Source organism: Fulvivirga ulvae, from assembly GCF_021389975.1.
Taxonomy (GTDB): domain Bacteria; phylum Bacteroidota; class Bacteroidia; order Cytophagales; family Cyclobacteriaceae; genus Fulvivirga; species Fulvivirga ulvae.
This window is the reverse complement of sequence record NZ_CP089981.1, coordinates 1,983,529-2,444,901: the sequence shown is the minus strand read 5'-3', so window position 1 is coordinate 2,444,901 and position 461,373 is coordinate 1,983,529. Positions and strand designations below refer to the sequence as shown.

The 461,373-nt window shown below is 41.3% G+C and carries 394 protein-coding genes, 3 tRNA genes, 3 pseudogenes and 2 riboswitches (2 of these 402 cut by a window edge); of the genes and pseudogenes, 191 read left to right on the top strand and 209 right to left on the bottom strand.

The annotated features are described in order from the left end of the window. On the bottom strand, positions 1-395 hold the start of the coding sequence (locus tag LVD17_RS10120; RefSeq protein ID WP_233766499.1) for an AIR synthase-related protein. Its footprint begins 772 nt before the window's first position; the window shows 395 of its 1,167 coding nt (coding positions 1-395); it begins with the start codon at positions 393-395; the stop codon falls past the left edge of the window. Positions 396-558: 163 nt separating this feature from the next. Here LVD17_RS10120 and LVD17_RS10115 point away from each other — a divergent pair, with 163 nt between their 5' ends. Then, on the top strand, positions 559-2,142 hold the full coding sequence (locus LVD17_RS10115) for a hypothetical protein (RefSeq protein ID WP_233766498.1): 1,584 nt from the start codon (positions 559-561) through the stop codon (positions 2,140-2,142). 51 nt (positions 2,143-2,193) lie between these two features. On the opposite strand, the gene LVD17_RS10110 is transcribed toward LVD17_RS10115, so the two are convergent. Continuing rightward, positions 2,194-2,955, bottom strand: a complete 762-nt coding sequence (locus tag LVD17_RS10110; RefSeq protein WP_233766496.1) for a LytR/AlgR family response regulator transcription factor — start codon at positions 2,953-2,955, stop codon at positions 2,194-2,196. 140 nt (positions 2,956-3,095) lie between these two features. On the opposite strand from LVD17_RS10110, the gene LVD17_RS10105 reads away from it, so the two are divergent. Further along, complete coding sequence (locus LVD17_RS10105) at positions 3,096-3,485, top strand: MotA/TolQ/ExbB proton channel family protein (protein WP_233766494.1); 390 nt, start codon at positions 3,096-3,098, stop codon at positions 3,483-3,485. Positions 3,486-3,548: 63 nt separating this feature from the next. Here LVD17_RS10105 and LVD17_RS10100 read toward each other — a convergent pair whose 3' ends face one another. The 3 genes from LVD17_RS10100 to LVD17_RS10090 form a co-directional block, all read right to left on the bottom strand. Next, positions 3,549-5,552, bottom strand: coding sequence for a CHU_0125 family OmpA-like outer membrane integrity protein (locus tag LVD17_RS10100; RefSeq protein ID WP_233766492.1), 2,004 nt, complete (start codon positions 5,550-5,552; stop codon positions 3,549-3,551). An 86-nt stretch (positions 5,553-5,638) separates the two neighbouring features. Further along, entirely contained in the window at positions 5,639-6,124 is a 486-nt protein-coding gene (locus tag LVD17_RS10095) for a hypothetical protein (RefSeq protein WP_233766490.1), read from the bottom strand. Between the two features lie 115 nt (positions 6,125-6,239). After that, on the bottom strand, positions 6,240-7,190 hold the full coding sequence (locus LVD17_RS10090) for an aldo/keto reductase (RefSeq protein WP_233766489.1): 951 nt from the start codon (positions 7,188-7,190) through the stop codon (positions 6,240-6,242). A gap of 183 nt (positions 7,191-7,373) precedes the next feature. On the opposite strand from LVD17_RS10090, the gene LVD17_RS10085 reads away from it, so the two are divergent. The 6 genes from LVD17_RS10085 (at position 7,374) to LVD17_RS10060 (ending at position 12,563) form a co-directional block, all read left to right on the top strand. Continuing rightward, positions 7,374-8,129, top strand: coding sequence for a response regulator transcription factor (locus tag LVD17_RS10085; RefSeq protein ID WP_233766488.1), 756 nt, complete (start codon positions 7,374-7,376; stop codon positions 8,127-8,129). Between the two features lie 19 nt (positions 8,130-8,148). Further along, entirely contained in the window at positions 8,149-9,633 is a 1,485-nt protein-coding gene (locus tag LVD17_RS10080; protein ID WP_233766487.1) for a sensor histidine kinase, read from the top strand. Further along, positions 9,630-10,286: a DM13 domain-containing protein gene (locus LVD17_RS10075; protein ID WP_233766486.1), complete on the top strand. Its 657-nt coding sequence runs from the start codon at positions 9,630-9,632 to the stop codon at positions 10,284-10,286. The genes LVD17_RS10080 and LVD17_RS10075 overlap by 4 nt, the downstream gene beginning before the upstream one ends. 4 nt (positions 10,287-10,290) lie before the next feature. After that, positions 10,291-11,151, top strand: a complete 861-nt coding sequence (locus LVD17_RS10070; RefSeq protein WP_233766485.1) for a hypothetical protein — start codon at positions 10,291-10,293, stop codon at positions 11,149-11,151. An 82-nt stretch (positions 11,152-11,233) separates the two neighbouring features. Further along, positions 11,234-11,683, top strand: coding sequence for a DM13 domain-containing protein (locus LVD17_RS10065; RefSeq protein ID WP_233766484.1), 450 nt, complete (start codon positions 11,234-11,236; stop codon positions 11,681-11,683). A gap of 4 nt (positions 11,684-11,687) precedes the next feature. Then, entirely contained in the window at positions 11,688-12,563 is an 876-nt protein-coding gene (locus LVD17_RS10060) for a hypothetical protein (protein ID WP_233766482.1), read from the top strand. 73 nt (positions 12,564-12,636) lie between these two features. Here the strand turns inward: LVD17_RS10060 and LVD17_RS10055 are convergent, their stop codons facing one another. Then, on the bottom strand, positions 12,637-13,437 hold the full coding sequence (locus tag LVD17_RS10055) for a (Fe-S)-binding protein (protein ID WP_185156162.1): 801 nt from the start codon (positions 13,435-13,437) through the stop codon (positions 12,637-12,639). Between the two features lie 35 nt (positions 13,438-13,472). After that, positions 13,473-14,810 (bottom strand): 4Fe-4S dicluster domain-containing protein, encoded by a 1,338-nt coding sequence (locus tag LVD17_RS10050; protein WP_233766480.1) that lies wholly within the window; start codon positions 14,808-14,810, stop codon positions 13,473-13,475. 82 nt (positions 14,811-14,892) lie between these two features. Here LVD17_RS10050 and LVD17_RS10045 point away from each other — a divergent pair. Both LVD17_RS10045 and LVD17_RS10040 read left to right on the top strand, forming a co-directional pair. Further along, positions 14,893-14,965, top strand: a tRNA-Phe gene (locus tag LVD17_RS10045). 259 nt (positions 14,966-15,224) lie between these two features. Beyond that, positions 15,225-16,574 (top strand): sensor histidine kinase, encoded by a 1,350-nt coding sequence (locus LVD17_RS10040; RefSeq protein ID WP_233766478.1) that lies wholly within the window; start codon positions 15,225-15,227, stop codon positions 16,572-16,574. 25 nt (positions 16,575-16,599) lie between these two features. On the opposite strand, the gene LVD17_RS10035 is transcribed toward LVD17_RS10040, so the two are convergent. The 3 genes from LVD17_RS10035 to LVD17_RS10025 are packed head-to-tail and all read right to left on the bottom strand — an operon-like array spanning position 16,600 to position 18,435. Continuing rightward, positions 16,600-17,430 (bottom strand): pseudouridine synthase, encoded by an 831-nt coding sequence (locus tag LVD17_RS10035; protein WP_306415997.1) that lies wholly within the window; start codon positions 17,428-17,430, stop codon positions 16,600-16,602. Between the two features lie 48 nt (positions 17,431-17,478). Next, positions 17,479-18,045, bottom strand: a complete 567-nt coding sequence (gene scpB, locus LVD17_RS10030; RefSeq protein WP_233766477.1) for an SMC-Scp complex subunit ScpB — start codon at positions 18,043-18,045, stop codon at positions 17,479-17,481. 3 nt (positions 18,046-18,048) lie between these two features. Next, positions 18,049-18,435, bottom strand: coding sequence for a TraR/DksA family transcriptional regulator (locus LVD17_RS10025; protein WP_233766476.1), 387 nt, complete (start codon positions 18,433-18,435; stop codon positions 18,049-18,051). Positions 18,436-18,922: 487 nt separating this feature from the next. Between LVD17_RS10025 and LVD17_RS10020 the strand changes: the two genes are divergently transcribed. Further along, positions 18,923-19,972: an isoaspartyl peptidase/L-asparaginase family protein gene (locus LVD17_RS10020; protein ID WP_233766475.1), complete on the top strand. Its 1,050-nt coding sequence runs from the start codon at positions 18,923-18,925 to the stop codon at positions 19,970-19,972. Here the strand turns inward: LVD17_RS10020 and LVD17_RS10015 are convergent. Together LVD17_RS10015 and LVD17_RS10010 are read right to left on the bottom strand one after the other, a co-directional pair. Then, positions 19,969-20,130: a hypothetical protein gene (locus tag LVD17_RS10015; RefSeq protein WP_233766474.1), complete on the bottom strand. Its 162-nt coding sequence runs from the start codon at positions 20,128-20,130 to the stop codon at positions 19,969-19,971. The genes LVD17_RS10020 and LVD17_RS10015 overlap by 4 nt on opposite strands. A 189-nt stretch (positions 20,131-20,319) precedes the next feature. After that, a complete protein-coding gene (locus LVD17_RS10010) occupies positions 20,320-22,902 on the bottom strand; it encodes a lamin tail domain-containing protein (protein ID WP_233766473.1) in 2,583 nt (860 codons plus the stop codon). A gap of 191 nt (positions 22,903-23,093) precedes the next feature. Here LVD17_RS10010 and LVD17_RS10005 point away from each other — a divergent pair, with 191 nt between their 5' ends. Beyond that, a complete protein-coding gene (locus tag LVD17_RS10005; protein WP_233766472.1) occupies positions 23,094-24,086 on the top strand; it encodes an aspartate-semialdehyde dehydrogenase in 993 nt (330 codons plus the stop codon). Between the two features lie 76 nt (positions 24,087-24,162). Further along, positions 24,163-25,344: a class I SAM-dependent methyltransferase gene (locus LVD17_RS10000; RefSeq protein WP_233766470.1), complete on the top strand. Its 1,182-nt coding sequence runs from the start codon at positions 24,163-24,165 to the stop codon at positions 25,342-25,344. Between the two features lie 360 nt (positions 25,345-25,704). Here the strand turns inward: LVD17_RS10000 and LVD17_RS09995 are convergent, their stop codons facing one another. The 10 genes from LVD17_RS09995 to mutY form a co-directional block, all read right to left on the bottom strand. Next, the gene (locus tag LVD17_RS09995) at positions 25,705-26,838 is read right to left on the bottom strand and encodes a DUF2911 domain-containing protein (protein WP_233766468.1); all 1,134 of its coding nucleotides are present in this window, start codon (positions 26,836-26,838) and stop codon (positions 25,705-25,707) included. Between the two features lie 183 nt (positions 26,839-27,021). Beyond that, entirely contained in the window at positions 27,022-27,669 is a 648-nt protein-coding gene (plsY, locus tag LVD17_RS09990) for a glycerol-3-phosphate 1-O-acyltransferase PlsY (protein WP_233766466.1), read from the bottom strand. A 97-nt stretch (positions 27,670-27,766) separates the two neighbouring features. Then, entirely contained in the window at positions 27,767-32,566 is a 4,800-nt protein-coding gene (locus LVD17_RS09985) for a hypothetical protein (protein ID WP_233766464.1), read from the bottom strand. Between the two features lie 145 nt (positions 32,567-32,711). Continuing rightward, the gene (prmA, locus tag LVD17_RS09980) at positions 32,712-33,563 is read right to left on the bottom strand and encodes a 50S ribosomal protein L11 methyltransferase (protein ID WP_233766462.1); all 852 of its coding nucleotides are present in this window, start codon (positions 33,561-33,563) and stop codon (positions 32,712-32,714) included. Beyond that, entirely contained in the window at positions 33,563-34,324 is a 762-nt protein-coding gene (gene tpiA / locus LVD17_RS09975; RefSeq protein ID WP_233766460.1) for a triose-phosphate isomerase, read from the bottom strand. The genes prmA and tpiA overlap by 1 nt, the downstream gene beginning before the upstream one ends. Before the next feature lie 52 nt (positions 34,325-34,376). Beyond that, positions 34,377-36,470 (bottom strand): ATP-dependent DNA helicase RecG, encoded by a 2,094-nt coding sequence (recG, locus tag LVD17_RS09970; RefSeq protein ID WP_233766458.1) that lies wholly within the window; start codon positions 36,468-36,470, stop codon positions 34,377-34,379. Between the two features lie 34 nt (positions 36,471-36,504). Continuing rightward, a complete protein-coding gene (gene gldD / locus LVD17_RS09965) occupies positions 36,505-37,116 on the bottom strand; it encodes a gliding motility lipoprotein GldD (protein ID WP_441712372.1) in 612 nt (203 codons plus the stop codon). After that, positions 37,091-38,434, bottom strand: coding sequence for a gliding motility-associated protein GldE (gene gldE / locus LVD17_RS09960; RefSeq protein WP_233767946.1), 1,344 nt, complete (start codon positions 38,432-38,434; stop codon positions 37,091-37,093). Before gldE ends, gldD begins: the two co-directional genes overlap by 26 nt. A gap of 31 nt (positions 38,435-38,465) precedes the next feature. Then, entirely contained in the window at positions 38,466-38,912 is a 447-nt protein-coding gene (locus LVD17_RS09955) for a single-stranded DNA-binding protein (RefSeq protein WP_255702577.1), read from the bottom strand. 50 nt (positions 38,913-38,962) lie between these two features. Next, positions 38,963-40,033 (bottom strand): A/G-specific adenine glycosylase, encoded by a 1,071-nt coding sequence (gene mutY / locus LVD17_RS09950; protein WP_233766454.1) that lies wholly within the window; start codon positions 40,031-40,033, stop codon positions 38,963-38,965. A 145-nt stretch (positions 40,034-40,178) separates the two neighbouring features. Between mutY and LVD17_RS09945 the strand changes: the two genes are divergently transcribed. The 3 genes from LVD17_RS09945 (at position 40,179) to LVD17_RS09935 (ending at position 43,168) form a co-directional block, all read left to right on the top strand. After that, the gene (locus LVD17_RS09945; protein WP_202857020.1) at positions 40,179-40,481 is read left to right on the top strand and encodes an HU family DNA-binding protein; all 303 of its coding nucleotides are present in this window, start codon (positions 40,179-40,181) and stop codon (positions 40,479-40,481) included. Between the two features lie 66 nt (positions 40,482-40,547). Next, a complete protein-coding gene (locus tag LVD17_RS09940; protein WP_233766453.1) occupies positions 40,548-41,381 on the top strand; it encodes a tetratricopeptide repeat protein in 834 nt (277 codons plus the stop codon). Between the two features lie 227 nt (positions 41,382-41,608). Then, the gene (locus tag LVD17_RS09935; RefSeq protein WP_233766452.1) at positions 41,609-43,168 is read left to right on the top strand and encodes an Rne/Rng family ribonuclease; all 1,560 of its coding nucleotides are present in this window, start codon (positions 41,609-41,611) and stop codon (positions 43,166-43,168) included. Positions 43,169-43,287: 119 nt separating this feature from the next. On the opposite strand, the gene LVD17_RS09930 is transcribed toward LVD17_RS09935, so the two are convergent. The 23 genes and pseudogenes from LVD17_RS09930 to LVD17_RS09820 all read right to left on the bottom strand — a co-directional run bounded on the left by LVD17_RS09930 (position 43,288) and on the right by LVD17_RS09820 (position 73,397). Further along, positions 43,288-43,779 (bottom strand): DUF5958 family protein, encoded by a 492-nt coding sequence (locus tag LVD17_RS09930; protein ID WP_233766451.1) that lies wholly within the window; start codon positions 43,777-43,779, stop codon positions 43,288-43,290. Then, positions 43,772-44,005 carry a hypothetical protein gene (locus LVD17_RS09925; RefSeq protein ID WP_233766450.1) on the bottom strand — a complete coding sequence of 78 codons (234 nt, stop codon included), beginning with the start codon at positions 44,003-44,005 and terminating at the stop codon, positions 43,772-43,774. The genes LVD17_RS09930 and LVD17_RS09925 overlap by 8 nt, the downstream gene beginning before the upstream one ends. Before the next feature lie 205 nt (positions 44,006-44,210). Further along, complete coding sequence (locus tag LVD17_RS09920) at positions 44,211-44,600, bottom strand: hypothetical protein (protein WP_233766449.1); 390 nt, start codon at positions 44,598-44,600, stop codon at positions 44,211-44,213. 56 nt (positions 44,601-44,656) lie between these two features. Further along, the gene (locus tag LVD17_RS09915) at positions 44,657-44,899 is read right to left on the bottom strand and encodes a hypothetical protein (RefSeq protein WP_233766448.1); all 243 of its coding nucleotides are present in this window, start codon (positions 44,897-44,899) and stop codon (positions 44,657-44,659) included. A 421-nt stretch (positions 44,900-45,320) separates the two neighbouring features. Next, positions 45,321-46,409: an RHS repeat domain-containing protein gene (locus tag LVD17_RS09910; RefSeq protein WP_233766447.1), complete on the bottom strand. Its 1,089-nt coding sequence runs from the start codon at positions 46,407-46,409 to the stop codon at positions 45,321-45,323. 341 nt (positions 46,410-46,750) lie between these two features. Beyond that, on the bottom strand, positions 46,751-46,978 hold the full coding sequence (locus LVD17_RS09905) for a hypothetical protein (protein ID WP_233766446.1): 228 nt from the start codon (positions 46,976-46,978) through the stop codon (positions 46,751-46,753). 201 nt (positions 46,979-47,179) lie between these two features. Beyond that, positions 47,180-47,434, bottom strand: coding sequence for a hypothetical protein (locus LVD17_RS09900; RefSeq protein WP_233766445.1), 255 nt, complete (start codon positions 47,432-47,434; stop codon positions 47,180-47,182). Between the two features lie 125 nt (positions 47,435-47,559). After that, a complete protein-coding gene (locus LVD17_RS09895; protein ID WP_233766443.1) occupies positions 47,560-48,171 on the bottom strand; it encodes a hypothetical protein in 612 nt (203 codons plus the stop codon). 117 nt (positions 48,172-48,288) lie between these two features. Then, positions 48,289-48,714 carry a hypothetical protein gene (locus tag LVD17_RS09890; protein WP_233766441.1) on the bottom strand — a complete coding sequence of 142 codons (426 nt, stop codon included), beginning with the start codon at positions 48,712-48,714 and terminating at the stop codon, positions 48,289-48,291. A 10-nt stretch (positions 48,715-48,724) separates the two neighbouring features. Continuing rightward, positions 48,725-49,075, bottom strand: a complete 351-nt coding sequence (locus LVD17_RS09885) for a hypothetical protein (RefSeq protein WP_233766439.1) — start codon at positions 49,073-49,075, stop codon at positions 48,725-48,727. 230 nt (positions 49,076-49,305) lie between these two features. Continuing rightward, positions 49,306-49,839 carry a hypothetical protein gene (locus tag LVD17_RS09880; RefSeq protein ID WP_233766437.1) on the bottom strand — a complete coding sequence of 178 codons (534 nt, stop codon included), beginning with the start codon at positions 49,837-49,839 and terminating at the stop codon, positions 49,306-49,308. 107 nt (positions 49,840-49,946) lie between these two features. Further along, the gene (locus tag LVD17_RS09875; RefSeq protein ID WP_233766435.1) at positions 49,947-50,441 is read right to left on the bottom strand and encodes a hypothetical protein; all 495 of its coding nucleotides are present in this window, start codon (positions 50,439-50,441) and stop codon (positions 49,947-49,949) included. After that, positions 50,442-51,692, bottom strand: coding sequence for an RHS repeat-associated core domain-containing protein (locus LVD17_RS09870; RefSeq protein WP_233766433.1), 1,251 nt, complete (start codon positions 51,690-51,692; stop codon positions 50,442-50,444). Positions 51,693-51,894: 202 nt separating this feature from the next. Continuing rightward, positions 51,895-52,107: a hypothetical protein gene (locus tag LVD17_RS09865; RefSeq protein WP_233766432.1), complete on the bottom strand. Its 213-nt coding sequence runs from the start codon at positions 52,105-52,107 to the stop codon at positions 51,895-51,897. Between the two features lie 179 nt (positions 52,108-52,286). Continuing rightward, on the bottom strand, positions 52,287-52,700 hold the full coding sequence (locus LVD17_RS09860) for a hypothetical protein (RefSeq protein ID WP_233766431.1): 414 nt from the start codon (positions 52,698-52,700) through the stop codon (positions 52,287-52,289). Between the two features lie 42 nt (positions 52,701-52,742). Continuing rightward, positions 52,743-53,045: a hypothetical protein gene (locus LVD17_RS09855; protein ID WP_233766430.1), complete on the bottom strand. Its 303-nt coding sequence runs from the start codon at positions 53,043-53,045 to the stop codon at positions 52,743-52,745. Positions 53,046-53,059: 14 nt separating this feature from the next. After that, positions 53,060-53,449, bottom strand: coding sequence for a hypothetical protein (locus LVD17_RS09850; protein WP_233766429.1), 390 nt, complete (start codon positions 53,447-53,449; stop codon positions 53,060-53,062). Further along, positions 53,446-54,552: pseudogene (locus tag LVD17_RS09845) on the bottom strand (RHS repeat-associated core domain-containing protein); the annotation flags it as partial. The gene LVD17_RS09850 and the pseudogene LVD17_RS09845, both read right to left, overlap by 4 nt. Positions 54,553-55,357: 805 nt before the next feature. Beyond that, the gene (locus LVD17_RS09840) at positions 55,358-62,050 is read right to left on the bottom strand and encodes a DUF6443 domain-containing protein (RefSeq protein WP_233766428.1); all 6,693 of its coding nucleotides are present in this window, start codon (positions 62,048-62,050) and stop codon (positions 55,358-55,360) included. Positions 62,051-62,081: 31 nt separating this feature from the next. Then, positions 62,082-65,648 carry an RHS repeat domain-containing protein gene (locus LVD17_RS09835; protein ID WP_233766426.1) on the bottom strand — a complete coding sequence of 1,189 codons (3,567 nt, stop codon included), beginning with the start codon at positions 65,646-65,648 and terminating at the stop codon, positions 62,082-62,084. A 339-nt stretch (positions 65,649-65,987) separates the two neighbouring features. Beyond that, entirely contained in the window at positions 65,988-68,051 is a 2,064-nt protein-coding gene (glgB, locus tag LVD17_RS09830) for a 1,4-alpha-glucan branching protein GlgB (protein WP_233766425.1), read from the bottom strand. Beyond that, positions 68,044-71,367 (bottom strand): maltose alpha-D-glucosyltransferase, encoded by a 3,324-nt coding sequence (treS, locus tag LVD17_RS09825; RefSeq protein ID WP_233766424.1) that lies wholly within the window; start codon positions 71,365-71,367, stop codon positions 68,044-68,046. The genes glgB and treS overlap by 8 nt, the downstream gene beginning before the upstream one ends. Before the next feature lie 44 nt (positions 71,368-71,411). Continuing rightward, positions 71,412-73,397, bottom strand: coding sequence for an alpha-1,4-glucan--maltose-1-phosphate maltosyltransferase (locus LVD17_RS09820; RefSeq protein WP_233766423.1), 1,986 nt, complete (start codon positions 73,395-73,397; stop codon positions 71,412-71,414). A 484-nt stretch (positions 73,398-73,881) separates the two neighbouring features. Here LVD17_RS09820 and treZ point away from each other — a divergent pair, with 484 nt between their 5' ends. From treZ to malQ, 4 genes are read left to right on the top strand one after another with little or no spacing between them, the layout of a single operon-like run. Further along, positions 73,882-75,720, top strand: coding sequence for a malto-oligosyltrehalose trehalohydrolase (gene treZ, locus LVD17_RS09815; protein WP_233766422.1), 1,839 nt, complete (start codon positions 73,882-73,884; stop codon positions 75,718-75,720). A 4-nt stretch (positions 75,721-75,724) separates the two neighbouring features. Further along, on the top strand, positions 75,725-78,157 hold the full coding sequence (locus LVD17_RS09810; RefSeq protein ID WP_233766421.1) for a DUF3536 domain-containing protein: 2,433 nt from the start codon (positions 75,725-75,727) through the stop codon (positions 78,155-78,157). Between the two features lie 3 nt (positions 78,158-78,160). Beyond that, complete coding sequence (gene treY, locus LVD17_RS09805; protein WP_233766420.1) at positions 78,161-80,866, top strand: malto-oligosyltrehalose synthase; 2,706 nt, start codon at positions 78,161-78,163, stop codon at positions 80,864-80,866. Continuing rightward, the gene (malQ, locus tag LVD17_RS09800; protein WP_233766419.1) at positions 80,856-82,352 is read left to right on the top strand and encodes a 4-alpha-glucanotransferase; all 1,497 of its coding nucleotides are present in this window, start codon (positions 80,856-80,858) and stop codon (positions 82,350-82,352) included. The genes treY and malQ overlap by 11 nt, the downstream gene beginning before the upstream one ends. Here malQ and LVD17_RS09795 read toward each other — a convergent pair. From LVD17_RS09795 to LVD17_RS09780, 4 genes are read right to left on the bottom strand one after another with little or no spacing between them, the layout of a single operon-like run. Beyond that, positions 82,340-83,533, bottom strand: a complete 1,194-nt coding sequence (locus LVD17_RS09795) for a glycosyltransferase family 4 protein (RefSeq protein ID WP_233766418.1) — start codon at positions 83,531-83,533, stop codon at positions 82,340-82,342. The genes malQ and LVD17_RS09795 overlap by 13 nt on opposite strands. 6 nt (positions 83,534-83,539) lie before the next feature. Continuing rightward, the gene (gene nth / locus LVD17_RS09790; protein ID WP_233766416.1) at positions 83,540-84,190 is read right to left on the bottom strand and encodes an endonuclease III; all 651 of its coding nucleotides are present in this window, start codon (positions 84,188-84,190) and stop codon (positions 83,540-83,542) included. 4 nt (positions 84,191-84,194) lie between these two features. Continuing rightward, entirely contained in the window at positions 84,195-84,431 is a 237-nt protein-coding gene (locus tag LVD17_RS09785; RefSeq protein ID WP_233766414.1) for an anti-sigma factor, read from the bottom strand. Next, positions 84,406-85,005 (bottom strand): RNA polymerase sigma factor, encoded by a 600-nt coding sequence (locus tag LVD17_RS09780; protein WP_233766412.1) that lies wholly within the window; start codon positions 85,003-85,005, stop codon positions 84,406-84,408. Before LVD17_RS09780 ends, LVD17_RS09785 begins: the two co-directional genes overlap by 26 nt. A gap of 274 nt (positions 85,006-85,279) precedes the next feature. Between LVD17_RS09780 and LVD17_RS09775 the strand changes: the two genes are divergently transcribed. The 11 genes from LVD17_RS09775 (at position 85,280) to LVD17_RS09725 (ending at position 103,482) form a co-directional block, all read left to right on the top strand. Beyond that, complete coding sequence (locus LVD17_RS09775; RefSeq protein ID WP_233766411.1) at positions 85,280-85,576, top strand: hypothetical protein; 297 nt, start codon at positions 85,280-85,282, stop codon at positions 85,574-85,576. A gap of 207 nt (positions 85,577-85,783) precedes the next feature. Then, positions 85,784-88,594, top strand: coding sequence for an excinuclease ABC subunit UvrA (gene uvrA, locus LVD17_RS09770; RefSeq protein WP_233766410.1), 2,811 nt, complete (start codon positions 85,784-85,786; stop codon positions 88,592-88,594). 32 nt (positions 88,595-88,626) lie between these two features. Further along, positions 88,627-89,952: a peptidoglycan DD-metalloendopeptidase family protein gene (locus LVD17_RS09765; protein ID WP_233766408.1), complete on the top strand. Its 1,326-nt coding sequence runs from the start codon at positions 88,627-88,629 to the stop codon at positions 89,950-89,952. 65 nt (positions 89,953-90,017) lie between these two features. Further along, positions 90,018-91,364 carry an NADP-specific glutamate dehydrogenase gene (gdhA, locus tag LVD17_RS09760; protein WP_233766407.1) on the top strand — a complete coding sequence of 449 codons (1,347 nt, stop codon included), beginning with the start codon at positions 90,018-90,020 and terminating at the stop codon, positions 91,362-91,364. Positions 91,365-91,474: 110 nt separating this feature from the next. Further along, positions 91,475-94,171, top strand: a complete 2,697-nt coding sequence (locus tag LVD17_RS09755) for a triple tyrosine motif-containing protein (RefSeq protein ID WP_233766406.1) — start codon at positions 91,475-91,477, stop codon at positions 94,169-94,171. Beyond that, a complete protein-coding gene (locus LVD17_RS09750) occupies positions 94,168-94,947 on the top strand; it encodes a hypothetical protein (protein WP_233766405.1) in 780 nt (259 codons plus the stop codon). The genes LVD17_RS09755 and LVD17_RS09750 overlap by 4 nt, the downstream gene beginning before the upstream one ends. A gap of 43 nt (positions 94,948-94,990) precedes the next feature. Then, the gene (locus tag LVD17_RS09745; RefSeq protein WP_233766404.1) at positions 94,991-96,157 is read left to right on the top strand and encodes an aminotransferase class V-fold PLP-dependent enzyme; all 1,167 of its coding nucleotides are present in this window, start codon (positions 94,991-94,993) and stop codon (positions 96,155-96,157) included. An 8-nt stretch (positions 96,158-96,165) separates the two neighbouring features. Continuing rightward, a complete protein-coding gene (locus LVD17_RS09740; protein WP_233766403.1) occupies positions 96,166-97,272 on the top strand; it encodes an acyloxyacyl hydrolase in 1,107 nt (368 codons plus the stop codon). Between the two features lie 86 nt (positions 97,273-97,358). Beyond that, on the top strand, positions 97,359-99,698 hold the full coding sequence (locus LVD17_RS09735) for a PAS domain-containing sensor histidine kinase (RefSeq protein ID WP_233766402.1): 2,340 nt from the start codon (positions 97,359-97,361) through the stop codon (positions 99,696-99,698). A gap of 73 nt (positions 99,699-99,771) precedes the next feature. Beyond that, entirely contained in the window at positions 99,772-101,139 is a 1,368-nt protein-coding gene (locus LVD17_RS09730; protein WP_233766401.1) for a dipeptidase, read from the top strand. Between the two features lie 213 nt (positions 101,140-101,352). Beyond that, on the top strand, positions 101,353-103,482 hold the full coding sequence (locus tag LVD17_RS09725; RefSeq protein ID WP_233766399.1) for a protein-disulfide reductase DsbD family protein: 2,130 nt from the start codon (positions 101,353-101,355) through the stop codon (positions 103,480-103,482). On the opposite strand, the gene LVD17_RS09720 is transcribed toward LVD17_RS09725, so the two are convergent. Then, a complete protein-coding gene (locus tag LVD17_RS09720; protein ID WP_233766397.1) occupies positions 103,479-104,297 on the bottom strand; it encodes an SDR family oxidoreductase in 819 nt (272 codons plus the stop codon). The two genes, LVD17_RS09725 and LVD17_RS09720, sit on opposite strands and share 4 nt — an antisense overlap. Positions 104,298-104,432: 135 nt before the next feature. On the opposite strand from LVD17_RS09720, the gene LVD17_RS09715 reads away from it, so the two are divergent. The 4 genes from LVD17_RS09715 (at position 104,433) to LVD17_RS09700 (ending at position 111,020) form a co-directional block, all read left to right on the top strand. Beyond that, entirely contained in the window at positions 104,433-105,725 is a 1,293-nt protein-coding gene (locus LVD17_RS09715; RefSeq protein ID WP_233766396.1) for a peptidoglycan DD-metalloendopeptidase family protein, read from the top strand. 137 nt (positions 105,726-105,862) lie between these two features. After that, positions 105,863-108,112, top strand: a complete 2,250-nt coding sequence (locus tag LVD17_RS09710; protein WP_233766395.1) for a patatin-like phospholipase family protein — start codon at positions 105,863-105,865, stop codon at positions 108,110-108,112. A 183-nt stretch (positions 108,113-108,295) separates the two neighbouring features. Further along, positions 108,296-110,308: an OmpA family protein gene (locus tag LVD17_RS09705; RefSeq protein ID WP_233766394.1), complete on the top strand. Its 2,013-nt coding sequence runs from the start codon at positions 108,296-108,298 to the stop codon at positions 110,306-110,308. Then, positions 110,301-111,020, top strand: coding sequence for an OmpA family protein (locus LVD17_RS09700; RefSeq protein WP_233766392.1), 720 nt, complete (start codon positions 110,301-110,303; stop codon positions 111,018-111,020). The genes LVD17_RS09705 and LVD17_RS09700 overlap by 8 nt, the downstream gene beginning before the upstream one ends. Before the next feature lie 5 nt (positions 111,021-111,025). Here LVD17_RS09700 and LVD17_RS09695 read toward each other — a convergent pair whose 3' ends face one another. Continuing rightward, positions 111,026-111,934 (bottom strand): hypothetical protein, encoded by a 909-nt coding sequence (locus LVD17_RS09695; RefSeq protein WP_233766390.1) that lies wholly within the window; start codon positions 111,932-111,934, stop codon positions 111,026-111,028. Positions 111,935-112,070: 136 nt separating this feature from the next. Here LVD17_RS09695 and LVD17_RS09690 point away from each other — a divergent pair, with 136 nt between their 5' ends. The 5 genes from LVD17_RS09690 to fabF all read left to right on the top strand — a co-directional run bounded on the left by LVD17_RS09690 (position 112,071) and on the right by fabF (position 118,903). Further along, positions 112,071-113,510: an aldehyde dehydrogenase family protein gene (locus LVD17_RS09690; protein WP_233766389.1), complete on the top strand. Its 1,440-nt coding sequence runs from the start codon at positions 112,071-112,073 to the stop codon at positions 113,508-113,510. Positions 113,511-113,561: 51 nt separating this feature from the next. After that, positions 113,562-113,924: a hypothetical protein gene (locus tag LVD17_RS09685; protein ID WP_233766387.1), complete on the top strand. Its 363-nt coding sequence runs from the start codon at positions 113,562-113,564 to the stop codon at positions 113,922-113,924. A 72-nt stretch (positions 113,925-113,996) separates the two neighbouring features. Further along, on the top strand, positions 113,997-116,981 hold the full coding sequence (locus tag LVD17_RS09680) for an AsmA family protein (RefSeq protein WP_233766385.1): 2,985 nt from the start codon (positions 113,997-113,999) through the stop codon (positions 116,979-116,981). A gap of 115 nt (positions 116,982-117,096) precedes the next feature. Continuing rightward, positions 117,097-117,663 carry a TetR/AcrR family transcriptional regulator gene (locus LVD17_RS09675; RefSeq protein ID WP_233766383.1) on the top strand — a complete coding sequence of 189 codons (567 nt, stop codon included), beginning with the start codon at positions 117,097-117,099 and terminating at the stop codon, positions 117,661-117,663. Then, positions 117,653-118,903, top strand: coding sequence for a beta-ketoacyl-ACP synthase II (gene fabF, locus LVD17_RS09670; RefSeq protein WP_233766381.1), 1,251 nt, complete (start codon positions 117,653-117,655; stop codon positions 118,901-118,903). The genes LVD17_RS09675 and fabF overlap by 11 nt, the downstream gene beginning before the upstream one ends. A gap of 78 nt (positions 118,904-118,981) precedes the next feature. On the opposite strand, the gene LVD17_RS09665 is transcribed toward fabF, so the two are convergent. The 3 genes from LVD17_RS09665 to LVD17_RS09655 all read right to left on the bottom strand — a co-directional run bounded on the left by LVD17_RS09665 (position 118,982) and on the right by LVD17_RS09655 (position 121,411). Next, a complete protein-coding gene (locus LVD17_RS09665; protein WP_233766380.1) occupies positions 118,982-120,109 on the bottom strand; it encodes an adenylate/guanylate cyclase domain-containing protein in 1,128 nt (375 codons plus the stop codon). A 259-nt stretch (positions 120,110-120,368) separates the two neighbouring features. Continuing rightward, positions 120,369-120,839, bottom strand: a complete 471-nt coding sequence (locus LVD17_RS09660) for a DUF4199 domain-containing protein (protein ID WP_233766379.1) — start codon at positions 120,837-120,839, stop codon at positions 120,369-120,371. Between the two features lie 62 nt (positions 120,840-120,901). After that, positions 120,902-121,411, bottom strand: a complete 510-nt coding sequence (locus LVD17_RS09655; protein ID WP_233766377.1) for a hypothetical protein — start codon at positions 121,409-121,411, stop codon at positions 120,902-120,904. A gap of 105 nt (positions 121,412-121,516) precedes the next feature. Between LVD17_RS09655 and LVD17_RS28685 the strand changes: the two genes are divergently transcribed. Further along, entirely contained in the window at positions 121,517-121,771 is a 255-nt protein-coding gene (locus LVD17_RS28685) for a 2TM domain-containing protein (RefSeq protein WP_370688808.1), read from the top strand. Between the two features lie 19 nt (positions 121,772-121,790). Here LVD17_RS28685 and LVD17_RS09650 read toward each other — a convergent pair whose 3' ends face one another. Then, entirely contained in the window at positions 121,791-124,118 is a 2,328-nt protein-coding gene (locus LVD17_RS09650) for a GAF domain-containing protein (protein WP_233766376.1), read from the bottom strand. A gap of 290 nt (positions 124,119-124,408) precedes the next feature. Here LVD17_RS09650 and LVD17_RS09645 point away from each other — a divergent pair, with 290 nt between their 5' ends. Continuing rightward, the gene (locus LVD17_RS09645) at positions 124,409-125,500 is read left to right on the top strand and encodes an adenylate/guanylate cyclase domain-containing protein (protein WP_233766375.1); all 1,092 of its coding nucleotides are present in this window, start codon (positions 124,409-124,411) and stop codon (positions 125,498-125,500) included. A 12-nt stretch (positions 125,501-125,512) separates the two neighbouring features. Here the strand turns inward: LVD17_RS09645 and LVD17_RS09640 are convergent, their stop codons facing one another. After that, on the bottom strand, positions 125,513-126,277 hold the full coding sequence (locus LVD17_RS09640) for a LytR/AlgR family response regulator transcription factor (RefSeq protein ID WP_233766374.1): 765 nt from the start codon (positions 126,275-126,277) through the stop codon (positions 125,513-125,515). Further along, entirely contained in the window at positions 126,274-127,314 is a 1,041-nt protein-coding gene (locus tag LVD17_RS09635; RefSeq protein WP_233766373.1) for a sensor histidine kinase, read from the bottom strand. The genes LVD17_RS09640 and LVD17_RS09635 overlap by 4 nt, the downstream gene beginning before the upstream one ends. A gap of 269 nt (positions 127,315-127,583) precedes the next feature. On the opposite strand from LVD17_RS09635, the gene LVD17_RS09630 reads away from it, so the two are divergent. From LVD17_RS09630 to LVD17_RS09620, 3 genes are all read left to right on the top strand, one after another. Then, on the top strand, positions 127,584-129,989 hold the full coding sequence (locus LVD17_RS09630) for a TonB-dependent receptor (protein WP_233766372.1): 2,406 nt from the start codon (positions 127,584-127,586) through the stop codon (positions 129,987-129,989). A 12-nt stretch (positions 129,990-130,001) separates the two neighbouring features. After that, on the top strand, positions 130,002-130,244 hold the full coding sequence (locus LVD17_RS09625; protein WP_233766370.1) for a hypothetical protein: 243 nt from the start codon (positions 130,002-130,004) through the stop codon (positions 130,242-130,244). A gap of 168 nt (positions 130,245-130,412) precedes the next feature. Then, positions 130,413-131,345: an ABC transporter ATP-binding protein gene (locus tag LVD17_RS09620; protein WP_233766368.1), complete on the top strand. Its 933-nt coding sequence runs from the start codon at positions 130,413-130,415 to the stop codon at positions 131,343-131,345. Between the two features lie 110 nt (positions 131,346-131,455). Here the strand turns inward: LVD17_RS09620 and LVD17_RS09615 are convergent, their stop codons facing one another. The 8 genes from LVD17_RS09615 to LVD17_RS09580 all read right to left on the bottom strand — a co-directional run bounded on the left by LVD17_RS09615 (position 131,456) and on the right by LVD17_RS09580 (position 139,791). Continuing rightward, entirely contained in the window at positions 131,456-133,321 is a 1,866-nt protein-coding gene (locus LVD17_RS09615; RefSeq protein WP_233766366.1) for a T9SS type A sorting domain-containing protein, read from the bottom strand. A 28-nt stretch (positions 133,322-133,349) separates the two neighbouring features. Continuing rightward, positions 133,350-134,885, bottom strand: a complete 1,536-nt coding sequence (locus LVD17_RS09610; RefSeq protein WP_233766364.1) for a T9SS type A sorting domain-containing protein — start codon at positions 134,883-134,885, stop codon at positions 133,350-133,352. 38 nt (positions 134,886-134,923) lie between these two features. Continuing rightward, positions 134,924-135,289: a DUF805 domain-containing protein gene (locus LVD17_RS09605; protein WP_233766363.1), complete on the bottom strand. Its 366-nt coding sequence runs from the start codon at positions 135,287-135,289 to the stop codon at positions 134,924-134,926. 78 nt (positions 135,290-135,367) lie between these two features. Beyond that, positions 135,368-136,297, bottom strand: a complete 930-nt coding sequence (locus LVD17_RS09600) for an ATP-binding protein (RefSeq protein ID WP_233766362.1) — start codon at positions 136,295-136,297, stop codon at positions 135,368-135,370. A gap of 63 nt (positions 136,298-136,360) precedes the next feature. Continuing rightward, positions 136,361-136,780, bottom strand: a complete 420-nt coding sequence (locus LVD17_RS09595) for an STAS/SEC14 domain-containing protein (protein ID WP_233766361.1) — start codon at positions 136,778-136,780, stop codon at positions 136,361-136,363. A 5-nt stretch (positions 136,781-136,785) separates the two neighbouring features. After that, positions 136,786-137,178, bottom strand: coding sequence for a hypothetical protein (locus LVD17_RS09590; protein WP_233766360.1), 393 nt, complete (start codon positions 137,176-137,178; stop codon positions 136,786-136,788). 16 nt (positions 137,179-137,194) lie between these two features. Then, entirely contained in the window at positions 137,195-137,704 is a 510-nt protein-coding gene (locus LVD17_RS09585) for a hypothetical protein (RefSeq protein WP_233766359.1), read from the bottom strand. Positions 137,705-137,787: 83 nt separating this feature from the next. Beyond that, complete coding sequence (locus LVD17_RS09580) at positions 137,788-139,791, bottom strand: GAF domain-containing protein (RefSeq protein WP_233766358.1); 2,004 nt, start codon at positions 139,789-139,791, stop codon at positions 137,788-137,790. 324 nt (positions 139,792-140,115) lie between these two features. Here LVD17_RS09580 and LVD17_RS09575 point away from each other — a divergent pair, with 324 nt between their 5' ends. Then, positions 140,116-141,675, top strand: a complete 1,560-nt coding sequence (locus tag LVD17_RS09575; protein WP_233766356.1) for an ABC transporter permease/substrate-binding protein — start codon at positions 140,116-140,118, stop codon at positions 141,673-141,675. Positions 141,676-141,700: 25 nt separating this feature from the next. On the opposite strand, the gene LVD17_RS09570 is transcribed toward LVD17_RS09575, so the two are convergent. Continuing rightward, the gene (locus LVD17_RS09570; RefSeq protein WP_233766354.1) at positions 141,701-142,813 is read right to left on the bottom strand and encodes a tetratricopeptide repeat protein; all 1,113 of its coding nucleotides are present in this window, start codon (positions 142,811-142,813) and stop codon (positions 141,701-141,703) included. A gap of 314 nt (positions 142,814-143,127) precedes the next feature. On the opposite strand from LVD17_RS09570, the gene LVD17_RS09565 reads away from it, so the two are divergent. Both LVD17_RS09565 and LVD17_RS09560 read left to right on the top strand, forming a co-directional pair. After that, complete coding sequence (locus tag LVD17_RS09565; protein WP_233766352.1) at positions 143,128-143,862, top strand: DUF4395 family protein; 735 nt, start codon at positions 143,128-143,130, stop codon at positions 143,860-143,862. A 62-nt stretch (positions 143,863-143,924) separates the two neighbouring features. Further along, a complete protein-coding gene (locus LVD17_RS09560) occupies positions 143,925-145,022 on the top strand; it encodes an amidohydrolase family protein (protein ID WP_370688806.1) in 1,098 nt (365 codons plus the stop codon). Between the two features lie 48 nt (positions 145,023-145,070). Here LVD17_RS09560 and LVD17_RS09555 read toward each other — a convergent pair whose 3' ends face one another. Beyond that, positions 145,071-145,703 (bottom strand): 2OG-Fe(II) oxygenase, encoded by a 633-nt coding sequence (locus tag LVD17_RS09555; RefSeq protein WP_233766349.1) that lies wholly within the window; start codon positions 145,701-145,703, stop codon positions 145,071-145,073. 149 nt (positions 145,704-145,852) lie between these two features. Here LVD17_RS09555 and LVD17_RS09550 point away from each other — a divergent pair, with 149 nt between their 5' ends. Both LVD17_RS09550 and LVD17_RS09545 read left to right on the top strand, forming a co-directional pair. After that, complete coding sequence (locus LVD17_RS09550) at positions 145,853-146,308, top strand: LEA/WHy family protein (protein WP_233766348.1); 456 nt, start codon at positions 145,853-145,855, stop codon at positions 146,306-146,308. 25 nt (positions 146,309-146,333) lie between these two features. Beyond that, positions 146,334-146,945 carry a DUF1684 domain-containing protein gene (locus LVD17_RS09545; RefSeq protein WP_233766347.1) on the top strand — a complete coding sequence of 204 codons (612 nt, stop codon included), beginning with the start codon at positions 146,334-146,336 and terminating at the stop codon, positions 146,943-146,945. On the opposite strand, the gene LVD17_RS09540 is transcribed toward LVD17_RS09545, so the two are convergent. Next, the gene (locus tag LVD17_RS09540; protein WP_233766346.1) at positions 146,942-148,228 is read right to left on the bottom strand and encodes a choice-of-anchor L domain-containing protein; all 1,287 of its coding nucleotides are present in this window, start codon (positions 148,226-148,228) and stop codon (positions 146,942-146,944) included. The two genes, LVD17_RS09545 and LVD17_RS09540, sit on opposite strands and share 4 nt — an antisense overlap. A 121-nt stretch (positions 148,229-148,349) precedes the next feature. Between LVD17_RS09540 and LVD17_RS09535 the strand changes: the two genes are divergently transcribed. Further along, positions 148,350-148,784, top strand: coding sequence for a transposase (locus LVD17_RS09535; protein ID WP_233763502.1), 435 nt, complete (start codon positions 148,350-148,352; stop codon positions 148,782-148,784). Between the two features lie 17 nt (positions 148,785-148,801). Continuing rightward, entirely contained in the window at positions 148,802-149,650 is an 849-nt protein-coding gene (locus tag LVD17_RS09530) for an IS3 family transposase (protein ID WP_233763504.1), read from the top strand. Between the two features lie 207 nt (positions 149,651-149,857). Here LVD17_RS09530 and LVD17_RS09525 read toward each other — a convergent pair whose 3' ends face one another. The 9 genes from LVD17_RS09525 to LVD17_RS09485 form a co-directional block, all read right to left on the bottom strand. After that, positions 149,858-150,304, bottom strand: a complete 447-nt coding sequence (locus LVD17_RS09525; protein WP_233766345.1) for a YtoQ family protein — start codon at positions 150,302-150,304, stop codon at positions 149,858-149,860. A 75-nt stretch (positions 150,305-150,379) separates the two neighbouring features. After that, positions 150,380-151,753 carry a formimidoylglutamate deiminase gene (gene hutF / locus LVD17_RS09520; protein ID WP_233766344.1) on the bottom strand — a complete coding sequence of 458 codons (1,374 nt, stop codon included), beginning with the start codon at positions 151,751-151,753 and terminating at the stop codon, positions 150,380-150,382. Beyond that, a complete protein-coding gene (locus LVD17_RS09515) occupies positions 151,754-152,560 on the bottom strand; it encodes an N-formylglutamate amidohydrolase (protein ID WP_233766342.1) in 807 nt (268 codons plus the stop codon). 13 nt (positions 152,561-152,573) lie between these two features. After that, the gene (locus LVD17_RS09510; protein WP_233766341.1) at positions 152,574-153,659 is read right to left on the bottom strand and encodes a glycoside hydrolase family 3 protein; all 1,086 of its coding nucleotides are present in this window, start codon (positions 153,657-153,659) and stop codon (positions 152,574-152,576) included. Between the two features lie 11 nt (positions 153,660-153,670). Further along, entirely contained in the window at positions 153,671-154,972 is a 1,302-nt protein-coding gene (locus LVD17_RS09505) for a D-alanyl-D-alanine carboxypeptidase/D-alanyl-D-alanine-endopeptidase (protein WP_233766340.1), read from the bottom strand. A 23-nt stretch (positions 154,973-154,995) separates the two neighbouring features. Beyond that, positions 154,996-155,511 (bottom strand): DinB family protein, encoded by a 516-nt coding sequence (locus LVD17_RS09500; RefSeq protein WP_233766339.1) that lies wholly within the window; start codon positions 155,509-155,511, stop codon positions 154,996-154,998. A gap of 92 nt (positions 155,512-155,603) precedes the next feature. Beyond that, on the bottom strand, positions 155,604-156,215 hold the full coding sequence (locus LVD17_RS09495; protein ID WP_233766338.1) for a thioredoxin family protein: 612 nt from the start codon (positions 156,213-156,215) through the stop codon (positions 155,604-155,606). Between the two features lie 13 nt (positions 156,216-156,228). After that, positions 156,229-156,705, bottom strand: coding sequence for a TlpA family protein disulfide reductase (locus tag LVD17_RS09490; RefSeq protein ID WP_233766337.1), 477 nt, complete (start codon positions 156,703-156,705; stop codon positions 156,229-156,231). A 680-nt stretch (positions 156,706-157,385) separates the two neighbouring features. Beyond that, positions 157,386-159,125 (bottom strand): chloride channel protein, encoded by a 1,740-nt coding sequence (locus LVD17_RS09485; RefSeq protein ID WP_233766336.1) that lies wholly within the window; start codon positions 159,123-159,125, stop codon positions 157,386-157,388. A gap of 243 nt (positions 159,126-159,368) precedes the next feature. On the opposite strand from LVD17_RS09485, the gene LVD17_RS09480 reads away from it, so the two are divergent. Next, positions 159,369-159,761 (top strand): VOC family protein, encoded by a 393-nt coding sequence (locus tag LVD17_RS09480; protein WP_233766335.1) that lies wholly within the window; start codon positions 159,369-159,371, stop codon positions 159,759-159,761. Here the strand turns inward: LVD17_RS09480 and LVD17_RS09475 are convergent. From LVD17_RS09475 to LVD17_RS09465, 3 genes are all read right to left on the bottom strand, one after another. Further along, positions 159,758-160,033 carry a hypothetical protein gene (locus LVD17_RS09475; RefSeq protein WP_233766334.1) on the bottom strand — a complete coding sequence of 92 codons (276 nt, stop codon included), beginning with the start codon at positions 160,031-160,033 and terminating at the stop codon, positions 159,758-159,760. The genes LVD17_RS09480 and LVD17_RS09475 overlap by 4 nt on opposite strands. Before the next feature lie 65 nt (positions 160,034-160,098). Then, complete coding sequence (locus LVD17_RS09470; RefSeq protein WP_233766333.1) at positions 160,099-160,815, bottom strand: glycosyltransferase family 2 protein; 717 nt, start codon at positions 160,813-160,815, stop codon at positions 160,099-160,101. Further along, the gene (locus tag LVD17_RS09465) at positions 160,816-162,348 is read right to left on the bottom strand and encodes an ArnT family glycosyltransferase (protein ID WP_233766331.1); all 1,533 of its coding nucleotides are present in this window, start codon (positions 162,346-162,348) and stop codon (positions 160,816-160,818) included. Positions 162,349-162,471: 123 nt separating this feature from the next. On the opposite strand from LVD17_RS09465, the gene LVD17_RS09460 reads away from it, so the two are divergent. Continuing rightward, complete coding sequence (locus LVD17_RS09460; RefSeq protein ID WP_233766329.1) at positions 162,472-163,383, top strand: hypothetical protein; 912 nt, start codon at positions 162,472-162,474, stop codon at positions 163,381-163,383. Between the two features lie 140 nt (positions 163,384-163,523). After that, complete coding sequence (locus LVD17_RS09455; RefSeq protein ID WP_233766328.1) at positions 163,524-164,609, top strand: aminotransferase class V-fold PLP-dependent enzyme; 1,086 nt, start codon at positions 163,524-163,526, stop codon at positions 164,607-164,609. Positions 164,610-164,611: 2 nt separating this feature from the next. Here the strand turns inward: LVD17_RS09455 and LVD17_RS09450 are convergent, their stop codons facing one another. Beyond that, positions 164,612-164,794, bottom strand: coding sequence for a hypothetical protein (locus LVD17_RS09450; protein WP_155176672.1), 183 nt, complete (start codon positions 164,792-164,794; stop codon positions 164,612-164,614). 174 nt (positions 164,795-164,968) lie between these two features. Between LVD17_RS09450 and LVD17_RS09445 the strand changes: the two genes are divergently transcribed. From LVD17_RS09445 to LVD17_RS09435, 3 genes are all read left to right on the top strand, one after another. Beyond that, positions 164,969-165,622: a YciI family protein gene (locus tag LVD17_RS09445; RefSeq protein ID WP_233766327.1), complete on the top strand. Its 654-nt coding sequence runs from the start codon at positions 164,969-164,971 to the stop codon at positions 165,620-165,622. Between the two features lie 37 nt (positions 165,623-165,659). Then, entirely contained in the window at positions 165,660-166,664 is a 1,005-nt protein-coding gene (locus tag LVD17_RS09440) for an alpha/beta hydrolase (protein ID WP_233766326.1), read from the top strand. A 197-nt stretch (positions 166,665-166,861) separates the two neighbouring features. Beyond that, entirely contained in the window at positions 166,862-167,185 is a 324-nt protein-coding gene (locus LVD17_RS09435; protein ID WP_233766325.1) for a hypothetical protein, read from the top strand. Positions 167,186-167,303: 118 nt separating this feature from the next. Here LVD17_RS09435 and LVD17_RS09430 read toward each other — a convergent pair whose 3' ends face one another. Genes LVD17_RS09430 through LVD17_RS09420 form a run of 3 tightly spaced genes read right to left on the bottom strand, consistent with a single transcriptional unit; the run spans position 167,304 to position 170,279 of the window. After that, complete coding sequence (locus tag LVD17_RS09430; RefSeq protein WP_233766324.1) at positions 167,304-168,614, bottom strand: HTTM domain-containing protein; 1,311 nt, start codon at positions 168,612-168,614, stop codon at positions 167,304-167,306. After that, positions 168,611-169,603 (bottom strand): carbon-nitrogen hydrolase family protein, encoded by a 993-nt coding sequence (locus LVD17_RS09425; RefSeq protein WP_233766323.1) that lies wholly within the window; start codon positions 169,601-169,603, stop codon positions 168,611-168,613. The genes LVD17_RS09430 and LVD17_RS09425 overlap by 4 nt, the downstream gene beginning before the upstream one ends. A gap of 46 nt (positions 169,604-169,649) precedes the next feature. Beyond that, a complete protein-coding gene (locus LVD17_RS09420) occupies positions 169,650-170,279 on the bottom strand; it encodes a porin family protein (RefSeq protein ID WP_233766322.1) in 630 nt (209 codons plus the stop codon). A 76-nt stretch (positions 170,280-170,355) separates the two neighbouring features. On the opposite strand from LVD17_RS09420, the gene gldB reads away from it, so the two are divergent. Further along, positions 170,356-171,375, top strand: a complete 1,020-nt coding sequence (gene gldB, locus LVD17_RS09415) for a gliding motility lipoprotein GldB (protein ID WP_233766320.1) — start codon at positions 170,356-170,358, stop codon at positions 171,373-171,375. 4 nt (positions 171,376-171,379) lie between these two features. Here the strand turns inward: gldB and LVD17_RS09410 are convergent, their stop codons facing one another. Together LVD17_RS09410 and LVD17_RS09405 are read right to left on the bottom strand one after the other, a co-directional pair. Then, positions 171,380-172,105: a hypothetical protein gene (locus tag LVD17_RS09410; RefSeq protein ID WP_233766319.1), complete on the bottom strand. Its 726-nt coding sequence runs from the start codon at positions 172,103-172,105 to the stop codon at positions 171,380-171,382. A 180-nt stretch (positions 172,106-172,285) separates the two neighbouring features. Beyond that, positions 172,286-174,022 carry an ABC transporter ATP-binding protein gene (locus LVD17_RS09405; RefSeq protein WP_233766317.1) on the bottom strand — a complete coding sequence of 579 codons (1,737 nt, stop codon included), beginning with the start codon at positions 174,020-174,022 and terminating at the stop codon, positions 172,286-172,288. A gap of 254 nt (positions 174,023-174,276) precedes the next feature. Here LVD17_RS09405 and LVD17_RS09400 point away from each other — a divergent pair, with 254 nt between their 5' ends. Continuing rightward, positions 174,277-176,265 (top strand): hypothetical protein, encoded by a 1,989-nt coding sequence (locus LVD17_RS09400; protein ID WP_233766315.1) that lies wholly within the window; start codon positions 174,277-174,279, stop codon positions 176,263-176,265. Positions 176,266-176,465: 200 nt separating this feature from the next. Here LVD17_RS09400 and LVD17_RS09395 read toward each other — a convergent pair whose 3' ends face one another. Further along, a complete protein-coding gene (locus LVD17_RS09395) occupies positions 176,466-176,963 on the bottom strand; it encodes a DinB family protein (protein ID WP_233766314.1) in 498 nt (165 codons plus the stop codon). Positions 176,964-177,189: 226 nt separating this feature from the next. On the opposite strand from LVD17_RS09395, the gene LVD17_RS09390 reads away from it, so the two are divergent. Beyond that, positions 177,190-177,465, top strand: coding sequence for a (2Fe-2S) ferredoxin domain-containing protein (locus tag LVD17_RS09390; protein WP_233766313.1), 276 nt, complete (start codon positions 177,190-177,192; stop codon positions 177,463-177,465). 5 nt (positions 177,466-177,470) lie between these two features. Here the strand turns inward: LVD17_RS09390 and LVD17_RS09385 are convergent, their stop codons facing one another. After that, entirely contained in the window at positions 177,471-178,034 is a 564-nt protein-coding gene (locus LVD17_RS09385) for a ferritin (protein WP_233766312.1), read from the bottom strand. 241 nt (positions 178,035-178,275) lie between these two features. Between LVD17_RS09385 and LVD17_RS09380 the strand changes: the two genes are divergently transcribed. Beyond that, complete coding sequence (locus LVD17_RS09380) at positions 178,276-178,740, top strand: CAP domain-containing protein (protein ID WP_233766311.1); 465 nt, start codon at positions 178,276-178,278, stop codon at positions 178,738-178,740. 33 nt (positions 178,741-178,773) lie between these two features. Next, entirely contained in the window at positions 178,774-179,301 is a 528-nt protein-coding gene (locus tag LVD17_RS09375) for a hypothetical protein (protein ID WP_233766309.1), read from the top strand. 187 nt (positions 179,302-179,488) lie between these two features. Here LVD17_RS09375 and LVD17_RS09370 read toward each other — a convergent pair whose 3' ends face one another. Further along, the gene (locus LVD17_RS09370; protein WP_233766307.1) at positions 179,489-179,746 is read right to left on the bottom strand and encodes a pinensin family lanthipeptide; all 258 of its coding nucleotides are present in this window, start codon (positions 179,744-179,746) and stop codon (positions 179,489-179,491) included. A gap of 169 nt (positions 179,747-179,915) precedes the next feature. On the opposite strand from LVD17_RS09370, the gene LVD17_RS09365 reads away from it, so the two are divergent. Continuing rightward, on the top strand, positions 179,916-180,509 hold the full coding sequence (locus LVD17_RS09365) for a YkgJ family cysteine cluster protein (protein ID WP_233766306.1): 594 nt from the start codon (positions 179,916-179,918) through the stop codon (positions 180,507-180,509). Between the two features lie 3 nt (positions 180,510-180,512). On the opposite strand, the gene LVD17_RS09360 is transcribed toward LVD17_RS09365, so the two are convergent. Next, positions 180,513-180,701 (bottom strand): CPXCG motif-containing cysteine-rich protein, encoded by a 189-nt coding sequence (locus LVD17_RS09360; RefSeq protein ID WP_255702591.1) that lies wholly within the window; start codon positions 180,699-180,701, stop codon positions 180,513-180,515. A 155-nt stretch (positions 180,702-180,856) separates the two neighbouring features. Between LVD17_RS09360 and LVD17_RS09355 the strand changes: the two genes are divergently transcribed. Beyond that, positions 180,857-182,674 carry a M61 family metallopeptidase gene (locus LVD17_RS09355; RefSeq protein WP_233766304.1) on the top strand — a complete coding sequence of 606 codons (1,818 nt, stop codon included), beginning with the start codon at positions 180,857-180,859 and terminating at the stop codon, positions 182,672-182,674. Positions 182,675-183,183: 509 nt separating this feature from the next. Here the strand turns inward: LVD17_RS09355 and LVD17_RS09350 are convergent. From LVD17_RS09350 to LVD17_RS09340, 3 genes are read right to left on the bottom strand one after another with little or no spacing between them, the layout of a single operon-like run. Then, positions 183,184-183,930, bottom strand: coding sequence for a type III pantothenate kinase (locus LVD17_RS09350; RefSeq protein WP_233766302.1), 747 nt, complete (start codon positions 183,928-183,930; stop codon positions 183,184-183,186). Between the two features lies 1 nt (position 183,931). Then, on the bottom strand, positions 183,932-184,531 hold the full coding sequence (locus tag LVD17_RS09345; RefSeq protein ID WP_233766300.1) for a hypothetical protein: 600 nt from the start codon (positions 184,529-184,531) through the stop codon (positions 183,932-183,934). A gap of 51 nt (positions 184,532-184,582) precedes the next feature. Then, positions 184,583-184,804, bottom strand: coding sequence for a hypothetical protein (locus LVD17_RS09340; protein WP_233766298.1), 222 nt, complete (start codon positions 184,802-184,804; stop codon positions 184,583-184,585). A gap of 45 nt (positions 184,805-184,849) precedes the next feature. Here LVD17_RS09340 and LVD17_RS09335 point away from each other — a divergent pair, with 45 nt between their 5' ends. Continuing rightward, positions 184,850-186,319 carry a pyridoxal phosphate-dependent decarboxylase family protein gene (locus LVD17_RS09335; RefSeq protein ID WP_233766296.1) on the top strand — a complete coding sequence of 490 codons (1,470 nt, stop codon included), beginning with the start codon at positions 184,850-184,852 and terminating at the stop codon, positions 186,317-186,319. Positions 186,320-186,509: 190 nt separating this feature from the next. On the opposite strand, the gene LVD17_RS09330 is transcribed toward LVD17_RS09335, so the two are convergent. Further along, on the bottom strand, positions 186,510-187,094 hold the full coding sequence (locus tag LVD17_RS09330; RefSeq protein WP_233766294.1) for a T9SS type A sorting domain-containing protein: 585 nt from the start codon (positions 187,092-187,094) through the stop codon (positions 186,510-186,512). 181 nt (positions 187,095-187,275) lie between these two features. Here LVD17_RS09330 and LVD17_RS09325 point away from each other — a divergent pair, with 181 nt between their 5' ends. Further along, the gene (locus tag LVD17_RS09325) at positions 187,276-187,950 is read left to right on the top strand and encodes a uracil-DNA glycosylase family protein (protein WP_233766292.1); all 675 of its coding nucleotides are present in this window, start codon (positions 187,276-187,278) and stop codon (positions 187,948-187,950) included. Positions 187,951-187,954: 4 nt separating this feature from the next. On the opposite strand, the gene LVD17_RS09320 is transcribed toward LVD17_RS09325, so the two are convergent. Beyond that, a complete protein-coding gene (locus LVD17_RS09320) occupies positions 187,955-188,848 on the bottom strand; it encodes a DNA-3-methyladenine glycosylase family protein (protein ID WP_233766291.1) in 894 nt (297 codons plus the stop codon). 25 nt (positions 188,849-188,873) lie between these two features. On the opposite strand from LVD17_RS09320, the gene LVD17_RS09315 reads away from it, so the two are divergent. After that, positions 188,874-189,089 (top strand): KTSC domain-containing protein, encoded by a 216-nt coding sequence (locus LVD17_RS09315; protein ID WP_233766289.1) that lies wholly within the window; start codon positions 188,874-188,876, stop codon positions 189,087-189,089. A gap of 2 nt (positions 189,090-189,091) precedes the next feature. Here LVD17_RS09315 and LVD17_RS28480 read toward each other — a convergent pair whose 3' ends face one another. The 3 genes from LVD17_RS28480 to LVD17_RS09305 form a co-directional block, all read right to left on the bottom strand. After that, a complete protein-coding gene (locus tag LVD17_RS28480; protein ID WP_255702573.1) occupies positions 189,092-189,358 on the bottom strand; it encodes a TonB-dependent receptor in 267 nt (88 codons plus the stop codon). Next, positions 189,339-191,087 carry a TonB-dependent receptor plug domain-containing protein gene (locus LVD17_RS09310; RefSeq protein WP_255702572.1) on the bottom strand — a complete coding sequence of 583 codons (1,749 nt, stop codon included), beginning with the start codon at positions 191,085-191,087 and terminating at the stop codon, positions 189,339-189,341. Before LVD17_RS09310 ends, LVD17_RS28480 begins: the two co-directional genes overlap by 20 nt. 169 nt (positions 191,088-191,256) lie before the next feature. After that, complete coding sequence (locus LVD17_RS09305; protein ID WP_233766287.1) at positions 191,257-193,908, bottom strand: DUF5916 domain-containing protein; 2,652 nt, start codon at positions 193,906-193,908, stop codon at positions 191,257-191,259. 255 nt (positions 193,909-194,163) lie between these two features. Between LVD17_RS09305 and LVD17_RS09300 the strand changes: the two genes are divergently transcribed. Then, the gene (locus LVD17_RS09300) at positions 194,164-194,526 is read left to right on the top strand and encodes a cupin domain-containing protein (RefSeq protein WP_233766285.1); all 363 of its coding nucleotides are present in this window, start codon (positions 194,164-194,166) and stop codon (positions 194,524-194,526) included. On the opposite strand, the gene LVD17_RS09295 is transcribed toward LVD17_RS09300, so the two are convergent. From LVD17_RS09295 to LVD17_RS09280, 4 genes are all read right to left on the bottom strand, one after another. Beyond that, positions 194,527-195,099, bottom strand: a complete 573-nt coding sequence (locus LVD17_RS09295) for a DUF3592 domain-containing protein (protein ID WP_233766283.1) — start codon at positions 195,097-195,099, stop codon at positions 194,527-194,529. Between the two features lie 812 nt (positions 195,100-195,911). Beyond that, positions 195,912-196,799: an alpha/beta fold hydrolase gene (locus LVD17_RS09290; protein WP_233766281.1), complete on the bottom strand. Its 888-nt coding sequence runs from the start codon at positions 196,797-196,799 to the stop codon at positions 195,912-195,914. A gap of 83 nt (positions 196,800-196,882) precedes the next feature. Beyond that, on the bottom strand, positions 196,883-197,494 hold the full coding sequence (locus LVD17_RS09285; RefSeq protein ID WP_233766279.1) for a succinate dehydrogenase/fumarate reductase transmembrane subunit: 612 nt from the start codon (positions 197,492-197,494) through the stop codon (positions 196,883-196,885). Positions 197,495-197,547: 53 nt separating this feature from the next. Continuing rightward, complete coding sequence (locus LVD17_RS09280; protein ID WP_233766277.1) at positions 197,548-198,141, bottom strand: Crp/Fnr family transcriptional regulator; 594 nt, start codon at positions 198,139-198,141, stop codon at positions 197,548-197,550. Between the two features lie 255 nt (positions 198,142-198,396). On the opposite strand from LVD17_RS09280, the gene LVD17_RS09275 reads away from it, so the two are divergent. The 18 genes and pseudogenes from LVD17_RS09275 to cobN all read left to right on the top strand — a co-directional run bounded on the left by LVD17_RS09275 (position 198,397) and on the right by cobN (position 220,028). Beyond that, the gene (locus tag LVD17_RS09275; protein ID WP_233766275.1) at positions 198,397-199,908 is read left to right on the top strand and encodes a cobyric acid synthase; all 1,512 of its coding nucleotides are present in this window, start codon (positions 198,397-198,399) and stop codon (positions 199,906-199,908) included. Then, on the top strand, positions 199,905-200,924 hold the full coding sequence (locus LVD17_RS09270) for a pyridoxal phosphate-dependent aminotransferase (protein WP_233766274.1): 1,020 nt from the start codon (positions 199,905-199,907) through the stop codon (positions 200,922-200,924). The genes LVD17_RS09275 and LVD17_RS09270 overlap by 4 nt, the downstream gene beginning before the upstream one ends. Further along, entirely contained in the window at positions 200,906-201,835 is a 930-nt protein-coding gene (gene cbiB / locus LVD17_RS09265) for an adenosylcobinamide-phosphate synthase CbiB (RefSeq protein ID WP_233766273.1), read from the top strand. The genes LVD17_RS09270 and cbiB overlap by 19 nt, the downstream gene beginning before the upstream one ends. Further along, complete coding sequence (locus tag LVD17_RS09260; RefSeq protein WP_233766272.1) at positions 201,823-202,383, top strand: AAA family ATPase; 561 nt, start codon at positions 201,823-201,825, stop codon at positions 202,381-202,383. Before cbiB ends, LVD17_RS09260 begins: the two co-directional genes overlap by 13 nt. Then, complete coding sequence (locus LVD17_RS09255; protein WP_233766271.1) at positions 202,370-203,467, top strand: ABC transporter substrate-binding protein; 1,098 nt, start codon at positions 202,370-202,372, stop codon at positions 203,465-203,467. The genes LVD17_RS09260 and LVD17_RS09255 overlap by 14 nt, the downstream gene beginning before the upstream one ends. Before the next feature lie 2 nt (positions 203,468-203,469). Then, a riboswitch (cobalamin riboswitch) is annotated at positions 203,470-203,675 on the top strand. Positions 203,676-203,788: 113 nt separating this feature from the next. After that, positions 203,789-204,931 carry an ABC transporter substrate-binding protein gene (locus tag LVD17_RS09250; protein ID WP_233766270.1) on the top strand — a complete coding sequence of 381 codons (1,143 nt, stop codon included), beginning with the start codon at positions 203,789-203,791 and terminating at the stop codon, positions 204,929-204,931. 6 nt (positions 204,932-204,937) lie between these two features. Continuing rightward, a complete protein-coding gene (locus LVD17_RS09245; protein WP_233766269.1) occupies positions 204,938-205,972 on the top strand; it encodes an iron chelate uptake ABC transporter family permease subunit in 1,035 nt (344 codons plus the stop codon). Positions 205,973-205,978: 6 nt separating this feature from the next. Continuing rightward, entirely contained in the window at positions 205,979-206,977 is a 999-nt protein-coding gene (locus LVD17_RS09240) for an ABC transporter ATP-binding protein (RefSeq protein ID WP_233766268.1), read from the top strand. 4 nt (positions 206,978-206,981) lie between these two features. Next, positions 206,982-207,806 (top strand): (2Fe-2S) ferredoxin domain-containing protein, encoded by an 825-nt coding sequence (locus tag LVD17_RS09235; RefSeq protein ID WP_233766267.1) that lies wholly within the window; start codon positions 206,982-206,984, stop codon positions 207,804-207,806. Positions 207,807-207,866: 60 nt separating this feature from the next. Continuing rightward, a riboswitch (cobalamin riboswitch) is annotated at positions 207,867-208,073 on the top strand. Positions 208,074-208,182: 109 nt separating this feature from the next. Beyond that, complete coding sequence (locus tag LVD17_RS09230; protein WP_233766266.1) at positions 208,183-210,411, top strand: TonB-dependent receptor plug domain-containing protein; 2,229 nt, start codon at positions 208,183-208,185, stop codon at positions 210,409-210,411. A gap of 7 nt (positions 210,412-210,418) precedes the next feature. Beyond that, positions 210,419-211,008, top strand: a pseudogene (locus LVD17_RS09225) (DUF7676 family protein). A 5-nt stretch (positions 211,009-211,013) separates the two neighbouring features. Continuing rightward, complete coding sequence (locus LVD17_RS09220; RefSeq protein WP_233766264.1) at positions 211,014-211,949, top strand: magnesium chelatase ATPase subunit I; 936 nt, start codon at positions 211,014-211,016, stop codon at positions 211,947-211,949. Beyond that, a complete protein-coding gene (locus tag LVD17_RS09215; protein WP_233766263.1) occupies positions 211,946-212,707 on the top strand; it encodes a VWA domain-containing protein in 762 nt (253 codons plus the stop codon). The genes LVD17_RS09220 and LVD17_RS09215 overlap by 4 nt, the downstream gene beginning before the upstream one ends. Further along, positions 212,704-213,327 (top strand): 5,6-dimethylbenzimidazole synthase, encoded by a 624-nt coding sequence (gene bluB, locus LVD17_RS09210; protein WP_233766262.1) that lies wholly within the window; start codon positions 212,704-212,706, stop codon positions 213,325-213,327. Before LVD17_RS09215 ends, bluB begins: the two co-directional genes overlap by 4 nt. Continuing rightward, positions 213,324-214,649, top strand: a complete 1,326-nt coding sequence (locus LVD17_RS09205; protein WP_233766261.1) for a cobyrinic acid a,c-diamide synthase CobB — start codon at positions 213,324-213,326, stop codon at positions 214,647-214,649. The genes bluB and LVD17_RS09205 overlap by 4 nt, the downstream gene beginning before the upstream one ends. Beyond that, positions 214,646-215,239 (top strand): cob(I)yrinic acid a,c-diamide adenosyltransferase, encoded by a 594-nt coding sequence (locus LVD17_RS09200; RefSeq protein WP_233766260.1) that lies wholly within the window; start codon positions 214,646-214,648, stop codon positions 215,237-215,239. The genes LVD17_RS09205 and LVD17_RS09200 overlap by 4 nt, the downstream gene beginning before the upstream one ends. 7 nt (positions 215,240-215,246) lie before the next feature. Then, the gene (gene cobW / locus LVD17_RS09195) at positions 215,247-216,284 is read left to right on the top strand and encodes a cobalamin biosynthesis protein CobW (RefSeq protein WP_233766259.1); all 1,038 of its coding nucleotides are present in this window, start codon (positions 215,247-215,249) and stop codon (positions 216,282-216,284) included. A gap of 12 nt (positions 216,285-216,296) precedes the next feature. Then, positions 216,297-220,028, top strand: coding sequence for a cobaltochelatase subunit CobN (gene cobN / locus LVD17_RS09190; protein WP_233766258.1), 3,732 nt, complete (start codon positions 216,297-216,299; stop codon positions 220,026-220,028). Positions 220,029-220,072: 44 nt separating this feature from the next. Here the strand turns inward: cobN and LVD17_RS09185 are convergent, their stop codons facing one another. The 11 genes from LVD17_RS09185 to LVD17_RS09135 form a co-directional block, all read right to left on the bottom strand. After that, positions 220,073-220,486: a nuclear transport factor 2 family protein gene (locus LVD17_RS09185; RefSeq protein WP_233766257.1), complete on the bottom strand. Its 414-nt coding sequence runs from the start codon at positions 220,484-220,486 to the stop codon at positions 220,073-220,075. 4 nt (positions 220,487-220,490) lie between these two features. Continuing rightward, entirely contained in the window at positions 220,491-221,015 is a 525-nt protein-coding gene (locus tag LVD17_RS09180; protein ID WP_233766256.1) for a TetR/AcrR family transcriptional regulator, read from the bottom strand. 123 nt (positions 221,016-221,138) lie between these two features. Next, on the bottom strand, positions 221,139-221,375 hold the full coding sequence (locus LVD17_RS09175) for a hypothetical protein (RefSeq protein WP_233766255.1): 237 nt from the start codon (positions 221,373-221,375) through the stop codon (positions 221,139-221,141). Between the two features lie 64 nt (positions 221,376-221,439). Continuing rightward, positions 221,440-221,889: a hypothetical protein gene (locus LVD17_RS09170; protein WP_233766254.1), complete on the bottom strand. Its 450-nt coding sequence runs from the start codon at positions 221,887-221,889 to the stop codon at positions 221,440-221,442. Positions 221,890-221,898: 9 nt separating this feature from the next. Continuing rightward, positions 221,899-222,435, bottom strand: a complete 537-nt coding sequence (locus LVD17_RS09165; protein WP_233766252.1) for an HD domain-containing protein — start codon at positions 222,433-222,435, stop codon at positions 221,899-221,901. Positions 222,436-222,597: 162 nt separating this feature from the next. After that, the gene (locus tag LVD17_RS09160; RefSeq protein ID WP_233766250.1) at positions 222,598-223,950 is read right to left on the bottom strand and encodes a serine hydrolase domain-containing protein; all 1,353 of its coding nucleotides are present in this window, start codon (positions 223,948-223,950) and stop codon (positions 222,598-222,600) included. A 393-nt stretch (positions 223,951-224,343) separates the two neighbouring features. Next, a tRNA-Leu gene (locus tag LVD17_RS09155) sits at positions 224,344-224,428 on the bottom strand. 105 nt (positions 224,429-224,533) lie between these two features. Beyond that, positions 224,534-224,606: transfer RNA gene (locus tag LVD17_RS09150), tRNA-Gly, on the bottom strand. 253 nt (positions 224,607-224,859) lie between these two features. Next, entirely contained in the window at positions 224,860-225,198 is a 339-nt protein-coding gene (locus tag LVD17_RS09145; RefSeq protein WP_233766248.1) for a phage holin family protein, read from the bottom strand. 4 nt (positions 225,199-225,202) lie between these two features. Then, complete coding sequence (locus LVD17_RS09140) at positions 225,203-225,415, bottom strand: YtxH domain-containing protein (RefSeq protein ID WP_233766246.1); 213 nt, start codon at positions 225,413-225,415, stop codon at positions 225,203-225,205. 25 nt (positions 225,416-225,440) lie between these two features. Continuing rightward, positions 225,441-225,947: a YkvA family protein gene (locus LVD17_RS09135; RefSeq protein WP_233766244.1), complete on the bottom strand. Its 507-nt coding sequence runs from the start codon at positions 225,945-225,947 to the stop codon at positions 225,441-225,443. Positions 225,948-226,163: 216 nt separating this feature from the next. On the opposite strand from LVD17_RS09135, the gene LVD17_RS09130 reads away from it, so the two are divergent. Together LVD17_RS09130 and LVD17_RS09125 are read left to right on the top strand one after the other, a co-directional pair. Continuing rightward, positions 226,164-227,531, top strand: coding sequence for an exonuclease domain-containing protein (locus LVD17_RS09130; protein WP_233766243.1), 1,368 nt, complete (start codon positions 226,164-226,166; stop codon positions 227,529-227,531). A 276-nt stretch (positions 227,532-227,807) separates the two neighbouring features. Next, positions 227,808-230,447 carry a T9SS type A sorting domain-containing protein gene (locus LVD17_RS09125; RefSeq protein ID WP_233766241.1) on the top strand — a complete coding sequence of 880 codons (2,640 nt, stop codon included), beginning with the start codon at positions 227,808-227,810 and terminating at the stop codon, positions 230,445-230,447. Between the two features lie 82 nt (positions 230,448-230,529). Here LVD17_RS09125 and msrA (LVD17_RS09120) read toward each other — a convergent pair whose 3' ends face one another. From msrA (LVD17_RS09120) to LVD17_RS09110, 3 genes are all read right to left on the bottom strand, one after another. Next, complete coding sequence (gene msrA, locus LVD17_RS09120) at positions 230,530-231,093, bottom strand: peptide-methionine (S)-S-oxide reductase MsrA (protein WP_233766240.1); 564 nt, start codon at positions 231,091-231,093, stop codon at positions 230,530-230,532. An 89-nt stretch (positions 231,094-231,182) separates the two neighbouring features. Beyond that, the gene (locus tag LVD17_RS09115; RefSeq protein ID WP_233766239.1) at positions 231,183-233,522 is read right to left on the bottom strand and encodes a sensor histidine kinase; all 2,340 of its coding nucleotides are present in this window, start codon (positions 233,520-233,522) and stop codon (positions 231,183-231,185) included. Positions 233,523-233,527: 5 nt separating this feature from the next. Further along, positions 233,528-234,628 carry a 6-phosphofructokinase gene (locus tag LVD17_RS09110; RefSeq protein WP_233766237.1) on the bottom strand — a complete coding sequence of 367 codons (1,101 nt, stop codon included), beginning with the start codon at positions 234,626-234,628 and terminating at the stop codon, positions 233,528-233,530. 82 nt (positions 234,629-234,710) lie between these two features. Between LVD17_RS09110 and LVD17_RS09105 the strand changes: the two genes are divergently transcribed. Next, on the top strand, positions 234,711-235,376 hold the full coding sequence (locus LVD17_RS09105; protein ID WP_233766236.1) for a TPM domain-containing protein: 666 nt from the start codon (positions 234,711-234,713) through the stop codon (positions 235,374-235,376). A gap of 177 nt (positions 235,377-235,553) precedes the next feature. After that, positions 235,554-236,609 (top strand): saccharopine dehydrogenase family protein, encoded by a 1,056-nt coding sequence (locus LVD17_RS09100; protein ID WP_233766235.1) that lies wholly within the window; start codon positions 235,554-235,556, stop codon positions 236,607-236,609. Here the strand turns inward: LVD17_RS09100 and LVD17_RS09095 are convergent. After that, positions 236,606-236,959, bottom strand: a complete 354-nt coding sequence (locus tag LVD17_RS09095; RefSeq protein WP_155173599.1) for a hypothetical protein — start codon at positions 236,957-236,959, stop codon at positions 236,606-236,608. The genes LVD17_RS09100 and LVD17_RS09095 overlap by 4 nt on opposite strands. Before the next feature lie 12 nt (positions 236,960-236,971). Then, positions 236,972-237,358: an acyl-CoA thioesterase gene (locus LVD17_RS09090; RefSeq protein WP_233766233.1), complete on the bottom strand. Its 387-nt coding sequence runs from the start codon at positions 237,356-237,358 to the stop codon at positions 236,972-236,974. A 145-nt stretch (positions 237,359-237,503) separates the two neighbouring features. On the opposite strand from LVD17_RS09090, the gene LVD17_RS09085 reads away from it, so the two are divergent. Continuing rightward, positions 237,504-239,411, top strand: coding sequence for a M61 family metallopeptidase (locus LVD17_RS09085; RefSeq protein WP_233766232.1), 1,908 nt, complete (start codon positions 237,504-237,506; stop codon positions 239,409-239,411). Positions 239,412-239,452: 41 nt separating this feature from the next. Here the strand turns inward: LVD17_RS09085 and LVD17_RS09080 are convergent, their stop codons facing one another. From LVD17_RS09080 to mutS, 10 genes are all read right to left on the bottom strand, one after another. Then, positions 239,453-240,412, bottom strand: a complete 960-nt coding sequence (locus LVD17_RS09080) for a beta galactosidase jelly roll domain-containing protein (protein ID WP_233766231.1) — start codon at positions 240,410-240,412, stop codon at positions 239,453-239,455. Between the two features lie 88 nt (positions 240,413-240,500). Continuing rightward, a complete protein-coding gene (locus LVD17_RS09075) occupies positions 240,501-240,896 on the bottom strand; it encodes a hypothetical protein (RefSeq protein ID WP_233766230.1) in 396 nt (131 codons plus the stop codon). Between the two features lie 121 nt (positions 240,897-241,017). Continuing rightward, positions 241,018-241,707, bottom strand: coding sequence for a response regulator transcription factor (locus tag LVD17_RS09070; RefSeq protein WP_233766228.1), 690 nt, complete (start codon positions 241,705-241,707; stop codon positions 241,018-241,020). 1 nt (position 241,708) lies between these two features. Then, positions 241,709-243,199 (bottom strand): sensor histidine kinase, encoded by a 1,491-nt coding sequence (locus LVD17_RS09065; RefSeq protein ID WP_233766227.1) that lies wholly within the window; start codon positions 243,197-243,199, stop codon positions 241,709-241,711. A gap of 146 nt (positions 243,200-243,345) precedes the next feature. After that, the gene (locus LVD17_RS09060; protein WP_155173592.1) at positions 243,346-243,510 is read right to left on the bottom strand and encodes a hypothetical protein; all 165 of its coding nucleotides are present in this window, start codon (positions 243,508-243,510) and stop codon (positions 243,346-243,348) included. Between the two features lie 93 nt (positions 243,511-243,603). Next, entirely contained in the window at positions 243,604-244,554 is a 951-nt protein-coding gene (locus LVD17_RS09055; RefSeq protein WP_233766226.1) for an acyl-CoA desaturase, read from the bottom strand. A gap of 219 nt (positions 244,555-244,773) precedes the next feature. After that, on the bottom strand, positions 244,774-245,901 hold the full coding sequence (locus LVD17_RS09050) for a hypothetical protein (protein ID WP_233766225.1): 1,128 nt from the start codon (positions 245,899-245,901) through the stop codon (positions 244,774-244,776). 64 nt (positions 245,902-245,965) lie between these two features. Beyond that, positions 245,966-247,099, bottom strand: coding sequence for a hypothetical protein (locus LVD17_RS09045; protein ID WP_233766224.1), 1,134 nt, complete (start codon positions 247,097-247,099; stop codon positions 245,966-245,968). Between the two features lie 44 nt (positions 247,100-247,143). After that, complete coding sequence (locus LVD17_RS09040; protein ID WP_233766222.1) at positions 247,144-247,863, bottom strand: porin family protein; 720 nt, start codon at positions 247,861-247,863, stop codon at positions 247,144-247,146. 279 nt (positions 247,864-248,142) lie between these two features. Continuing rightward, complete coding sequence (mutS, locus tag LVD17_RS09035) at positions 248,143-250,755, bottom strand: DNA mismatch repair protein MutS (protein WP_233766221.1); 2,613 nt, start codon at positions 250,753-250,755, stop codon at positions 248,143-248,145. A 138-nt stretch (positions 250,756-250,893) separates the two neighbouring features. Between mutS and LVD17_RS09030 the strand changes: the two genes are divergently transcribed. Beyond that, a complete protein-coding gene (locus LVD17_RS09030; RefSeq protein ID WP_233766220.1) occupies positions 250,894-251,427 on the top strand; it encodes an RNA methyltransferase in 534 nt (177 codons plus the stop codon). Between the two features lie 41 nt (positions 251,428-251,468). Here LVD17_RS09030 and LVD17_RS09025 read toward each other — a convergent pair whose 3' ends face one another. The 4 genes from LVD17_RS09025 to LVD17_RS09010 all read right to left on the bottom strand — a co-directional run bounded on the left by LVD17_RS09025 (position 251,469) and on the right by LVD17_RS09010 (position 255,698). Then, on the bottom strand, positions 251,469-253,019 hold the full coding sequence (locus LVD17_RS09025) for a S8 family serine peptidase (RefSeq protein ID WP_233766219.1): 1,551 nt from the start codon (positions 253,017-253,019) through the stop codon (positions 251,469-251,471). Between the two features lie 142 nt (positions 253,020-253,161). Beyond that, a complete protein-coding gene (locus LVD17_RS09020; protein WP_233766218.1) occupies positions 253,162-253,908 on the bottom strand; it encodes a LytR/AlgR family response regulator transcription factor in 747 nt (248 codons plus the stop codon). After that, positions 253,905-254,957 carry a sensor histidine kinase gene (locus tag LVD17_RS09015; protein WP_233766217.1) on the bottom strand — a complete coding sequence of 351 codons (1,053 nt, stop codon included), beginning with the start codon at positions 254,955-254,957 and terminating at the stop codon, positions 253,905-253,907. The genes LVD17_RS09020 and LVD17_RS09015 overlap by 4 nt, the downstream gene beginning before the upstream one ends. Positions 254,958-254,984: 27 nt before the next feature. Then, positions 254,985-255,698: a LiaF transmembrane domain-containing protein gene (locus LVD17_RS09010; RefSeq protein ID WP_233766216.1), complete on the bottom strand. Its 714-nt coding sequence runs from the start codon at positions 255,696-255,698 to the stop codon at positions 254,985-254,987. Positions 255,699-255,916: 218 nt separating this feature from the next. Between LVD17_RS09010 and fumC the strand changes: the two genes are divergently transcribed. From fumC to LVD17_RS08985, 5 genes are all read left to right on the top strand, one after another. Continuing rightward, a complete protein-coding gene (gene fumC / locus LVD17_RS09005) occupies positions 255,917-257,317 on the top strand; it encodes a class II fumarate hydratase (protein WP_233766215.1) in 1,401 nt (466 codons plus the stop codon). A 60-nt stretch (positions 257,318-257,377) separates the two neighbouring features. Continuing rightward, positions 257,378-258,019, top strand: coding sequence for an SPOR domain-containing protein (locus LVD17_RS09000; RefSeq protein ID WP_233766214.1), 642 nt, complete (start codon positions 257,378-257,380; stop codon positions 258,017-258,019). A gap of 123 nt (positions 258,020-258,142) precedes the next feature. After that, positions 258,143-259,849 (top strand): single-stranded-DNA-specific exonuclease RecJ, encoded by a 1,707-nt coding sequence (gene recJ / locus LVD17_RS08995; protein WP_233766213.1) that lies wholly within the window; start codon positions 258,143-258,145, stop codon positions 259,847-259,849. A 15-nt stretch (positions 259,850-259,864) separates the two neighbouring features. Further along, a complete protein-coding gene (gene lptB, locus LVD17_RS08990) occupies positions 259,865-260,596 on the top strand; it encodes an LPS export ABC transporter ATP-binding protein (RefSeq protein WP_233766212.1) in 732 nt (243 codons plus the stop codon). A gap of 65 nt (positions 260,597-260,661) precedes the next feature. Then, entirely contained in the window at positions 260,662-262,185 is a 1,524-nt protein-coding gene (locus LVD17_RS08985) for a GH3 auxin-responsive promoter family protein (protein WP_233766210.1), read from the top strand. A 15-nt stretch (positions 262,186-262,200) separates the two neighbouring features. Here the strand turns inward: LVD17_RS08985 and LVD17_RS08980 are convergent, their stop codons facing one another. Then, positions 262,201-264,573 carry an ABC transporter permease gene (locus tag LVD17_RS08980; protein ID WP_233766208.1) on the bottom strand — a complete coding sequence of 791 codons (2,373 nt, stop codon included), beginning with the start codon at positions 264,571-264,573 and terminating at the stop codon, positions 262,201-262,203. Between the two features lie 268 nt (positions 264,574-264,841). Between LVD17_RS08980 and LVD17_RS08975 the strand changes: the two genes are divergently transcribed. Then, positions 264,842-265,393: a DinB family protein gene (locus LVD17_RS08975; protein ID WP_155173854.1), complete on the top strand. Its 552-nt coding sequence runs from the start codon at positions 264,842-264,844 to the stop codon at positions 265,391-265,393. Between the two features lie 79 nt (positions 265,394-265,472). Here LVD17_RS08975 and LVD17_RS08970 read toward each other — a convergent pair whose 3' ends face one another. From LVD17_RS08970 to LVD17_RS08910, 13 genes are all read right to left on the bottom strand, one after another. Next, positions 265,473-265,904 (bottom strand): hypothetical protein, encoded by a 432-nt coding sequence (locus LVD17_RS08970; RefSeq protein ID WP_233766206.1) that lies wholly within the window; start codon positions 265,902-265,904, stop codon positions 265,473-265,475. Between the two features lie 159 nt (positions 265,905-266,063). Continuing rightward, a protein-coding gene (locus LVD17_RS08965; RefSeq protein ID WP_233761233.1) for an IS3 family transposase occupies positions 266,064-267,199 on the bottom strand; the annotation gives its coding sequence in 2 pieces (ribosomal slippage) (positions 266,064-266,938 and positions 266,938-267,199; 1,137 coding nt in all). A 306-nt stretch (positions 267,200-267,505) separates the two neighbouring features. After that, on the bottom strand, positions 267,506-267,880 hold the full coding sequence (locus tag LVD17_RS08960; RefSeq protein ID WP_233766204.1) for a hypothetical protein: 375 nt from the start codon (positions 267,878-267,880) through the stop codon (positions 267,506-267,508). Positions 267,881-267,969: 89 nt separating this feature from the next. Then, positions 267,970-268,680: a hypothetical protein gene (locus tag LVD17_RS08955; RefSeq protein ID WP_233766203.1), complete on the bottom strand. Its 711-nt coding sequence runs from the start codon at positions 268,678-268,680 to the stop codon at positions 267,970-267,972. A gap of 104 nt (positions 268,681-268,784) precedes the next feature. Next, the gene (locus LVD17_RS08950) at positions 268,785-269,240 is read right to left on the bottom strand and encodes a hypothetical protein (RefSeq protein ID WP_233766202.1); all 456 of its coding nucleotides are present in this window, start codon (positions 269,238-269,240) and stop codon (positions 268,785-268,787) included. Positions 269,241-269,244: 4 nt separating this feature from the next. After that, positions 269,245-270,195 carry a hypothetical protein gene (locus LVD17_RS08945; RefSeq protein WP_233766200.1) on the bottom strand — a complete coding sequence of 317 codons (951 nt, stop codon included), beginning with the start codon at positions 270,193-270,195 and terminating at the stop codon, positions 269,245-269,247. A 64-nt stretch (positions 270,196-270,259) separates the two neighbouring features. Further along, complete coding sequence (locus LVD17_RS08940) at positions 270,260-270,637, bottom strand: hypothetical protein (protein ID WP_233766199.1); 378 nt, start codon at positions 270,635-270,637, stop codon at positions 270,260-270,262. Positions 270,638-270,708: 71 nt separating this feature from the next. After that, positions 270,709-271,056, bottom strand: a complete 348-nt coding sequence (locus LVD17_RS08935; protein ID WP_233766198.1) for a hypothetical protein — start codon at positions 271,054-271,056, stop codon at positions 270,709-270,711. A 37-nt stretch (positions 271,057-271,093) separates the two neighbouring features. Further along, positions 271,094-271,234 carry a hypothetical protein gene (locus tag LVD17_RS08930; RefSeq protein ID WP_233766197.1) on the bottom strand — a complete coding sequence of 47 codons (141 nt, stop codon included), beginning with the start codon at positions 271,232-271,234 and terminating at the stop codon, positions 271,094-271,096. A gap of 150 nt (positions 271,235-271,384) precedes the next feature. Continuing rightward, a complete protein-coding gene (locus tag LVD17_RS08925) occupies positions 271,385-271,822 on the bottom strand; it encodes a hypothetical protein (RefSeq protein ID WP_233766196.1) in 438 nt (145 codons plus the stop codon). 1 nt (position 271,823) lies between these two features. Further along, positions 271,824-279,671, bottom strand: a complete 7,848-nt coding sequence (locus tag LVD17_RS08920) for a DUF6443 domain-containing protein (protein ID WP_233766195.1) — start codon at positions 279,669-279,671, stop codon at positions 271,824-271,826. Between the two features lie 24 nt (positions 279,672-279,695). Next, positions 279,696-280,106 (bottom strand): hypothetical protein, encoded by a 411-nt coding sequence (locus tag LVD17_RS08915; RefSeq protein WP_233766194.1) that lies wholly within the window; start codon positions 280,104-280,106, stop codon positions 279,696-279,698. Further along, positions 280,087-283,641: a hypothetical protein gene (locus LVD17_RS08910; protein WP_233766193.1), complete on the bottom strand. Its 3,555-nt coding sequence runs from the start codon at positions 283,639-283,641 to the stop codon at positions 280,087-280,089. Before LVD17_RS08910 ends, LVD17_RS08915 begins: the two co-directional genes overlap by 20 nt. Positions 283,642-284,125: 484 nt before the next feature. Here LVD17_RS08910 and mfd point away from each other — a divergent pair, with 484 nt between their 5' ends. After that, positions 284,126-287,494 (top strand): transcription-repair coupling factor, encoded by a 3,369-nt coding sequence (mfd, locus tag LVD17_RS08905; protein ID WP_233767944.1) that lies wholly within the window; start codon positions 284,126-284,128, stop codon positions 287,492-287,494. Here mfd and LVD17_RS08900 read toward each other — a convergent pair. The 3 genes from LVD17_RS08900 to LVD17_RS08890 all read right to left on the bottom strand — a co-directional run bounded on the left by LVD17_RS08900 (position 287,483) and on the right by LVD17_RS08890 (position 289,728). Then, complete coding sequence (locus tag LVD17_RS08900; RefSeq protein ID WP_233766192.1) at positions 287,483-287,734, bottom strand: hypothetical protein; 252 nt, start codon at positions 287,732-287,734, stop codon at positions 287,483-287,485. The genes mfd and LVD17_RS08900 overlap by 12 nt on opposite strands. 220 nt (positions 287,735-287,954) lie before the next feature. Continuing rightward, positions 287,955-288,671, bottom strand: coding sequence for a LytR/AlgR family response regulator transcription factor (locus tag LVD17_RS08895; RefSeq protein ID WP_233766191.1), 717 nt, complete (start codon positions 288,669-288,671; stop codon positions 287,955-287,957). A gap of 7 nt (positions 288,672-288,678) precedes the next feature. Continuing rightward, positions 288,679-289,728: a sensor histidine kinase gene (locus LVD17_RS08890; RefSeq protein WP_233766190.1), complete on the bottom strand. Its 1,050-nt coding sequence runs from the start codon at positions 289,726-289,728 to the stop codon at positions 288,679-288,681. Positions 289,729-290,109: 381 nt separating this feature from the next. Here LVD17_RS08890 and gldJ point away from each other — a divergent pair, with 381 nt between their 5' ends. Further along, positions 290,110-291,357, top strand: a complete 1,248-nt coding sequence (gene gldJ, locus LVD17_RS08885) for a gliding motility lipoprotein GldJ (protein WP_155173859.1) — start codon at positions 290,110-290,112, stop codon at positions 291,355-291,357. Positions 291,358-292,946: 1,589 nt separating this feature from the next. Here gldJ and LVD17_RS08880 read toward each other — a convergent pair. Then, a complete protein-coding gene (locus LVD17_RS08880; RefSeq protein ID WP_233766189.1) occupies positions 292,947-293,585 on the bottom strand; it encodes a ComF family protein in 639 nt (212 codons plus the stop codon). Positions 293,586-293,672: 87 nt separating this feature from the next. On the opposite strand from LVD17_RS08880, the gene LVD17_RS08875 reads away from it, so the two are divergent. From LVD17_RS08875 to LVD17_RS08830, 10 genes are all read left to right on the top strand, one after another. Then, the gene (locus tag LVD17_RS08875) at positions 293,673-294,020 is read left to right on the top strand and encodes a carboxymuconolactone decarboxylase family protein (RefSeq protein WP_233766188.1); all 348 of its coding nucleotides are present in this window, start codon (positions 293,673-293,675) and stop codon (positions 294,018-294,020) included. After that, positions 294,017-294,388: a hypothetical protein gene (locus tag LVD17_RS08870; protein ID WP_233766187.1), complete on the top strand. Its 372-nt coding sequence runs from the start codon at positions 294,017-294,019 to the stop codon at positions 294,386-294,388. The genes LVD17_RS08875 and LVD17_RS08870 overlap by 4 nt, the downstream gene beginning before the upstream one ends. A 112-nt stretch (positions 294,389-294,500) precedes the next feature. Next, on the top strand, positions 294,501-297,788 hold the full coding sequence (locus LVD17_RS08865; RefSeq protein WP_233766185.1) for a coiled-coil domain-containing protein: 3,288 nt from the start codon (positions 294,501-294,503) through the stop codon (positions 297,786-297,788). Between the two features lie 6 nt (positions 297,789-297,794). Continuing rightward, on the top strand, positions 297,795-298,196 hold the full coding sequence (locus LVD17_RS08860) for an ATP-binding protein (protein ID WP_233766183.1): 402 nt from the start codon (positions 297,795-297,797) through the stop codon (positions 298,194-298,196). Then, entirely contained in the window at positions 298,196-298,618 is a 423-nt protein-coding gene (ybeY, locus tag LVD17_RS08855) for an rRNA maturation RNase YbeY (protein ID WP_233766182.1), read from the top strand. The genes LVD17_RS08860 and ybeY overlap by 1 nt, the downstream gene beginning before the upstream one ends. Positions 298,619-298,738: 120 nt before the next feature. Further along, positions 298,739-300,604 carry a tRNA uridine-5-carboxymethylaminomethyl(34) synthesis enzyme MnmG gene (mnmG, locus tag LVD17_RS08850; protein WP_233766180.1) on the top strand — a complete coding sequence of 622 codons (1,866 nt, stop codon included), beginning with the start codon at positions 298,739-298,741 and terminating at the stop codon, positions 300,602-300,604. A gap of 4 nt (positions 300,605-300,608) precedes the next feature. Next, positions 300,609-301,490 (top strand): class I SAM-dependent methyltransferase, encoded by an 882-nt coding sequence (locus tag LVD17_RS08845; protein WP_233766179.1) that lies wholly within the window; start codon positions 300,609-300,611, stop codon positions 301,488-301,490. Beyond that, complete coding sequence (locus tag LVD17_RS08840; protein WP_233766178.1) at positions 301,490-303,340, top strand: Ig-like domain-containing domain; 1,851 nt, start codon at positions 301,490-301,492, stop codon at positions 303,338-303,340. Before LVD17_RS08845 ends, LVD17_RS08840 begins: the two co-directional genes overlap by 1 nt. A 391-nt stretch (positions 303,341-303,731) precedes the next feature. After that, positions 303,732-305,570 (top strand): tetratricopeptide repeat protein, encoded by a 1,839-nt coding sequence (locus LVD17_RS08835; protein WP_233766177.1) that lies wholly within the window; start codon positions 303,732-303,734, stop codon positions 305,568-305,570. Between the two features lie 53 nt (positions 305,571-305,623). Beyond that, positions 305,624-307,387, top strand: a complete 1,764-nt coding sequence (locus LVD17_RS08830) for an AMP-dependent synthetase/ligase (RefSeq protein ID WP_233766176.1) — start codon at positions 305,624-305,626, stop codon at positions 307,385-307,387. Positions 307,388-307,396: 9 nt separating this feature from the next. Here the strand turns inward: LVD17_RS08830 and LVD17_RS08825 are convergent, their stop codons facing one another. Then, a complete protein-coding gene (locus LVD17_RS08825; RefSeq protein ID WP_233766175.1) occupies positions 307,397-308,164 on the bottom strand; it encodes a hypothetical protein in 768 nt (255 codons plus the stop codon). A gap of 366 nt (positions 308,165-308,530) precedes the next feature. Here LVD17_RS08825 and LVD17_RS08820 point away from each other — a divergent pair, with 366 nt between their 5' ends. The 9 genes from LVD17_RS08820 to LVD17_RS08780 all read left to right on the top strand — a co-directional run bounded on the left by LVD17_RS08820 (position 308,531) and on the right by LVD17_RS08780 (position 315,485). Further along, positions 308,531-308,719 carry a hypothetical protein gene (locus LVD17_RS08820; RefSeq protein WP_233766174.1) on the top strand — a complete coding sequence of 63 codons (189 nt, stop codon included), beginning with the start codon at positions 308,531-308,533 and terminating at the stop codon, positions 308,717-308,719. 93 nt (positions 308,720-308,812) lie between these two features. Then, positions 308,813-310,693, top strand: a complete 1,881-nt coding sequence (locus tag LVD17_RS08815) for a tetratricopeptide repeat protein (RefSeq protein ID WP_233766173.1) — start codon at positions 308,813-308,815, stop codon at positions 310,691-310,693. Positions 310,694-310,698: 5 nt separating this feature from the next. Next, entirely contained in the window at positions 310,699-311,424 is a 726-nt protein-coding gene (locus tag LVD17_RS08810; protein ID WP_233766172.1) for a response regulator, read from the top strand. Between the two features lie 89 nt (positions 311,425-311,513). Further along, positions 311,514-312,632, top strand: coding sequence for a toll/interleukin-1 receptor domain-containing protein (locus tag LVD17_RS08805; RefSeq protein ID WP_233766171.1), 1,119 nt, complete (start codon positions 311,514-311,516; stop codon positions 312,630-312,632). Positions 312,633-312,734: 102 nt separating this feature from the next. Next, a complete protein-coding gene (locus LVD17_RS08800; RefSeq protein WP_233766170.1) occupies positions 312,735-313,139 on the top strand; it encodes a hypothetical protein in 405 nt (134 codons plus the stop codon). Beyond that, a complete protein-coding gene (locus LVD17_RS08795) occupies positions 313,136-313,438 on the top strand; it encodes a DUF4236 domain-containing protein (RefSeq protein ID WP_233766169.1) in 303 nt (100 codons plus the stop codon). Before LVD17_RS08800 ends, LVD17_RS08795 begins: the two co-directional genes overlap by 4 nt. Before the next feature lie 40 nt (positions 313,439-313,478). Next, complete coding sequence (locus tag LVD17_RS08790) at positions 313,479-313,859, top strand: hypothetical protein (protein WP_233766167.1); 381 nt, start codon at positions 313,479-313,481, stop codon at positions 313,857-313,859. A gap of 118 nt (positions 313,860-313,977) precedes the next feature. Next, complete coding sequence (locus tag LVD17_RS08785; protein ID WP_233766166.1) at positions 313,978-315,072, top strand: hypothetical protein; 1,095 nt, start codon at positions 313,978-313,980, stop codon at positions 315,070-315,072. 86 nt (positions 315,073-315,158) lie between these two features. After that, positions 315,159-315,485 (top strand): hypothetical protein, encoded by a 327-nt coding sequence (locus LVD17_RS08780; protein WP_233766165.1) that lies wholly within the window; start codon positions 315,159-315,161, stop codon positions 315,483-315,485. Between the two features lie 49 nt (positions 315,486-315,534). Here the strand turns inward: LVD17_RS08780 and LVD17_RS08775 are convergent, their stop codons facing one another. From LVD17_RS08775 to LVD17_RS08760, 4 genes are read right to left on the bottom strand one after another with little or no spacing between them, the layout of a single operon-like run. Continuing rightward, positions 315,535-316,572 (bottom strand): alpha/beta hydrolase family protein, encoded by a 1,038-nt coding sequence (locus LVD17_RS08775; RefSeq protein ID WP_233766164.1) that lies wholly within the window; start codon positions 316,570-316,572, stop codon positions 315,535-315,537. Between the two features lie 60 nt (positions 316,573-316,632). Further along, entirely contained in the window at positions 316,633-317,193 is a 561-nt protein-coding gene (locus LVD17_RS08770) for a Crp/Fnr family transcriptional regulator (RefSeq protein ID WP_233766163.1), read from the bottom strand. Between the two features lie 51 nt (positions 317,194-317,244). Beyond that, positions 317,245-319,941: an ABC transporter permease gene (locus LVD17_RS08765; RefSeq protein ID WP_233766162.1), complete on the bottom strand. Its 2,697-nt coding sequence runs from the start codon at positions 319,939-319,941 to the stop codon at positions 317,245-317,247. Next, complete coding sequence (locus tag LVD17_RS08760) at positions 319,941-320,276, bottom strand: PadR family transcriptional regulator (RefSeq protein WP_233766161.1); 336 nt, start codon at positions 320,274-320,276, stop codon at positions 319,941-319,943. The genes LVD17_RS08765 and LVD17_RS08760 overlap by 1 nt, the downstream gene beginning before the upstream one ends. A 246-nt stretch (positions 320,277-320,522) precedes the next feature. Here LVD17_RS08760 and LVD17_RS08755 point away from each other — a divergent pair, with 246 nt between their 5' ends. The 5 genes from LVD17_RS08755 to LVD17_RS08735 all read left to right on the top strand — a co-directional run bounded on the left by LVD17_RS08755 (position 320,523) and on the right by LVD17_RS08735 (position 326,971). After that, positions 320,523-320,984, top strand: coding sequence for a MarR family winged helix-turn-helix transcriptional regulator (locus LVD17_RS08755; RefSeq protein ID WP_155175687.1), 462 nt, complete (start codon positions 320,523-320,525; stop codon positions 320,982-320,984). After that, complete coding sequence (locus tag LVD17_RS08750; protein WP_233766160.1) at positions 320,981-323,383, top strand: 3-hydroxyacyl-CoA dehydrogenase/enoyl-CoA hydratase family protein; 2,403 nt, start codon at positions 320,981-320,983, stop codon at positions 323,381-323,383. The genes LVD17_RS08755 and LVD17_RS08750 overlap by 4 nt, the downstream gene beginning before the upstream one ends. A gap of 40 nt (positions 323,384-323,423) precedes the next feature. Continuing rightward, complete coding sequence (locus tag LVD17_RS08745) at positions 323,424-323,798, top strand: four helix bundle protein (RefSeq protein WP_233766159.1); 375 nt, start codon at positions 323,424-323,426, stop codon at positions 323,796-323,798. A gap of 88 nt (positions 323,799-323,886) precedes the next feature. Continuing rightward, a complete protein-coding gene (locus LVD17_RS08740; RefSeq protein WP_155175681.1) occupies positions 323,887-325,062 on the top strand; it encodes a thiolase family protein in 1,176 nt (391 codons plus the stop codon). A gap of 79 nt (positions 325,063-325,141) precedes the next feature. Further along, positions 325,142-326,971, top strand: coding sequence for an acyl-CoA dehydrogenase FadE (locus LVD17_RS08735; protein WP_233766158.1), 1,830 nt, complete (start codon positions 325,142-325,144; stop codon positions 326,969-326,971). A gap of 266 nt (positions 326,972-327,237) precedes the next feature. On the opposite strand, the gene LVD17_RS08730 is transcribed toward LVD17_RS08735, so the two are convergent. Beyond that, complete coding sequence (locus LVD17_RS08730; protein WP_233766157.1) at positions 327,238-328,125, bottom strand: diacylglycerol/lipid kinase family protein; 888 nt, start codon at positions 328,123-328,125, stop codon at positions 327,238-327,240. A 259-nt stretch (positions 328,126-328,384) separates the two neighbouring features. On the opposite strand from LVD17_RS08730, the gene LVD17_RS08725 reads away from it, so the two are divergent. Beyond that, entirely contained in the window at positions 328,385-329,347 is a 963-nt protein-coding gene (locus LVD17_RS08725) for an App1 family protein phosphatidate phosphatase (RefSeq protein ID WP_233766156.1), read from the top strand. A 22-nt stretch (positions 329,348-329,369) separates the two neighbouring features. Here LVD17_RS08725 and LVD17_RS08720 read toward each other — a convergent pair whose 3' ends face one another. Beyond that, positions 329,370-329,894 carry a hypothetical protein gene (locus LVD17_RS08720; protein WP_233766155.1) on the bottom strand — a complete coding sequence of 175 codons (525 nt, stop codon included), beginning with the start codon at positions 329,892-329,894 and terminating at the stop codon, positions 329,370-329,372. A gap of 633 nt (positions 329,895-330,527) precedes the next feature. On the opposite strand from LVD17_RS08720, the gene LVD17_RS08715 reads away from it, so the two are divergent. Next, positions 330,528-334,520: a pectinesterase family protein gene (locus LVD17_RS08715; protein WP_233766154.1), complete on the top strand. Its 3,993-nt coding sequence runs from the start codon at positions 330,528-330,530 to the stop codon at positions 334,518-334,520. Between the two features lie 79 nt (positions 334,521-334,599). Here the strand turns inward: LVD17_RS08715 and LVD17_RS08710 are convergent, their stop codons facing one another. From LVD17_RS08710 to LVD17_RS08695, 4 genes are all read right to left on the bottom strand, one after another. Then, positions 334,600-335,619 carry a hypothetical protein gene (locus tag LVD17_RS08710; protein ID WP_233766153.1) on the bottom strand — a complete coding sequence of 340 codons (1,020 nt, stop codon included), beginning with the start codon at positions 335,617-335,619 and terminating at the stop codon, positions 334,600-334,602. Between the two features lie 98 nt (positions 335,620-335,717). Beyond that, positions 335,718-336,143, bottom strand: a complete 426-nt coding sequence (locus LVD17_RS08705; RefSeq protein WP_233766152.1) for a VOC family protein — start codon at positions 336,141-336,143, stop codon at positions 335,718-335,720. Further along, positions 336,136-337,098, bottom strand: coding sequence for a sterol desaturase family protein (locus LVD17_RS08700; RefSeq protein WP_233766151.1), 963 nt, complete (start codon positions 337,096-337,098; stop codon positions 336,136-336,138). Before LVD17_RS08700 ends, LVD17_RS08705 begins: the two co-directional genes overlap by 8 nt. Positions 337,099-337,160: 62 nt before the next feature. Beyond that, the gene (locus LVD17_RS08695) at positions 337,161-337,754 is read right to left on the bottom strand and encodes a DUF6134 family protein (protein WP_233766150.1); all 594 of its coding nucleotides are present in this window, start codon (positions 337,752-337,754) and stop codon (positions 337,161-337,163) included. Positions 337,755-337,889: 135 nt separating this feature from the next. On the opposite strand from LVD17_RS08695, the gene LVD17_RS08690 reads away from it, so the two are divergent. From LVD17_RS08690 to LVD17_RS08670, 5 genes are all read left to right on the top strand, one after another. After that, positions 337,890-338,456, top strand: coding sequence for an RNA polymerase sigma factor (locus LVD17_RS08690; protein WP_233766149.1), 567 nt, complete (start codon positions 337,890-337,892; stop codon positions 338,454-338,456). Continuing rightward, positions 338,440-338,967, top strand: a complete 528-nt coding sequence (locus LVD17_RS08685) for a hypothetical protein (RefSeq protein WP_233766148.1) — start codon at positions 338,440-338,442, stop codon at positions 338,965-338,967. The genes LVD17_RS08690 and LVD17_RS08685 overlap by 17 nt, the downstream gene beginning before the upstream one ends. Next, a complete protein-coding gene (locus LVD17_RS08680) occupies positions 338,951-340,084 on the top strand; it encodes a DUF4097 family beta strand repeat-containing protein (protein ID WP_233766147.1) in 1,134 nt (377 codons plus the stop codon). Before LVD17_RS08685 ends, LVD17_RS08680 begins: the two co-directional genes overlap by 17 nt. 91 nt (positions 340,085-340,175) lie before the next feature. Further along, entirely contained in the window at positions 340,176-341,480 is a 1,305-nt protein-coding gene (locus tag LVD17_RS08675) for an amidohydrolase (protein ID WP_233766145.1), read from the top strand. Next, entirely contained in the window at positions 341,477-342,385 is a 909-nt protein-coding gene (locus LVD17_RS08670; RefSeq protein WP_306415996.1) for a 1-aminocyclopropane-1-carboxylate deaminase/D-cysteine desulfhydrase, read from the top strand. Before LVD17_RS08675 ends, LVD17_RS08670 begins: the two co-directional genes overlap by 4 nt. A gap of 13 nt (positions 342,386-342,398) precedes the next feature. Here the strand turns inward: LVD17_RS08670 and LVD17_RS08665 are convergent, their stop codons facing one another. Both LVD17_RS08665 and radA read right to left on the bottom strand, forming a co-directional pair. Further along, entirely contained in the window at positions 342,399-343,004 is a 606-nt protein-coding gene (locus LVD17_RS08665; protein ID WP_233766144.1) for a DUF2179 domain-containing protein, read from the bottom strand. A gap of 29 nt (positions 343,005-343,033) precedes the next feature. Next, a complete protein-coding gene (radA, locus tag LVD17_RS08660) occupies positions 343,034-344,413 on the bottom strand; it encodes a DNA repair protein RadA (RefSeq protein WP_233766143.1) in 1,380 nt (459 codons plus the stop codon). Between the two features lie 162 nt (positions 344,414-344,575). On the opposite strand from radA, the gene LVD17_RS08655 reads away from it, so the two are divergent. The 4 genes from LVD17_RS08655 (at position 344,576) to LVD17_RS08640 (ending at position 350,635) form a co-directional block, all read left to right on the top strand. Further along, positions 344,576-346,558, top strand: a complete 1,983-nt coding sequence (locus LVD17_RS08655; RefSeq protein WP_233766142.1) for a DUF3858 domain-containing protein — start codon at positions 344,576-344,578, stop codon at positions 346,556-346,558. Further along, entirely contained in the window at positions 346,527-348,455 is a 1,929-nt protein-coding gene (locus LVD17_RS08650) for a DUF3857 domain-containing transglutaminase family protein (protein ID WP_233766141.1), read from the top strand. Before LVD17_RS08655 ends, LVD17_RS08650 begins: the two co-directional genes overlap by 32 nt. 81 nt (positions 348,456-348,536) lie before the next feature. Next, complete coding sequence (gene gpmI, locus LVD17_RS08645) at positions 348,537-350,057, top strand: 2,3-bisphosphoglycerate-independent phosphoglycerate mutase (RefSeq protein WP_233766140.1); 1,521 nt, start codon at positions 348,537-348,539, stop codon at positions 350,055-350,057. Between the two features lie 50 nt (positions 350,058-350,107). Beyond that, a complete protein-coding gene (locus tag LVD17_RS08640) occupies positions 350,108-350,635 on the top strand; it encodes a hypothetical protein (RefSeq protein WP_233766139.1) in 528 nt (175 codons plus the stop codon). On the opposite strand, the gene LVD17_RS08635 is transcribed toward LVD17_RS08640, so the two are convergent. After that, positions 350,632-351,543: a universal stress protein gene (locus LVD17_RS08635; protein ID WP_233766138.1), complete on the bottom strand. Its 912-nt coding sequence runs from the start codon at positions 351,541-351,543 to the stop codon at positions 350,632-350,634. The genes LVD17_RS08640 and LVD17_RS08635 overlap by 4 nt on opposite strands. 161 nt (positions 351,544-351,704) lie before the next feature. Here LVD17_RS08635 and LVD17_RS08630 point away from each other — a divergent pair, with 161 nt between their 5' ends. The 3 genes from LVD17_RS08630 (at position 351,705) to LVD17_RS08620 (ending at position 355,054) form a co-directional block, all read left to right on the top strand. Further along, a complete protein-coding gene (locus LVD17_RS08630; RefSeq protein ID WP_233766137.1) occupies positions 351,705-353,501 on the top strand; it encodes an ABC transporter ATP-binding protein in 1,797 nt (598 codons plus the stop codon). An 8-nt stretch (positions 353,502-353,509) separates the two neighbouring features. Then, positions 353,510-353,920 (top strand): Fur family transcriptional regulator, encoded by a 411-nt coding sequence (locus tag LVD17_RS08625; RefSeq protein ID WP_233766136.1) that lies wholly within the window; start codon positions 353,510-353,512, stop codon positions 353,918-353,920. A gap of 159 nt (positions 353,921-354,079) precedes the next feature. After that, on the top strand, positions 354,080-355,054 hold the full coding sequence (locus tag LVD17_RS08620) for a TerC/Alx family metal homeostasis membrane protein (protein WP_233766135.1): 975 nt from the start codon (positions 354,080-354,082) through the stop codon (positions 355,052-355,054). A gap of 1 nt (position 355,055) precedes the next feature. Here LVD17_RS08620 and LVD17_RS08615 read toward each other — a convergent pair whose 3' ends face one another. From LVD17_RS08615 to LVD17_RS08590, 6 genes are all read right to left on the bottom strand, one after another. Next, entirely contained in the window at positions 355,056-356,330 is a 1,275-nt protein-coding gene (locus LVD17_RS08615) for a hypothetical protein (protein WP_233766134.1), read from the bottom strand. Positions 356,331-356,371: 41 nt separating this feature from the next. Next, entirely contained in the window at positions 356,372-357,283 is a 912-nt protein-coding gene (locus LVD17_RS08610) for an aminotransferase class IV (protein ID WP_233766133.1), read from the bottom strand. A 1-nt stretch (position 357,284) separates the two neighbouring features. Then, positions 357,285-358,001 carry a sulfotransferase-like domain-containing protein gene (locus LVD17_RS08605; RefSeq protein WP_233766131.1) on the bottom strand — a complete coding sequence of 239 codons (717 nt, stop codon included), beginning with the start codon at positions 357,999-358,001 and terminating at the stop codon, positions 357,285-357,287. Between the two features lie 134 nt (positions 358,002-358,135). Further along, positions 358,136-358,657 (bottom strand): 5-(carboxyamino)imidazole ribonucleotide mutase, encoded by a 522-nt coding sequence (gene purE / locus LVD17_RS08600; protein ID WP_233766129.1) that lies wholly within the window; start codon positions 358,655-358,657, stop codon positions 358,136-358,138. Between the two features lie 3 nt (positions 358,658-358,660). Continuing rightward, a complete protein-coding gene (locus LVD17_RS08595) occupies positions 358,661-359,803 on the bottom strand; it encodes a 5-(carboxyamino)imidazole ribonucleotide synthase (protein ID WP_233766127.1) in 1,143 nt (380 codons plus the stop codon). 43 nt (positions 359,804-359,846) lie between these two features. After that, positions 359,847-361,805, bottom strand: coding sequence for a peptidylprolyl isomerase (locus LVD17_RS08590; RefSeq protein WP_233766125.1), 1,959 nt, complete (start codon positions 361,803-361,805; stop codon positions 359,847-359,849). Between the two features lie 130 nt (positions 361,806-361,935). On the opposite strand from LVD17_RS08590, the gene LVD17_RS08585 reads away from it, so the two are divergent. The 11 genes from LVD17_RS08585 to LVD17_RS08535 all read left to right on the top strand — a co-directional run bounded on the left by LVD17_RS08585 (position 361,936) and on the right by LVD17_RS08535 (position 373,456). Beyond that, positions 361,936-363,105, top strand: coding sequence for a CNNM domain-containing protein (locus LVD17_RS08585; RefSeq protein WP_233766123.1), 1,170 nt, complete (start codon positions 361,936-361,938; stop codon positions 363,103-363,105). Positions 363,106-363,289: 184 nt separating this feature from the next. Continuing rightward, on the top strand, positions 363,290-364,318 hold the full coding sequence (locus LVD17_RS08580; RefSeq protein WP_233766122.1) for a SanA/YdcF family protein: 1,029 nt from the start codon (positions 363,290-363,292) through the stop codon (positions 364,316-364,318). 192 nt (positions 364,319-364,510) lie between these two features. Further along, positions 364,511-365,962: an N-acetylmuramoyl-L-alanine amidase gene (locus LVD17_RS08575; RefSeq protein WP_233766121.1), complete on the top strand. Its 1,452-nt coding sequence runs from the start codon at positions 364,511-364,513 to the stop codon at positions 365,960-365,962. A 140-nt stretch (positions 365,963-366,102) separates the two neighbouring features. Then, a complete protein-coding gene (locus tag LVD17_RS08570) occupies positions 366,103-366,675 on the top strand; it encodes a hypothetical protein (protein ID WP_233766120.1) in 573 nt (190 codons plus the stop codon). A gap of 258 nt (positions 366,676-366,933) precedes the next feature. Beyond that, complete coding sequence (locus tag LVD17_RS08565) at positions 366,934-367,464, top strand: hypothetical protein (RefSeq protein WP_233766119.1); 531 nt, start codon at positions 366,934-366,936, stop codon at positions 367,462-367,464. 248 nt (positions 367,465-367,712) lie between these two features. Then, on the top strand, positions 367,713-368,717 hold the full coding sequence (locus LVD17_RS08560; protein ID WP_233766118.1) for a hypothetical protein: 1,005 nt from the start codon (positions 367,713-367,715) through the stop codon (positions 368,715-368,717). Between the two features lie 270 nt (positions 368,718-368,987). Then, the gene (locus tag LVD17_RS08555; protein ID WP_233766117.1) at positions 368,988-369,473 is read left to right on the top strand and encodes a hypothetical protein; all 486 of its coding nucleotides are present in this window, start codon (positions 368,988-368,990) and stop codon (positions 369,471-369,473) included. Further along, positions 369,470-370,906, top strand: a complete 1,437-nt coding sequence (locus LVD17_RS08550; RefSeq protein WP_233766116.1) for a hypothetical protein — start codon at positions 369,470-369,472, stop codon at positions 370,904-370,906. The genes LVD17_RS08555 and LVD17_RS08550 overlap by 4 nt, the downstream gene beginning before the upstream one ends. A 135-nt stretch (positions 370,907-371,041) precedes the next feature. Beyond that, on the top strand, positions 371,042-371,413 hold the full coding sequence (locus LVD17_RS08545) for a VOC family protein (RefSeq protein ID WP_233766115.1): 372 nt from the start codon (positions 371,042-371,044) through the stop codon (positions 371,411-371,413). Between the two features lie 434 nt (positions 371,414-371,847). Further along, complete coding sequence (locus tag LVD17_RS08540) at positions 371,848-372,009, top strand: hypothetical protein (protein ID WP_233766114.1); 162 nt, start codon at positions 371,848-371,850, stop codon at positions 372,007-372,009. 109 nt (positions 372,010-372,118) lie between these two features. Next, positions 372,119-373,456 carry a tetratricopeptide repeat protein gene (locus LVD17_RS08535; RefSeq protein WP_233766113.1) on the top strand — a complete coding sequence of 446 codons (1,338 nt, stop codon included), beginning with the start codon at positions 372,119-372,121 and terminating at the stop codon, positions 373,454-373,456. Positions 373,457-373,466: 10 nt separating this feature from the next. On the opposite strand, the gene LVD17_RS08530 is transcribed toward LVD17_RS08535, so the two are convergent. Beyond that, complete coding sequence (locus LVD17_RS08530; protein WP_233766112.1) at positions 373,467-373,901, bottom strand: helix-turn-helix domain-containing protein; 435 nt, start codon at positions 373,899-373,901, stop codon at positions 373,467-373,469. 592 nt (positions 373,902-374,493) lie between these two features. Between LVD17_RS08530 and LVD17_RS08525 the strand changes: the two genes are divergently transcribed. The 3 genes from LVD17_RS08525 (at position 374,494) to LVD17_RS08515 (ending at position 376,257) form a co-directional block, all read left to right on the top strand. Next, on the top strand, positions 374,494-374,799 hold the full coding sequence (locus LVD17_RS08525; RefSeq protein WP_233766111.1) for a hypothetical protein: 306 nt from the start codon (positions 374,494-374,496) through the stop codon (positions 374,797-374,799). 210 nt (positions 374,800-375,009) lie between these two features. Then, complete coding sequence (locus LVD17_RS08520) at positions 375,010-375,321, top strand: hypothetical protein (protein WP_233766109.1); 312 nt, start codon at positions 375,010-375,012, stop codon at positions 375,319-375,321. A 279-nt stretch (positions 375,322-375,600) separates the two neighbouring features. Further along, positions 375,601-376,257, top strand: coding sequence for a hypothetical protein (locus LVD17_RS08515; protein ID WP_233766108.1), 657 nt, complete (start codon positions 375,601-375,603; stop codon positions 376,255-376,257). 55 nt (positions 376,258-376,312) lie between these two features. On the opposite strand, the gene LVD17_RS08510 is transcribed toward LVD17_RS08515, so the two are convergent. From LVD17_RS08510 to LVD17_RS08500, 3 genes are all read right to left on the bottom strand, one after another. Beyond that, complete coding sequence (locus tag LVD17_RS08510) at positions 376,313-378,103, bottom strand: MutS-related protein (RefSeq protein ID WP_233766107.1); 1,791 nt, start codon at positions 378,101-378,103, stop codon at positions 376,313-376,315. 168 nt (positions 378,104-378,271) lie between these two features. Next, the gene (feoB, locus tag LVD17_RS08505; RefSeq protein ID WP_233766106.1) at positions 378,272-380,386 is read right to left on the bottom strand and encodes a ferrous iron transport protein B; all 2,115 of its coding nucleotides are present in this window, start codon (positions 380,384-380,386) and stop codon (positions 378,272-378,274) included. Next, positions 380,387-380,611: a FeoA family protein gene (locus LVD17_RS08500; RefSeq protein WP_202855696.1), complete on the bottom strand. Its 225-nt coding sequence runs from the start codon at positions 380,609-380,611 to the stop codon at positions 380,387-380,389. Between the two features lie 473 nt (positions 380,612-381,084). On the opposite strand from LVD17_RS08500, the gene LVD17_RS08495 reads away from it, so the two are divergent. The 4 genes from LVD17_RS08495 (at position 381,085) to LVD17_RS08480 (ending at position 383,677) form a co-directional block, all read left to right on the top strand. Next, the gene (locus tag LVD17_RS08495; RefSeq protein ID WP_233766105.1) at positions 381,085-381,618 is read left to right on the top strand and encodes an NADase-type glycan-binding domain-containing protein; all 534 of its coding nucleotides are present in this window, start codon (positions 381,085-381,087) and stop codon (positions 381,616-381,618) included. A gap of 153 nt (positions 381,619-381,771) precedes the next feature. Further along, entirely contained in the window at positions 381,772-382,602 is an 831-nt protein-coding gene (locus LVD17_RS08490) for an alpha/beta fold hydrolase (RefSeq protein WP_233766104.1), read from the top strand. A 3-nt stretch (positions 382,603-382,605) separates the two neighbouring features. Continuing rightward, positions 382,606-383,100 carry an RNA polymerase sigma factor gene (locus LVD17_RS08485; protein WP_233766103.1) on the top strand — a complete coding sequence of 165 codons (495 nt, stop codon included), beginning with the start codon at positions 382,606-382,608 and terminating at the stop codon, positions 383,098-383,100. Next, positions 383,093-383,677 carry a hypothetical protein gene (locus LVD17_RS08480; protein WP_233766102.1) on the top strand — a complete coding sequence of 195 codons (585 nt, stop codon included), beginning with the start codon at positions 383,093-383,095 and terminating at the stop codon, positions 383,675-383,677. Before LVD17_RS08485 ends, LVD17_RS08480 begins: the two co-directional genes overlap by 8 nt. A 58-nt stretch (positions 383,678-383,735) precedes the next feature. Here LVD17_RS08480 and LVD17_RS08475 read toward each other — a convergent pair whose 3' ends face one another. Continuing rightward, complete coding sequence (locus LVD17_RS08475; protein WP_370688831.1) at positions 383,736-385,784, bottom strand: S9 family peptidase; 2,049 nt, start codon at positions 385,782-385,784, stop codon at positions 383,736-383,738. Positions 385,785-386,038: 254 nt separating this feature from the next. Between LVD17_RS08475 and LVD17_RS08470 the strand changes: the two genes are divergently transcribed. After that, complete coding sequence (locus LVD17_RS08470; protein WP_233766100.1) at positions 386,039-386,188, top strand: hypothetical protein; 150 nt, start codon at positions 386,039-386,041, stop codon at positions 386,186-386,188. Here LVD17_RS08470 and LVD17_RS08465 read toward each other — a convergent pair. Both LVD17_RS08465 and dxs read right to left on the bottom strand, forming a co-directional pair. Next, on the bottom strand, positions 386,185-386,955 hold the full coding sequence (locus LVD17_RS08465) for an alpha/beta fold hydrolase (RefSeq protein WP_233766098.1): 771 nt from the start codon (positions 386,953-386,955) through the stop codon (positions 386,185-386,187). The two genes, LVD17_RS08470 and LVD17_RS08465, sit on opposite strands and share 4 nt — an antisense overlap. Before the next feature lie 3 nt (positions 386,956-386,958). Next, positions 386,959-388,884 (bottom strand): 1-deoxy-D-xylulose-5-phosphate synthase, encoded by a 1,926-nt coding sequence (dxs, locus tag LVD17_RS08460; protein ID WP_233766096.1) that lies wholly within the window; start codon positions 388,882-388,884, stop codon positions 386,959-386,961. A 188-nt stretch (positions 388,885-389,072) separates the two neighbouring features. On the opposite strand from dxs, the gene LVD17_RS08455 reads away from it, so the two are divergent. The 3 genes from LVD17_RS08455 (at position 389,073) to LVD17_RS08445 (ending at position 391,816) form a co-directional block, all read left to right on the top strand. Then, entirely contained in the window at positions 389,073-389,822 is a 750-nt protein-coding gene (locus LVD17_RS08455) for a segregation and condensation protein A (RefSeq protein WP_233766094.1), read from the top strand. Continuing rightward, the gene (locus tag LVD17_RS08450; protein ID WP_233766092.1) at positions 389,823-390,878 is read left to right on the top strand and encodes a lysylphosphatidylglycerol synthase transmembrane domain-containing protein; all 1,056 of its coding nucleotides are present in this window, start codon (positions 389,823-389,825) and stop codon (positions 390,876-390,878) included. Between the two features lie 329 nt (positions 390,879-391,207). Beyond that, complete coding sequence (locus LVD17_RS08445) at positions 391,208-391,816, top strand: T9SS type A sorting domain-containing protein (protein ID WP_233766090.1); 609 nt, start codon at positions 391,208-391,210, stop codon at positions 391,814-391,816. Between the two features lie 116 nt (positions 391,817-391,932). Here the strand turns inward: LVD17_RS08445 and LVD17_RS08440 are convergent, their stop codons facing one another. The 8 genes from LVD17_RS08440 to LVD17_RS08405 all read right to left on the bottom strand — a co-directional run bounded on the left by LVD17_RS08440 (position 391,933) and on the right by LVD17_RS08405 (position 397,932). Further along, positions 391,933-392,637, bottom strand: a complete 705-nt coding sequence (locus LVD17_RS08440; RefSeq protein ID WP_233766088.1) for a 3-keto-5-aminohexanoate cleavage protein — start codon at positions 392,635-392,637, stop codon at positions 391,933-391,935. Beyond that, complete coding sequence (coaE, locus tag LVD17_RS08435) at positions 392,637-393,239, bottom strand: dephospho-CoA kinase (protein ID WP_233766087.1); 603 nt, start codon at positions 393,237-393,239, stop codon at positions 392,637-392,639. Before coaE ends, LVD17_RS08440 begins: the two co-directional genes overlap by 1 nt. Next, complete coding sequence (locus LVD17_RS08430; protein WP_233766086.1) at positions 393,229-394,170, bottom strand: YbbR-like domain-containing protein; 942 nt, start codon at positions 394,168-394,170, stop codon at positions 393,229-393,231. Before LVD17_RS08430 ends, coaE begins: the two co-directional genes overlap by 11 nt. 17 nt (positions 394,171-394,187) lie before the next feature. Continuing rightward, positions 394,188-394,514, bottom strand: a complete 327-nt coding sequence (yajC, locus tag LVD17_RS08425; protein WP_233766084.1) for a preprotein translocase subunit YajC — start codon at positions 394,512-394,514, stop codon at positions 394,188-394,190. 109 nt (positions 394,515-394,623) lie between these two features. Further along, positions 394,624-395,163, bottom strand: a complete 540-nt coding sequence (locus tag LVD17_RS08420) for a DUF1573 domain-containing protein (protein WP_233766082.1) — start codon at positions 395,161-395,163, stop codon at positions 394,624-394,626. 82 nt (positions 395,164-395,245) lie between these two features. Beyond that, positions 395,246-395,563 (bottom strand): YtxH domain-containing protein, encoded by a 318-nt coding sequence (locus LVD17_RS08415; RefSeq protein WP_233766080.1) that lies wholly within the window; start codon positions 395,561-395,563, stop codon positions 395,246-395,248. A 12-nt stretch (positions 395,564-395,575) separates the two neighbouring features. Then, complete coding sequence (gene nusB / locus LVD17_RS08410; protein WP_233766079.1) at positions 395,576-396,685, bottom strand: transcription antitermination factor NusB; 1,110 nt, start codon at positions 396,683-396,685, stop codon at positions 395,576-395,578. Between the two features lie 143 nt (positions 396,686-396,828). After that, positions 396,829-397,932, bottom strand: coding sequence for a Glu/Leu/Phe/Val dehydrogenase dimerization domain-containing protein (locus LVD17_RS08405; protein WP_233766077.1), 1,104 nt, complete (start codon positions 397,930-397,932; stop codon positions 396,829-396,831). 223 nt (positions 397,933-398,155) lie between these two features. Here LVD17_RS08405 and LVD17_RS08400 point away from each other — a divergent pair. Then, positions 398,156-399,947, top strand: a pseudogene (locus LVD17_RS08400) (ABC transporter ATP-binding protein). Between the two features lie 62 nt (positions 399,948-400,009). On the opposite strand, the gene LVD17_RS08395 reads toward LVD17_RS08400, so the two are convergent. The 7 genes from LVD17_RS08395 to LVD17_RS08365 all read right to left on the bottom strand — a co-directional run bounded on the left by LVD17_RS08395 (position 400,010) and on the right by LVD17_RS08365 (position 406,410). Further along, positions 400,010-400,531 (bottom strand): hypothetical protein, encoded by a 522-nt coding sequence (locus tag LVD17_RS08395; RefSeq protein ID WP_233766075.1) that lies wholly within the window; start codon positions 400,529-400,531, stop codon positions 400,010-400,012. A gap of 2 nt (positions 400,532-400,533) precedes the next feature. After that, a complete protein-coding gene (locus LVD17_RS08390; protein ID WP_233766073.1) occupies positions 400,534-401,133 on the bottom strand; it encodes a hypothetical protein in 600 nt (199 codons plus the stop codon). A 29-nt stretch (positions 401,134-401,162) separates the two neighbouring features. Further along, complete coding sequence (locus LVD17_RS08385; protein WP_233766071.1) at positions 401,163-401,885, bottom strand: hypothetical protein; 723 nt, start codon at positions 401,883-401,885, stop codon at positions 401,163-401,165. Between the two features lie 161 nt (positions 401,886-402,046). Further along, on the bottom strand, positions 402,047-403,780 hold the full coding sequence (locus LVD17_RS08380; RefSeq protein WP_233767942.1) for an ABC transporter ATP-binding protein: 1,734 nt from the start codon (positions 403,778-403,780) through the stop codon (positions 402,047-402,049). Positions 403,781-403,823: 43 nt separating this feature from the next. Beyond that, entirely contained in the window at positions 403,824-404,570 is a 747-nt protein-coding gene (truA, locus tag LVD17_RS08375) for a tRNA pseudouridine(38-40) synthase TruA (RefSeq protein WP_233766069.1), read from the bottom strand. After that, positions 404,567-405,196, bottom strand: coding sequence for a chloramphenicol acetyltransferase (locus LVD17_RS08370; protein WP_233766067.1), 630 nt, complete (start codon positions 405,194-405,196; stop codon positions 404,567-404,569). Before LVD17_RS08370 ends, truA begins: the two co-directional genes overlap by 4 nt. A 14-nt stretch (positions 405,197-405,210) precedes the next feature. After that, positions 405,211-406,410 (bottom strand): thiolase family protein, encoded by a 1,200-nt coding sequence (locus LVD17_RS08365; RefSeq protein WP_233766065.1) that lies wholly within the window; start codon positions 406,408-406,410, stop codon positions 405,211-405,213. A gap of 69 nt (positions 406,411-406,479) precedes the next feature. Here LVD17_RS08365 and LVD17_RS08360 point away from each other — a divergent pair, with 69 nt between their 5' ends. From LVD17_RS08360 to LVD17_RS08305, 12 genes are all read left to right on the top strand, one after another. After that, positions 406,480-406,962 carry a DUF4293 domain-containing protein gene (locus LVD17_RS08360; protein WP_233766063.1) on the top strand — a complete coding sequence of 161 codons (483 nt, stop codon included), beginning with the start codon at positions 406,480-406,482 and terminating at the stop codon, positions 406,960-406,962. Between the two features lie 263 nt (positions 406,963-407,225). Continuing rightward, the gene (gene htpG, locus LVD17_RS08355; RefSeq protein ID WP_233766061.1) at positions 407,226-409,118 is read left to right on the top strand and encodes a molecular chaperone HtpG; all 1,893 of its coding nucleotides are present in this window, start codon (positions 407,226-407,228) and stop codon (positions 409,116-409,118) included. Between the two features lie 110 nt (positions 409,119-409,228). Continuing rightward, positions 409,229-410,047, top strand: coding sequence for a toxin-antitoxin system YwqK family antitoxin (locus LVD17_RS08350; protein ID WP_233766059.1), 819 nt, complete (start codon positions 409,229-409,231; stop codon positions 410,045-410,047). Positions 410,048-410,283: 236 nt separating this feature from the next. Beyond that, positions 410,284-412,818: a PAS domain-containing protein gene (locus LVD17_RS08345; RefSeq protein WP_441712243.1), complete on the top strand. Its 2,535-nt coding sequence runs from the start codon at positions 410,284-410,286 to the stop codon at positions 412,816-412,818. An 11-nt stretch (positions 412,819-412,829) separates the two neighbouring features. Continuing rightward, a complete protein-coding gene (locus LVD17_RS08340) occupies positions 412,830-413,261 on the top strand; it encodes a response regulator (RefSeq protein ID WP_233766057.1) in 432 nt (143 codons plus the stop codon). After that, positions 413,254-414,717 (top strand): sensor histidine kinase, encoded by a 1,464-nt coding sequence (locus LVD17_RS08335; protein ID WP_233766056.1) that lies wholly within the window; start codon positions 413,254-413,256, stop codon positions 414,715-414,717. Before LVD17_RS08340 ends, LVD17_RS08335 begins: the two co-directional genes overlap by 8 nt. After that, the gene (locus LVD17_RS08330) at positions 414,707-417,073 is read left to right on the top strand and encodes a hybrid sensor histidine kinase/response regulator (protein ID WP_233766055.1); all 2,367 of its coding nucleotides are present in this window, start codon (positions 414,707-414,709) and stop codon (positions 417,071-417,073) included. Before LVD17_RS08335 ends, LVD17_RS08330 begins: the two co-directional genes overlap by 11 nt. Then, the gene (locus LVD17_RS08325) at positions 417,051-417,413 is read left to right on the top strand and encodes a response regulator transcription factor (protein WP_233766054.1); all 363 of its coding nucleotides are present in this window, start codon (positions 417,051-417,053) and stop codon (positions 417,411-417,413) included. The genes LVD17_RS08330 and LVD17_RS08325 overlap by 23 nt, the downstream gene beginning before the upstream one ends. Before the next feature lie 9 nt (positions 417,414-417,422). Beyond that, positions 417,423-418,079, top strand: coding sequence for a response regulator transcription factor (locus LVD17_RS08320; protein ID WP_233766053.1), 657 nt, complete (start codon positions 417,423-417,425; stop codon positions 418,077-418,079). A gap of 211 nt (positions 418,080-418,290) precedes the next feature. Continuing rightward, positions 418,291-419,052, top strand: a complete 762-nt coding sequence (locus LVD17_RS08315) for a hypothetical protein (protein ID WP_233766052.1) — start codon at positions 418,291-418,293, stop codon at positions 419,050-419,052. 17 nt (positions 419,053-419,069) lie between these two features. Continuing rightward, the gene (locus LVD17_RS08310; protein WP_233766050.1) at positions 419,070-419,801 is read left to right on the top strand and encodes a sensor histidine kinase; all 732 of its coding nucleotides are present in this window, start codon (positions 419,070-419,072) and stop codon (positions 419,799-419,801) included. An 11-nt stretch (positions 419,802-419,812) separates the two neighbouring features. Further along, positions 419,813-420,388 carry a hypothetical protein gene (locus LVD17_RS08305; protein ID WP_233766048.1) on the top strand — a complete coding sequence of 192 codons (576 nt, stop codon included), beginning with the start codon at positions 419,813-419,815 and terminating at the stop codon, positions 420,386-420,388. A gap of 107 nt (positions 420,389-420,495) precedes the next feature. Here the strand turns inward: LVD17_RS08305 and LVD17_RS08300 are convergent, their stop codons facing one another. Next, positions 420,496-420,729 (bottom strand): YraN family protein, encoded by a 234-nt coding sequence (locus LVD17_RS08300; protein WP_306415995.1) that lies wholly within the window; start codon positions 420,727-420,729, stop codon positions 420,496-420,498. Positions 420,730-420,778: 49 nt separating this feature from the next. Here LVD17_RS08300 and lipB point away from each other — a divergent pair, with 49 nt between their 5' ends. From lipB to LVD17_RS08270, 6 genes are all read left to right on the top strand, one after another. Next, positions 420,779-421,501: a lipoyl(octanoyl) transferase LipB gene (gene lipB / locus LVD17_RS08295; RefSeq protein ID WP_233767941.1), complete on the top strand. Its 723-nt coding sequence runs from the start codon at positions 420,779-420,781 to the stop codon at positions 421,499-421,501. Then, the gene (locus tag LVD17_RS08290) at positions 421,498-421,902 is read left to right on the top strand and encodes a hypothetical protein (RefSeq protein ID WP_233766046.1); all 405 of its coding nucleotides are present in this window, start codon (positions 421,498-421,500) and stop codon (positions 421,900-421,902) included. Before lipB ends, LVD17_RS08290 begins: the two co-directional genes overlap by 4 nt. 1 nt (position 421,903) lies before the next feature. After that, entirely contained in the window at positions 421,904-422,620 is a 717-nt protein-coding gene (locus LVD17_RS08285) for a 3'-5' exonuclease (RefSeq protein WP_233766045.1), read from the top strand. Between the two features lie 120 nt (positions 422,621-422,740). Beyond that, on the top strand, positions 422,741-424,903 hold the full coding sequence (rnr, locus tag LVD17_RS08280) for a ribonuclease R (RefSeq protein ID WP_233766044.1): 2,163 nt from the start codon (positions 422,741-422,743) through the stop codon (positions 424,901-424,903). A gap of 19 nt (positions 424,904-424,922) precedes the next feature. After that, positions 424,923-425,897 (top strand): polyprenyl synthetase family protein, encoded by a 975-nt coding sequence (locus tag LVD17_RS08275; RefSeq protein ID WP_233766043.1) that lies wholly within the window; start codon positions 424,923-424,925, stop codon positions 425,895-425,897. Positions 425,898-425,915: 18 nt separating this feature from the next. Next, complete coding sequence (locus LVD17_RS08270; RefSeq protein ID WP_233766042.1) at positions 425,916-427,271, top strand: alkaline phosphatase D family protein; 1,356 nt, start codon at positions 425,916-425,918, stop codon at positions 427,269-427,271. 45 nt (positions 427,272-427,316) lie between these two features. Here the strand turns inward: LVD17_RS08270 and LVD17_RS08265 are convergent, their stop codons facing one another. Then, on the bottom strand, positions 427,317-427,547 hold the full coding sequence (locus LVD17_RS08265; RefSeq protein WP_233766041.1) for a hypothetical protein: 231 nt from the start codon (positions 427,545-427,547) through the stop codon (positions 427,317-427,319). After that, positions 427,547-427,804, bottom strand: a complete 258-nt coding sequence (locus LVD17_RS08260; protein ID WP_233766040.1) for a hypothetical protein — start codon at positions 427,802-427,804, stop codon at positions 427,547-427,549. The genes LVD17_RS08265 and LVD17_RS08260 overlap by 1 nt, the downstream gene beginning before the upstream one ends. A 123-nt stretch (positions 427,805-427,927) precedes the next feature. Between LVD17_RS08260 and LVD17_RS08255 the strand changes: the two genes are divergently transcribed. Then, on the top strand, positions 427,928-428,413 hold the full coding sequence (locus LVD17_RS08255; protein WP_255702570.1) for a helix-turn-helix domain-containing protein: 486 nt from the start codon (positions 427,928-427,930) through the stop codon (positions 428,411-428,413). Between the two features lie 23 nt (positions 428,414-428,436). On the opposite strand, the gene LVD17_RS08250 is transcribed toward LVD17_RS08255, so the two are convergent. From LVD17_RS08250 to LVD17_RS08230, 5 genes are all read right to left on the bottom strand, one after another. Further along, positions 428,437-429,657, bottom strand: a complete 1,221-nt coding sequence (locus LVD17_RS08250; RefSeq protein WP_233766038.1) for a tetratricopeptide repeat protein — start codon at positions 429,655-429,657, stop codon at positions 428,437-428,439. 95 nt (positions 429,658-429,752) lie between these two features. Then, entirely contained in the window at positions 429,753-429,923 is a 171-nt protein-coding gene (locus tag LVD17_RS08245) for a hypothetical protein (protein WP_233766037.1), read from the bottom strand. Positions 429,924-430,257: 334 nt separating this feature from the next. Continuing rightward, positions 430,258-431,139 carry a hypothetical protein gene (locus LVD17_RS08240; protein WP_233766036.1) on the bottom strand — a complete coding sequence of 294 codons (882 nt, stop codon included), beginning with the start codon at positions 431,137-431,139 and terminating at the stop codon, positions 430,258-430,260. Next, the gene (locus tag LVD17_RS08235; protein ID WP_233766035.1) at positions 431,126-431,746 is read right to left on the bottom strand and encodes an inorganic diphosphatase; all 621 of its coding nucleotides are present in this window, start codon (positions 431,744-431,746) and stop codon (positions 431,126-431,128) included. The genes LVD17_RS08240 and LVD17_RS08235 overlap by 14 nt, the downstream gene beginning before the upstream one ends. Positions 431,747-431,988: 242 nt before the next feature. Continuing rightward, positions 431,989-432,381 carry a DUF1573 domain-containing protein gene (locus LVD17_RS08230; protein ID WP_233766034.1) on the bottom strand — a complete coding sequence of 131 codons (393 nt, stop codon included), beginning with the start codon at positions 432,379-432,381 and terminating at the stop codon, positions 431,989-431,991. Positions 432,382-432,546: 165 nt separating this feature from the next. On the opposite strand from LVD17_RS08230, the gene LVD17_RS08225 reads away from it, so the two are divergent. The 5 genes from LVD17_RS08225 to msrA (LVD17_RS08205) all read left to right on the top strand — a co-directional run bounded on the left by LVD17_RS08225 (position 432,547) and on the right by msrA (LVD17_RS08205) (position 439,749). Further along, the gene (locus LVD17_RS08225) at positions 432,547-433,815 is read left to right on the top strand and encodes a sensor histidine kinase (RefSeq protein ID WP_233766033.1); all 1,269 of its coding nucleotides are present in this window, start codon (positions 432,547-432,549) and stop codon (positions 433,813-433,815) included. Beyond that, complete coding sequence (locus LVD17_RS08220; RefSeq protein ID WP_233766032.1) at positions 433,808-434,506, top strand: response regulator transcription factor; 699 nt, start codon at positions 433,808-433,810, stop codon at positions 434,504-434,506. The genes LVD17_RS08225 and LVD17_RS08220 overlap by 8 nt, the downstream gene beginning before the upstream one ends. Positions 434,507-434,623: 117 nt before the next feature. Continuing rightward, positions 434,624-437,788 carry a TonB-dependent receptor gene (locus LVD17_RS08215; protein ID WP_233766031.1) on the top strand — a complete coding sequence of 1,055 codons (3,165 nt, stop codon included), beginning with the start codon at positions 434,624-434,626 and terminating at the stop codon, positions 437,786-437,788. 137 nt (positions 437,789-437,925) lie between these two features. Next, positions 437,926-438,981, top strand: coding sequence for a PA0069 family radical SAM protein (locus tag LVD17_RS08210; protein WP_233766029.1), 1,056 nt, complete (start codon positions 437,926-437,928; stop codon positions 438,979-438,981). 117 nt (positions 438,982-439,098) lie between these two features. Next, the gene (gene msrA, locus LVD17_RS08205; protein ID WP_233766027.1) at positions 439,099-439,749 is read left to right on the top strand and encodes a peptide-methionine (S)-S-oxide reductase MsrA; all 651 of its coding nucleotides are present in this window, start codon (positions 439,099-439,101) and stop codon (positions 439,747-439,749) included. 77 nt (positions 439,750-439,826) lie between these two features. On the opposite strand, the gene lysA is transcribed toward msrA (LVD17_RS08205), so the two are convergent. Next, entirely contained in the window at positions 439,827-441,059 is a 1,233-nt protein-coding gene (gene lysA / locus LVD17_RS08200) for a diaminopimelate decarboxylase (protein WP_233766026.1), read from the bottom strand. A gap of 197 nt (positions 441,060-441,256) precedes the next feature. Here lysA and LVD17_RS08195 point away from each other — a divergent pair, with 197 nt between their 5' ends. After that, positions 441,257-442,027, top strand: a complete 771-nt coding sequence (locus tag LVD17_RS08195) for a hypothetical protein (protein ID WP_233766025.1) — start codon at positions 441,257-441,259, stop codon at positions 442,025-442,027. Positions 442,028-442,598: 571 nt separating this feature from the next. Beyond that, on the top strand, positions 442,599-443,327 hold the full coding sequence (locus LVD17_RS08190) for a 1-(5-phosphoribosyl)-5-[(5-phosphoribosylamino)methylideneamino]imidazole-4-carboxamide isomerase (RefSeq protein WP_233766024.1): 729 nt from the start codon (positions 442,599-442,601) through the stop codon (positions 443,325-443,327). Between the two features lie 143 nt (positions 443,328-443,470). On the opposite strand, the gene LVD17_RS08185 is transcribed toward LVD17_RS08190, so the two are convergent. The 3 genes from LVD17_RS08185 to LVD17_RS08175 form a co-directional block, all read right to left on the bottom strand. Continuing rightward, positions 443,471-444,073 carry a hypothetical protein gene (locus LVD17_RS08185; RefSeq protein ID WP_233766023.1) on the bottom strand — a complete coding sequence of 201 codons (603 nt, stop codon included), beginning with the start codon at positions 444,071-444,073 and terminating at the stop codon, positions 443,471-443,473. 102 nt (positions 444,074-444,175) lie between these two features. Then, entirely contained in the window at positions 444,176-446,614 is a 2,439-nt protein-coding gene (locus LVD17_RS08180) for a TonB-dependent receptor (protein ID WP_233766021.1), read from the bottom strand. Between the two features lie 53 nt (positions 446,615-446,667). Then, positions 446,668-447,084, bottom strand: coding sequence for a hypothetical protein (locus tag LVD17_RS08175; protein ID WP_233766019.1), 417 nt, complete (start codon positions 447,082-447,084; stop codon positions 446,668-446,670). Between the two features lie 92 nt (positions 447,085-447,176). On the opposite strand from LVD17_RS08175, the gene LVD17_RS08170 reads away from it, so the two are divergent. The 3 genes from LVD17_RS08170 to LVD17_RS08160 all read left to right on the top strand — a co-directional run bounded on the left by LVD17_RS08170 (position 447,177) and on the right by LVD17_RS08160 (position 450,947). Then, positions 447,177-447,515 carry a tRNA-binding protein gene (locus LVD17_RS08170; RefSeq protein ID WP_233766017.1) on the top strand — a complete coding sequence of 113 codons (339 nt, stop codon included), beginning with the start codon at positions 447,177-447,179 and terminating at the stop codon, positions 447,513-447,515. Position 447,516: 1 nt separating this feature from the next. Beyond that, positions 447,517-448,386 (top strand): GNAT family N-acetyltransferase, encoded by an 870-nt coding sequence (locus tag LVD17_RS08165; RefSeq protein WP_233766016.1) that lies wholly within the window; start codon positions 447,517-447,519, stop codon positions 448,384-448,386. 128 nt (positions 448,387-448,514) lie between these two features. Further along, entirely contained in the window at positions 448,515-450,947 is a 2,433-nt protein-coding gene (locus tag LVD17_RS08160; RefSeq protein ID WP_233766015.1) for a bifunctional UDP-N-acetylmuramoyl-tripeptide:D-alanyl-D-alanine ligase/alanine racemase, read from the top strand. 348 nt (positions 450,948-451,295) lie between these two features. On the opposite strand, the gene LVD17_RS08155 is transcribed toward LVD17_RS08160, so the two are convergent. The 5 genes from LVD17_RS08155 to LVD17_RS08135 all read right to left on the bottom strand — a co-directional run. Beyond that, complete coding sequence (locus tag LVD17_RS08155) at positions 451,296-451,601, bottom strand: hypothetical protein (protein WP_233766013.1); 306 nt, start codon at positions 451,599-451,601, stop codon at positions 451,296-451,298. 513 nt (positions 451,602-452,114) lie between these two features. Beyond that, positions 452,115-454,883 (bottom strand): CHAT domain-containing protein, encoded by a 2,769-nt coding sequence (locus LVD17_RS08150; protein WP_233766012.1) that lies wholly within the window; start codon positions 454,881-454,883, stop codon positions 452,115-452,117. A 471-nt stretch (positions 454,884-455,354) separates the two neighbouring features. Then, positions 455,355-457,727, bottom strand: a complete 2,373-nt coding sequence (locus LVD17_RS08145) for an ABC transporter permease (RefSeq protein ID WP_233766011.1) — start codon at positions 457,725-457,727, stop codon at positions 455,355-455,357. Between the two features lie 186 nt (positions 457,728-457,913). Beyond that, positions 457,914-460,295 carry an ABC transporter permease gene (locus LVD17_RS08140; protein WP_233766010.1) on the bottom strand — a complete coding sequence of 794 codons (2,382 nt, stop codon included), beginning with the start codon at positions 460,293-460,295 and terminating at the stop codon, positions 457,914-457,916. 10 nt (positions 460,296-460,305) lie between these two features. Beyond that, on the bottom strand, positions 460,306-461,373 hold the final stretch of the coding sequence (locus LVD17_RS08135; protein ID WP_233766009.1) for an ABC transporter permease. 1,359 nt of this gene lie beyond the right edge of the window; 1,068 of the gene's 2,427 nt are visible here — the last part of the coding sequence; its start codon lies beyond the right edge, outside the window; its stop codon occupies positions 460,306-460,308.

Here is a 461,373-nt window from a genome sequence, read left to right as displayed (position 1 = left end):
AGCATCTGCAGCACCTCCTCGGTGCCATTGATCAACGCTGCAATCACTTCTCCTGGTATCAGGTTTTTATTTCTGCCTATGGTTGACGACAGCAATATGTTATCCAACGCGCCGACACATATCAGGTCATCAATATTCATGATAATGGCATCCTGGGCTATCCCCTTCCACACAGACATGTCGCCTGTTTCCTTCCAATAGATGTAAGCAAGCGAAGATTTTGTGCCTGCGCCGTCTGCATGCATAATATTGCAATAGTCCGGGTCATTGGCAATGTAGTCTTCTACTATTTTACAGAAAGCCTGGGGATAAAGCCCTTTATCAATGTTTTTGATAGCATTGTGCACATCTTCTTTAGATGCTGATACTCCACGTTGTGCGTAGCGCTCGCTCATAATTGTAATTTAAGGAATGAAGAGGTACAAAAATAAGAAAAGTGATGAGAGTTGGGAGGATTATTGGTTAGCCGTTTTGATATTATGATTCGCAGGGTATTGATAATTAAGTTGTAATTCACTAACATTGAAGTTTTTTGTCAAATTTTTTTATTATAAAAACATGTTACTACTAAGATTTATTAAACTTTCATTTTTTATCTTTATCTGTTCTGCAACAGCTTTTAGCCAAAATCTTACTATTGAAGAAAGCGAACCGCTTAAGGAGGAGCCTACGGATGGCTGGCTTAAACTCTTTCAATTCTCAAACGGCAATACAGCACTTATCCATATTACCGAGAAAGATGGAATGCAGCTTTGGGTTTACGACAGTTCTCGTAAACTAAAATTGAATAAACCTCTAAACCCTCAATTCCATACCAAGGGAAATTTAAGCATAAAAAAAGGGGCTTCTATTGAAGCTGCATTCAGTATAGGGAGCGATTTAGTGCTGTTCATCGAAATGATTTACACACGTGCTCCTATTCTATATAGGGTGATCATTAATACTGATAATGGTGCCATTAAAGAAGAAAATGAGGTCGCTCGTTTGGACAAGTACTCAGCGTTTGCCGGATACGCCATGGCCTATGGCAATGTCCCTCAGCCAAAATTCTATATTCGAAAAGATGAACATTCCGATAACTATGCTGTAGCTCTGTTCAATAGCTTTGTTTCGGATAGAAATAAAAGAATTAAGCTTATTCACTATGGCTCCGATCATCAAATTATCAACAGTGCTTTCTATCATTCTCCAAATGAAGAGTTCAAATATTTAGATCTCATTGACATGGTCGTTCTGGGAGATAAAAAAGTTATAGCCTGCGCCAATGGATTTAATACTAACAAATCTGATGAGGGAACAGTACTTTTCGCCAGTCTGGAAAAGGGCGATTCTTATGTAAACGTAAAGAAACTTCAGTTTACTGAAAATCAATATTTTACTTCCGGAATGCTTCGTTACAATAAAAAAGAAAATCTTGTTGTAATGTTGGCTCTTAAACAATCTGGCAGTGCATATACTCCCAAGTTAATCTTTTTTGATGCAGATACTTATTCAACTGTATTCTATAAGGACGTAAGCACTCCTAACGTTGATTTTGAGCACAGTGAGATTTTTGGGAAAGACAAAAAATTCAATGCCTTACCCCAAATTATCTATATCAACGATGATGGTACTTATACAATGGTATTTGAAGAAATTACAATTTATACCTCATCAAATGGTTCCAGTTCTACTACATTAGGCAGTATGGTCGTTTCAATTCTCGATCGTCAGGCCAAAGTACTTCACAATACCCTTATTCCCAAAAGTCATTTTATTGTAGGTTATTATCCCGCCCTCTACCCGGCTAACAGAAATATTGAAGTTGTGCGGCTAATCCACAGTAATCAGTATAAATCATTTTCTTACGCTTGTGGGCAAGAAGGCAAATACATCTTCTTTAATGATATAATAGAAAACTTAGAAAATATAAAGAAAGGTAAACTTACGAGGATAGCAGGTATAGGCGAGACTGATGCTTTCGTCTGCGAGGTTAACAGCAGGCAACGCGGCCTATTATATGGTCAACCTGAGAAAAAGACCCATAATTTTGCCGCCTTTCGTATATCAGACTATAATAAAGAATCAGGTTACTTTACTACTTTAAAGCTGGAAAATAGCAGGGACAAAAAAGCAACCATTACATGGATTAAATTAAAATAACCACATCATCAGGGATCAACCTATAATATGTTGATCTCTGATATAATTAACTTATCTCAACTCCCCACTCAACCGCTCCCAAGCCAATTTTTTGTATGTCCTGCTTATAGGCAATTGCAACTCACCGATATTGACCTCCTCTTTATTATAAGCTGAGACGCCTTGCTTGTTTACCATAAATGAACGGTGAATGCGAACAAACATTTCGGGCAGCCGCTCTTCAAGCTTGCTGATCTTTTCTTTGGTAACCACATGAGTACCGTTGTTTAGATGAATTTTCACGTAATCGCCAAGGCTCTCAATATAGGTTACTTCATTGTAAGTCAGTGTTTTAAGCTGTCGCTCTGAGCGTATGGTAAATTGCCCAGCCTCGTATTTCTGCTTTTCCTCTTTAAGGGCATTAATATCCCGCTCCTTAATAAACGTGCGACGGATAAGCAGGATGAAAGAGAACAAAAATACAATGAAATAGAGGGTGACCGCCAGCACAAAAACATCAGAAGATACAGGGCTCATGTTGTGATAGGAGTACTCCGCCAGAAATATAAAAGCAAGCATAATCACTAACATTTCAAGGTATAGCGACACAAGCAACATATAGAATGAGTAGAGTATAAACGCCCCGTACCTGCGGACAAAAAGATACTTTGGAACCAGGTAAAAATTAAAGAAATAACAGGTCCCGATTACGACCGGCATAAGCATGGAAACAAAGTAGAAACTCTCCTCAAATGACGAGTAGTAAGGAGCAAAAATCACTGACAGCAAGACCAGCGTTACGAGCCAAAATATGATGTGTACATAGCTTTTCATAGCAGCGAATATCTCTATTTAAGAAGAGCATGGCCAATTTAGTCGATAGATAACCGGTTTCCAGCCGGATTCGACATTGCCAACAGGCCCTGCCAAATCTAGCTTTGAACTGTATAATTAAACAATTAAATTTAACTATCATGACAAAACTATTTATTGAAGGAGGCCCTGCATTCATGGGCATACTCACCCTGGTACTTTTAGTAATTCTAGCGCTGGCAGTAGTCAATGCTGTCTACCTTGCATCCGGTAAAGGCCATGATCCGGTGATCGTCAAATCACGGCTGGAATATATCAAAAGTGCCGGCCTGTTCGGGCTGATCACTGGCATTCTCGGGCAATTGATAGGGCTATATCAGGCATTCGAAGCTATTCAGCGGATAGGAAAAGTATCACCTGCGTTACTGGCCGGGGGCATGAAGGTCTCCATGATCACAACCATGTACGGTTTCGTAATATTCATTATTGCTTACCTGCTTTGGTTTGCATTGGAAGCCTACGCCTCCAGAAATAACACCGCCGGGGTTTAAAAAAAGTTGCTCCGGAAGTTGAAATTTACGGAGCAGCCTTTTAATAAAATAATATTTTATTGCCTACTGACCAGCATCATCGTCATCAAAAAACCGATCTTCATCAAATTCATCAACATCAGTAGACTCCTTTTTCTCACCTACTTCAAGAATCTTGAATTCTGTACGCCTGTTCACCTGGTGTTCTTCTTCGGTTTTTGCATTGGGTATGATCAGCTTGGTTTCTCCATACCCCTTGGCCGTCAGCCGGTTGGATGATATACCTTGGGAGATGATATAGTCAACCGCAGATTTCGCCCTTCTTTGGGATAACTTCATATTATAATCATCATCAGCCCGATTATCGGTATGTGAGCTAAGTTCTATCTTAAGCTCAGGGTTGTCTTCCAGAATGGTTACAAGCTTATCCAGTTCACGGGCAGCATCTTCACGTATATCTGACTTATCAAGATCGTAATAGATGTTCTCCATCACGAAAATTTTGTTTTTCTCAATTTTTTCAAGAACCAATAAGGTATCAAACTTTACATCTGTTACCAGTTGCTTTAAGGTATCGCGGTCTATGCTCTTGCCTACCGTAGTAAATTGAGCCCGTGTAATCAGATACTGGTCTTTACCTCCCTTTTTCTCTCCTACAAGATTATAATGCTCATGCTCATAAACCCTGAACAGGAATTTTCCATCATCTTCGGTTACAGTCTCATCCAGTACTTTACCCTCATAGTCAAGCAGCTTAACTTCTACCCGCGGCAAAATAACCAGCTTATCATTATCATCATGGGTCATAGTTACACCCTCGAGATAGTAATTGACGATTTTCAGATCAGGATCTTCATTGACGAAGGTATAAATGTCATCATCTCCTTCACCACCTTCTCTGTTCGAGGTGAAGAAGCCCCTGTCTGCCTTAAACAAATACATACCAAAGTCGTCAGCACTTGTATTCATTGGCTCGCCGAGGTTTTCTATTTCTGTTCTTCCATTCCTGCGTTTGGCTACCAAAAGGTCTAGTCCACCAAAACCTGCATGTCCATCACTGGAAAAATACATGTAACCTTCATCAGAAATGTAAGGGAACATCTCATTGCCCGTAGTATTAATTTCAGGCCCCAGGTTAGTGACCTTGTAAAAACGTCCTCTTGAATTTCTTTTGGCCGAGTAGATATCTGTACCTCCATAGCCTCCCGGTCTGTTGGAAGCAAAATAAAGTGTTTTGCCGTCCCTGCTAAAAGCAGGGGTTGAATCCCAATAGCCCGGGTTATTAATATTCAACATCCTCGGCTCCGTCCAACCTTCACGACGATTACTCGAAATGTATAAATTCACATCGGCAGTTCCCTTTTTCTTACCGGAATTGCCACGTGCGAAAATCATGGTTTGCCCATCAGGACTAAAAGTCACCGCACCTTCGTTGATATTATAGTTATTGATAAGCGCGTCCAACTCCGTAATAGTAGTAGTATCTACCCGTGCCCCCTGGGTCTTTACCCGGTAAATGTTTGTGAAGGGTGTGCCCGTGGCCTTATAAATTTTGCTGTCTCCGCGCGAAGAGGTAAAATAAAGCTCACCATCATTATATACCGGCGCGTACTCTGCGGCAGGTGAGTTTATTTCGTCGAGGTTCTTTACCCTGAAGTAGTTCTTTTTGGCTCTGACCTGCTCAAGGTTATTGAGGTTATCATACTCTTCCTGTCCCCTTTTTTGATACTCTTCGTCTTCCACCACTTTCAAGTGCTGCTCAAGCGCCCTTTTTGCCTCATCGTAGTTGCCGTTAGCCTTCAATGCAAAGGCGTAGAACATATGTATTGAATCATTTCTCATACCCCTGTCCAGGGCCTTTTTATAGAAAGGGGCCGCTTCTTGCAGCCTGTTGGATTGCCGGTAAGATTCTGCTATATAAAAATTGGCTTCCGCGTTGTTCGGATCCTTCTTAAGTACTCCCTGATAAAGCTCAATCGTAGACTGAAACTGACCGCGATCAAAAGTTTTTGATGCCTTTTTCTCTACACTGCACGACAACACAGTTAGTGCCAGAAAGGCCATCGAAATTTTTAATGTCGCATTCATATTTAGATATTCCTTTGCCTAAATTTATAATTATTAATCCTCAATCGTATAACGACGGGTATAAATATTATGTTGTTGGCATGCATTTAATTGAAGTACCTGCCTAACCAGGTTGATTTGGCCGGAACAACCCATGAAGATTCCAACTCACTTTTACTGGATACCAGATTATTAAAAGTAAGGGTACTTTCATCAATTTTTCCTTCTGCCACACTGGCTTTTAAGTTACTGAGAGATTCCAGATATACTTCTTCGTTGAAGATAAAGGCAACTTTTGTACGATCAAAGAAGTTGATATTATGCTGCTGCTCTATTTGCCTTACAAAGCCAACAGAGCTGTCAATAGAGCATCCGCTGGCTTTATTAAAGTTTTCATCAACACTAATCACCAAAAACTGATTGTGAAATATTTTAAAGGAGCTTTTCAATGGAGCGCCATGAGCGGCCCAATCCTCAAAAAACTTTTCTCCTGTCGTATTTACTGCTTCTACTTCGGTATTTGCCAGTTTTCTATCCGCCTGGTATATCCAAACCCTGGCATGGTCGGGCATGTTTTCAAATGGTATTAACATACTAACAAATTTAGAAAAAAAACCACAAAAGCCCGGATTAAGTTCTGTTTAAGGGAAATTAACGCACCTTGGCCCGAGCCTCTTATAGGGTCACAGGGCAGCACCAAAAGAGATGCTAACCCCAAAGGCCTTCCAGGGTATATGGCCCTTCTTCAACCACCCAAAAGTTGCCGGTTACATAGCGCAGTCCCCGATCGAGTTTGGCTATCTCCTGCATTTCCTGCTCACTGAGTTTAATATCCGCCGCCGCATAGTTCTGCCTGATACGCTCCGGGTTTACCGATTTAGGGATCACAGAAATGTCGCGGTTAAGTGACCACGCAATTAATACCTGTGCGGGACTTACACCTTTCGCTTCTGCTATTCTAGTAATAGTCGGGTCTTCCAGCAGTAAGGGCTCATCATCAGATTTTAAATTCGACGGTCTGTCCTTGGAGCCCAGAGGTGAATATGCTGTAAGAAGAATGCCTTCACGCTTACAAAAATCGACCATATCCTCTTGCTGCAAATATGGGTGCATCTCTATCTGGTTCATTTCAGGTTTCACCCTACCTTCAACTGTAAGTGACTTTAGCTTGTCAATATTAAAGTTAGAAACACCAATGTGAGTGGTCATGCCTTTTTCCTGCACATCCTCCATAGCCCTCCAGGTCACGGATAAAGGAATCTCTTTAAGCGAAAAGAAATCACTTGCTTTCTGTGCCATAGACACTCCTTTTTTAATGGCAACAGGCCAGTGAATAAGAAAAAGGTCAAGATAATCTATTTGCAAGTCAGACAAAGTTTTCTTCAGCGCAGGCTCTACATCCCCTGCCGCATGCGAGTCATTCCATAGTTTCGAGGTGATCCACAGGTCTTCCCGCTTCACAATGCCTTCTTCAAAACATTCAGTCAATGCCTTCCCTACTTCCTGTTCATTTCCATAAATAGGCGCACAGTCTATGTGCCTGTAGCCTGTTTTTATAGCCTCTTTTACAGCAGTGTAAACTTCACCGGGCTTTGACTTCCATGTTCCCAGGCCAAAGGCAGGCATTTTGTCTCCATTTCTGAATTGCAGTGTCTTCATTGATTCTCTGTTTTTATTGGTTAGTGGTAATTCATTGTAATTTCAACGTCTGCATTTGCTTCATTGTTACCATAATTTAATAGCACTCAATAAGATAATTCAAAAACGTCAATTAACTGACTTTTTCCTACCGAACTACCCTCTAAATTTAGGATAAAGCCTGTCGTGATACTTTCGTGATATATGAAATTTACCTTTACCAAAGGACCGGTCCGGCTTTATTATGGATGGAAAAGATCACTTATGAAAAAGGTATTGCTTATTGAGGACGATGCTCACATTAAGGATTTGCTCGAAATCCATTTAAGCGACCTGGGTTGCCAGTTAAAAATGGCTCAAAACGGCAGTATGGGCTATCGCATGGCACTTACAGAGGCACTGGACCTCATCATACTGGACATTATGCTGCCAGATAAAGATGGCATTGAGATCTGCCGGGACCTGCGTGCCAATAACATTGATACACCCATATTGATGTTAACGGCACGCTCGGAGGAAATTGACAAAATACTGGGCCTGGAAACAGGTGCGGACGATTATTTGACTAAGCCTTTCAGTGTAAGGGAGTTCATTGCCCGGGTAAAGGCCATTTTCAGAAGGGTGCAAATGCTTAACACGCCCAGGGATGATAATCAGATAATCAGGCATGGTGCTCTGATTATAGACCAGGCAAAAAGAAAGGTGCTTCGTAGAGGAGAAAGAATTGACCTTACCCCAAAGGAGTTTGACCTGCTCTATCTGCTGGCATCTAATCCTGGCAAAAGTTATTCCCGAGACCGCCTGCTTAGTATCATCTGGGGGTATGAATTTGAAGGATACGAGCATACCGTGAATTCTCATATTAACAGGCTACGGGCAAAAGTGGAGGAAAACCTGAGCGATCCGGAGTATATCCTCACCACCTGGGGTATCGGCTACAGGTTCAACGACGAAATATAGGAAATCAACCCGCATGAAAATGAAAATAAAAAATAGTAGTCTGGGTTTTTTCCGGAAGATCTCACTCACCCTGGCGGGACTTTTAATGGTTGTAGGCTTCTCCTATGTTTTTATCACCGCGAACCTGGCCGAGAAGTATGTGCAGGAAAAAAACCAGGCACTCAATGCCAGCATTGCAGAGCATATCATTACTGAGGTAAAGCCATTCATTAATGGCGAGCTGTCAGAAAGTGCTACTCAGGACATTATGCATCATATGATGGCCATTAACCCGAGCATAGAAGTATACATTCTCAACCCAAAGGGAAAAATTCTGTCGTATGTGGCTCCTTATAAAAAGGTAAAAATGGACTCCGTAAACCTGGGGCCGGTCCGCCAGTTTATTCATTCAGATGAAAGAAAATACATCGTGGGAGACGATCCCAGAAACCCGGGGGTTCAAAAAGTATTTTCGGCGGCTCCAATCCTGGAAAATGATAAAACCCTTGGCTATGTCTATGTAGTACTCGCCAGTGAAGAGTATGACTCTGTATCTGCCTACATGTGGAATAGCTATATATTACGGCTGGGCGGCAGAGCAATATTTATCACTTTGTTTGTAGCCCTTGTACTTGGGTTGCTGATCATATGGCTCATCACCCGTAACATCAACCGCATTACACGTACTGTCAAGCGCTTTCAAAATGGAGAAATGAGTGCGCGGATACCGGTTAAGTCAGAAGGAGGCATTAATGACCTTGCCCTGGCATTTAATGAAATGGCGGATACCATAGTAGGTAATATCGAAAACCTGAAATCGATGGAAAACCTGCGACGGGAGCTAGTCGGCAATGTCTCGCATGACCTGCGCACCCCTCTTGCCGTAATACATGGCTATATAGAAACTTTAATGATCAAAAGAAAAACATTGTCGGAAGACGAGCGTGAAAAATATCTTAAGATCATCCTTGAAAGCACCGAAAAACTCAGGAAACTGGTTGATGAACTGTTCGAACTTTCCAAACTGGAATCGAAGCAGGTAAGCCCTAAAAAAGAGCCATTCTTTATTCAGGAGCTAATCAATGACATCCGTCAAAAATTCCAGCTCCTGGCCCGGCAAAAGAACATCGAAATTACCACGTCCAAGCATCAGGCCAATACACTGGTATTCGCAGATGTCGGGTTGATAGAGCGTGTGCTGCAAAACCTGATTGATAACGCCTTAAAATTTACACCTAAAGGCGGCAAAATACAGGTAGAGGTGGATCAGGAAGATCAGTATGTTGAAATAAAGGTATCAGACTCGGGTCCTGGCATCCCCAAAGATCAAATCCCATTCATTTTTGACCGCTATCATATCGGGGACAAGCGGATCAGCCTTGATAATAACAATACCGGATTAGGATTAGCCATTGTCAAAAAAATACTGGAAATTCATAATGCAACGATCCACCTGAGTAGCAAGGTCAATTACGGTACCACATTTTCATTTCAATTGCCACAATATCAAACTGCTCAATCATGAAAAGACTATTTATCATGCTTTTAACACTCTCCGGCTGTATCGGCACAGATATTATTGACGATGAAATGGAGGAAAAGATTGTTATAGACAACCCGATAACTTCTCTCAAAGTTGGCGAATCCCACCAGTTTTCTGCTAAATACTTTAACAATATCGGCCAGGAGGAAAATGTGGTTTTTGTATGGACATCGTCAGACGAATCCGTCATTTCAATAGAAAATTCAGGACTAGCCATTGCGCTGACTCCTGGTACAGCTACCCTCAGTGTACTTGCAGAAGACATTGCCACTTCACTGGAAGTAACAGCAGGCGACGAAACCAGCGGGGACGTGGAGCTAAGATCAGCGACCCTGCAAACTGTGAGCTCATACCCGCTTTCAGGTGATGTAACACTAAAAAAGGGAAGCAACGGCCTGATCCTGGAGTTTGCGGATAACTTTAATACTACATCCGCTCTCCCCGGTTTGTATGTATACCTTTCCAACAATGCCAATACTACCAATGGTGCTCTTGAGGTAGCCAAAGTGGCAAAGTTTAGCGGGGCTCAATCGTATGAAATTACCGCAACATCTGATCTTTTTGAATACAATATAGTACTGTTTTACTGCAAACCTTTTGTAGTGCCGGTGGGTAACGGAACACTAAATCCTTAGAGCAATGAGAATTATTAAGACTATTTTCGTAATGGGTTTCATTTGGTTTTCAACTGAAACCATGGCAGGCGGAGGATGGCCCCAGCCGAAAGGTGGGATGTTCCTTAAACTGAGCCAGTGGTGGGTAATCTCTGACCAGCACTATACCAATACAGGCATGATTGATCCCAACCTTACCAGGGGAACCTACAACACCAGCATTTATGCCGAATATGGTTTCACTGACCGGCTAACCGGGATCCTTTATTTTCCTTTTTTTAGCAGGGCTACGCTAAACGAGCAGGTATCAGGTACAACAGGTCAACTAATAGCTGAAGGTGATGCTGTAAATTCATTAGGAGATACTGATCTGAGCATAAAATATGGTTTGATTACAGATAAATCGATTGTAGTAAGCGCTACGCTAACTTTAGGGCTGCCTCTTGGTAATGACAGTGGAGGAAGGGACGGATCATTACAAACCGGAGACGGAGAATTTAACCAGATGATTTCCATTGATGCCAGCAGAGCTTTTAAGGTTGGGAAATTCTATCCTTTCCTTTCACTAAGAGCAGGCCTGAACAACCGTACCAATGACTATTCGGATGAATTCCTGTATGGTGTTGAAGCCGGTATCTCGATCAGCAAAGTAACCCTGATAGCCCGTGTTTTCGGCGTTGAATCATTGAATAATGGAGCCGATAATTTCAATGCCGTAGGTACTAGCCTGTTCGCCAACAATACCGAATATATGTCTTTCTCACCAGAGATCGCCTTTAACTTCACCAAAGCCTTCGGCATCTCGGTATCATATGGAACTGCCTTTTCCGGGCAGCTGATTTTTGCCAACCCAAGCTATGCGGTTGGTGCATTTTTAAAGCTTTAGAGTTACGTTATGCTTTCGTGATATTTCCGTGATACTTGAAGCCGATTTTTGATAACATGTTAAACCATAAAATTTTAAAACCATGTTGAAAAAGTTCGGAATAGTAATAATGTCTTTGGCTGTATTTATGGCTTGCGGTGATGATGATACTGAAGAAGTACTGATCGACACCAGCATGCCGCAGGGAGCCTTTACCGCTACAACAGATGGTACTTTTGTAGAGCAAAATGACACGGGAAGTACAGGCACCGCAGAACTGGGAACTGACGAAAATGGCACACAGTTCCTGCGCTTCGGTTCTGATTTTTCCACGACCCTTGCCACCGGTACCGTTACTGTTTACTTGTCTACTTCTAGCGAGTATAAAGCTGACCCTGGCAGTGGCAACCCCGACCTGAGGCTTATAGGCCCGGTAAGTTCTACAGGGGAGAACTTCTTTAAACTGGAGCCTGCCGCAGCCAGCAAATTCACTCATGTCATTCTATGGTGTGGATCAGCAAACATCCCTTTTGGATATGCTGAACTGAATTAGACCCATGAGCAGGTATGGACTTACAGGCAAATGCTTGTCCCTGTTGATAGGGACAGCATTCCTTTGTTTATCAACGGCCTATGCCCAAAGCGGCTGGACTCGGAAAAAAGGAGAGTATTATATAAAACTCAAAACCAGTTACGGAGCATCTGATACTTACTTCAACCTATCAGGCAATCAATTAAAAACCTCTGAATTCGCGCAGTCCATCACGGGGCTTTATGGTGAATATGGAATTGCCGACCGGTTGACAATCATCAGCTACGGTCCGGTTATCAAACATCATTACTTTGAAACCACGGAGAAAATAACTGCTTTGGGTGATTTGCCTATAGGTTTAAAATATGGCCTGCTCCAGGGCAAGTTTCCGGTATCCATCAGCCTGATCACTGATATACCGACAGCTAAGGCAAACAACTATGCACAAAACAAGCAAAATGATTTCGAACAGATCAATTTGCCAGCAGGTGATGGTGAGTGGAATTTTAGGTTAATGGTGGCTGCCTCTCATTCATTTCACCAGGTACCTGCCTATGTTTCAGTATATTCAACACTCAATTATCGAACTCAGTACGAAGGGGTCGACTTTACGCATCAGGCTGTAAGTGGCGCAGAGTTTGGTGGCTTGATCGCTTCAAAGGTTTGGGTTATCGCCGGGTTATCGTTTCAAAAATCATTGGGAGAAGGCGCTATAGTAGATTTTGTCAGGGGTGAAGGTACCGAGTTCACGGCTTTGGAAGTCAAATCGTCCGTGGAGCTACTTAAAAGCATCAGTCTTAATGTGGGGTATTTCAGGTACATAGACCTGATCGTAAAGAGGGCAAATTTGTATAGCGCAGGAATAGTATCCGTAGGCCTGGCTTATGAATTTAAAAAATAATGGGCAGAAATATGTTGTTAGTTTTTTAAGGTTAAGGCCCGGAGATCAGCCCGGGCCTTTTGTTTATCGACTCTTATTTTTCGCCAAGGCCTTCGGCAATAAGCTCAGCAAGGTCTTTTACCTTCACCTCAGCTTCTTTTTCTTTGTTTTTCACACCGTCACTCATCATAGTCATACAAAAAGGACAACCTACAGCAATAGTATCTGCGCCGGTGCTTAAAGCCTCTTCTGTTCTATCGATGTTCACTTCTTTGTTGCCTGGTTCGGCATCTTTAAACATCTGACCGCCTCCCGCTCCACAGCAAAAGCCTTTGGTCTTGCAGCGTTTCATCTCGACCAATTCGGCATCCAGCGCCTCAAGCACTTCTCTTGGCGCTTCATATATGTTATTGGCACGCCCCAGATAACAAGAATCATGGTAAGTAATCTTTCTTCCTTTAAATTCGCCTCCTCCTTTCAGGGATACTTTCCCCTGATTGATCAACTGTTGTAGAAAAGTAGAATGGTGTATCACTTCATAATTTCCCCCAAGGGCAGGATATTCATTCTTCAACGTATTGAAGCAATGCGGGCAAGCCGTCACTACTTTTTTAACATTATAGCCATTCAATACCTGAATGTTCGAAACAGCCTGCATCTGAAACAGAAACTCATTGCCAGCCCTTCGTGCAGGGTCACCAGTACAGGTTTCTTCAGGACCCAATACGGCAAATGAAACACCTACCACATTCAATATTTTTACAAACGCCCGTGTAACGTTTTTATATCTGTCGTCATAAGAACCAGCACAGCCTACCCAGAATAAGATTTCAGGTGACTCTCCTTTGGCAGCCATTTCGGCCATGGTGGGTACTTTATATTTATTATCGCTCATAGCTTAGATATCTTATTTATTTCGTCAATTTCTTTTTATGCTTCTTCTTTTTTCAGGTCATCAGCCCATTTAAACCTATCGGTAGGGGCAAATTTCCAAGGAGCAAAATTGGTTTCAATATTCTGGAACATGCTATTCCAGCTCGCAGGAGAGCCAGACTCTTCCATAGCTACATACCTCTTGAGCTGGTAAATAATATCCAGCGGATCGATACTTACCGGGCATGCTTCAACACACGCCTGGCAGCTTGTGCATGCATTGATCTCTTCCTTGGTAATAAAATCATGCAGCAAAGTTTTGCCATCTTCCAGCCCTTTACCACCTGTAGCCAGACTTTTACCAACTTCCTCTGCCCTGTCGCGGGTATCCATCATTATTTTTCTCGGAGATAACAGCTTGCCTGTCTGGTTAGCAGGGCACTCAGAAGTACAACGGCCACATTCTGTACAGGCATAGGCATCCATTAGGTTTTTCCAGGTCAGGTCATTGATATCTTTTGCACCAAACCTGCCGATCTCCTCAGGTGCAGGCGGGGGTGTACCACCTTCCGGCTGAATGCCCAGCATCATATTTACTTCATTGGTCACGGCATCCATATTTTTCATCTGGCCTTTAGGCGTAAGTGTGCCGTAGTATGTATTGGGGAAGGCCATAAAAATATGGAGGTGCTTGGAGTAGGTAACATAAATAGCAAAACCAAGGATACCCACTATGTGAAACCACCATGCTGCTCTTTCAATAAAAATAAGCGTGGCAGCATCCATTCCTTCAAAAAGAGGCATCAGCATAGAGCTGAAAAATAATGAGCCCGTGGCTGTATAATGCTCAGGATTAGATCGCTGCAACAATTGGTCTGCAGCATTCATAGTGAGAATAGCAATCATCAACACTATCTCTATGATCAATATCAGGTTTGCATCAAGCTTTGGCCAAGCAGTCATCTCACGGGCATGAAACCGCTTTACCTTAATAATATTCCGGCGAATGAGGAAAACGGTACAGGAGAAAAGGACTGCAACGGCAAGAAACTCAAAAATATTCATCAACACTGGATAGACGTCCCCAAGAAACGGAGCAAACATACGATGCTGCCCGCTCAGTCCATCCAGCACAAATTCAAGCACTTCAATATTAATGACCAGGAAGCCTACATAAATCAGCAAGTGAAGAAAGGCTGGGAGAGGTCTTTTGAACATTTTTTTCTGACCAAACGCGATCAAAAACATATTCTTCCACCGCTGAGAAGTGCTATCGTTTATCTCAACATCCTTACCCAGATTAATATTGCTTTTTATACGCCTAATGCGTTTAAGCAGCACAAACGTGGCTGCTCCAAGTATGATTAAAAATGCTATCTGTCCTATGTATTCCATTCCAAGTAAATTTATATGTATAAATTTATTATTTTTATTTGCATCAATTATAAAATTATATAGTTTTGCATCCTCTTACAACGGTGCTGTAGCTCAGTTGGTAGAGCATCGGACTGAAAATCCGTGAGTCGGTGGTTCGAGCCCACTCAGCACCACATCAAAGTCCCGAAGAAATTCGGGACTTTTTTGTTTTATGTTATTGGTGTTTTTCATCAGTTATGTTTCTTTAGGTAGTTTAGATTATAGGCTTAAAATTAACACATATGACCAAAAATAGTATGCAAGCATACTATTTTTCCCTCTAATTTATAATTGTTCTTGATAACTTAAGCGGTTGTAATTACCTTTTAGGAAATTTAAAAAAATCATTTCCCATTGCCTGAAATTTCGATAAGACTTTTTTCTCAGCACCTGATGCAAGGAGTTTGGTGCATCATCCTGGCATTTTTATTTCTGTACACCTTTAATGTCTACCGCAAGCACTATCTCAAGATCTGGTCTTTAAGCTGGTGTGCTTTTGCTTTATACTTGCTTACTGCTGCCTCCATTTTACAAATCATGTGGATATATCCTGTCGACCATCCCGTTTGGGTTTCACTAACTATTGTGTCGATAAGTGCTTCCTATATTCAAACCGTTTTACTTTTTATCGGTACATGGGAGTTAATCAATGAAAGAAAGTTTCAAAAATCAAGATTATTCATGATACTACTGCTTGCCATCGCACTTGCAACAGTATCTGGTATACTATTCCTTAATGATACTTCTGCCTCAGATGAGAGATTTTTTGTAAGGGTAAGTGTGAGAGCACTCATTACAGGCGCAGGCTTTCTGGCCACAGGAATCTGGATAATAATTACTACCTCAACTTTTAAAGGGCTTGGTAAAAAATTGCTTACGGTGGCTTTTATAGTGTTTGGTCTTGAACAGATCAACTATTTTATTGTAGGTCTGCTACCACTTATTGGTATAGAATACAAATTTCCATATGTTGCTCACCTTGGGCTTCTGGACTTTTTTCTTCAGGCGCTTATAGGTATGGGGATGGTCATTTGGTTGTTAGAGAATGAACGTCGCGACCTTAAAAAAGCCAATGCAGAGCTTGATAGCTTTTTTTACAGTACCTCCCATGACCTTCGTTCTCCAATAGCTTCAATACTAGGCCTCACCTACCTTGCCAAGCACCAAAGTAAAGACCAGGAAACCCTGGAAATTTTTGAACGGATAGAAGGGCGAATCCAAAAACTGGATGAGGTGATTAACGACATACTTAACTATTCTAAAAACAGTAAAAGGATACTTAGCGTAACCAAACTGGATTTCAATGTACTGCTGGATGATGTAATTGGTGCAGTAAAATTTGCCAAAGGGGCATCGGCTATCAGGCTTGATTATGAACCCAATGAAAAGAATCTGCTTAACGGAGATAAAGACAGATTAGTAACTATATTGAATAATTTAATCTCTAACTCCGTCAAATATCATGATCTCTCCAAGGCAGATCCTTACATTAAAGTTGGTTTTCATAAATCAGGAGGAGTTGTTACCATCACTATCTCAGACAATGGAAATGGCATTGACCCCAAGCACCATTCGAAGATCTTTGACATGTTTTACAGGGCTTCAACTGACTCACAAGGCTCCGGGTTAGGGCTGTTTATTGTTAAAGAGGCCGTTAAGAAACTCAACGGCACCATATCTCTGGAGTCTTCACCGGGGGTGGGATCAACTTTCAAAATTGTTATTCCCGAGCCTGAACTCTGACGGCACAAAATAAAACCGGAGGATGCTAGTTTAGCCGCTTTAATTTGTCTATTTCCTTATCTGTCAAAAACCTCCATTTACCTCTTGGAAGATTAAGTTTATCCAGCGGGCCATACATTACTCTGTCAAGTTTTATCACTTCATAACCAAGGTGCTCAAAAATTCGTCGTACTATTCGGTTCTTTCCGATGTGAATTTCAATCCCGAGTATTTTTTTATTGTTATCCACTATGCCTAAGCCATCTACCACGGCCACTCCATCTTCAAGCTCCAGCCCTTCTTCAATCTTCACAAAATCTTCTTTGGTAATATTCTTATCCAGCTCTACCCTATAGATTTTTTTCACTTTGTGAGAAGGGTGGGCCAGCTTGCGGGCAAGCTCTCCATCATTAGTAAAAAGCAAAAGTCCCGTTGTATTTCTATCAAGTCGGCCTACAGGGTATATTCTTTCCTCGCAGGCGTTTTTTACCAGCTCCATTACTGTCCTGCGGTTTTCCGGATCATCGGTAGTGGTAATAAAATCCTTTGGCTTATTGAGCAGTACATAAACAGACTTTTCCGGGGTTAAATTCTTCCCTTTATACACAACCTTATCAGTAGCCTCAACTTTATAACCAAGTTCTGTAATTACCTGTCCGTTAACTTTTATTTCTCCGGCAGCTATGAGTTTATCCGCCTCTCGTCTGGAACAGACTCCGGCGTTGGAGATATATTTATTCAAGCGAATCTCTTGTGGAGTATCCTGCTTCGGAATATTAGGAGTATCCTTTTTGGCTTTTGACGTGGATTGTGACCTGGCGCGGCCCTTCACATCAGCCTTGCTACGTTTGTTTTCTGGTTTTCTTGATTTTTTCATAAGATAACGCAGTATCGCTACTGGGTTTTAAATGTTTGACGGACAAAGTCAATTTTCTGACTCTTCTCCGATTGAATTATCATCTGCAGGCGCAAAATCTTTTGGTGTCGGCAATTCATTCAGACTATTGATACCAAAGTACTCCATAAAAAAATCGCTGGTTCCATATAGTAATGGCCTGCCGATTGATTCTGATTTTCCTTTGATCTCCAGCAGGCCTTTTTCCAGAAGCTTCTGTACTGCATAATCGCAGTTAACACCACGGATACTCTCCACATCTGACTTGGTAACAGGCTGCTTATAGGCAATGATAGAAAGTGTTTCCAATGCGGAGGTAGACAATCTTCTTTTGGATTGCTGCTTCAGCATTATACCTATGCTGGCCTGATATGCCGGTTTTGTTAAGAATTGGTAACCTCCTCCGGAATGGTTTAAACTGAAAGAAAATTCATCAGATTCAAATTTTTCTTTCAGTTTTTTTAAAGCTTCTTCAATGTCCTTTTCTGGTACATCTGCCTCAAACATCTCAGAGAGGCATGCCTTAAGTTCATTAACCTTTATAGGGCCGGGCGAACAAAATATCAACGCCTCTATATGATTCTGAAGAAAATCCACCGATTAATTCTGCTGGCTTAGTTTAGCTTCTATAGATTGGGTTGTGTGAGGTACTGCACGTAAACGATCCTTAGAGATCAATTTGCCGGTTACAGAACAGACACCATAAGTACCATTTTTTATTCTTACCAATGCGCTCTCCAGGTTATTTATAAACTTCTGCTGGCGTGCAGCCAATTGACTAAGGTTTTCTTTTTCAGCTGTATCTGCTCCGTCCTCAAGCACTTTGGTATTTCCGGAAGTAGAGTCTGTACCCTCGTCGTTACTTTTATTGAGGGTTTCTTTTAATATTTTCAACTCGTTTTTGGCCTTCTCTAATTTTTCGATAATGAGTTCTTCAAACTCATTTAACTCTGCCTCTGAATACCTGGTCTTTTCTTCCTTACTCATTATGCTAAAATTTTAGTTAAATTTCATCGGTTCCAATAAAACCGCCTAAAAATAGTTTATGGAACCCAAAACAAAAAAGATTATATTGAATAAATTGTTTCAGGTCTAAACAAATTTAATTTAAAATAGTGCCATAAAACCAATAAAAATTAAGCTGATTTGTAAAAGTTATTTCCTTGAATGTTTCGATTTTTTAAAGCAAAAGTCTATTTCCATTTAAGAAGAAGCCTTATCTCCTAAAAGGATAAGTTGAAATAGAGGAACTTTCTTTTTAATTAAAGAAAGATGTACGAGCCAATTTTTGAGTCCGTTGAACAGATTGGAGAATCACGTCGTATTACCCTATTGGTGATTCTTTTAACCCGTATTAAACTCCACTTCTATCAAGGTCTGGTTTTGGAACCCAAAATAAAAAAAGGTTATATTGGGTAAATTGTTTTTATTCCAGACATTTTGAATTCAAAAAAGCAAAAAACCAGCCCTGTTTATGAAAGTTGTTAAGTCATATATCTTCATTTTTCTTATTTTTTTTATCGCATGCCAACCTTCTCCAAAAGGAGAAAAAACCATTTCCAAGGAAATAGAAGATGAAAAAACACAACCCCCCGGACCTATTACTTTGGTAATACATGGAGGAGCAGGAACGATAAAAAAGGAAAACATGAGTGCCGAAAAGGAGGCTGCCTATACGGCCAAGCTACAGGAAGCTCTCAACAGCGGGTATGCCGTTCTGGAAAACGGGGGTACAAGTATTGACGCAGTTAGTACGGCCATACAGATATTGGAAGAGTCACCACTATTTAACGCAGGCCGTGGTGCCGTTTTTACTAATGAAGGGAAAAATGAAATGGATGCCTCCATAATGAACGGTAAAACAAGTGAGGCCGGGGCTGTAGCTGGCGTGACAAATGTGAAAAGTCCTATTTTGGCCGCAAGGGCTGTAATGGAAAAATCACCTCATGTAATGATGGCTGGCCATGGTGCAGAGCAGTTTGCCGCGGAGCAGGGACTGGAAATAGTTGATCCCTCCTACTTCTATGATGAAAATCGTCATGAACAATTACAGCGTATCAGGGAAAAGGAAAACACTTCGGCATACCTTGATCAATATCCCGATTATAAATTTGGCACAGTAGGTTGTGTGGCCCTGGACGCTTATGGCAATATAGCAGCTGGTACTTCTACCGGAGGCATGACTAACAAAAGATATGGCCGCATAGGCGATTCTCCTGTAATTGGCGCTGGTACGTATGCCGAAAATGCCACATGCGGTGTCTCCGCAACAGGGCACGGCGAGTTTTTTATAAGAAATGTGGTGGCATATGACATTGCCGCATTAATGAAATACAAACACATGACAGTGGAAGATGCCGCCAACGAAGTAGTGATGAACAAGCTCATCAAAAAAGAAGGATCCGGTGGAATAATTGCCCTTGATCGCAAAGGCAATATAGCAATGCCTTTTAATACGGCAGGAATGTACAGGGGTTATATTCGTGAAAAAAATAACCCCATTGTTAAGATCTATAAAGATTAGGTTAACTCAAGCTGAGAGTTGAGGTTTTTAACCCGCTCTTTCAACGCAGACAGATCCATGCTTATTCGGTATTTCATTTTGATATACCTTAGGATCACTTCTGCTTTCTTTCCTTGTCTTAAGTGAAAAAGAATGGACTTATCAATTACACAATTCATAACTATAGCACGTTTTAGGTTTATTAGGTATCATAAATAAAACAATTTTTTTTTACTATAGTTTGGATTATGTAATTGAATTTATGATTTAAAGGAAAGTTTAAAAGTAATCTTAAAATTAGTTAAAATTTAGTGCTGATAATGACGCAGCTGTTTGTGAATCATATGGTTATTACGATAAATCGGCAATTAAAATTTTGTACCAACCACAACTTTTTCCTTAAACCGCAGCACCTCCCCGTTCAAGCCGAAAGCTTCAAGAAAAACCAGATAATAACCGGTCCGGACTTTTGATCCCACCTCATCGGTTGCATCCCATGTATAGAACCCTTCGGCAGGTAAATAATCATTTTCCCCAAGTATTTTTATAGTTCTTCCAAACGCATCTAATATTCGCGTGGTGACTATATAACCGGCTTTATCAAAAGCATAATTAATAGTAGTATAATCATTGTGGCCAGACCCGTCCGGTACAATTACTTTAGGTTCAGCAATGATCTGTCCGCTGTTGGTTTGGAAGCCTTTACTGACTTGAGAGTTTATATATCCCGGGGTGGCAAAGCCGGCAGCAGAGGCTGCAGATTTCCAACTGTTACTCTCGTTGGTAGGTGCAACAAAAGAAATTCTTTCCAGCGATACCCCCTCCTTATCTGCAAGCAGAGCCAAATGAAGATCCTCAGAGTATTCAAATAAATCCAGAACGGCTGAATCCGGATTTAGTAGTATGACTACACCTGTATCATCGTTGTAAGCCGGCAACCTTTTAACCTCATTAAAGTTTCTTTCATCCGATCTTGGGTAGTTTTCCTTCAATACTATAGAGCTCTCCGTCAGAGCAATATAATTATGCGGCTTTAATACAATATTGCTGGCAGCAACCGGAAATATTTGCTTGCTATGGTATTGACCATCCAGCTTTTCACCATTGGCCAGTAACAAGTCCTTGAGATTAACATGTTTTGAGGAGTTGTTGTAAAGCTCCACAAAATCCACTCCGCCTGAATAGGGATTAAACAGCACCTCGTTAATAATTATTTCAAAGCTGTCGGCTGGTTCAACCAGATAAAAATCGTATAAATTTTCTTCATCTATAAGATTACCACTGCAGTCTCTGATGCCGTTCACTTTCAGACTGTAGGTTATACTGCCATGAAGCTGATCAGAAAGTTTGAGCCCTATCTCATCTAAACCACTGCCTGGAATCACACTTGAAACCTCAACTGCCGGGTTTATAATAAAATTTCCCGGAACAATATCAGTATCCAGCACCTCATTAAACCTCACCACTACCGAATCCGCACGAAGGCCAAACACTTCCGTTACCAGAGGAGGAGTAAAATCAGGATTTTCACTTATTACGGAATTAATGGCACCCGGCGTGCCGCCAGACAGATGCTCAGAAGCAGTCCAATTGCCGCCACTGCCACATAAATTTGCCGGATCAATGAGTTCGAGGGTCCAGCCACCATCTGATTTTAAAGAGCTTTTGTACCAGCTGGAGGAATAATGTACGGAATCTGTTACCCGGTTATGGGCATCCCTGATCAACAGAAAATCTTCATTATTGTTAAGAGTGGGCCAATTATTCAATCCCATTACCTGACCATATGGGGCAAGTTCCGGGGCAGCCTCCTCCGGACATAATATTAAATAATCCCCCGGAAAGAAGTAGGAACTATTCAATATAGCTGTATCCTTCAAGTCTGAGAATTGCCAGTTGGCGAGGTCGAAAACCTTATTACTGTTATTGTAAACTTCAATGAATTCTCTTTCCGGCAAATCATTGGGTGGGCTTGGATCAGCAAATATTTCTGTAATTATAACATCTTTAAACGCAGCCAGCTCTTCAACAAAATACACGAATCCATAAAATATTGATGAAATCGCATTCCCGGAAAGATCCTGCACACCCTTAATCTCAATTTGGTGCATCTTCCCTTTTGCAAAATCGGAAGCAAAATCCAAATGAACAATCCTGGAATCGGCTTCATCGACCGTTACGGAAGAAGGATAACCAATACCGTCACTCACAAAATAATTATTAATATCTTCTCCTGCTGATGTTTCCAGACGCTCGGAAAAAATGAGATCAAGCTGCGACCGTGAAACAACCTCTACCGAAACCAGGTCAGGAGCTTTAATGTCGCTCGATGATATGGAAATATTATCAAAGAAAAATGCCTGACTTCGTGTACTTGTATGTTCTACTTTAAAGCCAAAATGTGAGCCGGTAGTAAATTCTTTGTCAACCGCTGTACCAATCATCACATAGGCAAATCCGCCCGACGGATCGGCTTCAAGTTCCCACTTCCCTGAAGTATCTCTGGTGACTCTTATATTCACCATATAACCTGAAGCAATTGAAGGGTTTGGGTCAGCGATCAGCGGGGTGGAGGAGCCGATTTTAAACAGATCAATGCCATCGTCATTTCCTGACTCTCCAAGGCGAATAAAATAGCCGTCAGCGGTGGAGCTCAAATCACTGTTATCGCAAAAGAGATAAATTTCCGTATTATTGGAGCCACTTGGGGAAGCATCATATCTGGCTGTAAACTGCCAAACTACCTTTTGTTGATGCATATCGGGCAGATTGCTATTGCTAATCCATATTGTTGAAGAAGCCGCCGGGCCCTTGCTTTGTAATTCGCCATTTTGGACCTGAAAGTCAGCCCCGTCACCTGATTTATTTGAACTATTCCATACCGGATCTGCAATAAAATCGCCATCAGTAAAGTCATCAGTAAACTGCGACTGGCATGGAAACTTGACCAAAAAGAGAAAAAGAACTACTAAACAGAGCTTATAATAATCTAACAAGGCAATTAATTCATATTAACAATAGCTGTAAAAAACAAAAATAGTATTTTTGAGTACATATTTATGTTAACATGAAACTGGTATGGGATCTATTTACTGATGAATGTGTAATCATATCATTTTCAGCCAATTAAATTATTATTAAAATGAAACTAGCTATTGTAGGAGCAACAGGCCTAGTGGGACAGGAAGTTCTGCAGGTAATCGAAGAAAGAAATTTTGAATTTGATCAGCTGTTTTTGGTAGCATCTGCCAAATCGGTTGGTAAAACTCAAACCTTCAAGGGTAAATCCTACAAGATTATTGGCATGGAGGATGCCATTGCTAGTAAACCGGATATTGCCATATTTTCTGCAGGAGGAAGTACTTCACTGGAGTGGGCTCCTAAATTTGCTGAAATAGGGTGTATCGTAGTCGATAACTCATCAGCATGGAGGATGAGCCCTGACCACAAACTTATTGTGCCGGAAATTAATGCTGAGGTGTTGAGAATAGATGACAGGATCATCGCAAACCCTAACTGTTCAACCATACAAATGGTTATGGCTTTGGCGCCATTGCACAAGAAATATGGTGTAAAAAGACTGGTTATATCAACTTATCAGTCAGTTACAGGTACCGGTAAAGCTGCCGTTGACCAGCTCATGAATGAGCGGAATGGCGTGGAAGGGGAGAAGGTCTATCCTCATAAAATTGATATGAACGTACTGCCTCACATTGACGTTTTTCTGGATAACGGATACACTAAGGAGGAGATGAAAATGGTTAATGAAACAAGGAAAATACTTGGTGATGACAGCATTGCTATTACCGCAACCGCTGTACGTTTGCCTGTAATGGGTGGCCATTCTGAATCGATAAACGTTGAATTCCATAACGAATTTGACCTGGAAGAGGTTAAAGAGCTTCTGAATCATGCTCCTGGGGTTGTGCTTCAGGACGATGTGAAAAATGCTGTTTATCCCATGCCTCTTAATGCCCATCGTAAGGATGAAGTGTTTGTAGGAAGACTTAGAAGGGATGAGTCGCAACCAAATGCATTAAACATGTGGGTGGTAGCTGATAATCTGCGGAAAGGTGCCGCTACCAATGCTGTTCAAATAGCAGAATTTCTTGCGGCGAACAACCTTGTTTATTAAATAAAGGAATAATTTTATCAGATGCCGTTCCCGCATTGCGGGAATGGCATTTTTGCTTCTACACTGTACGTTTTTAATGAAGGAACTGCTCAAGCCGGAAATACAGCGATTCATCAAGGCCCATGAAAATGATGACCCGGTGACTCTTATTTTCAGGCATAGGGATATCCATGGTGTATCAATAAAGGTAATTGCTACCCAAATTACGGCCCGGAAAAAGGCGAAGACGAAGCTGCCGGAATGGTATGCCTCTCAGGGTGTGATGTTCCCTCCAACGATCTCCATGGAGCAGTGTTCATCAGAGGCTACCGCTAAATATAAGGCATCTATAGTTAGTGGCAAATCGCTCATTGATCTCACAGGAGGTGCGGGGGTTGACACCTACTATTTGAGTAAGAGCTTTGAGAAAGTCACTTATGTAGAGCAAAATGAAGAGCTTGCCGCAATCACATCTGATAACCTGTGTTCCCTTGGCGCCACAAACATTATCTGTAAAAATGATAAGGCAGAGAGTTTTTTGAAACACACACCTAAGGTTGATGTGGTTTATCTCGATCCCGCCAGAAGGGATGAAAATGCGCAAAGGGTATTCAGGTTTGATGATTGCGAGCCTGATGTAACTACAATTTTGCCAGACCTGTTGTCCAGGGCAGACACCATCCTGATAAAAGCCTCTCCGATGCTGGATATTGAGAGCTCTGTCAGAGACCTGAAATTTGTGCACGAAATCCATATTATTTCCGTGGAGAACGAATGTAAGGAGGTGCTGTACCTACTGCGTCAGTCTGAAGGAGATAACCCCTTAATCCATACAATCAATATCCGGAAAGTAGGGGAAAGGCAAAGTTTCAGTTTCCAAAAATCAGCAGAAATAAGCGCACAGGCGGAGTATGGACTTCCTGATAAGTTTCTTTACGAGCCTAACAGTTCAATTCTTAAAGCAGGCGCATTTAAGAGTATTGCCGGGGTATATAATATAAAAAAGCTGCATGCCCATACACACCTCTACACCAGTAATGCTGAAGTGACAGATTTCCCGGGTCGCAGGTTTCGTATAATAGATGTAGTTCCTTATAATAAAAAGGCGGTTTCGAGTTATTTATCAGGCAAAAAAGCTAATGTCTCTGCCAGAAATTTCCCTGATGAAGTGCATGCCATCAAAAAGAAACTTGGCTTAAAAGACGGTGGCGACATATATCTTTTTGCCTTTACGGATAAAGAAGAAAATAAAAGAATAGCTATTACCGAAAAGCCTTAGGAGAAGTATTCCATCAAGAGGTATAATATAAAAAATAAGGTGCCTGAGATACCATACAGCTTAATTACCTTTTTCCTATTCTGGGTATCCTCCCACCAAAGCATTACCCAGGGTTTATAGAGACCAATGGATAAAAAAATAAAGCTCATTATGGCTAAAACAAAAAAAAGACTGGTAAGCAACTTCATCTACGCTCCGTTTCATTGACAACCCCGAATGACGGGGCAAAAACAAAACGAAAGTACGACGCTTATACAGTAATTACAAGAGTAGGAATTGCCCGTATTTTTTTAAATTTAAAAACTGCGGAACATTTTCTCTATGCAAAAGTCTGTAAGAAAAGTTCCGCAGCACGCAATGTTAATTGAAGTCCTTATTGTCCTCAAGGGTTTTGATATATCCTTCCAGAAAGACTTTGCTAGTTTCAGGAGCCCTTGCAAGTGCTTCTCTTTCAAATTTCAGTGCTTTCTCATATTCACCAAGGGCAGAATAGCCCCGGGCCAATCCATGAGGAGCGAGCCAGTGGTCTTTCCATTTCTTGCTGGCCCTCTTAAATACTTCAAGTGCCTCTGTATCTTTATCCTGCCCAATTAACTGACGTCCGTAAGTATAATAATCCGCCACGGCAGCATTAGGATCTTCCAGAGCTTCGTTCATTATTTTTGCAGCCTCATCATGCTTTCCCATTGCAGTCAGAACCATTGATTTCGTCTGCAATGTCCTGAAATTCCTCTCACTAAAAAATTGACCTTCAATGGCGGTATTAGCCCAGTTTAATGCTTCATCGAGATGGATCTTATTTTGAACGAGGTATGCTACCGCTGCTGTCCAGTTAGTAATTGCAAAACCCTGGCTTGAATGAAGTTCATTTTTTAAATTTTGATAGACCAGCTCAGGGGTATCGAACTCCGCCTTAAACGGTATTCTTTTTTTCTCCCAGTCCAGGGCTATCACTGCATAGCTCTCGGTGACCTCCACAAAATTATAGGTAAGCAAGGGGGTGCTTTCATGGTCTTCCCATTTTACATTTACCCTTAGCGCATCATCCTTCTCATCATAAAAATAGCTTCCCCAAACTTTTGAATTCTTTGAAAAAATGATGGTTACCGTACCATCTTCTGCAATAGCCATATGCAGCCCGTACTTACCTGCTTTAAGGTCCTTTCCTTCTATTTTAAGGTCATGGCTAAACTCGATGGTTGTATTTTCGTTGGCACCTGCACGCCAGGGAGCTGCCTGGGAAGTGCCAAAGCCCAGATTGTTAAAGCCATAAGGCACCAATGTGCCCCATACCTTCCCTGTACGGTCTTCGCCCTGAGGACTGACTACATTAGGTCTTGAATAATTGATCGTGACACTGGATATACCTACCTGCTGCGTTACCTCAGCGGCCGGACTAACCTGCGGGAGAGTGACGCCCTGGCCCATGGTGGTACTGTGTAATAAGCAGATGCTTAACAGCATCATAAGAAATGGTAAAGTTTTTGATCTCATGGTTAATTAATTAAGAGGTAAAAAGATTGATTAAGTAGGTTCTGACGATCAATCCGGTTATACGGACTACAGCCCGGGAAGATTTCCAAATTATTTAACTGCGATCATAAGTTGGATAAAAGGCTATTTTCAGACAGGAAGGGGAAATAAAAAAGGGCAACTAATTGCCCTTTTGAAAACACTTTAATCTTTTTTAAACCTTATCAGGTAGGTCTTATTTTCCTCCCCTTCTACTATCCGCCTGATGTTTTTATTATGTGTCCAGACTATAACAATGAACAGGAAGAAACCAAATATCACCAATAGTGGCTCATTGGTCTTAAATCTTGGCACCAGTAAAAGCAGGGCCGGAAAAGATAAGGCTCCAATGATTGAAGAAAGTGATACATACTTGGAGATGATCAGGGTGACAAGAAAAACAACTATACATAATAGGGCAACTTCATAATGAATAGCTATCATCATACCCAGTAATGTGGCTACACCTTTACCCCCCTTGAAGTTAATAAATACCGAAAAGACATGACCGATAACAGCCACCACACCTAGTATTAACTTAAATGTTACCAGGTTTTGCTCTTCTATAAAATCCAAATTGAGCAATATTCTTGCAAGTGAGGTAGCTGCCATACCTTTAATGATATCACCAAGCATAACTATTGTACCGGCTCTTTTTCCTAAAACCCTAAAGGTATTTGTAGCACCAGGATTTCCGCTACCATGTTCTCTTACATCTATTCCATGTACAGATTTACCGAACCAAACGGCAGTGGGTATTGAACCAAGCAGGTATGCTAAAATTAATGCTATTCCTATTGCAGCTATTTCCATATTTTTTAATTAGGTCAAAAAAAGGAAGCAAGCGCATAACTCCTTCCTAACACAGTTAGTTTCAAATATAAAGAATTTTTTTCAGGTGAGGGAATTATCAAAACCCATCATCGTCATCCTCAAATCCATCATCTTCCTCAGTACCGCCAAAACCATCATCAGGAGTCTCGTCTACAACTTCCTCTACCTCTGAATCCAAGTCGTAAAATTCATCTATTCCATAATATTCTAACCGGAATCTGTTGATAAAGTTCAGTGTTTCGGCTTTATCTGCAGGAGCGAAGATGAGATCGCCGATTTTTGCCTTAGAGCCATTGCTCTTTTTACTGATGACATCGTTGTAGTTTTCATTGGATGAATAAGTCAGAAGTCTGTCGTCTTCCAGGCTAAAGAAGAACCAAGATGCAGGCGAAACCTTGATAAAAACGTTGAATATTGTTCCTCCGGCTTCATTCTTCTTTATTTCCATAAATCCATCAAAGGCACCATTAACATCAATTCTCTGGATATTGGACATACCCAGTTTACCTTCGCTGTAAAAAGCTTTATGGTCCGATGACCATTTAAGGTCAACATTAGTAAATACCAATGGCACCGCAGTCTCTTTAGCAAAGCCCCCCAAAGGAACATACTCCTGCAATGACAGTTTTTCATATTCTCTCGCCGGCCTCTCGCCTATAATCTCTGCCAGCTTATATATCAATTGGGTTTGATCACCAAGGCCTTCCGGCGCACCCAGGTTTTTAACCACATCAACAATATCCCTGGCCATTATATCAAATGCCTGTGAAGGTACCGTTGAAAGATTAATGGCAAGCAGGCTATTGAGATTGTACTCATTCCTGTCAAGGTTGCCATGTCCGAGCACAGCCGCATTTATTGAGACATCTTTGGTAGGTCTCATAAAATTAACGGGACCTTCAAAACGAATATCTTTGGTGTCCTGGTTGTAACGATAAATTTTGCCTGATAGCTTCTTCCCCGTCATCTTCAAAGTGTCTTCTATGGCATATTCATTGCTATTCTTGTCGAAATACAATATTCCTGACGGCACAAAGAAGTCCTCGTCATCGGGAGAGTATTTCTCATTTATAAAAGTGCTGTAAAGGCTATTGTCACCAGACGAAAAGTACAGACCTGCTTCCAGCCTTCTGCCTTCTTCAGTAACAGAGTTGTCAAAGTTTATCATCACATCACGCTGGTCACCGGAGCTGGAGTGTTGTATCCAGGTATTAAAACCTGGTTCATGCAGATCAAGTTTTATGTAACCGTCAAGCTGCATCGCCGGTTTATGTGCGTAAAGGATCATATCACCTTTGTAAAACATACCCGGAGAGATCAGAATGTTTTGCGTTTCACTCACAGAACCATTGGCTACAGTATGTTGCTCGAACACCTCTTTTCTCCTTGAACTGGCTACCTGCATGGTTTCCAGATGAAAATTCTCCATCTTGATAGGAACGGTGTCATTCAGAGAGTTAACAAATTGATAGGTTGCATAGCCTGTAAATTCATTTCTGGATTTAATGTCAATTACACCTTCCGTAAGCCTGTGATACTCATTCAGGGTATCCAGAATAATAGTCGTGTTTGTGAGTCTGCCTATTTTAGAATTCTCCAAAATGAGTACTTCATTGTTTTCCGGAGTAATTTTGGCATCCGCAACCACAATATAAGGTATCCCGCTAACCTTGAGCTCCAAAGTGTTAATATCATAAACAGCTTCTGTTGCATTAAACCTAAGGGAATCAAGATCCTCACGGGTGGTATAGAAGTAAGAGCTTTCCAAAGGAACATCATCAGGTTTTTTCATGGTGATCTTCTCTTCATTCAGGTCCCATCTGGCCTGAGTAATTGAGGTTTTAAACTGCGCATATGGAAACTCCAATGCCGCCTGACCTTCTACCTCCGGGCTAATATCAGCGTAGTTTTCGTCAAGGTTGAACCGCAAATAGACATCATCTCCGGCAAGGGCAGGCTTATCAGGGTTGTCTGATTTCAGTTCAAAATCCGCATGCCTGGCAGAAAAGCGATCATGCTCAAAGGTAATCCTCTCAGATATTGACTCAGAACCACGGGTAAGGAGGGTACCGGAGCCATATACACCATGATTGGACACTATTGCAGTACCATCAAGAGACGCCGTTTCGTTATAAAACTGGAAAGGTTCGTCGAGGTTGCTTATATACATGCTGTCTTTCTTTGGCAACCACTTCATATCATAATTCTTTACAGACGCCTGCGGAAAGAGCACTCCGTTGTATTCCTGCTCACGGATCTCTACATAATCTCCCTTGGTAACTACTGAGTCCGGATAGAATACAAAATCCTCTGATACCAGGGAAGTGGTTAAGAAATCAATTCTACCATTACCCCTAAGCCCGTGCTTGTTTAGATTTAGCTGGTTGTAAAACTTTCCTTCACCTTCATATAATGTATACCCTTCAGCAGGCACTGCATGCGTGAAACCCATTGAGTAGTCGCGTTGTACCCGCAATTTCTCTTCAAAAGTCGGGAACATACCACTGGATACGAAAGACCCTTCAAATCCAATGGAGGCAGGATCTGAGCCGCCCAAACTATCAATGCCAAAAGGTGGTACCAGAAAGTACATAGACCTGTCGTATACTCCTGAGAGTACCTCCTTTCTATCAAAATATACAACTGCGCCTTTGCCAGAATCGAACTTCGGATAATTAGGAAGACTCTCCTTACCTGATTTATTGCCCGGTTTATTTATAAAGAGCGTTCCTGACGATGCCTGTAGGTTATTGGCAACACCGCCGTCGGTTGAGGAGTCTGATGACACAAGCGCGTTATCGACTTTACGCCTGCCAGACCTGCCCCGGCTGTTTTCATCCTTTACGTAGAACTGGATGGAATCAATTTCATTGAGATAAATAAGAAAGCTGTCATACTTAAAAGTAAAATCACGCCCTATGTATTCGAAATTACCTGCACTTATCTTACCGTTAAATTTGAAGTCCCTGTCACGCATTAGTACTATTTCACTACTATCGGGCTTGATCACCACATTCAACGAATCACTAATCTTAAAACCATCCACACCCCGGATCTTAAACGTACGTTCTTCAAAGTTTAATGTTGAGTTTGGCCTGTGATGAATCACTGAACTAATAACTATGTTGTCAAAATCTTTTTTCCCAAATTTTGAATCGAATAAATGCGTGCCTTTCTCCTTAACAGTGATCAGACCTTTGTTGGTATCATAGCCAACAAGTCCTTTTTGTGCAAGATGCAACATAGCCCCCTTAAGTACTTTTACATCTTTTTTGAAGTGTCGTGCAAGCTGGTCAACATAAAACTGCTCCTCATTATTCTTCCTGGAATAAGACACTACCAACGCCAAAGGGTTAAACGGATATATTTTGTCGCCCAAACCCCGATAATCTTCAACATTATAATGATCTGATGACTCAAAGTGCGCAGGAACAATCCGTCTTCCTTCAAGTATTGAGGCATCAAGTGTGGCAGAATCAAGGTGCCATCTAATAATATCCGCCGTAAAATCCACATTAAAATATGTAGTTGTATAAGGTGTATTGCGGAAACCTCCCTTATCTTTTTGTAGTACCAGGTATTTTTTATTGAAATCATACTTAACCCTTACCGCGGGATGGTATATGGAATCATTCCCCTGGTATATCACAATCGACGCTCTGTCTGCAGTAACGGTGGAGTCGGAAAATTCAAATATTTTAGCTTTTGCTTTAAATTTTTTTGATGCTTTGTCGTGGACTTCGATTTTAGAAAGCTCTCCCAGTACGGAGGAGCTATATATCTTTCTGCCATTTAAAGAAAAACCCCCATTATAAATCAGGTCTTTCCCAATATTGCTAACCTTTATATTGCTGTAGTATGACATGAACCTCGGGTATCTGGCATCGGTGGTTGTATCATGTCTTACACTTTTATATTCAAAAACACCTTCAACAGGATCGGGCAGTTTTCCTTTATATGTAAGTTTTGCCGCCTCGGCCTGTAGTGCAGGTTTATTCACATCAAAGCTATATGTGCTTAGCTGGCAGAAAACCGAATCAGCACCCAGACCTGTCATTGACCAGTCAAATTTGCCTCCATCGCCGACAAACTTGTTCTTCAGTATAAGAAATGATCCTTTAGTATTTTCCAAAAAAACAGAATCGTAAGGTGTTGAGAAATTTAAGGTAGCCTTTTCAAAATTGATCACGGGACCGCTGATCGCCGGCAGGGCAGGCCCACCTCTTATGGCCTCCACCATTTGCTGGTCTTCCGTTAATTCATCTTCAGGGTCAGGTCCTTCATCCCAGTCATCATCATTCCATTCCGTATCCCAGTCGTCATCTGCAGGCTCTTCATCCCACTCGTCAAAATACTCGTCATCCGCAGCTGCATCATCCACTTCGTCTACTACAGGCTCCTCTTCCACCTCGATCGGTGAGGGGTCTTCCACATACTCCAGGTTATATTCATCGTTGCTGACAAATAAACGGTTTGACCGGGCATGGAAAAGCGCACGGTGCTCAAAAAAAGACTTGGTTACTTGCAGGTATTGCAGCAGCTCGGCAGATGTATGATTAGCAATTACTTTTTCGGTGACATTGAGGTAGCTGATCATCTTCTGCGCATTGACCCCCTCGGTATTTACTGCATGTGCAATAGCCTCAAAATAGGCTGAATAGATCGTTTTATTTCCTCTTCTGTTGTTCATCAGTGACGCAACCTGCGCTATCACCTTATCCTGCTGATCCCTGGCAAGCCGCACCCACGCCATTTGAAATTCGTCACTGATGCCCAAAACCTGACGGGCTCTTTCGTCATTGAGCATCACTCTTACCGTATCCTTTGGGACAGCAGGTCCGGAGTTGCTTTGCGAGAAAGCATTAAAGCTCAACATGCAGAGCAGAAAAAATAAGTATCTAAAAGTTTGCCACATGATCAATCCCCTGAAATTCCTAAATTATTGTGAATAAACCAATTGATGATGATTACTTGTAAACACAATCGCTAACGAAAAAATTAAATGGAAGGTACTTTTTCTATTACGTTTTCTCAAAAACCAACGATGACCAGTAGTTTCGGCTCGACCTGCCCAATAATTGAAGGCCATACCTTGCAGCCTCATCCTGTAAGTCCTGATCATCCGAATCGTAGAACCCGCTAAGCATAAGTACACCCTTTTCAGGCAAATATGCCTGGTAGTGTTTTATCTCATCAAGTAGTACGTTTTTATTGATGTTGGCTAAAATGATATCAAAATGCCCTTCCAGATGTAGCGATTCAATGGTTCCTCCAAAAACACTGACATTATTGCATTGGTTCAATTCTACATTTTCAGGGGCATTTTCTATGCTCCATGAGTCAATGTCGTAAGCTATTACTTCTTTTGCCCCAAGCTTGGAAGCCATAATAGCAAGTATTGCAGTACCACAGCCGGCATCAAGTACCCGTTTGCCTCTGTGGTCGTGCTCCATCTGGTTCTTTAACATCAGATAAGTAGTGGCATGATGACCGGTGCCAAATGACATTTTGGGAGTGATGATGATCTCGTATGGATATTTCTCCTCTATCTTGTGAAATGTGGCGCGAACGAGACATCTATCTTCAACAATGATAGGATCATAGTTTCTCTCCCAATCTTCGTTCCAGTTCTTCCTCTCTACCTCCTCAATGGTATACGATAATGGTGTAAGTTTAGCATACTTCGCAACCAGATCCTTCACATCCTGCCCGGAAAATTTCTCAATTTCAATATAGCCCTCAACACCATCTTCTGTTTCCATCATGGAGTTGTAGCCAAGCTCGCCAAGCTCGGCTATTATGATTTCGGAAAAATCTTCACTACATGAAAATTTAACCCCTATAAACTCTGCCGGAAGTTTCTCTGCCATCATTAAAATGACTTTACAATATCGGTAAAATCCCTTGATTTTAAAGAAGCTCCGCCAATCAGGCCTCCATCCACATCTTTACAGGCAAACAGCTCCTTTGCATTATCCGGCTTGCAGCTTCCTCCATAGAGTATAGACATGTTTTCAGAAATTTCCCCGCCGTATCGCTCGGCTATAAACTCACGTATGGTCGCATGCATTTCCTGGGCCTGATCCGATGAAGCAGTTTTTCCCGTTCCTATTGCCCAGATAGGTTCATACGCTATTACTATTTTGGAAAATTTATCGTCGTGCAGATGAAACAGGCTATCTCCGATTTGATTACAAACGTACTCCTTGAAAAGGCCGTTTTCCCGGATCTCCAAGGACTCTCCACAACAAAAGATGGGAGTAAGATTATTTTCCAGGGCCAGGTCCACTTTTTTGGCAAGCTGTTTATGACTTTCGTTGAAGTACTCTCTTCTTTCACTGTGTCCAACTATAACATACTGCGCACCAACAGAGGCCAGCATACTGGCAGAAACTTCTCCGGTGAATGCACCCTGGGCATTATCATTACAATTTTGAGCACCCAGGTGGAGTTTATCTACACCAGATATCAATTTCTTTACCTGAGTTAAGTGAATAAAAGGGGGAGCTAAAATAATATGTACATCTCCTCTTACCTCATCGGCTACCATATTCACGATCTCAGAAGTAAGCTTCAACCCCTCATCGAGGCTATTATTCATTTTCCAGTTTCCGGCTACAATTTTTTTTCTCATAGTTAGTGTACAGTTTTTTGTGGACACACAAATATAGTATTTAAAATGTCTTTTAACTGATCCTGCTCCAGTTAACGGCTGTTTTGCGCATAGACTCGATCTGGCTCCGGATATTCCGGTTATCAGGATGGGATAGTTCCGGGTCAGCATCCAGCAGAGCAATAGCCGCCCCTCTGGCTGCCTGCAATATTTTGCCATCCTTTCCCAGGTCAGCTATCAGCAAATCAAGCACCCCGCTTTGTTGTGTGCCTGTCAGATCTCCGGGACCGCGCAATTGCAGGTCAGTATCTGCTATTTCGAATCCATTATTGGTTCTCACCATGGTCTCAAGCCGCACTTTGGCCTCTTTACTGAGTTTATAATTGCTAATAAGTATGCAGTAAGACTGGTCGGCACCACGCCCTACTCTTCCGCGAAGCTGGTGCAATTGTGCTAGACCAAACCGCTCGGCATTTTCTATGACCATAACTGATGCGTTAGGCACATTTACACCTACTTCTATTACCGTGGTAGCCACCATGATCTTAGTTTCTGCCTTTACAAACCTTTGCATTTCATAGTCCTTGGCATCGGGTTTCATTTTACCATGTACTATGCTTACAGGAATATCCGGAAAAGATCTGCAAATGCTTTCGTAGCCATCCATAAGATGCTTGAGGTCCAGTTTTTCTGACTCTTCAATTAATGGGTAAACGATATATACCTGTCTCCCTTCTGCAATTTGCTCTTTGATAAAGCCATTTACTTTCAGCCGGTTTGCATCGTACCGATGAACTGTTTTTATTGGCTTTCTTCCTGCCGGCAGCTGGTCAATCACTGAAATATCCAGATCTCCATACAAAGTCATGGCAAGTGTGCGCGGAATAGGGGTGGCGGTCATCACCAGCACATGCGGATAAACATCACGGTTCTTCTGCCATAGTTTGGATCGCTGGGCTACCCCAAAGCGGTGCTGTTCATCAACCACAGCCAATCCCAGGTTTTTAAATTGTACAATATCCTCAAGCAGGGCATGTGTACCCACAATAATATTCAGGTCTCCCGATTTAAGGTATTCGTGTATGATTTTCCGCTCACTCTTTCTGGTAGAACCCGTGAGTAAGGCAATGGTAATACCCATGCGATCGGCATATTCCTTCAGGCCCTGGTAGTGTTGCGCTGCCAATATTTCAGTGGGGGCCATCATTACTCCCTGAGCCCCTGAGCCTACCACCAATAACATGCAGATGAAGGCCACTATGGTTTTCCCACTGCCCACATCACCCTGAAGCAGCCGGTTCATTTGTCGCCCCGACTTCATGTCATGGTAAATTTCCTTTATTACCCGTTTCTGCGCATCTGTCAGGTCAAACGGCAGGTGTTCTTTATAAAATCTGGTCAGAAGCTCGGTATCATGAAAAACCTGACCTTTAAACTTGTCAACTCTTGCAAGTTTCAGCTTTAACAGGCGCAATTGTACATAAAACAGCTCTTCAAACTTTAACCTGAAGCTGGCCTTTTGCAACAGTTCATTGTTCTGGGGAAAGTGGATATTGAACAAGGCCTCTTTCTTTGAAAGCAACCTGTAGTCTATCAGTAGCTGCTGTGGCAAGGTCTCCCTAATCCTGTGCTCGGCAAGCTGAAGCAGCGTTCTTTGAAGCTTTGAAATAGCTTTGCTGTCCAGATATTTCTTCTTAAGCTTTTCAGTGGCAGGGTATACAGGATGCAAATAACTGGAATCCTCATTTTGATGTGTGAGCACTTCAAATTCGGGATGAGCAATATTAAGTTTGCTTCCAAATGCCGTGGGTTTTCCAAAAACCATGTATTCAACACCGGGTTGGAGCTTTTGTAGTACCCATTGCACTCCTTTGAACCAAACAAGCTCAATTTCGCCTGTTTCATCACGTAAAAATGCTTTCAGCCTTCGCTTGCGTGGTGGGCCTGCCGCCTCTATATTACGCACCCTCCCTTTGATCTGAACATAAGGCATAGTGCCATTCAACTCATTGATCGGGTAAAATTTAGTGCGGTCTTCGTACCGGAACGGGTAGTGCTGAAGCAGGTCCCCATAAGTGAATATATTGAGTTCTTTATTAAGTAGTGCCGCTTTTTGCGGGCCGACTCCTTTGAGGAATTCTATCTTTGTATCAAAGAATCCTTGCATACCCGCAAACTAACCAAAAAAATTCTTTAACTGCTTAATTTCTGCTGCTCCCCTTCAGGTCGTTCCATTTAAGGGTATTCATCATATGAACAATATCCACTTTCACATATTCAATAGCTGGTTGCAAAGAGTCATTCTGTACCTGTGTATTGAAGTAAAGTGCGCCTCGCAGGAAATTTTGCGTAGAATCTGTCGAAATAAATTGAAACTGGCTGGGCACTTCGCCTTCCAGTTCAGCATAAACCACCGTTTTGCCTGATGGCGTTTTTGATATAGCCTCATCAATGGCCGAAGCTTTGATCTGGTGCTTGGCGGTGAGGAAATAGGCATCATCAAAATATTCCTTCAGCGAGTCCAGACTATTGACGGTCTTATAAGTTATGTGTATGTCCGCTTTAAATTGCGGATAATAGATCTCAACCCAATACTTGTCTGAAATCCAGGAGGAGTCCTTAAGCAGCCGGGCATGTTTTGAGTATTCAAAGTGATAGGGCAGGGTATCAGGCAGTGGCTGATAGGCATGCTCGGGAAGGATAAAGCGATTATACCCTTTAGGCTTCGGTGCATAATCAGACTCACAACCCCATAAAACTAAAACTATGAAAAAAGCCAACCACAGTTTAGTTATAATCTCCTGTATCTTCATCATTTTCGTTTATAAAGACCCGCACCTTTTTAATACGCTTATTATCCACAGCTACCACAGTGAAAACGTACCTCTCAAAATACACTTTTTCTCCGGCAGAAGGAAGCTTTGTATTAATTTCCAGCAGCAGGCCTCCAAGCGATTCACTCTCCCCCTTTACTTTTTCAAAAGTATTCGGGTTCACCTCCAGTATCTTGCAGAAATCATTGAGCGTGGTCCTGCCTTCGAAAAGGTAAGTATACTTATCAAGTTTGCTATATGCAATATCTTCATCATCAAACTCGTCATTTATTTCACCCACTATCTCCTCGATGACATCCTCCAGGGTGATCAGACCGGAGGTACCTCCGTATTCATCAACAACAATGGCCATATGCACCCGCTTCTCCTGAAAGTCCTTTAATAGTGCATCAATCTTTTTGTTTTCAGGAACAAAGAAGCCCTGCCTGAGCAGCTTACACCAGTCAAAAGACTCATCCTGATCAACATGTGGAAGCAAATCCTTGATATAAAGTACTCCTTCGATATTATCTATAGTGTCAGAATAAACCGGGATACGGGAAAATCCTGACTTATTAATCTTATCCATCAGGTCATGGAAATCCATCTCTATGTCAAACGCCGTAATGTCCATCCTTGATTTCATTACCTGTTTAACCGTGAGTGTACCGAAGTTAACTATACCTTTCAGAATATCCTTTTCTTCATCGGTAGTCTCCTCGCTGGTAGTAGTTATTTCAAGGGCATGGTGAAGCTCTTCTACGGAGATATCGTACCCTTTTTTGGTAAACCGCCGTTCTATAACGCTGCTGCTGGTAACCAGTAAAAAAGACAATGGCCTGAATACCGTGTTCAGCAATTTGAGCATCGCAGAGGTCAGCCTGGCGAACCTGAGGTTATTAGGTGTAGCATAAACTTTAGGCAGGATCTCCCCAAAAAACACTATACCCAGTGTGGTGACGGTAGTAAGAATAATTACAGGGGTTCCTTCGGTGGTTTTGGCATCCAGAATCTCCCACATTACAAATGTTGACAGGGTAACTATGCCAACATTTATAAAATTATTCATAATCAGAATGGTTGCCAGCAGTTGCTTAGGATGACGGATAAGGGTAACTATGCGCTTATCCGGCACTTCTTCACTTTCCTTACATTCGGCTATATCTTTTGAGGTTAGCGAAAAAAAGGCCACCTCTGAGCCACTTATCAATGCGGACATAATCAGCAACAGCAGAAGTGTAATACCGCTGATGAAGTAAAACAGTGAATCCTCACTGAAGATCGTCGCTAACAAATATTGACTCGGAGGTTCGTCTATGGTTTCCAATACTTGGGATTTATTCTAAAAATCAGAACGGCAGATCGTCAGATTCGTCATCAATAGCTATATCAGCTCCCGCCTGTGATGGTGCCGGCTCCTGCGATCTTGTCGGGGCTGGTGAAGTGCCACCACCCTCTGACATACCCTTAGGGGTTAGCATGGTCATATTATCTCCAACAATCTCTGTTGTATACCTGGTTACACCATCCTTTTCCCAGGACCTGGTACGAAGCTTACCTTCGATGTATACCATATCACCTTTGTTAAGGTATTTTTCTGCGATCTCTGCCAAACCTCTCCACAGCACTACGTTGTGCCACTCGGTTTGCTCTCTTCTTTCGCCCGTATTTCTATCCTTATATACTTCCGAAGTAGCCACCGGAAAATTGGCTACAGATGCTCCACTCTCCAAATGTCTTACTTCAGGGTCTTTTCCCAACCTTCCAACAATTATTACTTTATTAACTCCTGACATATTCTCGTTTTAATCTTTTTTGCAAAGCTACTAATGTTTTATAAATCTAACTAAAAAATAGTATCATTCAAATAACGTGAAACCAAAACAGGTTTGGGTAATTGATGAATATCTTCATGATCAAAAAACTGCAATCCCAGGCGGGTTATCATATTGGCAACTTCTGTGCCCTCACTGAGCTCTATTGTAAAAAAACGTGCGTGAAGCCTGCGGTGTGTAAGCACATGCTTGTATCCGGCGCTCACATTTACCTCTTTGATATATGGAAGCAGTTCACTTAAATGGTCGTAATTATGGATTATCCAGTCAAAGTCCCTGAATTCTTTATCTTCAAAAAGCAGGTAATCGAAGAGGCCTCTCCAGATGTCATTACCCTTTCGCTGCTTCAAAGCCATATGTTCCCCTTTTGTGAACACCATATAATGGAAATACCGATCCTTAACTTTTACTTTTCCCAGCTTGACAGGAAGCTCTCTCTGCAGATTATGTATGCGTGCATGACATTCTATATTAAAAATACAATTATCACATGCCGGTGATTTTGGTGTACAGTGTGTAGCGCCAAACTCCATGATGGCCTGATTGTAGATATCCGGCTGCTCCGCGGGGATCAGTTCACCGGCAAGCTTCTCAAATTTTCGCTGCCCGCTGCCGCTGGAAATATCAGCGTCTATACCGTAGACTCTGGACAGCACTCGGTATACATTTCCATCTATTACGGGCACCTGTTCGCGGTAAGCAAAAGAGGCGATCGCAGCAGCCGTATACTTACCAATTCCTGGTAGTTTTAACAAGTTTTTATACCCAAACGGGAAGTTTCCACCCAAATTTTCTGCAACTATTTTTGCGCACTTATGTAAGTTTCTGGCCCTTGAGTAATATCCTAGCCCTTGCCATAGGCGTAGGATTTCCTGCTCGCTGGCCGCTGCCAAATCTCCAATTTTTTCAAAATGTTCTACAAATCTGTGGTAATAAGGCAGGCCCTGGGCAACACGGGTTTGTTGCAAAATGATCTCTGAGAGCCATATTTTATAAGGATCGGACGTATCGCGCCATGGCAGTTCACGTTTATGCGTGTTATACCATGTAATTAACTTTTTTGCGAATTTTTTGTTATTCAATTAGGTCACTTTTTAGTCAAAAAATGCTCAAAATGGGGTGTTAGATTTTTGGCATAGTTAATTTTTTTATATTCCCACGGAGCCTAAATTTGCTGACCAATATACACCTAGTAATTAATATCGTTAATCAAAAAGACTATTATTCGTGACTAAAGCAGAAGTAATATCCGAAATCTCCGAGAAGACCGGAATCGACAAATCAGACGTAACTGTTTCTGTTGAGGCATTTTTCAATATTGTTAAAAACTCAATGGCAGAAGGAAATAACATTTACGTCAGAGGGTTTGGCAGCTTTGTAAATAAGAAGCGCAAGAAGAAAATTGCCAGAAACATTTCCAAGAATACGGCAATTGTAATCGATGAGCACTATATACCGAGTTTCAAACCTTCTAAGGTATTTATTGAGAAGATTAAGACCAGTGATAAAGTAAAGGACGCAAACAGTTAATAATCCCTTTGCTTTTAAATCTTAATATTATCCTTGAACTTTGCATGTGTTTCTAACTGAAATTTAATGCTAAAGACAAGGATAATATTAATTGCAAGTGCAGCCCTGCTGGTACTGCTTATTTTCAGCTTACCAAAAGTTGTGGTTGACAATGACTCGGATGAGCTAAGTTCTTCTCAGGAACCCACATCAACCGCACCCCCGGACTCCGGGATCACCACCAATGCTCACGATCTGGAGCTATCGGGAGATTCCCGACAAAATATCAAAATTTTAAAGGAAAAACTTACCGCTAGTAAAAATATTGAAAAAAGTGTTATCTTTGCGGACTCTTTGGCAAAGCTGTATCTAAGCGTGAGTAAATACGATAGTGCAGCTAAGTTCGTTGAAATCATTGCTCAAAATATTCCAACTGTGGAAAACTGGCAAAGGGCCGGAGACACTTATTATGAAGCTTTCAGTTTTGCAATGGATGCAGAAAAAAGAGCTCAAATGGGTGGCAAAGCAAGGGAATATTATGAAAAGGTATTGGAAAAGTCACCAGGCAGGCTGGACATTAAGAATAACCTGGCCATGACTTACCTGTCAACATCAAACCCCATGCAGGGTATAATGATGCTGAGAGAAATTTTGAAACAGGATCCAGAAAACGAAAAGGCCCTGTTTAATATGGGGGCTTTGTCCATGCAGTCAAACCAGTATGACAAAGCCATAGAACGCTACAGCAAGCTGGTGGAACTATATCCGGAAAACACACAGGCTCGCTTCTTTTTAGGAGTCAGCTACATGGAAACCGGACAAAAAGACAAAGCCAAAGAGCAATTTATAAAAGTAAAAGAGCTGGATGATGATCCTCAGGTACACGCTACAGTGGATTCTTATCTGGAAGAAATTGAATAAATAAAAAATTGTTTAACTATCCCGATGAGTCGGGAGCAAAAATTTTAAAGATATGCCTTGCGGTAAAAAAAGAAAAAGACATAAGATTGCTACTCACAAGAGAAAGAAAAGATTGAGAAAAAACAGACATAAGAAGAAGTAATTCTTGATCATGGTCCCGGTGCCCCCGGGACTGTGTGTCTATACACATCTTTTTAAATAAGTTTTAATCTCAAATCACATACATTTTGAGTAACGAATTAATAATCAATTCAACTCAAAACGGATGTCGTATAGCCCTATTAAAAGATAAAAGTCTTGTTGAGTTCCATCATGACGAAGATGGAAACCAGTTTACAGTTGGAGATATATACCTGGGTACTGTCAGAAAAGTAGTTCAGGGTCTCAATGCAGCGTTTATTGATATAGGTTACGAGAAAGATGCCTTTCTGCATTATCTCGATCTGGGACCTAAATTCAGTTCGCTTCAGGATTTCACGAAGCGTGCGCTTTCAAAAAAAAATACCTCCAGTAAACTGGAAAAATTTGGCTTAAAGCCAGACATAGATAAACATGGAAAGATCACCAATGTACTTTCCAGGAATCAACAAATACTAGTACAGGTTGTAAAAGAGCCTATATCAACAAAAGGGCCGCGATTATCCTGCGAGTTGTCTCTGGCAGGCAGATATTTGGTACTTGTTCCTTTTTCGAACACAGTAAATGTCTCTAAGAAAATTAGCAGCAGCGACGAGCGAAAGAGACTCGTAAGACTGGTGTCATCAATCAAACCTGAGAATTTTGGTGTAATTATAAGAACAGTAGCTCAGGGTAAAGATGTAAGGGAGCTGGACTCAGACCTCCGGCATCTTCTTGACATATGGCATCAGGGTGCCAAAACACTTAAAACAGCCAAGCCAAGGGAAAAAGTAATCGGTGAGATGAGCAAAGCCTCGTCCATCCTCAGAGATGTTCTTAATGAGTCGTTTGACAACATCCATATCGATGATAAAGAGATATATGATGAAGTAAGGACTTACATCAAGACCATCGCCCCTGACAAGGAGAAGATTGTAAAGCTTTACAATGGCAAAGCAAAGATCTTTGAGAATTTTGGCATAGAAAAACAGATAAAATCAGCCTTCGGTCAATCTGTAAGCCTCAAAGGCGGAGGATACCTGATCATAGAGCATACGGAAGCGCTTCATGTTATCGACGTAAACAGCGGTAATAAATCTAACCGTGAAGAGGACCAGGAAGCAACCGCTCTTTCGGTAAACATTGAGGCCGCTAAGGAAATAGCAAGGCAGCTCAGGTTGCGTGATATGGGTGGCATTATCGTAGTCGACTTCATTGATATGAAGAGGGCTGAGAACAAAAAGACGATCTATAAGGTCATTAAAGATGAAATGGCTGCGGACCGGTCTAAGTTCACCGTTCTGCCATTGTCAAAATTCGGCCTGATGCAGATCACACGCCAGCGGGTAAGGCCGGAAATGAACATTACCACTAAAGAAGTGTGCCCTACCTGCCAGGGAACAGGTAAGATCAGTGCTTCTATACTGGTTTCAGACCTTATTGAGAGATCAGTTGACCATCTGATGACCAAGCAGAACGACAAGGATATAACCGTGGTTATACATCCTTTCATTTATGCCTATTTCACCAAAGGTACGATGTCCAGAAGGCTGAAGTGGTTTTTGAAATATTTCAAATGGATCAAAATGGTGCAGGACTCTTCGCTGGCCATTACAGAATACAAATTCCTCAACAAGTTTGGAGAGGAAATAGATGTAGGGGAATTGTAAATAATTCAATTCTAACCATCCTAATCCACCAAGGGTTTTGCACCCTTGGTGGATTGATCCACAATATTATCTTTTATAATGATTGATAAAACGCTGATTATCAGTTTGGGAAGAAACGATCAATCTAAATACTTTTTTAACACTTTTTCCACATTACGCTCATCCGAGAGATCCCAATACCACCATTTATCAGGATTGTTTTTTTCAGCTTGAAATCGCCTCTGGTAAGATACTTTAAATAAACCCAACAATAACTTTAACGCCTTATTCAATTCATAATCAGGCAGCTCAGCAATCCTTTGTAAAAGATGACTGGTTATACCTTTGGCTAGAAGCACACAAGGGGTAAATGTTGGTTTTAATTTACTCTCAACTATCGCGGATCGTATATCTTCTTCCTGTGGTTTTGATTGTTGGATAAGGGCAATTATCTCTTTTAGATAACTTCTCTTTTCGGATAGGCCAAAGCTTGAAAATTCATCTACTAACACTTTTGGATCGACAAGTCCCTGCCCATATTTATTCAGTGTAATTTCCTTTTCAGTGTTTAGCATTTCAATAAATAGTGTAGATAAAGATTGCAGGCTAAATCGCTCTAGCTTTTCAGGCATGGCTTGTATATATGAGCACAATCAACACCAGCACAATAGTGATTACTCCTGTAAGCAAATTTAAAATGAATACTTCCGAAGATCGTTCACCGAAGGAAGCACCTCCGGTTAAAACTTTTTTAAAAAGATCTTTCTGCTTTCTATATTTAGGAAAAAGTATCAAAAAGAACCATCTTATAAATGCACCTATAAATTCAAAACCATAAGGCCCTTTGTACATGCTCATAATGTCAAAATAAGTTTATTCCCCACTATTAAAAAGATAAAAACAGGTACAATAAACGATCAATACAGCCTTCTTAAACAAAAAGCTTAATCTCCACACTTCCCTATTTTTCTAGTGTTCAATTCTCTGTAATAAATCCAATCGGGCGGACGCCTACTTCATTGGTGTCGTAAGGATCGCTGCGCTAAACCTACGGCCAGCAAAGTCATTTAATCAACCCCAAATTATGTCGTAATACCCCAATAGAAACTGGGATTAAAATTACAAGGACAAACCATGTAACAATTAACCAATCTTTTTTCCTCCTTTCTGATTTTAGCTCATGACTCCATCGAGCTTTATATTTCTCTATGTCAAAATTTCTTTCATACCGATACCAGTTAAACACACCTATAGGAACAACAAATGGAACCAGGTAGATCTTAGGAGGCAAGGAAAAGTCTCTAACCAGCTTTACCAATGCCACTACACTTAATAATGAAAAACACTGTAATACTGTCAATAAAACACTTCCTTTTGTTTCAGGAACATTATCTCTTTGTTTAAGAAAGAATGTATATATTCTGTAATATATATAATCAAACAAGTTCATCATTTAATTAGGCTTTTTACCTATTGGAATAAAACCTAAACCACAAGGATAGGGAGGGATCATTTCTGCTTCTTGTGGTATTCAATCAAAAGAAGATTTATCCTTTCCACCTCTTCTTTTTTTAAAGGGTCTGTATGTATTTCTTCAATTCTATTCAGCAGTAATCGATACTCATCCTCTGTAGTAACTTTTCCTTTCTTAAGGATTTGATTAATGCCCTTTTTCTCAGCTTCATCATTTAACCCTGAACCGAACTTAGTTTCTAAAATTTCATTAAGCTTATTCCTATCGGATTCACTCAACCCTTTAGCCCATTCGTTGGCATCTTTTAGTTTGAGTTTAACAATACAATTCCCAAACCGAATGGCAAAACTATTAAGACAACGACAATTATCACATCTCTTACCAATACCGTCCCTTTCACCATATTACCGTCCTTTAATATTTTATCAGTTCTATTTCCATTATAATATTTATAAAAAAGGAACATGATCATTAATATAACTGGTAACCAAAGATATTTACTATGATTTTCCCCATATGCTAAAGTCAACAAATTTGTCTTAAATACGAGCATAATCAAGTTAAGCAAAAAGAATAAATGAGCAAAGAATGCTAATACGACCATTGAAACAGCATTGTCTCTTGGATCCACCGTCCCTATCTTATTAAATAAGTTAAAGAAGGTTTTAAACATAAAGTCATACATAAAATTATATATAATTAGTCAAATAAGCTTTCTGTAATACTTTTTCCAGAATACATTTGCCATCCAAAATCAGCGAGGAAATACGCCCCTCCTACAACTGCTATTCCAATGTTTATCCCAGGTATAAAGCCTCCTGCTGTAAGTGCGGCTCCTATTAAGACATCCGCAGTGTGATGATTTTTCCATTCGCCTTGAATTACTGCATCTACTCCGGTAAGTGCCACTCCTGCAATACCAAGTTTAGTTGCAAACTTACTTCCTACTCGGGTCATGTTTGCCCACTGCTTAGCTCCAGTATACAGAGGTTTAGAGCCATTAACCGCTATCTCAGTGGCCATTTGAGTAAACCCAGTAACAGTAACCAGTGTCTTTAAGGAAGAACTTGCCATATCTCCACCAAGACCTGCATAAACCATTTTGGGTTCGTCCATACTAAAATCCATAACACTCCATCCATTCTGAGACGGATTTTTCTTCCAGCCGTATTTATTACTTTTATACCCACCAACTTCAACAGAGCCAACTTTTCCGTACACATTAACGGCAGCTTCATTGGCCTTCTCCCAGCGATTATCATCAGTAATGTTATAAAACCTGTCAAAGGTTTGCTGGCTCATCATACGGGCATTTCTTTCCATGCCAACAGCTCCTGCACGTCTCCATAATTGGTCCGTCCAGTGGCGCCCTGAACCAGGCCCCATACTGTCTACTAACGAATAGGGATTGCCAGAGCTCACCAAGTCGTCGTATTGGTCAAAACCACTTCCCCCGCTACCCCCATTCGTTTCACAGGTTTTGCACACTAAAGGAAGTTCTATAAGCCCCGTAGGATCATTAAAAGAAACTGGATTATTAAACCCAAACCTATAAGGCGTTAGGTTTGGCATCATGTGGGCTAAAGCATCCACACCATTGAAACGCCCCGTTGCCGGATCGTACTGCCTGAACGGCGTGTCGTAAGTATCCGTAAAGTCGTTATACTCGGTGGCCGCATTGAACTTGTGGGCGTTTGGAGTTTGTTCTGCCCTGGTCCAGCTTGTGCTTTGCTGTAGCCCGAACGGGTAGTAGTTATTGCTCTGCACTACCTTCCCTTCCGTTAACATTACCTCAAAATCATCAAAATACACTTCGTTGCCCCCTGCAAAAGACTTGCAGTGTACTCTTACAAAGAACGTTTTGTGCTTTTAAGCACCTGCGAATATAGTTTTATTTTTCTCAGTCTACAATAAATTCATACCGGGCGGACGCACTACTTCATTATAGGTCTAAGGATCGCTATGCTAAACCTTAGACCAGACTGGGAAAACCCGGAAGGGATTCAACAATTAAAGGCCAACCTCTTTTAATATTTCATATCTACCAAGTTCTCCTTTGCGGTAAACAACCATTTTACCCTGCCCACGTGCTTTAGCCACTGAATCTCCAGACTGAACAAAAGGAATAATCAATCTTCCATAGCCCCCCAATATCTCCATTCATCGTTAATTAAGAAGCTTGGCGTAGCACGATTCTCACTAACTTTTATATCATCTATAACAGAAAAATATTCAGAGTTAATATCTTCATTTTTAGACTGAACCATCTCTATTGCTAATGTTATTCCTCCATATATCATTATAAGAACTAAAATAACTACTCCAATCCTTATTCCTACTTTTATAAACTTCACCATGTTTTAACTTTTGTGATTCCAGAACCGTGTGAGAACCCAAGTGTTTCTCCTATTCCCATAGACACTCCATACATGACCGTCCTGCCATCGTCACCAATTCCTCTTATAATTATCTCCTCCATTCCGATATAAAAAAGGCCCGGGCTATTTACCCAGGCTTTTAAATCTCTTTTGTGTGACTTCAGCTACACTAACTCATATTTAGTTATTGCTACAACCAAAGTCAAGAATAAAGTAATTCTCCTTACCTGCGCGTTTAACCACCACATCGTAACTATTGTATTCTTTAAAAATAGAGTCATTTGCTTGTAAGTAATTAAACAATCCACTCCTATCGGGTTCAAGATAGACAATCTGTATATTGTTTCCACTATTTACATTCACGGTATTTACACTATGATTGGATTTATCTTCATAAACCGAGTCTACCCTTCCTTTGACAACTAAAAATTTCATTTGTGAATAGGATTCACAAAGATCCTTCCTAGCTTGATCACGAAACACCTCGCTCCCGCATTGCTTCATTAAAAACATTACACTCAGGAACACGACAATAAGAACAATTATAACCTTTAATACTTTCATCTTGCTACTTTATCAAACAACCAATTTTTATACCTACTCCAAGGAATCGTTACTGAATTATATTCAGCATACCCAACAGCTACACCTAGCCCTCCCGAAAACAATCTATAAGGAGGAGTAAAATTTCCATAACTTTTATTGTGATCAAAATGAGGCACGGCCTGCCCGACAGTTCCACCCAAGACTAAAAGATCTCCGGTTATTTGAGCCTCATTGCCCATGATTTCATCATATGTCACTTCCGTACCATCCGCTGAAGAAAACAGGTTATAGTCAAGTGATAAATTAACATGAACATTTGTAGCATGCTTATCAGGCTGCAATTTACTTACATATACCCCACTAGTATTTTTTCCCCAGAAATAACCTAGGGTATAACCTATACCGTCCTTAAACAATGAACCTGCTAAAGTAATGCTTATAGCCTGTCCATCATTCTCATGTAACACATCCTCTAAAGTCAGTTTAGTATCCGCAGGATTAAAACCTGCGTAGACATATTTATCATTGGCAAGATCATGAGCACTCATAGAAACATTCGTATAAGGCACATACATCTGACCATCTTTGGTACTACACCACTCTTTTAGGTGGTGCAATTCCTTCAACTGATCTTAATTTAATTTTTTTGCCATCTTCTTAGAGTCCTGTATATGGAGCCAAAGGCCCAAAAAACATATTTGATGCTCCATGATATATTGGGCCTAATGGAGAGATAGATAATATCAATTCCTTCTTAGAGCTATCAAGTACTTTGAAAGCTTCAGACTAAGCAATAATCCCATCCCACTGGAAATATTTTGCAAACCAAAGAAACTAAAACTTGCTGATTGGATAAGCACTCCAAGTATGTTAGCAAAGCCAAAAATTAAAATGGATATTCCTGCAAACTGTAAAAAGATTTGGGGCTTCTTAAAATTCAAGGGGTTGTCATTCCATTGAGGTGAAACAAAAGAACCATTAGTTACTTTGATAACTACGTAATTAATTAATATGCCAAACAACATCCAAGCTACCAAAGAACCTATTGTAATTTGAAGCACCATTCCCATTCCATTCAAATTATAATAAACTGGCTCCATCATATTCAATGCAGCCATTACCAAAACAAATATAGCTTTGATAAATCCTATTCTATTCCAACTTTTCATTAGGTAAGACTTAAAACCCTCTTTCTAATTCAAATGATTTCCTGAACACCTCTTTTTCACTGGCATCATATCTTACCACTTCAACATGCGTCGACCCTGACTTTTTTATAATTGAATCCCCCACTTGAACATATTCAAGCATTTCCCGGCCAGTTCTTCCAAAGGTTGGCTTGTCCTCGTCCATAATATAATAGGCACTGGCTTGCTCTGCATTTATACTATCTACAGTTCCAATATACTCTGTCATTACCTCATAATCCAATACTTTTTGTCTGACATCTAGTGTAGACTTAATCATAAATGATGCTCCAACCAGAATAATAATGATGATGATCATGTAAACAAATTTCTCCCTTCTCATATTTACCAGTTTCCTATTTTTGTAGTCATACCTTTATGGCTTCCAGAGCCCCCAATTGTTACACCAAAACCAATTGATCCCCCCGTAAAAACACCGTTATAGTTATCATCAAACCCCCCTTGCAAAGTTAGCTCCAAGACCAATCCCTCCTGAGACAGTAGCTGCCGGACCTAGTAATTCCTCAGGTGTCATATTATGATAATCCCCTTCATAAAAAAGCACACCCGCATTTAAACCATAATCAACTTCCAATCCCTTTCTACTAAACATGGAAAAGTTGTTTTGGTCCTATAGAAGCCAGGATCTTTCCCTCTCATTACAATATGTAATGTATATGTTGATCCGCCTCCGATTGTACCAAGTACAGATGTTCCAGAAACATCAAAAGTTAACACGTCTCCAGGAATTAGGATTTTCATGAATTGACTATTTAAAAAATCATTCCATGCATTACCTTCCTTCGGAAAACTTAAAGATGCGGTACTACTACCATTTACGAGATCTATCTTCTGCTCAATAACATACCCTGCTCCTTTCATTCTGCCATCTGTACTGTATTGAGCAGTCTGCACAAACTGGTAAAATGTTCCATCAGAAGCAAGTTCACCTCCTAAAGCTTTACCAATTTGTTCCCTAAGGCTTCCTCCGGAAGCACCGTGCCTAACCATATAACTATAGCCCGCTCCGATAGCTTCATTATCACTTTGGAAGAAACTATTGCCCCCTTCTGGAGTCCAAGTGCCTCCCGAACCTTTCCTAATCATCAAACTAGTTATTATTGAAGCAAGACTTTGTGTACGCCCTGTTCTGTACTGACTTGCCCAACTTCCAACACCAACCCTACCCATACTACCACTAAGCCAGGTATAAGCTACTTTTTACCTTCCACAATTTCCTGAATCAATTGCAGCACCCGTTTCACTTCATATCTATAACCATAAAAATTATATAACACCCCTATTATCAAAATTAAAATACTAACAAAAGCAAAGGTTAGCATAATAAGCTGACTCTGACTAAAAAAGATATAAATGGAAAACAAAGAAAAAAGTAACATAAAAGAAAACCAGACAAAAGTTACTATCCTCCCAAATAAGGTAACTCCAACTGTTATTTTTAACTCTGTAGATTCATCATTACCATTTATTTCACCAAGTATTTTCACTTGATAAGACCTCGCATGTTTACCAACAAATTTCAAATCGAATTTATCCAAATAAATATCTCCTTCAAAAAGTGAACGTTTTGAAAATACTGTTTGAAAAATTTTAGGTTTTTGTACATTCGCCCTAATTGCTTCCAAAACATCGTCCTTCCTTCTTTGGACAGATAATTCAATTTTTTTTCTAGGAAATAAAAACATCATCTATTTAAAAACTTTTTGAACATAAGTGTCTCCCCAATTGATATTCCCTCCCACGTATGTTGGAATACCTAAGCCACCAAAAATCTTAACAGCAACAACTTGTCCCCCGAATTGATCTCGTTCGCTAATCGCAATACCTGCGCCAAGATCAATACCAAAGGATCCCCCAAGATTTGCCTCGAACCTCGGCCCGGCTAATGTGGAAACGGTAAAATTGTTAATATCTCCAGTATAAAAATATGCAGTCCCCTCTACCGCACCTGATGCATCCAATCCAAATGCAGAAGTTCCAGCGTCACTTAACAAAAAGCCTTTTCCTTCATCAGCTCCCGCTAAAACAGTTCCATATGCAATAGGACTAGTATCTCCTCCATATACAAGTACAACGTCGATATCAAGCCCAATTGACCATGCAGCCAATTTCCATGAAGAAATATCATACCATGGGGTTAAATTCGGCAGTACAGGATCGGTAGTATTTAAATTAATTTTCTGCTCAATAACATATCCTGCCCCTTTCATTCTGCCATCTGTACTGTATTGAGCAGTCTGCACAAACTGGTAAAATGTTCCATCAGATGCAAGTTCACCGCCTAAAGCTTTACCAATGTGTTCCCTGAGGCTTCCCCCGGAAGCACCGTGCCTAACCATATAACTATAGCCCGCTCCGATAGCTTCATTATCACTTTGGAAGAAGCTATTACCACCTTCTGGCGTCCATGTGCCTCCCGAACCTTTCCTGATCATCAAACTAGTTATTATGGAAGCAAGGCTTTGTGTACGCCCTGTTCTGTACTGATTTGTCCAACTTCCAACACCAGCCCTACCCATACTACCACTAAGCCAGCTCATACCAAACACGTTATCCGCCCCACTGATAATACTACTACCGCCACCACCAGACCTCAGGTTTGGATCATCCAACTCCACCGGCCTTTCATTCAGCCCGGTCGGATCATTAAAAGAAACAGGATTATTAAACCCGAACCTGTAAGGAGTCAGCGTCGGAGTCATGTGGGCGAGAGCATCCACACCATTGAAGCGACCTGTTGCCGGATCATACTGCCTGAACGGCGTGTCGTAAGTATCCGTAAAGTCGTTGTACTCGGTGGCCGCATTGAACTTGTGGGCGTTTGGAGTCTGGTCCATGCGCGTCCAGCTTGTGTTTTGCTGTAGCCCGAACGGGTAGTAGTTATTGCTCTGTACTACCTTCCCTTCCGTTAACGTTACCTCAAAGTCATCAAAATACACTTCGTTGCCTCCTGCACAACTTCTTTAGTGCAAAAGACTTGCAGTGTACCTTCCAAAGAACGTTTTGTGCTTTAAAGCACCCGCGAATATAGTTTTATTTTTCTCAGTTTACAATAAATTCATACCGGGCGGATGCCCTACTTCATTATAGGTCTAAGGATCGCTATGTTAAACCTTAGACCAGACAGAGGCTGCTAAAGTATTAAAAGCGACTCCTACCACGGTAGGCCGGTAAGAGTGTGATGAGGTAAAACTTTCTATTGAAGTGGCGGCCAAGATTGCGGAAGTTCTCGAGGTTTCTCTTGATTACCTGATCGGTAGTTCTGACAACTATATCAAGACAAACCATGCCCAAAAGGATCAATGACATTCTGACCCTCAATGAAAAAGATAAAGACCACATTCTATTTACCATTGATGCCATGTTAAGGGATGCTAAGACTAGAAAGGCTTATTCTTAAAAAAGCCCTGCATCCCTGCAAGGCTCCTTGTATTACTCTCCTTTATCTCCTGCGCCCATTCCGATATGAAAAAAGCCCGGGCTATTTACCTAAGCTTCTATATTATTACGATTTAGTTTGGATAGCTGCTATCTCAATCACCGACCGTATCTTCCTTACAACCGTATTCCAACACTTTTACTTGGCTATTTCCATTTCGAACTATTGTCATTTCAAGTTCTCCTACTGGTTTGAAAAGAGAATCTCCCTCATGTACAAGCTCATATGCTCCTGCAAACTCTCCAACAAACACCGTGCTTTTAATTAGACCGTCCGGGTTTTCGATTTCAACTGTTTCATAAGCATGGTTTCTCTTATCCTTATATTTAGAAACCACTATACCATTAAACAGCACCTCTCTTGCCTGTTCCTCCCTCCAGCATCTGGTTTCATCTAGATTCATCAATGAAAAGGGGGTTCTTGTCAGGATCTTTCTAGAAAACATAAAATGAAAGACAACCAAAAGCACGAAGATCACCCCTAATACTATTATCCAACTTCTTTTCATAATTCTTAAAGATTACCTCCAAACGTCCACGTTCTCATCCAGCTATAAGTAGCACCTGATACACCAACTGAAGCTAGTTTGATTAACAAAGAACGATACTGCTGCAGTAACAATAAATGAAACGATTAAAATAATGACCCGCGCCAATTGAATGCTGTATTTTCTCTTCAACTTCTTATCCTTTTCATTTTTGATTAAGTCATACATGTTCAACAAATCAGTAAAATGACCATAAAAATAATTCACTTTATAACCAGCTACTTTTAATGTATGTTTCATTTGATAGTAAAATATGTTCCCGGCAACAGCTAACCCTACAACAACTACAAAAATCAAACTATCCATGATGTCTTTATAACTTAATGTTTACACCCATAGTCAATATTAAACTCATTGAGTACGGAGTCTCTATAAATCCTAACTCTTAACTCACCCTTATTTTTAACTATAGAGTCTCCTTCAATAAGAAAATCATATGCCCCACTTGAGTCCAGAGCAAACAATATTGACTCTTTTATATCATTGTTATTTTTAAATTTTATGGTTCTATTACTGTGATTTTTTCGATCTAAATATTTTTTCACAATTATGCCTGAAAAAAATTCAGCCCTACCAAATTTTTCAGTTTTACATAAACTGTTATTTCTACGATTACTAAAAGGTTTCGTCTGCAAAATTTCCTTTAACAAAAAACTTATTATTACTGCTGATAGTAATAGCGTTAAAATTCCAAGAATTACTTTCTTCATAGCGTACTCCAAATAAAAAATGTATGTGTAAACTGACGCGTGTAACCTATAGGAGAACCTATGGAGCCTCCTCCTTCGGCTTCCTCATAGTTTTTACCAAAACCATCAAGATGATTGTCACCATTAAAATTATCACCTCCATATCCCATATCATACATCCACAAAGCTCCGTTGTGAGACCCCCCATAACCCTCATATAGGTTTAAGCTAAAACCATCCTTCGGGTCATTAGTCCGCATATATCCTGAAACAATTCCAAACGATGCATCAAATCCTACTGCTTTTCCATGAGTAAAATATATACCCATATCTCCATTGTCATCCCAAGCTAAGCCAAGTTCTACTGCATACCCTGTATCAAAAAAAGCAATAGTGCCTGCTAATCCAATTTTATGACCTTCTCCATAAGGCACATTTTTACTAGTTCGTTTTGGGTTACTATCCGCCATAACACTCCAACCATTCCCTCCACTCTGATTCAATTCCGGAGTACCTCCTTGATTAATTAAGAACATCAGTGCCTCAAAATCATAAACATAAGCACCTTTGTATGTATTTCCCTTAACAGCCTTACCAGCATACTTATTATACACCCTAATAGCACCATGGCCACTACCTCCAAGGTCTGCCATCGTCCCTGAGGCAAAGCCTGTTTTGGAACCATTATCATAAGTTGTAACAGACCAGCCATTTTCAGAAGTAGCGTTCCAGGCATCATTGGCCATTGCTGAGACAGAACTATAACGATAACCTTTTCCAGACCCCTTATAACCATAACTACGATGGTACATACCAGAACCTATACTAGCCCTACCCATACCACCACTAAGCCAAATCATCGATAAATCATTGTCCGCCCCACTGATAATACTTCTGCCACCACCTGTTCTCCTGTCAATGAGGTCTAACTCCACCGGCCTTTCATTCAGCCCTGTCGGATCATTAAAAGAAACAGGATTATTAAACCCAAACCTATAAGGCGTTAGGTTTGGCATCATGTGGGCTAAAGCATCCACACCATTGAAGCGGCCAGTGGCCGGGTCATACTGCCTGAACGGCGTGTCGTAAGTGTCCGTAAAGTCGTTGTACTCGGTGGCCGCATTGAACTTGTTGGGGGTTTGTTCTGCCCTGGTTCAGTTTGTGTTTTGCTGTAGCCCGAACGGATAGTAGTTATTGCTCTGCACTACCTTCCCTTCCGTTAACACTACCTCAAAGTCATCAAAATACACTTCGTTGCCTCTGCACAACTTCTTTAGTGCAAAAGACTTGCAGTGTACTCATACAAAGAACGTTTTGTGCTTTTAAGCACTTGCGAATATAGTTTTATTTTTCTCAGTCTACAATAAATTCATACCAGGCGGACGCCCTAATTCATTAGTGGTCGTAGGATTGCTGAAAAGCTTTCCCGTAAAACAATGAAAGGCACAAGTGGATACTTGCGCCAGTTTCATCGTTTTATAAGGATCGCTATGCTAAACCTTAGACCAGACAGGGTCAGCATCTGAAATTTATTCACCTTTAGATTAAGCCAAGATTATGTCGTAATACCCCAATAGAAACAGGGATTAAAACTACAAGAGCAAACCATGTAACAATTAACCAACCTTTCTTTCTTTTCTCTAATTTTGGCTCATCTCTCCAACGAGATTCATGCTTTTTTATATCAAAATTCCGTTCGTAACGATACCAGTTTAATATCATTAATGGTATTATAATAAGTATACTCTGATACTTAGTAAATATTTCAAACTCCCATATCAAGGATAATACCCCAACTACAGACAATATTGTAAAAAATTGGAGTATCGATACCAAGCCCGCAGCGTACGTCTGAGTAATACTACTCCCTTGGCCAACGTAAAATTTATAAAACCTATAAAAAATATAGTCGAATATACTCATTATCATTTATTTGATCTTTTTACCAATAGGTACAAAGCTAACTGATCCAGGCATTGGCATCCAGTAATACTTATCTATATGTTGTCCAATACTTTCCCCGGTAACACCCGTTGTTATTAAGTTGCCTATGAAATATACACCGGAAACAATCGCTCCAACAGGTCCTCCAAAACCAACGCCTCCCATTACCGCGTCTAGGCCATTACTAGTATTAACGCCATTGTTAATCATATCTGCGCCCGTAAAAGCTAACCCAATTATTCCTGCTCGAGCACCAAATTTAGCAGATCCTTTAACAGTAGTAGACCACTCTACAGGACCTGTATACATTGGACGAGGGCTATAAGAGACTATGCTTGCGGCTCCATTCACAATACCAGCAACACCCGCAGCTGTGTTAAGTCCATTTTCCCGTAAAGCTGAGCCCTCTTCAAAAGGGTTTACCCCAGCATAAACCATTTTAGGGTCGTCCAAAATAAAATCCTCAACACTCCATCCATTTCTGGCAGGTTTTCCTTTCCACCCGTATTTATCACTTTTATACCCACCAACTTCAACCGAACCAACTTTGCCATACACATTAACAGCGGCTTCATTGGCTTTCTCCCAGCGGTTATCATCAGTAATATTATAAAACCTGTCAAAGGTTTGCTGGCTCATCATGCGGGCATTTCTTTCCATGCCTACAGCTCCTGCACGTCTCCATAATTGGTCCGTCCAGTGGCGCCCTGAACCAGGCCCCATACTGCCTACTAACGAATAGGGATTGCCAGAGCTCACCAAGTCGTCGTATTGGTCAAAACCACTTCCCCCGCTACCCCCATTCGTTTCACAGGTTTTGCACACTAAAGGAAGTTCTATAAGCCCCGTAGGATCATTAAAAGAAACTGGATTATTAAACCCAAACCTATAAGGCGTTAGGTTTGGCATCATGTGGGCTAAAGCATCCACGCCATTGAAGCGACCTGTGGCCGGGTCGTATTGTCTGAACGGGGTATCGTAAGTATCCGTAAAGTCGTTGTACTCGGTGGCTGCATTGAACTTGTGGGCGTTTGGAGTTTGCGCTGCCCTGGTCCAGCTCGTATTTTGCTGTAGCCCGAACGGGTAGTAGTTATTGCTCTGCACTACCTTCCCTTCCGTTAACGTTACCTCAAAGTCATCAAAATACACTTCGTTTAGTGTATTGCTTTCATTAGTGAGGTAAATATAGATAAATCCTGCGATATCAGAAGTGATATTGTCTATTCTTAGCTTATGCACCGTGTTGGCCGCGGCAGGTATCTGTGTATGGCCATGCTGATGGACTTTAAAGTCTTTGGTGAATATGATATAATTGAGGTAGGCCGCGGGTTGCTGGTCATTTTGGGTACCCATCAGGCCTATACCTCCAAACATGGGGTCTATGGCCTGCTCGGTTATGCTGTATATGGCCTGCTCCATGGCATTGCCGCCGCTCACTCCGCCAAAGGCACCGGCCAGGGCGGTGATAAAGTCGTCGAGGTCTACAGGGCTGGCATTGCCGCTGCCCCCTCTGTGGTAGCCCTGCACTTTCATATCTATCCTGTCTCCGGGGTACACCGGCAAGCTAAGTGCCGGCCCGGTCATTTGCACACTGTTCAGCCTCGAAACCTCGTCTCCCGAAACTGCATCCGGGTCCGGTGCCCGGGATTTGTCCAGGTTGGTGAAGATCTCCCCTTCATGGTGGGCCTCTTCACTCTCCATGGTGGCTTTGAAGGTGTGTACTTTTTCTTTGGTGGTAAATACCGTACGTACGTTGCCCAGGTGGTCGGAAAGGTAGTACTGATACTCCCAGCTTCCGTCCAGCTCACCCGGCAGTATGCGCCCCTGCTGGTGGTGGATGTATTGCAGGGTATCGTTCTCATAGGTGAAGGCCCCAATGTAGTCGGTGGTTTTTACCAGGTTGCCGGAGGGGTCATAAACATACTTGGCAAGCTTACCCCCTGAGGCATCGTAAGTAAAGGTAACTTTGGAGCCATCCGTTTTTACGATCTGCTCGGGCATGTTCATGAAGTTATAGCTGATGTCGGCGATGTCCTTGTTGTTGTCGCTGGTAATGTTGCCGTTGGCATCGTAGGTGTAGTCAGCTCCGGGGTTGTCTCTGAAGCCTTCTATAGCCGGTTCTGCGATGCTGTTATCGGTGATAGCGGTGAGGCGGTTGCTCACTCCGGCGGTTGCATCGTTATAGTCATAGTCGAGGTCATCAATTTTTGTCCTTTGGCTGTAGTTGGCATATCTCTTCAGGTTTGTAATGTTTCCGTTCAGGTCATACCTGATGTCTTCTACATCGTAGTAGCCGGGCATGGCGGTCCAGGTACCGGTGGCGCCGGCTTTATAGGCTGCACCGGTCAGGCGGTTCTGGTCATCGTAGGTGTAGTTGTATGCCTGCTGTTTTATTTCGCCTATACCCATATTATAGCTGGTCTTCATGGCGCTTGCGTTGCCATTGAAGTAGCCGGTGTTGCCGGTCCCTGCATTGTCTTCATAGCTCAGTTCCATACCCCAGTAGTCTTTTTCGCCTGTAAAGGGGTGGGGTTCATTGGGGTTATTTTCATCGTTCTTTTCAAGGCTGGCGTTGTTGATGGATTTAAGCCAGCCTCTGATGTTATACCGGTAGTCTACGGATTGGGCATAGTCCTGGTCATGTTTATCTTTATGCAGGTTTTTCTCTATGAGCTCTCCCAGCTCATTGTAGTTGCATTCGGCCAGAAGCACCTCTCCGTACCCGAGGGTAGGGCTGATGATCCTGCTGCCTGTTTCATAAAGCGAAATATCTACTCTGAGGTCAACCGCTGAAAGTGCTGCCCTCGTGTAGATGAGTTGTTCGTTATGGTAGAAGAGGAGGCTGGTTCCATTTCTTTCTATCCTGAACCTGTCGCCTGCGGAGTATGTGCGGGTGGTGCTCAGCCAGTTGGTGCTGCTCCCGATCCTCCTTACCTGCACTTCTCCTCCATTGGTGAGATAGAAGGCATTTTCGATGGTATTCCAGTGATGGTCTGCACTGGTGGCAGACAACCCGAAAAACAGGGCTTTATCGGCGCTGGCGGCGGTCATTTCTACCCAGGCGGTGCTTCCGGCCGGCAGTATTTTAACGGATTCTGCCCCGGTATCCCAGGCATAGTTTGTGCCTGCTGTCTTTTCTATGCCGTCGCCGGTTTCTCCAATATGGTTGCTTTTTTGCCATTGGATCTGTTCTGTTACTTCATGCCAGGTTTTCAGGGGTCTGCCTACTCGGTCATAATCGAATCGCTGAACCAGGTCTATAGCTGAGGATTTGGGCTGAAGGTAAGGGAAGGAGGTTTGCACATTGGTAAAGAGGCCTCCCTGGCTGTAGATGCTCACGTCCACCATCAGTGATCCATTGTATTTCGTTTCAGAGATATGGAATACCTGGTCATTTTTCAGGAACCTGATCTCTCCGTTGACTCTTTCTATTTTGAATATATCACTGCTTTGGTATGTTTCTGAAGTTTCCAATTCATCTCCTTTTTCTAAAATGGCAACCGTGCCATCAGCTTTAAGGTATATGGCGTAGTTGATGTCGTTATAGCGGCTTCCCTGGTCTTCATGGGCAAGGCCCAGTACTTTGCTTACATCATGCTGGGCAGCAGGAAAGGTGACCCACCCGTCTGTATTGGCTTCGAGGCGGTTGAAAGAATATGATCCTCCGATGTCCCATGAGTTACTGGCGTGCTGTTTTGTCAGGGTTCCGTTTTCAAAGGTGTTTCCATGCCGGCTTGCCCATAGCACTTCGTAAGGGGGCTCTGGTGGCGCAGGTACTCCAAATGAACAACGGATGTACCCTAAAGTGGCTATGGCTTGTTGCAGGGAAGCATCTGCTACAAGAGCCTCCGCACTGCTATCTGCGAAGGTATAGGCCAGGTTATTGTTGTGGTAGATCATCACTGTGCCCTGGGCTCTTTCAATCCTGAGCTTGTCCCCCAGTTCAAGGGTTCCTATCGTGGCCAGGTATGTTCCTTTTCTATAGGCTTTAAGGTTCGTTCCGTTCATGTACATGGCAAAGTCTATGTCGTTAAACGAAACGCCATTGTCCCATTCGGAAAAGCCGAGGAATTTGTTGCCAAAGGATATTACGGTGGTTTCTATCCAGCCGTCTTCCCCGGCCTTTAGCTGGTTAGCAGAGGCCATTCCGCCTCCCCAGTTCACACTGGCTGTAGAGGTAAAAATTGAACCGGCCTGCTCTACATTGGTCATGTTTTTCCAGATAACCGGAAGGGGCAGCGTATGGCTGGTCTCTGTTTTCAGCACTTTCCCTGTAAAGTCGTAGTGGTGGCTTAGTCTTTCTATGCCTTCTTTATGGTTATTGCTTACCGACTGTATGTTACGGTATCGGTCATCATAATAGGTAACCGTGTTGATCCAGACCTCTTCTCCAAGTATGCGGGTTTTTGCTCCGGTTACTAATCCCTTAACGTTAACAAAATATGAAGGATTTTCTTCATTTGGTTCATAGGTATACTCAATTGCCGAGGCATGTGTAAAGTTATAATCATCATAATACACGACGTTCAGGAAGCTTTGCTGGTCTGCTATTTGCGGGAAGGCCATATCGCTGTAGCCAAAGTATGTTGTTCCCTTCTGTTCATAGTTCCTTATTGTAACTTCTGTATCTATACGTCCTCCGGCGGTATATATCGCAGCGTCGGCTATCAGTGCTCCTGTATTGGCTGTGGCTAATGTATAGAACACGCTTCCGTTCTGTTTATACCTTATCTCGCTTCCCTTTCTTTCTATTTGGAAGATGTCCCCCATTTCCAGTAGTCCAGTATTCCACACTTTGTTGCCGTTATGGTATACATAAAAGCGTGTGCGATCTATGTAAATGGCGTAGTCAATGGTGTTGTAGTGGGCGTTAACATCTGCATCGGAAAGGCCGATCATGTACTGGTGTGCCAGGTCGGTAATCTCAAAGTGAATGGTGCCGTCCTGACCACTTTCAAGTACTACTCCTGACGACGCTCCGGCATCTCCCCAGGCCGAGGTCTGCAGGTTTTTTTGCAAGTGCCCATCCACAAGAGCTGTTCCGGTAAAGTGTTCCCACTCTATTTTTTGATTGTAGTAGCGGTCGAGTCGTTGCTGCATGTCCTCTCTTGAAGCTGTACCCTGGTAAATACCCGATGATACCGGTCTGTCAAAAACATCATATTTCACAAACATCCACTGGCTATTAAGTCTTTGGTTGCCATCCTGGCTTAGTACGGGTCTGTCCAGCTCATCGTACACCATATAAATCCAGTCTGCTCCCGGGGTTTTGCTGCCGGTCAGCCGCCCTTTGGCATCATATTGATACTGGAAAGCCATGTTTTCTATCTGCTGGGGTGTAAGTTCATAACTTCCGGAGGCTATCAGGCTTTTGACGAGTTCGGGTTGCAGTACAAAGCGCATTCTGCCGCGTTCGTCATAAACAGCATAGGTCTTTGCCTGAAGGGCTGCTTCCTGAAGTATGGTGTAGCCTTCCGGGGCGGTATAGCTTTTGGTGGTCACTCCTTGTTCATCGGTGACGCTCTGTATGGTGAGCTGCCCTGCTGTATAGGATGATGTTGACACGGGCAGGCCTGTGGTTTCGTCTATTTTCCAAATTCTTACATTTTCGGTACCATCGTTAAGTTGCTGGTCATAGCTTGTGGTATGGGTACCGGAAAGCTGCCAGGCTTCTCCCTGGGCGCCTGACCTTTTGATCCTTCCCATGGGTGAGTTCTCCCGCTCCACTTCTGCAAAGGGTTTGAGGGTATTGGCTATGCCGTCCCCGGCTTGCTGGTAAAAGGCATTGAGCCTGGCCTGCCAGTCGTCTATGTACAGGCCGGAGCCTCCATCATGGGTAAAGGGCAGGTTGCTTTTTGACTCCCGCCCCAGGGCATCATACTCGTGTACACTGACGATATCTTTTCCCGAGGGGCTGGCTCCGATGGCCATCTGCTGTTCTACGCGGCCGTATTCATCGTAGTAGCTGATGGATTGCAGTTTGTCTGTTGCATCCAGTCTGATCACATCTCCGGCGCTTTTTGCCCCGGGTACTAAAACCTGTGTGTTGATGGAATAGGTACGGTTTTCATCTTCCAGCATGTGGGCTACACGGAAGGGGTCGGATTTCAGTTCTTTGCCAAAACCGGTTTTCCTGGTGCCTACCATGTAAAAGCCTGCGCTGGCTGCTTTGTAGTTACGCTCGGTGGCACCGGAAATCGGGCTCCCGTTTTTGTACCACTGGTATTGGTCGTGGGGCTCGGTGGTGCTGAGCTCTACCCATTCCTGGTGAAAATCGATGCCTGTCTGCCCGATGACTTTAACTACCGGAAATTTATGAACGGACACGGTTACAGCTACTTTGGCACTGTAACCCTCCTCTGGTGTGTAGCCCTGGGCATACAGTACGGTGGTGGAGCTGATCAGCAGCACTACCGATGACTTGGGTGTGGCATTGATTGGTGTGGCGTCGGAGGCATTGTTGTACCAGTAGTAGGTGCCGCTAGAGCCTGTTGCTTCAAATTTGGCATAGCCTTTCCCGTATTGTTGTTTATTGACGGCCACCGGGTTGGGCAAGGTAGCTGATATGCTATTTTTACTACGGATTCCTGCCTCTGCTGCTACAACATGGGAAAGGACAGAGGCTGTAAGCAAAATCAAAACGAAGGTGTAATGCTGTAGTTTATTTATATTCATCATCTGAAGTTTCTTTTTTAATCGGTGGAGGAGTTTAATTCAGGCAGTCTTTGTCCTGGCGAATATTCTGTGTGGTTGTAGCCGTCAGCCCGGAAATATCTGTCACTGTACAGGTCAGCGTTCCTGCTCCAAGAAATTTCTCCACAAAAACAGGATCGGAGCTGGTGATGGTACCTGATGTATTTTCGTTATGGTAGCTATAGCTCCAGGAGTAGGTATAGGCACCACATCCGCCCGTAATATTGGGGGTTACTGCTATCTGGTCTGAGTTTACGGTACAGTAGTTATAGGGGTATAATGGTCCTCCACTGAGGGAGAATGTCATTTCTGCGTTTTCTCTGTCTACTTTGATATATTTTCTGACGGTAGCCATCCCGGTGCCGTTGGCATCTACCACCTCGCATTTAATGGTAAAGTAATCTTTGCAAAGGGCCTTCAGTTGAACCGTGCTGGACCAGTCATTCTCGGGGGCAGTGGTACCCAAATAGGTTTGGTTGTCGGCCGCATCCACGGCATACCAGTTATAGTAGAGCTGGCCACACCCTCCTGAGGCATTCACGGTAAGGGTATAGTAGACTCCTAGTCCAACGGTCATATTATCTCCTCCGCCAAAACCTGCCTGAACAGGGGCTATTGCTGTCCCTTCGCATGGTGAATCAAAGTATGCATAGTTGTGCTTTGTTGTCTGTACAATATCCCGGTCGTTGTTCCTGATGTTGGTGACCTGGTTCATTTTGTTGTAGTCATAATAAACGGATTGGTCGTTGGCATCTGTTGCCGAGATAACATTGCCTTTCCAGTCATAGGCAGTGGTGGTAACACGGGCCCCTACTGGGTATACCCGCACTTCGTCCAGGGCCTCTCCTTCATTGATGGTGGCTTCGAAGGGTTTTTCCCTGTAGTACCACTGTCCGCCGCTGTAGTACCAGTAGGTAAGGGTATACGCTTTGCCGGGATCGGGGGTAAACGGAATGGTGTATTGTCCTCCTTCATGGCTTTTTTGCCCGGTTTTAGCCTGTGCTTCTGTCCCGTTTTCTTCAAAACTGTTGATGTAAACATCGGAGGCATGGGCATTGGCAATGCTGGCTACAGGGAGTTCATTTTTATAGTCCCAAACCGTGGTGGCCACTTTGTGTTTGCCGGCTGTTTGTACCTGGTTGCCTTGGGTGTCGTAGTCAAATGTGGCGCTCAGTTTATAGTTTTTGCTGCTTAGTACAGGAATTTCCGAGGTTGGTGTGGCTCCTTCGGCCTGGTTTTCCCAGTGGTAAAGGGCTTTTACGAGTATATTTTCACCGGTCATTCCTGGTTGGTCATTGGCGGGGTCGTTGTCGGCATAAAAGCCGTAGTCGGTGATGGTCCCGCCGGTCTGTAGCTCCGTGGTACCTTCTTTTCTGTATGTAAGAGCTTCTATGGGGTAAGCCAGCATGTTGCGTGAGACCATTTCGTCGTAAACAGGCTCTCCGGGATATTCGAAGGGGTAGGATATGGTGCTGTATGCTGATACGCCGTTGGCCAGTAGTGTGGTGGTTTTGTAGGGGAGGTTTTGGCTGTTGTATTCGTAGCTGGTGGTGGTGGCTTTTGAAATGCCTGCTGTCTCTGAGTACGTGGTCACGCTCTGGCTCAACCGGGTCCAGCTGGTCGGTAGCTGGTAGGTCTGCATACCGGTAATATCCCCGAAGGTTACGGTGGTACTGCTGCTGTTGTTGCCGGTGATGGTGCTTGCTGCGTTGACTACATTTTTATCGCCTGCGGCATCTATCATGAGCAGGTTAAGTCCTTTCAGGGGTGGTCGGGCTATCTCCTCGTAGGTGTGGCTGGTGCGCTGCACGGCGTGCCAGGTGTTGTTTTCATATTTATAGACTTTGCTTTCCGTGAGTTTTCCGCCGGTAAAGTCAAGCCCGGGCAGAAAGGTGCTAAAGGACTGGCTGTAGTACCCTTCTGCCTGGGTGGATGGCAAAACGGGTTCGGTAAATTTGTAGGTGGCTTTTCCTTTGCCGGGTGATTCTGTCCATACGCTGGAGTAGGTGACCATGGGGCCGCCCAGCACTGTGCTGAACAATGGGGTGACGTGGTTATTGGTCATGGGCCCGTTATACATGCTGTAGCTGCTTTTCCTGTACCACCTGTCTATGTTGTATTCAAAACTTTTGAAGTTGTACAAGGTGCCGCTGGGATTGCCCTGCTCGTCTTCGTAATGAAAGTAGGTTTCCAGGGGCTCGGCTCCTTCTACCACTACATGTTCCAGCCGGTAGCCGGGTTTTAGTTTTTCCAGGTCTTCGCTGCTTAGGGTGTAGTTTGAAAAATCATGCGGTTCGTAGTAGTATTTTATCTTTTTGCCTGAGTTATATACTATCTCGGATAGCAGCGGGTTGCCAGCTATGTTGTTGTAGGAAATCCTGGTGGCTGATATCAGGTTTTCGCGTATGGAGGGGGTTTCGGGACTGGGAAGCGGATTAAAGGGGTTTGCAGGGTTAGTGTAATAACCAATCACCTCTGAATGGTAGTGGTACACCGAGGTGAGGTTATCACCCATGCCAAGCGATACATGTCCTGTTTGTTTCCATTCGGCCCCGTCCTTTACTTCGATTATGATTTTGGTAAGCTCTTTCAGGCTTCCATTGCCAAATGGTGAGCCATTATCGATATCTCTGGCATCAAATGTTATCCTGTTGCCTGACAGACCGTTATCCAGGGTGATGCTCCCCAGGAAGGGTACAAAGTGATAGCGGGCCAGGTCAAGTTTCTGGTTCGCTATAAAATAGGCAAAGCTGGCCTCAAACCGCCCGGGAAGGCTCTGGTCTGCATAGTAGTCGTTTTCTACGAGTATGGGCTCTCCATAGCTAAGCACAACTTCTTCCTTCAAGGGTGAAATGATCTTAACCAGGTACCAGCCGGTTACAGCCAGTTTATTCTCTCCGTCCCGGCTGATATGCTCCAGCCCACCGGGGCCTCCGAATATATACCGGTAGCCTTGTGCATCACGGACCATCCATTCATCGTTTTCGTTGGTAAGGGGTTCTATCTTTAACTGGTTGGAGGGATCGGTAATAAGTTCTCCCTGTGGGGTAAAAGCAAAGCTGCCTTTATACCCGGCAAAATTGAAATAGAAAATGTCAGGCCCTGTATCGGTCGTCCCGCTCACGGCCTGGTTAATGTAGGTTGATGAGGCGGCGGACAGGTTGGCGGGGAGGTTTGAGCCAACATATCCGTTGGCTTCAAAGTCGCTGATGCCGTTGATCACCCGGGTGATCATGCCGGCTCCTTCAAGCACCCAGTCGTTGCCTACCCACGTCCTTGCCGGGCCTTCCCTGTCAAGTGCAGGATGATACCTCAACGACAGGGGCAGGTTGATGTCTTTTCCTGTGAGCGCATAAACCGGAATGGAGATGTCCGGCAATCCTGTATAGCTTCCGACGGGTATGGCTACCTGCCTGGCCAGGGCTATGGCCTCGGAAGAGGGCAACACCGCCTGCGGTGAAGCTATGTGATCGTTTTGTGCTGCTGCCGGTATAGTAACGCCGGACAACAAAAGTGAACCCAGGAGTATTACAGAACCAAAAATTCTGAACACTCCAACACTACTGAGCCTGGAAGAATGCATATAAGTTCTTAATCGTTAGAATAATAAAAAAATCAGTGTAGAAATTACTTTTCCGTGGGGCTGCAAAAAGTAAAACTAAAGCCAAGATTTGCTCTAAACACAAATCGCACGCAATTTATAGTTTATTCGATTAGAAATAAAACTATTTTTCTAATTATTGGAAAGTTTATATTTAAACGATGTGGGTAGTGAAGATTATTTGCGCTATTAATGAGGGCCAGGGCGGGGGTACTTTAAATTAAGGCTGGAAATGGCATGTATTTTTGTGCTTTCCAGATCGGAATATTACATGGTATTTCTAACCCTCCAGGGGTTTTAAAACTCCTGGAGGGTTAGAAATTACTTCTCACTAAACTTCAGATACACCACACCAAGTGGTGGCAAGGTGAGGGTGATGGAGTTGTCCCTTCCATGGGCCTGTAAGGGCTCCGAAGCAATGGCTTTATTATTTTTCACATGGCTTCCGCCATAGGTTTGGTCATCGCTGTTGAAGACCTCTTTCCAAAAACCTTTTTCGGGCACACCTACACGATAGTTTTCCCGGGGAACAGGGGTGAAGTTACATATTATGAGGAGCTGCTCCTTATTGCTTAAGCCTTTGCGAACAAAGGAAATGACACTGTTAAGTGCATCATGAATATCTATCCACTCAAAACCTGCCTGCTCAAAACTGATCTCGTATAGTGCTTTCTCGGTTTTATATAGCTGATTAAGTGCTATAAGCTCCTGTTGTACACCCTGGTGGAGCGGGTAGTCGGCCAGATGCCAGTCCAGACTTTGGTCATGGCTCCACTCAGAGGTCTGCCCAAATTCACCACCCATAAACAGCAGCTTTGCTCCGGGATGGGCATACATGTAGCCATACAGCGCCCTGAGATTAGCAAATCGTTGCCATTCATCGCCCGGCATTTTATACAGCAACGGGTTTTTTCCATACACTACCTCGTCATGGGAAAGCGGAAGCATAAAGTTCTCGGTAAACGCATAGTAGGCACTAAAGGTAATCTCATTTTGATGATGCTGGCGGTGTACGGGGTCCTTTTTAAAATACTCCAGGGAATCGTGCATCCAGCCCATCATCCATTTCATACCAAAACCCAGCCCTCCGATATAGGTAGGCCTTGATACCATCGGCCACGAAGTAGACTCCTCCGCAATGGTATGCACGTCAGGAAACCTGGCGTAAACAGCCTCGTTAAATTCCTTTAAAAATGAGATTGCGTCGAGGTTTTCATTGCCTCCATACTGGTTTGGCTCCCACTCGCCTTCTTTTCTGGAGTAATCCAGGTAGAGCATAGAAGCTACAGCATCCACACGCAGGCCGTCAACATGGTATTTTTCCAGCCAATACATGGCATTACTGATCAAAAAGGCCCGTACTTCATTTCGTCCGTAATTAAATATATAGCTTTTCCAGTCAGGGTGATAGCCCTTCCTGGGATCGGCATGCTCAAATAAAAATGTGCCGTCAAAGTAATGCAGACCGTGCTGATCGGAAGGGAAATGCGATGGCACCCAGTCAAGGATAACCCCTATGCCTTCCCGGTGCAGGGCATCAATAAGGTGCATAAAGTCCTGCGGAGTGCCAAAGCGGCTGGAAGGCGCAAAATACCCCGTGATCTGATAGCCCCATGAGCCAAAGAACGGATGCTCCATCACAGGCATGAACTCCACATGGGTAAATCCCATTTTTTTAACATAAGCAGGGAGTTCAGTAGCCATTTCACGGTAGCTTAACGACCTGTTATTATCTTCAGGCACCCGGCGCCAGGAACCTAAATGCAACTCATAGACTGAGAATGCCTGTGGTTTGCCTGCGCTTTTCTTTCTTTTATCCATCCATGCCTTGTCGGTCCAGGAAGAGGTAATGTCCCACACGATGGAGGCTGTATTGGGAGGCACCTCCCATTTAAAAGCGAACGGGTCACCTTTTTCTACTTTATAACCTCCGTGGCCCGATTCTATAAAATATTTATAAACCGTACCTTCACCAATGCCGGGAATGAATGTTTCCCAAATACCGGAACCATCATACCTGACATACATGGGGTACTCGTTTCGCTTCCAGTGATTAAAATCACCAATCACCGATACACTTTCCGCACTGGGAGCCCAAAGTGCAAAGTAAGTACCCTTTACTCCCTTATGCTCTATAACATGGGAGCCCAGCTTGGTGTAAAGCTCGTAGTGCTTACCTTCTCTAAATAGATGAATGTCGTAGTCTGAAAAAAGCGTAACATGGTCTATCACCTGCACTTCTTCGGTTTTTACTGCTTTATCCGCTTTCGGTTGCCTTATTTCAGGAGGTGTTTTTGCAGTTTCGGCACTGGTCCTTTTCACGGAAGGCCGTGCTACATTCTTCTTTTCTTTTACCGTTGCTTTTGAGTTTTCTTTTTTAGCCATGGGTATACCTCCTTACTATTGATTTTATGCCCCTCAGTGGTATGATCACCCAATCAGGACGGTTGTTTAATTCATAATTCAGTTCATATATTGCCTTTTCAAGGAGGAACGTTTCCAGCAATATTTTTAGGTCCTCCTTATTATCTGGCACAAAGCTCTGCCCTTCCACATTTTCCAGGTAGCCATGCATATAAAACCTGGTGACGTGATGATACCATGTCTCAGCCCATTTTTCCAGCTTGCCGTCTTTTCGCTGTTGTTCAAACTCAGGCTGCATAATGGTGCTGTATGAAGCGTAATGGAACGACCGTATCATACCTGCCACATCTCGTAATGCAGATCTTTTCAACCTTCGCTCGCTATAGGCCCTGGCCGGCTCTCCTTCAAAGTCAATGATCACAAAGTCCTTACCTGTCCACAATACCTGACCAAGATGATAATCTCCATGGGTCCTGATTTTCATAGTAGAAATTTTGTGATCAAAAATCCGCTTAAAGCATCTTAAGACCTGTCCTTTCAGCTCGGGCAGCTCCCGGGCTTCACTTTGCATTTCCTCTGGCAGTCTGCTAATACTTTTTTGCAGATTTTGAAATGTACTCCGGGTAAGCGACTGTAATGAGGAATAAAGTGAGCGTTGATAATGTAATGAAAACGGTTCCGGTTCAAAATCGCTCTCTTCCGGATGTTCTGCCAATGCCAGGTGCATTTCAGCAGTGCGCTGCCCCAGCAGGGAAACTCTCTCGGGAAAAGGGCCATCCATCAGGTCGCGCAAAACAGGCGACATTTTTTTGTATACCAAAGGTTCTGTAAGGTCTTTTTTGGCCGCCACGGGGTGAATAGTTTTGGGCTGGGTAAGTACTTTCTCAAAAAACCTGTTAAGTACATCCCTGGTATACTCCCAGGCATCACCCTGATTGGGAACTAACTCCTGCATCATCCCCAATATAAGGCTTCCTTCCTGCTTCTTATCGTATTCTATGGCCCCTACAAACCGGGGCACGTGATTGTAGGCTGTTTTTTCGGTCAGGTAGCGTGTAATTTCAAGGTCAGGGTTAATGGTATTGTCCAGCTTCCTGTATAGCTTCAGAAAATAATTGTTGTTATAGGTCAGGGAAGTATTGCTTTGCTCGGCATTTAATACTTTGGAGTGCAGCTCTCCATTTGATTTCAAATTCCCATTCTTTTCACTGGTATAAAAAACAAGGTTTCCCGGATCAGATTTAAGCCTTCGTCCTGCTTTTATATTGCTAAACAGGGCGTTTCTGAACTCCTCGCTGTATACTGCATCGAAAAGTACCCCTTCTCTGTCGCTCAGTGCGACATTGGCTATTATTCCTTTTTTATTAATAGCGCGAAACTCTTCCTCATTCTGATAAGCCATAAAGGCCAGTGGCAGCTGGTAAACCTCGGGCAGACCTTCGTTATAGTTAACCTCAATGGTGATCAGCGTAGCGGGCATATCTTCAACAGGAATGTCAATTTGGTTAACAACACTCATGCTCTGAATTACACGAGCCTTGCCCCCGAACCAGCGGCATTCATTCATATATGCCGGTAGTACCTTGTTCTCAAGTTTCTGTAAGTTCCTGCTTGTCAAGAGATCAGCCCAGGCCGTGAGCTTAAAGGTATGCACTTCTCCTTTTTCTTCGGTATAATCCTTTTCCTTTTCAAGGATAAACCAGTAATAGCCATAGGGCGCCATAGTGAACAGGTAAGGCCTGTCGCTGATCCCGGGAAATTTATTATGACTAAAAACCTCCACAGGTACATAGTTTTCATAATCTTCCAGGTCAATTTCGGCCGCCTGCGGAAAACGTGAGAGGTTAGCCAACACCAAAATGTCCTCATCTTCATAAGTACGTGTATAGGCTATGATCTTAGCATTGGCCGGAGACAGAAAATTAATATCACCCCGCCCAAATGCCTTGTATTTCTTTCGCATGGCAATAACACGCTTCATCCACCACAATAATGAAGATGAATTGATCTGCTGGGCCTCTACATTTACCGATTCGTATTTGTATTCCGGATCGATAATTACCGGCAGATACAGCTTGTGTGGATTGGCACTTGAAAATCCTGCGTTTTTATCAGCGCTCCACTGCATAGGAGTGCGCACACCATCCCTGTCACCAAGGTAGAAGTTATCTCCCATGCCAATCTCGTCCCCATAATAGATTACAGGTGTGCCGGGTAGCGAAAACAGGAGCACATTCATCAGCTCGATTTTGCTGCGGTTATTCTCCAGCAATGGTGCAAGTCTGTGGCGGATACCTACATTGATCTTCGCCTGTGTATCTTTAGTATAAACCTTATACATGTAGTCACGCTCCTCGTCAGTTACCATTTCGAGGGTAAGCTCATCATGGTTACGCAAAAAGATCGCCCACTGGCATGACTCCGGGATCTCCGGTGTCTGGTCTATAATATCAATTACCGGGTAGCGGTCTTCCATTTTTACAGCCATGAACATTCTGGGCATAATAGGAAAGTGATAGTTCATATGGCACTCATCACCATCACCAAAGTATGAAGCTGAATCCTCTGGCCACATGTTAGCCTCAGCCAACAGTAGCTTGTTCTTATATTTTCTGTCTACATGGGCTCTCAGCTCTTTCAGAAAAGCATGCGTTTCCGGCAGGTTTTCGCAGTTGGAATCTTCCCTTTCAAAGAGATACGGGACAGCGTCCAACCTGAAACCGTCCACCCCCATGCCAAACCAGAAATCAAGTATCCTGAACACTTCTTTTTTTACCTGCGGATTGTCAAAATTCAGATCAGGCTGATGCGAGAAAAACCTGTGCCAGTAATAGGATTTCGCCACAGGATCCCACGACCAGTTGGACGGCTCATAATCCGTGAAGATAATTCGCGCATCCTTGTACTTGTTAGGGTCATCACTCCAGACATAGTAATCACGATAGGATGACCCCGGCTTTGCCCTTCTGGCTCTCTGAAACCAGGGGTGCTGATCAGATGTATGGTTGATGACCAGCTCAGTGATGACTTTCAAGCCTCGTTTATGGGCTTCTTTTATAAATTGCTTAAATATTTTAATATCTCCGTAGGAAGGGTTGATGCTATAGTAATCGGCAATGTCGTAACCGTCATCACGCAGCGGGGAGGGGTAAAACGGAAGAAGCCAGATAGCCGTTACACCTAAACTTTCAAGGTAATCCAGTTTTTCAAGAAGGCCACGCAAATCACCAATACCATCACCATTGCTGTCATAAAAAGCTTTGATATGGAGCTCATAAATGATGGCATCCTTATACCAGTATAAGTCATCTTCAATGTTAGCTTTATTTGTTGCCATAGTAGTATTCCTCCCTGGTTTAGTTTTAGTTTTTAAAGTTGGCTTTATGCGTTCGGTTCAATTTTAAATACATGGACAGGCAATGCCTGTGGGTGCAGTTCTACATAATTCCACTCATTCTGCCAGGTATACTTGCTGCCTGTAAGCAGATCATGGACCACAAGGGGTTTGTCGGCCGGAAGATCCAGGTATTCGAAAGGCACTTTTACCCAGCCCGACTGAGCGTATACAGGATCCAGGTTAACAGCAATAACCATTTTGTTTCGCTTATCCTGATCGGTTTTGGCATAACATAGCAATTGCTGATTGTCCACATCACAAAACTCTACATGCCACGTGGTTTGCAAAGCGGTATTTTCCTTTCTTATCTTATTGAGCCTGGTGATCGTATCTTTGGTTTTGGTTGTTTTCTTCCAGTCCCAATGCTTGATCTCATACTTTTCCGAATCCACATATTCTTCCTTACCGGGGTATGGCTCATTCAGCCCAAACTCGAACAAAGGGCCGTAAATACCGCAATTGGAAGACAGGGTAGCAGCCAGAGCATACCTTGCAATGAATGCTGGCTCCGGCTTATATTCCAGTGAGACCGGAAGTATATCAGGCGTATTAGGCCAGAAGTTTGGCCTGAAGTATTCTCTTACCTCCGTCCGGGTAAGCTCATGGAGATATTCCCTGAACTCCTCAGCCGTATTTCGCCAGGTAAAGTAGGTGTAGGATTGTGTAAAACCTATTTTGGCAAGCTGCTCCATAATCCGCGGCCGGGTAAATGCCTCTGCCAGAAAAATGGTTTCAGGATAGCTGTCCCTTACCTCTTTTATCATCCATTCCCAGAAGGTAAAGGGCTTGGTATGTGGGTTATCCACCCGGAATATTTTCACCCCTTTACCAATCCAGAACTCAACGATACTTTTAAGCTCCTTCCATAAATTTTCCCAGTCGTGGGTTTCAAAGTTTACAGGCAATACATCCTGATATTTTTTCGGAGGATTCTCTGCATATTGAATGGTCCCATCCGGCCTCCACTTAAACCAGTCAGGATGCTTTGCTACATAAGGATGATCCGGGGAGCACTGTATGGCAAAGTCAAGGGCTATTTCAATATTAAGTTCATTGGCTTTCTTAACCAGACTGGTAAAGTCTTCAAGTGTGCCAAGCTCAGGGTTTACAGCCTTATGTCCGCCTTCTTCAGCACCAATAGCCCATGGAGATCCAGGATCACCTTCACTCGCTGTTACGGCATTATTCTTCCCTTTTCTATGCTTGCGCCCAATTGGATGGATAGGGGGAAGGTATATCACATCAAAGCCCATTTTGGCTATTTCCGGCAAAACCTGCTCACAATCCTTAAATGTTCCGTGTTTTCCTTTGTCCGGAGAGGCCGATCTGGGAAAGAATTCATACCAGGTACTGAACAGCGCCTTCTTCCGCTCTACATTGACCTGTAATATACGGTGGTAAGTTCGTGTAAAGCTATGCTCCTGCGCTACAAACATAGCCTGGGTGGCCTCCTCGCTCAGGGCTTTCTCCACGGCTTCCGCATCCTCTACACCATTGCGAAACAGCTTAATCCATTTTTCAAGTTTTTTGCGTTGTGGTGCCGACACCCTGGCTATGCCGTCTTCCATAAGTTCCGCACCGATCAAAAGTTCCGTTTTTATATTCTGATTGGCTTCAAATTTTTTCTTAAGTCCGTCCTGCCAGGTACCATAATAGTCAATCCACCCCTTGATCGTGTATTCGTAAAATCCTTCTTCCTCCGGAGTAAAGCTGGCCATCCAATGATCGTTGGTCATGAAAGTCATAGGGACCTCAGCCCACTTCCCAGCTTTGACCGATTTTCCCTTGACAGGTTTATTTACTTTCCGGTAAAGCAGCGCCGCTTCAACCTTATCATGTCCATCAACAAAAATGTCGGCATTTACCACTATACGCTCCCCAACCGTCCTCTTTATCGGATACTTACCTCCGTCTATGAGTGGGGTCACATTTTCAATGGTCACACGCTTTTGTCCTTCCAGTTCTTTCATGGGTGTATGTCAATTTTTCAGTTGTCCATATGGAATAGGTGAGCTCCAGAATTCTGCTCCACCAAACTTCTGTGAGCATCGATATGATTCCCTTAAACTATTTCATATGTAAAAGATTTTAATCACCTGTATCAACCCAAGGCTGATATATCAGTTGAATTATATGTGATAGACCTGTCCGCTTCAGCCGCCCTCTAAAAGAGGTCTGAAAGCCAGGTTTTTATTTGATTACCGAGAAATTTCTGTGACTACAGCCAGTGCACCTGTGTTACTAAATTTAACATATAACTATGAAATATGTTACCGCTATTTTCGAAATCAATGAATACTAAATTCTAACCACATCACACTCAAACTGTTCACTCCCGTGAAGTGTATGAGCCGCAAACATTTACTATTAGCCTTTGTTTAATCAGGATGAGAAGAATGTATCAATTCATTCGCTTATTAAGCAGTGTTATTAATCAAAGTAAATGACCACACCATGATCAAAGCGACCGGAGCAATGCTATCAGGCCATAACTGTCAGTTTACAGTTTGGGCGCCATTCAGGAAAAGTGTGGATGTGGAGTTCGAAGCCGCGGATCTGGTCACTACGCGACTGGAAAAAGATGAATTTGGTTACTGGAGTAAAGAAATAGCCAACATTAAGGCCGGGGTCAGGTACAGGTTTATCCTCGATGGTCAGCAGGCATATCCCGATCCGGCATCAAAAGCTCAGCCTGATGGTGTACATTCCTGGTCAGCCGTGGTAGACGAACATGACTATGTATGGGGAGATTCACGCTGGGAGGGCATAGCGCTAAGTGACCTGATCATCTATGAGCTCCATATAGGTACATTCACCCCGAGCGGAACATTCGAATCGGCTATATCCGGGCTTGATCACCTTGTGGAGCTGGGCGTTAATGCCATTGAGATCATGCCAATTGCTCAGTTTCCCGGCAACAGAAACTGGGGGTATGACGGGGTTTATCCTTATGCAGCACAGGATAGTTACGGTGGCCATACCGGTTTAAAAAAACTTGTAGACGCTTGTCACCAAAAAAATATAGCCGTAATACTTGATGTAGTGTATAACCACCTGGGCCCGGAGGGCAATTATCTGGCAGAATATGGCCCGTATTTTACCGGTAAGCACTCAACTCCCTGGGGCAAGGCTTTGAATTTCGATGACGCATATAGTGACCATGTAAGGGCATTTTTTTTAAGAAATGCCCTTACATGGCTGAATGACTATCACATTGACGGTCTAAGGTTAGATGCTGTCCATGCTATTATTGATCACGGGGCTTATCATTTCCTGAAAGAGTTGCGACAGTGTGTTGATGAACTACAGATAAAAAACAGGAGAAGGTATTTTTTGATAGCAGAAAGTGAGCTTAACGATGTAAAGATCCTGGAGCCGTATGAAAAAGGTGGTTATGGTATTGATGCCCAATGGACTGATGACTTTCATCACGCCATACATACGCTCGCTACGGGCGAAGATGACGGCTATTACCTCGACTATGGAAAGATCGAACATCTAGCCAAGGCCTTCCGTCAGGGCTTTGTCTATGATGGTATTTACTCCCCGTTCAGAAAGAAAACCGTGGGTAACAGTCCACGTATAATGGCCTCAAACAGGTTTGTAGTTTGTATTCAAAACCATGATCAGACGGGCAACAGAATGCTTGGAGAAAGAATAGCCGAACTTGTTTCGTTTGAAATGTTAAAGTTGATGGCAGGTATCATGTTGATATCTCCATATGTGCCAATGCTCTTTATGGGAGAGGAGTACGGAGAACGCCACCCTTTTCTGTATTTTATAAGTCATGGCGACCATGACCTGATTGAAGCCGTTAGAAAAGGGCGGTCCAACGAATTCAGAGTTTTTAAATGGAAGGGGCAGGTGCCTGATCCTCAGGCTGAAGAAACTTATAACCGCTCTAAGTTAAAATGGGACTTTCATCAGGATCCCGGGCAGAAAACACTGTTTACTTATTATCAATATTTAATATCGCTGCGCAAGCAAGGCATGTTTTCTGCTTTCTTGAAAAGAAATGTGGATACGGAGGTTCATGAGTCACAAAAACTACTGATTGTGAGATCAAAAGATGCCAGCCCGGGTATTGGTATCTTGCTTACAGTGTTTAACTTTAGTAAGGAGATACAGCATATCAAAATGCCTGCCTTTCTGGAGAGATGGTACAAAATATGTGCATCATCAGATGAACGCTGGAGGGGAAAGGGCTGCCCTGGTAAAACCATTCTGCAGAAAGGCGAAGAGCTTGCGCTGGCCCCGGAATCAATGGTACTCTACAAAAGCGAAAATTCATAACCCCATGAGTGAAACTAAAAAATACCTGTGCGTACATGGTCACTTCTACCAGCCACCAAGGGAAAACCCATGGCTGAACAAAGTGGAAATACAAGACTCGGCATATCCGTATCATGACTGGAACCACCGGATAAATGCCGAATGCTATGCAAGAAACTCTGCATCCAGGATATTGAATGAAGAAGGTAAGGTAGTCGATATCATTAACAACTACGCCTGGATGAGCTTCAATATGGGTCCGACACTTCTCGCCTGGATGGAAATTGAGGCACCGGAAACCTATGCCGCCATCCTGCAGGCAGATAAGGAAAGTATCGAGCATTTTTCAGGCCATGGCTCCGCACTGGCCCAGGCTTACAATCACATGATTATGCCACTGGCGAACCAGCGAGATAAGGAGACGCAGGTAATTTGGGGCATTGAAGATTTCAGGTCGAGGTTTGGCCGTGACCCCGAGGGCATGTGGCTTGGTGAAACTGCCGTAAATACCGAAACACTTGAAGTGCTTGCAGCCCATAATATCAAATTCACTATTCTTTCACCATACCAGGCCAGGAGGTATAGAAAAATTGGGGAAACGGAATGGAAAGACGGAACCGGCGCAAAGATCAACCCCCGAAATGCTTATATGTTCAACTTACCATCCGGAAAGACTATCGCCCTGTTTTTTTATGATGCATCTGCATCCCAGGCGGTGGCTTTCGAAGGTCTTCTCAATAATGGTGAATCCTTCGCCTCACGTTTACTGGGGCAGTTTAAGGACGATAGCATGCCCCAGCTTGTACATATAGCAACAGACGGCGAAAGTTATGGCCACCATCACCGCCTTGGAGAAATGGCGCTGTCATATGGACTGAATTTTATTGAAAAAGATCAGTCTGTTGAACTCACGGTATATGGAGATTATCTTGAAAAATTTCCACCACAATACGAAGTAGAGATTTTGGAAAATACATCCTGGAGCTGTGCCCATGGTGTCGAGCGCTGGAATTCCAACTGCGGGTGCAACACGGGCGGTCGCCCCGGATGGACCCAGGAATGGCGTAGTCCGCTTAGAAAGGCTTTTGATTGGGTACGGGATATAACCATAACACTTTATGAGAAAGAGCTTGCCCCTTATACATCAAATCCATGGGAAGTAAGAAATGCCTATATCGCTGTTGTACTCGACCGATCTGAAGAAAATGTATCATCATTTCTGAAAGAAAACTTCCGGGAAGGCCTGGATAAGAAGGATCAGACCAAGCTGCTGAAACTGATGGAGATGCAATATCATTCTATGCTCATGTACACCAGTTGCGGTTGGTTTTTTGATGAGGTAACCGGCATCGAGTCTATGCAAGACATCTTTTATGCCGCCCGTGCACTCCAGCTTGCGGAAGATATAAGCGGACAGTCTTACGAAAAAGATTTCGTTGACTTGCTGGAAAAGATACCGAGTAACATTCCTGAATACGGCAATGCAGCAACAGCCTACCACAGGCATGTAAAACCCATGATCGTAGATATGCTGCGGGTAGGAGCGCACTACGCGGTATCCTCGGTTTTTGAAGAGTTTCCGGATGAAACTATCTTATATAGCTTTAGTGCCGCTTCCAAAAGCAAGCGCTATTATGAAGCCGGCAAGCAAAAGCTGCTGGTAGGCCGTACTTACTTCAGGTCAAATATTACCTGGGAGGAGGTTGACATATCCTATGCTGTTGTCCATATGGGCGAGCATAACCTTTTTGGAGGCGTGCGCCCTTATCTTGGAAATGAAGCATTGGAAGAGCTGCATACCAATATTGCAGATGCCTTTCAGAAAAGCAGGATTTACGAAATCTTCAACCTGCTTGACAAATACTTTGGAAACCATAACTATTCTTTCTGGCACCTGTTCCGGGATGAACAGCGCCAGATCATGGAGTTGGTCATGGACAATACTTTGAAAAATGCGGAGGGTACTATTTATCAACTCTACGAAAACAACTACCAGCTGCTACAGGTATTTGACGAGATCAACATGGCTGTACCCAAACAGCTCAAACTTCCAATAGACCTCGCCATTAATACCAAGCTGATCAATATGTTTGAAGCTGAGGAGATCAACCTCAAAGCACTGGAAAATCTGCTGGATGTGGCCAGAAGAATTTCCGTAGAGCTGGACACCGTCACATTAAACTATCTGGCTAATGAAAAAGTGCGTTCATTGATAGATAAACTGGCCATAGACCCTAACAATAATGACCTGCTGCAATATATTGTAGATCTGCTGAGGCTGATTAAAAAAGGAGATATAAAACCGGAGTTTTGGGAAGCTCAAAATACTGCATTTCTGATAAAGACGGAAATCTATGAAACTTATATGACCCGTTGTGAAAGAGGTGATAACCCGGACGCAGAAAGCTGGTGCCAACTCTTCGATGCACTGTATAAAAACTTAAACCTTGTTGTTTAGCATATGAACACTCCTTCTTCCACATACAGGGTGCAGTTGTCGTCGGCCTTTCCTTTTAAAGCCCTGAAGCAAATTACTGCCTATCTGGAGGATATGAACATCTCTACCGTATATGCATCGCCGATATTCCAGGCCCGGAAGGGAAGCACTCATGGCTATGATGTAACTGATCCTCTAAAGATCCACAAAGAAACAGGTACACTTGAAGAGCTTGCAGAAATACGTAAAGATCTTAAAAGCAGAAAAATGTCGTGGCTGCAAGATATCGTACCTAACCATATGGCTTATGACAGCACCAATATCTGGCTTTATGATGTGCTTGAAAAAGGTCCGGCCTCCGAATATAACGGGTTCTTTGATATCAGTTGGAAAGAGGGCAAGGTAATGGCTCCCTTTCTGGGGGAAGACCTGGAAGATGTGGTCCACAAAGGTGAGCTGGAGATACGGTACGATAAGGACACTTTTAATTTTTATTATTTTGACAACAAGTACCCTGTCAGTATAAAATCATACCCGCAGATCATTTCAATCGGCCAGAACATTCTTGAAAAACGGCTTTCAAAGGATAGTAATGTCTATAAACAATTGGAAGAGATTGCAGAAGGGATAGAGAACGCTTCCATAAAAGAGGAAAACTGGCAGCATTATAAAGTTGAACTTCATCAGCTTTTTGAGCAAGATGAGGAGGTTCATGATGCCATTCTGACCGCTACAGAGATCATCAGCTCATCGCGCGAGCTGCTTCTTGATCTGCTCAGTCATCAACATTTTCAGTTGCTTCATTGGAAAAACACTGAAAAGGAAATCAACTACAGGCGTTTTTTCACTATCAATGACCTGCTTTGTCTGAAAATGGAAGATGCCATGGTATTTGACCGATACCATCAGCTTATCGGGAAATTATGCGATGATGAAGTATTTAACGGCCTGAGGATAGACCATATTGATGGCCTGTTTGACCCTGAAAGCTACCTGAATAACCTGAGAAAGCTGGTAGGCCCGCACCAGTATATCATTATTGAAAAGATATTGGAATGGGATGAGACCTTACCCTTGCAATGGCCTATTCAGGGCACGAGCGGCTATGGATTTCTTGCCCTTGTAAATCATTTATTTACCGACATCAACGGGGAAAATGCTTTTACACAGGCATATCAAAAAATTAGTCCCGGTAAACCACCTTATGAAGAACTCATTTATGATAAAAAGCGCTTTGTATTAAAAGAAAGAATGGGTGGGGAGTTGAACAATTTATATGCTCTGATGCTCGAACTCGGCCTTCTTCATAATGATCAAAATAAAGCAGCATGGACAGAAGCCCTGGCGGGTTTTATGGCAGGCTTTCCTGTTTACCGGATCTATCCAAAAACATTCCCCTTGTCAAACCGGCAAACAGACATTATTGAAGAGGCTTATAAAATTGCATCGAATAAGCTGCCGTCACTGCGCAAACAATTGGAGTACCTCCGCAGTATTTATTGTGGCCATTCCGATAAACCCGATACATCGGCGCTATACTTTCTGCAACGGTGCCAGCAGTTTACCGGGCCTCTGGCTGCCAAAGGTGTTGAAGATACCGCCTTCTACATCTACAACAGACTTATTTCTCACAATGAAGTCGGCGACTCACCACATATTTTCGGAATATCTGTCTCCATCTTTCACAAAAGGATGAGTCAACGAAAAGTACATTTTCCCTTATCGATCAATGCCACTGCCACTCATGATACCAAGCGAGGTGAAGATGCCCGTATGCGGATCAATGTACTGAGTGAGATGCCGGAAGAATGGTTTGACAAAGTCCATGAGTGGAGACAGATCAATGAAGGACTGAGGCCTCATCCTTATGCTCCTGATTTTAATGAAGAGTATTTCATCTATCAGGCACTGATCGGTGCCCTTCCGCAACCTGAAGCATCGGATGAGAGTATTGTGCAGCGAACCAGGGATTATATGAAAAAGGTGCTCAGAGAAGCCAAAGTACATACCAGTTGGTCCGAGCCCGATGAAAGTTACGAAGAAGCTGTTTCTGGTTTTATTTCTGCCATCCTCGAAAGCAATGATTTCAAAGCTGTCTTTGAACCGTTCAGCAGCAAAACAGCCTTTTTTGGTGCTATTTATTCATTGGGGCAGTGTCTGATAAAAACAACCGCTCCCGGTATTCCGGATATTTACCAGGGCACTGAATTATGGGATCTTTCATATGTGGACCCGGATAACCGCAGACCGGTTGACTATAAGCGGCGAATACAAATACTCCGGGAAATAAAATTAAATAACAGTAATCCTGAGTACCTGAACGAGCTGCTTGAGAATATTCATGACGGCCGTATAAAAATGTTCACCCTTTTTAAGTGTCTTAATGAACGAAGACACAACCAGGAGGTATTTGATAAGGGCGAATATATACCCATAGAGGTATCCGGCAAGCAGAAAGATCATATAATTGGCTACGCCAGAACATTTCATACCGATTGGTATTTTATGATAATCCCTAGGAAAATCGTTTCGATTTGCAGGGAAATCAGCTTTCCTCAAGGCAAGTCTGTCTGGTCAGATACATGTATCTCTCTGCCAAAAGAAACCCCACAGGCATTAACGAATATTTTTACAGGTGAGAGGTTTAAAGTATCTGATTCGCTCTGCATTGATAAATTACTGTCAGTATTTCCCATTGCCATGCTAAAAGGTTCACACCATGAAGTTTGACAGAAGCAGCGGCATATTGCTCCATATAACCTCACTGCCTTCTCCGTACGGCATAGGCGATATGGGCCCCACGGCCTATGAATTTATAGATTTCCTTAACAATGCAGGACAAAGATTCTGGCAAATACTTCCGTTAAACCCCACTGAATATCACTTGGGTAACTCGCCGTATAGCAGCCCCTCAGCATTTGCAGGCAATATATTGCTCATCAGTCCTGAGCTTTTGTTCAAAGAGGGTTATTTAACAAAGTCTGACCTGAAGCATAATTTTCAGTTCCTTCAAGATCGTGTAGCATTTGCAGAGGTTATAAAATTCAAAAAGAGCCTGTTGGAAAAAGCCTGGAATAAATTTAGGGCAGGGAAAAACAGTCATAAGCCCTTCCAGAGGTTTTGTGAAAAAAACAAGTCCTGGCTGGAAGACTATGCCCTTTTTATGGCTGTCAAGGCCCACCTCAACCATAAGGGGTGGATGGACTGGCCCGAAGAACTGCGCGACAGGAAGCCGACTGCTTTGAAAAAACTGAAGGAGGAGCTGGAAGAGAATATTGAGAAAGAGAAATTTTTACAGTTTCTTTTTTTCAGCCAGTGGCAAAACCTGATCGGTCACGCCCGTGAAAAGAATATCCGGTTCATAGGAGATATTCCGTTCTATGTAAGCTATGACAGTGCAGACTGCTGGGCGAATGCCAAATATTTTAAACTGGACAAACAGAAAAAGCCTGTTAGCGTGTCAGGGGTGCCTCCGGATTATTTCAGTGAAACCGGCCAGCTATGGGGTACGCCCATCTATGACTGGCATACACTCCAAAAAGACAACTTTAACTGGTGGATGCTACGCGTCAGGCAAAACATGTTGCTTTTTGATATCTTACGGTTCGATCATTTCAGAGCTTTCTCGGCCTATTGGGATGTTCCTGCCGGAGATGATACTGCTATCAACGGACGTTGGCAAAAAACGCCCGGGAATGCTTTTTTTAAAACCATTAAAGAGGTTTATCCGGACCTGCCTTTTATTGCTGAAGACCTTGGCCTGCTGGATGAAGGTGTTCATAAGCTTCGGGACAGGTTTGAGCTCCCCGGAATGAAGGTATTGCAGTTTGCGTTTGGCGACAATATGGCCACTAATCCATATATTCCACATAATCATCACTCAAATAATGTAGTCTATACGGGTACACATGACAACAATACGGTATGTGGTTGGTTTCAGCATATCTCCAAACAGGAGAAGAAACGCCTGTCTGCATATCTTGGGAGGAGGCTCACACACAATAATATAGCCGAACTATTTCAAAGAATGTGCCTGATGTCGGTGGCAGATCTTGTTATAATCCCTATGCAGGATATACTTGGGCTTGGGGGTGAGGCCATAATGAACAGGCCGGGTACTGCATCGGACAACTGGCGCTGGAGGATGGCCCCGGGGCAGCTTACTTCGGCGCTTGAACTAAAACTGAAATCACTTAACGCTATCTATGGGCGCTGAGCCTGATTAAATTTTTCTATCAATAAAGTAAGTTTCTCCAATTGTACCGCAGGTGTAAACTGCCCCGCCAGCTGTCTCGACCGTGCCTGAGCTTCATGTAAAAGTTGACTGTCGTTAATATACTGTTCTACCTGATCTAAAAAAGCCCGGGGATCTTCCGGCGCATAACTGAAGCCACATTGATGTTTTTTAACCAATGTACTGATCCATCCTTTAAAATTAATTACAATCACTTTCCCGGCAGCCAGACCATCAAAGAATTTATTTGGACTACCGGTGGCCAGTACCGGGGCATTTTTAAATGATATAAAAACAGCGTCAGATATATTGAGGACCTCTTTAACCCCCTCCTTGTCCAAAAAATCAATAAAGGTAATATGCCGAAGGTCGCGGTCTAATGCTTGCTGCCTGATAGCTTCCCATCGGGCACCAGAACCGGCTATCAGAAATTGAATGTTTTTCCCTTCTTCCTGAGCTACCGCTGCAACATCAAGTAAGTACTCCAGATGATTGGCCATACCCACTGTACCTGTATAAGTTACTACAAACTTACCCCGTGTATTAAATTTTTTTAAAAGGCTTTCTCTTTTGTCTTCCGGAGCAAAAAATGTGGTATCGGCAAAATTTGTAATTACCTCCGCATTCTTGCCAGGTACCTTTTGCTCTATGGCAGTTTTGATATCAGGCGACAAAGCCACTATTTCGCAGGCATTTATATAACTGGTTTCTTCAAGTTTATAAGCAAGCTTTTTTAAGAGATGGTTCTTTAGCACCCCCAGGCTTACGGGAGCATCAGGCCAAAGGTCTCCCACCTCAAAAAAATATGGGGTTCCATATTTCCGCTTCGCATATTGTGCTATCAGGCCGGTGGTAAGGGGTGTAGTGATCACATAGTTGAGATCGACCGGTTGCAATTTTTTCAGGAGATCAATCGATTTTCTCACAAACCGGTAAAATGCATGAATGCGGCTCGAAAAACTTAAATGGTTGGTATAGTAAACAGGCAGATAATGTACCGTAACCGGCCCCTCATTTTTAACCTTGTATTTCCTGTTATTAAAAGCAGTGATCACATTCACCTCGTGTCCCAAAGCAGCCAAATGCCTTGCAATGTAGTATGAGCGTATAGCACCACCTTCATCCGGGGTTTTATAATACTGGTGAATTATAACAACTTTCATAGGTAATCACACCTGAAGGTAGTTTTTTTCAAAATACCTGCAAAAATGTGTGATCTTACATTCTTCACATTTGGGCTTTCGGGCGAGGCATACATACCTGCCATGCAAAATAAGCCAGTGGTGTGCACGTGATATGTACTCTTCAGGGATACTCTTTATCAGTTGTTTCTCTACTTCCAGTGGCGTCTTTGCATTCTGGTTGACCAGTCCTAATCTTTTGGATACCCGAAAAACATGAGTATCCACAGCCATAGTAGGCTGGTTATAGATCACTGAGGCTATTACATTGGCTGTTTTTCTGCCTACCCCCGGTAGTTTTTGGAGTTCCTTCAGATCTGCCGGTACTTCAGAGTTGAAATCTTCAACCAGCATTTTGGCCATACCCAGCAGGTGTTTGGTTTTGTTATTGGGATAAGAAACGGACCTTATGTAAGGAAAAAGCTCATCAAAGTGACTGGCTGCAAGGTGTTCCGGAGTTGGGAAGTCAGCAAACAGCGCAGGCGTTACCTGATTTATTCGCTTATCAGTACACTGCGCGCTCAATATCACAGCAATAAGTAACTCAAACGGATTACCGTAGTTTAGCTCGGTTTCCGCATCAGGCTGATGAGTGGTAAAATATTCTACAAACTTTTCAAATCTTTCTTTTCGCTGCATTCCATCATTTGTTGGAGAGCAAATTTAAAGATTTTGAATAATTAAGAATACTTTCTGTCACCTTATCGGAAGGCGACTTCATGCTTTGATCTAATTGTCTTTTTATGGCAACAAGTTCTTTATACAGGTCCTGTAGTTCAGAATCGCAGATGATCGCTTGTTTTATTTCTTCACGATCTTCTCCGGAAATTTCATCATAAACATACCTGATTACATCATCTTGGGTAAATGTCTTGGTCATAGGCAATATTGTATTGTTTCATTTTCTTCCTCAGGTTAATGAGGGCATATCGCATTCTTCCCAAAGCAGTGTTAATGCTTACTCCTGTATTTTCAGCTATTTCCTGAAAACTCATATCCATGTAATGCCTCATTAGTAATACCTCTTTCTGTGCTTCAGGTAACTCTTGTATCAAATCCCTCAGCTTAGAATGTGTATCATTTTTTATTTGTACAGACTCTATAGAGTCTTCTGCAAATTCCAAAGCATTGAAGACTTTGCTACCATCTTCAAGTATCATTGTAGGATACCTCTTCTCCTTTCTGAAATAATCTATTGAAAGGTTATGGGCTATCCTGGTTATCCAGGGCAGAAATTTACCTTCTTCGTTATATCTGCCTCCCTTGATCGTGTTAATTGCTTTCACAAAGGTCTCCTGCAAGAGATCTTCTGCCACATAATTATCCTTTACAATGAGGTATATAGTAGTATAGATGCGGGCTTTATGCCGCTTGAGCAACTGTTCGAATGCCTCTTCGTTACCTTGCTTGTAAAGTGATACCAACTTACTATCACTGATCTTATAATTCTCCATTAAGTATTACAATTTAGTTAACGTAGAGGTCTATATCATATTGTTGCCCGGGGTTTAAATTTTGAATAGTTTTTCAGGAATTTCAAATGTAAAGAATTAAACAAATAACATGCAAAAATTTTCGTCAATAAATTTTTCTTCGCATATCAGCGCCTGCCATCTTCATTTTTTTGTAAAAAACTAAAATTTTTCAGAATAATATTTTATTGAATGATAAATCTTTTATTACTTTTCCACCCGGAACAAAACAGCTAAATGAAGGTTAATAACTCAAATGGAAAAGAAGAGAGTAATCAAAAGTCTTGAGAACTTGGATCCGACTTTAAAATCCCTGCTTAAAAAGAAATATCCAGAAGGTTTTGAAAGCAATTTGATGCGTTTGACAAACGCAAAAAATGAGCCTTTCTTTGTTGTTCCTCTCGAAACAGATGATACCATGTACCTGGTAAAAATCGCCGTTACCAAAAACAGCGAAGGAGAATATGACCTGGAAGTGGATGAGGACGACAACATGGAAGATGAGGACGATATCGATGTTGGGGACGATTACGATCCCGATTTTGAAGGCTAGCTAATAATCGCAGGGCCTTAATCAGGTTGGCAATTGTGTTTGCTGAGGCATAACCCGTTTGCCAACCATTATATAAGTACGTAAGCATTAAAATCCAAGCCCCTTTCTGAGTGACTGTTAAGCTTGCCTATTCTGCTTCTCAATTTTTTACTAACTATAGTGTAACATTCTTTATCTGTTAATTGTATAGTATCTTTGCCGACCACTATGCAAAACGCCGAAACAGAAAAACTTTTAGATAACCTAAACCCCAAGGAGCACATCATTATTAAACGTGCCAGGGTTAATAACCTCAAAAATCTCAGTGTAGCCATACCGAGAAATAAACTCGTAGTGATCACAGGTCTTTCCGGTTCAGGAAAGTCTTCCCTGGCTTTTGATACCCTGTTTGCAGAAGGGCAAAGGATGTATGTTGAAAGTCTGAGCTCATATGCCCGGCAGTTTTTGGGACGCATGGAAAAGCCCGAAGTAGATTATATACGAGGGGTGTCTCCTGCTATTGCCATTGAGCAAAAAGTGAATACCAGAAATCCGCGATCAACCGTAGGTACGACCACGGAAATCTATGACTATCTAAAGCTGCTGTTTGCCCGCATAGGGGTCACATACTCCCCCATTAGTGGTCAAAAAGTATCAAAAGATACCGTTTCCGACGTAGTAAAATTTATTAACCAACATGAGGAGGGTACAAAGGTGATGGTTACCTGCCCTCTCAAGCTCCATAAAGAACGAACCATAGAGCAGGAGCTTAAGATATTGCTAAGTAAAGGCTATACCCGAATCATGAACAATGAAGAGGTCGTTTTTATAGAAGAGCAGCTTAAAAATGTAAAGAGCCTCGGCAAAGCTCCTGATTTGGAAATACTCATTGACAGGGCAGTTGTAAAACCGGAAGATGAGGATACGCAGTTCCGCCTTGCAGACTCCGTACAGACAGCATATTTTGAAGGGATCGGTGATTGTTATATCCATATTACAGGAAAGGGAAGAAGTAACTTTTCAGACCGGTTTGAGGCTGATGGTATGCGTTTTCATGAGCCAAATGTCAACTTTTTCAGTTTCAATAATCCTTATGGAGCCTGCAGGACGTGCGAGGGCTTTGGCAAGGTTTTAGGTATTGATACAGACCTGGTAATTCCTGATAAAAGCTTATCGGTATATGAAGGTGCCATTGCTCCATGGAGAAGCGAAACCATGAAAAAATGGCTCTCTCCTTTGTTAAAAGATGGCATCCGTTTCGATTTTCCTATCCACAGACAGTATAATGAGCTAAGTGAAAAGGAAAAAGAAATTCTATGGACAGGAAATGAATATTTTAAAGGTCTGAATGAGTTCTTCAGGCATCTTGAAACAAAGACTCACAAAATTCAGTACCGGGTACTTCTTTCAAGATACCGCGGACGCACCACCTGTCCGGACTGCCGTGGAACAAGGTTGAGAAAAGATGCCTCTTATGTGAAAATCAACGAAAAGTCCATTACAGACCTGGTTTTGATGCCAATAGAAAGGGTCATTGAGTTTTTCAATGGCATAAAGCTTTCCAAACATGAAGAAGCCATCGCTCGAAGGCTCTTAAAAGAAATCAACAACCGCCTGTCTTATATCGAGCGTGTTGGCCTGGGGTACCTGACCTTAAACAGGATGACATCCACCCTTTCAGGAGGTGAGTTTCAGCGAATAAAATTGGCTACCTCACTGGGAAGTGCCCTGGTGGGCTCTATGTACATACTCGACGAACCCAGCATTGGCCTTCATCCTCGTGATACTAAAAGACTGGTTGGTGTACTGGAATCGCTGCGAAATATGGGCAATACGGTGATCGTGGTGGAGCATGAAGAGGAGGTGATGAAGGCTGCAGACCAGATTATAGATATTGGTCCTGATGCAGGGATCCACGGTGGAGAGTTGGTATTTCAAGGTAAAATAACCGATCTTGATGGTTCTGACTCTTATACAGCCAAATATCTGCTGGGCACAGAAAAAATACCGGTCCCCAGCCACCGCAGAAAATGGAAGGATTCGGTTAAAGTATCCGGGGCCATAGAGAACAATCTGAAAAATGTCAGCGCGCAGTTTCCCCTGGGTGTCCTTACGGTGATTACAGGTGTAAGCGGATCAGGCAAGTCCACGCTGGTTAAAAAAATCCTTTATCCGGGAGTGGGAAAAATATTAGGCACGGTTTCAGAGGCTACCGGTAAATTTGACAAGCTTGAAGGCGATTATGAAAAAATCACCCAGATAGAATTTGTTGACCAGAACCCTATCGGAAAATCATCGCGCTCTAACCCTGTAACCTATGTTAAAGCCTATGATGCTATCCGTCAATTATTTGCTGATCAGCCTTTGGCTAAGCAAAGAGGCTATAAGCCTTCCCATTTCTCATTTAACGTAGACGGGGGCCGCTGCGAAACCTGTCAGGGTGAAGGTGTGGTTAAAATTGAAATGCAGTTTATGGCAGACATCTTCCTTACCTGCGAAAGCTGCAAAGGTAAAAGATTCAAGCAGGAGATTCTGGACATAGAATACGATGGGAAAAATATTGCCGATGTACTGGATCTTACTGTTGAAGAAAGTCTTGAGTTTTTTGCGGACAAAGCCCCCATACTTAATAAGCTTCAGCCGCTTTTCGATGTAGGCCTGGGCTACATAGGCCTGGGGCAGTCTTCAAGTTCGCTTAGTGGAGGTGAGGCGCAAAGGGTTAAGCTGGCATCTTACCTGGGTAAAAATTCCAGGGACAGCAAAGATCATATTCTGTTCATTTTTGATGAACCCACTACTGGCCTCCACTTTCATGACATCACCAAGTTGCTCTACTCCATCAATGCATTAGTAGAGCAAGGGCATAGTGTCATTATCATAGAGCATAATATGGAAGTGATCAAGTCTGCGGACTGGATCATTGATATGGGGCCTGAAGGGGGAGAGCGTGGCGGCAATGTTTGTTTTGCCGGAGTTCCTGAAGATATGATCAAGCTTGAAAACAATCACACAGCAGAATTTTTAAAAGAAAAACTTTAGTAAACTCCGCCTGTTAGTTTTACATGCGGCTATTGATAGTTTTATGTACGCTTATTCTTCTGTCATGCAATGGCTTCAAAAAAGTAAAAGATGTATTCTCAGGCAATACACCCTATGAAGAATATAAGAAGCTTTTAGAAAAAACAGAATTACAGAAAACAGCGCTTGCCCGACAATGGCTAAGGGCAGGTAAAGAAGCTTTTCAAGACTCTCTGTCTGTTTCTCTTCCTCATACAGAAGCAGGTTATTTCCAGGCTTCCAGACCAGATGCACACGCCTATAGGTTTCGTATAAAAAGCGGACAAAAGCTAACGGTGGCCCTAGAGGCCGTAAGAAACGGTGAAGCCACCCTTTTTGTTGACCTTTTCGAAAACAGTACCAACGGACAGTGGGAACAGGTGGCTCATGGCGACTCCGGCAACAATCTGGAGTATGAATTCAAAGCAGGCCGATCCTGTCTTTTGAGGATACAGCCCGAACTACTTGTAGATTTCTATTATACTCTTACAATCTCAGTGTCGCCAATTCTAAAAAACCCGGTTACCGGGGCTACCAACCTCTCTATTCAGAGTATTTTCGGAGACCCTCGCGATGGTGGTCTCAGATCACATGAAGGGATAGACATATTTGCCCGTCGTGGCACACCGGTAATTGCTCCTGCCAATGGCGTCATTGTCCGTGTAGGAAATACCAACCTTGGGGGAAACGTGATCTGGATGAAAGATATAAAACGAAATCTCAATTATTACTTTGCACACCTGGACAGCCAGTTAGTAAATTCGGGGAAGATGGTGAAAACCGGTGACACTTTAGGACTGGTAGGCAATACCGGGAATGCCAAATACACCGCTCCGCACCTGCATTTTGGCATTTATCAACAAGGCGCGATCAATCCTTTGGGATTCGTTCAAACCATGGAGAAGAGTTTGGAAAAAACACCCATTGACACGGTGACTTTTAGAAAACCGTATAAAGTAATTGCTCAAAAAGTAAATCTCAGAAAGGGGCCAGGCATGCAATATGGTGTACAAAGTGAACTGTACCAAAATAATTTTCTGCTTATTACCGGGGAAAGTAACAGTTGGTACAGAGCTCAGTTGCCGGATAAACAAGAGGGTTATATCTATAAAAATTTGACTGAGCCTATAACCGGCGGTCCGGAAATAACTCTGCGACGAACCGTGGAAATATTTTCAGCCCCGGACAGTACAAGTGTGCCAAGGGCACGCCTGACGCCGCCCGATAACTTAAAGCTACTGGCCAGGTACAATGGTTTTGAATATATCGTTACTTCAGAGAATATTACAGGCTGGATCAGCACCGGCTTTGTTAATACACAAAGGGCTGTTAAAAGATGATCTAGAAAACGTTTGCATTAAATATACTTATACTATCTTTAATAAATAAAAATTAAACTTAACCCATGTCAGATTTACTCAATATTGTAAAAGAGCGAAACCCCGGAGAGCCGGAATTTCATCAGGCTGCTGAAGAAATAATCGATTCAGTAAAGCCTGTTCTGGATAAAAATCCAAAATACAGGAAGTATAAGATCCTGGAAAGAATGCTTGAACCTGAAAGGATGATATCATTCAGGGTAACCTGGATGGATGACAAGGGTGAGGTTCAGGTAAACAAAGGATACAGGGTACAAATGAACAGCGCCATTGGTCCTTACAAGGGAGGATTAAGGTTTCACCCTTCGGTTTACCCCGGCATACTTAAATTTCTTGCTTTCGAGCAGGTATTTAAAAATGCCCTGACCGGTCTCCCCATGGGTGGCGGCAAAGGCGGCTCCGACTTTGACCCTAAAGGCAAGTCAGAAAATGAAGTAATGAGATTTTGCCAAAGCTTTTTCACGGAGCTTACCAAACATGTAGGACATAGAACTGATGTACCTGCAGGAGATATTGGCGTAGGAGGAAGAGAAGTTGGTTATATGTTTGGCACTTATAAAAAGCTGAGCAATGAATTTACCGGAGTACTTACGGGAAAGGGTATTGGCTGGGGTGGCAGTTTAATGCGAACTGAGGCAACAGGGTATGGGCTGATATATTTTGCAGAGAATATGTTAAACCGCCTGAGTGAGAGCATTAAAGGTAAAACCTGCATTGTATCAGGTTCTGGTAATGTGGCTCAGCATGCGATAGAAAAAATACTCCATATGGGAGGAAAGCCTGTAACTGCATCAGATTCCTCGGGCTTTATTTATGATGAAGCCGGCATAACCTCTGAAAAGCTGGAGTTTATTAAAGACCTGAAAAACAATAGAAGAGGTCGTATTCAAGAGTACGCTGACAAGTATAAATCTGCCAAATATACTGAAGACACCAACGCAGATTACAATCCACTATGGGATATTAAGGCGGACTGCGCCTTTCCTTGCGCCACCCAAAACGAGGTGAATGGCAAGGATGCGGAGAACATGGTTAAAAACGGCATCCGGCTAATAGGAGAAGGGGCCAATATGCCGCTGACCATTGAGGCCATAAATATTGCTATCGACAACGGAATTTTATACTCTCCCGGCAAGGCTTCGAATGCCGGAGGTGTGGCAACATCAGGGATTGAAATGATGCAAAATTATCTTGGTTCTTACTGGTCAGCGGAGGAAGTAGACCAGAGGCTTCAAAAGATAATGAAGGAGATCCATGATAGTGCGCTTATTGCAGCAAGGCATTATGGATTTGAAGGTAACTATATGGTGGGAGCCAACATTGCCGGTTTCATCAAAGTAGCTGATGCTATGATAGCACAGGGTATAATATAAGAATCACAAAGAAAGTAATATTTCTTTTGCCCCGGAGAGTGTCTTCGGGGTTTTTATTTGAATTAATCCGTATTCTTTCAGTATTTTAGGGGTAAACTAGAGGTGTGGCCGTGAAAAAGTTCTTTCTTGTTCAACTGTTATTATTCCTGTTTATTTTTTGTAAAGCTCAGGATGGGGATTTCTATCTTACACATTATTCGCCCACTGGCAGCAGGGTTGATAATGTCAATTTTGATATTCTTCAGGATCATCGGGGTATTATATGCATTGCCAATAGGGCAGGTATACTAACTTTTGATGGCAGAAACTGGGATTTTTCAAAGACTCCCTCAGCCATATTCAGCCTCACGGTTAGTAAAAGCAATGTTATCTATGCCGGAGGGCGAAGCGGCTTTGGAAGGTTGAGTCGTGATGCAAACTTTAACTTGTCCTACGTATCTCTTTCAGACAAAATGCCAGAAGCTAAAGACATATTTAGTGTTCTTATTCAGGGAGATACCTTGTACGCTATCAACGAAAGCCACATTTTTATATATAATATTGAAACAGGTACTTCACTAAAAATATCTCCAAGATATAGTGGCAAAATTGTCAATCTACTCTCCTTTGAGAGCCAGATTTACGTTACAACCACCAATAGTGGCATGCAACTCATAGAGGGCACAAAACTTATAAGTCCCCCCAACAAAGCCCTAAAAGATCTTGAGCCTGGGTTTATTTGCGTAGGTCCAGAGGGTAAAAATTATCTCATCAGTACCGTAGATCATAAATTGTACTTATATAGACAAAGGAGACTCCAGCCTGTAAAAATATCTAACGATCAGGGATACCTGGCTGAGAGTGGTATTCAGAAAGGTATCTGGTTTAGTGATTCACTCGCTGCAATTTCGACGTTAAAAGGTGGGGTTGTATTCATTGATCCTGTAAAAGGTGAGATCAAAGAAATCATAAACTACCAGACCGGGCTCCCTGACAATGAAATATTTGCACTGGCCATTGACCGAAACCTGGGCATATGGGCGGCCCATGCCGTTGGCCTGACCCGGATTTCACCCACATTTCCTTTTAAAAATTTTAATCGGTACCCTGGCCTGCAAGGTAAGATGCTATCAACCAGAAATCACCGTGGCAAACTCTATGTAGGCACCAGCCTGGGCGTTTACTACCTTGATGAAGTAAGGAACTACAATGAAACCATCCATTATGTAAGAGTGCCCGAATCGCCTGAGGAAGAGGTAAAAGCAACAGAAGTTGAAGAGGATTCCGAAGGTAAAGGCAGGGGTATATTCAGCTTCTTAAAAAGAGGTAAGGAAAAGAATGATCCGGATATCAGGCCTTCCGGCAAGTCAGAAAATGAAAAGACCCCGGTTTATAAAACACGTATTGAACAGGAACTGCAATCCATTAAGTACAGATATAAAAAAATTGAAGGTATAGAATCTAAGGTATTCCAGTTTTTCTCTTCCGGCAAGCGTTTATTTTGTGGCGGGCTCGACGGCTTGTTTGAAATCACCGGAGGAAAAGCTATTCCCATTTCCCGCCTTCCTATACGCTATTTTTATGTCTCTCCAAGCCAGGGCAAGATCTTTGCCAGTACCTATACTGATGAGCTAAAAGTTTTTAATTACAAAGCTGAAGGGTATCCCGAGCTGGAAATTTTTGGTGATTATAAAGATTACGTGCAGCATATATTTGAAGACAAACATAACCGCATCTGGTTTTGTAGTACCAACGACCTTTATTGGATAAAGCTTAAGGGAAGTCAAATCACCGAGATGGACGAATACCACATCGAAAACCCATATTTCTATGAAACTTATGGTGCTGCCTCCGGCGACAGTATCCTGTTTATTAATGAGTCTGGCGTCTATACCACCCGTGATGGTGATAAATCTTTAAAAAAAATAAGAAGCACTGCCAATATGGACCGATACCTTGCCGGAGCGGACGGGAAAGTCTGGATACACGCAGGTCAGCGGTGGTCAACGCTTGTTCCTGAAGAAATTTCGGATAAATTAAACCTTCTAAGCCTGTTTAAAAACATAAATTATATTGCTACTGACGACCGTGGTGAAGATTACTGGGTAATCACAGACAACAATGACCTTTACAAGCTTTCCAATCCTGCGCTGAGTACTATATCAAATGGATATGAAATTTATTTAAAAGATATCCGGACAACCTCTGAAATATTATCGCCTGCACCAAAACTGGTGTTTGATCAGCAAAACGGTAACCTCATTTTTGAATTTGTCCAACCGGAATATTCAGGAGTATTGGATATTCAATATTCATATAAGCTGGAAGGCCTGAATGATCAATGGTCCGAATGGTCTTCCAACTACAATGAAATCAACTTCCCGTATCTGCCGGAAGGAGAATATATACTGAAAGTTAAATCACGAAATACTTTAGGCAACATCAATGAAGCTGCTCCGGTAGCCTTCAAGGTTATACCTCCCTACTGGAAAAGAGCCTGGTTTTATGCGCTTGAGTTTTTAACACTGGCACTTCTCTTATTTATTTCGGTAAGACTTAAAAAGCTTGATACCAAATATCACCTGGTGAGCCGGTTACTAGCCGTACTCACATTGATCATCATTATTGAGTTTATCCAGACAGTTGCCGAAAATGAATTTGGTTCCTCAAGCTCCCCCGTGCTGGATTTTATCATGCAGGTATTAATTGCACTAATAATCCTGCCTTTTGAAGGTGTTTTGCGCAAATACATTTTTAAAGGAAACGAAGTGAAGGTCTCTGACCTAATTAAAATCAGAAATAAACAAGTGAATCCCAAAACCAAATGAAAAAGTTTATAATTCTTGTCATGCTGGCTGTAGTGTATGGGTGCAATTCTCCTGAAAAGAAGGCTGACCAACAAACCAACCCAAACCCCGCTGCCGAAGGTTTTAATGAAGCCGGTTCTGATCAAAGAGCCATCGCCATAGCGGACAGTATAATGGTAGCTATGGGAGGCAGAAAGAACTACGACAACCTTCGCTATATTGCCTGGAATTTCTTTGGTGCAAGGGACCTTGTTTGGGACAAACATTCCAACAGAGTCAGAATTGACGTGCCATCGAAACAAACCACTTATCTGGTAAATATTAACACACTGGAGGGCAGGGTATTTAAAGATACCGGTGAAATCACTGATCCCGACTCCCTCAGGATTTACTTAAAAAGGGCAAAAGATATCTGGATCAACGACTCATACTGGTTGGTGATGCCTTTCAAATTAAAAGATAGCGGTGTCACATTAAAGTACAGTCGGGAGGATACTACCGCCACTGGTATCAGAGCCGATGTGTTAACCTTAACTTTTGAAAACGTAGGTTCTACTCCGGAAAATAAATATGAGATTTACGTTGATAAAGCTGATCATTTGGTTAAACAATGGGCTTATTTTAAAGACGCGGGCCAGGAGATACCTTCTGCCATATGGCCTTGGGATAACTATAGCGAATATGATGGAGTGATGTTATCCTCCGACCGGTCCGATGGCAAAGGGCCACATAAGGTGAGTGTATTCCGGGATCTGCCCGACAAAGTCTTTAGCTCTTTTGACAAACCTGCCCTTTAGTTCGGCAGAAAATTTAGTTAAACCGTTAAACTCCTTCTAAAAAATGGATATTCAGACCATTCGTCAAAATACTCCTGGTGTTACACATGTAGTACATTTTAACAGTGCAGGTGCTTCTTTGGTCAGCCAGCAGGTACTTGATGCTCAAATTGACTACCTGAAAAACGAAGCCCGGTTTGGTGGATACGAAACAGCTGCAAAACATAAAGCCCAGCTTGAAGAATTTTACCTCGAAGCTGCCAAACTTATTAATGCATCGCCTGAGGAGATAGCTTTTACTGAAAGCGCCACAGTGGCGTGGCAAAGGGCCTTTTTTTCCATCCCATTTAAAAAAGGAGATACCATACTCACCACAAAAGCAGAATATGCCAGCAATTTCATTTCATACTTATACCTGAAAAAAGATAAAGGGATCAACATAAAGGTCATCCCTTCCAACAGTGTAGGGGAAATTGACCTGCAAAAGCTCGAAGAAAGCATTGACGAAAGTGTAAAGCTAATCTCTGTAACACATATTCCGACCAACGGCGGACTGGTAAATCCCGCTGAGAAAATTGGGAAGCTTGCTAAAAAGCATAATATTTTATACCTGCTGGATGCGTGCCAGTCTATTGGCCAGTATCCTATTGATGTTAATAAAATAGGGTGTCATTTTTTATCTGCCACAGGGCGCAAATACCTGAGAGGGCCTCGTGGCACAGGATTTTTGTATGTAAATAAAAACGTTTTAACTTCTCTAAACCCCTTTAACCTTGACTTGCACTCTGCAAACTGGGTAAAACCTGATGCTTATGAAGCGCGAACAGACGCTAAAATATTCGAAACATGGGAATCAGGTCTCGCTGCTAAAATTGGGCTTACACAGGCATTGAAAGAAGCAAATAGCTTTGGAATGGACAATATATGGCAGCGTGTAGTCCAGCTTTCGCAGTATCTTCGCAGCGAATTGGAAAAAATAGAAGATGTAAAAGTTACCGATATAGGTGCCGTGCAATCGGGGATAGTAACATTCACCACCTCTGTCAAAGCCTCGCAGTTAAAGGAAGCTCTGAATGCTAAAGGTTTTAATACCGTAGTTTCTCATAAAAGCAGCACTTTGCTGGATATGGAAGATAGAAATTTAGAAGAAGTAGTCAGAGCGTCAGTACATTATTATAACACCGAGCAAGAAGTAGACGATCTGACTGCTGCCTTGCGTCAAATATTTTGATTAATCATATGCCATATTTTTTTACATTTTTTTTAGCTGGTTTATTTTTTAGTCAGGGTCTTTTTGCCCAGCAAAAGCCCTCATGGTCTTTTGGTGCCAACCCCTATTATGGAGGTGTATTGCGGTATAAAGAGGATATGCCTAAGTTGCAGATGTCTAACCTGCACGGCCTCGAGCTATATGCCGCTAAAATTACTAATGGAAGCCACAGGTGGGAAAGGTTATTTAACTATCCTCACATTGGTTTTGCGGCTTCATATTTTAACTATGGACTACCCCGGGAGCTGGGCAGTGTTTATTCACTTACAAGCTACCTGGACGTGACGCCCAACAATAACCGCAAAAGTCAATGGAGGTTTAATATCGGCACAGGCTTCGTATACTCTACCAGGACATTTGAGGCTACAGAAAACCCCGACAACAAAGCTATTAGCAGCAAAATCAGTTACGTCCTCAGAGGCACTATCCATCATGAAATAAAGCTAACTGATCAGTATTACTTCAATATCAATCTGGCTTTCAGGCACTATTCGAACGGCAAGTTAAACATGCCTAATAATGGTATGAACTTTCCTATAGCCGGAATCGGCCTGCGCTATGTACCTAATCCGCTGAAAATAAACTTTGAAAAAGATACGGTAAAGACTTTCGATAAGCGCTGGCATGTCAACATTTTTGGTGGCACTGCATGGAGGGAAGTACTAAGGGAAGATACAAAACATAAAGCTTACAGCGTAAGCCTTTACACGAGCCGCCAGGTATCCCGCTATAATACCATACTTTTAGGAGTGGATGGATTTACTTACTCGGGAGAATCAGTAAAAAAAGCATGGGCAGTTTATAATGAGCAAAAAGGGGTGACTGAAAGCTCATTGGAGGATGATGGCAGGCAAGTGGCGCTCACGGTAGGGTCTGAGTTATTATTGGGAAAAATGAGGGTCATACTCCAGGGAGGGTTTTATGTTTTTAAACCTCAGGACTATTATGAGTCAACCTGGTATCAACGTTACGGCTTCAAATATATGGTAACGCCTCACTTTTTCCCCCAGATTACACTCAAAGCACATAGTCGTACTGCAGACATGGTGGAGTTTGGCCTTGGCCTCTCCATTTAAAGCATTGACAATCTTTAATTTTCATAATTTTACTTGTATATTGATTAAGTTAATTTGGGTAATTTATGTGTTGGTAATTGTGCTAAATGAAATCCTCTGAAACCAATTATAACGATGAGCTCGGCGCGGAAAATGGCTACCTTTCGCTAATTTTTCAAAATACTTCAGACCTGTTTTGCTTGCTGGAAGTAAAAAACAACACCGAACTGATAATATTATCTGTTAACCCGTCATACCTGGAAGCCGCAAAATCATTTAATCCAAAAATTACAGCCCAGACGTTCCTGGGGAGAAGTATTACCGACGTAATGTATGAGGAATATGAATATAGTAAAGCAAAGGCCCAGGATGTATTAGCCAAGTATGAGGAAGTACTTGAAACCTGCGAAACCAATATATTCATAGAGGAATTTGAATTTAAAGGTGACACAAGGTACTATTCATCATCAATTACACCTATAACCAATAAAGAAGGGCAATGTACTCACCTGCTATATGCCTCTAACGACATTACGGAAAAGAAGAGCTATGAGATAAGGTTAACATCGAGGGAGAAGAAATTCAGGGCGTTAATAGAAAATGCCTACGAAGGAATAGTACTCTACAATTCGGAGGGTTACATCATCTATGCAAGCCCTTCTGTACAAAATATTGCTGGTTATTCAGAAAATGATGTCTGCAACAGGAAGGGTACGGATTTTATCCACCCCGATGATATACTTATTTCGCAGGATGCATTTAAAAGCATACTGTCACAACCGGGTCAAAGTCTGAATTACCGATTTAGATTAAGACATGCAGACGGTCACTACCTTTGGTCGGATGCTACCCTCACCAACCTGCTCGACAAGCCCGAGGTGAGTGGGATTATTTCCAATTTCAGAGATATAACCAAACAAAAGCTCGCCGAAGACAAAGCACGGGAAACGAGTCAGCTACTGGAGGGCATTAATCAAAACATAAATGAAGGTATCTATAGGAGTGTGCCTACGGGTAATTTCAAATATGTTAATCAGGCATTTTTGAAAATGTTTGGTTTTGACACTCTCAACGCCTTGAATAAAATCCATTCGTCAAAGCTTTATGCATCCATGGACAAACGAAAAGAAATCCATGAAATGTTATTAAGTAAAAAGAATATCAACAACGTTGAAGTAAAATTTAAAAGAAAGGACGGCTCAGAGTTTTGGGGATTGATGAGTTCTTCCCTTATCAAAGGGGAGCACAACCAGACTTATTTTGATGGGGCCGTAAGGGACATTACCAAGCAAAAGATCGCTGAAGAAAAGTCAAGGCAAAATGAACAGCTTTTAACCTCAATCAGCCAGAATATTACAGAAGGTATATTCCGAACCTCCGTGCATGGAGGTATAGTTTTTGCCAACGAAGCATTTATAGAAATATTCGGCTATGACTCAGAAGAAGAGGTACTTAGAATTAACCCAAATGTGCTCTACGCAGAGGAAACAGCCAGAACACAGATTGTAGAATCCATCCGTTCGCAAGGTTTTGTGAGAAATAAAGAAGTAGAACTGGTAAAGAAAAACGGGGATACATTCTGGGGTCTGTACAGTTGTTCCCATTCCAAAGGCCCACAGGGGGAAGATATTTTTGATGGCGCCGTCAGGGATATCACTGAAATAAAGATGGCAGAAGATAAGCTGACCAAACTTAATGAAGAACTTAGGAAACAAAACCTGGCACTGGCCAATAGAGAAGAAGAGCTTAATGTAGCCCTTCGCGAGCTGTCTGACAGAAATTTTGAACTAGATCAGTTAGTATATAAAACCTCCCATGATTTAAGATCACCTCTGACCTCCATTCTTGGTCTTGTTAATATTGCGAAGATTGATGAAGACCGGGGGCATCAGGCCGAGTATCTTGGCCGGATTGAAAAGAGTATATTAAAACTTGATGAATTCGTGCGATCGATGCTTAATTATGCAAAAGCCAGCCGCACGGAGGTGAAAATGGAGCCGTTTGAACTTAAGGCGCTGATTGAAAATTGCATCACTGATCTGGAATATCTCGAAAGCTTTAAGCAGGTAAAAACCACCTTAATCATTGAAGGAGACAGTAAATCATTTACAAGTGATCCGCTCAGGTTAAAAATCATTTTTAGCAACATCATTTCAAATGCCTACAAATACGTAAACTCAGAGGTCAGGAATAGTTATTTAAAAATTAAAGCTGTTTTTACCCCAACAGAGCTGATAATTACTTTTAAGGACAACGGTATAGGCATACACAGAAGTCAGATAAAAAAAATATTTGACATGTTTTACCGGGCCACTGAAAAATCTGAAGGATCGGGGCTCGGTATGTATATCGTAAAACAGTCCATCAATAAGCTGGGAGGAGAAATATCAGTTGAAAGCAAGGTCAATGTGGGTACAACTTTTAAAATCGTTTTACCTGCCGCTTAGGAACAACAAACGTTATAAATTGGCAGTTTGACATTATCGGGCTACCTTTGTGCCCTTTAAAACCCGATCGTACATGAATACCCACGACTACATAGAACAAAATAAACAAAAATTTCTGGACGAGCTCCTCGAACTGCTAAGGATACCTTCAGTAAGCGCTGACAGCAAGTTTAAGAATGATGTACTCAAAACAGCGAAATTTATAAAATCCAGTCTTGAAAAAGCCGGAGTAGACAAAGCCGAAATTTGTGAGACGGCTGGATATCCCATAGTCTATGGAGAAAAAATAGTAGATAAAAATTTGCCGACCGTACTGGTCTACGGACATTATGATGTGCAACCTGCAGACCCTTACGAATTGTGGGATTCACCTCCTTTCGAGCCTGTGATCAAAAATGATAAAATATATGCCCGTGGTGCATGCGATGACAAGGGCCAGATGTACATGCATGTAAAAGCATTTGAAGCCATGATGGCGACAAACTCCCTGACATGTAATGTGAAGTTCATGATAGAAGGAGAAGAAGAGGTTGGCTCTGACAACCTGGGCATCTTCGTCAAAGAGAATAAAGAAAAATTGGCTGCTGATATCATTCTGATCTCGGATACAGCTATGATAGATAACCAAACTCCTTCACTTACAGTAGGCTTACGCGGGTTAAGTTACTTGCAGGTTGAAGTAACAGGGCCCAACCGGGATCTGCACTCAGGGGTTTACGGAGGAGCTGTAGCCAACCCGATCAATACTCTTTGTGAAATGATTGCCTCTTTAAAGGATGAAAACAATCATATCACCATTCCGGGTTTTTATGATAAAGTAGAGGAGCTCTCAAAGGAAGAGCGCGAAGCCTTAAACAGTGCCCCTTTTGACCTTGATGAATATAAAAAAGACCTGGATATAGATGATGTAAGCGGAGAAAAGGGATACACCACTCTCGAAAGAACCGGTATAAGGCCTACACTGGATGTAAATGGGATTTGGGGCGGATATATTGGAGAGGGAGCTAAAACCGTACTGCCATCAAAAGCCTATGCAAAAATATCCATGAGGTTGGTACCGGGTCAAAAGTCGCATGAAATAACAGAATTGTTTTCAAAGCACTTTAAGTCAATTGCACCAAAGTCTGTTAAAGTAAAAGTTACTCCTCATCATGGTGGTGAGCCAGCACTTACCCCCACAGATTCCTTAGCCTATGCCGCTGCCAGTGCTGCATTTGAAGAGGCCTTTGGAAAGGGACCCATTCCGACAAGGGATGGCGGGAGTATTCCGATAGTTTCTCTGTTTAAAGATGAACTTAATCTAAATACAGTGCTTATGGGCTTTGGTCTGGATTCAGATGCTATACATTCACCTAATGAGCATTATGGCATCTTTAACTATATGAAAGGGATTGAAACTATAACCCTGTTTTACAAACATTTTGCTGAAATGAATAAATAAATCATAAAAGGCCTCGGGCAGTCTGTTCCTGAGGCCTTTATTTCTCTGATCAAAAACAAGATCAATATATAATAATTTACCCTCCTACCATCCTTCACTACAATTACAATTGCCCGTGTTGAGTATCAGAACATTTTAAGAACTTAAAGCATTCTTAAAGCGTAATTAAAATTTGAGTCCTTTTTTGCATATTTAATGGCCAAACGCGTCGACATGAAAAAGTTATTTTTTTTATTCTCAAGCTTAGTTTTTTCCCTGCCCATTTTTTCACAGGTTATAGAACCCTCTTCCTGGACCACCTCTGCCAGCAGCAAAGAGGTCGAGGTTGGAGACAATGTTGAATTGATTTTTAAAGCAAAGATCATTAAAGACTGGTACCTGTATTCATCTGACTTTGATCCTGATTGCGGGCCAATGGTTACGACATTTACCTTTACCCCAAATAGCAGCTATGAACTGGTGGGTGATGTGAAAGCCATAAACCCTGTTGAAAAATACGACGACATCTTTGAGTGTAACGTCAGGATTTTCAAGAAAACCGGAGAATTTCGACAAACGATCAAAGTTCTTAACACTGACCTCAAAATTTCAGGTAACTATGAATTTCAGGTCTGCTCAGATGTGGATGGTAAGTGTATACCTTTCGATCACGATTTCATCTTTGATAATTTCAGGTTTAAATCCTCAACGGTGGGCACAAGCGCCCCCGATAGCCAAGAAACTGAACAACCTGCGGATAAGTCTCAGATAAAAATTGAAGAAACAAAACCTGAACAAGCGCAGACAAACGATAATAAGACTAAACTAACTTCAGCAGCTTCAGATACTATAAAAACTGCTAAAAAGGATTATTCAAAAATCGCCAATACAGGACCCATTCTTGATGAATCGCTTGTAGTGAAAGATGACAGGGACAAATCGCTTATATGGTTTATGATATTTGCCTTTATCGCCGGGTTAGCAGCACTTCTAACACCCTGTGTATTTCCCATGATCCCAATGACCGTAAGTTATTTCACTGGCGGAGGGAAAGGCCCCGGAAAAGCATTCATATATGGTTTTTCTATAATTCTGATATACACATTTATCGGCTCGGCACTGGCTCCGCTAATGGGACCGGAAACGGCTAATCACCTTTCCACCGAATGGCTTCCCAATGTTATCTTTTTCAGTGTATTCCTGATTTTCGCGCTATCCTTCTTCGGATTATTTGACATAACCCTTCCCAGTTCTTTTGTTAACAGTATGGACAAAAAAGCTGACAAGGGTGGGTTAGTAGGTGTTTTCTTCATGGCCTTTACACTGGTACTGGTTTCATTCTCATGTACAGGCCCTATTGTCGGCAGTATATTAGTAGGTTCAGCAGGCGGTCAGATCTTAAAGCCGATCCTGGGAATGTTTGCCTTTTCACTGGCCTTTGCAATTCCATTTACATTATTTGCAGTCTTCCCCAAGTGGCTAAGCAACCTTCCTAAATCCGGCGGCTGGCTTAATTCCGTCAAGGTCGTTCTTGGCTTCATTGAACTGGCGCTTGCATTTAAGTTCTTAAGCATAGCGGACCAGGCATTTCACTGGGGAGTACTGGACAGAGAAGTCAACATTGCCATCTGGATTGTCATATTTGCACTTATGGGCTTTTACCTTCTTGGAAAAATACGCTTACCTCATGACAACAAACTGGAGGTTATCAGTGTACCCAGACTCATGATGGCAATTGCCACCTTTACCTTTGTGCTTTACCTGATACCCGGTATGTGGGGTGCCCCCCTTAAAGCACTGGCAGGTTATCTGCCACCTATGTACACCCATGATTTTGACCTCATAGGCTTGGCACGGCAGGCTGACGACCCCGAAGTTGCCGAATGCGGCCAACCCAAATACGGCGATTTCCTGCACTTACCGCACGGCCTGAATGGCTATTTTGACTATGATCAGGCTCTGGCTTGTGCCCGTCAGCAAAACAAACCTCTTTTTATAGATTTTACAGGCCATGGTTGTACAAACTGTCGGGAGATGGAAGCAGTAGTCTGGTCAGACCCTGAAGTACTGAGAAGACTTAAGGAAGACTACGTGGTTGTAGCACTCTATGTAGATGATAAAACGGGGCTTCCCGAGTCAGAATGGTTTACCTCAAAGTACGATGGAAAAATTAAAAAAACCATCGGTAAACAAAACGCTGACCTGCAAATAAATAATCTCAATAATAATGCTCAGCCATTTTATGTACTGGTTGGCCTGGATGAAAAGGTACTGGTTGAACCGGTAACATATGACAGAAGTGTTTCAAACTTCATCGATTTTCTTGACAAAGGCACTAAAAAATTTAACCAACACTATAACTAAAGGTCATCCATAGGATTTTCATGTATGAATTGATACTGTAGCACATCTACCAATTTACTCGAGTCAATGATTTTAAAAGGTGCCTGATCATTATTGAAGTGGGGTGGTTCCAACCCAAGACTACGGCATGCTTTTGTGTAGAAATCTTTTCTTTTGGGGTGCTCAGGCGCACAAGCATTAAATGTCTGTCCCTTTATTTCATTTTCAATCACTCTACCAATTATACCAATACAATCATCGAGATGAATAAGGTTAACAGGGCTGTCTGGTCCGTTGAGATCTGTTTTCCCCGCCAGAAATCTTCCTGGCTCTCTGGAAGGCCCGTAAAGCCCTGCAAACCGGATTATTGTTGTAGCAAAATCCGGATCACTCGCAAAGAGGTTTTCTACCTCCAAAAGCCGCACACCGGAATGTATTGAAGCAATGTTTTTTGCATCTTCCTCTATAACTCTTTTGTTGGCATTGGCATAAACCGACGTAGAACTTACAAAGATCACCCATGGAATTTTATGCTCTTTAACCTGCCCAAGCAATACACGGATCACCTGGTTATAATCCTTGATTGATGGCGGCAAAGATATAATCAGAATATCGGTATCAAAGAAATCCAGTCTATTATCAAGGTCTGGTAGTGCCAGATGGTAACCCTTTATTCCTCCCTGCTCTATGGCTGTTAGTTTAGAGGTGGTAGTGGTAGATCCTTTAACATAATGTGAATTTTTGACCAAAAACTTACCTAAAGGGAAGCCCAACCAACCCATTCCTATAATACTGATTGATTTTGTTTTTGATCTAAACATTTGATTATCAGTCATATAACTAGTTTTACTGAAAGAAATAAATTAAAACAACTCTAATTTCTGGCATTTTTCTTACTTATTCATTAATATTAGCAGCAGTTTTTGCTTATTTGCGGGCTAGTTAGCGAAATTTTTTAAACTAAAACCAACATGTCAAAAAAGTATCTTGGGCTAATCATTTTAGCCACGATTTCACTCGGATTCTATTTTTTAATTCCTGTCCTTAATGAATCAAAATCTGTCGAGCAGGAAATTACCAGTGCTCCTGATTCCACAAGTATAGATATTGAACCTGTAGAGCCAAAAATGCTTTATGGTCTTGTGGTGGACTCGATGGTCGTGATCGAGGATAAAATTAAGAGGAATCAAAACATTTCCGAAATTCTATCAGCACATAATGTTTCCTCAGAGGCCATTTTCCGACTGGCAAGTATCTCCAGAGATGTATTTGATGTTCGTAAAATAGCGGCTAACAAGAAGTACACCCTTATCTGCGATCAGGATTCTTTAAAAACTGCCAAGGCCCTTGTTTATGAACACAATCCTGTTGAATATGTAATTTTTAATCTTCGGGACTCTATCTCAGTAGAAAAAAAGCAAAGAGAAGTACAAATTGTTGAAAAGGGCATCTCAGGTGTGATTGAATCCAACCTCTCGCTAACTATGAGTGAACTTGGGCTTTCACATCAGTTAACCAATGATTTTGTTGATGTATTCGCCTGGCAGCTTGATTTCTTCCGGCTGCAAAAAGGAGATAAGTTCAAAGTAATTTACGAGGACAAGCTTGTGGACGGCCAGTCTGTAGGTATTGGTGATATCAAGGCAATTTATTTTGAGCACTTTGGCAATGATTACTATGCGTTTCACTTCGACCAGGGCAGCGGTATAGATTACTTTGACGAGAAAGGCCAAAGCCTGAGAAAAGCACTTTTAAAATACCCGCTGGAATTTACCAGAATAAGCTCCAGATACTCAGGAAACAGATACCATCCAGTTCAGAAGAGATGGAAGGCACATAGAGGTACTGACTTTGCAGCACCTAAAGGCACTCCTATCCGATCTGTGGGAGATGGCATAGTAGTAGCCGCAGAATATAAAAAATACAACGGTAACTATGTAAAAATTAAGCACAACAGCACTTATACTACTCAGTATCTGCATATGTCTAAAATAGCCGCCGGAGTAAAGCCGGGAACAAGAGTAAGGCAAAATCAAACCATAGGGTACGTAGGAAGTACCGGATTAGCTACCGGCAACCATCTATGCTATCGTTTCTGGAAAAACGGTGTACAAATTGATGCCCTGGAAGTTGACCTGCCTCCTTCTGAACCAGTAAAGGAAGAGAAAATGGAAAAATACATTGCTCAAAGAGACATGCTGACAAATAAGCTTGATCAAATAGAGTTCCCTAAGAAACAACAAGTTCTGGCAAGTACCAAATAAGCGACATTTCTTTTAAATTTAATAAGCAAGGCAATATTTGCCTTGCTTTTTTGTTTACTTTTAGAGCGAAAAATCTATTAACCTGTATGTGGTTGGTTAAAATCCTCTTGTGTATTGGGTTGTTAAATATTAGCATCATGGGTCGGGCTCAAAAAGTAGCCCTGGTGCTAAGTGGGGGGGGTGCAAAAGGCATTGCTCATGTAGGGGTCATTAAGGCCCTCGAAGAAAACAATATCCCTATTGACTATATTGTAGGCACCTCCATGGGCGGCATTGTTGCCGGATCATATGCAGCCGGTCTGTCCTCTGACGAACTGGAGGAAATTATGGAGAGCAAAGAGCTGAGCCAATGGGTCGGTGGTGTTCTAAAAAAGAAGTACGACTACTTTTACAATAAAGAAAAACCAAATGCGGCCTTCCTGTCGCTCAAGCTTTCGTTGGATTCCACCTTTAACGCTTCCCTTACATCCAGCATAGCCAGTGACCTTTCCCTGAACTTTGCCCTGGCAGAAATACTTGCTCAACCTTCCGCCAATGCCAATTATAATTTCGACAGTCTCTTTATCCCTACGCGCATAGTAGCGGCGGATATATTTACTCAGAATGAGGTGGTGCTTAAAAGCGGGTCTCTGAGCCATGCTTTGAGGGCCACACTCTCAGTACCCTTTTTTTACAGACCAATAAGAATAGATGGCAAGTACCTTTTTGATGGAGGAATTTACAATAACTTCCCTGTCGATGTGGCTATTGATGAATTTGAGCCAGATGTGGTGATCGGTGTTAATGTATCGTCTAAAATATTCAATGATTATCCGTTTGAAAAAGATGAAGAGCTACTCAATAACTCACTTCTCTACATGCTGCTCGATAAAACAGACCCTGAAATAATTCCTGAATCAGGAGTTTACGTAGAACCAAACCTGAAAGGCTATACTGCCTTTGACTTCAACAGGGCCAAAGCTCTTATAGATAGTGGCTATGTAGCCACCTTGCAACAAATGGACAAAATTAAAGCCGGGATTGAACGAAGAAGCTCATGTGACTCGCTTGCCAATAAACGCAATAGGTTTTTCGAAAAAAATATACCTCTGAAATTTACCGATATCAACTTCCACGGATTTAATTCAAAGCAAAGAAAATACATAAGCCGGATATTCAAGTTCAACAAAGGGGAACCTCTTTATATTGAAGACATCAAGACTGGTTATTTTCGGCTGGTGTCAGAGAAGTATTTCAGAACAATATACCCGGATATTACTTTCAATGCAGAAAGTAACTCATATCAATTAGAGATTTTCGGCCGACCCAGAAACAATTTCAATGTGGAAATAGGCGGAAATATAGCAACCCGAAACGTAAGTCAGATCTTTTTAGGGCTGGAGTACTACTACTTCAATAATTATTTGCTTAAAAACAGCCTTAATTTTTATACAGGTAGTTTCTACAAATCCGCCCAGGCCAAGTCCCGCCTCGATTTACCAATATTTAATCAGCTTTACCTGGAAGCGGAGGTCACCTATAATAACTGGGATTTTATAGATGCCGATGATATACTTAAGGAAGAAAACACCTCTACTGTTTTGGTAAGCACGGATAGAAAATACGGCTTTAATATAGGTTTCCCGGTAGGAGCGCAGTTTAAAGGAATTATCAATACAGCATGGATTAACAATACAGACCGGTTTTCGAATACCGCTATCTTCACATCGGCAGACACTTTGGATGTATTTGATATTCGTGGCTTAAGGACAGGGCTAAGCTTTAGCAGAAACAGTCTTAACAGAAAGCAGTATTCCAATGAAGGAAAAGCATTTAACATTAGCCTGGACTACTTCAATATAGAAGAAGAATATGAACCAGGCAGCACCTCTTCAATAGAAAACAAATCAACCAATGATCATGACTGGTTTAGGGCAAAGGCCACGGTAGAGCAGTATTTTCGGAACGGCAACTTCAGTTCGGGTTATTTTTTTGAAGGGGTACTTTCTAATCAGCCGTTCTTTAGCAACTACTACAGTACCATTGTTAATGCACCTGCTTTTAACCCTTTACAAGATAGCCGCACACTCTTCCTCGAAAACTTCAGAGCGCACAATTACTTAGCCGTCGGCTTGAGGAATGTGATCAGCATAAGGCCAAACCTGGATTTCAGACTGGAAGGGTATGCTTTCAAGCCTCTGGAGGCCATTAAGCAGCAGGACGATCAACAGCCCAGATACGATGAAGTTATAGATGAAATCTATTTTGTCGGTAGCGCAAGTACCGTATTACATAGCCCTATCGGGCCTATCAGCTTCAGTGTCAATTACTACGACGACGCTCAGACACAGTTCGGAGCCCTTCTACATGTAGGTTTTCTGCTTTTTCAGGATAAATCTATGGATTAAAATCGCTGTTAATATCAATATAACAATACTTTTGCATATTTAACTATATTGGCAGACATTGCAGCTTTGTAATGTTTTAATTCTTATTGCAAGATTATGATTTCATAACTTGATCATGGAATCAATGCAAAAATTTAACTATGTTTACCTTTGGGAATTAAAATTGAACCATTCGACCTATTTATGAAAAAATTTCTACCCCTCATTCTTCTGACTATCATCAGTATTTCCGCTTATTCTCAGACCGTACAGTGGGCTACTGAAGTTATTGATGTCTCATCAGAATTAACACCCGTTCAATACTCTGCCTCGCAAATTCTTGGTAAACCTAATGTGTTGCCGGCAGGTGGCGAAAATCCCAACGCATGGACTCCCGAGCGCGCAAATAAAAAGGAATATATAAAAGTAGGCTTTTCAAACCCTATTCAAATCCGGCAAATAGCTATTGCTGAATCGTATAATCCAAGCGCCATTTTTAAAGTATTCGTCTATGATGAAAATGACAAGGAATATTTGGTAAATACCTTCAGCCCGAGAGCAGTTCCGCTAAAAGGTCGGATGCTCAATGTGTTTGTTGAATATACTCCCTATAAAGTTAAAGCAGTAAAAATAGAGTTGGATGGTGCTGCAGTACCGGAATACTACAGTCTGGACGCTATCGCTATTTCTGATTCGGATATTCCCATAATTCCTGAAATCAGTATTCCCGAATTTATTAATCCTGAGGTAGATAAGGAAAGATTAAGTGAAAATGTAAACAGCAAGTATAAGGAATTCAAACCTTTGTTGTCACCTGATGGAAAAACACTTTACTTCTCCAGAAAAAACCACCCTGAAAATATAGGAGGTGTAGAAGATACAGAAGACATCTGGTATTCGGAGCTAGATGAAAACGGAGAGTGGAAACTGGCCCAAAACATGGGGAAAGGTCTCAATAACGCAGGCCCCAACTTTGTAAGTTCTGTAACCCCGGATGGTAAGGCGGTGCTTCTGGTCCTGGGTAATCAATATCTTGATAATGGTAAAATGGCTGCCGGTGTTTCAATTAGTTCCAATGCAGGAGGAAGCTGGTCAAAGCCCGTATCTCTGGACATTAAAAATGATTACAATTATTCTGAAAAAGCCAATTTCTTTTTAGCTAATAACAGAAAAGTACTTCTAATGTCCGTAATGCGTGAAGACTCTCGAGGAGGCCGTGATCTTTATGTAAGCTTTATGCAAAATGACAGCTCATGGTCAGAACCATTGAACCTTTCAGAGAAAGTAAACACAGCGGGAGAAGAGGTATCTCCTTTCCTGGCACCGGATGACAAAACATTGTATTTTTCTTCAAATGGGTATAGTGGTTTTGGGGGTAGCGACATTTTTGTTACAAAAAGACTTGACGACACGTGGACCAACTGGTCCGAACCTGAAAACCTTGGCCCGACTATTAACTCTCAATATGAAGACCTGTTCTTCAACATACCCGGTAATAGCGAACACGCATACTATTCACAAGGTGTAAGTGAAGATGATCTGGATATTTTCAGGGTTTCATTGCCAGTGTTTAAGCAGCCAGAACCTGTAATAGCCGTTAAAGGCAAGCTGTATGACTCCAAAACAAAACAGCCTATTGGTGCTAAGATTATCTATGAAAGATTGTCGGATGGCAAGGAAATTGGTATAACTGAGTCAAACCCTGCAACAGGAGAATATGAAATTCTGCTACCTGCTGGTGAAATTTATGGCATCAGAGCTGAAGCCAAAGGTTTCGTTGCTGAAAGTCAAAATATAGATCTACGAGATTTCAAGGAAGATGGCGAGTACATAGTAGATGGAAAGGATCTCTACCTGGTGCCTATAGAAAAGGAATCCACAGTGGTAATGAACAATGTATTCTTTGACTTTGACAAAGCTGTAGTAAAGCCCGAATCGTACGCAGAACTGGACCGGGTTGTAAAGCTAATGACGGAGCGGTCAAACATGGAAATTGCTATTGCCGGACATACAGATGACGTAGGGCCAGGCGTATATAATATGGAACTTTCCGAACGCAGAGCTAATGCTGTAATGAATTACCTCACTAAAAAGGGAATTGATAAAAAGAGATTAACTGTAAAATACTTTGGAGAAACCAAACCCACGGCTCCCAATACAACAATTGAAGGCAGAAGTAAGAATAGAAGGGTGGAATTTCAAATTATGAATGACTAAAACAAAAAAGGAGGTCTTTATGCGCTTTAATGGACTCATTTGTATACTGATGATAGTATTGCCGGCACTGTCATCGCACTTGCTTGCTCAAGATGCAAATGCGGACATCATCCCTATAAAAGGTGATATCATTGATTATTCGACACGCGAGCCCGTTAAAGCAAAAATCCAGTATGAAAGTCTGCCATATGGCAGTAAAATAGGAATCTTCTCTGGCAGCTCATTTACTTTCAATATGGAAGAGGGTAAAGATTATTCCTTGCGAGTAAGTGCTGAAGGATACGCTCCGTATACAGAAACACTTAAGTCCTCCGAACTTCGATCCAATAATGGAAATAGAGTTATCGAACTAAAGCCAACCGGCATTGATCAGCTTATTCGTTTAGATAAGCTGATATTTGCTTTAGGCAAAGCTGATATTTCAGAAGAATCTCATCAAGAGCTTGATGAGCTGGTTGAGATGCTTAACAGCAACGAAAATATTACCATTCAACTGGAAGGCCATACCGACTTTCGGGGAAACCCAAGGCAAAACATGAAACTCTCTGAAAAAAGAGTTGAAGCGGTGAAGGATTACTTGGTTGGTAAAGGTATAGATAAGAAGAGGATTAATACCAAAGCTTTTGGCGGCACACAACCTTTGAGTCGTGAAGATGATGCTGAAGCCAGAAGAAATAACAGGAGGGTAGAAGTTAGAATCTTATCGAATTAAAAAAATCACCTTACAGCGTACGTACGCTCTACACTGAGCAGATGGTTTATACGATTTAAATAATCTCTTTTATCTTCTCCCTGTATATGATTAACCTGTAGCAGTGTTTTGCCAACCAGTAGCCCGAACTCGCTTATACGCGGGGAGAAATAAAACACCACGGCCTTCTCAAGATTATTGATAGAGGTGGAGATATCTTCCTGATTAAAAGAATTTACAGCAGCATTATAGTAGTGCAGACCAACAAGGTCGTACATATCTATGGTTTCATTAACCTGATTCCTAAAAACATACACATCTTTATCAACACTTTCGCGCGGTATGCCAGCGCCAGCCTCGTAATCATAGTCATTAAGCCTGTTGGCCACCTCCTTCTGGTCAGCGATAAATCCATACATAGGATCGGTAGATTCCATAAGATAAACTTTTCCGGCTCTTTCTATTCGCAGGTATATATGATGATTGGTTTCCACTATATCATGGTCAATATCTAATCTATCAAGAATTAAGGCATACATTGTCGTTCCGGAGAGGCAATCATACTCTCCTGTTTTAAAAAGCATGGCGGGCGAGGTAAATGGTTTATATCGCTTCAGAAATTTCTGATTTATCTTGTAAAAGATATAGGAGAGAAACTTCTCATCATTCTTATATTTTTGTCTTTTCTCGGAGAGCTTCACCACAAACTCATCAAGTCTGGTACTGTAATCTGATAATTCCGTGGCGGATAAGTCATGTGCAGAGATCATTTGCAGAGCAAACATATTACCCTCCTTATTCTCCATAAACTCTTTAATGGCCTGCTCTTCCAAAGCCGAATGAAAACTTAGCGAAGTAGCAGGTATATTCTGCGATTTTAATGTCCCGAATACAAGCATTAAACCGATCGTAAAAAAATAGAAAGCCCTCCTCATATTATCTTCTGTTAATAAATTCTTAACATTAATTTAACATTAAAACATCATTATAGCAACACGTTTAACATTAAGTTAACATTAGAATGTTCCCAATCATACCGGAAAGCTTTCTTCTTTTTTGTATTTTTATATTATGAGTACCGCCAAAACCACCGCCGAAACCTACAATAGCAGCATCGAGGAAGTTTTTCTGAAGCAGCAAAAACAATCTTTACTAATGCGCTCGGAAAACATCCGCCAACGAGCCAGGCGTCTTAAAGTCCTGCAGCTTTGGATTGAGAAAAACCAAAAGACCATTCAGGATGCCATCTACAGGGATTTTAAAAAGCCATCAGTAGAAGTTAATATTACCGAGATCTATCCGATACTCACCGAAATCCGACATGCACTGGAGAACTTGACTAAATGGGCAAAATCAGCGAAAGTTGATGCCCCGCTGTCATTGATCGGTACCACGTCATATATCCAGTATGAGCCAAAGGGCGTCTGCCTGATTATAGCTCCCTGGAACTTTCCGTTTAATCTTGCCATTGGACCTTTGGTATCTGCTCTGGCAGCCGGAAATACGGTAGTTTTAAAACCTTCGGAGATGACTCCCAATACTTCCGAGCTTATAGATAACATGATTGGTGAACTTTATAAAGAGGATGAAGTACGTGTTTTTAACGGAGGTATCGACGTATCGCAAGAGCTTCTGAAATTGCCATTTGACCATATTTTCTTTACAGGAAGCCCTGCTGTAGGCAAAAAAGTAATGAAAGCAGCCGCTGAACACCTTGCTTCTGTTACTCTTGAGCTTGGCGGAAAATCACCAGCTATAATAGATCATACATCAAACCTGAAAGATGCCGCTGAAAAAATTGCCTGGGGAAAATTTATTAACAATGGACAAACATGTATTGCCCCTGATTATGTGCTGATTCACAGATCTGTCGCTGATATTTTTACACAGCAATTAATCAAAGCTATCAAACAGCTGTTTGACAGCAAAAAGCAGGGTTTTGATTCATCAGCAGATTATGCTCGTATTGTAAACAGCAAGCATTACGATAGAATTAATGAACTGATCAAAGATGCCCTGGAGAATGGTGCAGAGTTGGTCATGGGTGGTGAAGCAAAAGCCGATGAAAATTTTATACCGCCAACCATTCTAAATGGAGTTACTGAAAAGGCGGCTGTTATGGAAGAAGAAATTTTTGGCCCGGTGCTGCCAATCCAAATATTTGATAGCATTGAGGAAGCAATTGAGGTCGTCAATAGCAAGCCAAAACCATTGGCATTATACTATTTCGGGAAACACTCTTCCAACAAAAAGTCCATACTAAAGGGTACATCATCAGGGGCGGTCTGTATAAATGATTGTGTTTTGCATTTCAACCATCCCAATCTGCCTTTTGGAGGTGTCAACAACAGCGGTATAGGAAAATCACACGGCTGGCACGGATTCATGGCCTTCTCAAACGAAAAGCCCGTACTCAAACAAAGAGTCGGCTTAACCACTACCAAAACAGTTTATCCTCCATATAATAACCGGGTCAGACAAATCGTCGATTTGCTTATGAAGTATTTTTAGTTGATACAATCTTTGCCCTTCATTCTCGTTTACTAATTACGAAACGACAGAATGATGAAGAGAATAACTTTTATTTGCCTGGTTTTAATAACAGCTTGTAATGAGAATCAGGAATTTGATAAGTTAGAAAATGCATGGACCGTATCATGGACGATCGATGAAGAGGAAGTTACCGGAGACCTCATACTATTCAATAATAATTACGCACAACTAAAAGTGGCCGGCCAACCCGGCTCCCTGCTGATTAAAGAACCCGAAGGTGTAAACTTTAAGTGGGAGATGAACAACAATGAGCTTACCCTTAAGCGTTTGGACAATGACATTGAGTTAAAGTATGAGATTCTCAAAAAGAGCAAGGATTATATGGAACTTTCTTTTGCCGATGAGATCACCGTAAAGCTCTTCAGGCGTTAGGGCATCACTAAGATTTAATGTTATTCTTTACTAAATTTGTTTACGAAGGAATTATATTAAATATTCACCATTATGAAAAAAGTCCTGATTGCCTTTGGCAGCATCATTATAGTTTTACTTGCAGCCGCATTTATAGTACCTGTCATTTTCAAAGATGATATTAAAGCATCCATCGACAAAACCCTTGCGGAATCGGCAAATGCTGATGTTGTCTGGGATACGGAAGATTTTGGCATTTCTCTCTTCAAAAACTTTCCTAATGCAACGGCCACACTAAATAATTTTGGGATTATAAACAAAGCTCCTTTTGAAGGGCAAATATTATTTGCCGTTCAACACTTTGAGGTTGAAGTTGATATCTTCAGCCTGTTGGGTGATCAGATTAAAATCAAAGGTATTCAACTGGACAATCCTGAGATATTCATTAAGGTCTTACAAGATGGCACTGCGAACTATGACATTGCAGTGGCTGATGAAAGTGCCCCTGCAGATGTAGAAGCGGATACCTCAGCTACTGAGTTTAATATTGGTATCGACCACTGGCAAATCACCAATGGGCATTTGGTTTATGATGACCAGTCCATCCCCTTTAAAATGGAACTGAAGAATTTGCAACACTCAGGCAGTGGTGACTTTACGCAGGACATTTTTGATCTTACTACTAAAACAAGTGCTGATTCAGTGACAGTTGTTTTTGATGGTACTGAATACGTCTCAGGTAAAAGTGTGGAGATTGATGCCATTTTGGCTATTAGTGACGAGTATGGGAAATATACCTTTAAGGAAAATAATGTAAAGGTTAATGACTTTACCATGAGCTTTGATGGGTATCTTGCTTTGCTCGAAGACGGCAGCATGGACATGAATATCAACTATGGCACCAGGGAAAACACCTTCAAAAGTCTCCTGTCTCTTGTTCCGGGTATCTATACTGCTGACTTTAAAGATATTGAAACCGAAGGTACTCTTGCATTCAGCGGCTCAGTAAAAGGTAAATATGACAGCCTGACGATGCCGGCATTTGGTGTAGCCTTAAAAGTAAATGATGCTATGTTCAAGTATCCTGATTTGCCAACAGCAATCAAAAATATCAACATGGATCTTTTGGTAGATAATCAGGATGGCGTTATAGAAAATACCATTGTGAACCTTAAGCAGTTTCACATGGATTTCGGTCAAAACCCGATTGATGCCAAGCTACTCGTCAAAAACCTGCGGGACTATGATATGGATGCAGAAATGAAAGGAAAACTTAACCTTGGAGAACTTAATTCAATGTTTCCTATGGAGGGTATGAGTATGAAGGGCAACTTTAATATTGATCTTAAAGCCTCTGGCATATATGACAGCGTGCGTCAGATTATTCCTGCAATTGACGTTACGATGAGTATGAAAAACGGCTATATTAAAACATCAGAATTTCCTTATGCCTTGGAAAATTTAAGCTTTGACTCAAGAATAACAGATCCATCAGGTAAAATGAGTGACTTTAAAGCTGTGGTTAAAGACTTTAACATGATCATGGATGGAGAGCCATTTAGTGCAAACCTTGTACTGGAAAACCTGGATAACTACAAGTGGGACCTTTCTGCGAAAGGCGGTATAGACCTGGAGAAAATGACAAAAGTATTCCCCATAGAGGGGATGAATCTGGCAGGAAAAATCAATGCTGATATCAAAACTGCGGGCACAATGTCTGATCTTGAAGCTGAAAAATATCAAAATCTGCCAACCAGTGGTACTGTTACAGTGAACAATTTTAAATATACGGATGCAGAACTTCCTTATGATGTAACTATTGCCACAGCTACTGCTACCTTTGACCCCAGGCAAATGACCTTATCTAACTATAAAGGAACAGTAGGAAAAAGTGATATGGCCATGAGCGGCTCCATTTCTAATTACATCGGATACATGTTTGGCGAAAACCAAACGCTAAAAGGGACCATGAACTTCAATTCTAATTTGTTAGATCTTAATGAATTTATGACTGAAGAAGAAGAGACTGCTGCACCAACTGTCGGTGAAGAAGAATCTTACGGCGTAGTTCAGGTTCCTGAAAATATTGACTTCATACTAAAATCAGAGATTAAGAAGGCGCTGATCATGGATATGGAGATAACCAATGCTACGGGAAACATTATTGTAAAAGATGGCATAGCCAATCTCAATAACCTCAGCTTTAACTTACTTGAGGGAACTTTTGTAGTTAATGGTTCTTATAATGCACGAGACATTGACAAACCTGCCTACAATTTTAATATGGACATTAAAGAGCTATCCATTCAAAAGTCATTTAAAACATTTGAATTGGTGCGCAACTTTGCACCAATTGCGGAAAAGGTAAATGGTAAGGTATCTACCAACTTTAAGGTAAACGGTTTACTAGATCAGGAGATGATGCCTAACCTTGTAACAACCAACGGAGGCGGACTACTACAGGTGGCCCAGGCAACGGTTGATAACTCAAAAATCGTTAACGGGATAATGAGCCTGGCAAGCTTGGATAAAGTAGATCAGGTAAAAATCAAAGATGTGTTAATGTCTGTTAAAATAGAAGATGGTAAGCTCAAAGTGGAGCCATTTGATGTAAGTCTGGGAGGTTATAAAACAACAATAGGTGGAGCCACAGCACTGGATGGAAGTATAAGCTATAACCTCAAAATGGATGTCCCTGCAGGAAAGCTGGGTACACAGTTCAACAGCCTGATATCCTCCTATACCGGCGGTGGAAATACCGGATCTACAATTCCTCTTACAATTGGTTTGGGAGGCACCTATGATAACCCTCAGCCTAAACTACTTATGGGGGAACAGAAGCAACAAGCCAAAGATGCCGCAAAAGAAAAAGCTAAGGAAGAAGCCAAAGATGTTGCGGCAGATCTCCTTAAGGATGTTAAGGATGAAAAGGCCAAAGAGGTAATAGGCGACATCTTGGGTGGAGACAAAAACGACACGACAAAAACAGAGTCAACCGACTTGCAAAAGAAGGTAGAAGAAGAAGCTAAGGATAAGATCAAAGATCTTTTTAAAAAGAAGAAAAAAGGCGGAAACTAAAGCTTCTATAAAGCATTTATAAAAGAGAAGCCCTCTGTGATACTTATCCGGAGGGTTTTTTATTAGCTTCAGATTTTGATTACTTACCTATAAGTAAGTAAATTTGTCTTGTGATATGAATACTCGTGACAAAATACTGGCTGTCGCAAAAGAATTGATTTTAAAGGTCGGCTATAATGCCTTCAGTTTTAGGGATATTTCCGTTCCGCTGGGTATTAAAAATGCTGCCATATATTATCATTTTCCCGGCAAGGAAGCGCTGGGGTGTGTTGTTATTCGTACTGAGCATGAAAATATAACTAAGTGGCGGGATGAAGTCAGCATGCTTAATCCGTGGCAAAAGCTAGACAGATTTTTTACCATATACGATAACAAGATGCTCCATAACCGCATTTGTATGGTGGGTTCTATTTCCAGTGATCTGTATGCTGTTCCTGAAAGCATGAGAGTATGCTTACATTCCATGGTAGTTGATATAAACCTATGGCTAACTGAACTACTGGAAGAGGGAAGGAGTACAGGCACCTTTTACTTTAACGGATCCGCTAACGCAAAAGCAGCAGTTTTAGTGACCAGTTTGACAGCAGGCCTGCAAATAGCACGGGTATTAGGTCACGAAAAATTCGAACAAATTAAAAACCAAATCAAATTAGACATAACTCCAACTAACCATGACAACTAAACGAGTAGTAATAACAGGTCTTGGTGCATTGACACCCATTGGCAACGATGTTAAGACCTTCTGGGGCAACCTTATAGAAGGGCAAAGCGGAGCAGGACCTATTACAAAATTTGATACAGAACTTTTTAAAACAAAATTCGCCTGTGAACTGAAAGGACTTAATCTTGAAGATCATTTCGACCGTAAGGATATCCGTAAAAACGACCCTTTTACATTATACAGCATTATCGCCTCCGAACAGGCAATGATTGATAGTGGTATTAAGCTGGATAAGACCGATGTTAATAAATTTGGTGTTATCTGGGCATCTGGAAACGGCGGTATCCATACATTTGAAAATGAAGTGCTTGAATATGCAAGCTCAGATCGCGGACCACGTTTCTCACCATTTTTCATACCTAAAATATTGGTAGACACGCCATCTGGCGCTATTGCACTAAAATATGGATTGAGGGGTATAAACTACTGCACGGTATCGGCATGCGCATCCTCCACAAGCGCCATAATGGATGCCTACAATTATATCAAGTGGGGCAAAGCCCGTTTAATGATTGCCGGAGGTTCTGAAGCGCCTATAACACAATCCGGAATTGGCGGCTTTGGAGCTATGAAAGCCCTGTCTACAAGAAATGACAGCCCTGAGACTGCCTCAAGACCCTTTGATGTTGATCGCGATGGCTTTGTAATGGGTGAGGGGGCCGGGGCTCTGATACTTGAAGACCTGGAGCATGCCCAGCACAGAGGTGCCAGGATATATGGAGAAGTAATCGGCGCCGGTATGTCAAATGATGCATACCATGCCACAGCCACTCACCCTGAAGGTCTGGGTGCTATTTTAGCTATGGAAATGGCACTGGAAGGCTCCGGCATAGCTGCAGATGATGTAGACTATATAAATCTACACGCCACCAGTACCCCGGTTGGAGACCCTTCGGAGTTATCAGCCATTGCACGCATGTGGAAAGATACCAGCAAACTACATGTAAGTGCTACCAAGTCTATGACAGGCCATTTGCTTGGTGCTGCCGGTGCCGTAGAAGCTATTGCCACCGTAAAAGCTTTGCAGGAGAATATTGTCCCTCCCACTATCAATACCAAAAATGTTGACCCTGATTTACCCGAGGGAATTAACCTGACTCTGGGTAAGCGCGTTGAAAAAACCATCAACTATGCCATGAGTAATACCTTTGGCTTTGGTGGTCATAATGCTATTGCACTTTTCAAGAAATGGGAAGGATAAAAGCATAACAAATAATGAAGATGAGGTAGCTGTAAATTTTCATTTATGGCTGCCTCATTACACCTGATCAGGAACAGGCTATTCCACTACCACTTGCTCCTCTCCGGTAAATACTCTGGATACTTTATAAATCTTAACAGGATTCTGCTTGCCCTTAAGCTCTATGTCACCTATTTCTTCGGCATTAAACTCTCCATTAACAGGTAATTGAACAATAAGAGATTCTGATACCAGGAGCTTGGCATTAAATTCATTGCATTTGTCTTCAATACGAGAGGTTGTGTTCAACACATCACCGGTAAATATAATGTCTTTCTTAAAGGTACCAACCTCACCTGTAGTAACCTCACCTCCATGCAATGCAGCTTTGAATGTGGGTTTTATCCTATACTTCTCTATGTATTTATGAGCATGCCGGTTGATAATACTTTCAATCTCAAAAAAGCATCGAATACAATTGGCATTTTCCAGGCCATCCTCCAGCGTCCAGGTGATCACCACCTCATCACCCACATACTGATAAATGTCGCCTTTATTTTCAATCACACCTTTAGTAACATCCTCAAAAAAGCGATTAAGCAACTTAAAATACTTTTTGTGCCCCAGCTTCTCCGCTATGGTGGTTGATGATTTGAGATCGAGAAACATAAAAATACGCTCTTCATTAATAGGGTTGTGGTACTTGCCCAAAAGCGTCTCCAGAAAAACCCCTTTCCCATATTTGTCATTTACCTGCAACACCACTATGGTTGCTGTTGTTACCACCGTCCAAACTATCAGGTTAAGCAAGAACCCATAGCTGGTAACAAACTCACCCAGGTTAAACCAGAGATCGCCATCAAAATAAGACTCCCCTACAAGTATGTAGTAGTAGAAAACAAAGGCCAAAATACTGACCAGAGCAATTATCAGCAAGAAGGAAATCATGTTGATGATGATAACCATACCTAACGGCATCTTCCTAAGCCGGTCTTTCAGAAAAAAAATAATAAGTGAACCCCCACCTAATCCTGCTATAAATAATGCTACCATATTGGTTAAGAGGGCGGTTTCAAGATCATAATCATTGAATTCAAATGCCTCCTGAGACAACATGATCAGGTGGTTATAATAGATATTCAGCATTCCGACAAGTATCCAGCCAATGGTAATAAAGAGAACTGTCCTGATCTTTATTTTTGTATTGTTTGAAAGTATCTTCTTCATTTATTGGTTTGCAGCTTCGACTTAACTGAAAAATGATTCTGTATAGCTGTTACAAAAATCAGACGTTATAAACGGAATAAGGTTTTGGCGCTACATTTCTGCCGTACTACACCTGATAAGCAATTATTTATTGCACCACTCATGACTTCTGAAACCATGTAATCTACCGAAATGTTTCCTCATTTCGTGGATTAAAGCATGTGCAAATGTACGGATATAAAGCAATAATAAGGTCTTAAAGAGAGCTGCTTCCGCCTCACTATGGCACGGGCTGTCCTGTTTCGTCAGCATGGCTTTTTTTGAAATAGGGCATCAAAATAAAGGCCGTAGTAATACCGGAGAAAGAACCTTCAAAAAGAATCGCTGCAGCAGCAATGTAAGGATTAAGGTACTTACCAAACATCTCATTTTCCTTGATGGCTGTCATAAAATCAGGATTTATCGCCTCAAGGTAAATGCATAAAAATACCGCAAAAATGAGACATGAAATGATGGAGGTAACCACACCGACACCAATTCCATTAAGATAGGCAAATGAGTCTTTATGGGCATTTTTGTAGTCTCTAATGGACATAAATACAGCCGAAAAAAGAAAGACATAATTGAGCGCCCTTAGCCAGTAGAAATGGGCCAACCCAACAATTTGCATGATAATAAAAAACAAAATGTAGGCTACGGCCGCATAAATACCGTACCTGAGTCCGATTTTCTCTATTGAATACTTGCTCATAGTGGTACTGTTTACTGTAATTAATACAACACAGCAACCACTATATTTGTTTCTCGCTTTATTTAAAAGTCGTCAACGATCTCTTCTACCTCCTGCTTCTTTTCTTCCTTCAGTTTATCATTCATTAAATATGATCTGTAAACCATTTCGATCTTATTATTTGAATGCGAGCTATACATGAGTTTTAAGCGTTCAGACTGCCAGTAATATTTACTTGACCGGTAAGCAAACTCCGGTTCTCCGAAGGCCTTTTTTAGCCCTTTATAAAGATTAGGATCTTTTTCGGTTATGACTTTAATCTCAAATATTGAGTCTTTATACACTTTAACTTCGAGATCAAAGATTTTTAGGCTTCCAATATTTTCATAATAACCCTTTTTAGCTGTATAGAGTTTAGCCTGAGGAAAAACCTCATCTTCAATATCCTTCTTATATTCTAGCCCCTCATATTCCGCAATATTTGAGGTCATTTTTATGTCTTTAAAGCCATTCCTTCTATCTAATTCTTCGGCCCCCTGAGCGAGTAACTTCCCCGACATCATTAGGAAGAGTATTACAAAACGTAATGCCATTTTCTCTATTATTTATTGGTTATATAAAAACTAATATACAAGGAATGGTGAAGAAAATGATAGCCAGCCAAAACATTTTAAATCTATGTCCGTTTTGAGAAAACGGTGGATAATACTGAGCTATATCAAAAAACAAAACAACTACTCCGACAATTAAATTATTTCATTGTACATGTAGTTGTTTATTTTATTGTCAATGTAAGTATCATTCTCATGATCTTTCAGGATATCCGTGGAAGATGGGGCTTACTTTTTCCTGTAGTACTTTGGGCATTGGCTTTAATCTATCACGGACTTCGTATTTATGGAATAAATGTCTTTTCCAATAAAAATAAAAAACACATATGGAGTTGGTTTTGATGTTCGAGAGTTAAGTCATTTAAGCATTGATGGCAGCTATTACGTCCTTTAGAAGCTCATTCCCAAAATCTTTAACCTGCGACTTTAAGTTCACCATCACACGAATGGCTTTCAAGCCATTTGCCCCCTGTAGCTCCTCCAGTTCAAGGTGCTCAACTTCGCCTGTTAGGTATTCGATGGACCTGAGATATTCTATGTATCTCATGTACTCTTCCGCTTCCTTCTGCTGGGTATAAACAATAGCAATCTTGCCCGGTTGAGTGAGTCGCTCGCTGGAACCTTTTATGTAAGCTTTATCTATCCGTTTCTTTACTATTTCATAACGAATGTTATAAGCACCATCCACATCGAAATGCTTTTCGTCCTTTCTAAACTTAATTGACAGGGGCTCTCCATGCACAAGTATCAGCTGGGTGATATCCAGCTCTTTTGGTAATTCAGGCTTAAGTTTTTCAATATTTACTGCTATCTCACATTGCGTGAGCAGTTGCCAGAGTCTGAAGTTCCTCAAGTATATCTTGCTAAACTTTTTGTTTCTTACCAGTGACTCACCCAGATATATATTATACTCAACCCCATCGGTTTTATACTTTTCAAAATAGTGGGGGAACATTTCCTGGGCATGTTGCTCTACCTGATCAAGGTACATGGATATTGTTTCATTGATCTTCGTCAGGCTTTCTTCAAAATCCTTTCTCTTATCATAAATAACTCCAAGCTTGGGATCAATAAGCTTTTCATAATCTTCTATTACCGGCCTGAGTAGTTCTTCCGACTCCTTAAAATAACTGAATGTAGGCACTACTTCATTTCTAAGGAATTCCAGCACACTTGATTCATCACCAGAATCAAGTCCTCTGGATATTTTCTTTATTTCAAGATCTACCCTATAATTGATTTCATCGAGTATAGGCATATTTTTATACTCCAGTATGGTAGATATTACCTTTTTAACCTGTTTCAGATTGTTTTTAAGGTCTTGTTGTATTGCCTTTGCTCTCTCCAGTGATGAGTTTCTGATATCAGAGAGGCCATATATGGGATACACTTCAGGGAAAATAATATCTCCAAGCTCTGCTTTTATTCCCTTTCTCCTCATACTCATCAGCTCGTAACCTTCCTCCATAAAACGCCACTCTACGGTAGGGTGAATAGCGGTACACTCTTCCTGGATTAAAGCCCTAACTTCAGTTTGCATCTCACCCAGTACTCTTTTTACTGCAGCAGTGAACATAGGAAGGACATTTTCCACCTGGGCAGCATTCATTGGATTTAGTTTCCCCGGAATAGGCGCTCCCAACTCCAACATACCAATAACCTCCTTATCGTGAACCAGTGGAGCCACCACAATACTCTTTATTCCCTTTTTTAGTAAAGCCCGTTCAATAGTTCCCTTGTTTTCATACTCTCTAAGGTCTTCAATTATTACAGGCCTCATCTTTTGATATGCCTCCTCGTAAACCGATCCTTCGAAGCACTCGCATGTCAGCGTTTCATCACTATTTGGCATCATAAAGCTGCTCCAGTCACTCGCTCCGTAATTAGAGATTACGTTATTATAAGGATCAATGTAGGACAGCCCCATTTTCATTTCCGGTAACCGGAAAATTGATCTGATTTTTTCCTGGATGGATTGGAAGCTCTCCGCGCAGGTAACGGCATCCTTCTTCAAAAGGTCGTATTTAATTGAAGACAACATCTCTTCAACAGTGACGTCCACAAGTTTAATGATACCAAAACCCTGAAATTGATATTTTTCCGGCTTAATATATTTTAGCCACAGTTCTGTATTATAAAGGTCATCGAGCAACTCTCGGATCACCTTTTTATCGATTGGGTCGGGCTCGCCGTTACACACGACATCCACAAATTGCGTGTTAAGATTTACCTTAAAAATTTGTTTCAATCCTGTTTCCTCATCCGGAACCGAAGCCAGCATTGGTCTGTCCATTGACAGGTTTGTGCCATAAAATTTATTCAAAATAAATATACAGGCCATCATTATTTTACCGGCAATGATATTATCATCAGCAAAATTAACTGTCACATCCTCACGAATATGATCTAACGGCATAATCTTGTGATAACCTGGTGTGGCAAAGATGCCCTGAAAGCTGAAAGGAACAATAGCTGCTGAGAGTTCCGACTCTATCATGGCCGGAGGAAAAACCGCACTCATTAAAAGCCCCATTAGCTTCTTGTGTTTATCCAGCTCGCCAAGATCATAAACAGGATTTCTTAACTCCGGTGCTGAATCAATCATTCGCCTGATTTCATCTGCAGGGTAACCAGAAAACAAGGTGTTTGTTTTCAGATTAGCCTCCCAGTAGTTAATGAGTGATGCCATATTGAGCACACTAACAAAAGGAAATTCAGCGGGATTTATATTACAATAAGTCATTTCTCAGGTATTATACAATAATCTAAAACGAAATTAGGTTTAAATAGGTTTAGGTTTGGCCCTTTATATAAAATTTACAAGGACCCTTCGCAGGCTGCTAACTATATACTACTTAGTCGTTTTGCTCCTTAATATATTTTAAAAACGATCTCAAAAACTTAAAAATCCTTCAAAGACAAGTAAAATGAACGTGACCAATACCGTTTAAAATCGGGAATAACTTCTAATTTTATAAGGTGAATAAGCTAAAACTATACATTATTATTCTGCTATACTGGGTATTCATCATGGGCTTATCCTCATGGTTTGCTCTGGCTAATGTAACCGGTTTTATTGAGCTGGCAGACATAGACCTTTCGGCTATTCAGAACCCGGTGATCAAATATTGGGCTTCTCCTTTCCAAATGCTCGAAGCAACACTATTTGGCCTGTTATTTGGCCTGCTTTTCATCGGGGCTAACGAGATTTCGGAAAAACTTCTGGTTGAAAAATACAGTTTCGGAAAAGTGATCCTTATCAAGAGCGCTGTTTATTTGGGAGGGTTTCTGTTAAGCACCATTACGGTCTATCTTATAATGAGCCAGTTTGATTTCTTTCCAAAAAATGCGATCAGGGAAATGAGCCAGTTTAAGTTAGTTTATTGGATCATTATCTTTGCCCTGATATTCCTGGGGTTTCAGACGCTTTTGGTAAACTTTGTGATTCAAACGATCAAAAAATTTGGACTAAACAACCTTATTAACTTCATAAGTGGCAAATATCAACACCCTGTAGTAGAAGACCGCATATTCCTGTTTATGGATCTTAAGTCTTCAACTACATATGCTGAGATGCTTGGTAATATTAAATACTCTCAACTTATAAAAGATTGCTTTGACGACATCAATCTTCTTGTTGACAAATACAAAGCAGAAATATACCAATATGTAGGTGATGAAGTAGTGCTTACCTGGAGGACCGACCGTGTAATTATCACACTTGAATATATCTCTATTTTTTATGCCTTTAAAGAAGCCCTGGAAAAACGAAGAAACCACTATATGAAAAAATATGGTGTAGTTCCCGAGTTTAAAGCCGGTGTTCACGGTGGTTTAGTAACGGTTGCTGAAATCGGCAATATCAAACGTGATATAGCATATCATGGAGATGTACTCAATACGGCTTCAAGAATACAATCGATTTGTAACGATTATGGTGAGCATTTTCTCATATCTGGGGAACTGGTTAAAAGGACCAGGGCATTGAATGGTTATAAATGCACCTCTATCGGGCAAATACAACTTAAGGGAAAGCTCTCAAGCATAGATGTCTGCTCTGTGAAAAAATAACGACATGTACTTTTATTCGCCTAACCACCCCCTAAACACACCTGCCTTTTCGCTACTTACCGTAAGGGGTTCATCTGTTGGCAGATGAAGTTCTACAAGAAGCTTTCCTTTGTGATATTTGTGTACTGTTTTAATGGTCGAAAAATTGATCAGAAACTGGCGGTTGGCTCTAAAAAATCTGTCAGGATCCAGATGGTTCCCAAGCTCATCCAGATTTTGATCGATGAGGTACTTTTTATCTTGCTGAGTTACCAAATGAACCACTCCGTGCCTGGTTTGAAAATAGGCAATATTATTGGTTTCCACGGATACCAGTTTCTCCCCTTGTCTGGCCAGAAAACGAGCTTTGTATTTTCTGTCATCCATCCTGATCCTGGAGATCAACTCACTGAGGTCAGGATGCTCGCCATTGCCAAATGCTGATCTCATCCCATGAAATTTTTGAAGACTTTGAGCCAACTCTTCTTTTTTGATAGGTTTAAGCAGGTAATCAATACTATTGACTTTAAACGCTTTAAGCATATATTCATCAAATGCAGTAGTAAAAATGACAGGCCGTGTTATCTTAATATTCTCAAAAATCTCAAAACTTACTCCGTCACTAAGCTGAATGTCCATAAAAATAAGGTCAGGAGCATTATGATTATTAAACCATTTTATGCTTTCCTCAACGCTATCCAGTACATCCACAATATCAATATCTGACTGTACTTCCTCTAATATTTTTTGCAGTCTGCGAAATGCAGGTGCCTCATCCTCAATTATCAGTACTTTCATAATTTTGCTACTAACGGTTGATCCTGCTCATTGACCAGACTGATCAATGGAATCGCCACAAGATAATTTCGTGCAGTGGTAATAACGTCTATATTCTTATTTCCAAAATATTCGTAGCGCTTCCGTATATTGGCCAGTCCCGTTTTAGTTGATTTTTCAATTACTTTCTTACTCTGCAGGTTGTTCTTAACCACAATAGATTTTCCGTTTTCAACATACACCTCTATATGCAACGGGTTGGCTTTGGAGATTACGTTATGCTTGATTGCATTTTCCACAAGCATCTGAATGGTGAGGGGAGCTATATATTGTTTTTGATATTGTTCATCTACAGAAAATTCAGCAGTTAGGTTTTCAGGATATCGCATTCTAAGCAAATAAATATAAGCCTGAGCAAATTCGAGTTCATCCTTAAGCTGCACCAGCTCCTTTTCCTTGTTAGCAAGTATATACCGATAAACTTCTGACAGCTTTTGTGTAAACTCTGTCGCTATCTCCCGATCCTCGGCTATTAATGTGGTCAGAGTATTGAGGCTGTTGAATAAAAAATGAGGGCTCATTTGATTTTGAAGTACCTCAAACTGTGTTCTTATCTGTTGGTTTTTGAGTGCCTCGTTCAGCCGTATCGTGTTCTTCCATTGTTCAAAAAAATATACGTTTTCATAAATAGAGCCAATGAAGAAAGAAGCAAGGAAATTGATATCTGTATACTTAAAGAAAATAGCAGGATCAGAGAGCTGGGCAAGGGTCTTTTTGCCCATGATAAGGCATATTCCTGTATCTCCTATTATCAAAAATATACTCAGCGCTATTATGGTAATAAAAATGCGTTTGGGAGTCTGCCTGATCAAAGGGTATTTCTTTCTAAAATAGATAAATAGCATAAAGGCTCCATTCCAGAAAAACCCGGTGATCAAAGTTGCCGTCAGGAACCTTTGGAAAAAAGGCGCATCTTCCCCTCGTTTGATCATCAACGTGAGAACCAATGCAAACACTGGTATACCAACCCATCTAAAATGCTTTTCCCTAAGTTTCATCTCTTAACCCGTAATATTTCAATTGTACTTACAAAGTAGTGAAAACATATGAATGCTACGAATCGATTTCGTGGTCAAACCGGGAAATCACGTAGTGAAAGCAGAAAATATGAGGTTTAAATTGCAAGCATGTGGTTTAAACCCCAATCGTTGACTTTAACCATTTCAAACGAGCATTCAGATTGATAATTCCGGCCTTCGCTATGATTAACATTTACAGGTGTGGAAGCATAAACTAAGTTTAGGCACAAACACTAAAAATTATCCCCATGACAAAACTATTGCTATTAACACTTGCAATTGGGTTGCTGATTTCCACTTCAGCAATGGCACAGACCCAGGTTATCAAAGGAAAGGTGCTGGATGCCCAAGCTGATTATCCACTCATTGGCGCTACCGTAACTCTGGCTGGTTCAGAACCGGTGAAGGGAGCTGTAACTGACACCAACGGTAATTTTAAAATTGAAAACGTGCCCGTAGGAAGACAAACGCTAACTGTGCAATACATTGGTTACAAAAGTATATCGGTACCCAATGTTCTGGTCACTGCCGGCAAGGAGGTTGTGGTACAGCTAAAGCTTGAAGAGTCAGTAGAGAAACTGGATGAAATCGTCATAACCTCCGAATCGGACAAGGATATGCCTCTGAATGAGTTGGCAAAGGTAAGTGCCCGCACTTTTAGTCTTGAGGAAGTAACACGTTTTTCCGGAGGCAGAAATGATGTAGCTCGCCTTGCCACGTCTTTTGCCGGGGTGAGCGCACCCGATGATTCCCGCAATGACATTGTAGTAAGAGGAAACTCACCTGTTGGTTTACTCTGGCGGGTAGAAGGTATCCCAATAGCCACTACTAATCATTTTGCTACTCAGGGAACTACCGGCGGGCCCGTAAATGCTTTAAATACTAACCTGCTTCGCACATCAGACTTCCTGACCGGGGCCTTTCCGGCAGAGTATGGTAATGCAAATGCAGCCGTTTTTGACGTCAATTTCAGAAATGGCAATAAAGATACCTATGAATTTACTGGTCAGCTCAGTGCTTTTAGCGGATTGGAGTTCATGGCTGAGGGGCCTTTGAGCAGAGCAAATAATTCCTCATTTATTGCTTCATATCGCTATGGAATCGCCAGCCTGGCGGCAACAGGAACTACCGCAGTTCCTTATTATCAGGATTTCTCCTTTAAGTTAAATCTTGGTGAAACAAAGGCAGGCAGGTTCGAAATATTTGGTCTTGGCGGGTTAAGCAATATAGATTTTAAGGGTGATGAGATTGAAAACGATGACCTGTTCGCTAATCCCAATGAAGACGCTTATGTGGATAATCAGCTTGGACTAATCGGTATAAATCATTTGATCCGACTAAATAAGACTACGTATATAAAAACCGCATTCGGAGCTTCAACTAATTTTAATGAATACCAGCAAGACAACTTGGTGAAAAACGCCGAAGATGTACTTCTGGAAAAGTATAATGCTGTTGACGCATCCACAAGAGAAAGCAGATATACATTGTCATCCACTTTAAATAAAAAATTCAATGCAAAATGGAGTCTTAAAACAGGGGTGCTCATAGAGCGATATGATGCTGACTTCTCAGTCATTGACCGCGATAATCGTGCTAATATACCGGATGATGACGCTGATGGCATTCCGGACTACTATGTTACTATTCGTAACCTAAAGGATACCTACACGCTCAGTCAGCTATTTGCTCAGGCTGAAAATAAGCTTACCGATAATTTAAGTGTTACCTTCGGACTCCATAGTCAGTATCTAGATTACACTGATGACGTTATACTCGAGCCCAGGGCTGCTATTAGCTGGCAAATGACGGCTAACCAACGTTGGAGCCTGGCTTATGGATTTCATGCTCAAACTGTTCCTACACCTGTCCTGTTTTTTGAGGAGGAAATATCTTCTGGTGTTTACGAACGTACTAATGAGGATCTTGAGTTCATAAAAAGTCATCATTATGTACTGGCCTACGATCGAAACCTTGGGGCAGACTGGCGATTAAAGACCGAGGCTTATTACCAAAATATTTTTGATGTACCGGTAGAAAGCCAGTCAGGAAGCTATTCTGTACTCAACGAGGGCGCCGATTTTATTTTCAATGAAAGGGGTTCACTGGTTAATGACGGCAGCGGTAAAAATTACGGCATAGAACTTACCCTGGAAAAATTCTTTAGCCGGGGTTATTATCTTTTAATGACATCCTCCATGTACGAATCAAAATACAAGGGGAGTGATGGCATAGAGCGTAATACTGCTTTTAACAATAATCTTGTGGCTAATCTTCTTTTGGGCAAGGAGTGGGCATTTGGTGAAAGCAAAAGAAATGCCCTTACATTTGACACCAAATTAACCACAGCAGGAGGCAAGCCCTATACTCCGGTTGACCTTGAAGCTACTCGTAACAATGCCGGAAGGGAGATTCGTATGGAGAATATCGCTTTTTCGGAGCGCTATAACACGTACTTTCGCTGGGATGTAAAATTTGGGGTAAGGCTAAATAGCAAAAACAAAAATATTTCCCATCAGTTTTTTGTAGATCTGCAAAATGTAACCAACCGTAAAAATGAATTTGTAAGAAGATACAATGAAGTTACGGATCACGTAGATCTTGTAGAGCAAATAGGCTTCTTTCCAGATGTGATGTATAGAATTCAATTTTAAAATTTCACCGCTATGGTAGAGGTATTTAAAACCAATATTGTCGATGCCCGGGATGCTGAAAGGGTGCTGGTTACTCTTTCGCATCATTTTCCTTTTGCTTCCATAAATTTTGACTTAACAGATGTAGATAAAATACTTAGAATAGAATACAAAAGCTATCTGGTTAATTTTAATAAACTGGTTTCCATGATAGAAGAGATGGGTTTCGAAATTGAGTTCCTTGAAGATCATCAACCAATGCGTGGATTTTTCTAAGCATTCCCGGTACATTTAAAAATAATGAGGGCTAAAAACCACACTTAGCCGTGATAGTAATATGGGCATGAAGGATATGTAAAAGCTGAAAATAAAGCAATAAGGTAGAGAGTAGTGAAGATCTCTGCCTAGCTGTTCATTACTTTTATTAGATTTGTCTATATCCCAATGATTGAAGTCTGCAACATCTCAAAATCCTATCACTCCACTCCTGTAGTTAATGAAGTATCATTTTCTGTAGCTCAGGGAGAAGTTTTAGTTTTGTTGGGTACTAGCGGAAGTGGAAAAACGACCATATTAAAGATCATTAACCGATTGATCGAAAAAGACAGCGGAAAGGTATTTATAGAATCAGAAGACACTGATAATCTTACTGCCTATGAGCTTCGGCGCAAGATAGGGTATGTTATTCAAAGTATAGGACTGTTTCCCCACTATACAATAGAGCAGAATATTGCTGTTGTACCAGAACTTCTAAGCTGGAACAAATCCCAAATTCAAAACAGAGTGAACAGCCTGCTGGAAATGATGAACCTTCCTTCATCATTAAAATCAAGAAAACCTCATGAGCTAAGTGGAGGGCAGCAACAACGTGCCGGCATAGCCCGTGCACTTGCTGCGGACCCACCGTTGATCTTGATGGATGAGCCTTTTGGTGCCCTGGACCCAATTACCCGGCAAGAACTTCAAAACGAATTTAAACGACTTGAGGGAGTAATCAACAAAGCGATCATAATTGTAACACATGATATCATAGAAGCTATGGTGCTTGGCGACAAAATATGCCTTCTTAATGCAGGGGAGATTCAACAAATAGGTACACCTAAAGAGCTCCTTTTTCATCCTGCAAGTCCATTTGTAGAAGAGTTTTTTGGCCAGCATAAATTACAGCTTGAGCTAAATGCAGTAACTCTGCATGATCTTGCCAGTTTTATGAGTTTCAAGGATTTTGATTTGTATTCCGGCCTAAAGCCTGAAACCAGCCTTGCTGAATGCTTAATACATACCGATAAAAATGTAAACATAGAGTTTGAAAAACTACTAAAGCTCTATTTTAATAATAGAGAGGTATTAATCAGGAAATTCAAGGATACTGCTTAGTCGAATCCCTATTGCAAAACCCTTATTTAATAAACATAAAAAAGAAGGTCGCTCAAAAAGCTTTTGAAACGACCCTCAACCACACAAGGAATGGCTTAATTTTTAACGTTTCACTCAAGCACCAGCTTAAATATCTTATCTTTCGTTCCAAGATCAATCCTCAGCATATATACTCCTTTGGGTTTATTATTTAACTGAAACCTGATTTTATTTACAGCCTGCTCATACTCTACTTCTACCTTTCGCCCCATGGTATCATATAATTCTACTGATACATCTCCGTTTACTTGACCACTCAAAAGCAAAGCATATTGTCCTTTCCCGGGATTAGGGTAAAGCAATATGTCATTTTCAGCCCAACCGGATTCTACTTTGATGGTTTTCAGATAAGCTCTTACTCCGTCAAAATCCGTTTGCGACAGTCTGTAAAACGCACTACTAACCTTATTAACCCGATCCAGGTATTCATAATTATGCTCTTCCGAAGTTGTCCCATAACCGTTGCTAAACCCGATAATTTCCCAGTCAGTACCATCCGGCGATTTTTCTATAGTGAAGAAGTCGTTGTTTAACTCACTTCCCGTACCCCACTTTAATACTATGTCTCCTGACTTTTCAATTGCTCCGTTAAAGTATAAAAGGGAAACCGGCAGAGGGTCAGAAGACACTTCGTCACTTATACCTTCTCCATCACTCCCTGAGGGTTGCTCATCTGGCACAGAATTACATGGGTCCGTACCGTTATTGCAGCCGGATGAGCCATTGCTTGTAGACACTGATGTATTTCCAGGTTGAGTCACAGAAAACATTACACGACCCTGACCACCTCCGCCACCAGCTCCATGAATATCGGTGGTAATAGCTGAGCCTCCGCTACCACCATTAGCCGACACAGCCAAGGTACACCCTGCATCAATGCTGAAATTGGGGACACTAAAAATTATTGTTCCTCCTCCCCCGGCACCACCTGACCCATCATTTCCGGAATCATTGGCATCAACACCATTAGCGGAAACAGCACGCCCACCGCATGTTCCTGTCGTAATGATTTCATTGGCCTTGATCAATATAATTCCTCCCCCGTTAGCTCCGGAAGAGCCAACGCTATTATTTTGGTGAGCTCCGCCTCCACCACCACCCATAAATATCCGGCTGGAAGTTATATACGAACTTAAAGATACGCCACCTTGCCCGCCAACAGGGCTTGCAGTGCAGTTCCAGCCATCTCCGCCTTCTCCTCCGGCGGTAACATTTCCTCCTCCGCCACCTCCTCCATTGTGAATAGCTCCAGCCCCACCACCATTAACAACCTTTGCCCGTCCCTGGTCAAAATTGGAGTTGGTTATCTTGTAAATTCCTTCTCCTTTCTTTCCTGCATATCCGGTATTGCTGGTTGTCCAGGTAGTAGCAAAGCATGCAACTGTACCATTGTTAACAGAAACTGTTCCTCCCCTAAACCCCATTCCATCCACATTAATGTTATGGTCCAAAGTTAAAACCCCACTAACCTGCAACGCTATAACCCCGCCAACACTTCCATTCCAAGCCAGTGCAGTAAGATCAGATGTAGTGGTATAATCTCCGCCACCGCCCAGATCAGGGAATGAGATAACCTGTACCGAGGAGTTACTTCCTGTATGATATGAATTTTTTAATGAAGCAGTAAGGGTAATACTTGAGCCTGTCACTGAAGCTATTGTACCCAATTCATACAGGCCCGCAGACTGAATGTTATCCAAGGTTCCAAAATTACTATCGTTAGATGTGTTAGAACCTATTACATCATCCTGCATCTGCATAATAATGACCTGCTCACCTGAGACAAAGGTATCGTTAGTCTCGTTAATATCAGAGAGTGTAAGTGTTGTTCCTGAAATGCCGGTAACTTTAGCATAAGCATTTATAACATTCTGAGCCTTAAGGTGATTCAAACCAAAAAGCAAAAGTGTAAGTACACTAATAAAAAGCCTAATCATGGGTATTATGTATTATAATTGTTAAAACCTACTTAATTATGATCTTTACTTGTTTTTGTTGCCGGCCTGACTGGAAGTCGAGAATATAAACACCTTCACCTAAGCCTGATGTGCTGACTACGGCCGGTTGCCCGAAGGAGACTCCTTCATTTAATACCTGGCCTTTTATTGTTTGAATTTGCCAAGTTGCACTTTCTTCACCCACTCCATACACGTAGATGGAGCCTTCCTGAGCAATCGGATTTGGCATGATCCTTAATTCAGAGCTTGCTTGCCCGCCATCTGCCTTAATAACTTTCTGATATGAGTAGCTACCGTCAAAATCTGTTTGCTTTAATCTGTAGTAAGTTATATCCTGAAGCTGTATCTTATCTTTCCATTGGTATTCTGTTGCCATGTAAGAGGTTCCCGCACCATCGACCACGCCTACGTTGACAAATGACTTACCGTCAATTGATTTCTCAATGGTAAAGTAGTCATTGTTAAGCTCCGAGGCTGTTTTCCATTCTAATACCACATGGTTATTTACGAGCCGGTATTCCATGGCAATAACTGTGACAGGCAAAGCTCCACAGTTTCCACAACAGCCATCAGAACAAGTAGCATTTATTCCATTATTATTATCGGTTATTGTTCCCCCTACCACAAGCGTACCATCAGGAATATCAATTGAAGCGCCATAATCATTTAGGAGGTCGTTGGTGACCGTAACAATACCGCCTCCGTCAATATCCATATTACTGGCAAAGGCATTGTTAAAATATCCTACATTCAAATTTGAACCATTGACATTGATATAACCCTCGTTTACGGGATTGCCGTTGGTGTCATATCCATTATCAAAAGTACCTCCTATGGTAAATGTAGAATTGTTGATTATGTCAAGCTGGGCCTGGAAGCTGTTGTTAAAATCATTGGAAATATTTACCGTGCTATTATCAACCATCAGTTGCGAACCACCTTCAGTGGTGAGGTCGCCATCAGAAACAATGAGGCTCCCTCCATTCTGAACGGTGGTAGCAGACCCACTGTCGTTTTTATAATTACCTGAATTTATGGTCATTGTTGAATTGTCAATAGTAAGGTCTGCAGAGTTTCCATTGACAAAGTTTCCATCGGTAACAGTAAATAAGGTTCCGTTTTCCAGGTTGAGGATCGAGCCGTATTCATTTTTGCTTTCATTGGTCCCTCCATTATTACCAACATTTACTGTCATATTTGAGATAGTCAGCGATTTGTCATAAATGTTATTATAGAACCTTCCTGCGATATCAAGGGTGCCACCACCAGATATGGTGTAAGTACCACCGGGCCATATACCAGTCTCAAAATTCCCAGTTACAGTAACTGTAACACCCGCGCCTATCACCAGGGTGGCATCACTTGAAAATTTGAGCGCACCGCTAATAGTAATATCAGAACTGATGGTACACGCGCCTGAAATGGTCAGGTCACCGGATGTATACCCACTGGTACATTGGGCACTTCCTTCTGTATGACATAGCAAAAGGAGTGACCACATTACAGTGATTATCAGTAAGCAATTCTTTTTCTTAATTTTCATATCTTATTCATTCAATTGATAACTTAATTTCTCTGATATCATCCCTTTTGACATCTGCCATATTGATTTCCCCCACCGGGATTACTGTCGGTAGCAAAAAGAACCAGGAGCCATGCGGTTCCCAAAACAGGCACTAATCCAAGAAGCATTAGCTGGCCTCCTTCGCCAATATCATGCAACCGACGCACGCATACAGCCAGCGTTGGAATAAATGCAACAACTAGGTATGCGATAGAAAACAAGCCAAAACCAAAACCGATAACGGCTGTTCCTGCCTTGTTATCAATTACCATTGTCAGGAACAAAAACAGCATGTTGAAAAGCATGAACATCCAAAATTCCCTTCTTCGGGCTCTCCCGTAAAACCTTGAGTATTTCTTAAAAACCATTAAATACCAATACATAGGCTAATCTTTTAATTATATTTCCTTTAAGGTGATCTTGCTTATCCAGGCAGAAGTATGGGTCTCTTCTCGTCATATTCAAAGAATTTTCTTATACATAATAGTATTGTGCTCATCTGCTGGAAATGACCTTTGTTTTGTTTCATCTTTATCCTGAGATTTGGATATCTCCACCTCAAGTAAGGCTGAAAACTGGCGTATGATATTGTCTAATTCCAGGCTGTTATTATAAGTGAGGTCTATTACCCTGCGTATATCCTCATCTTCTTTATAGATAGAATTTAACTTCAGGAGATGAAGCAGTCCCTGTATCCTGGCCAGCGGAGCTCTGGTTTTATGAGAGTTAAAATAGGTGTACTCAATAAGTTTTTTATTGAGACTCTGAATCGTTTGGGTTCTGCTGTCAACTAATTTTTGAAGATTTTTATTATATGTCGCAATTTGACGGTGTGCCTTCTCCAGCTTTTCATTTGCCCAAAATAATCGTGATTGTTCCTGATCATATTGCCCTTTATAGGTCAGGAAAATTTGTAACAAACTTAAAAGCCGGACAATCACTTCAATTACATTTACGATAGGATGATCATTGGCTCTAAGGTTATCAATCAGACTTACCTGAAATACCTCGACGTAACATAAAAAAAGAATCAGAATTAATACAATACGAATAAAAATGCCTCTTTCCCTTCCACCGAATATGGTTGAGAATACCAGCATGAGTCCACAAAAATCAATAGCCGTAAGAGCAGACATGCCTCCCAGTGAGAAAAAGCCAGTAGCAACACAAATGAGATAAATAAAGGCAAGAAGCCTTTTTACAAAAACAGAGAAGTGTGTTGTTATGAGCCAGTAGCAGGCAGTAAACACCAAACACACAAATACGCTCCCCACGATAAGATCTGTATTGCCACCTGTTAGCAAGTCATACATTAAGTATATCAATACTATAATAATAGAGTTGCGAACGGAATGAAGGAGTATTTTACGCTCTAGTAGATCTGTATTCAATTGAAAGCTGTTTAATTAATAGGATTAAATAAACCTTTGTTAATTCAGAAATCTTTTGATTATCTAAGTCGTAGCTTTTGCAGTTTCCGATAGTTGCTTCAACCACTCAATGGCCTTCTCCTCTTTATCAAAATATTCCGTTTTCACTAAAGTTCTCTTGCTCATTTGTGTGATTTCGTCCAAAGCAAAACTGGCAAAAACATCTGTTGGAGTTATTACAGCGCAGTGCCTATATCCAAGATCTATAGCTTGTGCGGCCCAAACCTTGTCCATCCACTCTATAAGATCAGGATGAATAGCTCCTTGTTGCCTGGCATCTACCAATGTTTTTTTTACTCCATAATGCTTGATTGCGGCCAGCATTCGCTCACAACCGTCCCTGAATTCTTCATTCGTGGGAGGTGTTAACCACTGAAGTGCCACATAGTGCCATGAAGACTCGTAACATATCCTTACATAATCAGACTCAAAGTATAGTTCCATAGTCGTTATTGCATTTTAATCCACTCAATAGCTTCGCTCATATCGTCGAAATTTCTTGACACTACCTTTTTACTCACCATATCCATAATTTCATCCACTGCCAGTTGGGTGAAAATATCTGTTGGCAATATAATTGCGCCATGAGTATACCCAGCAGCCACTGCTCTTGATAGCCAGTCGGTGGTCATCCACTCAAGAAGGTCAGGGGCCAATGCCCCTTGTTCTCTCGTATCCACTACCACTTTCCCCGTTTTAAAATGAGCAATGGCTTCAATCATTTGCTCACATCCAGCTTTAAATTCCTGCTCCGTAGGTGGTACCAGCCACTCATATATAATGATGTTATTTGTAGAGTTATATGATACTCTTGCATAGTCTTTTTCAAAAAATACTTTCATAGTGATTATTTTAGATTTACCCGATTGCAGAATTTATTGTAAACTTTAGCCTTCCCGTTATTGATGATATTAACCCTTTTACAGATTGATATGACAGGGGTCTCCTGCTTTTATCGGTCATCCAAAGCAATGCATCTGAAAAACTGTAGGAGTAAAAAGCCACCAATGAGTCAGGGTGCTGTATCCGTGTTTCCCTGGCATTTTGGACAAATTCCCCATTGATAGAGTTAACTGGTAATACAATAGCCAGCCGGGTAATACCTGCAGCCGAAATATTTTCATGAAAATCCTTTTTTACATGACAAGCATTAAGCTCAGTGTTCATAAGGCCAAAATCTGCAATGCACGCCCTGACCCTGTTTTTCTTTATTTGCCTAAGGCATTCCCCAATAATCAATCTGAACTCATCCTGCAACATGGCCCCTTTACATATCAGCAGCATGGAATTCATCTCTCTAAGCAAAAAACCAGAGCCGATTTTGTCATCTGTTTCAAACTTTATAGCAAATAATTCCTTACTTATCATGTCCTGGTTTTATCAAATTTTAGCGATGCCAAGGGTAAAATCATCATTGCAAGCCCCCACAGACTGTTTCAGGTTCTGTCCTTTTAATTCTGACTTCTATTCATGGATCTGAGCTGTTTTACCTCCTCTTCTGCCGTTCTTAGCTTAGCCGTCAATTCTTCTGTTATTTTCTTTTGAACCTCAACTGATTTCGATGCTTCGGCCTTTCTTGTCTTTTCCATCTCCTCTTGCACCGCTTTAAGCTCTTCCATACTCTGCCTTAGTTCCTCTTCCTGTGCTTTTAGTGCTTCTGTTTGCTCCTGATTCTCCTTTTCCTTTTCTCTGAGTTTGCCTATCATTCTTGTCATGGATTGCTTCTGTGCCTCTGCCTGAGCATTAGCCCGCTCCAGTTCTTTGTTCCGTTTCTCTGCCATTTCACGAACTACCTCCAACTCATTCATCCTTTTTAACATTTCTTCTTCCTTCGCTTTTAGCTGTTGGGTTTGCTGCTCGGTTTCCTCATCCTTTCTCTTCAATTTTTCAAGCATTTTAGCCATGGTCTGCTTTTGAGCCTCAGTTTGAGCATTCACCCGTTCGAGTTCTGCATTTCTTCTTTCAGCAGCTTCCTGGGTGGCCTGTAGCTCTTCCATATTCTGGCGTAGCTCTTCTTCAGATGCCCTCATCTCCTCAGCCTGTTGCTGACTAAGCTCAAGTAGTTTATGTGTTTGTGAATTTATCCTGGCATTGAAAATGGCGGCAGCAATGTTCTCACTCACTTTGATTATAAATTCTCGCTCATATTCCTCGTATGGCTTGAATGTGGCCAGCTCAAGAATGCCATAAATATTCTCATTTATTTTTAACGGAGATATAAATACACAACCTGGAGTGGCATCTCCCAAACCGGAAGTGATGCGTACATAATCCTGCGGAATCTCTGTGATAAATATAGGGTCACCCTCTTGCCAGCACTCACCGGTCAGCCCTTGTCCCGGACGGATTTCTTTATTTACAAACCGTTTCTTATCCCAAGCATAACAGGAAGCCATTCTAAGGTATGGATCATCGAGATCTTCGTCTTCAACTATGAAAAGTGCCCCCTGATTGGAACTGGTATATTTTACCATTTCACTGATAACAGTGTCCCCAAGTGATTGAAGGTCTGTCTGACTACGGATAATATCAGCAAATTTAGCCAGGCCTGAAACTGTCCAGTTTCTTTGTTTCTCTTCCTTCGCATTTACAATGAGGTTCTCCTTCATCTCAAGCAAGGCCTTACCCATCTCATCATCTTCACTCCTTAGTTCCAGGCTGTTATTATAATCACCCTTACCAATAGCTACGGCAAAGGAGGTCCTTGCTCTGTGATCCTTTACTAAGTTGACCAGGGCATTCGTCATTATCTTGTCCTGCCCGATTTGAATATTTGTATTAATTGATTTTCCCTCACTGATGGCGATAATAAGATCCCTGAGTTGAGTGAGGGGACTAAGGACTCCATTATACAGCTGGTATAGTAGGAACAAGCATCCCGCAATAAAAGTCAGGAGCAGAAGGATTACCAAAACAACTAAAACACCATCCGCACTTTCCTTTTCTACCACAACTGAAGAGACCTTCCGCTCCTGTGCCTGAATCACGCCTTCAAGCATTTTCTTTAACTGAGAAACTTGTTTATCTATTTTCCCCTTAGTGTCATTGACAGAGATTTGCGTTAATTGAGAAGCGACAAACTCCTCTGTACTCCTGAGTTTTATTAGCTCTTCTCTAGATATCAACATAGCATCAAATGCCGATATCATATCCCTCGACTTCTCATCCTTGCGCCAATATGAGGCCAGGTGTTTCTTATAGTCCTTCTTTAGTGAACTGTATTTAGCCACTACAGCATGTTGAGCAATGTCTGTATCCAGTGACTCAAACAGCAAGGCTTCAAATCCTTTTAGCAGTAAAAGTGTAGGTATATGTTCTTCGTAAATTTCACGATCCCGACTTTTTATTCTTTCATGCTGAAAATAAGCGGCATAGAATATTGCTAAGACTGTTAGAATTAACAGAACAGAAGTTATTGCAAATTTCCCCAATAAGTTAACCTTCGATTTTGTCATGATATTTAATATATTGACTTCATGCCTCCGTTATTTGTTGGTTTGAGGAATAACGGTCTGATAACGAGTTAAAAAGTTTCAACCAGACTGCGATGATAAGCGTTTTGTGGCTCAGTACTTTGATATGTTGTCAGACAAAAAGGGTGGCTTTTTGGTTGACAAAAAGGTGGACAATAAAAATATGCCTTATTTTAGCTCTAGTCAGGGGTTTTGGCGATAATAGTGCTCATAAAACAATACGCTTTATGAGATCGAAACACAAAAATTAAGGTTATAGATATTAACCTCTGGCCTTCCTGAGTAATTTTGGGAAAACCGACTTCAATGAAACAGCTTACTCAGTTTGTATCTTTTGTAGCTTCACACCAGCAAGAACTGCTGGATCAAACCATGGAGCACTTATGGTTAACGCTGGTTTCATTAGCCATTGCTACTACAATAGGTTTATCTTTAGGTTTGTTTATAAGCAAAAACAAGAGGTTTTCATCACTGGTTATAGGCTTCGTGAATGCTGTCCAAACCATTCCGAGTGTCGCATTGCTCGGGTTTCTTCTCCCTTTTTTAGGTATAGGAGTCATACCCGCCATCGTTGCCTTATTTTTATATGCCCTTCTGCCGATAGTGAGAAACACTTATACCGGGATCACTGAAATTGATCCTGCCATAAGGGAGGCTGCTATAGGAATGGGCATGTCTCCATTTCAGGTTTTGATGAAAGTAGAATTGCCACTCGCCATGCCAGTGCTCTTCGCTGGTATACGCACAGCATTTGTAATTAATGTGGGTATAGCTACTTTATGTGCTTTAATTGCTGCCGGAGGTCTGGGTGAATTCATTTTTCGCGGACTCAGCACCAACAATCCATATATGATATTAGCCGGTGCAATACCGGCAGCCTTAATGGCTCTTATTTTTGACTCATTGATGGGTCTTGTACAGAAACACGTCTATACGCTCATAAAGCCCATATTGGTGGTGATAACAGCCGGCACCCTCTTCATTGCCTGGTATAGCATCAGCTCGCACGCTGAGCCCTCCCGACTGGTTGCCGGCTTTCCATCTGAATTTATCGAACGCGGTGATGGCTATAAAGGCCTTAAAGAGATCTACCACCTGAATCTGGATGTCAGGGAGATGGAAATAGGACTAATGTACCAGGCCATTAAAAATAAACATGTAGATGTAATCAGTGGTTTTTCAACAGATGGAAGGATTGAAGCTTTTAATCTTTATAAACTAATAGATGACAAAAACTACTTCCCTCCATATCACGCAGCTCCTGTTATTCGCCGGAAAACTTTGAATGAATATCCGGAAATACTGACAGCTCTAAGCACACTGGAAAATATGGTGTCTGATGAAGCGATGGCACAGATGAATTATCAGGTGGATGAAGAGGGAAAGGATATCAGAGAGGTTGCCATAAACTTTTTAAAAAGCACCGGCTTTCATGTCGGGAGGGCACGCGCAGGAAGCCCGGATGTGCTCATTGGATCCAAAAATTTTACGGAGAGCTTCATTCTGGCACATATATTCAAAATTATAATTGAAAGTGAAACAGGGCTCACTGCTGGCTTAAAGCTGGGCTTTGGGGGAACAAAGCTACTCTTTGATGCACTGAACACAGGTGAAGTAGATCTTTATCCGGAGTATACTGGTACCGGCTTACTGGTTATACTAAAGCCAGAAAAGGACGGAAGTATTCCTTATGAAAAGGATAAAGTGTACAACTTTGTAAGTAAAGAATTTAAAGAGCGATTTGATGTTGTCTGGCTACCTCCCCTTGGTTTCAATAATACTTTTGCTCTAATGATGAGAAAAGACCAGGCAGAAGAATTGAAAATCAAATCTATAAGTGACCTGGCTGGCATAAGGCAGGAATAGCATAATAATTACATGATCACAGAAATTATTTACAATGCTCCTTAACAGAGGCTTTGGCCTCATCAGACCCTAACTCAACCGCAGTATTCAGGTCCAGACAACCATCATATTTATCCCCTTTTTGTATTTTAGCCAGCCCTCGCTGATGGAAAGTTTCCGGATCAGTGGGAAACAGTTCAATTGAGTACGAATAATCCTGGATAGCGCCTTTGTAATCCTCAACTTCCATTTTTGACAGCGCTCTGTTATCATAGTATACTGGATTATACGGGTCCAGTTCAATGGCTTTGTTATAGTCTTCAATGGCTCCTTCGTGGTTTTCAAGATTATACTTAACTACCCCTCGTAAATTATAGGTGTCAGGGTCCTCATTAAATAGCTCTATTGACTTGTTATAGTCAGCCAGTGCGCCCTCATAATCTTCCAGAGTGCTTTTGGCCAAGGCTCGATTCTCAAACTTTACAGGGTCTGAGCCATCCATTTCGATAGATTTATTATAATCCTTTATGGCCTCCTCAATTTCGCCAATATTAAACTTTGCCACTCCCAAATAATTATATACATCAGGATCTGATGGGTCTAGAGAGATAGATTTAGTATAATCATCAATAGCACTGATATATTCTTCGAGCTCGGCTTTTACAACAGCACGATTAAAATACTTATCAGCATCATCAGGATCAAGTTCAATAGCTTTTGAAAAATCAAAGTATGCTCCCTGAAGGTCTTCAAGGTTGTATTTGGCAAACCCTCTGTTGGAATAGGCTTCCGATGATTTAGGATCATATTTTATGGCTTTGTCATAATCTTCCAAAGCTCCATAGTCATCTCCGAGATTAAACTTAGCCTCTCCGCGGTTTACAAGCGCATCAGCAAAAGTTGAATCAATCTCCAAAGCAATGTTATAGTCACCAATGGCACCATAAAAATCGGCCAACTGGTTTTTAACAAAACCTCGCTGGTTATAAGCCTCCTTGTATTTAGTATTGGCCTCTACTGCTTTGGTTAAGGAAGAGACTGCTTCCTTATATTTTTCATTTTCGATACTTTTTAATGCTTTCGCATAGTGTTCTTCAGCTGATTGAGCCAAACCAAAAACAGGAAAGAGAATTATTACTATAACACTAAAGGCTTTCATAGGCAGTCCGGTTAATCATTCCAATGGTTTCAAATATAGGTGATTTCAAACAATATTGTCATAACCTTAAAAAACAACGCGGTGTAAATAAATTTATTTTCACGCTGTATACCGGGTATGCCTCATTGCGAGCGTCCTCATTCCAGTAGAAACACTGCAGAACTGACAATCTGCAACCTGACAGTCTTTTAGCACACTTTAACCCTGCTATCTTTCCACTTGAAGAAAAAAATCTTTTAAAATTTAGCTTTATCCCTGATTACCTTCCCTGCACATTAAGGTATATATGCGATACCTATTCAACCTATTTACCTATGAATCGCTACTTAATACAGCAGGGTTATTCATCCTGCTCGCAAGAAGAGTTAAGTTCTCTAAATTACCATGTGAGGCTTATGCCCGCATTCTGTCTGGTCATGGTAATCTTTGGCCTGATCTTTAAGGAACCCTTCATCCACTTCTTTCTATCTGCTCTTGGTATAGTTGGGTTTGGATCAAAAAAATATCACCCCATAGATGCCGTATATAACAGGATTATTGCCATCTCTAACCGTAAAAAACTGCCTGCGATAAACCCTCTTCCTCGGAGATATGCAAGCCTGATGGGTGCAACTTTTAACCTTACAACCGGATTGTTTTTACTTGATGGTCAGTACACTGCAGCACTGTATACAGCTGCCATTCTGATTGCATTACAGCTTACAGTAATCTTCACTCACTTCTGCGTTGCAAGTTGGTTATATGAGAAGTTTTATGCTTTTCTGGGACACGGAGATAACATCAGTCTGTCAGAAGCAAGAGAGCTAAGAATGAAAGGAGCACTGCTTCTGGATGTAAGAACTCCTAAAGAGCATGAAAGACAGGTTATTACAGGCGCATTGAATATTCCTCTGCCAAAGCTTAGGGATCATGATATATATCACGGTAAAGAAGTAATCATTTTCTGCAATAGTGGTATGAGGTCCAAAGAAGCTACCAAGCTTATAAATAATAGTGCTTTAGCAAAAGCCTATTCTTTAGGCTCTATTGAAAATGCTATAAAGTTGTAGTCAAGTAAATAGCTATAACTTCTTATGGATTAATTCGTAAGAACTTAGCAAATCATTTCTTTATGTACCGATATATTCTTTCTTTCCTGTTATTAATTCTTTCGTGTCATTGTAGAAGCCAAAATAATGAAGTGCGGATGGACTGGGAAAGTTATGATCCACCTTCGACGCTGGTGGTTCCTGAGCACATTGTAAAAAAGGCAAAATACCCTTTTATAGATGTACACAATCATCAGTTTAATATGCCCAACCAAGATCTGAATGAGGTTATAATGGAGATGGATAAACTCAATATGGCTGTAATGGTCAATCTTAGTGGGAGGGGAAGAGGCTCAGAGGAGCACCTGACAGGAAGTATAGAAAATGTAAGGAAAACTGCCCCCAATCGTTTTATAGTATTTACTAACATTGATATCAGCACAATTAACGAGGCAGGCTGGACCGAGCGCACGGTAAAGCAAATTGAAAATGATGTTAAGCTAGGCGCCAATGGCCTTAAGATCTACAAGAGCCAAACAATGGCCATAGTAGATGGAAAAAGAATAGCGATCGATGATCCTCGAATTGATCCGGTTTGGACTAAATGTGGTGAACTTGGCATCCCGGTATTAATACATGCCGCTGACCCTAAATCTTTTTGGGAACCACATGATGAACAAAATGAAAGGTGGCTGGAGTTAAAAGTGCGTCCGGGGCGAAAAAGATCTGATACAGATCCCGCCCCATGGGAACAAATTATTAGAGAGCAGCATCATATTTTTGAAAAGCATCCAAAAACTATTTTCATTAATGCCCATTTGGGTTGGTACGGAAATGATCTAGGCAAACTCGGTAAATTAATGGAAAAATATCCCAACATGTTCACTGAAATAGGTGCCGTTATTGCTGAATTGGGTCGCCAGCCTCGTATGGCCAAGGAATTCCTGACTCAATACCAGGACAGGGTGATGTTTGGAAAGGACAGCTGGAACCCTGAAGAATACTATACTTATTTCAGAGTATTGGAAACGGATGATGAATATTTCCCTTACTATAAAAGATACCACGCATTCTGGAGAATGTATGGCCTTGATCTTGATGACGAAGTGCTGAGAAAACTATATTACAAGAATGCACTCAAGATCATCCCTGGTATAGATAAATCCTTATTCCCGAAATAACAAATATGCTTACTCACTCGACTCTAAAAACTTAGATCAATCATATTTTTACCGGTCAACCATAAACTCCAGCCCCAAAGGCAGATTCAGCATCCAACCTGTAAGACTAAACCGGTCTTTCATTGAAAGCAAAACCTCGTGCTCGATAATTTCGCTTCTGAAGCAAGCCAATTTGCCTGCCGTAGGAGCAATATCCCTTATTTCCTTGTCAAGGTAAAGCCTTAACTCGCCACCATCTCCAGGTTGCCATTGAGTGTTCAGGTAGCAAATAAATGATATTTTTCTGGCACCGTCGTTTTTAAACTGATCAAGATGCCTTTTGTAAAATGAACCGGGAGGATAAATAGTGAAATGTGTTTCATAATCTTTTATCCCGAGGAAACAGGTCCTGTTCAAATAGTCCTTTAAGTGGTTAATTCGATCCAAAAATTTCTGCACCGGCAACAAAGCATCATTCGGATCAATCCATTTGATATAGTCACCCCGAATGCTTCGATCATATTGCAGGTTATCATCCTTTCCTATACCTGCCCTTTTAAAGCGGTCACTATCCTGATGCAACGCAAAAACTTTTAGAATATCATTTACCTCCTCCATCGGAAGAAAATGATCAACAATTGCGTAGTCCTGGTTGGCCAACCCATCGGCTATAAATTCCAGGTAGTCTGAGGTAAGATTCATTGATGTATTAACACTGTAAATTTACAATCGTTGTGTTGGTTTTGAAATAATTTGGTATGATTATAGTTTAAGAAAGTAACAAAGTGCTTAAACTCACGTCTATAGCTTGAGTGTTGTATATAAGTCCAAACGTCAGATATTCTAAATACATGAAATATAAATTCCTTCTTGTGGTGCTGTTATCGGTTTTCTTACTTGCCTATGGTTGCAAGCATCCGGAAGATGCACCGGTGTTCAGGAGAGTTGGCAATATTGAAGTAACGAAAGTTACTGGTTCTGAGGCCTACCTTAATGCCAATGCGTATTTTTATAATCCTAATGATGTAAAAATGCGATTAAAGAAAGTGGAGGTAGATGTGGAAGTGGAGGGTAACAAAATTGGTACTATTAATCACTCTGTTAAAACATTGATTCCGGCCAACTCTGAATTCAAAGTGCCGCTCGATGCAACCTTTGATATGAAACAGATGGGTTTCTTAAAAAGTGTAATCAGTATACTTGGAGGAAAGAAAGTTAAAGTACACTACAAAGGGTTTATACGTGTATCATTTCACGGTTTCCCTATCAAAGTTCCGGTCGATTACGAAGATGAAGTTCGCATATGACTGTTCACGTTAAATGTTGATTAAAATGATTAAAAGGATATTCATCCCCATTTTATTTTTGAGTTGTTACACAACATCGTACGCTCAACATGAAGGATTGATCCAGGAAATTGAGCAATATCATAAAGAGCTCAATGAGGAATTTTCCAACCCTGAGGAAAGCCCTTTAACAGACTCAGACCTTAAAGCCTTTACATCACTGGATTTCTTCCCCATAGATCTCAAATATCGGGTTGAGGCACGATTTGTCAGAACCCTAGGGCAAAAGCCCTTTAAAATGGCTACTACCACGACCCGATCTCCTATATACGAAAAGTACGGCGAAGCGCATTTTGAACTTGACGGCGAAAAATTTGTATTAGAGATTTTCCAAAGCCATGAACTCAGGGAAACCGAAGAATATAAGGACTACCTGTTTCTGCCATTTACCGATCTTACTAATGGAGAAGAAACTTATGGAGGAGGAAGATACCTGGGCCTTACTATTCCCGAGGCTGACTCTATTATCCTTGACTTTAACAAGGCTTACAATCCGTATTGTGCCTATAATAAGAAGTATTCATGCCCGATTGTACCCCGGCAAAACAGAGTCCGGACAAAAGTGCTGGCGGGGGTTAAAGCCTTCAAAGCACCTTAATAGCTTAAAACCAGTTCAACGCGCCTGTTCCTCGCTCGCCCGTCGGTAGTGTCATTGGTTTTTAGAGGTCTTTCCTCTCCATAAAAATGTATTACTAATTGACTTTCAGGTATACCCAGGCCACTCAGTGCATGTGCAACGGCCTCCGAACGCCTCCGGGAAAGTACGATATTGTATTGATCAGAACCCCAACTATCGGTATGACCAATCACATGAATTTTTCCAGCTGGCTTTTTGTACCATTCATTGATAACTGTAGTTAGTGTATTCTTTGCGTTTACAGGTATTCTATATTTATCAAATTCAAATTCAATATTTCCCAGTATGATCTCTTTAGGTATGCTGCGGGTCAATTGCCGCCCTGAGGCTGCCAGAGCCGGTCGCTTGCTTTCAGCAGTTTTTGGAGTTACTTCGTTTCTGAAATGCTTGTCTAATGATACTACCTGATCTCCATAGCTACGAAATGAACCTCCTTTAAGAATAACGCCGGAATCCAGTATACCATCGCCAACATCTGCTATTGCAATTTTGATATGGTAAACTTTATTGGGAACCACCTTGCATCTGGCTTCAAGCACCTGCGTAAAACCATCAAATTGAATGTTATATTTAGGAGGTATTTCCTCTTGCAGGTAGTTCTTATTTTCAATTACTTTCCGATTCCTTACATCCCAGATGAATGGATCAGTTGTATTAACATAAGTATTATCAATATAATACTGACTGTTCAATTCGTTGTTTACCGTGTTGACAGTAATAGGAGTACTGCCGTCGGGAAGTCTGGCAATATTTTTTTTTCCTATATCTGGTCCTTCTATAAAAAAAGCGAATACATCATTGAATTTTGAACCTACATATTCGAGATATTCCTCTGAAGCAAAAACAAACTGGAATGACAGATTTTCTGAAACGGTTACAAAATCAAACTCCAATACTGCGGCATCATATGTTTTTCCCCGGGCTATTGCATCCAGCTCATAATCTCCTGCTGCATCACTGGCCCAACCGGAACGAGGTGATTTATTAGGCCCTGCAACAAAAAGAGCGTTACCTGATGTCAACAATATTCCTTTTTCAATTCCAACCTGTAATGTTTGGTCCTCATAAAAGCCTATTGCATGTTTCTGCCCTGTAAAAGAGACATTACCAATTTGCACTCCGTTTCCCAAAAGGATGTTGTTAACCAGATCATTGGCCGTCCTGGTTGTATCTACCACCTGCCCAAAAAGGGAAATATTCATATGAAGGGTGGCTATTAGTACAGTAAAAACATATCTAGCCATAGGCACTGGCCTCTTAATATTCTCTTAACTTACACAAAACCCTATTAATCTAATAATCCCACCCCTTTTTAAATACTTAAAATGTCCCGTCCTGAAATAGCGTTACACAAAAAGTAATGTTATGAAAAAGAAGAATGATTCTCAGTATGTTAAGCGAACACAGCGAGATTACAGTTATACCTTTAAAATGCAGGTTGTCCGCGAGGTCGAGAATGGTGAATTAGGCCTGAATGCAGCTCAAAGAAAATACGGTATTCAGGGCAATGCGACAGTTAAGACTTGGTTATTAAAATATGGTAGCTTAGATTGGGATAATAAATCTCACCTCAGTTTGGAAAAAACACCTGAACAAAAGTTACTAGAGCTGGAAGCAAAAGTCCGGTTACTAGAGAAGCAAAAAAACACTCTGGAGAAGGAACTGGAGTTTACAAATAAGAAAGCTATCATCTTTGATATGATGATTGATATCGCTGAAGAAGAGCTTAAAGTGCCTATCAGAAAAAAGTCCTTACCTCAACAGTTGATCGATTCAAGATTGAACAAAAAGAAGGGATAACCTATGCCTGCAGGCTGTTGGGGATAAATAGACAGGTCTATTACCGAGCCATTAAAAGAACAAAGGATAAGCAACAGGTAGCTAGCCAGGCTTTAGAAATCATTGAAAAAGTAAGAATGAGAATGCCCCGAATCGGCACCCGAAAGCTATATTATCTGCTATACGATGAACTTAAGGAAATTGGAGTAGGCCGAGACAGGTTATTTGCTATCATGAAGGCCAATCATCTACAGATTGTCCCGAAAAGGCAATATCATATCACTACAGACTCACATCACAGGTTTAGAAAACATAAAAACCTGGTTGATGGGTTGAAACTGGAACGACCAGAACAAGTTTGGGTATCAGATATCACCTACATAGGTAACAGACAAAGCCCGATGTATTTATCGTTGGTTACAGATGCTTATTCTAAGAAGATTATAGGCTTTAATGTCTCAAACAGCCTAAATGCTTCAGGAGCCATTGAGGCCATGAAACGTGCGCTTAAAAACCGAAAATATGCAAATAGAGACCTTATTCATCATTCTGACAGGGGGCTGCAATATTGTTGTGATGGGTATCAACAGCTACTAAAAAAACACAAAGTAACATGCAGTATGACTGAAAGCTATGATCCCTACCAAAATGCTATAGCAGAAAGGATCAATGGAATATTAAAACATGAGTTCATACGAGGTATCACTACAACAGATCAGGAACTCATGAGTAAGCTCATAACAGAATCCGTTGATATTTATAACAATGAAAGACCTCATTGGAGTTGTTGGATGAATACACCTAACTTCATGCATGAACAGAAATCTATTCCAATTAAAACTTATAAATCAAAAAAAAGCACCGAGGTAGTCCCCGGTGCTAAATAATTATTTATCCTTGTATAAACTGTAACGCTTATTCAGGACTAGTCAAAACATAAAAAATACTATCCCATAAGATAAGGTACATCAATGATGATAAAGCCTTTTTAAGAGACATTTGATTGAAAAGGATAAGGTCTGATTTGAGAGGTCAAAAGCTACAATTTCTTCATCTAAAATTGTCTAACTCAAATGAAAATACAAGGTTTATAATTACTCGGGGAGTGTAATGTACTCCAATATCTTAAGGACTTGACTGACATCTTCGGCTACTGCCATCGCCTGGGCGTCAACTTCCTTTAAGGCGTGTGTAAATTCAGCCGGGTGTACAACGATATAAGATTTTCCCAGGGCGGCCGCATACCCTGCATCAAAGGCGGCATTCCATTGCCTGTACTTATCTCCGAATTTTACAACTACAATATCGGCCTTTTCGATACTGTTTTTAATACGTATCGCATTGATTTTGGCTGCCTTATGATCTTTCCAGAAGTTATTATCTTCCTCTCCAAGAATTTTAATACCCACCTCGTCACTGGCATCATGATTTAGCACCGGCGTCAAAAATTCAACCGGAAGTAACAGCCGTTCAGCCTCGTTGATCAACTCTTCTCGCCAGTCAGAATGAATCTCACCCGATAAGTAAATTTGTAGTTTCATAAGTACTGATTTATAACTAAAATTAAGGCTTTAGCAGTTATAACACAGGCTCTAACACTATGTTTTACAGGGCCGTTATCTGATGTTCAATCCTTTTATACACGAAATAAAATTACCGGTTATTCTTTCTCTTAGCTTGTGTTCATTGTTTTTCACTATCCACTCCCCATTTACAACAGTTCCCAAAGTCATTGTGACATCACCTGAATAGATAATTGCCGATAAGATATTACTTATCGATGACGAAGCCAGTAAAGGTGCTGTGGCGTCATATACCACCGCATCAAAAGGCTCTCCTTCCTTAAAATACACCTCATTTTTGTTTCCCATAGCTTTTCTTCCTGCCAGAAGGGCATGTCGGTAACCAAAAGCTCCGCTATCCGGTTCTGCACTATCTATAAATGTATTACGCTGGTGCGAAATCAGCCGTTGTCCGTAGTCAAGAATCCTTAGCTCTTCCAATGGGTTAAGACCTACATGGCTATCTGTACCGATTGACCATTTCCCACCTTTTTTCTGAAAATCTCGTAACGGAAATATACCATCACCAAGATTTCCTTCGGTGGAGGGGCAAAGTACTACATGAGCTCCTGCAGCTGCTATACCGTTAACCTCTGTCTCCACAAGATGGGTAGCATGCACAAGGTGAAAATTGGTATTAACATTGGTATTATTAAGTAACCATTCCACAGGCCTGCTTTTTAAGAAGGTTTTAGCATCCTCTATTTCCTTTAGCTGCTCTGATATATGGATGTGAAAGGGCAGATCCTTTGGTCCTTCGTGCATGGTCGAAACTATATCCTCCTGTTGTACCGCTCTTAAAGAATGAATACCAAACGCAAGTGACGCTCCACTGTACAGGCCAGTGACACGCTTCGAAGCTTCCAACAATTTAAAATAGGCATCCGGAGAAGGGGAAATAAACCTTCTTTGTCTTGGCTGAGGTTCTGTGCCAAAGCCTCCTTTCTGATAAAACATAGGTACTAAAGTGATCTTTATTCCAGCACTTTTAGCTGCGGCGACTAACCTTTCCCCATGTTCTGCCAGGTTGGAGTAGGGGTTACCTGCCTTGTCGTGGTGCAGGTAATGAAATTCAGCCACATGGGTATAACCATGCCGGACCATTTCAGCATACAACATAGTTGCTACATGTTCTATATCGTCTGGCGACATCGTAAGTGCCAGCTGGTACATCGCCTCACGCCATGTCCAAAAATCATCAGCAACTTCTGCATTCTCATGTCGCTCTGCTATACCAGCCATAGCATACTGAAACGCATGGCTATGGGCATTTTGAAAACCCGGAATAGCAAAACCATTAACACTCTCAAAATCTGCGGAATTATCCTCTGAAATTTTTTGAATAATACCCAGGTCATTAACGGTAACAAATACATTTTCTTCCCATCCGTGATTTTGTAGAATGCCTTTGAACTTATAAGTTTTCATCTACAGCTGCTCTATTGTTTTAATAAGGTTTTCAAATGTTTTTTTTAGCAGGTTTCGCATAATACCCGCTCGTTCGATATCATAATGGATCTCTTTATTATCCATGTAGTTGATCTTTGTCATTTCCAGTTGCAAGGCATGCTGGTTTTGCTCCGGCCTGCCAAAATACCTGGTCAGGTGGCCACCCTGAAAAGGGTGATTGTGTTCAATTTTGAGGCGCGTAGTTCTAAATGTTGCCAATGCAGCTTCAATCAGCATTTCATCTGCTGTTTTTCGTTTGTTGTCTCCTAAAATTAAATCAGGAAATATTTCCTTCCTGATTAAAGGCACATACTGGCGTATAGAATGCGCATCCCAAAAAAGTACTTTCCCAAATTCAGCTTTAAGCTCATCAAGCAGCTGGGTGATCTTGTTGTAGTAAGGCCAGTAATAAATATCAAGCCTCCTCTCTATCTCCTTCCTGTCAGGCATATGATGATCGAGGTATATGGGTTCTCCTGCAAATGAGGAAGTAGGACATAGTTCTGTAATGATTCGTCCGTCATCATAAAGCGGGGCACTTTCAGGGTCACGGTTAAGGTCAATCACCCAACGGCTGTAAGTAGCATTAATCATTGTTATACCCATTTCGGGAGCAAAATCATAGAGCTTATGGACAAACCAATCTGTATCATCTGGTGCAGCAATAAGTTTCTGGTTGAAATGATCCTTTATATTTTCCGGAAAAAGTGTTCCGCTATGAGGAACACTGATCAAAACAGGAACTCTCTTTCCCTCTGCTTCTATGATATTGTATGGTTCTGTCATATTAAACGGGTTCTTATAATTTTGATTTAAGTTTAACTATTCTGTCATATGACTGGTCTATCCGCTCCTCAGTGATCTCTCCTTTTTCCACCAAACTCTTGATAATCCTGTGAACGGCATCAACTGTTCGGTTTTCACTCCCCTGGATATTGTTACTAAACATCAGGACATCCACTCCGGCCTTAATAGACAGTTTGATGGCTTTCTCCAAGCCATAATGTTTGGTTATGGCATGCATCTGCATGTCGTCTGAGAAGATAACGCCATCATAATTTAGACTATCTCTCAGAAGCCCGGTCATTATAGCCCTGGAAAGCGTACCCGGGTTCCCGTCTTTATCCAGTCTCTTATTAACAATATGTGCAGTCATAATAGCATCAACCTTACCCTTTTCCAGCAGATTCTGATATGGCACAAGCTCCTTCTGCTGCCAGTAATCTGTTACATCGGCTATTCCCAGATGAGTATCAGCATGCGAGCTGCCATGGCCGGGAAAGTGTTTAAGCACTGAAATAACCCCATATCTCCTATGAGCATCAATAACTTCTGCAGCATGATGCGCCACGCTATCGGGGTTATCACTGTAGGCTCTCTCTATTTTCGCTATTACGGGATTTTCCTTATAGGTCGATAAATCTACCACAGGAGCAAAATTCACATTGAAACCTAATCCGGCTAAGGTTGATGCGGTAATTTCAGCATAAAAGCGTGTGCTGTCAGCATTAGCTACCCCTCCGAGATATTGTGCCGATACGCTTCTTGGAAAATCATATTTTTCCTTCAGCCTGTTAACTCTGCCGCCTTCCTGATCAATAGCTATAAACAAGGGAACAGGTGCTTTCGCCTGAAGACTCCAGGTAAGTTGCTTCAATTTAATATAGGAGTTGGATGGGTTTATGTTTTTCTCAAATAGGATAATACCTCCGATCCTACCTTTGGCAATGTCGCTGATCGTTTGTTCGGAAGGTTTAATATCTTGTTTCGGATATCCTACAATCAGCATTTGCCCAATTTTAAAATCCAGGCTATCCAAAGTTTGTGATTTTACCTGAATAAGGACACAAGATATAAAGGCTATAATTAAAAGAGATTTCTTCATATTAAAGTTTGTTAGTTGTTTTGGTAGACCTTCCGCAAGATCTGCTCCATTTCTTTTTTAACAACAGCAGCTTTGATTGGGTAGTTGTTATTCATGAAGGCAAAAATATAAAGCTTACCCTTTTTTGTGCGCAAATATCCACTGATGTTATGGTTATTACTTAACGTGCCCGTCTTTCCAAATATATATGGAGTGGCATTTTTATAGTATTTTTTAAGTGTACCAGATTGTCCTCCCACAGAAAGTATTGCAAATAGCCGGTCGGAAGGAATACTTTTGTATATTTCATGCCATACCCAAACCATAGAACGAGGTGTAAAAAGGTTATAGCGGGAGAGCCCTGAAGCATCAACCCATACCGGTTCGTCGGGCATGTCTGACAGGTAATGAGTCATAGCATAATCTATAGCATTTTCTGTTTTTAGCGAATCAGTAACTATGCCCGCGTTTATAAGCATCAGTTGTTCTGCAATAAAGTTGTCGCTTTCCTGCATCATTACTTTATAGGCCGAATCAACAGGGATACTACTTATTGTGTGGTAGTTCTCTGGCAAGGGGTGGTTTATAAGACTAACGTTTCGGTTTAACGTATCGGACAGGGCAGATACCAGAAGATAATCACTATAGTGAAACGGTAGTTGCTCCTTAAATTCCTTTTCTGAATAGGATGGGAAGTAAAAGGTGTTATTTGAACTAACATCCCGAACCAATATAGTTTCTGTCGTTACAGTATCACCCAGCCAGAAGAATTGTTTAAAAAATGGTTGTTCCAGGTTAAGGTGGCTGTCTTGTTTTGCTTTACTTACAGTAAACAGGTTTCCATATAGGGGCAATGGCGATTTCTCTGCTGAAAAAGAATAGAGGTAATCATCCCAGGCCCAGCCCGGACCAAAGTGATCATTGTAATAGTTGGACGAGGAAAAGTAAAGCTGTTTTTTGGTGTTTTTTAAAAAATCGTACACTCTACTTGCCGGTAGATCCTTATTTAACAAGGACGGATCTCCTGAACCCCAAAAAATCAAAGAATCTCCATGCTCGATATAATACAGACCTGGAACAGAATCTCCAAGAATCTTTAAAGAGGCAAAAAGTGTAAGTATTTTCGTATTGGAGGCCGGAATAAAGTATTTATCTCCGTGGTAATCCAAGAGAAATTTATCTTTTTCAATGTCATATATCACTAAGCCAGAATGGTGTTGATACCTCGTTTCAAAAGCCCTTACTGAGTTTAAAATTTCCTTTCTTCCTTTAATCGATGAACAGGAAAAGGCAGCCATTAATAGAATGACTGCCAGAATGAGGTTGAATTTCATAGGGGCAAATTACAAAACCTCAACTACTTTGAAAAGTAGCGTTCGTTTAATACATTTCTATGATGGGTTTCATGGCCGGCTATTACAAAACCAATGCCACTAACTGTTATTTCAGTACCATTGGCAAAGCCGGTTCTTGCCAAAGCCTCTTCATCGAGGCTGCCGAACAGGTCAATTGTAGCAGCACGTACATTGTTATATTCCTCAAGAATTTTGTAAAGTTTACGGGCACCTGCATTTGACGCGATAGCATAGTCATTTTCTTCAAATCCTGGAAGTTCTGTTTTGTCATTTCTCCCAAACCTTAAAGCACGGTACGCAAAAATACGTTCTGCATCAATCATATGCACGAGCACTTCCTTTACACTCCACTTACCCAAGGCATAGCGATAGTCTCCCGAAGCCTCAGGAATAGATTTAATCAAATCTATGGTAAGGTTGCCGCTATTGATTAAAGCAGGGATTAAATCTTCTTCCTCAACACTTTCTACATATTTTCTGTAAAATGGAGGGATAGATAATAAATCAGGTCTGGCCATTTTCAATTGTTTTAGGGTTAACAAAAGGTCCGCCAAATGTAAACGTTTTGTTTCTTTAGCGGACCTTTAGTCTTAAATATTCTCTGACAGGCTTATGCCTCTTTCCACTTAATGGTGCAGCCTATAGCTTTTGTTTTGTTGGTTACCGGTACTTTGCCACTCAGCAGAGCATTAACAGCATCTTCTACATATTTCTTATCCGCCGCCGCTGCATCTTTGGTGTTATTGTCAATAGCCCCTATATAGGCTACTTTAAATTCTCCTCCATCATTTTTTAAAACAAATACATGAGGAGTATTACTAGCTCCAAAGGCTTTGGCAACAGTTTGGTCTTCATCCTGTAGATAGTCATGTTTGTAGCTGTTCTCTTCTGCATACTTTACCATTTTGTCGAAAGAATCTCCCGGTGACCTTCCCGGATCATTTGGGTTAATGGCCACTACCGGGTAGCCTTTCGGTTTGAAGTTAGCGTGCAGCTCTTTAATTCTATCAAGATAAGCCTGAGAATATGGGCATGTGTTACAATCAAATATAAGAATCACACCTTGCTCATCCTCAAAGTCAGATAAGGCGAGCATTTCTCCATCAACATTTTTAAGCTCAAAGTCTTTAACCGTATCTCCGACCTGATAGCCGGAATTGACTTTAGTGCCTGCAAAAAGCACCACAAACAGTAATAATGAAAGTAATTTCAACTTTAGCATGATATATAATGGTTTAGTTTGACAATCCTTTAATTAACTCCTGAAGTTCTCCTTCTTTAAGTTCCTTTTCAACAAATTTTCTTTTCCCGGTAGCTGTATTGATCAACAGTGTGGCTGGAATAGCTCCGGACCAACTCTCATCTACCTTGTCTATCCATGAATTATAGTCCATTTCATCCAAAAGAAGAACGGGGGATTTTAGTCCTTTCCTTTCAATAAAAGTATTCACACGATCCAACTTTTCCACATAATCCAGGCTTACAAGATATACGTTGACATGTGGGTTCTGAGCAGCCAGCTCTTTAAAGTAAGGCAGCTCTTTTACACAAGGACCACACCATGTAGCCCAAAAGTTGATGACCGTGACTTTCTCACTTTCCTGATTTATTATGGCATCAAGTCTTTCAAATTTTACCACCTCTGCTTTTTGTGCAAAAATGGAGGTGTTAATTAAAACCAAAAGAAGAAGTAGGGGATAATTCTTTTTCATATATAAAAATAGTTTATTTCTCGACTGCACATATAGAATGGTGAAATAAAATACGTGATTTCAATTATTCCGGTTGCCCGCGGTTGCCCTTATGTGCTGAGCCAATCGCTACAATTTAGAAATTTATACTCACTTGTCCTCTTTTAACAAAAGCAAGTAGAAAGGATAATTATTGCACTATTTCAAGATTTTCACTTTTGGCGTTATAATGTTAAACAAACTGCGCTTTACATTGCAATAATATTGCGTTAAACATGTATTAACACAGAGTGTCTCTCACAAGATTGGGATTAAGGAGCACGAATGGCTGACTGGAGTTAAGTAAAAATTCCCAATACCTGCACAGTATCTGTGTATGTTTAGCGTAATAAATTTAAGTTTGTTACAGGGTTTAAGCCAAAAAGAGGGGTGAAGATTTAACAAAATAAAGAATCAATAAAATCAATGAAAACTTATCCACAAAACAACAAAGTTATCCACACCTTATTGTTTTCACTCCATAAAACGCAGTAAATCAATGATTTATGGCCATAAATTTTAATGTAAGCTTTGTGGACAACTTCGCCATTACAAAGCGGGGGATGCGAAATTAACCAATTACATGAATTATACAAGGGTTAATTCATGAAAATCAAAATTTTATATAGATGAGAAATAAAATGTAAGGTCATCACCACTTGTCATTCTCTATTGTGGCGGATGAGTTTCTTTCTATAGGTGTTGAAAATTCTTGATTTTGATAAAAATCCAACATACTTTCCATGATCAATTACGGGTAAATTCCACGCTCCTGAAATCTCAAACTTGCTCATTACAGATTGCATATTTTCGTGAGAGGATATAAACGCAGGTGGGCTGTGCATATAGTGTTTCACCTGTGTGTCCTTCTGTTTTCCTCTGTCAAACATTATATTTCTGATATCATCGAGTGTTACAACTCCAACCAGCTCCTGTTTTTCATTCACTACAGGAAAGATGTTGCGCTTCGATATTTTCACCAAGTTAACCAGCTGCTCCAGGGTTGCTTCTGGCTGAATAGTATAAAGGTCCTTTTCAATAATCTTGAGCAGGTCAATCTGGCTTAGTACCTGTCTGTCCTTGTCGTATTGGATCAGATCCCCTCTCTCGATAAGGTGCTTAGTATAAAGAGAGTGCTTTTCAAAAAAAGATGAAGTACTAAATGAAATCGCAGATACAAGCATTAATGGCACAAACAGTTCATAGCCACTGGTAATCTCAGCAATAAGGAATATAGCTGTAAGCGGAGCATATAATACACCACTCATTACGCCACACATACCCACAAGAGTAAAGTTACTGGTGCTTACGTCCGCATCACCCCATGTAATAACATTCAATACAGTGGCAAACATAAATCCTGTAACTCCTCCAAGAAACAGTGACGGTGCAAATATACCCCCACTACCCCCAGAACCAATTGTTAAGGCTGAGGCTATTGGTTTCATAAGGATAACACCGAAAATGAATCCAAAGACAATATAAATATTATCTATTTCGGCAAAAAAGGGACTGGTATTTAGAATTTCAAGTTCTCTGTTGGCCAATAATAACTTTATGGTGTTATACCCCTCACCATACATTGGAGGGAAAAGAAAAATCACGAAGCCCAATAATATCCCTCCTACCAAGGCTCTCCCAAATCTGTTTTGAACCTTTGCAATAAGCCCTTCAACTTTATAGGTCATTCTGGTAAAATACACGGAAACCAAACCACAGAAAATACCCAATAATATGTAGTAAGGTGTATCAGAAGCCGTAAAGCTATCTACGAGTTTAAACGAAAACAATACATCATCACCCAAAAGGCTCAGGGAAACAAGGGCTCCGGTAACAGAAGCAATGAGCAGGGGAATAAACATTGCAATAGTTACATCAGCCAGGATAACTTCCATACTAAATATAACGCCTGCAATAGGAGAGTTGAATATGGCTGAGATTGCTCCTGCAGCTCCACACCCAATCAAAATGGTTCTTTTCTTATAGTTAAGATGCATTGCCCGCCCCACATTAGACCCAATGGCAGAGCCTGTAACCACAATCGGAGCTTCCAGTCCAACGGATCCGCCAAAACCCACAGTTATAGCACTGGTAACCATTCGTGAGAACATTTTGGATCGTTTGATCAGGGCTGAATTTTTCGCTATATCATATAGAATTTGTGTGATGCCATGTCCAAGGTTTTCCCGAAGCAAAAATCTCGATATAACTACAGTAATTAGAATACCTACTAACGGAAATCCAAGGTAATAGTAATTCCCATTTTCTATGGCAAACTCACTAATAAGTTGATTCTGTATAAAGTGAACACTCTCTTTGAGAATAACGGCTGCACTACCGGATATTAACCCAATTATTCCTGCCAGAAAAAGGACAAAGTTCTTGTTACTGACGTGCTTCACGCGCCATATGAGAAACTTTACCAGCAGGCCGTCAATTTTCACTATAGCTTTAGTATCAAGTTAATTGTGCGCAAAGTTAGAATAATAGCTTTAAAGGGAAGCCCTTCACCTTGTTAATTTCAGTTAGTTTTAGAAATATGATGATATGGGACCTTGTATTCAAAAGAAAAGAAGAATAAAAGTAACTTACAACAAGTTTCTAATGTTATAAAAAGAATTATTAACAAATGTTTAATAGCTCCTATGGAGGAAATCATCAAGATTAAGGAAACATGCCTGTATATCAAAGACCTGGAAGCTGCCAGAGATTTTTATCACAATAAGCTTGGTCTGGAAGTAATTCATTACGATCGTGGCAGACACGTTTTTTTTAGAGCAGGTTCGTCCGTTTTGCTTTGCTTTAATCCGGACGATAGTAAATATAAAGATTCTCCGCCACCACATTATGCAGAAGGTAATCAGCACTACGCTTTTGAGGTCAGCAGAGAAAACTATGAAACTGTAAAGGAAAAAATCAAAGCACTAAATATAGAGATCATAGACAAACTGGTATGGAAAAGCGGCCAGGAGTCTTTTTACTTTAATGATCACGAAGGAAATGTGCTGGAATTTGTTCCTGAGGGCGTTTGGGGTTAGTCGAATGCTAATCCACCCACTGGTTTTTTCTTTGTTTTAAATTCTGATGTTACTGCGTTAGCCTCTTCGGCAGCCACCGCCTTTGTGAAGATTTTTTTAAACCAGAATTCATAATCTTTAAAAAGAATACAATCCGACATTAGTATCGATTCTGTCTGAATTTTAATAACCACATCGATATTCAACCAGTTTTTAATAGACGTTTTTTGGTCTTCCGGTAACTCACTTATCCGAACATATTCAATGCCACGGTATATTTTCGCTTCTATCATCCTGACGCTCTAAAATGTGTAATATTAATAACACTTATAATGAATAAGTAACCACTTTCATACGGCTAAAACAGGTTATATCTGAATATACAATAAATTGCTCTAAATCCATCTCTCCAATTGATTTTTTTACCCTCTGCATAGGTACGTCCATAATAAGAAATACCTACTTCATAAATGCGTATACCTTTCACCTTTGCGAGCCGGGCCGTCACCTCAGGCTCAAACCCAAACCGTCTTTCCTTCAACTTTAAACCCTGGGCTGTCTTTGTTTCGATCAGCTTATAACAGGTCTCCATATCAGTGAGGTTCAAGTTAGTAAACATATTGGAGAGAAACGTTAAGATTTTATTACCAATAGAATGCCAAAAGAATAAGATCCTATGAGGATTTCCTCCAAGAAAACGGCTGCCATAAACTACATCAGCAACACCATTAACAATCGGCTTCAGCAAAAGGTTATACTCATCAGGATCATACTCCAAATCTGCATCCTGTATAATGAGATATTCGCCGGTAGCCTCCTTTATTCCACGATGAAGCGCAGCGCCCTTTCCCATATTTCTTTCCTGAGCATAGTATTGTATATCAAGTCCAAGGTTAGCACTCATGTACTCACGGATTTTTGCTTCACTGTCATCAGTAGAAGCATCATTGACAATTACCACCTCTTTTTTTATATCATATATCAGGCTGACTTCCCTTACTTTATCAAGTATTTTATGAATAGTTCTGCCTTCATTGTATACCGGAATAATTACAGATAATTTAGTTATGATCATCTATCGCTTAAATTTAAGAAGGAAGGTATCCGGATTTTTTAAATGATAAACCTGCTCAAAGCGCTCCGGATATTGTCGAACTACAGGTAGCAAATACCTAATGGTATTGCCATAAACCTGATCAATGACAATGTAATCAACTTTATATTTTTCCAAGTCCTTAAGCTGCTCTTTGGGATCCTGTGCAAATTTAAACCTTCTTGTATAAGTATCGGCATAAAGGTAAAACAAGGAGGGTTTCCCACAGCTTATCAACACATTTTCCTCCAGATTTCTATCTGCCCATTTTGCTACTTCAAAATAGTTGCGCCACGCCGTGGAATAAGGGGTTTTTGCCTGATCATGAATGGCTTTAAGGGGTTTCACATAAAGCACTGCCAAAAGTAATAACCAGTAAGGCGACACCATTTTTTTTAGCGAAAGCCATTTACGGAATTGCAACATAATGTTGTACAACCCATACATGAATCCGAGAATAAATAATGGAACTACCGGCACAATAAACCTCACCCCGATCCACACATCAGGCCATATCATTAAGATGGCTAACGTACCTAAGATGTACCCGAGAATCAACCAGCGAAACTTTGGCAGCATGAAAACTCCGTAAAAGAACAAAACAACTATAAACAAGCCTAAAAACCACTCTGAACTATTATATGATCCCCCATACTGTACCTGTTTTAAGGGAAAAATGGCGCTCGGGATTTCCAAGGTAACATACCTTGAAAAATTATTAAAGAACCTATTAACAAAATCACCAAAATCTGCCTGCCCTAATGCAGGCTGATAGGGATTAATCATGCCAAGCTGTCTCATATAAGAGCCCCCACCTAACTTTTGACTACGAATAAACCATGGCAAAACTCCTGCCGCAAAGGAAATAGAGAATACCAAGATAGATTTCCACCTTTTATGAAAAATAAAAAATAAAAAATAGCCCCCCAGTAGGGCAACGCCCAGTGAACGTATATAATAAGATATGATTAGTGTTGTAATACATAAAATCAAATAAGGATTTCTCCACGATCTTTTCTCATAATCTATTTTCATAAATGCCCAAAGCGACAGAATGCTAAAAAAGAAAAATGGTATTTCAGACATCATAACAGATGAATACCAAAGCAGATGGGAATTGATGAGTGTCAAAAAGGTTACAATGAAGGCAAAAACCTCATTGTCCGTGATCTTATTTACTAACTTGTAGAGAACCCAAACACCCATCATAAAAAATATACCGTTAAGTATTTTTAAAGGGGTGATGGCTTTTGTAAATAATAACACGACACTTATAATAGCAGGGTAACCCGGAGGATAATGGTTATTTGATGTTTGTTTAACATAGTTAATATCGGTATAGCCCTTGCCCAACGACAGCGACTTGCCTAATATGTAGTAGTTGGCATTATCACCCAATAGAGCAAGTTTAGAATCGAAGGTATAGACATAAGCCACAATGAAGGAAACAGCCAGTATGGCAAGATATAAAAACCTTCTTGAGCCAATGTCCTTTTTTATTTTTTGCTGAGACATATGTTTTTATTAGAAACGGTAAATATAGAAATTTATAAAAATGTAAAGGATACGACTTCCTGTAAACTTATTTTATAATGACCTTTATAGTGCATATTTCTGCTCTGAAAAAACACTTAGATCATGAAAATCGTATTATACATAATAAGTCTCACCGTGCTTTCATCAGGGCTTAGCTGCAGTCAGTCTACGGATTCTGTTACATTAGAGCACGCAGAGAAACCGTATGAAAATGAACAGTTTAGCAATTACTGGTATTCAGGAAAAGCTGAGGTAGCTTCATATATTTTAAAACAATCGAGGTATGGAGAAATCCATGACGGAAAAGCCGTACTGATTTTTGTAACAGAACCATTCTCCAAATCCAAACAGGTAAAACTGGATAACCCGGAACAGGCCGGAGATGACAAGATAACAGTAATGAAACTGAATTTCACCAAAAAGTTTACTACAGGTATTTATCCTTATTCTATGATGCTGTCCTCCTTTACGCCTGTTGACAGCTACAACCAACCCAAAACGCTTAAGGTGACGATGTCCAGCCAGGAGTGGTGTGGGCAGGTGTATAGCCAAATGAACCTGGAGCGCAGGAAGTATGCCCTTAAGTCATTTTCATATTTTGAAAAAGAAGGTGACCAGGAATTGTCAATAGAAGCTGCCCTGCTTGAGGATGAGCTATGGAACCAGATACGCCTAAATTATAAAGCACTGCCGATTGGCGAAATAAAGATCATTCCCGGGCTTTTCCACACACGTCTTATGCATAAAAACCTTAAACCCCTGCTGGCAACAGCTACATTAAATGAAGAAGCCGAACAAATTACCTATCAGGTTAAATATCCTGAGAGGAGCTTGTCTATTACTTTTGATAAGAACTTTCCCTACCAGATACAGTCCTGGGAAGAAACTTACAGCGGAATGGGAGGTAAGGAGCTAACTACTTCCGCCACGCTTGACAAAACTTTGCATATCGACTACTGGTCAAAAAACAGTGTATCGGACAAATATCTTCGTGATGCCCTGAACCTGAAATAGATACTTTTTCAACCCTTCTAATTATTCTTACGTTTCGTTTATTTTAGAAGATACGAACGAATAATTGTTACACTATGCTAAAAAACCAATCTGAGCTATTTTCTCTCCCAAAAGATCATATTTACCTGAACTGTGCATATATGTCACCTCTATTGAAGAGTGTGGAAGAAGCAGGCATCAAAGGTATCCGCGGAAAGAGCAACCCTACATCCATATCTCCATCTGATTTCTTTAAAGATACCGAATTACTCAGAAAAGAATTTGGAAAACTTATAGGTACAACCGAATATAACCGTATTGTAATTATCCCCTCTGTTTCTTACGGAACCTCCACTGTAGCCAAAAATGTGCAGTTAGAAAAGAATCAGAACATCATAGTGATGGGGGAACAGTTCCCAAGTAACTATTATCCATGGAAAAGTCTTACCGACAAAGCAGGGGCAGAATTACGAACCATACATGCTCCAAAACTAACAGAAGGAAGAGGCGAGGCATGGAATGAGAAAATAATAGCTTCCATTGATGAAAACACCAAACTTGTGGCCATGGCGCATGTACACTGGGCGGACGGCACTTTATATGACTTGAAAGCTATAAGGAAAAAAACCCGTGAAGTTGGTGCATTACTGATCATAGATGGCACTCAATCTGTGGGTGCACTTCCTTTTAACACTGGAGAAATTCAGCCCGATGCTTTGATCTGCGCTGGCTATAAATGGCTATTCGGACCTTACTCCATCGGCATGGCGTATTACGGAGAAGCCTTTGATAATGGCGATCCTCTTGAAGAAAACTGGATTAACCGCGCAAAGAGCGAAGATTTTGCAGGACTGGTAAATTATCAGGATGATTACCAACCCGGAGCTTTGAGGTACGAGGTTGGGGAACATAGCAATTTTATCCTGGTGCCCATGATGCTGCAAGCGCTGCGGCAGATCAATGACTGGGGCCCTGAAAATATTCAGAACTATTGCCATAACATCACCAGAGATGCACTTGCCCGGTTGAAAGGAACTGCGTATACCGTAGAGGATGATCAGTACAGGGCTCAGCACCTATTCGGCATCAGGGCTACAAAAGGGCTTGATACCAACAGGTTAAAGGAGCTTACGGCCCGTGACAATATTCATGTATCTGTTCGGGGAGACGCAGTAAGAGTGGCCCCGCATGTGTATAATAGCGAACAGGAAGTGAACCTCCTAATAGATAGAATATTGGAACTTTGATGTTATTGGGTTTCCCCGCTTTCCCTTTTTAACAGGCCTATACCGGAAGAAAAAAAGATGAGGCCCAAAATGGCGAGTGCCCAAGGACTGAGAGCAACGAGGTTGCTCCCAAAAATACCCAAAACACCTAATACCAAGCCAATGATTCCTGCTATTACAAGTATGATAGCCAATGTCTTGATCATGATATAATTCTTGTTGATGTGATTTTTAGCGATCAATTTTCGTTCCTTTACCGGAATATGGCGTGAAAAGCAATAAAATTGCCTTTATTTTGTAAAAGTTCGCGGTTTTAATAGCTAAATTAGGTATAGCTTTTACCATATGCGGGGTGTTTCTTCTACATAATTAACCTGATAATGAATAGATTGATATTGCTACTTGTTTTGGTCTGCTTTACATTGACATCCTATGCGCAGGAAAAGAAATACATGTTCGTTTTTCTGAACAGTAACCCAGACAAAGAAGTACTATCTGAACAAGCCGTTGACAGCTTACAAAAGAGGCACATGGCCAATATCCAGCGCCTTGCAGCCGAAGACAAGTTGACTGTTGCTGGGCCGTTTGAAGGAGGCGGAGGTATCTTCATATTGAATACCAACGATATTACGAAAGCCAGGGAGTGGATATATACTGACCCGGCTATAAAAGCGAACAGATACAAAATAGAGATTCTTCCATGGACTCCCCGGTCAGGTGGGGTTTGTAAGGTGAATGAAGATGTTAAAATGGTCTTTTATACCTTCATCAGGTATCAAACACATATTACTAAGTTTAACGTACAGCAAGCTCCTGAGTGGTTTCTCAAGCATGACCAATATCTTAACAACATAACTAAAACCGGCAATGTGATCTCTGAAGGTGTGTTTGACAATGATGACGGGAGTATTCTGATCATGAAAGGAGAGGTTGAGCCGGAGGTGATAATGTCTGATCCCGCAGTAAAAAATGGTATCCTTCAACCTGAAATCAAAACAATATGGGTAGGACAGGGCTCTTTTTGTGAAAGTTAGTCAGGTAAGCTTCTTTTATTTATAATCATGCTTTGAAATGAAAACAATCAAGTGGTCTTTGGTAATTGTCTTGTTAATATGTGCTGTGTACTTTCTGGGACCAAAGGTAGAGTCTCCTCAATTTAATAAAGAGTTGCCGGAAGTTGCCAATGACCTGCACAGTCTTGAAAAGCAAATACAAAAACATGAGGAGGAAACTCCGAACATAAAGCCGGACAATGAATCCCGCATAATCTGGGCGGACTCTGCCTATCAAAAAACACCTTACAGCATCGTATACCTCCACGGCTTTTCTGCAAGCCAGGGCGAAGGTGCGCCACTACATCTGGAGATCGCCAGGCGCTATGGCTGCAACTTGTATCTGCCCCGGCTCTACGGGCATGGTGTTGCCGATGAGGAACCAATGATTGACCTTACCGCCGAAAAGCTTATGAATTCCGCCAAGGAAGCCATAGCCATTGGCAAACAGCTTGGCGAGAAACTAATTATACTGGCTACCTCCACAGGTGGCACCTTTGCACTTTACCTTGCAGAGGATGACGCTGACATTGCCGGGCTACTGCTCTACTCACCAAACATAAAAATCTACGACCCTAACTCCTGGCTGTTGGACGAACCCTGGGGATTGCAACTAGCCAGGCTCGTAAAAGGCAGTAATTATAACCGTTGGGAGATTGACCCTGAAAGAGAGAAGTATTGGACCAATGGATACAGGTTAGAAGCCCTTACACATCTGGAAGAGCTTATTGAGGAGACAATGAATGAAGAAACTTTCGCTTCGGTAACTCAGCCAGTATTTTTAGGATATTATTATAAAAATGACAGCGCACAGGATCATACGGTATTAGTACCCGCAATGCTGGAGATGTATGACCAGCTCGGGACCCCTGAATCTCTAAAAAGAAAAGTAGCTTTTCCAAATGTCAATCATCACGTGATAGGATCATACCTTACCTCAGAAGATCTGGAGTCTGTCAGACAGGAAACTTTTAGATACATTGAGGAGGTGCTGAAGCTAAAGTCTGTAGATACTGTTGAATAGTGTGATATATTCCGCCCCACACCCCAACGACTTGTAGGAAAATTCTACAATTTTAAAATTAATGTCTTTATCTCTAATACTTTTAATTGGCTGTAAATCAGAATATTAAGTTTAGTATGCAGCTCTGGCACGGTTCTGAAAGAGTAGTTTATCAAACAATTTTAAATTTTAACCAACCAATTAAATAGTAAACAAATATGAAAACGTTAATTAGAACCATAGCTGCTTCAATGATCATCGCTGGAACTGCAGCATTCAGTACATCTGCCGTAGCACAAGTAGAACAGCAAGATAAAATGGAGCAAAAGCAGGATGAGAAAGTTGAGATCAGAATGACTGAAGTTCCATCTCCTGTTTCTGAGGCAATCTCTTCTGATTATGCTGACTGGAAAGCTTCTAAAGTATATAAGGTAACTGACCCAAAAACAAGAAAAACGGTTTATGAAGTACACTTCACAAGCCCTCAGGGAGTTACTGAAAAGAAAAAGTTCAGCGCTGAAGGCGATGAAATTGATGGATAATATCCTCTAAAGTAACACTTTTCGCAAGAAGAGGCCTCTTCAAAACCCCGGGATATCAAAATAAAACTTGTGGTTTTGATCAGGCCTCTTTCTTTATGATCTTACGAAGTTATTCTCTTTACTTCAGGTCGAGTAGCCAATCTGAATGCCCAAATCGTTTCCACTCAACTTTTGCCAGATCTACACTTTCATCATAAAGCGGCTGTTGTTCCCTGCCATTCAAACTTACTTTGCCCACCGCGTAGATAGCTACTTCCGGATAGCCTTTGGCAGCATAATCTTCCTTTAATATCTGTACAAACTGCCAGCACATGTCCGGTCGGCTTGCTATAGCTTTAGATTGCTTATAGGTCAGGTATTTATTCGGGTTTACTTTCCATTCCCGGCCGGTTTTTGGGTCTGCCACCTTAAAAAAAACATAACCAGATTTAACCCTGAGCATCATGTGCCAGGAAAGCCTGTGCCCCTCCTCTGTCCAGTGTACATTGCCAGGGTACAGCCAGTGGCGCAATGGCAGTAGGATTTGCATTACAAAATATATCCCCACTATATAAACCCACGCGATTCTTGGTTTATAGGTATTGAGATATTCAGGTATGGATTTTCTTTTGAAGAAAATTCTTCTGATAACTTCAGGTTCAAAGAAAAACACACCGAGGGCTATACCCATATATGGAAATACTCCAACCTGGAAAATAATTGAGTTGAACAGGTGAAAAAATATGGAGGCAATAAAGGCATATTTTCTGGTTCTCTTCCAAATCAGGCCCGGGGCGATTAAAAGGTCAAACATTATACCTCCGTATGCTATGGTGTGTTGAAACCAGTCTTTGGTCAGAAGTGGGCCTACGAGGAAGTAATCGCTTTTATAGTCAAACCAAATGCTAATGGGTTTGGCAGCTATCCAATCCGGGTACATCTTGGCCACCGAAGCATAGATATATACGATAGTAGTTTGAATCGCAAATAACCATAGACACCACTGGGGACAGGTAAGGCTTTTTTTCTCCGGATGCCGTTTGGCATCTATTGAGGCATAGCGGTGCGCCGGAACAAGGCACATCAACATACACATCAATACCAGAAGATAATAATGGTTGTTGTAGTTGGTCTTTTGCATGAAATATACGCCTGACCACATAATGGCATAGGTGCCAATGCCCAGCCGGTAGTAAAACCCAAACATGACCATTAAACCGGCTATACCCATAATGATATAGTAAATATACATTCCATAGCCAGACAGGGGCTGTAGCCATGAAAAGTCAATAAAGGGAAATGTATATTGCGGTTCGATAAAAGCCCTTCGGACCCAACCGGTAAGAATAGCTCCCCAGGCTTCTAAAAAGATCAATAGTCCAAACACTATTCTGAAAAGGATAAGCGGACTATTATCAACCGGACGAAATAACTTTTGCGTAAGCGTCATACCTTTCTTGCTTTGTTAACCTGAAAATCAAAAACATCTGGCCGTTGATAATGGCCGCTCACATCCAGTGTCATTTGTTCCTTAATGCGGTCGGAGAGATCTATTTCAGCCGCCACCAGGCCTTCTTTATCGTATAATGGAGGTGTTATATACTCTCCACGTGGGTCTATGATGCAGCTTCCTCCGTTAAGCACAAGTTTATCCGGGTCATTGGCTAGCTCCGTGGGCAGGGTTAGTTCCGGAGGAAATTCGAAAGCCTTCATTATCTGACCGGCAGCCAGCACAAAGCAACGGCCCTCAAAGGCATACTGTCTGCTCGCAATAAGGTGTTTGTCATGTACGGTAGGCCATGCTGCAATGTGAATATCTTCAGCCTCATCGTGCAATGCCTGACGTGTCAGAGGCATCCAGTGCTCCCAGCACACTAAAGCACCCACCTTCCCAACAGATGTCTCTGCTACCTGTAGCCCATGTCCGTCACCCGGGCCGTAGATCATTCGCTCAGTATATGTCGGCACAAGTTTTCTATGGTGATTGGCCAACCTGCCTTTTTCATCAAAGGTCAGCAGCGTGTTGTAAACTGTACCACTGGCCCTGCCCTTTCTAATTATCTCATTGACTCCAATTACAATGGCCATTCCATGCTTTTGAGCCAGAGCAGCGATTTGTCCGGTTTCTTTACCGGGTACTTCGATGCTGCTTTGCCTTAGCTTAAGGTAAGCTTCTTTGGTAGCTGCATTGTTCCATTTGGCTATTTCAGGGCAATGGTCAAGCCAGACCGGATAGCCTGACAGCCATGTTTCTCCAAATACAAGCAGTTTAATTTTTTCCGCCGAGGCCTGATCCACGATCTGCTCCAGGCGCTTCAGGCTCTTCTCAAGATCAAGGTGGTGAGCGGCATATTGTGCGATGCCTACTTTTTGCAAGGTCATATTTTCAACAATAGCAGTGTTGGTGTTGCTTAACCGGGTGAAGATAAAAAAAGCCATCCAGAAAGGGTATCCGGATGGCTGATTAAATAATTGTTATTCTTCATCAAAATTTAATGCCCAGGTCCAGGGCAAGGTAATCATTCTTCAATGTGATGTCATCATCCAGCCTTACATGGTCACCTACAGTGTTCAGCAAGCCCCTACTGTAAGAAAAGCCACCAAATACAATGGTATTCACCCCTACTTTGTATTCAAGGCCAACGCCAATCAGTAATGACGAATCAAAAAGCTTAAAGTCCTCTACATAATAGTACCGGTCCTTTTTTGGATCATCTTTTACATTTACCTCCATAGTAGCACCCATCTGGAAATATATTCTCTTATCCAGGGCCACTTCATTGGTAAAAAGCTTCAGTGTAACAGGTATTTGAATGTATTGCAGCGAATACTCCTCAACCTCTGTACCCAATGGCTGCTTTGCTTTTAGGCCTGCTCTTTTGGAGACCAACAACAATCCCGTACTTACAAAATAATTCTCGGTAAGCTGAAAATCGGCTATAGGACCCGCCACAAAGCGTAGGCCAGCCCCATCGGTACTCAATGAAACTGTATCTGATTTGGAATCTATTCTGTTTGTTGAAATAGTTGGGCTAAATTTGAAGCCAAGCTTAAACTGGGAAAAGCCAGTGGAAGCAACAAACATGAATATGATCAGTAACAGAAATTTTCTCATCAATGTATAATTTTTAGTTATTTAGCATGTTCAATAGTTGAAATCATTAACGACAAATTAAGCGAATAGTTTGATCATGAAAAAAAGCCTTTGTCTATTATTAATACCTGCATTTTTCATCCTATACCTGTCATCGTGTGGTAATAACAGTAACGAATGCGTCTACCAACCTGATATAAGTGACATAAAAATAAACATAGAAATAGAGCGGCTGGAAGGTGATCTTCTAAGTGTGGAAAGCAAAACAGAGCTCAGGGTTTTTTTAAAGGATAATCCGGTTGTAACGGAGATTTTTCTTAAAAGAAACCAGTACCCGGATGACTCAATAATGATGGAAGCGCTATTTAAAAGATTTAAAAATCCGCATATAGATACTTTGAAAAGCGAAATAGACAGGGTATTTGGTGATTTAAGTGCCCTGAAGGCGGATATCACAACGGCATTCACCAACTTAAAATATTACTACCCTGATTTTGAGGCTCCTAAAATACAAACCGTTGCCACAGGGCTGGATCACGATCTTTTTGTTTCGGATTCACTGATCATTATTGGCCTTGATTATTACCTTGGCGACAGTGCAAAATACAGACCACTGGGCCTCTACAGCTATATGCTGGAAAGGTACAGGCCTCAATATATTACCCCATCCATCATGCTACTCTATGGGATATCACCGATGTTCAACAAAACGGATGTTTCTGACAAAACCATACTTGCAGATATGATAGGCTATGGCAAGTCTTTCTATTTTGCGAAACACATGATGCCATGCACGCCAGACAGTGTGCTGATTTGGTATTCCAATGAAGAAATTGAAGGAGCAAAGGAAAATCAGGACATTATCTGGGCGCATTTTCTTGAAAATCAGCTGCTTTACGAAACCAATCACATGGTCAAAAAGAAATATATAGACGAGCGACCCAAAACCTTTGAAATTGGGGAGAAGGCTCCGGGGCGGATCGCAACCTGGCTAGGGTGGCAGATCGTTAGACAGTATATGGAAGAAAATGAAGGCATAACGATGCAGGGACTAATGCAGGAGCCTAACGCCAGAAAAATCTTTGACGATTCCGGCTACCGGCCTGAGCGGAGATAAAGTTTTACATTTCTTTGAAGGGATCCTGACCTTTATTAAGTTCGGCAGCGCTCATGGCCAGATCAACGTCTGATATTTCCACATTTACCACACCATGGTGAAATGAGGAAATACGGGCTCCGGTCGGATAAGTTTGCCAACCGTCCCAGCTAAACCTCATACCTCCGAGTGGTATTATTTTTACCCAAAGCTTCCATGCTACAGGCAGCCCCTCCTCGTTGAGAAACCACAAGTAGCTGTCTCCGGGTGTAACTCCTCCGGAAGTATATTGTACAAGCAATGCATCGCCATGCTCTGTTTTTACAATACTCCTTTTAGTGCCGGGGTCTTTAACTTTGAAAGGAGCAGCCAGCCAGAACGAGTCATTGGCAAAGTACTCCCATGCCGTTTGCAATGCATTTTTCGCCTCTTTTCCGGACAACAGCGTTTCCTTCTCATACGCTTTTCCCGATTGATCTGTGGTATTTAACAATACCCGCATATTGTCCCATTTCACCTCAACAAGGTTCCTGCTTTTATCCCATATAAAATCATGGCCTCTATAAAACGACCATTTGACAGCTACTGTACTATCCCAGGCATCATAGTTAACTGCTGCCAGCATTTTATCAGCCAATTGCTCAGCCACAGGGCCTTCATTGCCTTCTGGCAGTGGCTCATCATACCATTTGTAGAGTATAAAGCCCACAATGGCAAGAACGGATAACAGAATAATTGATTTTTTAAGCATACAATTGAAGTTGCCTTACAAGATGGCAATTATTTAGATAAATTAGAAAATCTCCTTTCCGGATTATTAAGCCCCTCTTCAATAACAAAGACTTCGGGGAAGAAAGAAAGATCATGCAAAAAAAGTTTTCCGGAGACAGAAATGGGCTGCCGGCAGGCGACCGGCAGCTAATAATTTTTCTTAGATCCTTGCCTGATAGGTATAAAGTTGATGGTATCTGCCCTCTTTGGCGATCAACTCATCGTGCTTACCTTGTTCTACTATCTCACCTTTTTCAATAACAAGTATTTGGTCCGCCTGTCTGATGGTGCTCAGTCGGTGGGCAATCACAAAGGTGGTGCGGCCCTGCATCAGGTCTTTTAAACTTTCCTGTATGTAAGCCTCACTTTCCATATCAAGGTTTGATGTTGCTTCGTCAAGTATCAGTACCCTTGGGTCTGCCAATATAGCCCGTGCAATGGCAATGCGCTGTTGCTGGCCGCCGGAGAGCTTTACACCCCGTTCACCAATAAGGGTATCCAATCCATGCTCAAATCTATCCGTAAACTCATCAACGTGAGCGGCCTTTACGGCATTTAACAATTGATCTTCGGTTGCATTCGGACGGGGAAAAAGGATATTATCACGAATCGAGCCTTCAAATAAAAAATCGTTTTGCAAAACCACTCCCAACTGGCTTCTAAAACTCTCCAGTTTAACCTTACTTAAATCAACACCATCTACAGTAACCATACCTCCCAAAGGTGTAAGAAAGGATGCAGCCAATCCGGCAATAGTGGTTTTACCAGAGCCTGATGTACCTACAAGGGCAGTCACTGAACCAGACGGGGCTTTAAAATTTATATTGCTGATCACCTCCTTGCCCTCTTCATAAGCAAAGGACACGTTGTTAAAAACAATCTCTCCCTTTATGTGGTCAACCCGCTCGGTGCGAGAAACTTCATCATCTTCAAGTGGAGTGTTCAGGATCTCTTCAGTTCGATCAAGCCCGGCAAAAGCTTCGGTGAGCTGGCTTCCTATATTGCTCATCTGCACAATAGGGGCGATCATAAAACCGAGATATAATGTAAAGGCCAGAAAATCTCCAAAAGAAAGATCATTATTCATGATCATGTATCCGCCAATACCCATAATACCGGTGGAAGCGAGACCCAGTAAAAATGTGGCCGAGCTGGTCACAAGACTGGTAGAGGTAAGACTTTTTTTAACATTCAGAAAAAGTTTGTTAACTCCGGCTTCAAAGGTTTTTATCTCCTGCTCCTCAGCATTAAACCCTTTGATTACGCGAACACCTCCAAGCGTTTCAGTTAATCGACCTGTTACTTCCGCGTTGATTACTCCCCGCTCTCTGAAGATCGGCCTGATGTAGCCAAAAGCTTTCAAGGAAATAACCCCGAAGATAGCTACGGGTACCAGTACGTACAACGTCATCATGGGGCTGATACTAATTAGCAAAACCAGGCATATAGCAGAAGTAAGGATTCCACCAAACAGCTGGGCAAGACCTGTCCCCACAATATTCCTTACGCCCTCTACATCGGTCATTATACGAGATACCAACTCTCCGGTCTTGGTATTGTCAAAAAATCGAATAGGCAGTTTAATAATATGCCGCTGAACCTTGGCCCTGAGCTTTGCAATCAGATTTTGTGCCTCTACACTCAATATTTGGGTCAATGCAAAGGAGGTAACAGCCTGTATGAGTACCGCTCCCGCAACAGCCAAAAGGAGCATTTTCAGCATTTGCATATCATTATTGGGAATAACCTCATCCATAAGGTATTTACTGGCCCCAGGCAAAATAAGCCCTGCCAGCCTGCTGATTACAATCAGGACCAGGCCGATAAGTACATGCTTTCTTCGTGGCCACACGATAGTTTTAAAAACGTGGGCTATGGTAACTTTCGATTTGCTCATGAATATGATTGGGTAGTTAGTTTGACTTTTCTACTAACGTAATTAGAGGAATTTGTTTGCCTATTTACTCAGGATATTTTAAGCCGGAAGAACTCCAACCCGCAGAGTGCACTGATCTTGTAATTTGCCTTAATCATTTCCGCCCTTATTGGAATTATCATTACTATTTCATTATTTATATGCATGAAAAAAGTCTATTGCTTTATGCAAACAATACCTTTTCATATAACTTACTAAACCTTAAGCTGTTATACATGTTCCTTCAAAAATTTGCCAAACAATTTGGATGGGGACTTCTTGTCATCGCCTTACTATTGGCCCTTTCTCTTATTGTGATTATCATACTCTTTCATAGTGGGACCTTTGAGCTACAAGATACTCAACAGGAGGCGCTCTATCTCCGCTATGCCAATGCAACTTTTGGCATTTCAACATTACTATTATTGACCCTTCTGATCGGTTCATTCATACGCCTCGTGATACATTTTGTATTTATTTCCGGGAAACACTGGTTTTCCAGGGTTTTTGCCGTGGGCTTTATTACGTTAATCTATTTTAAGGGAATATATGCCCTGTTTGTGGTTCCCGCTAATAGCATTATTGATGTCTCCCGTTACTTTTTCGAAAACGGCTTTGCTCAACAGCAACAGTATTATAACCAAAGTACCACTTTTTTTAATCCTGATGATCAATATTCCACTGGCTATAACCACGGGTATGAAGATGGTTATAAAGATGGTTCAGCTAAAACTGAGCAGCACTCTGCCCAGATATCCAACGCAGTTACTGATGTGGTAAAGAAAACAAACCAATCGTTTTTTAGTACGCTGTTGTCGCTGTCGCGCGAATGGAGTCAGCGGTTCATGACCGGAGTTGAACGCTTTTTCAGAATGGTATTTAATGCGGATAATATTCGATCCATGCTAATCGGTTTGCTGTTAATGGCAGCTTTTGGTTTTTTAAGCGACAAATACCTGGTGGCTGACAGTGGTGAGGCACTAAAGCAAATGATTTATAAAGAGCGTCTCAATATTATTTTTGCCGGTATATTTATTCTTGGTTCATTTTTAAGTATTTCGGCCATCATTGCTATACCTGAATTGCAGAAAGGAACATCTACTGATGGTATAAGCGAAGATGACTTTAAAAGAGAAATTGAAGAAATATATAAAGTAAATAACTCACTGGGCCAGGACGTTGACTTTAAAGCCAACACCAGTCCCTTTAATGAGATGCAACAAAGACTGTCCAGAGTTGAAGCTAATTTATCATTTGTGCGCTCATATTCAGATAACAAAGATGACTTCATTATCCCAAGGCAAGATGTGCTCAATTATTTAAAAAATTTACAGCACGATATCAAAGAGGTAACGAAAGCCTATGGAAGGGAAACAGGGGAAATGAATGATGTAAAAGAGAGCTTTGATGCCGAAATTGAGCAGAAAAAGAACACTTACGTTCAGCAGTATGCTTATAATATGTACTTGAGGGCCGTTGGCAATGAGCGCGGAGAGCTGTTTGTAAGGCTGTTAAGTCTATACGAATACTTTATTTCAGCCTATAAGCAGTCTTTCCAACGAAATGTTCAAATATTCCGCACTCTAGACAAGAAGAACCAGGCCCAACTGGCCTCCATGAATTTGTTTATTGACAACCTCGAAAATTCCATGGCTGATTCCCTCATCCTTTCTTCCGAATACCGGGCAGCGCCATTTTCCGGTTTTGAGTCAGTAGATATCAACTGGAAATTCGAAGATTATTTTGGAGGGGTCACTTTAGATGATGAATCCGGCTCCGGAAGCCTTTTCCATTGGCTGGCACAATGGCTGGTAGATGCGCGCTCTGATGAAATGGTGTTAATTGCAGGTATGCTTGGGTTTGGACTCCTTGGTGCCGGGATAGCATCGCTCATAAGAAACAGGGAAGTAACAGATCAGGGCATGTTCAAAAAGAATATTACGGGTGTTATTATCGGAGGTGTATCGGCCTCACTGGTGATTTTTCTAAGTGCTAAGGGAGGCCTTGCCATTCTTAGCTCGCAGGATATTCAGCTTAATCCCTACACGCTGCTTTTTCTTTGTCTGGTAGGCTCTGTTTTCAGCGAAGTAATATGGGAAAAGGCTTATAATTATATTAAAAGTGACAGTAACACGAGCGAGACAACTCCTGCCATTAACAAAAGCAGTACAGGGAATAGTGATAGCACTGATATGAATAAAAATCCTCCGACAGAAGATGTATAAAAACTACCATCTCTTCCTTATAAAATTTGAAAGAGATGGTAATCATATCATTAAAGGTTTTACAGATGCTTCACTGCCATATATATCAGGAGAACTACAACCCCTATACCTATGAACAGAAGTGCGTCTCCATTTAGTATTTTGTTAAACTTTTTCATTGGTTCCGGATCGGTATGAATCGTGTTGGTTTATTATTTCGATCAAAAGCTCACATCATCTGCGCTAGGTCCGTAACTCCCCGGAATAGGGAGGTCCAACAATCTCAGGTATACACCCAATTGCGCCCTGTGGTGTACTATCTGGCAGTACACCATTCTTAAAACCTCCGCCTTGGTTTCTGTGGAGTATACCTGGTTTCCTTCCCGTAAGGTCCAGTTTTCGGTAAGCTGTTGTTCTTGTGCCTGCTCCAGATGATTTTTACCCTCATTTAGTTTTTGCTCAAAGAAAGTCATAAGTTCTGCCGTGTTATTAACAGGAGGTGCTATGTACGGCACTTCTGCCAAATCCAGTTCATCCGTAGTAAGTGTGGTGGTAATCCACCCCGGAAGCTCGGCAATATGGGCCACCAGCTTTTGCATAGTCATGCTTTTAGGATGGGGCTGCCATTGAAATTTCTCATCAGGCACTCTTTCAAACATTTTTCGGGTGGTTTGGGCTTCTTTCTCCAACTCTGATAAAAGCATCTTAATCGTTGTCATGGGTTTTTCTATTTTGTTTTACACAAAGAAAAACCCGTGAGGTGACAGCCCTATGTCAGTAATAATTTTGACAGGAAATATTTTTTAAAATTGTTGACCTTTGTGCCGTAGGTCAGGTATAACATCAAGGCCAGATTTCTGAATATGTAGAGGCAGGAATTTAAATAGAGATAACAGGTCTATTCAGGAATTTATTTACCGTATTTCTGTTATCTTGTAATAGCTCATGGAAAATTCAAAATCAAGAAAATATATATTCGTTTGCACTGCCAAAGACTGCAAAAAGAACGGAAGCAAGAAACTTGAAAAGCAACTAACAGGGAAGATTAAGGACAGCAGCTTGAAGTCATCTGTGGAAGTAATAAAAACAAAGTGTATGGGCCATTGCAAGAAAGGCCCAAACGTGATTGCCAATAACTGCCTTTATCATAAGGTAAAAGAAAACGACCTTGACGGGCTACTTGCCAATAGCAGGTTAACCGACGCTTTCAGCGGTACATGAAGATATTATATTTCTCCTCCTCCGGATTCGAGCCCTGTCTCTGTTCCATTGTTTTCTAACTTGGCAATTTCCTGATCGATGGTCCATAAACCGATACCTTCTTCACCAATGATGTCAAACAGTTCTACAGCACGGCGAGCCAGGGTTTCTTCTTCACGCTGCTCCGTCACGAACCACTGAAGGAAATTAAAGGTTGTAAAATCTTTGGAGTTAAAGCAGTGCTCAACCAGCTCGTTAATGGATTTGGTTACTGCTATTTCATGAGCCAATATATCTTCAAAAACCTCCCTCAGCGAACCAAACTCATGTTTAATATTGGTAATTTCAGGCTGCATTGCATGTCCTCCGGCATTGTTGATATAGGCAAATAGCTTCAGCATGTGCTGCCTTTCTTCCTCGGAATGGTTGTATAAAAACTGTGCCGACTTGATGTATCCGCGTGTGTCACACCAAGATGCCATAGACAAATAGCTGGCCGAAGAAAGACCCTCCATCAAAATCTGCTTGTTCAGCTTTTTCTCGGTTTCTTCACTTAACGACCTCTTTGAAGTAATAAATTGTTTAGCCATAGTTCAATTATGTTTCTTTACTAAATATAGTTATAAATCTATAGTTAATAATACTGTAAATCCTCATGTTTGTTTGCTTAGAGGTTAATTTATAATCATTTCAATTAGCGGCTATGTACCAACTGCGTATTAACTTTTCAGGCTTTTGTAGTTGATCGTGACTTTTGGTGTGTTTAAAGAAAAAAATTGTCAAAATTCTACCAATCAACCATAAATTTGACTTCGTTTTATCAACCTTAATATGAAAAAGATAATCATACGCTTCAGCTATATGTTGCTGATCTCCATAACTTTACTTTCCTGCGATGAAGATGTTGAAAGCCCACCGCTGGCGGTAGAAAGTCAAATAATAGATTTGGTTAACGAACACCGAAAAACCATTGGAAAGCCTGAACTTGAAATGCTCAGTTACATCTCATATGAGTGTCGTGTACACAGCAAAAACATGGCGCAGGGGGCAGTTTCTTTTGGACATGATGGCTTTGGGGAGCGGGTAGAACGAATTAAGAGCAATACTGGTGGTGGCGGAGCAAGTGGTGAAAATGTGGCTTATGGCTATAATTCAGCCAAGCAGGTGATGGAAGGCTGGCTCAACAGCTCCGGCCATAGGGCAAATATTGAAGGTAACTTCTCACACATAGGTATTGGGGCATACCAGCATAACAATGGCCCGGTCTACTACACGCAAATTTTTATAAAGAAGTAATATAGCATGCATCTAATTAAACAAGCCGGCTTAATGGGAGTGATATGCCTATGCCTTTTTGTTCAGCAAGTAACAGCACAAAATGCAGAAATAGGCACCGGTTTAGGCTTTGGTACGCAGATCAAAGCTGTATCGTATAACTTCCGAGCTTTTTATGCACTTAAAAATGGTATAAAAATCGGCCCGGAAATCCACTTCTCGTTCAAAAACAATGGATCAGATGAGTTTATGGATTACGCCCTTAGCCGAAAGGAGTACAGCATTCAGGCCAAATATGAGTTAAAAGCACTTGATCTGGTTGACCATACCACATTTTATCCCATTATTGGCCTAAGCCTGATCAACCTGAAATTTAGTGGAGAGTCAAATTTTTCTGACAGTCCTCTTTTTGAAGTGGATGATGAACGCGACTTGTTTATAGGGGCATATGGTGGATTAGGCGGTGTATATGAACTCTCAAAGAAACTAATGCTCTTTGGGGAGATCCGCTATCATATCAGCAAAGAGCCGCAAACTCTTATTGCTGTGGGAATTGTTTATCCGCTAAACCTCCCTTTCTAGGGAAAGGCTTCTGTTTTCCCAAATTACATTAAAATCAAGGCCGGGAACGCCTCCACTCTGACTGTTGGCATCTAATGGAGAGTGAAGGGCATTCCGGCGGTGTATTCTCAAATATCTAATAGGATACTCAAGGTTTTGGAAATACACTCAAACGACGGCCCTGACTTATTTTTTAGTTATTATATGATCAGAAACCAGGGTTGATGCTGCCACAGCCATCCCAATAAGGCATAGTATGCCAGCCCTTGCATATGGCCTCCACCTTGGTGTCAAGGCAGCACGTTGTGTTGTTGGTAAGTGGTGGTAAAGTGCCTCCGCAGGCAATCACTCCAGTACAGCCTATTACCAGGGTTCCTCCGCCTTTAACTGTATGCTCTTCGCCATTCTCCATCGAAGTAACGAAGCTTTTTACTTTCAGATCGTTTAGGTTAAACTTCTTTTTCATGGTTCATTTACTTAATTGATCCTTACTCTTATTAGCTTTTCAGGTTCCGCTTATGAGTTAGTGAACACAAAATCAAAGAGGTTACTATCAGTGGTGAAATTTTTTTAATATCCGGCGAACTATTATTAGCTACAGGTGATTAAATTTGCATCGTTTTTTTAGACAGTTAATGTCGATCTATCGTAAAGTTCAGGCTATCGAACGGGTGTTCGCGAGCCTGGAGAGGGAGGTGGCTACCTTTCAGGATGCCACAGGAATGAAATGTCTGAGTGGGTGTGGTTTATGTTGTAAAAAACCTGATATAGCCGCAACTCCGTTAGAATTCCTTCCATTGGCCTACCAGTTGTACAAAGACGGTCAGGCTTATAAGTGGTTTGAAGAGTTACGCTCCGAACCGGAAGTATCTATTTGTAAAGCTTTCCGTCCGTTTGTGAGTGAAGGGGACAGGGGCTTTTGCGGGCAGTATAAAGACCGGGGACTCATCTGCAGGCTTTTTGGTTACTCTGCCATGCTTGATAAACAGGGAATCCCACAGCTTGTTACCTGCAAAACCATTAAAACAGAATTTCCCGACGCACATTCAGTTGCAGTAAAGCATATAGCCGAAAAGCAACCTGTGCCTGTTATGCGCAACTTTTATTTTCAGCTTCGTGCGATTGATGCGGACCTGGGCCAGACCTTAATGCCCATCAATAAAGCGATAGAAGAAGCTATAAAAGTGGTATTAAGCTATTATTCGTACAGGCAACGCAGGGGAGCATAGTGATTATTGTTCAATAGATTCGGCTGTAAAAGAAATAAGGTTTTCTCCTTCCGTATCGAACATTATTCTTATTGGATTACAGCACACTTCGCAATCTTCAATATAATCCTGATGAGGAACAGAGATATCGAGTAGCATCGAAATCTGTTCCCCACAATAGGGACATGTAAAATAATACTCCAAAGTAAGCATCTTAAAGGGTAACAACTCCCATACCCATAAAGTTGTAGGTACCATTCCATATCAGGCAACATCGCTGAGCGTCTCAGATGGGGTGGCAAAGTAGCTGTTGTAAATATAATTTTTTCATTAGCTTAGTTGCTTCAACTTTAAAACACCCTATAAAAATGCGAGCGCTATTCTTCCTGGTTTTCCTTGTAATTTCTGGTAGCTTCTCTATCGCCCAGACCCACAACGTTTATGAGATCTCTTTTGATAATGCCGTTCATCACGAAGCTACCATAAAAGCCAAGTTTAGCGGATTGGAAAATAAAGTGCTTGAGCTGCGAATGAGTCGTACCTCTCCGGGAAGGTATGCTCTCCATGAGTTTGCCAAAAACGTGTATAACGTAAAAGCCACTGACAGCAAAGGAAAAAGCCTGCTCGTAACCAGGCCAAACCCGTATCAGTGGAATGTTTCCGGGCATGATGGCACTGTTGTAGTCACTTACACCCTTTACGGAAACAGGGGAGATGGTACTTATACACAAATAGATGAAACCCATGCCCACCTCAATATTCCGGCTACTTTTATGTATGCACCACGCCTGGCGCTAAGACCCATAAAAGTAACGTTCAAAGTACGCGAAGACCTGAACTGGAAAGTGGCAACGCAACTTAAGCATCTTGAAAAAAATACTTACTATGCTCCTGATTTGCATTATTTCATGGATAGCCCTACAGAAATAAGCAATTACTCCCTACGCGAATTTACAGAAACATCAAACGGCAAAACGTATACCATTCGTTTTGTTTTACATCATAAAGGGAGTGATGCGGACCTTGATACTTATGTGGCCAAGGTAAAAAAGATTGTGGAGCAGGAAAAAGCTGTATTTGGGGAGCTTCCTGATTTTGATTTTGGCACCTATACTTTTCTGGCGTGCTATCTTGCCAATGTTTCCGGTGACGGCATGGAGCATAGAAACTCAACCATTTTAACTGATGTGGAAGGACTGGCAGAAGGAGGAATGGAAAACAACATCGGTACAGTATCGCATGAGTATTTTCATGCCTGGAATGTGGAGCGGATAAGGCCTCTGCCTCTTGAACCTTTCGATTATACAGCAGCCAATATGTCTGGCGAGCTTTGGTTTGCAGAAGGTTTTACCAGCTACTACACCAACCTGATCCTATGCAGGGCCGGCATCATTACTCCCGAGGCTTATGTGGAGGGCTTGTCCGGCACACTGAATTATGTCTGGAATTCTCCCGCTCTAAAATATTTTAATCCTATTGAAATGAGCTATCAGGCGCCGTTTGTAGATGCTGCCCGCTCAGTTGATCCTGTTAACTGGACAAACACCTTTGTTTCCTATTATTCGTATGGCAGTGTACTTGGCCTGGCACTCGACCTCTCTTTGAGAAACTATAAAAAGGATTTAACGCTCGATGGTTATATGCAATTGGTCTGGAAGAAGTATGGAAAGACCGAAATACCCTATACGGTAAAAGACCTTGAAAATACACTGGCCGAATATGCCGGAGAAGACTTTGCCACGAACTTTTTCACTAAGTACATTTATCAAAGCAATATGCCTGAATACCAGTCACTTTTGAGTACTGTAGGCGTGAACTTTGAAAAAGCCAAACCAGGTTCGTCTTATCTTGGGGCTTATGTAAGATTGGAGGAAGGAAAAACCATTGTAGTAAGCAACCCACATCAGGGAAGCCCACTATATAAAGCCGGTATTGAAAACGGTGACCGAATAGTATCGATTGGCGACTACATCATGTCGGATACTACTAATATTTCGGATGTACTTGTGGAACTTGGGGTAAATAACACTGTAACCGTAGTTTACGAAAGAAATGATGAGAAGAAGGAGACAATTATGGAGATGGAGAGCGACCCCGCTTATAAAACAACCCTTCTGGAGTTACAGGACAAGAAGCTTAGCAAAGCGCAGAAAGAAAGCAGAGAGCGCTGGCTTGGAAAAAAATAAAGGTCAAGCCAAATTTTTAGTTTTTCAGGTTTTACCGTTAAATACTGTTAATCAGTAATTTCAATAACTATTTTAAAACAATTAGAAATTACGCACGTTTTTATACCAACAATCACTACAATTGGATGATCAGGTATTCAGGGAACTGGATACCTGATTTTCATTTTAGGATCAATCTGAAAAACCTGTAGAACTATTTGGGGTCAAGTGTAAAACCTGTGGAGTGAGTGAATCCGGAAAAGTAAGCCCATCAAGGTAACGTTACCAAGTGAAACAAGATAAAACTGCGCTTACTGCTATTTTATCCTATTTTGCCAACTGCTTTTGCCTATTGCTATTCACTACTGTTCGTCAAACATAGAGGTAAAATGTTGGAGTCTCCCCAGAAATTCTGCTTGATCCACATCTTGTTACTGGTTTGCCAACGGCTTTTGCTGATTGCTGCTAACCGCTGTCCGTCAGACTCTAACGCGAAAAGTTAATGTCTTCCCAAAGATTCGGACTTGTCCCTATCTTATGGCTTCATAAATGAGTCTCATACCGTCCAGGGTAAGGTTAGGCTCCACAGCATCGAACTGATCATGCAAAGGCTCCAATACTTTTGATAAGCCCCCTGTAGCCACAACTTTTAGCTCTGTGGATAACTCCTTCTCTATACGCTCAATCATTTTCTCAACCAAGCCTACATAGCCCCAAAGTATGCCCGATTGTATTGCTGTTGTAGTGTCTGTACCAATTACGGAATCCGGTAATTTCAGCGGGATCTCCTGTAGTTTAACGGCATTGCCAGCCAGGGCTTTCATGGCCGTTTTCAGGCCGGGAGCAATGTTAACTCCCTTTATTTTTTTATTAGCAATAATGATAAAGGTCAGGGCCGTACCAAAATCCACTACCATGCAGTCACCATTGAACTTGTGGTAAGCCGCTGTAGCATCTGCAACCAGGTCAGTTCCTATTTGTTCTGGCCGAAGGATCTCCAGCGGCAGATGTGGATAACTTTGTGGGCCAATGATGTAAGGAGTGACACCAAACTTTTGCTGCAACTGCTTGGTAAGTATTGGGGTGAAGAACGGCACCACGCTGCTGATAACAATGTCCTTTATCTCTCCGGGTTCTTTTACGTGCTTGTTTAAGGAATGATAGAGTTTGCCCTGGGCCTCATCCTTAGTATCAATTCTCCATACTTCTTGCCATTGCCCTTCACTATAAAGGCCAAAAACAACATTGGTGTTTCCTATATCTGCTGCTAATAACATATCAACTATTAATATCGTGGATCAAACGGGCATATCCAAGAGAATTCTCTTCGTCAAAGAATATTGGGCTGGTTTTACTTTCAAAAATTTCCCTGGTAGTCTTCTCTAGGTTCATTTCAGCAGACGGCCCGAATGCCTCAAAAGCTAGTGACCAGTAGGTTTTATCTATAATCTCTATTTTTGACAGTTCCACCTCACAGCCCTCCTCTATTCGCTCGTCCATTTCGATACGATCGGGAAAGCCACCGCCCAGCGTGTACCTCAACATCAGTCTTTCCTTCTTAGCCGGGATCCAGACATCAGGCCTGGCCACCAAGGCACTCCATTCTTCATTACTCACTACCGGAAAACTCCATTTCTCATATTGAGACACCTTACCTACGGCATTGGCGTAATATTGAACACCCATCTCAGCTACCAGACATTTGATCTGGATTTGTCCTTCCCGGAGTTTGATCCCCATGCGGGCATTGTCGGTATTTTTCAAATAGTAATCCGTTCTGAGAGGCTGCCTTAGAGGCTCAAAAAGGTTAAACCAATCAGACACTGCTTCGGGAAGGGATTCATTAAAAAACCAACGCACTTCGGTAGATGAAAACATGAAATATTAACAGTTAAATGTTTATGTAGTTTAAGGAAATAGGGACTCTAGTTACGATTTAATGTCCTTTCTGTAAAGTTCCTCTATCTTTTTGAGATCTTCGTCGGGAAGATCAGGATTTTGCAGCAGGCGAAAAGCATCTGCAGGGGTTCTGATGTTATACTTTTCGATTACACTCTCCCGCTTATCCTTTTTTCGCTTCGCCCTGATCATAAAAAACATCACTACCTGAAAGATCAGGACCAATAATACAAACAGCAGCAACCAGTTCACATCAAATTTTTTTAAAAGTTTAAAATTATATGACAATTTTGACTTATGCGAGATAAGATCAAAGCTTACGAAGAGCAGGCCAAAGCTATAGAGCCTGATGCCCGTCAGCGCCGTACGCTGCGTGATGCCATAGTCAATTATACAGAGCAATTTCTGGAAAATATTCATGATCTGGAAAAAATTCCTGCTTTCCGGGTAAATGATACAGGAATAGACCTGACAAAGCAACCCATAGCAGATGAACCTATCGATCTGGAAAAAGCCATAGGCCTTGTAGCCAAAAATGTGGATAACGAAGGTTTAAATCCTGCATCAGGCGGACACTTTGGGTATATCCCTGGTGGTGGAATCTACAGCTCCTCTTTAGGAGACTATTGGGCAGATATTACGAACCGATATGCCGGGGTATTCTTTGCCAACTCTGGCGCAGTACGGATGGAAAACCACCTGATTAACTGGATGAAGGAGTTTATAGGTTATCCACAATCTGCACTGGGTAACTTAGCCTCAGGAGGCAGCATTGCTAACTTGACGGCTATAGTGGCAGCCAGGGATGCAGCCGGTATCCGTGCAGAGAATATCTCCAGACAGGTTATTTATTTGTCAAAACAGGCTCACCATTGCATCAATAAGGCAATAAACATAGCCGGACTAAGGGAGTGCCAGGTACGGCATATTGCCCTTGATGACGGATTCCGTATGGACATGGAGGCCCTGAAAAAAGCTATAGAAGCTGACCTTAAAGAAGGCTTAAACCCTTGGCTGCTGGTTGGCTCAGCAGGAACAACTGATACCGGCGCAGTCGACCCGCTCGATAGCATGGCAGACATAGCACTGCGGCACGGGCTCTGGTTACATGTGGATGCAGCTTATGGCGGATTCTTCATGCTGACTGAGTATGGTAAGAAGCAATTTCGCGGAATAGAAAAGTCCGATTCTGTGGTAATGGATCCTCACAAAGGCCTTTTTCTTCCCTATGGCATAGGTGTAGTGATCGTGAGGCATGGAAGTACGCTTAGAAACAGCTTTGCCTATGAAGCCAGTTATATGCAGGATACCGTCAATTTAGCCGATGAAGTGTCTCCGGCAGATGTATCACCTGAGCTTACGAAGCCCTTCCGAGGACTGCGCATGTGGCTGCCACTAATGATCCATGGGTTAAAGCCTTTCCGTGCGGCGCTTGATGAGAAGCTAATGCTAACGCGATACCTCTATCTGCAGCTACGGAAAATACCCCGGATAGCCTTGGGACCGGAGCCTGAGCTAACAGTGATCACTTTCCGGTTTGTACCGGATGATGGAGATGCCTGCCAATTTAATCGGGAAGTAGCAAGGAAAATTCATGAAGATGGCCGTGTTTTTCTATCAACAACTACCATTGATGGTATCTATACGCTAAGATTTGCAATTCTGGCTTTCAGAGCTCACCTTGAAAGTATTGATCTGGCTTTATCTATTTTGAAAGAAAAGTATGAGGAAGTTGCTGGTCAAGCCGAATTTTCGGGTAGACATTAACTTTTATCCTATGTGTTCGACAGATAATTAGTAGCAGCAGTTGGCAAAAGCAGTTGCAAACCAATAAAAAGTAACCATGGGCATGTTTACCGATTTTTAATGGTAAATTTCACATTGCCCGGCTGGGTGAAAAAAATATGAGGCTGACCGGTATTACACGGTACAGCCCCATTACCTAAACAAAACAAACTTATTGAGTAACCAGTGTTACTGTGCTATTGTTATCAGTGATTTCAAATTTGTAAAAAGAACCTTTAAGGTCTTTCATGTCGTAAATTCTCCTAAAGCCCTGAGGGTGACGTACTGTAGACTCATGGACGAGCCTGTCATTGTTGTCAAAAATTTTTACATCCACGGGTCCTGCATTGTTTAGCACAGCCAGCCTGTACTTCCTGTCATTATCCACACTTAGCACATTGGCTTTTAAAGCTGCTGCCGGTGTTTTTGTGTAGTTAATAGTCTCTGCTTCTACAGAACCATCAGGATGTACTACTTCAAAAGTATACGAACCCTCCGGTAACGAAGTAAAGTCGAACTGCTGGGCAAAGCCTTCTTTGTTCAATACTGTCTGGCTATGAACCTTCGAACCTTTGTCATTAAAAATATTGATTAAAACTGCGCCCTGATTTTCGTTAATGTAGACGAGCTTGTACTTAGCTTCTACATTGTTAACGATGGCGACTTTCTTTTTTGGAGCTAAATTTTCGTCACCGTTTACATTAGCGTATACGGTGCCCGCCAATAGCAGGGCTACCAGTGTTGTTAAAATTTTCATACTTATTTGTTGTTTTTGACCTACACATAAGACGCACTTTACAGGGGTAAAGGTTGCAAAGACTTTAAAATATTTTGATAAACGGATAAATAATGCCGCCGGACGGGTACTATGAAAAACTGAATTAACTTCATTTACAGGATTACCGCCCTGGTTGTGATGGTTTTGGATAACTTTACGAATGACTTACGCAGAAAATATACTTAAGTACTACAGCAATATTTCCATACCTCAGCAACTACCGGAAGGTGTAGAGGTACTTTACCCGTTTGATGACAGCGAAGTCAGCGCTATTCTCAATACTTTTTATAACAAGTACTTTGACGATAAACAAAAGCGCACTTTCCTGATCGGCATTAACCCCGGGCGCTTTGGCGGAGGCTCGACCGGAATACCATTTACTGACCCGATAAGGCTAAAAGAAGAACTGGACATTGAAAATAGTTTTGACCCCAAACCGGAATTATCCTCCAGGTTCATCTATCAAATGATCAATGCTATCGGCGGACCGGAGGTGTTCTACAAAAACTTCTATTTTACGTCTGTTTCGCCGCTTGGCTTTGTAAAGGATGGTAAGAACCTCAATTATTACGATATCCCTGCGCTACAGGAAGCGCTTGAAGGATACATAGTGGAAGAAATGAAAAAGCAGTTGGAATTTGGAGCAAAGGACATTGCATTTAGCCTGGGTATGGGCAAAAACATTGCATATCTTAAAAAGCTAAATGCCCGGCACAAACTATTTAAGGAGATAGTTCCTCTGCCTCACCCTCGATGGATCATGCAATACCGTCTGAAAAGACTGGATGAGTTTGTACAGGAGTACACCACAAAACTCACCCGAACAATTGATTAGAAAATCAAATTGTATCTGTTTTTTCGCTTAACGATCTCCATAAAAACAGTGTAGCATACGCCTGCCAGCCCGACCATTGCCTGGAAAGCAGTTGAAGCTGTACCATGGTAGGTTTTTCCTTCTGACCCCACAGGCTGCGGATTGCATTTTGTAATCCGGCATCTCCCATAGGAAAAGCATCCATAAATCTGAGGCATCGCATAGCCACGTAATTGGCCGTCCATGCACCTATGCCGTGCAGTGTGGATAGCTGCACCACAGCCTCACTAAGGCTAAGCTGTTGAAGTTCGCTTTTGCAAATTTTGTTTTCTGCAAAAACCTCTGCCAGCTTTAATATATAATCTGCCTTTTGCCTCGAAAACTGTATACTCAGAAGATCTTCTTTGGTGGCTGTGGACAACTCTTCCGGTGAGGGAAAATAAAAATACCGGTCCCCTTCAAAATCCTCATAACTACCAAATCGCTCAACCAAAGCCCTTTTAAGTTTGTAGGCAAACTTAAGGTTGATCTGCTGACCAATCACCGACCAGCAAAGTGCCTCAAAAAGGTCATTAATTCCTATCAGCCTGAGGCCAGTATATTTTGGCATTAGCTGGTTGAGCAACGGATCATTAGCAGCCAAGGCATAAAATCCGCTCAGGTCCCTTTCCAGATCAAACCAGGAGTTTACATAATCAACAATGGCAAGTTCTGGCATAGCGCCAGTGGTCAATTTGCTGATTTGCAGGGCATTTGGAACAGCTGAGATTTCGAGTAAAGCCTTTTGGCCATTAATGGAAACAGCTTTATATATCCTTTCGTTTTTAATGGTGTAAAGGCATTCATCAAAGCCCCTGTCCAGGTACCAAAGGCACTCCTTGTAGCTAAAATGTTCGGGGATGGGGATTTGTATGTGCATTGATTATTTCTTTACGAACAAAACTATGAAAAGGATACCGGTTAATTCCAGTGCTATTGTCTCTATTGGCTACGATGTATCAAAAGAACTGCTTGAAGTAGAATTTGTTGATCACGGTGGCATTTACCAATATTATGATGTAGTTAAAGCTGAGTATGAAGAACTGATGCGGGCCGGCTCCATAGGGGCGTACTTTAATCAATACATTAAATTTCAGCACGAGGAATATAAGGTGGACTGAAGTTATAAATTAATCTTTAGACCAAAGGACAATAAACGGCCACGATTTACCACACCTACATCAGAAAGGGTGGTTGGTGTTCTGTAAAGTTCATCCGTCAGGTTATTCACACTTCCGAAAAAAGTGAGGTCATCAAACTTAACGTGCAGCCTGGTATTGAGCACCACATACCCTGACTGGTCAGGCACCTCCCTGATATCCCCATGATATATTCCATTGATGTTTAGGTTTAACTTCCAGAATTTAAAATTAGTCCTGACAGAAATCATTCTCTCGGGCATGTATGTAACATGCACCCATAAGCTCGCTAAAGGTGCAAGTAAAAGTAAATTTTTCAGAAGGCCGGTAAGTAACGCCTACCTCCACGCCGGAGGTATTGATGTTTCCTGGCAAATTATAGAAAGTGGGTGCGAGCAGCGGGTTATTTTCCGCTCGTACAGGGGGTGCATCCGGGTCAAGAAAGATGAGGTTCTCGATAGTATTGTGGAAGTAGGTGGCTGTAGCTGAAAGTATGGTAAAGTTCTGCGTGTAGGCCACTTCCATGGTCTTTATCTCTTCTGCGTCGAGTGTTGTATTGCCATAGTCGACCGGGTTGTTCTGATCATAAAGCTCAAGATAGTTTGGAGCCCTGAAAGCCTGGCCGTACATCAGCTTCAATATTCCCTTCCAGGGTGTATTGTAAATGATCGCTCCCCGAGGATTAAGGCTTGTACCAAAGTCGCTGTAGCTATCGAGGCGAGCACCAAAAGTTAATTTTAATTGATCATTGAAGGAATGTTTATCCTGAACAAAAAAACCCCATACATGCCGCCGGTCATCTGTATTGTTAAAAGGCAGTTCATACTCCCTGATACCTCCAAAGTAATTAAATTCCACATAATCATGGGTGGTAAGTGATACGGCCTTGGAAATTCCCCCCTGCTCGTAAGACAGGCCGGTAAGCAGTTCGTTTTTGTCTGCCAGCAAATATGCAGCATCCACATTTAGGTTATTGGCCGAACTCTTCATAAAAGGCCCGGCAAAAAAGTCTTCTGTCCAGCCATCGTATCCGGCCGGAAATATAACAGCCTTGGTCTTCCAAGTCTCGACTCTGCGGCCAACTTTGAAATTGAGCTTTAGTTTTTCGCTTATCGCCAGCCTGTAAGAAAGGTTGATCATGGTTTGAAATGACTCTTCGGAATTATTAAAGTCAGCAACACCACCCAGGCCGTAAAAACCCTTGAACTCTCTCTCATGGTGCCGCATCTCTACCCTCAAACCTTTATAATTGACCCCGAGCATGGCATCAAAACCACGTTCCTGATCTGTCATGTCTGAGGTTCTGCCTACGAGATCAGTAAAATCATCAAACTCATAGCCGTCGTTTGAAAAGCCTTTTACAAAAGCATTTATATCTATGTTTTCATAAGACTTGGAAAAGTTGCCGGCTACGGAGACACTGTGAAGGTTGCCATAGGAAAGTTGAATATCATTAACATTTTCCTTGGTGACAATATTTACAACGCCCAAAAAGGCATTTGAACCGTACAGTGAAGATCCCGACCCCCGGATCACTTCTATTTGCTTAATATTTGCAACAGGGATCAGTCTGTTGATAATGGAAACTCCCCCGGTATAAAGATCGTTGAGCCGGTTTCCATTGACCAGAAATAAAACCGACTCTGATAATGCCGTGCTTCTGCCTCGTGCACCTATACGGTAGGCTTTGCCTTGTTCAATATCCAAACCGGTAAAATAGCCGGGAACATAATTAAGCAATTCTTCCACCGACCTTACACCCATGCGTTCAATTTCCGTAGCAGTAAACACATAAACTGAGGAGGGTGAATTGATGTAGGCTTCTGCAGTTTTGGAAGCAACCGAAATCTCAAGGTTTATCAGCTCATCCAGTGACATTTCAAAATATTGATCCAAATCCTCTTCCTGAGCCTGAGATACAGTACCTAAGGACAAAAACATCAATGAACTTAAAAGATAAGCGTAACGTCTGATTCGCATACGGCCAACTTGAAAAATATCCAAAATGCCTATATAAGATAAACAGTATTCAGTTTAAAAGCATGTCTTCAGGCATTTTTGTTGACCCTTTGCCACTAGCAGGCTGGAATGGCTTCTTGCAAATAATAACCTTCAGGCAGAAATAACTTCCCTAATATTTTATTCAGCCTCACAAGATAAACCTGTAAGTATACTTTAAAAGGAAAATGTTATGCGGTTTTTTATCAAATAAGCCTCCATAGAGATGCGCAAAAGTATGGCTATGGTTGTCTGGGGATTCAGAGCGGTTTTGTGTCCAGACCAGAAATAATGTTGACCCCGGAATGTATTCCCACCTGAGCACCATGTTGGAGCGGAACTGGGCAAAATTAAAATCAGGATTCTCTATGGTATAGTCTGTTTCACCATCCAGGTTTTCGTCGATCAGGTACTCATCATTTTCGGAATCATAAGTACTCCCGACTATAACAAACCGATTGGAATATTTTTCTGCATCCGGTTCTGTCACCTTCTTAAACTCGGAGTAGCTGCCAGAAGCCGCAAAGGGCTGTCCCCAATATTGGATCGACATATTGGGGGTGATCATATAAGTCATCCTAAAGGACATATTGTAAGTGGTCTGATCAATTTGAGCAATGATGTACTCATCCCCACCCCGGTTATCCACAGTAGTTACATATTGCATTTTATCCACATTATTGCTTACGCTTGGATTGAGGGAGATATTCCAGGCATTGCTTGGGCGATATATGAAATTGACCCATAAACCCCTGTTCTTTTGGTTGTCGTCAAAGCCGAAACCCCACCAGGGATTTACTTCTACGCTAAATTTTTTCCTTGTATCCGAGCCTAACCAGGCCCAGTATTCAAAACGGCCGGGATAAGTCAGGGCGGGGCCTCCCCGTAAATCGGCATTGGAAATAGAATAACTGCGCACATAAAAACCAGCTCCTCCATACCAGAAATTCTTAAACTCAAAGTTGGTTTCCATATCCATATCTTTCTCCGTATTTACACCTCCAAAATCCCATGATGAGGACTGATTGAGATTAACACGTAATGACCTGAATGCACCAAATGGCTTGAGCTTTCTATACTGGACCCATAGCCATTGGGTCATCATATCGGTTTGACCGAGAAACCCAATATCGTTTAACTCCAGTTCGGGCGACAACCAGTTAAAGCCTACATCATAAATAACTTTTCCACTTCTTTTACCAAAAACAAGGGTGCCTCCTGTACCCGTCAGTTCATTTCTGGTAGTATCAAGCTTGGTGTGGTGATTATCTGAGCGCTGAAAGAACCTCTCGGGTGACTTCTGTGTCGAAGTCACTGCCTCCGCGCTTCCTTCTACCTTGCTTACTATCATTTTAGAAGTGATGAAATAAGTGCGCTGGAGCCAGTATTGCGTAAAATCGAGACCAGCCGTATAGGCAGACTTATGAAGCCAGTTCAGTTTCGGTTCCTCTATCTTTCGGTTTGTTACTGTTATCATTCCTCCTACAAGAGTGTTTCCTTTATTAATATCCTGCTGTGCCCGGGCGACGAAATAGTTGGTCAGAGGTTCAATAGTTTCTTCCCGGGTATAGCCCAGGCTATCTATTTCAGCAGTCTCCACGGCCGTTACGGACTCCAGGATTCCCCATGAAAAACCATTCTTATTTTTACCTGTTATTTTAGCCGCTCCCAATATTCGCGAGTTGGTAGATGATTTAACAAATTCATCCACATCGTCATCGTCCGCTTCTCCGTCGCCATCCAGATCATCATCGTCAGTATCAATAGACTGCTGAGGGTTCCGGCCTATTCGCCTGGAATAAAACAGGTTGTTGTTTCCCGAATTGGAAACTGGAAAGGTGAGGATATTACTACCTTCAATAAAAAAGGGCCGCTGTTCTGGAAAGAAAAGCCTGAATGCGGATAAATTCACCTGCGAGGGATCGGCTTCAACCTGTCCAAAATCCGGATTTACTGTGAGATCCAGAGTGATATCGCTGGTAATACCAATTTTTGCATCAAGACCAAAGTCAATGTCTGAGGATGAGCCCGTAGCATAAGGATTACCCTCTTCTTTTTTAAACCGCTCTGTTTTCGCGAGTACGTAAGGTTGTATTTCCAATTGCTTTTGGGGCCTTATACCGGTTAATCCCCGCAGCTCTCCAAACAAATGCACCCAGCCTGCTGCATCCTGAGGTATATACTGCCAGTTGGAGCGCTCGTTGTTCCTGAAGAAACGCCGTGTGACCTGCAGACCCCAGACGTGCTCCGGCTTATCGGCAAAACGAAGCTGGCTAAGAGGAATCCTCATCTCAGCAATCCAACCTTCATCATTAATGCTCGTTTTAAGGTACCAGATAGGGTCCCAGTTGCTATCCCAGTTATTCCCGTTGTTAGATACGTACTCATCTCCCTTTACACCGGAAACTGATGCTGTAAATGAAAATGCTGTTCTTTTATCATAGTAACTATCAATATTCACCTCTACAAAATCGCCTTCGAAACCATCCCTCCTCGACATACGACTAACTATTTTGGCGGGTTCCGGGTCAAGGTTCTTAAAGAGCACATAGAGGTTTTTAGCATCGTAGAGAATTTTGAACTGTGTCTGAACGGAAGGGGCAGCACCATCATCTGGCGTACGCTGCGTGAAATCACCACCTCCCCAGGGAACCAGGTCCCAGGCATTATCATCCGCTTTGCCATCTATTTTAGGTGGTTCTCCCGTTATGCGCTGCGTAGTATAAGATTTAACAGCAGGATCTTGTGCATAGCCGCCGAAAACGATTGAAATATTAATAAAAAAAAGAAGCAGAAACTTCATTGTTAGAGCTTTGTACCTTATAAGTTATTACTGCTATTATCCGCAATAGTTACAGGCTAACGAAGCTCTTATGCCGAATAGATTATTATTTGTGACAAACACCATATTTCTTTACACAGACGGAGAGCAATCAGGTGATCTTGAGAGACAATAACGTGATGAAAGCAGAATTTAACATCATGAATAGCAGCAGATAATGAAAGTTGAGACAAAATCACGTACCTTAAACAAACTATAACTACTAATTTGAAGATTATGAAGCCCAAGGTAAACCTCAAAGAAAAGTTCTCCCGTTTTTCCGCATACTGGACACCAAAGATTGTGGGGGAGCTGAACGGCCAGTATGTAAAGCTCGCCAAGCTAAAGGGAGAGATGGTTTGGCATAGTCACGCCAACGAAGACGAAATGTTTTTAATTGTAAAGGGCAGCATGACGCTGCACTTCAGAGATGGAAAAGTCGATTTGAATGAAGGAGAAATGTTCGTAGTGCCAAAAGGGGTGGAGCACCTGCCTGTAGCTGAGGAAGAGTGCCATGTTATGCTATTTGAACCCATATCAACGGCGCATACAGGCGAGGTTGAGTCCGAGTTGACGGTGAAGGAGTTGGAATGGATATAATTAACGGGCTCGTGCTGCAAAAAACACCAGCATACTAACGCCGAGAAAGATTACCCCCATGCCTCCGAGCAGCGAAATGAGAAACCAGCGATCCATGAAGGTATTGATAAGCACATCGTTCGGGTTACTGGGATTAACATAAATCGGTACCTCTTCACCCATAGAGTAACTGGGGGGATCGGATTCTACGTTGGAATAATAAGTGTATATCTGGCCGTTAATTTCATATTCAAATACCGGCTGGGAAGGGTTGCTTACCACAATAGCAACTGTCTGCTCAGCTTCCCTGACAAAACTGCGATTGGAAGTGTACAAATGGATCGCCACCCCAAGCATGATAACACCAACTAATCCAAAGACAATAGTCAGGATGGCAACTCCACCACCACTAAATGGTCCTGGCCTTCTGATATACTCATCATCAGCGATATCTTCATCAATTAACTCGGCAAGCCGTTTGGCATCTCTTAAGGTTAAGTCAAAATTGGTTCGGAGGTATTTAATAGCTTCTATTTTACGACCCTTGATCAGGAGTCCCCGAATATATTGCTTTTGAACTTCTGCAACTTCCATGTATCAATTTAATGATATTTTTGAACTTATACCAGTCCCGTTAACAGCAATCGGCAAGAGCAATTGGCAAGGTCTCAGAAATTATTGGATATGGAAATTTAAATACGACTGTAGTTGCAATAACTGTCTTGCAGTCTGATATGAAATAAGAAAAGCCGCCCTTTACCAGAGAGCGGCTTCTTACTGTTCTCGTTAAAACCAACTAAAAACGAAATAACAGCTTTTGTTCAACCTAACCGGATAAACTAAAACAACAGCCGTGCCAACACTTAAATGTGCAGGAAAACTTGATTTTAAGCAAAATATCAGCCTTTGTTAGTTTCAAATAGAGAAGCCTGTCCCGATTTGAGTATTTTATTTTCCGTTTAAAGAGCGACTCCATGCACCATATTTCAGATTGGATCATTGTTACTAATAGCGAACTGATTAAAGGGTAGCCTTACTAAACTTTGAAAGTTTGGTAAAGTTTTACCGCTTTGTAACATTGGCAGTGGTAAGTGCTCAAGACAGCGACTATTCCGCTGTTTCCAGCGCATAACTTCAACTTGTAAAAGGATCGAATTAAGGAGGGATGACCAGGAATGAAAATAAAAAAAGCCGCCCTTTACCAGAGGGCGGCTTCTGACTGTTTTCGTTAAAACCAACTAAAAACGAAATAACAGCTTTTGTTCAACCTAACCGAATAAACTAAAACAACAGCCGTGCCAACATGTAAGTGCTTCCAAAACGCATATTTTAAGGTTAGTTGCTTCATTTCGGGTCTCAAATAGAGAAATTTATCCCAGGTTGAACTAGTTACTTATTTCGTTTTGCTAATGTGTCTGGTGTATTGATTGCAAAATATTATCTAATGCACTGTTAAAAACCTCAGGACTTTCAACCATAGGGTAATGGCCTGTTGCACCGACCGACTCAATCTGGAATCCATTCTTACAATTTGCTTCCAGCCCCTCCGCATAAGTAGGCTCAGCCGTGCTATTGATGAGGTAGAGCTTCAAGGGTAATTTTTGAAGCAGCTCAGCCGTGCTTCCAAAGCCCTGCATGAGGTCTTTTAATGACCTATAGCCGATAGTAGGGTCGGTGTTGGCTATATCATTCATAACAGCTTTTTTTACTTCTGCCGGAGTAGACGGCTGAAACAGCGTTTTCTCAGAGTATGCAGGTGCATTTTTGGCGAAATCACTTTCAAGTGCCTTGAAATAATTTTCCAGATACTTCATATCCTCTGGAGAGAACTCTACACCTACAAATTTGAAGTTATCAACACCCACCAGCCCGATGACTTCTGACGGCAGATCCATGGCCACGTGTAACATGATATCACCTGACATCGAGTGGCCTATAACTACTACATTTTTAAGTTTTTCTTCTTTAATAAACCCAACTACATCATCTGCATATTCCTTAATTGTCCACTCCGTTCTGCCTTCTGCAGTAGATTTGCCAAAACCCGGCAAGTCCATGGCATATACATTATAGTCATTGCTGAAATGGGTAATCTGATCCTTCCAATAGCCGCTGTTAATGCACCAGCCATGTAAAAAAAGTAACGTTGTGTCTCCGCTACCACTTTGCAGGTAATTGATCTTTACTTTGTCGTTAATGCTGACTTGTTCTTTCTTCATTGGGTTCGGGGTTTGAGCGTAGGCTCCACCTGCTATCGACAGGCAGGCAGCCGCAGCTAGTATTAGTTTTTTCATGGGATAATTGTTTACGCAATAGTAATAGCTAAAACTGTCAACCCTATGTCAGCAGATAAAAAATATTTGTCTGTAATACCTGTTTATTTTCCTATCAGCACTTCATATTCAGTTGGCACAGTCACCCCTTGAAACTGATTGGTCAGCCCATAGAATATTAAAATAGTTAAGGCAGTACCCACAATCAAGATCAATCCGGACTGCCTGGACGGTGATATGCCAAGGATAAACCGATTCATTTTCTTATGGTGAATAGCTGCTAAATGACCAAAAAATGAAAAGATGGCAAGACCATAATAAGGGATGAAAAACAAATTGTAAGGAAAAGCATTCAGTCCGGCTACGCCAAAATAAAAGTTGGTATCAAGGTGCAGCACCATTCTGCCAAAGAAAATAGCGCTTAAATGGATGGTGAGGAAAGCAGCCATATATAACCCTGACCATAGGTGTAATTTTTCATATTTGGAAGTAGTACGTTTCCTATGCCGCCTGAACAGTGTGAAACCAGAAAACATCTGAACAAAAACAGCGGCTAACAAAATCACCTCAGCAAAGAGGTTGCGATAAAAGTGCCGTAGCATGCTCATCACTTTAATGTGAGTATCGGCACCCCATATAGCAGTTATATGGTTGAACAAGTGCAGACCAATAAAAATGGTGAGTATAATGCCTGATAAGTAATGAATTTTCCTCATGTCTTTTTGAGTTCAAAGGTCAGGCATAAATGCTTCTAGGCATTTGACATAGATCAAATTCCATTTTTTGGGTTGCGGATCCTGCTTAAAGTCTCCAGGGTAATACCCAGGTATGATGCTATATGGGTCAGGGGAATCCTTTGAGTAATATCGGGCCGAATCTTCAACAGGTTTTCATATTTCTGTAGCGCAGTTTCAAACTGAATGGATACCACGCGCTGTTGTAGTTGAAGGAGCGTTTTGGTAACCACAACTTTTGCAAGCCGCTCAAAATCATGGTATTTATCAGAAAGTTGCTCTACCTTATCCTTTGAAAGCTCCAGTAAAATACCCGGTTCTAATATTTCAATAAAATGTGGGCTGGGAACATTCAGAAAGAAGCTGTTGATAGCAGTTATAAAGTCATTTTCGAAAGCAAACCAGTCAGTAATATCTTTGCCATCTTTTAAATAATACGCCCTGGCACATCCTTTTACAATAAAATAGCTTTTATCTGCATACTGCCCCTCCCTGACAAGAATGGCAGACCTGTCGAAGTCAAGCACTTTAAGCCCTTTAGCAAGGTCCGCTTTGCAGGCGGCTGTTAACGGAGAGTAGCTGTCACTAATCGTTTCAACGATCTGATTGATATCAATATTTACTTTCATTTGAAAAACTCAGGATGTTAGACTTTTATGGACGGTCCCTTATGCTCAAAACTCGGCACTATGCGCGTAACATACCAAGCCCAGACCCACTAAATTTGACAACTTCCTTCTCACATGAGCTAAGCCCGGATCAATTTATTGCACCAAAGAATTGTCAAACTTTATTGAGCTTAATCAGTTTAGTTATAATTTTCCAGCTCAATTTGACTCCGGGGATTAAGCCGGCTTTCCAAAAATCAGATAAAATAAGTAGTTGTGACAGATAATTTACGCCCCTTAATGTTTGTAGGTACAGGCTCTGACGTCGGTAAAAGTATCCTATGCGCAGGCATTTGCAGGATATTGAAACAGGACGGCTACCAGCCGGCACCCTTCAAGGGCCAAAACATGTCTAACAACAGCTATGCTACTCCGGATGGCAAAGAAATAGGAAGAGCACAGGCTGTGCAGGCCGATGCTGCCGGCCTTCCACCTCATACGGACATGAACCCCATTTTGTTAAAGCCCAACAGTGACCAAACATCGCAATTGGTCATCAATGGCAAGCCCGCAGGAAACCAATCTGCACTTTCTTATTTCAGGCAAACTGACCGCGATAAGCTTTTTGACATTGTAATGGAAGCTTTTAACCGCCTCAACCAACGGTATGCACCTGTAGTAATAGAAGGGGCGGGAAGTATCTCAGAGCTGAACCTGAAAGCAAGGGACATCACCAACATGCGAGTAGCCCTGAAAGCAAACGCTGCTACTTATTTGATTGCGGATATTGATCGGGGTGGTGTTTTTGGCAGCATATACGGTACACTGGAGTTGCTCACGGCAGAAGAGCGCAAATTGATCAAAGGCATTATTATTAATAAATTCAGAGGTGACATCAGGCTGTTTGAAGATGGCAAACGGATACTGGAGGAGATCACGGGAGTACCCGTAGTCGGCGTGGTACCTTATTTTAAAGATATTCACATTGAAGAAGAAGACGCGGTAACTATCGTAAACAAGAATTTCTCCAGTAAAGCAATGGTCATCAATGTTGCCGTGGTACTGCTTTCAAGAATGTCAAACTTCACGGATTTTAATGCCCTGGAAAGAGACCCACGGATACACTTATACTATACTGACAAACCTGAGGAACTAAAAGAGGCTGATATCATCATCATTCCAGGCACTAAAAGCACCCTTGGTGATCTACAGGAAATACGTAAAAAAGGACTGGTTAAGGAAATACTTTCTGCTTATACCAAAGGGAAAAAGGTTGTAGGTGTTTGCGGGGGTTATCAAATGCTTGGGCAGGAGATTCACGACCCAGATGGCGTAGAAGGAGTAACCAGTGCTATCCCGGGTATCGGGCTCCTGCCTGTATCAACTACCATGCTGGGTAATAAAACAACCGAACAGGTCAGTTTCAATTTCCTGTCCTCCACTAAAGATTGTTCAGGATATGAGATCCATATGGGAGAAACAGCGGTATTGGAAGGCAGCTCTCAACCCGTAAATCAAATCCGTAACGGAAAGACTGACGGCTTCTACCTCAACGACAAATGCTGGGGCACCTACATACATGGTATTTTTGATAACCCTGTAGTTGTTGATCACTTACTTTCCGGGTTAGATGTTACCGAAGTAAAACTACAGTCACATCAGGAATACAAAGAAGAGCAGTTCGATAAGCTGGCTAGTTTGCTGCGCGAATGCATGGACATAGACTATATCAAGTCCACCGTAACGTCTCCCGTACTACATGAACACCAGGAGGAACGTGATAGATGAGCCACGGAGACGATCTATACAATTTTGATTTTGACTTTAGGGCTAACTTCAGTTCTAATGTTTGGCATGACGGCACACATCAGGCTTTAGTCGCCGCTTTGCAAAATGTACTCGGCAATTTACAGAGTTACCCTGCTCCGGATGCCCAGAGCCTTACTTCTCAAATAGCACTACATCATCATATTGAAAGTGAAAATGTGGTGGTAACAAACGGCGCTGTAGAGGCCTTTTATTTAATTGCACATGCTTTTCGCAATAGCTCAGCAACCATTTACTTCCCTACTTTCTCAGAATATGAAGCCGCTTGCGAAAGCCATGCGATAAAGATAAATCACATGCCCCGACATAAGTTATCCACATCGGGCATAACCTCAACACTGGCTTTCATCTGTAATCCTAATAATCCTGACGGGCTAGTTACAACCAGAGCAGAACTTGACCGGTTGGTAAGCTGCCACCCGGATACCGTATTTGTTATTGATGAAGCCTATGGGGATTTTGTGATGGGCGATTCACCTTCTTGTGTGGATATGATCGGCGTACACGATAATGTTATTATTGTTAAATCACTGACCAAGCTCTTCGCCATACCCGGCTTGCGATTGGGGTACATGCTGTGTAGCCCGGCCATGCAGCAAAAAATACTAGCCTGTAAAATGCCCTGGAACGTAAACCAGATGGCGATAGAGGCCGGTAAGTTCATTTTTGATAGCTACACGGACATTAAGCCTGACCTTTCAGCTATCATGGAGCTTTCTCACAAACTTCAGAAAGAACTGGGCCAGATTGAAGAACTGGAGGTGTTACCCTCATCAACACATTACTTCCTCATCAAACTGAAGAAACCCCTGGCTTCAGACTTAAAGCAATATCTGGCCCATGAGCACCGGCTTCTGGTTCGGGACGCCTCTAACTTTCATGGTCTGGATCAACACTATATCAGAATATCGCCACAAACGGAAGAGAAAAACCTGTTGTTAGTTAATGCCCTCAAAACATGGAGCAAAAGTATTTAGTTGTTCTTCCATTATTAGCCGCCTACGTGCTAGATCTCATTTTGGGAGATCCCAGATGGCTTCCGCATCCCATCAGGTGGTTTGGTCATAGCATCAACTTTGGTGAAAAACATTTGAACAACGGCAGGCACAAGTTGATAAAAGGTGCGGTTTTAACTATTCTTTTAACAGGTGGGGTATTTACTACATGCTACTTTTTAATACACTTCATCAGGCCTTTCACTTACATCTATTACCCTATTGCCACCATTCTACTTTTCTTTTCCCTTGCCAACAAAAGCCTGATTGAAGAAGGAAAAGCTGTATTTGCTGCTTTAGCTCAGGGTCTTGAGGCTGGCAGGAAAAGGCTCTCCTGGATCGTAGGGAGAGAAACGGATCAGTTAGACGAAAATAAAATCCGACTGGCTGTATTTGAAACACTATCGGAAAATCTGAGTGACGGGGTGATAGCACCTTTATTTTACTATGCCATTTTAGGTGTTCCCGGTGCTTTGGCCTACAAAATGATCAATACGCTTGACTCTATGATAGGCTACAAAAATGAGCGTTTTCTTCTGTTTGGCAGGTTTGCAGCAAAGCTTGATGATATCACTAACTTTATGCCCGCCAGAGTCACTGCCCTCTTAATGGTCGGGCTGACCCTAAGCAGAAGAGGCATGAAGTATATAATCAAATACGGAAACAAACACAGTAGCCCGAACGCCGGCTACCCGGAATCTGCCCTTGCCGGTATTTTAAATTGCCAGTTTGGCGGCCCCAATTATTATCATGGGAAATTAGTTGAAAAGCCATTCATAGGAGGCAATAGCAGAGCCATTGCACCTAACGAGATAAACAAAGTGGCCATGATCAACCATGCCGTCACGCTCATTTTTGTCATCATAATTATCGGCATTCAATGGATAATCTGAGCAACAAGTTTATCATTACAGGAGCTGCAAGCGCAGGAAAAACAACCTTGCTCCATGAGTTAGGCCGTCGGGGTTTCAACTGTTATGAAGAAGTTTCTCGTAGAATTATCAGACAACAATTAAGTATATCTTCCAATGCCCTCCCATGGGGTGATATGCAAAATTTTTGCACCCTTACTTTTGATACCATGGTTAAAGAGCACATGGTTCAAACAGATTCAGCACTATGTTTCTTCGATCGCGCTCTACCCGATATTATTGCCAACCTGGACTCGTGTAATTTACCCATACCGCCCCCATACACCCAGGCAGTGGCTAATGCCGGGTATAACAAAAACGCCTTTATACTACCCATTCATCCGTCCATTTTTGTGAATGATCATGAACGGAGAGAAACATACGCACAAGCGAATAAGATTTACAGATCAATTATTAAAGTTTATCAGTCCTTAGGTTTTACACTTCATGAGATACCTTTGATGCCCGTAAGCCAAAGGGCTGAAATGATTCTTACCAAACTCCACACGTATAGCTATGACATTGCCTGATATCCGTATCGTCCAAAACCTGTTGATCATATTATGTTTTGGTACCCTTTTGAAATGTACTCCGGCACAAACCGAAGCACCTGTACAAAAACAAGCCCTGGACCTGTCGCATGCATCAAGGTTTGGCGCTGACTATCTTAAATCCGGGGCCACGGAGGTTAAGATAAATGCCCCGTGGTCAAACAGTGACAGTACCGTAGTGAAAACATTTAATATAGACTCCGGCTTTACCGCGCGTGCTATTGTTTGCCTTTCCATTACACACATAAATATGCTCAGTGAGTTGGGTTTGCAAGATAGAATTGTAGGCATTCCCTCGTATGAGGACGTTTTTGATGACAGTTTGAGAAATTATTTTATCAATAAGGGTGTGAATGAAGTAGGCAAAGGTGGTGACTTGAACTATGAGCTTTTAATTAACCTCCAGCCCGACCTGATCATAGAGTCTGCCGTTGGCAACTCGATGGATGTAAACCAAAAGCTGGAAGCACTTGGCCTCCGGGTTATTCTCTTCTCCGCCCACACGGAAAACCACCCTTTAGGGAGACTGGAGTGGATAAAATACCTCTCTCTATTTACAAAAACAGAAAATGTAGCCTTTACCCTGTTTAACCAACAAGCTGATAACTATGAGAAGATAAAATCTCAGTTTAACAAAAGAGATAGTGCTCCTAAATTCTTTGTAGGCTATATGTGGAAGGACAATTGGTATGTAGCCGGGGGCAATAGTTATATGGCGCAGTTCATCAAAGATGCTGGTGGCCAGTACATACTTAAGGAAGATACCAACCCCGGCAATATTAAATTATCTCATGAAACAGTAATTGAGTTACTTCAGCAATGTGATATCTGGCTACATCCGGGCAGCCAAATGAATACCATAAGTCAGCTTGCCGAGCTCAATCTGCCTCCGGAATATCTGGGCGGGCGGCTCCGAATTTACAATAACAACCGCCGGTTGAGCCAATATGGCAAAAATGACTTTTGGCAGTCAGGATTTGTACATCCTGAAAAGGTGCTGGAAGACCTAAGACACATTGTGATGAAAAATGATAGTCTTAACTATTATGTCCAAATAAAGTAATTTATATACATTTGAGCATTGGTGTTTGTTGATGAGATACTTTCGTCAACAGAATTAAAAGGGAATCCTGTTAAAATCAGGAGCTGTCCCCGCAGCTGTAAGCTCTGTAAAATGTTAACCAAATCACAAGCCACTGTCTCTACATCGGGATGGGAAGGCCGTTAACATTGGAGCAAGCCAGAAGACCTGCCAGTAAAACATAGTAATCGAAACTTTCGGGAGAAAAGTGCTGATTAGAAGATCCTACATAGTTTTTGCTGCGTACTGCAAATCTTTTGTTGCGTCATTCTGATTCCATTTCCCCGGGCAAATTATTTAAAAATGAAGCTCGTTATCAGATGTTTATCCGTGTTGATATGCCTTGTGGCTGCATGCAATTCGCCAAAGCAGGAAGGTACATCTACGTTGCCGACCCGCCAGCCTGTCCAACTTAAACATGCATCACTTTTTAGCATAAAACAACAGGATGGTTTTAAGAAAATTACAGTCCAAAACCCCTGGGATACCACTGCATTATACGCCACTTATATCCTAATCCATAAAGGTGATCCTGTACCGGAAAACCTGCCTAAGGACGTTTTTATAGTCGAAATACCGATTTCCAGTATCGTAACCTTATCTACCACACATCTCGGACTACTGCATACGCTTGGGGCAGAGCAGTCACTCATTGGGCATAGTACACTGGACTATATCTATAATCCATCCATCAAAGAGCGGGCTTTAAATGGTGAAATCGCAGAAGTTGGAAACACCCAAAATTTAAATATTGAGACCCTTATTGACCTTCGACCGGATCTCATGATGACCACCGGACATGCCCAGATACACGATAACCTGAAATTGCTGGAAAAATCAGGAGTACCCATTGCTTATAATATTGAATGGATGGAAAGCTCGCCACTTGCCAGGGCCGAATGGCTAAAATTTATGGCAGCCTTTCTTGAAAAGGATGCTATGGCAGATAGCATTTTCAATCATATCGAAGATGAGTATGAACAAATAAAAGCAGAAGCCATTGCTGTGAGTGACAAACCTTCTGTACTCGCAGGGGCCAAATACAAAGACACCTGGTCCATGCCCGGAGGCAATAGCTATGCAGCACAACTTTTAAAAGATGCCAACGCCTCTTACTATTGGTTCTCAGATAAGTCAAGAGGAAGCATACCATTAAGCTTTGAAACGGTTATAGACAAACAACTCAATGCCGATATCTGGATCAATCCCGGAGGTTTTACCGAGCTCGCCGAATTTATCGATCACGATGAAAGATATACCCGGTTCTCGGCTTTTCAGCAAAAGAAAGTTTATAACATATATGGCCGCATTAATGAAACAGGAGCCAACGACTATTGGGAAACAGGTCTGGTCAATCCACATCTAATACTTAAGGATTTAATAAAGATTATACATCCAGAGAAATTCCCTGATCACCAGCTTATCTATTATAAAAAACTCAATTAATCCTCCATGAGATTTGTCCCTTCCAAATACATAGCATTCTATACCCTCGCTATAATACTCCTGATCATCCTGTTCTTGCTGGATATTCGATATGGCACAGTCAACATACCTCTCGATCAGGTAATGAAATCGTTGACAGGCAAACCGCTCGAAAAGGAAAGCTGGGGGTTTATTATTACTGAATTTCGACTACCCAAAGCCTTGACGGCTCTCCTGGTTGGGTCGGGCTTGTCAGTGGCGGGGCTTCTGATGCAGACTTTATTCAGAAACCCTTTGGCAGGGCCATTTGTACTCGGTATCAGCAACGGAGCCAGCCTGGGAGTGGCGCTATTGGTCATGTCGGGCAGTTCCGTTTTCAATATACTATACCAGTTAGGAAATTGGGGAGTAGTAGTCGCAGCCGTATTGGGTTCTTCCGCAGTACTCTCATTTGTACTTTTAGTTTCCGCAAAGGTTAAAGACAATGTTTCACTTCTTATCGTTGGACTCATGGTGGGGAGTGCCAGCGGTGCGATTGTTAGCGTGCTTCAATTTTTTAGCGACGCTGAATTAATACAGGCATATGTCATATGGACGTTTGGGAGTCTGGCTGGAGTATCCTGGGAGCAGTTACAAATTTTAACTCCGATTGTACTTCTCGGCATATTGTTAGCATTCATCTCTCAAAAGCAACTGAATACCTTTTTGCTGGGGGAGCAGTATGCAAGAGGGCTGGGCATATCTATAAAAAAGTATCGAATCGTTGTAATTATAGCCTCTTGTTTACTTGCAGGAAGCATTACAGCATTTTGTGGACCCGTGGCCTTTATTGGCTTAGCCATTCCTCATATTGCAAGAGCTGTTTTTCAAACCGCCAATCACAGTATTCTCATACCCTCGGTTATATTAATCGGATCTATAGTTATGCTGATTTGCGATATGATCGCTCAAATGCCTGGTGAGCAAACCACCCTGCCCATCAATGCAGTAACCGCACTGCTTGGTGCCCCGATCGTAATTTCGGTCGTTATCCGTTCGCGAATGATGAAAACTTCAATATAAATAGCCATGATACTGGAAACCAAAAACTTATCTATAGGTTATCGAAAGCAGGCCCTCATCCAAAACCTCAATCTCCACCTTAAGCAGGGAGAACTGACCTGCCTTTTAGGGCCAAACGGTATAGGCAAGTCTACCCTTTTACATACGCTTACCGGCGTAATACCAGCAGTGTCAGGCGAAGCCTTCATTCAAGGGCAAGCTATCAATAAACTAACTCCACGGCAACTGGCCACTTGCATTGGCATGGTGCTTTCTCAAAAACTAACTCCGGTCAACCTAACTGTTTTTGAAATAGTTGCCTTGGGCAGAACACCCTACACCAACTGGTTAGGGCACCTTACCAAGCAGGACCAGATGGCCATACAAGTAGCTATGGAACTGGTAAAAGTTGAGGACTTCTCTTCCAGGTTCATCGGGGAGCTAAGCGATGGAGAACGACAACGTGTCATGATAGCCAAAGCTCTGGCACAGGATACACCGTTGCTGGTATTAGATGAGCCAACGGCACATCTGGATGTGAATAACCGGGTAAACCTGCTCACATTACTGAAGACATTGGCTAAGGAAACAGATAAAGCCATTCTGCTCTCTACCCATGAATTGGAAATGGCCATTCAGCTGGCTGACTCTGTTTGGCTCATTACAGAAGATCGAAACGTAATCGCCGGATCTGCCGAAGACCTGGTGCTGGCGGGCATGATGGAGAAAACCTTCAAAGGTGAAAATGTAGAGTTCGATAACCAGACCGGAAACTTTAAAATCAAATACGGACTCAACAAGCAAGTGAGTTTGCATGGCATGGGAACCACCGCTATCTGGACCAGAAAAGCTTTGGAAAAAGAGGGGTTTGAAATACTGGACAACGGCTACTGCGATATTCAAATTCATATAGGCCAGCATTCGGATAATAACTGGCTCATCAAAGCCAATAATAGCGAAGTGGAACTTAACTCCATACAAGAGCTGAAAACAGAACTAAGATCGATAACACAATATCAAAACTAACGGTATGGGAAAAGACCTGGGAAAAACTTCACACTGCATATTATTTTGCAACGGCGGATCGTGCAAAAGAAAAGGAGCTGAGGAGATCACATCAGAAATCAGGGCCTACATGAAGTCCGAGGGACTTTATAATCAGGTCCACACAGTAAAAACCATGTGTAATGGCCGGTGCGAAGATGCACCGACACTGATCGTAATGCCGGAAAACACCTGGTATAAAAACCTGACCGTAGAGAAGGGTATCGAATTGGTGGAGCAACATATTAAACTGGGCAAGCCGGTTAACAAAAACATCCTGTATGCTCCCGGTATGTCGCAGGTGGCATCAGACAACCCGCTTGCACCTCCCGAAGCCAAGTTTTTTGAAGAAGCAAACGATGCTGAGTTGGGTTTGGTATTCATGGCAAAGGCTGACCCTTGGGAGCAAAATCTCTACCCGATGCTCAAAGATATTTTTCAAAAGTATAAGGATGATGTTGAGCTGGTTATACCGCAGGTGTCACCAAAGGCTGTCAGCATTCCTGCAACCGTACAATTGAATTACGATCACAAATGGTTTACAGCCAGCACTGCCCAATGGCAGGTACAGTTAGCCATAGGTATACCTTCTAAAGATGATGGAATCGCTTACAAAAAACGTAGAATAGGCACTGCCGAAGCCTTTAGGTCTATAGACCAAAACCAGTATGGTGTCCGGTTTAAGAGTAAGGTTGGAGAAACCCAGCTTTTGGTATTTGACAACAGCAATGAAAAGCTGTTTTGGAGACACTTTTGCAAAATTTATTTGGAAATTAATGAGCCTGGCATGGTGGCTGTTACCAGTATTTGACAAAGTAAAAACTGCTTGTCATAATTAAGATGAACAGATCATCATTGTCAGTAATTTTTATACATTTGTTACGCTTTTGGTTTCCGGATTAGTTTCCGGAATTAAAAGGGAATCCTGTTAAAATCAGGAGCTATCTCCGTAGCTGTGTGTCCTGTTTCTATTAGAATCATGGCATTTGTTAACCAAGCCACTGTCCTAAAATATTGGGATGGGAAGGCAACAAATGTCGGGACGAGCCAGAAGACCTGCCTAAAGTATAATATTCATAGCTTTCGGACGAAAGGCTCATGGGTCGGTTCTAATTTATTTTAGGTACTTCCTCACATCGCTATTCTTCCTTTTGCTATGGTTTAGTAATTATTTAAACCATTGTAAAATGAAAAAAACATTCTTAGGATGCCTTTGCTTCCTATTATCCCTCTGCACCATGAGGGGCCATGCTCAATCTGACACTACTTCAAATGCTTTCTCACGAGAATTAGAGGAAATTGTAATTTCCGCCTCACGCGTGAAAGCCAAAGAAGAAGATCTGCCTCAACAGGTACAGGTCATCACAGACACTGAAATTCAGCAATCCGGCTCAAAAGATGTTGCTGACGTACTTAAAAAGAAAGCTGGTGTAGACGTGATCCAATACCCGGGCCTGCTTTCAGGTATAGGCATAAGAGGGTATCGCCCACAGTTTTCCGGCTTGAACCAGCGCAGCTTATTGCTGATCGACGGCCGACCTGCCGGCGCCACCAACCTGGCAACTATAGACCTCGATAACATTGAAAGTATTGAGGTGATCAAAGGAGCCGCCTCCTCATTGTACGGCTCTCAGGCCATGGGAGGTGTGGTGAATATTGTTACCAAAAAATCGGTAGGTGAAATCAAAAAATCGCTCTACGCCAGTTTTGGTAGCTATAATACTTTTGAGCTAGGCTTAAACGTAGGAGGAAACCTAAGTGAGCAACTGGACTTTGATATAAACCTGAAGCATCTTCAACAAGATAAAGACTACCGCCACGGACATGATAACCTCTTCAGGGATAAATTTGGCTGGGACGAAGCTACCAGAACATACTATAGCACCGATTATGAAGTAGATTCCACCACCGTGGCCAATGACGTTTATGGTGATGGTGAAGAGCGGGAATACACCACCTATCAATACCAAAGTGGTGGCATTCGCTTCGGATATCAATTTCACAGAAACTGGAGAGCCTCCATAAGTGGTACATTCTTTTCCGCAAGTAACGTGCAAACCCCGGGAGATTATTTTTACGGCAATACCAGCCAAAGCCTTAAAAACCCTTACCGCTACGGTGCAGACCTGAAAGTTGAGGGTAAAATAAATACCAATCACCAGATATCTTTAAGGGCCTATAATAGTTTGGAATATTCCGATTACAGGTCAGTAAGTGCAGGGATTGTTTCAGACTACGTTACCTCAAAGAGAACTAATAAATGGGTGGGCTTTCAATTGCAGGGCAGCTATAACATTGGTAAACACATATTAACCTATGGTTTTGATTATAACAGGTCTAACACGACATCGGAAAGTTTCAATTCAAATGATGGCTCAGAAAAAGCGCCCAACTCACCAAACTACGGTATTTACTCAACGGCCATATTTGCCCAGGCTCACCTGAAACTTTTGAATGACAAGTTATTCGCCACACTCGGAACCCGGGTAGATAACATCACCTTCGATGTAAAGGAGACCCGGTTTTTAGATACTTATAAAGGTGCCGAGGAGTCGCACCAGGTATTCAATCCTAGTCTTGGACTAAAATACAAACTCCCAAAAAACTTTGATATACATGCAAGTGCAGGGAGTGCATTCGTAACTCCGGATGCCTATAACGTGGCAGGCTATAGTATCAGCGGACCAGGTAGGGAAGTTAATGTTAAGGGCAAGGTAAACATTTCCTATGGCAACCCTGATTTAGAGCCGGAAAGGGGCATCACAATAGATGGAGGCGTAGGCTACTTAAATAAAAAGAACGGGTTAAGTGCCGATGTTACCTATTTCAGCACCCGCGTAAAGGACCGCATCACTCAAGGGCCAACAGTAACATCAAATACAATCGAGATTACCCATGAGGGCGACACCATAGCCTCCACCACTACCTACATCAATGCAGAAGCTGCTACCATGTCCGGCCTGGAAACTTCAGTATCCTGGGATTTTGGTGCACTGGCAGGTTACGAATATTCCTTCAAAATATTTGTAAATGCGGTAAAATATATCAAACTGGAAGAAGAATTCCGTAATACCGCATATACTCAGGAAAATAAAATATCAACCAAGAAGGTGCACAATGTAGCGGACCTGACGCTTACCTATGGCCTGGAATACACCAACTATAAGTTTGATGCCCGCCTGGCTGCCCGGTATGTAGGCAGCCGATATGATACGGACTGGACGGATTATATCAACCGGCCGGAAATAGAATATCCGGCTTTTATGTTGCTTGATTTCTCCATCGCCTTTCCGGTAAATGAAAATGGCAGACTCATGATATTGGCCAATAACATCACCGATGAAAACTATTACGAAAAGCGAGGTTTTAACATGCCCGGCCGCAATATGCAGGTAAAATACACCCACAATTTCTAATTAAGATATGCTGATGAATACCATAGAAAAACCCCAAACCATAACTACGCTGGACGGCGCTCAGGAGGAAGTATTTCCTGTGGCATGTGAAGAGGAAATACTATTTGATCTTTTAGAAGACATCTTCAGCAACTACTGGCAGCAAATTCGTTTTGGCACTCTGTGTCAGGGTGCCGCCTGGGAGGTAGGTGCCCCTAACGCTCCTACCAAAATCTCGCTACTCGATGGATATCTGACCGTTGATTTTGGCCCCTGGCATTTTCATGTCTGTATTGGAGAAAACAATGGTACACGCCAGGCCCCAACTTCAGAGGAATTGAAAAAGCTACGCAAATGTAGCCGTGCAGAATTTTACAGGCGACTAAATAAGGATGGCAACCCTTCAAGTTGGGATTCAGAAGCTTCAATGGAGCAGGCGAGAATCAGATCACTGTATTCTTTCCCAACCCATATTATGACCTCTTCCCCAAGTTTAAAAGGCAAAAAGATCCTAAATGGGAAAAACTGGACATGTGGAATACGCTAAGAAATAAACACCTGGGGCTTGAAGAAGACCCGAAAGATACACAGGGAGGTTTCAAAGCCTGCACAAGTTAATTCAGATGAAAAACAAAAGATTATTTCCGTTTTCGGCTATTGTAGGGCAGGATGATTTCAAACTGGCACTCACGCTTTGCGTTATTGACCCCACCATAGGCGGAGTGCTGGCTTATGGAGATAAAGGAACTGGTAAAACAACACTGGTCAGGTCATTGGCCCAACTGATGAGTGACGATGAGCAGCCCTTTCCGTTCATCAACCTCCCGATTGGCGCCACGGAAGACAGGGTGCTCGGGCATGTGGATATAGAAAAACTGATCAACGATAAAAAGCAGGTTGTACAGAAAGGTCTCCTGGCGCAGGCTCATGGTGGTATTTTATATATCGATGAGATCAACCTGCTCAATGACTACCTGATGGACATATTACTCGATGCTTCATCAACAGGCAGCTACTTCCTGGAAAGGGACGGGATATCGCATACTTTTGAAAGTTCGTTTTGCCTGGCAGGGACTATGAATCCTGAAGAGGGTGATTTAAGACCTCAATTGCAAGATCGCTTTGGCCTTTGCCTGGATATCTCCACACCTGTAGATCCAGAAATACGTATAGCCATTACCAAAAGCAGGGTTGAGTTTGACACAAACCCTGAAGTGTTTTGTGAACGCTTTAAAGAAAATGATCAGGTACTGAAGTCCAGTATTATTCAGGCCAGGACTTCGCTGAGTGATGTTGAAATACCGGAAACCTGCATTGCCGAAGCATCAAAAATAGCCCTTGAACATCAGGTAGAAGGTATGAGAGCGGATATCCTTATTATAAAGACCGCCCGGGCATATGCCGCACTGCATAACAGATCGGCCATTGAAAACGAAGACATTCAAAAAGTAGCGCCTTTCGTACTCAGGCATCGATCGCAAAAGCAACCAAATGCCAAACCAAACAACGGCTCTGCACCGCAAGATGACGCAAAAAAAAAGCCCCGTCTGATCTTATGAATGCTAATAACACATCCGGAAACAGATCGCCTGAACAGCAATTCAATGCAATGGTCACCCATGCTAGTTTATCCTTGCGACCGGATGGGGGTCAAAAATCCAAACATGGGTTCGAGATCAAAGATGTAACCTCTGGTGACCATACCCTTAAACCCAGCCATCGGTTTGTACAAACACGCGATCTGCTGCAAACAGTCAACCATTATTTACTGCACGATCGGTTTGAGTTAAAACAAAAGAAGACTTCCCATAATGCTGCTCCACTTATAATTTTCCTCATAGACTCCAGCAGCTCCATGGCGAAGAATAAAATGATTGCTTATGTAAAAGGGCTGATAGAGAACACCGCTAAAAAACATAACCGACAGTCTTTAAAATATGCTTTGATTGCTTTGCTACAAGGCGAGTCTCAGCTCATATTTCCTCCGGGCAAAAGTAAAGAGTTGCTCTTTCAGTCGCTTGAAGATCTAAAAACCGGCGGGCAAACCAATATGGCCTCGGGTATTCGAAAAGTTTATGAGGTGATTAGAAAGCAAAAGGGCTCCGACATAGTTAAGCTTTTCATTTTAACAGATGGAAAAATTAATAAAGGCAAAACATCAACTCCGTTTGAAGAAGCAGTACAACTACACAAACAGCTGCTTGGCTCCTTAAAGTCTGTAACGGTTGTCGATACCGAATCAGGTTTTGTGAAACTTCAAATGGCGAAAGATTTTGCTAATAGTATAAAAGCCAATTACAAAACACTTGAGATATGATGGACTTGTACGATGTAATATTCAAAAGAAGAGATACACGACACTTTACCTCAGAACCTGTACCCGATGAAGTACTGGAAAAGGCACTGCAAGCAGGGCATGCCGCCCCGTCTGTAGGTTTATCTGAGCCATCAAGGTATTACATCATAGAAGATCAGCCACTAAAACAGAAAATCAAAAACCTGTTTGACTCCTCGCGCCAGCAGGCCGAAAATCAAATAGCAGACCCGGACAAACTGGACAAACACCAATCTCTTAAACTGGAAGCGATCACCTCGGCACCCGTCGGCCTGGTAATAGCTACCGACCTATCCGTGCTGGATGAATATGTGATTGGCACCATAGGCACTTCCGAGACCTTAACCTGGAGCACGGCCTGTGCCATACAAAACATCTGGCTTTCCCTCACGGAGCAAGGGTACTCCATGGGGTGGGTCTCCATATTAGACTATATAGCGTTTAAGGAGCTCTTAAATTTACCTGAAATCGTAAAACCACTTGGATATTTCTGCATAGGCAAACCCGCAGATGACTATGATAACCGTCCTATGCTGGAAACGCACAACTGGAAGAGAAAAAGCTCTGCTCCACATGTAGTTAAAATAACTCAGGGGCTATGAATAAACCTCAGTTTGTCATAGCAGCGCCAACCAGCAACGCTGGAAAAACCACATTAACACTGGGCTTGTTGCGGGCACTTTGTAATCGGGGGCAGCGGGTACATCCGTTCAAGTGTGGACCTGATTATATAGATCCCAAATTTCATCAGTTGGCCGCTAAGCACTTAAGCCGAAACCTTGATCTGTATATGATGGATGACGGTGAGCTGGAGTCATGTTATAACAGACACCTTCAATCCGCAGACATGGCCTGTATTGAAGGTGTGATGGGACTATTTGACGGCGCACGTAAAGCCGCTGGAAGCACCGCCGAAATTGCCAAAAAACTGCAACTCCCTGTGGTGCTGATTGTCAACGCCAAAGCCGTGGCCTATTCAGTGGCTCCCTTACTCTATGGCTTTAAAAACTTTGACAGCGAGGTGGAAATTGCCGGAGTAATCTTCAATCAGGTAAATACCGAAAGTCATTATCAGTTTTTAAAAGATGCCTGCGATGATGTCGGGGTTACCGCTTTGGGTTATTTGCCGTGGGTAGATAAAATCGAAATACCCTCCAGACACCTGGGCCTTTCTATTGCAAACCTCTCCACGTACGAACCCACTATAGAGCTGATTGCCGGGCAGCTTGAAAAAACGGTTGATATAGAACTGCTATTAAAACTTACCAACAGACCATCTCAGGAAGTTGTAAACCCTCCAACGGAAGCATCCGGGCCAAACTTAAAAATAGCAATCGCCCAAGATGAAGCATTTAATTTTACTTACCAGCAGAATTTGGAAACTCTCGAAGCCATGGGAGAGGTAAAATTTTTCAGTCCATTGCACGACGATGCCTTGCCGGAAGCTGATCTCACCTATCTACCGGGAGGCTACCCTGAGTGCTATCTGGAGCAACTTTCTGCCAACACCAAAATGTTGGAAAGTATCAAAAACTATGCAACTAACCATGGCCGCATCATTGCCGAATGCGGTGGATTAATGTATCTGAGTCGATCAATCATAGATGAAGAGGGGCGCACATTTTCCATGTCAGGAGTATTTGATTTCTACACGTCGATGGAGCATTCAAAGCTGAGTCTGGGTTACAGAGAATTGCCCCTTGAGCATGGCTGTTTAAAAGGACACGAATTTCACTATTCCACCATTTTTAATGATCAGGACACTGCCTTTACAGGCGGCCTCCTTAGTGCCAGAGACCTTCCGGTAAATACTAAAATTTATCGGTACAAGCGTGTACTGGCATCCTATGTACATTTCTACTTAGGCTCAGTTCAACATGTCAATCAATTATTAAACTTAACCATAACCACTATACAAACATGAAAATATACACTCGTAAAGGAGACAAAGGCCATACAGGCGTATTTGGAGGGAAAAGAGAGTTTAAAAATTCTCCCAGAATAGAATGCCTGGGCACACTTGATGAAGCCAACTCCACTATTGGACTACTCAGAGCAAAGCTGGGAGATGACCACGAATGGCAACCCAACTTACATAAAATTCAAAAAGACTTGATGGACATGATGTCTCACCTGGCCAGGCCATCTATCTCCACAAAGGAAAACAAAAACGCAAGACCCACGGATGGCGCTGAATTTTGTGAAGCCTGGATCGATGAAATGGAAAATGATATGTCCAGTCCATCAGACTATTTTCTGCTACCCGGAGGAAACGAAATTTCTGCGCTTTGCCATGTAGTGCGCACGCAGATCAGGCGTGGAGAGCGCAGGCTGGTATCCCTCATTCATGAAGATCCCGAGTGTGTGGAAGATTACGTGTCGGGCTATATCAACCGATTATCCGACCTGTTTTTCACCATGGCTCGCAGCGAAATGGACAAGCACGGCGTGGCGGAAGAAAAATGGAACCTGTTTTTATACAAACGCAAAAAATCAACAACAGAAGTTAAATAAGTAACCCATGAAAAAAATACCTATTACCATCATCACCGGATTTCTCGGTGTAGGAAAAACCACACTCGTTCACAACATGCTAAAAAATGCAAACGGCAAACGTATCGCTGTTTTGGTCAATGAATTTGGAGAAGTGGGTGTAGACGGAGAGTTGATAAAATCTGGCTGTGGCGATGAAGAGTGCAATATGATTGAGCTGGCCAACGGGTGTATTTGCTGCACCGTGCAGGAAGAGTTTCTCCCTTCGATGCTTGAACTGATCGAACGCAAGGAAGACATCGACCATATAGTGATTGAAACCTCAGGACTCGCCATGCCCAAGCCCTTAGTAAGAGCGGTGAGCTGGCCCGATCTCAAGCCTCACATAACTATTGACGCCGTGATCACCGTTGTGGATGCTGTAGGTTTAGCCACTGGAGAAATTTGTGACAGGGAAAAGGTACAGAAACAGCGCCTGGCAGATGACTCTTTAGACCATGAAACGTCTATCGAAGAGTTGTTTTTAGATCAGTTAACCTGTGCAGACCTCGTATTGATCAGCAAAACTGATCTGATAGATGATGAGAAATTGCAAGAGATAGAGGGGGTGATCAAAGAAAAAGCACGGACCAATACGAAGATCATTCCGGTAACGAATGGTGAAATTGATAACGGATTACTTCTTGGGATTGAAGCTTCTGCTGAAGATGATTTGGATAACAGGCACTCTATACATGAGCACCATCACGAACATGGGCATGATCATGACCACGATGATGATATTAACACCCTAATCATCGAATACCCGGAAACTCAGGACATCAAGCAATTGGTTAAAACCCTAAACCAGTGGGTAAAAGACAACGAGATCTACCGCATCAAGGGGTTTGTAAATATTCCTGATAAGCCTATGCGCATGGTATTGCAGGGAGTTGGAAGTCGCTTCGACTATTACTTTGACCGAAACTGGAAACAAGACGAAGAAAGAAAAACCCGACTTGTTGTGATCGGCAGATGCCTGGACGCAAAAGGTCTGGAGCCTCAAACAGAAAGTTCGTTACTATAAAAATTTAGCCTTATGCATCTGATTGCAACAATACCCGGAGGGTGGAACCCTAACGATGAGGGAGTCTTTTATGTGGAACAACAGCCGGGTGATATCTTATTTCTTTCAGCAAGCGATACAGAAATCAAGACTGCAAATGATGCCTACAGGCAATTAGGTGATCAATATGAAAATCTACCCTCCTTCAGGCTTGCCAACCTAACTTACTTTAAGCAGGAGCTAAGCATCGATACGTATATCGATGAAGTGGCTTCAGAGGCTAAAATAATTGTGCTTAGGTTGCTGGGGGGTAAATCATACTTTTCCTATCTCTGCGAAGCATTTGTAGAAATTGCCGAAGAGAGAGGAATAAAGGTCATATTTATTCCAGGGTACGACCAGCCCGACATGGAACTTATGGAGCTTTCCAACGTGCCACTGGCGCTGGTCAATAAGTACTGGCAGTATTGCATGGCAGGTGGGGTACATAATTTGACAGAAGGCCTAAAACTGCTCCTTAATGAGTTCTTTTCATTCAAATTACCGCTTGCCGGCATATCGGATGTGCCTTCCATGTTTCTTTACCACCACAAAAGAGGCATACTCAAAGGTTTTCAGCCTGATTCGAACCAGCATCAGGTACTTATTTTAAGTTACAGGGCTCACTTTCTGGCCAATAATTTGCAACCGCTTCATGCACTTTCCGAGCAGCTTGAAAAACACGGTGTAGAACCAGTGGTACTCATGGCATTAAGCTTTCGCGACGAAAACATCGGCCGGGAAATCCATCAACTGCTTACTCGTATCAACTATAAACCTGAGGTGATCATCAATACTACGGGATTTGCCTTCAATAACTTTGGTGATCACGCGAATGGATTTTTCGATCAGCTAAAGAAGCCAGTGATACAGGCCATATTCGCCTCATGTAACAGGCAAAGTTGGGAAGAAGGTCAATTTGGGCTGCCTCCCACTGATGTGGCCATGAACATTGCCCTGCCCGAGGTTGATGGCAAGATCATTACCACGGCCATTTCATTTAAAGAGTCCACGGGAAAAGACGAAGTGACGGACTCTGATATAATCACCTACGTACCTCATGACCAGGGCTGCGAGTTTGTAGCTCGGTTTGCCTCCAGGTGGATCAGCCTGCAGAGAAAGGAAAACTGTGAGAAAAGGGTTGCGCTTATCATGCCCAATTACCCCAACAAAAACAGCCGGCTAGCCAATGGTGTTGGACTGGACACGCCTGCCAGTACTGTACAGATCATAAAGGCATTACAAAAAGCCGGGTATGATACGGGCGATGATATTCCGGAAACTGATCGTGAACTGATAGAGCTGCTAACACGCTATATTACCAACGAACCTGATTCCCATTTACTAAAGGATGCAGAAGTGTGGATTGATGAGCACGCATTTTTCAGTTACTATAATCAGGTTTCCAAAACACTAAGAGAAAAAATAGAGACGCAATGGGGCCATCCCTACGACTCGCCTAGCTATAAAAGTGGAAAGTTTACACTGCCGGGGTTTTGTCTGGGCAATTTATTTGTAAGCATCCAGCCAGGCAGAGGATACAATATCGATATACAGGCGACCTACCATTCGCCTGACCTTGCACCGCCGTACGATTACCTGGCTTATTACTTTTGGGTACAGCATGAGTTTAAGGCCGATGCCTTAATTCATATAGGAAAACACGGCAACCTCGAATGGCTTCCGGGGAAAAGCGTGGCACTCAACCCGGAAAGCTGTTTTCCTGCAAGCATTTTAGGTACCATTCCGCATTTCTATCCGTTCATTATCAACGATCCTGGTGAAGGAACTCAGGCCAAAAGAAGAAATCAGGCAATAATTATAGATCACCTTATCCCTCCACTGACCCGGGCAGATGCCTACGGAGACCTGCTCAAACTGGAACAGCTGATAGATGAGTACTACGAAGCTGCTTTGCTTGATCCCAAAAGAGCGAGCTTTATAAAAAACAACATCGAAAAGCTGGTAAAGTCTACTTCGCTCAAAACAGACCTGAACAGCCATACTGATGATATTGATGAATTGCTTGAAACCATTGACGGCTATTTGTGCGAACTAAAAGAAGCACAGATCAGGGGCGGACTCCATATACTGGGACAGGTGCCTCAAAAGGAAAAACTGACAGACCTGATGGTTGCACTTCATCGCATACCCTCGTCTGGCCTCCCGGGATTCACACAAGCGCTTGCTCAAGATCTGCAACTCGACTTTGATCCACTCAATTGTGCATACGAAGAAACGTATGGAAAAGACATTGAAGGCGTACACTGTCGTACCTTGGGCAAGGCCGTTGAAAGGCTGGAGGAGTTGGCAAAAAAGTTACTGACGAGAGAGTGGGAGATGAAGCCTGCTTCGCTACCGAAAACCATAGAGGTTAAAACTTACCTGGAAAATGTAACACTGCCCAAGGTACAACGCACCACGGAAGAACTTGACAACTTACTCACAGGTTTGAACGGCAGGTACGTTCCAGCAGGTGGTTCAGGAGCTCCCACACGAGGGAGACTGGATGTACTGCCCACCGGCAGAAATTTCTACTCTGTTGATGTGCGTACCATACCTTCTCCATCAGCCTATGCGCTGGGTAAAAAAAGTGCACAAAACCTGATAGACCGGTACTTGCAGGAAAACGGTGAATTTCCAACGTCCATTGGGGTTTCCGTCTGGGGTACCGCTACTATGCGAACCGGAGGAGACGACATTGCGCAGGCACTCGCATTAATAGGGGTTGCGCCCATTTGGGAAGGGGCCAACAGGCGGGTAAAAGATTTTAAGGTGCTTTCTCTCATGGAGCTGAAACGACCACGGGTAGATGTGATGTTGCGTATCTCCGGTTTTTTCAGAGATGCATTCCCCGATACTATAGCCCTCTTTAATGCGGCCATAGATAAGGTGGCTCATCTCGATGAACCCGATAGTGAAAACCCAATAAGGGCACGATATAAAAAAGAAAAAGGGGACTGGATAAGCAAAGGTTTGTCAGAGGCACAAGCTGAAGAACGCTCACTATACCGGGTGTTTGGTTCCAAACCGGGCGCTTATGGAGCAGGCCTTCAAGGTGTGATCGATGAACAAAACTGGTCTACCACCGAGGACTTGGCCAGGGTGTATATGAACTGGAGCGGCTATGCTTACTATGGCAAAAAGAATGAAGGCCGATCGGCTCACGCTGTGTTTGAGTCCCGACTGGCTACTATAGAGGTAGTGATGCAAAATCAGGACAACCGCGAACATGACATTCTGGACTCTGACGATTACTACCAGTTTCAGGGAGGTATGGCAGCAGCAGTACAAAGCCAGAAAGGCAGCCAACCTGAAATTTATTTTGGTGACCATTCAAGACCTGAAAACCCAAGGGTACAAACACTAAAAGAAGAACTCCTTAAAGTATACCGTTCCAGAGCCATCAACCCCAAATGGATCATGGGCATGCAGGACCATGGATACAAAGGAGCTTTTGAAATGGCTGCCACTATGGATTATCTCTTTGCCTATGATGCCACTACCAACCTGATCGAAGACTTCATGTACCAGGGCATCACCGAAGCATACCTTTTCGACGAACAGAATCAGGAATTTATTCGAAAAAACAATAAGTGGGCACTGAAAGATATGTCTGAACGTATGTTGGAGGCTATACAGCGCGGTATGTGGCAAAATCCTGATGAGCAAACCATAGAGCAGCTTAAAAAGATATTTCTCGAATCAGAGTCTGATATAGAGTAAAGCTATTCTATGCTTTTTGATACAACAACAATAAAAGGGTGACTTTACCTCACCCTTCTGTCCTTTTCATCAATCGGCAGGTCGTTAATACTGGCATATCGCTTTTTCATAAATCCGTATTCATCAAACTCCCAGTTCTCATTTCCGTAGGCTCTGTACCATTGCCCGTTCGTATCATGATATTCATACTCGAACCGCACAGCTATTTTGTTGTCAGTAAAGGCCCAAAGTTCTTTCTTCAGTTTGTAGTCAAGCTCTTTACTCCACTTATCAGATAAGAACTGAACCACTCCTTCTCGGCCTTTGATAAATTTATCTCTGTTTCTCCACTCGGTATCTACAGAGTAGGCAAGAGAAACCTTCTCCGGGTTTCTTGAGTTCCACGCATCTTCTGCCATTTGCACTTTTAATGTTGCTGTTTCATGCGTGAATGGCGGCAACGGTTTTTTCACTTCCATAGCTTTAGTTAATTAGGGATTGAACAATATTTTTTGATTTAATAATTGGCCATTGGTCTTTGAATAATTGACTTTCTATCAAAGCACTTTCAAATAGCAGATACATATGATCGCCTACGGTGGCGTCATTTATGCGATCGTTGAAGTAGGTTCTTAAGTCATTCTTATGACTTTGAATGACCTTTAGAATTTTTTCATCGCCTTTATTCAACTCAGCAAGTATGTTGAGAAAACTACAGCCCCTGAAATTTTCGAGTTCATTCATAAATATCAGGAAGTCGAATGCGCATAAGATCTCACTAGTGTCGCTGGCATGTTTCTTTACATATTGCTTAAGCTTTGTAAACCAATGCTCATGGCGAAACTCCAAATATGCTATGCATAGCTCTTCCTTAGATTTAAAGTTGTAATAAAAACTTCCTTTGGCTATACCGGCTTCATCAATAATCTGGTTTATTCCCGTAGAGTTATATCCTTGTTGATGAAAAAGCCTGGCGGCTGTGTATATCAGTTTATCTCGAACCTTCATTATTTACGATTTGATTCGGCAAACATAGAGAATATAACTTGATTAGACAAGTCTGTATAAAAATTAAGAATGAAAATTCAAAAGATACCCAGCCTCCTCAATGCTTGGATAAGGGTATAGCAATTAGGAACGCTCCACTTTCTCAAGAGCATCAAGGAAGTCAAACAAAGAGTTCATGTCCTGTATAAAACTCTCAATGTCTGGTATCAGGTCGTAATGTTTGACACTTAAGTAATCAAACAGCACACACCTCAGGTTGCTCTTGAAACGCGAAATCTCGACAGATTCATAAAATACTTCTAAATCGGGATGGCTGCTTATGGAATGGTTGTTGGTCATAGAATTAAAGGTTGCTGACATATTGCGCTAAGCTAAGCCATCAATCTCTGCCAAAGTACTCTATATAAAGAGTGCTATAAAGCACCTATAAATTCAAGTTGTACAACTTGGGTATGAAGACCAATTTGGGATTTTCCTGGATATAAAATATGTACATCTTACTTCCAGCTCTTAAATGACGTTGGAATGCTGAACGATATTCATGATTAAACTTCCTTCCGTTGGCCTCGAATTGAAAGTTATACTCCTTTACCCTTCTTTTGTTATGCTTCCAGTTCGTATTAGTTATATCGGTTACTACAGCTTCTGACTTTACGCCATACGTTAAAACGAAAGTACCTCTTTTAACCGTTTGATATTTGCGATAGACAATAAATACTCCAATTGCTAAGAAAACCAAACCTAAAAAAGCTTCAATACTGGGGAAGGCAATAACAGGAATTAAAACACCTCCAATACAGAATCCCTCACCAAGCAGGAAAGGGGCAGTGTTAAGGTATATGGTAAGTTTCTGTGAATTTGTGATTTGTCTCATGCCCAGACCTTATTGAACATACTTTTCATATTCTCCTATTTTCCGCTTCAACCTTATATTCAAATACTCATTTATTCCTTCAAGCCCTTTATCAAGTATCCTCGCCTCCTCCAGGTAGGCTGTAATTTTCTCCTTGTCCCAATGGCTTGGAGGCGCTTGCAGGTTTGTGATCCTATCAGCCAGTTTTACCATACCCACCTCTTTGTCCAATTCATTAATGCGGTTAAGACTATCGGTCATTTTTTCTGTCTTGGTGGAAAGGTTACCGTCTTTAGTCAACGCTTTAACTCCAAGGGCAACTCTTTCGCCAAACTTATCTTTCAATTCATCGAAGGTCGTATCCGTATCTTCAAGGGTATCGTGCAGCAAGGCAACCTGTACGGCAAAGTCTAGATCAAAATTGCTTTCGGCTTGGTAAGCCATCAGTATTTCCATGGCCACATTAGAGATGTGCAGTAAATAATTGGCGTTAGTACCAGGTACTTTCTGATCGCAGTGTTTTTCTCCTGCAAATTTTATGGCTTTTTGGTAGAGGTCTTGGGTCATGGAAGTTACTTATAAATGCCAGGGGTGATACATGCGCTTATTTAATCACAAATTAAACTAATCTATTTTGGGATTGTACAAACTCCCTTAAATATCGATGAAGATAGATGCCTTAACAATAAATCCGGCCACTTTTATGATGACCGGATCATATTATTTATATCACTCGTCTTTGTAGAAAACACCCTCATACTCACCTTGATTGAGTGTAAGTTGCTTCCCATCTACCGAAAATGTAAAAACCATTGATTCGGCATAAAGCTGTTCGAATAAAAAACGGCGACTGCCCTTATATATCAATGGCTCTTCAAACTCTCCTTTAATACTATGAATTAATATATTTCCATCATTTAAGAATATCAACTTATCTGATGCATCATTCGGATTAGTGTATGTACCGACATATCGAATGACTTCTGCTTCTGATATTTCAATAAGTTTATCCTGATGATAGTGCTTTAAAACTTCCATAAACACCTCCTCTTTATTATTACTATTTGATCCATTAGAAACTAATGCAATGCTCAAACCCTGGTCAGGAAAATGCATAAGGGTGGATTTAAAACCATCAATAGATCCGTGGTGTCCATACGCTTCTCTTCCTCCTATAGAAAACCTCATTAAACCCATGCCATGATCATCTACTATGGTTTTCATCTTTGCAAGACTTGCTGCTGAGACGAGCTTGCCACTGAATAGCGCATCGATAAATACAGTTAAATCAATTGAAGTAGAAACTATCGATCCGGAGCCCATGGCTACAGACATATTTGTTTCGGGTAATTTTGACCAATCATCAATATACTCATAAGAATAACATTCATTGTTTTCTAAGTTTATTGTGTCGCCAGCATATGTGTTTTTCAGATCAAGAGGGGTAAGAATTTTATCAGTAAGAATATTCTCAAAGGTCGTTTCATATACTTTTTCAAGGATCAGAGCAAGTAAGAAATAGTTTGAATTACTGTATTCGGATTTGCTGTCAGGCATAAAATCGCTTTGGTATTTCGAGATGGTATTGAGCATATCGTCCGACGAGATATACCTGGTATGATAACTGAAAAAATCTTTGTCCCGGGTGAAGCTATGTATGCCACTTCTATGATTTAACAAGTTTGATATGGTGATGCTTCCGGCGTTTTCCACAGAAGGAAAATATGTATCGATAGTTTGGTCTAAACTGAACTTGTTTTCTTCTTGCACCATCAGTACCAGCACAGCAGTAAAAGTTTTGCTGATAGAGCCTATTCGAAATTTTGTGTCTGGTTTTAATTTTCTTTTAGTCTCAACGTCGCTAAAACCAATAGCGTTTGAATACACCGTTTGCCCGCTGCCAAATATTGCTACACTTCCCATAAAGTCACCTCTCTGTTCATATACTGATAACAGACTATCAATTTGACTTTTGTATGTTTTTTGGTCTTGGACAATCTCTGATTGCTCGGAGTTTTTACTTTTAGAGCAGGCCGCCGCAAGTATTGCGACCATAGCCACAATGGTTAGATACTTTTTCATATTTATTTCGAGTTTTTGTTGTTAATGCAATCTATAACAAAGTACCTTGTAATACAAGGTATATGTTTTGAATAAAAATAGCGTTATTGTATATCGTTGAAAATAATTCTTGAAAATCAGATTGAAGATTATTCTAAAGAAGCGATTGATTATTTGAACAAATGATAATTAGTGCGGGTAGTGCGGGCTTTCTTTTACCTAGAATAATATTCCAAAAGGTATAATGAAGATCATATTTTGAGTGTGTTGTGTTCTATTGTTCCTCTTTCATTAAATATTTAATGACTCTATGGTAACCTCTGACCTCTGACAGGGCTTTGAGCCCTGTCAGAGGTCAGAGGTTACCATAGAAAAACAAAAAAGCCGATCATTTTACAATGACCGGCTTTAATGTACCCGGGGCGGGACTTGAACCCGCACGACCGCAATGGTCACAGGATTTTAAGTCCTGCGTGTCTACCAATTCCACCACCCGGGCTTAGTCTACATCGTAGACAAATTTCGTTTACTCAGAAATACCCTCTAAAAATAAAGCCTGCTATTCGTGCAGGCAAATTAGTTATTTTCACGTTTTGAAAATCTGAGCGAGAAACGGGATTCGAACCCGCGACCCCGACCTTGGCAAGGTCGTGCTCTACCAGCTGAGCTATTCTCGCTTATTTTTGAAACCCGAGAGCTACTCTCTCAAGTGGACTGCAAATTTAAGTAAGGGATTTTAATTTGCAACGCCTTTTTAAAAAAATTTAATCGTTTATAAACTTTTTCCTCTGTTTATAAAATTGAGACCGTATTAAAAGCTCAAAACTAATGATTTACAAGGAATGAACCTGTCAAATTAGTAGCTTAACTTCTAAAAGTTCATCCGTCAGTAACAGCATCAGAACTCAGGCTTTTGATACGGCCCCTACGCTAATACATTGTTTTCATAAACAGATCTGCATATTGTCTTAGCTTCCTGTATAGATAGTCTTTACGACGTATCACAAAAAGGATTGTAAAAAGTAAAACGTAAATACCTGCAATTATAAAGTATCCATAAACTTCGGATTCAAGGAGCCGATTAAAATAAATGGAAACCCCGATGCTGACAAACAGAACAGCAAAAAGCATCAAAACCGCCAGAGAAATAACCAGGATTAGCTTTTGGACTTTCTCCGAAATCTCCTCACGAATATTCTCCTTTACTTTATCAATCTGATGCTCAACAAAATTGACAGGTTTACGAATTACTCTAGACAATAATGACATCTTCCTAATTTTGGTTTTTTACAGAATGCAATTCATTTTTTGCTGACTTCACTGTTTCCGACCCGTATTCCAGAAGATCGTTTGCGGCATCTCTTATAGCGCCTTCAACCTTTTTATAAGTTGCAGATCCTTTGTCGGGTGCAATTAATAAACCTAAAACGGTACCTACCCCAATACCTGCGGCAAGACCGAGAAGAAATTTTCCATTATCATTCATAGTTTTATATTATTTGGTTTTAAAATTATCCTTCTTCAAAATTCTCAGGAATGGCAGATTCCCAACGCTCAAAATCTTCAATTTCTTCATTCAAGCCATTATACACCCATACTATCACAGCCAGATCGTCAGCCAAACCCAGTATAGGAATAAAGTCGGGCACCAGATCCAGTACCCAAATAAAGTACACCAGACCACCCAGAATGCGAAGTACTGCTGTTGTAGGTATCTTTCGGTACTCGCCATTGTAGTAGGCCCTGATCATGCGTGTGAGAGTTTGGGTTTTCTCCTTAAAATCCTTCTGTAGGCGATGCCGGTTACCTTCCTCTTTTAGCTTTTCAAACGCGTGTTGAAGTAGCCTGTATATCTTGCTTTTGCTGTAAGAATATTTCTCTGCCACCTTCATAGCCAGAGCAAAAACCCTCGATCCAAGTACAGCACCTATTGTTGAATTACCGGAGTTTCCTATTTCAGAAACCTTTTCTGTTTCTGACGGATTATAATCTGTGGTTGCTTTTGTTGCTTGTTCCATATGCGGTGTAGGTGTAAATGTCATTTATGGTCAAAGTCGTACTATTGCAAGTGCTTAGTCTTCCTTTTTATTGCTATAACACATAAATCGCCATAGATGTTTCTAAATACCTTTATAGCCACCATAACAAAAAACAATACCACTGGCGTGCTCATTGTGGCGTTATTTTAATGGTGAGTACCAAATAAATGTTCGTATTATATTTAATTTAGTGTGGTGTATGCTATAGTCGACATAGAAACAACTGGAGGTTTTGCGGGAAATAATAGAATTACTGAAATAGCCATCTTTTTACATGATGGCAATGAAGTTACGGATTCCTATGAAACACTAATTAATCCCGGACAGATCATCCCATCTTATATCACCGGCCTTACAGGTATAAGGCAGGATATGGTTGAGTCAGCTCCTTCTTTTGAAGAAATTGCCCATGAGCTATACGACTATTTAAAAGATAAGATCTTTGTAGCACACAACGTACATTTCGACTATTCATTCCTCAAAAAGGAGTTTGAAAAAGTAAACCTCAGTTTCAGTCCCAGAAGACTATGTACGGTAAGGGTAAGCAGGGTACTGTTTCCCGGGTTGAGATCGTACGGTTTAGGTAATCTTTGTGAGCAACTAAATATTGAAATTCGAAACCGCCATCGCGCCGGAGGAGATGCCCAGGCTACAGCTATTCTTTTTGATATGCTCATTAAAAAGGACAGCGAATATGTGGCCCTGGCGTTGAAGAAAAATTCAAAGGAAACCACACTACCACCTAACCTGCCTAAGGAGGAGTTTGAAAACCTACCCGAACAGCCTGGTGTGTATTATTTCCTGAACCAGAGGAGCGAGGTAATCTACGTAGGGAAGGCTATCGACATCAAGAAAAGGATAACGGGACATTTCTCGGGAACCAGCAAAAACCGGAGAAACCAGGCCATAAGAAACGAGATCCATCATATCAGCTATGAACTTACGGGAAATGAGCTGGTGGCTTTGCTCCTGGAATCGCATGAAATCAAGCGGCTGTGGCCCAAATACAACCGAGCACAAAAAGTGCTGAGCAACACCTGGGGTATTTACAAATACGAAGACCGGCAGGGGTACCTGCGATTTAATATCAGCAAAAGTGTTAAAGGCCTTCAGCCCCTGATCTTCTTTCATTCGCATTCCGATGCCTGGCAATTTATGATGAACAAGATCCGTGATTTTGATCTTTGTCCCAAGCTCTCAGGCATCCAAAAATCCGACGGCCCTTGTTATGACCTGCCACTCGGACAATGTGCCGGCGCATGCGATGGTAAGGAGACCACTCAGGTATACAATAACAAAGTAGATGAGGCAATAGACTCTTTCCATGAAACACAAAAATCATTTGCTATTGTAGGGTCGGGGCGTACGGAAGAAGAGAGTTCCGTTGTACTGGTAGAAAGAGGCACTTATTGTGGTTTTGGTTTTTGCGACAAGGATGTTAGCATTTCGCATCTCGATGATATAAAGACAGTTATCAACAATTACAAAACAACCATTGAGATTGATCATTATATCCAAAGCTATATAAATAGCCCTCAGGCAGATATCATTGAACTGACCTGACAGCACTCAATCGAACCCTACTCATCGTTATATACCAATCACTTATCGGCTGCAGCTACGGCTCGTCCAAAGCTACACTTACCAGCTCACGGTGAGCTACATCTATATGTGGCTTAAGGAACATTTATGAAATCATCTATACTAAAAACTTTTATTGTCTGTTGGCTCCTTTTTTCAGGTAGCTATTCCTTTGCACACGGTAATTTGCCAAAAAACTGCGGGGAAAGCTGCTTTGGAACACAAGTACAAAGTATAACTGAAACCGAAGGTGGCTGTTTGAAATACACCTTACTCGTTACTAATGACGGAGGTTGTACACATGCACTTTCCCATTACACAGTGGCTATCCCTTGTGGCAGCGTTTCTTCCATCACTAACTCCGAAGGCTGGACTATCGAAGTAGGTAGCGACCCCACAAGTGGCTTAAGCGGATTCAAAGTTGATGACATCGGAGGTTTTGGAGAAGATGGCCAGGCCGGCGAATTCACGGTAGAATTTACACTTTGCCCAGACAGTGAAACCTGCGAGGAATCGTTGAGCTGCTGGGCTCCCGAAGTAGCTTACAAGGCTGCTACTTGTGTGTTTTACGAACAAACAGAAATTACCTGTTCACAGCTTTCCGCACATGTCGAAACCGGCGATGTATCATGCTTTGGTTTAAGCGATGGTACTGCCGAGGTAGTTGTGGTAGAAGGTGAAGCACCTTTCACGTATCAATGGTCTGATGGAGGCACTACCGCATTAAATACCGATTTATCTGCAGGAGAGTATTCAGTAACCATCACTGATGCCAATGGTGAGAGTGTTATGTTAACGGCATTGATCAACCAACCTGGAGCATTGAATACTTTGGTAAATATTAGCTCTGCATCGTGCAGTGGCTCCGACAACGGTAGCATCAGTGTAAATGTAACAGGAGGAACATCTCCTTATACTTACTTTTGGTCCAACGGTGCGACAACCGCTTCTATCGGTAATTTGAGTGCTGGTTATTACGAATTGGAAGTTACTGATAGCAGAGGGTGTTCGGTTAAAGTTCCTGCTGTGGTTGAAAACCAGACTACGATCAGTTTGACAGCAGCAGTTGAAAAAACAAGCTGTAGTGGTAACACAGGAAGTATTGACATTACGGTTACCGGTGGTTCTGAGCCGTATTCTTTTGTATGGTCTAACGGTGCGACAACTGAAGACATCAGCGGACTGGCTGCAGGTGTTTACAATGTTCAGGTTACAGATGGCTACGGATGCTCCATCAGCCGATCGTTCATTGTGAAAGAAAACAATTCTCTGAACCTAAGTGCGGTTCCTACACCTACATCTTGTGTCGAAGATAACAGCGGCAGTATTGATCTTATAGTATCAGGAGGCTCCGAGCCTTACACTTATACCTGGTCTGATGGCAGCACTACCGAAGATTTATCAGGATTAGCTAAAGGGATATATAGTGTTACCGTAACAGATGCAGGAGGTTGTAGCTCCACACTTAGGATTTCTGTACTTACAGAGACATTCCAGGTAAGCACTAGCTCACAAAACCCTACGTGTATCGGCGCTGACGGGTACATTCAAGTAACTCCTTTAGGTGGTCAGGCCCCTTACACATACGTTTGGTCAAATGGTGGTACTACCTCAGAAATCTCTGGTCTTATCAGCGGTATGTATGATGTAACTGTAACGGACGCGACCGGTTGTTCAAGAAAGTTATATTTCTACTTAACAGAGCCAGATCCATTGTCCTTATCAGCTGAAATCACAAATGTTAATTGTGTCGAAAGTGAATTCAATCTTGATTTAACGGTAACAGGGGGCACAGGACCCTATGACTTTAACTGGATGGATGAAAGCTCGCTCGAAGACAGAACAGGCCTTACGTCAGGTTCATATATCGTTACTGTTACTGATATCAACGGTTGCTCTGTAGCTCAGGAGTTCATTGTTGATGCAAACTCAGCAGGATGTCCGGATCCTGATAACCCAGGAGATGATGACACGGATGATGGTACTGACAATGGTTCTGATACAGGAAGTGATGACGGCACTGGTGATGGAGGTGACAATGGAACGGATGATGGCACTGATGGCGGTACCGACGACGAAGGAGATTCAGGAAGCGATGATGGTGACGGTAATGACGACTCCGGGGACGGAGATGGCACTGATGGAGATAATGGTGGCGACGATGGCGGTGACACCGAGGGTGGAAATAATGATAGCGATGGCGGTGATGGTGACAACGGCTCTGGTAGTGACGGTGCTTGCAGTAACCCTTTTGATACTGATATTGTGCTGGTATCTGTAGATGGAAACTGCTATACCTATACAGCCACAGTCGAATACAACGGTTCTCATTCTTACGGTCTTTCTCACCTGAGTATAGCCGTACCTGAATGTACTTCAATTGACGGAGTAAGTAATTCAGAACACTGGACCATTGAGTATGGCACTGATCCTCGCACAGGTTTATCAGGATTCAAAGTTGACAACATAAGTAATTTTGGTGAAAGCGAGTTTGGTGATAGCTTCACCATCGACTTTACCGTATGTGCTACTGATGATGCATGTGCTTATGACCTGGCAGATGGTACCTACACTATAGGGTACAAATATGGTCAGTGCGTCAGCTACGAAACAGCTATTGTTGAATCGGACAATACGGAAACAGAAATTTTGGCTTATCCTAACCCGTTCAGTGAAACTACAAAAATCGAGTTTGTAGCTTCATACGACGGAAACACTGCAGTAGAGATTTATAATCAACGTGGTGAAAGAGTAAGCGTATTATTTGAAGGACAGGTGAACAAAGGCAATAAATATTCATTTGACCTGAATGCTACCGGACTACCGAATGACATATACACTTATAAGGTAACTACTCCCGGAAAAGTGTACAGAGGAAAACTACTTCTGACAAGATAAGAGTAGTCGAAAACTAACAAAAACTGCTTCATAGCCATGAAAACTAATCTATGAAGCAGTTTTTATTTTATAACAGGTTGAATTATTTGGTCTGCAGCCTGTCGGCAAACAATCTTCTCACCTTCTCTACTTTCGGACGCACTACATATGAGCAGTAAGGCTGTGCCGAGTTTTGGTTGTAATAGTTCTGGTGGTAATCCTCTGCTTTATAATATTCTTTCAAAGGGGATATTTCCGTTACAATCCGGTCATCAAAAATCTTCGCCTGATCCAGCTCCTGCTTGTATTTTTCGGCTATTTCTTTTTGCTCATCATCATGATAAAAAATAGCTGACCTGTATTGAGTACCCATATCCGCTCCCTGTTTATTAAGTGTGGTGGGGTCATGAGTCTTCCAGAATATTTCAAGTAAGTCCTCAAAAGAAATTACATTTGGATTATAGGTTATCTGAGCAACCTCTGCATGACCTGTTAAACCACTACAAACTTCCCGATAAGTAGGATTTTTAACCTTACCTCCTGTATAGCCCGATTCTACCGCAACAATACCCTCAACCTGCTGAAAAACAGCCTCCACACACCAGAAGCAACCTGCTCCAAGCGTTGCTTTTTTTAAGCTGCCGCTTTCCTGATTTTTTGATTCCATAGTTATCATCCTTTTTGTCAATAACTAAAGTAGCTAATTAAAGTTTCAAAAAATAAAACTTAAGCCCCCATAGTCTTGTTTACGACAAATCATTTGGCATTTGGTATTTCTACAATAAAGGTTGAACCTTCACCTTCTGAGGTCACAAGTTTGATTTTGCCATTCAGCTTTTCAATAGTTTCCTTTACAATGTACAACCCGAGACCGGTGCCCGACCCATTTTCATCTGCACGGTAAAACATATCAAATATTTTCTTACGATGTACCTCACTAATTCCCGGTCCGAAATCCCGTATTTTTATAATAGCTTTTCTTGTGCTTACATCACAGTCAACATCTATTCTGTCATTTCCTTCGTGACTGCAACCATACTTTATGGCATTGCTGATCAGGTTTCGGAATATAACCTTTAAGCGTGTCGGGTCAGTCTTAAAGATTGTGTTTTGCGTAATATTGATATTCTTCGCAACATCCCGGGTATCAGTCATGTAGGCAAGGTCATTAAATACCTCAAGAATAGTTTCTTCAAACTTTACAGGCTCTGCATCCTTTTCGAGTCTTGCATTTCGGGAATAATCAATAATGTCACTGATAAACTGGTCGAGCCTGGCGATGGAGCGCTCTACCATATCGTAGTAGGCTTGCCGACTCTCCAGGTCCTCTTCACGCCTTACCAGTGATATCAACCCGGCAATGGAAGCTAATGGAGCTTTTAGATCATGAGAAGCACTGTAAACAAAACTGTCGAGTTCCTTATTTACTTTTTGTAAAGCTTTATTCTGGCTTTTGAGTTGATCCAGTGCATCAACTCTAATAGTAATATCTCTTGCAAAAGCAGAAACACCCGTTATCTGGCCATTGCTGTCTATTGGGAAAGTATATATTTCAAAGTGATGAATTTTTCCTGCCACCTTATTTTGATCAATAAATATTCCGCCTTGCCCTTTCAAAGCTTCATAATATCTTTTCTCCCAGCGGTTTTTTTCAACATTCATCGGCGTGATGTCCAGCACCAGCTGGTTTCGTTCGGGCGACGTACCATATATCTCATCACAAAGTTTTGCAAACACATTGTTGTAATCGATAAGTCTGTATTGCTCATCAACCAGCCAGATGGCGCTGTCAGTATTTTCAAGTATTGCCCTCAGGTTAGTTTCTTTGATTAGAATATCATGGGTCCGTTCTGCAACCTTTACTTCAAGCTCCTTTTTCTTCTGCTCGATCAAATGCTGCTTTTCCTGCTCCCGTAGCAGATAGCTTTTGTAAAGCTCATATATTCTCACACCAAGACCATATGACAAAATAACAATGCTCAACATATAGCCGAGATGAATTGAATACTGCACCAAAAACGAATATTCAATTACTCTCAGAAGGTTTAAAATGAAAATGAGTATAAAAAAGCCAAACAAAATGTAAGACAGAAGGTAATATATACCTTGGGGTACTTTTTTTGTTGTGCCCAATACACCGCCTGTAAGCATAAGGGCAAGACTTATGATACCATAAAAATTAAGGAGTAGGTATCCGTGAGAAGGATAGGTAAATAGTAATGTTAAGATGGAGAGCCCGACCAGGCTTGCAAAAATGGTTACGATATTAAAAAAAGTTTTCGACCATGATCTTACCTGGAGAAACTCAAGCATAAACAACAATCCCAGAATATTGCTAAGTGTTGCTGTTACCATGTCTTGATAACCGTTGGTCCACTCAATTAAAAAATGAAGATAAAAAGGGGTAAAGCCATCCGCTGCACCTGTGAAGACAGCAATGGTAAGGATATAAAGGCCATAGAAGAAAAATACTCTGAGCCGTGTAATGGCCGACAGCAAAAAATTAAACACCATAAGGATCAAAATAGCTCCGTAGAACATGCCCAGAAATGTTCTTTCCTCCATGTTCTCTTCCATGGCCTGCCCATCATCCAGCAGCCTGGCAGAGATCGTCATATAATTGGGTGAAGAAATCTTAAAATAAATCTGAGTTGTTTGCCGCCTGGGAAAATCAATAAGGAAGCTGTTCTTATTAGAAAAAACACTCTTTTCTCTGGGGTGCAGGCCTGTACCCGTGGCGTACTTTAGCAAACCACTCTCTGTAAACTTAAACAGTTCTATATGCTCAAGGGAAGGATCTATAAAATCTATGATTACATCCGCCCTGGTATTATGGGGGTTTGAAACCGTTAGTTTAACCCAAATTACATCCTTGGTAACATTGGTTCGTAAACCTGTTTTAGGTATAGGTTTAAAGTTTTTATTAGGAAGCGCCACAATATCTTCCAGGGTAAGTGAATGCGAGGTATCGACGTAAGCGGATAAATATGTGTTGAGATTGATCTCTCTATCGTGCGAAATCAGAGTCAGGGTGTTTTGGCCCAGGCCAACACGCTGAATCAAAACAAAAGCCAACAACAGACACCAGCTCTTCATATTATTTAATCCCCAAATGATATGCCTATACTTCTGGCTGCTTTAACCATAAAGGAATTCTTATTTACAAAATTATACTTACGAATGGCCTCTTCAATGCTTACCGCAGTAATCCTATTGTTCTTATAAGAAACCATTTTCCCATACTCTCCCTCAAGTACCAGTTCAAAGGCTTTAACCCCAAACAGTGTGGCTAATATTCTGTCAAAAGCTATCGGCGTACCCCCTCTTTGTGTGTGTCCAAGTACTGTTTCCCTGATATCGGCTTCGCAACCTGCTTCTTTAAGCTGCTCTGACAAACGGTATGCAACACCGCCCAGTCGTTTATTCTCGTACCCAACCTCATCGCTTTTCGCTGCTGTAACTTTTCCCTTTTTAGGACGGGCTCCCTCTGCTATTACTATATGAGCAAAGCCCTTTCCCTGATCATAACGTTGGTTAAGCCTCTCTACCACCTTGTTGATATCATAGGGAATCTCCGGGATCAAACAAACTTCGGCGCCTCCGGCAAGCGCGGTGTGCAAGGCAATCCATCCGGCTCCACGCCCCATGACTTCCATAATCATTACACGATGATGACTCTCTGCCGTAGTCACCAGTTTATCAAAGCTATCCGTTGCAATTTGAACCGCCGTACGAAAACCAAAAGTAAAATCTGTTCCTGACAGATCATTATCGATCGTTTTTGGTACGCCTATTATGTTCAGGCCCTGCGCATAAAGTTTTTGTGAAATCCTTTGAGAACCGTCTCCTCCTATACTTATAACCGCTTCAACACCAAGTGATTTTATACGCTCTATCAACTCTCCAGATTTATCGACGGTACTCCAGCCGCCATCTCTTTGCAGGATAGGAAAGTCAAACGGATTACCCTTGTTTGTAGTTTTTAAAATAGTCCCTCCTTTTACATGTATGCCGGCGGTCATTTTCTCGTTAAGCGCTATCACTTCCATAGGCTCCCGCATAACGCCATTAAACGCCTCCATGCTCCCCAATACCTCCCAATCCTTTTCACTTTTAGCCCGTTTCACAATACCGCGAATTACTGCATTAAGGCCCGGGCAGTCACCTCCTCCGGTTAGTACGAGTACTTTTCTTTTTGCCATACCTGATCTATACTTTTACTCATAATTTAGTGATATATTTAGTAAGTTTAACGACATGCATCAAAAGAGTTTAGCGGCTTACATGAAAAAGTTAATTCTACAACTTTTTTTACTATGCTTTCTCTCCCATTCATATGGTCAGGGCATTCAGTCTGTACCTGATCTATGGCAGCGGGTAACGGACCAGACCGGCACATTGAGTAGTTCAGAAGTTGACCGGTTAGAACGTAATCTCCGGGCTCTTGAACAAGACAAGGGCAGCCAGGTAGCCGTGCTGATCGTTTCGACAACAGAACCTGAGCCTATTGAGGACTATGGCATACGTGTTGCAGAAAAGTGGGAGCTCGGACGAAAGGATATTGATGACGGAGTTATTCTGCTTATAGCCAAAAATGACAGAAGAGTCAGGATTGAAGTAGGTTACGGCCTTGAGGGTACCATTCCGGATGCCACGGCCAAAAGAATTATAGATAACTACATCATACCAAATTTCCGCCAGGGAAATTTTTATGCAGGCATTGATGAAGGAGTAGAGGCATTATCTACCGCTATTCAGGGGGAAGAACTTTCGGAACCATCGGCTCATGACAAATCATCAGAAGAAACTGAATTTCCTTATTTTATTCTTGTTGTTGTTTTTGTAATTGCAGCACAGGCACTGAGCAAAAGGATGGGCAAGTGGAAAGGAGTATCCATTGGAGCAATCTTAACTACGATCACAGGCCTGGTTGCCGCAATGACAAAGTAGAACCTGAGGAATGGGAAGCCGTGGTCAAATTGATTGTAGGAGATCAAGAACGGAAAACCCACACTAGGTTTAATTAATGGTATTCAACTTTGTGGAGAACTATTAGAAAGAGGTGGTGTTAATAAACCACCGCAAAACCCTAACGAATTGCCGGATGATATTCGGCTTGGCTAGTATATGACAGATATTGTAGTTTATGGAGCTTACGGATATACCGGAGAGCTGATTGTAAAAGAGGCCAGGAAGCAAGGCATAGAGGTTGTACTTTCAGGTAGAAACGAAGAGAAACTAAAAAAGCTTTCTCAGGAGACCGGCTTTTCTTATTCGGCAGTTGACTTGACCAATAAAGAGGCATTACACCTCCTTTTGCAGGATGCAAAGGTGGTCATCCATTGCGCAGGCCCATTTCAACAAACAGCAAAACCTATGGTAGAAGCATGCCTGGCAACACTCACCCATTATCTCGACATTACAGGTGAGTACCAGGTTTTCGAGCTTATTAATGGGTACGATGAGGCAGCAAAAAAAGTCGGTATGATGTTACTTCCCGGCTCAGGATTCGACGTGGTACCCTCAGACTGCCTGGCAGCATTATTAAAAGCGCGTGTTCCTGATGCTGAAAAGTTACAGCTTGCTTTTGCAGCCACAGGAGGAGGTATTTCGCGAGGAACGTCGAAAACAATGATAGAAGGGGCCGGCGAGGGTCAGGTCTATCGATCGAACCACCAGCTAAAAACAAAGCCCCAGGGTGAATCGGTCAGGGATATAAACTATGGATCGTTTAAAAAATTGTCAGCAGGTATAAGCTGGGGCGATGTTTCTTCTGCGTACTTCAGCACTGGCATTCCCAATATTGAAGTTTTCGCAGGGTCATCAAAAAAGCAATTGAAAGCACTAAAATGGGCACACCGTCTGCGCTTTTTCCTTAAAATCAACTGGGTGAAAAATTTCCTCAAAAAGCAGACGGATAAGAAGCCGGCAGGTCCTAGCGAAGAAAAAAGGGAAAACAGCAACACTTACCTTTGGGGCAGGGCTGAAAATTCGAACGGGTCATACTATGAGGCGAGGCTTAAAACCCCAAATGGTTACACACTAACTTCACAGGCGACATTGCTTTTCGCTTCTAAAATTCTCAATGGCATATTCCGCCCGGGCTTTCAAACACCATCTTCCGCCTACGGAAGGGATGTAATTTTGGAGATTGACGGTTGTCAGTTCGAAAAAGCAGGTTAGTCATCAGCCCTCAATTTCTCTATCTTTTCCGGCATTCGCTCAAGCAGGGTCCACCATTCCTCATCATCCCGGTAGCTTCTGATGGCACCGGCCCTGACCAGTATTTTTCTTAATTCATCATCTTCAAACCCTCCAAGGCCTTTTTTAATGGTGTCGAAGCGGCGATCCGTATAGCTCTTGTGTGAAAGATAATAACGGGCGGTCCTTTCAGCCATATGTTCGGTTTTGAGTTCCTCAATTTTTAGCTTGAAAGCATGACGCAGCTGGTTTCTTTGCAGCAAAAGGGAGATGCCTCCACCTATTAGAACTCCCGATAGTGAGGCTACCAAACTAAGTATTTCCGGTTTCATGGGGTAAAATATTTACTGTAATCGATCTTTAACATACGTAATTTCAGTCTTACCGTGCGGAGCTGGTTTGCCATTTTCATCAAGGCTAACGAATACGATCTTGTCTATCGCCAGTATGGTTTTTCTGGTTAGTTTATTCCTGACTTCACAGGCAATAGTCAGGGAAGTTCGCCCGAAATGTATGGCTTTCATACCCAGCTCTATGATGTCTCCTTTTTTGGCTGAACTCACGAAGTTTATTTCTGACATATATTTTGTCACACATCGCTGATTCTCAAGTTGCACAATGGCGTAAATAGCCGCCTCTTCGTCAATCCAGCGCAGAAGGCTTCCGCCAAATAAAGTGCCGTTTGGGTTTAAGTCTTCGGGTTTTACCCACTTTCTTGTATGGAAATTCATAACACTAAATTTAAACAATAAAATATTTAATTATGTTAACTAAAAGCATCCTTAACCCACATATCTTCCTTCTATCAAATGTCTCAAACTTATGTGAGAAGGATTTCGTTTCTTTCCCAAACTAAATAACTATCTTCAACAAAAGATGAAAAAACTATTTATTCTAAGCCTGTTAACCATTTGTGCAATATCTGTATTTGCCAATGACAACTATAAGTATACAATTGATCTGACTAAAGTTAATGAAGACAAGGTTTTTGTAGAGCTTGAGCCACCCGCGATCAAAGAGAATGAAATCACATTTTACCTTCCGAAGATCATTCCCGGCACGTACAGCATTGCCGACTATGGCAGAATGGTCTCTGAGTTCTCCGCATATGATAAAAAGGGGCGGAAACTTGAAACCGAAAGGATTAACGACAATTCATGGACTATAAAGGGCGCCAAAAAGCTGGCAAAGATCAGCTATTGGGTAGAAGATACTTATGATACAGAAAAAGACGGGCCAGATATATTTGAACCAGCCGGAACCAACATTGAAGCAGACAAAAATTATGTACTGAACCCCAGTGGCTTTTTCGGATATTTCGAAGGTATGAAAGAAGTGCCTTTTGACATTAATATCATTCGCAAGGAAAACTTTTACGGCGCTACAGGATTGGTACCTGCCACCGTAGGAGCTGATCTGAGCACGGTAATTGATTTGGAAAAATCAGAAAAAGCAGAGGCCTCCGGTAAAAAAGTAGACCAGTTTAAAGTGGAGGATTACGACCGGCTGGTAGATTCACCTATCATGTACAGTGCTCCGGATACTGCACTTATCAAAGTAGCTGATACCGAAGTGCTTATAGCTTCCTACTCACCAAACAATATGGTAACGGCCGAACAAATAGCTGCCAGTATAAAGGAAATTTTGCAGGCACAAAAGGAGTATTTAGGTGGTGAGCTACCTGTTGATAAATATGCTTTTATTTTCTATTTCACCGATCAGCCTGTGCTTTCATATGGCGCACTTGAGCACTCGTACAGTTCATTTTACTATATGCCCGAAATGCAGATACAGGCCATGGCGCAGCAGTTGAGGGACTTTGCCGCACATGAATTCTTCCATATCGTAACGCCTTTAACTATTCACTCAGAGGAAATAGATAATTTTGATTTCAACGATCCGAAAATGTCAAAACATCTGTGGATGTATGAAGGCGTAACAGAATACTTCGCAGGCAATATGCAGATCCAATACGACCTGATCGGGCCTGATGAATACCTTGAAATGATCAGGGAAAAGATGATAACCGCATCTGACTTTCTGGATACAGTCGCTTTTACCGACATCAGCAAGTTTACACTGGAAAAATATTCGGATCAATATTACAACGTGTACCTAAAAGGAGCTCTGATAGGCCTTGCTTTAGATCTTAAACTGCTTGAATTATCTAACGGTGAATACGGACTTCAGGAGCTGATGCATGACCTATCAAAAAAATATGGCAAAAATAGCGCCTTTGATGATGAACAACTCTTCGATATTATCACCGAAATGACATACCCTGAAATAGGAGAGTTTCTGAAAACCTATGTGGGCGGAACAAAGCCTTTGCCATATAAAGAGATTTTCCAGACGGTAGGTATAAATTACATACCCGAGGAAAATATAGAGCTTTATAGTATAGGTCTGCAACAGCAAAACATAACTATAGCTGAACACGAAGGTCAAAAGTACCTGGCTATAGCCGGCGTTGATAACCTCAATGCTATGGGAGACTCACTGGCCTTTGAAGAAGGGGATATTCTATTAAAGATTAACGGACAATCAATACCTCCACTGGGTCCTGAGATCGGGCCGTTTATTGGAAATATCCAGAACAGCCTTGATGAAGGGCAAACACTTTCTTATACGGTCTTGCGAAAAGATGATGAAGGAAATTTCAATGAAGTTGAATTAAGCTCACCGGTATTTAAAGTTCAGGCTGTTCAGCAGCATTTATTTGAACTGATGGAAAACCCTACTGAAAAGCAATTACTGATAAGGGAAGCCTGGCTGAGGCCATAAGGAAATTCACCAGTTGCCGGGCCATAGAGGTCCGGCTTTTTTTAATCTTTCAAATATCGATAGTACCTGGTCACCGTTGTTATACCTATAGGGCCTTTCCAGATCCCACCTGTCATCCCGATATCCTCCACTTCAATAATTATGGTGTTTTCTTCATTTAGCCTGATCAATCCGGCAGGGATAGTGTAGACCCTCAGCTCATTATAGGAGTAGCTTTTACCCAATGGCCTGTCATCTCTGGTAGTGCCTATTAATTTACCGTTCAGGTATGTACGGTCAAAGTCATCTATTTTGCCAAGTACTAAAACAAGGTTTTCAGCAGATGTCCCTGCAGGTAGGGTAAATGTTTTTTTATAGGTAGCCCAGCCGTCATATTCTTCATGCCCCTGGGGTTCCCACGGAATGGGCACCATGATCTGCTCCCAGTCTTCCCTTCTATAGCCTTGGTTATCTTTTCTAAAAGACCAAACCCCTTGAAGATCTACGATTAAACCGGAAGAATAGCTCGATGCGTAGACACCAAGCTTACCTCCGGAAATTCCACCTTCACGGGTTGCATCGTATACACGTACAGCAATAACATTTGGGCCGTTCTTGTTGAGGTATTGAACAGGAAAAGTGTATTGCCTCTCTGCTCGATAAGCAGTTTTAAATTTGGGAGGCATATGCCCGGAAAAACCTATGAGCTTACCGTTAAGATAAACTTCATCGGCATCATCAATATAGCCAAGATGCAGATACAGGCTTTTATTATCAGGCAGGTTAGTGATGTCAAAGGATTTTCTGTACCAGGCAAAGCCATCGTAACCGTGAAAACCCTGGTTCTCCCATATTTCCGGAGCGTAAATGGTTTCCCACGAGCTGTCGTCATAAGAGGGGTCAGCCCATGAAATTTTATCGCCAATAGAAAACTTCCACCGGCCCTCAAGGTTGATAAGTCGCTCCTGAGCAAAAGAAGCGTTCAAAAGAAATACCAAGATGGATATAAGCGCTGTTCTCAAATTTCCTAAATGTTAGCTTATAAAGTTAAGGGGTTCCACGGTCTTTTCAAGAACATGTCACCCCTAAATCACCCCCCAGTGATGTCTTTTACTTTACTGCTGCAACTTCAGTTTGTGGCAAATAGTTATTCCAATAACTTATCCACATGGTTTCATCAGTAAATATCATTTCATATCTGACGGAAATTTCCGAGTCTGCTATTTCTATCCAATACTTGCCTGACTTCAGGGATTTCAAATCATAATATTTAATAAACCCATTCTTAAATTGATTTGATTTGATCTTTTCATTAAACAGAAGTCCTTTCTCTCCATAAAAATTTATAGAAACCTGCTTCTCTCCGGGGTTTACATACAGAAGTTTTACAAGACCTTTCTCGGCAGATGGTAATATCTTAGCCCCAATCTGGCTTTGTTGGTCCTGTGCCATTGCGCCTGCTCCTATTAAAAGGAAAAACAGTAAGAGTTTAAATTGTAGTTTCATGCCTGTGTTGTTTTGACCTAAAATTGATTTCTATAGTCAATAACGGCACTATTACACCCTGGGGTGTCATCAAAAAGTAATCAAATGTAAAAGATTGTCACGACAGGTAAGGTACTGTAAATCAATAGATCATTTTATATCCGGCCCCGTGTACGGTAAGGATGATCCTGGGTTGATTAGGGTTAGCTTCCACTTTTTGTCTCAGCTTTACCATAAAGTTATCTACTGTTCGTGTTGTTGGCTTTTCTTCATAGCCCCACACATTCTCCAGCAGATCGTATCGGCTTACAAGTTGATTTTTGTGCTGATATAAATACTGTAGTATTTCAAATTCCTTGTGAGACATTTTTATTTCAGTGTCCCCGTCTGAGGCAGTATAATTACCAAAATGGATATCCAACCTTCCAATTCTGACCTCCAAATCTTCCGCGCTCCCTTGATCCTCCGTTTTTACCCGCCGAAGCAGTGCTTTAATCCTGGCGATTAACTCCCTTACACTAAAGGGTTTGGTCACATAGTCATCAGCCCCGATCTCAAGGCCAAGAACCTTATCAATTTCTTCCCCTCTGGCTGTTAACAATATTACCGGAGTTGAGTTTCCATTTTGCCTCAGCTTTTTACATACCTCAAAACCCGAAAGCTCGGGCAACATTACATCCAGCAATATGAGGTCATAGCTTCCGTCAATAGCTTTTTCATAGCCTTCTTTGCCGCTAACCGCAAGATCAATACGATACCCTTCAAACTCCAGGTTATCTTTTAGCCCAAGCCGCATCATGGGTTCATCTTCAATGATTAAGATATCAGCCATATCACTGTTGTTTAAGTAGAAGATATACGGTAAAGGTAGTGCCTTTTCCTAATTCACTTTTTACTTTGATCTTGCCATTATGTCTGGCAATAATATGTTTGACCAACGACAATCCAAGACCTGTACCCTGACCCTTGGCCAAATCTCCAGTCGAAACCCGGTAAAACTTGTCAAATATATATTTCTGATCCTTCAGGGCAATACCGATTCCCCGGTCACGGATGGACATAAATGCCCGATTCCCTGATGTTCCTGTCTGAATCTCAATATGCTTGTTGTCTTTACTGTACTTGATCGCGTTATCCAGCACATTGATGATTACCTCCTGCAAAGCATCTTTATCCGCTTCTACAATTAGGTTCTCCTCCCGGAGGAATGAGTATTTAAAGCCTTTGCTTTCCAGATGATAGGTATAGGTTTTAAGAACTTCTTCTACAGCATCACTCAAATCCACTGCCTTAAGAATATAGCTGCTTTTGTTGGCCTCAACCTGCGAAAAGTTCAATATTTTATTCACAATGGCTGTAAGCCTTTGGGCCTCCTTGCTTATGATCTGGTAGTACTCCTGCCGCTTTTCCTGCGTCGGTACCCGGCCCATTTCCAAGGTTTCGGCAAACATACTGATCAATGACAGTGGTGTGCGGATTTCATGGGATACATTGGAAACAAATACGGATTTATTCTCTGCCAACTGGATTTCCTTCTTCACATTTTTAAACGCCAGCCAAACACCAAACAGCAGCACAATATTCAAAAGCAATATCAAACCCAGGTTGAGATAGGTTCTTTCCATGACAATCTGATCAATGCCGCGACCTTTCAGGTTTATGCCCAGATAATAGTCGGGGAGAATCCAGAAGTCATTGGTTATGGCCTTAGCCTTATAGTCGTATCTGTTAACCGTATCAATCGTGGTGTAAACCAACTCATCTGTACCTTTTTGATGAGCAGACAGTATGAACTTATCAGCAGCTATAGTCTGTAATTTAGGCCTCAGTGTTTCTCCGATAAATAATTCAGGGTCCAGAACTATACCACACACCAAATAATTACCAATCGGCTTATTGAGAATGAAAACCAGTGTTACCAGGTCTTTACTGTTTATGATTAAGTCGATATCAAGAGGTTGAAGTTTCTGAAACCCACTTTCCATGTATAAGACCAGTCTGTCTACCTGAGACTTATTCACTTGCATAGCCTCCTCAACCCTGCCAGATGCAATCTTGGCCAAAGTGTCATTATAACTATATAAAAGTGGTTTGCGGTTGTAAGATGTATCTGTCAGGAAAATAAGGGCTATACTGGAATTGACATCAAGTACCTCCAAAATGGCTGGTGGCAAAGAATCGGAAAGTTCGGAAGAGGAGAGGGCAGATTCTATTTTTGAGGTCCAGCTATCTGCAACATCATCAGAATATTGGTTTACCGAATAAAGGATGGCATCAAGCTGGTTTTGGTAAATATTATTGATTACCTCCTCATTCCTGCTCAAAGAAGAGATTTCGTACACAGAATAAAAAACTGCTGGTAATAAAAATACCAGCAGTAAAATAAGCCCGGTTTTTCTTACAGAATTCACTCAAAATTAAAACGTAAGGGGAGTCATTTAGGTTATTAATGACCTGCTATGTGAAAAGCTTAATCAATAGTTCCCACCGGTGGCTCAAGATCCTCGTCTTCCAGCCACGGCTTTGTCATCCTGTCTACCTCTTGAAACAAAGCAAAGGCTTCCTGAAAGCCTTTAAAATGTACTCTTCCGGATTTCCTGAATTTAGCTCTAAATTCAACAAATAACGAAGTCATAATTAATCATATTATTGTCCTAAAACCATAACGCCGCATAAAGAAAAAGGTTGCCACATGGACAACCTTTATTTCATAACCATTTAGTTGCTTTTAAGCTGTTTTTCGAAGCTCGCTTACACTCAGCTCATTATGCTTAAGTTTGGCGGCAAGCTCTTTGGCATGCTGTTTATCTTTCGAGTAAAGTATATGCTTAGGCACACCTTTCAAATCCCATATTAGCCCCATCCAGTTAAAAAGTTTCAAGCCATAATAGGTAAAATCAACTTCCCACCAGAAGAATCCGTTCCTGGCAGCGACCTCATAGTAATGGTGATTGTTGTGCCAGCCCTCGCCTAAAGTAAGCAAAGCGAGCCATAAACTGTTTCTGGATTCATCCCCGGTTTTATAGCGCTGCTTTCCAAACTTATGCATAATAGAATTTATTGAAAAAGTACCATGATAAAGAATAACGGTACTAAGGAAAAATCCTATAAATAGGGTAGAGAATCCGGCCTGGGTAAACATGAGCAGCGGGCTGCCTCCATTGACCCAGCCGCCTAAAGCCATTACAACTAATGCCAGCACCAGCGGTGGTACAAGGTAATTTTTATTTAGCCATACCAGCTCGGGGTACTTGGCATAGTCGCCAATAGTTTTATAGTCTGTCTTCTTATAGTCAGGCCCAACGATCCAGCCAATATGTGAATACCAAAAGCCATACAATTTCATTGAATGTGGGTCTTCGGGCTGATCACTGTATCGGTGATGATGCCTGTGATGAGCTGCCCACCAAAGAGCACCTTTTTGCGCTGATGTTTGCGCCATAAAAGCAATCACAAACTGAAACCAACGTGATGTCTTATATGATTTATGTGAAAAATAACGGTGATAGCCACCTGTTATCCAGAACATGCGGCCAAAATATAAAACCGCACAAACTACCCAGTCAAACCAGGTAGCACCCGTCCATAATGCGCCTAAAGGAAGCAGGTGTACCATCGCAAACGCGATTTCCTGCTTTAAAATGGGTTTACTTCTTTTTTCTAATACTACTTCTGACATGTCCGGTCATTTAAAATAAATTCTTCCGCAAAAATACGGATTATTTAGTAGTAAGTTAAATAACCTGATAAAGGTTCAATTATGTGTGTTGGTAATATTGGAAGGGTCGAAAATTAGAATTTGAAACAATAAAAATAGATACTGTAGTGCCTTTTATATAAAATAAGGCCGCCCAATTGATATTGAACGGCCTTTACTATTACTACATAAAAGGGATAATTATTGAATTTCTCCCAGTTCTGTTCCTGTTCCGTAGTTAACGTCGATTAAGTAAACATCACCAGACTCCACTCTCTCCGTTTCGTTTAAATAATCGCAGAGGTCCCATTTAAAGCCACCTGGGTGCATGGTTGAAACATTTACATTGGGTTCATAATCGGGATAACCTGTTCCTCCACTGTAGATAGAAATATCATTTGGGTCAAGCCTGTAGTATTCTGGATAACAATATGACCCATCAAAATCAGAGTCAACCTCAATATTAGCTCCGGACCCACCGTCCAGCGAATTAATATAAATAGCAGAATACGTTGAATAGCCATAGCCAATATCACCCAATTCAACACCTGAAATTACACCAGATTCAACAGTTAAAGATTCAACATAAGCCTGGCGTCCATTAGAATAATTAGGGCCAGCCACTGTCGCTAAGATGTTAGCTGTAGAAGGTAAAGCCATGGCCTTATCATAAGGTCTGAATATTGTTCCTTTAGCCGTTTTCATAACCACACCACTTTCTTCACGAACAGCTATTTTCTGATCAAACACCAGATCAGGAAAGTGGATTGTTATATATCTTCCATTAGCTGTAGTAGGTATCAATAAGGAATAATTACCTTCAGCATCAGTCTTAGCAGATGCAATTGTGGTGTTATTATATTTAGCGTAAATCTCAATCCCTTCAGGATGCTCAAAAGCCGTAGTAGTAAGATCCGTTTGAATTCGAACACTTCCTTTGACTATAGCCGCCATTTCCTCAGCATACATGTTCATTGTGATGTTGTCACCTGCCAACCTGCCATTTGAGAAAACTTCGGCTTCCTGCGTCAAATTGAAGTAACCTTCCTTTTTTAAAGCAATAATAACATCTCCTTGCTCAATATTTTCAAAATAGGCCACACCAAATTCATCTGAAACTGATGTATAAACATTACTACTTGCAGAAATAGTTACATCCACACCAGCCAGGGGCAGATTTGTTCCCTCCTCTTTTACATTCACTGCAAAAGTTGTCTCTTGGGCCATGTTGAGTACTTCTTCTTCCGTAAGTCCATCCTTTTCGCAAGAGGTAAAAACAATGCCAAATCCAATAAAGAGCAGAAACAAATAATTTCTTAATTTATACATACCTTCTTATTTAGATATTTAATAAAAGATAAGTTTAGCCTCCGTTAGCAGAGGCTAATCTTTATTACTGGATTTCTTCCGCTCTAATGGTACCAGTTCCATAATGACCATTGACTAGTCTTATTTCACCAGTCTGGATGTCAACATAGTTAGTGAAACTAGGATTTATCCGACCTGTTCTGTTAGCCTCATCAAAAGAAGGGTAACCAGTACCGCCATCGTTAATTGTTTCGCTTGTGTAAAGGTCGGTATCTGATTCATCTACATATGTAACAATATCAGCTCCAGAGCCTCCAAAAAGAGAAGTAATAGTAATTTGAACCTCAGTTCCTTCTGACTGAGTATATCCCGAACCAGAATCATCCCAATCCAAGTCATAAATCTCACCATCTGAGTTTACGTCAACATTGTAAATGATCGCAGCAGTACCTCCTGCAGCGGGAGCTGGAGCAGTTGCAAAAATTGAAGGTACACCAGGAATATCAATAGCAGAACCAATTGGATTAAATACTGTTGAAATGCTAGCTATACTAGGCAATGTTGTCGGAAATTCAGCATCTCCTTTGTTTCCATTTTTTGCTATAGTTTGATCTAAAGTAAGTGTTGCATATTTCATTCTGTAATCTACACCAGTATTTGTTGCAGGTACGACAAGCTCGTAGTTACCATTGGCATCGGTAGTAGCAACAAACTCAACGGTATTCATACCATCAAGATCAAGATATGCTTTAACTTCAGTTCCTTCAGGTACAACTTCGGTATCCTCATTAGTTACGTCTGACTCTATTTCCAATTTACCTTTAATAGTGGCAGTATTTTCAGTTAATGACAATACTCCAAGTGTAGCAGTAAAGTGACCTTGACGATAATCGTTAACATCAACATTTACTAAATTTTGAACTTTGGTAAAACCTTCTTTTTCTACAGTTACAGGTAATCCGCCACCAATTTTAACGTCAGAAAAAGAAGCAATTCCCTGCTCATTGGTTTGAGCAGTTACAGCAGCGCCATCTTTAATGATAGATACAGTTGCTCCACTTACCGCAGTGGTATTGAAGTAATCAATTACATAAACAGAAACATCAACAGTTTGTTGAGCATTCAAAGCATCCTCTTCAGTAAAATCATCTTTACAAGAAGTGAATACACCCGCAAGTATGATCACCAAAAGGAACGATAGGATTCTTGTTTTTTTCATTATAGAACTCATGATTTATTTAGTTTTTAATTTTTATGCTTTATTTAAAATTTAACACCAACAGTAAATGAGAAGGCATTGGCCGTTACATCTTCTGTAACTTCTACAAAATCGATATAACTGAAAGATTCTTTAACCGGGGTAATACCATATTGATAAGCGGCTCCTATAACCAAATCAAAATTTCCTTCAGTAGGGATGTCGAATTGCAGGCCGGCTACGGCGCCAAACTGAAAGTTTTTGTACTGGTCAGAAACCACATCTTCACCTGCAGCGGTTACAAAAACATTTCCGTTTAATTGACCTGTTTTCTGATAAGATTCCGTTGCTGCAATGTTGTATGACATGTATGGGCCTATAAGGAATTTAGGAAAAGCAGGATTGCTGAAAGGAGCAAAACGTGCCTGAACAGGAACATAAATGTTGTGCAGGGTAACTGAAGCATCCTTAACATGGTTGTTGAAAAAATCTGATGATCCTCCAAACCTGGACTCATCTTTAAATTGTAAATAGGTACCTCCTGATTGAAAATAAGCTACCTCTGCTTGTACTGCCAGCATATCATTGATCTGATAAGAACCGAAAGCTCCGGCTGTAAAACCTAATCTGGATCCTGTATGATATGACGAACTTAACTCACTCATTACAGCACCCGCTTTAAACCCATATTCAATTGTGTTGCTCGCCTCCTCCTGCGCAAACGCATATGAGACACCGAACAACATCAAGAAGGCTTTCGCGTATACCACTTGGACTAACTTCATTTTGTTTAATTTTAAATTATTATTTTATAAGTAATAAGAATATTATTTGATTAAATAAAAAAACATAGTTCTTTATTCTATTAACTACCCTGCTTTAATAGGCCGCAAATCTAATAGGCATATTGAATAATTCAAATTTTATTTTGATAATTTTTGTAAAAAGAAATGATTAATTTAAAATATCTGGAATCCAGGTTACTTGCTGAATTTAGGTAGTATATAGCGGGTTTTGCCCTGATCTGCGTAAGGATCAGGTAGATAAACGGATGAATATTCAGGTTATGCCTTGCCCTTTAGTACTACTTTGATCTCATTAAGTTTAAGAAGGGCTTCTACCGGTGAAATGGTGTTGATGTCAAGGGTGTCCATCATTTCCTGCACTTGTTTATATTTTGGATCAGCCTCAAAAAGGCTCATTTGATAATTGGCCTTTGGTACTTCCTCAAGTTTTTTGCGGGTGTCATTTTTATGCTTATCCTTCTCCAGGAAGTGCATAATCTCGTTGGCTCTTATAACTACCTTATTCGGCATACCAGCGAGTTGTGCCACATGAATACCAAAACTATGTTCACTACCACCTTCCTTCAGCTTTCGCATAAAGATGATCTTATCGCCAACTTCTTTTACCGATACATTGAAGTTTTTAATACGTGGAAAGTCTTCCGTTAACTGATTAAGCTCGTGATAATGTGTGGCAAACAATGTTTTGACACAATAATCCTGATGGTTATGCAGAAATTCGACTATAGACCAGGCTATGGAGACTCCGTCATAGGTACTTGTACCCCGGCCGATCTCATCCATCAGCACCAGGCTACGGTCACTGAGGTTGTTAAGGATGCTGGCTGTTTCGGTCATCTCAACCATAAAAGTTGATTCTCCTTTTGACAGGTTGTCAGAGGCTCCCACACGGGTAAAAACTTTGTCAACCATGCCAATCGAAGCCTGTTTGGCTGGTACAAAAGACCCCATTTGCGCCATAAGCACAATTAAGGCTGTTTGCCGGAGCAAAGCAGACTTACCCGCCATGTTGGGTCCTGTTATAACCATAATCTGCTGATGGTCGTTATCCAGAAAAACATCATTGGGAATGTAGGATTCACCTAAGGGAAGCTGCTTTTCTATAACAGGATGCCTACCTTCTTTGATATCTATGGCAGTAGAGTCATTGACCTCAGGCATTACGTACTTGTTGTTCCTCGCGATGATAGCAAAAGAATTCAAACAGTCTACGGTAGCCAAAACCCTTGCATTTTGCTGTATTTGGGTCACGTAATCAGCAGCACTCACGACCAGTTCATAGAATAATTTCTGCTCAATAACAAACAGCCTGTCTTCTGCATTGAGAATCTTCTCTTCATAGACCTTGAGTTCCTCAGTGATGTATCGCTCGGCGTTAACCAGGGTCTGCTTTCTGATCCATTCACCAGGTACCTTATCTTTATGGGCATTGCTTACTTCGAGGTAGTAACCAAAAACTTTATTGTAAGCTATTTTTAAAGAAGAAATGCCCGTGCGCTCAACTTCTCGCTTTTGTATCTGAATAAGATAATCCTTGCCAGAATACGCTATTTTTCTCAGCTCATCCAGTTCTTCATTAATGCCGTCTTTGATCAAACCGCCAACATTGGAGGTTAACGGCACCTCTTCTTTCAGCTCATTTTCTATTTTTTCCAGCAGGAATTCGCAGGGATTAATCTGATCCGCCAGTTTTTTGAGTTCTGCAAACTTACTCTCCTGCAGGATCTTCTTGATCGGCAAAGTATTTTTTAAGGCCTTCTTGAGCTGGTTCATTTCCCGTGGATTAATGCGGCCAACGGCTACCTTGGATATTAACCTTTCCAAGTCACCGATTTGCTTAAGGTTTTGCTGAATATCATCAAGAAGATCGGTGTTTTCTGTAAATCCTTTGACCGTGTTTAATCGCTCATTGATCGTGGTTATTTCCTTTAGAGGTAATACCATCCACTTCTTCAACAACCGCGAACCCATCGGCGTAACCGTGCAATCCAGAATATCAATTAGTGGTACACCTCCATCATGTTGTGGATAAATCAATTCCAGGTTACGAATAGTAAATTTATCAAGCCAAACGTATCGGTCTTCGTCAATTCTGGATATTGAGGAGATATGTTTTACTTCGCGATGTTCCGTTTCTTCCAGATAATACAAAACAGCTCCGGCTGCAATAATGGCATCATCCATACCTTCAATACCAAAGCCTTTGAGTGTAGTGGTTTGAAAATGGGCCGTCAGTTTTTCATAGCCAAAATCGAAACTGTAGATCCACTCGTCTAATGAAAAGGTATTGTAGTCGTCCTGAAAAAGCTGTCTGAGATCTTCCTTTGCAGATTTGCAGAAGATAACCTCGGAAGGGTTGAATCCCTGAAATAATTTAGAGATATAATCCTTTGACCCTTGAGCAGTCATAAATTCTCCGGTAGAAACATCCAGAAAAGCCACTCCGGCCCGGTCTTTCGAAAAGTGTATAGAGGCCAGAAAGTTGTTTGCCTTCTTCTCCAGAACATTATCATTAAAGGAAAGGCCTGGGGTAACCAACTCCGTTACACCTCTTTTAACTATACCCTTAACCGACTTGGGATCTTCAAGTTGATCGCAAATGGCCACCCGATTACCTGCCCTTACCAGTTTCGGTAAATAAGTGTCCAGTGAATGGTGAGGGAAGCCTGCCAGCTCTATGTGAGAAGCCGCTCCATTGGCACGCTTGGTCAATACAATGTCCAGAACCTTACTGGCTTTAACAGCATCTTCACCAAAGGTTTCATAAAAATCACCAACCCTGAATAGCAATAAGGCCCCCGGGTACTTCGCTTTAATAGCGTTGTACTGCTTCATTAACGGAGTTTCTTTTGCGTCTTTGGTCTTAGCCATTTTATGATCAATTAAGGTCACAAAGATTAATTTTTTTGGTGCGATTAGCAAGGCTGGTGTCTTACTGTCTTTTTAATTACACATTACACACTAAATGTTAGCTTTGTATTTTTAAAACCAAAGCTATCAGAAAGTAAGATGCGCAAACTTGCCAACGAAGAACTGGAAAGAAAATCCATAGAAGAGTTTAAAAAAAGTGAAAAGCTTCCGGTCGTTATATTTCTGGATAATATAAGAAGCCTGAATAATGTCGGATCGGCCTTCCGGACGGCAGATGCATTCCTGGTAGAGAAAATCTATCTTGGTGGCATCACCGGAACACCCCCTCACAGAGATATAACTAAAACCGCACTGGGAGCCACCGAATCGGTAGAGTGGGAGCATATGTCGGATACAATTGCCGGAATTAAAAAACTGAAAGAAGATGGTTACAAAATAATCTCCGTTGAGCAGGTTGACAAAAGCATTATGCTAAATGATTTTCAGCCCAAAGTAGATGAGAAGTACTGCCTGGTTTTTGGAAATGAAGTTTTTGGCGTTGATGAAAAGATCGTAGAAGAATCTGACGAGTGCATTGAAATACCTCAACATGGCACCAAACACTCATTAAATATCTCGGTGAGTGTGGGGATCGTCATTTGGGATTTTTATAACAAAATTGGGTACAAGTAAGCCCGGCAGGTCCGGATGACCCGCCGGAGTTTACTACCTGTTTAATTAACCGCAGCCAACGCATCTAAGGTGCCCCATCCATATTCAGAGCTTCTGCCCGGATACAGATCAGCACTTTGTTTCATTTTATTAAGTACCTGAGTGCGTGTCCAGGTTGGGTTTTTGGACCATACCAAGGCAGCTATACCTGCTGCAGTGGCTGTAGCCACCGAAGAGCCTCCTACTGTTGAAGGGCTGCTGCCACTCATGGCCAGGGTAAGGGCGTGTTTACCGCTTCCCGATCTTTCCATAACCACAGTAAAATCTACTTTATCTCCGGAATGGCAGATGTCACATCGCTGATAACCGCTTCCTTCTTTAATTCCTGTCACAGCTACAGTCTCATTCATTGATGCCGGGAATATTACACCGTACCAGTTAGTAAATGAAGTTGATGTACCTGCCGCCGCAAATATTAATTTTCCTTTACCATAGGCGTAGCGTATGGCATCAGCAACTTTAGAATTACTGAAAACATCACCAATTGACATGCTAATGATCTTTACATCACTTCGGTTACCAAGAAAAACAAGAGCATCTGAAACACCGGTCTTTTCACTGCTTCCGTTAATAACTACATCCCCCGTACCTCTTACAGCTACAAGATTAGCATTGTAAGCTACACCTACTGAGCTTCCGGAAGTACTTCTTGGAGCAGCAATAGTACCAGCCATAGCCGTACCGTGGCCACATTGGTCATTGGGCCCGTCAGGATCATCCCATGGCCACCAACTACTTACATAAAAGCCATATTTATGAACATATCTTCCACTGGAATATCCCGAATTGAATTCTCCGTTAAGCTTGGTTTGATTTGGAGATATACCAGTATCTATCAGGCCTACGGCTATACCACTCCCTGTGCTATGATTCCACGCCTGAGGGATATTCATATAGCTGTAGTTCCACGACACCTTAGCATTAGGGGCAACCACAGTATAATCGCCTGCAGGGATTCCAGAATCCGGATCGTTTGAGCAACCTTTGCTGCTTTCCTCTCTACCCTCAGCAGCATATCTGGAAAAGTCCACTTCATAGCCCAAAGGCTCAACATAACGTACGTTTGGCAAAGACCTGAGCCTGGTGATTACGGCCGGATCAGTGATATGTATTTCCACATAAGGTAATACATCATGTGCACGCAAATCAATATCTTCCGACTCAAGGGGCTGATCATTCCCTTTGTTAATAATGTAAAGGGCTTCCTCCACAACATTCTCACGGGCTTGCACCCAGTTTTTTCCTTTAATATCAATGGTAGCCATTCTTGAGTTGACATCACTCTCGCCCTCTGGCTGATAACCAATAGTCAATGTAGAGTCTGAATGCATCAAGGCACTCCAAAGTACCTGATCGGACGCATCCTTCCAGTTAAACTCATTGGTCGCTTTTAGGGATTCCATGATTTGATCATCAATCTGATCTCTTGGGATGAGCAGAAGTTCCTGGTCTACCCGAGGAGCTTCCAGTTCGTTGGGGTCATTAGTACACCTCATCAGCATGGCGCCGAGGAATACCAATAACAGTAATCTGTAGTTGGTCATAAAATTCATAGGTTTAGGTTTAAGTTGTTTTAGGCATAGAAGCCTAATTTCACCTAAACTCGAAATTTTATTTCCTTAAAGCAACCAAAAAACAAAGAATCTTGCGTGATGTAAGGTTTTTACCAATTATTGCAGAATGAAGAAAGTGAAATCAAAAATTAAGCACCTCTTTTAATGAACCATAACCCGATCGGCTTACAGGAATTTTAATGCCAGTCTTGAGTATTGCCATATAGGTGTCTTTGGACATGGCCTCCAACCGGTCAATACTACTAATGGAAACTATAAACGACCGGTGAACTCTGACAAATTGATTTTCAGGCAATGAGGATTCCAGGTATTTCATGGTAAGCTGTTTTAAATATTTTTTGCCTTCACTGTGGATAGCAACATAGTCATCCTGAGCCTCTATAAAATCAATTTTATCCAGAGAAATAATAACTATTTTACTGCCCAGTCTAACTACCAGTCGATCAAGCCCTTCACGGGCAACTTCACGGCTCTCCTGAATTTTAGTTATCAGCTCTTTATCTTCTCCTCCTCCCGTCAGGCGTTGCCTGGCCTTCGATATAGCTTCGTTAAAGCGGCTTTGTGAATATGGCTTCAGCAGGTAATCAGCAGCACTTTGCTCAAAGGCTTTTAGCGCAAACTTGTCATAAGCTGTACTGAATATGATGACTGGCACTGTATCCAGAAGCTCAAGCATTTCAAAACCCGTAAGTTTGGGCATTTGCACATCAAGAAAGATCAAATCGGGTTTTACCTCATGAATAGCCTTTACACCTTCAAATCCGTTGGCGCACTCTGATACTATTTCTATATCAGAATGGCTTTTTAAATATGCTCTTATAACATCCCGAGCCAGTTTTTCATCATCTATTATTAATGTTTTTATCATTTTTTCGGTGGTTGGGGGATCAGCAAGTGAACTGTAAATATCGTTTTCTCTTTTTCAATAGTCATCAGGCCCATTGTGCCATAAGTCAATTCCAGCCTGTTGCGGACATTTTTAAGTCCTATTCCTTTTCCTTTTTGTGGCGCTCCCTCAGAATCATAGTTGTTGGATACCGAAACCTTGAGATTTCCATCTTCGCATTTGCATGTTGTTTTTATTTCTACGCCCTCTAATTGCTCATAAATTCCATATTTGATGGCATTTTCATAAATGGGCTGTAAAATCATGTTGGGAAGCGTCATGCTTTGACATGCCGGGTCAATTTCGTGTACCGCAGTAAGCCTGTCGCCAAAACGCACCCTTTCTATATCCAGGTACAACTGCATTTGTGCCAGCTCATCTTTTAGCGAATGCTTCTCCGGACTTTGGTTGCCCAGAGATGACCTGAGAAAATCCGAAAGTTTTATTACCATGTCCCGGGCCTTGTCAGGATCGGTAATAGTAAGGGAGCTTACCGAGTTCAGGCTGTTAAATATAAAATGTGGATTGATCTGGAACTTGAGCATTTCAAGCTCCGAATGCCTGAGCATTCCCTGTAGCTGCAACTCTTCCTGCTCTTTTAAGCGAAGGTTGTTATTGTAGCGAAGCAGGTAATACACCATTATGATCAGGGCGAGGAAAAACACACTGATAATAATTCGCCATAAGAAGGACCCGTCCACTAAGTCGCTATAACTGTCGTTTTCGCTAAAAAAGGCCGAAAGAGCTGAACTTGCTCCATAAACTACAAGCAGCGCTGATATGGAAGCTCCGAGAATATGGCTGATAATAACACCGGAAATGCCCTGACTATCCGGGGAAATATATTGCACAACATACCAATAGCTCAGCCCTATTCCTGCCAACAGTATATTCGATATAACTGCGTCGGCTAATGAAATCGATAACGGTAGCTGATAATGATAATAGAGTAAAACCGCATGAACAGCGATCACTGCTGCCCATGCGGATACATAAAATATAACGGCTTTACCTGCCAGTGGGTGTTTCATTGTTTAGTGTTGAGTGTTGCTTTGTACTTATCTCTGCAATTTTACATCTCCACCTCCAAACATAACAAACCCTTTGATAATCAAAACTTTGTCGGGATTAGGCACTACTTTCAAAGCTGTGGCACGTTTATCGCTAAAACCTCCCAAAAGTGAGAATACTTCAACATGGACTGTCCAGTCTGGCGGAACAATGATTTCGGTACCTCCAAAGATTACAAATACATCCAACACATTATTACCGGCTGCCAGATCAGCTGTCCGTAAGTCCATTTGTGAGCCTCCAAACATCGCCGTTATCCGACCACCTCTAAAGTTTTGTGAGTCAATTGTACGTTCACGCCCGCCGAAAACTGCAAAATCATCAATATAGTCCAGATCATTTTTTTTTTCGTCTCCATCAAGGTGCCGGCCAAAAGTTGAGCGACGCATGATCAACGAAATACCTATGACAATAACGATCGCAGGTAAGAATAGCTGCCATATGTTCCGCACGTAAAAAAGGCCCATGTCCTGCATAAGAAATACTCCGCCTACGGCGATCATAATAATACCGGGTTCTATTTTCTTTCTTCCCAATATGAAGTACACACCCAGCAAGATTAGAAAGGACTCCCATGAAAACAACATATCGGAGAAATAATATGGAATGATGTCGAGGTTATCCAGTAGCCAGAATCCGCCAAAGATGACAAAGATGATACCTAACCAGAACCTCTTGTCGTTTGTATTGTGCTCTCTCATGTTCTTAATTTTAAGTTTTTAACTATTCAAGTTTACCACTCTTCTATCGAAATAGTTGATACTAATCGGCCGGCAACGAGTCATTACCGGTAAACGCCGAACAAAGTAGAGTGAAAATATATACACTTATGCCAGATTTCCGCAAGTTGATAAGCAAGCAGAGGCTGTTAAGCCAAATAATTTTCTAAATTTGCCCCAAAACGGAAAAGCTTGTACAAATGGACTTCAGAATAGAAAAAGATACCATGGGCGAGGTTAAAGTACCCGCAGATAAATATTGGGGCGCCCAAACAGAAAGATCTAGAAACAACTTCAAGATTGGTGATGCGGCAAGTATGCCTCTCGAAATTATCTATGGCTTTGCTTACCTGAAAAAAGCAGCGGCACATACCAACCATGCCCTGGGCGTACTCTCTGAAGAAAAGCGAGACCTGATTTCAAAGGTTTGTGATGAGATCCTCGAAGGTAAGCATGATGATCAGTTTCCGCTGGTGATCTGGCAAACAGGATCAGGTACACAATCCAACATGAATACCAACGAGGTAATCGCCAACAGAGCCCATGTGCTGGCCGGCAATAAACTAGGTGAAGGAAAAACTTTTATTCATCCTAATGATGATGTAAACAAGTCGCAATCATCCAACGATACCTTCCCGACCGGTATGCATATCGCCTGCTATAAAATGGTGGTCGAAAATACAATCCCGGGAGTTAAAACCCTCAGGGACACGCTCCACAAAAAATCCCAGGAGTTTATGAACGTGGTGAAAATCGGAAGAACCCACCTGATGGATGCCACACCACTTACTTTGGGCCAGGAGTTTTCGGGTTATGTTTCCCAGCTTGATCATGGTTTAAAGGCATTAAACAATACATTGGATCACCTTTCCGAATTGGCTTTGGGTGGCACCGCTGTAGGAACCGGCATCAACACGCCCGAGGGCTATGCCGACCATGTAGCTAAAATGATTGCCCAATTCACTGGCCTTCCATTCAAAACAGCAGAAAATAAATTTGAAGCCCTGGCTGCTCACGATGCTATAGTTGAGGCACATGGAGCACTAAAGCAACTGGCGGTTTCCTTAAATAAAATTGCCAATGACATCAGAATGCTTGCTTCCGGTCCAAGATCAGGTATTGGAGAAATAAATATTCCTGCTAACGAGCCGGGTTCTTCAATTATGCCGGGTAAAGTTAATCCAACACAGTGCGAAGCCTTGACTATGGTTTGTGCCCAGGTGATGGGTAACGATATGGCCATCACTGTTGGTGGAGCGCAGGGGCATTACGAACTTAATGTATTCAAACCTGTAATGGCATATAATTTCCTCCAGTCTGCGCGTTTGATAGGGGATGCCTGCGTATCGTTTAATGAACATTGTGCCATTGGCATAGAGCCTAATAATAAAAATATAGAGCAGCACCTCAATAATAGTTTGATGCTCGTAACAGCGCTTAATACACATATCGGTTACGAAAAAGCTGCTAAAATTGCCAAATCAGCTCATGAAAATGGTACTACATTAAAAGAAGAAGCTACTAAATCAGGGTTTTTAAGCGAGGAAGAATTTGATCTGTGGGTGAGGCCGGAGGATATGGTCGGCAGCCTTAAAAACTAATTTTTTTAATATTTTAATTATATTGAGTATATTTTCGAAGATTTTACAAAAAATAGCATAATGAAAAAATTAACTGTGATACTCACGCTTGCCATGATTATGGCTTTTTCAGTGAATTCATTTGCCCAATTGTCTAAGGCTGAAAAGAAAGAGTGGAAGAAAAAGGCCAAGGAATATTCGAAGAACCCAGAGCAGATGAAGCAATTGGTAGAAGAAAATCAGGCACTTCAAGGTCAGGTAACGAGTCTAAAAACTGAAAATACTGCTATGCAATCGCGAATGAGCGACAAAGATGCGAAAATCAGTGAACTGCAGGATGATCTGGCAAAACTAAGAAGTGACCTCTCTTCTGCAAAAGCTGAGTTGCGAGATATGAAATCAAAGCCTGCAGCAAGCTCATCTGAAGGGCCAATGGTAGATGGCGTAGTTTTTAAGGTGCAGATCGGTGCATTCCGCAACAAAGACCTTTCAAAGTATTTTGAGAATAGCGAAAACTTTAGCGGAGAAAATGAAGACGGCATGCAAAAGATCACTCTTGGCCAGTTCAGGGATTACTGGGAGGCCGATACTTTCAAAAAATACCTGAGGGAAATGGGTGTTAAAGATGCCTGGATCGTTCCCTACAAAGACGGTGTAAGAGTACCAATTAAAGACGTATTGGAAGGCGTTATTGCCGATGATGGTGCGGCAGACTCTGAATAGATAGTAAATCAAAGTTCATTTAAGGGGCTGTCTTAAAAGTCAACTCGTTGTGAAAGACGAGGCCGTTTACCCGGAAAATATTATGGCTTTTAGGACAGCTTCTTTTTGTTTAAAAAAAAGTGCATGGTAGAAAAACGGTGGGTATTAAAAGATAAACCTGACAAGGAGATCATTCATTCATTATCACAGTCTATAAATGTAAGTCCTCCAATAGCCACTATTCTCGCGCAACGCAGCATCATTGATTTCGATAGTGCCAGAAATTTCTTCCGCCCCACTCTTGACATGCTTCATGATCCGTTTTTGATGAAGGACATGATTTTGGCGGTTCACAGAATTGAACAGGCCATTGCAAATAATGAAAAAATACTGGTTTACGGAGATTATGATGTAGATGGAACCACATCAGTTGCTCTCTTCTTTGGATTTCTCAATTCTTTTTATCCGGCATGTGACTTCTATATACCCGATCGCTACAAAGAGGGTTATGGCATTTCTGATGCAGGTATTGAATTTGCCTCAGAAAATGATTTTAAACTGATCATCTCACTTGACTGCGGAATCAAATCTGTGAAGCTGGTTGAAAAAGCTCGCTCCTATGGTATTGATTTTATCATTTGTGATCACCATCGCCCTGGTGATGAACTTCCGCCGGCGGTGGCTGTCTTAGACCCTAAAAGATCAGATTGCAAATATCCATATAAGGAGCTTCCGGGCTGTGCTATCGGCTTCAAACTAGTTCAGGCACTGGTATCTCAAAACCCCGAATGGTATGCTGACCCACTAGATCTTCTTGATCTTGTGGTTGTAAGCATAGCTTCAGATATTGTGCCTATTACAGGAGAAAACAGGGTGTTGGCCTTTTTCGGATTGGAGAGACTAAAAAGCAGTGCCCGACCGGGCTTAAGAGCTTTGACCAAACTGGCAGGTATCAGAAACAAAATGACTATTACTGGCATTGTGTTCGGTATGGCTCCAAGAATAAATGCTGCCGGCAGGATCTCTCATGCAAAAACAGCCGTGAATCTGTTATTATCAGAATCGGAAGAAGAGGCGTACCACTTCGGTGAGCAATTGGATGTAAAAAATGATAAACGCCGTGATTTTGATGCAACAATAACGGAGGAGGCCATTGCAATGATCGAAGCAAGTGAAAACCTGAAAACCTCAAAATCAACTGTATTATTTAAAAATGACTGGCATAAAGGGGTTATAGGTATTGTTGCCTCACGGTGTATCGAGCGATATCATCGCCCCACTATCATTTTAACTATGTCCAACAACAAGGCTACAGGTTCTGCGAGATCTGTTCCCGGCTTTGATGTTTATAATGCCATCGAGAATTGCAGTGATTTGCTGGAGCAATTTGGAGGACATATGTATGCTGCAGGGCTTACCCTGGAAATAAATAAAGTTGAGGCCTTTCAGAAAAAATTTGAAGAGGTCGTTTCCAGTTCTATTTCCGAGGAACTGTTAACGCCACTGGTCAATATCGACACTGAAATAACCTTTGACAGGATCACATCCAAGTTTTTTGGTGTGATCAATCAGATGGAGCCATTCGGCCCTGAAAATCTCTGTCCGGTATTCTTAGCAGAAAACATAAGTGTGGCAGGCTCTTTGAGGTTGATCAAAGACAAGCACCTCAAATTCATCGCTCGGCAAGATGGTTGTAATAACCAGCTGGAAGCCATCGGGTTTAATCTCGGGGCATATGAAAAGAGGATAAAGAATGGAGAAAAGTTCAGAATGGCGTTTTCTATAGAAGAAAATAACTACATGGGCTATCAGTCTATTCAGTTAAATGTAAAGGATATAAAGTTCGATTAGTTATTTTTGTCATATATGATTTTACGAGCAGACCATCTAGTTAAAAAATATAAGAAGAGAACAGTTGTTAACAATGTGTCCGTACAGGTAGAGCAGGGGGAAATTGTTGGTTTATTAGGGCCTAACGGAGCTGGTAAAACCACAACTTTTTATATGATTGTAGGCCTGATCAAGCCCAACGAAGGACAGATATTCCTGGATGACGATAATATTACTGACCTACCGATGTATAGACGGGCCAAGCTAGGTATTGGCTATCTGGCACAGGAGGCTTCCGTGTTTCGAAAACTTACAGTAGAAGAAAATATTATGGCCGTTTTGGAAATGAGAAATATTCCAAAAGCCACCCAGAAAGAAAAGTGTGAGTCCCTTCTTGAAGAATTCAGCCTTACGCATGTGCGTAAAAATCTGGGTATGGTACTTTCCGGAGGAGAGCGCCGTCGGACAGAGATTGCCCGGGCACTTGCTGTTGATCCAAATTTTGTGCTTCTCGACGAGCCTTTTGCCGGTGTAGACCCTATTGCTGTTGAAGAGATACAGACTATTGTTGCCCAGCTTAAAAAGAAGAATATTGGCATTCTTATAACCGATCACAACGTAAACGAGACCCTTTCAATTACAGACCGTGCCTACCTCATGTTTGAAGGTAAGCTGCTTAAAGCCGGCTCTGCAGAAGAGCTTGCGGCCGATGAGCAGGTAAGGCGCGTATACCTCGGGCAGCATTTTGAGTTAAAAAGAAAAATTTGACCCGGCATATCACCAACAAACCGTTTTATTTTTATTTTTAAGTTATTTCAAAACAATAATAGCTGGTGGATATACTGAATTCGATATTAACCTGGGTGATGAAGAAGCGGATACATGATATCGAACTTTTCATTAAATACCCCCATGACGTACAGCAAGAGCTCTTTAAAAAATTGGTGACTGAGGCCAAAAACACAGAATTTGGTAAAAAATACGATTTTAAAAGTATCACCAATTATCAACAGTATAAAGAGCGTGTCCCAGTACATGCTTATGAAAACATGTTCCCATACATAGAGCGGCTCATGCGTGGAGAGCAAAATATTTTATGGCCCTCAGAAATTACCTGGTTCGCCAAATCATCCGGTACAACCAATGCCAGAAGTAAATTTATCCCAGTTTCTCCTGAGGCGCTTGAAGACTGTCATTTCAAAGGTGGAAAGGATCTGATCTCTATTTATGTCAATAACTATCCCGAAACCAAAATGTTTACTGGTAAAGGGCTAACCATTGGCGGAAGCCATCAGATCAATGAGTATGATCCCAATGCCAATTCCTACTATGGTGATGTTTCTGCGGTGATCATGCAAAACCTTCCTTTATGGGCTCAACTAATCAGAACCCCAAAGCTGGATGTTGCATTGATGGATAAATGGGAAGAGAAAATCGAAAAAATGGCTTCGATCACTTCAGAAGAGAATGTGACCAATTTGGTTGGAGTGCCTACATGGACCATCCTGCTCATTCAACAAGTGCTGGAGCTAAAAGGAAAGGAAAACATACTTGAAATATGGCCTAATCTTGAAGTATTCTTTCATGGAGCAGTAGCTTTTACTCCCTATCGCGAGCTTTTCAAAAAGCTGATCCCTAAGGATGACATGAACTACTGCGAAACCTATAACGCTTCGGAGGGCTTTTTTGGGATTCAGGATCAAAAAAATTCAAATGAGCTCCTGCTCATGCTTGACTACGGAATATTTTACGAGTTCATTCCATTTGATAATATTAACAGTCCGGATCCGCAAACGATTTCACTGGATGAGGTTGAGGTTGGGAAAAACTATGCCATGCTCATTAGTACCAATTCCGGACTTTGGCGCTATAATATTGGTGATACAGTAAAATTTACAAGCACATCACCTTACAGGATTAAAATTTCCGGCCGTACCAAGCATTTTATTAATGCATTCGGTGAAGAGGTTATAATAGAAAATGCAGAGTCGGCAATAACTGACGCATGCGCAAAAACAGGAGCTATTATAGATAACTTTACCGCAGCTCCTATCTATTTTGATGAAGGAAACAAAGGTGGCCATGAATGGATCATTGAGTTTAAAAAACTACCTGATAATCTTGATAGATTTACGCAATTTCTAGACGAAAAACTCCGCGAGATAAATTCTGATTACGACGCCAAGCGTTATAAAGACATGGCCCTCCTCCCTCCAGTTGTACATAGCGCCAAAGAGGGCACATTCTATGCCTGGATGAAGAAAAGAGGCAAGCTGGGAGGCCAGAATAAAGTTCCTCGTCTATCGAACAACCGAGAACATATTGATGACATCCTTGAAATAATGAGAAGCGTCTAAGCCACTTCTTAAAGTCTACTCCTCTTTAAGCGTATGCACCGGGTTTGTCATAGCAGCCCTTAACGTGTTGAAAATTACTGAGGCCAACGCAATGACGATAGCACAAACGCCCGCTGAAACAAAGGGGAGCAGGCCCAGTTCAAAGTGATAAGCGTAATCTGACAGCCAGGATTTCGCATAGAACCACGCCAATGGCAAGCCTATGGAGATGGCAATCAAAACCAACTTTAAGAAATCGCGGGAAAATAAAAAAAGTAAGCCCGCCATATCAGCACCTAAGACCTTTCTGATCCCTGTTTCCTTGGACCGCTGTTGCATAAGAAAAGCTGACAACCCAAAAAGGCCTAAGGAGCTTATAAAGATAGCAGCCGCAGTAAAAATAGCACTTAACCAGCCAATAGTCGTCAGGCCTGCATAATGGGTTTCATAGTCTTGCTCTATAAATGAGTAATCAAAAGGGTGTTGATCCTCATACTTTTGGTATGCTACTGCAATATCCTGAAGAGCTGTATTGACATGATCAGGTTCTATGCTGATGTATGCATTCCAGGTTTCTTCCGGGTTGCACAAAATCACAACCGGCTCAATTTGCCGGCTCAAAGGCTGATGATGATAATTTTTAGCTACACCTACCACTATCCCTTTATTTCCCCAAACCGTCAGCTCCATACCGATAGGATCAGACAAATTCATCGCATTAGCCGCTTGCTCGTTTATAATGATCTGCTTTAGCGCAAGCTGACCCGAACGATTCTTGAAGGTAAAAGCACGACCTTCGGAGATGTCAATGCCGAAAGTTTCTATAAAATCTTCGCTCACCTGGATAACATTAAAAAAAGATTTATCATCCTCCGGCTTTCCCGGCCAGGATATTCCATTGTTTTTATTGGCAGTATTTAAAGGGTCCTGTTCCGTAAAACTTACAGATTGTATACCGGGAATGCGTAGCAATTCTTCCTTATACGCTTCCTGTTTTCCCCTGATCCCGTGAAGCTCATGTCGCAGAATATTTCTTGTCTGGATACCCAGATCACTATGCCCGATAAAACGGATCTGATTAAAAACCACTATGGAAAAGACAATAAAAGCCACTGAAAGGGAAAACTGAAATACCACAAGCACCTTTCTTAACCCTGTTACACCTGCTTTTGCGTTTAGCTTTTGTTTTGAAGGTAAAAGCCCAAAGGAGGAAAATTGCAATGCCGGATAAATACCGGCCAGTGACCCAATAAATATGCTGGCAGCAATTAAAAGTAGCAGAAACCCAGATGACGAATAAGGAAGGGCAATATGCTTTCCTGTCAGCGCATTGAAAAAAGGCATAAGCATCTCAACCAGCGTTATGGCCAAAAACATGGAAGCAACAGCTATTAAAACGGATTCCGTCAAGAACTGAACTATCACCTGTTTTCTCTGAGCACCTACAGCCTTCCTCAGAGCCACCTCCTTATTACGTTTACTGGCCATTACAGTATACAAATTGATAAAGTTGATACAGGCGATCAGTAGTACGACAATTGCCACAACCGAAATCAGCCTGACATACAAAATTTTGCCTGAGGTGCTGCCCATCCCTGAAAAGTCATCATATAGATAAACGTCTGCAAAGGGATAGGTAAACAGGGCATCATCCGTGTCAGCAACACTGTGATGTTTTAAAACAGTTGTTAATTTTTCATCTAGTGTGCTGGCTACAACCCCAGGCTTAGCTTGAATAAAAACCTGAACATTATAGTTTGAAAATGAGTATTTGTTGGAGCTTTTCCACCATGGCCGCTGGGTATCTTCAAAGTGCTGATAAGGTAAAATGAAATCAAAATGCAGAGAAGACTGGTGAGGTATTTTTTCCAGAACACCAGTCACCTTGTATTGTTGCCTGTTGTTTTGAACAAGATCTACATATTGACCTATGGCCGATTGACCGGGAAAATACTTCTCCGCTGTTTCGGCTGATATTATCACGGAGCCCGGTTCTTTAATTGTAATACTACCTTCTTTCAGAGGAAAGCTAAACATTTGAAGAAAGGAAGGATCTGCATAAATACCCTTTTCTAAAAAAGTATCTTCAGCTTTGGCAAATACAGCATGAGCTGGAAATACACGGGCAATTTTATCTACCTCCGGAACTTCCCTTTCAATTATCGACACCAGCGATGACGGCGCATATGGTACAATCACACTTTCACCTGCTCGGTCCCGTTCTGCAAAAAGCTGGTACAAACTGTCCTCATTTTTATGGAAACGATCGAAGCTGTACTCGTCCCACACCCAGACGGCCATAAAAATAAAACACACGAGTCCAAACGTTAACCCGAATATATTGATTGTGGTAAATAGTTTCTGCCTTAAGAAAAACCTGAGAGAAACTTTGATATAATTCTTGATCATGCTATGCTAATCTTGGCTAAAATGAATGAAAGACTTATCCATACCCTAAAATAGTGCCATTAAGTAAGAATACGATTTTTATCGAAATGAACCACAAATATTAAGCATAAGACAAAAATCTGTTTCACAGTGAAACAATGGGGTGTGTTGTTTTGAAACAAAGCTAAAGTACATAAGCCGAAATAGCTCCCACTACATACAACTTCCATAAGGGTATGAGATAATGAAGTAATTTTCTAAATTGAGTAAAACCAAAATCCCAAGTCCCATGAAAAACCAATTGAGAATTTCGCTACTGGCAGCAGTTGTTTGCCTGGTGGCAATTTTAACCGCCTTTAATTTCAAGGAGGAAGAAAAGACAACCTCGTTTGTGTCAATGACATTGCCGATGTGGAAAACAGGAAAAATGCATACCCTGGAAGTTGCTGACGCTATGCCGGAAGAAAAGTACACTTACAAACCCAGTGAAGTAAGTAAAACTTTCGCTGAGCAAATGGTGCACATAGGCTACACCCTCACCTATTTCAGTAAAGCCATGATCAAAGGAGAGCAGGTAAAATATGAAGAGCCCAGCGCAGAAGGCCTGTCCAAAGCTGAAGTTCGGGCTATTGTTGAAAAAGGCTACGCGGATATGGAAGCAGCCATTAAAGCCCTAAAAGAGGATGATCTAAAAGTAGAATTGCCTTTTGGGCCCGATACAAAAATGACACGGGCACAAGCCATCATTTTTGCCAACGACCACTGCACCAACCACAGGGCTAAGGCCAATCTTTATATTCGAATGAATAATATTGAGCCGCCGAGTTATAAGTTTATTTAGTTTTAGAAGCCCTGTTGCAATATACAGGGCTTTTGTCTCCTCCAATGCCCCCAGCTCTAAATCTGTTTGCAGATATTCCTCACTTTAAAAATCCTGGTGAAATAGGGCCATCGATAAGCCCTTGCGATTCAGCTTCCAACCCTGCCATGGCTTCTTGTCTAGTTTCTGGCTTGATTTTACCCTCGGCGGGATCATATGCTAATTCATCAAAACGCGAATCATCTGTATACCTGGAAGGAACTTTATCATTGGTATCAAATGATTTAAACTTATCAGCATTATCACCTGCTTTTCTTACCTTTCCATCAACCGTTCTCTTTTCCAAGTGATCAACCCAGCCTTTTTTGTGTGGGTCAGGGGTGTTCATGTACTCATCCCCCAACTCATCAAAACGGCCGCCAGTCTCGGCATCAAAATCATTAATCTTCTTCAGGGCTTCGGGGTCGTTTCGCAGCACATCATCACCAAGATCATCGAGTTTCTTCCACGCATCGACCAAGGCAGATTGCAAAACAGTATCATGATGACTAGCTGGGTATAACTTAAAAAAGTCTCTTACTTTCAGAGTTATCTTATCTCCTATATTAAATCACCTTTTCTGCTGAAACTATGGTTCAACTACGTATGTAAGCACCCCCGTTTTAGGACTCCATAAAAGTATAGATTTCTATTAATTATTATTGTTATAATAGGTGTTAATTGTGGGTAACTCGATAGAGTTATCCACTGTTAACGCCACTTGTGCGTATTGTACAGGACTCTTATCATTTAAGCTTTCATGTGGCCTCACAAAGTTGTAATCATACATCCAATCTTCAGTGGCTTGTCGTACTTCATCTATAGAATCAAACACATAAGCATCAAGCACATAGTTTCTATAGGTACGATTCAGTCTCTCAACATATGCATTTTGAGTAGGCTTACCTGGTTGAATATAAATGAACTCTATTGCGTGCATACGGCTCCATTCTTGTGTTAATGCCGCTATAAATTCTGGACCGTTATCCATACGTATGCGCGAAGGTTTCCCTCTGCGTTTAATTAAGTGATTTAAAACCCACACCACTTTATTGCTCTTTAAAGAATAATCGATCTCTACATGCAAAGCTTCTCGATTAAAATCATCCATAACATTGAAAGAGCGGAATTTACGCCCATTGAATAAGGCATCACTCATGAAATCAATAGACCATGTATGGTTAAGTGCAGCAGGCACCTCCAGAGGTTCTTTTATTCTTGCTGGCAATCTCCTCTTTACTTTCCTACGCAAGTTTAAACCCAACGCTTTATAGATACGATGAACTTTCTTGTGATTCCATTCATTACCCTCATTTCTGAGGCGATTAAATGCTTTCCAAAAACCTTCGCGAGGAAATTGCTCAGCCTTTGCCTGCAATGCTGATATTATAGGCTCATCATTCTTAATAGACTGATAATAATATACCGATTTGGCTAGATTTAGCACACGGCACGCCCTGCTGATGCCACAGTTCAGTTCCTTCTGCACTTCTTTAACGAGCTGCTTTTTATGACAGGGCTTTAAAGCTTTTTTTCTATAATCTCTTTAGCAAGTTTGAGATCAAGGGCCAGTTCAGCATACATATGTTTTAACCTTCGGTTTTCTTCCTCAAGGTCCTTCAGCTTGCGAAGCTCTGAAGCTTCCATTCCGCCAAAGCGCTGACGCCACTTGTAAAATGAAGCCTGGCTAACGCCGTGTTCACGACTGATCTCTGCTGCCGTTTTTCCTGCATCAAACTCCTTTAAGATACTGGCAATCTGCTGGGGTGAAAATCTTTTCCTTTTCATAAAAACAGTTCAAATTTAAGTTGTTTTCTCTACTTTTAAACTGTCCTATTTACGGGGGTGCTTACACGTAAGTATCATGCATTTTTATTTTTATTATATATAAGAGATAATGCAGATCATCATCTTTTGACAACTTTATTGCTTTTTTATAACTTGCTTTTGCTTTCTTAAACTGCCTTTGAACTTCGAACAATCTACCCTCACAAAGGTAAATATCTGCCATATCCTTATTTAACTCTTTTGCTGTATTTAAATCTTGTTGTGCAGAGGCATATTCAGATTTAAGGAAATATCTATAGGCCCTTTCTAAGAAAAATTTTGCATTGGTGTTATAGCTATATACGTACTTAAGAGTTTTATTTCCTGGTCAAGCTGAGTCGGGGATTTAAGAAAAAATTCTCGCAGTCGTTTTGTCTCAGTAATAGCATAAAAAATATCACACTTTCTAATTAGTTTTATTTTAAGTCTATTATCTAGTCGATTATCTTGTTGCTTTTGTGTAAGATTATTTACTGCTTCTATAAAACAACTATCCGCTCTATTTAAATTTAAATGTTCATATTCCTCGTTAAAACGAGTCTCAAAACAGTCACAAACCTCTTTAAACGCCTGATTTACATTTTTTTGAGAAAATAGAATATGTCCTGCCATTATAAAGAGAATCGTAAAAAAGTGTTTCATTCTTACCTAAATATTAATAAGCATAATAAAAGAAGACTATTGACTGCAGATCTCCCAGTAACACAAGGACTTCCACCCATCAGCTAGAACTAAAGTAGATGCCTTTTAAATCCCAAAGCAATAGGATTCCTAAAATGATTAAGGCTTTGGATCTTCTTATCCCAATTAACTTTTGATAAAAGGTATATATCCACTTCTGGATATGTTTGGGAAACAACCTCTACCATTTCGTCCATATCCATCCAGCCATCGTTAGCTGTGTGCCCTTTCAGTAACTTGTTACATTCATGACTTATCAATTCCATCCGTTCCTGATCCAGTGTATCTGGAAAAAGATATTCCCAAGCTACTTTCTTAACATGAAAAACCACATCTTCCTTTGTGTAATAGATTTCTCCAAAGGCCAACTTATAGTCATGTTTGGTTGCAAACCTAAGCCAAGAGAATTGCTCGCTGTCCATTAATTCATGTATATTGGAAAAACTGTGAATATCAACATTCCTCAATTGATCGCTTAATTTTTCTCTCTCTTCTTCTGCCAGCTTAGCCTCTCGATTTGAAATTGTACCCACCAAACCAGAATATATCAACAGATCATCTATCTTGAACTCTCTTGGTGGCATGTCATCGGCGGTAGGAACAAATTTTGTCTCTAATGCAATTTTTATCCAATCAAAAGAGTTATCATTTAATTTTTCAATCAAATTAGACTTCAAACCTTCTTTACTAAAACCAGGGTTATGTCTCTCCAGCTTATTAATTATCTTATCGATAGAGTAGCCCCATTCAGATAAAGACACTTATTACTTCAAATGTGGATGCTGGCATATTAGTTGATTACCTTTCTAAATTTACTACCTTGTTCCTTCTTTTATAGCTCTATAACCTTATTTACCAAAACCTACTAGCGTAACAGTTCCTCAGGTGCTTTATACATCCAGTAAAATTCATTTCTTTCCTTAGCTTTTAATAAGTGTTCCTGGGAGTAAACATTTTCATCTACAGACACAATTAAATGATCCGGGTTAATTTTCAGATATTCAATGCACCAATCCAATAGCAAGTGTTCACAATCAGTGCCCCCATCATTTGACCCTAAACAATATACTTTGTCTCCCTGATACTCCTCGATAACAGGAGTATCCTCGCCTATATAAAAACGTAAATATTCCTGAAGCCTTTCCTTATCTTTAGAATAATAATCTTTTTCAATGACTATTTCAGAGGAGCTATACTCTTTTCCCCTATAGTAATATCCAGTTATTCTAACATAGGCTCGCATTCTAAATCCTGCCAATGTTAAGTCCTGAATAAATTTTTCTTCTTTTTTTGCTTTAGAAAATATAAATATTCCTTCCATTTCTTTATAAAAATTTATCTAAATCGCTTAATGAATATACTACCTCCACTCCCATTTCCTCTATTGATTTTATTTTGTCAATTTGCCATTTCTTAGTTGGTATTTCATCTATATATAGAACCACATCCAAATTGTTTGCATTAAGGTAATTTGGATGAGCTGGATCTATAAATTTTATAAACTGATCAGATTTTAAACTACCTGCAGATTTTTTTACTTCAATTATCACTTTATCAGTAACAACATCCAGCTCTCCAGCCGCATTGTCAAACTTAGCTCCAAAACCAGATACATTTGCCTTTGAGCTAACATATTGTCCTACTTTACCCTCAATTTGTTTACTTACATCATCAGCATTGTTTAAAGCGGTCGTAATTCCAACTTCTATATCCTGAGCGGTTTGTTTTGGCCAACTAAGCTCTTTACCAGATAAATTAGTCCATTTATACTTAGTGCCATCAACGGCTACCTCACCGGCTTTAACAAAGCCAACTGTACCATCGGCCTTCTTGACCATATAAACGGCTTCCGTAACTACATTGCCCAAACCGTCTTTAACTACCACGCTGGAGGATACTTGTGATACTTGGTCAGAAGCTATATCAACCGCATCATCCAGCCAGCCGTCATTTGCAACGCGCAATACATCATCAGCCCCTTCTTTCAAAAGTACACCAATGGTAGCCCCGCTCTTTCCTATTAAAGTGAATTGTTCATTGGCGGTTGGTAATACCTTACTTCCAAATTGGATCGCCTTGGCAATAGCCCTTCGGGAAATTGCACTAAGCTTGGCAACATCTACCACCTTACCTCCAATCTTCACAACAACAGCAACGATCCCCGCTTTTACCAATACCTCACCGGGCACCAGATCAAGAACTGCCAGTGCTCTTTCCCAGCCTGCGAGTTGTTCGCCCGTCAGCCAGTGCTGCCAGAGTAAATATAGGGGCTGCAATAAATAGAACAGTACATATATCCGGACAATGAAGTGTAAACAGACAAAGACCAGCTAATACGCCCTATTTACCATTTTTTTCCAGGAAGTCTAGCCACTCTAATATTATGTTTTTAAATATTAGAGTAGGTACTTCACATTTACTTTTATCGCTGGCCCAGCTGGATATTATAGTCTTATCTTTATCAATAAGTGCATCACCTATTGGGTCAGCTTCGAAAGACAACAAGTTTTCTATGCCTTCATCATCAATGAATTTTTCCAGACCTTTCTTAATTCGCTCATTTACATAAGGAATTAGATCTGATTTTATGTACCTAGAGTTATTCCATACAGTTAAAAACATGGCTATTAAGTAATAATTCTCGGAGCCTGATCTAACCTTGGCTAGTGGAAAACCATTCTTAATTTCAAAGTCAAATTCAATACCGTTAATTTTCATATTAATTCTTCAAGAATCATATTTAACCTGTGAAAGAACAAAAAAAACAGATGTTTAGGTAAAGTAAATTATTACCTACCGTGACTTTGTAAAAAATCTAGCCAATCAGTTATGCACATTTTAAATAGCTCAATAGAGATAATTACAGGTTCTTCATCTGGCTTCGTATGTATTTTCACTTCATCTGGATAGATAGCGGCAACAGCAGAATAGCCCTCTCCTGCACTAACCTCCGCATAAGAGGTTTCCTGCATTAAAACACTATTTAATTCAGGTAAAAAATCTTCATTAATATCTTTAGAAGAATCCCATGACTGCAAAAATAAAGATAGAACAGAGTACTTTTTGTTTAAAGCTGCTATTACAGGGTAGGTATGTTCATTAAGACTAAAACTTAATATTGAGGTTAAAGGTGTCATATTAGATCAATTTATGATTTTTTTTAAACAATAATAATCACTGATTAATTACAGGGTATGTTGATATGATATTTCCTTCCACATCTTTCCATATAGCCAACTCGGTACCATCCAACATAGTACCTTTAAAAAGTTTTCTACAATCGGGATATTCATTAATCAAATTCATATTTTTCATAGCCCGAACCATTTCTATCTGAATTTTTTCAATGATCCAACCATCTAATGGGCTAGTTGAAATACCATCCTTTCATCCGCCTTCCTCTTGGTTTTCATAAAGCCAATCAGGATAATACTCCTTCTCCTTTATACTTTCCAACTTTGTGATTTAATTGCAATGGGCTTCTAAAAACTCTACCCATTTCAATGATATTTTCTTAAAATCTATAGTGTCGATTTGAAGATTTTTATCTTTTAAAGCGTCTTTTTTTCCCTTTTCTAAATCATTATTATTTGTAAAATAAGTCACTTTCGGTTCTATGATGGCAGTGCATAATTCACTAGGAAAAACCTCATCCCCCCAGTTTCTATCCATAACCATATCTATAGAAGGTAAAAGATCTTCCCTTATATCCTCAGCATCCCAGCAAACCCTAAAAAAATAACCTGCATAATTATAATCATCTAACTGCTTATCTCTGACAAATAAAATTGGTTCACTAGAGTTGTTAAACACATAGCATTCCAACTCATATCTATTACAATCTAAGATTGTTAAGACGTAATTACTCTCATCCATTTTAATAAAAGGATTTTTCTTTTTCATATTAGTTTAAATTAGGAAAAGCTGTTTTAAGCACTGTACCTTCATATATTAACTGTAGCTTGGTTCCATCTGACATCGTTGCCTTATAGGCAGTACTGCCAGGAGGAGTTGGAAAGGTAGGATCAAGCACCTTAGTTCTTAGACCTTCCGCAATCTCTGATTGAATTTTCTCAACACTCCAACTATCAGGAAAAAAAGTGCTCTTTTTACCTTTAACCCAGGTTTCTATAGTCGCGCCCTGCGCAGTATAATTCTTTCCATAAACCTGTACTTTCGCCTGATAATACCCTTTAACAAGCGGATTTTCTGTTCCTGGTTGAATTCTTATATCACCTTGTTTATAAGATACTGGATGGTCAGGTATTAGTTTTTTGTTTGAATGCACTCCAGACACGCCTCGAATATTTCCATTTATATCAACATTTAAATCTCCTTTAAATATATGATTATTCAGATCAACATTTTGTACAACCTCATCAAATTCCTTAATGGCATTGGCTTTTACAAAGCCGACCGTCTCATCAGCTTTTTTAACCATATAAACCCTAGCTTCAACTATTTTACCCGCACCATCTTTAATGACAACACCCGAACCAACCGGAATAATTTCATCAACAGTATAGTCAACCGCATCATCCAGCCAGCCATCATTTGCAACGCGCAATACATCATCAGCCCCTTCTTTCAAAAGTACACCAATTGTGGCTCCGCTCTTTCCTATTAAAGTAAATTGTTCATTGGCAGCTGGCAATACTTTACTCCCAAATTGGATCGCCTTGGCAATAGCCCTTCGGGAAACTGCGCTAAGTTTGGCAACATCTATCACCTTACCTCCAATCTTCACAACAACAGCAACGATTCCCGCTTTTACCAATACCTCACCAGGCACCAGGTCAAGGATAGCCAATGCCCTTTCCCAGCCAGCAAGCTGCTCATCGGTCCTCCAGTGTTTGCCGCTATAAATGGTTGGTGCCGCCACATAGGGCGCCGTCACCACATCAGCAATAATATATGAGTACAAAACCAAGCCACCTTCGTCACCCGGTGTGGTATTGCCGAGGTCCTTGATATGGTATTTGATTTTATCCGCCCACTGATCGGTTACGGCAGCGCTCTTGCCCCAATAGTCAGCACTGCCTGCCCAAATGGTAAGCTTATCGAAAAGTTCCCTTTCCGTATCACTGTTGTCAAAGGTAACGGTATAGGTTGTTGATATTTTATTACCCGCATCATCGGTAATGATATATTCTCCTTCCACAACTACCTTATCAGGGTGTACATACATTTTGGGGTAGTAAAAGCCCAGGTCTTTCCATAGTTTCATCAGGTAGTTGCCTGCCCCAACAGGGTCAGGGCCAAACATCATCAGGTTGGCAGAAACCTCCCGCTTGTAGTCAAAGCCGGTTTTGCCTGCGATGTGCTTTTCAAGTGCTACAGAACCAGCACCCGTGTTGGTTCCCCGGTGTGTTTTTAACTGAGCATAGACTTCTTCAATAGAATTATTTTGGTTTTTATGGGTACTACTTTCGTATTTACGCTGACTACTCCCCACAAATCTTGGTTGCCTTATTTGTGGTCCGGCGGCAGACCCGGACAGTAAGGTTCCGATAACTCTTTTTGGCCTCGCCGGGCCAAAAACACCTTCCTGTCCGGCTTCGTCGGCCAACGCCTCAAAACTTTCATAAGGCCTCTTCCCAGAATTTTCAGAATCTGCCTGAGTTGTATTTTCCGTGCTGCCTCCTTGCTGATTATCAGTGTCCTCTGAGGTATTTTCATTCTGTTCTCCTCTTTCATCCTGCTCCTTTTTATTCTTTCTGCGGCCATCCACTTTTCGGTGTCTCTTTTGCTTTTTCGTTTTAGGAACATAAATCGCTACCCTGGAGTGCGTACCACGGCCTTTTACCTTCACTCTTTTTACTCTTTTGCCCTTTTTGCCTTTATCTTTATCCTCGCCTGTCCTGGCTTGTTTGTTCCTTTCCCTCACTTTATAGCTTCCGTCTTCTATAAGCAAGCCCAGCAGGTCTTCATTATTGGCAAAATTATTACCCGCATACTGATACGTGCTTTGGTCCGGTTGCAAGTCAGCAAGAGGATCTATATTATAGAACCTGCCAAGTACGGCATCGTATTTTCTGAAACCCAGATCTTTGATTCCGTGAGCTATACCCCTGGTATTTACCGAACCAGCATAGTGTTCATTATCACGATGGTAAGGATTGAATGAGAGGCCTAAAGGATAAAAATCTTCACCTTTTATGATTTTACTTCTGTTATGGGTTAATTTCAGGTCATCAAAATATACCCAATTATCGGTAGCACTTTCGTGACTTACATAGGCATATATGTACCCGGTTTCCTCAATTTGTATATCGCTGATCTCAAGTTTTTCAACATTAAAATTAGCCGCATCAGATAACTGCTTATACCCGGAATTCTTATAATTCATTTCTTCATCGAAAAGAATATAGTTAAGGTATGCTGAAGGCACATTATCACTACTGGTTTGGCCATTATCAAAAAAACCAAAAGCACCTTCAAAACTGTTATATATGGTCTGTTGGTATTCAGTACCTCCATTTACACCTCCATAGCTTGCCGCTACGGATGCTATGATTGATGTTAAACTGGTTGGAGTGGTGTAACCGGAACCTCCTTCATAGTAAGCATAAGTTTCCAAATGAATAATATCACCTAGCTTGACCTTTAAACCCAAAGCCGGCCCAATCGGTTGGCTTTGGTTAACTCTGGCTACTTTATCTGGTGAATTGCTTGCTGCAGCAAAAGTGATTCTGGTCTCTTCCAGGTTACTAAATAAGGCCTCTTCTTCATCAGAATGTTCGGTTTCCATGGTGGCCTGATAGTGATAAATTTCATCCCTTGTTGTAAAAGTAAGGCGGGTATTCCCCAAGTGATCCTTAATATCATATAAGTAATCCAGGCCTCCAAAATAAAGATTACCTACTACCTGCCCCTCTTCATGTTGTATAGCTTCCAGTTTACCAAAGTTATAAACAAACTGATCTATAAAATCCTTTCTTTCAACTAATGAACCATTGCTGCTATAGATCTCCTCCGCTATTTTAGTACCGGTAGCATCATAGGTATATGCCTCCGACCGCCCGTCGTCATACAAAATATATTCGGCCAAATTGAGATGATTATAGTATATTTTCTCAATATGGTTATTGGCGTCTCGTACCGTATTACCATTGCCATCATACACATAGTCATCACCCTCTGCATCTCTGAATCCCTCTTCTTTATAGGCGGCCAGATCATTATCCGCCACTCTAAGTAGCCTGTTGGCATGTTCAGCACCCTGTCCATAGCTATAAACCAGCCGATCAATCTCCTCCTGCCCGGAATGGTCGGCATAACGTGTAAGGCCAAGGATGTTTCCGTTTCGGTCATAATCATGAACATGCTCATTGTATACTCCCGGTTTAAATGTCCATGCGCCGGTCTGGCTTTCCACATAGTCTGCGTATCTTAACCTGTTGAGGCCGTCGTAGACGTAGCCATAGGCCTTGGTTTCGGGCTTGCCAAAGGTTTTCCACTTTACACCGGCCACATTACCATTATATTGCTGTTGCTCAAATCCATAGTCATACATCAGCTCCATACCAAAGTAGTCACCAGGGCTCCGGGTTTCAGTCTCAGACAGTTCACTGTTGTTGATGTGGGTTAACCAGCCTCTTGGGTTATAAGCATAATCCACACTTTGAGCAAAGGAGGCCAGGTTATCCTCGCTATGCAGGTTTTTTTCTATCAACTCACCTATTTCATTGTATTCGTTCTTCACCAAAACTACCGGTCCGTATACCTGTATACTGTCTTCAACTTTATGGTTTATCTGAAGTAGCCTTCCAATATGATCATAAACCATGGTCCGGGCCACCTTTACGTCTTTCCCGGAGGTTTGCTCCTCGATCACTTCCCCCGCAAAATTATACCTGCTGGTTGTCACGTTCACATAACCCAGCTGATTTTCATCCTGCGTTTGGATGACCCTGTATTCATCATCATAGTAGGTAATGCTTCGCAACCATTTAAATTCACCCAGTACCTTTGTTACCGTACCGGTGACGAGTCCAACAACACGGTCAAAAGGCGCTGTATGGCCAAGTTCGGGAACAAAAGCCAGGTTGTCGGCATGGGGAAAGTCATAATTGTCATAATAGGTGATCAGGTTATAATTTTCAGCCAGTGTATCTATGGGAAACGCCAGATTAGTATAACCAAACATTTCACCTCCCGGCTCCTCAAACAGCACCGGATGATTTTTTACCGCGTTCTTTACCTCCTCCCATGAGCCGGGCTGTACGGTTACACCATGGATAATTGGCCGGTTAAGTTCATCATACTTTGTAAAAGCCCACTCTCCGTTCAGCCGCTGATTGCCATCCTGGGTTAGTACCAGCCTGTCTCTGTTGTCGTATACCAGGTACAGTGCTTCTGCGCCCGGTACCTTTTGGAGTACCATTCGATCCCTGCTGTCATATTTATACTGAAAGGCCCAGTTATCTATGATGCCTGAATCTGTAGCCCAGTTAAAGCTGCCAACTACTTTTTCGGAACATACGGGAGGGAGTACAAACCTGAGGTTGCCAAATATATCGTACACATAGTAGGTGTCCAGCCACTCTCCCTTGTTGTTGCCATTTACGCGCTTGAGGATAGTCCTGCCTTGTTTATCTGTAAATTCGCGTACTTCCTGGCCATGCTCGTCAGCAGTAACCTGTACCATCAGCTCACCGGTATAAACATAGCCCTGGTGCACTAACTTGTCGTTAGCTACGGACCAGTTGATAACTACCTGGTCATCCGCGGCATTGTAGGGCCTTACATCGCTTCGGGTGGTATGGCCGCGCCCCATCTGCCATGTCTCCCCGGGTGCTGACGCTTCCACTACTTTATCCAGCGGAGAGTCCTCAAACCTGGTTTCGGCATAGGGAACTCCCGTACGGGCCACTTTGTAAGCCGGTGAAGTTGGGTTGGTATTGTCGAGGTTCCTGTAAAAATCATATTGCTCCTGCAGGTGGTTGTTCCGGTAGGCCCCCAGCCCGGCACTGTTCACATAGGGCAGATATTCTCTGTATTGCCTTCCTTCCCTGTCGTAAGTTACGGATTGCACAATATCGTTCTTCTTTGGAGACCCCTGTTTGATAACGGTTTGGACAGGCCTGCCCAGGCCATCGATATATTGGGTTGAAACAGTGACCTCATCTACAGGGAAATCCGGTACGGTACCTATTATCCCCAGATCGTTTGAAGGCACTCTGAAGGAGTACGTCCTCACATAATTGATATCGGATGATCCCAAAGTGGCCGTAGGAGCATTGCTTCGTAGCGTAGGGGCGGGTGAATCATCGGGGTGGTTGCCCAGGAGGGCCACTTTCACTGATGCGGTATTATAATAGTCTGTTCCGTTTAAACTGACTGCCAAATGGTAAGTCCCCGGGGTAGTTACGGTCAACTGGTGCTGGGTACTTCCCGCAATGTCGGCACCGTCCTTTGCCCACTGATAATGGGTAAAAATACTGTTATCTACAAAAAGACGGGTTTGCTCTCCGCTCTTCAGAAAAAGTGACCCATCTACCTGTATTGCCGGAACAAGGAAAACGTTGCTGGTTACTGATTTTGGCGCAGCACTTAAGCAGCCGTTTTCAAAACTGTAAACTTTAAAAGTACTGGTTTCCGCACAAAAAGCTTTATATGTGGTGCCTTCATGCTCCTTTATACCATTTCGATACCAGTGGTAGGTATAGGTCGGGTTGGTATCATTGACTTTCATAGTCACAAAACCAGGGTTAACCATATCTTCAACACTAACATCTGTCGGGGCTATTGGCAGTGGATCAATATTTACCACTGTGCCAAAGCCCACGCTGTGCCAGGTGCCATCACATTTTTTTGGTCTCAGGTAATATGTACCGGAGGTGTTTACTGTAAGTGTAGCTCCTGTACCTAATGAAGAGGAGCTTCCGGCTTTATACCAGTGCCATGTTTCACATGCTTTTGGTGTTCCGTTTCTTGTAAGAAGAGCGCTTCCGCAACCTGCTTCAACATCAGGGGCTGCAGGAACCACATTTACAAAAACCTTTTCTATCATAAAAGGTCCGGAACAGCCTTTAAGGTATCCTTCACCCAACTGGCCCCACTCTACTTCTGCATAATGCCTGGTACCCTCTGAGTAGGTGCTTAATACTGTTGACCCTTCACTGGCATGCCACCACACACCGGCGGAACCTGAATTATCAGTATCATAAGTCACCCGCTGGCCCAGGGCTACATTAACTCTGTCAGCAGGATTATCACCAACAATGGTTATACTGGATGACGGCCCCCAACAAGTTTCAGATTTAGGCCTCAGGTAGTGTATGCCAGATCCGGCAGGCCGGGTAGCCCTCGAATCAGAAACATCTGTGCCTTCCGGGTGTGTCTGCCAGTAGTAAGTGATCCCTGACGGGGGTACAGCCCGGGAGATTGTGGCCAGCCCGCAGTTGTGCAGTACTGTTGGTGCGGGTGGTGCCTCGGGTAATTCAGGCAGGTCTACCACAAGACCACCGGAAGCAGGCCCCCATCCTCCTGCGGCATTTCTGCCTCTTAAGTAGTAAACCCCATCTGATGGCACAGTAAAATCCGGATCTGAATTGGAAGTGCTGGTACCTGTAGGGGAATTTTGCCAGTACCAGATAACTCCGGACGGAGGACTTCCAAAAGTTTCCAAAACTATTGACCCACAGTGTCCGACTGGATACATATCCTGGAGCCTTGGAGCGGGCGGTGCCTCGGGTAATGGTAAAACGGTTACGGGCATCTCTCCATAAGGAAAACCATGACTGCACAGCCTCAAAGTCGTCTGTCCTGCAATAGACCATTGTACCGTAGTGGTGTACGTAGAGCCATTAAGCTCCGGTGCGGAGGCAACTCCTCCTGGGGTGGACCAGGAAGGTGCTATTAATAAATATTCCGGTGTATACTGGTAGGTATGGGTAGACCCTTCAGATACCAGTTGCTCTCCTGATATGTCAATAGATGAGGCACTAAGGTCCACATAACCTGAACGAGTCGCGCTCCAGCAGTCTCCTTGTCTGGCACGTACATAGTAATAGCCCGATTGAGAAAGAAATGTGGAGCTTCCTGATAATTTAGCTTCGGTGCTGGTACCTGAAGCTGAAGATTGCCAATAGTAGGTTACACCGGACGGTGGTGCGGCTAGTGTAACTGTGGCCATGTTACACTCCAGCTTCACGGTAGGTTCCGGCGGCACGGCAGGATTTGTAACCGTAACTGACACTGAACCTGAGCCTGAACTCCAGCCTGTACTGTTTTTGGCACGCAGGTAGTATGTACCTGAGTTATTGACTACATAAGTACTGCCATAGCCCAGGGTAGTGCTGATTCCGCTTGAAGAAACTTGCCAGTACCAGGTCACGCCTGAAGGTGGGGTACCCTGACGGGTAAGTGTTTTGCTACCACATGCATTGGTTGAGGCTATGGGGTTTGGAGGGGTCGAAGGTAATGGCGAGGCTATGGTTACACTGAGTATATCTCTTATAAAAAAACCATTCTTAAACCGAATGGAACCGGAGCTCACATTGTTCCATTTGACTTTAACAATATAGGCGACCTGTCCTTCAGGGTCATTGGCATTCATCATAGTACCCTGGTAAGTGATTACCCCATTGGTAACTTCCCAGTTAGGGTCGCGTTGAAGAAATTCATCTGAGTAGGTATACATTACTTCCACGCCGGGGTTTACATTTGTTGGTCCGTTAATGGCGCCAACGCCAGCCGAATAGGTAACCAGGTATATGATTATAGAAAATAAAAATCTTAGCATCATTAATGGATTAAAGCTCAATACGAATTAGTTATAAGTGATGGTATGCATAATCATACGAATGGTGTACTGGTTATTAGGGCCGATGTTTACTTCAGTGCTTTCTGCCGTGCCTTTAATAATTATTTCCTCCCTGCTCTCATCAATCACAACAGTATAGATTAGCAGTCCCTGGTTTGTGTTTTGATCCCAATCGCCGTTTACACCAGCTATCTCAAACCGCGTCTCCTGGCTGTTACCGCTTTGGCTGTATTGTGTCCATACTATATGGTCCCCTGAGACTTCAATTGTTGATTCGATCGGAAATTCCTGTCCATCACTAATTGCTGCCGAACTTTCCAGTTTCATCGCCGAAGGCACTTGAGCCCATGCGCCGCCTGCCAGGGCCATGATACCCAATAGCAGCAGGCTTCTAACTTTAATCATTATAGTATCCATATTCGTATTTTGTAGTGATGTTCTTGTTGTTATCTCTGATATATTCCAGCCTTTGCCGGTCGTCATATTTAAAGTAGGTTGAAATACCATTCGGGTCTGATTTTGATGTGACTCCGATAAAATCATCCACTTTAAAGGTGCTGAACTCTGCGTGGGCATCCGCGGGCATAATCCGTACTTCATCGATGGTGGCGGTACCGCTTATAGTGAGGGAGATGCTACCAACCTCCCAGGTCAGCAATGTCCATGCTGACGGGGCACTTCTTTGAACTCCATTGACCGTTACAGAGCCATTTTTCGCAAAGAGTGATAATTGGTAAGTTCCAGTCGCCAGCCCTCCGCTAAATGTCACGGCTCCTGAATTAAGGTCTTTTACCATCTTACCGCTTATGGCACCCGCATCTTCAAGGGTATTACCGGTTGTCCATGTGCTGCGGGTAAACTCTTCAAAGCTGCAATAATCCACCTGGTCTGGTAAGCTATTTTTAATGGCGGCTATTAAGTTCCTGCCCCTGCCATCCCATAAAAAGGAGGTATTGATTCCTGTCCTCAGGTTTTTGATCCCTGTAAGGTTGCCGCCTGCGTCATGGGTAAAAATCCTGATCGCTTCGTACTGCAAGCTTTCCCTGTCATAGAGGTATTCTTTTTCAGGCACATACCTGCCATCAATTTTTGTATAATCATAGCTGTTGCCCGTAATTACCTGCGGACTTCCATGGTCCGGCATCATTTCGGTATAGCTCTTTACCAAATGAGAATAATTGTAGTCATTGATCATTTGAGCATATACAGTACCTGAAAATTGAGGAGGATACAGGTAATAACTATCTAACTTCCCTTCATTGATACTTTCCGATTTTTTGGTCATGAACTGGTAATGCACCTGGTTCTTGAAGTTGTAGCCTGCAGTGGCATACTCATAAGATGTTTCTTTGAGATATTCACCTCCATTTGGCGAATAACTATATTCACTTTGTTTGACCAGGTGCCTCCAAAATGATCCGTAATTATAATTTGTTTCCGGCATTTTGTTGGAGAAATGGTAGTAATGAAGATACCCCTCTCCATCGTCAAACAGAACCTGTACCTGATCTATCTTAAAAATAAAGCCCGTAGTGTTTTCAGCATATTCATCAGCATACTCATAAGTGGTTTTGCTAACCAGGTTTAGGTCAGCGTCATAGTAAGCTTCCTCTTTTTTAAGGTTCCTTACATCAGGATTGGGGCTGTTTGAAAATTTATGGATGGTTATGCCATTGTCATAATTTTCATTGCCATTCCTGATCACCGCTACTTCAGAATACCCGATATGGTGCCCTTTGATCAATCCAAATGGGTTGCTGCTATATGCTGAAGCTATAAGCTGTCCATCACAAATATCATCTGTAAAATACTTGGGAGAGTAGAATACAGTGGCGCTGGATGTAGGTTCTGGTTCCTCTGAAGAAGATCCAGCACCTGTGGAACCGTCAGTAGGTACCGGGGTAGGCCCATCCCATGATGGCCCATCGCTTATATTTCCTGGCTTAAGAAAGTTTATATAGTCTTTGTAATAACGAAACTCCGTAACCACAGGATTATTAGGGTCAACAGGATCATAGTCCGTAATTCTCTTAATGCGGGCACCCCCGTAATATTTGTCTTTAACAAGGTAATTATCAATAACCTGATAGTAATCTATAGATGCCTTCGCTGTTATACCATTTAGTTTTTCGCCCACCATGGCTACCAATACATAATTCCCCGCGGGCAAAAATTTTTGAATTGCAGGGTTGAAGCTGATTGGTTGGTGTTTATCCACAACAGGCCAGTTATATAGCCGTGCTCCTATCGGTTCTCGATAATCCCCGGATGGTGATATGGAAGAACTGATTTTTACATATTGTCCCTCATTAATGGTAAACCTCATTAGCCTTACATTAGGCATGCCATCCGCAATCTCCGTGTCGCCGTCATTCCACAGTTCTCTAAATGCAAGCTCAGCGGCTGACATAGTGCCATGATGCTCTATATCGCTTTTAGCAGTTACATCAATTATTTTCGCTTGTTTATAGTTATCGACATAACCCTGACCCGAATGGGCTTCAAACTCAAAAATAGTTGAGCCTCCTGTTGGATATGTGATTTTATTAAGCAGGCCAACTAAACTATACACATTACTCGTTTCCCGGTTAGCCGAGGCCAAACCATTGTTTATAAATTGAGACTCATACGCTTTAGGTAATTTTGGAATAAAAGAATTATTTGCAGGTTTGCCCTGTCCGTTCCAGTATCCCCAATGATCTGACATATAGCCATATTGAGGCAGTGTATTACTATTATATTCAAATTGATAGGCCGGTTTACCTGTCTCTTTAACAGCAAGCAGCTTCAGTCGGTTGCTACTATTACAATCAGCAGGATTACCATATACTCCGTATGAAAAATCAATATTTTTGATCAAGGATGGGGTTCCCTGATACTGGGAAGTAATAATTATATTATTGAGCCTTCTCAAAACAGGTGTGTAGTTCACTACTCTTTCACATGATCTGCCCACCGTGGAATTTAAAGCTACCCTGATATACCTGTCATTTTGCACCTCAATATTCGGGTAATAGGATATGGTATTTAAATAAAGGGTTGTTACCTGATCCGGATCATCAGTCTCTATATAAGGAGCTGGATATTCGCATGAACCATAATTACCTGTACCCTGAAGTGTAGTGGTACTCACTTTATACATATTTCCATTATCAACTACATGAGTTCCATTAGAGCCGTAGTTAAAAACTACTTTCTCATGCGTACCAGGGCTTTCAATAGTACTTAGATACCAGGCAGATACTAAAAGGCCGTTAGATGAACGGGTATCATTGGTTTCTTTATCCGAAAAAGTGTACCTGAGTCCATCAGGGGTAGTTATGATCCAGTTGCCATTAGTAGTGCCATCAAAAGGATGCTGAACCTTAACATCCTGAAAAGGAGAGACCATGGGGTAAAACTCGAAACTGGTGCCGTCATTTATATATTTAAAAGTGATTGTGCCTGAGTAACTACCGAAATTAAAAGTAAAAGCATCAGGGGCCAGGTCCAATTCTCCGCTGGCAACGTCAGTCTCAAAATCATATTTGGGATGATTTACAAAATTACTGGTGGTATAAACCTGATCTTTCAGGGTTTCCCACCTGTCTCTCTGGTTAAAATACCCTTTGTTATGTTCATCCGGCCTGCCGCGAACAGTTCTTGCTATTACTCCGCCGGCCGTTAGTGTCCACCCCAGACCGACCCAACTGGCCACGTCTTCCACCTTATGTCCTTTTGCATCATAGGTAAGGCCAATCGGAAGTTCTATGGCTTTCCCGGCTATGGTATGTAGAGGAATTGAAATATTTGGAGTACCTGTATTATAACTAACCGGGGTATTTCCATATTTCGCAATGTTGGAGGCTTCCGGTGATGGCGGAATTACATCTACATAAACAGGGCTTACCTGTCCAAAAGTGATGAAACTACAGATCAAAAGACTTGCAGTAAACAATCCGTACTTAATCATATTTGATTGAGTTAATATTAATAGTTTCAAAAATGTTTGGCATTATCAAACCAATTTCAAATCTTCTTGATTGAATAATATTCCATTAGCTTATTCAGATATATCTAAATAAGTGTATTTTCAGCTCCATTGTAGCAGAAACTGAAAATGGTAAACAAAGCTATATGGGGAAATAGCTGGAATAAGCATTTGTAAAAGCCCTCCAGCCAATTTTTTGTAAAAGAATCGAGATTCTTTTACAAAGAGGAACTAAATAAAGTCAAAATCTAATATTTTAATTAAAGCCAAAAATTCCGACGCAATTTAAACATGGAATATTTAAAATCCAAAGTGCGATCCTCAAAAAAATCGTTTGAGAAAAAAATTATAATAGCTACATCTACCTGCTAAAGCAAAACTCATCTTCAAAATAACTTAACTCTCCCTTCACATCACTCTTCAATAATTTGCTACCTTTGCGACTTAATTTTTGACAGCACTAGGCGTGAAAGCAGGCGACCTGTTAAAATTGTACAAAGCGGATAGCATTATCCAGACGATAGCCGAGATAACCAAGGCTAATGAGGATCGCCATGTCCAGGTCAAAGGGTTGACAGGTAGTTTGGACGCTGTATTGATTGCAGCACTTTATCAAATCAACCACCAAAACCACCTGATCGTATTGCACGATAAAGAGGAAGCTGCGTACTTTCACAACGACCTTCAAAATTTACTTTCAGGAAAGGAAGTACTTTTCTTCCCCACTTCTTATAAAAGACCTTATGAGTTTGAGGAAACCGAAAATGCTAACGTACTCATGCGTGCAGAGATCCTCAACCGGGTAAATCACAAAGCATCGTCAGGTGAATTGATTGTCACCTATCCGGAGGCCCTGACAGAAAAGGTTATCAACAAAAAATCGCTGACAAAGAACACTTTTTCTGCTAAAGTGGGTGAGGCCGTAAACGTTGAGTTTCTCAGTGAGCTGCTCATGTCATACGATTTCGAAAAAACTGATTTTGTTTACGAAGCAGGTCAGTTTGCCGTTCGCGGTGGTATCATCGACGTTTTTTCGTATGCTCACGACTTACCCTATCGTATAGAGCTTTTTGGTAATGAAATAGACAGTATCCGCACTTTTGATCCTAATTCTCAGCTTTCGGTAGATCCGGTTAAAGAGATAAACCTGATCCCTAATGTACAAACCAAACTGATCCATGAGGAACGCCAGAGTTTCCTGGATTTTCTTCCCAACAATACAAAGATCTGGTTTAAGGATTATCAGCAAACACTGGATGTGATCGATGGTTACTTCAAACGGGCAAAGGAAAGCTTCGATGATATTTTGAAAGCCAGTGGGGAAACTCAGGTTATATTAAATCCTCAGGACCTTTTTGAAACCTCCAAAACTTTTGAAAGCCAGGCCATTCCTCTGGTTAAAATTGAATTCGGAAACCGCTTCTATTTTAAGGCATCGGAAACTTTCTCCTTTGAGTCTGAGCCACAGCCTTCATTCAATAAGAATTTTGAACTGTTGGCCAAAAACCTGAATGAAAATCAGGACCAGGGTTTTACTACGCTTATCGCTTCCGATTCTCAGCAGCAATTGCTGCGGCTTCATTCGATATTTGAAGAGATTGACCCAACGATTGACTTTCAGGATCTTAATGCCAGCCTGAGACAGGGGTTTATTGATAAAATTTTAAAAATCGCCTGTTACACTGATCATCAGTTATTTGAGAGGTTTCACAGATACAAAACCAAGGATAAGCATTCCAAATCCAAGGCCCTTACACTGAAGGAACTTCGTACCCTGCAACCTGGTGATTTTGTCACTCATATAGATTATGGTATAGGAAAATTTGCAGGTCTGGAAAAGCGTGAGGTCAATGGCAAAATACAAGAGGCAATCAGGCTGATCTATCGGGATGATGACTTACTTTATGTGAGTATTCACTCACTGCATAAAATTTCCAAGTATACCGGAAAGGAAGGTACACCACCTTCCATAAGTAAATTAGGTTCCCCGGAATGGGAAAACAAGAAAAAAAGGGTCAAGAAGCAAGTTGTAGATATTGCCAAAGATCTTATAAATCTTTACGCCAAGCGAAAGCAGGCACCTGGATATGCATTTTCGAAAGACAGCTTCCTGCAGGCGGAGTTGGAATCTTCGTTCATCTATGAAGACACACCAGACCAGGCAAAAGCTACGGCCGATGTAAAAGAAGACATGCAGCAACAGCACCCGATGGATCGCTTGGTTTGTGGTGATGTAGGTTTTGGAAAAACGGAAGTGGCTATAAGGGCAGCATTTAAGGCCGTAACAGATAATAAGCAGGTAGCAGTACTTGTGCCGACAACGATCCTGGCCATGCAGCACTACCGCACTTTCAAAGACCGGTTATCCGATTTTCCGGTAAAGGTTGAATATATTAATCGTTTTAAGAGCAGCAAGCAGATTAAGGATACGCTGAAAAGGGTTAAGGATGGTGAAACAGATATTCTTATCGGTACCCATCGGATAGTCAATAAAGATGTCCAGTTTAAAGATCTGGGCTTGATGATCATTGATGAGGAACAAAAGTTTGGTGTTAAGGTAAAGGAAAAGCTGAAAGAGATGCGGGTCAACGTTGATGCACTCACACTAACTGCCACACCGATTCCCCGTACGTTGCATTTTTCATTAATGGGAGCACGTGACTTAAGTATTATTTCTACACCACCACCCAATCGCCAACCAGTAACTACTGAGCTTCATACTTTTAACGAGGAAATTACCCGGGACGCCATTAGCTTTGAACTAAGAAGAGGAGGACAAGTGTTTTTTGTCCACAACAGGGTAAATGACATTGAGGGGGTAGCAAACATAATCATGCGATTGGTACCTGATTCGCGTGTAGGTGTTGCTCATGGACAAATGGACGGTGCCAGTTTAGAAAGGGCCATGCTCAAGTTTATTGAAGGTGAATATGATGTATTAGTTTCGACCAACATTATAGAATCCGGGTTGGACATTCCTAATGCCAATACCATAATCATTAATTCCGCCCACATGTTTGGTTTGTCAGACCTGCACCAAATGCGTGGCAGGGTGGGACGAAGCAATAAAAAGGCTTTCTGCTATTTGTTAACACCACCAACTATCGGTCTTTCATCAGATGCACGAAAAAGATTGAGTACACTGGAAGAGTTTTCCGATCTGGGTGATGGATTCAAAGTAGCTATGCGTGATCTTGATATCAGGGGAGCAGGTAATCTTTTGGGAGCTGAACAAAGTGGCTTTATCTCGGATCTGGGATTCGATATGTACCATAAAATACTGGACGAGGCTGTACAAGAGTTAAAAGAAACCGAGTTTAGAGACTTGTTTGTAAAAGAGCTTTCAGAAACCACTAAGGTTTTGGTCCAGGACTGTAACATTGAAACCGATTTGGAGGTAATCATTCCGGAAGATTATGTAAATAACATTTCCGAACGTTTAAGCCTCTATTCAAAGCTGGACAATATCAAAACCGAGCAGGAGCTGGAAAACTTCAGAAGCTCAATCATCGATAGGTTCGGTCCTATCCCTGAATCAGTAAATGAATTAATAGAAACTGTACGCCTCAGGTGGTTAGCGGAAAAACTTGGCTTTGAGAAACTTACGTTGAAAGGAGAAAAGATGAAAGCTTATTTCGTTTCATCTGACAAAGAGGAGTATTTTAAATCCGCGATATTTGGACGTATATTGGCGTTTGCACAAAGTAATTCTAAAAGGTGTCGATTAAAAGAAGTGAAAGATAAGCTGATTCTCACAGTCAATGAGGTATTGACTGTGAATCAGGCGATATCTCTACTTTCCGGTATTGTTCAAGAGGAAAAATCAAAAGTTTAATTCTGAAATACTTATGCAGTTTAGGTATGGATCCAGATCTGCTGTTTCTGTAAAAGCTTTTATACCCATAACTTTATTTTCATAAGGTGCATAGCAAACTTCGATGAAATATGAGTCTACGTGATAAAGGTAGAATTTTTTCTCATCCTCAACTCTGTAGATCATATAGTCTGCAAAGATAGTGATGTAATCACATTTTTTGTCGAAAGGTAAAATCTGGAAGTCATTTAGAGGTATCATAGCCAATGTAATTTTTTAGTTCTTACCTCTACAGAGATAAAGACTGTGCCATTGGCTTAAATGCCCTAAAATGTAAAATTTAAAGGTTGAGAGAATCAAAAACAACTCATTTTAGGATAGCGATTCCCAAAATGGGACGTGACTTATCGTGTATTATGTCCGTCTATCGCCGGTTTCTGAAAGTTATCGTCTATTTCTACATCTCACCCTGAATAGGAACTTAGAAGCTCATCAATTCTTTAAATCGTTGAGTCTGCCTTCTGGAGACATCCACTTCATGTCCACCTTTCATATAAATCTTAATGCTTCCGCTAAACCAGGGTTCTATTCTTTCGACCCATCTCAGGTTAATAATCTGCTGCCTGTTCGCCCTGAAAAAGGTTTTAGGATCGAGGCGAGACTCCAGGTAATTGAGTGTACGTGGAATCATAGGCTTATGCTCATCAAAGTAAAGTTTGGTGTAGTTTCCGTCTACCTCAAGCATACGCACGTTGGCTAGCAAGACAAACCAGCAATTATCGCCGTCTTTCACAAAAACCTGGTCATTTTCTGTCATGCGTGCCTCGTCGCCTTTTTCCTTTTGCTTCTCTCTCTTCTCTGCCACCTTGCTTACGGCTCCGGCAAGTCTGTCTTTTTGTATGGGTTTTTGGAGATAATCCAGCGCATTGTATTCAAATGCTTTAATGGCGTATTCATCATACGCTGTGGTAAATATCACTTCCGGAGAAGATTCAAGCTCCTCCAAAAGTTCAAAGCCATTTTTACCGGGCATTTGAATATCCAGAAAAATGAGGTCGGGTTTATCGGCCTCTATTTTTTCCCTGGCCTCCATCGCATTTGCAGCTTCACCTATTACCTGCACGCTATCAAATTCTTTCAGTAGTCTTTTCAGCTCATTTCTTGCCAATCGGGAATCATCTACTACAAGTGCTTTCATAATATTATTAAGTTAATGGAATCGTGAATTTAGCTGACACAAAATTACTGTCCAGATTTTCAATTTTAAGATCGGATAATTTGCCAAAAAGCAGCTTCAATCGGTCTGAAGCATTTTTAAGTCCGATACCGGTGCTGTCTTCGCACTTTTTAATTTGCCCGGAGTTGATAACCTCAACCACGAGAGTGTCTTTTTCCAATGAGGATTTGATGTTGATTATTCCTCCCTGAGGCAAGTCTGAGATACCATGTTTTATTGCATTTTCCACGAGAAGCTGTACGGCCATCGGTGGAATTTTAAGTTCCAGAGTTTCAGGTTTTATCTCCAACTTATAATTTAACCGATCTTCAAACTGAATGGATTCAAGATTAAGGTAGTTTTGAACGATCTCCAGTTCATGCTCGAGACTTACTCTCTCCATATTATTAAACTGTATCGAATATCTCAACAATCCAGACAAGTGGGTTATCATATCTCTGGCCTTTTCCGGGTTTTCTATAACCAGAGATCTGATATTGTTGAGGCTGTTGAATATAAAATGAGGATTAACTTGAGATTTTAAAGCTATAAGTTCGGCATCCTTCACAGCAGCTTCAAGTTTCCATTTTTCAACTTCACTTTTCTTGAAGTTGATAAATATCTGAAAAAGAAAATAAATGAGAGACCAGCCTAGTGTCATTACAGACAGGTTAAATACTATTACCAGGGCAATGAACCAGGTAAGTTCCTGACTCTTCTCTACATTAAAGAAAGTTTTATTAATAGGCAAAATAATCAGCGCCCAGATAAGAGCAATAAAAAATGAGGAAGCAATAACCCGAATGGCCAGCTTAAAAATTCCAAGCTTTACCCATTCATGCTTTTTTATGTATAGGCGGTAAAAATGAGTAAGTAAAAATCCAACTACAACAGTATTTAAATATCCGGCAAATACCTGCCATTGAAAATTGGTGAAATATCCGGCTATTATGCTATATATAATAAAAAATAATGTCCAGCCAAATAACTGAAATATCCAGTAAAGCTTATTCCTATCTATGTTATCAATGGTAATCATCCTGGTTCATTACATCCAATGTTGGGATTTAATTAAAAACACTGCTCAGCAAAAATCTATTTTCAAAGATGAGGAATTTTATTTATGCCTTTTTAATTAATAATTCTACGGTTTGTGAAGGCGGTAAATGGTAAAAAAAGGTTGGTAGTGCAGACTTAATTATTTTAATAGATAATAATATAATACTTTTGCAGTTATTTACTAACGACCTGATTAGCGTGAATCGGGTGATTAACACAAACTTCATATTCAAAAAATTACAATTTCTGTAATATTTGTCGAAGAGAAATGTTATTTTGCCTGCTCATAAACTTGTAAGTGACGAGTTTATATCACTATATTAGTAGTTGCATTTGATTTTTTTGAATAAATAGAACAGGTATGAAAAGAACTGCAAGCTTTTTTAAGAGTGCTTTGTTAGTTGTCAGTGGTTCAGTTTTACTTACTTCTTGTTTCCTAGGCGGAAGCAGTCGGCCCACCAGTGTACACCCTGGTGCATTAAGTACTGCCACAGGTTTGGCTTATAATGATGAAGACAATAACGGTTTTATGGTGAATCCATATAGTGGACAACCAGAAGGCCCTAACTTGGTTTTCATAGAAGGTGGTCGTGCAGTAGTTGGCTCGTATGAAGAAGACATTTTGAACAGAAGGGATAACCTGGAGAGAACAGTATCGGTTGCTTCATTCTACATGGATGAAACTGAAATTGCCAATATCCACTGGTTAGAATACCTTCACTATCTAAACGTTTCTGATTCATCTAGAGAGGTATATATCGCCGCATTACCCGATACATCTGTTTGGGTAAGTCGTTTGGCGTATAATGACCCGTATGTTGATCACTATTTAAGATATCCTGGCTTTAGATATTTCCCGGTTGTTGGTGTTAGCTGGGTACAGGCAAATAACTATGCAGAGTGGAGAACCCGAGCTGTAAACATGAAGCTTGCAGAAAATGCCGGTGAAGAGTACGCCGAAACCGACGGAAGAATTCCTTTGGAGTCAGGTGTTGTACTTCCTAACTACAGACTTCCTTCAGAAGCTGAATGGGAATACGCAGCTACTGCTTTGATCGGTACTCAGTGGCTTGATGAAAACCAGACACACCAAAGAGTTTACCCCTGGGATGGCCACGCCCTAAGAAATCCCTACGGAAAAGAAATGGGTTACTTCCTGGCTAACTTCAAAAGAGGTCGTGGTGACTACGCCGGTATAGCAGGTAAACTGAATGATGGTGCATTGATCACTTCATACATCTATGAGTTCCCTCCCAATGATTTCGGTCTTTACAACATGGCCGGTAACGTAAGTGAGTGGGTACTTGATGTATACCGTCCTATGTCATTCCAGGATTTTGATGATCTCAATCCTATCCGTAGAGATGGTTATATGGATGAGACAAGAAACATTGCTACTGGTGAGCAGTACTACAACAGTGATATAGAAAACAACCCTGAAGGCTTCACTTCACTTATTACAGATGAAGCCAGAGTCTACAAAGGTGGTTCCTGGAAAGATGTAGCATACTGGATGTCTCCAGGTACCAGAAGATATCTGGATCAGGATTCATCAACAGCTACTATCGGCTTCAGGTGTGCAATGATCAGAGCAGGATCTAACTACTAAGAAGTAAATAGATAAAAATACAAGCCCCGGTTTCTAAGAAATCGGGGCTTTTTTAATGCTTCAAATTTAAAGTGAACCAGATTTATACGCAGCTTTAATAACAATCTGAAAAAGCACACACCCAAATGATTTCAGCAGCAAGCTTCATATTTTGAGTTTTAATATTTATGAGCCGTCCCGGAATCCAGAAATATTTGGTGGAGTAAACATTGATAATTCAAATGAGCTCCTTTGGCTGTCTAAGGTTTAACCGTAGTTAACAAACTCGGAGCGATAGGTACAGGTCCGCCCAATTTGAAAACGGTAACGTTATTCGTTTTGTTGGCTATTCGTCATCCATTAGTTCAAGACAGGTTTATGAATCCTAATTCTACTTTGCTCGAGGCAACCTTAATCGGAGAATAGATTATATTTAAAGTTGAATTAATGATTCATAGCATAAAGGCTGGCAAAATACCAGAATGATTGATTTCTGATTTTTACCCGTTCATGACAGATATTTAGTCTGATTTTATTTCCTATTATCTAATTTCCACACATAGTATTGTATTTTTATGCGCTAGGAGTTATTTTCAATTAAACCATATCTCGTAGATACTTCTAAATAATTACTCAGAATATCAAACAACACACCCGATAGGTTCGATGCAAAGCATATATTTTCGGGCTCCAAATTAATATTCCGTATATTACCTCTTCTAATTTAGCCAAATAAATGCAACACTCGATTAATGATGGATTATCAAGCTAACGTAAACAACGGCTATACTAAACTTTGAAAGTTTGGTAAAGCTTATTGCAGCCGCAGTACAGCTCGCAGTTAAATACTTAGCATAGAAACAAACACTAAGTGTAATATTCAGCCTGAACACACGAATTATTCAACAGACTTTTCTACATCGCTATTTCTGTCGTTAACTATATTAGAGCGAAGGTGCTTGCCATTTTTACTTTGAGTGTATCGGGGTCATGTTCGAAAAAAGATTGGAAATTATATAGTTAAGCAAAGTTTAGCAAGAGCAGTCACATTATTGGCGCACCTCGTAATAAGCAGTACCATAAAATACATCTCCAGTAGTATAATTCGAAAGTAATACAATTAGAAACATTACTGGCTGTTTATAAAATAACTAATAAGTATTATGAAACTTTTCCAGGCAGAATTTCTCACTTTAGAAGGTATTGACAAATCTGAAATTTTCAATAGTGCCGCTTTCTTCTTACGATATTAGAACAAGCCTTTTTAAACCTTATAAAGAATAAATTTATAAATCAAATACGGTAATCTAAATTTTCACAGTAAAGTTTGAGATAAAAAGTCAAATACTAAATTCAAAAAGGCAGGAAACCATGAGGTAGAATAAAAACTAAAATTCGTCTAAAAAACACTTTTTACGAATAATTTTTAAGGATTTCAGAGATAATTTATATAAAAATTAGAAATTAGTCAATTTAAAGCCCTTATACGTAGCGTATATAACCTATACCTGACCAATGACCCATTTAACGCTAAAATAAGGCCTTCAGGCGCGGCTTGAACGGAGGCTCACAAGCAAGATTTGCTCGAAAATATTTGCAAATTTCAAAAATTATTTTGCCGCGGCTATAGCCGCCACACCAACCGATTTGCATCCGGAATCCAACAATGCTTGTGCACAAGATTCCAAAGTCGATCCGGTGGTGATGACATCATCTACAAGTAGCACCCTTTTTTCTTTTACCTCTTCAGGCTTAGAAACAACAAAGATGTTATCTACATTTTTCCATCGTTCTATTCTGGACTTTCTCGTTTGGGTAGAAGTTTTAACATTTCTCGTTAAGGCATACTCTATCACTGGGATACCTAATACTTCTCCAAGCCCTGATGCAAATACAGCACTTTGATTATAGCCTCTTCGCCTGAGTTTGGTCTTATGTAATGGTACAGGTACTATTAAATTATATACTGACTGAATTTCCATGCCTTTTAATACATGGCCATACTTACGGCCAATTAATTCGCCCAGTTCTGGCTTATTATGATACTTAAGTCTATGCAAAAGCCGTTGCGCACGCCCACTCTTGGTAAATTTATAAAAGGCAATCGCGTCTTGAAGATGGACTTTGCCATAAAACTTAGCGGCTATATAATTACTCTTGTCCAGGTGGCTTGCGGTCTTTGGTATCTCATAATCGCACTTCAAACAGACCATTTCCTCACCTTTTACAAGGCTATTGTTGCAGGCCATACAGTATTTTGGAAAGAACAATGAAATGAAATCATTTAGCATTAGCTTATAATAGATATATTTGCAACTATTTAAATGCCCAAATTAATGAATAAAGTAGAAGAATTTAATGCATACCGGAGCAAGATGAACGAAAAGATTCTTGCTGCTGATAATAAAGTTATAAAAAGAATTTTCAACCTGGACACCAATACGTATGCCGAGGGGGCGCTAGATACTAAAACGAAGGAGCTATTAGGTTTGGTAGCTTCAATGGTACTCAGGTGTGACGACTGTGTTAAGTATCATCTTGAAAAGTGTTATGACCTGGAGTTTACCAAGGAGCAGGTATTTGAGGCGTTTTCGGTGGCAAACTTAGTAGGCGGAACTATAGTTGTCCCTCACCTGCGCAGAGCTGTAGAATTCTGGGAGGACTTGGAAGAAAACAAAAAATGATTAAAAGGGACCTTGAACTTGATCGTGCATGGGCGGCCCTGCTAGCTGAACTGGAAAAGGTTGTTGGCAAACGGCCCAAAGACCTCAATGCCGTACTTTTTCTGATCGGTGTACAGGAGCTGGGGAAAGGCAAAAAGGTGTTTGATAAGGAAGAAAAGCAAGATCTTATGCACATTGCCATTTGCAAGGTTCTCAGTCTCTCTGGATTCTACGAATTAGAAGGACTTGATGAACAGGGGTGGCCGCATTGGAAACTCGTAAAGAAATTACCACATTTTGATCTTCTTGAACAGGAGAAGTTATTGAAAATGCATGTGATAGAATATTTTGAAAAGGAAGTTGGCCTTGAAATGAACTATAAGGGTTGATTTTGGTTTGAAATGTTTATAAAGGATTATATTTAACCTAGAGACAAAATGCAATTCAAACTCTGATTAAATTAAATTCGTATAATCTATACTCTGCAAGTAGAAATCGTGTATGACTGATAATGAACGTCACATCAAGGCTAATCTTAGATCGTACAGGAGAAAATATTATCTTAACCTCGCTCTCCGAGGTTTAATAATTTCTCTAGGGCTTACTTTGTCCATATTTCTTGTTCTCAACACATTAGAATACTCTTTTAGATTTAGTTCAGTAATAAGGGCCATACTGCTCTTCTCATTTATCATCACCGGCTTCTATACCATGACGGTGTATGTCATTCTGCCCTTATACCGGATGACCAGTGGAAAGCATGGTATTACCAATGAGGAAGCAGCATTAAAAATAGGGTCCGTATTTCCGGAAATAGGTGATAAACTTCTGAATGTCATACAGTTACAAAAATATAAGGGTGGACTTGTAGAAGCCAGTATCAGTCAGAAAGCTGAAACGATCAGGAAGTACCATTTCAAAGACGCTGTCAATATTGGAGAGAACAAACGTTATTTAAAGTACCTGCTTGTTCCTCTGCTCATCATAGTACTCGTATTGATTTTAAGTCCCGCCTTCATTACCACCAGTTCCTCCAGAATTATCCAGTTCAACAATGAATTCGTACCTCAGGCTCCATTCAATTTTAACCTTGTAAATGAAGAGCTTCTTGCTTTTAAAAACGAGGATTTCACTGTTTCGCTAGAATTAAATGGTGAAGCTATCCCTGAAAACGCTTATATTCTTAATAACGGCAGAAAGATAAAAATGTCCAGGGACGAGAGCGGTGTATATTTGTATACATTTAGGAAGATCCAAAATGATCAGGGTTTCCAATTTGAAGCAGCAGGATTTACTTCCTCGGCATACGATATCAATGTTGTTAACAGGCCAAACTTAAGAAGCTTTAATGTCTACCTTGATTATCCTAAATACCTGGGCAAAAGCAACGAAACCCTTAATAACGTTGGTAACCTCCAGATCCCGGAAGGAACCTCTATTAAATGGCAATTAAAGACCATAGAATCTGACGAGGTATCCGTAAACTTTCAGGCTACAGATCAAAGCTACAAACTCAAGCCTGCGGATAATTCGCTGTTCGAATTTGAAAAAACTTTTAAAAAGTCGCAGATATACAGTATCAACCTTAAAAATGAGTACAGCGAAAATAAGGAGAAGATACTTTATAAGATAGATGTGATACCCGATCAGCATCCTCAAATTGATCTGAGCGTATATCCGGATACCACTTTATATTCATTTATCGCACTCGGTGGCAATATTTCCGACGACTATGGTCTTACAAAACTGAAATTATTTTATCAAGTCTTACAGGGTTCGAAAGAATCATCATTTAAGTCCATTAATATCCCTATATCACGCACACAAAATCAGCGCTATTATTACCAATGGTCTCTGGACTCACTAGGACTGACAGAAAATAGCTCTGTTAAGTACTACCTGCAGGTTTGGGACAATGATGGGGTAAATGGTCACAAAGCTTCCAAAACAGGCACTTACATGTTCCGGTTGCCTTCAAAAAAGGAGATAAAGCAGGATATAGAACAAACTACCAGCGAGACTCAGGAAAGCATTGATAAAACTATTAATGAAGCCAAAGAGCTTAAAGAAAAAATAGATAAAGCCGAAAAGAAGCTCAAAGGTCAAAAAGAAATGAGCTGGCAGGATGAAAACCTGCTCAAAGACATTATTAAGAAACGTGAAGAGCTAAACAAGGCTATTGAAGAACTCAAGGAGCAGAACAGAAGTAATGAGCTTAAAAGAGAACGCTTTTCCAAACAAGACGAGCGTATTAAAGAAAAAGTTGAGCAGTTACAGGATCTAATGGATGAACTGCTGGATGAGGAGACAAAAAAACTATATGATGAGCTACAGAAACTTCTGGAAGAACAGAGTGAGATAGACGATATTCAGGATGTACTAGATAAGCTAAACAATAAGGAAGACAATCTCGAGAAAGAGTTAGAGCGCACCCTGGAGTTATTTAAAAGAATGAAGTTTGACTACAAGCTCAATGAGGCTATAAATGAGCTGAATCAACAGATTGAAAAGCAGGAAGAGTTAATAAAAGAAACTTCAGATAAAAATAAGGAAAACGAAGAACTTTCTGAGAAACAACAAGAATTACAAGAACAATTTAAAGAATTCAAAGAGGAAATGAATTCGTTAGAGGAGCTTAATCAGGACTTAAAAAACCCTGAATCTATGCCTGACATGCAAGAACAGGAACAAAACGTAGAGCAGGAGCAGCAGCAATCCAAAGAATCCCTGGACAAGAACAAAAGGAAACAATCCAAGGAGTCCCAAGAGAAGGCCAAAGAGCAAATGCAGAAAATGGCCAAGCAAATGGAACAGATGCAGAGCAGTATGGAAATGACAATGATGCAGGAGAATCTGGATGATCTAAGAGACATTGTACATAATTTGCTGAAACTGTCTTTTGACCAAGAGGAACTGATGAAAGAATTTTCGGAAGTAAACCAAAGTGACCCTCGCTTTGTAGAATTAGGTCAGCAGCAGTTAAAATTAAAAGATGATGCAAAGATAGTGGAAGACAGTTTACTCTCGCTGGCCAATAGAGTATTTCAGATTGCTTCTTTTGTAACCAGAGAAGTTGGCGATATGAACAACCATATGGATAAAAGCATGGAGGCCATTAAAGAGAGAAAAAAGCCCGTTGCAGTTTCTGAACAGCAATTCGCCATGACCTCGATGAATAACCTGGCCTTATTACTTGATGATGTTCTTCAGCAAATGCAAAACGCCATGAGTGATGCTATGGGCAAACCACAAAAGGGGAAGGGAAAGGACAAAAGTCCATCATTAAGTGAATTGCAAAAACAGCTAAACGGAAAAATAGAAGATCTGAAGAAAAGCGGAAAATCCGGAAGAGAACTATCTGAAGAACTGGCCAAACTGGCCGCAGAGCAAGAGCGTATAAGGCAAGCCTTGCAAGAGATGCAGGAAGAAGCAGGTGAAGGGGACGGCGGCAAGAAACCTGGAGATGGCATACCACAAAAAATGGAGGAAACAGAAATCGATCTTGTCAACAAAAAAATTACGCAGGAAACCATTAAACGCCAAAGAGAAATACTAACAAGATTATTGGAGGCGGAAAATGCTATGCGAGAGCGCGAGCTGGATGAGGAGAGAAAAGGAGAGACCGCTAAGGATTATGAAAAGGCTCTTCCAAAAGCCTTCGAAGAATATTTTAAGATGAAAGAAAAGGAGATAGAACTGCTAAAAACAGTACCTCCTAAACTATACCCATATTACAAAAAAGAAGTTAACGAATACTTTAAAAGACTAGGCAAAGAATCTAACAACTAAATCAGAATGAACACCATTAAAATTCAGATCCCTTCCCTCACAGAGAACATCCGAATGATCGAAAGCTTTATTGATAATGCGAAGGAGAAGTTCCAGCTAGATGACGACATTTATGGAAACATTATGATTGCCGTTACTGAGGCAGTCAACAATGCCATCAAGCATGGGAACCAACACGACAAATCAAAAAATGTTGCGCTATCGTTATCTCTGCAAGATGGTCAGATCAGGTTCACTATAAGTGATGAAGGCCAGGGATTTGATTACAAAAATTTACCAGACCCTACGGCACCGGAAAACCTTGAGAAACCTGGCGGTAGAGGTATATTTCTTATGAAGCATCTTTCAGATGAAGTCAATTTCATGGAGGAGGGTAAAGTAGTTGAGCTAAACTTTTATATAAGCTAATGCAAGTCGTTAATTTCTTTAAAGAAGACATAGACTTTAAACTCATCAATGAGGATTACATAAGCAACTGGATAAAAACTATCATAGAGAAAGAAGGCTTCGGACTACAAGAACTGAATTTCATATTCTGCTCCGATGAGTATCTATATCAGATGAATATAGACTATTTGAACCATGACACCTATACCGACATTATCACCTTTGATAACTCTGAAGAGGACGAACAAATAGAAGGAGATATATTCATCAGCATCGACAGGGTGAGAGATAATGCCAACAGTATTAAATCCCCTTTCGAAGATGAGCTGGCCCGGGTTATAATCCACGGTGTATTACATTTAATGGGACACAAGGACAAAACACCCGAAGAAGAAAGGGGTATGCGTGAAAAAGAAGAAGCTTGTTTATCTTTGCGCCCTTGAAGTGAGTAGCGCTACTGTTCCACGTGGAACAGTAGGTAGACACTAAACTTGATAACGAATTCAGAAGTAATATAGAATGAGATGTTCCACGTGGAACACTAATATTTAAAATGGAAGATTATGTTTCCGGAGTATGATGTAATAGTAGTAGGGGCAGGCCATGCCGGATGTGAAGCTGCGCATGCTGCTGCAAGAATGGGATCAAAGGTGCTTTTGGTCACTATGAACATGAACACTATAGCACAAATGTCTTGCAACCCAGCTATGGGTGGCGTAGCTAAAGGACAAATTGTAAGAGAAATAGATGCTTTAGGTGGTATGTCGGGTATAATATCTGACAAATCAATGATTCAGTTTAGGATGCTAAATAAGTCTAAAGGCCCTGCTATGTGGAGTCCACGTACGCAGAATGACAGAATGAGGTTTGCCGAAGAATGGAGATTAACCCTGGAAAGCACTCCAAACGTAGACTTTTGGCAAGAGATGGTTACAGGGATAGTAGTAGAGAACAATAAAGCTATTGGTATCACTACAGGAATGGGTATCCAAATAAAAGCTAAAGCAGTAGTACTCACCAACGGCACATTTCTTAATGGTATCATTCATATAGGAGAGAAGCAATTTGGTGGTGGAAGAACCGGTGAACATGCTGCAAAAGGAATAACTGAACAGTTAGTTTCCCTTGGCTTTGAAGCCGGTAGAATGAAGACAGGTACACCGCCAAGGGTAGATGGAAGATCTTTAAATTACTCTAAAATGGAAGAGCAGCAAGGGGATGAACTTCCTGAGAAGTTCTCATTTAGTTCAAGTACAAAGCCCCTTGAACAACAAAAAAGCTGCTTTATAACCTATACCAACAATGATGTTCATGAAACATTACAGACTGGGTTCGACAAGTCTCCAATGTTCAATGGGCGCATCCAAGGCGTAGGGCCAAGGTATTGCCCCTCTATTGAAGACAAAATCAACAGATTCGCTGAACGTGAAAGACACCAGATATTTGTGGAACCTGAAGGTTGGAATACGGTAGAGATATATGTCAATGGATTCTCTACTTCATTACCTGAAGATGTTCAATACAAAGCACTAAGGCAAATAGCTGGTTTTGAAAATGCAAAGATGTTCAGACCAGGCTATGCCATAGAATATGATTACTTTCCTCCAACACAGCTCAGTCTAACCCTAGAAACAAAACTTATAGAAAACCTATACTTCGCAGGGCAGATCAATGGTACAACAGGATATGAAGAAGCAGCATGTCAGGGATTAATCGCTGGTATTAATGCTCATAAAAAAGTAAAGGAAACGGAGCCATTCATACTAAAGCGTTCTGAAGCCTACATTGGAGTTCTCATTGATGATCTTATTAATAAAGGCACAAAAGAACCTTACCGCATGTTTACTTCCAGAGCAGAGTTCAGAATTCTACTTCGCCAGGATAATGCAGATATAAGATTAACTGAAAAAGGACATCAGCTAGGCCTTGCTTCAGATGAAAGACTGGAGAACATGCTCAATAAGAAAAAGGATGTAGCCAGACTCATTAATGATCTGCAGCAAAAAAGAGTGGAACCAGAAGATGCCAATGAAAGCCTGACTTCCCAGAACTCTGCACCCATTAAACAACGCATACCAGTGATAGGTCTGGTAAAGCGTCCGGAATTAAGCATTAATCATCTAAAAGATCTTAACAACGATTTAAAAATTTATCTGGACAAATATCATCAGCACGTATTAGAACAGGCTGAGATATTGATAAAGTATGATAACTACATTGATAAAGAAAAACAGTTGGCCGATAAGATGGAGCAACTGGAGGGTAAGAAGATAAGGAAGGACTTTGACTACGAAAATATTAAAGCGCTTTCTTCAGAAGCAAAAGAAAAACTAAAAACAATAAAACCTCAAACCATAGGCCAGGCATCCAGGATCAGCGGAGTATCACCCGCAGATGTTTCCGTACTAATGGTCTATCTGAGTAAATAGAAGTATGCTTGAAAGATTAAATGCCTGCCCGCTATGTGATAGCGGGCATTTTAATAACTACCTAACCTGTAAAGACTATACCGTTTCAGGAGAAGAATTCAATCTAGTAACATGTACTAATTGTTCCTTCACCTTTACCAATCCACGTCCTAAAGCAGAGGATCTATCTCAATATTACCAGTCTCAGGATTATATTTCTCATAGCAACAAATCCAATAGTCCTGTTAACATTATATATAAAATAGCCAGGAACTTTACTTTAAATAAAAAAGTAGCGCTAATTAATTCCCTCAATAAAAAGGGTAGCATGCTGGACATAGGTTGTGGTACAGGTCATTTCATATCTGCATGCCAAGAGGACGGTTGGGCAATCAATGGTGTAGAGCCTGATGAAAGTGCTAGAAAAATGGCTACCGATAAAACCTCCATAAATATTTCAGCAGATTTAAAGGATGTGGAACAAACAGAATTTGACGTTATAACTATGTGGCATGTTCTGGAACATATACCAAATCTCAATGACTTCATGCAGATGATGGTTGATAAACTAAAACAATCTGGCAAGCTCATTGTAGCCGTTCCAAATTACAAAAGCCATGATGCCCAGTATTACAAACAGTATTGGGCAGCATATGATGTACCCAGACATTTATACCATTTTGATCAGGAAAGCCTGGGCAGACTGGCAACTAAATATCAACTTAAAATCAATAAAATATTGCCAATGACTTTGGATGCTTATTATGTAAGCCTGCTTAGCGAAGCCTACAAAGGTGCTGGTATACTCAAATTTTTTAAGGCACCCATACGTGGGTTCATCTCAAACCAAAAGGCAAAAAACAATAATTTCAACTATTCAAGTTTAATATATATACTCAGTAAATAATGAACAGGATCACTTCCGGCATACTCCTTCTTAGTGTTGCCTTATTCTCAGCTTGTGCAAATCAGTCAGCTCCAACTGGTGGTGAAAAAGATGAAGTACCTCCAGTATTGGTATCTTCCATACCAGCCCAGGGAGAATTAAACTTCAAAGGAAAGGAAATAGTATTAACCTTTGATGAGCTCATCAAAACAGACAATCCAAAAGAACAATTTCTTATCACACCCAGAATAAAGGATGAATACGAAATAAAATACAGGAAGAATAAAGTAATTATAGAATTTGAAAAACCTCTCCAGGACAGTACTACATATTCCATTAACTTCCGCGAAGGAATTAAAGATCTAACGGAAGGTAACCCTGCCGATACACTCAAACTGGCATTTAGTACAGGTAGCTATTTGGATTCTTTAAGCCTATCAGGACATGTTTATGATCTAATGACCAATACTAACGCTAAAGACGTAACCATAGCCATATATGAAGCGAACGACACCCTTGATGTATTTAACAGTCCACCAGTATACTATACCAAGACAGATGCAGCAGGACTATACAACATTGACAATTTAAAGAATGCATCCTATAAAATCTACGCATTTGAAGACAAGAATAAAAACCTGACCTTAGAAAGTAAATCAGAAAAGCATGGATTTATTTCTGAAACGGTCAAACTAGATAGTAATATTTCTAAACTTAATATTCCAATACAGTTGTTGGATGTTCGTGATTTGGAACTGCAAAGCACAAGAGCCTCCGGCACTACATATAATCTTAAATATAACAAACATGTAACAGATTATGATCTTAAAAGTATTGATACAACAACAGTAGTCTACAGCAACTTCGTTGATGTCAGCCACAATACAATACAAATCTTCAACTCTGACAAATACAGTGATACTCTGGCAATATCTATACGTGCCACTGATTCACTCCAACATGATATATTCGATTCTGTCAGGTTTAAATTTGAACCCACACAACGCAAACCTACTGACTTTACAGTGAAAGCAACGCTTCCCAAAGTAATTACAAAAACTCCAACTTTCAGCGCCACTCTCAAATTCAGTAAACCTGTAAAAAATATAAACTACGACAGTATATACTTATACCTTGACACTGCAAATATCTTATACTTCAAACCACAGGACCTGGAGTGGAACCAATACAAGGATGAAGTATCCCTGACTTATGAAATTGATCCATCACTATTTGTTAACAAAGATGACATAAATACAAATACCGGCTCACGAGCTCAAAGTAGAAAAGCCGAGAAGGTGCCTGCAGACAGAGAGGTACCAAACCCGGACAAACGAAACACACCTAATAAGAAAGAACTCTCAGGCAGGCCGGACAACAGGGAAGTCCCTAAAAATGAGAACATGTCACAACAAGAAGATGCATCACTGAAGGATAGTCTGAAACAGCAACCTCCCACACCAAAGCAACCTCACTTCTATACAAGTGCAGGCAGCTTCATAAGTGCTGAATCAGACTCCAGCAAAAGGATAAAGGAAAACCTTTCATTTGTAAAACCAGATCAGTTAGGGGTATTACTTATCGAGGTACAAACAGATAGCCAGCATTATTTTGTGCAACTAATAAACACAAAAAACCAGGTAGTAGCCGAAGAAGTTAACGGTAAAACATTTCAGTTCAAAAACATTGAACCAGGAGAATATAGAGTTAGAATACTTGTGGATAGCAACCTGAACGGTATCTGGGATCCCGGGAACGTTAAAGCTAACGAAGAGCCGGAACCCATTATCTTTTACCAAAATAGTGAAGGTAATGAAATACTTACCCTTAGGGCAAACTGGGAACTTGGCCCCAACGTTATATCATTCTAGGTGTGGATAACTGTGGATTAATGCTGTGGAAATCTAAACATAACATGTTCTTAACTTAAATATCAGCCTCAAAATCAGAATCAGGTGTTGATTAATAAAACAAACTCAACTTGTTAATTGGAAAATCCACAGACTTATACCGCGACCTTAAACTATCCACATTTGAAGACATTCGATGTGAATAACTTATAACTTTCATATTTTCAGTAAGTTACAAGGTTAAACAGTTGTGGATAACATATAGATAATGATCAAAACATCCACAACTTTAAAAAACAAGATATAAATTAAGTATTTATCCACGTATCCACATGATAGTATATAATAATAATTTTAAATATATAATAGTATATATAATATAGGTGTGTGTGAATTGTTAATAAATGGATCTATGAAAAATTTTTTGATCTTAGGCTTACTCATTATTATTTCCTTAACAGCCAGTGCTCAATCACAGGAAGTCAGGCTGGCCAACGAATATTACTCTCAGGGAGAATATGAAAAAGCAAAAAAGCTTTATGATGATCTAACTCGAGATCCGGATAATATCCCACTTATCCACAACAATTATTTTTTCCTGCTACTGGAAATGACAGAATACAATGAGGCAGAAAAATATATTAAACGCCTCATCAAAAAATTTCCTAACAATCTCTATTATCAGCTTGACCTGGGAGTGCTGTTAAAAAATTCTGGTCAGGAGACTCAGGCCCAAAAATATTTTGATGATATCATAGATGAAATTAAGTATGACAATTATCGTACGCGCATAACCGCGGACTATTTCGTTAACAAGCAACTTACTAATATGGCCATCCGAACTTTTAAGGAAGCTCGAGATGCCATCAACAATCAATATGCGTATGCTCTGGAGATGGCTAACATTTACCGCATTATGAACGAGAAAGATTTAATGGTGCAGGAGTATCTCAATTATGTTAGCCAGAACCCTTCAAACCTTAACTATGTAAAAAATACGCTGCAAAGTCTGCTCGCCAAACCTGAAGAACTTCAGAGCTTGGAAATGTTACTTTATGACAAAATTCAAAATGAACCGAACAGTGAAATATACAGCGAGCTGCTTATATGGGTAAACCTTCAGCAAAAGAATTTTTACGGAGCCTTTATTCAGGCTAGGGCTATAGATAAGCGATTAAGAACTGAAGGAAGCCGAAGTATTAACATTGGTCTTATGGCCCTGGATAACAACGATTATAATAATGCAATTAAAATATTCACTTACATAATAAAGGAATTTCCTGGTACTTATAATTATCTGCTGGCCAAGATGTATCTTATCAAATCATACGAAAAACGGGTAAGAAATACCTATCCAATTGATGAGCGTGAAATAAGAAATCTTATTAATGATTACAATAATTTTATAAGTGAGCTTGGGATTACACGAAATACTCTTGAAGCTTTGCGCAATAAAGCTTTGCTTCATGCTTTCTATTTGGATGAAAAAGATTCAGCTATTACCATCTTAAATGAAATAATAGAAACTCCGAGGGCCAATCCGGATATAAAAGCAAGATCAAAGCTGGATTTAGGAGATATCTACATTTTAACAGAAGAACCTTGGGAATCGACATTGCTTTATTCTCAGGTAGAAAAATCACATAAGGAAGATCCGCTTGGATATGAGGCGAAACTAAGAAACGCAAAACTATCATACTACAAGGGCGAATTTCAATTAGCTCAGGAGCACCTGGATATATTAAAACAAGCCACAACCCGTGAGATTGCTAATGATGCCATGGCGCTGAGTTTGTTGATAAAGGATAACATAGCTTTTGATAGTACTGAAACGGCAATGAAAAAATTTGCCGCAATAGAATTAATGCTTTTCCAAAATAAAATAGCGCCGGCGCTTCGCGCCATTGAGGCTATGCGTGAGGAATATGAAGGCCATAGTTTGTCAGATGAGCTCCTATGGAAAGAAGCAGATATACAGAAAAAACTTGGCCATTTTGAGCTCTCGATATCACTGCTACAAGAAATTGTAGATAAATATGATGATGACATACTTAGTGATGATGCTTACTTTACCATAGGTTCTATTTATGACAGGCAGCTCAATGATCCGGAAAGAGCCATGGAAATATACAGAACATTCTTAACTAAGTATCCAGGAAGTGTATATGTAGCAGAAGCAAGAAAGCGTTTCAGACAACTTAGAGGTGATTACAATAGCCTTGAGGGCAAATTGCAAAACAGCGAATTATAATAAATGATAAGATTTAGTTAATTTAAACGCCAGTTTTGCAAAAACCTAGCCCTATGGAAATAACCCGAATATTTGATGTACTTGACTTTCAACTAGCCGATAGGCCCAAACAGGATGCTCTATCAAATAAAGTTAATGGCAGTTGGATAAAGTATTCTACCTCAGAAGTTGCTGAAATTGTAAACCAGCTCAGTACAGGTTTACTTGAGCTGGGTATAAACAAGGGTGATAAAGTTGCAATTGCTTCATTTAACAGACCGGAGTGGGTTTTTGCCGATTACGCCATATTGCAAATAGGAGCCATAAACGTTCCGATGTATCCCAATTCAACTGCAGATGACTATGCATTTATAATGCGCGATGCAGGAGTTAAACTTGTGTTTGCCGGTGATGCGGAAGTAACAGCCAAAATAAACGAAGCCAAAAAGTCGCTTGATCATAACCCGACGGTTTATTGTTTCGATGAAATCAACGCGGCCGATTACTGGAAGAAAATACTTAAACCTGCTACTGAGCAGTCACTTGAGGAAATTAAGAGCTTAAGGGATACCATAGCATACGAAGACCTAGCCACTATCATTTATACATCAGGTACCACAGGTAATCCTAAAGGTGTTATGCTTTCCCATAAGAATATATTATCCAATGCTAATTCTGTTTGCGATGCATTTGCCGTAGGTGGCCCGGAGCATCGTACCATTAGCTTCTTACCTTTGAGTCATATTTTTGAAAGAACTGCACTGTATACTTACATGCAAATGGGTGTATCTATATACTACGCTGAAAGCATGGACACGCTAGGCGAGAACTTAAAGGAAGTACAGCCTCATTTCTTCGCCACAGTTCCCAGACTACTGGAAAAAGTCTACGAGAAAATCGTGAGCAAAGGATATGAACTGCAGGGCATAAAAAAGTCTTTGTTTTTCTGGGCATTGAACCTGGCCAAACAATTTGAGCTCGATGCAAAACATGGAATATGGTACAATCTCCAGCTTAAGCTCGCCAACAAACTTATCTTCAACAAATGGCGCGAAGCATTGGGGGGAAATGTGCAATTCATCATTTCGGGCGGCGCTGCGTTGCAACCCAGTCTGGCCAATATTTTTTGGGCAGCTCAGGTAAAAGTACTCGAGGCCTACGGCCTTACGGAAACTTCACCGGGCATCAGCTTCAGCCGCTTGGATGCCATAAAAATAGGATGCGTAGGGCCAATGCTTAAAGGTGTGCAGGTGAAGATAGCTGAAGACGGCGAGGTACTCGCAAAAGGAGATAATGTGATGATGGGCTATTACAAACAACCCGAGGCCACGGCAGAAGTTATCAATTCCGACGGCTGGTTTCATACCGGCGATATTGGTGAGATGGTTGACGGCAAATTTTTAAAGATCACCGACCGGAAAAAGGAAATGTTCAAAACTTCCGGAGGGAAGTACATAGCTCCTCAGCCTATTGAAAACAAACTGGTAGAATCCTTAATGATAGACCAGGCCATGGTTGTCGGAGAATCCAGAAAATTTCCCGCTGCCTTAATCGTCCCGAATTTTGAAAAAATGAAAGATTACTGCCGCCGACATCAAATCACCTATACTACCCCTGCCGAAATGATCCTCAATGAAAAGATCATTCAGAAGTATCAGGAAGAAGTTGACCATGCCAACGAGGAATTTGCCCAGTATGAAAAAATAAAAAAATTCCGGCTGCTTGCGCAGCCATGGACAATCGAAAAAGGAGAGATGACCCCCAAGCTTAGCTTGAAACGAAAAATTATTAAGCAGCACTATCAGCAAGAGATTGACAGGATATATGAGGGTGTGTGATAGCTAAGGCTAAATATTCAATCCATAGTCGTTGAGATTGCCGAGGCTTAAATTATTTTCTTCATACTTTTCAAAATATTGTCGGAGCTGTTTGTAATCTTGATCAACATGATTGTCCAATTCTTCAATTCTTAGTTTTTCGTTTATAAGTTTATGAAAATCGTTGTCCTGTTTTAGCAAAATGCACCTTCCTCCGATTGGTTCATCAAAAGAGGATGCTCCTGCAAAGATCCCCAGCATTATACGGGGATTTTTTATTTTACCGATTCTGTAAACATGGTAAAAAGATTTATCTCGCTCTTCTGATCTCATAAGGCATGTCATGCACCCATCTTGAATTTCTAAATTTCCTGTATAACGGCGATCTTTTCCTTTTAACGTCAATCTGACCAGATGTTCTTCTCTTTCAATTTTTACTGGTGACTGAAGTATCTCGGAGTCTTTTGAATTTTTTCGAATCAAAGAGTAATAATGCCCAACATACTGCATAAGCTGTGGGTTGATTTTTATGTAGTTCTGAAAATCCATAAAACTCTTAAAACCCAAGTGCTCTACTATAGCATTTAATTTTTCCAGACGTAGATTAATTTCAGGAATCCCCTTTTTTCTCGCCTCAGTCATTTGTCCGTAAAGCTTTTCACTTAAATATCGATAATCAACATTCTCGATTGCGTCAGCTATAGTTAAGAATCCTGCTTTTTCGAGATCTACATTAAAATGATCAGTTAGATGCTTAAACATCAGATCAAGCTCTTGAATTGGCACTTCAATATTCATAATGGGGGCTTCGGTGATAAAACGTGTAGTTAAAGTAGAAAAAAAAGAACTGCGGAAAAAGTAAGGTTAAGAAACCGTCCTCACAATCGTAACCTTTGTATAGTTGATTGATCAATCACTCCGAAGCATCACTCGAGAAGGTGCTTCACTAGTCGAACCAAATGGATGAATAAAGTCTGGACCGTGAGAGTCATACTGCATTCACCCATACGGAGAGACTCCTCTCACACTTAATGGCTGAGGCCAGCGTAAGTAGATAACATTTTGACTTTCAAATACTTGAAATCCGATTGATTTCAAGAACAGGAATCGTGTTGCCTATCCAATTCTGCCTCAGCCCATTTCTAACTACAAAAATTTACTGTTATGAAACGGATAAAATTTTTTTCAATACTTACTTTGATTTTTGGCGCTTTCGCCTTTGCGTGTAATGAGGATGTTGTACGGCCCTTGGGAGGCGGTGGAGATGATGAAGACGATGATCCTATCGTTCTTCCTCCGCCACCACCACCTCCTTCGCAAAATTCAACAATTAGCGATACACTAAATATTTAATTTGGTGTTCAAACAAATGAAAAAACCATTCCAATAGGGATGGTTTTTTTCTATATTGATCTACAATTTCAAAAACATAGAACGAATGAAATAATGTTGCGTTGTCTAATTCTGGCTTTGTTGATTTCACCTGCGCTCAAAGCTCAGGTTCCTGAAAACATTCCAATCATTACTTTGAAGAAAACTCTGGATACAACTTCTTCAAATCATGAGCATCTTTATTACCAAATAGCCCAAACCTATCAGCAAGATAGATCGTACGACAGTGCTATTTCTTATTATCAAAAATGCATGAAAGGCTATATGGGCAAAAACTATGAAATTGGCATGGCTTTTACTCATAATAATCTCGGAACAGTTTACAACAAACTCGGGAAAATAGATAGTAGCATTTTTCATTATAAGGCAGCAATCCAATATTATCAAAATCAAAATGACACCACAAGCGTAGCATCGGCTCTGACTAATTTGGGTATGGTTAACAAGCAAATGGGCTCTTATTCACTGGCTTTGGAAAATCTACTGATTGCCGCCAGATTATTAGACCCTCTGGGAAATACCCAATCACTTGGAGCATGTTACAATACCATTGGCAGTATTTATGCAAGTCAGGAAGACTATGATAATGCCATAGCCTACCATAGAAAAGCACTTTCCATACGGAAATCATTAAATAATCAAAAAGAAGTAGCTTCTTCTCTAAACAATATAGGAATCATTTATCGAAACCTGGAGGAGTATGATAGTGCTTTAACATATTTAAATCAATCGTTAAAAATAAAGGAAAATCTTAATGACAAGTCTCTGGTTGCCAGCACTCTCAATAATATTGGTGGTGTGCTGATCAATCTGGATCAAATTGCGGAGGCAAAAGATTATCTGGAAAGGTCACTAAATTTAAGATCCATACATGATAAAAGTGGCAAAGCGATCACATATAATAATCTGGCTAATATTTATAACTTGCAAAACCAGCCACAAAAAGCTCTACTATATCTTGATTCTGCTCAAGCCTTAATAAAAGAAGGAGGATTTTTGTCGGAGATGGAAGACAATCTCAACTTCCGTATGCTTGCCTATGAACAACTCGGCCGCTACGATAAATCCCTCGAATGTGCCAGGGAACTAATGGTCGTCAGGGATAGCCTGCTTAATAGTGATAAGGTCCAGCGGCTGATTGAAATGCAAACCAAGTATGAGACTGAGAAGAAAGAACAATCCATAGCGATGCTGGAAACAGAACGTGAACTGCAAAAAGCTGAAATAGATCTAAGCCGCTTGTGGATTATCATCCTGGGTATTTCGGTCGTCCTGGTTTTCGTAATAGGATTATCAATATATACTAAGTTCCGTTCTGAGAGCCGCAACAAAAAGCAAATTCAACTCCTCATGCAGGAACTGCATCACCGGGTCAAGAACAACCTGCAGCTTCTTTCTAATATATTCAGTCTCCAATCGCGTACCATAACCGATGCAGGTGCGCTGGAAGCGGTGAGAAGTGGAGAGAACCGCATCAATGCCATGGCTATCATTCACCAGAAGCTTTACAAAAAAACAGAAAGCAGATCAGTCAACATTCACGATTACCTGGGCGACCTGATCAGCCAGCTTGCCGATAGTTATGGTTACGACCAACTGCAAAATGATTCAATTGAGGTAGATATACAGCCCGTCGAGCTGGATGTGGATAAAGTGATACCGATAGGCTTGATTGTGAACGAACTAGTCAGCAACTCCTTCAAGTATGCTTTTCCGGTGACCGAAAATCCGGAACTAAAGGTGATTTTACATTTGGAAAAAGATCAACTGCACCTGCGTATAGAAGATAACGGCCCCGGCTTCTCTAAGCCAGACAAGTTTGAAAGCTCTATGGGTTTGAATATTATAGAAACACTGAGCCGACAACTGAATGCAACCATTAAATGGGAAACCTCAAATAAAACCAAACTCAATTTATTAATGCCTTTAAAGTAACTCAAATGGAAAAAATTTCTGTATTGATCGTTGAAGATCAGCTTTTAATAGCTCAAAACCTGAAAGCCATATTGACGGATCATGATTTTGATGTACTGGAAACCGTAGTTAGCGGAGAAGATGCGATCGACTTAGTGAACAAAACACTTCCGGACCTGATCCTGATGGACATTCATTTGGCCGGTGAGCTTGACGGGATTGCTACGGCGGAGAAGATCAGACAAAAGCATGATATTCCCATAATATACCTGTCCGACCATACTGACAGCGAAACCGTTGACCGTGCAAAGAAAACTTTCCCGGCCAACTATCTATCCAAACCCTTCAGAACCGGTGACTTGCTGAGGGCATTGGAGATAGCTTTTGTAAATGCTGCCAAACCAGCAAAAACAACCTCAACTTCTAAACTGAAAGACCGCATATTCATCAGGATAGACAACCAAAAATCAAAAATGATCTCCTACGAAGATATCATTTACCTGGAGGCTGACCGGGCTTACAGTTCAGTGATGACAGATGAAAAGGAATATAAACTTTCGAATAACATGAGGATTATTTCTGATCAGATCAACAGTTCTGATTTTATAAAGGTGAGCAGGAAACACATTATTAATATCAACCGGGTTACCGGTATCGATGGCAACATGATCAAACTTGGGGATAAACACGAAGTACAGATGAGCAAAAGCTATCGTGATGATGTAATGAGTTGTTTCAACCTGATCAAATAAGGCTTTTGGAAACCAGAAGCTTGTGATCGGAAATTGGTTTTGTAATTCTTGCGTATCAATTTTAATATGGGGCAAAAACATGAAATTTTATGCCTTCTGATAATAAAGTATACGATGTATTTATTTCTCACGCTGTAAGTGATCAGATTGACATAGTAACTCCACTTGTTAACAAACTGGAAGAAGCTGGTATTAAAGTCTGGTGTTCCAGTACACATTTAATTGCCGGAAAGAAGTTGGATGAAACCATAAGAGAGGCGCTGATTAACTCAAAACATGGGGTGCTGGTAATTACTCATAATTATCTGGGGCGCGAGTGGCCTCAAAGGGAATTTCATGCATTATGGGCCAAAGAAAAAGCAAGAATATTTACAATATGGCATAATATAGATGAACGGGTAATTGAACAATATGATAGCCAGCTAGCAAAATATACAGCACTAAATACCAAAAAAGGTCTTGAATATGTAGCTGATCGTTTGGTAAAAGAAATCAAAAATGAGCAGAAGATACAGTCCAAACCTTTACCAAAACAGCCATCTGCAAAAATTTACACCAGTACCTTTAGCTTATTATTATTGGCAATTGCCATTTGGTTTTTCCTCATAAGAGATCTTCCCTCCGATACCCGAATCAATAATTCTATAAAGGATCGCATCCAGACCTTCCAGGCCGAGATGATGACTGATCATCAGGAGGAAATGCAAAACAGAGACGGAGAAGCTACCACCCTTGCCACCATTGATAACTTTAATGATCGCTATAATAAAATAAAAGCACACTACCGCAATGAGTACTTTTTTGAAACCGGATATTCTAAATTCAACTTTAAGAAAAATGTAGAACCGGCAGTAGATAAAAATCTGGACCTGCTGACCCCGGAAAATGCCTACGGTTTTGAGCAACCCCATATTTATTTAATCAATCATAAACCCAGTCCTCATACCCTTGATGTAAAATATATCTTTATCAACACTCTACCCACAGATTACCAAATTGTGGATGAAAATAAAGTTGATGACTACACCTACCTGGTAGAAGTGGTTTATAAAAATCATATCCGGTACCTGTCCGTGGCACTTACTTATTCCAAGCGCTCCGATTGGATGAAAAGAAGGGAGACTGTACTGCTCGGGTTTTTACCTACTGAGACGTACAAGTTTAAAAAAGAAGAGGATAAATGGGTTTTCGCCGGGCTTGAAGATTAGCCGGTTATTCGTTGGGAAAGAAAATCAATGCCTTGGGAAATATAATTTAAAACACTTAAGCCATAGTTCTTTTCTTGTGGGTAAATCGAAAACCATAAGAAAATGAACCTCAATAAAAATGAATCCCTACTCGTAAAATCCGAGTCAGAGGTGGTTGTGCTCACTACTCACAGAATCCGCTATCAGGATGACAAAGAACTAATCAGCATTATGCTGAAACAGGTTAGTGGTATAGAGGTGAAATATACCAGCCATCCGATCCTGATCATACTTGCGATAATAAGTGGCATTACCGGGGTCGTTTCATTAGGCAATTTGGCAGATCATCTATCTGTTCTGCTTTTGATTACGGCTGGGGTTTTGATAGCCCTGTTTTTTAGCTCTCGCAAACACGTCATTACCATTTCATCAGCCAGCTCTCGTTTGATATTTCATACCAAAGGCATGGGTAAGCAGGCCGTGGAAAATTTTGTGGATAAAGTTGAAGCGGCAATAGCTGAGTTATGAGCTTTCGATATCAGCGAAGGATAAACCTGGGTAAAGGCTCCCATTTGAATATCAGTAAGTCGGGGGTTTCTTTAAGCAAGCGCACAAAATTCGGCTCAGTGGGCTCTCGGGGTTTTTCAATCAAAACGGGTATTCGTGGCCTGTCCTTTAGACAAAGCTGGGGCAAAAGCTCTGGCGGATTGGTCTTCTTCTTAGCCTTTGGAGCATTACTGCTATCCGTCGTTGTAATTTATAACCTGCTCCGGCTAGTTGTTTTTGGTGTGGCTTTTTTGATAGGAAAAATAAGAGACAAAGCCTAAAATGACTAAATTAAGCTAATCACGATCAAAAACGCCTGCCATGAAAAAACTTATCAGACACTTAATGCTGCTGACCGTTCTTACTATTTTCATTGCCAATACAGCAGATGCCCAGGTTGTATATATCACCAAAACCGGAAGTAAATACCATGAAGAAACCTGTCGGTATTTAAGCCATAGCAAATATCCTATAGCGTTGATAGATGCCAAAGAGCGAGGCTATGAACCATGCAAAGTCTGTAAACCTACCACTACCATTACTCAGAAAGAAGTAGAAATTGACAATAGCAAGATCGTTGACCCACCAAGGCCCGAAAAAAATGCTGTATCCAGCCAATGCTCTGCCATAGCCAAAACCACAGGCAACCGCTGCCGGCGCATGACCAAGAATGTAAGTGGTAAATGTTGGCAGCATGAGTGAAAGCCAACTCAGCCTTGTAATTAATCCATTGGGAAATTGATTTAGGTCTTTCGGAAAATGTCTTTTTTACCCGTGAGCATAATGGTTTAATTAGTGACATAATCAAAACTTTAAAATTATGGCTAAAATTCATCCACTTCTAAAGAACTGTTTTCTCGCGATTTTGAGATTCCTATCAATCATGATGTTTAGTATGCAGATGTCATATGCTCAGCAAAACATAACTGTATCGGAGGGCACACTAAAAGTCAATGGTGTTTCTGAACAGGAGTTTTACTTTGGATTATCGGAGGGTGATGAATTGCTTATGTCCTTGAAAGAAATAAAAGGAAAAGAGCTAAAGGAAATTGAAGTTATGGAGCTTCCATCTAATTCCAAGTATATTGAATATAAATCAAGTACTATTAACAATAAGGCTATCCAAATCCAGAATACAGGAATTTATAAACTACGCTTAAAGAATTCGGCCTTGGGAGGTAGGGTATGCAGATATAAGTTAGAGAGGAAACCAGCGGATTCTAGTAAGAAGTTCAATTCTACGGTTTATTGGAATGTTAAGTATGACACAGTTTTTTACACTGTTCAAGAGGACTATTTAGCTTCAATTGATACGGCAGTTATTTCTGTAATAGGCAATAAAGTAGAAAGAGTACATTCACAAACAGCAACTAATGGTAAACCGAATAGATCAATTGTTCAAGTAGCACTCCCTCCTAATACTGTTTCTTGGTCGTATTACATCGGTGTAGGAGAAGATTCAGAAGCAATATTTCAACAGGCTGAAGAAAAAGCCATTAAAAGAAAATCCCAACTAAAGGCGGCGACTGATATTACTCAAAGTCTTGCTTCGTTTGATGGTTCCGGCTCTTCTGCATTGGCCCTTTTGGCTCTTAAAGGCTATGCCGAATTTGGTATTCCTGCCAAAGCTAATAACATTCAATACTGGTTTGTTTCAAACCATGAGAATGTGGAAAACTTTATGCAAGGCAATCAATTTTTCCAATTTGAAATGGGTAATGGCCCTTTGTCATACAAAAGGATGGAAAACCCAAAGGCAGGGACATTTTATATTTGTTTACTTAACGATAATTTAATGGAGGGTATAGATGTACATATTCGTGTTTCTGCTGTAACCATTAAAGAAAACTGGCAAAAGAGAAATGTTGAAAAGTATAGGGTTAACAGCTGGAAAGAGCCATATCTAAAAAATTAGTCATCGGGAAACCAAACCCTACCACCCGGAAAACAAATTTCCCAAACACCCTTTATCAGTCTTAATTGGCTGAAAAAGGAGAAATCATGACCAGAATATTTTTATTACGAATGGTGTTTGCAGGGGTATTATGTTTTTCGGGATGTACAGTAGAAGAGAGCAGCTGTCCCGATACCAATTGTGCAGACTACGCCGGCCAGGCTGATGCCCAGGCGGCCTACAATGCTAACCCCAAATGCCACGGTGACCTGGATGCCGATAATGATGGGGTAGCCTGTGAACAAGGGACTTCCGGCTCAGGGAGCAATGGCTGTCCCACAACAGCAAACTGCGGGTGTTCGGGTAAGAACAAAAATGAGTGTGGCGGATCCTGTTGTAAATGGGTGACAGGCTCCGGCTGCAAATGTAGTTGATCCACTTGGGGTAAGTTGCCGCAGAAGTAAACTCTGCGGCAACATCTTCCTAATCCTTCAAACTTTTCTCAAAAAACGCTGTGGATAACCCGATCGTTTTCTGGTGTACCTGATTTCTATCCACAGTGGCGTGATCACCAAAGAATATTGCAGCGTCACCCTCCATGGGCACATTGATCTCGTTGAGAAAAACATAATGACCAACCTCACCTTCAAACAGGAAAAAACCAGATCCCTCAATGAGCTGATGGTAATGGGCAGCATTGGTTTCTACAGGAGCCATTTCGTCGCCTTCTGCTCCTATGATGAAAACAGGAATGTTAATGCTTCGGACTTGTTCCTCATTTTTGAAGCCTTGCCCCAGGGCCGGGGCAATAGCCAGAGTTGCTTTGATGCGGTGATCTGCTAGTGATCCGGAGTTTTTGTACTCCTCCAAAAGCTTTTCCATAAACGCCTCATTTTTCAGCAAATCCGGTAAATCGTGCAGTTCAGGAATATCTGCCTCTTTCTCACCTTTTTCAGAGTCGGTGAATGCCATGAGCTGTTCATAATCCAGCATGCCTCCTGAAAGAGCAATAGCCGTAAAGCCGCCAAGGGAAAAACCGGCTACGACAATTCTTTCCTTATCAATCGCCTGGCCGATTTTATCATCAGACAGCAGTGCTGTGATGGCAAAAGAAATATCTTTGGGCCGTTCCCAGAATTTCAGGAATTGCTCTGGTATTTTGTTATCGAAAGTATTTCCCCAGTGATCCACCGCAGCTACCATGTATCCCTGCTTCACAAGCCCTGCAGCCAGCCACTCCAAAGTGAGCCTTCCGCCACCCGTGCCGTGGGATAACATAATCAGTGACAGTTTCTTTTCAGGTAGGGGAGCATTTCGCGTGGTTGTCTCCCTTACAAAAGGTGTCTTGAATTTTACATCAGCTTCTATGGGAGCTTTATAGCTAGGGTACCAGATCTCAGTAATTACAGGCCGGCTCCTGGACTGGTCGTATAATTCCAAAGTTTGCTGACCTATATAAGATTGGGCGCCTGCGTTACACGTGAAAAATACAAAGACTATAATGGGTAATACTTTATGCATATCGGATACTTTTTATTTTGCATAGGTACCGACTTGAGCAGTAAGAAACATTGACAAATGTCAAAAACGACGGTCTGATTTCAACCGGCTCAAAGTTTCCTGCGATATTCCCATGTAAATGGCCACGATCCGGTTTGGCAGTCGATGGATCAGATGAGGCTCATGCTGTAATATCCGCTGATACCTTTCAGCCGCGTTCATCGTCACAAACGATTCTATACGAAGGATGCTTTCCACATAATCACGTTCCAGCTCTTTGCGATATAAAGTTTCCCAACCAGGCACCGTTGCCAGCAAGGTTTGAAAATCATGATAATTGATTCTTAATAATTCTGACTTATCCACAGTATCAATCAGTGCAACAGAAGGTTGTTGTAAAATAAAGCTTGGAAATGCCGTTCCAAATCTCCCTTCAAAAGCAAAAAACCTGGTAGATTCCTTACCATCGGGCTGAATACAAAATACCCGCAAACAACCTAAATGCCTGGCTGTCTCCCCTTTGTGAAGCAGGATTTGATGCTTTTCGGTGGTTAAAGACTGAAAGCAGGAGAGGAGCTCTTCTATTTGGCTTGCGTTAAAACCATTTTCTGACTTTAGTTTATTTTCGAGCAGCTTAAACATGGGAAAAGAGATTTTCAGGATTATTGTTAAACCCTGAAAATCTCAATAAATTTATTCACTTCTCAAAGAGTTGACAGGGTTGGAGCGGGCAGCCTTGATAGACTGATAACCCACCGTGAGCCATGCGATAACAAAAGCGATTAATCCGGCGACCAGGTATAGTCCCAGACCAATGTCCACTTTATAGCTATAGTTACTCAACCATTGTGATGAAGCCCACCACGCCAACGGTACCGCAATAACAAAAGCCACAACGATCAACTTACTAAACTCTTTGGATAGCATAAATACAATACCACCAACCGAAGCCCCGAGTACTTTGCGGATACCTATTTCCTTGGTGCGTTGCTCAGCCATAAAAGCCGCCAGCGCAAACAGACCAAGACAACCAATAAAAACGGCCAGACCTGAAAACACTGTAAATACAGTAGCCACACGTTTTTCTGTTTTGTACATGGTGCCAAAATCACTATCCAGAAACGAGTAATTGAAAGGCAATTCGGGTGCAAACTTTTTCCAGGTATCCTCTACAGAAGCCAATACACTTTGTACATCTTCCGTTGCAAACTTTGCAGTGATCACACTGGCACTGCGACCCAGTGACAGGCCGACAGGACTGATATCTTCTTTCATGGATTCAAAATGAAAATCCTTTACAACACCAATCACATTATATTTATCATACACGTCCTTGGAAACCACTCCCGTTTCACCATCGAAATGGAAAGTCAACAAGCTATGATTATCACTTGACTTCTTAAACCCATAAGCCCTGAGTGCAGCTTCATTGATAATTATAGCATTGGAATCTGATGCTATCTCTTCGTTAAAATTCCGGCCATCTATTAACTCCATTCCCAATGTAGAGATATAATCCTCATCCACCCTCCAGATTTGCATGTTCACCATGTTATTCTGAGAAGGCTCCTGACCATCTTCCCAGAAGCTGATGTCACTTCGGTTATACCCATGCACCGGCAGGTAGCCTGATAAAGATGCACTGGTAATTTGAGGGAGTTGCTCAATTTCCTTTTTGAACGGATCTACCTTTTCATTGAGCATGTAGGCATCACCGATGATCAATACCTGTTCTTTGGCGAATCCCAACTTCTTATTCTGAATAAAATTCAATTGTTGATAAACCGTAGCAGTGGCTATGATCAATAAAATGCTGATAAAAAACTGAAAGATTACCAGTCCGCTTCTGATCAGACTACTACCGGTACCGAGTGCCAATTTTCCCTTCAGGACATTGATAGGTTTAAAGGCACTGAGAAAAAAAGCGGGATAAACCCCGGCCAAAACACCTATGAAAAGCGCACAAAGAAATATTACTCCATAAAAAACCGGGCTGCTTAGTGGTATTTCAATGGACTTACCGGCAAGGTCATTGAAAAAGGGAACGGCCATTGAGGCCAGAGCTATGGCGATGACAAAAGCCAGGAGGCATAGCAAAATGGTTTCGAGCAGAAACTGCTTGATCAAATGAGACCGGAATGAGCCTAATACTTTACGTACACCCACTTCTTTTGCGCGGTTCGAAGACCGGGCAGTGGATAAGTTCATAAAATTGATACACGCAATGACCAGAATAAAAATAGCAACGGCTGCGAATAAGTAAACATAAGTGATGTCTCCTGTAGGACCAATGTCAAAAATGAAACTTGAGTGTAGGTAGATATCTTGCAGCGGCTGAATATTAAACACCACATAATTTCCGGCTTCCTTAAACTCTTCCAGAGACTTGCCAATGTAAGCCATGATTTCAGGCCTCAAGTGGCGTTCCGTCATATCATTCAGTTTTTGTTCAAAAAGCTTTTCATTTACACCATCCTTGAGCAGGAAGTAAGTAAAGAAATTATTACTGAGCCACTCAGTGTTTTTGCTTTCCTCCAGAGAGGCCATTGACATGAGAAAATCAAATTGCAAATGACTGTTGGTTGGCATATCTTCATATACAGCCGTTACGTGATATTCCTCGTCACCATCAAGCGTCATGATTTTCCCCAAAGGGTCTTCTGTGCCAAAATATTTGGAGGCCATACTTTTGCTGATGGCTATAGTCATTGGATCCTTTAGCGCTGTTTCCGGGTTCCCCTCAATTAGGGGAACACTAAATATTTGAAAGAAATCCGGGTCAGAGAAGATTAACCTGTTTTCTTTAAAGCTTTCAGTCATAGCATCGGTAGTAACTAAATAGGTGCCCCGGCTGCGAAACCTCACAGCTTTCTCTACTTCCGGAAGCTCTTCTACAAGGGCAGAAGCTAAAGGAGCTGGGTTAACAGAATAGTGAAATTCATTACCGTTGAAATTTCCGTGTCTTACTACCCGATATATCCTATCCTTATGTTTATGATGACCGTCATAACTTAATTCATCAGCAACGAATAAGGAGATGAGCATACAACAAGCCAAACCGACCGCAAGCCCGGCCACATTGATGAAGGAGTAGAATTTATGCTTGGATAAACTCCTGATGGCTATTTTGAAATAATTCCTGAACATGATTTTGGGGTTGTTATTTGATAAAATGAGTGTTTGATTTTGAACCTGTTGAATTTCCTGATCAGAGCCGAAGCTTCTGATTACAGCATCGTATGCATCAATAAACCTTTGACCGGATGACATCTTTTCTTCCACCAATGTGCAGACATGGTCGAGAAGCTCCTCTTCCAGGTCTTCAAGTACTATGCCCCGATAATTGATATCTTTTTGGATATAATCTATTTGCTCATTGGAAAGCTCCATTACAAGGCGGGTTTAATTTGAAGTACGCGGCTCATCAAGCCGATGAAATCTGTGAATTCATCTACTTTCTTCAATACAGAAGACTGACCGGTTTCAGTGAGGCGGTAATATTTTCTTACCCTCTTCCCCAAGGCCACTTTCTCGGTAAGTAATAATCCTTCAGCTTCCAGTTTATGTAAAGTAGGATAGAGCGCGCCTTCCGTTAGCACCATTTGCCCTTCAGACAACTCCTTTACCTTTTGAGTGATCTCGTAACCATACATTTTACCCTCATCGGCGAGAAGTTTCAGAATGATCATCTGCAGCGTACCTTTCAATAATTCTGTTGAATGCATAAGTGTTTAATACATTAGAGTCTTAGGTATAAGACGCCGGTATATTTAAAAGGTTGCACGGGTTCTTCCAAAAAAATTAACTGGCTGCTTATTAAAGGGAAACGGGGCGCTGTAAAATTTCTTCATAATTGGTATGCATGCATAACAAATTTTATTATATTTGTTATCCCTCGTTCCAAATACCGAGGTGCCGGTTGCCAAAGAAAGTAAAATAAGCTTTGGCGATATATAATAAGATACAAATAAATGAAGAGAGAAGAAACAATTGACCACAATATTAAAACTGCCTGGCATGCGATAGCCAGAATGTACAACCAGCAGGCAGTGAAGCAGGAGATTACGACCTCGATTGGGTTTGTTCTGCTTAATATTTCTTCGAAAGAAGGCACACCGGCCACAAAAATCGCCCCGCTTATGGGTCTTGAATCCAGGAGCCTCACCCGTGTATTGAAAAACATGGAGGAGAAAGGCCTTGTATATCGCAAGCCTGACGAAAATGATAAACGATCTGTACGTATTCACCTTACGGAAAAAGGTAAAGAGAAAAAGGAAGTTTCGAGGAAAACCGTATTGGCCTTCAATGAAGCTGTACGTGCTAAAATCCCTGATTCAAAACTCAAAGTCTTTTTTGAGGTGATCAATGACATCAATGGAATTATAGAGAATAATAATATATACGAAAACGGAAAAACAATCAATCAACAATGACCAGAAGAATTAACAAAGTAGCAGTGTTGGGTTCGGGGATCATGGGTTCCCGGATCGCATGTCACTTCGCGAACATTGGAGTAAAAGTGCTGTTGTTAGATATCGTGCCCCGTGAACTAACGGAGGATGAAAAGAAGAAAGGGCTTACGTTGGAAAACAAAGCGGTCAGGAACCGAATTGTTAACCAGGCGTTTGAGTCTGCAATAAAATCGAATCCGGCTCCCTTGTACGACAAGGCCTTTGCCAGTCGAATTACGTTAGGTAACTTCGACGATGATATGGCCGATATCAAAGAGTGTGACTGGACTATTGAGGTAGTTGTGGAAAACCTGGACATCAAAAAGAAAGTATTTGACCAGGTAGAAAAGCATAGAAAGCCAGGTGCCCTCATCACATCCAATACATCTGGTATTCCGATTCACCTGATGCTGGATGGCAGAAGTGAAGATTTCCAAAAGAACTTCTGCGGAACGCACTTCTTCAACCCTCCGAGATACCTGAAATTACTCGAGATCATCCCTACACCGAAAACAGACCCTGAGATAACAGATTTTCTGATGCACTACGGAGATCTTTACCTGGGTAAAACAACAGTACTTTGTAAAGACACACCTGCATTTATCGCCAACCGAGTTGGCATTTATGCCATTCTTAAGGTCATCGACTCAATGCAGAAGCTCGACCTGAATGTTGACGAAGTGGATAAACTTACAGGCCCGGTAATCGGAAGGCCCAAGTCAGCCACATTCAGAACTTCGGATGTTGTAGGCCTGGATACCCTTATCAAAGTGGCCAATGGCCTTTACCAGGGACTGCCTAACGACGAAGGACGCGAAACTTTCAAATTACCGGAAGTAGTAGCGAAGCTTGAAGAGAACAAGTGGTTGGGAGACAAAACCGGCCAGGGTTTTTATAAGAAAACCAAAGACGAAAAAGGCAAAACCCAAATCCTTACCCTCGACCTTAAAACTTTAGAATACAAACCTCAGCAAAAGGTTAAGTTTGGTACACTTGAAGCTACCAAGCCTATTGAAAACCTTAAAGAAAGGTTTAAGCCTTTATTCTCAGGAAAAGACAAAGCAGGAGAATTCTACAGAGATTCATTTTATGCTTTATTTAAATACGTCTCCAACCGAATCCCGGAAATAGCGGACGAACTGTATAAGATTGATGATGCTATTTGTGCAGGCTTTGGTTGGGAAGTTGGTCCGTTCGAAACATGGGATGCCGTTGGCGTGAAGAAGACTGTTGAGAAAATGGAAGAGATGGGTTATAAACCAAACCAATGGGTTTATGACATGCTCGATTCAGGCATTGAATCCTTCTACACAGCAAAAGACGGTGTCAGAAACTATTACGATATAGAATCCAAATCGTACAAGCCCGTTCCCGGTGCTGACGAATACATCATTCTCGACAACATCCGTGAAAACAAAGTGCTTTGGAGTAACGCCGGAGCCACCATCTTTGATCTTGGAGATGGCGTGCTGAACGTTGAGTTCCATAGCAAGATGAACACCCTTGGTGGTGAAGTGGTAGAAGGGATCAACCGCGCCATAGATATGGCCGAAAAAGATTACCGCGGATTGGTGATCGGTAACCAGGGAGCGCAGTTCTCTGCCGGAGCCAACCTCGGAATGGTATTTATGTATGCCATAGAGCAGGAGTTTGATGAAGTAGATTTCATGATCCGTCATTTCCAGAATACCATGATGAGAGTACGCTACTCATCTGTTCCCGTAGTAGTGGCACCACATGGCCTTACCCTTGGTGGAGGTTGTGAGATGACCATGCACGCCGATGTGGTACAGGCAGCAGCCGAAACCTATATCGGTCTTGTAGAGGTTGGCGTAGGCCTTATACCCGGTGGTGGCGGAACCAAGGAGCTGACCAAGAGGGTATCCGATGCCATAGAAGAAGGTGATGTGGAGTTAAATGCTTTGCAAAATGCATTTATGAATATTGCTACGGCCAAAGTTGCCACCTCGGCACATGAGGCTATGGGCATGAACATCATCCGTCCGAAAGATAAGATCACGATCAACAAAGACAGACAAATAGCAGACGCCAAAGCCACAGTGCTGGAGCTGGCCAATGCAGGATATACACAACCGATCCAGGCTACCAACATCAAAGTACAGGGTAAAACCGGTATGGCTTTGTTTATGGCCGGAGTGAATGGTATGAGAATGGGTAACTACATCTCAGACCATGATGTGAAGATTGCCAACAAAATTGCTTACGTAATGAGCGGCGGAGACCTGTCATATCCACAGGAAGTTTCAGAGCAATACCTGCTCGACCTCGAAAGAGAAGCCTTCCTGTCCCTGACCGGAGAGAAGAAAACCCTTGAAAGAATACAGTCGATATTGACCACGGGGAAACCGCTTAGAAATTAGTAGGCAATAGGCAGATGCAGTCGGCAAAATTGTTAAATGAATGAAGAATTTTGGTTTTAAAGAGCTTACGGTTTACAAAAAATCCTTTGAACTGGCAATGAAAATTTTTGAAGTATCAAAGTCATTTCCAAAGGAAGAAACTTATTCTCTAACTGATCAAATCAGAAGGTCTTCAAGATCGGTATCCACTTCGATAGCAGAAGCATACCGGAAAAGGATTTATCCGGCTCACTTTGTAAGTAAAACTTCAGACGCAGATATGGAAAACAGCGAAACCCAGGTATGGTTGGATTTTGCGAAAGAATGTAATTACATAACAGCGGAGATAAAAGATAATCTTGATAAGGAGGCCGCAGAAATCGGACGACTTTTAAATCATATGATCAATTATCCTGAAAAGTATACGAGTGGCTAAAGTTGCCAACTGCCTTTGCCGATTGCTGATTAACAAAGGCAAAAGGAAACAAAACGAAATAGACGTACAAAATAATTAAAATACTACAATGGACGCATATATAGTAAAAGGATTTAGAACAGCCGTAGGACGAGCTAAGAAAGGCGGTTTCCGCTTTACTCGACCTGATGATCTGGCTGTGGATATTATTAAGCACCTCATGTCATCGATCGACGGATTGGAAAACAATATGGTTGATGATGTGATCGTAGGGAATGCCGTGCAGGAAGCGGAGCAGGGGATGCAAATGGGAAGAATGATCTCCTTGATGGCCCTGGGTATCGACACTCCGGGTATGGTAATAAACAGATACTGTGGCTCAGGGCTTGAAGCTATTCATTTGGCTTCAGCAAAGATCAATGCAGGCATGGCCGATGTGGTGATAGCCGGAGGTACCGAATCCATGTCCATGGTGCCGGTTATGGGATATAAAACCGCGCTGAATTACAACATCACTTCAGAGCACCCTGACTACTACACCAGCATGGGACTTACTGCTGAGCAAATAGCCCAGGAGTGGAAAATCTCACGTGACGATCAGGATGAATTTGCCTACAATTCGCATATGAAAGCCGTGGAGGCACAAAAAGCAGGTAAATTCAAAGATGAGATCCTACCGATCACTGTGAAGGAAACTTATGTTGAAGACAACAAAAAGAAAACCCGCGAATTTACTGTAGACACTGATGAAGGGCCGAGGCCGGAAACCTCTAAAGAGGTATTGGGTAAGCTTAAGCCTGTATTCGCCGCCGGAGGATCAGTAACAGCCGGTAACTCTTCACCTACCAACGACGGAGCTGCCTTTGTGGTGGTAATGTCGGAGAGAAAAGTGAAAGAGCTGGGTCTGGAGCCTGTAGCAAGACTGGTAAGCTATGCCGCAGCAGGTGTAGAGCCGCGTATTATGGGTGTAGGGCCAACTTATGCTATTCCAAAAGCCCTCGACAGAGCCGGGTTGAAGATCAACGATATCGATCTGATAGAATTGAACGAAGCTTTTGCTGCCCAATCACTTTCAGTTATCCGTGACCTTGACCTGGACATGTCCAAAATCAATGTTAACGGAGGAGCTATCGCACTGGGCCACCCGCTTGGAAGCACCGGAGCAAGACTTTCTATCACCCTGCTTAACGAAATGCGCAGAAGAAATGGAAGCAAGTATGGTATGGTAACGGCATGTGTCGGTGGTGGACAAGGCGTAGCCGGTATTTATGAATTTTTGAAATAACATTAACAATCTAATGGGACGGCAGATGTGGTTTTCAATATCTCACATCTCCCATCCCGGATCTAATAATCTTAATATTATGAGCACTACAGCAACAGAACAATCAAAAGAAGTGCCGGCCGGAACTGCGTCGGCAATAAAAGGGGGTGAGTTTTTAATCAGGGAAACTGAAGCCAAAGAAATATTTACCCCTGAAGAATGGACAGAAGAGCAAAAAATGATTGCTCAGACTTGTAAAGATTTTCTTCATCAGGAGGTTTATCCTAAGCTGGATGAGCTGGACTCTATGAAGCAGCCCGAGCTGATGCCTTCACTGCTGGATAAAGCCGGTGAACTGGGACTGCTAGGTACATCTATTCCTGAGCAGTACGGTGGTTTCGGCATGGACTTCAATACCTCAATGCTTGTAGCAGAAGTTTTGGGAGCAGGCCATTCGTTTGCCGTAGCTATTTCAGCACATACCGGTATTGGTACTTTACCAATCCTCTACTACGGTAACGAAGAGCAAAAAGCCAAATACCTTCCAAAACTCGCTACAGGTGAGTGGAAAGCTTCATACTGTCTTACAGAGCCGGATTCAGGGTCTGATGCCAACTCCGGAAAGACCAAAGCCAAATTGACTGATGATGGTAAGCACTACATCATCAATGGCCAGAAAATGTGGATAACCAACGGTGGATTTGCCGATGTCTTTATCGTGTTTGCCAAAATTGATGACGACAAAAACCTTTCTGCATTTATAGTAGAGAAAGATTTTGGTGGCATTACCATGAATGAAGAAGAGAAGAAAATGGGTATTAAGGGATCTTCTACACGCCAGATCTTCTTCAACGACTGCAAAGTCCCTGTGGAAAACATGCTTTCAGAGAGAGAAAACGGTTTCAAGATTGCCGTTAACATCCTGAATATCGGTCGTGCCAAGCTGGGTATAGCCGCTATTGGTGGTAGCAAAGCCATTATAGACAATGCTACGAACTATGCTAATGAGAGAAAGCAGTTTGGAACTTCAATTTCCAACTTTGGAGCTATCAAGCATAAGATAGCAGAAATGGCAACTAAAGTTTATGCGTCTGAATCTGCCCACTACAGAGCAGGACAGAACATAGACGATGCTTATGAATCGCTTACTTCTCAGGGAATGGAGCCTGCTCAGGCCAGACTTAAATCTGTAGAAGAGTTTGCCATTGAGTGTGCTATCCTTAAAGTGCATGGCTCGGAAGTGCTGGATTTTGTAGCTGATGAAGGTGTGCAGATCTATGGCGGTATGGGATTCTCCGCAGAAAGCCCGATGGACAGAGCCTACAGAGATGCTCGTATCAACAGGATCTTTGAAGGAACCAATGAGATCAACAGAATGCTTTCTATCGATATGCTGTTGAAGAGAGCCATGAAAGGCCAGCTCGACCTGATGACCCCTGCAATGGCGGTACAAAAAGAGCTGATGTCTATTCCTGATTTTGGCGCTTCTGATGGAGACGAGATCTTTGCGAAAGAAAAGAAAGTACTTAGAAACCTGAAAAAAGCGGGTCTGATGGTAGCTGGTGCTGCTGTTCAGAAGCTCATGCAAAAACTGAGCGATGAGCAGGAGATACTGATGAACCTCGCTGATATGCTTATTGAAGGTTACGTGGCAGAGTCGTGCTTACTTCGTGTAGAGAAATTGATCGGTCAGAAAGGCGAAGAAGCCATGAAGCTTGAAACAGACATGGTGCGAGTATATCTGTATGAGGCAGTCGAAAAAGCAGCAGCGGCAGGTAAGCAGGCCATCTATGCTTTTGCTGAAGGTGATGAGCAGAGAATGATGTTGATGGGACTGAAGAGATTTACCAAACTGGAACCATTTAACCTTAAAGAGGCAAGGAGAAGGATAGCAGACCATGTTATCGCTAAAAATCAATATCCTTTTTAAGCAGAATATATTACCACAAACCTAAACACGAAAAGGGAGGCTGCCAGCAGCTTCCCTTTTTAGGATAAACGGAATTTCTGGGGAGACCCTAAATTTTTCACCTCTTTGCTGACAGACAGTTGTTAATCAGCAATCGGCAAAAGCAATAGACAAACTCGTATAATAATAACAATAAGCGCGGTTTACTGATTTTTAGCGGGAAGTTTCACATTACTTGCTTTACTTTCAACTCGATTTACCCCACAGGTTTTACGTTTGTTTCCTTTTTACTTAAATCCCGGAGGCACTATGATGGGCAACGGAACATCTTCAAGAGTGACCTTTACTTGCTTGAAATCTCCCATTACTTCCCCATCCACCTGGAGAGGCACTTTCTTTTTTGATCTTACCACTATGTTGGTGGTAGAGAATATTTTAACGTACGGAGATTGTTTCATTCTCCCGGTGAAAAAGTCGAATGCCAGCCTGAATATGGCATACCAGGGATACGGCTTGAATATGCAAACTTCAAATTTCTTGTCGTACAGGCATCCGTCCGGATTTACCACAGCCCCGGTGCCATACTTTGAGGCATTGGCAAACACTACCATTTCGGCCCTTCGCCGGAAGCTGTTTTCCCCCATTATGAAGGTATATTTGCTGGGGGCCTTTTTAAACAACACCTTAAAAAAATGTGCCGCATAAGCCAGTTTACCCCGTGAACCACCTTCATCAAAATTTTTGATCAATTTGGCATTAAAGCCAACATCACTGAGGTGCAGGGAAAGAAATTTGCCATTGATGCGGAGGACGTCCATATCAATAACATGATTTTTGATAATGATCTTGACGGCTTTCCTTATATTTTTTGGAATAAGCAGTTCGGTAGCCAGCCCATTGGCAGAGCCCAACGGAATTATTCCCAGACTTATGCCCTTGCCCAGCAATACCTGCGCCACGAGATTAATGGTGCCGTCTCCACCGCACGCTACTACAGCGTCAGGCTTGCTTTTCTCTATCTCTTCCGAGATCAACCGGTGGTCGTCTTCTCCTTTTGTTTCTATTAAATCAAATGCTACATTGCTTTCCGTACAGCAAGATTTGAGCTCCGTTTTGAGGTCTGATTTGTCAATGCCTCCGGAGATAGGATTGACTACAAATAGTATTTTATTCATAGATTATAATAGGAACATTAAGATGGGCTTATTAGTTATAAAATAAAACTAAACCACCATTAAAAAGTTTATTCGTAAACCGATCAAAAAGCTGTCTCTTCGTATCAAGAAGAGCCTCGGGCTGCTGGCTCCTCCTATTATTTTGCCCTATCGTGGGTATGGCACCAGCAAGCTCCTTCACATTCGCGGACATGTGCTTGATGACCGGATTTTATATGAATCCGCTCACACGGATAAAAGCCGTAAAAACTTCAGGGCTATGATCAGTCGTTACATGAGTAGCCCGATTCCTGATGTCAGGGTCGAGATACTTTTGTTTGACCAGGAGTGTGTAGTTGAAACTGACAGCAATGGCTATTTTGAAAAAGACTTCATTTTTAATGAGCCGTTGGCCGTATCAGGCTGGCATAAGGTGAGGTATAAAGTTTTGGATAAAATCGTTGACGAGCAGGAAGAGCTTGAGGTTGAGGGAGAAGTTTATATCCACCGGAATGGGGAAGCCAGATACGGAGTGATCTCTGATGTGGACGACACCATCCTCATATCTCATGCTACCAAAGTTTTGAGCAAACTTAGGCTTATCCTCACCAAAAATTCAAAGACCAGACTGCCCTTTACCGGCGTGGCGGCTTTTTACAATGCCCTTCACCAGGGAGCAGACAGATCTATACAAAATCCGGTATTTTATGTAAGCAGCAGCGAGTGGAATTTATATGATTTTCTCGAAGACTTTTGCGAAGTGAGAAACATCCCCAAAGGACCTTTCCTGCTGCAGGATCTGAAAACCAGCTTGTGGAAACTAATAACATCAGGTGGAGGCAACCATTATCACAAACTGGAAAAAATAAAACACCTGATGTCGACCTTTGATGATTTGCCTTTTATATTGATTGGCGATAGCGGGCAAAGGGATAGTTTACTTTATGCAGAGATCACACGCCAGTTTCCGGAGAGGGTAAAGGCTATATACATTCGGGATGTATCCAAATCGAAAAAGGATAAAAAGGTTAACACCATAGCGCGTGAGCTCCTGGAGCATAATGTGGAGATGCTATTGGTTACCGATACCGAAGAGGCAGCACGGCATGCCTATGACAATGGACTAATATCAAGAGAAGAAATGCTTTATGTAGTAGAGGAAACGAGAGGTCAGAGCCAGCGGCCTGCATCCCTGGTGGGGCAGTTGGTAGAGTCTGAGGACAACAATAAAAAAGGCGGCTGATCAGCCGCCTTAACCCAGGTCTTTAACCAAATGCTGTCTCATGTTTTTCGGAGACAGCTAAATATCTCTTATGGTCTGTCGCACTTTGGGCGAGATAATTTTTTCGCTGATCCAATTGAGGAATTCTGACCTTTGGTATCCTGTGACGTGTCTTGATACCGGCATAAAACCGTCTGTTGTAAAACCTGTCAGGACGTTTATATTGTGAATTGTATATTTTGGTTGATCTTGTTCGTTTTACCTCAAGGCTGCGGTCAGGCTTCACAAAAACGGTAAACTCATTTTTATAACCCGCTCTTATGCGCAACTGCTCTTTGGTCGTAAATAGCTTAGGTCCTTTAAAGACTTTAATTTTTACCTGGTGTACTCCTCCGGCTCCTTTAATTTTTACTACTCTTTTCGGTTCACTGTTAATGACCTTCTTATCAATAATAACCTGGATCTTTTGTCCTTCTGCTGCTGCCATAAAGGTTGCGGCCGCCATTTCGGCCATAGCGTCTCCTATTATTAACAGCAATCCCACCATAAGTAAACTTTTCTTTTTCATATTGCTTTAACTTTAACCTCCGTACGCTAACGAAGAAAACCCCTAAATAATTCAGTAGAAGAACAACCTGCGTGCCAAAATCAAAATATTCTTACAAAGTGCTGATAACCATACTGTTGAGAACAAAAAATTGACTTGGTTCTTACTTAAAAAATTGGTTATTCTTAAATGTATATGCTTTCAACATTCTAAACGGTAACCGGACAGAAACCTTATAACTATTGAAGACTTTTATTATAGTGCTGAATATCTGCACTTTAAGTTAAATAAAAATATTTCATTATTTTATTTTGCTTCTATATGATTTACCAAAATTAAAAACTGAATAAAGTTGATATTGGGAAATATATTTCCTTTTTTGAAACTCGGGCATTTATGTGATGATGTGTTAGTAAGTATCTGTACCTGCATTGGTAAGATCAATAAAGATGTGGCCTTTCTGTTTGGCGCTTACAGCGGCTATCCCCTACTGTTGTAACGCATTAAACCGAGTTTCCGGATTTATACGGGAGCTAGAACAACAAAATCATAACGTGCATAGCAAAACTTTTGAGAAGAGGGTAAGCTTGCTCGATATGCGCAATCGATTGCACAACATAAAAATACGATTAATCTATAAATAAGAACCATCCTATGAAAAACAACCTCAGACCTTACTTTATCATCTTATTACTGATCATTTCAGTAATGAGAACAGCATGGGTAAATGCCCATCCCAATTATCCGGGAAAGGATATTGATACTATTAACAAAAGCACACGAACTCTTCAACCTGAACCCGGTACTACCTACACCTATAGCCTTACAGATGGGAGTGAAATGCCTCAGGATACAGAGATTAAATATGATACCTTCGTGACCAGTGATAGCCTTCTGACCCTTAAAAGCAATGTAGGAACACAGCTCTGGTGGCACGATCCGGCGCATGGAGTTGCGATGTATAACGCCAATTCTTTTGAGGTCAAAGTGGCCGGCGATGCTATAATTACGCTCACAACCTGTACTTATAGCGCCGATAATGCGGTATTCAGCTTAACGGATCAGCAGGGTAATTCGCTAGGTAGTATGGTTGCCGAAAATACTGGTGAGGCCGATGGCTTTCCAGTAAGTTTTGCTTACTCAGGAAATGCAGGAGTTGTTAAGGCTACCTTACAATCTTCCGGTACGGTATATATTCATGCCATTGCTATTGAAAATGCTCCTGAGATAGGCCCTGGCAATGGTAAAATTGATGTTTGGGACTTTGGCGCAGAACAGCTCAATAGCGAAACCTACAATAATATGCTGACCGAGTCAGAAATCAACTCCTGGTATGACGGGTCTATAACTCCTGGTACGTCCGGCAGCGTGCTGCCCAGCTTCTCATCAGGAGTATTAAGCTGGGTAGGGGGTTCCGGGGACCGCCTAAGGACTACCAATACCAACTTAACGAGGTATGATGAAAACCTTTCTGGCGTTTCCGGCTATACAGGTCGGGTATATGTCAACTCCAGGGCAAATGAAGGGCGAAATATGAGCCTTACTTTAAATGAGGACGACGAAGTTACTGTAATGCTGATAACCGATGCCGATGGAATAATTAATTTCCAATATGTAGTTGATCCCAGTGCGCACACAGACCTCGTGGCCGTAGGCACGGACCTTACGGAACTCCAATTTGTTGCCAAACAAGCCGGGACTTACCGTATTTTTGATACCCAGGCAAAGCCAAGCTACTACAGGATATACAGAAAGGATGCTACCTATGCTACAATAACCGGATCAGTAGACGAAAGTCTTGCCGGTGGCATTCCAAACGGATACGGCATACGCTTTACAAACCAAGCCGGTAAAACCTGGACATCCGTGGTAAATTCCGGGCAGTACAGTGTCGAACTTCCGGCCGGGTATACCTACGAGCTGGAGTTAACTGATGCCGCCGGTTATTTTATAACCAGCAGCAGCATTCTTGAAGTAACCGAAGCAACTACAAACCTTGATGTAACCGTTGAGCAGATCGAGCTGTATACGGTTAATGGTAATATTACAGGCCTGGGAGCCAATATTTCCAGCCTGCAACTGGCATATACCCCTGACCCTGTAGCGAATAAAATTTTTATACCCCAACCTGCAATCGATTTAAATTCTGCCTCGTATACGGTGCAACTGGAGCCAGATGTTGAGTACACCGTTTCGGCCGTGGGCGTTAACGACTACCACATTACCAATAGCACAATAACCATTGGTGCGGCTGATCAAAGCAGTGATATAATATTTGCCTCAAAGCCTGTATATGGCATAGCCATTACCACATCTGGTCTGGACAATTCTCAATTGAGTAGTCTGAGCCTTACCTTCACCAACTTGTACGAAGATGGCTATGTCTATACTTTTTCAGCCATTAGCGATGTTGCTTTGCGCGATGGCTCTTATGTGATTAGTTATGCCGGGCTGGATGATTTTCCTGTACAGATGGCTTTAACCTCTAACCTGACAGTAAATGGTGCGGTTACTGCAAAAACACTGGATTTCGTTCCTGTTACTGTGTGGTCGTTTGATGATCAGGAAATTTCTGGCAGTACCACTTCTTACAAAGGAATACTGCTTAGCGGCAGCATGTCCAATGATGTTGCTAAAGGTCACCTTTCTGCCAAATCCGGCGCAACGATCCAGGTACCCATAGATGCCGGCAAAAACCTCAGGGTTTCATACTATTTCAGCGCCGATTTTTCTATTGATGGAGGTGATCCTGTTACTACTTCAACCGGTTCAACCGGTTTGATAGAGCATGTGGATTATGTCTATCCTGGTTCCGGACCGGGATATGCAACCATCACTATTGGCAGCACAGCATCTACCACCTACTTAACGGAAATTGCTGTTTATGATGCCGTTGATTATGCTCCGGAAATATACGTGGGTGTGGATAAACCCTATAAAACCATCAAAGAGGCGTTGGATGCGATTACCAAAATGGAGAGAAATAACGACGAGCGCGTGACAGTGATGATAGATCCTGGGAATTACGAGGAAATGCTCGTAATCAAAGAAAACAATATAACCCTGAAAAATGCTGCTGAAACCCCCAGCATCGCTCTGAAAAATCAGGGAGTTGATATAGAGGCAGGGGCAGTGAGGATTACAGGTTATTACGGCTTAGGCTACAACTACTACAGCATGGGCCCTGACCGAAAGTGGCACGCGGATATACTGGAAGTAAACAAACAAAACGGATACCTGTCCCACTCCAATGAAGGATCAGGCTCGTACTGGAATGCTACTGTGGTAGTTACCGCTGACGGTTTTGAGGCCAGTCATATCATTTTCGAAAACTCATTTAATCAATACATTTCAAAGAAAGAATCGGAGGATGTGGTTGTGATGTGGGAAGTTGGTGGTAAGGGCGAAAGGCCAACTGATTATGGCAACACTGCCATCCAAGACAGAAATTATGTAGAGCGGGCAGCTGCCATTGCTATAGTCGATAATTCTGATAAAGTAATTCTGGACAGATGTCGAGTGGTTGGCAGACAGGATTCCTTTTTTGGAGGTGCGGGAGCCAGGGTACTGGTATATGAAGGTGCCATGATGGGCGCTGTAGATTATATTTTCGGTGCCATGACCGCAGTTTTTTACAAAACTAACCTGGTGATGAATACCAGTGACCAATCCAGTGATGCGTCATATCTCACGGCGGCCCAGCAAAGCGCCGGCAGGGGATACCTGATGTATGAGTGCAGGGTTATGTCAACTACTCCCGGTGTGGAAACAGCCTCGGTCAACGGTGCCAAGCCGGGATACTTCGGACGCCCCTGGAGGGCAACCACAAGTGAGGTGGTTTTTTACAAAACCAGGGTAGATGCTTCCGAATATCCTGGATCGGAAGGCCAATCGCTAATCTCGCCAATAGGTTGGACAAGTTCACTGGGCGGTGAATCGCCCGGTATGTATGAATATGGAACGATAGAAGCATCAGGTGAAGATAACAGTGCGAGCCGTGCTGCATGGTCAACTTTGTTGACTTCTCCTTTTCTGACTGATGGCACGGAAATTACCCCATATAATTTTACCAAAGGCACCGATGGGTGGGACCCTCTGGCACAGATGGAATCACTGGATAACGATAGTTTGCTGGTATCTCTTTCAGTTGCTGAAGGCACCCTCGTTCCTGAATTTGATCCACTGGTCACATCCTATACGGTTGAGGTTCCTGAAAATACCAAAGTAACTGTTTCCGCACAAGCCAGAAGCTCCGCCGCCAAGGTTAGCATTGGTGCATTTGATAATATACCCGGTTCAGACCAGGTGGTTGTTACCGCAGAAGATGGCAGCACAACCGAATATACTATTGAAGTGAAGCAAGCAGTGACTACAGCGGTTTATGAAAAGCGCCAGTCCGTCATTAACCTATACCCCAATCCGTCAGAAGGTATCAGCAATATTTCATTTCATTTATCCACATCTTCTGATGTTGAGGTACTTATATTGACAACTGACGGTAAAAATGTAAAATCATACAGGGAAGATCATCTTTCGACCGGAGAGCAAAGGCTTTCCTTAGATTGTTCGGATTTGCCAGGAGGACTATACCAGCTCAGATTGATTGCGGGGGATCAGACGGCTATAATGCGTTTAATACTTCATTGATTGGCTCTTTTAAAACAGAAAGGCTGTCCTGATTTTTAGGACAGCCTTTCTTTAATATCGTTTAGAGTGCTTTTAAAGCCTAGTTTCGTATCAATTCTGTACGAAGGTTATCGATATAATTGGTTAACGCCTGCTCCCAGGTGGGGGCTGCATCCCATTTTTTGCCAAGGAATGTATTGCCTGAATAAATGTGTTTGATATAAAATTTATACACCGGAGTATTAATACTATATGAGTTTACTCTGGCCTGGCCATCTTTCACCACCTCAGAAACATAGGCGGTCTCCGTATCCGTAACAGGATATTCCAGCATCTCTTTTACAGCTTTTCCTGTGGTATGCACATAGTATAAAATGTACTGGTAGCCCTCCGACCTCACCTTTTTTTCTTCCATGTCGGGATCTACAAAACCGTATTTGTAAGGGTAGTTTGCCATTACGGCACTGATTTTTGCGGTATCTGCAAAAATCGGTACAGCCAGCTTTTCAGATGAGAAATTCAGGTCGTAATACTCACCCCTTCTTCCATCAATGGTTTTGGCCATATCGCCAAACTCGGGTACATCAAGTATCAGAAGGTTGTCCCGGTCTTGGGATGAATTGGCGGCCGCTTTATAGAGGTTATCAAGGGCTATAGAAAGGTCAGCGTTTTGGGTTTGCCAGGCGGGTTGCCCTTTTTTAATTAGCTCCTTTTCATCATTGAGTTTTGTAAGCACGATGCGGTATGAGCCCTCTTTCTGAACAATGAAAACAATATTTTCGAGTTCCCTCGTCTTAAATTCTTCCATGAAGGCGAGATAGGATTCTTTCCCACTATAAATATCTTCTACATGGTAGTACGTTACTACATCTATACTTGCCTTTTGGAATCCAGGCTGTGTAACTTCTGCCAGCTTTTTCCAGTCACCCCTTACGATCGGGTTAGTGTTTTTGGGCGGGAGCTGCACCAGTGCTACAGATTTACCCTGAAGTATTTCCTTCGGTAGTTCCGCTCCATACTGCAATGAATCGAGTCGGTTTACAATTTTTACGTCGTCTTGCGCGAAAGATGAAAAGCAAAAGAATAAGGAAAGGATAAATATTAGCTGAGATTTTCGCATTGTACAAGGTTTATATAACACTCAAATAACGTTGAAAAATTGATTTATTGAAAAAATCAACTGGAAATATTGAGCAACAGATAGCAGTCCTGCTGTCTTTAATAGGCAAAAACCTGGCTGGGATCTTTGAACGACTTGAATTCCAACGCATTGCCACTGGGATCAAGGAAAAACATGGTAGCCTGCTCACCGACCTGTCCCTGGAACCGTATGTGAGGCTCTATGATAAAGTTTATCTTGTGACTTTTGAGTCGCTCTGCAAAGTCATGCCAGGCCTGCCACTCCAGGATAACCCCAAAATGCTTTACTGGTACCTTATCACCATCAACCTCATTGGTAGGTGATGAGCCTGCCTCTTCAGGCTTAAGATGTGCAACTACCTGATGACCAAAGAAGTTAAAGTCGATCCATTGCTCGGAACTTCTGCCGGTTGAGCAGCCAAGAACATCCGTATAGAACTTTCTTGTGGTCTCCAAGTCTGACACCGGAAACGCAAGATGGAATAAGGGAACGCTGTTATTCATTGACCCCGGACAGTTTTCTTTCAACAGGGTTTACCTCTTCGGTAACAGGTACTACCTCCGGGCTTGGTTTGGCCATATTATTACTAAAGGCTTTTTTTCGTTCCTCCAGCTTGCTGGGCCGGGTAAATGTCATCACCCAGGCCTCCTTCAACGATTTTGAATTCTTAATGTCTTTTACAATATCCATCCATTCATGAAAGCACAGGTACACCGGGTTATAAGAGTTAACAGGAGTGGTTATGCCATACTCTGCCTGCTCTTCTTCCGGTTGGAAGGTTCCGAATATCCTGTCCCAGATAATGAAAGTAGAACCGTAATTTTTATCCAGATACTTGTCGTTCCGCGCATGATGTACCCTGTGGTGTGAAGGAGTAGTGAAAATATATTCGATAGGTCTGGGCAACTTCCTGATATACTCGGTATGGATCCAGAACTGATACAATACTTCAATCTGATGACAAATAAAGAACACAACCGGATGGAAACCGGCCAGTGCTACGGGTATGAAGAAAATTATTTTAATATGCTGTGTCCACCCCAGTCTGAAAGAAACGGACCAGTTGTACTTGGCCGAGTTATGATGTGTAACATGCGTAGCCCACCAAAAACGATTTTCATGAGCAACCCTGTGAGCCCAATATCTCCAGAAATCGATCCAAATCAGGCAAAGTACATAAGCCCACCAGGTATGTGGAATGCTCCAGGGAACCAGGTTATAGAAGAATAGGATGATACCGAAGGTTGCAATTTTTATTGCCGCACTTATACCTACATTGACAAATCCAATTACAGTTGCTGCAATAGTATCTTTACCGTCATAAAAGTCCTTCTTTTGGCGAAAACTTACGATCCACTCAAGGATAACAAGCGATATCATCACCGGTGCTGCATACAATATGATGTTGGGGAGGTCCATAGATAGAACCTGGTCAACTGTCAATTTTTCCTTTTCCATTCTATGTCTTTATTATCAAACTTGAAAGTTAAAGATATTGTGTGTCAATGCTATACAATCTGTTATTTAATTCTGGTTAAATAAACCGTGGCCATTGATGTATTCACCTCAACTTTGTGGCATAAGCCATTTTTAAAGTAGTAAACATTAACCCGTTCATCCGGTTTGATAAGTTCATATTTATTAGAGGCTACCTGTCTGATCGGGCAAAATTGGCCATGTTTCTCTGAAAAAATTTCTCCTTTGAGTGGAGCATTAAAATAAAGGTAAGCAATGCTTTCATGAATCGGGCTGCTTTCCGTTTTTATCTCATCATCCTTTTTTATAGTATACCTTCCGTGTTGTAGCGTGGCTGTTGTTTTGGATTGCTCCTTCTCATTTAAAAAATCCTCTGATAGCGATGCCGTCAGTACATCATTTTCATATTCGGCTTTATAATATGCGGTATGGTTGAAGCTGAGCACCAGGCTAAACTTAGTCCTGGTTTCGAGTTCGTAAGTAACTTTATTGTTGCTAAGTGATTTTTTGGCTATCATATAACCGATAGAATCCTCCTTGTAATTTATCCTGTAAACTAGTTTTTGAGCATGAGTTGAGAACACTACAATCAAGGAAGCCACTATAAACACTGTATAAACCAGAATTTTTCTCGTCATTTGCTAATTAACAATGGCAGATTATTAAAGTTAGAAGCTCCTTTGTTGAAAAGTTAACGATTTATAAAAACTTTTCTTGTGGTGAAGGAAACCTCTGTTTAAAGTTCTTGTCATTGTTATAACATATAAGTTGGAGTGGAGTCCGGACAACAGACCATACATAAATATCTGGTACAGCGTAGCCAGCAAGGAGACCGACAGGCGCAGAACGAGCTGTATAAGCTGTACGTGAAAGCTATGTATAATATTTGCCGCCGGATGATGGGTGATGAAGAGGAGGCCAGGGATGTGTTGCAGGATGCCTTCATTACGGCATTCAGCATGATCAGGACCCTTAAAAGTGAGGTTACTTTCAGTGCATGGATTAAAAGGATTGTGGTTAACCACTGCCTTAACGCGTTGAAAAAGAGAAAGCTGATGACGGTAGCCATGGAAGACCATCAGGATTTCGCCGAGGAGCATGAAGAAGACCTGGACTATTCCAGGTACGAAGCCCGACGCGTACTTGAAGCTATTGATCAGATCTCCGAAGGATGTAAAACTGTACTGAACCTGTACCTTTTTGAAGGCTACGATCATAAGGAAATAGGTGAAATACTGGGAATTACTGAGTCGGCTTCAAAAGCCCAGTACAGCAAGGCAAAAAGCAAGATTAGAAAAATATTGAGTATTAAAGACGAAGCTCATGAAAGACAAGCTTAAAGAGTCAGTCGACACCAGAAGGGCAGATTTTGACTTGTATGATGCCGACTTTGACCAAATGTGGAACAATATAGAGGGAGACCTCAATAAATCCCGGTGGAATATCCGGGGCATGGCGGGTAAAGTGGCTGCGGCTATACTGGTGCTGGTTATGGTCAGTTGGGGCTTTATAAGTTTTAAGTTTAACGATGTAGCAGAAGGCGTGGCCTTGCATGAGATTTCTCCTGAGCTTGCTGAAACCGAATACTACTATTCCCAGCAAGTGGCCGAAAAGCTAAGCATAATCAAAGCCAGCAACGCAGGCGTGGATCAGGAAGTGATGGATAATCTTATGGCGCTGGATAGCGCATATCAGGACCTTAAAAAGGATCTTAAGGATAACGCAGACAATGAAGAAGTGATAGCGGCGATGATTGACAATTACAGGCTTAAGCTCAGCATTCTGGAACAAATTTTAACGGAAATCAAGCAACATGACCAGAGAGAACAAAATAATGAAGTTAATATTTAGCGCAGTACTATGTGCTTGTTTCCTGCAGGCAACGGCCAAGCCTGGTGATAACGACGACACCAAACTTACAAAGACCATTGAAAGGGATTTCAGCATGTCCAAAAATGGTTATCTGGAGCTTATCAATAAATATGGACAGGTGGTGATCAACACATGGTCAAAAGATTCTGTAAAGGTAAAAGTGAAAATCACCGCCTACGGGAAAGATTACAGCGATGCCGAAAAAATGCTGGAGAGGGTAGACATTGATTTCAGAAGTACCAGTCCGTACCTCACTATAGAAACTGTACTGGACAGAAAATCAGGTTTTTTTAAAGAACTCTGGAACAACATCAGCGATTACTCAAAAACGCTGCTCAGCAAAAATAAGATCGAGATTGATTATGAGATATTTATGCCGGCAACAATAGCTCTCGACATAGAAAATAAGTTTGGGGACATCTACATGCATGAAGTAAGCGGAAAGTGTAATATTAACCTCATGCATGGTAACCTTAGAGCGAACAAGTTCAATGCATCATCAAATATTGAGGTGGGATATGGTGACGTGAGGATCAAACAACTAACCGAGGGCCTGCTTGTACTTAAAGGTGTGGAAGCCGAAATCGCCAAACTTGGAAATGTAGAAGTAAAAAGCAGTTCTTCTGAGGTAAATGTAAAGGAGGCAGACAGAGTGACGCTGGACTCACGTGGCGACCAGCGTTTTAATATCGACAAAATAAGTACCCTTGAAGGGAAGGTAACATTCTCCAGAATAGAGCTGCAGGAAATGGAGAAAACCCTTGATCTGGAAATGAATTATGGTGAATTAAAAGTGAAGTCAATACCTTTTAGCTTTAACAAGATCAATTTGTCAGGGAAGTACACCGACATTACACTTGATTTTATGCCGAACAGCTACCTTGAAGTAGATATTTCAGCCAAGGAAGAATCACTTTTTCTGCCTCGGGAAAATGTAAAACTGGATAAGGCCTATACGGATGATAAGCAGAAATATGTTAGGGTGAGGGGAAAGATAGGAAACAAAACCAATTATCCGGGCAATGTTTACATCAATTCACCGGGGGGTGATGTGACCATTAACCTGGCCGGATTACAGCATTCCGTAAATAAGTAGCCTGATGAAGTTAACACTCTAGCGGCTGTTAAAAATAAAGTTATATCGTTAGTTTTAGATACTTTATTTATATTGGGGTAAACACGTCGCTATGAAAACCACCTATTTGCTTACACTTTTGCTGATAGCAGGGCAGCTATTGGCCCAGGAAAATTCTATACAAGCCATAGCCAGTCAAAAAGCCGGGCAAATCGAAACCAAAACCATTGAATGGAGAAGGTATTTTCACCAGAACCCTGAGCTCTCTAACAGAGAGTTTGAAACAGGTAAAAAAATTGCTGAACACCTCAAAAAGTTCGGTCTGGAGGTACAGACTGGAGTGGCAAAAACCGGGGTTGTAGGCATATTAAAAGGAGGTAAAAAAGGACCTGTCGTAGCTTTAAGAGCTGATATTGATGCACTTCCTGTTACGGAGAGAACAGGTCTGCCCTTTGCATCAAAAGTTGTGACGGAATATAATGGGGTTGAAACAGGTGTAATGCATGCCTGTGGCCACGATACACATATAGCCATTTTACTAAGCGTCGCCGAGGTACTTTCTTCCATGAAAAAGGATGTGCCCGGAACGGTTAAATTTATTTTTCAACCTGCGGAAGAAGGGGCACCTCCCGGAGAAGAAGGTGGCGCCGGCCTTATGGTCAAAGAAGGTGTTTTAAAAAACCCTTCTCCAGAGGTTATTTTCGGTTTACATATCAGCGCAGGCACACCTGTAGGACACATCAATTATAAACCTGGCGGGGCAATGGCTGCATCAGACAGGTTTACCATCAAAGTAAAAGGCCAGCAGGCTCATGGGTCTACACCCTGGGGAGGCGTGGATCCTGTAGTCGTATCCGCTCAGATAATCAATGGCTTGCAAACGATCATCAGTCGTCAGACTGAACTTACCAAAGAAGCAGCAGTGCTGACCGTAGGGGTGGTAAAGGGAGGAGTACGTTTTAATATTATACCGGAAGAGGTGGAGCTGACCGGGACCATCCGCACGCTTGATACTAAAATGCAGGAAATGATCCATGACAAAGTGAGGCTTACGGCCACTAAAATTGCCGAAAGCGCCGGGGCTACCGTCCAGGTTGACATTGAAAAGATAGTGCCGGTAACCTATAATGACCCTGACTTGACTTCAAAAATGGTTCCTACTTTAGAGCGTGTGGCCGGAAAAGAGAATGTCCATCTGGTTAATGCCGTTACGGGTGCTGAAGATTTTTCCTATTTCCAGAAGGAGATACCGGGATTGTACATTTTTGTAGGCGGCCGCGCTTCTGAGACAGGCGAACCCGCAGTAAATTTAGGAGGACATCATACACCTGATTTTGTTATTGATGAAAGCGGTATGCTTACGGGAGTGAAGGCCTTGCTTAACCTCACTCTGGACTACATGGAAATGAACAAATGATGCTCAAGCTTTATGAACAGCCTGCTATTGAGGAGGTAAAGGAGGCATGGATCAATGAGAAGGGAGTGCGGCTCTTTATCAAAAGAGAGGACAAGATACATCCATTTGTTTCGGGAAATAAATGGAGGAAGCTCAAGTACAATCTGCTCAAAGCCCGGGAGGATGGACATAAAACCCTACTGACGTTTGGTGGGGCTTTTTCAAATCACATTTATGCGGCCGCGGCGGCAGCCAAGGAAGCAGGTTTTGAATCCATCGGTGTTATCCGTGGAGATGAGTTAGCCGATAAGCCTTTGAATGAAACTCTAAGCTTTGCAAAGTACAATGGCATGAAGTTTCATTTTGTAAGCCGTGAGGATTACCGCATAAAACACGAGGAATTATTCATCACCGGACTAAAAGAGCAGTTTGGAGAGTTTTATCTGGTACCGGAGGGCGGCTCTAATCATTTGGCAATAAGGGGTTGCGAGGAAATAGTAGATGACCAGGTAAAGCGTTTCGATTTTATTGGTCTACCGGTAGGTACAGGAGGTACTATTTCCGGTATTATTTCTGCTTCTGACAAATACCAGCAGGTAATAGGTTTTTCTGCTTTAAAGGGAGACTTTCTTATAGATGAGGTCAAAAATTTCTTAAGCAGCTACCAGATCAACCGGCCTGTGAGCCTGAACTGGCAAATAGAGACAGACTATCATTTCGGAGGCTACGCCAAAACCACTCCGGAGTTAATAAACTTTATCAAGCGCTTTGAAGCGGACCACCATATTCCCCTCGATCAGGTGTATACCGGAAAAATGATGTTTGGCCTTTATGATAAAATCAGGAAAGGCTACTTCGACGAAGGAGTGAAAATACTCGCCATACATACGGGTGGGTTGCAGGGGAGACGGCTATACAACACCTAATTTGGCCACTGGACTACTTCCTTTTAACCGAAGTGAGCCATGCCCCAATACCTCTTCGACTGGGTTGCTCTGCTAGTATGCCTGCTTCAGATGCACTTTTTACTGATTCTACGGTATAAAAAGCACTTGGCACATGGCGCTGTATCTCCGCCTGTAGCAAAGGAAGGTTATCTCTTTTTACAACAGTGAAAAGCAATTTTTCCTCACCCGTTTCGCTCTGGGCCGATACCAGAGTATATCTTACTTTCTGAGTTTCCAGTACTTTAATAAGTCCCGAGAGATCTTCAGATGAGATCACCCTTACTACCACATTACCGAGTGCCAGCCGTTCTTCTATCAGCATTCCTACCATAATTCCGGCAGCAAATCCGGCAGGATAGGCGATGTAGGAATAAACATTATCAATATGTTGAAAAATTTGTCCGATGGCCAGCAACCAGATCAGAGATTCGAAAAAGCCGAGAATGGTAGAGATCAGCTTACGGCCGGTCATTACAAATATGATCCTGACTGTATTGATAGAAACGTCCAGTATTCTGGCAAAGAAAATCATTAAAGGTAAAATAATGATCCTGAATGTTTCCGGGTCTATTCCGTATGTTGATAAAAATTCTTGCATCTTTTTTTAACAGGTTATTGACTCAACAGTTATCCAAACAAGTCACTAAAAACATCAGTGATCCTTGCAAAAGGTTTAATGGTGATCTGATATTTTTTAGGTTCTATGCCCTTCATTCCAAATTTTGAAACATAAACCTCTTCAAACCCAAGCTTTTGCGCTTCCGCAATTCGATTATCCAGGCGGTTTACCGCCCTTAGCTCTCCCCCGAGGCCGACTTCTGCAGCAAAACAGGCTTTTTCAGAAATTGAAATTTCTTCAAGCGAAGAAATTACTGCGCTGCAAACGGCCAGGTCAATAGCCGGATCTTCCACCTTGATGCCACCAGCCATATTAAGAAATACATCTTGCAAACCAAGCCGGAATCCACATCTTTTTTCCAATACAGCAAGCAGCATATTCAGTCGTCGAGTATCAAACCCTGTAGAGCTTCTTTGCGGAGTGCCGTAAGCTGCGGTACTTACCAGCGACTGTATTTCTATAAGTAAAGGCCTGTTGCCTTCTATCGTAGCTCCGATGGTCACGCCACTTAGCTCACTGTCTTTTTGTGATATCAGGATTTCCGAAGGGTTGCTGACTTCCCGGAGTCCGGAGCCCATCATTTCATAAATACCTAGCTCTGAAGTAGAGCCAAACCTGTTTTTTGTAGTGCGTAAAATGCGGTAGGTCAGGTGTCTGTCACCCTCAAACTGGAGCACCGTATCTACCATATGCTCGAGTACCTTTGGCCCTGCAATAGCACCCTCCTTTGTAATATGGCCTACCAGAAAAACCGGAGTTGCCGTTTCCTTGGCATATTTGATAAGTTCTGCGGTACACTGCTTGACCTGAGAAACACTGCCCGCCGCAGATTCAATGTTGTCAGAGTGCAAAGTCTGTACGGAGTCAACCACCAGTATATCGGGTTTTAAAGCCTCTATTTGCTGAAATATATTCTGAGTAGAAGTTTCGGCCAGGATGTAACACTCTCCAGGATTTTTAATATCCGTCATGCGCTCGGCACGCATTTTAATCTGTTGCTCACTTTCTTCGCCTGAGACATAAAGTACTTTGTGCTTTACAGATAATCCTATTTGCAGCATTAAAGTAGACTTACCTATACCAGGCTCACCAGCGATAAGAATTACCGACCCCGGCACCAGGCCACCGCCCAACACGCGGTTTAGTTCACCACTTCTGGTATTGATGCGCTGCTCCTTCTCATGAGTTATATCCTCAATCTTCTTTGGTGTTGAAGAAGCCTTTCCTGTACCACTGTTGCGCCAGTCATTTTTATCCGCGGCCGAACCTTTTTTGGTAACCTCTTCCACGAAGCTGTTCCATGTATTACAGGCCGGGCACTTGCCCAGCCATTTGGCAGATTCGTAGCCACAGTCCTGACAGAAATATACAGTTTTGGTTTTAGCCATAGGCCTCAAATATAGGCAATCTACCTTTGCGGGCATATAAGTTTTTTCGCATAGTCATAGCAAGATTGGGCACATTGAAAAAAAGAAACTATATTGCAAAATTGTTTAATTTTTTAATCTTTATGTTTTATGAATCTGTCTAGAGTTTGCTTTTTTTTAATTTTGTTTTGCTCAACCTATGTGACAAATGCCCAGAAAGTTCCTGTAAAATTTGGAAAAATTGACCCATCTGAGTTTAGCAAGAATCAAGAACAATTCCCCGAAGCTGAAGCTATAGTTTTGGCTGATTTCGGCTCTACGGAATTTGTATATGCCAACGACAAAGGCTGGCAATATAGATTTGACCGGGTGGTTAGGATAAAAATTCTTTCAAAAGAAGGTTATGATTATGCTAACATCAGTATTCCATTTTATGAAGGTAGTGGCGGTAGTAAGGAAAAAATAGCCGGACTTAAGGGAGCCACATATAATTTGGTGGATGGAAAAATTGAGAAGGAAAAATTAAAAAATGATGCAGTTTTTGAAGAGCAATTAAGTGAAAACTGGTATCAGCAGAAGTTTACATTTCCTAATGTTAAAGAAGGTTCCATCATCGAATATGAGTATTCAATTTTGTCAGATTACATATACAATCTTCAAAGTTGGTCTTTTCAATCCACCATTCCTGTCGAGTACAGTGAATACAGGCTTAGGGTACCAGAGTACTTTTATTACCAACAGGTGTATCAAGGTTTTGAACCTTTGACAATTCGTGAAACTGACTCCAGAGAAGAAACTTTTACGATAAAATATACTACCATTCCGCAGCGAGGAGGTACAGTTGAAAACCGGGAAGCAACTTTAAAGTCTAATAGCAAAATATATCGCTGGGCGGCGGAAAATTTACCAGCCATTAAAAGAGAGCCCTACATGACCACGGCGTCGGACTATTTTACTAAAATAGAGTTTCAGCTTGTTTCCATACGTTATCCCAACGAACCTGTAGAGGTGGTTATGGGATCATATGAAGATAAATTCACAAAGAGTTTTTTGGAAAGCGACAGATTTGGAAAGCTTCTTACCCGGACTGGTTTTGCTGAAGAAATAATTGCAGGACTTACGGGCTCCGTATCCAGCGAGTACGACAAAATGGTTCAAATTTATGAGCACGTAAAATCTAAAATGGAGTGGAATGACCAATACAGACTTTTTGCTTCATCGAATCTGAAATCTATTTATAAGGATCAAAAAGGTAGTGTTGCGGATATAAACCTATTATTGGTTGCCATGCTAAATGAGTCGGGGATCACTGCCCATCCTGTAGTATTGAGTACAAGATCTAATGGTAAACCACACCCTGTTTACCCGAATATGTCCAAGTTCAACTATGTAATAGCGGCCGCTATAATTGATAATGAGTACTATCTTTTGGACGCAACTCAAAAAGGCCTGCCTGCTAATACTTTACCTGAAAAAGCCCTGAATGGCTCAGGCTGGTTGCTTTCGCAAAACCCGCATTGGATTAACCTTAACGCCAACACAAACTTCTCCAGTACCAATATGGTTTCAATGAATATCTCTGAGGAAGGAAGTTTGCAGGCTGTGCTGCAATCACGAAAAGGCAGTCTGTTAAGCGCAAAAGCGAGGGCCAAATATTTACAGGAAACAGGTCAGAACTACCTAAAGGAAAACTACGGTAACATGACTGATTGGCAAGTAATTTCATCAGAGTTTAATGGAGACAAAGATATATATGAATCATTTACTGAAAAAGTAGAGTTGGTGAATGAGGAGATTGAACTTGCCGATATTCTATATATAGATCCATTCCTTTTTTCCTCGATTAATGAGAATGTATTTAAAAATGAAACAAGAAGGTTTCCGGTAGATCTACCAGCACCTATACAAGAGCAGTATATTTTTACCTTTGATATTCCCGAAGGTTACACGGTTGCGGAACTTCCTCAATCCCAGGTTTTCGGTTTGCCAAATAATGATGCCAGCTTCAGGTTTTCTGCAAGTGTTCTTGGTTCCAAAATTAATATTGCAGGAACCGTATTGATTCGGAAAACATTTTTTTCTCCTGAGGAATATGCCTCCTTAAGAAAATTTTATGAGTTAGTTGTGGCCAAATATGATGAGCAAGTTGTTCTTAAGAAAATATAAAATTCACCTGTTAATTCTTGGTTTTGGTCTGCTTACCCGGCAGGCCTTTAGCCAGGATATTCTAAATAGAAGTATTCCGGACAGCATTAAGCAAAATGCTAAAGCAATAGTGCTAAGTGATGAGGCGAGGTTTCAGATTCATAGTTTTCGCAAAACAGTTCTCCATAGGAGAACCGTAATCACGATACTTAATCCCCAGGCTGCTAATCTTGGAGTGAAGGGCATTAATTATGATAAATCCTCCTCAATTGTTTCTTTTAAAGCTAAATGCTATGATGAACACGGCAAGGAGATAGAGGACTTAAAGAAGTCCGAATTTTTAGATCGAAGTAATATTTCTGAAGTGAGTCTTTTTGAAGATAACCGCGTAAGAATAGCAGATCTTAGAAGAAAGGTATATCCATATACAGTTGAATTTGAATACGAGGTAGAATATAAAAACCTGTTTCAGACTCCTAACTGGGTCGTGCAGCCGGATGAGAAGATTGCAGTATTAAAGAGTTCTTTTGAAATGGTAGGACCAGGTGAGTTGATCCCATTTTATGAAGTACACAATGCTTCTGAGCCGGTAAAGGAGATTACTGGAGTTGAGGTAAGCCTAAAATGGCAATTTGAGCATTTGAAGCCGGTGCAATTCGAACCATTTGGAACGAATATAACTTTTTATACACCTGTAATCTACACAACTCCTCACAGATTTGAATATGATGGATACCCTGGGGAATTTACGAGCTGGAGTAACTTTGGAAAATGGATAAAATCACTCAATGCCAACCGTGACCAGTTGCCTGATGCAACAATATCTAAGATCAAAGCGCTTGTTGCAGATGCCCAAACAGAAAGGGAGAAGGTAAAAAGGATCTATAGCTACCTGCAACAAAACACCCGATATGTAAGCGTGCAACTTGGTATAGGCGGTTTTCAACCGATAGAAGCTATAACCGTCGATAATGTAGGTTATGGTGATTGCAAAGCACTTTCAAATTATACAAAGGCAATGTTGACAGCCGCAGGTATTAAATCTAACTATGTACTTGTTGAGGCAGGCCAGTATCCCAGGCCTCTGAAAGAAGGTTTTGCCAATAGTACCTTCAATCATGCGATATTGGCGGTACCCCTGAAAAATGATACTATCTGGCTGGAGTGTACAAGTCAAACCAATCCGTTTGGGTACTTGGGCAAATTCACCTCAGACCGGGAAGTGCTTTTAATCACAGAAGAGGGTGGGGTGGTTGTACGCACACCGGCATATGAGCCCGAACAAAACCAACAAATAACTGTAGCCCGGGTAAGTATAGATGATCAGGGAACTGGTACCGTTGATATGACTGTTAGCTACAAGGGTATCCAAATTGAAAATGGTAATCTGGACTATTACTTAAGGCAGGGACTTGAAGAGCAGGAAAAGTGGATATATAGGAATTGCGATATTTCGTCATTTAATCTGCTGGATTTTAAGTTTGAATTAATAGAAAGGGATTTGCCAGAGATACAGCAAAAATCTTCACTTGAGATAAAGAAACTTGCTTCCATTAGTGGAAAGAGATTATTTATTCGTCCTAATCTCAATAATAAGAGCACCTACATTCCAGAGGTACTGGAGCAAAGAAAAACGCCTATTGTTAAGCAGTTTAGCTATTATGACACTGATTCAATTGTCTATACACTACCAATAGGTTATGTACCGGAGTTTGTTCCCGAGCCTCTCATATTGGAGTCCTCCTTTGGCAAATATACCAGCGAGGTCAGTATAGACGGTAACAGACTGATATATACCCGGAGCTTATTGATAGAAAAAGGCACGTATTCAAAAGATACCTATGAAGAACTTATCAGTTTTTACAAGCAGATAGCGCGCTCTGATAAACAAAAAGTAGTGATGATCAATAAAACATAATAGATATAACTTTTGACCATTTGCTTTGAATACCATCTTAAAATTAACGTTTTTTGCGCTTTAACAGTATAAAATGCGCATATGAACAAGAAAGTACTTCTGATGATCCTGGATGGTTGGGGTTTAGGACAAAACCCTGAAATATCAGCTATTGCTAAGGCAAACACCCCTTTTATGGATTCTGTTTGGGAAAAATACCCCCATAGCAAGCTTGAAGCCTCAGGACTGGCGGTTGGTTTGCCGGAAGGTCAGATGGGAAATTCAGAAGTGGGCCATATGAATATTGGTGCCGGAAGGGTAGTTTACCAGGATCTGGTAAAAATCAATAAAGCATTTGAAGAGCACACCATAGATGATAGCCCTGTTTTAAACGATGCATTTGATTATGCTAAAAAAGAAAATAAGAAAGTCCACTTCATTGGCTTGATATCCGATGGCGGTGTGCACTCACACATTAACCATGTGAAAGGTCTGTGTTCCATAGCCAGTGATAAAGGTTTGGATAAAGTTTATATACATGCCTTTACGGATGGCCGGGATACCGACCCCAAGGCCGGTGAAAAATACTTGGCAGACCTTCAGGCACATGCGGAGAAAACCACGGGCCAGATTGCTTCTGTAGTAGGCCGCTATTATGCCATGGACAGAGATAACCGTTGGGAGCGTGTAAAGAAAGCTTACGATCTCATGGTAAACGGAGAAGGAAAGCCGGCAAGAGATATACTGAAAGCCGTGAAAGAATCGTACATGGAGGACGTTACCGATGAATTTATATTGCCTATAGTTCATGTGGATGACACCAATCAGCCAATTGCTAAAATAGAAGAGGAAGATGTGGTGATCTGTTTTAATTTCAGAACAGACCGTGGAAGACAAATTACCCAGGCTTTGACCCAGAAAGATTTCCACGAGCAAAACATGCACAAACTGAACCTGCATTATGTAACCATGACCACCTATGACGATACCTTTAAAGGCGTAAAGGTCATTTTTGAAAAAGACAATTTGCAAAACACGTTGGGGGAGGTACTGGAAAGAAATAACAAGAAGCAAATCCGGATAGCAGAAACCGAGAAATACCCGCATGTTACTTTCTTTTTCTCAGGAGGTCGTGAAGGTGAGTTCAAAGGAGAGAAGCGCATCCTGTGTCCTTCGCCAAAAGTAGCTACCTACGACTTGCAGCCGGAAATGAGTGCAAAAGATATCAGGGACAAGATCATACCTGAGCTTGAAGCCAAAGATCCGGACTTTATATGCCTGAACTTTGCCAACCCCGACATGGTAGGGCATACTGGTGTGTTTGAAGCGGCCGTTAAGGCCTGTGAAACCGTTGATAGTTGTGCTCAGGCGGTTGTGGAGGTTGCTTTGAAAAATGGCTACTCTACAATTATTATAGCCGATCATGGAAATTCTGATATCATGATCAATCCCGACGGCACTCCAAATACAGCACATACTACCAACCTTGTACCGTGTGTTTTCGTTGATAGTGACTTTATAGGTTCTGTCAAAGACGGTAAACTTGGTGACCTGGCTCCAACCATATTAAAGATGATGGGTGTGCAGGTGCCATCAGAAATGACGGGGGATGTACTGATCTGATGAAAAATACTTTTATACTTACTATACTTATCAGTCTGACTTCATGTCAAATGAAGCCAGACAAAACTGTATCTGTATATTTTGATACTGATAGTCTGATGAAGCAGCAAAAGCAGCTTCTTTACGAAAAACAGGCCAGTATCAGCAAAAGGGCTAAAGTTCAGGGCGAATCTTCGGAAGGAAATGTGGCCCCAGACAGCCTTGATGCATGGAACCGTGAATTTCAGATATTGGAAAAAATAAATATCAATAAGCCGGCCTTACAAGGCTCTTATGAAGTTAAAGTGTACGATGACCCGAATAGTAATTTGAAAATCAAAGAATACTCAGGTGTGTCCGATGATCTGGAGGTCCCTTATCTTAAGCTATACTATTTGAATACACCGGATGATTTAAGAATAATTGAGGCAGCATATGTTGAGAACAATCCTATTTATCATTCAAAGAGGAGCTTGAAGTTTGTTTTCAATGATTTTACAGGGTTATCATTACTTCATAAGTATTCGATAAAAGGCACTCAGAAAATGATATTTAAAGACTCTGTAAATTTTGAAGTCAATGCTGAGATTAAACTTTAAAGCTTTAACAGGGCCTGTAAAAAGTCGAGATTAGCCTTTTTATCTTTTACTACCATAAGCGGGATTTTGCTATCGTACCGGATCATTTTATCAGCAACACTACCAAGTAATATGGAAGCCAGGCCGGTTCTCCCTTTAGACCCAATAATAATTAAGTCAGCATTTTTTTCTTCAGCAAGTGCGTAAGACAGCTCTGCGGGATCATCATTTTCATCAAGTGTTAGTTGAATTTCTACATCACTTGCTCTCAATTCAGATCGTTGCAAAAACTCAACTGCATCTTCGTAGGCATTACTTTTCATAATTTCCCCGAATTCATGGTAAGACTTTCCGCTAAGATGGTAGCCGGAAGGTACGCGATACGAGTTGTGTAATATGATCTGAGCTCCTGTAGCTTTTTTAATAAGAACGGCTTCTTCTAAGGCCATTGAAGAGGTTTTTGAAAAATCAACCGGCACTAGTATTTTGGTAATTTTATCGGTTGCATTTTCGGGTATTAGTAAAACGGAGCAATGAATCGTTTTGGCTAACCTGTTTGGAAGTACTCCCGTTCCCTTCAGCTCATGTTTTCTTCCCATTACCACCAGGTCGATCTCCTTTTGGTCGGCCCATCTCAATATTTTGTCTTCAGCATTACCCTCCCTTACCTCTACTTTAAATTCGCATGTACCAGTAAAGTGCTTTTCTACTTGACCCCTGATGTCCTTTTCCAATGCCTCATCAACCGGAGCTACAAGATCCGGATATTTTTCTACCAGCTTTTTCGGTAAATCCAGGGATTTTGCAACGTGAAGAAAATAGACCATTTCAACACCAAACAACTTAACCAATTTTGAAGTATATGTAAGAAGCTTTCCATCCATTTCTGATAGATCAAGCCCTACCAATAGTCTTTTTACCTGATACATTATATCTTATTTTGCGATGGCTAAAGTTAGGCTAAAAAAATAAAACGCAGAAAGTTATCACGCGCTACTTCGGTGATTTTTATTTAGAAATTAGTCTAAGAAGCTTTATCTGGATAGATTTGCGGTTTTATAGGTTACATTAGGCGTAATAACGGATTGTAATGGCGAAACGAAGAGGAAAAAGCCCTCTGAATGCTGAGGAAAAAAGAAAGCTCAACAAGACTAACTTTAAAAAGTTAATAGGCATATTCAAGTATACTCTTCCCTACAAGGGTATTTTTATACTTGGTATGATCTGTCTTTTTTTTAGCAGCACTATACTTCTGGCCTTTCCTTTTCTGGCAGGTAAGCTAATAGACGTTGCCAGTGGGGAAAGCTGGATACTAAGTAGTATCAATGAAGTTACCCTGGCCTTGATAGGCGTGTTATTGACTCAAAGTATTTTTTCTTTTTTCAGAGTTTATTTGTTTGCCCAGGTAAGTGAAAGGTCTATGGCCGATGTGAGGTTGTCGACCTATAGCAAACTAATAACCCTGCCGGTAAAATTTTTTGATAGCCGACGGGTAGGAGAACTGATCAGCAGAATTACTTCAGATGTATCAATGCTCCAGGATACTTTTTCAGTAACACTGGCAGAGCTATTTCGTCAGATTGCAACGTTGTTAATTGGAACAGGGATCATACTATATCTGGCACCGAGACTCACGGTTTTTATGCTGGCAACTTTTCCGATACTGATCATTGCGGCACTTTTTTTTGGAAAGTTTATCAGGAACCTCTCAAAGTCGACCCAGGACAAGCTTGCAGCAGCCAATGTAGTAGTAGAAGAAACTTTGCACTCTGTAAATACCGTAAAGGCTTACACCAATGAAGGGCTTGAGATAAAAAGATATGGACAGGCTTTAACAGATACGGTTAATACTGCCATAAGAGCCGCCAAATATCGTGGCGGGTTTATTTCATTTGTCATATTTGCGCTGTTTGGAGGTATAGTGGGTGTTATGTGGTATGGGGCCAATCTTGTTGCTGATGATGTGATGACAATCGGAGGGTTATTGTCTTTTGTTTTATATACTACTTTTATTGGCGGTTCAATAGCGGGGCTTGGTGATATTTACGGACACTTGCAGCGTGCCATTGGCGCATCAGAGCGTGTTCTTGAAATTATCAATGAAGAAGTTGAAACTACACGAGGTATTGTTGGAGAGGGTAAGTTGCAAGGGAACATCTCGTTTAACGACGTATACTTTGCGTATCCATCCAGAAAAAAACTTAAAGTACTGAAAGGGTTGGAATTGAACATTAGTGCAGGCCAAAAAGTGGCGCTGGTGGGGCCTAGTGGTGCCGGAAAGTCGACCATCATACAGTTGCTTATGCGTTTTTATAATGCCACTAATGGTACAATAGAAGTTGATGGGCATAATATAGCTGATTATGACTTGACTTACTATAGGCAGAATGTTGGTATAGTGCCCCAGGAAGTAATTTTGTTTGGAGGTACCATTCGCGAGAATATAGCCTATGGCAAGCCAAATGCTACGGATGTGGAAATAGAGGAGGCTGCCCGTAAAGCTAACGCGTATAACTTTATTGAGAGTTTTCCTGAAGGTCTTGAGACGGTAGTAGGCGACAGGGGCATCAAACTTTCAGGTGGCCAGAGGCAGCGTATAGCCATTGCCAGGGCAATATTGAAGGACCCGGCGCTCCTTATTCTTGATGAGGCCACCAGTTCACTTGATGCTGAATCGGAAGTATTGGTTCAAGAGGCTTTGGATGAACTGATGAAGGATCGGACAACAATTATCATAGCACATAGATTAGCTACCATTAGAAAAGCTGATAAAATTTTTGTGGTAAAAGAAGGGGAAATTGTAGAGACGGGAACCCATGAGGAACTATCAGCCTATGATGATGGTATATATAGTTATCTGTTAAGGCTTCAGTTTCAACTTACTTAAAACTTAAAATGATGGACCTTAAAAATGTACTGAATAATTTCAAACTAAAATCCACTCCTTGCAGAGCAGAGGTCCTTACATTACTTCTCAACAACGAACATGCATTATCTCACTCTGATATAGAACATCAGGTGGATCAGTCTTTCGACCGGGTGACGGTATACCGTACGCTCAGAACATTTTTGGATAAAGGCTTAATTCATAAGGTGCTTGATGATGAGGGGGTTACCAAATACGCGTTGTGTAGCGAGTGTTCAAAGGAAGAACATAACCACGAACATGTTCATTTCAAGTGCGAGCAATGTGGCCAGACACAATGTCTCGACAAAATACAAATTCCCGAAATCAGCCTGCCGGCAGGGTTTAAAGCAAACCAAAAAAATATATTAATTCAGGGTATATGTGATCAATGTAACTAATTAATATGTTATATTGGCTAGTATTTAATGAATTCACAAAATAACCATTTATGTGATATTTTGATTGGTTAATTTTTGTAGTTTTGCTAGGATATAGTTGGTAATAATTTGTTCTTTTTGAGATGTTGTTACCCTTTGATTTAAATTTTAATTACTCCGGTGGGAGGTGCACAGGGTATGTTCCTTTTTGCTCTTTTTGATAATACACATGAGTCCTTACTTTTCGCCGTATTCGGTGTGGTCATACTGCTATTCCTTATTATAGACCTTGGTGTTTTTAATAAAAAGGCACATCGCATTTCTACAAAATCGGCCCTCTATCAATCCATTTTTTGGGTGGTAATTTCTGTGGCCTTTGGTTACCTGATCTATCTGTATGACGGAGGGGCTACCAAAGCCCTGACCTATTTCTCTGCTTATCTCACTGAATATGCCCTTTCTGTTGATAACATTTTTGTAATACTCTTGATACTGAGGTATTTCCACGTAAAGGAAGAATACTACCATAACATCCTGTTCTGGGGAATTCTTGGCGCGCTAGTTTTCAGGGCGATATTTATTTTCGTAGGAGCATATCTGATCGGGCAATTTTACTGGATACTATACATTTTTGGAGTATTTCTTGTTTACTCCGGCATTAAAATATTCTTTGAGGGAGAAGATGAAGATATTGATCCTGGTAAAAATCCATTGTTAAGGTTTGCAAGAAAATATCTTAAGATTACAAAAAGTGACTTTGGAGGAAGGTTTGTGGTAAAAAAAGGGGGCGCTATCCTATTCACCCCTCTGTTTCTGGTTATATTGTTGATTGAGACTACCGATCTCATTTTTGCGGTTGACTCTATCCCTGCCGCCTTTGCTATTACGCAGAGCGAATTCATTATTTATACTTCAAATATTTTTGCAGTGCTGGGTTTAAGGGCTAAGTTCTTCCTGCTGGCAGGCATTATAGATAAATTTTATCTTCTTCAAAAGGGGCTTTCATTTATACTGATTTTTATTGGTGCTAAAATGCTACTGGAGATAATAAACATTCATATAGATATTGTGATCTCTTTCACTGTTATTATAGTGACGCTTACTGCGTCTATTATCATGTCTCTGGTTATTCCCAAATCGGAGTCGGGTAAATAAATCAGCCGCCTGCCATTTCTGCTATAACACTTTTTGGAATAACCCTCAGAAGAATTTCGTAGGATAGAAAATCTTTAGGCAGCGCAATAACCCTAAAGCTGGGAATGGCTTTCAGTATTCCTATAAATTTGTGACGGAGTATCTCCTTTTCATCTTTTGAAAGTTCTGATACCTTACCCTTTCTTAAAATCTCAATCAGTTCATGATCATCCGACATTTCAAGCTTTATCCTGTTTATGTACTTTTCAGTAATTCTGGCTATGCGCCCGACATAATCCTCGCTAATAGCCTGGTGGTCTTTTTTGAGCTGGAGACTATCGAGTTGATGCCAGTTTTGAAGCACAAACCCCTCGACGGCAATCATACTGCTGTCAAAATCCTCCCCTGAAAAACCTAATGATCGGTTAAAGTTGTTTAGAAATTCCCACTCGATCTCCTCAACCATTTTATCAGACCATACTGTGAGGATAGCCAGCTCCAGAAAGTACTTTCTGATTACCCAGGGATCGGACTCTGCCACCGAGATATCCTGAATGGCGAGTCCATGCCCAAAATATTCATTAGCAACACGCCTTTTCTCTGCCGGAAGACCTGAGTTTTCTATAAAATGTTCAAACAGCTTTTCTTCCTCGCTTTCCACATGCTTATTGGCATGGGCTGCTGCGGCCATTACCTTTACGGCGGTGTAGCTAAGTTCTTCTTTTTCATCCTTAAAAAACTCCAGCAAAACACGATCAGGATTAGTATGGCTCCATTGTCCGAAAATGTAAATATCAAGAAACAGCTGGCTATGATTGAAGAAATCAGTCCAGAAATTGCTGCTTTTCTTAAAAATAATATCCAGCCGTTTATCCAGGATTTTTTCAGTTATCAGGAGCACATCTTTTTTCTGGCCTAGCCAATTTGTAAACGAGGTAGAAATCTCAGGGTAGACGGCGTTGTAAAAATGGTTGACACTGTCCATAGTTTCGTACATCAGCCGGTAGAAGGCATCGGCAGTATCTACAGGGGCGGAGGCGTATAATTCTGCAATATTGATAAAGCTATCAGCCAATAAGACCTTGACGGTGTCGAGCTTTTTCCATCCGTAATCCAATTCCAGATCATATACATGTACAGGATACCCATACATAATACCCGTTGGTTGGATCATGCCGTAAAAAGACTGGTCGGGATGTTGGCCCTTTTTGGTTTTCTCAAACTCTTTAGACCTTACGAACAGATTCTTTCTATAGTGCAGAAACTCTTTGAGCCAGCCCTTTTTCGAAGGATTCATAGACAGAATTTAAATAGTTTTATCTTAAAATCCGAGCAATATTAGTATCGAGGAATAATAACGCCTTCATTTTTAGCCTTTTCTCGATAAAGAGAAAGTATTCTGTTCGTTACCTCTCCCTTTTTACCCGAGCCTATGGTTCGCCCGTCAATATTCAAGACCGGAGATATTTCTCCCATAGTACCTGTAACGAAAACCTCATCAGAGATGTACATTTCTGCTATTGATAATCGTTTTTCTTCGATTTCAATATCATTGGCTTTGGCTAGCTTTATAACGTTTCGTCGGGTTATCCCAGGCAGGCAACTGTCTGCAAAGGGAGTCCTCACAGAGCCGTTATTCACAAAAAATATATTTGTTGCGTTTGTTTCCGATACAAAGCCATCCACGTCAAGCATGACAGCATCATCTACACCGGCCAGGTTTGCTTCAATTTTAGCCAGTATATTGTTGATCAGGTTATTGTGGTGGATCTTGGAATCAATACACTGCGGAGGATTCCTTCTGATAGAAGAGGTTATTAATTTTATGCCCTCAGTATTATATACAGGTTTTTTCCATTCTGCCAGTACAATGAGTGTTGGGCCATACTGATTAAAATGAGGACTCATTCCTGAAGTTATTTTTTTGCCTCGGGTCAAAGTAAGCCTGATATGACTTTCATCGTACATTCGGTTTGCATTCAGGGTTTTAAAGATCTCTTCCTTTACAGATTCCCTGGAAGGAATTTCTGCGAATGCCATAGCTTTTGCGGAAGCAATAAGGCGATCAATATGCTCTTCAAGCATAAATACCTTCCCATCGTATATCCTCAGGCCTTCCCATACGGCATCACCGCCCTGGACTACACTGTCGAATACAGATACCTTGGCCTCTTCCCTGGGATAAAGTTTGCCATCTATATTGATGAGTATATTCTCATTTCTTGCGTCTGGAAGTTGAATATTTAGCATATCAGATTTTTATAGCTTTTTGGTATAGAAATTTATAATAAGGTTCACATTCTTCAAGTAGAGGCTCAAGGTGCTTTGGAAAAGGCTCTTTCTTATCTTCATAAGGAGTAAAGCCCTCTGATTGGTGTACACGGTGATACCAGTATTTGGCCCAAACACCATCCTCTGTCCTTGGTCCTTTTTCCCACTTCAACATTTCCGGGTAAAAAGGAATATTCAATGCATTACAAGCTTTTTGCAAAACATTTTGTGGATCGGTAAGCAGAAGTTTGGCATCTATTACCGGCGCGCTTTTACCCCGTTTCGTTAGTATGTCATATAAATCCTTCTGCACTTTCAGCCCCGTATCCCGCAATACAGGGTCCTTCAGCTGATTGATCAATGAAGGCAGCATTTCTTTGGGGTCTCTGATTAGAAATACGTGCTCCATGTTGTCTAGCAGCCTTTCGTCAAGATCTATCCAATGATGCCCCATATTCTTTAAGAAAACAATACTATGATCCGTCCTAAGTTTTTGAAGTTGATTGAGAACTTTGGTACCGTCATTTTCCATATTATTAAGTACTTCCTGCTCTCCGGGGTGGTTTGCGTTGGTTCGGAATAAGTAGTGAGCATAGAGTGGTTCGTCCACTACTTTGGTATCCGGGCGCTGCGCAAATGAATACATTAAGGCCGTGGATACATTGCGCGGACCGGACCATAGAGATAAAATTTTCATTGCGGAAAGCTATTAAAAAGGTATAGAATATACAATAGCTCTATGATGCATGCCCCACACTTCTCAAAAGTCTAACGTAATTTTGTAATACTATGCGCTGAATTTTTAAGGTCAACACAAAAAACCACGAAAATTTAGAAGCCTATTTTACTTCCTCTCCAGCCTTTTGCCTCTATACTCTCTGCGGTTTTTAATACTTTTTCCTTGAGTTCTTCTTTATATTTCTCCAGGTTTTTGGCGATAGATTCATTAAAAGAGCCTATAATTTCCGCGGCCAGTATACCGGCATTTTTTGCGCCATCCAGAGCAACGGTGGCTACAGGAATGCCTCCGGGCATCTGAAGAATGGATAGTACGGAGTCCCAGCCATCGATCGAATTGCTCGACTTCACCGGAACACCTATTACAGGAAGGGTGGTCATTGATGCAACCATCCCCGGTAAATGGGCTGCCCCTCCGGCTCCGGCTATTATTACTTTCAAACCTCTTGAGCGTGCCGAACGAGCGTAATCAACCATACGATCAGGGGTACGATGGGCCGACACAATAGTCAGCTCATACTCTACTTTGAGCTCTTCAAGTATTTCGGCAGCTTCCTTCATTACTCTCAGGTCTGATTGGCTACCCATAATTATTCCTACTACCGGTTTGTTCATAATTTATGCGATCACTTTTAAGGTTTGTTTTACAAAATTAACTTTCTCTTTTAAGGCGATAATATCCTCATCAATAATGGTTACGTGCCCCATTTTTCTAAATGGCTTTGTCAGTTTTTTACCGTATAAGTGTATATGGATACCCTTTTGTCGCATGACATCATCAAGCCCCTCATATTTGGCCTGGCCAGTATATCCGTCTTCGCCCAGCAGGTTAACCATGGCCGAAGGGATCAGAGCTTCTGTATTGCCAAGTGGTAAATCAAAAATGGCCCTTAAATGTTGCTCATACTGTGACGTGTAATTAGCCTCAATGGTTTGGTGACCGCTATTGTGCGGACGTGGAGCTACTTCATTGACCAGCACATGGTCTTCCTGATCTACAAACATTTCCACCGCCAGTAACCCCACCATATCAAGCTTTGAGATTACCTTTTTTGCTATGGAGTCAGCCTCAAGGGCCACGGATTCAGATATTTCTGCCGGGGCAAAAAGGTACTCCACCAGGTTAGCTTCGGGATGGAATACAAGCTCCACCGGAGGAAAAGATGTAACCTCTCCCTTTTCATTACGGGCAACGATTACAGCTATTTCTTTTTTAAAGTTGATCAACTTTTCAAGCAACCCTTTGGCATCAAATGCCTTATCCAGGTCACTTTCAGATCTTAAAATCTGCACCCCGCGACCATCATACCCTTCTTTCCCTAACTTATTTACAGCAGGAAGAAAACTTTTATGATTACGTACATCATTTCGGTTTTCGGTGAGCACGAACTCAGCTGTGGGAATGTTGTTTTCTTTGTAAAACTGCTTTTGTGTCCTCTTATCCTGAATCAGCTCAATAACATCGGGTTGTGGGAAAACTTTCCTGCCTTCTGCCTGCAGCTTTTTTAATGCATCAGTATTGACGTTTTCTATTTCAATGCTAATAACATCGCAGTTTTTTCCGAAGTTATAAACTGTTTCAAAATCAGTCAGCTTACCAACAACAAATTCACCGGCCACCTTTCTACATGGAGCGTTTTCATCAGGGTCGAGGATTTTGATATCCAGATTGAAATCAAGTGCTGACTGGATAAGCATTCTGCCCAGTTGACCACCACCAAGTATGCCTAGTTTTTCAGCCTGTATAGATCTTTGAGACATTGAAAAATTTTTTATAGCCGACCGGCTTTACTATTACTAATAATTATTTAACCAAGCTAACAGATCGGATAGTATCTCCTACCTGAAGATGGTGTACCACATCCAGACCATCTGTTGCCTGCGCAAATATAGTATATCTTCCATCTAAATGTGGCGTGGGAGAGTGTGTAATAAACCACTGTGTACCTTCCGTATCTTTGCCGGCAGAGGCCATACCTACGGCGCCTTCCCCGTATCGGAGATTTGCCAGCTCAGATCGGATTGAATAATCCTCACCTCCATACCCGTCACCACGGTTACAACCTCCCTGTACTACAAAGTTTGGCACCACGCGGTGAAAGTTTTTACCATTGAAATATCCTTTTTGTGCCAGAGCTACAAAGTTAGCTACCGAACCGGGTGCTTCTTCTACCAATAAGCGGAGCTGTATGCTTCCCTTTTCTGTTTCTACCACAACTTTTTGATCTTTTGGTAACGATTTCACCAGTTCCCAGTCAACTGGATGGTTATACTCGTTCGTAACTTCTTCTACAGCAGTATCTTCGAAGTATGCAATAGCCTTATTAAGTGCCTGCAAGACTTCGTTATCCTTTGGAAGAGATAAGCGACCTTTGGCACGATGCAAGAACCTAACACTGTCAAACACTTCCTTAAAATTATACTCAGGGTTTGCCAGCACCTCTGAAGTAATTGCAATCATAGCTATATCTCCGGATTCAATAGCCTGTTTGAAGACATCCGCAAAGGCTGGTTGAAGCTCTTTTGGGAAGTCTGATGTGCCTTGTAAGGTAGCCAAGGCAGATATTCCGGCGGTGGTAATAGCAGGGTGCTTTTCTGAATATGTTTTGGTGATCAGGAATTCATAAGATATCAGTGCATTTGCCAGAGCGGAAAGCAGATCTGCTTTAAAGTATGGATCATTACTCTCTTCATATAGTAATTTTATTCTTTCCATCAAGTCAGTTTTGCCTTCAGCCAGCCTCAATGCCGTTCCTAATAGGAGCGCTTTTATCTTTGATCGGTCAGCATTTAAGGCCATTTCTGTAACTAAAGCCCCATTGTCGGACGGGGTACTGGCATCAATGATGCCGGCAGCTGTAATAGCAACATGAAGATTTTCATCCTTTAAACATTTATATAGAATGGAGCTGATACTGTTGAAATCAAATGCCGCAAGAGCCCTGAGCGCATTAATCCTTACCCTGTAATCGCCATCTTTGGAGGCCAACTCGGCCAGGGTTTTTCTTACCAGCTCAGTTTGTATGTTTCGTAAAGCTGATGTAGCTGCCATGCGAATATTAGGGGAAATATCCTGAGTGGCCACTTTGACAATGGCCTCCTCTTGTGCCTTTTTTAGGTCCAGATTTCTGCTTCTGGCCAGAAAATGCGCAGCACCTAACCTTGTTTCATAGCTGTTTGAGGCTTCGAGTAATGTTATTGCCAATTGCGTGGCTATACCATCATGTACATTTCTAAGCCCGGCGCGGTAAAGCCCCCACGCCATGCCCTCCTTTTCTTTAGAACTTGTGTCAGTTTGGTTGTAAAGAACTTGTATCTGAGATTGTGTAACCACTTTGCCGAGCGCTTCCAGAAGCTCTCTTCGAACGTAGACACTGTCCTCATTTTGAAGGGCACCAGCGAGATGCGCAACTGCGCTGCTATCGTAGCTTTGGCCCAAAGCATATGCCGCAGCTTTTCTTACCTGCAATGAACTATCATAAAGAAGTTGTCCCAACATGGGTATGGCCAGGCTATCCTGTACAGACCCAAAAGCTTCGGCCGCAGCACATCGGTACGCCGCGTTATCATGATTGAAATAATCTAAAAGGCTTTTGGTATCCCTTTTGTCCTGATAATCATAAATTTGCGATAGTACAGAATCAGTATATTTATTGAGGGATATATCCCTTGGTTTTTCTACTTTAGCCTGACATGCAGCGATTATACATATTAGCAGCAAAACCCAGCCAGAGGTGTATAGATTGTTAAGAAATTTGCTCATGAATGTTCTATTGATGAAACGCCAAATATAATCATACTTTGTAAATGATTTTTTGCTCCTTGTAACAGAGATGAGCTGGATTTTTTAACATTTAAATGAAAAATGCTGTTGACTTTATAGATACGACTATATGATACTACTTTTTTTATACCTTGCCATCGCTATACTGGTGTCTTTCTTATGCTCCATTTTAGAAGCAGTTCTCCTTAGTATTACACCATCCTATATAGAAGCTTTAAAAGACGAAGGTCGGCATTCGCTTCAAAAACGGCTTAGCGCTTTGAAAGAAAATATTGACAAACCCCTGGCGGCTATTTTATCATTTAATACAATTGCCCATACAGTAGGTGCTGCCGGTGTTGGTGCCCAGGCAGCTGAAGTATTTGGAAATCAATATCTGGGTGTGGTTTCAGCGGTGCTTACTTTATTAATACTGGTTTTTTCAGAGATCATACCCAAAACACTTGGAGCTACATACTGGAGATCACTAGGAGCCTTTACAGCCAAAACATTAAATGTTCTCATCTGGCTGATGTATCCACTTGTGTTATTATCTAAAGGGATAACGTACCTGCTATCAGGCAATAAAGAAAAAGTTTCTATAAGTAGGGCAGAGGTATCGGCCATGGCGGATATCGGGCATAAAGAGGGAGTGTTTTATGAAATGGAATCAAAAATGTTAAAAAACATGATCCGCTTTAGAAATATTGTGGTTGAAGATATTATGACACCCCGCACAGTAATGGTCATGGCTCAGGAGGAAAAGACGATAGCCGATCTTTATCAGGACCCTGAGTTTAAAAAATTTTCCCGCATACCGACCTATAGCAAAAATCGTGATGACATCACGGGGTTCGTGCATAAAAATGATGTGCTCACCGAGATGGCTGAGGATAATCATGAAATGAACCTCAGTGAGATAAAACGTGACATCATAGTAGTTAACAAAGAAATGAGACTGCCCTTTATTCTTGATAAATTTGTAGAAAGTAAAGAACATATCGCTCTGGCTACGGATAAGTTTGGAAGTATATCAGGTCTGGTTACTATGGAAGATGTAATGGAAACAGTTTTAGGTATGGAGATCATGGATGAGTATGACAGCGTGGAGGATATGCAGGCCTATGCAAGGAAAAAATGGAGAACACGCGCTCTGAAGGTTGGCATTATTTCTTACGAACAGAATGAAGAGGAGGATAATAGTAGAGACAATGTAGCCAGGTATGGCATTACAGGGGGCCAGCCGCCGCTCGAAGAACAGTCAGGTGATACCATAAGCAAGGAAAAAAACAGCGAGTAGTCTTTGGCAAAATGTTATTCCGGAACTGAAATAAAGGCCTGAAGATCGCCGGACACGGTTTAGAAAAATTAACATTTATATAATATCCGTTTTAGATGGATACTGGAACCAATATTTACTATATTTCGAGCCCGTTGTCTGGTTGGTATATGTGAACTCAACGCTTTCCTTGCCAATAATTTAAATGAAAGGACTCAAGTTTTTAATTTTTATGGGAGTGCTGTTTTTATTGATAGCACTTTTTATGCTCCCGTTTTACTACAGTGATATAGGCACCCTTATTTCGGACCTAAATCAGGGCACAAAAACAGTATCATCAGTACTGGATGACTTATCCGGCTATCTTGATCATATTGATAGCTGGAATATACTGGGCTTTGTATTTTTAGCGGCCTCCATACTTATTATGCATAGTGTGGTGGATCACTTTTTGCTATACAGACTTAACAAGTTCTATTCAGGTAAATTTGTACTGGATGGCATGCTCTGGTTTGGCAAGCGGGTATTGAGTTTAGTTTTCACTACCCTGTTTTTTATTTTTATGGCCAATCTGGTTGTAGATTTTTATTCAAACATTAGAATTGCCAGTAAAATAGAGAATATAGCCGAACGAAAATATACTGTCCTGTTGCTGGGGACTAATAAATATCTTCAGGATGGTGTAAGCGAGAACCTATACTATACGAACAGGATCAATGCCGTTGTGGAGCTGTATGAAAAGGGATATGTTTCAACTATTTTGATAAGTGGAGATAACAGTAAGGAAAATTACAACGAACCGAGAGATATGATGCGCAGCCTTATAAAAAGAGGCATACCTCAAAGCATTATAAAACTTGATTTTGCCGGATTCAGAACACTGGATTCGATAGTCAGATCAAAAAGACTCTTTGGGTTACAAAACGTTCTGGTGGTGAGTCAGGGGTTTCATTTACAGCGGGCCTTATTTCTTTCCTGGTTCTTTGGTGTTGACGCAATTGGATATGCCGCTGACGGAGATATGAATATGGCTATGTTTGTAAGGGAGCATTTAGCTGTTCCAAAAATGATCCTGGATATTATGGTTCTGAATACTCAGCCTGAATTTGGCTCTACCGGAGTGCGCAGACAATTAACTTTTGGTCAGCAGGATCTGGTGTTAATTTCTTTTATACTCATATATTTGAGTATGGCTGTATATCTGTCTTATGATGCTTTTGATTTTGGCAAATAAAGATAGGTTTCCGATTATTTTTTAACATCTTTTGAGGCTATATCTTTGATATTGGCCAAATTTTTTAAAAGTTTATTTATTAATACGGTTAACCATGAAATAAGTAAAAACCTGTATGGTCAAATCATCGTTGAGATGGGGCAAAAGGTTGTTTGCGAATTACGCGTTGCAGTTAACAATTAACGTACAAACATGAAAAAATCACTTTCGATAGCTATTCTAATTGGGCTTTTCACCATTACCATCGGGCAGGTTAAATCACAGAAAATAGAGCCCATACCTGTAAAAAAGTTTTACATGGATCGTGTGACCAAAAACCTGCAGTTTTTATGCAAAGAGGCAGAGTGCTTTGATAATGTTCTCGTCAACGACCGCGGGCTGTATATTTACCCAACAAGTCAGAAAGTAAATAAGCCGGAATTTATCCTCTACTGGAGGGAAATGCCTCATTTCAACGAAATGCTTGAAAAACAGACGGATGAGGAGATCATTGATATATTAAACAGAAAGGGGTCGCACTACTTCTATGGTGTAAAAGATACCCACGTTAACCCTGCAATTTATCCGGTTAGTGAGTGGAGAGGACTGAAAATTGCCCTGGATCCGGGCCATATTGCTTCTACCTTTGATGAAGCAAAACTGGAGCAGCGATATGTGCGCGCAGAAGGTAAATACTTCAATCAGAAACAGGATATTGAGTTTTTTGAAGCTAACCTCGCCTACACCACGGCCCTTGTACTAAAAGAGATGCTTGAAAAGAAGGGTGCAAAAGTTATGCTGACTCATGACTATGGCAAGAGTGCCTTTGGTATGAATTATAACGAATGGATAAAGACAGATTATAAAAAGGACATTGTTCAGGGGTATAAAGAAGACTGGTATAATCGTGAAAAATTTGAATATCTCATGAGTGGCGAAGCTCCGGACTTCATGATGTTTCATGATGTATTTAGAAATAAAGACTTCGTGGCCAGAGGCCAGAAGATCAATGAGTTTGAGCCGGATCTTACCCTTGTAATACACTACAATGCGAGTGAGGGTGGCCAAAGATATGGAGACCTTTATCTGCCTCCTGTAAATGAGAATTACAGCATGGTATTTATTCCTGGTTCGTTTCTGGGAGTTGAAATAGATGGGCAGGACGGCCTGGATCAGCGGTTTGAGCTGTTGAGACTGTTGGTTTCACATGATCTGGAGGGATCAGATGTATTTGCCAGCAATATCATTAAGGCGCTTAACGATGATCTGAAAGTTGACGCCTTACCTAAAGACAATAATTTTGATTTCGCAAAACGCTACTCTATTCTGTCAGACAGGTCTGAGGGAGTATACCATAGAAACCTCTACTTAACAAGGGTAGTGGAAGGGCCAATAGCTTACTCGGAAGCACTTTATCAGGACAACAAAACTGAAATGCCCCTTTTGGGCAAAAAGGACCTGACGGTTAAAGGCATTAAGACCAGCAGCAGGGTAAAGGATGTAGCACTGGTTTATTTCAGTGCTATTCAGGACTGGTTGAAATACAATCAGGAACTGTCTAAACAATTGGATGCCCTGTATTCGGATGACTTCGGTGATGAAAAGGAGTTTAAAGAAGATATCAAGGAACAAGAAGAGGATCAGGAAGATAAAGACGGTAATTAAAAACTGAAAAAAGAGGTGCTTTAAGCGCCTCTTTTTTTTATAAAATCTTCTTTTTTGGCCTGTTTAAGACTTTTTTTATGAGGATAAAAAAAGTGGCCTAATGTTTGGTGGCCATACTATGTAATCAAACATTATTGGCTATGAAAAAATTTGTACTACTTCCCGCCTTGCTTATCATGCTCTCATTAGGGTCATGTTATGTTGGAGATGATGATGGTATTCCCGGACCGGTAGGCCCGCAAGGCCCACAGGGTCCACAAGGTCCTGAAGGAGCCCCCGGAGAGAGTGGATATGTATTTGAATATACCGATATAAACTTTACAGCGCCAGATTATAAAGTACTGTTATCATATCCTGAGGACTTTGAAGGTTATGATTCTGATGTGGCGCTGGTTTATTTGCTCTGGGAGGTAGATGAAGACGGCAATGAGATATGGAGAGCCTTGCCCCAGACAATAATTACAGAAAACGGAATGCTACAGTACAATTTCGATTTCACAAAGTTTGATGTAGAACTATTCCTTGACGCCGAATTTCCTTTGGATAACCTCACTGCATCCGACACCGATGAATGGATAGCCCGGGTAGTAGTTGTTCCGGGAGAGTTCTGGGATACAGGCGGAAGACTCAATGTGGCAGATTATAATGAAGTGAAAGCAGCCCTTGGTTTACCCGAGCTTGGAGGCGGCCGCAGCACTTTAAAACGAAGATAACTTAATCAGGTAGTTTTATTTTTTAATGTTCACCCGATGGCTTAACGGCTATCGGGTGTCTTTTTTAAGGCGGTATCATAATTACGAAAAGTTGAATTACTGAATTTCTCTAAACCCGATTTTAAATTTGGATGGCTACTGAATCACATAAATGAAAACTAAATCATAAATAATTTAACATAAGTTGTATTTTGGTGTCATTAGAAAAATAGAGATTTACAAAGAGCTTTTAAATTATCACTCTAAAAAATATGTGAAATGAAAAACGTCTTTCTTATACTGCTCTTGATATGTCCAACACTTTCATGGGTAGACCCGTGGGACAACATGACGCTTGAACAGACTGAGCAGATTCAGGAGTACCTGGCATCAAACCCATACTTGTTGGATTATTGTGATTGCTGCGACTTTGAAGGGGAGTACGCAACAGAAGTTTACCTCATAGAAGTATTGTCAACAGAGATTGTGACTTGTGAATGGAACCCACAGTATTTTAGCGTTAAGGCTAATGTTAAGCGAATCGCCAGGATTCCTTATAAAGCTGATGGGCCTGATGTGAAGGCTCCTCTTGCTTATATATCGGAAGACGAGATCATCATCACTATGAATTACGCCTGGGGCTATAACGAAAAAGAGGCTAAAGCTGCTCCATTGTACACTATAATACCCTACGATGTGTATGGAGAGCAAGATTTGGCCTCTGGATATTGCAGGGAATTCACCAATTTTCCCGGCCCGGCCATGATAGGAAATACAGCGTACACCAACTGGTATAAAAAGAGGTTTTAAAGGTTCAGGCGGGATATCTGGTAAGCCGCTAATTTTTCGCAGCTGTGTATGACAGACTGTTGTTAATACAATCGGCAAAAGCAAAAGGCAAACTAGCATACAATAACAATAGACAAGGTTACGGATTTTCAAAAGTATGCTTCACTTCGCATGTTTTATTTTCTGATCCATTTGCCCTCTAGTTTTTCAGCCTGGTCCGTTTTAAAAGAATATTCATTTGTTTTACCTGAGTAAATTTTTATTCAATTATGTGGTTTAAAAAGCTTACCGGATTTGATGAGATCTCTCCTGCATATGTAAGAGAGCACCTTTTAATCGAAGGGAATAATATGACTTCAAAAGTCAATGGTAAATCATACCGGCATGGTGAACTTCAGGTACCTACTTTGAAAGAATTAAAGGCCCAGACACCACCATTAGATAATTTTGACGGCCGCATAATGGTTTCGGAAGTTGTTGCGAATGTTCAGCAAATCCATCTTAACGTCAACAATGCAAATGCCTTAATTCAGGCAGCATCTCAGTTCAATCTGCTGGAAATGACAGGCCCGCATGTTACCCCGGAGCAGGGGGTTGATGGCTATGAGCATGACTTTACTCAAGGCCCGGCCTGCGCTATTGCCTGTGGGGCTGGCTCCATCTACAGAAATTACTTTGCTCGGGTAAATGGACGGACAGGGCAGTCATCAGACAACCAGATCGACTGCCTTGAGCTGATTGGCAAAGCGTTGGGTAATGAAGAATCCCAGTTTTGGGAAATGAACAATGGCTATGCACTACTGAGTCAGGAGGGCCTGCTCAAAATAAATTCGGTGCTTGCCAAATCTAGTGATGACTTCAAAGGAGCCTTGAAAGATAAACTGAAAATTGGGCTCCAGTGGCAAACCGAGGTAACATTGACAGACACCCGTCAAATGGTATCCCAGGCTTACTGCTCTGCGCTTCCTGTAGCATATACCAGCATAGAACCAATGTATTGGGAACGGTTTGCCCGGCTGATACTCGAAACTTCTTACGAGGCCACATGCTATGCGGCATTAATTAACCTTGAAAAAACAGGCTGCCCTAAAGTTTTTTTAACATTGGTAGGCGGCGGTGCTTTTGGCAACGAAACACAATGGATAACGGACTCCATCGCTAAGGCACTTTCAAAATTTCAGAACACGCCATTGGATGTAAAAATAGTCAGCTATGGAAGCTCAAATGCCAAAGTAGTGAGCTTGGTGGAGGAGATAACCAGGCAAAAGAATTAAAAGGAAAATGCAATTGGATTATAAGGCCACTTCCATGATCAAAGCACAAAGCATGCATTCTACATTGGATATGTGAAAAACCAACATGAAACTTTTCTTGAATATTTTGACAATTATACTTTGGAGCAGCTGAATTGTCGAAGGTTTAGGTTTTGTGATGAATATCAGAAAGTTTATTTAAAAGTACATCACCTTAGCGTCAGGTCTAAGAAGCAATCGCAAAGCGATTATCCTTTTAAAAACTAAGCAGACCTGTTAACTTGAAATTAAATGCATAACAAAGAAACACACCACTTACTACCCAGTGGAAGCTGGAGCGGCTTTTATTGCTACAAGAAAAACACTACCCGACATAAAATGGATTGTGAATTAATTTTTCAAGATTCCATTATCATTGGTCATGGTACAGACGATGTAGCGCCATATACCTGGAAAGGAACCTACAATATAGAAACGTTTAAAGCAACACTGACAAAATCGTACGGAACGCATCAGGTCTTTTACCAAGGGGATATCGATGAGAATGGTATTTGGGGTTCCTGGGAGTTGAATGAAGCCACCCCCAAGGAGTTTGGAGCTGAGGCCTCCAAAAAGATTTGGGACTCTTTTTGCACAGGGGGTTTTCACATTTGGCCTAAAAAAGCTGGAAGAGAAGAGACTCATGCTGTTGCTGAGGTAGAGGAGGCAAAAAATGCATTTACATCAAAGTTTACTACTCTTACCAATGATTTAAAACTTCTATTTTTCAGGATATGAGTAAGAAGTATTATTTATGGACGGCTTTACTATTGACGTTACTAATTGTAGCCTTTATTATCCATCACAAATCTGATGGTGTATTTGGAGAAGCTAATAGCTCGCCTGCTTCGGGCAATAATTCTGTAACCGGGGAATTGAGTCAAAGCGACCGTGTTATATTCTACAGTACCGAAGAAAATGGCATGAAGTATAACCTGACCCTATGCTTTGACGACACTGCAACTATTAGGTACCACTTTGTAATCTCCAGGGATTCCGATGCTATTATAGAATTGGTAGACAGGGCTGTAAGTGACCCTCAAACATCATACACCATAAGAGGCAAGTATGGGTTTTTATTTAGTGCCCGTAGATTTGAAGCTAGTGAAGATGACCAGATTACCGGTATATTTTTGCAACAAGGAGACAGCAGTTATGCATCTTTAAATTACTATAGTCCCCCGCTGAATGATCAGGTTTATGCACTGCTTAAAGATATACCCGTTATGTTTAGAAATACGGAGGAACCCTACCGGGAATATTTAGAAGGAATAATAGCGGCTCTAGTAGAATATCATAGCAAGATTTCGGCGAGTAATGAGACTGAACAAAGGGAATCTCATTATCAAAGCACATATGATGAAAAGCTATCGGATTTAAGAGCATTGTTAACTGAAATTAAAAACAAAAAAATATCTTTTGGGGCTTTAAACAACGATCAACTACTTGATCAGGTTATATTCTATGGGATGGATTCAGTGCAAAGAATTTTCGAGAATTATGGAGTAGAGTTTAGAGTAGATTCTTCACTTGTTATAACGGAATCTCAATTAGTGCCCTATCAAACAGATGATCATATATTAGTAACAGTTCAAACAGATAAAACAGGAAAAATAATAAATGACCGCTTTCTTAGAATTGACAAAACGGCAAATCTCGAAAGGCCACTAATCCTGAGAATTGGTGAGCTTCCTTATTTTGGCACTACAAGGGATTTTAAGGATTATGGAGATAAAACATTGGCTGTTTTCAGGGATTTCGGCTTTGAGTCGGTTAATCATCTAATATCTGTTTGGGATAAACAGCAGGATGGTTATAGGTTATCTGCGATTTTAAATAGTAGTGTTTCGGTAGGTATAGGTGGGGTCTCTTTAGATACACTCATCAGAATAAGCCCAAACAAATATTTAATAATTGGAGAAAAATCAGGAGGGGATGCTGGTGATACCTGGGGAGCACTTTGGGTCGGTCGGTGGACTTTACCCCGACAATTTGAAATGGTATACGAAAAAAATTGGAGGGGAAGCGAGGAACAGAGATTTATTGAAAATATCAGCTATTCAATTTCAAAGGATACAATAATGAAAGTGGTATGGGAAAAAGGTCATTCCCTCAACTTTTCGGATAGTTTGGTTAACGAGGAAAGTATCGACCTTAAAGGATTTAAGTAAATATTTCGAATCTGTAAAAACTCTTAAATCCATCAGTCAAGGTTGCATTTAGCTAAAGACATTGTGTGTTGGTCTTTTAATCGCACTTTCATTATCTTTATTAACAACCTTAGTAACAACGAACCACCAACAACTATGAAATTAGGCGCCTTCTCCATAAGTCTCAGTGTTAAAGATATCAATGCCTCAAAGCGGTTTTATGAAAACCTTGGTTTTATGGTCTTTGCGGGAGATGTAGAAAAAAATTATCTGATCATGAAAAATGAAGGCTCGTTGATTGGGCTCTTCCAGGGTATGTTTGAAAACAACATTCTCACCTTTAATCCGGGTTGGGATACCAATGCCAATAAACTTAAGGACTTTGATGATGTCAGATCGATTCAAAAGGAGCTAAAAGGCAAGGGAATAAAACTGGAAAGCGAAGCCGATGAAACTACTACCGGTCCGGCAAGCTTTGTGGTACTTGACCCGGATGGCAACGCTATTCTTGTTGACCAGCACGTTTAGACCTTCAAAAGATGGAGTGACTAACGTTAGCCTCTGCTTACCAATTACAGGTTATCCTGCAGAGGAAGGGCCGAGTTTATTCATCTGAAATATAGCCGTTGACAATTCCAAAATGGATGGTAATAACAGACCTGAGACTTACCATATTTAAAATACACCACAAAATTCATGCAAGACGGTGCAAAATCAATGCATCAGGGTGTAAGCTTTTACCTAAGTTGATATTATTTCATGGCGTATACTTCATAAACTGTAAAACTCTTACAAGCACTTAAAAAGATTTATCGCATATATTAACCCGTATTAGTGACTAATTATGCTTTAATATGAATGAAAATGCACTGATGACATACGGGAGTGCCTTAGAATATTAAATGAAGTATTTTAAAAACAGCATTCAAATTATACTTGTACAAACTTTAAAAATAATCGCTATGAAACTAAGAAATTCCATGATTGTACTAGGTGTAATTTTCACCGCGTTCGGCTTTTCATCTTGTGCCGATGAGTCAGATAACATTGTACCTCAACCTGTAAATATTGAGGAGCCGGCAGCTACTATTGGCAATGAGGCTGAGGACCATGGGCCAATGTAAGAGGCAATCTACGAGATAATTTAACTATGTAAGGTATCGGCTATAATGTGTTTGTAAAGGTGTTTATTAAAGTTTCTATTTGGGTGACTATTTAAACAACCACCTGGATATGAAGTATGTCTTTACAACAATAGTGACAGTATTGCTGTTTGTAGCCTGTAACTCTGAAATAGCCGAACCTTCCACCCCGACTTTGCCAGAGGACATTAAGCAACTGGAAGCATTACTGGTGAATGAGTCCAATGATGTGTCTAAGTTGAGTATTTATAATGCGCTCTACAAGGCACATAATAAGGTTTTGGATATGACGGCGGCATATCATTATCTGGCCCTGCAAAGGCAGTTGGCAGTAAGAACAGGAGATTATCTTGTTGCAGGCAAGTCCTGCTACAACATGGGATTAATTAAAAAAGGTCAACGTGACTATATCAAGGCCATAGATCTTTACCTGGAAGCCATAGGTCATCTTGAGAAGATTAAAGATACTCTACGAATTGCGGTGGTTTTAGATAATATAGGAAGTGTTTTTGTTGAAACCGGAAATTATGAATATGCGAAAAAATTCTATCAAAGGACTGGCGCGATTCATTATGCTTTAAATGAAACAAAAAACCAGCTGATTGCGGATCTGAACCTGGGTCTTTGTTATTTTGCTACCTCCCAACCGAAGTATGATTCTGCCAGGCTCTATTTCGAATCTGCATTGACATTGGCAAATGAATTAACTGAAAATAAGCTCTACTATCTCAATCGTATCTACAACCAGATGGGCACCATGTATTATCACGCCAAGCATTACCCGGAAGCCGTAGATAATTACCTGAAGTCACTCAGATATACAGATGTGGCTCAAGAAGAACAGCAAGCTATAGGTTTTGCCAATATAGGAGAAGTATATATGGAGCAGGGATTGTATAAAGAGGCGGGGAAATGGCTAGGCAGAGCCATGACTTTATCGAATCAAATGGAAAATAGTCAGAGAATTGCCGGGTTGCTTAATATCTTAGGGCGACTGTACCAACTACAGGGAGACCATGAGCAAGGTGTTCAATACCTGGAACATGCCATAGAGGAGGCAGATAAAGATGTTATTAATGAGCACTTACAGGAGTCTTTACGACTCATTCGGCAATCATATGTGGCATTGCGCAAAGCAGGCAAGCCAGTGAATATTGAACAGTATGAAAATGTGTTGTTACTTGATGCCATGCAGGATTTACTTGAAGAAGAAATGGTAGATAAAACGAATTTCAAGGCGCTACAGGCTGCGTTGGGCCTGTCTGTGGAACTTGACAATGAAAAGAAGCAGAAAACTGCTGAAATACAATTGAACTCACGCTACGGCTATGCTGTAATAGTGCTTTTTGCGCTTGTGGTAATAACAGGAGCTATTCTGTTTACTACCAGTCGCAAAATATACAAGATCAGGCAAGTTCTTGAATGGTAAAGCAGTGGTGTTACATTCTGGTAATTTCCCGCACTGCTCTAAGCTGAGCCTGTACTTTTTCATAGGAGCCGGAGATGGTATTCATCTTTTTGAGCATTTCAATGCACAATGCTTCCATATGCTGGTACGCTTCTTTGGCATTCTGTTGAGCGAAAAGGCCCTGTGCCTCGGCAAGCCCATCTTTAAACCTGATCAGGTCGGCCGTCATTATATCTTCAATTTCAGGTCCGGGCCTATCATACAGATCATCTACGCTTACGCGCAAAATAGAAGCCAGCACGCTAAGGATATCCATATCTGGTGCTGTTTTCCCATTTTCCCACGAAGAGATGGTGCCTTGTCTGAATTTTTTACCTGTCTGTTTGTATACTTCCTGACGGATGTCCTCTTGAGTAAGTCCGTTCTTTTTTCGAAAGTGAGCTATCTTATTACCAGTGTATGCCAATGGAAAACTTGTTTATGGGGCAAATATAATAATGATGAGGTTGTATCAAAAACTTTCCCTGATTGTCAAATATGCTTTCAGACAATAGTTAAGCACCCATACCACCTCATATTTTTTAAATATAATGAAACATAAGAATTCGGAGCTTATGATTTATGCAAATTTTATCTAATCGGTTTAAAAGCTGTTTCAGGGGAAGTATATAAAAGGCAGCAAGCATGTTAGTGAAAATTAGATCATTGACTTGTTAAAATCCATAGAGACTTCTGATAAAACGGACAGATTGGCGGGTAAGGCGGCTTAGCTAAAGTAAGACTAAAAATTAATTCTTATTTACTGTTGACTTTTTATTCGAAATATCGTTTATTTATACACTATATATCGAATATGAATTTGTGATTTGAAAATACCTGAGCCATTTAAGATACCCGCCGATTGGGTTTAGGTTGATTATCATCAAAGGAAGGTGTGAAGGCACCTTCCCGCGATGACTATCAGGAGCGCCCCACCATAACATTTGTTTACATCCGCTTGGGTTCAACCACCAAGTCAAGGGCTCACCAGGGCCTGTTTAACTTTAAGAATATAAAATATGAGTACATCGTGGGAAATGTCTAAAGGAAAATATAGGGAACTTCTGAATGGCCTGGATAATCTGATTGCCAGTGCCGGTGATCTGATCGTGCATTACGAACAGGACAACATGGAGTTTGCCTACATCATCTATGAAAAGGAACTCCTTGAACTGATGAAGAAAAGCCAATTTATTGATGAATACGAGCGAGAGTTCGCATACTTATACTATTCTCTTCACGGACAGGTAGAGCGCCTGAAGCGATACCGGGAAATTGTACAGCTAATGGTGCTCAAGGACCCTGTCAACATTCCAGAGAATTGAAACAGGGGAATGGAGAACCGAAACAACCCTAAATTTAATGTAGTCGGTGTAGGAGTAATCTTATGTTTGCTATGGAAGCAGACATAATGGACTTAGCCAACGCAGTATGGACATCATAACTAATTTTTGCTGAGGTGACCCCCGCTTGTACTAGTTTTATTTATGCGAGTTCCTAGTTACATTGTAAATTATTAGTAATAAACATATGTAATGAGACTTCCTTTTATTTCTTTTTTGGCCTTAATTCTAATATCCAGTTACTGTAGCTATTCGCAAACATTAATTGAAATCAAGGAGATGTTGATACAACAAAGGGATAAGGATATTCCTATTTCTCATATCTCTGCTTATCAAGCAGCTGATAGTTTGAGAGAAGCATTATTAAGTTCTGGTATTGATACTGTATTACTTTTTTATAAAACAGATAACTCATTTCCTGCAGGGATGATTAATGAGGATGGTACCGATGAGCATAAGTATGCCTTTCTATTATGGAAGTCTAACGATAACATCTTTATCTAAAGATTAAATAGTCAGGCTATTTATAAGCCTATCAAGACATCTCGTAAGTTTGAAGATTTATATTACCTTATTGAATTTTATTTAAACCATAAAGAACAGATCCAATCCGAGGAGCTTTTATTTGAGGCGTATGGTCTTTACCGTTTTGATGGAGATTTTTTTAGGTTATCAAAGACAGACTATCCTCTGTCTATAATTGATGTTCAAACCGGTAAGGAAAGATATAAACATGAATTTAGAGGTTTGGACATGAGGTCCTATATACTTAAATCACCTTTTTTGGCTGATTTGGACAAGTTAATGTATATGTGGATATTACTTATTGAAAGAGAAGTCAAAAAGGAGTTGAAATATAATGATTGGGAGCCACTAAATTTGAAACTCATTGAAGGTGCGCAAAAGGAAGCCCTTTATAAAAAAGTAGAACACCAGTTTCTTTCAAGCTATTTTAATCAATACTATGAAAATAAGGAAAAAGCAATTGTTCTTCCGAGGAATTATGAAGGAATGATATCTCTTATTTATAATGTGCCCTGTGGAGAAGTCATTGAAGGGGACAGTTCTATTGTGGTTAATGTTCCATCTAATGGTGTAATAGGTTTTAAATATGGAGGCTGTATTGAAAATGATATACGAGTGGTCAGGGTTGGAGTACCTCCTCTGCTTCACTTTTATAATAAGAAAATCAAAGAAGATAGAGAATTGCTATTTGTGAATGATTTTCGAAATGAGACCTATGATGATAACATGTGGGGTGTCTATGAAATCGATGGGAAGGAAGAAACATTTTCCTATCAGGAAGAATTAAAGTCATATAGGAGAAGTTTGTTATACGTAGGAACATATGAGGTTGCAATTAAATTAAGGAAGTCTAAGGGTGCCAATGACACAACAGAAAAAGAATTTTTGAAAAAATGTTATGATCAAATATCTTAGGTAATATTTGATCTCTTCAAACCTTTGATTTTAAGGTTCTAGCTTTTGGTAGTATTTACATCTTTATACCGATCTTCTCCATCAGCTTACTGGCATTGAAACTATGGCATATACCTTCTTCGAGGGTGTAATTGAAAATAATCTCATCTCCTTCCACGATGCTGTTAAAGCTGTAGTTTTTTAGGTTTGCAAGTTCATTGGTCAACAGGCCAAGCTCAAGGTCATGAGTAGAAACGAAACCCATAGAGTCAGTGTCCGAAATCTGCCGGATGAGTGCTGCGGCTCCCGCATGGCGATCTTTGGAATTGGTACCTTTTAGTATTTCATCGAGCATGTACAGTACTGGAATTTCATTTTTTTCGAGTATGTCGAGGAGCATTCTTATCCTGCGCAACTCAGCATAGAAAGAAGACACATGTTCCTCCAGGTTATCCTCAGTACGCATACTGGTAAATACCTGAAGCCGCGATACAGTAAAAGATTTGGCACAAACCGGCCCACCGGCCAGGGCCAGAGCTATATTGATCCCCACCGTTCGTAAAAAAGTGCTTTTACCTGACATGTTCGATCCGGTTATAATATTGACGGTACCCTTACCCCGCATTTTGATGGTATTGGAAACCCTTTCGTTTTCCGGGATGAGCGGATGACCCATTTCCTCTGCCTCAAGTGCATAATCAGTTTCGCTGATTCCTGGCATGCAATATTGCGGATTAGCGTAGGCAAACCCAGCCAGGCTGCTAATAGCTTCAAACTCTCCGATATGATCAAACCACTGGCTGACATCAGTTTTTTGCTGTTTCTTCCATTTCTCTGCTTTGAATACCAGGTGAAGGTCAAACAGAAGGCCGAAATTGAAGAAAAGATAAAACATATTTGAGCGAGCCTGCAGGTAATCGAGTATCTTTTGTAATTTCAATATCGAATCCGAGGCATTGTGGTCCGCATGAACGAACGCGCTTTGTAAGAACTTAAGCCGTTCACTTTGGAAATTTGCTGTTTCAATTACCCTGATCATCCTTCCATAGGCAAGTAGAGTCTTCAGACTTTTAAATGTCTTCTCCGTGATGTTTTCAACATATTCTGCAAATTTCTTCAGAATAATACCATTGATTGCAAGGACGGCTATTGTGTAGTATATGTTTAATCCTGCATAAATATTAAATAAAATAAGCACAATGGTTATAGTGGGTAATAAATAGGACAAAACTCTGTAAAGTACTTTATCCAAAACCCTGTTGGGCTCATTAATCCATTCTAACAGGGAATGAAAATTATTTTCTTCTTCCTTATGCTGCATACCTGAAGCCTGAAAACCTTGTCTCCAATCAAGCATGGAAGCCATTTCCTGTACAGCTTCCTGTCTGAGTATGATGTCCTGCTTCCGGGCTGACTCAGAGAGCCATTTGGCTACAAGTGTTTGCCCTGAAGGCGTTACTGCCCGGCTAATCAGTTGATAAATAGAATTGTGTCCGAAAATATCAAGATCGTGAAGGTAAGGGTGCTTTTTGTTTTTGAACCGCCCACCCTGCTCAAGATCATTCATTCGATTTTCAAGCCGATCAGTTTCCTGTTGGTTCACCAGGGCTGAAAATCTGGCGAGATCACGGCTTTCTGCAATTTTGTTGTGTCTTCTTACAATAAGTCCGAAAATAACAGGAAACGTAACGAGAGTAACTCCTATACCAATACCTTCGCGGGTATTTGCAAATACTACAACAAGCACAATGGCAGCAATAAACAGGCTGACTCTGACAGCGGCTATTGAGTTATAATTTCTATTAAACTCGATGAATGATTTTTCAAAACGAGTCTTTCTTTCTTTGAAAACATTGAGGGGATTCAAATCGCTTTAATTTTTATAAATACAAATATACTTCTTCACAAATCCAGATCTGAGAAGACTAGTGATATAACTTCTTAAAAACTTACAGTGTATGAGTAGAATAATTACTTCGTTCCTTATTTTCTCGGGTGAAAAGGCCGCCTGCCTGCTAACATAGCCATTTAGTCACTAAGAAAAAGTCTGATAAATTGCGAGTGCACAGATATAAGCAAGGGCTGTCATATAACCGAGCTGGATCATTGGCCATTTCCAGCCTTTGGTCTCGCGGTAGACTATGGCTATTGTACTCATACATTGCATAGCAAAAGCATAAAAAACCAAAAGAGAGAGGCCAGTGGCAAAATCGTAGCGCTTTTTACCTGTTTCGGGGTTTATTTCATTGCGCATCCGACTTTTTATGGTGCTTTCGTCTTCTACATTGCCAATGCTGTATATAGTAGCCATGGTACCTACAAACACCTCCCTTGCTGCGAAAGAAGTAATTAACGCAATGCCTATTTTCCAATCATATCCGAGAGGCTTAATGACGGGCTCTATAGTTTTGCCAAATATGCCTGCATATGAGTTCTCAAGCTTAAAGGATTCAATTTTGTTTTCAAGTTCTTCCTCAGTCAGGTTTTCCTGACTATATGCTTGGGCTACAATTTCTTCCGCTCTCTCCAGTTTATTAGCAGGTCCGTAGGAGGCCAGCACCCAAAGCACTATCGAGACAGCTAGTATTATCTTACCAGCTTCATAAACAAAGGTCTTAGACTTTTCATACATGGTTAAGCCGACATTCTTCCATCTGGGCATCTTGTATGTGGGCAGCTCCATTACCAGAAAGCTTCTCTCCCTGGTTTTCAGAATTAGCTTCATTATAAATGCTGATACAATAGCTGCTACAAAACCTAGCAGGTACATACCCATAAGCGCCAGGCCCTGAAGGTTGAACACGCCACCAATTGTTTTTTCGGGGATAATAAGTGCAATTAAAATAGTATAAACCGGGAGCCTGGCAGAGCAACTCATCAAAGGAGTAACAAAAATAGTAATAAGGCGTTCTTTCCAGTTTTCAATAGTTCTTGTGGCCATAATGGCAGGAATAGCACATGCCACCCCTGAAATAAGTGGTACCACACTTTTGCCATTAAGACCGAATTTTCTCATGATCTTGTCCATAAGAAAAACGACGCGTGACATGTAGCCGGTTTCCTCCAGAATAGATATAAAAGCAAATAGTATGGCTATCTGCGGTATAAAAATAACTATACCACCTATACCAGGTATAATACCTTCGGTAAATAGTTCGTTGAGTGCACCTTCTGGCAATTGAGATTTTAGGAAAACACTTAATTCGGAGAAAGTAAGATCAATAAAATCCATGGGTACAGTAGCCCAGGCAAAAATGGATTGGAATATTAAAAACAGGATGAATAAAAAGATCAGGTAGCCCCATATCTTATGTGTAAATACCCTATCCAGTGTTTGGGTCCATCGTTTGGGGAGTTGAGTAAAAGTTTCCTTTACTGCACCATCAATGAAATGATTGATCGCAGCATACCTTTCCAGAGTTTCTTTTCTTCTGAGTTCATCCCGATTAAAATGGTACTTTTCAGCAATATCAATGATAAGGTTCTTTTCGTTCTCAGTCAACGTAGAATTAATCCGATATTGCTGCAGCATCTGGTAGGCAACATAATCGTCTTTAACCGAAAAAGTCTCCTTAATGGCCTCAATAGCTTGCGGAGCAAGATCATGAGCATTAAATATAGGTCGAAAATTCTGTTGGGCGTTTGCTGCCAGAGTTTTCTTTAACACATCAATCCCGTGCCCTTTTCTTGCCTTCATCGGTATTACCGGTACACCTAGCTCCGATGACAGTTTATCAGCGTCTATAGCAAGCCCCGTTTTCTCAACGATATCCATCATATTCAGAACAAGAACACATGGGATATTCAGATCATGGATCTGAGTAAAAAGTAAAAGATTACGCTTAAAATTGGAAGCATCAACAATAACCACAACCACATCCGGGTGGAGAGGGTCCGCTTTATTGCCTAGTATATCATAGACAATCTTCTCGTCAGTGGAGTTAGGGTAGATACTGTAAGTGCCGGGAAGATCGATGATTTCAGCTTTAGTGTGATCATCTAATTTACAGTATCCGGTTTTTTTATCGACGGTTACACCGGGGAAATTGCCTATTTTTTGGTTTAGGCCGGTAAGATGGTTAAAAAGGGAAGACTTACCGGAATTTGGATTCCCAACCAGCGCAATTTTTGGGATATCGCTTTTTAACATTTATTGAATAGAAATAGTGATCGCCTCGTCCAGCCTCAGAGAAAGGTTATACCCTGCTACACTCACACAGATTGGGTCTCCTAAAGGAGCAGCAAAATTGAATTTTATAGGTTGGCCGGGAAGGCAACCCATTTCCAGAAGTTTTAAAGAAAGGGTATCGTCCATGAATCCATTGATTATGCCACTTTCACCGGGGGTTAAATCTGCTACACTTCTTAAATTCACGTACTCTTTATTTAGATTAATTATAAACTACTGCGAAGATATACTCTAAAGACGTTATTCCCAAAGAATTGGTTTAAAAACAGGTCACTTCTGTAGCTGATTTTTGTCATAGGTTAAATAAGTGTTATCAAACGATCCATTTAGAAGTCTTGCTCTGGGAACCAGACCATACTTTTCGCCTGAAGTGTAATTTTTTTCTAAAGCTAAATTTTACATAAGTTTAGACTAAAAAGATAATGAAATCACTTTACAATACTACTCTTAACCGGATCCTCTGCTGATTTAAGCAGCCAGAACATTCAAACGCTTGATCCTGTTACTTTTGGCTCATTAGCATTGAATTTATAGAAAAATTCAACTCTCCCGAAGCACTTAAAGATTGTGAAGTGGTCTTAAATAATATGAATGCCGAAGGAAGAAGCTGGCAGCAGTTAACAACATCCGAGCATGAGATTTTGAAGTATTGCGACGAAATGAAGGAGAACGTTTGGGATATCATTGGAGGTGGCTGTAGCTGGTATTGTGGAGGAGGACCCAGGTCAGTTTCAGCCTCAAGCCATCTGACCAGTCAGGGAGAAAACCACTATCTGCCAAAGAACGCGCACGATCTAAATTATAAAAATGCCTGGATTGAGGGAGTTGATGGATATGGCATCGGTGAATATTTAATTTATGAATTTGCTCCGGAAAGCCCCCGAATCACTGAAATAATAATTACAAATGGTTATGTAAAAAGCTTATCAACATGGACTACAAACTCAAGGGTAAAGAAGTTGAGGGTTTATTATAATGATAAACCCATTGCCGATTTAAATCTAAAAGATATAGGGGAAGACCAACATTTTAAATTTAAACCTATCAGTTATGAAGATAGGTCCGATACGGAAATCTTAAAACTTAAAGAACTGTGGAAATTAAAATTCGAAATTTTGGAAGTATACAAAGGGAAAAAATATGATGATACAGCTATCGCCGAAATTTATTTTGATGGAATTGATGTCCATTAGCTATCGTTAGGCGATGAATAAAAAATCTTGAATGATGATACTTATAGTTACGAAAATCTGACAGCTACATAAACTTTAAAAAAATTTTGCCCCCTTACTGTAACAATCCTTAAATGATTGTATCCAAGCAATAAATATAAAACGGATACAATCATGAAAAAATTAACTTTAATAGTTGTAGCAGTTTTGATCAGCTTCATCACCTATGCTCAACAATCAATTCAGGTAGAAAAAAGAGGAAATGGACCTGCAGTATTATTTCTTCCTGGCTTTACCTGTCCTGGTGAAATTTGGGATGAAACGGTCGATGCACTAGGTAGCAACTTTCAATACCACCAGGTTTCTTATGCAGGTTTCAATGGTATTGATCCGATAGATATGCCTTGGTATGAAACCATTAAAAGAGATCTGAAAGAATATATTACGAAGCAAAAGCCAGGTAAGGCCATCATCATAGGCCACAGTATGGGAGGCATGCTGGCAATGGATATAGCTGCGGAATCTCCGGAATTGGTAGAAAAGCTAATTTTGGTTGATGCTCTTCCCTGTATCAGACAGCTTATGATGCCGCATGTAAAGGCCGATGATATCACCTATGATAATCCCTATAATCAGCGTATGCTTGCCATGAATGAGGAGGAGTTTCATCAGAACGCCAGATACATGGCCTCCTCTATGACCAATCAATCTGAAAAAGTAGATCAGCTTACCGCATGGATCGAGGCAGCGGATCGTAAAACTTATACCTATGGTTATACAGACTTACTCAAAGTCGATTTAAGGGAAGAAATAGCTGGTATTACAGCTGAGACATTAATTTTGGCTGCTGATTTTCCAACCAAAGAAGCCGTAAGTGAAAACTTAAATAATCAATTTGCAAAATTGAATCATAAAGAAATTAAGATTGCAGAGGGCAGCAAACACTTTATCATGTTTGACCAAAAAGATTGGTTAATTAAACAAGTAACCGCATTTCTTCAGTAAATAATGTCATCAGCAAGATATCAGGAGCAGTTTCAAGACTTTTACAATCAGTACCAGGCCATGGTCTATGCCTTGTGCCTGGGCTATATGAAAGGCGGGAAAGATTTGGCGAAAGACCTTACTCAGGAAGTTTTCATACAGGTCTGGCGGGCGCTTCCAAAATTCAGGCAGGAAGCGTCACCCAAAACCTGGATCTATCGAATATGTGTCAACACCTGCCTGCTACATATCAGAAATAATAAAAAGTTTGATATGCAATCCCTTGATGACCGCCACGACAACCTCGTTCATCAATCGGAGCCCAGCGATAAGTATGAGGAGCTACACCATGCAATAGGCAGATTGAATGATGTTGACAGGATAGTTATTATGCTTGTTCTTGATGAAATGAAATATGATGAGATTGCAGAGGTGACAGGTATTAAGGAAGGAAATTTAAGGGTGAAAATTCACCGTATAAAGCAAAAATTAAATGAATTAATGGATAACCATGGATAATTTTGAATCATTAAAATCCGTATGGAAAGATGGCAAACAGGACGCACCCACTGGCATGGCTGCTATAGATATGCAACGCCTCGTGATGCAAAACCACAGCAAATCCAAAAAGTTTCACATGGGAAATGTAGCCATTTTGACGGTGGTTTGTGCTGGAATAAGCCTGTTCTTCTATTTCGTAGCTCCCATGCAGGAAGTTATAAGTAGGTTGGGTATTGTGCTTATGGTCGGCGGATTGATTGTCAGGATCATCATCGAACTTGTGAGTCATAGAAAGGCAGATCAGATTGAATTTAATGCAGACACAAAAACCACTGCGTTTCAGGCGTCGAAGTTTTATGCATGGAGAAAACGTATACATGGACCTATTACCATTACGATAGTTTTGTTGTACTCCCTGGGGTTTTATCTCTTGACCCCAGAGTTTTTAGCCTATCTTCCAAAATTCTGGGTTATTGTTATGGATATAGGCTATGTGGTTATGGCTGCGGTACTTACTATAGTTATCAATACAGGGATTAACAAAGAGATGGCTGCTTTAAAAGAAATTACGGAAATAAGGACGCAACTTGAATAAATGAAAAACCCCGTCTGGCGAACAAGCAAGACGGGGCTAAAGAGGTTGTGCAAGGCCCTTATTCTTTTACTCCGGCAAGGTCAAGAATAAAAGCATAATCCAACGCAACTTCTCTGAACTTCTCAAATCTGCCGGAAGCCCCGCCATGACCCGCATCCATGTTAGTCTTGAGCAAAAGCTTATTATCATCTGTTTTCATTTCACGAAGCTTGGCCACCCATTTGGCGGGTTCCCAATACTGTACCTGGGAATCATGTAAGCCTGTAGTAATCAACATGTTAGGATAGTTTTGCGCTTTTACATTATCATAAGGGGAATACGACAACATATATTCATAAGAGTCTTTATTATTAGGGTTACCCCATTCATCATATTCGCCGGTTGTTAGCGGTATACTTTCGTCCAGCATAGTAGTCATTACATCTACAAAAGGCACTGCGGCAACTACTCCTTTCCAAAGATCCGGTCTTTGATTAACGACAGCACCCATCAGCAAGCCTCCGGCGCTACCGCCCATGCCAAACAGGTTGTCATTCTGAGCATATTGCTGCTGAACCAGGTATTCTGCACAGTCGATAAAATCATTAAAAGTATTTTTCTTCTTAAACATTTTACCTTCTTCATACCATTCGCGGCCGAGCATTTGGCTTCCTCGGATATGGGCAATCGCAAACACGAAGCCTCTTTCCAGTAAGCTCAGTCTGGTGGAGCTGAAAGAAGGATCCATAGTAGCTCCATATGAACCATACCCATATAATAAAGTTGGGTTACCTTCCGGCTTTCTAAGTGATTTTTTATAGACGAGGGAAATGGGCACCTTCACTCCATCCCTGGCTTCAGCGTAGAGTCGTTTGGTCTCATACTCTTCCTTGTTGTAGCCACCTACCACTTCCTGCTCTTTAAGTAGTATTTTATCACGGGTTTCCATGTTATAATCAAAGGTAGAATTTGGCGTGGTGAGTGAAGTATAGCCATAACGCAGCAGGTTAGTGTTAAACTCAGGGTTAACAGAGATATAAGCGGTATAGGCTTCTTCACCAAAGTCTAGGTAATGCTCCTTCTTAGTCTTCTGGTCAATGATCCTCAAATGAGAGAGCCCTTTAGAACGTTCTTCAACTACCAGATGATTTTTGAAAACCTCTATATTTTCAAGATACACCTCAGGGTCATGTGCAATAACTTCTTTCCAGTTTTCTTTGTGAGTTTTTTCAACAGAAGTTTCCATCAGCCTGAAATTCACGGCGTCCAGGTTTGTTACAACATAGAATTTATCGTTGTAATGCTCAATGGAATATTCCAACCCCTTTTCTCTTGGAGAGAACTGCCGGAATTCTCCCTCAGGATCATTGGCATTTAATATCCTGTAGTCGTTAGTAAGCGTGCTGCCAGACCAGATAATGAGATACTGGTCCGACTTGGTTTTATATATTCCGGTGTAAAAGGTATCATCCTCCTCTTCAAATATCAGGTCATCCTCAGTTTTTGCACCCAGACGGTGCTTGAATATCTGGTTAGACCGCAGGGTGTTCGGATCCTTTTTGGTGTAGAAAAGTGTTTTATTATCGTTTGCCCAGGTACTGCTTCCGGTCGTATTATCGATGGACATATCAAGGAGTTGGCCGGTTTTAAGATTCTTTACATAAATGGTGTACTGTCTTCGGCTTACTGTATCTATGCCAAAGGCCAACAGATTATTATCAAGGCTTACATTCAGGCCTGTAGCGTGATAATATTCGTGCCCTTCGGCCATTACGTTGACATTGAGCATTACCTCTTCTTCATTTTCCAAAGACTCTTTTTTGCGGCAATAGATAGGGTACTCCTGTCCTTCTTCGTATCGGGTATAGTACCAATATCCATTTGACATATAAGGCACGGATTCATCAGTTTGTTTTATACGGCCTACAATCTCATTGTAAAGTTTCTCCTGAAAATCCTCTGTGTGCTTCATCAGTGTATCTGTATAGGCATTTTCAGCATTCAGGTAGTCAATTACCTTTTGGTCTTCACGATTATTCAGCCAGTAATAATTATCTATTCTGGTATGCCCGTGGGCTACAAGTTGTTTTTCAATTTTTTCTGCCTTTGGAGGTAGAGGTTTCTTCATCGTTTCTTTCTCATTTTTTTCACAACTTGCAAAAATACAGGTTATCAGCAGAGCAAAAGTGTATTGACGTAATAATTTCATATATGTTAAAAAGTTTGAGGCACTAGGCTAAAGACGATTACTTTTATATTTGAAATGGTCTTTAGATAACCAGTTTAGATAAACCCAAGGTCATTAAAAACTGTTAAATGTAATACATAGTTTTTTACTATGGTCTATTTTATGTTTGAATGGACAGCAAAACTTTCGAAAGTATGAGTGATAAGAATAAAAAAGAGGTAAAGCAAAAAGAGGAGGCTAAAGGGGACAAAAAAGACCGAGAGCCGGAGTTTGAAGAGGAAAAGGAGCACCGAGGGGTGCTTCCTGACAGGAATTTAAAGAAAAACCTTGGTTGTGGAGGCTAAGTACAATAAGCGACAAAACCCTGAACGGCTCTCAGAGACTTTTCTTTGGTCTCAAACATGCCCATATGTCCCACATTATCGAAGATATGCACTACTGCTTTTTTAGGCATAAGCTCCTGCGCATAAATATGTTCAATAGGCACGGAAGTATCCTTATTGCCGGCTACAATCAAAATTGGAACTGCGAGAGATTTTAATACATCCGTTCGGTCAGGGCGGTCGCGCATAGCTTTGGTGTATGCCACGAGGCTGACCTCTGCAGTTTTTGCAGCCGAATTTACCACACTCTCGACATCTTTTTTCAGAGTAGCTCTGTTTTTGATATAAAATAACTGCGGCACAAATGAGTGTGCAAATACATCGACGCCCCTATCCTTTACAAAGTCAATGGTCTTGTTTCTTGAGGATTTCTTTTCATCACTATCAGCAAATGCCGTGGAATGGAACAGGCCTATGCCACTCAGAATGTCCGGGTATTTGTGCGCAAATGCAAGAGTTATATAGCCGCCCAAAGAATGCCCGATCATAACCATTTTGTCGATGTTTAGCATTTTAAGCCACTGATAGACCATTTCGGCAACATCGTCGATATTAAAGTCACTCTTCGGTAATGGCGTATTTCCAAAGCCGGGAAGATCAGGTGCTAATACCCTATAATGTTCTGCAAGTGCATCTGCAAAATCAGTCCATATTTCGCTTGTTTCACAAAAGCCATGAATCAATACAACAGGAAAGCCGTTACCTTTTTCTGTAAAAGAAATTGCCATGGATCAATTCTTCGCGAGCGCGGGTTCGGTGAGGGCTATTACAGCCTTTTCTATTCCTTCCGGGTCAAATCCACATTCTTTTTGAAGCTCTATTTGCTCCCCATGCTCTATTATAGCATCAGGAATGCCAAGCCTTTTTATTTGCGCAGAGTAATTATTCTCTGCCATAAATTCTAAAACAGCGCTTCCAAAACCACCCATCAGACAACCATCTTCTATGGTTATTATTTTCTTGTATTTACCGAAAACTTCATGGAGCATCTCCTCATCAAGCGGCTTCACAAAGCGCATATCATAGTGAGCAGGATTAAGGTCCTTCTTCGTAAGCCTTTCACAAGCTTCAACTACATAGTTCCCGATATGACCGATGGTGAGAATGGCTACTTCTTCACCATCTTTTATTTTTCTGCCAGTGCCTATTTTTACCTCTTCCATGGGTGTTTTCCACTCAGATATTACACCTTGACCGCGTGGATATCTTATAGTAAAAGCTTTGCCTTTGCGAGGCAATTGAGAAGTGTACATCAGGTTTCGGAGTTCCGATTCGTTCATTGGTGATGCCACGATCATATTAGGTATACAGCGCATATATGCTATGTCGTAAGCTCCGTGGTGCGTAGGTCCGTCTGCACCTGCGAACCCTGCTCTGTCCAGGAAGAAGTTTACCGGTAGATCCTGAATACACACATCATGCACCACCTGATCAAAAGCCCTTTGCATAAAAGTGCTGTAAATATTACAGAAGGGAATCAAACCTTGAGTAGCAAGTCCTGCTGAAAAGGTAACGGCATGCTGCTCGGCAATACCAACATCAAAAGCTCTGTCCGGCATAGCTTTCATCATAATATTCATAGAGGAGCCGGAAGGCATAGCAGGAGTGATGCCTATGATTTTGTCATTGTTTTCGGCCAGTTCTACAAGTGTATGGCCGAATACGTCCTGATATTTTGGAGGCTGGGGAGTTTCATGTACCTTTTTGCGAATCTCTCCCGTAAGCTTATCGAATTTACCCGGGGCATGCCAGGTAGTCTGGTTGCCATTTTCCGAAGGTCCATAGCCTTTTCCCTTTCTGGTGATACAGTGAAGGATTTTAGGCCCTTTAATATCTTTCAGGTCATCGAGTACGCTCACCAGGTGATTAACATCATGGCCGTCAACCGGGCCGAAGTATCTCAGGTTAAGCGATTCAAACATGTTGCTTTGGCTAAGCAAAAATGATTTGACGCTATTCTCTACTTTTGAAATAATTTCCCGGGCATTTGGTCCGAACTTGCTGATCCTACCTAGTACATTCCATACTTCATCTTTCATTTTATTATAAGTATGAGATGTCGTGATATCGGTCAGATAATCCTTTAAAGCCCCCACATTGGGATCTATAGACATGCAATTGTCATTGAGAATAATGAGCAGGTTAGAGTTAGAAACCCCGGCATGGTTCATCCCTTCAAATGCCAAACCGCCTGTCATAGCACCGTCGCCAATAACAGCTATGTGCTGCTTTGTTTCATCCCCTTTATACTTGGAGGCAACAGCCATACCGAGGGCAGCAGATATCGAAGTGGAGGAGTGACCTACTCCAAAGGCATCATACTCACTTTCTTTCATTTTCGGAAAGCCAGACATGCCTTTGTACATCCTGTTGGTGTGGAAAACATCTCTTCTGCCTGTAAGTATTTTATGGCCGTAAGCCTGGTGGCCAACATCCCATACAAGCTGATCTTTTGGGGTATTGAAGATATAATGCAAGGCTACGGTAAGTTCCACAACACCAAGGCTTGCCCCAAAATGGCCACCGTAGACAGAAACATTGTCGATAATAAAGGTTCGCAGTTCTTCACATAACTGCACCAACTGTGTCTGATCAAGCTTTTTTAAATCGTCAGGGTTGTTTACAGTGGCTAAAAGTTTTCCGGGTTCAATCAGCATTATATAGAAAAATCGATGATGTAACTGTTAAACAATAACTTAAGTTAAGTGTTTTATTTACCTATTGCAAACGGCTATTTCTTCTTATAAAGTTCAAAAGTACATTTTTTTTATCAACCGGATATTATTTCAGGGTATAAGTAATATCTTTGAAGTTCTGCAAGAAAAATTTAAAGCAATTATTTGTTTTGAGCTTTGAAATAAAATTACCGCTTTTTGAGGGCCCATTTGACCTTCTGCTCTTTTTTATTGAAAGAGATGAGCTCGACATACACGATATTCCCATATCAAAAATCACAGGCGATTTCCTTGACTATTTACACCGACTAGAGGAAATGAACATAGAGGTAGCCAGCGAATTTATTCTTGTAGCCGCTACATTAATGCGTATTAAATCAAAAATGCTTTTGCCCAGACCTCAATTGGACGAAGAAGGTAATGAAATAGACCCGCGCGAGGAGCTGGTAAGGCACCTGCTGGAGTATAAAAAGTACAAATCTGTACTCGAGCAGCTTCAGCAGATGGAGGAGCAAGAGATAGAAAAAGAGAAACGTGGCAACCTCATGAAGGAAGTAAGATCGCTGTCTGAAACAGTCAATGTGGAGTCTGAGCTTCAGGATATGGATCTCTATAAGCTTTTGAAAGTGTATCTGAAGGTGATGGAGCGATATGAAGTTGAAAAAAACAAACCGAGACACGAGGTAATACAATATCCATATACTATTTCCGGCCAGCGTGATTACGTAATGAATACCCTGGAAAAAATACCAAAGCTGGCTTTTGAAAAAATAATAGCTTATGATCCAAACAAAATAGCTGTAATTTTTAACTTTCTGGCAATACTTGAACTGCTTCAGATGAACCTTATTACCATGCATTTAGGTGAAGGGTTCAATAACTTCTGGATCGAAAAACTGGAGCAAGTGGCAGCCGAGTAGATGAACCTGGATACCCAAAAAATACTGAAGACGCTGAATCCTAACAAGATCTGGTTGCCAGTGGCCATCAGTGTAGGTTTTGTAGCATTCCTTGTAGTTACAGATGATAGTTTTACACCTCAAAAAATAAACCTGGTTTTTCAGGCTGATATTTTCCCCATCGTAATGGCTTTCGGCGTGCTTGTGATCAAAGAGCTTGCCTATATTTACAGAATCCGCACACTTACTAATGAAGATTTGAGCTGGTCCAGCAGTGTTTATGTGATCTTGCTATGGGAATTTGCTTCCGCAGTAACCCCTTCCGTGGTTGGTGGCACCGCAGTTGCTGTTTTTATATTACTAAAAGAGGGGATCAACCTGGGTAAGTCCATAGCATACACGATGCTCACGGCTATACTTGATAACCTTTTCTTTGTAGTGTTTGCGCCGGTGGCTCTTTTACTCATCGACCCTAATTACTTCCCTGACTTTGAGGGCACTCTTAAAGGGCTGTTTGTCTCAAGCTATTCGCTGATAGCGATCTATACCTTCATAATGATCTTTGCACTCTTCTTCAGGCCAAGACTATTTAAATGGATACTTATAAAGATTACATCGATCAGGTTTCTCAGAAAATGGAGGTATGCGGCATATCAGCATGGCAATGAAGTGATGTGGGCGAGCTCACTCATTAAGGGCAAGAAAAAAAGATATTGGGGCAAAATAATACTTGCTACAATAGTAGCCTGGATCTCCCGCTATGCCATCCTTAATTGTTTGATCGCCGCATACGCCAACGACCTTGTCATAACCGATCACCTTTTGCTATTGGGTAAGCACCTTATACTTTGGGTCGTGATGCTTATTTCTCCTACACCGGGAGGTTCAGGGCTGGCAGAAAACTTTTTCATCGAATTCTTTACAGTTTACCTCAATGAATTTACGTTAGGCGTAACACTGTTTTGGAGGCTTTTAACTTACTATCCGTATCTGATTATTGGCGCACTTATTCTGCCAAGATGGATAAAGAGAGTTTTTTTTAGGGGCAAGAAAAAAGAGGCATACGTTAAATACTGACATTTATATAACAGGCTTCAGGTGAATGTTAAGTGATTATTAACACCAATTATTCTTTGGTTTTGTGAACTTGGCCAACCTAAAATTTGGCTTTTTATTTAAGTGAAATATCCGCTTCTGATCTTTTGCATACTAACCAAATTTTCACTTATGGTATTTTTTGGCTGTTTTGACCCCTTTTTAAAACAAGCATAACAACCGAGGCAAAAAGTGGCGTTGTGCATAACGAATACTTAAGAATGTCTTGAACATCTCATAAACACTTATTAGGCTTTTCGTGTCGACATTTGCAGTGTCAAATGAAAATTAAAACTCAAAATTAAACAGACATGAAAACAAGAAATGCAATTTTAGCTACGCTTTTTACAGTAATAAGCTTAGCAGTAAATGCCACTGATGGAGAAAAAGGAAGCAACACAGCAGCTCCAAAGGTAGAGGTTAGTACAGAGGAGAGCAACGTATACCGTGTATTGTTCATGGGTAAAGGTGATGCTAAAACCATCATCAATATTTGGAATGCTGAGAACAGATTGGTGTTTACCGAAACTATTAAGAAAGTTAATGCTTTTGTAAGGCCATATAATTTCAGCCAAATGCCTGATGGTGTGTATACCCTAGAAGTAATTGAAGGAAATACAATAAGCAAAAAAATGATCTATCATGGTTCTGTTGCTCCAAGCAATGATGTGCCAGTGGATTTGAATATCGTGAAAGTAGCTCCCTTGACAGGAAAGGAAGATGTATATAAACTTACAATTATCCAATCTGGTGAAACTAAAGCTAACATCAGGATTTTGAATGCAGACGAGAAAGTTGTGTATAGCTCAGCGGAGTCATTTGAAAGAGCTTTTTGCAAGCTTTACAACTTTAAAAGAATGGCTAAAAAAGCCACAATTGAAGTAGAAATTGACGGTGAAGTAAAAAAGTATGAGCTATAAGTATAGCCTCATACTTTTTCTTACACATTAACATGGCAATTGGCTGTATTTAACAAATACAGCCTTATTTTTTTATAAGCTAGTGTAATGTAAATTTTTGTAGTCTAGTACCTTATTTAGAACATTAAGGCAGCATCTATTAATTCACAATTACTGTTTGCAGGCTTGCCATCCGGCAGCCATAAAGTATCTTCAAAGCCTATTCTGCTACTTAGCCCCATTGCTCTTGCATAGGCCAGTATCTTCCAGGCATTTTCGTTTTGTCCGTGAAGAAGAAGGGGGATTGTTATCTCATTTTTTTGAAGCAGAGCTATTATGGATTGTGTACTCTTGATAGCGACGGCGGTGTCACTTTCCATAGGTTCTATTAAAATCCTTATAAAACCAGTGGTTGGTATCTTTAGAAATTTTTGCGCACTTTTTATGCTCCAGAGTCCAGCTTCAATACCTATTCCTTTTTGCCACAATATAGATATTACATCTGTCGCTGCTGACTCATGAATGTTCACTGATGCAAAGTCAGGCAATACGTACCAGTTTTTGATCATGTCCAGAGTTTTTGGACCACTAATCCATTCGCCAGTGCTGATGCCAACGGGTACCTGAACAGCTGATCTAATGCTTAAAAGCGTTTCTGCTACCCTTTCGGGGTCAAGGGTTTCATTATTGCCTGAATCCATCGGATGTAGATGAATGGACCCTGCACCTGCCTTTACGGCATCAACAGCATCTTTAGTCAACTCATGTATGGAAACGGGTATATTTTTGTTATCTCTTTTATTCCGACCTCCATTTAATGCTGCCTGTAAATGTAGCGACATCAGATAAGGCTTAGGATTTCTTCGTGTAGATCCAGGATCTGAGGAATAAGCATTTTCTTCTCATCGTTGAAAACATTATAATCGGATCGCTGTTGCCTATCCACTTCAGCCATTTGTTTTTCAATGATTGATTTTATCTCCTTTTCGTTCCGAAAAGGGTCTCTCCGCAGTACACGCCGGATCCGCAGGTCCTCAGGGGCGGATACATTAATAACTTTGTAGAGGCGTTTGTAAGAACCTGCCTCGAAAATCAGCGCTGCCTCTTTTATTAGGTACGGCTGTTGACAATTGCTTGTCACCCACAGGTCATAATCCTGGCCAACTGCAGGGTGTACGATAGCGTTAAGAATTTTCAACTGGGCCGGATCATTAAATACTTTACCAGCCATATAATCCCTGTTCAATCCTTCGGCTGTATAGGCTTCAGTCCCAAACCTATTGGTTATCTTCCTCCGTACTTTTTTGCTATTATTTGTTATCCATTTTGCCCTGTTGTCGGAGTTGTATACAGGTACACCCAGTAGGGAAAAGATCTTGCATACCAGGCTTTTACCAGATCCGATACCTCCGGTGACCCCTATTTCGAGAGGTTTATTCTTCATTGAAGCGGACTTTTACTCTTGTGGTGTCCAGTGATACTTCCTGAATGTAGCCGGGATATTTAACAAGCTTGGGTGCGATAGTCGAGTCAGTCTTATTGATGTCATTGTAATCAACCACTGCCTCGAAATCTTCAGATGTTACCTCTTCCCTTTTTGACTGGCTCACCAGAAATCCGATGTTGATAGTATTCTTTTCAATATATGCTTTCCCATTTTCCGGAAAGTTTACTGTTTTAAGAGGGGTACTCTCTGAGGTTTGAATAAATTCCTCAACACCAAAAACGATGTTTAATGTCGGAGGGTTTCTTTTAATTAGATTATTATTTGGAGTATTGACGGGGACATCTTCCTTGAAATTCTCATCAATGTCTTTTTGTGGAATACTTACGAGCAGCGTGTCAGGCATTTGAGTCAATATACCATCAGGACCTTCAAGAGTTACGGAGTCGGGTGTGTACCTTATGGAGTTAACAACTCGATAGCCTGAGGCCAGAGAAATTGCTGTGCTATCAATTTTTACTGGAAAAGTCCGGGTTGTTTTTCTGTCGATGTTAATATGGAGGGTATCCGTAAGTACATAATTAAGCTCCACCTCGCTGATTTGATCAGATATGAGTGCGGGTAAAGCTCCTCCGGTTATTTTTTTAAGTTCTGAGGGAGACTCCAGAACTATGCGTAAAGGGGTAACTTTGATGCCAAGGCTGTTTCTAAACAAGTTCCAGCCTAAACCACTGACATTAACCTGAATATTTTCCGGAAGCTCCTCAATGGCAATATACTTTTCCTTATCGTAGACAAATTGTAAAGGATATTTTAATGTAGTGGAGTAGTTCTCATTGAGTGCATTCAAAAACCAGAATGTAGTTGCCGCAAATACACAAAGAATGATGACCCGAAGACGATTAGTCTTATCGGGTCTTAAAGATTTCAATATGTCATTTAGTTTGCTCAACTTTTCTTTTCACCTTTCACTGGGGCAGGTTTGCTGGCATCCAGAGATATAGAGCTCTTCTGAAAAGTCATTTTCACTCCTTTATCTACCTCAAGTACTACGGTAGTTTCATCGGTGCTCATTACTTTGCCATGGATTCCGCCAACGGTAACGACCTGATCGCCTCTTTTGATCTCTTCAATAAACTTTTTCTGCTCCTTCTGCTTTTTCTGCTGGGGCCGGATCATGAAAAAGTAGAAAACGAGGGCTACTCCCCCAAAAAGTATCAGTGATTGAATACCTCCACCACCACCATCTGCCTGCAATAATATAGTTTTGATCATAATCGTATTGAATCGTTAAAATTTCTGCTAAAATACGCTAATAAAAAAAACATCCCAACTCCTTTGCAGGAGCTGGGATGAAAAGTTTAAGTTCTTACTATATTGTTGCTTATTTTTTTACAGGACCATCTGCAGGAGTTTCTCCGCCGGCAGCTGGTGTTACCTCTGCTTTAATTCTTAGCCTGGTTTGTTTAGGCCATGTGTTAGCAGTGATGGTTACTGTTTTGTTTTGAACGTTTGGCTTACCCTTGCTATTGAATTCAGCAACGATTTCACCCGTTCCACCCACCGGGATTGGCTCTTTAGGCCATGTAGGTACTGTACAGCCGCATGAACCCTGAGCATTTTGAATGATCAACGGAGCCTCACCAGTGTTGGTAAATTTGAAAGTGTGCTTTACAACATCTCCTTCATTTATAGTACCGAAATCATGAAAGTCTTCTTCAAACGAGAATGTAGGAAGAGGGCCTTCTGGTTTCTCTTCTGGTTTGGTTTCAGGAGTAGCTGTAGGGTTTTTGTTACCTTCAACTTCTGCAAGCCTGTTTTCCAATTCAGCAATTCTTTTCTCAGCCTCTTTATTGTTTCCACAAGCTGCGAAAACCATTGCGAAAACAGCCACTAATAATGATAACTTGATTCCTTTGTTCATAATTAATTAAGTAATTTAAAATTGAGCTGCGCTCTTTTTATTATAACAATTGGTAAAACAAAAATTTATAAAAAACGTTCGCTTATTTTTTTTCGTTTTTCTCTCCACTTTTAATATGTGAGATCAACTGATCTACATCTTCCAGCAATCTTTCTGCCTTTTCTTTAGCGTCGCTTACTACACGTTGCCCATGGCTTTTAGCCTCACTTAGATTTGAGTTTTTTTCTGACATTAGATCTTCTACCAACTCCTCAAGCATTTGCTTGTATTTATCTAACCGATAGGTCAGTTTATCGCGGGTATTTGATCCTTTATCAGGGGCGTATAAAACACCAAGTGCCGCACCAGCAGCTGCACCTAATAAAAAAGCAAAAAAAGAATTTCCTGATTTACTGCTCATAATTAATGCATTTTATTTGTTGTCGATTAATCCACGTCCACTTTTTCTGATAGCACCTGAGTCTATGAGTTCGGAGGCTATCACATCAAGTACACCATTTATAAAGGTTTTACTCTTCGGAGTGCTGTACCTTTTTGCGACCTCAATATATTCATTAATTGTCACTTTTACAGGGATGCTGGGGAAATTAATCATTTCACAAATTGCCATTTCCAGTATGATTTTATCCGTAGTGGCAATACGATCAATGTCCCAGTTTTTTGTTTTTTTGGCAATTAAATCCTCGTATTCTGCTTCTACTTTTACAGTATCTTCAAACAGCCTTATAAAGAACGCCTTGTCATCTTCCCAGTTGTAGGACAACTCCTGCAATTCGAAATCATCACTCAACTCTTCGGTGATTGATTTTATGGTTTTTGTAGTCAGGCTTTTTACTATAGGCCTGTCTTCATTCCAGTTAAGGTCTTTCTCTTCCATAAACTTGTCAATCAGGTCATCCTTAAACAGAATATTTTTAACTATATGATTGACAATGTCTTTGTCTTGTTCAAATGAAGGGCTAACCAGCTTTCCGTAGCTGATATAAGCTTCATCTGTTTTGATTAGTTCCTTAAACCATTGGCGAATTTCACCCTCGTAATTGTCCCAACCTATATTTCGCCTCAAGCTAATATTTTCCAGCGACTTGTTAAATTTTAATGCCTTTATTAACAAATTTTTAACAAAGTTGCTGTGATCTTGCTTCGGATCGCTCTCGGCCAGATTACTTAACTCAATAAGCAAGTTTAAAATAGATATATAGCGATCGAGCACCTTCTCAGCCTCGATCACCATATTCTTTTTAAAGAATTTGAAATCTTTGTCTATTTGCCGGTAGTAATCGCGAATAGCTTCATTTACTACATCGTTGACCTTCTCAACAGATCCATTTGAGCTTATAAAACTTTGAGATTTATAATTCTCTTCAAATATCTGTAGAGCTTCTTGTTTTTGCTTGTTTAGTAATTCTTTGTCCTGCACCTCCATGGAGTTGAGGTCGGGAGCAAAGCTTTCTTTGATAAATTCCTGCGCCAGACCATAATTTGCTCCCTTGCTTTGCTGGAAAGCGAAAATGGTCTGCATCCCTTTAATTCTTAATGTTCGTCTATTAAGCATTTACAATAATTGAAAGAACTGACTTTCTAAAAAATTAAAAAATTAGGCTGCTTCAAAAGCCCGGTTATCTGACTTCCGAAACAGCCTTGCAAAATTAGTTAAATATTTATTTATCGCGGTAATTTAACCCTACCTATATCTGCAATTCGTTGTTCTGCCAATTGTATAGCGGCTTCCTGGGTTGAAATGCCTTTGTCCTGTGCTACATTTAAAATGTTAAGACAGGTATCATATATTTTTTCCGCAGTGTTATAAGCCCTGTCTCTGTTGTAAGCACCAAGATGTTCTTCATACACATTGATGAGACCACCGGCGTTAATCAAAAAGTCAGGAGCATAAGTTATGCCTTTGTCAATAAGCATATGCCCGTGCTTTTGCTCATCTTCTAATTGATTGTTGGCAGCACCAGCCACTATCTGGCACTTCAACCTGTTGATGGTATTATCATTCAGAGTAGCTCCAAGTGCACATGGAGAATAAATGTCCATGTCGATATCATAGATCTCGTCCATACCAACCACTTTGGCACCATAGGTTGACGATACCTGCTTGAGTTTTTCCTGGCTGATATCTGTGATGTATACCTCAGCATTTTCTTTTGTCAGGTGCTCTACCAGATACATACCTACCTGGCCAACACCCTGGACACCAATTTTTTTACCTGTGAGACTATCATTGCCAAATACTTTTTTGGCAGTAGCCTTCATGCCGAGATAAGTGCCATAAGCGGTAACAGGAGATGGGTCTCCTCCGCCACCCATACTTTCGGGCAGGCCTGTTACATGAGATGTTTCCATACCGATGTACTCCATGTCGCGAGTCTTCATATTAACATCTTCTGCCGTAATGTATTTACCATTCAGGCTCTCTACAAACTTACCGAACCTTCTAAGAAAAGCTTCGGTTTTCATGGTGGCAGCATCACCGATAATAACGGCCTTTCCACCGCCCAGGTTGAGACCTGTTATAGCCGCTTTGTAGGTCATTCCTCTTGACAATCGGAGTACATCAGTAAGCGCTTCTTTTTCCGAAGCGTAGTTCCACATTCTTGTCCCTCCAAGAGCAGGCCCAAGTACTGTGTTATGTATTCCTATGATTGCCTTCAGACCGGTAGCCTGATCATGGCAGAAAACTACCTGCTCATGATTGAGTTTAGCGAGCCCGCCAAAGACAGAACCTTCACCTACTCGTTCCACTTCATTTATTTCCATCATAATAATGTTAAATAATTAGTTTATTGTAGTTTTGAACCTTGATAAAAGAGGAATGCTCTAGAAAAAAGGTCGGCCAAAATTAAGGTTTTTTTGTTATTTTTTCAATTCCGGCAACGTTTGCGAAAAACCTGAAAGGTCTCTGCCCGTTTTAGAGATAAACCCATATAAAATTTGGTTTATGGCTTTAAATGAAGCATTTTATCTTGACCAGGACTCTCGCTGAATGAAGGAATTAAGCTATCTCAATAAATACCTCTGGAAATATAAATATCACTTGGTTCTCGGACTGGTATTTATTATTATTTCCAACATCTTTCAGATTATTCCGGCACCAATGGTACGGTACGCTATGAATCTCGTGAGTGAGAATATCAGTGTGTATCGCTCCTTTGAAGGTGTTGATCTTCAGAATGATATTTATGACATTTTTGCCGGAAGTATTTTAATCTATGCCATATTGATCCTCGTTATGGCACTGCTTCGTGGAGTATTTCTTTTTATGGTGCGACAAACTATAATAGTTATGTCCAGGTTAATTGAGTTTGACCTGAAAAATGAAATATATGCGCATTACCAGTCATTGCCGCTGAGTTTTTACCGGAGGAACAATACAGGGGACCTGATGAACAGGATTTCTGAAGATGTGAGCAGGGTCCGTATGTACCTGGGGCCGTCAATAATGTATGGTTTGAGTATGGTTACCCTTTTTGCCATGCTTATACCTTATATGCTCTCCATCAACGTAACATTAACCTTGTACGCACTTATTCCTTTGCCTATTTTATCTGTGAGCATATACTATGTAAATAATATAATAAACAAAAGGTCAGAAGAGATTCAGATAAGCCAGTCGGCCTTGTCTACGTTTGTACAGGAGGCTTTCTCCGGAATACGTGTATTAAAATCATTTACACGGGAAAATGACTCCATAAGGAAGTTTACCGATGAAAGTAATAAATACAAAGACCGCTCTCTCGAACTTACAAAGGTGCAAAGTCTTTTTTTTCCCTTTGATCCTCGGACTTATTGGTTTAAGTACTATATTGACCGTATACGCAGGAAGTGCTGAGGTTATCAAAGGGACATTGACTTTTGGTAACATTGCCGAATTTATCATTTATGTAAACCTTCTGACCTGGCCTGTAACCTCCTTGGGATGGATAAGCAGTATAATACAGCGTGCTGCAGCGTCGCAAAAAAGACTTAATGAATTTTTAAAAGTTGAGAACGACATTATCAGCACTGAAGAACTGGTGGAAGAGCTTCAGGGTGAGATTGAATTTGACCATGTGGATTTAGTATACCCGGACTCTGGTATTCAGGCGTTAAAGGATGTCTCCTTTAGTGTAAAGCCGGGTCAGTCTTTGGCTATTATCGGGACTACAGGCTCCGGTAAAAGCACCATAGCTAACCTGATCTCCAGAATGTACGATGTCTCTAGTGGTCAGATCCGGATAGACGGGCGTGAAATTGACAAGTATAACCTCATTAGTTTGAGAAGCCAAATCGGATATGTTCCTCAGGATGTATTTCTTTTCAGTGACACGATTTATAATAATATAGCTTTTGGGGCTACAGACGCCACTGAAGAGAGGATAATTGATGCGGCCCGGGAGGCAGATGTTTACGATAATATCATAGAATTCCCCGGCGGATTTAATACCCGTGTGGGAGAACGCGGAATAACACTGAGCGGGGGACAAAAGCAACGCGTATCAATAGCCAGGGCTATATGCAGGGATCCCAAAATATTAATGTTGGATGACGCTTTGTCTGCCGTGGATACCAAAACGGAAAATACTATTCTAAATAGCATGAAGCGAATCATGAAAGGGAGAACCTCTCTGATTATTTCTCATCGTGTGTCCTCTGCCAAGCTGGCGGATAAAATAATTGTGCTGGACGATGGTTATGTGATGGAAGAGGGAACCCATGACGAACTCATGAGAAAGAATGGAATCTATAAAGAGCTATTTGAAAAACAGACACTCACCGAGGAAACCCTGGAAGGTTAGACTTTTATACAAACCTGAACACCGCGAGATGGTATGAGGTCAGCGAGTTATCAACGCTTAATTTAATTTTTCAAAGGGAAACATACTTTGAGTTCACGCTCAGAGATGTAGGTTTCCCATGTTAGTGAGTCCAATGTAACTCCTTTTTCTTTGGCAAACTCTAAAGCTCCAGCCTTAACATCTTCAGGTGTAGGCATCACAAAGTTATGCGATCTGATGGTGGTGTATATTATTTGTTGACGAGGAACACGTTTAACTTCAACTTTTTCAAACAGGGTATCAGGTTTATGAGGCATGCCAGCACCTATGAATTGCTTAATAACCTTGCCCTTCTCTTCTGAAGGATAGTTTATAATTACAAGTGTCGCCTGACTGCTTCTCCCGGCTCTTGCTTTGGCGTCGAAAAAGAGCCTTTCAGCCGCTGGGTCGTTATACCTCCCCTTAAAGTATTCTCCTGTTACATAGAATTCAGGGTGAGAAACCATCCTGAACTCCAACGGTTGATTTCCCCCGAGTTTATAATAAAAAATAAATGCTACGATTGAAATCAATACCATCAATCCGATTAGAGCCCTTTTTAGCATGTTTATAGCGAATTAAAGGCGTATCTAACGCCTACAGCGGCAAAGAAACGAAATCTGAGTGGTTTATCCACAATTTCTCCGAGAAGGCTTACCTCACTAAATCCAACTATAGGATAGTCTTTTAATTCGTATTCTATCCCAAGTATACCTTCAGGGCCCAGGTCGACATTGCTTTTTTCGTCAGAAGCAAACATGGTGCTTTCGCTAAAATAAGTATACTCTACTTTAGAAAACCGGAAGTGCCCTCCAATACCCCAGTACCAGTCCAGGCGACCTTCGACATTAGCAGGGAAAGAGCTGTGTAACAGGTACCTGCCTTGCAAGGCAAGGGTATACTTTACATCATGATCAGAGTATCGTAGTCCGTCGTACCTGTCAAGAGCATTGAAAGTATCCTTATAATATGATGAATGACGATTCCTGGACGTAGTACCCAGGGCGAATTCAACAGCAGTGTTGCCAGGGAGGTAAGCTTTGTACGATATGCCAACCGGATCACCTATGCGTAGGCCAAGCCCCTGATTAAACTTCTGGGCATAGGTAAATTGAAAAACTAAAAACAAGCCAACTATAAAGCAAGATGCTTTATAGATCATTTTCATATTTGTGATAAGGTTATATTCAAAGAAGTTTAAAATACGTAGCGGATGCCAACGCCCCCTTGAAACCTTATCCAACCCGGATCTTCCAGAATATCTGAAAACATTTCTATTTCCAGAAAAGCAGAAACAGGCAGTTCGAAATAAGCATATTCAAGTCCAAGGGCTCCTGTTGGACCCATTGTAAATCTATTAACGTCAAACTTGCCTATTTCATTTTCATTACTATTAATTTCTAGAAAGTATTCATACTCTATATCGACCTGTCTTAGTTGCCAGCCAGCTCCAATATACCATTGAAGGCCGTTCAATACTTTTGAGGCATCATGATGATACAGCAACTTCCCTTCAGTTACCCACTCTGATTTAACCTTATGCCCCAAATAGCTTATGGATGCACTACCAAGTATCGAATCTGATATAGAATAATTAACAAAATTATCGCGATGGTATTTATTGTACAATCCACTGGCTGCTGACCCGAAGTCAATAGCTATTGCGAAGTTTTTTGTGGCATAAAACTTATAAGTTACAGCAAACGGATCTCCCAACTTTACACCAATACCATGATACGGGTATTTGCTATGTTCGAAAATCGGGCATACCACTTTGGCTTTTGCTTTGGAAACCCTGACCGATTTGTATCGGCCTTTGTAAAACGAATTGCTTTTATGCCGTTTTTGAGCAAAGCTTTGATCCGCAATAAAGATGCAAAACAGCAAGGGGATGATATACCTGAAAAGTGCAAAGGACATTAACTGCAAATATAGACTAATTAAATATTAACCTGAAATGATTATATAAACTCAGCGCATAGCGAAAAGCACCTTATGCTGATAAATGCTCTGCAGAGAGTTGCAAATCAACTATTTAAATAAAAAATGCATGCAAAGATGCATATGTCCCTGCAAAATAGTTAAATAATTTCTTTGTACTGCATTTTATGAAGTTGAGTGTAGTAACCATTTTGAGAAAGTAGTTCTTCATGATTTCCAACCTCCTTGATTTCACCTTTATCCAGCACAATGATTTTATCCGCTTTTTGAATGGTGGAAAGCCTGTGGGCAATTACAATAGAGGTTCTGCCCTTCATCATTTTATCTATGGCTTGTTGTATCAATTCCTCTGTCTCAGTGTCAACCGAAGAGGTGGCTTCATCCAGTACGAGGATTTTAGGGTCGTATACCATAGCTCTTACAAAAGAAATGAGTTGCCTCTGACCGACAGAAAGTGTAGAGCCTCTTTCCATTACATTATAATCGAGCCTGCCGGGAAGGCGTTCAATGAATCTTCGGGCACCAACAAGATCGGCAGCATGCAGTACTTGTTCTTCACTTATATTTTCGTTGCCTAAGGTTATATTCTTGAGTATAGTGTCGCTAAACAGGAAAACGTCCTGAAGTACAACACCTATTTTTGATCTCAATGCCCCCAGTTCATAACTGCTTATGCTTTCCCCATCAACTTTTATTGTCCCACGATTAATGTCGTAAAAGCGGTTAAGAAGATTTATGATTGATGATTTTCCTGCCCCGGTTGCGCCTACCAGTGCAAGCGTTTCACCGGGTTTAACGCTAAAAGAAATATTCTTTAATACATAGTCATTTTCATTGTAGGCAAACCAAACCTTATCAAACTCTACAGCGCCTTCAATATGATCAGGCGCATGGCTTCCATTGTTAGGGATGTGCTCATCATTGTCCAGAAGTTTTAAAATTCGCGATGAACTTACAATTCCTAACTGCAGCGTATTGAACCTGTCAGCAATCATCCGGATAGGACGGAAGAACATTTGAATGTACATGATGAATGCAATGAGTTTACCCATGGTGATGCCAGTCACCGCCTCATGAAGTACACCTTTGGCACCGTACCATACCAGGAGACCAATGCCGGCAGCACTAATAATTTCTGCTACGGGAAAATATACCGAATAGTATAATACCGATTTAAGGTTAGCTTTCTTATGTTCCCGGTTGATCTCTTTAAATTTTTCATACTCCCTGTGCTCACTTCCGAAGATTTGTACAATGCTCATACCGGTAATATGTTCCTGTACGAAAGAATTCAGATTGGAGACGGCATTTCTCACATCATTGAAGGCAACTTTAATTTTCTCTTTGAAGATATAGGTGCTCAGCAATAAAATAGGTAGTGTAGACAAACTTATCAGTGCTAGTCGCCAGTCGCTGTAGAACATTACAGCCAGTATGAAAAGAAGCTGGAGCAGGTCTCCCATCATTGCTGCCAGGCCCTGGCTAAACACATCTGCGAGTGTTTCTACATCGGAAATAGTTCTTGTTACAAGACGACCAATCGGAGTGTTATCAAAAAACTTAAGCCTTAAATTGACCAGATGCCTGTATAGCTGTATACGAATATCACGGATTACATATTGGCCTAACCAACCCGACAGGTATGTATGCAGGTACTGCACGATAGCCTGCACGATAAGAAGGCCTATTAATATGGCAATCATCATGACCATACCGCTATAGTCACCAAAGGCAACAAAGCTATCCAATGTAATCTGAATAAGGAGAGGTCTGGCAGGGGCCAATATGCCCAGAGCTACCGTAAGAAATATAAGAAAGTAGAATTTGCCTTTATATGGGCTTACGAACTTCATAAGCCTTTTCAGGACCTGCATGTCTACAATATTGCCGCTGTTAACTTTTTCTTTTTCCAAAATACTAGTCAGGGAAAATCTCCCGGGGATATTTTACTGCTGTCAAAAATAAACCTGCTGCCGGAGCTGAAGCCCCTGCTTTTTTTCGGTCTTTACTTTCTATGATCTTTTTAAAAGCTTCTCTTTGAAGCTTTCCTTTTCCAATATTTAACAATGTGCCCACAATAGCTCTTACCATGCCTCGCAGAAATCGATTTGCCGTGATACGGAATATTAGCAGGTCTCCCTCCTCAATCCATTGAGCCTCCGTGATCTCACATACAAAGTTATTAACATCCGTTTTAACTTTGCTAAAAGATTCGAAATCCTGCGCCCCGATTAATAACGAGGCTGCTTGATTCATAGTTGTGATATCCAGAGATTTTGGATAGAAATAGCTCATATTTTGAAGAAACGGGTTCTTTCGTTGGGTTATCCTGTACTCGTAACTTCTCGAAAGGGCCGAAAATCTCGCGTGTGCATCTTCACAAACCAGCCGGATAGAATTGATACTGATGTCTGGAGGCAGAAAGCTGTTGAGCTTATACTGTAGATTTTCCACTTGTGTATCTTTCGGCAGATCGGCGTGGAAATACTGCTGTGAACAGTGTACACCAGTATCAGTACGGCCGCTACCCATAATGGGTACCTCAGTTCTTAATATTACAGTGAACGCTTCCTCTATTAATTGTTGTACTGTGGTAGCATTTTGTTGTATTTGCCAGCCGTGATAATTGGTGCCATTGTAGGCAACCTCAAAAAAATACCTCATGATACTTTATTCATCAGGTCCTGAAACAGGTCAAAATACTGACCAACATGATAGCCATCCATCAGGGCATGGTTAACGTGGATAGAGACAGGCATTAACTTCATTCCTTCACTTTCATACACTTTACCAAAACTGATTTTTGGAATGGAGTCGGACATGGCGTAATGCCTTGCATGAGATACAGAGGTGAATTTAATCCATGGCAGAGCTGAGAAATGGATCACATTTTCATTACTCGTGGCTGGTACGAGAGTTGTCTCTTTACTTACACGTTCCATTTCCTTTATGGCCGTAGCGTAGAAATCACTAAAAACAGGTTTGTATTCCATATATGAAAAGCCAAACGTGCCGTTAGGGCGCGGTACAGTGGGAGAAGCATTGACTGTTTCATATCGGGCAACTCTGTTGCCCTCTATTCGGTACTTAAATGCTTCTATTTCATTTGCCGCTACCAGTGCTTTATGCAAATAATATAGAAAGAAAGAAACACCATTTCTTTTCGCTTCAGCGTAAGCCGCAGAGCAGTCAATTTCCACTGTAACCCCAAAAAAGGGTTCATCAAAACCCTTGAAAAAGGAAAAGTGATCCTTTCGTTCCCATTTATCTATGTCCAGGTAAGTCTTCAATGAATTAACAGATATTACAGTTTTTCATAGATAATAGCAGCACCCTGACCTACTCCTATACACATGGTAGCCAGCCCGTATTTTGTCTGTTCTCTTTTTTGCATTTCGTGAAGTAAGGTAGCAGTGATCCTTGTGCCACTGGCTCCGAGTGGGTGGCCGATAGCAATGGAACCACCATTAACATTTACAATCTCCGGATTAAGGTCAAGATCACGCATACAAGCTATGGATTGCGATGCAAAAGCTTCATTAAGCTCTATCAGATCAAGGTCTTTCACCTGAAGCCCAGCCCTTTTCAGGGCTTTTTGTGTAGCGGGTACAGGGCCTACACCCATACAGTCCGGACTTACGCCAGCAATGGCCATGGAAACTACTCGTGCCATAGGTTTCAGGTTGAATTTTTTGAGTACATCTTCATCCACTATTAGTGAAGCCGCGGCGCCATCGTTGATACCAGATGAGTTTCCTGCCGTTACAGTCCCACCGTCTTTGAAGGCCGGGTTGAGTGAAGCCAGTTTGTCAAGGGGAGAATAGCGGGGGTGTTCATCAGTGTCGAAATGTATAGGACTGGCCTTGCGCTGAGGAATCTCTACCGGAACTATTTCATCTTTAAACCTGCCGGCCTCATGGGCATTTTTATATTTTAATTGTGAGTTATAGGCAAATTCATCTTGCTCCTCTCTGGAAACGCCCCATTTCTCTGCTACATTTTCTGCTGTTTCACCCATGGCAAAAGGGTAGTGAAGTTTGGATAACTTTGGGTTTGGGAACCTCCACCCGATGGTTGTATCGTAAGTTTCCACCGCACGGCTATAAGCACTTTCCGGTTTGGCCGTTACGAAAGGTGCACGCGTCATACTCTCAGTGCCACCTGCAATGTATACCTGGCCTTCTCCCAGCATCAATGCGCGTGAGGCATCCATGATAGATTGCAGGCCAGAGGCACACAGGCGGTTGACGGTAACACCACCGGTTTCAATTGGCAGCCCGGCCATCAGAAGGGCCATCCGGGCCACGTTCCGGTTATCTTCTCCAGCTTGATTGGCAGCCCCAAAAATCACGTCTTCTATCAGGCTTACATCCAGATCCGGATTTCGACTTATCAGCGATTTAATGACATGGGCTGCCAGGTCATCGGGCCGTATCGATGCCAGCGTACCGCCAAATTTGCCTATAGGTGTCCTTAATATATCTACAATATATGCTGTTTTCATTTCAAATACAGTTTGTAAACCGTGTGGGTTTGATTTAAATTTGCACTCGCAATTTAAGCCAATAGCCATATGTTACAAAGGATTCAAACCGTATTTCTGTTACTTGTAGTAGTGTTGATGCTCCTTATGTTGTTATTTCCTTTATGGACATATCAGGCCCAAGATGGCAGCGTAACTTACGTGCTTACCTCATTCTATCTTGATGTACAGGAAGGTGCAGGTGTAGAAACTTCCAAAGTTTACTCCCCTTATGTATTTGTGGCGGTGCTGGCTATTTCAGCAGCCATTGTTGGAATCATTGAGATTACCAGATTTAAAAACCGTTTACTTCAAATGAAACTAGGGGCTTTAAATTCGCTGTTTATGGCCGGGGCTATGGGTTTAGGCTTATACCTTGCCAGCAACCTCATGGAAGAAAAGCAACTTCAATATGGCTGGAGCTATGGAATGGCAGTATTCTTTCCCGCTGCGGCTATGATCTGCAATGTGATTGCCAACCGCTTTATTCGAAAAGACGAGCGCCTTGTCCGCTCAGTTGACCGAATTCGATAAGTTAAAAACTTTTCTCTCAAAACCTCTATTGCCAGCCGAACCCGGTAAAAGCTCACTTCCGGTTAGATTTTGGTTTCGACCGATTAGAGGGAGTTGACTTATTTTTAAGCTTACCCTTTGATTTAATTCCTGGCAGCATGTTGTTTACTTCTCTTGCCTACTGTCACAAATCTGTCATTATGTCACTTTTTGTCTGCTGGAATGGTATTTGGAAATGCACAAGAGTAAACCCGAAAAACTAGATTTTAAAATAAAGAATAAAAATGGCTGAAAAAGGTACTATTTCGATTCACACGGAAAATATTTTTCCAATTATCAAAAAGTTTCTGTACTCTGATCATGAAATCTTTTTAAGAGAGTTGGTTTCCAACGCAGTAGATGCTACCCAGAAACTGAAAAGGCTGTCATCTCTTGGTGAGCTGAAAGAAGATATCGGTGATACTACAGTGGAAGTAAGCTTTGATAAAGAGAAAAAAACGATAACTGTAAGCGACAGAGGTATCGGTATGACTTCCGACGAGATTAAGAAGTACATCAACCAAATTGCGTTTTCAGGTGCTACCGAGTTTGTGGAGAAGTTTAAGGACAAAGGTGATGCAAAAGACATCATCGGTAAATTTGGCCTGGGCTTCTACTCGGCTTTTATGGTGGCGAAGAAGGTTGAGTTGATCTCTAAGTCATACCAGGAAGGCACGGAAGCTGCCAAATGGACATGTGATGGCTCTACGGAATTTGAAATTTCCGAGGCAGAAAAAAGTGACAGAGGTACGGACGTTATCTTGCATATTGCTGATGACTCCGAGGAATTTCTTGATGAATGGAGACTTAAGTCAATCCTTGAAAAATACTGTAAGTTCTTGCCTGTACCCGTAAAATTTGGAACAGAAGAAAAAAGGGAAGATGATGGCAAGGACGACGAAGGAAAGCCGAAATATAAAACGGTAACGCAAGACCGCATCATCAACGATACAGAACCGTTGTGGACTAAAGCCCCTGCTGACCTGAAAGATGAAGATTACCTGAAATTCTACAGGGACCTTTATCCTATGTCGGAAGACCCGCTTTTCTGGATTCACCTGAATGTAGACTATCCTTTTAACCTGACTGGTATTTTGTATTTCCCTAAAGCTAAAAATGACTTCGAAGTACAAAAGAATAAAATCCAACTATACTCCAGACAGGTATTCATCACTGATGAAGTGAAGGACGTTGTGCCTGAGTTTCTCATGTTGCTTCATGGTGTTATTGATTCGCCCGATATTCCGCTTAACGTATCAAGAAGCTACCTGCAGTCAGACAGCAGTGTAAAGAAAATCAATAACCACATCACCAAAAAGGTTGCGGATAAGCTGACAGAGTTATTTAAGAATGATAGAAAGGCTTACGAAAGCAAGTGGGACGATATAGGCATTTTTGTGAAGTATGGTATGCTTAGCGAGGATAAGTTCTATGAGAAGGCCAAAGATTTTGCTTTACTTAAAAACACTGAAGGTGCTTTTGCCACCCTTGACGAGTATAAGGAGAAGGTAAAGGCTAACCAGGAAGATAAGGACGGGAACCTTATTTACTTGTATACTTCCGATGCAGCGAAGCAGGATACCTACATACAAGCTGCGAAAGGTAAGTCATACGATATCCTTTTAATGGATGGAGTTATCGACAGTCACTTTGTGAACTTCCTGGAGCAAAAGCTGGATAAAACGCAGCTTAGGCGCGTGGATGCTGAGACTGTAGATAAACTCATAGATAAAGACGAGAAAATTGAAAGCGTGCTTAGCAAGGATGAGGAGGAGAAGGTAAAGGCTATTTTTGAAAAAGCTGTTAACAACAAGAGTATGAATATCTCTGTTGAATCCCAGTCGCCTGATGAAATGCCTGTTACCATCACCATGTCAGAGTTTATGCGCAGAATGAAGGATATGGCCAAAATGGGAGGCGGCGGTTATGCCATGATGGGCAATATGCCTGATCAGTTTAACCTTACAGTTAATGGCAACCACGCCATAATAGGAAAAATCCTGAGGGCTAAAAAAGAGGAGAAAAAAGAGCAGCTGGCCAAACAAGCTTATGACTTGGCTATGCTTTCTCAAAACATGCTTTCAGGTGCAGATTTGACTAATTTTATAAAAAGAAGTATAGAGCTGGCAGGGGAATAATCTGTAAACCTGACTGAACAAGGCCACCCGGAACTTTTCGGGTGGCTTTTTTATTTTTGAGATGAAAATAAAAAATGGTTATTTACGTTGCCAAATAATAAAAGAGGTCAATGGTTCTGAAATATTTAGTTTTTCTATCCACTACATTCTTACTTACAACATCTCTGTACGCTCAGGAAACCGATCCGGAGAGTACAGACAAAATGTTTACTATTGATACCCCCATCACTATTGATCTGGAAGATGATGAAAAAGAGGAAGACTACGTAGAACCAAAAGAGAAGAAAAGAAAAAAAAATGTTTTCTACGGGCTGAAAACCAAAAAGCGCTATACACAAAAAGGCAGTGGCGACGGTAAGACGTATGAGCTTTTTTACGTACTAAAAGAATACGTAGAGCCCGATCCCTATGTAAGGGATGTTTATTGGATTGATTACCGCCGGGGGAAAATCAGGAGCGAAGGTGATGTCGATAAAGAGTATGGCGCTATACTGCACGGGCCTTATAAAAAAATGCAGGGAGATCAGGTGTTGGAGGAAGGAATATTTTATAAAGGAATGAAGCATGGGCGATGGATGCGGTATGACAAAAATGATATACTGGTAGATAAAGAAAAATATTACAAAGGATGGCCCAAAGAGTCACTTGTAAGCTACTATGACCAGAAGAGGGAGAAAATGAAGGAAATCATCCCTATAGAATATGGGGAGAAAGAGGGCTACTACTATTATTTCCATGGAAATGGCAAAGTAGCAGTTAAAGGAGAATACCAGTGGGACATTAAAGTGGGCGACTGGGTAGAGTACTATCCCACCGGCCGGAGGAAGAAAATAATCCGCTATTCGAAAGACCCATTTGACAAGCAGAGCAAGCCTTATATTTACAAGGAATGGAACAAGCGTGGGAAGCTTGTTTATGAGAGAAGATAGGGCTCTCAATGCATATTTTATTAATGCTTCTAAAATATTACAAATGTAATAATTTTAATTCCTCACCCATTGTAGCTTTTGCTATATCGCAAACAGCTTTAATCATATAAATAAATCTGTAAACTATAATTTTGCCTGTAAAATCTTACATGCGCCAATTTTGCTTATTTCCGTAAGTGTGAACATTTTATTAGATTACTTTATTACTAGTTTTCTGATACGGCAATAACAATACGATGATGAGAGGTTTTCGGAGGCATTTTTTTGTTTGTTGTATTCCATTATCATTATTGGTACTCAATACATTAGCTAACGCTAAGCCTAGTGAAACACCAGTTACTTGTCAGGTTTCCAATGAGGTTGTTGATGTAAAGGGTCAATCGGAATTTTTCGCCGGGCTTTTGAATACTGAAAGTTGGCCTGCCAGATGGAATTGCGGCATATGGACACCATTTCACGGATGGTTATATATTCTTTCCGATTTCATGATCTGGTTAGCTTATTTTATGATTCCTTTGATCCTTGGCTACTACTTATACAAAAAACAGGACGGAATTCCATTCAAATTTATATTTCTTCTTTTTATAGCCTTTATCCTTTTCTGCGGGCTCACGCATTTTATCGATGCGGTCATATTTTGGTGGCCTGTATACAGACTTAGTGCTTTGGTAAGGTTTATTACTGCGATGGTTTCTATGGGGACAGTATTTGCTTTGGTAAAAGTTACCCCGGAAGTGTTAAAATATAAAAGTCCGGAAGCCCTGGAAAAATTGGTTTCAGAATTAACAGCTTTAAACAGGAGACTGAAAGACGAGATATTGCAACGGGAAAGAGCTGAAAACGAATTGAAACGACTTAATGAAGACCTTGAAAAAAAGGTAGATGAGCGTACCCAGGATCTCAAAGCATCAAACAGCATATTGAAGAGAACCAATGAGCTTTTTCAATCTGCACAGGAAGCGGGAAAAATAGGAGTATGGCAAATGAACGTACAAGAAGGGTCAATATATTGTTCGGAAGAAGTATATCGAATACTTGAGCTAACGAGTATAACGGATTTTAATTTTGAGAAAGCCCTGAGCTTTATTCAAAGAGATCATCGTGATAAAGTAAGAGAAGCGATTTCCATTGCTGAAAGGACTTGTGAGAGTTATGACCTCGAAGTAAAGCTGCTAACAGCGAACAGAAATAACGTTTGGGTTAGAATAGTTGGGCTACCTGTGGTAGAGGATAGTAAAATGGTTTCATTAAGGGGGCTGCTCATGGATATAGATCTTGCCAAAACCTCGCAGGAGAACATGGCTGCCAGCAAAAGAGTGCTTTCAATGGCACTTGAGGCAGGTGAAATTGGAGCGTGGAACTGGAACATTAAAACCGGAGCGTTACAATGGGATGACTACATGCATAAACTGATGGATCACCCTAAGCGGGATTTCAGGGGTATTATACAGGATTTTACCGAACGCATACACCCTGATGACATGGACCTTGTCAGTGATGCCATAGGGGATACCATCAGAAAGGATATTAAGTACGATATTGTGTACAGGGTGATAGCCAGCGATGGGAAAACAAGAATATTGCACTCCAAGGGTGAAGTAACCAAGGATGAATATGGAGATCCTGTTGCAATGATTGGCATATGCATGAATATCACGGACCAGAAGCTACATGAACAAAACCTCAAGGAAAGCGAGCAGAGGTTTAAAGCTACTGTTGATTACAGTCCTATAGGTGTGGCTCTAATGGGAACGGACAGCATGTTGTTAAAAGTAAATAATGCACTCACCGAAATGTTGGGATACAATGAAGCCGGATTGTTAAGACTTGGGCTTTACAAAATTACATACCCTGAAGACCGTGAGCTTGATAAAGAACACCTGAAAAAATTACAAAAAGGAGACGTCCACTCTTACCAACTGGACAAAAGATATTTAAATACCAAGGGAGTGCCTGTTTGGGTTCAACAGAATGTTTCTGCTGTGCGTGATGCCAATGGAAATACCAGATATTTCATTATCCAGATCATGGATATCACCGAAAGAAAAATGGCGGAAAAACGAATACATGAAGTTGTAAGGCAACGCACTGCACAACTTGAAGCTACCAACCAGGAGTTAGAAGCCTTTAGCTATTCCGTCTCGCATGATTTAAGATCTCCACTCAGAAGTATTCATGGCTTTAGTCAGGCACTTATGGAGGACTATTCAGGCCAGCTTGACGACATCGGTCAGGATTATTTGAACAGAGTATCATCAGCCAGCGTCAGAATGGGCAGATTAATAGATGATCTGCTGGCGCTATCCCGAATATCCCGGCAAGAGATACGTTTTGAGCCTGTAGATGTAAGCGCTCTGGCCTCTCATGTAGCAGAAAATCTGGCTGCTGATGAGTATACCAAAACAGAATTTATAATAGCTCCCGGGCTGTCTGCTTTAGCGGACAAAGGTCTGCTTACAGTGGCACTGGAGAATCTGTTTGAAAATGCTGCAAAATATTCCAGGAAATCGACATCACCAAAAGTGGAGTTTGGAGATGAAACGATTGATAACAAACAAGTATTTTATATAAAGGATAATGGAGTAGGGTTTGATATGAACTATGCCGATAAGCTTTTTGGAGCATTTCAGCGGCTACATGGTGATAAGGAGTTTGAAGGGACAGGAATAGGCCTGGCCACCGTTAAACGTATTATACATCGCCATGGAGGAGAGATATGGGCTCAAAGTGCTATTGATAACGGAGCAACATTTTATTTTACTTTAAATTGAAATAACCAGCTATGTCAGGAAAGATATTACTAGTTGAAGACAACGAAGATGATATTACTCTTACACTTAGAGCCTTAAAAAAGAAAAACATAGCCAATGAAGTTACTATAGTGCGTGACGGAGTTGAGGCTTTGGATGTTCTTTTTGGACGCGAAGGCAGAGAAGTTGTAAGGCCGGCCTTAATACTACTTGATTTAAAATTGCCAAAGCTTGACGGGCTGGAGGTTTTAAGGGAAATCAGGCAACACGATAGTACTAAAGGGTTGTCAGTGGTTATACTAACAACGTCTAACCAGGAAGAAGATATTATTAAAAGTTACTCACTAGGAGCTAACAGCTATATTAGAAAGCCTGTGGATTTTGTGCAGTTTACTGAAGCTGTAGGGCAACTTGGTCTTTATTGGCTTGTATTAAATGAACCTAACCCACAGATAAATGATTGAAACATTAAAGATATTGGTGATAGAAGACTCAGAAGATGATTACGATTTATTATTAAGAGAAATCAGAAAAGGAGGCTTCATGGCTGAGGCGAAGAGGGTAGAAACGGTGGAAGATCTGGAAAGCTGTTTATCCCAGCAGTGGGATATTGTAATTAGCGATAACAGGTTGCCCCGTTTAAACGCACCTACGGCGCTGAGCGTAACACGATCCAAAAATCAAAATGTTCCTTTCTTTATTGTTTCAGGTACTATAGGTGAAGAAGCGGCAGTTGAAGCCATGCGCGCCGGCGCCAATGATTACATTTTGAAGGGTAACCTTAAACGTTTGATACCGGCTATTGAAAGAGAATTAAAGGAGGCAAACAACAGGTTAAAACGTCAGGCCATAGAGCAGAAGCTGGCCAAAAGCCAGAAAATGTATCAGTTTCTTTCCGGCAGTATTGAAGATGCCTTTTTAGCGCTCGATAAGGACCTTAGAGTAATCCACTGGAATGGTGCGGCCAAAAAGGAGTTCAACATCAAGGATAAAGACATTTTGGGAGCCCATATATTTTCAATGTTTCCGGAGTGGAGGCAGTCAAAAATTGAAAGGAAAATAAACAATGTTCGGCAGAAAACTAAGTCTGAGCACCTGGCCTTTCAGTTTGGAAGGGATTACTTCGACGGAAGCATATACCCGTCAGAGGAGGGAATCTCCATTATTGTGAGAAAGGTAACAGAAAAAAAAAAGGCAGAAGAGAACCTAAAAAAGATCAATAATGAACTGGAAACTCTGATGTATCGTATATCCCACGACCTTAAAGGGCCTGTAGCCTCTATAATGGGACTCATAAATATTGGAAAAATGGATTTCTCAGAAGCGGCATTCCAGCAGTATCTGGGAATGCTGGATAAGAGTACGGTTCAGCTAAAAAACACGCTGGATGAGCTCTTGAACCTATCCAGAATCAAACAAGGTCAGATTATGCCGGAGGAAGTGATTCTTGAAGACATTATCAAAGATATTATGGATGGCTTGAAATATAATGAGGGGTTTGGTGAGATTGAGCTGCACCTCAACCTTAACAGCTCTCACACCGTGTATAATGACAGAAGGCTGCTCACCTCAATTTTTCAAAACCTGCTGGAGAATGCCATTAAATACCGAAGAAAGTCACGAAATCATAAATCCTGGATTTTGATTAATGCAAATAAGGAGGAGGGAGAGCTTTTTGTGCAGGTAATCGATAATGGACAGGGAATATCAGAGAAGTTACAGGACAAAGTTTTTGATATGTTTTACAGGGCACATGAGTTTTCGTCAGGTTCAGGACTCGGCCTTTATATTGTTAAAAATGCCATTGAGAAAATTAATGGCTCAATTATGCTTGAAAGCAAGAAGGATGAGGGGTGTAAATTTGATGTTATAGTTCCTGACTGGAAACAACCACCAGCAACAAATTATAATGAAAATTAAAGAAGAGGAGTTTGTTGAAATGCGAATGAATAGATGGAAACCAATCAATGTGCTGATCATTGAGGATTCCGAGGACGACTATGAACTTATAAAAAGAAGAATCCGCCGGGAGGGCTATAATATAAATGCCGTACGTGTGGAAACTGCAGAAGAATATGAAGCAACCCTTGATGGCGGGGAATGGGATGTGGTGATAAGCGATAATTCTCTGCCGCAGTTTAATGCCAGGTCTGCATTGGCAATCACGCGGAAGAACTATCCCTTTATGCCTTTTATTATTGTTTCAGGTACTATAGGAGAAGAGGCAGCGGTAGAGGCGATGAGGCTTGGAGCTAACGATTACTTATTAAAAAATGACCTGGCAAGATTAATGCCGGCGATAGAGCGTGAAATAAGGGATGCAGAGATTATTAAGGCAAAGAGTGCCGCGGACAGAGCGCTGAAGGAAAGCCAGGAGCGATACAGGCTACTTGCCGAGAATATACAGGATCTCGTTTGCTTGCACAGTCCTGATTCCACATATCTTTGGGTAGGGCCTTCAACGGATCGTATTCTTGGGTATCATGCCGAAGAGTTAATAGGTTTGAAACACCTTGACCTGATGTACTCCGAAGACCTGGAGGATAAGCACATCAACCCTTTTGATCAAAAAAGCGGATACGACGGGAGGCCGTTCTCATACCGCATTAAGCGCAAGGATGGAGCCTATATTTACCTGGAAACCATGCTACAGCATGTCTATGAGGATAACAGGTTGATCCGGATAGTAAGTACTTCCCGAGATATTACAGAACAAAAGCTTGCTCATAATCTGCTGATTGAGAGTGAGGCCAAGTACCAGGGAGTAATAGAATCTATTGCCGAAGGGCTCATCCTATATGATGACAAAGGCCATATTGTTACGTTTAATAAAAGCGCCTCAAAAATACTAAGGACTAAAACCACCAGTTCAAAAAAGTTTGAAAGGGAGCTTAGAGAAAAGTATCGCTTTTTTAAACCAAATATGGAGTTGTTCCCAGCGGATAACTTTCCTTCTAAAGTTACATTGCGAACGGGTAAGCCATGTTCTCAGGTCATTATGGGGGTAAAAGACAGGGGGGATTTAATTTGGCTGTCGGTCAATTCCGAACCTTTTTTGCAGCCTAATGATAGGATAGGCGTGGTGGTTTCATTTTCTGATATTACCGAACAAAAAGTATATGAAGATCGGGTAACGTCGGTAGCGAGAGAGTTGACAACACTTATTGATACCGCCAATGCCCCGATATTCGGTATTGACTGGAATGGGAGAATTAACGAATGGAACCAGGTGACAGCGAAAATTACCGGTTATTCCAAAACTGAGGTGTTAGGCAAAAAGCTGATTGACGAATTCATTCTGGACGGTTACAAAGTGGCGGTTACTGATTTGCTGAAAAATGCACTGAGAGGCAAGGAAGTGACAAACTATGAGTTGCCTATTTATACCCGAACAGGCAAAGTTGTTACCATTCTGTTTAATGCGGCACCCCGCCGAAACCTTGATTCGGAGATCATAGGTGTAATAGGTGTAGGGCAAAATATTACCGAGCTTATTGAGTACCGGGAGCGATTGGAAATGAAAGTGGCGGAGCGTACAAAGGAATTAAATGAAGCACTTCTGAAAGAAAAAGAACTGGTAGCTCTTAAATCGAAGTTTGTTTCCATGGCTTCGCATGAGTTCAGAACGCCTTTGTCAACCATTACATTTGCCACCAATTTTATTAAAAGGTATAAAACCAAACTAGATGTAGATGAGATTGAACGGAAGCTGGATAAGATAGAAGAGCAAGTAGGGCATATGACCTATTTGCTGGATGATGTTCTTTTGATAGGTAAGAGCGAGTCAGGAAAAATAAAACTGCATCCCATAGTTATCAACATCAAGGACTTCTGTAAAAAAATAATAGAAGAGGTTACCCACAGCACTAAAAAGACTCACAAGATCTTATTTTCAATAGCATCGGAGAAAAAAGAAATTGCCGTAGATGAGAAACTTTTGCGCAATATTTTGATTAACCTTTTAACCAACGCTATTAAATTTTCTCCCGGAAAGGATAAAATTCTTCTTGATGTTGTATGTGCCCACGGGGTTTTAAACATGCAGGTCAAAGACTGGGGAATGGGTATAGAAAAGGAAGATCAGGAAAAAATATTTGAGCCATTTCACAGAACGAACAGTGCCGGGGCTATTCAAGGAACAGGATTGGGTTTGTCTATAGTTAAGAAGGCTGTGGAGCTTCAGAAGGGCTCGGTAGAAGTAGACAGCGAAATCGGAAAGGGAACTAAAATTAAGATTCAGATTCCATTAGTCGATGAAAAAGATATTAGTAATTGATGATACGTTACATCTTCTTGAGGAGATAAGCGATCTGTTGCAAATGGAGGGATATGATGTAATTACTGCATACGATGCTTTTGATGGCATGCGCAAGATAGGCACAACCAACCCTGACCTGATCATCACGGATTTGCTGATGCCTGAAATGAATGGCTTTGAGTTGATCTCCAAAATCCGGTCTATTGACAGGCATCAGTTTACTCCCATCATAGTGCTTTCTGCTCAGGCAACCAAGGAAACAGAGCAAAAAGCCAGGGATTGTAGCGCGGATGCCTACATCAGAAAACCGTGTACGGCGGATCAGCTGATTTTATCTATAGAAAAACTGCTTAAATAATAAATTAAAATGAGACATATTCGCGTACTTTTAGTAGATGACCATGCTCTGATGAGAGAAGGCGTTGCATCAATGCTGAAAAATGTTGAATTCATTGATGTGGTAGGGAAAGTAGAGAGTGGAGAGGAGGCCATTAATGCTGCTCAGGAACTTTACCCGGATATAATATTAATGGATATTATGATGAAAGGAATGACAGGTATAGAAGCGGCCCGCTGGATAAAAGAGCAAAATAGTGATATCCGGATCATATTATTGTCAGGTGAGGTTAATCAGGATTATATATCCCTAAGTGCAAAAGTTGGGGTTAATGGATATTTACCGAAAGACGTCAGCCGGGAGGCATTGATAGATGCTATAAAAAAGGTCAACGCCGGAGAAAAGTATTTCAGCCCCTCTATTATGAATATGGTTTTCGAGCAATTTTATAATCAGGAAGCTGATGAAAAGAAACCAGCTCAAAAAAGTAAAGAGCTTACGACCAGGGAGTTTGAAGTGCTGGAGCAGGTAGCTATGGGAAAGTCAAACCAGGAAGTGGCCGATGCCCTGTTTATCAGTATCAAAACCGTTGAAACACATAAAACAAATATTCTTTCCAAGCTTGGTCTTAAAAATACTGCCGAACTTGTCAAGTATGCCATAAAGAACAACATCATTGAGCTGTGATCCTCAAAACATAGAGGTTCTGAGGGTTTACCCTCACAAATTTCTCAGGGTTTAATCCTAAGTCCCTGAGGGTTACTCTAGTATGCAGAGTCAAATATTTTCTGGAAATCTGCAAAATTTCCTAAAAAGGCCTTTATTTTCGCATAAGGGCCTTTTTTAATAAGAGTACTTCTGATTTTTCCTTTTCAGGAATTCCCTCATAAAAACAGCCATGGTTATCATCAAATTTGTATTGATGAATTTAATAGCCATGACATTTTTTTATATCTCAATTAGAAATTTTTTAAGAGCGTTGGCCATTTTTTTTGTGATGGCTTTCTCATTTTTTGAGGCCTGTGCTCAATATGAACCGGAAGCGGTATTAGAAGAAGAGGAGAGCAATTCCATTTTCAGTCATAAAGGCATTGAGGCGTCCTTCGGCATGCGAAACTTTACTTTGGAAAGTGACGTGACAGAGCTGGATCGTCTCAACGTATTTGAAGAAGGTGGAAGTGCTGCCTTTATCTTCGGTAATACTTACAGCCGTATAGTAGCCAGGTTAGCCGGGCTTTACTATTCTAATTCGGCAACAAAGCGTACCATTGACCTATTTGAGGTTGAAATCAACAGCAATGTTTACTTACTAAAAGCCCTGCAGCTTCCCGCAAAGAAAGCAGATGCCTATGTAATGGCAGGATTAAATAACCAAAGCATGAAATTCTATGGTCACTATATAGAAGAAGCCGACCGGGTAGAAAAGCAAAGGGGTGTGGGCAGAGAACCATTTCTGGGCAGTATTAATACTACTAACATTAACATAGGCATAGGTCTGGAATATCGGATTCAGGCAGAAAGAGACTTCGTTCACTTTTTTGCAGAAGCAAAAACAGGAATTCAGTTAAGAGCTTCAGCAAATATTAAGCGACTGGAAAACACCAGTATTGAAAAACCTTATGCGGTTAATATGGGGGTGAGATTTGGCCGGAGGAAATAACCTAACTATCAATAAAGATGAGAACCACACTTAAAATTAAGGAAATGAATCACTTACTCAATCAGGAGTTGTCTGAGGCTAATTCAGTGCTCGATAAGTTTGTTTACAGCTGTTCTCATGACCTTAAAGGGCCATTGGCTTCCATAAAGGGATTGATCCGACTGGCGGAGAAATCCACAAGAGATGATATCATCGATGAATGCCTTCATCTGATCAACGAGAGTGTGGTAAGAATGGATAACTTCCTGAAATCATTAGAGTCATTTGTTGGAAACGCCCGCGGACCAATTGTAAAATCCAGCATTCATTTCAACGAGAATATAGCCAAGATTTTAGATCAATATCTGGATTATGTGCGAGCCAGTAAAATTAAATTTAGGGTACGTGTAAAGCAGGATCAGAAATTTGTGTCGGACCAGCTGCGTGTAAACCTCATCCTTGAGCACCTTATTCAGAACGCAATAGTTTTCCAGGATTTAAGGAAAACAGAAAAATTTGTAGATATAGATGTAAAGGTTACACCGAAGCATGCTGTAATAGAAATATGCGATAATGGTGAAGGTATTTCCAAAGAGAATATTAGTGATATTTTTCAAATGTTTTACCGGTCATCCGAATCTTCCAAGGGATCGGGCCTTGGCTTGTATATAGTACAGGAGGCAGTAAACAAACTGGAAGGAGAAGTTTCAGTTGCTTCATCCAAAGGGGTTGGGAGTAACTTCATAGTCAAAATACCAAACAATTTATAAATATTTTTTTGATGAAAAACGCACTACTACTATCAGGGCTGTTGTTATTTTTTACAGCCTGTAAAATTGAAATAGACTCTCCTTTTGAGGGTGATATTCAAAAGCTATACATCATAAAAGAAGGCCATCATGAGTCTAACCGAACCATTAAATCGTTTGATGGAAAAGCCTTGAGTTTTCAGGCGAGGTTTGACGAATCAGCAATCTATGAAACACAAAAAGTGGAAAATCAGGCTGACCTAAATAAACTTATGGGCTTTTCTGATTGTAACAGCCACCATCATGAGAATAGTGCGCGCTTTGGCTGGAGGTGGTATAATGATCAGCTGGAAGTGCACGCATACTGCTATGTGAATGGTAACAGACTATCGGAGTATGTGACCTCCGTTGAGCTCAATAAAATGAACGACTATCAGATCGAGATTATTGATAACAAATATGTCTTTACTGTAAATGGCGCATCCAGAGTAGAGATTAACAAAAATCCCAATTGCTCAGGTAACGTTAACTATATGCTATTTCCATATTTTGGAGGCGATGAGCCGGCGCCACATGACATTAGCGTGGAGGTGTATGCAGATCAATAAAAGGCATCTTCAAAATGAACGATTTCCTGAGTAGAGCAGTCTATGGAGATTACATCAAACCGGATATCATGACACCAATTTTTTTCATGAATGTATTGATCAGCTCCTTAAATCACTTTTTTAATCTTGATGCCATCGACTGCATCTTCCGGATACCCGAAAGAACTATAGCTTCTGGTTTTTACTTCCACAAAAACCAGAAGCTGTTCTTTTTTTATAATAATGTCTATTTCTGATCTCTTGTAACGATAGTTCCTCTCTAGCAATTCATACCCCTTGCCCATAAGGTACTCGGCAGCCCGCTGTTCCCCGTCTTTTCCAGTTTGCGCTTTATTGTTCATAATTTCATTACCTTTGCAGAGTTCAAATATAAGCCTGTTTGTTTCGGCAGTGAATTCTATAATCAATAAAAAAGTACAATTCATCGATCTGGGTATCATCGATTATAAAGAAGCCTGGGACTATCAGACAAAACTGTTTGATGAAATTGTTGGTTTAAAGATCAGCAATAGAAAGCTTCAAGAAGATCAGCAAGCAATTACACCCAATCACCTGATTTTTTGTGAGCACCCTCACGTTTATACGTTGGGCAAAAGTGGCTCTGAGGAGCACCTGTTGATTGATAGCAATGGGCTGAAGGCAAAGCAAGCAACCTATTATAAGATTAATCGTGGCGGGGACATTACCTATCATGGTCCGGGCCAAATAGTCGGGTACCCCATCCTTGACCTTGATAACTTCTTTACAGATATTCATAAGTACCTTAGGTTGCTGGAAGAAGGGATTATTGAGACACTTGCCGAATATGGCATAATAGCAGGGAGGATTGAAGGCCTTACCGGTGTATGGCTGGATCATGTGCAGCAGGTGAAGCCACGAAAGATCTGTGCTATGGGCGTTAAATCCAGCAGATGGGTAACCATGCACGGATTTGCTTTTAATGTAAATACAGATTTGGATTATTTTGGCAATATTGTGCCATGCGGAATTGAAGACAAAGCCGTAACTTCACTGGAAAAGGAACTGGGGCAGAAACAGAATATTGATGAAGTAAAGTCCATATTGAAAGCGAAGTTGGCTGTTCTGTTTGAAATGAGCCTGTTTGAAAAATGAGAAAGGATATTAAAGTACCGGAAGTTAAGAATGTAACACTGGCTGTAACCAGAGAGGTGAATAAACTGAATGAAACAGAGTGGAACGTTCATCTTATTAATAGAAATGACCATGATATAGAAAATACTCTTGTGGCTTCTACAGGTTATGGAGAACTAAACGGTGAGCACCAGAAGACGTCAACATTGAGACATTTTCTGGAAACCGTACCAGCAAAAGGTACTGCGCTGATAGAACCGATAAATTCTGAAATTTTCCATCTCAACAATGAATTCTGGGTGAGCTACTATATTGAGGGGAAGATTTATGATAAGAAATTTATTTTTCTTCCTGATACCATTAAAGAGGAGAACCTTATTTACATAAAAGAGCTGAAGATGAAAGGAGTTCTTCATTCATAGCATGAAAGAACTAAAGGACATCCTCTTTTTGGATATTGAAACAGTCAGCTCAGGCGAAACATATGAAGAGCTGAATGAGCGGATGAAAATTTTATGGAGCCGCAAGGCCTCCTTTTTAAAAAAGGAAGAAGGACTTACCGAGGATGAATTCTATTTTCAGCGTGCCGGAATTTATGCTGAATTTGGAAAAATAGTGAGTATTGGCATAGGTTTTTTTCATTTGGAGGAAGAGAAGCGGGTGCTCAGACTAAAAGCACTTTATGATGAAAACGAAAAAGCCCTTCTGGAGCGCTTTAGTACCATACTTGGAAAGATGAAATCAGACAGTCTGAAGCTGTGTGCCCACAATGGCAGGGAGTTCGACTTTCCATACTTAAGCCGGAGAATGCTGATAAATGGCATTTCGCTTCCGACGGCTTTGGATCTTTCCGGCAAAAAGCCATGGGAGATCAATCATATTGATACTATGGACATGTGGAAGTTTGGTGACTGGAAACATTATACATCCCTTGATCTTCTGGCAGCAATTTTTAATATTGAATCCAGTAAAACAGACATGAACGGCAGCGATGTAAACCGTGTTTACTATAAAGATCGAAATCTGGGAAAAATAGCCGATTATTGCCTGCAGGATGTAGCTGTAACAGCACAATTGTACTTAAAACTAAAGAATATCACATCAGAACCGTTTGAGGTTACCGTCACGCCAGCCAATTAGTCCGAGAGGCCTAACTAATAGCCCCCAAGCTTGTTTTAATTTTAAACATTTAGTAATACTGGGGCGTAATAAGCATTAATATTAATCGCATCTTTGTTAAGATGCATGACACTGTAATTTATGAGTCAAAAGAAAAGAAAAAAGAAGAACCATGGAAAATCCGGAGGTATTAAAGAAAAACTGAATGCCAGGATTCTTTCGCTTCTTAATAGTAATTATAATAAAGTATATACAGCAAGTCAGGTAGCCAAAAAGCTAGGCTACCGAAGAAAAGATTATAACAGAGAGATACCCTATGTGCTTTCAGACCTGCACAGAAGCGGCAAGATCATTCAACTCACCAATGGAAGTTATAAAAGTGTGAGTGAAGCGGAATTTCTCATTGGTAAACTTGACCATGTCAATCCCCGCTTTGCTTATCTATTAACACCGGATGACAAAGAAGATGTCTACATAAAAGCTCAGGATATCAACTTTGCAATGGACGGTGATACGGTAAAGGTACAGCTTAAAGGTGCTGGAGATGGACGAAAGCCAGAAGGCAGAGTAGTTGAGATCGTAGAACGGGCGAGAGAGCAATTTGTAGGACGAATAGAGTTTTCACCACGGTTCGCATTTGTTATTGCGGACAATAAAAAGATCCACCAGGATATATTCGTAAAGCTTGATGCCACGCATGGAGCCAGGCATAACGATAAGGTAATAGTAAAAGTTACCCAATGGCCTGCACATGATAAAAGCCCTGAAGGTGAAATCGTAAATGTGCTGGGGCCGGCAGGTGACAATGAAGCCGAAATACATTCAATAATGGCTGAGTTTGATCTGCCCTTTGAATTTCCCGAACATATTGAACAGGAAGCTGAGAAAATTTCGGATAAGATCACCAAAAACGAGATCGAGAAGAGAAGAGATTTCAGAGATGTGCTGACCTTTACGATAGATCCTGAAGACGCTAAGGATTTTGATGATGCACTTTCTTTCCAGGTTTTGGAGAATGGTAATTACGAAATAGGCATCCACATAGCTGACGTTACGCATTACGTATTGCCCAATACCACACTAGAAAAAGAAGCATTTGACAGGGCCACGTCTGTATATCTGGTAGATCGTACCGTACCTATGCTGCCGGAGAGGCTTTCAAATGGACTTTGTTCACTGAGGCCACGAGAAGACAAGCTGACATTTGCAGCGGTTTTTGAGATGGATGATAAAGCCAATGTGCAGAAAGAGTGGTTTGGAAGAACGATAATACACTCAGATCGCAGATTTACCTACGAAGAAGCACAGGCAAGTATAGAAACAGGCCTTGGAGATTTAGTTCAGGAGCTTCAAAAACTCAATGACCTCGCCAAAAAGCTTAGAAAAGAGAGGTTCAATAAAGGAGCCGTTAATTTTGAGACCACGGAGGTCAAGTTTAAACTTGACGAAAAAGGTAAGCCATTGGGGATTATCCCAAAAGTGCGAACAGATGCACATAAACTTATTGAAGAGTTCATGCTGTTGGCGAATAGAAAAGTAGCTGCCTTTGTATATGAAATGAAGAAAGGTGAAGATAAAAACACCTTTGTGTATCGGACCCACGATTACCCGAACCCTGAAAAAGTTGACTCTTTTGCACAATTTGCCAAAAAGTTTGGTCACGATCTTAAAACTGACCAGGGCTCTATTTCTCAGTCACTTAATAGCCTGATGACAACTATAGAGGGAAGACCGGAGGAGAATGTGTTGCAGCAACTGGCCATTAGGTCCATGGCTAAAGCAAAATATACAACAGAGGCCATGGGTCATTTCGGCCTGGCATTTAAGCATTATACGCACTTCACATCACCGATCAGGAGGTACCCTGATATGATGGTGCACCGGCTTTTGCAGCACTACCTTGACAAAGGTAAATCTGTAGATAAAAAAGACTTTGAAGAAAAATGTATCCACTCATCTGAAAGAGAAAAAAGAGCGGCAGATGCCGAGCGGGCCTCCATTAAATATAAGCAGGTAGAGTTTATGCAAAGTGTAGAAGATCGCATTTTTGATGGTATTATATCAGGCGTTACAGAGTGGGGTATTTTTGTTGAGATTGTGGAAACCAAATGTGAAGGTATGGTGCGTATGGTAGACATGAAGGACGATTACTATGAATTTGATGAGAAAAACTATCGCGTGTTTGGACGGAGAAATAAGAAGATGTATACGCTGGGAGACAAAGTACATGTTACCGTCAAAAGCACTGATATTGATAGAAGAACCATTGATCTTGAATTTGCCGATAAGAAGGATATGGTTTAGTTTCGCCATCACTTAGCCCATGAAAAATCTAAAGCAACTACAGGCATTAATTTCAAAGGAAATTGAGAACGCCGAATATGGAAAAGCTCCAAAAGAGCTATATGAACCCATAGAATATATTATGTTATTGGGAGGCAAGCGATTAAGGCCATTGCTGACTCTGCTGGCTTATTCCCTTTACAAGGATGATGTAACATCCATCTTGAAACAGGCTATTGCCGTGGAGGTGTTTCATAACTTCACTTTGATGCACGATGACATTATGGATGACGCCCCGCTGAGAAGAGGGAAGAATACAGTTCATGAGGAGTGGAACCATAATACGGCTATCCTTTCCGGAGATGTGATGCTGGTTAAGGCATATGAAATGTTGATTACTGACGACGCATCACTAACAGTTGATATTTTTCAGGCATTTAATCAGTGCGCCCGTGAAGTGTGCCAGGGGCAGCAGCTCGATATGCTTTTCGAAAGCCGAGAAACAGTTACAGAGGAAGAATACCTGGATATGATCAGGCAAAAGACTGCCGTGCTTCTAGGCTTTAGCCTTGAGCTTGGAGGACTGCTTGCCGGGGTAGCAAAAGAAAGCTGCAAAGCACTGCGAGAGTTTGGTATTAATATAGGTATTGGATTCCAACTGATGGATGACCTGCTTGATGTCTATGCAGATAAAGATAAGTTTGGCAAACAAGTTGGAGGAGATATTCTGTCAAATAAAAAAACATTTCTGCTGATAAAAGCATTAGATAATGCTAAGGGTAAGCAAAGGAAAGAGCTTGAGGACTGGCTTAACAAAAAACAATTTGAACCGGAGCATAAAGTAAGAGCTGTAACTCAGATCTATAACGAACTCGGCATTAAAGAACTTACAGAGCATACCATGAGCAAGTATTTTGAGCAGGGGTTTCACTCTTTGAAGCAGATCAATGCCCCATTGCATCGCAAGGCCATGCTGAAAAAGTTTGCTGAAAGACTGGCTGCCCGGGAAAAATAGCAACGAAATATCCGCAATTTGATTTATCTGCATTCAGCAATATTAATATGTTTCTGGGTTTGCATACTTACCGGCTGTTCACCGCCGGAAAATCCGGATAAGTACCTTGAGTATGTCTGGGCAGGTTCGGTTACCGATAGCTCGGCTGTTATCGCATTTAAGACTAGCCGGGAGTCGGTAGTAAGAATTGTCTATTCACCAGATAAGAATTTTTCTCAGGATGTTCGGTACTCACCGTCCGTAGAAGTAAAAGCTACGGATTTTCTGACTTCAAAAACTTCATTAGATAGCCTTAAAAGTGCAACCAGCTACTATTACAAGCTTGAAATGGATGGCGAACTTACGGCAGATGAAAAGCTAAAAGGCTATTTTAAAACATTTCCGCATGGTATGTTCTCTTATAAGGTTGCCTTTGCTTCATGCGCAAGGACCGGCTCCAGAAGCAGGATATTCCGCACGATTCAAGAGCAAGGCCCATTGTTCTATATGAATACCGGCGATCTTCATTATGAAAATATAAAGAACAATTGTGAATACGCTTTTGCAAAGGCATTTTTTGATGTGCAACGTTCGACGTCACAATCATTTCTTTATCATCGCATACCCTTTGTTTATATGTGGGACGACCATGATTATGGGCCGAATAACAGTGCTAAGGATGCTGGTTGTAAAAAGGAAGCCATCGAAGCTTACAAGCGATTTGTGCCCCATTATCCTTTAGCGTTTGATGACAACAAGGGACCCATTTCTCAGGTTTTCAATGTTGGCAGGGTAAAGTATTTGCTAACTGATTTGCGCTCTCAGAAACAGCGACCACGGTATTCAGGATGTGAAAAAGTAAAAGAGGGCACCAATTTTGGCAATGAAGCACATCTTAACTGGTTTAAAGAGCAGTTATTGCAAGCTAAGGCTGATTCAATGATCGTGGCTTGGGTTTCAGGTATACCATGGATCAGTGACAAGAGAAGCAGGAAGTATGAATGCGATGAAAAAGATGACTGGGGAGGCTTTGGGGAAGAGAGAAGGGTGATTGCCAATTTCATTGAAGATTATGAAATCCCGCTGTTTATCCTCTCAGGAGATGCGCACATGGTAGCCATTGATGATGGCAGTAACAGTGGCTTCGCCACCTCCGGAGAAACAAAAATACCCGTATTTCATGCTGCACCCCTGGATAACTTTGGTATTTATAAAGGCGGCCCCTATAGCAATGGTTATAGTGCTCGTAACGGTCAGTTTGGGCTGATGGAGGTCATTGACACTGGAGGAAATCAGATTTGCATCCAATGGTCGGCCATGGATAAATACGGAAGGGTTATTAATAGCAGCCTTGGAAAACCATTAAAATACAGATTTTGCAGAAACCTGTATTAATTTAATAAATTTGCCAATACCGGAGCATTGTTTCACATTCTGAAATTAAGCCTGATCCACTTCAGAATCTTTACCATCCATAAACTTATAGCTTTGGATAGACCTGTCATATACAATAGACTGATCAGACTCATTTTTTAAAGCTATAATGTAATTTAGCAGTTGTCTTTTGGAAACCCCGAGTGAGTCTGCGAGATTTTCGGGGCTACCGGTGTTTTCCTGTTCAATCAGTTCCTGAAGTCTATTAAATCTGGATAATATTTCCTGTAGTCCCATTAAAGTGGTATATACCTTATCTGCGCAATATTGCTTTTAGTCTTGGTTTCCAATATTTCTATCTTGTTACCATTGCGTCTATACCTCAGATCTTTGTTTATAATATGGTTGGGGTATCTGTGTTCAAGCTCCTCTTCAGCCAGCCAGCACAGAGAGTATTCTTTGATCTCATCAAAAAAAAGCTGTATGGTAAAGCTATGCTTGCCATCCCGGTCAAACTCCAGCATCGGATAAATGTCTCTTTCAGTAAGTATCATAAGTTTTTAGGTTTGGGAGCGCAATCTTAGTGCGTTCATTTTGTTAAATTTCGTATCTTAACAGGCATAACACTATTATTATTTACTAATTATCGTAAATTTGATTAAATATATACGGTTATCTTGAATAATAAAATTCTCTTAGGCAATAAAATTGCTTTTTACCGCAAAAAACTTAAGATGACGCAATCTGAGTTCATCCAGAGGGTAAATCAGGTTGCGGGTATTTCTTTTAGGAACGCTACACTTTCCTCATGGGAGAATGGACAGTCTTCCCCTACAAGTGATTTATTGCCTGTAATTGCCCAGATATTACAAACTCCGGTTACTTATTTATTTGCAGAAGACGAGAACGGTGATATCCCCGATTTGCCAAATGACATAGCAACCGCAGAATCTGAGATTTTCAACGGAGCTCGTGCAAAAACAGAACTCTATCGCAAGATTTTTGAAGAAAGCCCGGAGGAGGCATTCGAGGATCTGCTCCGTGAGTATGAAGCCCTGGTCAATGCCAACGAACGTTTAAAGGAAGACAAACAAAAGCTTGAAGGTAAGCTATCCGCCTCCAGTGATTTTCTTACTCAGCTTATTAACATGAAGGGTAGCTGACTTTCCATTAATACAAGTTTGTTTCAGGAATGAATGACCTTATAAATTTTTCTGGCGGTATCCTGAGCAAATTGTATTTTACGGTTTTTCCTATACAAAATGATCAGCAGGGTAATCAATACTAAGGCCAGTACGGCCAGTGCCCATTTAATATATTGATCAATTTTTAGCTGTCGGGCCAGTGCCCGGGCCTTTTCCTGGCTGGCAAATTTGTAGGTTGCAGCTTCTACCTGATATTGGTTATACATGTCATTGAGGTTTACGCGTAACTCCAGCAAATCCGCAGTTAGTTGGTCAATATTATCACTGTATTTTAGAGCCTCGCTGAGATTGCCATTATTGCGATTGATCTCCTTCAATTTTCTGCATACTTCAAAATACTCCTCCCTCATAGCTATCTGATGGTCAGTAAAAAATGAAAAGCTTTTTTCAAAGAAAAGCTGTGTAGAATCTGTATTCCTCGATTCATAAATATGAGCCAGGTTGGTGTAGACAGTTCCAATAAACATTTGGTCAGTAAGTAGGTTGAGCGATTCTTTAAAATATTTATGAGCTGACAAGGTATCGTTAACAGTTAAATACAGATAGCCCAGGTTATTGTAGACTTCGCCAACCTCATTTTCACTGGTAGCCGCTTGTATGGACTTCTCATAAGCGGTCCTCGCGTTGGGGAAATCGTTCAGCGATCTGTATAAGCGTCCGATATTATTATTTATCCAGTAGATACGGTACTTATCATCGACGGTCTGAGCCATACTTAGAGTTTGAGCATAAAGGACAAGAGCTTCCTCGTACCGGCCCATTTCTTGTAGCTGCAGTCCCGTGGCAGAGTTCACCTTCATCAGTCCCGTGGTATCTCTGAGTACGGTTCTGATCCTGATTACATCATAGTAGTATTCAAGGGCTTTATCATGAAAACCGGTTGCATTATATATGTTGGCAATGTTTTCGGTTACATTGGCAATCTGCTTTTTGTCATCTAGCGATCGGTAAATAGATAAGGCATGAAAGTAATTCGAAACAGCCTCGTAGAATTTCTCATCTTTTTTTTGCAAATAGGCCATTAGAAAGTATGAATTAGCCATAACCTTCTTTTCATTTAATTGGCTGGCCATATTGTTAACCTCTCTGGCAAGACTAAGATCTGAGTTAAGTCGGGCAGAGTCATAAAGACCCTGTAAATCTGATTGTGCAAAACACAACGAGCAGACCAGCATTAAAGGGGTAAAAACAAGTTTACTCATAAATATAATTTTTCCTACACCAAAATGTAAATTAAACAAAAAGACCCGAAATTTATTCGGGTCTTTTTTTGGAAAAACTTACATGTATAACTTTCTTAAGGAGCTGGGGGCGGATTATCATCAGTGTCCGGACTCTTGTCTCCGACAGTGGCTGTAGCCGCATCGGCTTTCTTCAAATCATACAATTCATCAGCCGCCGGATCGGTACAGGAACTTGCTATAAACAGCACACCTAAAACAAAAAGAGATGTTAAAGTCTTTTTCATATTTAAACCATTTAAATTGTTAATTATCAATATTATATGGTAAAACTATAAAACATTGATATGCCAAATAATGCGATCTTTTCTGATTTTAGACATTTGACAGAGATAGACGCAAGTTGAGGTATAAATTGATGTCTAAACTTTTAACAGTGAGAGACAAAGATTAGAGAAAAGTACTGTAAGTGCGTTTTGTACCGCGCATGCTTATGAGATAAGTATTATACAATCAAAATACTATCAACGAAATGGTGTAACCTTTTTGTACTGACTTGAGTTTGGCCAGGTAAAAAGTATATTTTTTGCTAAAAACCTATCATCCCTTGTCTTAGAAGGCCTAGTGTTTTTTATAGAAATATAAGACGGCTTCAATACTATCCCGCTCCTCACTCAAGGTAAAAAAGCCGGTCTCGTCTTTTTTCCAGGCAATAGATTCGCCTTGCGGTTCAGGCAAGTATGGGATTAATAAAGGTTCTTGTTGCAAAGCCTCATAAACTGAAACATCTTCAGGTCTTTGCCAGTACATTATTTGATCATATGTTTTCAGCAGTATATCTCCGCCATCAGAAGAGATATCCCCACCGACGATATTGTGAAATGGTATAGTTCCCAGCTTTTCCAAGGTTATAAGCTCTTCGGTGGATTGTGGATATGACGCCCTATAGATTCCTACATGGTCTTCTCTTTTAGAGACGATATACAGATCTTTCGTCAGAGGATCAACCATCAGGCATTCAGCGTCACGTTTGCCATCTGGATATTGAAAGGTAATGGTTTCAAAATCTTCAATAATTTTTGGTCCGCCAACAACGGGCTCTTTAAATCGATAGATATACTTCAGTTCATGGACAGCATTATTATCTCCCATTTCTGCTATGTAAAGATAGTTTTGCCCCTTTTCAGGTCCCGGACCACTGGATATATCCTCCCAGTCACGGTTAATCACATTTTTCAGCTCATAAGTACCGTGGTCATGACCATATTCATCGATCAGAAAAATGAAAGGGTCGTTGCCACTATCATTATGCGTCCATAACAAACCTGCATTGCTAAGGCTTTCTGTCAGGCCGGAAGCTTCATTGATCAGGGAGTTTTCAACTTCACCTCGTGACTCGGCCGCGCTGAAGCGGACATTCTTTTCAGGATCATTGCTATCACTATTGGCGCTGCAGGCAACCACAGCACAGATTATCATCCACAAGTAATTACTTTTTTTCATCAGAAACTGACCACTTTTTTATTTCACTTATCGCCACTTTTTCATTGGACCATCCAAGAAATTTCATTTTTCCGGCCCCTTTATAGCTGCTAAACCAATCTTGTATGATCGATAAAGCCTTAGGATATTTCTCCCTGATACAATTCAATGTTATACAGTTAATTGTGCGTAGGGCCTCATCCGCCGGAACAGCTATTATTTTATCATCGGTTTCCCCCTGGTCGGATAATTGTAATACCGCAACCGGAATAACTTCCACAACTGTACCCTGAGATAATGATTCGGAGATTACAAGTATGTCAAGAGCATCACCATCACCACCTTTTGCTTTGTCCATTAACGTGGAGGGTATAAATCCGTAGTTGCCAGGGTAAGGCAGAAAGTTAACAGTCCGCTTTTTGCCATCAACTATCTCTACCTCGAACTCCTCTGCTTTTGCATTGAACTCATACTTTAGGTTGGTTCCTGCTGGTATCTCTACCACTACATTTACATAGCCATTTTGCGAAATAGGCGGATGCTCGTAAGGAGAAATACTGCACGACACCAACGCCATACTGAGAAGCATTTGAGAAAATACACTAATCCTTGCGCGGTTAGATGACATTTGGTTATAACTGGTTAGGCTTTTGTCACCGAATTTTTAAAATAAGAAGGGCAAATGTAACAAATACCTGAATAAACCACATAATAAATTTTGCCTAAAGTGAATAAAAAATCTGGAAAATATTACAGATCAGAATGTAATAAACGGTTCAGTTTCTATGAGTTTTGTCAATATTGATGTTGAGAATGTGGAAAGTGCTGCTTACTATCCGTTATCGTAGCCGGGCAGCACTTTCCTATTAACTATTCAGTTACTTCCCCTTTCAGGTACAAAACAACAACGTTGTCCCTGGCATTGGAAGTAATTGTGATACCTTTCTGAAAAGGGCCGCTCTTTTTAGCATTATAAGTGGCGGTGATCTCGCCGGTTTCACCCGGCATGATGGCTTCCCTGGTATATGCCGCCACTGTACAGCCGCAAGACGCTTTAGCACTTGAAATGATCAGGGGAGTTTCCCCATTGTTCGTAAACCTGAAAGTGTGTATTGCAGGTTCGTTTAGTGTAATTTTTCCGAAATCATAAGTCAAGGACTCTTCCCATAGGAAATCAGCATTGTTTGTTGATGTTACAAGGTCCTGAGCATATGACATTGCTGCCAGTAAAATGAATGCGATAGTTGAAAGTAACTTGTTCATAATAATTAGAGTTTAGTGTGATAAAAACATGTGACTACTATAGACAGTATCCACACGTTCAAATTGTGAATAACTTCAGAATCATTTTGTTAAGAGATTTGTAATAATTGTTAATGAGATGTTAAAGAGTGGCTAATCCATCTCTCTTTTTATTATTTTCAAGTAATGAAACGCAACACCATAAGGCTATTAGTAGTGCTGGCTGTTCTCAGTATAGCCGGGATAGTCATTACCCAGGTGTATTGGTTTAAGCAGGCATTTGATACCGAAGCAGATCAGTTTAACCGTGACGTGAGCACTGCTCTATATAATGTGGCCAATCAGTTTTTTCAAATTTCCAATACTGCCGAGCCTGCAAATAATCCTATCAGACAACTCTCAACCAACTACTATGTGGTAATGATCAATAATGAAATTGATGCTAACCTGCTGGAACATTTACTAAAAACAGAGTTTGGAAAAAGGAATATTACCGCTGATTTTGAATATGGTATTTATGATTGTACCAACGAAAAAATGGTATACGGTAGTTATGTAGCCATGGACGAAAAACTAAAGCCTGCCAGTACTCCGGGGATACTTCCTAAATGGGAAAATCAGAATTACTACTTTGGAGTACAGTTCCCTAATAAAGCTTCCATTATTACCAATCGCATGGGAGTGTGGATGTTTTCATCATTTGTTTTACTGGTGGTTATCATCTTTTTTGCCTATGCACTATTTGTGATCCTTAAGCAAAAAAAACTCTCCGAGGTACAAAAGGACTTCGTGAACAACATGACCCATGAGTTTAAAACGCCCATCTCAACCATAGCCCTGTCCACAGAGGTTTTAAAGGATCCGGAAATTATCAGGCAGCCGGAGCGATTGCTTAATTATACCACCATTATTCAAAATGAAAACCAGCGTTTAAAAAAACAAGTAGAGCGCGTATTACAAATGGCCAGTCTGGATGAAGAGGAGATCACCCTGAAAAGAGAAAGAATAAATATACACGAAATCATCGATGAAGCTCTAAAAGGAGTTGCTCTAAACCTTGAAGAGAAAGCGGGGAGTGTAGAGCTGCTGATGGAAGCGGAAAATCCGTGCATTAATGGTGACAGGCTGCACATTGTTAATGTATTTTATAATTTGTTAGATAATGCAATCAAATACACCAAAACGGTTCCAGAAATAAAAATCCGGACCTGTAATATCAATGGCAAACTATGCATTGAAGTGCAAGACAACGGAATAGGTATAAGCAATGAGGAGCGTAAAAAGGTTTTTAACAAATTTTATCGTGTACCTACAGGTAATGTTCATGATGTTAAAGGCTTTGGTCTGGGGCTCAACTATGTAAACTTGATAATTATGGCACATAAGGGAGCATTAAAGCTGGAAAGCGAACCAGAGAAAGGCAGTACCTTTAAACTCTATCTGAATAATGGCTGAAAAGAAAATCCTGTTTGTTGAAGATGATAAAAACCTTGGCTTTGTCGTGCAGGATAACCTGTCTTTGAAGGGCTATGATGTGGTGAGGTGTTTTGATGGGGAAGAAGGCCTGCAAACCTATAAGCTGGGACAGTTTGACCTTTGTATACTGGATGTAATGCTGCCAAAAAAAGATGGCTTTACCCTGGCAAGACAGATACGGTCAACAGATACTGATATTCCCATACTTTTTCTCACCGCCAAGTCCATGCAGGACGATAAGCTTGAAGGCTTCAGGACGGGTGCCGATGACTATATCGTGAAACCATTTAGCATGGAGGAGCTGGTTTGCCGCATAGAAGTTTTTCTCAGAAGAAGCCACTCAACTCAAGAGAGCACTCATGAGCCTATTCATTCTTTTAAGATGGGCCAGTATACTTTTGACTATAACAACCTGACGCTAACCGGCAACAACTCAACTAAAGTGCTGACCCAAAAGGAAGCCGATGTGCTACGTTGCTTCTGCAATAATTTAGGGATTGTTATCAGAAGAGAGGATATACTCAAAGAAGTGTGGGGAGATGACGATTATTTTTTAGGGCGTAGCATGGATGTCTTTATATCAAAACTCAGGAAGTACCTTTCCGGCGACCCTTCCATTGAAATCGTAAATTATCATGGCATCGGCTTCAAGCTGAATTTAAAAGCCTGAGGGCGCATATTTCCAATTCTTTTTTTTGAATGATCGTTATAACCAGTTAACTTGATGAGGTTGGCTTGACAGCACTTTTTCATTAACCCATAACATAATAAACCTAACCAAATAACCATGATTAGAAAATTACTTTTATCATTACTGTTACTATTTACAGGTGTGGCTTTCTCCCACGGTCAGGGAGTAACTACAGCTGCCATAAGAGGAGAAATAACTGATGCTGCAGGTCAGGGATTGCCTGGAGCCACAGTTATAGCCTTGCATGAGCCTACAGGCACGCAATACGGGACGTCCACCAGGGCCGATGGTAAGTATAACTTGGCTAACCTTCGTGTAGGAGGCCCATATACAATCAAAGTCACATATATAGGATATTCTGGCCAGGAGCTTACGGATGTACAACTTCTTCTGGGACAGGTTCTGGAGCTTGATTTTAACCTTGATGAGGACATCCAGACCCTGGGAGAGGTCGTAATAACTGGCGATAACGAAACCTTTAATAGTGACCGTACCGGAGCATCTGAATCATTCAGTAATGAGGAGATCCGGAAATTACCAACCATTACACGCTCTGCCAGTGATATATATAGGTTGACACCTTCATCTGATGGCAATTCGTTTGGCGGTAGAAATGACCAATATAATAACTTCTCTTTGGACGGATCGATTTTCAACAATCCTTTTGGCCTTGATGCGGCTACACCGGGCGGACAAACAGATGCTCAGCCAATTTCTTTGGATGCAATAGACCAGATCCAGGTTGCCGTGGCTCCGTACGATGTTACCCAATCAGGGTTTACCGGTGCTTCGATCAATGCAGTTACTAAAAGTGGTACTAACAAGGTTTCAGGAACAGTCTTCGGTTTTTACAGATCAGATGGTTTAACGGGTAAGAAAGTTGAAGGAGAAGAAATTTTTGTGCCCGATCTCACACAGATTCAAACAGGCTTCAGTATTGGAGGCCCTATCATTAAAGATAAGCTTTTCTTCTTTGCCAATATGGAGATTGAAAGAAGGGAAGACCTTGGGTCAAGCTTTGTGGCCAAAAATGGCCCCCAGGATGGTGCCAATGAGTCAAGGGTAGAGGAGTCAGATCTTATGGCTGTCCAAAATGCTCTAAGAAGCATAGGCTACGATCCGGGGCCTTATCAGGGATACAAACATGATACAGATAATGAAAAGGGGATTATTAAACTTGACTGGAACATTAATAATAAACACACGCTTACAGCGACTTACAATTTTTTAGATGCAACCAAGCAGAAACCGGCCCACCCGTCAGCCATAGGCCGGAGAGGACCCGACGCTACAACTTTACAATTTAGAAACTCCGGTTATGCCATCAATAACAAAATACACTCCGGATTACTGGAATTTAAATCGCGATTTTCGAATAAAACAGCTAATAAATTTCAGATTGGTTTCACCCAATTCGAAGATAGTCGAGATCCTTTTAGCAGCCCGTTTCCGGTGCTTAATATCAATAAGGACGGAATTCGTTACATAGTAGCAGGGCATGAGCCTTTTTCCATCAATAACAGACTCGACCAAAAAGTGCTGCAAATCACTGACAATTTTGATATTTATTTTGGGTCTCATTCAGTAACTATTGGAGGATCCTTCGAAAAATTCTCGTTTGACAACTCGTTTAATCTTGGAATATATGAGCCTTTCAATTATCCTTATCCCGGAGGGACGTTTGGTCCAGGCTTTAACAGTGTGCAGGATTTTCTCGACTATGTAGCGGCAGATTCATTGGGATTTGCCAGGAATCATGCTGTTAACACTTTCAATACAAACAATGCAAATGACAGCTGGGCTTTGGCTGAGACGAATGTCGGACAATTTGCTTTATACGTTCAAGACAGGTGGGATCTGTCAGAAAACTTTACACTTACCTATGGTTTGAGAATGGATCTGCCACTGTATTTTGATACTGCTGATAAAATACAGGAAAATATTGACAGAAAAGGAGGTACAATAAGCGAGGGAGGTTCATATGCACCGGATGTGATCTACTATGATGAAGATGGACAACCCGTCCAATTTGATCATACCAATCTGCCGGACCAGACTCCTTTAATTTCGCCACGTGTTGGATTTAACTGGGATGTAAAAGGAGACAGGAGCTTGCAGGTCAGAGGAGGCACGGGGCTTTTCACAGGACGATTTCCCTTTGTGTGGGTAGGAAACCAAGTGGCAAATCCGGATTTCTTCTTCTATACGATGACAGAAGAAGACTTCAAGTTCCCTCAGGTATGGAGAACCAGTATAGGTGCAGATAAAAAATTCAGTGGAGGCTGGATAGTAAGTGCAGATCTCTCCTACACGAAAGACATCAATGCCATGATGGTAAGAAACTATGGGTTGCAATTACCTTCAGGCACATTAAATGGTGTTGACAACCGGGTAATTTATGAGGCAGGAGATAGAGCTCAGGGCCCGTTTGGCGGTGCTACTAATGCGTATGTTTTTACCAATACTGATGAAGGAAGAAGTTTCAATGGAACCCTGGAGGTAAAAAGAAACTGGTCAAACGGCTTATATACCAGCCTGGCTTATAACTATCTGGATGCCAAAGACGCAAGTTCTATCGAAGCAGAAATCTCAGGTGATGCCTATGACAGAAATCCAGGCATCGGACATGTTAACAGGGCCAGGCTGACACCATCGCTCTATGGCAATAAGCATCGTGTGGTCGGCAATATGAATAAAACATTTAAATATGCCAATAATTGGTCAACAACGATCTCCCTTTTCTTCGAGTATGCTAAAGGAGGAAGATTTAGCTATACCTATTCGGGTGATATTAACAACGATGGATCGGGTTTGAATGACCTGATTTATATTCCTACGGATAATGAAATTGACAACATGGCGTTCACGGGTACCGCTGCGGAGCAGACGGCTCAAAGGGCAGCCCTTAAAGCATATATTAGTCAGGATGATTACTTAAGTGATAACCGGGGATCTTATGCTGAAAAATACGATGCCCTCAGCCCTTGGTACTCGAGATGGGATTTCAGGTTCCTGCAGAATTATAAGTTTGCCAATAACAATTCAATAGAATTTAGCATTGATATCCTGAATATTGGAAATTTCATCAATTCTGACTGGGGAGTTCGCCAATTTCCAACCAATACCCAACCTATAGGAGTAAGTGTAACTAATGGCGACCCTGTTTATTCTTTTGACACAGACCTAACAGAAACCTTTACGCCTGAAACTGGTTTGCTGTCAAGGTGGCAGATGCAATTTGGGCTTAGATATAGCTTCTAAGTAAAACCCATTAAATAAAGGAGAGATCTATACCAGCCTGGCTGTGTATAGATCTCTTTTTTTATTTATAGCATTTAATGGAAAGTAAATTTACTAAAATAATTAGTAATAACTAATAAATTTGGTAAATTTGATTTATGGATCAGGAATATCACAAAGGCAGAGGAGCACAAATAAGAACATCAAATCCTTTTCTAAAGCAGGAATATGTTTCGGAGCATATTGAAGGGATTGATGAAGAGATGCTGGGAGAGAAAATTCCGACTCAAATTTTTTATGAAAACCCCAAAAAGGTAGTTAACAAAGTTGATAGTCCGGATGTGAGGATGTATTATTCTCTAAATCCTTATCAGGGATGTGAACATGGATGCATTTATTGTTACGCCCGTAAGACCCACGAATATTGGGGCTATAATGCAGGTCTGGATTTTGAGACCAAAATAATTGTTAAAAAGAATGCACCTGAGCTACTTGAAAAACACCTTTTGCAAAGGTCATGGAAGCCCCAGCCCATCATGCTTTCCGGCAACACCGATTGCTATCAACCCATTGAAAGAAAACTGGGGATTACACGGGGCCTTCTGGAGGTATTCCTCAAATATCGGCACCCTGTGGGTATCATTACCAAAAATGTAACCGTACTTCGTGATCTTGACATATTGGAACCTCTGGCCAGGGAGAGACTCGTTCATGTAGTACTCTCCATTACTTCACTGGATGAAAAACTGAGGTCAGTACTTGAGCCACGTACTGCCAGCGCTTACAAAAAGCTTAAGGCTATAGAGGAATTGTCAAAAGCAGGCGTACCTGTTACCATCATGAATGCCCCGATCATCCCGGGGCTCAACCATCATGAAATACCTAAAGTCATTAAGGCAGCCGCAGAACATGGCGCTCTTGGAGCTGGCTATACCATAGTGAGGCTTAACGGATATATCGGAGAGGTCTTTGAAGACTGGCTGCGTAAAAATTTCCCTGACAGGTTTGATAAAGTATGGAACCAGATATGTGAAGTTCACGGAGGCCATGTGAATGACAGCCAGTTTGGAAGAAGAATGAAAGGAGAAGGTAATATTGCCGGCATGATTGCTCAGTTATTTAGCGCAGCCAGAGCGAGATATATGTCAGGAAGGGAAATTCCTCCTTTTGACCTTACAAAATTTAGAAAAGGAGGCAATTATAGCTTATTTTAATAATTCGAATACGAACAGGTTAATCGTGTCATTTGTCTTCCAGACGATATTCCCCATGAAACAAAAAACTTTAAGTCCAGTTAGATTATTAAAAAGATATACGAAATGAATTATCTGATGAAAATCCCATTAATTGTGTTTGCCCTTGCTGCTTTTGTGAGTTGTGCGTCAGGTGGTGATGTGAACCATGAAGAAACAACCATTGACCCTGCTCTGGCAGCAAAACTCGATACGGCTATTTTTGCCAGCGGTTGCTTTTGGTGTACCGAAGCGGTTTTTGAAAGAGTAAAAGGCGTTGAAGATGTGGTGTCTGGTTATAGTGGAGGTACAACATCCAACCCTACTTACGAAGAAGTTGGTGCTGGCCGTACTGACTATGCCGAGTCTGTCAGAGTACTATTCGACCCTGAAGTAGTTACTTATGAGGAGTTGGTAGAAATGTTTTTTGCATCGCATGACCCTACCCAGTTAAACAGGCAAGGCCCGGATATTGGTAAGCAATATCGATCTGCTATATTTTACAGAACAGCAGAACAGCAGAAAACAGCTAAAAAAGTAATTGGAAAACTGGAAGGTTCGGGTAAATATGACAAGCCCATAGTTACTGAGATTACCAGGTTTAGCTCATTTTATGAAGCAGAAGACTACCATCAAAATTACTACGAGCTGCACCCTAACCAGCCCTACGTAGCCTCAGTTTCCCGTCCGAAAGTTGAGAAGTTCATGAAAGAATATAAGCATAAGCTAAAAGACCAGTACAAGGATTAAATCCTGATTGTGAGGTTGGATATTTCACCTAACCTCACAATTCTTAAGTATCAATACTCAAATCTCAAGACTACCTACTAAATATCTATTTCCACCTGATTTCTCAATATATCGTCCATCGTCTCTCTTTCCCTGATCAGATGGGCTTTACCCTCATAAATTAATACCTCTGCCGGACGATATCTCGAATTGTAGTTGGAAGCCATACTAAAACCATAAGCCCCTGCATTTTTGATCGCCAGAATATCACCCTCACGCACTTCGTTGAGCTTCCGGTCCCAGCCAAAAGTATCCGTCTCACAGATATAGCCCACAATAGTATACACCCTTTGCGTTCCTTTTGGGTTAGAAATGTTTATGATCTCATGGTAAGCATCATACATCATAGGGCGCAGCAGATGGTTCATGCCTGAATCCACACCCACAAAAACGGTGGCCGGTGTAGTTTTAATTACATTGGCTTTAACGAGAAAATAACCTGATTCACTGACAAGGTATTTGCCTGGCTCAAACCACATTTCCAGTTTTCTGCCATAGCTTTCGCAAAACTTGTCAAACGACTTGCTAAGCTTTACACCCAGATCATAAACATTGGTAGTAATATCATTTTCTTTGTAGCCGACTTTAAAGCCGCTGCCAAAATCAATAAATTCCAGGTTAGGAAAGTCACGGGCCACACCGTAAAGTATATCAGCAATTTTCAGGAATACCTCAGCATCCAGAATATCAGAACCAGTATGCATGTGCAGGCCGATCACATCAATATTGTTCGTCTTGATTACTCTCAGCAAATGAGGTAGCTGATATATAGAGATACCAAACTTGGAATCCACATGTCCGGTGGATATTTTAGAATTACCACCCGCCATAATGTGTGGGTTCAGCCGTATGCAACAGGGGACACTGTTGTGATATTTATGTCCAAACTGCTCCAGAATCGAAATATTATCAATATTGATGGTCAGACCCATTTCCACCCCCTGCTGGATCTCTTCAAACGACACGCAATTTGGAGTGAAAAGAATATCGCCAGGCTCAAAGCCGGCTTTAACTGCAAGCTTAGCCTCCTGCACCGAAACCACATCAACACCAGCGCCGTGCTTTTTCATTAACTTGAGTATAGAAATATTAGTCAACGCTTTAGCTGCGTATTTTATCCTGATCTTTTGATTGCTAAATGCATTCTTAAGCGTAGTTAGCTGATCAATAATCTTGTTGGCATCATAAACGTATACAGGCGAATCAAACTCCTTAACTACTTTGTTAAGATCGACACCTTGTATCAGATAAGCGTTGTTTTTTATTTCCATAAGTCAAAAATATTCGCCAAAGATATAAAAACCAATCAACCAGCGTATATCATTTGTTTTTAATAAAAGAAGATTAAACTTATCAGCGAGCAAAAGTGGCTGTAAACGACCCATAGAGCTTGAATATTCCAGAAAATAATGGGCCCGCTATAACAACATCTTCTTTAGGCTGTTAGAAAGATTAAAATAATTATCGAATGAGAAAGATTGCTCTTATGGTTGTCCTGTTGGCTGGTCAATTATTGATTTCTTGCTCTGGTGATGACGATGACCCGGGATCTGACAGCCGCATCGATATCCTTCCGCCTTCTACCATGCTAATGGAGTTTGAAACCTTTGCTGTTAACAACGGTCGTCAGGAATCTTTTGGAAATGCCATAAGAGCAGGTGGGCATATTTCATCATGGAAGAAGTTTATGGATAATGATATGAATATGCCAATTACAGCATACCTAATATCTACAAATAAAGAAGCTACCTACTCAGGCGAGGGCTGGGCGTGGAATTCAGAATTTAAGCTCGAAGGCGAACAATATACCTCTAAACTATTAGCCACCGAAGGTGAGAATGGCGTAGTTTGGGAGATGCTCATCTCCAAACCGGGCAGTTTTGAAAATTTTACTGCTATTCAGGGATTGTCAGCGCCTGACAGAAAATCAGGAACCTGGAGCCTGTACAAACACCCCGTGGACAGCATTGAGGCTGTAAAAATACAGTGGGAAGAAAATGCCGAGAGCATAATCAACCACATGAAGTACATGGCCCATAGAGACGGCTCCTACATTGAATACGTCATAACTGATGAAAGCATTTATGACGGACTCTACAATTTGCTTAACAACGGTAACACCGCCTCGGTGGGATGGAACAGAAACAAAAAATATGGCTGGATAACCGAACAGGAATATTATCAGGATGACCAGCGCCACTGCTGGAATATTAGTTTTGAAGATGATGAATGTGAGTAAATAACAACGGGAACCGTACTGGTAGTAGGGCATATTTATTGCGAATTTGATAAAGCAGCCATTTAGCCGGAAGCTCATCTGCACCTGGACTTGTTGTTTGACTTGAGGCATCCAAAGGCGAAGATCGAAATTGCGGCCATACAAAAGGCAAAGGAGATGCCGTTCACAAGCAGGAGCTTTCACCAAGGTGAGCAGATGTTATTCGGAATTATCTGATTGACAAGGGAATACATAAGCGAAGACTGGCTGCCATGGGATGCGGAGAAGAAGGATCCATTGCTCCTAACGAAAATCCGGATGGAAGTGATAACCCCGAAGGGCTCCGGAAGAACAGAAGTAATTATACTGTAAAAGTCCCTTTGAAGCAGGTTTTGAGGAGGCTTTTCTCTTGTAATTCTCGTTAAGTTTTACTACTTTACCAGTTCCCCCAAGAATCAATCACCATAGTGCTATCGGGAAGAAAAATCAGTAGGGGAAAATTTTACAATTTGTTGTTAATTCATTTGCACTTCCACATCATGGAATGTGTATTTTTGTGCGCTTAACCTTTTTAACTATAAACCAACTGCATATGATCCAGATAATACCTTCCATAGCGATTAATGAAGGCAAAGTAATCAGATTACAACAGGGAGATTTTTCAAAGGAGAAGGTATATGACCAAAGTCCAATTGATTTGGCCAAGACCTTTGAGGATCATGGTATAGAAGTGGTTCACCTTGTAGACCTTGACGGAGCACGAAGAGGCCAGCCGGTTAACTATCATATACTGGAAGCAATAGCGGGATATACCGGGTTGAAAATTGATTTTACCGGAGGTATCCATACGGACGGAGATATAAGCAAGGCCTATGAATACGGGGCCAGTTATATTACGGCTGCCAGTGTGGCGGTAAGCAGGAAAGAGCTATTCTCCTCATGGATCATCTCATATGGAAGGGAAAAGATCACATTGGGAGCAGATGCCATCAACGGCAAGATAGCTATCAGAGGGTGGCAAAAAAGCACGGACCTCGATATAATGGACCATATTGAATACTTCTACTCCAGAGGTCTGAAATATGTAAAAACAACTGATATCAGCAAAGATGGTGTCATGCAAGGTCCGGCGTTTGAACTATACCAAAATATAATTGATCAGTTTCCCGATATTTGTGTGTTGGCCAGCGGAGGAGTCAGAAGCGTTGATGATATCAAGCGGCTTAATGATATGGGTGTATTTGCAGTAATTTTTGGTAAAGCATTTTATGAAGGACGTATAAAACTTAAAGAACTCGAGCAATTTTTGGTAAAGGCATAAATGAAACTATTCAATGGATAGTTGTAATGCTCGCATCTAATAAAAAAACTAAGGCCGCCCAAAATGCTTTGAGCGGCCTCTTTAATTACTGATTGATTCAACCTAAACCAAAAGGAGATAGCAATCAGTGTTATTGTACTATTTTATTGTATCTCGATATTCCATAGAAGATCAATGTCTGATTCTCCGTCATCAGATGAAGATGTAGCGGTCTTGATATCAGGTTGGTGCTTTAACATTATGCGGAAAGTCCCTGAAGTAGCTTCAGCAGTTTCCCAAACAGTTTCCAATCCGATAGGCAACCCCTCTGTATCAGTGTCCTGGTAATTTACCGGATTATCCTGATTTCCGGCACCAATGTTTCCTAAACCTGTCGGGCTTGAGAACAATGCTCCGGTCCAGCCAAAGAAGATCTGGTGCTCATGTCCTTCTTCTTCTACTTCTTCAGTGATATCTTCATTACTGGTCCCTACGGTATTTTTGAAGGTTATGGACATAGAATATATGGTATTAGCGGGCAACACAATGTCGTCTTGCTCTGGTGCTGCTGTTCCTTCGCCGTCAGGATCGTTGTAAGTAAATGATAGAGGAGAGCCTCCCGCTGCGGGGGTAAAGGTCAGTGTGACTTCATTAATTACTTCTTCTTCATTTTCAGCTTCCGGGGCGTCATCATCACTACAGCTTGACATAAAGCCTATAGTTACGAGCAATAGCAGCGCGAGATAGTTTGATTTTAAAATTGTCATATCAGTGTTTTAAATGAAATTAAACATTTACATATCGTTAACTGATACAAATATATTTAAATGCAACAATGATGCAAATAGAAATTGTTTTATTTTGCATTTTTAAAATTTATAACGTGCAGAAATCACCATATTAAAGCCGGTTTCATCGGCAAAATACCTTAACCGGTTGGTGTAGTCCCTGTACGAGGCGTTGAGGAGATTCTTAAACTGAACACCAAAGACAAATTGATTGAGGGTGCCTTGCAGGTTAAGGTTCATAAGCAGGTAGCCGTTCGGTGCAGGCAGGAAGTCGAAGCTGGATTTATCTTCTGAAAAGAGGTCTTCACCATTAAGATTGGCTTCATTAATTTCGGCTACCGTTATAACACGTGGTGCCAGGTATTGCCTGAAAGTGTAGTTCGTCTCCAAGGCAGCGCTAAACTGATCTAACCCAAAGACTGGTTTCATAAATGATAGTTTATAACCAATCTTATTAGCAGGAATACCTACAAACACATCATCATTGCTGATATCACGTGCCTGGAGGTATGTACCTTGTACACGAGACTCCCATAGGGAGGAATGTTGCAGGATATAGCTGGCATCTAACCCGAAGAAGATCGCATCGGTTTGGTCAAATACATAATAAGGAAACGGCCCTCGTACAGTTGCGGCTATTCCGGCCGGTTTAGAGTAGAGATACCCTTTGAGGTAATTAACATGTGCCGTTATCTCAAGGCTTCGACCTTTTAGGGTGTGGTTAAATGTATTTACCCATTTAAATCCCAACTCATTATCCACAGGTTTCTTATCTTGATCCAATACATCGGATATACTCTGCGGTGTTCCAAACTCGTTCGTAGTATGACGCCAAAGCCCAAAGTCAATAGTAAATTCATGCTTGCCATAGCTGTATAATTCGGCAATATTTGGTGGCCTCCAGGCAGTACCAAAATTGCTTCGGAAGCTGGTGTTTTTGCCTAGTACGGTATTTATACCAACCAGTCCGGTTACACTTTGATAGTTAAGATCTTGCCTGTAAACATTATTGTCAGCATCACGGCCTGCTACGGAGTTCGACTGATAGTCATACCGCACGCCTACTTCAAACTCCAAGTTGCCAACAGGTCGCGATTCTGTGATATAGAGGCCAAACCTGTTATTATTGTAGTTAGGAACAAAAGGGATGGTATTTGTGCCGGGGATATTATTATTGTCCTGATACAGCCATTGAACTCCTATGGTGCCACTCCAGTCTGAAATGGGTGCATGCTTCCAGTCCAGGTCCAGTGTATGTGTGAAAAGCTCCAGGTCTATGGCAGGCCGATCATTATTGTTTCCCCGCCTTACATCATACTCCTGCCGGGTATTGGCCTGGAAGCCATATTGAAAGTCTAATTGATGATCATTAAAATTGTAATGCCCCTTTAGCCTGATCTGGTCATGACTTACTTCCTGCCGCGGGTTATTGATGTCGTAGCTGAAATCTCTCGTAAAATACGGCTCATCAGCTTTTAGTGCGATATCTAGATCTTCCAGATTGCCCACAACAGACCCCCTCAGTATGCCCAGCGTTTGCTGTACATGGCTATATAGCAAATTAAGGTCGAGCTGTTTGTGATGAAACCTGGCACCAAACATGTAGCTCAATTCACGGGCACCGGTATTGGTTAGCATATAATCGGGAGTCCTCAGATCGCCCTGATATAGTCCGGAAACCTGGCCCATCCAGGCAAAGTTTCTATAGCCCTGCTGTAGCAGCAGATCTGCATTGACAGACCTGCCATTGCTTGCGGCCGTTACGCCCGCTGTTCCGTGTAAGTGCCCTGTTGATAATTCCATTTTGGGTGGATTAATGATGATCACTCCTCCCATGGCATCCGGCCCGTATTTTACCGCAGCGGCTCCTTTAACCAGGGCAATATTGTCCGCCATGGCAGCATCTATTTCAGGTGCGTGTTCCTGACCCCAACCTTGTCCTTCGTGCCTTACACCGTTGTTAATGATCAGTACCCTGTTGCCGTGTAAGCCATGGATGATAGGTTTTACTACATTCTGCCCTGTTTTTAGTGTAGAAACACCGGTAATATTGCTCAATACGTCACCCAGCGATTCTGTTTTAATGCTCTCCAGCTCTTTACCAGATAGATTTGACTCTGTCAGTGATTCAAGTCCGGTTTCTATAGTGCTACCCTCGATCACTATACTCTCAAGTATCATATCATTGGTAGCAAGTTTAACGATGAGGTCAGGATGGTAGATGTCATGGTGGTGTACAAAACTCTTGTATCCCAAGTGAGAAATGGAGATATCATATTCTTTTTCGCAAAGCTCTTTGATCTGAAATTCTCCGGCTTCATTGGTCATAACGCCTTTTTCAGAGTTTTTGATTTGTACGGTAGCATAAGGGATAGGCTCCTGTGTGGAGGCATCTACCACCAGGCCTGAAATAGTACAACTGCAGTCAGTGTTGCAATCCCTTTTTCCCTGAGTAAAGGCGGGGCATGTTGAGAATAAAAGGACTTCAAAAATCAAAAATGTAAATACACGAATAGTCATAATGCAACAAAGTTGCAAATACGATCTTAAAAATCTCAGAAAACAGGAAGAATTTATTCGTCTATTACCTCAGAAAATTTGAATCTCTGAATGATGTAGTGTAGAAAATTAAAAGAAAGTACGGAGTCCGGATCTTCCTCTTCGTTATTGCCGGTGGTCGGGGAGGTTGTTGTTTGTCGAACTTGCACCTGAACGTTGGCAGCGGCAGCAGGTTTTTGTTTGTTACTCTCTTCAGGTTTCTCCTGAGTATCGCTTTTATTCTTATCTCTGCTGTAGGTACTCTTCAGGCCAGGCTGTGTATAAGAGTTTTCAGTGCCCGGAGAGCTTGGTGCTTCAGGCTTCTCCTGAATATTATCTCCACCTCCCTCATGGAACATAAAGCTTCCCTCCTGTGCTGCCAATGGATTTACGATGCACGCACTAACTAGTAAGAGGATGGATGCGATGTATTTGACTGACCTATCTCTCATGATTTTTCAAGGTGTACTAATATACGTATTAATTTTCAAAAGGTTACAATCCTTCTTGGTACGACTCGTTGAAATATTATATTTGTACAATTATGGATCAGATTAACTGGAACGATTTTGATAAAGTTCAACTCCGTGTTGGGAGGATTGTTAAGGTAGAAGATTTTCCAGAAGCCAGAAAGCCAGCCTATAAGGTTTGGGTAGATTTTGGCGAAGATATTGGTATAAAAAAATCTAGCGCTCAAATTACTCATCACTATACCAAAGAAATGCTTCACAACAAGCAGGTAGTTTGTGTCGTTAATTTTCCAGAAAAGCAGATAGGACCTTTTCTATCTCAAATTCTGATTACAGGTTTTGCGGATGAAAACGGTCATATTCTTTTGGCTGTTCCGGATCATGAGGTTCCGAATGGCGCCAAACTTCACTAGGATGAGTAAACTACAAATCAGAAGTTTGAGGCCGGTCGATTTGACCGATATGTACATTACTTTTCTGGACTCGTTTTCTGATTATAAAGTGCCGTTCAGGTTGACCAAAGAGCAGTTTGTTAGAAAATTTGTTGAGAAGCTCAAAATAGATTTTGCCCTTTCCGCTGGTGCCTGTGAAGATAATTCATTAGTCGGCTTTGTATTTACCGCTGTTAATTACTATGAAGGAAAACTTACGGCATATAACGGAGGAACTGGTGTACGTCCGGCCAACAGAGGTAAAAAGCTTACCGTCAGGATGTATGACTTTTTGATTCCACTTTTTCAGGAAAGAAAGATAAAACAGTGTGTTTTGGAAGTTCTGACAGAGAATGACCGCGCTATAAAAGCATACAGAAGTATCGGCTTTCGGGAAACCAAATATTTCCGGTGCTTCAAGTTTGACTCAAAAAACTTAAAAGTAAAACCTCCAAAAGTAAACCTGGAAATATTCGGCGTGAAGCACCCAAGTTGGGATGTTTACGAACGCTTCGCCAATCAGGCCCCTTCTTTTCTGGATTCATCGCTAATGATCAATGATAACTTAGCCAGTGAGACTATTGTGGAGGCTTACTCTGAGGGTAAATGTGTAGGCTATGCTATTTACCAGCCTGCTTTTGGCAGAATAAGCCAAATTGGCGTTGCAACGGAAGTAAGAGGTAAGGGTGTTGGCTCCAGCCTGGTGAAGTACATTCAGAAAACCAGCAAGCAGAAAATCCTGACCGTGATCAATATCCAGAGAGAAGCCACAAATACCATTAACTTCTTCCAGAGCCTTGGGTTTAAAAACCAGTTAAACCAATATGAAATGATCATGCCGCTGGAAAGCTGAGCTTTATCACTCATAATTTTGTCACAAGCTTTGATATAGTTCCAACCGCTGAATATCCAATAAACATGTATCTTAGGCACATCCGCTGACGTGTCGGATGTTTTCATTAAAAAGCTCCTTTTCTAGCCATGATTGACTTTAACAGCCTTGCCGGGATTACTGCCGGAGAAATTGTTTTATCCGAATACTCCGGGGAAATCAAGTACCTCATTACCGATAGCCGTAAATCTTTTTTTGCCAGTGGCGGGATATTTTTTGCCATTAGTGGTGAAAGGCATGACGGTCACAATTACATTAAATCACTCTATGATAAGGGCGTTCGTCAGTTTGTAGTGGAAAAGGATTTAGAAGGGTTCCATCTACCAGATAGTAACTTGTTGAAAGTCAGCAGCAGCCTAATGGCTTTGCAGGCTGTGGCGAAAGCTCATCGTGAGCAATTCAATGTAGAGGTGGTGGGTATAACCGGGAGCAATGGAAAGACCATTGTTAAGGAATGGCTTTTTCAGCTAATCGTACCTTATAAAAGAGCGGTAAAAAATCCTCATAGTTACAATTCTCAAATTGGAGTACCACTTTCGGTATGGCAGCTTAATGAACAACATGAGGTTGGGATTTTTGAGGCAGGTATTTCTGAGCCGGACGAAATGGAGAAACTGGAGGCTATTATTCAGCCTACCGTTGGAATATTTACTAACATAGGTTCGGCCCACGATGCGGGATTTAACTCCAGAAAGCAGAAAATACAGGAGAAAGCCCGGCTATTTCAGCATACAGAACGTGTGGTATATTGTAAGGATCATGAAGAGATAGATCAATACCTTGCCGGGAAAGGTTTTAGCTGGGGGCATCATGTTGACAGTGACGTGAGGATAATGGATGTTCTCCACAATGAACGAGAGACCGTTGCGAACATCAGGTTTGGCTCTGATCATGTTTTCAAAATCCCGTTTATTGATAAGGCTTCAATAGAAAACTGCCTGCATTGTATTACATACATGCTTTTCAAAGGCTATGATTCCTTATCCATCCAGGAAGGTATCAGCAAGCTTCATAAAGTGCACATGAGGCTTGAGTTTAAAAAAGCTATCCACAACAGTTATGTAATAGATGATGTTTACAACAATGATCTTGCGGGTTTGCAGATAGCGCTTGATTTCTTATCGCATCAAAAACAGCACGAGAGCAAATCAGTGATCATTTCCGATATACTTCAATCTGTAGCAGATCAGGAAAAATTGTATACTCAGGTTAACGAATTGCTAAAAACGGCCAACGTAACCAAAATTATAGGTATAGGTCCTGCATTGTCACGCTTTAAAAAGTTGTTTGACATGGAGGCTTACTTTTATGAAACAACGGCGGACTTTCTTAAGCAGCACGACTTTACTTCTTTCAGGGATGAGATTATCCTCGTTAAAGGTGCTCGAACTTTTGCCTTTGAAAGAATTGTAAGGACCCTTGAAGAAAAAATCCATGGTACACAATTGGAAATCAACCTTGATGCACTAACCAATAATCTCAATTTCTACCGGTCTCGAATGAAGCCGGAGACCAGGCTGATGGTGATGGTGAAAGCATTTGCCTATGGAAGTGGTAGCCTTGAGGTAGCCAATCTTTTACAATTCCACAGGGTGGATTATCTGGGTGTGGCCTATGCTGATGAAGGGGTTATCTTGAGAAAAAATGGAATATATCTTCCTATCATGGTAATGAACCCCAGCGAAGATAGCTTTGAAAAGCTTTATCAGTATCAACTGGAGCCTGAGGTGTACAACTTCAATATTTTCAGACAGCTTATCTCTTTCCTGGGAAACCGGTCCATGAAAGTGCACCTAAAGTTGGACACCGGCATGCACCGGCTTGGCTTTGAGGAAGGTGATATAGATCAATTGATTGGTTTATTACAAAAGTATCCGAACCTTGAAGTAAAGAGCATATTCAGTCATTTGGCTGGCTCAGATGAGGCAACGCATAACACTTTCTCAAAAGAGCAGGCGGCAAAGTTTGAAAGGCTCTCTGGCAGGATAATACAGAACCTGTACAAAAGGCCACTAAGACATTTGGTAAACTCCCCTGGCATTGTTCGTTTTCCCGAATTCCATTATGATATGGTAAGGCTTGGCATAGGCTTATATGGTCTTGAGGCAAATAAACTGGAACAACACCGTCTTCGGCCGATTAGCAGGTTGAAAACGATTATCTCTCAAATCAAACATATTAAAGAGGGAGAAACAGTAGGCTACAGCCGAAAAGGCCTGGCTAAGGAGGACATGCAAATTGCCACTATTGCTATTGGTTATGCCGATGGCTTCAGCCGGGCATTTAGCAACGGCGTCGGTGAAGTCTGGCTGCATGGCAAAAAAGCGCCGGTCATAGGAAACGTCTGCATGGACATGACCATGATCGACATCACAGGCATAGATGCGTCAGAAGGAGATGAGGTTGAAGTTTTCGGAGAACACCTGACAATCATGGAAGCAGCCTCAAAGATCAATACCATACCATACGAAATACTTACCAATGTTAGTCAGCGAGTGAAGCGGGTTTATTATGTGGAATAATGTAGCTAATCTTCATTGAGATTAGTATACGAATTATTATAATACAATTTATCCATTCATATAATAACGAATTTTAAAAAATCGGTTCTAATAACGAAAAAGGCACTTTTAGAATTTTTGAACAGCCTTTCCTGTTTTCCCGATCCATTAAATGACCAGGAAAGTGCCGGTGAAATTATTCATGGTGAATTGCAATGACCGACACTGAAAAAGAATTCTTTGACATGTTCATATTGAATATTGATGGTACGAGGAAGATGAATATATCGCATGATCTACCTGATTTGGATATGCTAGTATGTAGCAGAAAAAACTAATCACTACTTGTTAAATTGGGATTGAACGGATTCAATTATCAGGATAATTAACAGGGTCTTTAATCAACATTAAGCTAATGGCTTTTCTGTAATGTTTTAGTCTCTCAACCTGACCTTTTAATGAATAGTACATCAGCATAAATTCACGCTCATGAGCTGTTAGAAAATTGGCTTCATTCATAATTTCTGTAAGGCCCTTTTCATAGATGAGATTAGAAAACTCAATATGACGCTTTTCATAATTATCAACGAGATCTGCTGTATCTTCAATAAGAACGTCCAAACCTTTTAAAAGTTGATTATACCTTTTTCGGGATTCAGCCCAGGAAGCTCCCATATAATGTTGGTTTTAAGTATTTAAGTACAGGTATACTTTTCGATAGTATCGTTCAACTGCAGAAGTAAACATTTTGTATTTGCCTAATCATGGCAGTCTAAGATCCAATTAAAAATTATATCACCTCATATCAAATCACCGGGTCAAACATTTGATTAAACTGCTATACTTTGCACAATAATAGTCTGATTATTGGGCACAAAACAGTTTAAGGCTTCCCCAATAGTACTCTTGTAAGAACTCTATGGGCAATGCGTCAAATATGTCAAATAGGTAATAATATGACAACATCAGACATTCGGGAGCAAACTTATCTTTGTAACATGTGTCTTTATTTAGAATATATATTGCCTGATTGTTAATATATAGGTAAAAGCTTACTTCACAGCACAATGAGATTACCTGCGCCTTTCTAAAAATTATCCAGTTTTTGAGATTTTGATCTTAGAAAAATATTATAGCGAGCTTTTGAGTTAGTCCATTTCATAAAAAATGCCTGAAACAATGGTTTGATCATTTCTTAAACAAATGAAGGTTTGCTTTTTTTTGTCCTATTCTGTTCACTGATACCCATAAAACCACCGCAAAAAAGGAAATAACAATTATAAAATAAACCCAGTTGTTCAACATATTATTTTCTATCTCTATGGGTGAGGTATCGCCCATTACCACAAAGCTTCCCCAATAAAACGGTGCGCTTTTATGTATACCTGCGGATTTCAGGTAATTTAACTTCGCCTTGCGTAGTGCCCCACTTTTCGTCATGCCTTGTTTTATATATTTATAAAAATCATACATAACAGAAGGCGCAACTTCATCGGGAACACCCCAATTGCTAATTAATAAACTACTAACACCAGCATACTGAAAGGCTCTGCCGAGACTCATTAATCCTTCTCCCTTTTCGAGCTTTCCATAGCCCGTATTGCAGGCGCTAAGCACAGCCAGTTCAGAATTCAGATTCATGTTATAAATCTCGTAAATGTTGAGATGGCCGTCTTCCGTAGTATCATTATCACTCTGAGAAAATTTTAGACTGGAAAATAATGGATCTCTATCGCTTACCTCTCCATGAAGAGCAAGGTGTAATATGGAATAATGCTGACTTTCCCTCTTGAAATTGGCCTCGGAAGCTAAGCTGCCGAAGTAATACTTTCCCGGCAGTAGTTTTGAAATGCTACGTATTTCTTCTCTGGTTCCTGGCAGATCATGTTTGAAGTCCCTAAGAACTAAAAAGTCCATGGATGACGTAGCTATGGAATCACTACTATATGAAAAGGCCAGACATTTATTCTTTACTTTAACTTTGGGTAGATCTTCATCCATAAAGAGATAATTAGCTGAATTAGCATAGCTGATTACATAATCATTGATAAGATAGTCTAATTCATAAAAGGGCCTTCCGGTTCCCCTGTTTTTTACTAACAGATCAAAGTTTAAATACCATAATATCCCATCGGGAACTATTATAATATGATCATTCTTATTAAGATAAGGTTCAAGAGGCTCAAATAACTTCTGGTATAAATCGTACGCTATATCCTGATATTGCTGGTATTGTCTAGATAGTACAGACGCCCTCAAGCCTTCTACCCATCGGTCAAGTTCATCTGGTTTCTTCATCTCAATAATTTGCGAGTCACTATTTGTAATCAAAAGAACGTATACAGACTCATCTGTCAGCACATATTCTACAACTACATCATGGTTCAATCTTTCCTGTATTTCCTGTAGGGTGAGCACATCATTCTTATATTTTAAATTATAATACTTAGGAAATAAAACTTCCAACTTTTTTAGAAACTTTTCATGGGCTCTTTCTACATCGAATAATCGCTCTTCATATTCAATTCGGCTACTGTCGTTATCCAGGTTTGTATTTATTTTAGACAGGTAGTATGTGATTTTTCCTTTTAATGCCTCCTCGTAGGCTAAAACTGAATCGGGGAGATAACTATACTGCAGTGCATTTTGTAACAAGATGGACCTATACAGCAGGTTTGATTTAGCTTTTTCTGCAAACATAAAAGCCATCTTTTTATATTTGCTGTTACCAAATATATCATACAATTTTTTTGATACCCTCACTCCTCCATTATAAACTTTTACCGTAGCCTGATTATAATTTAATATATCTTTAGTGTTTTGGTAATTATTTCGAAAGTTGTCAATAATAGAATCGCAAATTTGATACTCATACGCAGCTTTAATCAAATACTTTTGTTCGTTTAAGTCATTGAATAAGTTTTCGTGAATTAGGGCCTTTTCTTGCATGAGTAAAAGCCCTAAGGAAGTATTACCTAATGAGGCCGCTGTAGGATCTTTATACTCAGTCTCAGCAGATTGATTTACGCAGACTTTTATAGCTTGCTCATAAGACTCTAAACTTTCAAAGAATTGACCTGTTTTGGCAAGGTAACTTGCTATATCACGGTAAAGACTGGCCTTCACTTCAGCATGTGCCCCCTCCACCTTGATAGCATCTTTAAAGTATTTTTCTGCCTGCACATAGTTATTCATTGCTAAATAGCACTCTGTCAATGACTTAAAGGCAGATAGCCTGGCCATGTTATTTTTCTCCTGAATAGTCCTAGTACATACTAAAGCTTTTTGGTAATAATGTTCCGCAGAATCATACTGACAAAGTTCATAGTAACATTTTCCTAGATAAATATATGTCCCTGACAGCTTAGGGTGAATGTTTTCGTAAATTCTGACCAGTATTCTTTCTGCCTGCTTTGCATATAATAAGGCTTCTTTATAATTACCTGAAAAGAATTCAATCCTAAATAAAACATGAATAGTTGCAGCCATGTTTGAATGATCATTCCCATACACCATACGGCACAGGTCTCGAGCCTTTTTAGCATAATTTCGTGCTGCATCAAGAGATCTAATATAGATCAGGGATTCTGCCATAGTTTTATATCCTATATATTCGGATAATTCATCCCCTTCTTTTGTGGCTAGATCAAAGCATTTCTTAGCATATTTTAAATTAAGAGAAGCATTACCTATTGAATGCTGCATCCGAGCCATGTTTAGGTAGGCAACTACATTATTTTTATCTAAGCCAATACTTTTATTGATTTGAATAACTTTTTGGTAACAGTATTCAGCAGAATCAAATTGCTCAATGTTCTTATAAATCAGTCCGAGGTTGGTATAAATAGATGAAAACACTTTTTGATCATCCATTTTATATTTTTGCCCAATTCTTAATGCTTTATATAAATGTTTTAATGCTTTTGAAGGTTGCCATTCTATATTAAAAGCAATCATCCCCTGGTAGAAACTACATTTAAATAGCCCCTTTTTATCGTTGAGCTTATTTGAGAGTTCCTGCATTTTATCCAGGCATTGGTACATATCAGCATTTCTGTTAGTGGAGAAATTCTTTATTACCAGTTGATCTAAAATCTTAAGCTTTACTGTATCATGTGCATTTGGAAACTCCCGATTAAGACTGTCTATTTCTTTTATATATCCCTTTTGTCCATAAAGAGAACAGGTGCATTGCGCAATACAGAGGATGAAGAGAATTGCTTTCATTTAAGAATAGAATTATTCTTGGGGAACACAAATTTGATACTGAAAAACTACTTTTCATAGTAGTTTATGTAAAAAGGTGGAAAATATAGTTGCATAAAACCGTTTCAGAGTATGGTGAAAAATTGACTGCTAATTAGCCATTTATGAAAGATGATAGTTTGGTCATATTTAACCAATGTAGGCATCTCTGTAAAAGCGGGTCTATTCTTCTTTCAACACATCAACCGGATTGGCCAGTGCGGCTTTTACTGACTGGAACACTACCGAAGCCAATGCGATTACCAAAGCAACCAGAAGAGTCAAAACAAATATTCCTATACCTAAGGGCGCTTTGTAAGCAAACTGATCCAGCCACTTTTCTGAAAAGTACCAGGCTACAGGCCAGGCAACAAGGTTGGCCATTAATATAAGCAGCAGGTAATCCTTAACCAGCAGCCCGATTATGCTCTTAATTGTAGCTCCCAACGCCTTTCTGATACCAATCTCTTTCAGCCGTTGGTTAGCAGTAAACGTGGCCAGGCCGAAGATGCCAAGACAGGAAATAAAGATTACAATCCCGGAAAACGTGGCAAACAGCTTTCCTTGCAACTGCTCCGTCTTGTAAAGTCTGCTGAAATTCTCGTCCTGAAATGTATATTCCAACGGGTAGGTAGAAGAGTGGTCATTCCAGACGTTTTCAATATGCGCTATTGCATCATTGATATCACCCTCCAGCTTAACCGCTACCATTCTGCCGTTGTCGACATTACTGATCATGAGAGGTTCAATTTTTGCCTTAAGTGATGAGAAATTATAATCTTTAACCACTCCGATGATTGTCTTAGGAACGGAATCAAAAGAGATGGAAATCTCTCTTCCCAAGACCGCCTCGTTGGTCAGGCCTATTTCCCTGACTGCGCGTTCGTTAAGCACTACAGTCTGATCATGATCTGCCGCATGGTCTTTAATAAAACTTCGCCCTGCCACTATTTCCAGTCCAAAGCTTTCGAAATAACCGGCATCGGCAAATAGTGTACGGAAACGAGGTTGGGTTTCGATGCCTTTTATAGTGGCAGTCATGGTATCGTGAAAGCCACCCGGAATACCTGTTCCGCTACCGATAGCCACTACTGAGGGATGCTCTTGCAATCTATTTTTCAAAGCTTCACTCTTTTCGCGTATTTCAGCATGGTTTAGTGGAAATGTCAATACCTGCTCTCTATCAAAACCAAGGTCTTTTTCCTCAATAAACTTCATCTGCTTGCCAACCAGAAGGGTCAGGATAATAAGAAATACGGATGTGGAAAACTGAAGGACCACCAGCACTTTCCTAAAGCTTATTCCTTTGCCTCCGCCCCTTAATTTTCCCTTCAATACCTCAACCGGCTTATACCCGGAAAGGACAAAGGCCGGGTAGATTCCTGATAGCAGGCCTGTAATAACAATGATCAGCCCCAGACCGGGGATGAGTACCGGCAGTTTGTGGGCCAGGGAAAGTTCGAGACCGAATGCCTGATTAAAAAAAGGAAGAAACAGCTCCAGGGCCATAAAGGCAATAACAACCGAAGTCCCGGATATCAGAAAAGCCTCTCCAAGAAACTGGATAATCAATTTACTTCTTGATGAGCCCAACGTTTTTCTCACACCAACCTCTCTGGCCCGTAGTGCAGACTTGGCAGTCGCCAGGTTCATAAAATTAATGCAGGCAATCAGAAATATGAATACTCCAACCGCACTGAAGGTGATAACACTGCTTTTGCTGCCATGAAGCACCTGATCGTAGCGTACATCCTGCTCGAAGTAAACTTCGGATAGTGGCTGCAAAGTCAGATCAATCCGATTGGTCGTTTTTTTAAAGTCTTCACCAAAGTACTTGGTCATAAAATCCGGCAATTGTGCTTCAAGGGTCTGCTCCATTGCAGGGTCTTTTAAAAGCACATAGGTGATCATGCTGTTGCTCCACCAATGGCTAAAAAAGGACTCATTTCTCAGGAGGGCGAGGTTAGCCACAAAGTCAAAATCAAGATGTGTCCTGGCCGGTAAATCTTTAAACACCCCTGTTACAGTCAGGTCATATTCATTACCCACCCGAAATGTTTTATTCATTGGGTTCTCATCTCCAAAATACTTTTGCGCGATTGACTTAGTGATCAATACCCCATTGGGTTTACTCATAGCTGTATTGGGGTCTCCTAAGGCCAGTGGAAAGGTGAAAACCTCTAAAAAATTGGAGTCGGCAAGTATAAATTTCGGTTCCAGAAAAGTTTTATCCTCGTACTGTACGAGGCCATCGCTATAAAACAACCGGACAGTCTGCTCCACTTCATGTGCAAAGTCTGTCTCAAGTGCATCGGCAAATGGTGCAGCCGTAACTCCAATGAAGTATTTTTCTCCATTGATATTGCCGATACGCAGTAAACGGAAGATTCTGTCAGCCTTTGAGTGAAAGTTATCATAGCTGACCTGGTCATCTACATATAGATAGATAACCATACACACGGAGATACCGAGAGTAAGTCCTGCAATATTGATCAGGCTAAAAACCTTTTGCTTCCAAAGGCTTCTAAAAGATATTTTAAAAAAGTTTTTCAACATGCTCTCTGTATTTAGATGAATTACCTCATGACCATTGGCTGGTGATTCGGAACAACTACGCTACTCCAATCCGTATGCCACCAACCAAATATTATTGATTATCAAATGATTAGCGCTTTCCATTCAAATAAATCAGGTCTTTCTGTTCCTTTTTGAAACACCTATGTTCCGCCATGAAACACCAGCCTACTCACATTTAAGCACCTCTGCCGGATTTGTGTGTATAGCACGTATGAGCTGAGTACCTATTATCGATAAGGTAACAAGCAGAGCTACTGCACCAGCTCCAAGAAATGTTGCTATGTTCAAGTCGATTTTATACGCAAAACCCTGCAGCCATTCATGAAGCAGGTAGTAGCCTAACGGAGCTGCCATTAGCCAGGCCAGTAAGATCAGAAGAAGGAAATCGCCGGTCAGGTTACGAAGTAAATGAGCCGGTGAGGCACCAAGAACCTTCCTTATGCCCAGTTCTTTCTCCCTTTGCTGGGTAGTGTATGTAACTAACCCCAGCAGGCCAAGGCATGAAACCACTATTGCGAGGCCACTAAAATAATTGCTGACTTTGCTTAAGCGTTCTTCAAATGCATACTGTGCATCTATTTCCTGATCCAGAAAATGGTACTCAAAGGGTATATCAGGATTGTATTTTTTTGCCACCTTCTGTATATCCTCAATAGCGGCAGAAGGGTCATTCCCCGCTATCTTGATCAGTACTACTCCGAAGAGCTGCATGGTCATGCTCTGGAAATCTTTTAAGACATAAAACAACTGTGGCTGGACCGGTTGATGCAGGGATTTGAAATTTACATCAGGAATAACGCCAATAATCTCTCCTTCACGGCCTCGCGTTGAAACTTCCGTGCCCACCGGCTCCTTCAATTCCATCATTTCGACGGCACTTTGGTTAACTATGAAAGCACGATCTGCATCAGTAGCATGCTCTGCAGAAAAATTCCTGCCATCGCTAAATTTGACTCCCATGGTTTCCATGAAATTATAATCCACGGCTATAGTTTCAACAGAATAATTCAAATCCGATTCTTTACCCGGCCAGGTGATGTAATTGGTGTTAATAGATACCATAGGTAATGATTCCCTGGCGGTGACATCAGCAATGTGAGGGCTTTGAAGAAGCTCCTGTCTTACCATTTCATATTTACTGGTAATATTTCCCTGAGCTGGTATGTAAATTGTGTTTTCTTTGCTAAAACCAAGCTGCTTGTTTTGAAGAAAATAGAGTTGTTTAAAAATTACCGTTGAACCGATGATCAATAGCATGGAAACAGTAAACTGAATGACTACAAGCCCCTTCCTAAACAGCCGGCTATGACCTTCTTTGACAGGGGCACCCTTAAGCACAGAGGTGGTTTTAAATGAAGAAAGCAGCAGGGCAGGGTAAATTCCCGATATGATCCCCGTTAGAAATACCATTACGGCCAGCCCACCCAGGAACCTCCAATTGCCATAGTCGATGTCAATGTTTTTTTGTACAAGCTGATTAAAGGCCGGCAGGAAAATCTCAACCAGGAGCATTGACACCAGAAAGGAGATGAATGCCATACCCAGGGACTCGGAGAAAAACTGGATGATCAAACTCTTGCGACTGGCTCCCAGTGATTTCCTTACCCCAACTTCCCGGGCTCTTTTTCCAGCCCTCGCAGTGGACAGGTTTATAAAATTAATACAGGCTATGGCAAGAATGGCCAAGGCTACTATCGAGAAAATATTTACGTACTGCCGATTACCCTGTTTTGCCACTGAAGAAGAAACCTTAGGGTCAAGGTATATATCCTCTAGTGGCTGTAAATATATTTCATGAACCTCCTCCCGGGATGCCGGGGTATTGTTAAAAAGAAGCGCCGTTAACTTTTTGTTTACGGCTTCAATATCGGCTCCCGGCTTAAGCTGTAAATAAGTATTGTGAACGAAATTAGTCCAGCTATACCCTCCCGGCCAATACCGCTGCAGGTCGTTATGGGAATAGATGAAATTAAATTGCAGGTGTGAGTTATCAGGAAAATCCGCCACCACACCCGTAACTATATTATCAGTCCTGTTATTCCAGGTCAGCACTTTGTTGATCGGGTTTTCGCTTCCAAAATATTTTCTGGCTATGGTCTCCGAAATGACCATAGAACCTGATGGCTCCAGCCAATTGGAAGCACCTCCTTTAATGGCGGGAAAATCAAACATTTGAAAAAATGCCGGGTCAACATAAGCGATTTTGTTTTCATAGAAGCTTTTATCGCCGTATGTATAGAATGACTGATCGCTGCTTGAGTGTAAACGTGCCACGAGCTCAACTTCAGGAATAGATGTTTTTATGGCCTCTGCCAATTTACCCGGAGTACTTGCACTCTTCTCCCCCGTTTTCTTCCAAACAGTATTGACCCTGTAAATATCTCCGGCATTTTTATGAAATCCGTCAAAGCTTACCTCGTGGTTAACCCAAAGCATGATCAGGATGAATACAGCCATGCCCACTGATAGGCCCAGAGAATTGATTATTGCAAAAAAATGCTGGCGGCGCGTTATACGGAGTAATATTTTGAGATAGTTGTAGATCATAGTATCGTTTTTACTCCTCCTTTAAAGCATCTACAGGGTTGCTGTAGGCCGTTTTGACCGTGAGGTAAGAAACTGTTACCAGAGCCACCAGTACCAGTATTACAGCTGAAATTGCAAAATCAAAAAAGGAAATCCCGATACGGTAGGTGAAGTTTTCGAGCCAGTTATCCATAATAGCCCAGGCTACCGGGATAGCGATGATGATAGACAAAGCGATCAGCACCGAGAAATCCCTCACCAACAGGGTAAGGATCCTGAATACTGATGCCCCCATAACTTTGCGTATCCCCACTTCTTTTATTCTTTGCGAATAACTCAATGAGGCTATACCAAAAAGGCCAAAGCAAGCTATGAGAATAGCGATTACAGAGAAGCCCCCAAAAACATTGGCTGTTTTCTTCTCACCCTCGTAAAGCAAACCCATATCATCGGCCAGTATGGAGTATTCAAACTCAAACCTGTTCTCAAATTTTTTCCATGTTTGTTCCACAGCAGCAATAGTTTCTGCAAAATCTTCTCCCTGAACCTTTATCAACATATCATTATAGGCAGGTGCCAGATAAAAAAGCAGAGGCCTGATGGGTTCATGCAGGGAGCCATAATTGAAATCTTTAACCACACCAACGACTGTGCCCTTTAAGGGCTCTCGTCTGTTATTGTCAGTGTACCAGGTTATCTCTTTGCCAACCGGGTCTGCCAGGTTGATGCTTTTGGCAGCAGTTTCATTAATAACAAATGCATTGGAATCTGTGGGAAAATCTCTGGAGAAGCCTCTGCCGGCCGCAAACTCTATACTCATCGTTTCAAAAAAGCTGTAGTCTATATAGGTTTCTGATGCGGATACCCTGCTTTGAGGGTCATCCGTCCTGGAGATAGAGTTTTGGTTAAACTGTCTTCCTGGTACATTAGAAGTTGCCGACACGGATGTAATCCCCTTTATCTTACTCAACTCTGTCCTCATAGACTCCAGCTTCTCACTCAGATCCTCGTTCTTCAAAGGGATCACGATTACCTTGTCGTTGTCAAAGCCCAGGTCTTTGTTATGAATAAACTGTAGCTGATTATAGATGATCAGGCT

Coding starts and splice junctions, on each gene's coding strand:
- LVD17_RS08650 (WP_233766141.1), top strand. CDS start 346,527: ATGATGAGCAAGTTGTTCTTAAGAAAATATAAAATTCACCTGTTAATT.
- LVD17_RS08930 (WP_233766197.1), bottom strand. CDS start 271,234: ATGAAAAATATGAATTTGATTAATGAATATCCCGATTGTAGAAAACTT.
- LVD17_RS09290 (WP_233766281.1), bottom strand. CDS start 196,799: ATGAAAAAACTAATACTAGCTGCGGCTGCCTGCCTGTCGATAGCAGGT.
- LVD17_RS09260 (WP_233766272.1), top strand. CDS start 201,823: ATGGATAATCTGAGCAACAAGTTTATCATTACAGGAGCTGCAAGCGCA.
- LVD17_RS10110 (WP_233766496.1), bottom strand. CDS start 2,955: ATGAAAAGCTATGTACACATCATATTTTGGCTCGTAACGCTGGTCTTG.
- LVD17_RS08175 (WP_233766019.1), bottom strand. CDS start 447,084: ATGAGAGATAGGTCAGTCAAATACATCGCATCCATCCTCTTACTAGTT.
- LVD17_RS08275 (WP_233766043.1), top strand. CDS start 424,923: ATGAAAAATCTAAAGCAACTACAGGCATTAATTTCAAAGGAAATTGAG.
- LVD17_RS09025 (WP_233766219.1), bottom strand. CDS start 253,019: ATGAATTTTATGACCAACTACAGATTACTGTTATTGGTATTCCTCGGC.
- LVD17_RS09235 (WP_233766267.1), top strand. CDS start 206,982: ATGGGAAAAGACCTGGGAAAAACTTCACACTGCATATTATTTTGCAAC.
- LVD17_RS09435 (WP_233766325.1), top strand. CDS start 166,862: ATGAAAACGTTAATTAGAACCATAGCTGCTTCAATGATCATCGCTGGA.
- LVD17_RS08140 (WP_233766010.1), bottom strand. CDS start 460,295: ATGATCTACAACTATCTCAAAATATTACTCCGTATAACGCGCCGCCAG.
- LVD17_RS10040 (WP_233766478.1), top strand. CDS start 15,225: ATGCAAGGAGTTTGGTGCATCATCCTGGCATTTTTATTTCTGTACACC.
- LVD17_RS08210 (WP_233766029.1), top strand. CDS start 437,926: ATGGATCAGGAATATCACAAAGGCAGAGGAGCACAAATAAGAACATCA.
- LVD17_RS09565 (WP_233766352.1), top strand. CDS start 143,128: ATGAATCGCTACTTAATACAGCAGGGTTATTCATCCTGCTCGCAAGAA.
- LVD17_RS08770 (WP_233766163.1), bottom strand. CDS start 317,193: ATGTTTAAGCTGCTCGAAAATAAACTAAAGTCAGAAAATGGTTTTAAC.
- LVD17_RS08560 (WP_233766118.1), top strand. CDS start 367,713: ATGTGGTTTAAAAAGCTTACCGGATTTGATGAGATCTCTCCTGCATAT.
- uvrA (WP_233766410.1), top strand. CDS start 85,784: ATGCAAAACGCCGAAACAGAAAAACTTTTAGATAACCTAAACCCCAAG.
- LVD17_RS10105 (WP_233766494.1), top strand. CDS start 3,096: ATGACAAAACTATTTATTGAAGGAGGCCCTGCATTCATGGGCATACTC.
- LVD17_RS09705 (WP_233766394.1), top strand. CDS start 108,296: ATGAAAAAATTTCTACCCCTCATTCTTCTGACTATCATCAGTATTTCC.
- LVD17_RS09015 (WP_233766217.1), bottom strand. CDS start 254,957: ATGAAACACCCACTGGCAGGTAAAGCCGTTATATTTTATGTATCCGCA.
- LVD17_RS08260 (WP_233766040.1), bottom strand. CDS start 427,804: ATGATACTTACTGAAAGAGACATTTATCCGATGCTGGAGTTTGACCGG.
- LVD17_RS08720 (WP_233766155.1), bottom strand. CDS start 329,894: ATGAAAAAGAAAAGTTTACTTATGGTGGGATTGCTGTTAATAATAGGA.
- LVD17_RS08750 (WP_233766160.1), top strand. CDS start 320,981: ATGACCAGAAGAATTAACAAAGTAGCAGTGTTGGGTTCGGGGATCATG.
- LVD17_RS09430 (WP_233766324.1), bottom strand. CDS start 168,614: ATGACGCTTACGCAAAAGTTATTTCGTCCGGTTGATAATAGTCCGCTT.
- LVD17_RS09630 (WP_233766372.1), top strand. CDS start 127,584: ATGACAAAACTATTGCTATTAACACTTGCAATTGGGTTGCTGATTTCC.
- LVD17_RS09410 (WP_233766319.1), bottom strand. CDS start 172,105: ATGCTTAAAAAATCAATTATTCTGTTATCCGTTCTTGCCATTGTGGGC.
- LVD17_RS09115 (WP_233766239.1), bottom strand. CDS start 233,522: ATGAAGAGCTGGTGTCTGTTGTTGGCTTTTGTTTTGATTCAGCGTGTT.
- LVD17_RS08675 (WP_233766145.1), top strand. CDS start 340,176: ATGAAAACCACCTATTTGCTTACACTTTTGCTGATAGCAGGGCAGCTA.
- recJ (WP_233766213.1), top strand. CDS start 258,143: ATGGTAGAAAAACGGTGGGTATTAAAAGATAAACCTGACAAGGAGATC.
- LVD17_RS09105 (WP_233766236.1), top strand. CDS start 234,711: ATGAAAAAGTTAATTCTACAACTTTTTTTACTATGCTTTCTCTCCCAT.
- LVD17_RS09460 (WP_233766329.1), top strand. CDS start 162,472: ATGAAAATCGTATTATACATAATAAGTCTCACCGTGCTTTCATCAGGG.
- gldB (WP_233766320.1), top strand. CDS start 170,356: ATGAAAAAAAGCCTTTGTCTATTATTAATACCTGCATTTTTCATCCTA.
- LVD17_RS09110 (WP_233766237.1), bottom strand. CDS start 234,628: ATGGCAAAAAGAAAAGTACTCGTACTAACCGGAGGAGGTGACTGCCCG.
- LVD17_RS09215 (WP_233766263.1), top strand. CDS start 211,946: ATGAATGCTAATAACACATCCGGAAACAGATCGCCTGAACAGCAATTC.
- LVD17_RS09900 (WP_233766445.1), bottom strand. CDS start 47,434: ATGAAATTTTTAGTTGTCAAAGGAAGGGTAGACTCGGTTTATGAAGAT.
- LVD17_RS08180 (WP_233766021.1), bottom strand. CDS start 446,614: ATGACTATTCGTGTATTTACATTTTTGATTTTTGAAGTCCTTTTATTC.
- LVD17_RS08550 (WP_233766116.1), top strand. CDS start 369,470: ATGAGTAAGAAGTATTATTTATGGACGGCTTTACTATTGACGTTACTA.
- LVD17_RS09160 (WP_233766250.1), bottom strand. CDS start 223,950: ATGAAAAAGTATCTAACCATTGTGGCTATGGTCGCAATACTTGCGGCG.
- LVD17_RS09095 (WP_155173599.1), bottom strand. CDS start 236,959: ATGAAACCGGAAATACTTAGTTTGGTAGCCTCACTATCGGGAGTTCTA.
- coaE (WP_233766087.1), bottom strand. CDS start 393,239: ATGAAGAATAAACCTCTCGAAATAGGGGTCACCGGAGGTATCGGATCT.
- LVD17_RS09560 (WP_370688806.1), top strand. CDS start 143,925: ATGTACCGATATATTCTTTCTTTCCTGTTATTAATTCTTTCGTGTCAT.
- hutF (WP_233766344.1), bottom strand. CDS start 151,753: ATGAAAACTTATAAGTTCAAAGGCATTCTACAAAATCACGGATGGGAA.
- LVD17_RS08685 (WP_233766148.1), top strand. CDS start 338,440: ATGAAAGACAAGCTTAAAGAGTCAGTCGACACCAGAAGGGCAGATTTT.
- LVD17_RS08740 (WP_155175681.1), top strand. CDS start 323,887: ATGGACGCATATATAGTAAAAGGATTTAGAACAGCCGTAGGACGAGCT.
- LVD17_RS10055 (WP_185156162.1), bottom strand. CDS start 13,437: ATGAGCGATAATAAATATAAAGTACCCACCATGGCCGAAATGGCTGCC.
- LVD17_RS09490 (WP_233766337.1), bottom strand. CDS start 156,705: ATGAAAAAGAATTATCCCCTACTTCTTCTTTTGGTTTTAATTAACACC.
- bluB (WP_233766262.1), top strand. CDS start 212,704: ATGATGGACTTGTACGATGTAATATTCAAAAGAAGAGATACACGACAC.
- LVD17_RS08225 (WP_233766033.1), top strand. CDS start 432,547: ATGAAACGCAACACCATAAGGCTATTAGTAGTGCTGGCTGTTCTCAGT.
- LVD17_RS09695 (WP_233766390.1), bottom strand. CDS start 111,934: ATGAGGAGGGCTTTCTATTTTTTTACGATCGGTTTAATGCTTGTATTC.
- LVD17_RS09375 (WP_233766309.1), top strand. CDS start 178,774: ATGGGAGTGATATGCCTATGCCTTTTTGTTCAGCAAGTAACAGCACAA.
- LVD17_RS10050 (WP_233766480.1), bottom strand. CDS start 14,810: ATGGAATACATAGGACAGATAGCATTTTTAATCATACTTGGAGCAGCC.
- LVD17_RS09185 (WP_233766257.1), bottom strand. CDS start 220,486: ATGGAAGTGAAAAAACCGTTGCCGCCATTCACGCATGAAACAGCAACA.
- LVD17_RS09510 (WP_233766341.1), bottom strand. CDS start 153,659: ATGAAGAAATCTCTTTTAATTATAGCCTTTATATCTTGTGTCCTTATT.
- LVD17_RS08315 (WP_233766052.1), top strand. CDS start 418,291: ATGGTTATCATCAAATTTGTATTGATGAATTTAATAGCCATGACATTT.
- LVD17_RS08920 (WP_233766195.1), bottom strand. CDS start 279,671: ATGATGCTAAGATTTTTATTTTCTATAATCATATACCTGGTTACCTAT.
- LVD17_RS09745 (WP_233766404.1), top strand. CDS start 94,991: ATGGATATTCAGACCATTCGTCAAAATACTCCTGGTGTTACACATGTA.
- LVD17_RS09890 (WP_233766441.1), bottom strand. CDS start 48,714: ATGAAAAGTTGGAATAGAATAGGATTTATCAAAGCTATATTTGTTTTG.
- LVD17_RS09255 (WP_233766271.1), top strand. CDS start 202,370: ATGACATTGCCTGATATCCGTATCGTCCAAAACCTGTTGATCATATTA.
- LVD17_RS09860 (WP_233766431.1), bottom strand. CDS start 52,700: ATGAAAAGAAGTTGGATAATAGTATTAGGGGTGATCTTCGTGCTTTTG.
- fumC (WP_233766215.1), top strand. CDS start 255,917: ATGGACTTCAGAATAGAAAAAGATACCATGGGCGAGGTTAAAGTACCC.
- LVD17_RS09295 (WP_233766283.1), bottom strand. CDS start 195,099: ATGGAAGTTGCAGAAGTTCAAAAGCAATATATTCGGGGACTCCTGATC.
- ybeY (WP_233766182.1), top strand. CDS start 298,196: ATGCAAGTCGTTAATTTCTTTAAAGAAGACATAGACTTTAAACTCATC.
- mutS (WP_233766221.1), bottom strand. CDS start 250,755: ATGGCTAAGACCAAAGACGCAAAAGAAACTCCGTTAATGAAGCAGTAC.
- LVD17_RS09865 (WP_233766432.1), bottom strand. CDS start 52,107: ATGGTAAATAGAATGTGGTCTTTATCTTTTTCATTGAGGGTCAGAATG.
- LVD17_RS08605 (WP_233766131.1), bottom strand. CDS start 358,001: ATGAAAATTTTATCTCTATGGTCCGGTCCGCGCAATGTATCCACGGCC.
- nth (WP_233766416.1), bottom strand. CDS start 84,190: ATGCAGCGAAAAGAAAGATTTGAAAAGTTTGTAGAATATTTTACCACT.
- LVD17_RS10080 (WP_233766487.1), top strand. CDS start 8,149: ATGAAAATAAAAAATAGTAGTCTGGGTTTTTTCCGGAAGATCTCACTC.
- LVD17_RS09605 (WP_233766363.1), bottom strand. CDS start 135,289: ATGTATTGGTATTTAATGGTTTTTAAGAAATACTCAAGGTTTTACGGG.
- LVD17_RS09775 (WP_233766411.1), top strand. CDS start 85,280: ATGGAAAAGAAGAGAGTAATCAAAAGTCTTGAGAACTTGGATCCGACT.
- LVD17_RS08470 (WP_233766100.1), top strand. CDS start 386,039: ATGAGTGATAAGAATAAAAAAGAGGTAAAGCAAAAAGAGGAGGCTAAA.
- LVD17_RS09580 (WP_233766358.1), bottom strand. CDS start 139,791: ATGACAAAATCGAAGGTTAACTTATTGGGGAAATTTGCAATAACTTCT.
- LVD17_RS08755 (WP_155175687.1), top strand. CDS start 320,523: ATGAAGAGAGAAGAAACAATTGACCACAATATTAAAACTGCCTGGCAT.
- LVD17_RS08195 (WP_233766025.1), top strand. CDS start 441,257: ATGAGAAAGATTGCTCTTATGGTTGTCCTGTTGGCTGGTCAATTATTG.
- LVD17_RS09420 (WP_233766322.1), bottom strand. CDS start 170,279: ATGAGAAAATTTCTGTTACTGATCATATTCATGTTTGTTGCTTCCACT.
- LVD17_RS09595 (WP_233766361.1), bottom strand. CDS start 136,780: ATGGAACTATACTTTGAGTCTGATTATGTAAGGATATGTTACGAGTCT.
- LVD17_RS09395 (WP_233766314.1), bottom strand. CDS start 176,963: ATGACAACGATTAAGATGCTTTTATCAGAGTTGGAGAAAGAAGCCCAA.
- LVD17_RS10065 (WP_233766484.1), top strand. CDS start 11,234: ATGTTGAAAAAGTTCGGAATAGTAATAATGTCTTTGGCTGTATTTATG.
- LVD17_RS08810 (WP_233766172.1), top strand. CDS start 310,699: ATGGAAAAAATTTCTGTATTGATCGTTGAAGATCAGCTTTTAATAGCT.
- LVD17_RS09690 (WP_233766389.1), top strand. CDS start 112,071: ATGAGTACCGCCAAAACCACCGCCGAAACCTACAATAGCAGCATCGAG.
- LVD17_RS09230 (WP_233766266.1), top strand. CDS start 208,183: ATGAAAAAAACATTCTTAGGATGCCTTTGCTTCCTATTATCCCTCTGC.
- LVD17_RS08665 (WP_233766144.1), bottom strand. CDS start 343,004: ATGCAAGAATTTTTATCAACATACGGAATAGACCCGGAAACATTCAGG.
- htpG (WP_233766061.1), top strand. CDS start 407,226: ATGGCTGAAAAAGGTACTATTTCGATTCACACGGAAAATATTTTTCCA.
- LVD17_RS08150 (WP_233766012.1), bottom strand. CDS start 454,883: ATGATTGCTTTTAATATAGAATGGCAACCTTCAAAAGCATTAAAACAT.
- LVD17_RS10090 (WP_233766489.1), bottom strand. CDS start 7,190: ATGAAGACACTGCAATTCAGAAATGGAGACAAAATGCCTGCCTTTGGC.
- LVD17_RS09740 (WP_233766403.1), top strand. CDS start 96,166: ATGCCATATTTTTTTACATTTTTTTTAGCTGGTTTATTTTTTAGTCAG.
- LVD17_RS09500 (WP_233766339.1), bottom strand. CDS start 155,511: ATGGCCAGACCTGATTTATTATCTATCCCTCCATTTTACAGAAAATAT.
- LVD17_RS10005 (WP_233766472.1), top strand. CDS start 23,094: ATGAAACTAGCTATTGTAGGAGCAACAGGCCTAGTGGGACAGGAAGTT.
- LVD17_RS09655 (WP_233766377.1), bottom strand. CDS start 121,411: ATGGCATTACGTTTTGTAATACTCTTCCTAATGATGTCGGGGAAGTTA.
- purE (WP_233766129.1), bottom strand. CDS start 358,657: ATGAACAAACCGGTAGTAGGAATAATTATGGGTAGCCAATCAGACCTG.
- LVD17_RS08950 (WP_233766202.1), bottom strand. CDS start 269,240: ATGGAAGGAATATTTATATTTTCTAAAGCAAAAAAAGAAGAAAAATTT.
- LVD17_RS10075 (WP_233766486.1), top strand. CDS start 9,630: ATGAAAAGACTATTTATCATGCTTTTAACACTCTCCGGCTGTATCGGC.
- LVD17_RS10020 (WP_233766475.1), top strand. CDS start 18,923: ATGAAAGTTGTTAAGTCATATATCTTCATTTTTCTTATTTTTTTTATC.
- LVD17_RS09355 (WP_233766304.1), top strand. CDS start 180,857: ATGCGAGCGCTATTCTTCCTGGTTTTCCTTGTAATTTCTGGTAGCTTC.
- LVD17_RS08595 (WP_233766127.1), bottom strand. CDS start 359,803: ATGTCTCAAAGATCTATACAGGCTGAAAAACTAGGCATACTTGGTGGT.
- LVD17_RS08980 (WP_233766208.1), bottom strand. CDS start 264,573: ATGATCAAGAATTATATCAAAGTTTCTCTCAGGTTTTTCTTAAGGCAG.
- LVD17_RS09910 (WP_233766447.1), bottom strand. CDS start 46,409: ATGTTAACGGAAGGGAAGGTAGTGCAGAGCAATAACTACTACCCGTTC.
- LVD17_RS08800 (WP_233766170.1), top strand. CDS start 312,735: ATGAACCTCAATAAAAATGAATCCCTACTCGTAAAATCCGAGTCAGAG.
- LVD17_RS08890 (WP_233766190.1), bottom strand. CDS start 289,728: ATGATTACCATTGATAACATAGATAGGAATAAGCTTTACTGGATATTT.
- LVD17_RS08915 (WP_233766194.1), bottom strand. CDS start 280,106: ATGGATACTATAATGATTAAAGTTAGAAGCCTGCTGCTATTGGGTATC.
- LVD17_RS08320 (WP_233766053.1), top strand. CDS start 417,423: ATGAGACATATTCGCGTACTTTTAGTAGATGACCATGCTCTGATGAGA.
- LVD17_RS08465 (WP_233766098.1), bottom strand. CDS start 386,955: ATGGCAATTTCTTTTACAGAAAAAGGTAACGGCTTTCCTGTTGTATTG.
- rnr (WP_233766044.1), top strand. CDS start 422,741: ATGAGTCAAAAGAAAAGAAAAAAGAAGAACCATGGAAAATCCGGAGGT.
- LVD17_RS08415 (WP_233766080.1), bottom strand. CDS start 395,563: ATGAGCAGTAAATCAGGAAATTCTTTTTTTGCTTTTTTATTAGGTGCA.
- LVD17_RS08170 (WP_233766017.1), top strand. CDS start 447,177: ATGGATCAGATTAACTGGAACGATTTTGATAAAGTTCAACTCCGTGTT.
- LVD17_RS09590 (WP_233766360.1), bottom strand. CDS start 137,178: ATGAAAGTATTTTTTGAAAAAGACTATGCAAGAGTATCATATAACTCT.
- LVD17_RS09550 (WP_233766348.1), top strand. CDS start 145,853: ATGAAATATAAATTCCTTCTTGTGGTGCTGTTATCGGTTTTCTTACTT.
- LVD17_RS08710 (WP_233766153.1), bottom strand. CDS start 335,619: ATGCGAAAATCTCAGCTAATATTTATCCTTTCCTTATTCTTTTGCTTT.
- LVD17_RS10095 (WP_233766490.1), bottom strand. CDS start 6,124: ATGTTAATACCATTTGAAAACATGCCCGACCATGCCAGGGTTTGGATA.
- LVD17_RS09855 (WP_233766430.1), bottom strand. CDS start 53,045: ATGGATAGTTTGATTTTTGTAGTTGTTGTAGGGTTAGCTGTTGCCGGG.
- LVD17_RS09710 (WP_233766395.1), top strand. CDS start 105,863: ATGGGTCGGGCTCAAAAAGTAGCCCTGGTGCTAAGTGGGGGGGGTGCA.
- LVD17_RS08190 (WP_233766024.1), top strand. CDS start 442,599: ATGATCCAGATAATACCTTCCATAGCGATTAATGAAGGCAAAGTAATC.
- LVD17_RS08245 (WP_233766037.1), bottom strand. CDS start 429,923: ATGAAAAAGACTTTAACATCTCTTTTTGTTTTAGGTGTGCTGTTTATA.
- LVD17_RS08360 (WP_233766063.1), top strand. CDS start 406,480: ATGTTACAAAGGATTCAAACCGTATTTCTGTTACTTGTAGTAGTGTTG.
- LVD17_RS08805 (WP_233766171.1), top strand. CDS start 311,514: ATGCCTTCTGATAATAAAGTATACGATGTATTTATTTCTCACGCTGTA.
- LVD17_RS09180 (WP_233766256.1), bottom strand. CDS start 221,015: ATGAAGGTTCGAGATAAACTGATATACACAGCCGCCAGGCTTTTTCAT.
- LVD17_RS09640 (WP_233766374.1), bottom strand. CDS start 126,277: ATGAAAGTACTGATAATTGAGGATGAGGCACCTGCATTTCGCAGACTG.
- LVD17_RS08935 (WP_233766198.1), bottom strand. CDS start 271,056: ATGACACCTTTAACCTCAATATTAAGTTTTAGTCTTAATGAACATACC.
- LVD17_RS09140 (WP_233766246.1), bottom strand. CDS start 225,415: ATGAATGATAATGGAAAATTTCTTCTCGGTCTTGCCGCAGGTATTGGG.
- LVD17_RS08925 (WP_233766196.1), bottom strand. CDS start 271,822: ATGAAAAAGAAAAATCCTTTTATTAAAATGGATGAGAGTAATTACGTC.
- LVD17_RS08395 (WP_233766075.1), bottom strand. CDS start 400,531: ATGCTAAAAAGGGCTCTAATCGGATTGATGGTATTGATTTCAATCGTA.
- LVD17_RS09575 (WP_233766356.1), top strand. CDS start 140,116: ATGAAACAGCTTACTCAGTTTGTATCTTTTGTAGCTTCACACCAGCAA.
- gldJ (WP_155173859.1), top strand. CDS start 290,110: ATGAAAAGAACTGCAAGCTTTTTTAAGAGTGCTTTGTTAGTTGTCAGT.
- nusB (WP_233766079.1), bottom strand. CDS start 396,685: ATGCAGACCATTTTCGCTTTCCAGCAAAGCAAGGGAGCAAATTATGGT.
- LVD17_RS08630 (WP_233766137.1), top strand. CDS start 351,705: ATGGCGAAACGAAGAGGAAAAAGCCCTCTGAATGCTGAGGAAAAAAGA.
- treY (WP_233766420.1), top strand. CDS start 78,161: ATGAACACTCCTTCTTCCACATACAGGGTGCAGTTGTCGTCGGCCTTT.
- LVD17_RS09135 (WP_233766244.1), bottom strand. CDS start 225,947: ATGGAACAAGCAACAAAAGCAACCACAGATTATAATCCGTCAGAAACA.
- LVD17_RS09675 (WP_233766383.1), top strand. CDS start 117,097: ATGAATACTCGTGACAAAATACTGGCTGTCGCAAAAGAATTGATTTTA.
- LVD17_RS09455 (WP_233766328.1), top strand. CDS start 163,524: ATGTCACCTCTATTGAAGAGTGTGGAAGAAGCAGGCATCAAAGGTATC.
- LVD17_RS09240 (WP_233766268.1), top strand. CDS start 205,979: ATGATACTGGAAACCAAAAACTTATCTATAGGTTATCGAAAGCAGGCC.
- LVD17_RS09955 (WP_255702577.1), bottom strand. CDS start 38,912: ATGTCAGGAGTTAATAAAGTAATAATTGTTGGAAGGTTGGGAAAAGAC.
- LVD17_RS08490 (WP_233766104.1), top strand. CDS start 381,772: ATGAAAAAATTAACTTTAATAGTTGTAGCAGTTTTGATCAGCTTCATC.
- lysA (WP_233766026.1), bottom strand. CDS start 441,059: ATGGAAATAAAAAACAACGCTTATCTGATACAAGGTGTCGATCTTAAC.
- LVD17_RS08730 (WP_233766157.1), bottom strand. CDS start 328,125: ATGAATAAAATACTATTTGTAGTCAATCCTATCTCCGGAGGCATTGAC.
- gldD (WP_441712372.1), bottom strand. CDS start 37,116: ATGAAGATACAGGAGATTATAACTAAACTGTGGTTGGCTTTTTTCATA.
- LVD17_RS08835 (WP_233766177.1), top strand. CDS start 303,732: ATGAAAAATTTTTTGATCTTAGGCTTACTCATTATTATTTCCTTAACA.
- LVD17_RS08265 (WP_233766041.1), bottom strand. CDS start 427,547: ATGGGACTACAGGAAATATTATCCAGATTTAATAGACTTCAGGAACTG.
- LVD17_RS08765 (WP_233766162.1), bottom strand. CDS start 319,941: ATGGAGCTTTCCAATGAGCAAATAGATTATATCCAAAAAGATATCAAT.
- LVD17_RS10060 (WP_233766482.1), top strand. CDS start 11,688: ATGAGCAGGTATGGACTTACAGGCAAATGCTTGTCCCTGTTGATAGGG.
- LVD17_RS08695 (WP_233766150.1), bottom strand. CDS start 337,754: ATGACGAGAAAAATTCTGGTTTATACAGTGTTTATAGTGGCTTCCTTG.
- LVD17_RS08700 (WP_233766151.1), bottom strand. CDS start 337,098: ATGGAAAAGGAAAAATTGACAGTTGACCAGGTTCTATCTATGGACCTC.
- LVD17_RS09610 (WP_233766364.1), bottom strand. CDS start 134,885: ATGAAAATTAAGAAAAAGAATTGCTTACTGATAATCACTGTAATGTGG.
- LVD17_RS09585 (WP_233766359.1), bottom strand. CDS start 137,704: ATGATAAGTAAGGAATTATTTGCTATAAAGTTTGAAACAGATGACAAA.
- LVD17_RS08155 (WP_233766013.1), bottom strand. CDS start 451,601: ATGGGAGCTTCCTGGGCTGAATCCCGAAAAAGGTATAATCAACTTTTA.
- LVD17_RS08590 (WP_233766125.1), bottom strand. CDS start 361,805: ATGAGCAAATTTCTTAACAATCTATACACCTCTGGCTGGGTTTTGCTG.
- LVD17_RS09545 (WP_233766347.1), top strand. CDS start 146,334: ATGATTAAAAGGATATTCATCCCCATTTTATTTTTGAGTTGTTACACA.
- treS (WP_233766424.1), bottom strand. CDS start 71,367: ATGGCAACAAATAAAGCTAACATTGAAGATGACTTATACTGGTATAAG.
- LVD17_RS09540 (WP_233766346.1), bottom strand. CDS start 148,228: ATGGCTAGATATGTTTTTACTGTACTAATAGCCACCCTTCATATGAAT.
- LVD17_RS08760 (WP_233766161.1), bottom strand. CDS start 320,276: ATGCATTCAACAGAATTATTGAAAGGTACGCTGCAGATGATCATTCTG.
- LVD17_RS08475 (WP_370688831.1), bottom strand. CDS start 385,784: ATGAAGAAACCTCTACCTCCAAAGGCAGAAAAAATTGAAAAACAACTT.
- LVD17_RS08735 (WP_233766158.1), top strand. CDS start 325,142: ATGAGCACTACAGCAACAGAACAATCAAAAGAAGTGCCGGCCGGAACT.
- LVD17_RS09170 (WP_233766254.1), bottom strand. CDS start 221,889: ATGAGACAAATCACAAATTCACAGAAACTTACCATATACCTTAACACT.
- LVD17_RS08145 (WP_233766011.1), bottom strand. CDS start 457,727: ATGTTGAAAAACTTTTTTAAAATATCTTTTAGAAGCCTTTGGAAGCAA.
- LVD17_RS08585 (WP_233766123.1), top strand. CDS start 361,936: ATGATACTACTTTTTTTATACCTTGCCATCGCTATACTGGTGTCTTTC.
- LVD17_RS09345 (WP_233766300.1), bottom strand. CDS start 184,531: ATGTTTTCATCTACCGAAGTGCGTTGGTTTTTTAATGAATCCCTTCCC.
- LVD17_RS10025 (WP_233766476.1), bottom strand. CDS start 18,435: ATGAGTAAGGAAGAAAAGACCAGGTATTCAGAGGCAGAGTTAAATGAG.
- LVD17_RS08300 (WP_306415995.1), bottom strand. CDS start 420,729: ATGAACAATAAAGCGCAAACTGGAAAAGACGGGGAACAGCGGGCTGCC.
- LVD17_RS09835 (WP_233766426.1), bottom strand. CDS start 65,648: ATGCATTCTTCCAGGCTCAGTAGTGTTGGAGTGTTCAGAATTTTTGGT.
- cbiB (WP_233766273.1), top strand. CDS start 200,906: ATGGAGCAAAAGTATTTAGTTGTTCTTCCATTATTAGCCGCCTACGTG.
- LVD17_RS09300 (WP_233766285.1), top strand. CDS start 194,164: ATGAAGCCCAAGGTAAACCTCAAAGAAAAGTTCTCCCGTTTTTCCGCA.
- LVD17_RS09700 (WP_233766392.1), top strand. CDS start 110,301: ATGACTAAAACAAAAAAGGAGGTCTTTATGCGCTTTAATGGACTCATT.
- mnmG (WP_233766180.1), top strand. CDS start 298,739: ATGTTTCCGGAGTATGATGTAATAGTAGTAGGGGCAGGCCATGCCGGA.
- LVD17_RS09880 (WP_233766437.1), bottom strand. CDS start 49,839: ATGATTAGGAAAGGTTCGGGAGGCACTTGGACTCCAGAAGGGGGCAAT.
- LVD17_RS09220 (WP_233766264.1), top strand. CDS start 211,014: ATGAAAAACAAAAGATTATTTCCGTTTTCGGCTATTGTAGGGCAGGAT.
- LVD17_RS09100 (WP_233766235.1), top strand. CDS start 235,554: ATGACAGATATTGTAGTTTATGGAGCTTACGGATATACCGGAGAGCTG.
- LVD17_RS08570 (WP_233766120.1), top strand. CDS start 366,103: ATGAAAAAATTTGTACTACTTCCCGCCTTGCTTATCATGCTCTCATTA.
- LVD17_RS10035 (WP_306415997.1), bottom strand. CDS start 17,430: ATGAAAAAATCAAGAAAACCAGAAAACAAACGTAGCAAGGCTGATGTG.
- gdhA (WP_233766407.1), top strand. CDS start 90,018: ATGTCAGATTTACTCAATATTGTAAAAGAGCGAAACCCCGGAGAGCCG.
- LVD17_RS08610 (WP_233766133.1), bottom strand. CDS start 357,283: ATGCTAAATATTCAACTTCCAGACGCAAGAAATGAGAATATACTCATC.
- LVD17_RS08335 (WP_233766056.1), top strand. CDS start 413,254: ATGATTGAAACATTAAAGATATTGGTGATAGAAGACTCAGAAGATGAT.
- LVD17_RS08910 (WP_233766193.1), bottom strand. CDS start 283,641: ATGATTAAGTACGGATTGTTTACTGCAAGTCTTTTGATCTGTAGTTTC.
- LVD17_RS09665 (WP_233766380.1), bottom strand. CDS start 120,109: ATGAAGAAGATACTTTCAAACAATACAAAAATAAAGATCAGGACAGTT.
- LVD17_RS09905 (WP_233766446.1), bottom strand. CDS start 46,978: ATGGTGAAGTTTATAAAAGTAGGAATAAGGATTGGAGTAGTTATTTTA.
- LVD17_RS09045 (WP_233766224.1), bottom strand. CDS start 247,099: ATGAAAAAAACAAGAATCCTATCGTTCCTTTTGGTGATCATACTTGCG.
- LVD17_RS08975 (WP_155173854.1), top strand. CDS start 264,842: ATGAAAAACCAATTGAGAATTTCGCTACTGGCAGCAGTTGTTTGCCTG.
- lptB (WP_233766212.1), top strand. CDS start 259,865: ATGATTTTACGAGCAGACCATCTAGTTAAAAAATATAAGAAGAGAACA.
- LVD17_RS08875 (WP_233766188.1), top strand. CDS start 293,673: ATGAATAAAGTAGAAGAATTTAATGCATACCGGAGCAAGATGAACGAA.
- LVD17_RS09780 (WP_233766412.1), bottom strand. CDS start 85,005: ATGGAGAATTATAAGATCAGTGATAGTAAGTTGGTATCACTTTACAAG.
- LVD17_RS09495 (WP_233766338.1), bottom strand. CDS start 156,215: ATGCTAAAGTTGAAATTACTTTCATTATTACTGTTTGTGGTGCTTTTT.
- LVD17_RS08485 (WP_233766103.1), top strand. CDS start 382,606: ATGTCATCAGCAAGATATCAGGAGCAGTTTCAAGACTTTTACAATCAG.
- LVD17_RS09330 (WP_233766294.1), bottom strand. CDS start 187,094: ATGAAAATTTTAACAACACTGGTAGCCCTGCTATTGGCGGGCACCGTA.
- LVD17_RS08185 (WP_233766023.1), bottom strand. CDS start 444,073: ATGACAATTTTAAAATCAAACTATCTCGCGCTGCTATTGCTCGTAACT.
- LVD17_RS10085 (WP_233766488.1), top strand. CDS start 7,374: ATGAAATTTACCTTTACCAAAGGACCGGTCCGGCTTTATTATGGATGG.
- feoB (WP_233766106.1), bottom strand. CDS start 380,386: ATGTTAAAAAGCGATATCCCAAAAATTGCGCTGGTTGGGAATCCAAAT.
- LVD17_RS08365 (WP_233766065.1), bottom strand. CDS start 406,410: ATGAAAACAGCATATATTGTAGATATATTAAGGACACCTATAGGCAAA.
- LVD17_RS08310 (WP_233766050.1), top strand. CDS start 419,070: ATGAGAACCACACTTAAAATTAAGGAAATGAATCACTTACTCAATCAG.
- LVD17_RS09735 (WP_233766402.1), top strand. CDS start 97,359: ATGAAATCCTCTGAAACCAATTATAACGATGAGCTCGGCGCGGAAAAT.
- gpmI (WP_233766140.1), top strand. CDS start 348,537: ATGAACAAGAAAGTACTTCTGATGATCCTGGATGGTTGGGGTTTAGGA.
- LVD17_RS08715 (WP_233766154.1), top strand. CDS start 330,528: ATGAAAAACAACCTCAGACCTTACTTTATCATCTTATTACTGATCATT.
- LVD17_RS08535 (WP_233766113.1), top strand. CDS start 372,119: ATGAAGTATGTCTTTACAACAATAGTGACAGTATTGCTGTTTGTAGCC.
- LVD17_RS09995 (WP_233766468.1), bottom strand. CDS start 26,838: ATGAGATCAAAAACTTTACCATTTCTTATGATGCTGTTAAGCATCTGC.
- LVD17_RS09725 (WP_233766399.1), top strand. CDS start 101,353: ATGAAAAAGTTATTTTTTTTATTCTCAAGCTTAGTTTTTTCCCTGCCC.
- LVD17_RS08215 (WP_233766031.1), top strand. CDS start 434,624: ATGATTAGAAAATTACTTTTATCATTACTGTTACTATTTACAGGTGTG.
- LVD17_RS08795 (WP_233766169.1), top strand. CDS start 313,136: ATGAGCTTTCGATATCAGCGAAGGATAAACCTGGGTAAAGGCTCCCAT.
- LVD17_RS09505 (WP_233766340.1), bottom strand. CDS start 154,972: ATGAAATTCAACCTCATTCTGGCAGTCATTCTATTAATGGCTGCCTTT.
- LVD17_RS09335 (WP_233766296.1), top strand. CDS start 184,850: ATGCGAGATAAGATCAAAGCTTACGAAGAGCAGGCCAAAGCTATAGAG.
- cobW (WP_233766259.1), top strand. CDS start 215,247: ATGAAAAAAATACCTATTACCATCATCACCGGATTTCTCGGTGTAGGA.
- LVD17_RS09055 (WP_233766226.1), bottom strand. CDS start 244,554: ATGTCAGAAGTAGTATTAGAAAAAAGAAGTAAACCCATTTTAAAGCAG.
- LVD17_RS09020 (WP_233766218.1), bottom strand. CDS start 253,908: ATGATAAAAACATTAATAATAGATGATGAAAAACTGGCTCGGGATGTT.
- LVD17_RS09570 (WP_233766354.1), bottom strand. CDS start 142,813: ATGAAAGCCTTTAGTGTTATAGTAATAATTCTCTTTCCTGTTTTTGGT.
- LVD17_RS08680 (WP_233766147.1), top strand. CDS start 338,951: ATGAAGTTAATATTTAGCGCAGTACTATGTGCTTGTTTCCTGCAGGCA.
- LVD17_RS09715 (WP_233766396.1), top strand. CDS start 104,433: ATGTCAAAAAAGTATCTTGGGCTAATCATTTTAGCCACGATTTCACTC.
- LVD17_RS10070 (WP_233766485.1), top strand. CDS start 10,291: ATGAGAATTATTAAGACTATTTTCGTAATGGGTTTCATTTGGTTTTCA.
- LVD17_RS08670 (WP_306415996.1), top strand. CDS start 341,477: ATGATGCTCAAGCTTTATGAACAGCCTGCTATTGAGGAGGTAAAGGAG.
- LVD17_RS09205 (WP_233766261.1), top strand. CDS start 213,324: ATGAATAAACCTCAGTTTGTCATAGCAGCGCCAACCAGCAACGCTGGA.
- LVD17_RS09475 (WP_233766334.1), bottom strand. CDS start 160,033: ATGATAGAAGCGAAAATATACCGTGGCATTGAATATGTTCGGATAAGT.
- LVD17_RS09930 (WP_233766451.1), bottom strand. CDS start 43,779: ATGCCTGAAAAGCTAGAGCGATTTAGCCTGCAATCTTTATCTACACTA.
- LVD17_RS10000 (WP_233766470.1), top strand. CDS start 24,163: ATGAAGGAACTGCTCAAGCCGGAAATACAGCGATTCATCAAGGCCCAT.
- LVD17_RS08615 (WP_233766134.1), bottom strand. CDS start 356,330: ATGAATCCTTCGAAAAAGGGCTGGCTCAAAGAGTTTCTGCACTATAGA.
- LVD17_RS08895 (WP_233766191.1), bottom strand. CDS start 288,671: ATGAAAGCACTTGTAGTAGATGATTCCCGATTGGCAAGAAATGAGCTG.
- LVD17_RS08815 (WP_233766173.1), top strand. CDS start 308,813: ATGTTGCGTTGTCTAATTCTGGCTTTGTTGATTTCACCTGCGCTCAAA.
- LVD17_RS08290 (WP_233766046.1), top strand. CDS start 421,498: ATGAGAAAGGATATTAAAGTACCGGAAGTTAAGAATGTAACACTGGCT.
- LVD17_RS09875 (WP_233766435.1), bottom strand. CDS start 50,441: ATGATGTTTTTATTTCCTAGAAAAAAAATTGAATTATCTGTCCAAAGA.
- LVD17_RS08160 (WP_233766015.1), top strand. CDS start 448,515: ATGATTGACTTTAACAGCCTTGCCGGGATTACTGCCGGAGAAATTGTT.
- LVD17_RS08865 (WP_233766185.1), top strand. CDS start 294,501: ATGACTGATAATGAACGTCACATCAAGGCTAATCTTAGATCGTACAGG.
- LVD17_RS09940 (WP_233766453.1), top strand. CDS start 40,548: ATGCTAAAGACAAGGATAATATTAATTGCAAGTGCAGCCCTGCTGGTA.
- LVD17_RS28480 (WP_255702573.1), bottom strand. CDS start 189,358: ATGATTTCTGTCAGGACTAATTTTAAATTCTGGAAGTTAAACCTAAAC.
- LVD17_RS08165 (WP_233766016.1), top strand. CDS start 447,517: ATGAGTAAACTACAAATCAGAAGTTTGAGGCCGGTCGATTTGACCGAT.
- LVD17_RS08780 (WP_233766165.1), top strand. CDS start 315,159: ATGACCAGAATATTTTTATTACGAATGGTGTTTGCAGGGGTATTATGT.
- msrA (WP_233766240.1), bottom strand. CDS start 231,093: ATGGAATCAAAAAATCAGGAAAGCGGCAGCTTAAAAAAAGCAACGCTT.
- LVD17_RS08635 (WP_233766138.1), bottom strand. CDS start 351,543: ATGTATCAGGTAAAAAGACTATTGGTAGGGCTTGATCTATCAGAAATG.
- LVD17_RS09660 (WP_233766379.1), bottom strand. CDS start 120,839: ATGAGCAAGTATTCAATAGAGAAAATCGGACTCAGGTACGGTATTTAT.
- LVD17_RS09440 (WP_233766326.1), top strand. CDS start 165,660: ATGAAAACAATCAAGTGGTCTTTGGTAATTGTCTTGTTAATATGTGCT.
- LVD17_RS09305 (WP_233766287.1), bottom strand. CDS start 193,908: ATGAAGTTTCTGCTTCTTTTTTTTATTAATATTTCAATCGTTTTCGGC.
- LVD17_RS10100 (WP_233766492.1), bottom strand. CDS start 5,552: ATGAATGCGACATTAAAAATTTCGATGGCCTTTCTGGCACTAACTGTG.
- recG (WP_233766458.1), bottom strand. CDS start 36,470: ATGCAAGGATTCTTTGATACAAAGATAGAATTCCTCAAAGGAGTCGGC.
- LVD17_RS09850 (WP_233766429.1), bottom strand. CDS start 53,449: ATGAAGAAAGTAATTCTTGGAATTTTAACGCTATTACTATCAGCAGTA.
- LVD17_RS09680 (WP_233766385.1), top strand. CDS start 113,997: ATGAAAAAAGTCCTGATTGCCTTTGGCAGCATCATTATAGTTTTACTT.
- LVD17_RS08520 (WP_233766109.1), top strand. CDS start 375,010: ATGAGACTTCCTTTTATTTCTTTTTTGGCCTTAATTCTAATATCCAGT.
- LVD17_RS08445 (WP_233766090.1), top strand. CDS start 391,208: ATGAAAACAAGAAATGCAATTTTAGCTACGCTTTTTACAGTAATAAGC.
- LVD17_RS09370 (WP_233766307.1), bottom strand. CDS start 179,746: ATGAAAAAGAAGTTTAACCTAAACGATCTGAAAGTAAAAAGCTTCGTT.
- LVD17_RS09445 (WP_233766327.1), top strand. CDS start 164,969: ATGAATAGATTGATATTGCTACTTGTTTTGGTCTGCTTTACATTGACA.
- LVD17_RS08870 (WP_233766187.1), top strand. CDS start 294,017: ATGATTAAAAGGGACCTTGAACTTGATCGTGCATGGGCGGCCCTGCTA.
- LVD17_RS08580 (WP_233766122.1), top strand. CDS start 363,290: ATGAAAGGACTCAAGTTTTTAATTTTTATGGGAGTGCTGTTTTTATTG.
- LVD17_RS08380 (WP_233767942.1), bottom strand. CDS start 403,780: ATGCAGGTCCTGAAAAGGCTTATGAAGTTCGTAAGCCCATATAAAGGC.
- dxs (WP_233766096.1), bottom strand. CDS start 388,884: ATGCTGATTGAACCCGGAAAACTTTTAGCCACTGTAAACAACCCTGAC.
- LVD17_RS09325 (WP_233766292.1), top strand. CDS start 187,276: ATGACTTACGCAGAAAATATACTTAAGTACTACAGCAATATTTCCATA.
- LVD17_RS09525 (WP_233766345.1), bottom strand. CDS start 150,304: ATGAAACTACAAATTTACTTATCGGGTGAGATTCATTCTGACTGGCGA.
- LVD17_RS08480 (WP_233766102.1), top strand. CDS start 383,093: ATGGATAATTTTGAATCATTAAAATCCGTATGGAAAGATGGCAAACAG.
- LVD17_RS09050 (WP_233766225.1), bottom strand. CDS start 245,901: ATGTATAAATTAAGAAATTATTTGTTTCTGCTCTTTATTGGATTTGGC.
- LVD17_RS09535 (WP_233763502.1), top strand. CDS start 148,350: ATGAAAAAGAAGAATGATTCTCAGTATGTTAAGCGAACACAGCGAGAT.
- LVD17_RS08540 (WP_233766114.1), top strand. CDS start 371,848: ATGAAACTAAGAAATTCCATGATTGTACTAGGTGTAATTTTCACCGCG.
- LVD17_RS09280 (WP_233766277.1), bottom strand. CDS start 198,141: ATGAAAGTAAATATTGATATCAATCAGATCGTTGAAACGATTAGTGAC.
- radA (WP_233766143.1), bottom strand. CDS start 344,413: ATGGCTAAAACCAAAACTGTATATTTCTGTCAGGACTGTGGCTACGAA.
- LVD17_RS08440 (WP_233766088.1), bottom strand. CDS start 392,637: ATGTCGCTACATTTACAGGCAGCATTAAATGGAGGTCGGAATAAAAGA.
- LVD17_RS09820 (WP_233766423.1), bottom strand. CDS start 73,397: ATGAAAGAACTGGAAGGACAAAAGCGTGTGACCATTGAAAATGTGACC.
- LVD17_RS08305 (WP_233766048.1), top strand. CDS start 419,813: ATGAAAAACGCACTACTACTATCAGGGCTGTTGTTATTTTTTACAGCC.
- LVD17_RS09315 (WP_233766289.1), top strand. CDS start 188,874: ATGAAAAGGATACCGGTTAATTCCAGTGCTATTGTCTCTATTGGCTAC.
- LVD17_RS09165 (WP_233766252.1), bottom strand. CDS start 222,435: ATGACCCAAGACCTCTACCAAAAAGCCATAAAATTTGCAGGAGAAAAA.
- LVD17_RS09615 (WP_233766366.1), bottom strand. CDS start 133,321: ATGATTAGGCTTTTTATTAGTGTACTTACACTTTTGCTTTTTGGTTTG.
- LVD17_RS09200 (WP_233766260.1), top strand. CDS start 214,646: ATGAAAATATACACTCGTAAAGGAGACAAAGGCCATACAGGCGTATTT.
- cobN (WP_233766258.1), top strand. CDS start 216,297: ATGCATCTGATTGCAACAATACCCGGAGGGTGGAACCCTAACGATGAG.
- LVD17_RS09010 (WP_233766216.1), bottom strand. CDS start 255,698: ATGAGAGAGCACAATACAAACGACAAGAGGTTCTGGTTAGGTATCATC.
- LVD17_RS08775 (WP_233766164.1), bottom strand. CDS start 316,572: ATGCATAAAGTATTACCCATTATAGTCTTTGTATTTTTCACGTGTAAC.
- treZ (WP_233766422.1), top strand. CDS start 73,882: ATGATCAAAGCGACCGGAGCAATGCTATCAGGCCATAACTGTCAGTTT.
- LVD17_RS08940 (WP_233766199.1), bottom strand. CDS start 270,637: ATGAAAATTAACGGTATTGAATTTGACTTTGAAATTAAGAATGGTTTT.
- LVD17_RS09555 (WP_233766349.1), bottom strand. CDS start 145,703: ATGAATCTTACCTCAGACTACCTGGAATTTATAGCCGATGGGTTGGCC.
- truA (WP_233766069.1), bottom strand. CDS start 404,570: ATGAGGTATTTTTTTGAGGTTGCCTACAATGGCACCAATTATCACGGC.
- LVD17_RS08405 (WP_233766077.1), bottom strand. CDS start 397,932: ATGATGGAAATAAATGAAGTGGAACGAGTAGGTGAAGGTTCTGTCTTT.
- LVD17_RS08960 (WP_233766204.1), bottom strand. CDS start 267,880: ATGAAACACTTTTTTACGATTCTCTTTATAATGGCAGGACATATTCTA.
- LVD17_RS09685 (WP_233766387.1), top strand. CDS start 113,562: ATGATGAAGAGAATAACTTTTATTTGCCTGGTTTTAATAACAGCTTGT.
- LVD17_RS09425 (WP_233766323.1), bottom strand. CDS start 169,603: ATGGCTTTTTTTATCTTCACCCGGTTAAGCAACACCAACACTGCTATT.
- fabF (WP_233766381.1), top strand. CDS start 117,653: ATGACAACTAAACGAGTAGTAATAACAGGTCTTGGTGCATTGACACCC.
- LVD17_RS09480 (WP_233766335.1), top strand. CDS start 159,369: ATGGAGGAAATCATCAAGATTAAGGAAACATGCCTGTATATCAAAGAC.
- glgB (WP_233766425.1), bottom strand. CDS start 68,051: ATGGCTAAAAAAGAAAACTCAAAAGCAACGGTAAAAGAAAAGAAGAAT.
- LVD17_RS08340 (WP_233766057.1), top strand. CDS start 412,830: ATGTCAGGAAAGATATTACTAGTTGAAGACAACGAAGATGATATTACT.
- LVD17_RS08705 (WP_233766152.1), bottom strand. CDS start 336,143: ATGAATAACAGCGTTCCCTTATTCCATCTTGCGTTTCCGGTGTCAGAC.
- LVD17_RS08880 (WP_233766189.1), bottom strand. CDS start 293,585: ATGGCCTGCAACAATAGCCTTGTAAAAGGTGAGGAAATGGTCTGTTTG.
- LVD17_RS09515 (WP_233766342.1), bottom strand. CDS start 152,560: ATGACAGAACCATACAATATCATAGAAGCAGAGGGAAAGAGAGTTCCT.
- LVD17_RS09385 (WP_233766312.1), bottom strand. CDS start 178,034: ATGGCTAAACAATTTATTACTTCAAAGAGGTCGTTAAGTGAAGAAACC.
- LVD17_RS08285 (WP_233766045.1), top strand. CDS start 421,904: ATGAAAGAACTAAAGGACATCCTCTTTTTGGATATTGAAACAGTCAGC.
- LVD17_RS08575 (WP_233766121.1), top strand. CDS start 364,511: ATGAAAAAATCACTTTCGATAGCTATTCTAATTGGGCTTTTCACCATT.
- LVD17_RS08525 (WP_233766111.1), top strand. CDS start 374,494: ATGAGTACATCGTGGGAAATGTCTAAAGGAAAATATAGGGAACTTCTG.
- LVD17_RS09650 (WP_233766376.1), bottom strand. CDS start 124,118: ATGGCATCACTCATTAACTACTGGGAGGCTAATCTGAAAACAAACACC.
- LVD17_RS09405 (WP_233766317.1), bottom strand. CDS start 174,022: ATGAGCAAATCGAAAGTTACCATAGCCCACGTTTTTAAAACTATCGTG.
- LVD17_RS08900 (WP_233766192.1), bottom strand. CDS start 287,734: ATGATACCTCTAAATGACTTCCAGATTTTACCTTTCGACAAAAAATGT.
- LVD17_RS09270 (WP_233766274.1), top strand. CDS start 199,905: ATGAGCCACGGAGACGATCTATACAATTTTGATTTTGACTTTAGGGCT.
- LVD17_RS08230 (WP_233766034.1), bottom strand. CDS start 432,381: ATGAACAAGTTACTTTCAACTATCGCATTCATTTTACTGGCAGCAATG.
- LVD17_RS10015 (WP_233766474.1), bottom strand. CDS start 20,130: ATGAATTGTGTAATTGATAAGTCCATTCTTTTTCACTTAAGACAAGGA.
- LVD17_RS08845 (WP_233766179.1), top strand. CDS start 300,609: ATGCTTGAAAGATTAAATGCCTGCCCGCTATGTGATAGCGGGCATTTT.
- LVD17_RS09085 (WP_233766232.1), top strand. CDS start 237,504: ATGAAAAAACTATTTATTCTAAGCCTGTTAACCATTTGTGCAATATCT.
- LVD17_RS09060 (WP_155173592.1), bottom strand. CDS start 243,510: ATGACTTCGTTATTTGTTGAATTTAGAGCTAAATTCAGGAAATCCGGA.
- LVD17_RS08330 (WP_233766055.1), top strand. CDS start 414,707: ATGAAAATTAAAGAAGAGGAGTTTGTTGAAATGCGAATGAATAGATGG.
- LVD17_RS09720 (WP_233766397.1), bottom strand. CDS start 104,297: ATGACTGATAATCAAATGTTTAGATCAAAAACAAAATCAATCAGTATT.
- prmA (WP_233766462.1), bottom strand. CDS start 33,563: ATGATGGCAGAGAAACTTCCGGCAGAGTTTATAGGGGTTAAATTTTCA.
- LVD17_RS08545 (WP_233766115.1), top strand. CDS start 371,042: ATGAAATTAGGCGCCTTCTCCATAAGTCTCAGTGTTAAAGATATCAAT.
- LVD17_RS08840 (WP_233766178.1), top strand. CDS start 301,490: ATGAACAGGATCACTTCCGGCATACTCCTTCTTAGTGTTGCCTTATTC.
- LVD17_RS08785 (WP_233766166.1), top strand. CDS start 313,978: ATGGCTAAAATTCATCCACTTCTAAAGAACTGTTTTCTCGCGATTTTG.
- LVD17_RS08625 (WP_233766136.1), top strand. CDS start 353,510: ATGATGGACCTTAAAAATGTACTGAATAATTTCAAACTAAAATCCACT.
- LVD17_RS09390 (WP_233766313.1), top strand. CDS start 177,190: ATGGAAAATTCAAAATCAAGAAAATATATATTCGTTTGCACTGCCAAA.
- LVD17_RS08325 (WP_233766054.1), top strand. CDS start 417,051: ATGAAAAAGATATTAGTAATTGATGATACGTTACATCTTCTTGAGGAG.
- LVD17_RS08860 (WP_233766183.1), top strand. CDS start 297,795: ATGAACACCATTAAAATTCAGATCCCTTCCCTCACAGAGAACATCCGA.
- LVD17_RS09070 (WP_233766228.1), bottom strand. CDS start 241,707: ATGGCTGATATCTTAATCATTGAAGATGAACCCATGATGCGGCTTGGG.
- LVD17_RS09310 (WP_255702572.1), bottom strand. CDS start 191,087: ATGCGAATCAGACGTTACGCTTATCTTTTAAGTTCATTGATGTTTTTG.
- LVD17_RS08220 (WP_233766032.1), top strand. CDS start 433,808: ATGGCTGAAAAGAAAATCCTGTTTGTTGAAGATGATAAAAACCTTGGC.
- plsY (WP_233766466.1), bottom strand. CDS start 27,669: ATGGAAATAGCTGCAATAGGAATAGCATTAATTTTAGCATACCTGCTT.
- LVD17_RS09030 (WP_233766220.1), top strand. CDS start 250,894: ATGCGCAAACTTGCCAACGAAGAACTGGAAAGAAAATCCATAGAAGAG.
- LVD17_RS08390 (WP_233766073.1), bottom strand. CDS start 401,133: ATGAAAATGATCTATAAAGCATCTTGCTTTATAGTTGGCTTGTTTTTA.
- LVD17_RS09450 (WP_155176672.1), bottom strand. CDS start 164,794: ATGATCAAGACATTGGCTATCATACTTGTAATAGCAGGAATCATTGGC.
- LVD17_RS09920 (WP_233766449.1), bottom strand. CDS start 44,600: ATGATGAACTTGTTTGATTATATATATTACAGAATATATACATTCTTT.
- LVD17_RS09625 (WP_233766370.1), top strand. CDS start 130,002: ATGGTAGAGGTATTTAAAACCAATATTGTCGATGCCCGGGATGCTGAA.
- LVD17_RS09250 (WP_233766270.1), top strand. CDS start 203,789: ATGAAGCTCGTTATCAGATGTTTATCCGTGTTGATATGCCTTGTGGCT.
- LVD17_RS08640 (WP_233766139.1), top strand. CDS start 350,108: ATGAAGCCAGACAAAACTGTATCTGTATATTTTGATACTGATAGTCTG.
- LVD17_RS08555 (WP_233766117.1), top strand. CDS start 368,988: ATGCATAACAAAGAAACACACCACTTACTACCCAGTGGAAGCTGGAGC.
- LVD17_RS08420 (WP_233766082.1), bottom strand. CDS start 395,163: ATGAACAAAGGAATCAAGTTATCATTATTAGTGGCTGTTTTCGCAATG.
- LVD17_RS09785 (WP_233766414.1), bottom strand. CDS start 84,431: ATGACCAAGACATTTACCCAAGATGATGTAATCAGGTATGTTTATGAT.
- yajC (WP_233766084.1), bottom strand. CDS start 394,514: ATGATCAAAACTATATTATTGCAGGCAGATGGTGGTGGTGGAGGTATT.
- LVD17_RS08385 (WP_233766071.1), bottom strand. CDS start 401,885: ATGTCCTTTGCACTTTTCAGGTATATCATCCCCTTGCTGTTTTGCATC.
- LVD17_RS08450 (WP_233766092.1), top strand. CDS start 389,823: ATGAACCTGGATACCCAAAAAATACTGAAGACGCTGAATCCTAACAAG.
- LVD17_RS09795 (WP_233766418.1), bottom strand. CDS start 83,533: ATGAAAGTTGTTATAATTCACCAGTATTATAAAACCCCGGATGAAGGT.
- LVD17_RS08350 (WP_233766059.1), top strand. CDS start 409,229: ATGGTTCTGAAATATTTAGTTTTTCTATCCACTACATTCTTACTTACA.
- LVD17_RS09245 (WP_233766269.1), top strand. CDS start 204,938: ATGAGATTTGTCCCTTCCAAATACATAGCATTCTATACCCTCGCTATA.
- LVD17_RS08745 (WP_233766159.1), top strand. CDS start 323,424: ATGAAGAATTTTGGTTTTAAAGAGCTTACGGTTTACAAAAAATCCTTT.
- LVD17_RS09730 (WP_233766401.1), top strand. CDS start 99,772: ATGAATACCCACGACTACATAGAACAAAATAAACAAAAATTTCTGGAC.
- LVD17_RS09400 (WP_233766315.1), top strand. CDS start 174,277: ATGTTCCTTCAAAAATTTGCCAAACAATTTGGATGGGGACTTCTTGTC.
- LVD17_RS08790 (WP_233766167.1), top strand. CDS start 313,479: ATGAAAAAACTTATCAGACACTTAATGCTGCTGACCGTTCTTACTATT.
- LVD17_RS08820 (WP_233766174.1), top strand. CDS start 308,531: ATGAAACGGATAAAATTTTTTTCAATACTTACTTTGATTTTTGGCGCT.
- LVD17_RS09810 (WP_233766421.1), top strand. CDS start 75,725: ATGAGTGAAACTAAAAAATACCTGTGCGTACATGGTCACTTCTACCAG.
- LVD17_RS09350 (WP_233766302.1), bottom strand. CDS start 183,930: ATGTTATTAGCAGCAGATATAGGAAACACCAATGTTGTTTTTGGCCTT.
- LVD17_RS09285 (WP_233766279.1), bottom strand. CDS start 197,494: ATGAGGAAAATTCATTACTTATCAGGCATTATACTCACCATTTTTATT.
- LVD17_RS08825 (WP_233766175.1), bottom strand. CDS start 308,164: ATGAATATTGAAGTGCCAATTCAAGAGCTTGATCTGATGTTTAAGCAT.
- LVD17_RS08345 (WP_441712243.1), top strand. CDS start 410,284: ATGATGAGAGGTTTTCGGAGGCATTTTTTTGTTTGTTGTATTCCATTA.
- LVD17_RS09925 (WP_233766450.1), bottom strand. CDS start 44,005: ATGAGCATGTACAAAGGGCCTTATGGTTTTGAATTTATAGGTGCATTT.
- LVD17_RS09465 (WP_233766331.1), bottom strand. CDS start 162,348: ATGTCTCAGCAAAAAATAAAAAAGGACATTGGCTCAAGAAGGTTTTTA.
- LVD17_RS09175 (WP_233766255.1), bottom strand. CDS start 221,375: ATGTCAGCAACCTTTAATTCTATGACCAACAACCATTCCATAAGCAGC.
- LVD17_RS09380 (WP_233766311.1), top strand. CDS start 178,276: ATGAAAAAGATAATCATACGCTTCAGCTATATGTTGCTGATCTCCATA.
- LVD17_RS09320 (WP_233766291.1), bottom strand. CDS start 188,848: ATGCACATACAAATCCCCATCCCCGAACATTTTAGCTACAAGGAGTGC.
- malQ (WP_233766419.1), top strand. CDS start 80,856: ATGAAGTTTGACAGAAGCAGCGGCATATTGCTCCATATAACCTCACTG.
- msrA (WP_233766027.1), top strand. CDS start 439,099: ATGAAAATCCCATTAATTGTGTTTGCCCTTGCTGCTTTTGTGAGTTGT.
- LVD17_RS09360 (WP_255702591.1), bottom strand. CDS start 180,701: ATGCTTACTTTGGAGTATTATTTTACATGTCCCTATTGTGGGGAACAG.
- LVD17_RS09635 (WP_233766373.1), bottom strand. CDS start 127,314: ATGAAACTTAGGGAAAAGCATTTTAGATGGGTTGGTATACCAGTGTTT.
- LVD17_RS10115 (WP_233766498.1), top strand. CDS start 559: ATGTTACTACTAAGATTTATTAAACTTTCATTTTTTATCTTTATCTGT.
- LVD17_RS09840 (WP_233766428.1), bottom strand. CDS start 62,050: ATGATGAATATAAATAAACTACAGCATTACACCTTCGTTTTGATTTTG.
- LVD17_RS08725 (WP_233766156.1), top strand. CDS start 328,385: ATGATCAGTCGTTACATGAGTAGCCCGATTCCTGATGTCAGGGTCGAG.
- LVD17_RS08240 (WP_233766036.1), bottom strand. CDS start 431,139: ATGAAAAAAAGTAATTACTTGTGGATGATAATCTGTGCTGTGGTTGCC.
- LVD17_RS09885 (WP_233766439.1), bottom strand. CDS start 49,075: ATGAGAAGGGAGAAATTTGTTTACATGATCATCATCATTATTATTCTG.
- tpiA (WP_233766460.1), bottom strand. CDS start 34,324: ATGAGAAAAAAAATTGTAGCCGGAAACTGGAAAATGAATAATAGCCTC.
- LVD17_RS08235 (WP_233766035.1), bottom strand. CDS start 431,746: ATGTCATCTAACCGCGCAAGGATTAGTGTATTTTCTCAAATGCTTCTC.
- LVD17_RS08250 (WP_233766038.1), bottom strand. CDS start 429,657: ATGAGTAAACTTGTTTTTACCCCTTTAATGCTGGTCTGCTCGTTGTGT.
- LVD17_RS09470 (WP_233766333.1), bottom strand. CDS start 160,815: ATGATCATAACTAAATTATCTGTAATTATTCCGGTATACAATGAAGGC.
- LVD17_RS09620 (WP_233766368.1), top strand. CDS start 130,413: ATGATTGAAGTCTGCAACATCTCAAAATCCTATCACTCCACTCCTGTA.
- LVD17_RS09365 (WP_233766306.1), top strand. CDS start 179,916: ATGTCGATCTATCGTAAAGTTCAGGCTATCGAACGGGTGTTCGCGAGC.
- LVD17_RS08565 (WP_233766119.1), top strand. CDS start 366,934: ATGAAAAACGTCTTTCTTATACTGCTCTTGATATGTCCAACACTTTCA.
- LVD17_RS09040 (WP_233766222.1), bottom strand. CDS start 247,863: ATGAAGTTAGTCCAAGTGGTATACGCGAAAGCCTTCTTGATGTTGTTC.
- LVD17_RS09145 (WP_233766248.1), bottom strand. CDS start 225,198: ATGTCATTATTGTCTAGAGTAATTCGTAAACCTGTCAATTTTGTTGAG.
- LVD17_RS09750 (WP_233766405.1), top strand. CDS start 94,168: ATGAAAAAGTTTATAATTCTTGTCATGCTGGCTGTAGTGTATGGGTGC.
- LVD17_RS08495 (WP_233766105.1), top strand. CDS start 381,085: ATGAAGGAGAACGTTTGGGATATCATTGGAGGTGGCTGTAGCTGGTAT.
- LVD17_RS09985 (WP_233766464.1), bottom strand. CDS start 32,566: ATGTTGAGCTTTAATGCTTTCTCGCAAAGCAACTCCGGACCTGCTGTC.
- LVD17_RS09075 (WP_233766230.1), bottom strand. CDS start 240,896: ATGAAACTACAATTTAAACTCTTACTGTTTTTCCTTTTAATAGGAGCA.
- LVD17_RS09000 (WP_233766214.1), top strand. CDS start 257,378: ATGAAAAAATTAACTGTGATACTCACGCTTGCCATGATTATGGCTTTT.
- LVD17_RS08830 (WP_233766176.1), top strand. CDS start 305,624: ATGGAAATAACCCGAATATTTGATGTACTTGACTTTCAACTAGCCGAT.
- LVD17_RS09090 (WP_233766233.1), bottom strand. CDS start 237,358: ATGAATTTCCATACAAGAAAGTGGGTAAAACCCGAAGACTTAAACCCA.